General features: G+C 41.4%; 397 protein-coding genes, 21 tRNA genes, 1 rRNA gene, 1 other RNA gene, 5 pseudogenes and 1 riboswitch (1 of these 426 running past the window's edge). Of the genes and pseudogenes, 256 read left to right on the top strand and 169 right to left on the bottom strand.

The features are described from left to right. Positions 1-49: 49 nt before the first annotated feature. The 9 genes from rrf to hisC (E0H94_RS02335) all read left to right on the top strand — a co-directional run bounded on the left by rrf (position 50) and on the right by hisC (E0H94_RS02335) (position 8,407). Positions 50-164 (top strand): 5S ribosomal RNA (gene rrf, locus E0H94_RS02375). A 457-nt stretch (positions 165-621) separates the two neighbouring features. Further along, a complete protein-coding gene (locus tag E0H94_RS02370) occupies positions 622-2,073 on the top strand; it encodes an RNA polymerase factor sigma-54 (RefSeq protein WP_131324943.1) in 1,452 nt (483 codons plus the stop codon). A gap of 168 nt (positions 2,074-2,241) precedes the next feature. After that, positions 2,242-2,574: a ribosome hibernation-promoting factor, HPF/YfiA family gene (gene hpf / locus E0H94_RS02365; RefSeq protein ID WP_016167325.1), complete on the top strand. Its 333-nt coding sequence runs from the start codon at positions 2,242-2,244 to the stop codon at positions 2,572-2,574. 139 nt (positions 2,575-2,713) lie between these two features. Then, a complete protein-coding gene (gene ibaG, locus E0H94_RS02360) occupies positions 2,714-2,965 on the top strand; it encodes a BolA family iron metabolism protein IbaG (protein WP_016167324.1) in 252 nt (83 codons plus the stop codon). Positions 2,966-2,971: 6 nt separating this feature from the next. After that, positions 2,972-4,231: a UDP-N-acetylglucosamine 1-carboxyvinyltransferase gene (murA, locus tag E0H94_RS02355; protein ID WP_131324942.1), complete on the top strand. Its 1,260-nt coding sequence runs from the start codon at positions 2,972-2,974 to the stop codon at positions 4,229-4,231. Further along, entirely contained in the window at positions 4,228-4,929 is a 702-nt protein-coding gene (hisG, locus tag E0H94_RS02350; RefSeq protein ID WP_116762818.1) for an ATP phosphoribosyltransferase, read from the top strand. Before murA ends, hisG begins: the two co-directional genes overlap by 4 nt. A gap of 145 nt (positions 4,930-5,074) precedes the next feature. Further along, on the top strand, positions 5,075-5,737 hold the full coding sequence (locus tag E0H94_RS02345; RefSeq protein ID WP_131324941.1) for a DUF4272 domain-containing protein: 663 nt from the start codon (positions 5,075-5,077) through the stop codon (positions 5,735-5,737). Between the two features lie 118 nt (positions 5,738-5,855). Further along, positions 5,856-7,157: a histidinol dehydrogenase gene (gene hisD / locus E0H94_RS02340; RefSeq protein WP_165495574.1), complete on the top strand. Its 1,302-nt coding sequence runs from the start codon at positions 5,856-5,858 to the stop codon at positions 7,155-7,157. Between the two features lie 158 nt (positions 7,158-7,315). Next, positions 7,316-8,407: a histidinol-phosphate transaminase gene (hisC, locus tag E0H94_RS02335; RefSeq protein WP_131324940.1), complete on the top strand. Its 1,092-nt coding sequence runs from the start codon at positions 7,316-7,318 to the stop codon at positions 8,405-8,407. A 2-nt stretch (positions 8,408-8,409) separates the two neighbouring features. Here the strand turns inward: hisC (E0H94_RS02335) and pabB are convergent, their stop codons facing one another. Next, positions 8,410-9,741 (bottom strand): aminodeoxychorismate synthase component I, encoded by a 1,332-nt coding sequence (pabB, locus tag E0H94_RS02330; protein WP_131324939.1) that lies wholly within the window; start codon positions 9,739-9,741, stop codon positions 8,410-8,412. A 257-nt stretch (positions 9,742-9,998) separates the two neighbouring features. Between pabB and E0H94_RS02325 the strand changes: the two genes are divergently transcribed. The 6 genes from E0H94_RS02325 (at position 9,999) to E0H94_RS02300 (ending at position 18,172) form a co-directional block, all read left to right on the top strand. Further along, positions 9,999-10,982: a DUF6160 family protein gene (locus tag E0H94_RS02325; RefSeq protein ID WP_131324938.1), complete on the top strand. Its 984-nt coding sequence runs from the start codon at positions 9,999-10,001 to the stop codon at positions 10,980-10,982. A gap of 201 nt (positions 10,983-11,183) precedes the next feature. Next, positions 11,184-12,017, top strand: a complete 834-nt coding sequence (locus tag E0H94_RS02320) for a C39 family peptidase (RefSeq protein ID WP_131324965.1) — start codon at positions 11,184-11,186, stop codon at positions 12,015-12,017. A 41-nt stretch (positions 12,018-12,058) separates the two neighbouring features. Further along, positions 12,059-13,153 (top strand): hypothetical protein, encoded by a 1,095-nt coding sequence (locus E0H94_RS02315; RefSeq protein WP_131324937.1) that lies wholly within the window; start codon positions 12,059-12,061, stop codon positions 13,151-13,153. 12 nt (positions 13,154-13,165) lie between these two features. After that, complete coding sequence (locus tag E0H94_RS02310) at positions 13,166-14,830, top strand: OmpP1/FadL family transporter (RefSeq protein WP_131324936.1); 1,665 nt, start codon at positions 13,166-13,168, stop codon at positions 14,828-14,830. 32 nt (positions 14,831-14,862) lie between these two features. Beyond that, complete coding sequence (gene filE, locus E0H94_RS02305) at positions 14,863-16,221, top strand: putative pilus assembly protein FilE (protein ID WP_165495569.1); 1,359 nt, start codon at positions 14,863-14,865, stop codon at positions 16,219-16,221. A 22-nt stretch (positions 16,222-16,243) separates the two neighbouring features. Then, positions 16,244-18,172: a hypothetical protein gene (locus E0H94_RS02300; RefSeq protein ID WP_131324934.1), complete on the top strand. Its 1,929-nt coding sequence runs from the start codon at positions 16,244-16,246 to the stop codon at positions 18,170-18,172. A gap of 71 nt (positions 18,173-18,243) precedes the next feature. Here E0H94_RS02300 and E0H94_RS02295 read toward each other — a convergent pair whose 3' ends face one another. Then, positions 18,244-18,792: an NUDIX hydrolase gene (locus tag E0H94_RS02295; protein WP_165495573.1), complete on the bottom strand. Its 549-nt coding sequence runs from the start codon at positions 18,790-18,792 to the stop codon at positions 18,244-18,246. A gap of 122 nt (positions 18,793-18,914) precedes the next feature. Between E0H94_RS02295 and E0H94_RS02290 the strand changes: the two genes are divergently transcribed. From E0H94_RS02290 to fghA, 7 genes are all read left to right on the top strand, one after another. After that, positions 18,915-19,544, top strand: a complete 630-nt coding sequence (locus E0H94_RS02290) for an NUDIX hydrolase (protein ID WP_131324933.1) — start codon at positions 18,915-18,917, stop codon at positions 19,542-19,544. A gap of 2 nt (positions 19,545-19,546) precedes the next feature. Beyond that, complete coding sequence (locus tag E0H94_RS02285) at positions 19,547-20,077, top strand: gamma carbonic anhydrase family protein (RefSeq protein WP_131324932.1); 531 nt, start codon at positions 19,547-19,549, stop codon at positions 20,075-20,077. Between the two features lie 132 nt (positions 20,078-20,209). Continuing rightward, on the top strand, positions 20,210-20,878 hold the full coding sequence (tsaB, locus tag E0H94_RS02280) for a tRNA (adenosine(37)-N6)-threonylcarbamoyltransferase complex dimerization subunit type 1 TsaB (RefSeq protein WP_131324931.1): 669 nt from the start codon (positions 20,210-20,212) through the stop codon (positions 20,876-20,878). 8 nt (positions 20,879-20,886) lie between these two features. After that, a complete protein-coding gene (locus E0H94_RS02275; RefSeq protein WP_131324930.1) occupies positions 20,887-21,708 on the top strand; it encodes an undecaprenyl-diphosphate phosphatase in 822 nt (273 codons plus the stop codon). Beyond that, a complete protein-coding gene (locus tag E0H94_RS02270; protein ID WP_413772999.1) occupies positions 21,708-22,520 on the top strand; it encodes a class I SAM-dependent methyltransferase in 813 nt (270 codons plus the stop codon). Before E0H94_RS02275 ends, E0H94_RS02270 begins: the two co-directional genes overlap by 1 nt. Positions 22,521-22,637: 117 nt before the next feature. Next, positions 22,638-24,047, top strand: a complete 1,410-nt coding sequence (locus E0H94_RS02265; protein ID WP_131324928.1) for a C13 family peptidase — start codon at positions 22,638-22,640, stop codon at positions 24,045-24,047. 14 nt (positions 24,048-24,061) lie between these two features. Next, positions 24,062-24,898, top strand: a complete 837-nt coding sequence (fghA, locus tag E0H94_RS02260; protein WP_131324927.1) for an S-formylglutathione hydrolase — start codon at positions 24,062-24,064, stop codon at positions 24,896-24,898. Between the two features lie 24 nt (positions 24,899-24,922). Here fghA and E0H94_RS02255 read toward each other — a convergent pair whose 3' ends face one another. Continuing rightward, entirely contained in the window at positions 24,923-25,198 is a 276-nt protein-coding gene (locus E0H94_RS02255; protein WP_131324926.1) for a DUF2218 domain-containing protein, read from the bottom strand. A gap of 158 nt (positions 25,199-25,356) precedes the next feature. Here E0H94_RS02255 and rpe point away from each other — a divergent pair, with 158 nt between their 5' ends. The 8 genes from rpe to E0H94_RS02215 all read left to right on the top strand — a co-directional run bounded on the left by rpe (position 25,357) and on the right by E0H94_RS02215 (position 31,910). Beyond that, the gene (gene rpe / locus E0H94_RS02250) at positions 25,357-26,043 is read left to right on the top strand and encodes a ribulose-phosphate 3-epimerase (protein WP_131324925.1); all 687 of its coding nucleotides are present in this window, start codon (positions 25,357-25,359) and stop codon (positions 26,041-26,043) included. 455 nt (positions 26,044-26,498) lie between these two features. After that, positions 26,499-26,891 (top strand): hypothetical protein, encoded by a 393-nt coding sequence (locus E0H94_RS02245; RefSeq protein WP_131324924.1) that lies wholly within the window; start codon positions 26,499-26,501, stop codon positions 26,889-26,891. A gap of 49 nt (positions 26,892-26,940) precedes the next feature. Further along, positions 26,941-28,884 (top strand): multicopper oxidase domain-containing protein, encoded by a 1,944-nt coding sequence (locus tag E0H94_RS02240; protein ID WP_131324923.1) that lies wholly within the window; start codon positions 26,941-26,943, stop codon positions 28,882-28,884. Beyond that, positions 28,871-29,170 (top strand): hypothetical protein, encoded by a 300-nt coding sequence (locus E0H94_RS02235; RefSeq protein ID WP_131324922.1) that lies wholly within the window; start codon positions 28,871-28,873, stop codon positions 29,168-29,170. Before E0H94_RS02240 ends, E0H94_RS02235 begins: the two co-directional genes overlap by 14 nt. Then, a complete protein-coding gene (locus E0H94_RS02230) occupies positions 29,157-30,128 on the top strand; it encodes a copper resistance protein B (RefSeq protein ID WP_131324921.1) in 972 nt (323 codons plus the stop codon). Before E0H94_RS02235 ends, E0H94_RS02230 begins: the two co-directional genes overlap by 14 nt. Positions 30,129-30,380: 252 nt before the next feature. Continuing rightward, positions 30,381-30,698 (top strand): DMT family transporter, encoded by a 318-nt coding sequence (locus E0H94_RS02225; RefSeq protein ID WP_131324920.1) that lies wholly within the window; start codon positions 30,381-30,383, stop codon positions 30,696-30,698. A 40-nt stretch (positions 30,699-30,738) separates the two neighbouring features. Then, positions 30,739-31,221 (top strand): methylated-DNA--[protein]-cysteine S-methyltransferase, encoded by a 483-nt coding sequence (locus tag E0H94_RS02220; protein ID WP_131324919.1) that lies wholly within the window; start codon positions 30,739-30,741, stop codon positions 31,219-31,221. A gap of 35 nt (positions 31,222-31,256) precedes the next feature. After that, the gene (locus tag E0H94_RS02215) at positions 31,257-31,910 is read left to right on the top strand and encodes a nuclease-related domain-containing protein (protein WP_131324918.1); all 654 of its coding nucleotides are present in this window, start codon (positions 31,257-31,259) and stop codon (positions 31,908-31,910) included. A 54-nt stretch (positions 31,911-31,964) separates the two neighbouring features. On the opposite strand, the gene E0H94_RS02210 is transcribed toward E0H94_RS02215, so the two are convergent. Continuing rightward, entirely contained in the window at positions 31,965-32,732 is a 768-nt protein-coding gene (locus E0H94_RS02210) for a hydroxymethylpyrimidine/phosphomethylpyrimidine kinase (RefSeq protein ID WP_131324917.1), read from the bottom strand. Positions 32,733-32,814: 82 nt separating this feature from the next. Between E0H94_RS02210 and E0H94_RS02205 the strand changes: the two genes are divergently transcribed. Further along, a complete protein-coding gene (locus E0H94_RS02205) occupies positions 32,815-33,459 on the top strand; it encodes an HAD-IA family hydrolase (protein WP_131324916.1) in 645 nt (214 codons plus the stop codon). A gap of 60 nt (positions 33,460-33,519) precedes the next feature. Here the strand turns inward: E0H94_RS02205 and E0H94_RS02200 are convergent, their stop codons facing one another. Together E0H94_RS02200 and E0H94_RS02195 are read right to left on the bottom strand one after the other, a co-directional pair. Further along, complete coding sequence (locus E0H94_RS02200; RefSeq protein ID WP_131324915.1) at positions 33,520-34,263, bottom strand: sporulation protein; 744 nt, start codon at positions 34,261-34,263, stop codon at positions 33,520-33,522. A 75-nt stretch (positions 34,264-34,338) separates the two neighbouring features. After that, positions 34,339-34,803 (bottom strand): Lrp/AsnC ligand binding domain-containing protein, encoded by a 465-nt coding sequence (locus tag E0H94_RS02195; RefSeq protein WP_116762760.1) that lies wholly within the window; start codon positions 34,801-34,803, stop codon positions 34,339-34,341. A 140-nt stretch (positions 34,804-34,943) separates the two neighbouring features. Here E0H94_RS02195 and E0H94_RS02190 point away from each other — a divergent pair, with 140 nt between their 5' ends. The 5 genes from E0H94_RS02190 to E0H94_RS02170 all read left to right on the top strand — a co-directional run bounded on the left by E0H94_RS02190 (position 34,944) and on the right by E0H94_RS02170 (position 40,632). Then, positions 34,944-36,203: a D-amino acid dehydrogenase gene (locus E0H94_RS02190; RefSeq protein WP_131324914.1), complete on the top strand. Its 1,260-nt coding sequence runs from the start codon at positions 34,944-34,946 to the stop codon at positions 36,201-36,203. 44 nt (positions 36,204-36,247) lie between these two features. Next, positions 36,248-37,351, top strand: a complete 1,104-nt coding sequence (alr, locus tag E0H94_RS02185) for an alanine racemase (RefSeq protein WP_131324913.1) — start codon at positions 36,248-36,250, stop codon at positions 37,349-37,351. Positions 37,352-37,363: 12 nt separating this feature from the next. Beyond that, positions 37,364-37,723, top strand: a complete 360-nt coding sequence (locus tag E0H94_RS02180) for a RidA family protein (RefSeq protein ID WP_131324912.1) — start codon at positions 37,364-37,366, stop codon at positions 37,721-37,723. Between the two features lie 177 nt (positions 37,724-37,900). Continuing rightward, positions 37,901-39,340: an amino acid permease gene (locus E0H94_RS02175; protein WP_131324911.1), complete on the top strand. Its 1,440-nt coding sequence runs from the start codon at positions 37,901-37,903 to the stop codon at positions 39,338-39,340. Positions 39,341-39,525: 185 nt separating this feature from the next. Continuing rightward, a complete protein-coding gene (locus E0H94_RS02170; RefSeq protein WP_131324910.1) occupies positions 39,526-40,632 on the top strand; it encodes an acyltransferase family protein in 1,107 nt (368 codons plus the stop codon). An 82-nt stretch (positions 40,633-40,714) separates the two neighbouring features. Here E0H94_RS02170 and hemJ read toward each other — a convergent pair whose 3' ends face one another. Next, positions 40,715-41,167: a protoporphyrinogen oxidase HemJ gene (gene hemJ, locus E0H94_RS02165; RefSeq protein WP_004694935.1), complete on the bottom strand. Its 453-nt coding sequence runs from the start codon at positions 41,165-41,167 to the stop codon at positions 40,715-40,717. 23 nt (positions 41,168-41,190) lie between these two features. Further along, the gene (locus E0H94_RS02160; protein WP_131324909.1) at positions 41,191-42,420 is read right to left on the bottom strand and encodes a beta-ketoacyl synthase N-terminal-like domain-containing protein; all 1,230 of its coding nucleotides are present in this window, start codon (positions 42,418-42,420) and stop codon (positions 41,191-41,193) included. A gap of 271 nt (positions 42,421-42,691) precedes the next feature. Between E0H94_RS02160 and E0H94_RS02155 the strand changes: the two genes are divergently transcribed. The 7 genes from E0H94_RS02155 (at position 42,692) to rimI (ending at position 50,642) form a co-directional block, all read left to right on the top strand. Continuing rightward, positions 42,692-44,140, top strand: a complete 1,449-nt coding sequence (locus E0H94_RS02155) for an EcsC family protein (RefSeq protein WP_131324908.1) — start codon at positions 42,692-42,694, stop codon at positions 44,138-44,140. 154 nt (positions 44,141-44,294) lie between these two features. Further along, entirely contained in the window at positions 44,295-44,669 is a 375-nt protein-coding gene (rpsL, locus tag E0H94_RS02150; protein ID WP_002050319.1) for a 30S ribosomal protein S12, read from the top strand. A 177-nt stretch (positions 44,670-44,846) separates the two neighbouring features. Then, the gene (gene rpsG / locus E0H94_RS02145) at positions 44,847-45,317 is read left to right on the top strand and encodes a 30S ribosomal protein S7 (protein ID WP_016167282.1); all 471 of its coding nucleotides are present in this window, start codon (positions 44,847-44,849) and stop codon (positions 45,315-45,317) included. Positions 45,318-45,447: 130 nt separating this feature from the next. Next, positions 45,448-47,586: an elongation factor G gene (gene fusA / locus E0H94_RS02140; RefSeq protein ID WP_131324907.1), complete on the top strand. Its 2,139-nt coding sequence runs from the start codon at positions 45,448-45,450 to the stop codon at positions 47,584-47,586. A 94-nt stretch (positions 47,587-47,680) separates the two neighbouring features. Then, positions 47,681-48,871, top strand: coding sequence for an elongation factor Tu (gene tuf, locus E0H94_RS02135; protein WP_116763782.1), 1,191 nt, complete (start codon positions 47,681-47,683; stop codon positions 48,869-48,871). A gap of 310 nt (positions 48,872-49,181) precedes the next feature. Next, the gene (locus E0H94_RS02130; protein WP_131324906.1) at positions 49,182-50,063 is read left to right on the top strand and encodes a metal-dependent hydrolase; all 882 of its coding nucleotides are present in this window, start codon (positions 49,182-49,184) and stop codon (positions 50,061-50,063) included. Between the two features lie 117 nt (positions 50,064-50,180). Continuing rightward, the gene (rimI, locus tag E0H94_RS02125) at positions 50,181-50,642 is read left to right on the top strand and encodes a ribosomal protein S18-alanine N-acetyltransferase (RefSeq protein ID WP_131324905.1); all 462 of its coding nucleotides are present in this window, start codon (positions 50,181-50,183) and stop codon (positions 50,640-50,642) included. Between the two features lie 50 nt (positions 50,643-50,692). Here rimI and E0H94_RS02120 read toward each other — a convergent pair whose 3' ends face one another. From E0H94_RS02120 to trxB, 3 genes are all read right to left on the bottom strand, one after another. Continuing rightward, positions 50,693-51,508 carry an arginyltransferase gene (locus tag E0H94_RS02120; protein ID WP_131324904.1) on the bottom strand — a complete coding sequence of 272 codons (816 nt, stop codon included), beginning with the start codon at positions 51,506-51,508 and terminating at the stop codon, positions 50,693-50,695. Between the two features lie 19 nt (positions 51,509-51,527). Beyond that, positions 51,528-52,262, bottom strand: coding sequence for a leucyl/phenylalanyl-tRNA--protein transferase (aat, locus tag E0H94_RS02115; RefSeq protein ID WP_131324963.1), 735 nt, complete (start codon positions 52,260-52,262; stop codon positions 51,528-51,530). An 82-nt stretch (positions 52,263-52,344) separates the two neighbouring features. Beyond that, positions 52,345-53,298 (bottom strand): thioredoxin-disulfide reductase, encoded by a 954-nt coding sequence (gene trxB / locus E0H94_RS02110; protein ID WP_131324903.1) that lies wholly within the window; start codon positions 53,296-53,298, stop codon positions 52,345-52,347. A gap of 252 nt (positions 53,299-53,550) precedes the next feature. On the opposite strand from trxB, the gene E0H94_RS02105 reads away from it, so the two are divergent. Further along, the gene (locus tag E0H94_RS02105) at positions 53,551-56,628 is read left to right on the top strand and encodes a DNA translocase FtsK (RefSeq protein WP_131324962.1); all 3,078 of its coding nucleotides are present in this window, start codon (positions 53,551-53,553) and stop codon (positions 56,626-56,628) included. 52 nt (positions 56,629-56,680) lie between these two features. Here E0H94_RS02105 and E0H94_RS02100 read toward each other — a convergent pair whose 3' ends face one another. Further along, the gene (locus E0H94_RS02100; RefSeq protein ID WP_131324961.1) at positions 56,681-57,562 is read right to left on the bottom strand and encodes a LysR family transcriptional regulator; all 882 of its coding nucleotides are present in this window, start codon (positions 57,560-57,562) and stop codon (positions 56,681-56,683) included. Positions 57,563-57,669: 107 nt separating this feature from the next. Here E0H94_RS02100 and E0H94_RS02095 point away from each other — a divergent pair, with 107 nt between their 5' ends. Then, positions 57,670-58,572 (top strand): AEC family transporter, encoded by a 903-nt coding sequence (locus E0H94_RS02095; RefSeq protein WP_131324902.1) that lies wholly within the window; start codon positions 57,670-57,672, stop codon positions 58,570-58,572. 51 nt (positions 58,573-58,623) lie between these two features. Here the strand turns inward: E0H94_RS02095 and E0H94_RS02090 are convergent, their stop codons facing one another. The 6 genes from E0H94_RS02090 to E0H94_RS02065 all read right to left on the bottom strand — a co-directional run bounded on the left by E0H94_RS02090 (position 58,624) and on the right by E0H94_RS02065 (position 63,004). Continuing rightward, complete coding sequence (locus tag E0H94_RS02090) at positions 58,624-58,911, bottom strand: PA4642 family protein (protein ID WP_131324901.1); 288 nt, start codon at positions 58,909-58,911, stop codon at positions 58,624-58,626. 96 nt (positions 58,912-59,007) lie between these two features. Beyond that, positions 59,008-59,280, bottom strand: coding sequence for a cell division topological specificity factor MinE (gene minE, locus E0H94_RS02085; protein ID WP_016167270.1), 273 nt, complete (start codon positions 59,278-59,280; stop codon positions 59,008-59,010). A gap of 2 nt (positions 59,281-59,282) precedes the next feature. Beyond that, positions 59,283-60,095, bottom strand: coding sequence for a septum site-determining protein MinD (gene minD / locus E0H94_RS02080; protein WP_131324900.1), 813 nt, complete (start codon positions 60,093-60,095; stop codon positions 59,283-59,285). A 65-nt stretch (positions 60,096-60,160) separates the two neighbouring features. After that, positions 60,161-60,889, bottom strand: coding sequence for a septum site-determining protein MinC (gene minC / locus E0H94_RS02075; protein ID WP_131324899.1), 729 nt, complete (start codon positions 60,887-60,889; stop codon positions 60,161-60,163). A 122-nt stretch (positions 60,890-61,011) separates the two neighbouring features. Continuing rightward, positions 61,012-62,061: a preprotein translocase subunit SecA gene (locus tag E0H94_RS02070; protein ID WP_131324898.1), complete on the bottom strand. Its 1,050-nt coding sequence runs from the start codon at positions 62,059-62,061 to the stop codon at positions 61,012-61,014. A 4-nt stretch (positions 62,062-62,065) separates the two neighbouring features. Beyond that, positions 62,066-63,004, bottom strand: coding sequence for an acyltransferase (locus E0H94_RS02065; protein ID WP_131324897.1), 939 nt, complete (start codon positions 63,002-63,004; stop codon positions 62,066-62,068). Positions 63,005-63,272: 268 nt separating this feature from the next. Here E0H94_RS02065 and E0H94_RS02060 point away from each other — a divergent pair, with 268 nt between their 5' ends. From E0H94_RS02060 to E0H94_RS02015, 10 genes are all read left to right on the top strand, one after another. Then, positions 63,273-63,920: an OmpA family protein gene (locus tag E0H94_RS02060; RefSeq protein WP_131322459.1), complete on the top strand. Its 648-nt coding sequence runs from the start codon at positions 63,273-63,275 to the stop codon at positions 63,918-63,920. A gap of 147 nt (positions 63,921-64,067) precedes the next feature. Then, positions 64,068-66,107 (top strand): UvrD-helicase domain-containing protein, encoded by a 2,040-nt coding sequence (locus E0H94_RS02055; protein ID WP_131324896.1) that lies wholly within the window; start codon positions 64,068-64,070, stop codon positions 66,105-66,107. Positions 66,108-66,141: 34 nt separating this feature from the next. Continuing rightward, entirely contained in the window at positions 66,142-66,594 is a 453-nt protein-coding gene (gene dut, locus E0H94_RS02050; RefSeq protein WP_131324895.1) for a dUTP diphosphatase, read from the top strand. A gap of 206 nt (positions 66,595-66,800) precedes the next feature. Continuing rightward, positions 66,801-68,225: a phosphomannomutase/phosphoglucomutase gene (locus tag E0H94_RS02045; RefSeq protein WP_131324894.1), complete on the top strand. Its 1,425-nt coding sequence runs from the start codon at positions 66,801-66,803 to the stop codon at positions 68,223-68,225. A 12-nt stretch (positions 68,226-68,237) separates the two neighbouring features. After that, on the top strand, positions 68,238-69,137 hold the full coding sequence (argB, locus tag E0H94_RS02040) for an acetylglutamate kinase (protein ID WP_116762036.1): 900 nt from the start codon (positions 68,238-68,240) through the stop codon (positions 69,135-69,137). A gap of 144 nt (positions 69,138-69,281) precedes the next feature. Further along, positions 69,282-70,058 carry a GNAT family N-acetyltransferase gene (locus E0H94_RS02035; RefSeq protein WP_131324893.1) on the top strand — a complete coding sequence of 259 codons (777 nt, stop codon included), beginning with the start codon at positions 69,282-69,284 and terminating at the stop codon, positions 70,056-70,058. 105 nt (positions 70,059-70,163) lie between these two features. Continuing rightward, positions 70,164-71,012, top strand: a complete 849-nt coding sequence (locus tag E0H94_RS02030) for a class II glutamine amidotransferase (RefSeq protein WP_131324892.1) — start codon at positions 70,164-70,166, stop codon at positions 71,010-71,012. A 264-nt stretch (positions 71,013-71,276) separates the two neighbouring features. Beyond that, a complete protein-coding gene (locus E0H94_RS02025) occupies positions 71,277-71,732 on the top strand; it encodes a bacteriohemerythrin (RefSeq protein ID WP_131324891.1) in 456 nt (151 codons plus the stop codon). Between the two features lie 174 nt (positions 71,733-71,906). Then, positions 71,907-72,989 carry a hypothetical protein gene (locus E0H94_RS02020; protein ID WP_131324890.1) on the top strand — a complete coding sequence of 361 codons (1,083 nt, stop codon included), beginning with the start codon at positions 71,907-71,909 and terminating at the stop codon, positions 72,987-72,989. Then, positions 72,989-73,312, top strand: a complete 324-nt coding sequence (locus E0H94_RS02015; RefSeq protein ID WP_131324889.1) for an RnfH family protein — start codon at positions 72,989-72,991, stop codon at positions 73,310-73,312. Before E0H94_RS02020 ends, E0H94_RS02015 begins: the two co-directional genes overlap by 1 nt. Before the next feature lie 45 nt (positions 73,313-73,357). Here E0H94_RS02015 and E0H94_RS02010 read toward each other — a convergent pair whose 3' ends face one another. Then, positions 73,358-73,756: an outer membrane protein assembly factor BamE gene (locus E0H94_RS02010; RefSeq protein ID WP_116762046.1), complete on the bottom strand. Its 399-nt coding sequence runs from the start codon at positions 73,754-73,756 to the stop codon at positions 73,358-73,360. A gap of 114 nt (positions 73,757-73,870) precedes the next feature. Here E0H94_RS02010 and fur point away from each other — a divergent pair, with 114 nt between their 5' ends. Next, positions 73,871-74,308: a ferric iron uptake transcriptional regulator gene (fur, locus tag E0H94_RS02005; RefSeq protein ID WP_131262904.1), complete on the top strand. Its 438-nt coding sequence runs from the start codon at positions 73,871-73,873 to the stop codon at positions 74,306-74,308. A gap of 105 nt (positions 74,309-74,413) precedes the next feature. Here fur and E0H94_RS02000 read toward each other — a convergent pair whose 3' ends face one another. The 3 genes from E0H94_RS02000 to E0H94_RS01990 all read right to left on the bottom strand — a co-directional run bounded on the left by E0H94_RS02000 (position 74,414) and on the right by E0H94_RS01990 (position 79,757). Continuing rightward, a complete protein-coding gene (locus E0H94_RS02000) occupies positions 74,414-78,010 on the bottom strand; it encodes an SbcC/MukB-like Walker B domain-containing protein (protein WP_131324888.1) in 3,597 nt (1,198 codons plus the stop codon). 9 nt (positions 78,011-78,019) lie between these two features. Next, positions 78,020-79,273 (bottom strand): exonuclease SbcCD subunit D C-terminal domain-containing protein, encoded by a 1,254-nt coding sequence (locus tag E0H94_RS01995; RefSeq protein WP_131324887.1) that lies wholly within the window; start codon positions 79,271-79,273, stop codon positions 78,020-78,022. A 106-nt stretch (positions 79,274-79,379) separates the two neighbouring features. After that, on the bottom strand, positions 79,380-79,757 hold the full coding sequence (locus E0H94_RS01990; RefSeq protein ID WP_131324886.1) for a VOC family protein: 378 nt from the start codon (positions 79,755-79,757) through the stop codon (positions 79,380-79,382). A 307-nt stretch (positions 79,758-80,064) separates the two neighbouring features. Here E0H94_RS01990 and E0H94_RS01985 point away from each other — a divergent pair, with 307 nt between their 5' ends. Further along, positions 80,065-80,511, top strand: a complete 447-nt coding sequence (locus tag E0H94_RS01985; RefSeq protein WP_131324885.1) for an ABZJ_00895 family protein — start codon at positions 80,065-80,067, stop codon at positions 80,509-80,511. Positions 80,512-80,586: 75 nt separating this feature from the next. After that, positions 80,587-81,483 carry a TIGR01777 family oxidoreductase gene (locus E0H94_RS01980; RefSeq protein ID WP_131324884.1) on the top strand — a complete coding sequence of 299 codons (897 nt, stop codon included), beginning with the start codon at positions 80,587-80,589 and terminating at the stop codon, positions 81,481-81,483. A gap of 15 nt (positions 81,484-81,498) precedes the next feature. Here the strand turns inward: E0H94_RS01980 and E0H94_RS01975 are convergent, their stop codons facing one another. Beyond that, positions 81,499-82,617: an NAD(P)/FAD-dependent oxidoreductase gene (locus E0H94_RS01975; RefSeq protein ID WP_131324883.1), complete on the bottom strand. Its 1,119-nt coding sequence runs from the start codon at positions 82,615-82,617 to the stop codon at positions 81,499-81,501. Positions 82,618-82,633: 16 nt separating this feature from the next. Next, a complete protein-coding gene (gene hemB, locus E0H94_RS01970; protein WP_131324882.1) occupies positions 82,634-83,647 on the bottom strand; it encodes a porphobilinogen synthase in 1,014 nt (337 codons plus the stop codon). Positions 83,648-83,755: 108 nt separating this feature from the next. On the opposite strand from hemB, the gene E0H94_RS01965 reads away from it, so the two are divergent. The 3 genes from E0H94_RS01965 to E0H94_RS01955 all read left to right on the top strand — a co-directional run bounded on the left by E0H94_RS01965 (position 83,756) and on the right by E0H94_RS01955 (position 87,191). Then, on the top strand, positions 83,756-84,253 hold the full coding sequence (locus tag E0H94_RS01965; protein ID WP_131324881.1) for a thioesterase family protein: 498 nt from the start codon (positions 83,756-83,758) through the stop codon (positions 84,251-84,253). Positions 84,254-84,527: 274 nt separating this feature from the next. Next, on the top strand, positions 84,528-85,661 hold the full coding sequence (locus E0H94_RS01960; protein ID WP_131324960.1) for an HlyD family efflux transporter periplasmic adaptor subunit: 1,134 nt from the start codon (positions 84,528-84,530) through the stop codon (positions 85,659-85,661). A 6-nt stretch (positions 85,662-85,667) separates the two neighbouring features. Beyond that, a complete protein-coding gene (locus tag E0H94_RS01955; RefSeq protein WP_131324880.1) occupies positions 85,668-87,191 on the top strand; it encodes a DHA2 family efflux MFS transporter permease subunit in 1,524 nt (507 codons plus the stop codon). 46 nt (positions 87,192-87,237) lie between these two features. Here the strand turns inward: E0H94_RS01955 and glpK are convergent, their stop codons facing one another. Next, the gene (glpK, locus tag E0H94_RS01950) at positions 87,238-88,722 is read right to left on the bottom strand and encodes a glycerol kinase GlpK (protein ID WP_131324879.1); all 1,485 of its coding nucleotides are present in this window, start codon (positions 88,720-88,722) and stop codon (positions 87,238-87,240) included. A gap of 129 nt (positions 88,723-88,851) precedes the next feature. Between glpK and ssrA the strand changes: the two genes are divergently transcribed. From ssrA to E0H94_RS01935, 3 genes and pseudogenes are all read left to right on the top strand, one after another. Then, positions 88,852-89,210, top strand: a transfer-messenger RNA (tmRNA) gene (ssrA, locus tag E0H94_RS01945). A gap of 191 nt (positions 89,211-89,401) precedes the next feature. Beyond that, positions 89,402-90,211: pseudogene (locus E0H94_RS01940) on the top strand (tyrosine-type recombinase/integrase); the annotation flags it as partial. Next, positions 90,211-90,699 (top strand): annotated as a pseudogene (locus E0H94_RS01935) (hypothetical protein); the annotation flags it as partial. The pseudogenes E0H94_RS01940 and E0H94_RS01935, both read left to right, overlap by 1 nt. A 682-nt stretch (positions 90,700-91,381) precedes the next feature. Here E0H94_RS01935 and E0H94_RS18435 read toward each other — a convergent pair. After that, complete coding sequence (locus E0H94_RS18435; RefSeq protein WP_165495568.1) at positions 91,382-91,537, bottom strand: hypothetical protein; 156 nt, start codon at positions 91,535-91,537, stop codon at positions 91,382-91,384. Further along, the gene (locus tag E0H94_RS18430; RefSeq protein WP_165495567.1) at positions 91,534-91,671 is read right to left on the bottom strand and encodes a hypothetical protein; all 138 of its coding nucleotides are present in this window, start codon (positions 91,669-91,671) and stop codon (positions 91,534-91,536) included. Before E0H94_RS18430 ends, E0H94_RS18435 begins: the two co-directional genes overlap by 4 nt. A 235-nt stretch (positions 91,672-91,906) precedes the next feature. Here E0H94_RS18430 and arsC point away from each other — a divergent pair, with 235 nt between their 5' ends. The 6 genes from arsC (at position 91,907) to E0H94_RS01900 (ending at position 96,183) form a co-directional block, all read left to right on the top strand. Further along, the gene (gene arsC, locus E0H94_RS01925) at positions 91,907-92,341 is read left to right on the top strand and encodes an arsenate reductase (glutaredoxin) (protein WP_131324959.1); all 435 of its coding nucleotides are present in this window, start codon (positions 91,907-91,909) and stop codon (positions 92,339-92,341) included. Between the two features lie 57 nt (positions 92,342-92,398). Continuing rightward, positions 92,399-92,719 (top strand): metalloregulator ArsR/SmtB family transcription factor, encoded by a 321-nt coding sequence (locus E0H94_RS01920; protein WP_131324878.1) that lies wholly within the window; start codon positions 92,399-92,401, stop codon positions 92,717-92,719. A gap of 6 nt (positions 92,720-92,725) precedes the next feature. Continuing rightward, the gene (locus E0H94_RS01915; protein ID WP_131324877.1) at positions 92,726-93,199 is read left to right on the top strand and encodes an arsenate reductase ArsC; all 474 of its coding nucleotides are present in this window, start codon (positions 92,726-92,728) and stop codon (positions 93,197-93,199) included. Positions 93,200-93,206: 7 nt separating this feature from the next. Next, positions 93,207-94,259 (top strand): ACR3 family arsenite efflux transporter, encoded by a 1,053-nt coding sequence (gene arsB / locus E0H94_RS01910; RefSeq protein WP_131324876.1) that lies wholly within the window; start codon positions 93,207-93,209, stop codon positions 94,257-94,259. Beyond that, positions 94,256-94,960 (top strand): arsenical resistance protein ArsH, encoded by a 705-nt coding sequence (arsH, locus tag E0H94_RS01905; protein ID WP_130114375.1) that lies wholly within the window; start codon positions 94,256-94,258, stop codon positions 94,958-94,960. Before arsB ends, arsH begins: the two co-directional genes overlap by 4 nt. Positions 94,961-95,106: 146 nt before the next feature. Further along, positions 95,107-96,183 (top strand): ArsO family NAD(P)H-dependent flavin-containing monooxygenase, encoded by a 1,077-nt coding sequence (locus E0H94_RS01900; protein ID WP_131324875.1) that lies wholly within the window; start codon positions 95,107-95,109, stop codon positions 96,181-96,183. A gap of 142 nt (positions 96,184-96,325) precedes the next feature. On the opposite strand, the gene E0H94_RS01895 is transcribed toward E0H94_RS01900, so the two are convergent. Further along, positions 96,326-97,219: a LysR family transcriptional regulator gene (locus E0H94_RS01895; RefSeq protein WP_131324874.1), complete on the bottom strand. Its 894-nt coding sequence runs from the start codon at positions 97,217-97,219 to the stop codon at positions 96,326-96,328. 153 nt (positions 97,220-97,372) lie between these two features. On the opposite strand from E0H94_RS01895, the gene E0H94_RS01890 reads away from it, so the two are divergent. From E0H94_RS01890 to E0H94_RS01830, 12 genes and pseudogenes are all read left to right on the top strand, one after another. Then, positions 97,373-98,410 (top strand): cupin domain-containing protein, encoded by a 1,038-nt coding sequence (locus E0H94_RS01890; protein WP_131324873.1) that lies wholly within the window; start codon positions 97,373-97,375, stop codon positions 98,408-98,410. A gap of 26 nt (positions 98,411-98,436) precedes the next feature. After that, complete coding sequence (locus E0H94_RS01885; RefSeq protein ID WP_131324872.1) at positions 98,437-99,657, top strand: 3-hydroxybenzoate 6-monooxygenase; 1,221 nt, start codon at positions 98,437-98,439, stop codon at positions 99,655-99,657. After that, on the top strand, positions 99,654-100,292 hold the full coding sequence (gene maiA / locus E0H94_RS01880; RefSeq protein WP_131324871.1) for a maleylacetoacetate isomerase: 639 nt from the start codon (positions 99,654-99,656) through the stop codon (positions 100,290-100,292). Before E0H94_RS01885 ends, maiA begins: the two co-directional genes overlap by 4 nt. A 36-nt stretch (positions 100,293-100,328) precedes the next feature. Continuing rightward, a complete protein-coding gene (locus E0H94_RS01875) occupies positions 100,329-101,030 on the top strand; it encodes a fumarylacetoacetate hydrolase family protein (RefSeq protein WP_131324870.1) in 702 nt (233 codons plus the stop codon). 118 nt (positions 101,031-101,148) lie between these two features. Continuing rightward, positions 101,149-102,499 (top strand): annotated as a pseudogene (locus E0H94_RS01870) (MFS transporter). Between the two features lie 75 nt (positions 102,500-102,574). Then, positions 102,575-103,822, top strand: coding sequence for an OprD family outer membrane porin (locus tag E0H94_RS01865; protein WP_131324869.1), 1,248 nt, complete (start codon positions 102,575-102,577; stop codon positions 103,820-103,822). Between the two features lie 138 nt (positions 103,823-103,960). Further along, on the top strand, positions 103,961-105,877 hold the full coding sequence (locus E0H94_RS01860) for an FUSC family protein (RefSeq protein ID WP_131324868.1): 1,917 nt from the start codon (positions 103,961-103,963) through the stop codon (positions 105,875-105,877). A 524-nt stretch (positions 105,878-106,401) separates the two neighbouring features. Continuing rightward, the gene (locus E0H94_RS01850; protein WP_131324867.1) at positions 106,402-107,376 is read left to right on the top strand and encodes a transporter; all 975 of its coding nucleotides are present in this window, start codon (positions 106,402-106,404) and stop codon (positions 107,374-107,376) included. Between the two features lie 68 nt (positions 107,377-107,444). Continuing rightward, complete coding sequence (locus E0H94_RS01845; RefSeq protein ID WP_131324866.1) at positions 107,445-108,248, top strand: SDR family oxidoreductase; 804 nt, start codon at positions 107,445-107,447, stop codon at positions 108,246-108,248. A 76-nt stretch (positions 108,249-108,324) separates the two neighbouring features. Next, entirely contained in the window at positions 108,325-109,539 is a 1,215-nt protein-coding gene (locus tag E0H94_RS01840) for a multidrug effflux MFS transporter (protein ID WP_131324865.1), read from the top strand. A gap of 165 nt (positions 109,540-109,704) precedes the next feature. Continuing rightward, the gene (locus E0H94_RS01835; RefSeq protein ID WP_131324864.1) at positions 109,705-111,045 is read left to right on the top strand and encodes an MFS transporter; all 1,341 of its coding nucleotides are present in this window, start codon (positions 109,705-109,707) and stop codon (positions 111,043-111,045) included. Between the two features lie 107 nt (positions 111,046-111,152). Further along, positions 111,153-112,277, top strand: a complete 1,125-nt coding sequence (locus tag E0H94_RS01830; protein WP_131324863.1) for an FAD-dependent monooxygenase — start codon at positions 111,153-111,155, stop codon at positions 112,275-112,277. Positions 112,278-112,439: 162 nt separating this feature from the next. Here the strand turns inward: E0H94_RS01830 and E0H94_RS01825 are convergent, their stop codons facing one another. The 7 genes from E0H94_RS01825 to E0H94_RS01795 all read right to left on the bottom strand — a co-directional run bounded on the left by E0H94_RS01825 (position 112,440) and on the right by E0H94_RS01795 (position 118,933). Then, positions 112,440-112,880 carry a DUF2147 domain-containing protein gene (locus E0H94_RS01825; protein WP_131324862.1) on the bottom strand — a complete coding sequence of 147 codons (441 nt, stop codon included), beginning with the start codon at positions 112,878-112,880 and terminating at the stop codon, positions 112,440-112,442. A 330-nt stretch (positions 112,881-113,210) separates the two neighbouring features. Further along, positions 113,211-114,413 carry an MFS transporter gene (locus E0H94_RS01820; RefSeq protein ID WP_131324861.1) on the bottom strand — a complete coding sequence of 401 codons (1,203 nt, stop codon included), beginning with the start codon at positions 114,411-114,413 and terminating at the stop codon, positions 113,211-113,213. 120 nt (positions 114,414-114,533) lie between these two features. Next, entirely contained in the window at positions 114,534-115,676 is a 1,143-nt protein-coding gene (locus E0H94_RS01815; protein ID WP_131324860.1) for an FAD-dependent oxidoreductase, read from the bottom strand. A gap of 19 nt (positions 115,677-115,695) precedes the next feature. Then, positions 115,696-116,523 (bottom strand): alpha/beta fold hydrolase, encoded by an 828-nt coding sequence (locus E0H94_RS01810; RefSeq protein WP_131324859.1) that lies wholly within the window; start codon positions 116,521-116,523, stop codon positions 115,696-115,698. Between the two features lie 36 nt (positions 116,524-116,559). Then, a complete protein-coding gene (locus tag E0H94_RS01805; RefSeq protein ID WP_131324858.1) occupies positions 116,560-116,988 on the bottom strand; it encodes a lipocalin-like domain-containing protein in 429 nt (142 codons plus the stop codon). Between the two features lie 37 nt (positions 116,989-117,025). Beyond that, positions 117,026-117,928 (bottom strand): alpha/beta fold hydrolase, encoded by a 903-nt coding sequence (locus tag E0H94_RS01800; protein ID WP_131324857.1) that lies wholly within the window; start codon positions 117,926-117,928, stop codon positions 117,026-117,028. Positions 117,929-117,955: 27 nt separating this feature from the next. Beyond that, the gene (locus tag E0H94_RS01795; RefSeq protein ID WP_131324856.1) at positions 117,956-118,933 is read right to left on the bottom strand and encodes a VOC family protein; all 978 of its coding nucleotides are present in this window, start codon (positions 118,931-118,933) and stop codon (positions 117,956-117,958) included. 200 nt (positions 118,934-119,133) lie between these two features. Here E0H94_RS01795 and E0H94_RS01790 point away from each other — a divergent pair, with 200 nt between their 5' ends. The 3 genes from E0H94_RS01790 (at position 119,134) to E0H94_RS01780 (ending at position 122,177) form a co-directional block, all read left to right on the top strand. Then, complete coding sequence (locus tag E0H94_RS01790) at positions 119,134-119,913, top strand: alpha/beta fold hydrolase (RefSeq protein ID WP_227548528.1); 780 nt, start codon at positions 119,134-119,136, stop codon at positions 119,911-119,913. Positions 119,914-119,938: 25 nt separating this feature from the next. After that, on the top strand, positions 119,939-121,183 hold the full coding sequence (locus E0H94_RS01785; protein ID WP_131324855.1) for an NAD(P)/FAD-dependent oxidoreductase: 1,245 nt from the start codon (positions 119,939-119,941) through the stop codon (positions 121,181-121,183). 76 nt (positions 121,184-121,259) lie between these two features. Beyond that, complete coding sequence (locus E0H94_RS01780; RefSeq protein WP_131324854.1) at positions 121,260-122,177, top strand: LysR family transcriptional regulator; 918 nt, start codon at positions 121,260-121,262, stop codon at positions 122,175-122,177. 43 nt (positions 122,178-122,220) lie between these two features. Here E0H94_RS01780 and E0H94_RS01775 read toward each other — a convergent pair whose 3' ends face one another. Then, a complete protein-coding gene (locus E0H94_RS01775; protein WP_131324853.1) occupies positions 122,221-123,984 on the bottom strand; it encodes an AIPR family protein in 1,764 nt (587 codons plus the stop codon). Between the two features lie 234 nt (positions 123,985-124,218). Between E0H94_RS01775 and E0H94_RS01770 the strand changes: the two genes are divergently transcribed. The 13 genes from E0H94_RS01770 (at position 124,219) to E0H94_RS01710 (ending at position 136,655) form a co-directional block, all read left to right on the top strand. Further along, positions 124,219-125,220 (top strand): ornithine cyclodeaminase family protein, encoded by a 1,002-nt coding sequence (locus E0H94_RS01770; protein ID WP_131324852.1) that lies wholly within the window; start codon positions 124,219-124,221, stop codon positions 125,218-125,220. A 61-nt stretch (positions 125,221-125,281) separates the two neighbouring features. Next, positions 125,282-126,301: a dihydrodipicolinate synthase family protein gene (locus E0H94_RS01765; RefSeq protein WP_131324851.1), complete on the top strand. Its 1,020-nt coding sequence runs from the start codon at positions 125,282-125,284 to the stop codon at positions 126,299-126,301. A 34-nt stretch (positions 126,302-126,335) separates the two neighbouring features. Then, on the top strand, positions 126,336-127,829 hold the full coding sequence (locus tag E0H94_RS01760; RefSeq protein WP_131324850.1) for an NAD-dependent succinate-semialdehyde dehydrogenase: 1,494 nt from the start codon (positions 126,336-126,338) through the stop codon (positions 127,827-127,829). 167 nt (positions 127,830-127,996) lie between these two features. After that, positions 127,997-128,941 (top strand): VOC family protein, encoded by a 945-nt coding sequence (locus E0H94_RS01755; RefSeq protein ID WP_131324849.1) that lies wholly within the window; start codon positions 127,997-127,999, stop codon positions 128,939-128,941. 126 nt (positions 128,942-129,067) lie between these two features. Continuing rightward, positions 129,068-130,474, top strand: coding sequence for an aromatic ring-hydroxylating oxygenase subunit alpha (locus tag E0H94_RS01750; RefSeq protein ID WP_131324848.1), 1,407 nt, complete (start codon positions 129,068-129,070; stop codon positions 130,472-130,474). Continuing rightward, a complete protein-coding gene (locus E0H94_RS01745) occupies positions 130,474-130,971 on the top strand; it encodes an aromatic-ring-hydroxylating dioxygenase subunit beta (protein ID WP_131324847.1) in 498 nt (165 codons plus the stop codon). Before E0H94_RS01750 ends, E0H94_RS01745 begins: the two co-directional genes overlap by 1 nt. A 42-nt stretch (positions 130,972-131,013) precedes the next feature. Continuing rightward, positions 131,014-131,232, top strand: a complete 219-nt coding sequence (locus tag E0H94_RS01740; protein ID WP_131324846.1) for a ferredoxin — start codon at positions 131,014-131,016, stop codon at positions 131,230-131,232. Positions 131,233-131,242: 10 nt separating this feature from the next. Continuing rightward, complete coding sequence (locus tag E0H94_RS01735; RefSeq protein WP_131324845.1) at positions 131,243-131,782, top strand: VOC family protein; 540 nt, start codon at positions 131,243-131,245, stop codon at positions 131,780-131,782. Between the two features lie 130 nt (positions 131,783-131,912). Further along, the gene (locus tag E0H94_RS01730; protein WP_131324844.1) at positions 131,913-132,698 is read left to right on the top strand and encodes a 2-keto-4-pentenoate hydratase; all 786 of its coding nucleotides are present in this window, start codon (positions 131,913-131,915) and stop codon (positions 132,696-132,698) included. 35 nt (positions 132,699-132,733) lie between these two features. Beyond that, a complete protein-coding gene (locus tag E0H94_RS01725; RefSeq protein ID WP_131324843.1) occupies positions 132,734-133,690 on the top strand; it encodes an acetaldehyde dehydrogenase (acetylating) in 957 nt (318 codons plus the stop codon). Between the two features lie 3 nt (positions 133,691-133,693). Continuing rightward, positions 133,694-134,719, top strand: coding sequence for a 4-hydroxy-2-oxovalerate aldolase (dmpG, locus tag E0H94_RS01720; RefSeq protein WP_131324842.1), 1,026 nt, complete (start codon positions 133,694-133,696; stop codon positions 134,717-134,719). A gap of 53 nt (positions 134,720-134,772) precedes the next feature. Continuing rightward, on the top strand, positions 134,773-135,597 hold the full coding sequence (locus tag E0H94_RS01715) for a DUF4116 domain-containing protein (RefSeq protein ID WP_227548527.1): 825 nt from the start codon (positions 134,773-134,775) through the stop codon (positions 135,595-135,597). Between the two features lie 803 nt (positions 135,598-136,400). Further along, positions 136,401-136,655 carry a TIGR03643 family protein gene (locus E0H94_RS01710; RefSeq protein ID WP_131324840.1) on the top strand — a complete coding sequence of 85 codons (255 nt, stop codon included), beginning with the start codon at positions 136,401-136,403 and terminating at the stop codon, positions 136,653-136,655. Positions 136,656-136,660: 5 nt separating this feature from the next. Here the strand turns inward: E0H94_RS01710 and E0H94_RS01705 are convergent, their stop codons facing one another. Beyond that, positions 136,661-136,804 (bottom strand): DUF2256 domain-containing protein, encoded by a 144-nt coding sequence (locus E0H94_RS01705; RefSeq protein ID WP_131324839.1) that lies wholly within the window; start codon positions 136,802-136,804, stop codon positions 136,661-136,663. A 3-nt stretch (positions 136,805-136,807) separates the two neighbouring features. After that, positions 136,808-138,331, bottom strand: a complete 1,524-nt coding sequence (locus tag E0H94_RS01700; RefSeq protein WP_131324838.1) for a cryptochrome/photolyase family protein — start codon at positions 138,329-138,331, stop codon at positions 136,808-136,810. 372 nt (positions 138,332-138,703) lie between these two features. Between E0H94_RS01700 and nudC the strand changes: the two genes are divergently transcribed. Then, positions 138,704-139,477, top strand: a complete 774-nt coding sequence (nudC, locus tag E0H94_RS01695) for an NAD(+) diphosphatase (RefSeq protein ID WP_165495566.1) — start codon at positions 138,704-138,706, stop codon at positions 139,475-139,477. Positions 139,478-139,739: 262 nt separating this feature from the next. Here the strand turns inward: nudC and E0H94_RS01690 are convergent, their stop codons facing one another. The 3 genes from E0H94_RS01690 to E0H94_RS01680 form a co-directional block, all read right to left on the bottom strand. Further along, complete coding sequence (locus E0H94_RS01690; RefSeq protein ID WP_131324837.1) at positions 139,740-139,937, bottom strand: hypothetical protein; 198 nt, start codon at positions 139,935-139,937, stop codon at positions 139,740-139,742. Positions 139,938-140,006: 69 nt separating this feature from the next. After that, positions 140,007-140,234, bottom strand: coding sequence for a hypothetical protein (locus E0H94_RS01685; RefSeq protein WP_131324836.1), 228 nt, complete (start codon positions 140,232-140,234; stop codon positions 140,007-140,009). Between the two features lie 96 nt (positions 140,235-140,330). Continuing rightward, positions 140,331-140,546, bottom strand: coding sequence for a cold-shock protein (locus tag E0H94_RS01680; protein ID WP_131324835.1), 216 nt, complete (start codon positions 140,544-140,546; stop codon positions 140,331-140,333). A gap of 480 nt (positions 140,547-141,026) precedes the next feature. Between E0H94_RS01680 and E0H94_RS01675 the strand changes: the two genes are divergently transcribed. The 8 genes from E0H94_RS01675 to E0H94_RS01640 all read left to right on the top strand — a co-directional run bounded on the left by E0H94_RS01675 (position 141,027) and on the right by E0H94_RS01640 (position 149,197). After that, a complete protein-coding gene (locus E0H94_RS01675) occupies positions 141,027-141,575 on the top strand; it encodes a lipocalin family protein (protein ID WP_131324834.1) in 549 nt (182 codons plus the stop codon). A gap of 135 nt (positions 141,576-141,710) precedes the next feature. Beyond that, positions 141,711-142,697, top strand: coding sequence for an acyl-CoA desaturase (locus tag E0H94_RS01670; protein ID WP_131324833.1), 987 nt, complete (start codon positions 141,711-141,713; stop codon positions 142,695-142,697). Continuing rightward, entirely contained in the window at positions 142,694-143,977 is a 1,284-nt protein-coding gene (locus E0H94_RS01665; RefSeq protein WP_131324832.1) for an NAD(P)/FAD-dependent oxidoreductase, read from the top strand. Before E0H94_RS01670 ends, E0H94_RS01665 begins: the two co-directional genes overlap by 4 nt. Before the next feature lie 9 nt (positions 143,978-143,986). After that, entirely contained in the window at positions 143,987-144,775 is a 789-nt protein-coding gene (locus E0H94_RS01660) for a DUF1365 domain-containing protein (protein WP_131324831.1), read from the top strand. A gap of 2 nt (positions 144,776-144,777) precedes the next feature. Then, on the top strand, positions 144,778-145,977 hold the full coding sequence (locus E0H94_RS01655) for a class I SAM-dependent methyltransferase (RefSeq protein ID WP_413773000.1): 1,200 nt from the start codon (positions 144,778-144,780) through the stop codon (positions 145,975-145,977). 24 nt (positions 145,978-146,001) lie between these two features. After that, positions 146,002-146,781: a DUF1295 domain-containing protein gene (locus E0H94_RS01650; RefSeq protein ID WP_131324829.1), complete on the top strand. Its 780-nt coding sequence runs from the start codon at positions 146,002-146,004 to the stop codon at positions 146,779-146,781. 8 nt (positions 146,782-146,789) lie between these two features. After that, entirely contained in the window at positions 146,790-147,839 is a 1,050-nt protein-coding gene (locus E0H94_RS01645; RefSeq protein WP_131324828.1) for an SAM-dependent methyltransferase, read from the top strand. Between the two features lie 35 nt (positions 147,840-147,874). Next, positions 147,875-149,197 (top strand): sensor histidine kinase, encoded by a 1,323-nt coding sequence (locus E0H94_RS01640; RefSeq protein ID WP_131324957.1) that lies wholly within the window; start codon positions 147,875-147,877, stop codon positions 149,195-149,197. 17 nt (positions 149,198-149,214) lie between these two features. Here E0H94_RS01640 and E0H94_RS01635 read toward each other — a convergent pair whose 3' ends face one another. The 4 genes from E0H94_RS01635 to E0H94_RS01620 form a co-directional block, all read right to left on the bottom strand. Next, entirely contained in the window at positions 149,215-149,901 is a 687-nt protein-coding gene (locus tag E0H94_RS01635) for a response regulator transcription factor (RefSeq protein WP_131324827.1), read from the bottom strand. An 11-nt stretch (positions 149,902-149,912) separates the two neighbouring features. Beyond that, positions 149,913-150,407 carry a chalcone isomerase family protein gene (locus tag E0H94_RS01630; protein WP_131324826.1) on the bottom strand — a complete coding sequence of 165 codons (495 nt, stop codon included), beginning with the start codon at positions 150,405-150,407 and terminating at the stop codon, positions 149,913-149,915. Further along, positions 150,383-150,955 (bottom strand): nuclear transport factor 2 family protein, encoded by a 573-nt coding sequence (locus tag E0H94_RS01625; protein ID WP_131324825.1) that lies wholly within the window; start codon positions 150,953-150,955, stop codon positions 150,383-150,385. Before E0H94_RS01625 ends, E0H94_RS01630 begins: the two co-directional genes overlap by 25 nt. Positions 150,956-151,068: 113 nt before the next feature. After that, positions 151,069-151,962 carry a LysR substrate-binding domain-containing protein gene (locus E0H94_RS01620; RefSeq protein WP_131324824.1) on the bottom strand — a complete coding sequence of 298 codons (894 nt, stop codon included), beginning with the start codon at positions 151,960-151,962 and terminating at the stop codon, positions 151,069-151,071. Between the two features lie 100 nt (positions 151,963-152,062). Between E0H94_RS01620 and trpB the strand changes: the two genes are divergently transcribed. Both trpB and trpA read left to right on the top strand, forming a co-directional pair. Further along, complete coding sequence (gene trpB / locus E0H94_RS01615; RefSeq protein ID WP_131324823.1) at positions 152,063-153,274, top strand: tryptophan synthase subunit beta; 1,212 nt, start codon at positions 152,063-152,065, stop codon at positions 153,272-153,274. Further along, positions 153,271-154,056 (top strand): tryptophan synthase subunit alpha, encoded by a 786-nt coding sequence (gene trpA / locus E0H94_RS01610; protein ID WP_131324822.1) that lies wholly within the window; start codon positions 153,271-153,273, stop codon positions 154,054-154,056. The genes trpB and trpA overlap by 4 nt, the downstream gene beginning before the upstream one ends. A 122-nt stretch (positions 154,057-154,178) precedes the next feature. Here trpA and ribA read toward each other — a convergent pair whose 3' ends face one another. Next, positions 154,179-154,781 carry a GTP cyclohydrolase II gene (ribA, locus tag E0H94_RS01605; protein WP_131324821.1) on the bottom strand — a complete coding sequence of 201 codons (603 nt, stop codon included), beginning with the start codon at positions 154,779-154,781 and terminating at the stop codon, positions 154,179-154,181. Between the two features lie 688 nt (positions 154,782-155,469). Here ribA and E0H94_RS01600 point away from each other — a divergent pair. Further along, the gene (locus tag E0H94_RS01600; protein WP_131324820.1) at positions 155,470-155,979 is read left to right on the top strand and encodes a cytochrome b; all 510 of its coding nucleotides are present in this window, start codon (positions 155,470-155,472) and stop codon (positions 155,977-155,979) included. A gap of 19 nt (positions 155,980-155,998) precedes the next feature. Next, positions 155,999-156,883 (top strand): cation diffusion facilitator family transporter, encoded by an 885-nt coding sequence (locus E0H94_RS01595; RefSeq protein ID WP_131324819.1) that lies wholly within the window; start codon positions 155,999-156,001, stop codon positions 156,881-156,883. Between the two features lie 469 nt (positions 156,884-157,352). Here E0H94_RS01595 and E0H94_RS01590 read toward each other — a convergent pair whose 3' ends face one another. After that, a complete protein-coding gene (locus E0H94_RS01590; protein ID WP_131324818.1) occupies positions 157,353-158,690 on the bottom strand; it encodes a D-serine ammonia-lyase in 1,338 nt (445 codons plus the stop codon). Between the two features lie 246 nt (positions 158,691-158,936). Between E0H94_RS01590 and dsdC the strand changes: the two genes are divergently transcribed. From dsdC to E0H94_RS01565, 5 genes are all read left to right on the top strand, one after another. After that, positions 158,937-159,848 carry a DNA-binding transcriptional regulator DsdC gene (gene dsdC / locus E0H94_RS01585; RefSeq protein WP_131324817.1) on the top strand — a complete coding sequence of 304 codons (912 nt, stop codon included), beginning with the start codon at positions 158,937-158,939 and terminating at the stop codon, positions 159,846-159,848. Positions 159,849-160,226: 378 nt separating this feature from the next. Next, on the top strand, positions 160,227-163,001 hold the full coding sequence (locus tag E0H94_RS01580) for a type VI secretion system Vgr family protein (RefSeq protein WP_131324816.1): 2,775 nt from the start codon (positions 160,227-160,229) through the stop codon (positions 162,999-163,001). A gap of 4 nt (positions 163,002-163,005) precedes the next feature. Then, positions 163,006-163,695, top strand: a complete 690-nt coding sequence (locus E0H94_RS01575; RefSeq protein WP_131324815.1) for a hypothetical protein — start codon at positions 163,006-163,008, stop codon at positions 163,693-163,695. Next, complete coding sequence (locus tag E0H94_RS01570) at positions 163,689-164,324, top strand: hypothetical protein (protein ID WP_165495565.1); 636 nt, start codon at positions 163,689-163,691, stop codon at positions 164,322-164,324. The genes E0H94_RS01575 and E0H94_RS01570 overlap by 7 nt, the downstream gene beginning before the upstream one ends. A gap of 847 nt (positions 164,325-165,171) precedes the next feature. Continuing rightward, positions 165,172-165,771 (top strand): hypothetical protein, encoded by a 600-nt coding sequence (locus E0H94_RS01565; protein WP_131324813.1) that lies wholly within the window; start codon positions 165,172-165,174, stop codon positions 165,769-165,771. Between the two features lie 163 nt (positions 165,772-165,934). Here E0H94_RS01565 and E0H94_RS01560 read toward each other — a convergent pair whose 3' ends face one another. Next, entirely contained in the window at positions 165,935-166,750 is an 816-nt protein-coding gene (locus E0H94_RS01560) for an IclR family transcriptional regulator (RefSeq protein WP_131324812.1), read from the bottom strand. A 141-nt stretch (positions 166,751-166,891) separates the two neighbouring features. Here E0H94_RS01560 and pobA point away from each other — a divergent pair, with 141 nt between their 5' ends. Then, positions 166,892-168,106, top strand: coding sequence for a 4-hydroxybenzoate 3-monooxygenase (gene pobA / locus E0H94_RS01555; RefSeq protein WP_131324811.1), 1,215 nt, complete (start codon positions 166,892-166,894; stop codon positions 168,104-168,106). Positions 168,107-168,175: 69 nt separating this feature from the next. Here pobA and E0H94_RS01550 read toward each other — a convergent pair whose 3' ends face one another. The 4 genes from E0H94_RS01550 to paaZ form a co-directional block, all read right to left on the bottom strand. After that, complete coding sequence (locus tag E0H94_RS01550) at positions 168,176-168,727, bottom strand: GNAT family N-acetyltransferase (protein WP_131324810.1); 552 nt, start codon at positions 168,725-168,727, stop codon at positions 168,176-168,178. Between the two features lie 26 nt (positions 168,728-168,753). Beyond that, on the bottom strand, positions 168,754-169,335 hold the full coding sequence (locus E0H94_RS01545) for a helix-turn-helix domain-containing protein (protein ID WP_131324809.1): 582 nt from the start codon (positions 169,333-169,335) through the stop codon (positions 168,754-168,756). A 340-nt stretch (positions 169,336-169,675) separates the two neighbouring features. Continuing rightward, on the bottom strand, positions 169,676-171,121 hold the full coding sequence (locus E0H94_RS01540; RefSeq protein ID WP_171462029.1) for a spinster family MFS transporter: 1,446 nt from the start codon (positions 171,119-171,121) through the stop codon (positions 169,676-169,678). 192 nt (positions 171,122-171,313) lie between these two features. Further along, positions 171,314-173,359 carry a phenylacetic acid degradation bifunctional protein PaaZ gene (gene paaZ, locus E0H94_RS01535; RefSeq protein ID WP_227548533.1) on the bottom strand — a complete coding sequence of 682 codons (2,046 nt, stop codon included), beginning with the start codon at positions 173,357-173,359 and terminating at the stop codon, positions 171,314-171,316. Positions 173,360-173,683: 324 nt separating this feature from the next. Here paaZ and paaA point away from each other — a divergent pair, with 324 nt between their 5' ends. The 14 genes from paaA to E0H94_RS01465 all read left to right on the top strand — a co-directional run bounded on the left by paaA (position 173,684) and on the right by E0H94_RS01465 (position 187,815). Continuing rightward, positions 173,684-174,628, top strand: a complete 945-nt coding sequence (paaA, locus tag E0H94_RS01530) for a 1,2-phenylacetyl-CoA epoxidase subunit PaaA (RefSeq protein WP_131324806.1) — start codon at positions 173,684-173,686, stop codon at positions 174,626-174,628. A gap of 30 nt (positions 174,629-174,658) precedes the next feature. Further along, the gene (gene paaB / locus E0H94_RS01525; RefSeq protein ID WP_131324805.1) at positions 174,659-174,949 is read left to right on the top strand and encodes a 1,2-phenylacetyl-CoA epoxidase subunit PaaB; all 291 of its coding nucleotides are present in this window, start codon (positions 174,659-174,661) and stop codon (positions 174,947-174,949) included. 17 nt (positions 174,950-174,966) lie between these two features. Beyond that, complete coding sequence (gene paaC, locus E0H94_RS01520; protein WP_131324804.1) at positions 174,967-175,722, top strand: 1,2-phenylacetyl-CoA epoxidase subunit PaaC; 756 nt, start codon at positions 174,967-174,969, stop codon at positions 175,720-175,722. Between the two features lie 25 nt (positions 175,723-175,747). Then, positions 175,748-176,248, top strand: a complete 501-nt coding sequence (paaD, locus tag E0H94_RS01515) for a 1,2-phenylacetyl-CoA epoxidase subunit PaaD (protein ID WP_131324803.1) — start codon at positions 175,748-175,750, stop codon at positions 176,246-176,248. A 69-nt stretch (positions 176,249-176,317) separates the two neighbouring features. Continuing rightward, entirely contained in the window at positions 176,318-177,376 is a 1,059-nt protein-coding gene (gene paaE, locus E0H94_RS01510) for a 1,2-phenylacetyl-CoA epoxidase subunit PaaE (RefSeq protein WP_131324802.1), read from the top strand. Between the two features lie 18 nt (positions 177,377-177,394). Continuing rightward, positions 177,395-178,168, top strand: a complete 774-nt coding sequence (locus tag E0H94_RS01505; protein WP_227548526.1) for an enoyl-CoA hydratase-related protein — start codon at positions 177,395-177,397, stop codon at positions 178,166-178,168. After that, positions 178,168-178,959, top strand: coding sequence for a 2-(1,2-epoxy-1,2-dihydrophenyl)acetyl-CoA isomerase PaaG (gene paaG / locus E0H94_RS01500; protein ID WP_131324801.1), 792 nt, complete (start codon positions 178,168-178,170; stop codon positions 178,957-178,959). The genes E0H94_RS01505 and paaG overlap by 1 nt, the downstream gene beginning before the upstream one ends. Before the next feature lie 3 nt (positions 178,960-178,962). Beyond that, positions 178,963-180,519: a 3-hydroxyacyl-CoA dehydrogenase gene (locus tag E0H94_RS01495; RefSeq protein ID WP_131324800.1), complete on the top strand. Its 1,557-nt coding sequence runs from the start codon at positions 178,963-178,965 to the stop codon at positions 180,517-180,519. A gap of 13 nt (positions 180,520-180,532) precedes the next feature. Continuing rightward, a complete protein-coding gene (pcaF, locus tag E0H94_RS01490; protein ID WP_131324799.1) occupies positions 180,533-181,744 on the top strand; it encodes a 3-oxoadipyl-CoA thiolase in 1,212 nt (403 codons plus the stop codon). Positions 181,745-181,804: 60 nt separating this feature from the next. Then, the gene (gene paaK, locus E0H94_RS01485) at positions 181,805-183,097 is read left to right on the top strand and encodes a phenylacetate--CoA ligase PaaK (RefSeq protein ID WP_131324798.1); all 1,293 of its coding nucleotides are present in this window, start codon (positions 181,805-181,807) and stop codon (positions 183,095-183,097) included. Between the two features lie 65 nt (positions 183,098-183,162). After that, positions 183,163-184,104, top strand: a complete 942-nt coding sequence (locus E0H94_RS01480; protein WP_131324797.1) for a PaaX family transcriptional regulator C-terminal domain-containing protein — start codon at positions 183,163-183,165, stop codon at positions 184,102-184,104. A 35-nt stretch (positions 184,105-184,139) separates the two neighbouring features. Beyond that, the gene (locus tag E0H94_RS01475) at positions 184,140-184,742 is read left to right on the top strand and encodes a gamma carbonic anhydrase family protein (protein WP_131324796.1); all 603 of its coding nucleotides are present in this window, start codon (positions 184,140-184,142) and stop codon (positions 184,740-184,742) included. Between the two features lie 311 nt (positions 184,743-185,053). Beyond that, the gene (locus E0H94_RS01470; RefSeq protein WP_131324795.1) at positions 185,054-185,662 is read left to right on the top strand and encodes a DUF805 domain-containing protein; all 609 of its coding nucleotides are present in this window, start codon (positions 185,054-185,056) and stop codon (positions 185,660-185,662) included. A gap of 158 nt (positions 185,663-185,820) precedes the next feature. Beyond that, complete coding sequence (locus tag E0H94_RS01465; protein ID WP_131324794.1) at positions 185,821-187,815, top strand: ATP-binding protein; 1,995 nt, start codon at positions 185,821-185,823, stop codon at positions 187,813-187,815. Between the two features lie 47 nt (positions 187,816-187,862). Here the strand turns inward: E0H94_RS01465 and metG are convergent, their stop codons facing one another. Then, positions 187,863-189,920: a methionine--tRNA ligase gene (gene metG, locus E0H94_RS01460; RefSeq protein WP_131324793.1), complete on the bottom strand. Its 2,058-nt coding sequence runs from the start codon at positions 189,918-189,920 to the stop codon at positions 187,863-187,865. Positions 189,921-190,048: 128 nt separating this feature from the next. Here metG and E0H94_RS18600 point away from each other — a divergent pair, with 128 nt between their 5' ends. The 4 genes from E0H94_RS18600 to E0H94_RS01445 all read left to right on the top strand — a co-directional run bounded on the left by E0H94_RS18600 (position 190,049) and on the right by E0H94_RS01445 (position 192,296). After that, positions 190,049-190,279, top strand: coding sequence for a hypothetical protein (locus tag E0H94_RS18600; protein ID WP_227548525.1), 231 nt, complete (start codon positions 190,049-190,051; stop codon positions 190,277-190,279). Between the two features lie 42 nt (positions 190,280-190,321). Next, positions 190,322-190,741, top strand: coding sequence for a hypothetical protein (locus E0H94_RS01455; protein WP_227548524.1), 420 nt, complete (start codon positions 190,322-190,324; stop codon positions 190,739-190,741). Positions 190,742-190,879: 138 nt separating this feature from the next. Then, a complete protein-coding gene (locus tag E0H94_RS01450; RefSeq protein ID WP_131324792.1) occupies positions 190,880-191,680 on the top strand; it encodes a hypothetical protein in 801 nt (266 codons plus the stop codon). A gap of 142 nt (positions 191,681-191,822) precedes the next feature. Further along, complete coding sequence (locus E0H94_RS01445) at positions 191,823-192,296, top strand: hypothetical protein (protein ID WP_131324791.1); 474 nt, start codon at positions 191,823-191,825, stop codon at positions 192,294-192,296. A gap of 67 nt (positions 192,297-192,363) precedes the next feature. On the opposite strand, the gene E0H94_RS01440 is transcribed toward E0H94_RS01445, so the two are convergent. After that, on the bottom strand, positions 192,364-192,675 hold the full coding sequence (locus tag E0H94_RS01440) for a hypothetical protein (RefSeq protein WP_131324790.1): 312 nt from the start codon (positions 192,673-192,675) through the stop codon (positions 192,364-192,366). Positions 192,676-193,001: 326 nt separating this feature from the next. Between E0H94_RS01440 and apbC the strand changes: the two genes are divergently transcribed. Next, entirely contained in the window at positions 193,002-194,255 is a 1,254-nt protein-coding gene (gene apbC / locus E0H94_RS01435; protein WP_131324789.1) for an iron-sulfur cluster carrier protein ApbC, read from the top strand. A 69-nt stretch (positions 194,256-194,324) separates the two neighbouring features. Here apbC and E0H94_RS01430 read toward each other — a convergent pair whose 3' ends face one another. After that, positions 194,325-194,864, bottom strand: a complete 540-nt coding sequence (locus tag E0H94_RS01430) for a DUF2062 domain-containing protein (RefSeq protein WP_131262792.1) — start codon at positions 194,862-194,864, stop codon at positions 194,325-194,327. A gap of 370 nt (positions 194,865-195,234) precedes the next feature. Between E0H94_RS01430 and E0H94_RS01425 the strand changes: the two genes are divergently transcribed. The 6 genes from E0H94_RS01425 (at position 195,235) to E0H94_RS01400 (ending at position 202,454) form a co-directional block, all read left to right on the top strand. Further along, positions 195,235-195,828 carry a LysE family translocator gene (locus tag E0H94_RS01425; RefSeq protein ID WP_131324788.1) on the top strand — a complete coding sequence of 198 codons (594 nt, stop codon included), beginning with the start codon at positions 195,235-195,237 and terminating at the stop codon, positions 195,826-195,828. 127 nt (positions 195,829-195,955) lie between these two features. Further along, on the top strand, positions 195,956-196,525 hold the full coding sequence (dcd, locus tag E0H94_RS01420) for a dCTP deaminase (protein ID WP_099338403.1): 570 nt from the start codon (positions 195,956-195,958) through the stop codon (positions 196,523-196,525). Between the two features lie 278 nt (positions 196,526-196,803). Then, the gene (locus E0H94_RS01415; RefSeq protein ID WP_131324787.1) at positions 196,804-198,201 is read left to right on the top strand and encodes a hypothetical protein; all 1,398 of its coding nucleotides are present in this window, start codon (positions 196,804-196,806) and stop codon (positions 198,199-198,201) included. Positions 198,202-198,211: 10 nt separating this feature from the next. After that, a complete protein-coding gene (locus E0H94_RS01410; protein WP_131324786.1) occupies positions 198,212-198,829 on the top strand; it encodes a hypothetical protein in 618 nt (205 codons plus the stop codon). 23 nt (positions 198,830-198,852) lie between these two features. After that, complete coding sequence (locus tag E0H94_RS01405; RefSeq protein ID WP_131324785.1) at positions 198,853-201,090, top strand: DUF6160 family protein; 2,238 nt, start codon at positions 198,853-198,855, stop codon at positions 201,088-201,090. A gap of 26 nt (positions 201,091-201,116) precedes the next feature. After that, positions 201,117-202,454, top strand: coding sequence for a hypothetical protein (locus E0H94_RS01400; RefSeq protein WP_131324784.1), 1,338 nt, complete (start codon positions 201,117-201,119; stop codon positions 202,452-202,454). Positions 202,455-202,511: 57 nt separating this feature from the next. Here the strand turns inward: E0H94_RS01400 and E0H94_RS01395 are convergent, their stop codons facing one another. From E0H94_RS01395 to E0H94_RS01380, 4 genes are all read right to left on the bottom strand, one after another. Further along, the gene (locus E0H94_RS01395; RefSeq protein ID WP_131324783.1) at positions 202,512-204,227 is read right to left on the bottom strand and encodes a proline--tRNA ligase; all 1,716 of its coding nucleotides are present in this window, start codon (positions 204,225-204,227) and stop codon (positions 202,512-202,514) included. Between the two features lie 89 nt (positions 204,228-204,316). After that, the gene (locus tag E0H94_RS01390; RefSeq protein WP_131324782.1) at positions 204,317-207,421 is read right to left on the bottom strand and encodes an efflux RND transporter permease subunit; all 3,105 of its coding nucleotides are present in this window, start codon (positions 207,419-207,421) and stop codon (positions 204,317-204,319) included. 15 nt (positions 207,422-207,436) lie between these two features. Beyond that, complete coding sequence (locus tag E0H94_RS01385; RefSeq protein WP_131324781.1) at positions 207,437-208,540, bottom strand: efflux RND transporter periplasmic adaptor subunit; 1,104 nt, start codon at positions 208,538-208,540, stop codon at positions 207,437-207,439. 26 nt (positions 208,541-208,566) lie between these two features. Further along, positions 208,567-209,208, bottom strand: a complete 642-nt coding sequence (locus tag E0H94_RS01380) for a hypothetical protein (RefSeq protein ID WP_131324780.1) — start codon at positions 209,206-209,208, stop codon at positions 208,567-208,569. Positions 209,209-209,490: 282 nt separating this feature from the next. Here E0H94_RS01380 and pilG point away from each other — a divergent pair, with 282 nt between their 5' ends. From pilG to E0H94_RS01350, 6 genes are all read left to right on the top strand, one after another. Continuing rightward, complete coding sequence (pilG, locus tag E0H94_RS01375; RefSeq protein ID WP_116760298.1) at positions 209,491-209,874, top strand: twitching motility response regulator PilG; 384 nt, start codon at positions 209,491-209,493, stop codon at positions 209,872-209,874. Between the two features lie 20 nt (positions 209,875-209,894). Continuing rightward, complete coding sequence (locus tag E0H94_RS01370; protein WP_131322356.1) at positions 209,895-210,263, top strand: response regulator; 369 nt, start codon at positions 209,895-209,897, stop codon at positions 210,261-210,263. 3 nt (positions 210,264-210,266) lie between these two features. Next, entirely contained in the window at positions 210,267-210,803 is a 537-nt protein-coding gene (locus E0H94_RS01365) for a chemotaxis protein CheW (RefSeq protein ID WP_016167068.1), read from the top strand. Between the two features lie 48 nt (positions 210,804-210,851). Next, on the top strand, positions 210,852-212,924 hold the full coding sequence (locus tag E0H94_RS01360; RefSeq protein ID WP_131324779.1) for a methyl-accepting chemotaxis protein: 2,073 nt from the start codon (positions 210,852-210,854) through the stop codon (positions 212,922-212,924). 157 nt (positions 212,925-213,081) lie between these two features. Next, positions 213,082-217,557 (top strand): Hpt domain-containing protein, encoded by a 4,476-nt coding sequence (locus E0H94_RS01355; protein ID WP_131324778.1) that lies wholly within the window; start codon positions 213,082-213,084, stop codon positions 217,555-217,557. A 4-nt stretch (positions 217,558-217,561) separates the two neighbouring features. Next, positions 217,562-218,023 carry a hypothetical protein gene (locus E0H94_RS01350; protein ID WP_131324777.1) on the top strand — a complete coding sequence of 154 codons (462 nt, stop codon included), beginning with the start codon at positions 217,562-217,564 and terminating at the stop codon, positions 218,021-218,023. A 65-nt stretch (positions 218,024-218,088) separates the two neighbouring features. Here the strand turns inward: E0H94_RS01350 and dapE are convergent, their stop codons facing one another. The 3 genes from dapE to E0H94_RS01335 form a co-directional block, all read right to left on the bottom strand. After that, positions 218,089-219,222 (bottom strand): succinyl-diaminopimelate desuccinylase, encoded by a 1,134-nt coding sequence (dapE, locus tag E0H94_RS01345; RefSeq protein WP_131324776.1) that lies wholly within the window; start codon positions 219,220-219,222, stop codon positions 218,089-218,091. A gap of 122 nt (positions 219,223-219,344) precedes the next feature. Beyond that, the gene (locus tag E0H94_RS01340; RefSeq protein ID WP_131324775.1) at positions 219,345-219,479 is read right to left on the bottom strand and encodes an entericidin A/B family lipoprotein; all 135 of its coding nucleotides are present in this window, start codon (positions 219,477-219,479) and stop codon (positions 219,345-219,347) included. Positions 219,480-219,594: 115 nt separating this feature from the next. After that, complete coding sequence (locus E0H94_RS01335) at positions 219,595-220,473, bottom strand: DUF1853 family protein (protein ID WP_131324774.1); 879 nt, start codon at positions 220,471-220,473, stop codon at positions 219,595-219,597. Between the two features lie 96 nt (positions 220,474-220,569). On the opposite strand from E0H94_RS01335, the gene E0H94_RS01330 reads away from it, so the two are divergent. The 11 genes and pseudogenes from E0H94_RS01330 to E0H94_RS01280 all read left to right on the top strand — a co-directional run bounded on the left by E0H94_RS01330 (position 220,570) and on the right by E0H94_RS01280 (position 223,219). Further along, on the top strand, positions 220,570-220,944 hold the full coding sequence (locus E0H94_RS01330; protein WP_131324773.1) for a YbaN family protein: 375 nt from the start codon (positions 220,570-220,572) through the stop codon (positions 220,942-220,944). A 42-nt stretch (positions 220,945-220,986) separates the two neighbouring features. Continuing rightward, on the top strand, positions 220,987-221,493 hold the full coding sequence (gene elsL, locus E0H94_RS01325; protein ID WP_131324772.1) for a cell wall-recycling L,D-carboxypeptidase ElsL: 507 nt from the start codon (positions 220,987-220,989) through the stop codon (positions 221,491-221,493). A gap of 227 nt (positions 221,494-221,720) precedes the next feature. Further along, a tRNA-Val gene (locus tag E0H94_RS01320) sits at positions 221,721-221,796 on the top strand. A 23-nt stretch (positions 221,797-221,819) separates the two neighbouring features. Further along, positions 221,820-221,896, top strand: a tRNA-Asp gene (locus E0H94_RS01315). A 50-nt stretch (positions 221,897-221,946) separates the two neighbouring features. Continuing rightward, positions 221,947-222,023, top strand: a tRNA-Asp gene (locus E0H94_RS01310). A gap of 21 nt (positions 222,024-222,044) precedes the next feature. Next, a tRNA-Val gene (locus E0H94_RS01305) sits at positions 222,045-222,120 on the top strand. A gap of 13 nt (positions 222,121-222,133) precedes the next feature. Further along, positions 222,134-222,210, top strand: a tRNA-Asp gene (locus E0H94_RS01300). A 100-nt stretch (positions 222,211-222,310) separates the two neighbouring features. Then, a tRNA-Val gene (locus tag E0H94_RS01295) sits at positions 222,311-222,386 on the top strand. A gap of 44 nt (positions 222,387-222,430) precedes the next feature. Then, positions 222,431-222,507: transfer RNA gene (locus E0H94_RS01290), tRNA-Asp, on the top strand. 95 nt (positions 222,508-222,602) lie between these two features. After that, a tRNA-Val gene (locus E0H94_RS01285) sits at positions 222,603-222,678 on the top strand. 80 nt (positions 222,679-222,758) lie between these two features. Continuing rightward, positions 222,759-223,219 (top strand): annotated as a pseudogene (locus E0H94_RS01280) (DUF2750 domain-containing protein). 3 nt (positions 223,220-223,222) lie between these two features. Here E0H94_RS01280 and E0H94_RS01275 read toward each other — a convergent pair. The 4 genes from E0H94_RS01275 to yccS all read right to left on the bottom strand — a co-directional run bounded on the left by E0H94_RS01275 (position 223,223) and on the right by yccS (position 229,950). Next, positions 223,223-224,008 (bottom strand): YdcF family protein, encoded by a 786-nt coding sequence (locus E0H94_RS01275; RefSeq protein WP_131324771.1) that lies wholly within the window; start codon positions 224,006-224,008, stop codon positions 223,223-223,225. 131 nt (positions 224,009-224,139) lie between these two features. After that, entirely contained in the window at positions 224,140-226,893 is a 2,754-nt protein-coding gene (locus E0H94_RS01270; protein ID WP_131324770.1) for a PepSY domain-containing protein, read from the bottom strand. A 161-nt stretch (positions 226,894-227,054) separates the two neighbouring features. Then, positions 227,055-227,615 carry an SdpI family protein gene (locus tag E0H94_RS01265; RefSeq protein WP_131262772.1) on the bottom strand — a complete coding sequence of 187 codons (561 nt, stop codon included), beginning with the start codon at positions 227,613-227,615 and terminating at the stop codon, positions 227,055-227,057. 160 nt (positions 227,616-227,775) lie between these two features. Next, positions 227,776-229,950, bottom strand: a complete 2,175-nt coding sequence (gene yccS / locus E0H94_RS01260) for a YccS family putative transporter (RefSeq protein WP_131324769.1) — start codon at positions 229,948-229,950, stop codon at positions 227,776-227,778. 141 nt (positions 229,951-230,091) lie between these two features. On the opposite strand from yccS, the gene E0H94_RS01255 reads away from it, so the two are divergent. Next, positions 230,092-231,309: a multidrug effflux MFS transporter gene (locus E0H94_RS01255; protein WP_131324768.1), complete on the top strand. Its 1,218-nt coding sequence runs from the start codon at positions 230,092-230,094 to the stop codon at positions 231,307-231,309. Between the two features lie 72 nt (positions 231,310-231,381). On the opposite strand, the gene E0H94_RS01250 is transcribed toward E0H94_RS01255, so the two are convergent. After that, positions 231,382-231,939 (bottom strand): hypothetical protein, encoded by a 558-nt coding sequence (locus tag E0H94_RS01250; RefSeq protein ID WP_131324767.1) that lies wholly within the window; start codon positions 231,937-231,939, stop codon positions 231,382-231,384. Positions 231,940-232,184: 245 nt separating this feature from the next. On the opposite strand from E0H94_RS01250, the gene E0H94_RS01245 reads away from it, so the two are divergent. Next, positions 232,185-233,684, top strand: coding sequence for a cation:proton antiporter (locus E0H94_RS01245; protein WP_131324766.1), 1,500 nt, complete (start codon positions 232,185-232,187; stop codon positions 233,682-233,684). A 30-nt stretch (positions 233,685-233,714) separates the two neighbouring features. Continuing rightward, positions 233,715-234,059, top strand: coding sequence for an MGMT family protein (locus E0H94_RS01240; RefSeq protein WP_131324764.1), 345 nt, complete (start codon positions 233,715-233,717; stop codon positions 234,057-234,059). A gap of 54 nt (positions 234,060-234,113) precedes the next feature. Here the strand turns inward: E0H94_RS01240 and E0H94_RS01235 are convergent, their stop codons facing one another. Beyond that, the gene (locus tag E0H94_RS01235) at positions 234,114-234,554 is read right to left on the bottom strand and encodes a universal stress protein (RefSeq protein ID WP_131324762.1); all 441 of its coding nucleotides are present in this window, start codon (positions 234,552-234,554) and stop codon (positions 234,114-234,116) included. Positions 234,555-234,904: 350 nt separating this feature from the next. Between E0H94_RS01235 and E0H94_RS18595 the strand changes: the two genes are divergently transcribed. Continuing rightward, entirely contained in the window at positions 234,905-236,323 is a 1,419-nt protein-coding gene (locus tag E0H94_RS18595; RefSeq protein WP_227548523.1) for a P-loop NTPase fold protein, read from the top strand. Here E0H94_RS18595 and E0H94_RS01225 read toward each other — a convergent pair. The 4 genes from E0H94_RS01225 to carA all read right to left on the bottom strand — a co-directional run bounded on the left by E0H94_RS01225 (position 236,312) and on the right by carA (position 242,322). Next, positions 236,312-236,938, bottom strand: a complete 627-nt coding sequence (locus E0H94_RS01225) for a CatB-related O-acetyltransferase (protein WP_131324760.1) — start codon at positions 236,936-236,938, stop codon at positions 236,312-236,314. The genes E0H94_RS18595 and E0H94_RS01225 overlap by 12 nt on opposite strands. Positions 236,939-237,361: 423 nt before the next feature. Continuing rightward, positions 237,362-237,838 (bottom strand): transcription elongation factor GreA, encoded by a 477-nt coding sequence (greA, locus tag E0H94_RS01215; RefSeq protein ID WP_116760346.1) that lies wholly within the window; start codon positions 237,836-237,838, stop codon positions 237,362-237,364. Positions 237,839-237,931: 93 nt separating this feature from the next. Then, the gene (gene carB, locus E0H94_RS01210) at positions 237,932-241,165 is read right to left on the bottom strand and encodes a carbamoyl-phosphate synthase large subunit (protein ID WP_131324758.1); all 3,234 of its coding nucleotides are present in this window, start codon (positions 241,163-241,165) and stop codon (positions 237,932-237,934) included. Between the two features lie 14 nt (positions 241,166-241,179). Next, the gene (gene carA / locus E0H94_RS01205) at positions 241,180-242,322 is read right to left on the bottom strand and encodes a glutamine-hydrolyzing carbamoyl-phosphate synthase small subunit (RefSeq protein ID WP_131324757.1); all 1,143 of its coding nucleotides are present in this window, start codon (positions 242,320-242,322) and stop codon (positions 241,180-241,182) included. Between the two features lie 307 nt (positions 242,323-242,629). On the opposite strand from carA, the gene E0H94_RS01200 reads away from it, so the two are divergent. Next, complete coding sequence (locus tag E0H94_RS01200; RefSeq protein WP_131324756.1) at positions 242,630-243,085, top strand: hypothetical protein; 456 nt, start codon at positions 242,630-242,632, stop codon at positions 243,083-243,085. Positions 243,086-243,152: 67 nt separating this feature from the next. Here E0H94_RS01200 and E0H94_RS01195 read toward each other — a convergent pair whose 3' ends face one another. Both E0H94_RS01195 and E0H94_RS01190 read right to left on the bottom strand, forming a co-directional pair. After that, the gene (locus E0H94_RS01195; protein WP_131324755.1) at positions 243,153-243,692 is read right to left on the bottom strand and encodes a DOMON-like domain-containing protein; all 540 of its coding nucleotides are present in this window, start codon (positions 243,690-243,692) and stop codon (positions 243,153-243,155) included. A 9-nt stretch (positions 243,693-243,701) separates the two neighbouring features. Further along, positions 243,702-244,025, bottom strand: coding sequence for a YhbY family RNA-binding protein (locus E0H94_RS01190; protein WP_116760356.1), 324 nt, complete (start codon positions 244,023-244,025; stop codon positions 243,702-243,704). A gap of 185 nt (positions 244,026-244,210) precedes the next feature. Between E0H94_RS01190 and rlmE the strand changes: the two genes are divergently transcribed. From rlmE to E0H94_RS01165, 5 genes are all read left to right on the top strand, one after another. Further along, entirely contained in the window at positions 244,211-244,861 is a 651-nt protein-coding gene (gene rlmE, locus E0H94_RS01185) for a 23S rRNA (uridine(2552)-2'-O)-methyltransferase RlmE (protein ID WP_116760358.1), read from the top strand. A gap of 136 nt (positions 244,862-244,997) precedes the next feature. After that, complete coding sequence (ftsH, locus tag E0H94_RS01180) at positions 244,998-246,887, top strand: ATP-dependent zinc metalloprotease FtsH (protein WP_131324754.1); 1,890 nt, start codon at positions 244,998-245,000, stop codon at positions 246,885-246,887. Between the two features lie 143 nt (positions 246,888-247,030). After that, the gene (folP, locus tag E0H94_RS01175; RefSeq protein WP_131324752.1) at positions 247,031-247,882 is read left to right on the top strand and encodes a dihydropteroate synthase; all 852 of its coding nucleotides are present in this window, start codon (positions 247,031-247,033) and stop codon (positions 247,880-247,882) included. Between the two features lie 132 nt (positions 247,883-248,014). Further along, the gene (locus E0H94_RS01170; protein ID WP_131324751.1) at positions 248,015-249,610 is read left to right on the top strand and encodes a vWA domain-containing protein; all 1,596 of its coding nucleotides are present in this window, start codon (positions 248,015-248,017) and stop codon (positions 249,608-249,610) included. A 122-nt stretch (positions 249,611-249,732) separates the two neighbouring features. Further along, entirely contained in the window at positions 249,733-250,047 is a 315-nt protein-coding gene (locus E0H94_RS01165; protein ID WP_131322326.1) for a DUF5713 family protein, read from the top strand. An 84-nt stretch (positions 250,048-250,131) separates the two neighbouring features. Here E0H94_RS01165 and E0H94_RS01160 read toward each other — a convergent pair. Beyond that, a tRNA-Leu gene (locus E0H94_RS01160) sits at positions 250,132-250,217 on the bottom strand. A gap of 209 nt (positions 250,218-250,426) precedes the next feature. Between E0H94_RS01160 and E0H94_RS01155 the strand changes: the two genes are divergently transcribed. Continuing rightward, positions 250,427-252,211, top strand: a complete 1,785-nt coding sequence (locus E0H94_RS01155) for an alkaline phosphatase D family protein (protein WP_131324749.1) — start codon at positions 250,427-250,429, stop codon at positions 252,209-252,211. A gap of 40 nt (positions 252,212-252,251) precedes the next feature. Here the strand turns inward: E0H94_RS01155 and E0H94_RS01150 are convergent, their stop codons facing one another. The 3 genes from E0H94_RS01150 to E0H94_RS01140 all read right to left on the bottom strand — a co-directional run bounded on the left by E0H94_RS01150 (position 252,252) and on the right by E0H94_RS01140 (position 253,703). Then, positions 252,252-252,983 (bottom strand): hypothetical protein, encoded by a 732-nt coding sequence (locus tag E0H94_RS01150; RefSeq protein WP_131324747.1) that lies wholly within the window; start codon positions 252,981-252,983, stop codon positions 252,252-252,254. Positions 252,984-253,530: 547 nt separating this feature from the next. After that, positions 253,531-253,616: transfer RNA gene (locus E0H94_RS01145), tRNA-Leu, on the bottom strand. A 13-nt stretch (positions 253,617-253,629) separates the two neighbouring features. Next, positions 253,630-253,703, bottom strand: a tRNA-Cys gene (locus E0H94_RS01140). Positions 253,704-253,855: 152 nt separating this feature from the next. Between E0H94_RS01140 and folD the strand changes: the two genes are divergently transcribed. Both folD and E0H94_RS01130 read left to right on the top strand, forming a co-directional pair. Continuing rightward, the gene (gene folD, locus E0H94_RS01135) at positions 253,856-254,704 is read left to right on the top strand and encodes a bifunctional methylenetetrahydrofolate dehydrogenase/methenyltetrahydrofolate cyclohydrolase FolD (protein WP_131324746.1); all 849 of its coding nucleotides are present in this window, start codon (positions 253,856-253,858) and stop codon (positions 254,702-254,704) included. Between the two features lie 283 nt (positions 254,705-254,987). Then, entirely contained in the window at positions 254,988-255,656 is a 669-nt protein-coding gene (locus tag E0H94_RS01130; protein WP_131324744.1) for a class I SAM-dependent methyltransferase, read from the top strand. A 27-nt stretch (positions 255,657-255,683) separates the two neighbouring features. Here E0H94_RS01130 and E0H94_RS01125 read toward each other — a convergent pair whose 3' ends face one another. Then, entirely contained in the window at positions 255,684-256,115 is a 432-nt protein-coding gene (locus tag E0H94_RS01125; RefSeq protein WP_131324742.1) for a hypothetical protein, read from the bottom strand. Between the two features lie 131 nt (positions 256,116-256,246). Further along, complete coding sequence (locus E0H94_RS01120; protein WP_131324740.1) at positions 256,247-257,566, bottom strand: MFS transporter; 1,320 nt, start codon at positions 257,564-257,566, stop codon at positions 256,247-256,249. A gap of 364 nt (positions 257,567-257,930) precedes the next feature. Between E0H94_RS01120 and glpD the strand changes: the two genes are divergently transcribed. Further along, on the top strand, positions 257,931-259,442 hold the full coding sequence (gene glpD, locus E0H94_RS01115; RefSeq protein ID WP_131324738.1) for a glycerol-3-phosphate dehydrogenase: 1,512 nt from the start codon (positions 257,931-257,933) through the stop codon (positions 259,440-259,442). Between the two features lie 92 nt (positions 259,443-259,534). Here the strand turns inward: glpD and E0H94_RS01110 are convergent, their stop codons facing one another. Together E0H94_RS01110 and E0H94_RS01105 are read right to left on the bottom strand one after the other, a co-directional pair. Further along, on the bottom strand, positions 259,535-259,900 hold the full coding sequence (locus E0H94_RS01110) for a hypothetical protein (protein ID WP_131324737.1): 366 nt from the start codon (positions 259,898-259,900) through the stop codon (positions 259,535-259,537). 101 nt (positions 259,901-260,001) lie between these two features. Then, positions 260,002-261,834 (bottom strand): phosphoenolpyruvate carboxykinase (GTP), encoded by a 1,833-nt coding sequence (locus E0H94_RS01105; RefSeq protein ID WP_131324735.1) that lies wholly within the window; start codon positions 261,832-261,834, stop codon positions 260,002-260,004. A 413-nt stretch (positions 261,835-262,247) separates the two neighbouring features. Here E0H94_RS01105 and E0H94_RS01100 point away from each other — a divergent pair, with 413 nt between their 5' ends. The 4 genes from E0H94_RS01100 to groL all read left to right on the top strand — a co-directional run bounded on the left by E0H94_RS01100 (position 262,248) and on the right by groL (position 266,099). Next, entirely contained in the window at positions 262,248-263,180 is a 933-nt protein-coding gene (locus E0H94_RS01100; protein WP_131324733.1) for a diacylglycerol/lipid kinase family protein, read from the top strand. Further along, positions 263,161-263,919 (top strand): metallophosphoesterase family protein, encoded by a 759-nt coding sequence (locus E0H94_RS01095; RefSeq protein WP_131324731.1) that lies wholly within the window; start codon positions 263,161-263,163, stop codon positions 263,917-263,919. The genes E0H94_RS01100 and E0H94_RS01095 overlap by 20 nt, the downstream gene beginning before the upstream one ends. 194 nt (positions 263,920-264,113) lie before the next feature. After that, the gene (gene groES / locus E0H94_RS01090; RefSeq protein WP_116763434.1) at positions 264,114-264,404 is read left to right on the top strand and encodes a co-chaperone GroES; all 291 of its coding nucleotides are present in this window, start codon (positions 264,114-264,116) and stop codon (positions 264,402-264,404) included. Between the two features lie 60 nt (positions 264,405-264,464). Further along, positions 264,465-266,099 carry a chaperonin GroEL gene (gene groL / locus E0H94_RS01085; protein ID WP_131324730.1) on the top strand — a complete coding sequence of 545 codons (1,635 nt, stop codon included), beginning with the start codon at positions 264,465-264,467 and terminating at the stop codon, positions 266,097-266,099. Positions 266,100-266,555: 456 nt separating this feature from the next. Here groL and E0H94_RS01080 read toward each other — a convergent pair whose 3' ends face one another. Next, positions 266,556-266,930 (bottom strand): diacylglycerol kinase, encoded by a 375-nt coding sequence (locus tag E0H94_RS01080; RefSeq protein WP_131324728.1) that lies wholly within the window; start codon positions 266,928-266,930, stop codon positions 266,556-266,558. Between the two features lie 422 nt (positions 266,931-267,352). Here E0H94_RS01080 and E0H94_RS01075 point away from each other — a divergent pair, with 422 nt between their 5' ends. Together E0H94_RS01075 and E0H94_RS01070 are read left to right on the top strand one after the other, a co-directional pair. Next, the gene (locus tag E0H94_RS01075; RefSeq protein WP_131324726.1) at positions 267,353-270,451 is read left to right on the top strand and encodes a multidrug efflux RND transporter permease subunit; all 3,099 of its coding nucleotides are present in this window, start codon (positions 267,353-267,355) and stop codon (positions 270,449-270,451) included. Between the two features lie 264 nt (positions 270,452-270,715). Further along, positions 270,716-271,312 (top strand): DUF4112 domain-containing protein, encoded by a 597-nt coding sequence (locus E0H94_RS01070; protein WP_131324725.1) that lies wholly within the window; start codon positions 270,716-270,718, stop codon positions 271,310-271,312. A gap of 47 nt (positions 271,313-271,359) precedes the next feature. On the opposite strand, the gene htpX is transcribed toward E0H94_RS01070, so the two are convergent. Both htpX and E0H94_RS01060 read right to left on the bottom strand, forming a co-directional pair. After that, positions 271,360-272,265 (bottom strand): protease HtpX, encoded by a 906-nt coding sequence (htpX, locus tag E0H94_RS01065; protein ID WP_131324723.1) that lies wholly within the window; start codon positions 272,263-272,265, stop codon positions 271,360-271,362. Between the two features lie 130 nt (positions 272,266-272,395). Further along, a complete protein-coding gene (locus E0H94_RS01060) occupies positions 272,396-273,268 on the bottom strand; it encodes a lytic transglycosylase domain-containing protein (RefSeq protein WP_131324721.1) in 873 nt (290 codons plus the stop codon). 494 nt (positions 273,269-273,762) lie between these two features. On the opposite strand from E0H94_RS01060, the gene ttcA reads away from it, so the two are divergent. Beyond that, positions 273,763-274,686, top strand: a complete 924-nt coding sequence (gene ttcA, locus E0H94_RS01055) for a tRNA 2-thiocytidine(32) synthetase TtcA (RefSeq protein ID WP_131324954.1) — start codon at positions 273,763-273,765, stop codon at positions 274,684-274,686. 229 nt (positions 274,687-274,915) lie between these two features. Then, complete coding sequence (locus tag E0H94_RS01050; RefSeq protein WP_131324719.1) at positions 274,916-275,299, top strand: SCP2 sterol-binding domain-containing protein; 384 nt, start codon at positions 274,916-274,918, stop codon at positions 275,297-275,299. A 64-nt stretch (positions 275,300-275,363) separates the two neighbouring features. Here the strand turns inward: E0H94_RS01050 and E0H94_RS01045 are convergent, their stop codons facing one another. Further along, a complete protein-coding gene (locus E0H94_RS01045; RefSeq protein WP_131324718.1) occupies positions 275,364-276,476 on the bottom strand; it encodes a transglycosylase SLT domain-containing protein in 1,113 nt (370 codons plus the stop codon). Positions 276,477-276,843: 367 nt separating this feature from the next. Between E0H94_RS01045 and greB the strand changes: the two genes are divergently transcribed. From greB to E0H94_RS01025, 4 genes are all read left to right on the top strand, one after another. Next, complete coding sequence (gene greB / locus E0H94_RS01040) at positions 276,844-277,335, top strand: transcription elongation factor GreB (RefSeq protein WP_131324716.1); 492 nt, start codon at positions 276,844-276,846, stop codon at positions 277,333-277,335. 92 nt (positions 277,336-277,427) lie between these two features. Further along, positions 277,428-277,517 (top strand) — tRNA-Ser (locus tag E0H94_RS01035). Positions 277,518-278,237: 720 nt separating this feature from the next. Next, the gene (locus tag E0H94_RS01030) at positions 278,238-279,644 is read left to right on the top strand and encodes an aldehyde dehydrogenase family protein (protein ID WP_131324953.1); all 1,407 of its coding nucleotides are present in this window, start codon (positions 278,238-278,240) and stop codon (positions 279,642-279,644) included. A 187-nt stretch (positions 279,645-279,831) separates the two neighbouring features. Continuing rightward, a complete protein-coding gene (locus E0H94_RS01025; RefSeq protein WP_131324714.1) occupies positions 279,832-280,494 on the top strand; it encodes a helix-turn-helix transcriptional regulator in 663 nt (220 codons plus the stop codon). A gap of 211 nt (positions 280,495-280,705) precedes the next feature. Here E0H94_RS01025 and E0H94_RS18590 read toward each other — a convergent pair. The 4 genes and pseudogenes from E0H94_RS18590 to E0H94_RS01010 form a co-directional block, all read right to left on the bottom strand. Further along, positions 280,706-280,953 (bottom strand): annotated as a pseudogene (locus tag E0H94_RS18590) (IS5/IS1182 family transposase); the annotation flags it as partial. Between the two features lie 449 nt (positions 280,954-281,402). After that, positions 281,403-281,585, bottom strand: coding sequence for a type II toxin-antitoxin system Phd/YefM family antitoxin (locus E0H94_RS01020; protein ID WP_131324712.1), 183 nt, complete (start codon positions 281,583-281,585; stop codon positions 281,403-281,405). A 61-nt stretch (positions 281,586-281,646) separates the two neighbouring features. Further along, the gene (locus E0H94_RS01015; protein WP_131324710.1) at positions 281,647-282,579 is read right to left on the bottom strand and encodes an FAD-binding protein; all 933 of its coding nucleotides are present in this window, start codon (positions 282,577-282,579) and stop codon (positions 281,647-281,649) included. 17 nt (positions 282,580-282,596) lie between these two features. Beyond that, on the bottom strand, positions 282,597-283,349 hold the full coding sequence (locus E0H94_RS01010) for an electron transfer flavoprotein subunit beta/FixA family protein (RefSeq protein ID WP_131324708.1): 753 nt from the start codon (positions 283,347-283,349) through the stop codon (positions 282,597-282,599). Positions 283,350-284,023: 674 nt separating this feature from the next. Between E0H94_RS01010 and E0H94_RS01005 the strand changes: the two genes are divergently transcribed. The 4 genes from E0H94_RS01005 (at position 284,024) to E0H94_RS00990 (ending at position 287,923) form a co-directional block, all read left to right on the top strand. Continuing rightward, positions 284,024-285,427 (top strand): amino acid permease, encoded by a 1,404-nt coding sequence (locus E0H94_RS01005; RefSeq protein ID WP_131324706.1) that lies wholly within the window; start codon positions 284,024-284,026, stop codon positions 285,425-285,427. A 73-nt stretch (positions 285,428-285,500) separates the two neighbouring features. Further along, positions 285,501-286,250, top strand: a complete 750-nt coding sequence (locus E0H94_RS01000; protein WP_131324704.1) for an SDR family NAD(P)-dependent oxidoreductase — start codon at positions 285,501-285,503, stop codon at positions 286,248-286,250. Beyond that, the gene (locus E0H94_RS00995; protein ID WP_131324702.1) at positions 286,243-286,986 is read left to right on the top strand and encodes an SDR family oxidoreductase; all 744 of its coding nucleotides are present in this window, start codon (positions 286,243-286,245) and stop codon (positions 286,984-286,986) included. The genes E0H94_RS01000 and E0H94_RS00995 overlap by 8 nt, the downstream gene beginning before the upstream one ends. Before the next feature lie 76 nt (positions 286,987-287,062). Beyond that, positions 287,063-287,923: an EamA family transporter gene (locus tag E0H94_RS00990; protein WP_131324700.1), complete on the top strand. Its 861-nt coding sequence runs from the start codon at positions 287,063-287,065 to the stop codon at positions 287,921-287,923. 52 nt (positions 287,924-287,975) lie between these two features. Here E0H94_RS00990 and E0H94_RS00985 read toward each other — a convergent pair whose 3' ends face one another. Further along, the gene (locus E0H94_RS00985) at positions 287,976-289,151 is read right to left on the bottom strand and encodes a hypothetical protein (RefSeq protein WP_165495564.1); all 1,176 of its coding nucleotides are present in this window, start codon (positions 289,149-289,151) and stop codon (positions 287,976-287,978) included. Positions 289,152-289,270: 119 nt separating this feature from the next. Next, a complete protein-coding gene (locus E0H94_RS00980) occupies positions 289,271-290,545 on the bottom strand; it encodes a Glu/Leu/Phe/Val family dehydrogenase (protein ID WP_131324698.1) in 1,275 nt (424 codons plus the stop codon). 283 nt (positions 290,546-290,828) lie between these two features. On the opposite strand from E0H94_RS00980, the gene E0H94_RS00975 reads away from it, so the two are divergent. The 4 genes from E0H94_RS00975 to E0H94_RS18860 all read left to right on the top strand — a co-directional run bounded on the left by E0H94_RS00975 (position 290,829) and on the right by E0H94_RS18860 (position 297,225). After that, positions 290,829-291,737 carry a DMT family transporter gene (locus E0H94_RS00975; RefSeq protein WP_131324696.1) on the top strand — a complete coding sequence of 303 codons (909 nt, stop codon included), beginning with the start codon at positions 290,829-290,831 and terminating at the stop codon, positions 291,735-291,737. Positions 291,738-291,944: 207 nt separating this feature from the next. Beyond that, positions 291,945-293,285: a 2-oxoadipate dioxygenase/decarboxylase family protein gene (locus E0H94_RS00970; protein ID WP_131324695.1), complete on the top strand. Its 1,341-nt coding sequence runs from the start codon at positions 291,945-291,947 to the stop codon at positions 293,283-293,285. A gap of 44 nt (positions 293,286-293,329) precedes the next feature. Then, positions 293,330-296,275 carry an FAD-binding and (Fe-S)-binding domain-containing protein gene (locus E0H94_RS00965; RefSeq protein ID WP_131324693.1) on the top strand — a complete coding sequence of 982 codons (2,946 nt, stop codon included), beginning with the start codon at positions 293,330-293,332 and terminating at the stop codon, positions 296,273-296,275. A gap of 839 nt (positions 296,276-297,114) precedes the next feature. Beyond that, positions 297,115-297,225 carry an MFS transporter gene (locus E0H94_RS18860; protein WP_165495563.1) on the top strand — a complete coding sequence of 37 codons (111 nt, stop codon included), beginning with the start codon at positions 297,115-297,117 and terminating at the stop codon, positions 297,223-297,225. Between the two features lie 169 nt (positions 297,226-297,394). Here E0H94_RS18860 and hisC (E0H94_RS00960) read toward each other — a convergent pair whose 3' ends face one another. Next, on the bottom strand, positions 297,395-298,501 hold the full coding sequence (hisC, locus tag E0H94_RS00960) for a histidinol-phosphate transaminase (protein ID WP_131324691.1): 1,107 nt from the start codon (positions 298,499-298,501) through the stop codon (positions 297,395-297,397). Positions 298,502-298,681: 180 nt separating this feature from the next. Beyond that, a complete protein-coding gene (locus E0H94_RS00955) occupies positions 298,682-299,545 on the bottom strand; it encodes a LysR substrate-binding domain-containing protein (protein WP_227548531.1) in 864 nt (287 codons plus the stop codon). 651 nt (positions 299,546-300,196) lie between these two features. Between E0H94_RS00955 and E0H94_RS00950 the strand changes: the two genes are divergently transcribed. The 10 genes from E0H94_RS00950 to E0H94_RS00905 all read left to right on the top strand — a co-directional run bounded on the left by E0H94_RS00950 (position 300,197) and on the right by E0H94_RS00905 (position 315,872). Next, positions 300,197-302,272 (top strand): hydantoinase/oxoprolinase family protein, encoded by a 2,076-nt coding sequence (locus tag E0H94_RS00950; RefSeq protein ID WP_131324688.1) that lies wholly within the window; start codon positions 300,197-300,199, stop codon positions 302,270-302,272. Positions 302,273-302,295: 23 nt separating this feature from the next. Continuing rightward, a complete protein-coding gene (locus tag E0H94_RS00945) occupies positions 302,296-303,963 on the top strand; it encodes a hydantoinase B/oxoprolinase family protein (protein ID WP_131324687.1) in 1,668 nt (555 codons plus the stop codon). Beyond that, positions 303,963-305,165 carry a pyridoxal phosphate-dependent aminotransferase gene (locus E0H94_RS00940; protein WP_131324685.1) on the top strand — a complete coding sequence of 401 codons (1,203 nt, stop codon included), beginning with the start codon at positions 303,963-303,965 and terminating at the stop codon, positions 305,163-305,165. The genes E0H94_RS00945 and E0H94_RS00940 overlap by 1 nt, the downstream gene beginning before the upstream one ends. A 19-nt stretch (positions 305,166-305,184) precedes the next feature. After that, a complete protein-coding gene (locus tag E0H94_RS00935) occupies positions 305,185-305,997 on the top strand; it encodes an NAD-dependent epimerase/dehydratase family protein (protein ID WP_131324683.1) in 813 nt (270 codons plus the stop codon). 29 nt (positions 305,998-306,026) lie between these two features. Continuing rightward, positions 306,027-307,223, top strand: coding sequence for an NAD(P)/FAD-dependent oxidoreductase (locus tag E0H94_RS00930; protein WP_131324681.1), 1,197 nt, complete (start codon positions 306,027-306,029; stop codon positions 307,221-307,223). A gap of 23 nt (positions 307,224-307,246) precedes the next feature. Further along, positions 307,247-308,932, top strand: coding sequence for a thiamine pyrophosphate-binding protein (locus tag E0H94_RS00925; protein WP_131324680.1), 1,686 nt, complete (start codon positions 307,247-307,249; stop codon positions 308,930-308,932). A gap of 66 nt (positions 308,933-308,998) precedes the next feature. Then, positions 308,999-310,450, top strand: a complete 1,452-nt coding sequence (locus tag E0H94_RS00920; RefSeq protein ID WP_264757537.1) for an NAD-dependent succinate-semialdehyde dehydrogenase — start codon at positions 308,999-309,001, stop codon at positions 310,448-310,450. 211 nt (positions 310,451-310,661) lie between these two features. Next, positions 310,662-311,987, top strand: coding sequence for an NAD(P)/FAD-dependent oxidoreductase (locus E0H94_RS00915; protein ID WP_131324676.1), 1,326 nt, complete (start codon positions 310,662-310,664; stop codon positions 311,985-311,987). A gap of 257 nt (positions 311,988-312,244) precedes the next feature. After that, positions 312,245-313,957, top strand: coding sequence for an electron transfer flavoprotein-ubiquinone oxidoreductase (locus E0H94_RS00910; RefSeq protein WP_131324674.1), 1,713 nt, complete (start codon positions 312,245-312,247; stop codon positions 313,955-313,957). A gap of 70 nt (positions 313,958-314,027) precedes the next feature. Continuing rightward, positions 314,028-315,872 (top strand): AAA family ATPase, encoded by a 1,845-nt coding sequence (locus E0H94_RS00905; RefSeq protein ID WP_131324672.1) that lies wholly within the window; start codon positions 314,028-314,030, stop codon positions 315,870-315,872. Positions 315,873-315,922: 50 nt separating this feature from the next. Here the strand turns inward: E0H94_RS00905 and tusA are convergent, their stop codons facing one another. Further along, positions 315,923-316,180, bottom strand: a complete 258-nt coding sequence (gene tusA / locus E0H94_RS00900; RefSeq protein ID WP_016168359.1) for a sulfurtransferase TusA — start codon at positions 316,178-316,180, stop codon at positions 315,923-315,925. Between the two features lie 237 nt (positions 316,181-316,417). Here tusA and E0H94_RS00895 point away from each other — a divergent pair, with 237 nt between their 5' ends. Beyond that, the gene (locus E0H94_RS00895; RefSeq protein ID WP_131264064.1) at positions 316,418-317,257 is read left to right on the top strand and encodes an HlyC/CorC family transporter; all 840 of its coding nucleotides are present in this window, start codon (positions 316,418-316,420) and stop codon (positions 317,255-317,257) included. Beyond that, positions 317,254-318,813: an apolipoprotein N-acyltransferase gene (gene lnt / locus E0H94_RS00890; RefSeq protein ID WP_131324670.1), complete on the top strand. Its 1,560-nt coding sequence runs from the start codon at positions 317,254-317,256 to the stop codon at positions 318,811-318,813. The genes E0H94_RS00895 and lnt overlap by 4 nt, the downstream gene beginning before the upstream one ends. Positions 318,814-318,885: 72 nt before the next feature. Here lnt and E0H94_RS00885 read toward each other — a convergent pair whose 3' ends face one another. From E0H94_RS00885 to gspF, 3 genes are all read right to left on the bottom strand, one after another. Then, positions 318,886-319,230: a hypothetical protein gene (locus E0H94_RS00885; protein ID WP_131324668.1), complete on the bottom strand. Its 345-nt coding sequence runs from the start codon at positions 319,228-319,230 to the stop codon at positions 318,886-318,888. A gap of 275 nt (positions 319,231-319,505) precedes the next feature. Beyond that, on the bottom strand, positions 319,506-319,943 hold the full coding sequence (gene gspG / locus E0H94_RS00880; protein WP_131324666.1) for a type II secretion system major pseudopilin GspG: 438 nt from the start codon (positions 319,941-319,943) through the stop codon (positions 319,506-319,508). A 31-nt stretch (positions 319,944-319,974) separates the two neighbouring features. Next, complete coding sequence (gspF, locus tag E0H94_RS00875; RefSeq protein ID WP_131324665.1) at positions 319,975-321,180, bottom strand: type II secretion system inner membrane protein GspF; 1,206 nt, start codon at positions 321,178-321,180, stop codon at positions 319,975-319,977. A gap of 152 nt (positions 321,181-321,332) precedes the next feature. Here gspF and E0H94_RS00870 point away from each other — a divergent pair, with 152 nt between their 5' ends. The 7 genes from E0H94_RS00870 to E0H94_RS00840 all read left to right on the top strand — a co-directional run bounded on the left by E0H94_RS00870 (position 321,333) and on the right by E0H94_RS00840 (position 328,955). Continuing rightward, on the top strand, positions 321,333-323,555 hold the full coding sequence (locus E0H94_RS00870) for a primosomal protein N' (RefSeq protein ID WP_131324663.1): 2,223 nt from the start codon (positions 321,333-321,335) through the stop codon (positions 323,553-323,555). A 56-nt stretch (positions 323,556-323,611) separates the two neighbouring features. Further along, on the top strand, positions 323,612-325,453 hold the full coding sequence (locus tag E0H94_RS00865; RefSeq protein ID WP_131324661.1) for a monovalent cation:proton antiporter-2 (CPA2) family protein: 1,842 nt from the start codon (positions 323,612-323,614) through the stop codon (positions 325,451-325,453). Between the two features lie 50 nt (positions 325,454-325,503). Further along, the gene (gene hslO / locus E0H94_RS00860) at positions 325,504-326,379 is read left to right on the top strand and encodes an Hsp33 family molecular chaperone HslO (protein ID WP_131324659.1); all 876 of its coding nucleotides are present in this window, start codon (positions 325,504-325,506) and stop codon (positions 326,377-326,379) included. A gap of 301 nt (positions 326,380-326,680) precedes the next feature. Beyond that, positions 326,681-327,145: a DUF2147 domain-containing protein gene (locus E0H94_RS00855; RefSeq protein ID WP_131324658.1), complete on the top strand. Its 465-nt coding sequence runs from the start codon at positions 326,681-326,683 to the stop codon at positions 327,143-327,145. 154 nt (positions 327,146-327,299) lie between these two features. Beyond that, the gene (locus tag E0H94_RS00850; protein WP_131324656.1) at positions 327,300-328,256 is read left to right on the top strand and encodes a DnaJ C-terminal domain-containing protein; all 957 of its coding nucleotides are present in this window, start codon (positions 327,300-327,302) and stop codon (positions 328,254-328,256) included. 10 nt (positions 328,257-328,266) lie between these two features. Next, positions 328,267-328,605: a chaperone modulator CbpM gene (locus E0H94_RS00845; RefSeq protein WP_131324655.1), complete on the top strand. Its 339-nt coding sequence runs from the start codon at positions 328,267-328,269 to the stop codon at positions 328,603-328,605. Positions 328,606-328,694: 89 nt separating this feature from the next. Beyond that, positions 328,695-328,955, top strand: a complete 261-nt coding sequence (locus E0H94_RS00840) for a YdcH family protein (protein ID WP_131324653.1) — start codon at positions 328,695-328,697, stop codon at positions 328,953-328,955. A 108-nt stretch (positions 328,956-329,063) separates the two neighbouring features. On the opposite strand, the gene E0H94_RS00835 is transcribed toward E0H94_RS00840, so the two are convergent. From E0H94_RS00835 to E0H94_RS00810, 6 genes are all read right to left on the bottom strand, one after another. Continuing rightward, positions 329,064-330,299, bottom strand: a complete 1,236-nt coding sequence (locus E0H94_RS00835; protein ID WP_131324651.1) for a magnesium transporter CorA family protein — start codon at positions 330,297-330,299, stop codon at positions 329,064-329,066. A 196-nt stretch (positions 330,300-330,495) separates the two neighbouring features. Continuing rightward, complete coding sequence (gene pnp / locus E0H94_RS00830) at positions 330,496-332,583, bottom strand: polyribonucleotide nucleotidyltransferase (RefSeq protein WP_171462033.1); 2,088 nt, start codon at positions 332,581-332,583, stop codon at positions 330,496-330,498. Between the two features lie 256 nt (positions 332,584-332,839). Next, positions 332,840-333,109, bottom strand: a complete 270-nt coding sequence (gene rpsO, locus E0H94_RS00825; RefSeq protein ID WP_004656162.1) for a 30S ribosomal protein S15 — start codon at positions 333,107-333,109, stop codon at positions 332,840-332,842. 1,085 nt (positions 333,110-334,194) lie between these two features. Then, positions 334,195-335,943: an exodeoxyribonuclease V subunit alpha gene (gene recD, locus E0H94_RS00820; RefSeq protein ID WP_205679281.1), complete on the bottom strand. Its 1,749-nt coding sequence runs from the start codon at positions 335,941-335,943 to the stop codon at positions 334,195-334,197. Between the two features lie 41 nt (positions 335,944-335,984). Continuing rightward, positions 335,985-339,722, bottom strand: a complete 3,738-nt coding sequence (locus E0H94_RS00815; RefSeq protein WP_413772998.1) for a UvrD-helicase domain-containing protein — start codon at positions 339,720-339,722, stop codon at positions 335,985-335,987. Next, on the bottom strand, positions 339,722-343,411 hold the full coding sequence (locus E0H94_RS00810; RefSeq protein ID WP_131324643.1) for an exodeoxyribonuclease V subunit gamma: 3,690 nt from the start codon (positions 343,409-343,411) through the stop codon (positions 339,722-339,724). The genes E0H94_RS00815 and E0H94_RS00810 overlap by 1 nt, the downstream gene beginning before the upstream one ends. A gap of 178 nt (positions 343,412-343,589) precedes the next feature. Here E0H94_RS00810 and E0H94_RS00805 point away from each other — a divergent pair, with 178 nt between their 5' ends. After that, positions 343,590-344,096, top strand: a complete 507-nt coding sequence (locus E0H94_RS00805) for a hypothetical protein (RefSeq protein WP_131324641.1) — start codon at positions 343,590-343,592, stop codon at positions 344,094-344,096. Between the two features lie 39 nt (positions 344,097-344,135). Here E0H94_RS00805 and E0H94_RS00800 read toward each other — a convergent pair whose 3' ends face one another. Next, positions 344,136-345,554 (bottom strand): phosphate--AMP phosphotransferase, encoded by a 1,419-nt coding sequence (locus E0H94_RS00800; RefSeq protein WP_131324640.1) that lies wholly within the window; start codon positions 345,552-345,554, stop codon positions 344,136-344,138. 209 nt (positions 345,555-345,763) lie between these two features. Here E0H94_RS00800 and E0H94_RS00795 point away from each other — a divergent pair, with 209 nt between their 5' ends. The 16 genes from E0H94_RS00795 (at position 345,764) to E0H94_RS00720 (ending at position 364,426) form a co-directional block, all read left to right on the top strand. Beyond that, positions 345,764-346,468, top strand: coding sequence for an FFLEELY motif protein (locus E0H94_RS00795; protein ID WP_131324639.1), 705 nt, complete (start codon positions 345,764-345,766; stop codon positions 346,466-346,468). 166 nt (positions 346,469-346,634) lie between these two features. After that, positions 346,635-347,579 (top strand): bifunctional demethylmenaquinone methyltransferase/2-methoxy-6-polyprenyl-1,4-benzoquinol methylase UbiE, encoded by a 945-nt coding sequence (gene ubiE / locus E0H94_RS00790; protein ID WP_131324638.1) that lies wholly within the window; start codon positions 346,635-346,637, stop codon positions 347,577-347,579. 23 nt (positions 347,580-347,602) lie between these two features. After that, a complete protein-coding gene (locus tag E0H94_RS00785; RefSeq protein WP_131324636.1) occupies positions 347,603-348,271 on the top strand; it encodes an SCP2 domain-containing protein in 669 nt (222 codons plus the stop codon). Positions 348,272-348,289: 18 nt separating this feature from the next. Further along, complete coding sequence (locus E0H94_RS00780) at positions 348,290-349,909, top strand: ABC1 kinase family protein (RefSeq protein WP_131324635.1); 1,620 nt, start codon at positions 348,290-348,292, stop codon at positions 349,907-349,909. A gap of 314 nt (positions 349,910-350,223) precedes the next feature. Beyond that, a complete protein-coding gene (locus E0H94_RS00775) occupies positions 350,224-351,669 on the top strand; it encodes a hypothetical protein (protein ID WP_131324634.1) in 1,446 nt (481 codons plus the stop codon). A gap of 68 nt (positions 351,670-351,737) precedes the next feature. Further along, entirely contained in the window at positions 351,738-352,838 is a 1,101-nt protein-coding gene (locus E0H94_RS00770; RefSeq protein WP_131324633.1) for a hypothetical protein, read from the top strand. A gap of 137 nt (positions 352,839-352,975) precedes the next feature. Continuing rightward, positions 352,976-354,058: a patatin-like phospholipase family protein gene (locus E0H94_RS00765; RefSeq protein WP_131324631.1), complete on the top strand. Its 1,083-nt coding sequence runs from the start codon at positions 352,976-352,978 to the stop codon at positions 354,056-354,058. Positions 354,059-354,233: 175 nt separating this feature from the next. Continuing rightward, positions 354,234-355,016, top strand: a complete 783-nt coding sequence (gene hisIE, locus E0H94_RS00760) for a bifunctional phosphoribosyl-AMP cyclohydrolase/phosphoribosyl-ATP diphosphatase HisIE (RefSeq protein WP_131324629.1) — start codon at positions 354,234-354,236, stop codon at positions 355,014-355,016. A 14-nt stretch (positions 355,017-355,030) separates the two neighbouring features. Further along, complete coding sequence (locus tag E0H94_RS00755) at positions 355,031-356,536, top strand: UvrD-helicase domain-containing protein (protein ID WP_131324628.1); 1,506 nt, start codon at positions 355,031-355,033, stop codon at positions 356,534-356,536. A gap of 24 nt (positions 356,537-356,560) precedes the next feature. Continuing rightward, on the top strand, positions 356,561-357,940 hold the full coding sequence (locus tag E0H94_RS00750) for an AAA family ATPase (RefSeq protein ID WP_131324627.1): 1,380 nt from the start codon (positions 356,561-356,563) through the stop codon (positions 357,938-357,940). A 296-nt stretch (positions 357,941-358,236) separates the two neighbouring features. Then, positions 358,237-361,077, top strand: a complete 2,841-nt coding sequence (locus E0H94_RS00745) for a monovalent cation/H+ antiporter subunit A (RefSeq protein ID WP_131324626.1) — start codon at positions 358,237-358,239, stop codon at positions 361,075-361,077. A 1-nt stretch (position 361,078) separates the two neighbouring features. Continuing rightward, positions 361,079-361,444 (top strand): Na+/H+ antiporter subunit C, encoded by a 366-nt coding sequence (locus tag E0H94_RS00740; RefSeq protein WP_131324625.1) that lies wholly within the window; start codon positions 361,079-361,081, stop codon positions 361,442-361,444. Beyond that, on the top strand, positions 361,444-363,255 hold the full coding sequence (locus E0H94_RS00735; RefSeq protein ID WP_131324623.1) for a monovalent cation/H+ antiporter subunit D: 1,812 nt from the start codon (positions 361,444-361,446) through the stop codon (positions 363,253-363,255). The genes E0H94_RS00740 and E0H94_RS00735 overlap by 1 nt, the downstream gene beginning before the upstream one ends. 2 nt (positions 363,256-363,257) lie before the next feature. Beyond that, on the top strand, positions 363,258-363,779 hold the full coding sequence (locus tag E0H94_RS00730) for a Na+/H+ antiporter subunit E (RefSeq protein ID WP_131324951.1): 522 nt from the start codon (positions 363,258-363,260) through the stop codon (positions 363,777-363,779). Further along, positions 363,776-364,051: a monovalent cation/H+ antiporter subunit F gene (locus tag E0H94_RS00725; RefSeq protein ID WP_044740593.1), complete on the top strand. Its 276-nt coding sequence runs from the start codon at positions 363,776-363,778 to the stop codon at positions 364,049-364,051. The genes E0H94_RS00730 and E0H94_RS00725 overlap by 4 nt, the downstream gene beginning before the upstream one ends. Positions 364,052-364,063: 12 nt before the next feature. Continuing rightward, the gene (locus E0H94_RS00720; RefSeq protein WP_131324622.1) at positions 364,064-364,426 is read left to right on the top strand and encodes a Na+/H+ antiporter subunit G; all 363 of its coding nucleotides are present in this window, start codon (positions 364,064-364,066) and stop codon (positions 364,424-364,426) included. Positions 364,427-364,488: 62 nt separating this feature from the next. On the opposite strand, the gene E0H94_RS00715 is transcribed toward E0H94_RS00720, so the two are convergent. The 10 genes from E0H94_RS00715 to tpiA form a co-directional block, all read right to left on the bottom strand. Continuing rightward, positions 364,489-364,893, bottom strand: coding sequence for a ribosome-binding factor A (locus tag E0H94_RS00715; RefSeq protein ID WP_116758767.1), 405 nt, complete (start codon positions 364,891-364,893; stop codon positions 364,489-364,491). Next, positions 364,893-367,586, bottom strand: coding sequence for a translation initiation factor IF-2 (gene infB / locus E0H94_RS00710; RefSeq protein WP_131324621.1), 2,694 nt, complete (start codon positions 367,584-367,586; stop codon positions 364,893-364,895). Before infB ends, E0H94_RS00715 begins: the two co-directional genes overlap by 1 nt. 10 nt (positions 367,587-367,596) lie before the next feature. Continuing rightward, the gene (gene nusA, locus E0H94_RS00705) at positions 367,597-369,081 is read right to left on the bottom strand and encodes a transcription termination factor NusA (protein ID WP_131324620.1); all 1,485 of its coding nucleotides are present in this window, start codon (positions 369,079-369,081) and stop codon (positions 367,597-367,599) included. Between the two features lie 35 nt (positions 369,082-369,116). Next, complete coding sequence (rimP, locus tag E0H94_RS00700) at positions 369,117-369,641, bottom strand: ribosome maturation factor RimP (RefSeq protein ID WP_131264096.1); 525 nt, start codon at positions 369,639-369,641, stop codon at positions 369,117-369,119. Between the two features lie 204 nt (positions 369,642-369,845). Then, positions 369,846-369,922: transfer RNA gene (locus E0H94_RS00695), tRNA-Met, on the bottom strand. Positions 369,923-370,017: 95 nt separating this feature from the next. Next, positions 370,018-370,094, bottom strand: a tRNA-Met gene (locus E0H94_RS00690). 71 nt (positions 370,095-370,165) lie between these two features. Continuing rightward, positions 370,166-370,242 (bottom strand) — tRNA-Met (locus E0H94_RS00685). A 48-nt stretch (positions 370,243-370,290) separates the two neighbouring features. Next, a tRNA-Leu gene (locus E0H94_RS00680) sits at positions 370,291-370,375 on the bottom strand. A gap of 53 nt (positions 370,376-370,428) precedes the next feature. Beyond that, entirely contained in the window at positions 370,429-370,758 is a 330-nt protein-coding gene (secG, locus tag E0H94_RS00675) for a preprotein translocase subunit SecG (RefSeq protein WP_016168397.1), read from the bottom strand. A 13-nt stretch (positions 370,759-370,771) separates the two neighbouring features. After that, entirely contained in the window at positions 370,772-371,563 is a 792-nt protein-coding gene (gene tpiA / locus E0H94_RS00670) for a triose-phosphate isomerase (protein ID WP_131324618.1), read from the bottom strand. A gap of 280 nt (positions 371,564-371,843) precedes the next feature. Here tpiA and pilB point away from each other — a divergent pair, with 280 nt between their 5' ends. The 4 genes from pilB to coaE are packed head-to-tail and all read left to right on the top strand — an operon-like array spanning position 371,844 to position 376,285. Next, a complete protein-coding gene (pilB, locus tag E0H94_RS00665) occupies positions 371,844-373,550 on the top strand; it encodes a type IV-A pilus assembly ATPase PilB (protein WP_131324616.1) in 1,707 nt (568 codons plus the stop codon). 28 nt (positions 373,551-373,578) lie between these two features. Next, positions 373,579-374,805 carry a type II secretion system F family protein gene (locus tag E0H94_RS00660; protein WP_131324614.1) on the top strand — a complete coding sequence of 409 codons (1,227 nt, stop codon included), beginning with the start codon at positions 373,579-373,581 and terminating at the stop codon, positions 374,803-374,805. Then, positions 374,805-375,665: a prepilin peptidase gene (locus E0H94_RS18855; protein WP_131324613.1), complete on the top strand. Its 861-nt coding sequence runs from the start codon at positions 374,805-374,807 to the stop codon at positions 375,663-375,665. The genes E0H94_RS00660 and E0H94_RS18855 overlap by 1 nt, the downstream gene beginning before the upstream one ends. A gap of 2 nt (positions 375,666-375,667) precedes the next feature. Next, positions 375,668-376,285 (top strand): dephospho-CoA kinase, encoded by a 618-nt coding sequence (coaE, locus tag E0H94_RS00650; protein ID WP_131324612.1) that lies wholly within the window; start codon positions 375,668-375,670, stop codon positions 376,283-376,285. Here coaE and E0H94_RS00645 read toward each other — a convergent pair. The 3 genes from E0H94_RS00645 to E0H94_RS00635 all read right to left on the bottom strand — a co-directional run bounded on the left by E0H94_RS00645 (position 376,282) and on the right by E0H94_RS00635 (position 378,445). After that, positions 376,282-377,199, bottom strand: a complete 918-nt coding sequence (locus E0H94_RS00645) for a DMT family transporter (protein ID WP_131324610.1) — start codon at positions 377,197-377,199, stop codon at positions 376,282-376,284. The genes coaE and E0H94_RS00645 overlap by 4 nt on opposite strands. 33 nt (positions 377,200-377,232) lie before the next feature. Then, positions 377,233-377,985, bottom strand: a complete 753-nt coding sequence (gene rlmB / locus E0H94_RS00640; RefSeq protein WP_116758778.1) for a 23S rRNA (guanosine(2251)-2'-O)-methyltransferase RlmB — start codon at positions 377,983-377,985, stop codon at positions 377,233-377,235. A 136-nt stretch (positions 377,986-378,121) separates the two neighbouring features. Beyond that, complete coding sequence (locus E0H94_RS00635; protein ID WP_016168405.1) at positions 378,122-378,445, bottom strand: pyrimidine/purine nucleoside phosphorylase; 324 nt, start codon at positions 378,443-378,445, stop codon at positions 378,122-378,124. Positions 378,446-378,773: 328 nt separating this feature from the next. On the opposite strand from E0H94_RS00635, the gene recN reads away from it, so the two are divergent. The 3 genes from recN (at position 378,774) to ruvX (ending at position 381,538) form a co-directional block, all read left to right on the top strand. Next, entirely contained in the window at positions 378,774-380,435 is a 1,662-nt protein-coding gene (gene recN, locus E0H94_RS00630) for a DNA repair protein RecN (protein ID WP_131324609.1), read from the top strand. A 112-nt stretch (positions 380,436-380,547) separates the two neighbouring features. Continuing rightward, entirely contained in the window at positions 380,548-381,102 is a 555-nt protein-coding gene (locus E0H94_RS00625) for a YqgE/AlgH family protein (protein ID WP_104441194.1), read from the top strand. Next, positions 381,095-381,538 (top strand): Holliday junction resolvase RuvX, encoded by a 444-nt coding sequence (ruvX, locus tag E0H94_RS00620; RefSeq protein WP_131324608.1) that lies wholly within the window; start codon positions 381,095-381,097, stop codon positions 381,536-381,538. Before E0H94_RS00625 ends, ruvX begins: the two co-directional genes overlap by 8 nt. 45 nt (positions 381,539-381,583) lie before the next feature. Here ruvX and E0H94_RS00615 read toward each other — a convergent pair whose 3' ends face one another. Genes E0H94_RS00615 through E0H94_RS00605 form a run of 3 tightly spaced genes read right to left on the bottom strand, consistent with a single transcriptional unit; the run spans position 381,584 to position 384,925 of the window. Further along, positions 381,584-382,588 carry an HlyD family secretion protein gene (locus tag E0H94_RS00615; RefSeq protein WP_131324607.1) on the bottom strand — a complete coding sequence of 335 codons (1,005 nt, stop codon included), beginning with the start codon at positions 382,586-382,588 and terminating at the stop codon, positions 381,584-381,586. A gap of 38 nt (positions 382,589-382,626) precedes the next feature. Then, positions 382,627-382,836 carry a DUF1656 domain-containing protein gene (locus E0H94_RS00610; RefSeq protein ID WP_131324605.1) on the bottom strand — a complete coding sequence of 70 codons (210 nt, stop codon included), beginning with the start codon at positions 382,834-382,836 and terminating at the stop codon, positions 382,627-382,629. 1 nt (position 382,837) lies between these two features. After that, positions 382,838-384,925, bottom strand: coding sequence for an FUSC family protein (locus tag E0H94_RS00605; protein ID WP_165495562.1), 2,088 nt, complete (start codon positions 384,923-384,925; stop codon positions 382,838-382,840). A 436-nt stretch (positions 384,926-385,361) separates the two neighbouring features. Here E0H94_RS00605 and E0H94_RS00600 point away from each other — a divergent pair, with 436 nt between their 5' ends. After that, complete coding sequence (locus tag E0H94_RS00600) at positions 385,362-386,141, top strand: IclR family transcriptional regulator (protein ID WP_131324604.1); 780 nt, start codon at positions 385,362-385,364, stop codon at positions 386,139-386,141. Between the two features lie 257 nt (positions 386,142-386,398). On the opposite strand, the gene pgsA is transcribed toward E0H94_RS00600, so the two are convergent. The 4 genes from pgsA to E0H94_RS00580 form a co-directional block, all read right to left on the bottom strand. Further along, positions 386,399-386,986 carry a CDP-diacylglycerol--glycerol-3-phosphate 3-phosphatidyltransferase gene (gene pgsA, locus E0H94_RS00595; RefSeq protein WP_131264143.1) on the bottom strand — a complete coding sequence of 196 codons (588 nt, stop codon included), beginning with the start codon at positions 386,984-386,986 and terminating at the stop codon, positions 386,399-386,401. A gap of 108 nt (positions 386,987-387,094) precedes the next feature. Beyond that, the gene (locus E0H94_RS00590) at positions 387,095-387,889 is read right to left on the bottom strand and encodes a thioesterase family protein (protein WP_131324603.1); all 795 of its coding nucleotides are present in this window, start codon (positions 387,887-387,889) and stop codon (positions 387,095-387,097) included. 101 nt (positions 387,890-387,990) lie between these two features. Further along, positions 387,991-389,796 carry an excinuclease ABC subunit UvrC gene (uvrC, locus tag E0H94_RS00585; RefSeq protein WP_131324602.1) on the bottom strand — a complete coding sequence of 602 codons (1,806 nt, stop codon included), beginning with the start codon at positions 389,794-389,796 and terminating at the stop codon, positions 387,991-387,993. Positions 389,797-389,935: 139 nt separating this feature from the next. Continuing rightward, positions 389,936-390,316: a winged helix-turn-helix transcriptional regulator gene (locus E0H94_RS00580; protein ID WP_131324601.1), complete on the bottom strand. Its 381-nt coding sequence runs from the start codon at positions 390,314-390,316 to the stop codon at positions 389,936-389,938. 104 nt (positions 390,317-390,420) lie between these two features. On the opposite strand from E0H94_RS00580, the gene E0H94_RS00575 reads away from it, so the two are divergent. Beyond that, on the top strand, positions 390,421-391,422 hold the full coding sequence (locus tag E0H94_RS00575) for a zinc-binding alcohol dehydrogenase family protein (RefSeq protein ID WP_131324600.1): 1,002 nt from the start codon (positions 390,421-390,423) through the stop codon (positions 391,420-391,422). Positions 391,423-391,488: 66 nt separating this feature from the next. Here the strand turns inward: E0H94_RS00575 and E0H94_RS00570 are convergent, their stop codons facing one another. After that, positions 391,489-391,911: a PH domain-containing protein gene (locus tag E0H94_RS00570; RefSeq protein ID WP_131324599.1), complete on the bottom strand. Its 423-nt coding sequence runs from the start codon at positions 391,909-391,911 to the stop codon at positions 391,489-391,491. 113 nt (positions 391,912-392,024) lie between these two features. Next, the gene (lpxO, locus tag E0H94_RS00565) at positions 392,025-392,939 is read right to left on the bottom strand and encodes a lipid A hydroxylase LpxO (RefSeq protein WP_131324598.1); all 915 of its coding nucleotides are present in this window, start codon (positions 392,937-392,939) and stop codon (positions 392,025-392,027) included. Positions 392,940-393,507: 568 nt separating this feature from the next. Between lpxO and fadB the strand changes: the two genes are divergently transcribed. The 3 genes from fadB to E0H94_RS00550 all read left to right on the top strand — a co-directional run bounded on the left by fadB (position 393,508) and on the right by E0H94_RS00550 (position 397,662). Beyond that, positions 393,508-395,661: a fatty acid oxidation complex subunit alpha FadB gene (gene fadB / locus E0H94_RS00560; protein ID WP_131324597.1), complete on the top strand. Its 2,154-nt coding sequence runs from the start codon at positions 393,508-393,510 to the stop codon at positions 395,659-395,661. A gap of 12 nt (positions 395,662-395,673) precedes the next feature. Beyond that, entirely contained in the window at positions 395,674-396,846 is a 1,173-nt protein-coding gene (gene fadA, locus E0H94_RS00555) for an acetyl-CoA C-acyltransferase FadA (RefSeq protein ID WP_016168423.1), read from the top strand. Positions 396,847-396,963: 117 nt separating this feature from the next. Next, the gene (locus E0H94_RS00550; protein ID WP_131324596.1) at positions 396,964-397,662 is read left to right on the top strand and encodes a hypothetical protein; all 699 of its coding nucleotides are present in this window, start codon (positions 396,964-396,966) and stop codon (positions 397,660-397,662) included. Positions 397,663-397,722: 60 nt separating this feature from the next. Here the strand turns inward: E0H94_RS00550 and E0H94_RS00545 are convergent, their stop codons facing one another. The 3 genes from E0H94_RS00545 to E0H94_RS00535 form a co-directional block, all read right to left on the bottom strand. Then, positions 397,723-397,995: a hypothetical protein gene (locus tag E0H94_RS00545; RefSeq protein ID WP_131324595.1), complete on the bottom strand. Its 273-nt coding sequence runs from the start codon at positions 397,993-397,995 to the stop codon at positions 397,723-397,725. Between the two features lie 92 nt (positions 397,996-398,087). Then, positions 398,088-398,840, bottom strand: a complete 753-nt coding sequence (locus E0H94_RS00540; RefSeq protein ID WP_131324594.1) for a hypothetical protein — start codon at positions 398,838-398,840, stop codon at positions 398,088-398,090. A 145-nt stretch (positions 398,841-398,985) separates the two neighbouring features. After that, entirely contained in the window at positions 398,986-399,501 is a 516-nt protein-coding gene (locus tag E0H94_RS00535) for a hypothetical protein (RefSeq protein ID WP_131324593.1), read from the bottom strand. Positions 399,502-399,738: 237 nt separating this feature from the next. On the opposite strand from E0H94_RS00535, the gene E0H94_RS00530 reads away from it, so the two are divergent. From E0H94_RS00530 to E0H94_RS00505, 6 genes are all read left to right on the top strand, one after another. Then, the gene (locus tag E0H94_RS00530) at positions 399,739-400,449 is read left to right on the top strand and encodes a DsbA family oxidoreductase (RefSeq protein ID WP_131324592.1); all 711 of its coding nucleotides are present in this window, start codon (positions 399,739-399,741) and stop codon (positions 400,447-400,449) included. A 260-nt stretch (positions 400,450-400,709) separates the two neighbouring features. Beyond that, the gene (locus E0H94_RS00525; protein ID WP_131324591.1) at positions 400,710-400,943 is read left to right on the top strand and encodes a hypothetical protein; all 234 of its coding nucleotides are present in this window, start codon (positions 400,710-400,712) and stop codon (positions 400,941-400,943) included. Positions 400,944-401,111: 168 nt separating this feature from the next. Then, positions 401,112-401,339 (top strand): hypothetical protein, encoded by a 228-nt coding sequence (locus tag E0H94_RS00520; RefSeq protein WP_131324590.1) that lies wholly within the window; start codon positions 401,112-401,114, stop codon positions 401,337-401,339. Between the two features lie 266 nt (positions 401,340-401,605). Next, a complete protein-coding gene (locus E0H94_RS00515) occupies positions 401,606-401,785 on the top strand; it encodes a hypothetical protein (protein ID WP_131324949.1) in 180 nt (59 codons plus the stop codon). 9 nt (positions 401,786-401,794) lie between these two features. Beyond that, positions 401,795-403,276 carry a hypothetical protein gene (locus E0H94_RS00510; RefSeq protein WP_131324589.1) on the top strand — a complete coding sequence of 494 codons (1,482 nt, stop codon included), beginning with the start codon at positions 401,795-401,797 and terminating at the stop codon, positions 403,274-403,276. 79 nt (positions 403,277-403,355) lie between these two features. Next, positions 403,356-404,495 carry a hypothetical protein gene (locus tag E0H94_RS00505; RefSeq protein WP_413772997.1) on the top strand — a complete coding sequence of 380 codons (1,140 nt, stop codon included), beginning with the start codon at positions 403,356-403,358 and terminating at the stop codon, positions 404,493-404,495. Positions 404,496-404,587: 92 nt separating this feature from the next. Here the strand turns inward: E0H94_RS00505 and htpG are convergent, their stop codons facing one another. The 5 genes from htpG to E0H94_RS00480 all read right to left on the bottom strand — a co-directional run bounded on the left by htpG (position 404,588) and on the right by E0H94_RS00480 (position 410,482). Beyond that, on the bottom strand, positions 404,588-406,507 hold the full coding sequence (htpG, locus tag E0H94_RS00500) for a molecular chaperone HtpG (protein WP_131324587.1): 1,920 nt from the start codon (positions 406,505-406,507) through the stop codon (positions 404,588-404,590). Positions 406,508-406,617: 110 nt separating this feature from the next. Then, the gene (locus E0H94_RS00495) at positions 406,618-406,962 is read right to left on the bottom strand and encodes a lysozyme inhibitor LprI family protein (RefSeq protein ID WP_131324586.1); all 345 of its coding nucleotides are present in this window, start codon (positions 406,960-406,962) and stop codon (positions 406,618-406,620) included. Between the two features lie 170 nt (positions 406,963-407,132). Next, positions 407,133-407,738, bottom strand: coding sequence for an OmpW/AlkL family protein (locus tag E0H94_RS00490; protein ID WP_131324585.1), 606 nt, complete (start codon positions 407,736-407,738; stop codon positions 407,133-407,135). Positions 407,739-408,042: 304 nt separating this feature from the next. Next, entirely contained in the window at positions 408,043-409,455 is a 1,413-nt protein-coding gene (locus E0H94_RS00485) for a Na+/H+ antiporter family protein (RefSeq protein ID WP_131324584.1), read from the bottom strand. A 163-nt stretch (positions 409,456-409,618) separates the two neighbouring features. Next, entirely contained in the window at positions 409,619-410,482 is an 864-nt protein-coding gene (locus E0H94_RS00480; protein WP_131324583.1) for an alpha/beta fold hydrolase, read from the bottom strand. Between the two features lie 124 nt (positions 410,483-410,606). Here E0H94_RS00480 and E0H94_RS00475 point away from each other — a divergent pair, with 124 nt between their 5' ends. Next, on the top strand, positions 410,607-411,092 hold the full coding sequence (locus tag E0H94_RS00475; protein WP_131324582.1) for a DUF4442 domain-containing protein: 486 nt from the start codon (positions 410,607-410,609) through the stop codon (positions 411,090-411,092). A 61-nt stretch (positions 411,093-411,153) separates the two neighbouring features. On the opposite strand, the gene E0H94_RS00470 is transcribed toward E0H94_RS00475, so the two are convergent. The 30 genes from E0H94_RS00470 to E0H94_RS00325 form a co-directional block, all read right to left on the bottom strand. Next, complete coding sequence (locus E0H94_RS00470) at positions 411,154-411,513, bottom strand: DNA transfer protein p32 (protein WP_131324581.1); 360 nt, start codon at positions 411,511-411,513, stop codon at positions 411,154-411,156. Positions 411,514-411,750: 237 nt separating this feature from the next. After that, positions 411,751-412,101, bottom strand: a complete 351-nt coding sequence (locus tag E0H94_RS00465) for a hypothetical protein (RefSeq protein WP_227548522.1) — start codon at positions 412,099-412,101, stop codon at positions 411,751-411,753. 232 nt (positions 412,102-412,333) lie between these two features. Further along, positions 412,334-416,533 carry a DNA-directed RNA polymerase subunit beta' gene (gene rpoC / locus E0H94_RS00460; RefSeq protein WP_116758811.1) on the bottom strand — a complete coding sequence of 1,400 codons (4,200 nt, stop codon included), beginning with the start codon at positions 416,531-416,533 and terminating at the stop codon, positions 412,334-412,336. 156 nt (positions 416,534-416,689) lie between these two features. Further along, positions 416,690-420,778, bottom strand: coding sequence for a DNA-directed RNA polymerase subunit beta (gene rpoB / locus E0H94_RS00455; protein ID WP_131324580.1), 4,089 nt, complete (start codon positions 420,776-420,778; stop codon positions 416,690-416,692). Between the two features lie 306 nt (positions 420,779-421,084). Beyond that, on the bottom strand, positions 421,085-421,450 hold the full coding sequence (gene rplL / locus E0H94_RS00450) for a 50S ribosomal protein L7/L12 (protein ID WP_116758813.1): 366 nt from the start codon (positions 421,448-421,450) through the stop codon (positions 421,085-421,087). A gap of 48 nt (positions 421,451-421,498) precedes the next feature. Further along, entirely contained in the window at positions 421,499-422,005 is a 507-nt protein-coding gene (rplJ, locus tag E0H94_RS00445) for a 50S ribosomal protein L10 (protein ID WP_116758814.1), read from the bottom strand. 299 nt (positions 422,006-422,304) lie between these two features. After that, entirely contained in the window at positions 422,305-423,000 is a 696-nt protein-coding gene (gene rplA / locus E0H94_RS00440; protein ID WP_100242784.1) for a 50S ribosomal protein L1, read from the bottom strand. 3 nt (positions 423,001-423,003) lie between these two features. Next, entirely contained in the window at positions 423,004-423,432 is a 429-nt protein-coding gene (gene rplK, locus E0H94_RS00435; RefSeq protein WP_004637639.1) for a 50S ribosomal protein L11, read from the bottom strand. A 116-nt stretch (positions 423,433-423,548) separates the two neighbouring features. Continuing rightward, the gene (nusG, locus tag E0H94_RS00430; protein ID WP_016168447.1) at positions 423,549-424,082 is read right to left on the bottom strand and encodes a transcription termination/antitermination protein NusG; all 534 of its coding nucleotides are present in this window, start codon (positions 424,080-424,082) and stop codon (positions 423,549-423,551) included. 7 nt (positions 424,083-424,089) lie between these two features. Further along, entirely contained in the window at positions 424,090-424,530 is a 441-nt protein-coding gene (secE, locus tag E0H94_RS00425; protein ID WP_131324579.1) for a preprotein translocase subunit SecE, read from the bottom strand. A 75-nt stretch (positions 424,531-424,605) separates the two neighbouring features. Then, a tRNA-Trp gene (locus E0H94_RS00420) sits at positions 424,606-424,681 on the bottom strand. 49 nt (positions 424,682-424,730) lie between these two features. Next, complete coding sequence (tuf, locus tag E0H94_RS00415) at positions 424,731-425,921, bottom strand: elongation factor Tu (RefSeq protein ID WP_116763782.1); 1,191 nt, start codon at positions 425,919-425,921, stop codon at positions 424,731-424,733. A 147-nt stretch (positions 425,922-426,068) separates the two neighbouring features. Next, positions 426,069-426,143 (bottom strand) — tRNA-Thr (locus tag E0H94_RS00410). Positions 426,144-426,155: 12 nt separating this feature from the next. Then, a tRNA-Gly gene (locus E0H94_RS00405) sits at positions 426,156-426,231 on the bottom strand. 36 nt (positions 426,232-426,267) lie between these two features. After that, positions 426,268-426,351, bottom strand: a tRNA-Tyr gene (locus E0H94_RS00400). A gap of 54 nt (positions 426,352-426,405) precedes the next feature. Then, positions 426,406-426,481 (bottom strand) — tRNA-Thr (locus tag E0H94_RS00395). Positions 426,482-426,580: 99 nt separating this feature from the next. Continuing rightward, positions 426,581-428,074: an anthranilate synthase component I gene (trpE, locus tag E0H94_RS00390; RefSeq protein ID WP_131324578.1), complete on the bottom strand. Its 1,494-nt coding sequence runs from the start codon at positions 428,072-428,074 to the stop codon at positions 426,581-426,583. A gap of 114 nt (positions 428,075-428,188) precedes the next feature. Then, positions 428,189-428,860: a phosphoglycolate phosphatase gene (locus E0H94_RS00385; RefSeq protein ID WP_131324577.1), complete on the bottom strand. Its 672-nt coding sequence runs from the start codon at positions 428,858-428,860 to the stop codon at positions 428,189-428,191. Positions 428,861-428,930: 70 nt separating this feature from the next. Next, entirely contained in the window at positions 428,931-429,602 is a 672-nt protein-coding gene (locus E0H94_RS00380; protein WP_131324576.1) for an FHA domain-containing protein, read from the bottom strand. Positions 429,603-429,676: 74 nt separating this feature from the next. After that, entirely contained in the window at positions 429,677-431,935 is a 2,259-nt protein-coding gene (gspD, locus tag E0H94_RS00375) for a type II secretion system secretin GspD (RefSeq protein WP_131324575.1), read from the bottom strand. Between the two features lie 42 nt (positions 431,936-431,977). Next, positions 431,978-432,799, bottom strand: a complete 822-nt coding sequence (locus tag E0H94_RS00370; RefSeq protein ID WP_131324574.1) for a type II secretion system protein N — start codon at positions 432,797-432,799, stop codon at positions 431,978-431,980. After that, a complete protein-coding gene (gene gspN / locus E0H94_RS00365; protein WP_131324573.1) occupies positions 432,799-433,542 on the bottom strand; it encodes a type II secretion system protein N in 744 nt (247 codons plus the stop codon). The genes E0H94_RS00370 and gspN overlap by 1 nt, the downstream gene beginning before the upstream one ends. Positions 433,543-433,707: 165 nt before the next feature. After that, complete coding sequence (locus E0H94_RS00360) at positions 433,708-434,034, bottom strand: H-NS family nucleoid-associated regulatory protein (protein ID WP_116763490.1); 327 nt, start codon at positions 434,032-434,034, stop codon at positions 433,708-433,710. A gap of 152 nt (positions 434,035-434,186) precedes the next feature. Continuing rightward, on the bottom strand, positions 434,187-434,615 hold the full coding sequence (locus tag E0H94_RS00355) for an acyl-CoA thioesterase (RefSeq protein WP_131324572.1): 429 nt from the start codon (positions 434,613-434,615) through the stop codon (positions 434,187-434,189). An 8-nt stretch (positions 434,616-434,623) separates the two neighbouring features. Continuing rightward, the gene (locus tag E0H94_RS00350; RefSeq protein WP_131324571.1) at positions 434,624-435,817 is read right to left on the bottom strand and encodes a heme biosynthesis protein HemY; all 1,194 of its coding nucleotides are present in this window, start codon (positions 435,815-435,817) and stop codon (positions 434,624-434,626) included. Between the two features lies 1 nt (position 435,818). Continuing rightward, positions 435,819-436,670, bottom strand: a complete 852-nt coding sequence (locus E0H94_RS00345) for a hypothetical protein (protein ID WP_131324570.1) — start codon at positions 436,668-436,670, stop codon at positions 435,819-435,821. Continuing rightward, positions 436,667-437,446 carry a uroporphyrinogen-III synthase gene (locus E0H94_RS00340; protein WP_131324569.1) on the bottom strand — a complete coding sequence of 260 codons (780 nt, stop codon included), beginning with the start codon at positions 437,444-437,446 and terminating at the stop codon, positions 436,667-436,669. The genes E0H94_RS00345 and E0H94_RS00340 overlap by 4 nt, the downstream gene beginning before the upstream one ends. A gap of 3 nt (positions 437,447-437,449) precedes the next feature. Further along, on the bottom strand, positions 437,450-438,367 hold the full coding sequence (gene hemC, locus E0H94_RS00335) for a hydroxymethylbilane synthase (protein WP_131324568.1): 918 nt from the start codon (positions 438,365-438,367) through the stop codon (positions 437,450-437,452). A 105-nt stretch (positions 438,368-438,472) separates the two neighbouring features. After that, complete coding sequence (locus E0H94_RS00330) at positions 438,473-439,210, bottom strand: LytR/AlgR family response regulator transcription factor (RefSeq protein WP_131324567.1); 738 nt, start codon at positions 439,208-439,210, stop codon at positions 438,473-438,475. 56 nt (positions 439,211-439,266) lie between these two features. Next, positions 439,267-440,388, bottom strand: coding sequence for a sensor histidine kinase (locus E0H94_RS00325; RefSeq protein WP_131324566.1), 1,122 nt, complete (start codon positions 440,386-440,388; stop codon positions 439,267-439,269). Between E0H94_RS00325 and argH the strand changes: the two genes are divergently transcribed. Together argH and E0H94_RS00315 are read left to right on the top strand one after the other, a co-directional pair. After that, positions 440,379-441,809 carry an argininosuccinate lyase gene (gene argH, locus E0H94_RS00320; protein WP_171462028.1) on the top strand — a complete coding sequence of 477 codons (1,431 nt, stop codon included), beginning with the start codon at positions 440,379-440,381 and terminating at the stop codon, positions 441,807-441,809. The two genes, E0H94_RS00325 and argH, sit on opposite strands and share 10 nt — an antisense overlap. Positions 441,810-441,820: 11 nt before the next feature. Beyond that, positions 441,821-442,093 carry an oxidative damage protection protein gene (locus E0H94_RS00315; RefSeq protein WP_131265331.1) on the top strand — a complete coding sequence of 91 codons (273 nt, stop codon included), beginning with the start codon at positions 441,821-441,823 and terminating at the stop codon, positions 442,091-442,093. A 428-nt stretch (positions 442,094-442,521) separates the two neighbouring features. On the opposite strand, the gene phoU is transcribed toward E0H94_RS00315, so the two are convergent. After that, positions 442,522-443,244: a phosphate signaling complex protein PhoU gene (phoU, locus tag E0H94_RS00310; RefSeq protein ID WP_016168465.1), complete on the bottom strand. Its 723-nt coding sequence runs from the start codon at positions 443,242-443,244 to the stop codon at positions 442,522-442,524. Between the two features lie 108 nt (positions 443,245-443,352). Then, positions 443,353-444,675, bottom strand: coding sequence for a TolC family outer membrane protein (locus E0H94_RS00305; protein WP_131324565.1), 1,323 nt, complete (start codon positions 444,673-444,675; stop codon positions 443,353-443,355). Positions 444,676-444,924: 249 nt separating this feature from the next. Between E0H94_RS00305 and E0H94_RS00300 the strand changes: the two genes are divergently transcribed. The 6 genes from E0H94_RS00300 to gluQRS all read left to right on the top strand — a co-directional run bounded on the left by E0H94_RS00300 (position 444,925) and on the right by gluQRS (position 451,398). Beyond that, positions 444,925-445,980: a hypothetical protein gene (locus E0H94_RS00300; RefSeq protein ID WP_171462027.1), complete on the top strand. Its 1,056-nt coding sequence runs from the start codon at positions 444,925-444,927 to the stop codon at positions 445,978-445,980. Positions 445,981-446,097: 117 nt separating this feature from the next. After that, positions 446,098-446,216, top strand: a riboswitch (TPP riboswitch). 108 nt (positions 446,217-446,324) lie between these two features. Continuing rightward, complete coding sequence (gene thiC / locus E0H94_RS00295; RefSeq protein ID WP_131324564.1) at positions 446,325-448,220, top strand: phosphomethylpyrimidine synthase ThiC; 1,896 nt, start codon at positions 446,325-446,327, stop codon at positions 448,218-448,220. Between the two features lie 75 nt (positions 448,221-448,295). Then, complete coding sequence (locus E0H94_RS00290) at positions 448,296-448,916, top strand: NUDIX domain-containing protein (RefSeq protein WP_131324563.1); 621 nt, start codon at positions 448,296-448,298, stop codon at positions 448,914-448,916. A 10-nt stretch (positions 448,917-448,926) separates the two neighbouring features. Continuing rightward, positions 448,927-449,736 carry a 3',5'-cyclic-AMP phosphodiesterase gene (cpdA, locus tag E0H94_RS00285; protein WP_131324562.1) on the top strand — a complete coding sequence of 270 codons (810 nt, stop codon included), beginning with the start codon at positions 448,927-448,929 and terminating at the stop codon, positions 449,734-449,736. A 211-nt stretch (positions 449,737-449,947) separates the two neighbouring features. Further along, the gene (gene dksA, locus E0H94_RS00280) at positions 449,948-450,475 is read left to right on the top strand and encodes an RNA polymerase-binding protein DksA (protein WP_131265337.1); all 528 of its coding nucleotides are present in this window, start codon (positions 449,948-449,950) and stop codon (positions 450,473-450,475) included. A gap of 2 nt (positions 450,476-450,477) precedes the next feature. Beyond that, positions 450,478-451,398, top strand: a complete 921-nt coding sequence (gene gluQRS / locus E0H94_RS00275; RefSeq protein ID WP_171462026.1) for a tRNA glutamyl-Q(34) synthetase GluQRS — start codon at positions 450,478-450,480, stop codon at positions 451,396-451,398. A 91-nt stretch (positions 451,399-451,489) separates the two neighbouring features. On the opposite strand, the gene ftsW is transcribed toward gluQRS, so the two are convergent. Beyond that, positions 451,490-452,686: a putative lipid II flippase FtsW gene (gene ftsW, locus E0H94_RS00270; protein ID WP_131324560.1), complete on the bottom strand. Its 1,197-nt coding sequence runs from the start codon at positions 452,684-452,686 to the stop codon at positions 451,490-451,492. Positions 452,687-452,709: 23 nt separating this feature from the next. Beyond that, positions 452,710-453,808, bottom strand: the 3' portion of a protein-coding gene (gene murD / locus E0H94_RS00265; RefSeq protein WP_131324559.1) for a UDP-N-acetylmuramoyl-L-alanine--D-glutamate ligase. 248 nt of this gene lie beyond the right edge of the window; only the last 1,099 of its 1,347 coding nucleotides appear in the window; the start codon falls outside the window, past its right edge; it ends in the stop codon at positions 452,710-452,712.

Here is a 453,808-nt window from a genome sequence, read left to right as displayed (position 1 = left end):
CATACACCCTGTGTAAATAAGACCATAACGAATAGTCATAAACAGTTGTGCTGGCGACAATAGCAAGAGTGAACCACCTGATCCCTTCCCGAACTCAGAAGTGAAACCTCTTAGCGCTGATGGTAGTGTGGGGTTACCCATGTGAGAGTAAGTCATCGCCAGCTCATTAATTCAAACACCCCCTAACCAACGTTAGGGGGTGTTTTTTATTGGAAATTAAAAAAAATAATTGCAACTGTGGTGAGATTGGCTTATTTCTTTTAGGAAAATAATTGCCTTGGATTAGATAGCTCTAAATAAAACTTAATATTAAGCATCGTGTGCTTAAGCTGACTAAAAATTTAACTTCAAAAGATTTTAATGCCAGTTCAATTCTAGGGATTGTAGTAAGGTGAGGTTAGATTTTTAATCAATACCTTTGTTGTTGGTGCAGTAATCTAAAGGCCGAGAGTGGAAATAGGTCTTGTTATAGAAATAATGATTAGGTTTGAGATGATCTAAAATTATCAGTGAACTTAAGCACAGCAAAATTTTGTATGACTTTTACTAAAACTATGCTATAAAAATATTAATCGGCATAAAAATTGCTTATATTTAATGATTAATAATGAGTAGGATTATATGAAGTTATCGGTTGGACTTAAAGTTGCGAACTCATTGTCGTTGACTCCTCAGTTGCAACAAGCCATTCGTTTGCTTCAATTGTCTAGTTTAGAGTTAGAACAAGAGATTCAGATTCAACTCGACAGTAACCCATTATTAGAAAAAGTAGAAGAACAAAATAGTGTCGAAAGTTTATCAAGCTTAGAAAAAGAGCATGAAAATAGTGATTTAACCAATGAATTAAATGCAGATCATTTGCCCGATGACTTGCCTGTGGATACGGATTGGGATGATGTATATACTCACCAATCAACCAGTTTGGGTAGTCCTGAATTTGAGGAACGAGAGGATAACCGCCAAGGTCACATCGGCTTAAAAGAGCATATGCTCGAACAAATTAATTTGCTTCATTTTTCTCAAGTTGATCGTTTAATTGCCTACTGTATTATTGACTCATTGGATGATAAGGGGTTTTTGGATGTCGAAATTTCAGAAATCACCACATCAGTTCAACATCTTTTAGCATCTATGGATTATGATGAAGTCATTGAAGATGACGAAGTCATTGTGGTTTTAAAACATATTCAACGTCTTGATCCAATTGGAATTGGTTCTAGAAATCTGGCTGAATGCTTAATGGTTCAACTGGAAAGTTTACCTGTCCAAACGACTTATCGTCATGAAGCGATGATTTTGCTTAAACATTATGAGTTGTTGATTTCGAACGAGCTTGCAAAGTTGCTCAAACAGACAGGGTTAAATACCGATCAACTCAAATCTGCGGTGAATTTATTAAAAACATTGAAAGCACATCCAGGACTTGAGTTTGAAGATAAAGATTCTGATTACCAAATTCCTGATGTTGTGGTCATGAAGCGCAATGATCATTGGCAAGTTCAATTGAATCCTGATGTGATGCCTAAATTAAGAGTAAATTCATTTTATGCCAGCATGATCCGTCGAGCAGATCAAAGTGATGAAAATCAATATTTGCGTAATCAAATGTTGGAAGCCAAGAATTTTATTAAAAGTGTAGATGAACGTCATAAAACCTTATTGAAAGTGGCCTCTTGTATTGTTGAGCATCAAAGAACATTTCTTGAAATCGGTGCTGAAGGGATGAAACCTTTGGTGCTGCGTGATATTGCAGAAGAAGTTGAGTTACATGAGTCAACTGTTTCGCGGGTGACAACCAATAAGTATATGTTGACGCCACGTGGGCTATTTGAATTGAAATATTTTTTCTCAAGTCACGTAGGTACAACGTCGGGTGGGGAAGCATCTTCCACAGCGATTCGTGCGAAAATTAAGAAAATGATTGCAGAAGAAAATGCACGTAAGCCTTTGTCTGATAATGCGATTGCCAATATGTTGAAGGATGAGGGAATTGATGTGGCACGACGTACGGTCGCAAAGTATCGTGAATCGTTACATATTCCGTCTTCTTCCGAGCGAAAAGTCTTGATCTAAAATTTAAAGTATGACTATTCTAGAGATTCATTATGACGAAATAATGAATCTCTTTTTATTTTAAAGGATGGTTGAAATGATTTGATCAGATTGCGCAGATTCTTTTCTGGCTGTGAAACATTTCGGCTGTACCTTTGCTAATCCTAAAAGAAGGTGAGGGATAGAATTATGCAAATAACAATTCGTGGTCATCATTTAACTATCACCCCTGCAATTGAAGAAAATATTCGTGAAAAATTTGCCCAAATGACGAAGCATTTAGATCAAGTCAATAGTATGCAGGTGAAGCTGTCCAAAGATCATCAAATCGACAAACATTCTAAAAAAGGTAGTTCGAATCATATTGCGGAAGCCATCATTCGCCTACCAGGTATAGAGTTGTTTGCACAGGCCACGGCAGATGATATGTACACTTCAATTAAAAAATTGACGGAAAAATTAAAACGACAATTACATAAACATCGTGAATTACAAATGGATCATGCACCAGTTTTAGCTTAATCTGGATTTTAATCGAGGGAGGTTTGTGATAAACCTCCTTTTTTTATATATAAAAATTGTGCGATGAATGCATTATTTTTCCTGATTTATAGTAAAATGGCGGGTTTTACACCATTGGTCCTGTATAGAGGTCTTTGTCATGAATAGTGAACAGCTCACTGAAATTTTAAAAACTGCTTTTCCTGAAGCTGAAGTTGCAGTTAGTGGGCAAGCGGGCAAGTTTGACCTCCGAATTGTTGATGATCAGTTTGAAGGAAAACGTCCTGTTGCACGTCAACAGACTGTTTATGCTCCGCTGAACTCTTACATCGCAAGTGGTGAAGTCCATGCTGTGACCATTCGCGCAATGACAAAAGAAGAATGGCGCAAAGCTAGCCTTTTTGGAGCTTAAAAATTAATGGATAAATTTTTGATTCAAGGTGGCGTTAAGCTCGAAGGTGAAGTTCGAATCTCGGGTGCAAAAAATGCGGCCTTGCCATTGCTTGCAGCGATGATTTTGGCAGATTCGCCGATCAAATTGACCAATGTACCGCATTTAAAAGATGTAAATACCTTAGTAAAATTGATTGCTGGTTTAGGCATTCAAATGACCTATGAAGGTGATACGGTTACTGCTGATACCTCAACTTTAGATAACCAATTTGCCCCTTATGAATTGGTTAAGACCATGCGCGCTTCAATTTTAGTGCTTGGTCCTTTGGTTGCACGTTATGGTAGTGCTAAAGTTTCTTTACCGGGTGGTTGTGCAATTGGTTCACGTCCAGTAGACCAACACTTAAAAGCGCTTGAAGCATTAGGTGCTGAGATTGAAGTTGAAAATGGTTATGTGCATGCCAAAGTCGATGGTCGCCTAAAAGGTGGTGAAGTCGTTTTTGACATGGTGACTGTGGGTGGAACAGAAAATATTTTAATGGCAGCTGCGCTCGCGGAAGGTGTAACGACCATTCGTAATGCTGCACGTGAACCTGAAATTACCGATCTTGCGAAAATGTTGATCAAGATGGGGGCAAAAATTGAAGGTTTGGATACGGATACGCTTGTTGTAACGGGTGTTGAAAGTTTACATGGTTGTGAATATGCCGTTGTAGCCGATCGTATTGAAACAGGTTCATATTTAGCTGCGGCTGCGATTACAGGTGGTCGTGTCAAGACCACGCATACTGATCCAAGTTTAATGGAGTCAGTACTGGAAAAATTTGAAGAAATGGGCGCGGAAGTGACTCGTGGTGACGATTGGATTGAATTGGATATGTTGGGTAAACGTCCAAAAGCAGTGAGTTTCCGTACGCTTCCTCATCCTGAATTTCCAACTGATATGCAAGCACAACTCATGGCTGTAAACGTGATTGGTCGTGGTTTTGCAACCATTTCAGAAACGATTTTTGAAAACCGTTTTATGCATGTGCCTGAGTTGTCTCGTATGGGGGCAAATATTGAAGTTGAAGGAAATGATGCAATTGTAACAGGTGTTGAGAAGCTTTCTGCTGCACCCGTGATGGCCACAGATTTACGTGCATCATTCTCTTTGGTCTTGGCTGCATTGGCTGCTGAAGGTGAAACGTTGATTGACCGTATTTATCATATTGATCGCGGTTATGAAGATGTAGAAGCAAAATTACAAGGTTTAGGTGCTCAAATTAAGCGAGTAAGTGCATGAGTGACATGAGAAACGATGATCCTAATTTCAATGTAATGGGCAATTTTGATCATGGTTTAACATTGGCATTAAGTAAGGGGCGTATTCTCAAGGAAACTTTACCCTTACTTGAAACAGCGGGTATCAATTTACTCGAAGATCCTGATAAATCACGTAAATTGATTTTTCCAACGACACATAAGCAAGTCCGTATTTTAATTTTACGCGCTTCTGATGTTCCGACCTATGTGGAAAATGGTGCGGCAGATTTAGGTGTGGCAGGTAAGGATGTTTTAATGGAACATGGGGCACAAAATGTCTATGAACCATTGGATCTTAAAATTGCGAACTGTAAATTAATGACCGCAGGCAAGGTTGGCATGGAGCGTCCAAAAGGGCGTTTGAAGATTGCGACCAAGTATGTCAATTTAACGCGTCAATATTATGCTAGCTTAGGTGAGCAAGTCGATGTGATTAAGCTGTATGGATCTATGGAGCTAGCACCTTTAGTTGGTTTAGGTGATTACATTGTCGATGTTGTTGATACAGGTAATACGTTACGTGCCAATGGTTTAGAACCTTTAGATGAAATCTGTAAAGTGTCTTCTCGTTTGATTGTAAACAAAGCCAGTTTTAAGCGTAAACAAGCCTTGTTAAATCCGATTCTTGCGCAGTTAGAAATAGCTGTTGAAGAACGTCAAAAAGCAAAACAAGCTTAATTTAATCGATATTCTAAAACCGCCCTTTGGGGCGGTTTTTTGATTTTTCAACAAACAGAATGAAATCATGATGTTAATAAATAACTGACTTAACGATATATGAATGGTTTAATGTGCTAGCACTTTTTCAATAATGAAGAGTCATATGAAAACTCCAGAACAAAGAAAGCAAGCATCCATTTTAAAATTACAATCACAATCTGTGCCTTATATTGACTGGCTACCTTATATTGAAGCTGCGGATGAAATTGAACCAAGGTCAGCAGAACAAATTGCAAAACGAGCGATTGCATGTCTATTGGTAATTCAGGCTGCTTGTGATCTTAACCATGATCAGTTTGATGATGAAACTCAAGCTTTTATCATAGATTTAATACAGAAATTTGATGTTTGGTCTGAATTGACGTCAAAAGAACTGGCGATTATTCATCGTGAGGGTACGACACAAGATATAATTAATATGATCTGGAAATATGAAGCCTATTGGACGTTACTTTGGGCACTAGGTGTGGTCGAGGAGCTAAATTATCCTGCAAACATTGCAGATTGTGATTTTGCGATTCAGGCAGTTTCTTCATGTGACTCTTTTGATGCATTTATGGCACAAGTAAAACTAAGAGATATTGAAGAATTATTAGATGAAGCGGATTTGATCTACCGTTATGACTGGGCATGTGTCGATGCTAGACTTAAACATCAGCAAGCACCAGCGGGTTTAAATGCATCGGTTGTATTAGAGCGGCACGGTGCTTTAAATTGGTTAATACAGCGCGATGGTGATTGGGATCATCCCGATGTGAACACTTAATCCAGCCTTTTTATATTGATGAAAGTCATTTCCGATGAGACTAAGTTGAAATGCTGATGTTATCTTGCCCACAACTTCATGGAAACAAGGTAAACTAACGCTTTCCAATTCAAACCTTGTGGGTAAATTGATGCGACGTTTATCGACTCAAGATCAAAACTTCAAGCAAGCTTTTGCAGACTTGTTAGCTTTTGAAACTGTAAGTGATCCTGAACTTTTAAAAACCGTAGACCAAATCATCGCTGATGTTCGTCAGCATGGTGATGCTCATGTTCTTAAACTTACCCAACAATTCGATCGACATCCAGCGCATCAATTTTCAGATCTAGAACTGACCCAAGCTGAATTAAAAGCTGCATTTGAGGGTTTAAACTCAGAAGTGCGTGAAGCACTTGAGTTTGCCGCAGAACGTATTCGTGAATTTCACCAAGCGCAAAAACAAGAGGGTTGGACCTATGTGGATGCTTTGGGCAATACTCTAGGTCAAAAAGTCACGCCTTTAGATCGGGTGGGTATTTATGTACCTGGGGGCTTGGCGTCATATCCATCTTCTGTATTGATGAATGCAGTGCCTGCACATGTGGCGGGTGTACCTGAAATTATTATGGTGGTTCCAGCACCGAATGGTGAGTTGAATCCATTGGTACTTGCTGCTGCACATTTGGCTGGTGTAACGCGTGTATTTACTATTGGGGGGGCGCAAGCCGTTGCTGCCTTGGCTTATGGTACAGAAACGGTTCCATGTGTAGATAAAATTACTGGACCAGGTAACCGTTTTGTCGCTGCTGCGAAACGTGCGGTGTTTGGTCAAGTTGGCATTGACATGATTGCAGGTCCTTCAGAAATTTTGGTGTATGCTGAGGGTGAAAATGATGCGAAATGGCTCGCTATGGATGTATTGTCTCAAGCCGAGCATGATACCGTCGCCCAAGCCATTTTCATTACACCTGATGAGCAACTACTGAATGAGGTTGCCCAAGCGGTAGAAGAGCATTTAGCCGTATTACCGAAAGCTGAAATTGCGCGCACTTCAATTGCAAATCGTGGGGCTTTGGTCTTGGTCAAAGACCGTCAAGAAGCGATTGATTTAATTAATCAGGTTGCACCAGAGCATTTAGAGCTTTGCTTGGATGAAGCACAGGAAATGGCTGAAGAGATTCGCCATGCTGGTGCGATTTTTATGGGGCGATATACACCTGAAGCGATTGGTGATTATTGTGCAGGCCCGAACCACGTATTACCGACTTCGGGTACGGCGCGTTTTTCATCGCCACTCGGTGTGTATGATTTTCAAAAGCGTTCAAGTTTAATTATGTGCTCTCAAGCAGGGGTAAAACCTCTGGCAAAAACTGCAGATATCTTGGCGCAGCAAGAAAATTTGGATGCTCATGCCCGTTCAGCACGTTATCGTTATCAATAAATTATTTTAAAACCTCTTCCTAAACCTCTCCTAAAAGGAGAGGGAACGCATCGATGAAATCAATAATCAGGCGTAAATTCCTCTCGCTGAGTAAGCTTTAAGGATTCCTTTAAGGTGAAGTGCAAGAGAGGTTAGGAAAGGAAATATAGAGAAATAAAATGTCAAATATTAGTCCAGCACAAATGCGTTTTTGGAGCCCTGAAGTACGTGAATTAGAACCTTATGTACCAGGTGAGCAACCCAAAATTCAAAATTTATTAAAATTAAATACCAATGAAAATCCATATCCACCATCTCCGAAGGTGGTAGAAGCGGTGCAAGCTGTTTTGGTAAACTCAGCGGATGCTTTACGTTTATATCCAGATCCTGATGCTTCTGCATTAAAGCAAGCAATTGCTAAACAGCAGCAGATTGATGTCGCGAATGTTTTTGTCGGGAATGGTTCAGACGAAGTTTTGGCACATATCTTTAAGGCTTTTTTTGTCCAAGATAAACCCATTCTTTATCCTGATATTACCTACAGTTTTTATCCTGTTTATAGTCAATTTTTTGATGTCAAAACCAAAATTTTACCCTTGAATGATGCTTTTGAAATTGTGGTAGATGATTATAAGCAAGCCAATGGTGGCATTATTATCACTAATCCGAATGCGCCAACCAGTGTTGCTTTAGGGTTGGACGCGATTGAGGACGTCTTGCAAGCCAACCCTGATTCAGTGGTGGTGATTGATGAAGCTTATGTCGATTTTGGTGCTGAATCTGCGGTTAAATTAGTGGAAAAGTATGAGAATTTGGTGGTTTGCCAAACCACATCCAAGTCTCGTTCATTGGCTGGCTTACGTGTTGGTTTTGCCATTGCACAGCCGCATTTAATTGCAGCACTGGAAGCGGTGAAAAATAGTTTCAACTCTTATCCAATCGATCGTTTTGCCATTGCTGCAGCCGTGGCTTCTTTTGAAGATCAGACCTATTTTGAACAGCAATGTGAAAAGGTCATTCGTAGTCGTGAAAAATTGGTCAACGAACTGCAAGCGATTGGTTTCGTGGTATTGCCCTCTAAAGCCAACTTCATTTTTGCATCTTTACCGAATAAAGATGCAGGTGAATTGGCGGCTGAATTACGTGCATGTGGCATTATTGTGCGTTATTTCAATAAGCCACGCATTAATCAATTCTTGCGTATTACGATTGGTACCGATGAACAAAATCAACGTTTGGTTGAAACTTTAAAGCAAGATATTCTGGCTTAAGATTACGGCTTCTGCCATGTGTTGAGTAAATCCAGCATGGCAGAAACTTTATCAAAACATTCTTGGTATTCTGCATTGCAGTCAGACGCAATGGTGATTCCGCCACCCGCCCAAAGGGAAATGTGTTGTTGATATTTCTGAATGGAGCGAATCAAAATATTCCATGCACCTGTGCCATCAAAATTAAAATAACCTAATGATCCACAATAGGCACCGCGTGGCGCACCTTCTAATTCCTCAATAATTTGCATGGCACGGATTTTGGGTGCACCTGTAATGGAGCCGCCGGGTAGTGCTGCCAACAATACATCTAAAGCTTTGACATCGGGTTTCAGGGTTGCTGTGACTTCACTGACCATGTGATGCACTTGATTAAAGGATTCAATCTCAAATAATTTTGGTGTTTTAACCGTCCCTGTTTCAGCATAAACACTTAAATCATTACGTAACAAATCTACGATCATGACATTTTCAGCCTGATCTTTAGACGAATGTTGTAATTGGTGTTTAGATTGTGCATCGCGCTCTGCATCTGCATAACGTGGCATAGTGCCCTTAATGGGTTTAGTGACCAGTTTTTTTTCTGCTAGAAATTCGATAAAAAGTTCAGGAGAGCAGCTCAGTAATTCAAACTCTTCAGTTTTTAAATACCCAGAATATGGTGCATCCGTCAGTTGCCAGAACTCTTGTGCCACAGACAATAAACGTCCTTCGGCTTGTCCTCTAAATTCTTGGGTCAGGTTAATTTGATAACAATCACCTGCTTTAATATATTCTTGAACTTGTGCAAAAGCACGTTGATATTGTTGCTTATTCCAACGTGCTTGACAGGTTTGAGTAAGCTGTAATGGCAGGACTTGGGATGTCAATTCTAATTTATTCTGAATGAATGCAAAAATTTGTTCAGCTTCTGGCTCATCGCTATAAAAATACCAAGCATCATCCTGAAATTTTAAATAAGTTTGAAATAAACCAAGCCAAAAACTAGGTTGATCTTTTGAGTGAACCTTCACATGTTGTGCACTGGCAAAATCATAACTGATGAAGCCCATGAGTCCACCCTGAAATCCATCAGAATTTGCCTGAATATCTTTGGATTGATTGAAGCTTAAATTTGATTCAATCCGTTCATATTGATCAATCTGTTTTCTTTGGTAAGTTTGACGGATGCCATTTTTTACACATTCAAATTGATTTGGAAGAAAAGCAATGACCGGGCTTTGATTGTTTTTTAAATAAATTAAATGTGGAAGATCATCTAGACGTAGAAGAATTTCTTGAACATTAACAGGTTGATCACAAATCACATTTTGGAAAAGAGAAGGGCTGGTCATATGCTTAATAAAGCTGGGATTAAAACAATATTTTATATTTTACTCGAATGTGAAAGAAACAACATAGTAAATACCGTTTGTCGGCAAGATTCAGATTGCGACCAACAGCAGTTGAACAAAAAATAACAGACCTATAACGTTATGGGTGCCAACGGATCACTCAAGGAACTATGTACTGTTGTCGAAAAACAAATAAAACAACAGATGCATCGAGTGGTTGACATTAAAGAAAAAGAATACTCTTGGGAGAGTGGAACATGAAAAAATTGACTAAACTTGTTTTAGTTTCTTCAATGGCTATGAGCGCGAATGCGATGGCTATGCAAGCAATGGATGATGCTTCATTAAGCGCGGCAACGGGTCAAGATGGTTTAAATATCGGTATTGGCATTTCTAAAGTCGAGATTGAGAAATTATTCATTCATGACAATGACGGTCTTTCAACAGCTGGATTGGGCGGTACTTCAACTGCTGGCGCCATTGTGATTAAGGGCAATGGTACAGGCGCGACTGCAACCAAAGGTATTGTGATTGGGGCAAACTACGATAATGCTGGTGCATACTTACTTGCTTCACGTAACCTTGCAGATTTAACGATTGATACTGATGCTGGCACAACAGGAACAGGTGGTGCGTTCCTGAACATTGGTGCACAAGTTTCTGGCTTAGATATTAAAATTGGGGAAATTGGGGTAACAGGTTCAGGTGCGCTTCCAACAGCAGCTTCAACCAGTATTCGTCGTGGTGGAGATGATGCCAACTACAATGCAATTTTATCGGGTTTATCTTTAAAAACAGGTCCTATGTCTGCCAACATTCAATTGGGTGCAGCACCACAAGGGGCGATGGTTAAGTTGAATGCACAGATGATTGGTGGTTTAGAAATTACCAATCTTGGTATTTTGGATAACTCAACCAAACAAGGCACTGGTGATGGTACGACTGGTAACCGTGCAGCAGGTCAAATCTTCGTAGACAGCATTAAAGTTGCAGATGCAAATGCGAAAGATTTAACCTTGAATCAATCGATCAGTGTGATTGGTACAGAAGGCGCAAACAAAGGCTATTTACGTATCATCAGCTCTAGTGGTGCAGTCGATAACTATGTGAAAGGTGTACATTTAGGTAGCCAAGCAGCTGCATCAATTGGTGATGTGGAAGTACAAGGTCTACAAACTTATTACAGCCCAACATTAGGGGTTTATACACCTGGCGCAGTGATTACGATTTCTGGTCACTAATCATTGGGTGGGAAAAGCGCGTGAATTCACGCGCTTTTTTTTTACAAAAAACCATTCAGTTCATCAAAAAATGTAAGAAAAAGCTGTTTCTTTTTTGAAAAAACAAGTATGTTGTCAAAATACAAGGAAGTATAGAGTTTTTACTCTAGAAAAATAATAAATTTCAGGCACGTCATGCCGAACACCAGAAAGTTAGGGAATATGTTAGAGATCGCATTGGGCTCGGCATTGATGTATTATTTTGCCACGCAAGCCTTTGAAATAAAAGAAAAACCTCCTGAGGCAGTTTATTACACAGAAACATTGGATTCACGGCAAGATTCCTTTACCCGCATGCACCGTGAAACCGTTCAAATTCAACCTGCATTAATCGATCAATTCCGTGGCATTGTACGCCAAGCCTATGATTACAGCTGTGGATCTGCTGCCTTAACGACGTTGCTCAATGGTTATGTCGGCACACAGTTGACGGAACAACAGACCATGACTGGCTTACTCAAGTTCGGTGAGTCAGAACGGATTATTGAGCGTCGCAGTTTTTCACTACTGGATATGAAACGTTTTGTCGCTGCTCTAGGTTTAGAGAGTGGAGGCTATAAAGGTGAGTTTTCTGATTTAGTCGCACAGGGACAACCTGCCATTGTTCCAATTTCTTATGCGGGGTTTAAGCATTTTGTGGTGTTTAAAGCCTATAAAGATGGCCGCGTTTATGTGGCAGATCCTGCTTTGGGAAACATTAGTTTTGATGAGGAACGCTTTAAACAAGTTTGGGAAAATAACACTTTATTTCTCATTAGTGTCCCACCAGAACAACGTAAAAATTTATTGGCATTACAGGATAGTGATATGCGCCATGTTGAGGATGCAACAGTAAACCGTTATGCACTGGTTGATATTCAATATCCTCAGTTTTATATGGAAAAACTGGCGGATCGGGGGGCAACGACCTCAAGAATTGTCAATAATAACCCAGAATCAGAGATGAACGGCCAATATGTCGATCAACATTTACGCCTATATTACAAGAGCAAATAGAGCGGTTTAAAGCAAATAAAAAAAGAATAGAGTGGACGGAAATGAAAGATCAATGGATGAATAAAACTTTATTGGTGCTGAGTATTCAAATTTTGATGGGGACTGCTTATGCAGCCGATACGACAGCTGAAACACAGGGAACAACCGTTGGAGCTCAAGAAACAGCAGTTGCATCAAGTGTAGAAACCAATGCCACAACACCACAACAAGCTTCGAGTGCCTTGCAGCAACAAGAGGGTGATGCGACTAAACAGACCAATCTTGAAGAAGTATTTACCTCAAATGAGCGACAATATTCTTTAATTAAAAAAGGGGATATTTCTGCCTTTTACGATGTGGATTATACCTATTATCGCGATACCCAATTAGATTTAGAAATGGCACAAGGGAGTCTGTACCAATTACGTGTACAGGAAAATGCCAGCCATACCTTAACCAATACGTTTACCGTGCAGTACGGGATACTCGATAACTTAACTTTTACGGCTTCATTACCTCTCGTTGCAAAGACGGACAATTTAAAAGATACCTCTACCGCAGGTTTAGGGGATATCTCTTTAGGTACACGTTGGGAACCGTTCCCGCTTAAAACCGGACGTTTACCTTTGATTTTATTTGGAAACATCTCGACCAAAACAGGCGATAGTCCTTATGAAATTAATCCAACTTCCGACTTAGCGACAGGTAAAGGTTATTATTCAGCTGGTGTGGGTGCGAGTACACGTAAGTATATTGATCCTGTGGTACTTTTTGCTTCTGTATCTGCGAACTATGGTTTCAAAGAGTCGGGTTTAGATCAGCGTCGTGGTCCACGAGTCATTGAAGAGTTTGACCCAGGCATTAGTGGTGGTTTTTCATTCGGTTTCGCCTACTCATTTAACTATGATGTGTCTATGACGATGTCATACCAGCAAAGTTTCAATACGGGTGCAGAATTTACATATACCTCGGGTGAAAGTTACTCACCAGCCGATCAAACCAGTTCAACCTTTGCGATTTCATTGGGTGTACGTGTTTCACCAGACACCATTGTGAATGGCACGTTAGGAATTGGCTTAACAGAAGATGCACCTGATGTCTCTTTAGGTTTGTCTTTCCCATTAGATATTGCAGGTTTTGGTAAAAAAATCAGCTAAGAGGGCGGTCGCATGTACAAGGTACGACTTAGCCCGTTAGTTTCAGCGATAGTTTTATCGGGCTGTTCAAGTATGGCTTTTGCTCAACTCGGGCAAAATTTGTCAGTAGATATTCGATCACTTGCGATGGGGAATGCGGTTACAGCCGATCCGCCAGGGGTAAGTGCGGTACATTATAACCCTGCGGCATTGACGAAAATTGAAGGTTTGCAAACCGATGTTCAGGGGATTCTGGCCGACTTTAATATCAAACGTCAGTATTCAGCACCTGAAGGCTATAACGTTTTTGGTTATTCAGATGACCCTTTGGTGTGTAACGATGGTCCTGAAGTGGCTTCAGACATTTGTACGGATTACAAAGGTGCTGTGAATGGCGATGTAGAATATATCAGTCTGTATGTGCCTTTTTTAAAGAAAGTCGTCGATTTAGGTGAGGGGATGCCTATGCTTGCACCAACGGCGGGTGCAGCATATAAACCGCCCGGTTCGAAAACCACTTTTGCCACAGCATTTTATGCACCCCTAGTGGCTGGATTCGGTGCCGAAAACGGTAATCCAAGTAACTTTATGGGACAACAGGTGGCCTTGGAGCGCTTTACTTATTTGTCGCCCTCTATCGCCTATGAGGTCAATGATGAACTTTCCATTGGTGCCTCCGTGGGCATGTCTTATCAAGCTTTTGCCTTAAAAACAGATTTGCGCTTCCCGAATGAAATGATTGGGATGTTACGCATGATTGATGAGGTGGTCTGTACCCCATTTAAAGACAACTCGGATGTGATTACCGATATTTTATTACTCGGGATTTGTAATGCTCAAGAAGGCATGAATCCATTTGGCCTTTTTGGTCGGATGGAAGTCGCGATGGAGCAATCATTGAGTCCGAGTTTTAACCTTGGGGTCATGTGGGAACCAACCGATGAATTTAGCTTTGGTATGGTGTATCAAAGTGCTTCAAAAATGCGTTTGAAGGGGAAATACACGATTGATAACTCAAAAGCGCCACGTGAGTTGATCAATGGTTTGATGTCTTCACCGACAGGGCAGATTCTTGCGGCAATTTTAGGTTTTCCACAAAGTATTCCTGCGACCGAATCAGGTCTAGTGTCGATGGATTTTGAATATCCACAGCATATTCAGGCTGGGATCAAATATATGCTTCTGCCCGATTTACAAGTCAATGTGGATGTGGGCTGGACAGATTATCGTGCATGGGACAAGTTTAAATTTGAGTTCGACCGCTCTATCTCGGCATTAAAAATTGCCAAACTCCTTTCGCCAGATATTACTGACAGCAGTTTGGCATTGCCTTTGAAGTTTGATTCCCCTTGGAACTACGGGATTGGGATTGAATATTCGGCAACTGATCGTTTGAAGTTAAGAGCTGGATATGAGCCAAGAACCAGCGCTATTCCGGATGACAAACGAAATACCATGGTGCCTATTAATAATGCGCAATTATTTGGTTTGGGGGTGGGGTATCGTTTTGATGCCGATACAGACCTAGATTTATCTATTGGTTATTTACGCAGTAAAGACAGTATTCCTGCCAATACCAGTACTTTATCGAACCAGACTGGGGTGAATAATATTTTACTCAACCCATATGCGGGCTTAAACGTAAAAACCGAAACCAATATCACTATTTTAGGCTTGAGTTATCGTACAAAATGGTAAGACAAAACAATACAGCTAAGCGGTTTACGTGGGTGTCATCATCGACTTGGGTTTTATGGGGAATGATGGCACTGTCTGCAAATGCGGGTGAGTTTTATACCATCATTGGGCCAGATGGTCATCCAATGGTGATTCCTCGTGTGCCTGCGGAAACTCCAAAAGTGGACGCTCAATCTCAGGTTGAGCGTCCATCAAAGCAAAAGACAGAACAAGAAAAAACGAACGTAAAGGATGCACCGTCTGTTCAGGTGGTTCAAGCGATGTCAAAAGTACAAGTTGGTGTACCACCAACTGTTGTCGCTGAAAAAGTTGCATCTCAAGTAAAAACTAAACCTCAACTTATTGAAGTGCGAAAAAATCCTGTCGTGGTACAGCCTGAAATCGTTGATAAACGTAAATCTACTCCATCCGCAACTAATGAAAAAAAACTCACGTCTGTTGAGTCGCAAGTTACTGTAATAGCAAAATCTGCCGAAAGTCCAAAACAAGTGAAGCAGCAGCTCAGTCAGCAAATTACTACGCTGCAAACACCCCCCGTGGATTTGGCTCAATCATCTCTTACCCATAAAGTAACTTCTGCACAGGTAGAACGGGCAATCCACAAAATTGCAACCAATACGGCCATTGAAAAAGCCACACAATTAAAAAGCAAACAAGAAACCAGTTCGATGTCTTCGAAATCTACACAAGAAGGATTTCTGGACATCAATGGGGATCGTTATGTAAAAAATGAATATTTAGAAGGGCAAGAATTTAATTTAGACAATAAAAAGCGCTTTTATATCATGCCCGAGGGTGTGGTGGATAAAGAGTTAGGCCCACCTCGTTTACAAGTGGTTGAACGCGAAAAAGGGGTGAATCAAGGTGTACTCGACCGATTATTTAAGAAGAAGCATCCAGTTGAAAACTCAGTGATTACTTTATCGACCCAGTATTATCCAATTGCAAAAGATCAAGTGGTACAAAGCTTGGGTCAAAGTTGTTATCGCGATAAAAAAATACAAAAAGCAAAATTACTCAAAGCACATCAAGACGTCAATTTATGGCCGCGACAACCGTTAAAGCATCATTTTGATTATGAAGTAGTGGAAGTACAGACGGGCATTAAAAATGTGCAACTCAGTTCTTATGCCTCGAGTCAAAATCAACCGAGTTATTACTGGCCTTTTGTGGCTTTTCTGGATGAATCTGGCTGTGTGATTGAAGGCGTGACTGGTTTTAAAAATCAGGACCGTGCCGAAAATCAATATCGCCATGCTGTGATAGATGGCATGTTACAGCTGCCTGCACAAACCCGATATATTTTTATGACCCCTTTACTTTCAGCAGTGGATGTTGAAGAGCAAGCGTTAAGCAATCAAGGACAAATCAAACTGACCGCGGTTCGTTAGTTAGAAAAATAGAGTAATAGGAATGAAAAATAAATATTTATTAACCATCGCACTTTCAACGTTAATGTCAGGACTGACTGCTTGTGGCGGGGAAAGTGCCAATGTGATTCCAGAGAAAAATAATAACAGCACGGTGAATGGGAGTTGTACTGCGGGTGCGAGCAATTGTATTCAGTTCGCACTGGACTATCCTTTTGATGGTTTAAATTTTTCCTGTAGTAGTGATACACAAAATACCTTTGTGACTTTAATGGATTTGAAGAATGGTGTTGCTACAGGCACCTGTAATTATAGTGATAAAGTCAATGTATTCTTATTGGGTAAAGCGGATAAACGGATTGCTTTAGGGTCTTTCCCAATCAGTAATATTGCCTTGGTCAGTACCAATCAAATTCCACGTTTGACGATATTAGATATTGCCAGAGGGATGACCAATCGTGATGCGACCGTGCTCGATCCTAGTGATGCCACAGTCAAAACCGCCATGAATTTGGTCAAAATTATTCAGGCATTGGCTTTACAGCAAAAAAGCATTAACACGAAAACGGATATTCAAGCACTGTATATGAGTGATTCGATCCGTGAAAGTCTAGATAAAATTACCAGCTCGGTGACCGCGCAACAGATGGTGAATGGCGAGTATGCAGCTATCATTAAACCGTGGTTAGATGTCTCTGTCATTTCAGATGCAGACGCTTTTGCGGTGGTGAGTCAATTATTGAATATCAGCAATGCCGCGGTGTATCAGCCAGAATTTTCTCTCTTCTCGACGTCTGGCAGTGTGATGAGTAGTTTAACAGGGTCGGATGGTTTAACTGGTTGTAATAAAGATGTTTGTGCTGCAAATGACACAACCACCAAACATTTGTTTGGACATTTTATGTTGTTGACGGATCGTCAAGGCTATACGTTTGGTAGCGGTTTGCAATGGAGAGGCTTAGCCAAATCAGGATTAACCTCAATTGCTGGGGTAAATGCCGAATTACTACGAAGCTATAAACCCACCCGTATGACGGCATTGCCACAAAACCATTGGATTAACCCGCTGAATAAACGCATCGATCAAAATTATTATATTGGTGTAGACGACCCGAATTCAGAAGACCTGATAATCAATCAAGGCAAGTTATATAACGATTATATGATTGCGGGTAAGGAAAAATTCTATAAATTATTGACACAAAAAACCACGGTGACCGCTGAGGACTTGAAAGACCTCGGGCAATGGCAACAGCGTTATGGCGTCACAGATACCTTTAAAGGTTCCTTAGATATTTTTAAAGTTTATCCCATTACTTATTTAGATAAACAAATATTTAAATCGAGTAACAATGTCTCGGTAGGTGAAAATTACATTTTCCCATTGTATGCAGATTTGACCTTCAAATTTACCGATAGTAGTGTGCCCAGTTTAAAATTGGGTATTGTGATTGATGAAAAGGGCGATATCCGGACCAATATAAAATCTGCTGCGACCGACACCGATATGAGTACAGGAAGTTGTAGCACAACAGTGGGAAGTAATTTGCAAGACAGTAATGGTGTGCAGCAATATCGCTTAGGCACAACATCACGTGCATTTATTGATGATCGCGCGATCTCTATTCGTATGATTTTAGGGGATGACGCATTAAAGTCGGTGAATGGGGCTTTGGTCGGGGTGAACTCATCCATTCAAATATCTTCTGCGGGCGAAAGTATTGTGGTGGGTGGGGCTTTAGTTCACTTACAGAATTTATTAAATGCATCGACAGGTGGCACAGGACGCATCACCTTTACCGATTCTGCTGGGAATGCCGTCAAATGGGCGAACAGTTATGCCAGTTTCCAAAAGGTATATAATGCCAATAATACCGATGAAACCACGGATGACACCGCTTTAGCCAAATTGAGTGGTGGAACTTTAGAAATGAGTTTAGCCCCTTGCTATAGCGTTAAAGCCAAAAGCTAAATCTCGAGATTCTGAATAAAAAAGCCGGTTCAAACGAATCGGCTTTTATTGTATGACAGGGTTCAACTGATTTAGCCAGTATGATCTAAACGCGTACCTAAGGTTTCTAAATGGGTAATAAACTGATTGGTTTTTCGATCGGCAAAATAGTGCTTCAGCGTTTGTTCTACACTTGGGAATGCCAATTCTGTCCACGGAATTTCATGTTCTTCAAACAGGCGGCACTCAATACTTTCTTCACCTGCACCAAAAGTTCCATCGACCAGTTGGGCTTTAAACAGTACATAAATTTGCCCAATACGCGGAATATTGTACATGCAGTATAGTTGCTCAATTTCGACTTCTGCTTGTGCTTCTTCACGTGTTTCACGTGCAGCGCCTTGCTCCATGGTTTCAAACAGTTCCATGTAACCTGCGGGTAATGTCCACAATCCATAACGCGGTTCAATCGCACGGCGGCAAAGCAAAACTTTATTGTCCCACAGTGCCAAAGCACCACAAATAACTTTGGGATTTACATAATGAATATGACCACATTCTGTACAAACGCGACGTAATTGATGATCGCCAAGTGGAATTTTTTCAGTCGTTTTATGTCCACAATTTCCGCAGAAGTCCATATTCATCATCAATGATAAAGTTGCCACTCAGCATAACTGAAAAAAACAAGTTTGACATCTATTCTCTCCAATCCGATCAAAATTCAGCTATGATGAAATGAAGAAGAATAGAGGTGAGTGATATGGATAATCGTTCATTAACACATATGTTACAACAGCATTTAAGATTTTCGACCCGAAAGCGAGAAGCTGAAGCTGCTGTGTTAATTGCGATTACTGATGAAGCTGACCCCAAAGTGCTGTTAACCCGCCGTTCAGTCTACTTGTCCAATCATGCAGGCGAAGTGTCTTTTCCCGGTGGCAAACGAGATCCGCAAGACACCAGTAATATTGTGGTTGCGTTGAGAGAAGCCCAAGAAGAAACAGCTTTAAACCCGTTTGACGTACAGTTATTGGGTGATTTACCCATGCAAAAAGCCCGTAATGGTATGTTGGTCAAACCGATTGTTGGGCTTATTCCGCCGCAGGTTGAATTGATTGCCCAACCTTCAGAAATTGATCGAATATTTTTTGCTTCTCTACAGAATTTAATGGAAGCACCGCCCACACCGCATGAAGTCCGTTATGCACAACAGTCTTTGTATTTTCCCAGTATGCGGGTTGAAGATGAAATTGTCTGGGGATTGACAGCCCGCATGTTGATTTCCTTGTTCCAATATGGATTGAATTATCAAAAAGAATGGCCATTTTTATTAAATTCGCCATTATTCTATGCTCAGCAAGCATTACTCAAAACCAAAGGACGTAATTGAACATGATGTACAAGTTTGCCGGACATGCACCCAAAGCTACGCATGTTCCTTTTGATGGATGGGTGGCCGACAATGCAACCGTGATTGGTCAGGTTGAATTGGGACAACAGGTCAGTGTCTGGTTTGGGGCGGTGATTCGCGCAGATAACAGTCGTATTCAATTGGGGGATTTTACCAACGTACAGGAAAATGCAGTTTTGCATACCGATGCCGGTATTCCGATGCAGATCGGACATTATGTGACCATTGGACATCAAGCTATGCTACATGGCTGTACGGTGGGCGATAATTCTTTAATTGGGATTAACGCCGTGATTTTGAATCATGCGGTGATTGGAAAAAATTGTATTATTGGCGCGAACGCCTTAATTCCAGAAGGCAAGGTGATTCCCGATAACTCTTTGGTGATGGGTTCCCCTGGAAAAGTCGTAAAAACACTAGATGCCGATGTCGAAGCGAAATTAAAGTTGAGCGCATTGCATTATGCTGAACATTATAAGAAATTTACCCAATTGGAAGTTTTTGAGTTCTAACAAAAGTGTTGATTTTTAAACCAAGCGAATGCTTGGTTTTTTTGTATCTAGATGGGGAACTTCTCGCGTCCAAGAATTGAGTAGAGTATGATAGCCCTCGTTTTTTAAGATAAAGTTGAAGCAGGGTTGAGCATGAAATTGCTGGCATTAGAAACAGCCAATGAACAGTGTTCTGTTTCTATCGTAGATGAAAATCAAGAGCTGTTTTTCCAATTAGATACGCGTGCAAAGGCTCAAACGCAAACCATTTTACCAATGATTGAACAGGGCTATGCTCAATTAGGTGTAACGACAGAAGATTTAACTGCGATAGCTTTTAGTCGTGGTCCGGGTTCATTCAGTGGCGTGCGTATTAACGCCGCCGTGACGCAAGCACTCGCATGGGCACATGACCTCCCTGTGATTCCTGTATCAACTTTACAAGCTTTGGCGCAAGCCGCTTATCGTCTGCACGGTTTGACCGCTGTGACGACAGTACTTGATGCACGTATGAATGAAGTGTATATCGCGAGTTTTCAACTGAACGATCAAGGCATTATGCAGGCGGTTGATGAAGAACAATTATTAGATTATCAACAGGCCGCCAGCATCACCCAATTTACTTTGGTGGGTTCAGGTTCAGCTTTAATTAAGCCTGATGCTTTAGAATTTAAAGAGGTGGTCGCGACGGCACAAGATATTGCTCAAATTGCACGTGCAGCGGCGCTCAAAGCACAATGGGTCAAGGCAGAACAAGCCCTTCCCGTGTATTTACGTGATAATGCATGGAAAAAAATTCCAGAACAAATTAAAGCAACTTAAGGTTAGATATGGATCTTTTATTATTGTTTAAAGCGGCCATAATGGGCTTGGTAGAGGGGATTACTGAATTTCTACCAATTTCAAGTACTGGGCACTTAATCTTAGCAGGTCAACTTCTAGATTTCTGGACCATTGAAAAAAGAGATATGTTTGCAGTTGCCGTGCAGATTGGTGCGATTGCAGCCGTAATTTATGAGTATTGGGGTAAACTTTGGGGCGCTTTAATTGGTGGTCTAAAAGGACAAGAACAAGGTCGCCGTTTAAGCATTAACTTAATTATTGCCTCTATACCGATTGTGATTGTGGGCTTAAGCTTTGGCGATGTGATTAAAGCTTATTTATTTAATGCGATTACCGTTGCGATTGCTTTAATTGTGGGTGGTTTCATTATTTTATGGGCTGAACGCCGTCCACACAGCATTCAAACTCAGGAAGTTGATGACTTAACTTATAAACAAGCGACTTTGATTGGCTTAATTCAATGTTTAGCCTTGTTCCCTGGGACTTCACGTTCAGGCTCAACCATTATTGGTTCTTTATTTTTGGGTGTATCGCGTAAAGCAGCAGCGGAATTCTCCTTCTTCCTTGGTATTCCTGTCCTAATGGGTGCAGGTTTACTGGATATGTATAAAATGCGTGCTGATTTGCACAGTAATGATATGGCTGTTCTGGCTGTCGGAATTATTGTGGCATTTATCTCTGCACTTATCGTCATCCGCGCCTTGATTCGTTATGTATCTAAACACGACTTTACTGCGTTTGCATATTACCGTATTGGCTTTGGTTTATTTATTTTGGCAACTTGGTGGACAGGTTGGGTCACTTGGTAATGCATTTATTTACAGAACCTCAGTTTCAAGTTCAGGCACAGCACTATGCTGCTGTGCTTGCATCCCGTAGTGTTGAGATTCAGGTCGAATCAATTGAAAAATTGAATGCGCGTTTTTTACGTTTAAATCCTGAATTGGCCTTGTGTGTCGATGGGCAAGGACTTTGGTTATGTGCCAATGGCATGAAAATGCAGCCCGATTGGCAGGCAGAAATTCCACGTTTAAAACGTGCATCGCTCAAATCAGAAATGATCGCCCGTGCTTGCCAGTTGGCAGAAAAACCACGTTTAATTGATGCGACTGCGGGTTTGGGGCACGACAGTTTGTTGTTGGCTGCACTGGGTGCAAGCGTCACTTTGGTGGAGCGCCATCCAATTTTATTTACGCTGCTGGAAGATACGCGACAGCAAGCATTGGCTGATTCTTATCTTGCCCCGATTGCAGCACGGATTCATTTGGTTTTTTCAGACTCAGCAGATTATTTAAAGCAATGTGCAGAGCAACAGCAGCACAGTGATGTGGTGTATTTAGACCCAATGTTCCCGCAGCGTGATCAAAATCAACAAGCCATTAAAAAGCAAGCTCAGGTCAAAAAGCAGATGCAACTGTTACATTTACTGCTGCCAGAGCACGGTGAAATGGATTTGGGGGATCAACTGCTGCCTCTGGCTCAACAGATTGCAAAACGTGTAGTGGTCAAGCGTCCTCGTTTGGCGGTATTTTTAAATGATCAACAACCCGATACGCAATGGCAGGGGGATGCTTGCCGTTTTGATGCCTACTTTCAGCTCGATCATCAGACCTTAGGATAATTGCTTCAATATTGGGCAAAGATTTGTTATATATTTAAAAATAATATTGATAAAAAACCGATCAAGCATAAACTAGCTATGCAATGAAGCGAGTAGCACTAGCCACCTGAAAACCTTATGAAGATTGATTTTAAGCCCTCCATTAATTTTTGGCACGATTTTAAAAGCAACCAAATGGCGGGATTGTGGCTGTTTTTGGGTTCACGACGTGCATTACAAATTGTCCATCCTTCAATTTTACAGCTGATTTTCTGGGGGATTTTAGGCGGTTGTGCCAACACCTTATTTAGCTGGCTCAGTGCAGGTGAAGTCGGTGAATTTAATTCACAGGGTTTGGTCAGTTATGCACTATGGCCTTTCATTGCACTGATTGTCGGTATTTTCCTATCCCAACGGGTAAATAATCCACGTTTAATGTTGGTTCCCGCTCTATTGTGGTTGGTTTTAGATACCCATATCGCGCTGCTACAAAGTTTCATCCAATATTTGGGCATGCTTGATATCTTACCGTACGCTTTTTATGATTATTTGCCGACCATTTTTATGGTGCTGTTTGTCTGGCAAAGTCTGGCTGTGGTTTGGGTATTTGCCCGCGAATTAAAATGGCCATGGTGGGAACGTGCGCTGATTATGTTGGCAACACTATTTACTTTGGTGGTGTGGCAGATGTCCGTCAAAAGCCAACCGATCTGGAAAGTTGAAGATGTCCCGCCAACTTTTGCTGAAGACGCTTTTTACGCACAAAGTCGACTGCTGAATAAAAATTTACAAGCCATTGAATATGGCGAGTTTGCTCAGTCACATTGGTACTTTTTAGGGGTAGCGGGTGCCAGTTATCAAGATGTGTTTATGTCTGAAGTGAAACGCATTCGTGAACAATTTGATACCCGTTTTGGGACCTTTGGTCGTTCCATGATTTTAGTGAACAATCCTGCGACACGCACTGAAATTCCAATTGCTTCACGAACCAGTATGGAACTGTCATTAAAGCGTATGGGTCAGCAGATGAACCGTGAAAGTGATGTACTTTTCCTTTATATGACGTCGCATGGTTTGCAAAATCAGTTTGAAATGGAAAATGCACCACTGGATTTGGCACAAGTTGATCCGAAATGGTTAAGAGATGCCCTAGATCGTTCAGGCATTCGTTGGCGGGTCATTGTGATTTCAGCCTGTTATTCTGGTAGTTTTGTCTCGGCATTACAAAATGATAATACCTTGATTATTACGGCTTCGGCAGCGGATCGGGCTTCATTTGGTTGCTCGAATGAAGCGGATTATACCTATTTTGGTCGCGCCTTCTTTGATCAGGCTATGCGTGAACAGCATTCGATGAAAGATGCTTTTGCACAAGCCAAAGACACCGTGGCGCAATGGGAAACTGCTCAGGGCTTTGACCCCTCTGAACCACAATGGTCGATTGGTAAAAATATGGAATTGATGCTGCCACAATTGGAGCAGCGTTTGTTTCCACCGACAACAACCACACCACCAGTTCAAGCGCAAGCGGTTGCGCATACACCTTAAAAAAGGAACCCAAGATGGAATTATTACAACAAAATCGCTGTTTTGATGGTGAGCAACGCATTTATCGTTTTAATTCCCAAACACTCAAAGGCGATAGTCGTTTTGCGGTGTATTTACCTCCACAAGCATTAGAGGGCGAGGCTTGTCCTGCCTTATTTTATCTTGCGGGTTTAACTTGTACTGAAGAAACTTTTGCGATTAAAGCGCACGCACAACGCATGGCGGCACAATTGGGGCTGATTTTAATTATGCCCGATACTTCACCGCGCGGTGATCATGTCGCGCAAGGCGATCATTGGGATATCGGTCAGGGTGCAGGTTTCTATATCAATGCGACACAAGCGCCGTGGGCGGAACATTATCAAATGGAAAGCTTCATTGTTCATGAGCTTTATGATTTAGTGCAGCAACAATTCCCAGTTCAACAAAACCGTATTGGTATTTTTGGTCATTCGATGGGCGGACATGGGGCTTTAACGCTAGCGTTAAAATATCCTGAAAAATTTAAATCGGTTTCTGCCTTTGCACCTATCTGTGCACCAAGCCAATGCCCTTGGGGAGAAAAAGCATTTTCAAACTATTTAGGTAAGGATCAAGTGGTGTGGAAGCAGCACGATGCGACAGGATTGGTGGGTGAAAAAGGTGCTTTATTTAATGAAATATTGATTGATCAAGGTTTGGATGATCAATTTTATGGCCAGTTGAATCCTGCATTATTTCAACAAGCCTGTGCGCAAGTCGGGCAAGCCCTGACCTTACGTGAGCATGCAGGCTATGATCATGGCTATTATTTTATTCAAAGTTTTATGGATGATCATCTGCAATTTCATGCTGTACAGCTTGAATCTTAACTGACCTTTTAACACGGGCGGAGTTTAACTCCGCTGCCATTCTGTTTCGAATTCTTGCTGCGCCATACGGCTTAAATGATCGAGCACCACTTTTTCTAAGTGATCCATTTTTTCTGCGGATGCAGTAATTTCAACCGCTAAGTATTCTGCTTGTGGCACAAGCTTAACCTGTGCTTCAGGCATAATAATCTCAAATTGCTGTTCAGTTTCTTTCACTTCAAATTTATGTTTCCAGTGATTATATAAACGCTTGGCAATACGGGCAGATTCTAGTGTGGTAATTTGGCTCGAGCTTTTCATTTTTTTTCATCATGAGGTTGGGAACTCTACCATAACAAATATAGCAGGCTTGCATAGTGCATCACTGCAACGCAATGTTGCAAAAATGAAATGTCACAGACGTTGGTCGCAGTTTGCTATAATGATGCCATTAAATTAATGAACAGCCAGGTTAATCCATGTCCAAGCCTTATTTAATTGCACCTTCTATTTTATCTGCTGATTTTGCACGTCTAGGTGAAGATGTTGAAAAAGTATTAGAAGCAGGCGCTGACGTGGTGCATTTTGATGTGATGGATAATCACTATGTACCGAACTTAACCTTCGGTGCAGGGATATGTAAGGCATTAAAAAACTATGGCATTAAAGCGCCGATTGATGTGCATTTAATGGTCTCTCCTGTAGACCGTATGATTGGTGATTTCTTAGAGGCGGGGGCAGATATTATTACCTTCCATCCAGAAGCCACTGACCATATTGATCGTTCTTTACAGTTGATTAAAGCAGGCGGCGCTAAAGCTGGTTTAGTCTTTAACCCAGCAACCCCTCTGCATTATCTTGACTATGTTTTGGACAAAGTTGATCAAATCTTATTGATGAGCGTAAACCCTGGTTTTGGCGGACAAAAATTTATTCCAATGACTTTGGAAAAATTACGTCAAGCGCGCAGGATTATTGATGCCTCAGGTCGTGATATCCGTTTAGAAGTCGATGGTGGTGTTGGTCCAGCAAACATTCGTGCAATTGCAGAAGCCGGTGCGGATATGTTTGTCGCGGGTTCAGCCATTTTTGGTAAACCCGATTATAAAGCTGTGATTGATGATATGCGTGATGAACTTTCCAAAGTCGGTTCAGTTACAGTTTAAGCCTGATCAATAGAAGTTGTCTGAATTGTGGATAACTTTGTGGGTAAGCTTGTAGATATCTATGTAGATAACCATATGGATATCTCGTTTAAACAATAAACAATTTTGCATCAAGTGTTTAAAGATTAGACCGTATATGTATAAAAAGAGCACATTTGTGCTCTTTTTTTATTGTTATTAAGCTTTGAAACAATAGCTGATTTATTCAGCTGAGCTTAAAAAGCATACAGATTAAAAAATAATAAATATGAGCGATTTTTTTTTAATGAGTAGAACTGTCATCGTGAGTGAAGAATGAGAAAAAATTGTGTCGCACTCATTTCTTGAGTATGCTGTATAGATCCATTTTGCTGTAATGATCTTCCTCATTTAGGAATTTAAAAGTGTCAACGACTCTCCGCAGACAGTCTTGCTTTGTTTGCTTCATGGCTTTTGTCATGGGGTGGAGTAGTCTTGTGTTTGCATCCACAATGCCGATGCATGCCCAAATGCTGCAACAGCAAATGGCGGATGCGCAACAAGTCACAGCAGTTGTTGTTTCTGAACATGAGCATAAGACACAGTTTAATTGTCACTCAGCAACAGCAGCCATACAGCATCAGCAGCATAATGCACATATGGATGCTCAAAAGAATCATTGCGAAAGCGGTTTACATAGTAGTGCAGTCAAACAATGTGCGGACTGTGCTCAATTACATTGTCAAACCTTAATCGTTTGGCTTGATACCGCTGTTGCAGAAACACTACCCCAGCTTCCGCCAGATGCCTTAACCAATTTACATGGCCGCTATACGGCTCAGCATTTAGTTGGTTATTGGCAAGAAATTTTACGTCCTCCCAAAGCTTAACTTTATTCCAGAAACAAAATTTTTATTAATTTCGAATAAAGGTTAAGTCATGTCTATTTTATTTCGTCAAAGCCTTTTGATTGGGCTATGTATATTTTCATCTTCTTGGACTTTGGCTGCGGTGAAAGAATATCACCTGAGCATTGATGAAGGTTTGGTCAATGTTACAGGTAAACCGCTGAAACGTATTACAGTGAACGGCAAGTTTATAGCGCCATTACTTGAATTTGAAGAAGGTGATAATGCAGTCATTCACGTACATAATAATTTAAAAAATCAGGATTCATCCCTACATTGGCATGGTTTATTGTTGCCTGGTTTGATGGATGGTGTGCCTGGTTTTAATGGGTTTAAAGGCATTAAATCCAATCAAGATTTTGTCTACCGTTTTAAAGTTCGCCAGAATGGAACTTATTGGTATCACGCCCATTCCAAAGGACAGGAACAAGATGGTTTGTATGGTGCGCTGGTCATTTATCCGAAAAATAAACAGCCTTTAGCAAAGCATGAAAAAACTGAGCGTGATTATGTGGTGATGCTGTCGGATTTTCATGAACAAAAAAGTGATCAAATCCAGAAAAATTTAAAAATTTCTGCCGAATATTATCAAAACCAACGTGAAACTTTGGGCAATGTATGGCAGCAAATTCAACGTGATGGACTGAAAGCCACATGGTCTGATCGTAAAATGTGGAATCAGATGCGGATGCTGAAAACGGATCTGTCCGATGTGACGGGCTATACCTTTTTGGTCAATGGTAAAACGCCTGAACAAAACTGGACTGGACTGTTTAAGCCGAATGAGAAAGTCCGTTTACGCTTCATTAATGCTTCCGCCATGTCTTTTTTTGACGTGCGGATTCCGAACTTAAAAATGACAGTGGTCAGTGCGGATGGTCAACCTGTTCAGCCTGTGAGTGTCGATGAATTTCGTATTGGAACGGCTGAAACTTACGATGTAATTGTTGAGCCAAAACAAGCAGATTATCAAATTGAAGCAGAATCCATTGATCGTTCAGGTTTTGCCATTGGGACCTTGCAGAATGAACTAGCTCCTGTGAAGCCAGCTATACAGATGCCACAAGCTCGACCGCGTGCCTTGTTGAATATGGCAGACATGGGACATGGCAGTGGTCATTCAGTTTCAAGTATGGATCATTCAACGATGAATCATGCAGAGATGCAGAGCATGGATCATTCAATGATGAATCATGCAGAAATGCAGGTCATGGAACACTCAATGATGAATCATGCAGAAATGCAGGGCATGGAACACTCAATGATGAACCACGCAGAAATGCAAGGTATGGATCATTCGAAGATGAACCACGCAGAAATGCAAGGTATGGATCATTCAATGATGAATCATATGGAAATGTCAGAAACGAATCATTCACAGCATCAACAGATGACATCGACTCAGAAGAATACTGTGGTTGAGGGATGGGCAAATGCTTCTACGCCAGCAGGTGATAAGGCTTTGCAATATAGTGACTTAAAATCATTAACTCCACAGCCAGATACCCGTGAAGCAAGCAGTGAACTGGTGATTCGTTTAGGCGGCACCATGGAACGTTATATGTGGACCATCAATGGGAAAAAATTTAGTGATGCTGAGCCACTGAAAGTGAAGTATGGCGAACGTATTCGCATCAAATTTATCAATGACAGCATGATGGCGCACCCGATGCATGTGCATGGCATGTTTATGCAGTTGGAAAATGGGCAAGCAGCGGTTGATATGCCGAATAAACACACCATTGTAGTTCCACCTGCAAAAACTGTGACGGCGTTATTAACTGCGGATGAACTCGGTGAGTGGGCGATTCATTGTCATTTGCTGTATCACATGAGCGCTGGCATGATGAATAAACTAATTGTTGCCAATGTGACAGATGGCAAAGTATCGACTACACCTTTATCAGAAGCGAGCCAGTCTAAAGTTCAAAATTCAAGTACAGAACAACAAGGAGAGCAACATGCACACCACTAATTTATTGCCGAAAATGGTTCTCCTCAGTTCATTATTATTGAGCCAAGTGGCTTTCGCACAAGAACAACAGGTACATGCTGCACATCAGTCTATGACTGAATCAGAAGATCAGCAGATGGATCATTCTCAAATGCAGCATCAGATGCACACTATGGATCATTCCAATATGCCGCAGATGACAATGCCCGTTAGTTCGAAAGCACCATCTTCACAAAAAGAATCTCGCAATACTAAAAAGAAACAAGCCAACACTGAGCAGCAGGGAGATCAACATGCGCAGCATTAATGTATTTCCGCAGACTGTTCTGGTGGGTTCTTTGTTGTTGCTGAGTCAGCTGAGCTTAGCACAAGCACAGCAAGACCCTACCGTGTATCAACAGCAAAGCGAATCACAGGGTCAGCAGGCTGAAATGGATCATTCCAGTATGCAACCGATGGCATCTCCTAGCATGACTTCAGCTCCTGATTCGGTCAAACCAGTACAAGCGTCACAATCAACTGATCATTCGCATCATCAACAAATTCAGGGGAAAGAAGAACCATCTGAAAACATACATTCAGGACATGATCACCGTACAGAACATGGTGCTCAGATTTATGCGATCACGACTTTGGATAATAAGTGGTTGTTGAATGAAGAGGGGAAAGGCACTTTAAAATCTGAGTTTGAAACTCGTATTGGTACGGATGAAAATAAACTCTTTATTAAAGCGCATTTGGATAAGCATGAGTCGCATGCGGCTGAATATGAGGTAAAGACACTTTATAGCCGAATGATTTCAGACTTTTGGGATGCACAAATCGGTACACGTTACCGTGTCGAAAAAGTCGAGTTAGATCAGCATCGTAAAGATACGGAAGAAAAATGGGATGCCGTAATTGGTTTACATGGTCTGGCGCCGTATTTCTTTGAAACAGATGCCTATCTATATGCAGGTGCAGATCAGTACTCAGGCTTTAGTCTGGAAACCGAGCGAGACTTATTGCTTTCGCAAAAACTGATTTTGAAACCTTATTTGGATTTAGATCTTGTGTTTAATGATGATTCTAAATATGCCAAAAAAACAGGTTTGAGTAATATGGTGGCGGGTTTGGAAACCCGTTATGAAATCAGTAAAAAGATCATGCCTTATATCGACCTTGCTTATGAATATTCAAAAGGCAACGATGCAACACCTTGGCAGACTGCGAGTGACTCTGAAAAAGGCTGGCTTTATGGTGCAGGCATTCGTTTTAAGTTCTAAGATCTGAGTTGATACACATTTTATTTTGTTCAACAAACCGATAAGGCTTTAAAATGAATGTTTTAAAGCCTTATTTTTTATCGGTGTATTTAATGTTATTGCATCATGGTTTTGCACCATAAAAGCGCCATATCCAGTATAATTTTGGACAGATATAAGGAGGAACGACCTCCCTTGGTGCTTAAATTTTAAAAGATGCACCAAGAAAATTCGTCAGGACGACCTGATCTTTATTCAAATTTGGAGGTTGTCATGGCTTGGATTGTACTTATTTTTGCGGGTATTTTTGAAATTGTCTGGGCATATTCAATGAAGCTGTCAGAAGGCTTTAGCCGAATTGGTCCCAGTATTATCACCCTCATTTTTATGATTTTAAGCTTTGCATTATTGGCGTATGCAATGCGCACTTTACCCTTAGGAACGGCATATACCATTTGGACAGGAATTGGTGCAATCGGTTCTTTTCTGGTGGGGATTTTTATTTTAGGTGAGCCTACGACGGCTATGCGCATGCTTGCCGCCATCTTAATTATTGCAGGGCTTGTATTGATGAAGCTTTCATCTTCATAATCAGTCATATTTTTATTTCTCAATACCACAGGAGCAGGCGATGAAACTTGCATTTATGTATATGGCTTCTCCTGTTGGGCAGTTGAAATTAGTTGCGCATGATACCGCGTTGGTTGCGGTACTCTGGGAAAATGAAAATCCCAAACGTGTGCGGTTGGCGGAATTGGTCGAACAGCACGATCACTCCATCTTGCTGCAAACGCAACAGCAGCTCATGCAATATTTTGCCGGTACACGTCAGCAGTTTGATCTGCCTCTAGATTTTGAAGGAACAGAATTTCAAAAGCAGGTTTGGCAAGCTTTGCTGAATATTCCGTTTGGTGAAACCCGCAGTTATAAACAGATTGCGGAACAATTAGGCAATCCCAAAGCGGTACGTGCAGTTGGGGCGGCCAATGGCAAAAATCCAATTTCGATTATTGCACCGTGTCATCGGGTGATTGGTTCAAGCGGTAAATTGGTGGGCTTTGCAGGTGGTTTAAGCAATAAAGAGATTCTTTTAAAAATAGAACAACTGGAATAAACTGAAAAACTAAATTCTTTATAATTTTAAGTAAAATGATTGCACAGATTTTCGCGCCGCTACTGTCCACCTTTGGATGGATATTATTGCTATTTATCGTTATAGGCATCCTCAAAGCATTTAAACCTTATTTAAAAGGAAAAATGGGGGAGTTTGCGGTTGCAGCTCATGCCAAACTTTATTTAGATCAAGATAGTTATACCTTACTTAATGATTGTACTCTGCCAGATCAGCAAAATCAGACCACCCAAATTGATCATATTTTGCTGAGTCCTTTTGGTATTTTTGTGATTGAAACCAAAAACTATAAAGGCTGGATTTTTGGCAGTCAGCATCAAAAAATGTGGACACAGAAAATTTATAAAAAGAGTTTTAAGTTTCAAAATCCATTGCATCAAAACTATAAACACCAAAAGGTGTTAGAAGCGGTGTTATCAGATATTGTTGAGCCTCAGTTCATTCATTCTCTGGTGGTATTTATGCCTGATTGTGAATTTAAAACCCAGATGCCACAGCATGTATTTCGTGGGGCGGGTTGGACGGATTATGTGAAAAACTTTCAAGAAGTGATGATTCCACCGATGAAGTTGAAGCGGATTCAATTACGGATTGAAAAAGAAGTACTCGAAAAGTCATGGAAAACCAATCGTCAGCATATTGAAAATTTAAAGATCAAACACAGTGAGTAAAAATAACCCCACAGCGCTTGCTTGAGCTGTGGGTTTATAAATGAAAGCGAAAACTTAGAAACGCTTCGGAATTTTCTGTCCATTCGGTACAGGTGTTTCCGCTTGTTTTAATACACCAAATAACCACGTTTCTGCATGTTGCACCGCAATTTTTAATTCATCGCCCATCGCGAGACGACCTGCAATAAAGCTTGCGAGAGAACAGCCCGAACCATGATATTCACCTGCCAGACGTGGGCAATGGCTTTCAGCTACAAACTCCCCATCGATATATAAGGCATTGCGAATATAGTCGGCAGTATTTTCATGCCCGCCTTTCACCAAAACTGCTTTTGCTCCCATCGCAAACAGTTTCTGCGTGGCAGCTTCCAAGTCCTGTTCGCCCGTTAAAGCACGCAGTTCAACCGTATTTGGGGTAAGAATAGTGGCCAATGGAATCAACTCAACAAACGCTTTGACCAGTGTCGCTTGATCACCCAAAGAACCACCACTATTTGCGACCAAAACAGGGTCAAGTACATAACGATATTCTGGATGTTCACGTAAAAACTCAGCCAAAGCGGCAATATTGTCGGTGGTACCGAGCATGCCAGACTTCACGCATTGGATAGGGAGGTCACCCACTACGGCATGTGCTTGGGCCAAAAGCAATGCTTTGGAGGTTGCTTCAAAGCCAAAGACTTGTTGGGAGTTTTGAATGGTCAGTGCGGTACATGCAATTGCGGCATGCGCACCACTTTGACCAATCGCTTCAATATCCGCTTGTAAGCCAGCACCGCCAGAAGGGTCTAAACCCGAAAAGCACAGTACAGTCGGGCGCATGTACATTTCCTTCATTCATGAGATTTGCGATAGTATAGGCAACTTTGAGCGAAGTCTCGAGCGTAATTTATTGGGTTGGACAATGATTAAGAATATCTTGATTGATTTAGATGGAACACTGACAGATCCCAAAGTCGGGATTACCACTTCTGCACGTTATGGTTTGGCAAAAGTGGGGCACCCGATTCCTGAGTCAGAGAATATTGACTGGATTATTGGTCCGCCGTTGAAAGCGTCTTTGGCTAAAATTTTAAATGTTGACCCTCATAATGTGTTGGCGGATCAAGCCTTATTGGGTTATCGCGAACGTTTTTCAGTCACAGGTTTATTTGAAAATCATGTGTTTGAAGATGTTGCACACACTTTAGCGGCGTTAAAAAATAAAGGTTATCGCTTGTTCTTGGCAACCGCAAAACCCGAAGTTTATGCACGCCAGATTTTAGATCATTTTGATTTATTACAGTATTTTGAATATCCCTATGGCAGTGAACTGAATGGTGAACGAACCAATAAAGGGGAGTTAATTGCTTATATTCTAGAACAAGAGCAGCTTCAGCCTGAGGAATGTTTGATGGTGGGTGACCGAGAACATGATATTTTCGGCGCACGTAGCAATGGTATTGAAACTATTGCTGTGGAATATGGTTATGGCTCTATGACTGAACTTGATGCAGCTCAACCCAAAGCTCGAATTCAACGCTTTGCCGATTTGTTGAACCTGATTTAATCAATCATTGATCCATTTAAGCACCTCACTTTCCCTTGTTGAAAAGTGAGGTGCTTGGTTTTATATGCCTAATGTTCTGCGAATTTCATTGGCTAAAACTGTGGGATTGGCATGTTGATGTGGAATGCTAAAACTTTTAAAGCCATCTCCTCTAAATTTACGATCCACCTCTAACAACACATGTGTTTGATGTTGCTCTGCCACAAAGGACACTTCAATTTCATTGATGCCGCTAAAGAACTGCGCAGGTTTAAACTCTAATTCTTGATAACAGCCGAGGGTCGAGTAAAACCCATTGCCACGAAGTTGCCCTTTTTCAACATCGGCTGTCACCAAGTGAAAACCACATTGTTGCATGGCTTGAATAAAGCTGTGCATGGTTGGCGTCGGGGTGATCTGTAGATAGTCTTTATCGGTGGCATCTAGCCCCCAATCGACATCTAAATGAGTATGTAACCAAACACGGGTTTTATTGCTGCGACACGCCAGATCGGTCAAGGGTGTTTCAAAGGGCAATTGAATTGAAAACGGCAAGGTGTGAGTCTGGTTGGCTTGTAATTCAAATGCACCACTAATATGCCATTCCGCAATCGTTAAATTGGCGTTGTATTCTGAGTCATTCGATTCGACTTCAGCGGTGGTCATTAATTTTAAGTAGATGCCATTAATGCTTTTATTGGAGGAAGCACCAGTAAAAATCACCTCCCCATTCAGGACTTGCCCTGCTTCGAGTTGGCTGTTATGTATGCGGGTATCAACCTGAATGCCTTGTAGACCTAAGCTCGACATGAGTTTATTCAACATGATGCAAAAATTCCAAAAATTAAATAAGGATGATGGAGGTTCAGTAATTCAAAATGCACCCGAGCGTAACATCGTTTAGCGCATATCTAAATATAAAGTTTCTTTAATTTCTTCCATCACAATATAGCTATGCGATGAAGCAGAGGAGGGGAGTTTTTTGAGTAAATCTCCCAGTAAGCGGCGGTAAGCACTCATTTCTTTTAAGCGTGCTTTGACCAGATAATCGAATTCGCCTGAAATTAAGTGACATTCCAAAACTTCGGGAATTTCGACCAAATCACGTGCGACTTGGTCAAACACATCACCCGATTTGGCAGAAAGTTTAATCTCTAAAAACACCAGTAAATTTCGGTCGACCAGTGCAGGATTAAGCCGTGCATGATAGCCCGTAATAATGCCATCGCGTTCCAGTCGTTTGACTCGTTCTGAACAGGGCGTGGTGGATAAATTGACCCGAGAAGCCAATTCACTAATCGCAATTCGTCCTTCTATTTGCAGAATATCCAAAATCAGGCGATCTACACGGTCTAATTTACGCATAAGTTTTTCCCTGTTTTTAGCCTTTATTTAGTGAAATGGGCATGAATATATCTCAACTATACCTATTAAATCAGTCAAATTCACTATTGATGTAGAAATATACTAGTTAAATAAACTGGTGAAGCAGTGAGAGAAAGGAAATGCGCGTAATTGTTCTAGGTAGTGGTGTAATTGGTGTAGCAAGTGCATATTATCTTGCGCAGCAGGGAGCAGAAGTCACTGTATTGGACCGTCAAACAGGTCCAGCAGAAGAAACAAGTTTTGGTAATGCAGGGCAAATTTCGCCAGGGTATTCGACTCCTTGGGCAGCACCGGGCATTCCGTTTAAAGCGGTCAAATGGATGTTCCAGCATCATGCGCCATTGGCGATTAATATGGATGGCAGCATGTGGCAGTTACAGTGGATGGCACAAATGCTGAAAAACTGTAATGCGCAAAGCTATTCAATCAATAAAGAACGTATGACCCGTGTGGCGGAGTACAGCCGTGATTGTTTACGTGAATTGCGTAAAGACACAGGTATCAGTTATGAAAACCGTTCAAAAGGCACATTACAGGTATTCCGTAATGAAGCGCAATTAGAAGCGGTACAACGAGATATTCAAGTATTAAAAGAGTGTGGCGTGCCACATGAATTGTTATTGAAAGATGACTTGGCTCGCGTAGAGCCTGCACTAGGCTTTGCCAAAGATAAATTGGTCGGTGGTTTACACTTACCAAATGACGAAACGGGCGATTGCTATAAGTTCACCAATTCGCTTGCAGATATTGCCAAAGCCAATGGTGTGAAGTTCCTGTTTAACCAAAACGTCGAGCGTTTAGTGGTTGAAGGCGATGAAATTAAAGGTGTAGTGGTGAATGGTCAAGTGCTGACTGCTGACCGTTATGTGTTGGCATTCGGTAGTTATTCACGTGATTTCTTAAAACCACTTGAGTTAAATCTACCTGTCTATCCAGTCAAAGGTTATTCATTGACGGTGCCAATTATTGATCCTGCATTCGCACCACAATCCACGGTACTGGATGAAACTTACAAAATCGCGATTACTCGTTTTGATCAACGTATCCGTGTGGGCGGGATGGCCGAGTTAAGCGGTTTTAACTTGAAATTGAATGATGACCGCCGTGGCACACTAGAAATGGTCACTAAAGATTTATTCCCTGGCGGTGATTTACCTAATGCAACGTTCTGGACTGGCTTACGCCCAATGACCCCAGACAGTACGCCAATTATTGGGGCGACTCGCTTTAAAAATCTGTTCTTGAACACAGGACATGGCACCTTAGGTTGGACCATGGCATGTGGTTCAGGCAAGTTGATCAGTGACTTGGTGATGAACCATAAACCAGACATTAGCATTGATGGGCTATCGATTGAACGTTATTTAAGTGCAGCATAATTCCTGAATTCAGGGAGTTGTTTGAACTTTAAGGAAGAAGAGTTATGCCACGTCCAATTACTGCGGTGATTCATCAATCCGCACTCAAACATAATCTGGCAATTGCGCGTGCCGCAATGCCAGACAGCCAAGTTTTTGCCGTAGTCAAAGCCAATGCTTATGGGCATGGCATTGAACGCGTGTATCAGGCCTTTAAATCTGCCGATGGTTTTGCATTGCTTGATATCGAAGAAGCCAAACGTATTCGTGCTTTGGGCTGGACAGGGGAAATCCTGTTACTAGAAGGGATTTTTTCAGCGCAAGATTTATATGATTGTGCACAGTATCAATTGAATTTTACTGTGCACAATGAATTGCAAATTCAATGGTTACAGCAGTTTCCCGTTGCAGCACAATTCAAAGTGTTCTTAAAAATGAACAATGGCATGAATCGTTTAGGGTTCACACCAGAACACTATGTCGGCGTGTGGAAAAAACTGAAGGATTTAGCTTCAGTCAAAGAATTGGTACACATGATGCATTTCTCGGATGCCGATGGTGAACGTCAAGGACAATCAGGAATTGAATATCAGCATCAAGTGTTCCAGCAGATTTTGCAACAGTATCCAGGGCCATGTTCGGTCAGTAATAGTGCCGCAATTTTAAGATACTCCAGCCAGTTACGTTCGGATTATGCACGTAGCGGCATCATGCTGTACGGCAGTTCTCCAGATTTTCCAACGCATACTATTCAGGACTGGAATTTACAACCGAGTATGAGTTTGCGCAGTGAAATCATTGCCATTCAACAGTTAAATCCAAACGACAGTATTGGCTATGGCTCAAGTTTTGTCGCAGATCGACCAATGCGGGTCGGTATTGTGGCTTGTGGCTATGCCGATGGTTATCAACGTATCTCACCGACGGGCACCCCTGTGTTGGTGAACTCCATTCGTACCCGTACTTTAGGCCGTGTCAGCATGGACATGCTTGCCGTTGACCTTGATCCAATTCCAGATGCTCAAATTGGCAGTGAAGTGGTGTTGTGGGGGCAATCGAGCACTGGGGCGGTATTGCCGATTGATGAGGTTGCAGCAACCTCTGGCACCGTTGGCTATGAACTGATGTGTGCAGTCACTGCGCGTGTCAATTTTTCAATTCAGGAATAAGGAATTTTAACCATGTCACAACAAGATATTCAGCGCTTTAATACCACTCCTGTAATGAGTGCCGTGACGGTTTTTAACAACGTGGTGTATTTATCAGGTCAGGTGCCAAAAAATCCTGATTTGGATATTACGGGACAAACGCAAGATGTATTAAACACCATTGATCAACTTTTGGCACAAGCCAATAGTGATAAAAGCCGAATTCTTTCAGCACAGCTTTTTCTGAAAGATTTGTCGGATTTTTCAGTGGTGAATGAAATTTGGATTGATTGGTTGAAAGACCATGCAACGCCTGCACGTGCCACGATTCAAGCCGATTTGGTCAATCCGAAATGGCTCATTGAAATTGCGGTAATTGCGGCACAAAAGTAAGCACTCTTCCATGGAATGGAGGATGTAAGCAACGAGCAATGTGATCAGCTAATTAACCACGAAGGTTAAGGATTGCATTGTTAAGGACACAGGCTTAACCCTAGGTGAATTGTATTGCTCGAGAGGAGCTAGATCTGGGTTAAGTCCGATAAAGGAATTTAAAAAGGATGTTGAGTTATGACCACAATGCGTGAGCCAAAAGCTGAACAGGCAACCCACGAGTTGCAACGCAAGCTCTCTAATCGTCATTTACAATTGATTGCAATTGGCGGAGCTATTGGTACAGGTTTATTTATGGGTTCAGGGAAAACCATCTCCCTCGCTGGACCTTCAATTTTACTGATCTATATGATCATTGGCGGTATGTTCTTTTTCCTCATGCGTGCATTAGGTGAAATTCTACTCTCCAATCTGCATTACAGATCTTTCATCGATATGGCACACGATTTAATTGGTCCTGCAGCGGGCTATTATATCGGCTGGTCGTATTGGCTGGGTTGGGTCTTAGTCGGCATTGCTGACCTTGCGGCCATTATTAATTATCTGAATTTCTGGTTACCACCCGATATGGCGTTTACGCCTATAGGGCAAGCGTTAATCAGTGCGGGTTGTGTATTGTTTGTCCTTGGACTGAATCTTTTAACCGTCAAGCTATTTGGCGAAATTGAATTCTGGTTTGCACTGATCAAAATTCTCGCCATTTTAGGCTTGATTGTGATTGGTGGCTTTATGGTGTTCAGTCATTTTCAAGCACCGCAAGGCTCAGTGGCTAGCTTTAGCAATGTCTGGGCGCATGGTGGCATGTTCCCGAAAGGCGTCAGTGGTTTCTTGGCAGGTTTCCAGATTGCACTCTTTGCGTTTGTAGGCGTGGAATTGATTGGAACCATGGCGGCTGAAGCGAAAGATCCTGAAAAGAACTTACCGAAAGCAGTGAATGCCATTCCCACCCGAATCATTCTGTTTTATGTGTTAGCGTTATTTATTGTCATGTCAGTAACACCGTGGAATGAAATTCCAGCGGACCAAAGTCCATTCGTCAGCCTGTTTTTACATGCAGGGATTGGTGGGGCAGCAGTGATTATGAATTTGGTGGTACTGTCTTCCGTCATGTCCTCTATGAATAGTGGCGTGTTCTCGACCAGTCGTATGTTATTTGGCTTATCTCGCGGTGGTCAAGCACCTAAAGGTTTGGGTGAATTATCTAGTCGTGCAGTTCCAGCCAAAGGCTTGTTATTTTCTTGCATCTTTATTATGGCCGGTGCGGCGCTACAGTACTTTGTACCGAACACCGTGGAAGCCTTTACCTTGGCAAGTTCATTGTGTGTAATTCTATTTATCAGTATTTGGGGACTCATTATGGTGAGCTATTTACGCTACCGTAAACTGCGTCCTGAATTGCATGCACAATCGAAGTTTAAAATGCCAGGTGGGGTATGGATGTCTTATGTGGTATTGATCTTCCTTTTCTTTACCTTGGTCATTTTAAGTTTAGAACCTGATACGTTACGTGCTTTAATCATTAGCCCAGTGTGGTTAATTATTTTGGCCACTACTTATCGTGTGTTGTATTTACCACGTGTGAAAAAACGTCTGTTAGGACAGCAACTTGATAACTAAGTAAAACGGATCCTTTACGTGATCTTTGAGAGAAAGCCCCGCGTAAGCAGGGCTTTCTTTTTGTTTGAGCTAAATAAATGGACTCTAATCAAGTGTTACATAATTGTATGATTTTAGGTATCAAAGCTGTTTAAATCAGAAGGTTTCACTTTTAATAAAGCACTTTAAAATTCTAACAACGGTCTATGCGTAATTATAAAATCGACATTCTGCGCGGAGTGTCCATTCTTTTGGTACTGATTCACCATTTCAATATTCCGTATAAATTACACGATACGTTTCTCGGTATCCCAATTGGAGGCGAAAGCTTAAGTACCTTAATTGCAAGGAATGGCAACTATGGTGTGACCATGTTTTTTGTCATTTCTGGCTTTTTGATTACCCAGCATACCTTACAACGTAGTGGATCTTTGGCGCAGATTAAGCTGAAAGATTTTTATATTCGTCGTATTGCCCGAATCATGCCGTGCTTAGTATTGCTGGTGCTCATGGTAACGATACTAGGTGCTTTGGAACTCAAACCATTCATGAATCAGTCGCCGAATGGTGTAGACGTATCTTATGCCATGACTATCCTTTCTGCCTTGAGCTTCTGGCTGAATCTATTGATTATCAAATACGGTTGGGTCAACTATGCTTTGGGCGTATTGTGGTCTTTATCGGTTGAAGAAGTCTTCTATTTAGCATTTCCTGTCCTGTGTTTAGCACTTGGTCGAGGTAAAGGCTTTATTGTTTTTCTACTCGCCGTTATCGTTTATGCACCGTATTTTCGTGCTTTATATTTTGGCGAGCAAAGCGGTGCCTATCTGTATCACTATTTCTCTAGTTTTGATGGCATTGCGATTGGCTGCCTCACCGCAATGTATGCGCAGCATTTTAAAGCTGCCATTTACACTCCCAAAGTGATCGTTGCTGTGACCGTACTTCTGATGAGTGCTTTATATTTTTATGCACCGATCAAAGAGGTGAGTACATGGAGTATCAGTGTATTTGCGCTACTTACGGCGTTACTGATATTTTGTTTTGCACAAGATCCCAAAGTTAAACCTGTCGCATACGCGGCACGGAGTTTGGTCTGGATTGGACAGCGTAGCTATGAAATGTATCTGTTTCACTTAATTGTTCTCGGCTTAATGAAAGTGGTGTATTTCCCCAAAGAAACTGTAGCGGCTGAAAAGTTGATGTTGTTGCCTGTTTATTTTATCGCGGTGTTTATTTTGAGTTGGGCGATTGAAAAGTATTATTCGACCCCGCTCAATTTGAAAATTCGTCAAGCTTGGATACGGTTGTAGCACTGGTCTTTAGTTGTACTGTTGATTTCTTACAGACATTAAAAAAGCCCCGAATCAATCGGGGCTTTTCATTTCGGGGATTCTAAAACGTTGGTTTAACCACGACTAAAATCACCACAGCAAATAAAATTAGGGTCGGCATTTCATTAAAGAAGCGCCAAAACTTGTGTGACTTGTAATGGGCGTTACCAATCAATTTCTTACGGTAATAACCGCAGACAAAATGGTAAATCACCAACAGTCCAACTAAGCCAACTTTCAGGTAAAACCACAAGGCTTCGTGGTAGTGGCGCGTTGCATCACCCCAATCCACCAAGAAATGTGCCGTGATCAGTGTTGCAATCATCGACGGCCACATAATGCCACGGTACAACTTGCGTTCCATGACTTCGAAACGTTGATGACTGACGGCATCATCACTCATGGCATGGTAAACATAGAGCCGTGGTAAGTAAAACAATGCTGCGAACCAACACACCACGGCAATAATATGTAATGCTTTTACCCACAAAAAAGCATCAGAAGGAGCATCCATCAAGTCACCCTAAAATGGGCAGCTTAGCCTTCCCACTTTTTGAAAATGAGACATGCATTTACGCCGCCAAAACCGAAACTGTTACTCATCACAGTATTCAATTTTGCGTCACGTTTTTCAAGCACGATATCAAATGGTTTTGCGCCTTCATCCAGTTCAGTCACGTTGATGTTTGGTGCAATAAAGTCATTTTGCATCATTAGGACTGAGTAGATCGCTTCTTGTACACCAGCAGCACCCAAGCTATGACCTGTCATTGACTTGGTCGAGCTAAGTGGAGGAACTTGACCTTCACCAAATGCACGTTCCATTGCCAATAATTCAGTTACGTCACCTGCAGGTGTAGACGTACCATGCGTATTCACATAGTCAATCTTATTTACGCCGTGTTGTTTTGCTTCTTCTAAGGCCATAAGTACACAACGTGTTGCGCCTTCACCAGATGGGGCAACCATGTCTGCACCATCACTGTTTGCAGCATAGCCAACAACTTCAGCTAAAATGTTGGCACCACGTGCTTGAGCGTGTTCAAGCGATTCAAGTACCACGAAACCGCCACCGCCAGCAATCACGAAACCGTCACGGTCAGCAGAGTATGGACGAGACGCTGTTTCTGGTGTGTCATTGTACTTCGAGCACAGTGCGCCCATCGCATCAAACAACAAACTTTGAGACCAGTGATCTTCTTCACCACCACCGGCAAGCATTAAGTCTTGTTTACCGAGTTGAATCAGGTTGTAGGCATAACCAATAGCATCAGCAGATGTCGCACAAGCGCTAGTAATGGTATGAGCAACACCTTGCATTTTAAATGCTACGCCTACGTTCGCAGTAATGGTGTTCGACATGTTACGTGGCACGAAGAAAGGACCAACTTTACGCGCACCTTTAGTGTCGAGTAATTCTTTCATTTCAATGACAGATGCTGTTGAACCGCCACCTGAACCGCCTGCAATACCATAGCGAGGATTGCCACCAATTTGCTCTGCGGTCAGACCAGCATTTTCTACCGCAGCAACTGCAGCATTATACGCATACATTGCACATACGCCCATAAAGCGTTTTAATTTGCGGTCAATGTGGTCGAAATTTTGTTCTGCTGCTGCGCTGATGTGACTTTTGAAATTAAGTTCAGCATAAGTCGGGTTAAAACGTGTTCCAGAAATCCCGTTTTGCAATGAATGAGTGACATCTTCTAAAGTGTTACCGATGCATGAGTTGATGCCCATACCAGTAATTACAACACGTTTCATCTACAGATCCCTTATATGGTGATATTTCGCATGACTGTATGCAATCAGGGGAGAACCTTTATGCTACAAGTCTTCATATGTTTGATTTGCAATCATGATAGCAGAAAGAATTTTGAATTCTTATGGCAAATATGATGTGTATTTGGAAGAAAGGAAAAAAGTGAATTTAGGCAAAGTTCTTAACTAAAAGAAACAGTTTGATGTTGAGATAAACTTAGACTATACCTAGTATTTAGCGAGAAATGAAAGAATTGAACAAGAAGGGTCAAGAATGACAGAAGCTAATAATAAACAATCAACAGGATTCCTCTCAAATGCCTTTGGAGTGGCTAAAAAGCTCAGCCAAACAGGAATCGATGTTTTGCAACATGTTGCACCAGGCTCTATTTCGGCTTATCCGCAAGGCGCGGGAAATTCAGCATTTATTGAGGGGAAAGCATATTCTAAATCTGCTTTTGAGACCCAAAAATATCAAGATGCACAGCAGATTTTACGAGAACATTTTCCGCAAGTTTCCCGACAGCTTTTAGGGCGTCATTATTCAAAAGTGAATAATGTGGCGAATTTTGTTGCACCACAATATACCGACAAAATTAGCGACTATTTTTTTGAAAAACTGAATGCTTTTAGTTCAGATATCAGTTCTGTCGATGACGTTTTAGATCAGGCTGGGGTGCGTGATCTGGAAAGCTTAACACAAGATATTGATCGTTCTAAACGGATTAGTCAGGCTTTAGCAGAACAAAATAAATGGATTGCATCTTTACAAGGCCTGCTTACAGGGGCAACGGGTACCATTGGTTCAAGTGTCGATATTCCATTGTCTTTAATTTTGTCACTGAGAACCATTTATCAGGTCGGGCGATCTTATGGCTTTGAACTGAATAAAGATACTGAACAAGAGATTATTCAATTTATTTTCAAACAAATTGATTTAGGAATCATTGCAGAGAAGCAAGCCTTATTAATGGCAGTTAAAACCGTGTCTAAAATGTTGCAAAAGCATGATATTGGGCAGTTGCAGCATTTATTGGGCTCAAGCAATGACATTGAAATGCTTAGAAAGTGGCTACACAATGAGCAGGGTGATTATAAATGGGCTTGGATGAATAAAGTCCCGAACTATAGCTTCCTAGGCAAATTGACGCCTGTTGCGAGTGCGACGTTAAGTGCAGTATATAGTTGGAAGCTAATAGAGGATGTCAATCAAAAAGCACAAGTGGTTTTTGCTCAAGCACGTCAATATATCCAGCAACATAAAGACCTCGAACTCTCAGTGGTCACTGCGTATGAACGTTCATTGGCGTTATTATCACAAGCGACACCAAAACTATTGATCGAAACGGTTCAACCAAGTTTGCTTGAGGCAGAGTCCATCAATGCTGTAGTTGAGACCAGATTGGAAAATAATAAAAATATTACCAAAGTTCACGTACAGAAAAAAACTACGCCAAAACCAAACCATGACACGGAACAACAACAGCAAATTGAGCAGGGCTTAGAAAAATTGGCGGATCATTTGATTGAACCACAGGCAGAAGTAAAGCAGCAACAGCCTGCATTAACCTCAACAAGTAGTGATGCTATAGAGGTTATTGTGGATGGCGTTTCGAAAAAAATTGAAAACCCTTTGGCAGAGCCAACAGTGGCTGTAAAGCGTCCACGTAAAGTACCTACAAAAAGGGTTACAAAAAAGCCAATCCCACCGAATGAAAAATAAACCTCGAAAATTGTTTAAAAAACGTCAAGAAAAGCGAGATGGTTTACGGATAAAGGGTTCTCGAATGTTGACCATTTTTGCATCTTGACTTACAATTGCATGCCCTCAAAAAGTAGTATTTTTTGGGGCTTTTTATTAACGGGAGAATTGCCATATGGCAACAACAAATCAGTTGATCCGCAAGGGTCGTACGACTTTAGTTGAAAAATCTAAAGTTCCTGCGTTGAAGGCTTGTCCACAACGTCGTGGTGTTTGTACACGTGTTTACACAACTACACCTAAAAAACCTAACTCAGCAATGCGTAAAGTTTGCCGTGTTCGCTTAACTTCTGGTTTTGAAGTTTCTAGCTACATCGGTGGTGAAGGCCATAACCTACAAGAGCACAGTGTTGTTCTTATCCGTGGTGGTCGTGTTAAAGACTTACCAGGTGTACGTTACCATACCGTTCGTGGTTCTTTAGACTGTGCTGGCGTGAAAGATCGTAACCAGTCACGTTCTAAATACGGTACTAAACGTCCTAAGAAATAATCTTTCGAGATTAAAATCTTAGTTCGTTAGAACTGCAATCCTTTATCGTCTCGCTTGTCTGATTTCTGCATTTATTTTGTGAAATTCAAGCGACGTGTAGTAAGGCCAGCGAAGGTACACGACACTTTGTACCACTGCTGGATTAACCTGAAGTGTCATATATATAGGTAGTTTAAAATGCCAAGACGTCGCGTAGTTGCTGCTCGTGAAATCCTTCCGGATCCTAAGTTCAGTAGCCAAACAATCGCTAAATTCATGAACCACGTAATGCAAGATGGTAAAAAATCTATTGCTGAAAGTATCGTTTACGGTGCTTTAGACCGCGTTCAAGAAAAAAACAAAGTAGACCCAGTTGAATTTTTCGAGACTACTCTTGAAAAAGTTCGTCCTATGGTCGAAGTAAAAGCTCGCCGTGTTGGTGGTGCTACTTATCAAGTACCTATGGAAGTGCGCCCATCCCGTCGTACTGCCTTGGCTATGCGTTGGTTAGTAGATGCTGCTGCTAAGCGTTCTGAAAAAACTATGGCTTTACGTCTTGCTGGTGAGTTGCTTGATGCAGCTGAAGGTAAAGGCGCAGCTGTTAAAAAACGTGAAGATGTGCACCGTATGGCTGAAGCCAACAAAGCCTTCTCTCACTACCGTTTCTAAGCGGATAAAACAGGCCTTAATCAGGACAATGACAATTATGTTTTCACATAATTGTCATCAAATCGCTTTAAGTTGCTAAGCAGCTTAAAGCGTCCTGTTTTAACAACAAAATTTAGGAATGCTAGAAATCATGGCTCGTCAAACTCCAATTTCTCGTTACCGTAACATTGGTATCTCTGCGCACATTGACGCAGGTAAAACAACTACGACTGAACGTATTTTGTTCTACACAGGTGTATCTCACAAAATTGGTGAAGTACATGATGGTGCAGCAACAATGGACTGGATGGAACAAGAGCAAGAACGTGGTATTACCATTACTTCTGCTGCGACAACTTGTTTCTGGTCAGGTATGAGTAGCCAATTCCCACAACACCGTATCAACGTAATCGATACACCGGGACACGTAGACTTCACAATCGAAGTTGAACGTTCTATGCGTGTTCTTGACGGTGCGTGCATGGTTTACTGTGCGGTAGGTGGTGTACAACCTCAGTCTGAAACTGTATGGCGTCAGGCTAACAAATATAAAGTGCCTCGTTTAGCATTCGTGAACAAGATGGACCGTACTGGTGCAAACTTCTTCCGTGCTGTTGAACAAGTTAAAACTCGTTTAGGTGGTAATCCTGTTCCTATCGTTGTGCCAATCGGTGCTGAAGATACGTTTGCAGGTGTTGTTGACCTTATCGAAATGAAAGCGATTATCTGGGATGAAGCATCTCAAGGTATGAAGTTTGAATACGGCGATATTCCAGCTGACCTCGTTGATACTGCTAATGAATGGCGTACCAAGATGGTTGAAGCTGCTGCTGAAGCTTCAGAAGAATTAATGGACAAGTACCTAGAAGAAGGCGATCTTTCTAAAGAAGACGTCATCGCTGGCTTACGTGCTCGTACATTAGCATCTGAAATTCAAGTAATGCTTTGTGGTTCTGCGTTCAAGAATAAAGGTGTTCAACGTATGTTGGATGCTGTAATTCAATTCTTACCTTCTCCTACAGAAGTTAAAGCAATTGAAGGTGTTCTTGACGATAAAGCTGAAACTAAAGCATCTCGTGAAGCATCTGACGAAGCTCCGTTCTCTGCGTTAGCGTTCAAAATCATGAACGATAAATTCGTAGGTAACTTGACCTTCGTACGTGTTTACTCTGGTGTTCTTAAACAAGGTGATCCAGTTTATAACCCAGTTAAATCTAAGCGTGAACGTATCGGTCGTATCGTGCAAATGCATGCGAACGAACGTCAAGATCTTGATGAAATCCGTGCAGGTGATATCGCAGCGTGTGTAGGTCTTAAAGACGTTACAACGGGTGATACATTATGTGATGAGAAAAACGTCATTACTCTTGAACGTATGGAATTCCCAGAGCCAGTAATTTCATTGGCTGTTGAACCAAAAACTAAAGCTGACCAAGAAAAAATGTCAATTGCTTTAGGTCGTTTGGCTAAGGAAGATCCATCATTCCGCGTTCGTACAGATGAAGAATCTGGTCAAACCATTATTGCTGGTATGGGTGAGCTTCACCTTGACATCATCGTTGACCGTATGAAGCGTGAATTCGGTGTTGAAGCGAACATTGGTAAACCAATGGTTGCTTACCGCGAAACAATCAAAAAGACTGTTGAGCAAGAAGGTAAGTTCGTTCGTCAAACAGGTGGTAAAGGTAAATTCGGTCATGTATATGTTCGTTTAGAGCCTATGGATGTTGAAGAAGCTGGTAAAGAATACCAATTCGCTGAAGAAGTTGTAGGTGGTACTGTACCTAAAGAATTCTTCGGTGCGGTTGATAAAGGTATTCAAGAACGTATGAAGAATGGTGTCTTGGCTGGTTACCCTGTTGTGGGTATCAAAGCGACATTATTTGATGGTTCTTACCACGATGTCGACTCTGACGAATTGTCGTTCAAAATGGCGGGTTCTTACGCATTCCGTGATGGTTTCATGAAAGCAGATCCTATCTTGCTTGAACCAATCATGAAAGTTGAAGTAGAAACTCCAGAAGACTACATGGGCGATATCATGGGTGACTTAAACCGTCGTCGTGGTATGGTTCAAGGTATGGACGATTTACCTGGTGGAACTAAAGCAATTAAAGCAGAAGTTCCTCTTGCTGAGATGTTTGGTTACGCGACTCAAATGCGTTCTATGTCTCAAGGTCGTGCGACTTATTCTATGGAATTTGCTAAATACGCTGAAACTCCACGTAACGTGGCGGAAGGTATTATTGCTAAGTTCCAATCTGGCGGTAAAAAAGGTGACGACGAGTAATCTTTCGATTACTATAAGCCCAAACTAATTTTTTAGTTAATAACCAGTTGCTCATGCAGTAATCCTGCATGAGTAGTTTAAAAAGGAAAATCAAATGGCTAAGGCTAAGTTTGAACGTAATAAGCCACACGTAAACGTGGGCACAATCGGTCACGTTGACCATGGTAAAACTACTTTAACTGCTGCGATTGCAACTATTTGTGCAAAAACTTACGGCGGTGAAGCGAAAGATTACTCACAAATCGACTCTGCTCCTGAAGAAAAAGCACGTGGTATTACAATTAATACTTCACACGTAGAATACGATTCTCCAATCCGTCACTACGCTCACGTAGACTGCCCGGGCCACGCCGATTATGTTAAAAACATGATTACTGGTGCTGCTCAGATGGACGGCGCGATCCTTGTGTGTGCTGCGACTGACGGTCCAATGCCACAAACTCGTGAACACATCCTTCTTTCACGTCAGGTTGGTGTACCTTACATCATCGTATTCTTAAACAAATGCGACCTTGTTGATGACGAAGAATTACTTGAATTAGTAGAAATGGAAGTTCGTGAACTTCTTTCTACTTACGACTTCCCAGGTGATGACACTCCAGTTATCCGTGGTTCTGCTCTTGCTGCGCTTAATGGCGATGCTGGTCAGTACGGTGAGTCTTCAGTTCTTGCTCTTGTTGAAGCGCTTGACTCTTACATTCCAGAACCAGAACGTGCTATCGATAAAGCATTCTTAATGCCAATCGAAGACGTATTCTCTATTTCTGGCCGTGGTACAGTAGTAACTGGTCGTGTAGAAGCTGGTATTGTGAAAGTAGGCGAATCAGTTGAAATCGTTGGTATCCGTGATACTCAAACAACTACAGTGACTGGCGTTGAAATGTTCCGTAAACTTCTTGACGAAGGTCGTGCGGGCGAGAACTGTGGTGTTCTTCTTCGTGGTACTAAGCGTGAAGACGTACAACGTGGTCAAGTACTTGCTAAACCAGGTACAATCAAGCCACACACTAAATTCGACGCAGAAGTATACGTACTTTCTAAAGAAGAAGGTGGTCGTCATACTCCATTCCTTAACGGTTACCGTCCACAATTCTATTTCCGTACGACTGACGTAACTGGCGCAATCCAATTACAAGAAGGCGTTGAAATGGTAATGCCTGGTGACAACGTTGAAATGTCAGTAGAATTAATCCACCCAATCGCAATGGACCCAGGTCTACGTTTTGCGATCCGTGAAGGTGGTCGTACAGTAGGTGCTGGTGTTGTTGCGAAAGTAACTGCATAATCACTTATTGTGTGAAAAAAGCGCTCCTTTGGGGCGCTTTTTTATGCCTATAAAATGTATAAATTCCAGACTTTTTTATTCTGCATGAGAGATTTTTTGCATGTACCTATATAACCGATAGATCAATAGTTTCTATTAAGATAAAAATATGATCATAAAATTGTTAGACAATTTACCTGTAAAACTGTCCTTAACTGATACTTCCTTGACCTTATCTGCCCTTATCGCTGGTGGTGAAACCCGTAATATTAGAATTAAGAAAAACAAGCATAAAGATAGTTAGACCTTATGGGTCTGTAGGAGTCTCAGAATGAATGCTAAGGTAAAAATTACCAATCGTGCAGGTGCAAGTTTTCCTGTACGTCGTATGAGTTTTAACTTTGAAAATGTACCTGAATATTGGATGAATGGCTCGGCAGGGCTTACGCATTTCATGACGGCGTTGTCTGCGCTTTTTCCAGCAGGTGAGCAATTTTTCATTGATAGTGTGCGTGCAGTACGTTATCACTCTGCCATTAAAGAGAATGAGGTGCTGCAAAAGGAAATCAGCGCTTTTATTGGGCAGGAAGCGATGCACACACAAGAACATGTTTGCTTCAATGCTTCAGCACAAAAGTATGGACATGATATAGCAAGCTTGGAAAAACAAACCGATAAAGTCATTCAAGGTTTTCGTAAGACAGCAGTCATTCTGTTTAAGCCAGTCGGTATCACGCAAGAAATGATCGACTTAATGGGAACCACTGCTTTAGAGCATTTCACGGCAACGATTGCCTCGCAATTGCTAATTAATCGACATATTCAAGCATTGATGACAGATGAGACCATGTCGACGATGTGGTACTGGCATGCAATTGAAGAAAATGAACATAAAGCAGTGGCTTATGATGTATTTGAAGGGGTATTTGGCACAGGAGTAAAAGCCTACCTTGCCCGTTGCGGATCGTTGATTGCTGCTATGGCCACTTTATTTGTTGTGCAAAGCTATTTTGTCTTTCGCTTATTAAAACAAGACAATCAACTCAATTTTAAGGCATTAAAAGATATCTACATTTATGGTTATAGCCCATCGAAAGGAATTATTACGGGGATGGGACGTGAAATGTTGGCGTACTTTAAACCTAGATTTCATCCCAATCATTTAGATACAGTAAGTTTATTGGCCAATTGGAAAGTAAAATTAGGATTGTAAAGTCTTATTGTGAGCTTTAAAGACCACAGGGATATTAAAAATATCCCTGTTTTTGTTCGTTTCTTTGTGAAATATTTTTATAATGCAGGTTTATTTAGATCGATAAGATGAACGGGCATGATTCGTTTAATGCAACAAGCCGATGTTAATGCAGTTGTTCAAATTGAAAAGCTGGTACAAAGTCATCCTTGGACGCTGAACCAATTTCAGGATGCAGTGAATGGTTACCAAAGTACAGTGATTGAGCAATCAGGACAGGTGGTGGGTTTTTGTATTCTGCAACCCGTTTTGGATGAGGCAAATTTATTACTGATGGCAATTCATCCCAATCAGCAAGGTAAGGGTTTGGGTTATCGGCTCTTAGATGAATCAATTGCTTTACTGAAGAATCAACCTGTGCAAATTTTCTTGGAAGTGCGGGAAGGTAATCAAGCTGCGATAGCCCTGTATGAGAAGTCAGGCTTTCATCAGATTGATTTGCGTAAAAATTATTATCCAAGCCCAAATGGTGGGCGTGAGCATGCCATTATTATGGTTAAAGCGTGTACTGACGATTTTTCTCAGTTATTCAAATCATGATTTAAATACTCCTGCGATGGAGTGAATCGACCTCCATTAAAATATCAAGCTTATTTAATGATTGAATTATTCCAACCAGAGGGAAGTGTGGTCATTAATGAGTTTCCCAAAAGTTGAATCTCTTCTGCACTGAGTGAACGATTAATACGACGCCATTGCCCATCGAGCAATAATTCTAGGGGGGTGTATTGAGACTTATAATTCATTTTATTGGAATGTGGCACCCAGTAACCTAAATAGACATAGTCCAATTGCTGTTGTTGTGCATATTCAATTTGCTTCATGATGGCAAAAGCCCCTAATGAGCGGCGATTTTCATCGGGATCAAAAAAGGTATATACCGCAGACAGACCATCATCAAGTTGGTCACAGGTCGAAACGCAGAGCAACTGCTCATCTTTCCACAGTTCCAGAAAAAAACTTTCGGTACAGGTATGAATCAGAAATTTTTCAAACTGGTCATAGCTGGGTGGAAACATATCACCATCGGCATGGCGTTCACGAATGTAACGTTCATATAAAGCATAATGCACATCCCCCGCATCTTTAGGTTGAGTAATTTTCACCGTCAGATCTTGATTGCGTTTCCATGCTTTTTTTTGCTTGCTGTTCATTTGAAACTCTTGGACAGGAACACGGCAAGACAGGCATTGACGACATAAATGACATTCGGGACGATAAACAAAGTCCCCACTACGACGAAAACCGACGCGTGAAAGTTCAGACAAGGTCACGACATCAATCCGATGTGCAGGATCTAGAAAAACCATGCGGGCAGATTTCTTTTCAAGATAACTGCATTCATGCGGTGGGGTGATGTAGTACTGTAAATCATTTAACAGGGACTTCGGGTGATATGAATTCATAAAGATCCCTCTATTGTTTTCATTCGATTAATTGCGAAGATAACGCTATTCTTTTACTTGAAAATACACCCTCTTGATACTTTTTCCAATCGATAGAGGGTTGTTTTATAATATCTTGTAACGAATTTAAATACTCTTGTCGAGAAATTGTACAAGCACCAAGGCTAAGCAAATGATCATTCACCAATTGACAGTCAATCCAAGCCAGTTGGTTTTCTTGTCCAAGCAACATTAAGGTATAGAATGCCATTTTAGACACGTCGGTACGGATGCTGAACATAGATTCGCCAAAGCAGCCTTTGCCGATGCTCACTCCATACAGCCCACCGACAAGTTGATCCTGTTCCCAGACTTCAATACTATAAGCATAACCCGCTGCAAACATGTCCAAATAACCTTGAATAATTTCTTCTGAAATCCACGTGTCATTTGCATAGCTGCGAGGTAGCGAACAAGAACGAATGACTGATTCAAAGGCATGATTAATGGTAATTTTATAATCATGCTTTTTCATATTGCGCAGTAAGGATTTACTCGGATGATATTGCTCAGGGCGAATAATGCAGCGCGGCTCGGGACACCACCAGCAAATAGGCTCACCTTCAGAAAACCATGGAAAAAGACCGTGGGTGTAGGCTTCAAAGAGGGTAGAAGGGGAGAGATCTGCGCCAATGCAAATCAGCCCATGTCCTTCTGGATCTGAATCAATCGGATCGGGAAATAAGTATTCGGAAGGTGCTAAAGTATGCTGCATGATTAAGTTCAGGGAGTTATTCTTTACGCTATCATACATAAAAAAACCGCCCTATTTGGACGGTTTTAATAGATGCAAAAGATTATGAACCTAGCGCATCTAAATATTTTTCAGCATCGAGTGCAGCCATACAGCCCGAACCCGCTGAAGTAATTGCTTGGCGGTAAATGCTGTCAGCTACGTCGCCTGCTGCAAATACGCCTGCAACCGATGTTGCAGTTGCATTGCCAGAGGTACCACTTTGCACTTGAATGTAGCCATCACGTAGGTTGAGTTGACCTTCAAACATGCCTGTATTTGGTTTGTGACCAATCGCAACGAATAAACCTTGAACATCAATATCTTGTGTAGACTCATCTTGAGTTGATTTCAAACGAACGGCAGTTACACCAGTGTTGTCACCCAACACTTCATCGACTTGATTGTTCCAAAGAATGCTGATTTTGCCTTCTTTTTCTTTTTCAAATAAATGATCTTGTAGAATTTTTTCAGAACGTAAGCTGTCACGACGATGCACAAGCGTCACATGCGAAGCAATGTTAGACAGGTAGAGTGCTTCTTCGACCGCAGTGTTACCACCACCGACCACCATGACTTTTTGGTTTTTATAGAAGAAACCGTCACAGGTTGCACAAGCACTGACACCTTGACCCATGAATTTTGCTTCAGACTCTAAGCCTAAATACTGTGCAGTTGCACCCGTTGAGATAATCAATGCATCACAAGTGAACTCTTCCATATCGCCTTTAAGAACAAATGGGCGAACACTGAGGTCAACTTCATTGATGTGGTCATACACGATTTCTGTGCCAAAACGTTCAGCGTGAGCTTGCATACGTTCCATTAGCGCAGGGCCAGTTAAACCTTCTGGGTCACCCGGCCAGTTATCCACTTCCGTTGTCGTGGTTAATTGACCACCCAATTGCAAGCCAGCAATCAGCATTGGTTTTAAATTGGCACGTGCAGCATAAACTGCAGCGCTGTAACCTGCAGGACCAGAACCTAAAATAATTAATCGTGAGTGACGAGCGCTCATTCGCGACATCCTTTTTTTCTTTCAAAATTTATGAAATTATACGTGAAAGTGTATAACAGTTGTGTGTGTTCAATGTGGGTAATATTGATCATGCAAATCGGTTTGAGCTATATAGAATAAAGTTAACAACAAGCCCTCATAATGTTGCATCTTTTTTACGTGAACAGGTGCATAATATCAGGTTTTATGAAGAAACAAATTCAGGTTGTTTTCCAAAAAAACATGAATGAAAAAATGCTTACAGGACAGAGTATGGCTGCGGTGTCAGGTGCTTATGCACAGCGCTTAATGATGACATTATTTTTAGTCTCATTTGGGATTTATCTGTTCCTTGCAACAGTCACTTATACACCGTTTGATCCGGGTTGGATGCATATTTCCAGTGATACCCAACAGGTTTCTAATGCAAGTGGTGTCGCTGGAGCATGGATTTCTGATTTATTGTTTGGATTTTTAGGTTGGGCAAGCCTGCTCATCCCACTTTTCTTATTTATTGAAGCGATTCAGGTGTGGTGGCCGCGCAGTTTTCTGAACCGACCATTTCGTTATGCTGCCCAATTTTTTATTTTGTTGGCAACGGCAACACTCTTATTTTTATTTTGGGAAGTACCTGCGGATACTTTAGCCAATGCTTCTGGTGGCATTATTGGCTATGAATTGGGGCAAAGTCTGAGTCAACTGCTGACCATTTATGGTGCCGCACTGTTTTTGGTGGTGTTTTGGGTGGTGTTATTTACTTTGGCCTTCGGGGTAAAGTGGAACAAAACATGGGATACCTTGCGAGCTACACCAGCATATTTACAAGACTTATTTTATAAAAATGTACCCGAGAGCGAATCTGATTTTGATCGCACCACACCTCAAGTCAAAAAACAGGTGATTGCAGTTGCTCCAAGTAAGGCTGCTGATCAAACTGAATTGAATCATGCCAATTCATCTCAGACCTCTGTAGAACAACCCTTTATTGCGGGTGTGGCAGCAGAGCGTTTGTTTGATGATATGGTACAAAAAGAGTCTCAATTAAATCAACCAAATGAGTTCGATTTAGACGATGATGAAGAGTTTGAAAAAACCATCGCCAAAGCGCATCAACTTGAACAAGACAGCCAGCGTACCATTGCGACGGGTGAGGTTTGGCGTGCTTTAAATACAAATAATGATCAACTACATAAACAAGATATTGAAGCATTATTAAAAGCTGCGGAAGATGAAACAGTCGTTCCTAAACATGATTTTAATTCTGTAGTAGAGCGTCAATATCCTGTTGATGTGCAGTTGGAAGCTTCTCCAAAACCAGTCAAAAATAATCTTGATTGGGACGATGATGAGATTTTTGATGAGCTACTTGCTGCCGTGCCCAATGGTAAGGTGGCTTCGGATGTACATAGTCCATTCCAACGCAGCGAAGTTCAGGCTATTCAGCCTACAGCAATCCCTGATATTGCTGTAGTAGAGGCTTCAATTTTGAGTATGCCAGCTGTCGCTGGGGTTGCTGCTGGGGCAACAAAGGCACATTTATTGAACGATGAATTAGATCGTTTTCTAGATGATTTTGATGCTGAAGAACAACATGCAGAGTCCGTTATGGTCGAGCAGCGTACGGCATCTTCTTATGCACAATCATCAGCCTTTGTACAAACGCCAATACAGCACACTACCGTACAGGTGTCAGAGCGTTTTACTGAACAGCCCAAAGCTGAGTTGTCTAAAGAGGCATTCATTGAAGCTTGGCAAGAAACTGCAGGTAAACATCAAGAAGAAGATGAGTTTGATTTTGATGCGCCATTGACGGATGCTTCAGGACGACCAATGTCCCGTGCTATGCAGGTCGCACAAAAACGTCGTGATTTATCTACGCTACCCGGATTGGATTTGCTCGATCGTGTCGACCCGAATAAAAAAGTAAACTTCACGGCTGAACAATTGGAACGTCTTTCAGAATTACTCGAAATTAAACTGCAAGAATTCAATGTTAAAGCCAAAGTAATGGAAGCCCAACCTGGGCCAGTCGTGACGCGCTTTGAATTGGATTTAGCACCTGGGGTTAAAGCCTCTAAAGTCACCAATATTTCGAAGGACTTGGCACGTTCCATGTCAATGGCTTCGGTGCGTGTAGTAGAAGTAATTCCGGGTAAACCGTACATTGGAATTGAAGTTCCAAATAGTGCACGTGAAATGGTGCGTCTTATCGAGTTATTGGAAACACCGACTTATCGCGATCCAGCGGGTTTACTTTCAATGGCGATGGGGAAAGATATTTCGGGTAATCCTGTGATTACCGATTTAGGCAAGGCCCCACATATGTTGGTTGCGGGCACCACGGGTTCAGGTAAGTCTGTTGCTGTGAACTCGATGATCTTATCGATGCTGTTGAAATATACCCCCGATCAATTGCGCCTCATCATGATTGACCCCAAACAATTAGAATTGGCCAACTACAATGATATTCCACATTTACTCACCCCTGTTGTGACAGACATGAAAGATGCTGTCAGTGCATTGAATTGGTGTGTGAATGAAATGGAGCGTCGTTACAAGCTCATGTCATTCCTTAAAATTCGTAAACTGGCGGACTATAACCGTAAGGTTGAAGAAGCATTGGCGAATGGGGAAGACCTGATTGATCCGACATGGAAAGCCAGTGACTCCGTTGTGGGTGAGCGCGCACCACGCTTAGCACCGTTACCTTCGATTGTCATTGTGGCAGATGAATTTGCCGATATGATTATGCAGGTGGGTAAAAAAGCCGAGGAAATGATTACCCGTTTGGCACAAAAATCACGTGCTGCGGGCATTCACTTGCTCTTAGCAACACAACGTCCTTCGGTGGATGTGATCACAGGTTTGATTAAAGCCAACATTCCAACTCGCGTTGCATTGCGTGTAAATAGCAAAATTGACTCTCGAACCATTTTGGATGCAGGTGGCGCGGAAGACATGTTGGGTCATGGCGATATGCTGTTTTTAGGCCCAGGTAAAATTGAACCTGAACGTGTGCATGGTGCCTTTATTTCCGATGATGAAGTCAACCGAATTTGTGATGCATGGCGAGAGCGTGGTGATCCAGATTATATTGATGAAATTTTGACTCCATATGATGAAGAGCCAACTTCACGTGGTTTTGAAGATGGTGATGGAGGCTCAGACCGTGATGCTTTGTATGATCAATGTGTGGCCTTTGTTTTAGAAACGCGTAAAGCTTCGACGTCATCTTTACAACGCAAGTTCAGTTTGGGCTATAACCGTGCAGCTCGTATTATCGACCAGATGGAAGAAAATGGCATTGTGAGCGCGATGGGCGCGAACGGTAAGCGGGATATTCTCGTCTAGTTTTCATCTACTAAAAGCCTGCCTGCGAGCAGGCTTTTTTATGCGGTTCAATTTAATAATAGAACATGGTTTGTGCCAACTCGATAAAGGCTCGAGTTGCAGGACTGATCAACTTTTGATTGCGGACGGCGAGTCCAATCTCACGTTGTGTATTCGGCAGTAAGGGTCTTTTGACAACATTGGGGTGTAGTGCCAGCAGTTCTGGCGTCATGGCCATATCGGCCACAATCGAAATGCCTTCATGCTGATTGACCATATTCAGAATGGTCAATAATTGCGACAGCTGATATTGAATTTTGGGCTGTATGTCATATTGTTTAAGCAGTTTTTCAATATGCGTTTGGCTGCCTGCTTTGGTCAAAATAAAAGGGTAGTGCTTCAGTTGGGTAATATCCACCTGACTCATTTGCGCAATCGGATAAGAATTGGGAATAAGCGCAATAAAAATATCTTTAATCAATGGAAAAGTATCCAATTGATGGTTGGGTAAAACGGCAAATCCGACATCAACCTGTTGGTTTAAAATCCATTGCGTGACTTCATCATCTGTACCTTCTTCAACAAAAACTTCAATTCGAGGGTATTTGCTCCTAAAGGCTTGCAATAGTTCAGGCAAAAGATGAATCGATGCGGATGCCCCAAATGAACCAATTCTTAAGGTCCCTTGTTGCAGGCCATGTGTCGCAGCAACTTGCTGTTGCATGACTTGTGCAGTATTCAAAATTTCCTGTGCATGGATGCGAAGTTGCTGCCCAATTTCGGTCAGTACTACACGGTTTTGTTCTCGGCTAAACAATTGTACACGCCAAAAATGCTCCAGACTTTTTATGGCATGTGAAACTGCAGATTGAGAAATCCCGAGTTGCTTGGCTGCGTTGCTAAAACTCTGATGTTTAGCAACCAGTAAAAAGATTTCAAGTTGGCTAAAGGTCATTTGAGGGTATGAGTAAATACTCATTTTATTATGAGGGCGAATAAGGATTATATTCTGTTTCCAAAATGAGTCAAAGCTGACTGATGTGCAGTAATGGGAATAAATGAATGAACATGATCATGGCACTCTTTCCATTGGTTTTTCTGATAGGGATGGGATATGTGTTTAAACATACAGGTTTTTTGCAGGAGGGGTTTTGGGCAAACTCTGAAAAACTGAATTATTACATTCTCTTTCCTGCATTATTGTTTAGCAATCTTTCTGCTGTAAAGCTCAACTTGGGTTCTATGCTCATGCTTTACATGGCACTGATCGTGGTCATTATGTTGATCAGCGCGGTGTTATTGGCGTTTAAGTTTTATTTTCAGATTCCCGTGCATCGTTTTGGGGTTTATATTCAAAGCCAGATTCGATTCAATACCTATATTGGGCTTTCTTTGATGGGCTTAATGTTTGGTGCGACAGGCATGCAATTGTTCGCCATGATCATTGCCGTCGTGATTCCATTGGTTAATATTGTTTCGGTCTGGGCATTTACCCAAAGTACGCAAGGACAGCTGCGTTTTACGCTGATGTCGATTGTAAAGAATCCGCTTATTGCCGCTTGTTTATTGGGTATCGCATTTAATTGCTCTGGCTTGTTGATGCCAGAAGGCATATCGCAATTATTGAAGCTATTGGCAAGTAGCAGTTTACCATTAGGTTTAATTTCAGTCGGAGCGGCATTACAGTTTAGTCAGCTCAAGCCCGATTTCGGGCGTGTCATGATGAATAGTGTATCGAGGTTACTTGTGGTGCCTGTACTGACTTATTTTGTGGCACAAGGATTTGGCTTAGCGCCATTACATATAGCGGTCTTAGTGGTCTTTTTTGCTTTACCCACAGCGTCGGCATCTTATATTTTAACGCGCTATTTTCAAGGGGACAGTCAACTCATGGCGGCAATTATTAGCTTACAAACCCTTTTATTCGCATTGAGCTTTCCATTGCTGATGCAACTAATGTTCTAATTTTTTAGATTGAAGAGAATAAAAAAGCCTACACAAGGTAGGCTTTAAGGCTTAAGCAAATTTTGCTAAGACTTCTAAGAATCCATCACATTGGCGAGGGTATTCAGCAATCACATCATGAATCCGTTGACCTTGGGGATTGGTTGCATTGACATTGCGACCATCTGCGACAAATTGAGTTAACAAACGTTCGTAGTCCATTGGGCGCATATGTTTGAATGCGTGGTAAAGAACATGAAAGTCGGCATTAACTCCCGCAGGAGGAAGCTGATTTAAATAGGCAAAAACGCGCTCATCCGACCATTCTTCATTAAACGTTGCTGGCTGAGATAATGCCATCGCAAACTCCTTGGTATATTCTTTTCAAACTAAAAAGGCAAAATAGCTGATGCTATTTTGCCTTGAATCTATTTGCTTGACTAATCAGATTTCAGATTATCGCTCTTCAGGCAAATTGATATTCATTTCCAACATTTCAATATTCGCTTCTGAGCGAACAGACATTTGGATATGTTCTTCATCGACCCCACGAACATAGCGGTTAACCACTTGCATGATCTCTTTTTTCATTTGGTCAATTTTATCTTGACTCAAGCGTTTACCTAAGCCTTGTTCAGAAGCAACAATGACTTTCAAACGGTCTTTTGCCATTTGTGCGCTAGATGGTTTGTCATCACTACTGAATAATTTACTCCAGAATCCTGCCATATTTACGCTCCAAATAATCGTGCTAACCAGCCTTTTGGTTTGACTGTAATGTGACGGTAAGGACGTTCTTCACCAAGGAAACGTGCAACTAGGTCTTCATAGGCCTGCCCAGCTTCTGCTTCGTGGAACAAAATGACAGGTTTACCTTCGTTAGACGCTTGTAAAACGCTTTTACATTCAGGCACAACACCCAGTGTAGGTACACGTAAAATGTCTTTCGAAATGTCATCAATGGTGAGCATTTCTTGTTTGTCTGCACGTTCAGGGTTAAAGCGAGTAATACACAAATGCTTGCGTATACGTCCTTCATTCTGTTCTACTTTTTTAGTTTTACTGTCTAACATACCGATAATGCGGTCAGAGTCACGTACTGAAGAAATTTCAGGGTTGGTCACAATAATCGCTTCATCTGCATGGTACATGGCTAGAATTGCACCACGCTCAATCCCCGCAGGAGAATCACAAATAATGTAATCGAATTCTTGAGATAATTCTTCCATTACACGTGCAACACCTTCATCTGTTAACGCATCTTTATCGCGCGTTTGTGATGCCGGTAAAATATATAAGTTCTCAATATCTTTATCACGAATAAGTGCTTGTTGTAATCGTGCTTCGTTATTTAAAACATTCACAAAATCATACACAACACGACGTTCACAGCCCATAATGAGGTCTAGGTTACGTAAACCTACGTCAAAATCGATAACAACAGTTTTGTGACCACGAAGGGCTAAACCTGTTGCAAAAGATGCACTGGTCGTAGTTTTTCCTACGCCACCTTTGCCTGATGTTACGACAACAATTTTCGCCACCGAATCCACTCCTGTTATGGTAAATCCCCCCTTTAATTAGCGGGGTTTTGGTGTTTATTTATACATTAAAATTCCAGAGCTTTAAATTCCAGCTCTTGGTTTTCATTTAAATAAATATGTACAGACTTCTTTAAGACATGGGGTGGAATATCATCGGCGACACAATATGTCCCTGCAATTGAAACCAATTCGGCTTCAAGTGAGTGACAGAAAATGCGAGCAGCACTGTTTCCACCAGCACCTGCGATAACTCTACCACGAGCACTGCCATAAATATGTATATTTCCTGAAGCAATTACTTCTGAACCACTATTTATCCCTGCATTGACGATAATATCGCCATGATCTTGGATTAAACATTGGCCTGTTCGTAAGATTTCATCGTGATACGAGGTAATATGTCCAATATTCCGTGGAAATGGAGATGTCTTTTGTGTATTTTCGATTACTGCTTCGGGTGCTTGCACAGCAGTTTCAACCACTTGTTCTTGGGTGGCTTTAATACGTTGTAACGATCTACTGTCAGCGGGAAGTACGGGAAATTGAATCGCACGTGCTTCATCACCCAGTAAACCTTCAATCACCGCCATGGGCTGTAAATCTAAATCGAGCAGCAGTTGAATTAGGGCAATCAGCTCTTGTTCAACGGTACTGTCTAAAATCACCAGCGCACCATGAGTTGTGCTGTCTTGAAGTAATTGGGTCAGTTGTTGACGAATGGCATTATGGTCATTTGTGTCGAAGGTTAATCTACTAAAGTTAACCATTCTACCGGTGATCCGAATATCAGCCATATTTTATCCTTAAGACTTCGAAGCTATTGGTTTTATGCCGAAGCGATGTTGTAAATAGAGCAAATCCTAGAACAAATTCTTTGAATTCTCTAGCCAAGTTTGTAACTTTTTTATCTTAATGCTTATTCTTTAGCTTGATCGAGCTCTTCAAGGTCTTCTAACCACTGTTTCACCTTCACTTGCTTGCGAATGGCATCCAAACTTTCATATACCGCAGACTCAACCAATTGTTCGAGCGCATGGTTATCAATATTCAATTCGCTGACTTTTTCGGCAATAAGCTTATAGGTATGATTAGGCTGTTCAGGGCTTCCAGAGACTAACGGTTCTAAAATACCATAGGTAATATTTTCTCCTAAACGCTGCCCAATGCTCTGGATTTGATGTTCAATTCGTCCACCGACAATCGGGATTAAACGTAACAGTTGGGTGAGTTCAGGTGTATCTTCGATGGCTTGATTTACAATCGCGCCAATATTTTGAGCAATTAACGTTTGGCGTTGCTGTAATTCTGTTGCCAGTGATTCCTGCAAAAGCTCAGCCAAAGCTTGCGCAAATAACACCCGATGATGATCGACTAAGTCATGAATGATTTTTTTATGGGTTGAACTGGTATTCAGTTCATGTTTTATCCCATCCAATACCGTAATAACCACGCGATCAGAGAGTTCTTCCATGATCACACGATAATAAAACTTGGCTCTTTTCTGAATGGATTCTGGAATGACGTTATAACCCAATTCATGCAGACGAAAAACAATAATCCCTGCACGGAATAAACGTAGAAAACGTAGCTGTGGAATAATGGCTAGAATTTCATACCAATGAATAAAAGGGAAAAAGAACCAACGGCGGTGATGACGATAAATGACTGCAATCGTCCAACGTACCAGAAGCTCAGTAATTAAGAACAAAATAAACCAAGCTTCGGTGGTAATCACCCAAGGATGTAGATGTGTACGATAAAAATTGAGAATTTCATCTAAATGAAGTGAGGTTAAGAACCAACCGCCAATATTACTCATTAAGAAAAAATTGGCAGCTAAGCAGAACAAGTTAAAAATGATCAGAAATACCATAAAGATGTCATAGATCAGATAGATTTTGAATGACCAACTCTGCGGATCGACACGATGATATTTTGATTTTTTGGCGGAACTGTTCTGCTTCATCGGCTTATACCTTATTCACTTCAGCAGTCGTTGAATATTGTGCTTTCATTTGACTTATCAGCCGATCTTTTTCGGTCCAGAGTTGATCGACCCATGCTTGGAAGCGTGCACGATACTCTTCGTCATCTTCATAGTTTCCACCTAAAACCCAGTCCGGAATCTCAATTTTACGTAAATTCACGGCAATTCGCCCCACTTCACCGAACCAGAATTCGCCATAACCAGGTGCACCATCTGGGTAGACAATCGTCATATCGACTAACGCATCAATTTGATTGCCTAAAATATCGAGGGCGAGGGCTAAGCCACCGGCTTTCGGTTTAAGTAGATGTTGATAGGGTGAATTTTGTTGCTGATGCTTTTCTGGCGTGAATCGTGTTCCTTCCAAATAGTTCAGTAAGGTAAAAGGCTGGCTCAATAATTGTTCGCAGGCTTTACGCGCTTCTTCTATATCGCGGAATTTGAGCTCAGGATTTCTCTCAATTTCTTGTTTGGTATGCCGCTTCATCATCGGGAAGCCTAAAATTTTAAACGCCTGTCCAACAAAGGGAATAAAAATCAGCTCCCATTTGGTGAAAAACCGCGTTAGTGGCATACGTGTGAGGCCAAAATATTGATTCACTGTCGTGTCGACCCAGCTTTGGTGATTGCAGGTCATTAAATAACGACCTTGCATGCTTAAGTCGAGATCATCATCGACTGTAATGTCCCATTTTAGATGGGGTAAAACATGATCAATCAACCAGTTATTGACCCCAAGCCAGCTATTGGTAATTTGAATATTGGTTTTATCGACTTTTTTTGATTGTTTAAATAGTTTGGTTAAACCAAGCGTAAGTACAGGTGGCCCATGAAAAAAAGTGCTGCCCGTCATGACAGCGCCAACAGTGAGTCCACGTGTGATTTTTTTTAATATGGGTTGTTTGTTTGCTTGAGATGACATATAAAAAAGAATCCTAAGTAAGATCATCCATTATCGTTATTGAATTATAGTTGCAAATTCTGAAAATAAAACAAGCGTTGTGTTTGGTAAATTATCCTTCATGATTTATTAAACATGTAGGGAATGTGATGAATGCATATTCAACGTTGGAATTAATTATTACAAAATGTAACCATACAAGCTATTATTTACAAAAGATCAATGGTCTAAGCCTTATTTTTAGGCGACTATTTCAAGCATAAACAAAACACACAAATGGAGGCATGTCATGCGTGCACTATTAATTTCATCAGCAGTAGCAGGGGCGTTGGTTCTTTCAGGTTGTCAATCTACTGGCACTGGTATGGAATATGACAAAGCGGCAATCGGTGCAGGTCTAGGTGCATTATTGGGTGCAGGTCTTGCATATTCAAATGCAGACAAAGATAAAATGGGTCAAGCAGCGGCAATTGGTGCTGTAGTGGGCGGTGGTGCAGGTCTATTATTAGACAAAAAAGAGAAACGTCTTCGTGAAGAACTTGCGGGTACTGGCGTTGATGTAGACCGTAACAAAGATGGTTCGATTAACCTTGTAATGCCAAGTGTTACCTTCGCAACCAACTCTTCGACCATTCAACCGCGTTTCCAAACAGCATTGAATGATGTTGCACGTGTATTACGTGAAGATGGTACAGCCAACAAACTTGCACTTGTAATTCATGGTCACACTGATAACACAGGTACAGATGCGATTAACAATCCATTATCTCAAAACCGTGCAAACTCTGTAATGGGCTATTTATCATCTCAAGGGATTGCAAGCTCACGTATGACTGCACGTGGTTACGGTTCTTCTTCACCAATCGCGAGCAACGATACTGCTGCGGGCCGTGAACAAAACCGTCGTGTAGAAATTACAGTGTATGAAACAAAATAATTAATATTTTGTTTGCATAGAAATCATTGAGTTTCGGAAAAGCCACCTAAAGGTGGCTTTTTTTATGAACAGATAATCGTCATTTTAGGTTAGGCATCTGGGGGTTTGATGTCTATAATCTAGTTCGGATCAAAAAGAGGAAACACTATGTCGCTGGCAAGTCAGTTAAACGACAAGCAACTTGAAGCCATGAAATATACTCAAGGGCCCTTGTTAGTACTTGCAGGGGCTGGTTCGGGTAAAACTTCAGTCATTACCCGTAAAATTGCTTATTTGGTTAAACATTGCGGGATTCCTGCTTATCGCATTACTGCGATGACCTTTACCAACAAAGCTGCACGTGAAATGAAAGAGCGTGTGACCAAGTTGTTGTCACGTGAAGAAGCGAAAGGGTTATCGGTTTCGACCTTTCATACTTTCGGTTTAAACATGTTACGTTTAGAGTTGAAACACACGCCATTAAAAAATAATTTTTCTATTTTAGATGCAGATGACTGTAAGCGTATTTTGATGGACTTAATGCACCGCGATAATATGTCGGGTGCAGAGAGTAAAGAACTGATCGCCAAAGCCATGAAAATGATTTCAGACTGGAAAAATGATTTGATTCCACCTGAACAGGCGCATACCACCTGTGAAACGCCTGAAGACATTCAAATGGTGCATTTGTACCAACTCTATGAGCGCAATTTACGTGCCTACAATGCGGTAGATTTCGATGATCTGATTGTGATGCCAACGCGCTTGTTGCAAGAAAATCAAGAAGTACGAGACCGTTGGCAAAATCGCATTCGCTATTTGTTGGTCGACGAATATCAAGATACCAATACAGCACAGTATATTTTGGTGAAACTCTTGGTTGGTGTGATGGGGCAGTTTACGGCTGTGGGCGATGATGACCAATCGATCTACGCATGGCGTGGCGCCAAGCCAGAAAATATGGCTTTGCTGAATGAAGATTTTCGCAATTTAAAAGTGATTAAACTGGAACAGAACTATCGTTCGACCAGTCGTATTTTAAAAGCGGCGAATACAGTAATTGGTAACAATCCGCATATTTTTGATAAAAAACTTTGGTCAGATAAAGGCCATGGCGAAGTGATTCGTGTCATCACTTGTCGTAATGATGATGATGAAGCAGAACGCGTGGTGAAAGACCTGATCACGCATAAGTTGATGAATGGGAAAAATTGGAAAGATTATGCCATTTTATATCGGGGTAACTTCCAAGCACGTATTTTAGAGACACAACTGCGTCAAATGCAGATTCCGTATAAGTTATCTGGTGGTCAGTCCTTCTTCGCCCGTGCAGAAATCAAAGATATTATGAGTTATCTGCGCCTCATCATTAATCCTGAAGATGACAGTGCTTTTTTACGTATTATTAATACGCCAAAACGCGCCATTGGCCCTGTTACTTTAGAAAAACTCGGTTTATTTGCGCAAGAAAATCATTTGTCTTTATTGGCAGCGGCAGGCGATCAACGGTTGACCATGGCAATTCCAAAAAAGGCCACTACGCAATTGGCTGAATTTGCCGAGTTCATTGCTAATTTTACCCGTGAATTGCTAGAAGATGATGAACCAGTACCGATTATTCGCCAAATGATGTTTGAAGCAGGCTATATCGACTATATCAAAGAGTCTGCGGCTACACCTGCACAGGAAAAAACCAAGCTCGACAATATTGAAGTGCTGTATAGCAGTATTCAGAGTTTGATTAACCGTGCAGAAGATGTGGATGAGCGCAATATTGAAAGTGTGATTCGCAAAATGGTGTTGCTGGATATGTTGGAGCAGCAACAGGAAGAAGAAGACACCGATAAGGTCAATTTGTTGACACTGCATGCGTCGAAAGGCTTGGAATTTCCATTTGTGTATTTGATTGGTTTGGAAGAAGAGCTACTGCCACATAAAAACTCGATTGCGGCTGAAACGGTCGAAGAAGAACGCCGTTTGATGTACGTAGGAATTACTCGAGCACGTCAAGGTTTAACCATTACCTTGGCAGAGCAACGTAAAGCAGGTGGGCAAATGCGTCAAATGACCCCAAGCCGCTTTTTAGATGAATTGCCACAAGATGAATTGGAGTGGTTGGGACGCAAGAAAAAGCTCGCGGGCAATGTTGATCCCAAGCAACAAGCACAACACTACCTCGAAAATTTACGCGCTTTGATTAAGCGTTGATTGCGATATTAATTTTGAAACAGTAGGAAACAATATGAAGGTTCAAGTTAAAGTTCTAGATGCACGTTTAGGACAAGAATGGCCATTGCCAACTTATGCAACGCAGGGTTCAGCAGGTCTAGATTTACGTGCATGTGTGACTGAACCCACTGTCATTGAGCCGGGTCAAACAGTACTGGTTAAAACAGGTTTAGCTATTTATATCGAAGATACAGCTTTTGCAGGTCTTATCCTGCCACGTTCAGGCTTAGGACATAAACACGGTATCGTTTTGGGTAACCTTGTGGGTTTAATTGATTCAGACTACCAAGGTGAGTTGATGGTTTCGGTATGGAACCGTGGTCAAAACGCGTTTACCTTGGAACCTGGTGAACGTTTGGCCCAGTATGTACTTGTCCCTGTGGTGCAAGCAGAATTTGAACAAGTAGACGAATTTGTGGCGACTGAGCGCGGTGCAGGTGGCTTCGGACATACAGGTAAAAACTGATATTGATGTGAAAGAGCCTATGGGCTCTTTCATTCTGAAATATAAAAGATTTTATTCAATACAACTTTATAAGCTGTCAACAACACTTAAATAGTATTAACAGTTCAATTCTATTCAGATATAAACTAGAAATATTTTAAAACATTTACGTTGTATGAATAAGACGATTTTTTAATGTATTCGTTGGATTCAGAAGTTACAAATATATGAATATTCAACAACCTATATTTCCATGGCAGGTCTTTCGTGCCTATGATATCCGTGGAAAATTAACCTTATTAACACCCGAATTGGTTGAAGCGATAGCCCATGGTCTGGCCTGCCAGTACCAACAAGCCGCTCAAACCACAGTGGTGATTGGTTATGATGCTCGTTTGAGTAGCCCAGCTTACGCCCAAATAATACAAAAAATATTTGAAAAGAAAGGGTTTCATGTTGTGAATGTGGGTTGTTGCTCTAGCCCAATGTTGTATTACTCTGCGTGCCAATTTGCAGGCAATGGCATTATGGTGACCGCCAGTCATAATCCGAAAAGTGACAATGGCATTAAGTGGATTATGCAAGGTGAACCGCCGTGCCCTGAAATGATCCAACAAGTTGGTTATGTCGCGAGTTTACAGTTTTCTCCTCAACGTAAAGTCCCTTTAACCCATGTTCAGCATCAATTTGATGTGAACTACTGTTTGCAGTATCAGCAAGCCATCTTAGACGATATTCAACTGAAACGTCCTTTCCATGTGGTGATTGATGGTTTACATGGTTCGGCAGGGCGCTGTGCCGTTTTGGTTTTACAAAAGTTAGGCTGTCAGGTGACTGCACTGCGTTGTGAATCTAATGGAGAATTCCCCGATCATGCACCAGACCCGTCGCAAGCGAGACATTTAACGACGTTGACTGAAACAGTTCAACAGCAACACGCAGATATTGGCATTGCACTCGATGGGGATGGCGATCGACTGGTATTTGTCGATGAGCATGGCCGTATTATTGGTGCAGATCGGTTATTGTCTTTATTTGCTGAAATGTGCCTTGCTACGCATCCTCAGCATGAAGTGGTGTTTGATGTGAAATGCTCGACCATGGTACGCAATACAGTGCGTGAATTGGGTGGGCAAGCCAAAATGATTCGTACAGGCAGCAGCTTCTTAAAGAAACATCTCATGCAATCACATGGAAAAGCTGTGTTTGGTGGGGAATATGCTGGACACTACGTGTTTAATGATGGGCGTGGTTTTGGTTATGATGATGGCTTATATGCCGCCTTACGCGTACTTGAATTTTTAAGTCAAGCTCCAGATTTCACGCTTTCACAAGCACTCACTAAATACCCTGAGCGTTGCAGTACCGAAGATACCTATATCAGTACTTATAGTACTGACCCTAAATCATTATTGGCCGATATCGAAGTCCAGAGCCATCACATTGCTGCTCAATTGAGTAAAATTGATGGTGTACGGCTTGATTTTGAAGATGGTTTTGGCATTATTCGAGCATCCAATACTGGCGAATATTTTACTGTTCGTTTTGATGCCGATAATCCTGCTCGTTTAAATGATATTCGGCAATCATTTGTTTCCATGTTAAGTGATCGATATCCTAAAATCGCGCACGACATTTTAAATGCTCATTGAGGAGAGAGGCGAATGCCACATCAGCAGACTGGCATCGACAAAGCACAAATTTTGACTGAAGCTTTGCCGTATATTCAACGTTTTTCGGGTAAAACGCTGGTCGTAAAATATGGCGGCAATGCAATGACCGATCCAGAGCTAGAAAGCTCTTTTGCACGTGATATTGTGTTGTTAAAAACCGTAGGTTTAAACCCAATTGTGGTGCATGGTGGTGGTCCTCAAGTTGACTCTTTCCTAAAACAATTGGGGCGTGAGTCTGACCGTATTGATGGTATGCGTGTAACTGACCCTGCTACTATGGAAGTGGTAGAAATGGTCTTGGGTGGTAGTGTGAATAAATCCATTGTGAACCTAATTAACCAACATGGCGGTCGTGCCATTGGTTTAACAGGTAAAGATGGCAATTTAATTCGCGCACGTAAATTGTTGATGCAGAAAAACCAAGAAGATGGTTCGGTAAAAGAAATCGATTTAGGTTTGGTGGGTGAAGTCGTTGGTGTGAAAACGGATGTACTGGAAATGTTTACCCAAAGCGACTTTATTCCAGTCATTGCCCCGTTGGGTGTCGATGATCAAGGCAATACCTACAATATTAATGCTGACCTTGTAGCAGGTAAAGTGGCTGAAGCACTGGGTGCAGAAAAGTTGATTTTACTCACCAATATCACAGGGGTATTGGATGAAAATAAAAACTTACTTACGGGCTTAACCACGCAGGAAGTCGATCGTTTGATTGAAACAGGCGTGATTTATGGCGGCATGATTCCAAAAGTGGGTTGCGCCTTAGATGCAGTTAAAGGTGGTGTAGTGAGTGCACATATTGTGGATGGTCGTGTGCCACATGCAACTTTGTTGGAAATCTTTACCGATCATGGTGTGGGTACATTAATTACCAATCGTGCCAAACACTAACCCATTCGGTTTATCTTGTTTTAAAGCCAGTCCTTAAGGGCTGGTTTTTTATTGTGGAGATTATTTAACAGCCGTCATTTTTTGGTCATTGTATTGTCATCTGCATTGCCTAGTGTATGAAAAAAGCCAGAAGAGCGCATAACAATGTTTGAAAAGTTGAATCTATATCGTCAAAACCTTACGTTCCCATTACAAAAAAAAACTGAAAAACAGACGCATCAATACCGCTTTGAATGGGTGGAAGATTTAAAACAATTACATGAAGTTCAGAAATTTCGCGCTGTACAATTTTCCCAACAATTCGGAATTACATTCGATCAAGATATCGATCAGGACTTGTATGATTTTGGCTGTGAACATGCAGTACTACGTGATAAATACAGCAATGAAATTGTTGCCTATACACGTTTAAAACTCTTACAAGGACACGATTTGGCACAGAGCTATAGCGCGCAAGAATTTAAAATTATTGATGAACTGGGACATCTATCCAATATTGTAGAAATTGGACGAACTTGTGTGCATCATCGCTATCGTTCTAGTCGTGCCTTATCCATTTTATGGCTCAATCTCGTTCCTAAAGTCCTTTGGGAGATGCGGGCAAAATATTTGATTGGTTGTGTCAGTATCCGCTTACAAGGCAATCAGGCACGTGCGTATTATACGCATCAATATTTAAAACAACTCAGTCCTACACAGACCTGTGCGATTCAACCTCAAGTGGCGTATGAGCCGACACATCCTGAATACAGTTTTGCGCAAGATGAAAAAATTCCCAAATTGTTTGATGTGTATTTAAAAATGCACGCCAAACTATCACAGCAAGCATTTTATGATCGTGAATTTAATTGTCTGGATTATTTTGTCTTACTGGAAGTGAATAAAATGGCGAAGAGTTTTGTCATGAAAAAGCAGCTTTAGCGTTAAGCATTAAAATTACTGAACCTAGCACAGATTAAGATTTACAAGCCTTGCTGTCGTCATGCACAATAAACCCATAATCTATTAAAGTGTTTATAGTTGCTTATGTGCCAGTTGCTCGGAATGAATTGTGCGACCCCAACGGATATTACGTTCTCTTTCCGTGGTTTTTCACAGCGTGCGGGCATTACTTCAGATCATTGTGATGGCTTCGGTATTGCTTTTTTTGAAGACAAAGCGTGTCGTTTATTTGTGGATAATCAGTCTGCGGTTGAATCTCCAATTGCGGAATTGGTACGGAATTATCCGATTAAATCACGCAATGTGATTGCACATATTCGTAAAGCGACCCAAGGCAAAATTAACTTAGAGAATTCACATCCGTTTATGCGTGAGCTATGGGGGCGTCAATGGATTTTTGCGCATAATGGTGACTTACTGGATTTTGATCCACCATTAACTGGACGTTTTACCCCGATAGGCAATACGGACAGTGAACGCGCATTCTGTTTCTTATTGGATCAATTGGTGGCTAAATTTGGTTATGTCGAGCCATCTTTAACCCAAGTGTTTGAGTTGCTCTTAGAAATTGCTCCAAAAATTGCAGAACACGGTACGTTTAACTTTTGCTTATCCAATGGTCAGGCATTATTTAGTTATGCCATTACCAAATTGCATTGGTTGGTACGGGAATATCCATTTAAGCCGGCACAGTTAATTGACCTTGATGTTGAAGTCGATTTTAGTCAAGTGACCACGCCTGAAGATCGCGTCGCCGTCATTACCACTGAACCGTTGACGCAGAATGAAGTTTGGCAGGCATTTCAACCTGGCGAAATGATTTTATTCCAATATGGTCAACCCATTCAGCGTGCATTTACTCAGGTAGAGCGCTTAGTGCGTGAACAAGCCAATCCGACGTTAAAACGAATTACCCGTGCTGATCAATATTAATCAGCGCGTGAGAATTGCATAGGTGCTGATGTTTTATTGTTAAAATTAACATTTTTATAATTAAAGAAAAAATAATGTTTGCGGTTAAAAAATATCTTATTCTTTTGATCGGGTATAAATCAATTAATGTATATTTATCATTATCTTAGTCTGTTGATTCCGCTAAAAACTTGAATCCAGAGTAATTTACTTGTTTTTTATTTAAATTTAATACCGTTACTATCTTTTTCGAGTAACGAATAATGAATGTTAAATGGGGGGCGTATGAAGATGAAATGGGTTCCAGAATATAATACCGGTATCGATGTGATTGACGATCAGCATAAGCGAATCCTTGATTATATTAATGAAATTGATGATATTGCTCTTCACACAGACCGTGATCGCATTAAACAGATTCTCGATAATATTATTGATTACACCCAATCGCATTTTACTTTTGAAGAATCCTTACAAGAGGAAGCGGGCTACAAATACCGTGTACCTCATAAGCGTGTACATGATTTATTTATTAAAAAAATAGAGTCTTATCGTGACCGTTTTGAAATGGGGCATTCTATTGAGGCTGAATTACATGAAGTCTTAGCGAAATGGCTGATTAATCATATCCAACACGATGATGCCGATTATGTTGGTGCTGTTAAAGAAAACATGATGGGAATTATTAAAGAAAAAGAACAGAAAAAGGGCAAGAATTGGTTTGCTCGTTTCTTCTCTTAAGTACAGTAAGGTCTAAAATTCAGCAAGGACATGCTGTGCAAAAGAATTAAAAAGTTAAAAAAAGAAATAAAAGCATTGGCGCAGCAAGCCATCGAATGCGGTGGTTTGCTTTTCTTTTTGATTTTCACGCATGAGAAAGGCAAAATAGCGATAGATTTTTATTAGGAATGCATCATGCAGGACAATGCTATGTCACGATGGTTATCGCCGCTGATGGCTTTTTGTTTGTCATTCATCATTATTGCCACTGTGGCGCCTATAGTGGGAATACAAACAGAGCGTCAACTCGATTTCTGGTTGCTTTGGTTAGGCACTATGTTGGTTTTGGCTTTGCCAATTTGCTATTTAGAAATAGCTTTAGCAAAACGTTCGAAAACTACAGCATTAAATGCACTGTCTAATTTAACGCGTGATGCGGATGCATCTCCAAGATGGCGTCTAGTTGGTTGGATGGCGGTGGTGTTTATTCCATTTCTAGCTGGTGCGATGTTATTTAGTGTCAGTCAATACAGCGTACAATGGCTGGCTCAAGGCGTTGCCCCACAATATCTTTTTGTGGGATCAGCTATTGCAGCAGTTATTTTATCTTTAGCACCACGCATGATTTTGGCATTAATCACCGCTGTCGGTGTCATTGCCGCGTTGGTTTTTGCACAAGTGAGTGGAACAGCTTTACCTGCTTGGCAAATGACTGCACTTGAGTTTAGTGAGTGGGGCAGTGCAACCGTATTGGCATTGGTTGCGAGTGGTTTAGGTTTAGGGCTGTATTGGCAGACCAGCTTAGTTCAAGTGAATCAAGATGATGTAGCCAGCAAAACTGTATTGCCGATTTGGATTGCCCAGTTGGTTGCCGTGTTGGCATTTGCCTATTTTGCTGTAGCGGCACAATTACCTGTGATTGCTTTATTGGTCGCAACTGTTGCAGGAGCGGCATTACAACTACAACTAGCACGTGAACAACTGGCACAACGTCAGATGATTGTGGTTGTACAATGGGCGATCATTATAGCGGCGGTTTTGGTGTGGGCAATTCCAGAAATTACTCCAGTTTTTCATATTGTCTTGGTGCTTTGGGGTTTAGTGATTTGCTTAATTTATGCCATTTTTGCGGGCTGGATTATGAAAATCAGCCATTTGCGTAAAGCCATGAATTTCAGTAACGAGCTGTTTTACAATGTTTGGCGTATTGCGGTGCGTATTGTACTCCCATTGTCTATCATTCTTGCAATTGTGTCGGTATTAGGGCAATTGATCTGATGACGGAGCAAGCCAAAGTTTGGGTGGCCTATGCGACCTCGGAACAACAGTTCCATCTGGAAGTTCCCTTTCAATTGGGCATGACTGCATTAGATGCAATTGAGCAAAGTGGAATTCGAAAGCAGGTTGAATTACCTGAAATTTTGCAGTTGGGGATTTTTGGTGTACGTTTGCAAGAACCTACACAATTGCTGCAAGCAGGTGATCGGGTTGAAATTTATCGGGCGTTGACCATCAATCCAAAGGATATTCGACGTAACCGTGCAGCCAATAACCCTGTGGGACGCTATGCCAAAGGCAATCGCTTTAAACAATTGAAATGATATGAAAAACCCCTCAATGAGGGGTTTCTTTTTATTTTAAAGCGTCTATAGTGGGGGCGCAGTTAAAATCGCTTCTTTCGATCCAGGTAAACCAGGTTGTGATTCTGGAATCGTTTCTAGACCCTCAATTTTGTTCACAATACCGTTTTGATCGAAGTAAATTTTCAAATGCTGACCATGCGCTGCTGGAATCTTGGCTTTTTTAGCATAAGTTCCTGGGATATAATTGTAGACGTAGTCCCATCGTAATGGATTCAATGGATCTGTAATCGTTGGACTACCGAGTAAGAAACGCACTTGTTGGTGACTCATGCCGACTTGGATTTTTGAGGCTTGGGCTTGTGTTAATGGTGTTCCTTGAGGAATATCTACTTTATAAACGCCCAAGGTCGAACAGCCCGCGAGCAGTGAAGTGACGAATAACGTCAACATGATTTTTTGCATTTTGCTACACTATCCCAAATTAATTTTGATGCATTTGATCCACGGATAGATCATACTGCATCTTAACTTTGTTGCATATTCCAACTTTAAATTTGTTGAGAGAGACCTTTTTACATGCCTATTTCAAACCAAGACTTACGCAAAGCTGGACTTAAAGTTACACTTCCACGAATTAAAATATTAGAATTATTAGAAAATTCAAAACAACATCATTTAAGCGCGGAAGATATCTATAAGACTTTACTCGAACAGGGTGAAGATGTCGGTTTAGCAACTGTTTATCGCGTGTTAACGCAATTCGAAGCTGCTGGTATTATTCAGCGTCACCATTTTGAAAATAATCATTCTGTTTTTGAAATTATGCAAGATGATCACCACGATCACCTTGTATGCCAAAACTGTAATAAAGTTATTGAATTTACTAACGAAGTTATTGAACATGAACAACATACAGTGGCAGAAAAACATAAGTTTACCTTAACAGGTCATTCATTAAATCTGTATGGCTACTGTGATGAGCAAGAATGTCAGGATGCATTACGTAAAAAGTAATGTAACTTAATGACTGGGTGAACATAAAAAAGGCTTCTTAATGAAGCCTTTTTTATTGTTTGATGGAAGCAAAGTTTAAATGGGCAGAAGCTTACGCACAGGCAATTAAGACACAATTTGAATACGGCTAGAACCAGAACCTATGGGTTGTACCTGAATTTGAACAGGAATGCGCTCATGCATTTCTTGAATATGTGAAATGAGAACCACTTTGCGTCCTTGATTTTGTAGTTGGTCAAATGCATTCATCACCATGTGTAAAGATGAAGCATCTAAAGTGCCAAAACCCTCATCAATAAATAGCGATTCAATTTTCATGGAACCTGCTGCCATATTGGCAATTGCCAAGGATAAAGCCAATGCGGTGAGAAAGGATTCTCCGCCTGAAAGCGAAGCGACAGAACGGGTTTCTCCATCCATATCATGGTCAATAATGGCAAGACTGAGCGAGTTATCCAAGCGCTTTAAGGTGTAACGTTGTGATAGAAGGGCTAATTGTTGGTTGGCATATTCAATTAAAATATCGAGGTGATATTGCTGTGCCAAATCGCGGAATTTTTTTCCTGTCGCATCACCCATCAAGCCCGAAATTTTGGCCCAACGATGTTCCTGTTGCTGAATTTGTTGTATTTGGGTTGCGAATTGCTGCTGCTTGGCTAAATTTTGCTGATGTAATTCCAGTGTTAATCTGAGTTGATCACGGTGTTCTGTCAGTTGTTGTAATTGTGCTGTATTTTGCTCAAGTAACTGCAACAATTGATCGTGATTTGTCTTGGATTGATATTGCTGATGTTCATGTAATTGGTTTTGTAGTGTTTTCAATGCATAGCCAGCTTCGCTCAATTGACGATCTGCCTGTTGCAAGGATAAACGCAGTTGTTGTTCCTGCGTTGAGGAAATCGCAAGTAGCGTTTTTAAACGTGGCTCGGAAAATTCACTGTGCTGCGTTAACCACGTTGAAATTTCTGTTTGAGCTTGCTCCAGTGCATGGATCTGTTGCTGCTGTTGTGCTTTCAATTGTTCCAAGGCATTTTTGTGTTGTTCGAAGTTTTGACGTGCCTGTTCAAAACTCAGTTTGAGCTGTTGGTATTGTTGTTGTAGCTGTTGACGTTGTTGATCATGCTGCTGAAGCCATTCATTGGCTTTAAGCTCGCTGGAGCCAGTCATGTTGATAATAAGTTGCTGAGCTGCTTCAGCATTGTGCTTTCCTTTGGCTTCAACCTCTTTCAGTTGTTGCGCGAACTCGATGTGCTGAACAGTTAAACTGCTGAGATTTACTTTAAGAATGTTTAGTTGTTGTTCAGCCTGTTCTTTCTGCTTATTTAAGCGATCACGCTGTTCAATATGCTGCGCACGTTGTTGTAAATACTGCATTGTGTGTTGTGCTGTAGACAGCGGATGCTCGACCCATGCAGTTTTTTCATTTGCAGATAGACATGCCATAATCTGTTGAATTTGCTGTTGCCATTGCTGTACAGATGCCAGTTGATGGGTGTTATTTTGAATGTTTTGTGTCAGTTGCAACTGATCTTTATGTGCTTGATTGAGCTGTTGCAAATCAAGTTCTGCCTGTTGTTTAAGCTGAGTACTTTCTGCAACACAATGCTGTAGTGTGGCTAAAATTTCCTGTTGAGGACGGGTTAAATCTAAAGGTAGCTCGGATAGCGTGAAGTGATGTTGTAACTCATTTTTTTGTCGATCAGATTTTTCATTGAGTTGTTGTATCGAATGTTGCAGTTGGACATGCTCAGTGCCAATTTGAGTAATTTGTTGTTGGGCGGTTTGCCACAGGTGCAGACATTGTTGTTCCTGTTGAATCGCCTGTTGTTCTTGCTGTTGTTGCAGTTCATACAATGCCTTCGAGACTAGATTTTCATCATCACGATAGGGGTGTTCTGTACTGCCACAGACGAGGCAGGCTTCTCCTTGTTGTAATGCTGCACGTAAATGTTCAATATTTTCGGTATGTAACAAGCGCTGTTGTTGTAAGAAACTTTGTAGTTTTTCTCGTTCAGCTTTTGCAGATTGAAATTCGATTTCTGCCTGTTTAGTGCTTTGCTGAAGTTGTTGCTGCTGTTGTTGAATGCTGTGTAATTTTTCCGTCAGACTCAGGATTTCATTGCTTAAGGCAAAGAAATACTCTAGTTTTTGCTGAACTGAATCTAGTTGATTCAGTCGAATAAGTTGTTGCTCCCTGTTTTTCTGTTGTTGTTCTCGTTGAGTTTCAATTTGAGCCGTCGCTCCAAATTCTGTGACTAATTTTTGTAGCAGAATTTTGTCTTGATCAAGCTGTTGCTGTGCTTGCGGGATATTGCCTAAAGTATTTTCAACTTTTTGATAGTGTTGAATAAATTGCTTGAGTTGCTGAAGATGGGCATTTAAACCTTGATCTAAAGTTGCAAACTGATCGCTGTTTTGCAGTTGGGTGGCACAGAATTGCTGTTGTGTGATCAAGTGTTGTAATTGTTGTTCAAATTGCTGTTGCTGTTCGCGTAAAGGTTGCTGCTGCATATCCAGTTGTTGCAAACGACTTTTGGTCTTTTTATATTCATCGGCAATATAGTCACGTTCTTGTACATATTTACGGACATCATCCAGTTCTTGCTGATGTTGTCGTTCGAAATCTTGTAACTGATGCAATGCAGTTTCAGCTTGATTAAACTGATTTTTCTCTTGTTCAAATTGAGTGACTAGGGCAGTAAAGTGCTGCTGTTGTTGCTGAATTTGTGGTTCAAGCTGTTGCAGGCTGTTTAGAATTTGTTGTTGCTGAAATACGACGGGACGTATCGCAGAAAAAGTTTCGAGTTGGCTCAGTTGTTGGCGATCTGGTGCTAAGGCTGTATGTGCTTGTCGTTGGGTTTCATACTGTTGCTGTTTCAGAATAATATCTTGTTCCAATTTATATAATTGCGTAAACCATTGCTGTTGTTGAAGATATTGTGATTTTTCCTGCTCGAGTGTTTGATAATGCTGTTGAGCAGTTTCATATTGAGTGCGTAGTGCTGTAATTTCTTCTTCGGAGCGAATTTCAATATGACCTAAGACATTTTCCAGTTCTTTACGCTGCGTCGCGATCGATTTGGTTTTTTCATAAGCCAACTGTCCAATTTTACCGAAAATACTGGAATTGGTCAGATATTCTAATAATTCGCCCCGTTCATTGTCGCGGGCTTTTAAAAAAGCAGTCACTTCAGACTGTGCCAATAACACCGCGCGGGTAAATTGTTCAAAACTGAGTTGGGTAATCTGTTGAATATGGGTTTCTACCGCTTTACTTTTATCGGCAACCACCACATCGTCAGTTAAGCATTTTAAATAGCGTTGTACATTTTGTAGTTTGCCCGAAGCACTTTCACGTGCACGTTTGACTTCCCATCGTGCCAAATAACATTTTTGGTCTTGTGCGATAAAACATAATTCGGCAAAACCATGCCCTGTACCCCGACGCAAAACCGTGAGTGGCGAATTGGTCAGTAATTCTGAGCCATCACTATCGAGTAACTTCCCATCACTGTCTTTTAGGCGTGGAATTTTATTGAATAGTGCTAAACACATGGCATCTAAAATGGTCGATTTACCCGCACCCGTTTTACCTACAATTGCGATTAAACCTGCACTGGCTAGTGGTTCAGCATCAAAATCAATCAGATGCTCACCCGCGAGGGATGCCAGATTTTTAATTCGAATAGATAAAATTTTCATGGCAACCCTTTAACCGTTTTGTTCATCTTCTAAAGTTTTTTGTGCTTCGTGTACCAAACTCATAAAGTCATTGAGGACATCATTATCGGCGGCATAACCTTGTTTCTGCCATACATTTTGGAACAGTTGTGCTGGGGTCGGCGGCTCAAGCTGTATGCTTTGCGCATTCGAGGCATTTTGTTCTGAAGATAAATATTGGCGTGAAATTCGGACCAAACGATAGCGACTTTCAGGTAACGCCTGTTCAAATTGCTGACGTAAATTGGGAGGTGGGGGCGTCAAGCTATGATATTCAATGTCGACATATTCACGTTGATCAATATTCTCAATTTCACCTGTCGCTAAATTGCGAAGTTGTTGCAGCACCTCATGCATTTCGCCGCGAATGCGATGTAGAGCAATACTGCGCGGAATAGGCAATACTTCAAGCTGTAAGCATTCTGAGGGAGCGAGTTGTGGATCGATGGTAATTTCTAATACTTGGTGTTTGTAATTGACTTCACTAAAAGACAGAGGGATAGGCGAGCCACTATAACGAATATGTTCTTGTCCAACTTTTTGTGGCTTGTGTAAATGACCTAACGCCACATAATCAATCACTTCATCAAACAGTGCCGTTGAAAGCGCTTCTTCATTGCCAATAATAATCGGGCGTTCTGAGTCCGAGGTTTCCGCACCTTGCATATGGGCATGCGACATCAGGATCAAGGCTTGATCTTTCGTTTTACGTTGTTTGGCTTCAGCAATCAGCTGTTGGTGTAAATGAGCGATAGCAGTTTTGCTGTCACTGGTCTGTTCATTGATTCCCGTAATTTCGGCGGGACGTAAAAATGGCAGGCTTAAGCACCAAGCCACAATGTGCTGCTGTTCATCATAAATTGGAATGAGTAAACGATTTAAATCGAGCTGTCCTTCGGTATTTTTATGAATGACCCCGACGGCTTTGGCATTGTATTTAGACAGCAGTGGCTCTACTTGTTCAATACGATAACCTGAGTCATGGTTCCCCGCAATCATGAGGGTTTGCATGTGCGGAGCCACCGCATGTGCATCTGCCAAAAATTGATAAAGTTGTTTTTGCGCACTGGATGCGGGGTTAATCACATCGAAAATATCCCCCGCAATGAGTAGGGCATGTGGCTGTTTTAATTTAATTTGATCGACTAACCACGTTAAAAACTGTTCGTGTTCATACTGACGGGAATGGTTATAAAAAAATTGTCCCAAGTGCCAGTCAGAAGTATGAAAAAAGCGAACAGTCATGTGATCTCAAAGCGTGAAAATACCGTGTATAACTTAGCATATTTTACATGCCCAGATATGCTGTAGATGATGAAGGCGATAGTTTTAGTCGCAAGAACATTATCCTTTAAGCTGCGTTTGGGTCGAGTTGTACCAAGCCAAAAGTGTTGTGGTCTGGGTCGATGAAATAGCCTTGCCAGCATTTATTCGGAATAGCGAATTTGGGCATGGCTTCTTGTCCCCCCAGCGCTAAAATTTTTGCCGCGGTTGCATCAAAATCTTCGACTTGAATGGAACAGGTAAAGGCATTGGTGCCACAATGTGTCGGAGGAATTTCCGCAGGGCGCTTTAATAAACCGCCATGTATATTCGCTGTATCAATTTGATAATATTCGATGGGAAGACCTTCAACCTTGGTAAATTGCCAGCCAAAGATCGCTTGGTAAAATTGAAGATCACGTTCAGGATTTGAAGATTGAATTTCAAAGTAGACCAAAGGTTGCATGACCTTCATTCCTATTTTTATTGTTCTGAAAAATAAAGACCGACGATTCGAGTGATGATGAAATCGTCGGTCAAAAAACGGTGGATACACCAAACTTTTAAGCTGCTGTTTTAAAAGTTTAACGTTCACGCCAAGCTTATTGCTTTTGGTAGAAGGTCGCCGAAAATATTGTGGATGCCGGTACAAATTGACGGTTTCGAACCTTGTACTCTTAATAACGTGGACAAGTTAGAATTGGTTGACAAGAAAATTAAAAAAGTTTGAATTTTTTTTTATAATAGCGTTTTGCCCTTGTTGAGCTGTATTCATGATACCACTGCGCCGCTATTTTATTTGGTTTTTTATACTGTGCTTTTTGTTCACATGTATTTGCGGTGTGTTGGCAGCATTAATGCCAAGAGGGATGGGGAGTATACTCACCGTAGTGCCTTATTTGGTGGCAATGATCTGGGTATTATTCAAATTCCTGAAACAGCAAAAGCGTGCTCCAACGCAAGCAGAACGCAAACAATTGACGCTGGGTTTTAGCCTGATTTTCTGGGGTTATAACTTATTGGGTTTACTGGGGGGAATTTATTTCTTCTCACGTAGCAATCCAACAATTTGGCAAGACTTATTGTTGTATTTGCAACAACCGCAATTTATGGCAGTGGTATTGATTATGTTCTTGATGATTGCCATTCCATTGTATCTTTTAACCTATTGGTTTTATGGCGCTCAAGCTCAACGTATGGCAAACAAAATGTTGGGTTAATGCACATAAGCTTGTATTTGTTGTCTTTCTCATTTATAGATAAATAGATAAATCATCTAACCAAGAGATTGTTTTATGTACAAGCCTGTGGTGTTGATTACGGGAGCGTCGGGGTTTATTGGTTCTTATTTAGTGCCCTATTTATTAGAACGAGATTTTCAGGTCATTGGTATTTCAAGGAAACCACAAGCTCAAACGCATCCTGATTTAAGTTGGGTTCAGCACTTTAATGAGCTGCAACATCGAACCATTGATTATGTCATTAATTTGGCAGGCGAAAGTATTGCCCAAGGTCGATGGACCGAACAGCGTAAGCAGAAGCTGATCCAAAGTCGCGTTAAAATTACAGAAGACTTATACCGCTATTTACAGCAGCGGCAGATTTTCCCGAAATGTATTTTGTCAGGTTCTGCGGTAGGCTATTACGGCATTGATCCTTTGGAGCAATGGCAGCAAGTTTGTACAGAAGAGTCCCAAGCTCAAGCCATTTTTATGTCGCAACTTTGTCAACAATGGGAACGGGCAGCGCTGGCAGATCCCCAGCAAAATACCAAGATTATGCGTTTAGGGATTGTGTTTGGACGTGGCGGTGGCATTTTGCCCAAAATGCTGTTTCCAATTCAGTGGAATCTGGTCGGACGTATTGGGCATGGGCGGCAGCCTGTGGTCTGGGTACACATTCAGGATGTACTACGTGCAGTAGAATTTATTCTGACCCATGAGACCGAACAGAAAGTCTTTAATGTGGTAGCACCAGAAAAGGTGACACAGAGTCAATTTGCGAATATTGCAGCAGTCAGTTTAAACCGACATCCTGTTTTAAATATGCCCGCGTGGGTCTTTAAAAGTCTATTGGGGGAGCAATCACAATTGATTTTAAATGGACAATTTGTGCAACCGAAAAATTTGCAGCAAGTAGGATTTGAGTTTGATTATCCTACTTTGAAGGAAGCTTTAAATAATTTACGTTAATTTGAGTCAGAGCTTTTAACTGGCAACCATTTTAGGTTTGAGCAATTGTTTAGGGCTATAAGTCGCCGCATTCACAGATGTTGGCTGCTTCAGCATAAGCTGACGTAGGAGTTGTGCCGATGCAGGACCCATACATAAACCATTTCTAAAATGTCCCAGATTGACCCAAACATTACTGAGATGGGGCAATTGGCCAATATACGGAATACCTTCGGGTGAACTTGGACGTAAACCAGCCCAATTTTGCACTATTGGGAACTGGGCTAACTCAGGCACCATTTCATAAGCAGCCGCTAAAATATTCTGTTGAATTTGATCTGAGGTTTCGGCATTAAACCCACACTCTTGCATGCTGGAACCACAGACAATATGCCCATCCATGCGAGGAATGAGATACATGACCCGATTCATACACATGGTTGGTAACCAGTGGGCAGGGGCTTTAATCAGCGCCATTTGACCTTGTACAGGACGAACTGGAAATTCTAAGCCAAGTTGCTCTGACCACAAACCAGACCAAGCACCCGTTGTTAGCACAAATTGATCGGCATAGACTTTTTGTCCTGTTTCAGTTTCTACACATTGAACTTTGTCTTGTTGAATCTGAAACTTGTGAATCGGTGTTTGATCGAAAAATTGAACTTTCGGATGCTGTTCTAAATAATTTCGCAGGGATTGTAATAGTCGCGGATTACGGACATTGGCAATTTCTGGAAAGTAAATCGCATGTTGAAACTGCTCGGAAAGCTGCGGATTGACTAGCTCTAATTGTTCACGCTGCAAGTATTCACAGTGCTGCATGGGGTCTTGGAATTGAGTTTTATAATTTAAACCGACTTCAAAATCGGTTTCATCTAAAATTAACATCCCTGTTTCATGAATTTCGAAATCTATGCCTGTTACGGGCTGCAATTTTTCATTCCATGTTTGGTACATGGCTTTACCATGTTGCGCCAAGAGATTGACTGCACGTGGATAGCGCCAAGGATACATTGGAGAAAGAATACCACCACCCGCCCATGAGGCTTGCCCTGCATAGGTTTGGTTATAAATATTGACCTGACAACCTTGTTCGGCCAATTCTAAAGCTGATAATAGACCACTAATGCCAGCACCAATAATGACGATATTCATAAAAATTTGAGATCAATTAGTTCATGGCTTTGAGTTTAAGCGCTGCTTCTTCCGCAAAGTAGGTCCAAATCCCATCTGCACCCGCACGACGACAGCTCATCAAGGATTCAATAATGACTTGATCGGATAACCAGCCATTTTGAATGGCACCCGCTAACATCGCGTATTCACCACTGACTTGATAAACAAAAGTTGGAACACCAAAGGTATCTTTGACTTCACGTACGATGTCTAGGTACGGCATTCCTGGTTTAACAATCACCATGTCTGCACCTTCCTGAATATCCAGTGCAATTTCATGTAAGGCTTCGGCACGGTTGCCGACATCCATTTGGTAATTGTATTTATTGCCACCTTTCAGATTACTGGCAGACCCAACTGCATCACGGAATGGGCCATAGAAGCTCGATGCATATTTGGCCGAATAGGCCATGATATTGGTATAGATATGCCCATTGGCTTCTAAAGCATGGCGAATTGCACCAATACGACCATCCATCATGTCACTCGGTGCAACGACATCTGCACCTGCTTCTGCATGGCTCAAAGCTTGTTTAATGAGGCATTCAACGGTTTCATCATTCAGAACATAACCTGTATCATCAATAATGCCATCTTGACCGTGTGTGGTGTAGGGATCGAGGGCACCATCGGTAATGAGCACCATTTCAGGCAGTTCTTTTTTGAGTAAGCGAACGGTATTTTGCACCAAGCCATCGTCGCGCCATGCTGCTTCAGCCGTTAAACTTTTATCTTCTTGTGGCGTAACAGGGAACAGTGCCAATTTAGACACGCCCAGTTCTAATAAGGTTTCCGCTTTTTTAAGTAAAAGATCAGCAGAAAGGCGCTGAATCTTGGGCATGCTTGGAATATCTTGAGTTTGGTTTTGACCAGGGAGTACGAATACAGGATAAATTAAGTGATCAGTCGTGAGTTGTGTTTCCCTGACCATGGCACGTAATTGGTCATTTTTTCGAATACGACGCATACGGGTGGCAGGAAATGCTGGGCGATTGAACGTATAAGTCATAACAATCTCACTGATCAGTATTAAACTAGGCCGTATTGTAGACCCATCCAACCGCTTTAGGGGCAAAATGCGGTCGTTTTTTCAAAATTTAAGGTGTTTGAGTAATTTATGAGCGATATGGAAAAGAAATGGACGGGAGGTATCCACTTGGGTTCGAAAGTTGATATTGATGTGGTCTTACAGCAATTGTGCCATGCCTTTAATAGTTCGCCATTTTTCTCCCATAATGGTATGACGATGCGTGTGGTCGATCAGCAGATTGAAGGCTATATTGAAATGCAACCGTATATGATTGGAAATGTCGCTTTTCAAATTCTACATGGTGGTGTTGCCGCGACGATTCTAGACAGCGTTGGGGGAATCGTGGCTATGGGGGAGCTGTATAAACGCGCTGAACCAGAACACTTGCCTGAAACGATTAAGAAGGTCACGCGTTTGGCAACTGTGGATATGCGAGTCGATTATTTAGCCCCTGGACGTGGCAAATTCTTTGTTGCCCGTGCAGAAACCTTACGCTTAGGTCGTAAAGGCTGCACTATGCGTATGACTTTGGTAAATGATGAAGATAAAGCAATTGCGACGGCGATTGCATCTTATGCATTCTAAAGTAGTTGAAAAGTAAATTATTTTATTTGAAATTTTCTCTCAAGATCAGTTTTAAGCTGCCAAAATAATGGCAGCTTAAATCAATTAATAAACCGATCAGTCTAAAAAATCATTTCTCAAATGATGAGTTTTTTATTTAAAATTCCTAGCTAAATTTATATTAAAGAAATGACTTTCTCATCGACACGAATCTTCAGTTTTTAAAAATAAGTAAAAAACTGTTTGAGTTGTGGATTTTGTGGTGACCAAGTCTGTCTGGCTGAAGGAAGAAATGATGACAGAAGCTTCAATTACTCCACCACAATCGAATGCCGCAAATATGCAAGCTAAACGTAAAAAGTCCTTTGCTATATTTGGAGTAATATTGGCGATTATTGCCGTGGTTTATGCAGTTTGGGCATTATTTTTAAACCATTTTGTCAGTACGGACAATGCTTATGTCGGTGCAGAAACAGCTTCAATTACCTCAATGGTCAATGGGCAAGTACAACACGTCTTGGTTAAAGATACGCAAGCCGTTAAACAAGGTGATGTACTGGTTCAAATTGATGATCGTGATGCCAAAATTGCCGTTGCCGCAGCACAAGCTGAGCTGACCAAAGCCAAACGTCAATACAAGCAAACGCGTGCCAATAGCAGTGCATTGAATTCACAAGTCTTTGTGAGTGATGATGGTATTCACAGTGCTGAGGCACAGGTGCAGAAGGCACAGGTGGATTTAGGCAAGGCGGAAAAAGAATTGCTGCGCCGTCAACAACTGAGTACTTCAGGTGCTATTTCTAAAGAAGAATTAAGTACGGCGCAAATTGCGGTGGAAAATGCTCAGGCGAGTTTGGCGGTTTCACAAGCAACGTTGGCCCAAGCAAAATCGAATCAAAAAGCGGCACAAAGTACTTTGGCAGCTAACGATGCCTTGATTCAGGACAGCAATGAGAACTCAACCCCTGATGTGTTGATTGCTGAAACCAAATTAAAACAAGCGCTACTGGATTTAGAGCGCACCCAGATTAAAGCACCGCTTGATGGGGTGGTGACACGCCGCAATATTCAAATAGGTCAACGTGTTGCTCCTGGCACAGTGATGATGATGGTGGTGCCTGTGTCACAACTCTATGTTGATGCCAATTTCAAAGAAAGCCAGTTAGAAAAAGTTCGTGCAGGGCAACAAGTCAGCTTGGTTTCCGACCTGTATGGGGATGCTGTTGAGTTTCACGGTACGGTTCAGGGATTCTCTGGCGGAACCGGTGCAGCTTTTGCCCTGATTCCTGCGCAAAATGCAACAGGTAACTGGATTAAAGTGGTACAGCGTTTACCTGTCCGAATTGCTCTTGATCCACAAGAGTTGGCGAAACATCCGTTACGTGTTGGACTTTCAATGGAAGCCAAAATCGATTTGCGTTCGAAGTAATTTCTCATGAACCAGTATCGTCCTTTTGGTGATTTACAAGGCGGTCGCTTAATGCTGGCTGCTTTTGTACTGGCATTGGCGAATTTTATGGTGGTGCTTGACATGACCATTGCCAATGTCTCGGTGCCACATATTACTGGGAGTTTGGCCGTTTCAAGCTCGCAGGGTACTTGGGTAATTACCTCTTATGCGGTTGCAGAAGCGATTTGTGTGCCTTTAACAGGTTGGTTGGCTGGGCGTTTTGGTACAGTTCGGTTATTTGTGATTAGCCTGATTGGCTTCACCACCTTTTCGGTATTGTGTGGATTATCCACCAGTTTAGAAATGCTGGTGTTTTGCCGTATAGGACAGGGTTTGTTTGGTGGTCCAATTATGCCACTCAGTCAGACCTTGCTGATGCGTATTTTCCCACCTGAAAAACAATCTCAGGCGATGGGCATGTGGGCCATGACCACGGTTGTTGGTCCAATTTTAGGTCCAATTCTGGGCGGTTCGATTAGTGATAATTGGTCGTGGCATTGGATTTTCTTTATCAATATTCCTGTCGGTATTATTTGTGCCTTAGCAGCAATACGTTTATTAAAGCCTGCGGAAACAGATAAATTCCGCTTGCCGATTGATGCGATAGGTTTAGGTTTACTGGTGCTCTGGATTGGAGCTTTACAGCTCATGCTGGATTTGGGGCATGAAAATGACTGGTTCAACAGTACCTTTATTTGCTTCCTTGCAGTCATCACGGTCATAGGTTTAATCGCATTTATCATTTGGGAACTGACCGAACAGCATCCGATTGTGAATATTGCGATTTTCCGTTATCGCGGCTTTAGCATCTCAGTGTTGTCCTTGGCCTTTGCATTTGGTGGTTTTTTTGCCAGTATTGTCTTAATTCCACAGTGGGTTCAGGTTAACTTGGGCTACACCGCGACGTGGGCGGGTTATCTGACTGCTACGATGGGTTTTGGCAGTCTAGCTATGTCGCCGATTGTGGCAAAACTGTCAAATAAACATGATCCTCGTGCTTTGGCCAGTTTTGGCTTGATGCTGATGGGTGTTGTAACCTTGATGCGTGCCTTTTGGGTGACGGATGCTGACTTTATGACTTTGGCAATGCCACAGATCTTACAAGGCTTTGCTGTACCATTCTTTTTCATCCCCTTGTCGAATATTGCACTTGGTTCTGTGATGACCTCTGAAATGGCCTCGGCGGCAGGCTTAATGAATTTCTTAAGAACTATGGCAGGGGCAATAGGGGCTTCCATTGCCGTGACCATTTGGGATGACCATGCCAAAGTGGCGCGGACTGAAATGGTATCGAGTTTGCATACCAGTGAAGTCCAAAATACGCTCATACAAAATGGTATGACTAATGAAACGGCTTTGGGGGTAATTTCTAACTTGGTCGACAAAGAAGCCATGACCATATCGGTTGATCATGTTTTCTTTATCTTAACCGTGGTGTTTATTGTGGCAAGTTTATTGATTTGGCTTGCACCCAAACCGAAAACCAAAGTGACAGGACCGAGCCATTAAGGTTTAGCCTGAGCACCGCAATGGAATATTCGCGGTGCTCAAAAATCTAAATTTCAGATTTAGCGCGTTTTAAAGCCGTACGCCATTGGTGTAGATGTTGTTGACGTTGATCTTCCGACATTTTAGGCTCGAACATCCGATCCAATTGCCAAGATCCAGCAACTTCAGACACATTCGAAAATACGCCCATCTTCAATCCTGCCATTGCAGCCGCACCCCATGCCGTAGATTCCAGCATTTTGGGGCGCAGTACAGGAACATTGAGCATATCGGCTTGGAATTGCATGAGCATATCATTTTGACTGGCGCCACCATCAACCCTTAACTCTTTGAGTGGTTGGGTAATATCAGCTTGCATCGCACTCAGAACATCAGAAACCTGGAAAGCAATCGACTCTAATGCAGCTCGGGCAATATGTGCCTTTGAGGTTCCTCGTGACATGCCACAGAGTAATGCACGCGCATTACTGTCCCAATGCGGTGCACCTAAGCCTGTGAATGCAGGAACCAAAACCACGCCGTCAGAATCTTGTACTTGGCAGGCCAGCTTTTCAACTTCTGAACTGTGCTGAATAATCCCGAGTCCATCTCTGAGCCATTGCACAATCGCGCCTGCCATAAATACACTGCCTTCCAGTGCAAAGGTATTTTGTTGGTGACATTGCCAAGCCAGTGTGGTGAGCAGTTGATTTTGGCTGTATTGAATTTGATCCCCCGTATTAAACAGCATAAAACAGCCCGTACCATAGGTATTCTTCGCGGTGCCTGCCTCAAAACAAGATTGTCCGAATAGTGCAGATTGCTGATCCCCTAAAATTCCTGCAATCGGAATTTCTGCACCCAATAATCCTGAGGCGGTATTAGCAATGTACCGATCTGACGAAATGATGGTTGGAAGCACAGAAGCAGGGATGTTGAATAATTCTAATAATTCTTCATCCCATTGTTGGCTTGCTAAATTCATGAGCATGGTACGAGAGGCATTACTGGCTTCAATGACATGTTCTGCACCACGTGTCAGATTCCAAACCAGCCAACTATCAATCGTGCCAAAAGCAACATGTCCTTGATCTGCCAGAGTTCTTAAACCTTGGACATTTTCAAGCAACCAAACCAGTTTGCCCGCACTAAAATATGGATCAATCCTTAAACCTGTTTTTTTGTGAATTGTAGCTAACAAGTTGCGTTTAGTAAGTTGATCACACCATTCTGTTGCACGGCGGTCTTGCCAAACAATGGCAGGCGCAAGTGGAATGCCAGTACGTTTGTCCCAAACCACAGTCGTTTCACGTTGGTTGGTTACCCCAATGGCTTTAATATCCTTTGCAAACAGATGTGCCGAGGCGATGGCTTGTTGCACCACAGCAATTTGGGTACTCCAGATTTCTTGGGCATCTTGTTCGACCCAACCTGAATGAGGGGTACGAATTTGAGTTTCACGTTGAGCTGTTGCGTAGATTTTTCCTTGTTCATCAAAAATAATGGCTCTACTCGAGGTTGTTCCTTGATCAAGTGCAAGTAAATAGCTCATGTTTTTATTTTTTAACTCTTGAAATATGAAAGATTACCGCAATAATGTAATAGAACGCAGTTGCTTCTGTAAATACTGTGAAATTACCTCGTAATTTTCGATATTTATGTTATGATTGCGACATACTTTGGGGGTGTTTCTGGCTTCGACGCTGGTGATGAAACTCATAGATGCATGTCGAGAGCGCATTTTCTCTCGTAAATCAAATTTGCATTTTTTAGTCGCAAACGACGAATCATACGCTCTAGCTGCCTAAGGGCAGCTTGTCCGCCTCTCCGAATACTTGTGGTTAGAGAGTCCGACTGAAGCGCACGCACACAAGTCCGTATGAAATCAAGCCTTGGGGTTTTGTACTAAATTAAGAGGATCGCGATTTGTACCCTGTTCGTCGGGTCACAAAGAGTTAAAACAGTAGACGATATCTAAGCATGTAGTATTCTCGAGCGTAGTGCTGGCGGACGCGGGTTCAACTCCCGCCACCTCCACCAAAATTCCCGATTAAAGATGATCACCAATGATCAGATTCAATCAAAAAAGTGAATAAAAGCCTTGGTTTAGCAATAAATCAGGGCTTTTTTTCTGCCTGTTGTTTATCAGCGTCCGTTATTGTAAGTCATTGATAATTGCTTTCTATCAAATATACTTGTGACACAATAGTGACACGCGTGTAACAACAAAAATGCTTACAGACATCCAAGTTAAAAGTCTTAAACCAAAAGAAAAGCGATATTCAATGGCTGATGGGGAAGGGCTTTCTATTGAGGTTTTTCCTACTGGGAAAAAGAAATGGGTGCTTTCATATCGTATTGAAGGAAAGCAGACCAGAAAACAACTGGGTGAATATCCCGAAGTAGGCTGTAAAGAAATAAGAAAAATTACACGGGACTATAAAGCCGAGGTTTCGGGTAAATCAAAGCTCTCTCATCATTTAAAACAAGTGTGTGATGAATGGTTTGAATTAATGAGTCCGCAGTGGTCTAGTGAAAAATATATAAGCACTGTTAAATACCGTTTGGACTACATCACAGAAGATTTTTTAGAGCTACCTTTAGATGAAATCACTCGTTTTCAGGTTTCATCAAAAGTAAAAGAAATTGTGGCCAAAGGAACACTAGAAACGGCTACACGTTGTCTGCGTCTACTCAATGCAGTTTTTAATTTTGCGATCGCATCAGGATATACAGAAAAGAACCCTTGTATATTAGTCGGGGAGCTTATTCCTGAGCATGAGGTTCAAAGTTATCCATGCTTACCTGCAAGTGAAATGCCTCAGTTTTTTAGACGTTTAGAACAATGTAATGCGTTCCCAATTACTAAAGTTGTTTTAAAACTGGCCTGCTTTACTGGCACTCGAATCAGTGAGCTTTTAAAAGCGAGATGGGATTCAGGTGAAATTGATTTTGAAAATAAAGTGTGGCTAATTCCAGCATATCGTATGAAACGTCGTAAGGAATTAATGGTTCCTTTATCATCTCAAGTCTATGATCTAAGGACGGACAATATTACGCTGTTGGTGTGCATGCCAATACCAATATCAACCGCTGGAATATTCAAGGTTCTGTTATTGATTATAAATATGATGCTAAGAATCCAGAGGGCGTCAGCAATGATGTGACTTTAATGGGTACCAATGGTTTAACACCATCCTATTTCATTGCCTCTGAGGTGGTTATTTCCAGTTTGAATGTGGCTTATACATTGCCTGTGAAAGACATGGGTAAATTAAAGGCGATTAAGTTTTATAACGACTTCAGTTACTTAGATAAAGCGCGTAGTGATTGGTCTGCTTCACAAATGAATACCACAGGGATGATGTTTATTGCTTCGCCATTCTTGGTCTGGGCGGATTACACTTGGGGGAAAAACTCGAACATTATTGGTGGTTCAACCAATAGCACGGGCTACACTTCAACCACCTCTCAAAATAGTGATAAATGGTTATATCGGGTGAATCTTAATTTTGGATTTAAGTTCTAAGTGATTTGACTAAATTTTTTAACCGTAAAGCTTAAAATATCTTTACGGTTCCTTTGCTTTTAGACAGTTATTCATTACTAGATGAGCAACTAATAGAATAATAGGTGCAGTTTTTTTACAAGCCAGACACTATTTGGGTGCTTAACGTTAATCCTACATGGTGGATAGCCTACGTTCTTTAGTTCTAAATTCAGTGGAATGCTTGAAGTATGAGCATGAACGAATGGCTTGAAATTATCCGGCCACGTTGGGGCAGTCAAAAGTAGATTGATACGGCGGTTTATCGGCTTGGCTATATAGTGCAGACTTTGAAAATATCAGTGTTGATGAATTAGAACGAAAGCAAGCCGTTAATAGCGTTAAAAATATTGTGGGCAAAGGGACGATTGAAACTGCAAAGCGTTCTCTAAGGCTTTTGAGCGATGTCTTTAATTTCGCATCGTATCTGATTACACAGAAAACAATCCATGCTGACTGGTTGCCGATGTTATACCGAAACAGGAAGTAGAAAATTTGGCAGCATTCAAGCCTGTGGAAATGCCTGAATTTTGGAAAAGGTACAGCGTTCACCAGTTTCAGATGATTTAATGATTGCCATTAAATTGGCTTGTTATAACGCTGTCCGTATTTCAGAACTTCTATTATCGCGTTGGGATACGAAAGAAATTCATTTTTGCCCGTCCTATAAACTTTTTAAATATTCAAATGCTTGGTGTACTGTACTCACGCACATCAAGCTATATTCGATGCCGTTGTGCTCGAAAATTTGTGCATCGGTGTACATCCAGCGCAACTGAGCATATTCTTTTGTGGTTTTGAACCATTCAATGCAATTCATGGATTGTCACCCTTGTTCAGCTCATTGTATTCACTGGTCAGAATTTCAATTGCTTCGGGTACCAAGGGATATTGGGTTTCAAATATAAAGCAATCACGATTGGTCCAGTTCAGGCTTGTACCGTAAACAGTCATGCCAAAGATCATTATTTAAGAGTGACAAGGTATCGTAGAAAGCCTTGTGATTGTCAGCCGATAGGTCTAAGTTTGGCTTAAAAATAACAACGCATTTTATTGTGCAATCTAAAATTATGTTGAAAGAATTCACATCGGATTCTTTAAACAATTCGAAAATTTCATAAATATGGAATTGCATATATATGCTTATTCGTATACAAGTATGTTAGCGAATTTAATTGAGTTTGAGCAAATGACTGCGATTCCAAAAGTTAAGATTTATCACAACCCTGAATGTGGTACATCACGCAATACGTTGGCATTAATCCATAATGCCAACATTGAACCTGAAGTGATTGAGTACCTTGAAACACCTCCATCTAAAAGTGAGCTCATTCAGCTGATTGCGGATGCGGGTTTAACCGTGAGAGACGCGATTCGTAAGAATGTTGATCCTTATCGTGATCTAGAGTTGGACCTTGAGGTTTGGACGGATGAGAAACTGCTTAACTTTATGCTTCAGTATCCAATTTTAATTAATCGTCCATTTGTGGTCACCGAGTTCGGCACACGATTATGTCGTCCGTCAGAGCTGGTCTTAGAAATTCTGCCACTGCCACAAAAGGGTGCTTTCACTAAAGAAGATGGTGAACAGGTACTGGATGCAAATGGGCAGCGATTGAAATAAATATGTGATGGATATATGTAAATATTGCTATATCCAGAGGTTTGAGTGAGTAAAAGTATGGATCAAATCAATTTTTTTAAATGTTTGGCTGATGAAACGCGATTCAACATCGTCATGTTGGTTGTGCTTAATCATGAGCAGTGTGTCTGTGATTTGACTGAAAAACTACAACTTAGTCAGCCTAAGATTTCGCGGCATTTAGCCTTACTGCGATCTTCGGGTCTGTTACAAGATCGACGTCAAGGGCAATGGGTCTATTACAGTCTCAATCCTAATTTACCCACTTGGTGCGTAGACATCTTAAATACCCTCAACAATGCTGACTTACAGCCCCAAATTGAAAACTCTTTTTCGCAAATAAAGAGTTATTGCGAGTAGCACAATATGAAATTTCTTTTTTTATGTACTGGAAACAGCTGTCGCAGCATTTTATCCGAAGTACTGTTTAATAGTCGTGCGCCTGAAGGTTGGAAAGCTTATAGTGCGGGCAGTAAGCCATCAGGGCAGGTACATCCATTGACCATTGAAACTCTGGAAAACTTAGGTCTTTCAACTGAAGGTTTGTGGAGTAAAACCATTGATGACTGCGAACAATACCAACCAGATGTAGTGATTACGGTTTGTGATTCAGCCGCTCAGGAAGCTTGCCCACTTTATTTAGGTGGTGCAATCAAAGCACATTGGGGCTTGGCTGATCCATCACACTTGGATTTACCGAAAGATGAAAAACTCAAAGCATTCCAAGTTACCGTTGATCATATCAACCGTCGCTTAGATGCATTGTTGGCACTCGATACAGCACATATGTCTCGTCCCGAGTTGATAGCCGCGATCAATCAAATTTCGCATATTGAATGAGATCATCATGGCTCAACAAAGATTATCCTTTTTAGATCGTAACCTCACACTATGGATTTTTATTGCTATGGCGTTAGGCATTGCAATCGGTGTGTTCTTTCCGCAAGCCTCAGTGGCTTTGGATAAAATGAGTGTGGATTCAGTCAATATCCCGATTGCGATCGGTTTGATTTTGATGATGTATCCACCTTTGGCAAAAGTGGACTATGCTACTTTGCCACAGGTATTCAAAGATAAGAAAACGCTGACTTTATCCTTAGTGCAAAACTGGCTCATCGCGCCTGTTTTGATGTTTGCCTTAGCAATCATCTTTCTACATAACTATCCTGAATACATGACAGGCTTGATCTTGATTGGTTTAGCACGCTGTATTGCCATGGTCTTGGTTTGGAATGGTTTGGCCTGTGGGGATAACCAATATGTTGCGGCATTGGTGGCCTTTAACAGTATCTTCCAGATTTTATTCTTCAGTACCTATGCTTGGTTATTCCTGACCTTCCTACCACCCTATTTCGGTATTGCAGGACAAGTGATCAATGTTGATTTCTGGACCATTACCCATGCGGTACTGGTGTATTTAGGAATTCCATTTTTCCTTGGTTTTATGACCCGATTCATTCTGGTTCGAGTTAAAGGTTTGGCTTGGTATCAAAATACCTTTTTACCCAAGATTAGCCCACTGAGTTTGCTGGCTTTATTGTTCACCATTGTGGCGATGTTTAGTCTTAAAGGGAATGATGTGGTGAGCTTACCGTTGGATGTTTTACGTATTGCGATTCCATTGACCATTTACTTTATTGTGATGTTCTTCATTAGCTTCTTTATGAGCAAATGGATGGGGAATGACTATCCCAAAACCACAGCGATTTCCTTTACTGCCGCGGGAAATAACTTTGAATTGGCTCTTGCTGTCGCGATTGCGACTTTTGGTTTAGCTTCACCAGTTGCTTTTACCACGGTGATTGGTCCATTGGTTGAAGTGCCAGTGTTGATTGCTTTGGTTAGTGTGTCATTGTGGCTCAGAAAAAGGTTTTTTAAAGCAGAGGTATCATTTCTATGACGCTGCCAAATGTAGATATGAATCTTCTCGATCAACCGACTTTAGAAAAAGTACAAGCCAAAGCGCTAGATCATCCACCACGTATTTTACTGCTCTATGGTTCAAACCGTGAGCGTTCATACAGCCGACTGGCGGTGATGGAAGCAGGGCGTATCTTGGAGCAATTTGGTGCTGAAGTAAAAATCTTTCATCCTAAAGGTTTACCTTTACCTGAAGATGCGGATATGGAACACCCAAAAGCCAAAGAACTACATGAACTTTTGGCATGGTCGGAGGGTATGGTGTGGTGTTCGCCTGAACGTCATGGTTCAATGAGTTCAATTTTTAAATCGCAAATTGACTGGATACCTCTAGCGGGTGGTGCAATTCGTGCAACACAAGGCAAGACTTTGGCCTTGATGCAGGTGAGTGGCGGTTCGCAGTCTTTTAATAGCGTCAATCAAATGCGTATTTTAGGCCGTTGGATGCGCATGATCACCATTCCAAACCAATCCTCTATTCCTAAAGCTTTTTTAGAGTTTGAAGAAGATGGACGCATGAAACCTTCAGCTTTCTATGATCGAATTGTTGATGTCATGGAAGAGTTGTATAAATTCACTTTGCTGACGCGTGGGCAGAGTCAGTACCTCACAAATCGTTATTCGGAGCGGAAAGAATCTGCTGAAGAATTGTCTAAGCGTGTCAATCAACGGAGTTTATAAATTCTAGATGATCAAAGATGTTAAAAGTATCTTGATCATTTCAAAGGCTCATTTAAACGCTTGAAAGTTTTATGAAATACGCCCAGTCTGTTGAGCAAGCTGGGCGTTAAATTTTGATTATGACAATAAACAATGGGAGCGATGCTTTGACTCAATTACAAGCAGAAGTCGATGTAGTCATTATTGGTGGTGGTCAGGCAGCCCTTGCTACAGCTTATTTCCTCAAACGTAAGAAAATTCCATTTGTTATTTTGGATGACCAAGCCCAGGCGGGCGGTGCATGGTTACATACTTGGCAGTCTCTACGTCTTTTTTCTCCTAATACTTGGAGTTCGTTGTCGGGTTGGATGATGCCAACAACTGCACAAACCTACCCAACGCGAAATGAAGTGATTGACTACTTATCTGCATACGAGCAACGCTATCAATTTCCGATCATTCGTCCTGTACATGTGAATCATATTGAACAAAAAGATGGCTACTTAGATGTGTATGCTGGTGATCAATATTGGCGAGCAAAAGCGGTGGTCAGTGCTACAGGGACATGGAGTCAGCCTTATATTCCGCATTATGAAGGACATGAGCGATTTGAAGGCTTACAAACGCATTCAGCACATTATGTAAATCCAGCGCCTTTTATCAATAAAAAAGTAATCGTGGTTGGGGGTGGCAACTCTGGCGCACAAATTCTTGCTGAAGTCTCAAAAGTTGCAGATACCACTTGGGTCACCGCAACACCACCTCAATTTTTATCCGATGACGTTGATGGGCGTGTTTTATTTCTTCGGGCAACAGAACGTTTAAAAGCGCAGCAGGAAGGTCGGATGATTGATCAACCCGTTGGGGGGCTAGGTGATATTGTCATGATAGACAGTGTCAAAGAGGCCCGCGAACGTGGCGTGTTACATAGTCGAGAACCCTTTACCGCATTTGAAGAGCATTCGGTTGTTTGGGCTAATGGTGCAACACAAGCCGTAGATGCTGTGATTTGGTGTACAGGATTCAAAGCTTCACTGAATCACTTAAGAAGTCTGGATGTAGTAGAACCTGATCAAACGGTTGCTGTGCATGATGGACGTTCTATAAAAGTAAAGAACCTTTGGTTGGTTGGCTATGGGGAATGGACAGGCATGGCATCCGCGACACTCATTGGAGTTTCTAGAACAGCAAGAGCAACAGTAGATGAAATAACGGCTTACTTGGCTGAATTAAAGTTAAATTAACTCAATATGTTGTTATCTGATTTTACGATTTATTTCAGCAGCATGAAATGAATCGATTTTTGAAATCTAAGGGAATTAAGTGGTTTCTGATATCTGCGCGAATGGTCTGATGTAATGACTTGAATGGTTTGAATATTAAAAACTATTCAGACAAAAGCTTAAAGCAGACTTGCCGCAGCCATTGGTTATTTGGCGTTTGATGAACGCGGGCATGCCAATGCTGTTTAACACTATAAGTTGGAAATGTATAAGGCGGTTCTAAGACTTTTAGGCCACCTCTGACCAAAAGCACCTGACTTAAATAGTGAGGAATGGTCGCAATCGCATCGGTATCTTGCACCACTAAACCCACCCCTAAATAGCTCGGTAAACGTACCAAAATGTTCCGGCTAACGCCTAGTTTTTGCAGTTCATGCTCCAGTACGTAGTGCCCCCCAGTTGCTAAAATATCAACATGCAATTCTTGTCGAAACTCCTGATCTGAAAGCGTTGTACCTGTAATCCTTGGGTGTTCTTTACTGGCAATACAAATATAGCGTTGCTGGAACAGGGTTTGTTGGTAAAAACCTGCTTCAAGTTGGGGTAAAAAGCCAATGGCTAAATCAATATCGCCATTTGACATCAGCAGCGGGGTATTGACATCAATCGGCACAATTTCTAAGCGCACATTCGGCGCATGCTCACGTAAATAATTGATCAGTTTGGGTAATAGAACCAGATGACTAATATCGGTCATGCTGATTTTGAATTGATAATTTGAAGTCTGTGGATCAAATTCAATATTGTAATTTTGGACCAGTTTTAATCGGTTAAGAATTTCTACAACTAATGGGAAGATTTGCTTTGATAATTCAGTAGGTTGCATTTTATTTTCAATGCGTACAAACAACGGGTCATGAAAATGCTCGCGTAATTTATTTAAAGCAATACTTAAGGTCGGTTGCCCAATTTCCAATTGCTCAGCAGCTTTAGAGACACTGTTATGTTTATAAATTTCAAAGAAAATTTGTAAAAGTCGAGTATCAAGATCAAACACCCTGCTGTCCTTGTATTGATATTTTCAATACAGATTATTGTTTTTTGTGCATAGATTCAACAATTTTCGGTTGTTACATTGATGATCAAGGAATGATAGGCCCTAAAAGTACAGATGATTGATGTACGAATGCGCCATAAAAGAGGATCTGCAATGGAACAGTTAGCAACGTTGGATGATTTACCAAAACGTTATCTTGGACAACTTGAAGAATCAAATTTAGTCCCTTTATGGCCAAGCTTACGTAATGTGTTGCCACCCCATAAACCAATGCCACAAACGCTTGCCACCGCATGGTATTTTCAAACGATTAAGCCTTTATTGCTCGAAGCCGGTGAGTTAACCCCGATTGAAAAAGCTGAACGCCGCGTACTGGTTTTAGCCAATCCGGGTCATGGGCTAGAAAACATGAAAGCCAGTTCGGTCATGTATTTAGGCATGCAGCTTTTATTGCCCAAAGAGTGGGCACCATCACATCGACATACACCAAATGCAGTGCGTTTAATTGTTGAAGGCGAAGGGGCGTATACCACAGTCGAAGGGCAAAAATGCATGATGGAACATGGGGACTTAATCCTTACACCATCAGGGCTTTGGCATGAACATGGGCATGATGGCGAGGAGCCTGTCATCTGGTTAGATGTGTTGGATTTACCATTGGTGTATTACATGGAAGCTTCTTATGTACAACCGGGTGAAATCCAGAAAGTGACCAGTGCTGGAAATGCCCATCATTATGGCACTGGCATTGTACCAACAGCACATTTTACCCGTGAAAATCCGTCCTATCCGATCATGCGTTACTCTTGGAAAGAGACTAAAAAAGTTTTGCATGCACTTGCTGAAGATGCGCAGCATCAAGCGCCAGTGCAGGTGACTTATATCAACCCTGAAACTGGACGGGACTGTCAAAATATTATCGGTTACTCAGCATTAATGCTGCGTCCAAATGAAACTTTACAACTGCAACCACGTTCGACAGCACAGATTTTCCATGTCATTGACGGTCAGTTGCAAGTCAAGATTGATCGAAAAGATTTTAATTTGGCAAAAGCAGATACTGCATGTGCACCATGCTTTGCACAAATTGATTTAATCAATACATCTGACCAACCATGTTATTTATTTATTGCGGATGAAGCACCGTTACAACAGAAATTGGGTTTGTACTCTGTGCGTGAACGTCATTGATTGTCAAATTTATAAGGATATAAATCATGTCAAATATTCAACAGCCTATTTTAATTGCCGGTGGTGGCATCGGTGGTTTTGCAGCAGCACTGGCATTGGCGAAACAAGGATTTAAGGTACAGGTGTTTGAACAGGCTCCTGAAATTGGTGAAATTGGTGCTGGTATTCAGTTAGGTCCAAATGCCTTTCATGCCTTTGATGCTTTAGGGATTGGTGAAATTGCCCGTGGTAAAGCGGTCTATACCGACTATATGGTGATGCATGATGCGCTTGATGAATATCAAGTCGGAAAAATTCCGACTGATGAAAAATTCCGTGAACGTTTTGGTAACCCGTATGCCGTGATTCACCGTGCCGATATTCATGGTTCGCTGGTTGAAGGTGCAAAACAATATGGCAATTTAGAAATCATTACCAACTGTCAAATTCACAAAGTAGAGCAAGATGATTTAGGTGTAACCATTACCGATCAAAATGGTACGCAATATCGTGGGCAAGCGCTCATCGGTGCGGATGGTGTGAAATCGGTGGTGCGTGAAACTTATGTGGCTGATCCAGCACTGGTTACTGGGCATGTGGTGTACCGTGCGGTTGTACCTGAAAGTGAATTTCCAGATGACTTGAAATGGAATGCAGCCAGTATTTGGGTAGGACCAAACTGCCATCTTGTGCATTATCCGCTGCGTGGTGGTCAGGAATATAACGTTGTGGTGACATTCCATAGCCGTGAACAAGAGCAGTGGGGTGTAACCGATGGTTCTAAAGAAGAAGTGTTGTCTTATTTCCAAGGGATTTGTCCGAAAGCTCGTCAACTGATTGAGTTACCTAAGAGTTGGCGCCGCTGGGCGACGGCAGACCGTGAGCCGATTGAGACCTGGACTTTTGGTCGTGTGACATTACTCGGTGATGCGGCACATCCAACCACCCAATACATGGCACAAGGTGCATGTATGGCCATGGAGGATGCCGTAACTTTAGGTGAAGCGTTACGTATCACCAATAACGATATTTTAAAAGCTTTTGATATGTACCAAAAAGCACGTGTGTCACGTACAGCACGGATTGTTTTGTCTTCACGTGAAATGGGCAAAATTTATCATGCCAAAGGTGTGCAACGCTTGGTCCGTAATGATTTATGGCGTGGACGTCCGACCGAACGTTTTTATGATGCCATGGAGTGGTTATATGGCTGGAATGTCAATAACTGTCTTGATGCAGTGAAAAACTATCAAGGGAATGTCGCATGAAACTGTATAGCTTTTTCCGTAGCGGCACATCGCACCGAACCCGCATTGTGTTGAACCTAAAAGGGTTGAATTATGAAGCGGATTATATCTCGCTCGCTAAAAACGAACACCAGCAAGCCTCTTTTAAAGCACTCAACCCACAAGGATTTGTGCCAGTACTTGAAACCGAATCGGGAGCCTTATTGCAAAGCCCAGCCATTATTGAATGGTTAGAAGAGCAATATCCAGAGCCAGCATTGCTGCCTAAAGATGCGTTGGGTCGTGAGAAGGTGCGTGCCTTGGCGGCTTTAATTGGCTGCGATATTCATCCTTTAAACAATAAGCGAGTGTTGGAACATTTACGCCAGAACTTGGGCCTTGATGAGACACAAATTAATGCATGGTGTGCCAAGTGGATTCAGGATGGTTTTACCGCATTAGAGCAACTTTTGCAGCAAGATCCGACACGTGAAAAGTTCTGCTATGGCAAACAACCGACTATTGCTGATGCTTATTTGATTCCACAAATGGTCTCGGCTGAGCGCTTTAAAGTCGACTTATCGGCTTATCCAAACATTAATGAAATTTATCAACATTGCATGACGCTTGAGGCGTTCCAAAAGGCGGCACCCGAACAGCAAGCTGATGCAACTTGATGAACAGATCAAAGTAATATGAAAAGGAAATCGACCATGTCTTTTATTTTTGAACCAATGACCACTGCGGGCCTGTTTATTCATGGCTCTGAGCACAAATTTCCGGTACGCCGTGTGTACTGTGTTGGCCGTAACTATGCAGCACATGCACGTGAAATGGGTTTTGATCCAGACCGTGAACCACCTTTTTTCTTTTGTAAACCAAACGATTTAGAGTCGATTGTGCCTGTAAATCAAGAAGCCGTTGATATTCCGTATCCGACTGAAACTTCAAATTTTCATTATGAAATCGAGTTAGTCGTTGCCATGGGTAAAGATGCCAAAAATGTCTCGGTTGAAGATGCAGTGGATTATATCTATGGCTATGCCGTCGGTTTAGATATGACACGCCGTGACTTACAAATGGGAATGCGTGAAAAAGGGCGTCCGTGGGAAATTGGTAAAGCATTTGATTTTTCAGCGCCAGTTGGTCCCATTCATCCCATCAGTGAAACTGGAGAAATCAATAGTGCCGATATCCATTTAACGGTGAATGATGTGACTAAACAACACAGCGATGTCAGTCATTTAATTTGGTCTGTGGCTGAAACGATTGCCAATTTATCGACTTTGTTTGAATTGAAAGCTGGTGACTTGATTTTCACAGGGACACCAGAGGGCGTGGGTGCTGTGGTGAAAGGTGATGTCATGCGTGCAGACGTTGCAGGCTTAACTGGCATCACTGTCAATGTGAAATAAGTCAACAGACTGATTTAACCAAATAGGCGCTTAACGCTCAATCATAAAAATAAGCCAGCGTGGGCGCCTTGTGCTAAGGATTGCATGAACACCATTTAGATGGTGTAAGGATACTCGTATGTCTCAAAATAGCAAAAACATAGATGTTCAAAGTTTTATTGATAGCAATAAACTCTCCGCAACACAAAAGCTGATTATGTGGCTGTGCTTTTTTAATTGTTGCCATTGATGGTTTCGATACCGCTGCAGTAGGTTTTATCGCACCTGCACTAAAGACGGAATGGGCCTTACAATCAACTGATTTAGCCCCGTTATTTGGCGCAGGTCTATTTGGTTTGATGGCTGGCGCCCTGATTTTTGGGCCTTTATCAGATCGATTAGGGCGTAAACCAATTTTGATTGGCTCCGTGATTGTTTTTGGTCTAGCCAGTGTTTTTGCATCTTTCTCATCGGATTTACATGCACTGATTATTTGGCGCTTTATTACTGGATTGGGATTAGGTGGGGCTTTACCGAATGCAATTACCTTAACTTCAGAATATGCACCCAGTTCACGTCGCTCAAACCTAGTCACCATGATGTTTTGCGGTTTTACCATCGGTTCAGCGTTAGGGGGAATCTTATCGGCTCAATTGCTGCCGCATATCGGGTGGCACGGTATTTTATTAATAGGCGGTGTTCTACCTTTAATTACAGTACCTATTTTATATTTTTTATTGCCAGAATCACTACGTTTCTTGGTTTTGAAAAAGAAAAGCCGAGAAAAAATAGAAAAGATCGTCCAACGTATTGCACCGCAGATTACAGTCCAGCCGAATTTGATTCCAACGGTGAATGAGGTTGAAAAATCAAGTTTTAAAGATTTATTTGTCAAAGGTTATGCCTTAGGTACGATTTTAATTTGGTTTACATTTTTCATGAGCCTGTTGATTATCTACATGATTTCAAGCTGGATGCCGACCTTATTAACCAATGAAGGATTTAATTTATCCAATGCGTCTTGGTTAACCTCAATTTTTCAGATTGGTGGAACGATTGGTGCCATTACCTTAGGCATTCTTATGGATAAATCGGATGCCACGAGAACCCTCAGCATTGCCTATGTCTTAGGCGCTATTTTTTTGGTTTGCCTTGGTTTCGGGATTGAACACGCCAATACGCTGATACTGATGCTTGGCATGTTTGGGGTGGGTGTTGGGATTAGCGGCTCACAAGTCGGTGTAAATGCTTTTGCTTCTGGCTTTTACCCAACGCATTGTAGAGCGACAGGTGTGAGTTGGGCAAATGCAGTGGGTCGATCAGGTTCTGTCGTGGGGTCGCTTGTTGGTGGCTGGTTAATGTCATTAAACCTTTCGAGTTTTGAAATCATGAGTTTGTTGGCAATACCTGCTTTCTGTGCTGCTGTTTCCTTGATTTTAATCAAGAATTTGAGAAGGGAAAATACTCAAGTCGCCATCAATTTAAACTAAAGCAACGCTCATTATTTTTATAAGCATCTTTCTGTGCCAATGGATGGCACAGAAAACTCATCATGGATAATTTTTATGTTGAACTTTAAACAGCACAATCTCACGATTTCAATTTTATTTCTGATTTGTTGTAGCACCTCTACTTTACAGGCAGCAGAATCAAATCAAGATGAATGGAAGCTAACTTTTAAAAATGCTTATATTAACCGCAATTATGATAATGACGCGCTCAAGGATACGGGAAGCTGGTCTCAGGCAGCCTCATTATTTTATCATTCGAAAATGAATGAAACGCCTTTGCAGATTGCTGAAAAACCTATCACGATGGGCGTGGATGCATCTGTTCAATACGCGGTACGCTTAAGTTCAGATAAGCATGTTGCTGATACTGTTTTGCCTTTTGACCCGCAGACCCAATCTCAAGCTTCTGATTTTTTGAAATATGGTGCAACTTTAAAACTGGGCTATGATAAAACATTATTGAGCGTGGGTGAGCTTTGGCTGGATCTGCCTGTGACCGCAGTTGATGCCAGCCGGCAGCTACTGACCTCTTACTGGGGAAGTAACCTAAAGTCTCAACTTTCTGAGCAGTTGTATGTCGAGCTGGGTCGGGTTGAAAAAGTTTCTCCGCGAAATGAGGAAGACTTTAAAAAGTTCTCTTTTACCTCAAATGGCGTGACCCAAGAATCTGATGGTTTAAATTATATAGACCTGCGCTATCAGTTTGCCCCGACACTAAAAGGCGAATATTATTTCGGTAATTTGGAAGATATTTATAATAAGCATTATGTGGGTTTAGAGCATAATTGGAAACAGCCTCATTTTACCCTGACATCAAAATTTAAATATTTCAATGCTCAGGATAATGGCGATAACTTTGATATTGATGCTCAAAATATTGGAGTGCTTGAAACGGTTAAAGTCAAAAATCATACGCTGGGCGTTGGCTATCAGCAGATTATAGGCGAGTCTGCCTATCCGCTGCCAGATGGCTTCTTGCCAGAAACGTATTTCATCAACTGGAATGCGACAGGCTTTTTCAAAGAAGATGAAAAGTCTTATCACTTTATTTATGGCTATGATTTTAAAGACTATATACCCGGCTTCAGTGCAACGGTGAAATATGTCTATGGTCATGACTTTAAAACGGCGACTGGTGAAAAAAATAAAGAAAGTGAATCTAATCTGATTTTTAACTATGCATTTCAAGCAACATATCTAAAAGGTTTAGCTTTGCAATACATTCGAATTGACTACAATATAGATCATGGTAATGATTTTGGTGAAGATCGGCTCTTTGTCAATTATACGAAAAAGTTTTAAGCAAATTTAAGTAAAGCCGTCATTTTACGAACAAACTGTTCGCTCCAATCTTATCGTTTTTCTAGGATTGGCATGATTCAATATTCTGTTTGTCAGTAAGCATACGATAAAAGGGTTGAATATAGTGAAGGAATAGTAATGGGTGAGATAATAAAAAACTTTTTACACATCTGCTATCAGGCGATACAACTCAATAATCGTCCTATTCCATATTTAAAAGCTTTTATTGCGGGGCTGGCTGCGGCATTACCTGTTCTGGTTGGATTAATGTTGGGCAATTTCCATAATGGACTTATAGCAAGTTTAGGTGGTTTTGCCTTCCTTTATGTTTTTAGAATGCCTTATCTACATCGGGCTAAAAAAATTATTTTGGTGGTAATCGGGCTAAGCATCTGTGCTTTTTTAGGTAGTTTATTTGCCATTTATCCTATAGTCGTTGCAATCCTCATGGCTCTCATAGCTGTGCTTATGGTCTTTACTTTTGGTGCTTTAAATATTGTTGGGCCCTCGGCTATTTTTATGATTCTAGTATTGGCAATGACCTCTGCAATGCCAGAGACAGATATATCTGGTGCCCTAGAGAGAAGTGCTTTGATCATGGCTGGGGGATTGTTGTCATTATTTTTTGCATTAATGGGATGGTTTGTAAATCCGAATAAACCTGAGCGTGAGACCTTGTTAGAGTTATATCTACAATTAAATCAATTACTTAGTCTGGTAGGAACGCATGAATTTAAACAATCACATAGTATGTTTATTCAGTATCTGAACGAATCGAATAACGTGCTTCAAGCAAGTTATACGAAATGGAGTCAGACCAGACAATTTAAGAAAATGTTTTATTTAAATAAACGAGCTAATCGTATTTGGTTAATTCTGGGTGAAGATTTTTTAGATTGTACAGCACCTTTGCCTATAGAGATAATTGAAGCATTTGACGAAGTCCATAAAGCAATTAGATGTTCATGTAAAGTAACGTTAAATATTCAGGCACAGGGTTTGCTTGGACAACGATTGATTGAGCAATTATTCCGTATAGAATCAATTTTGAATCAAGACCAGCTTCCAGACATTAAATTAATGCCATTGCAAGTGCCTGTTTTGAAGGTGCTAATACAGTCTTTTAACCATCATTCTATTGCATTTATCGCTGCTTCAAGATTTGGCTTGATCACCTTAATTTCGGCATTAATGGCTTATTCATTTGAATTCCCCAGAAGTTTTTGGGTGCCACTTTCTACAGTATCTGTACTTTCAGGAGTAACGGTAGTTGCAACATTGCATCGCTCTATACAGCGTGCATTTGGCACTGTTTTAGGGGTTTTAATTGCAACCGCTTTATTGTATTTCTCTCCAAATGAATATTTGATAATTTTATATATTTTCTTTTTTTGTATGATGTGTGAAATATTTATTGTTAAGAATTATTGTTTGACCGCATTATTTTTTACTCCAAGCGCATTGATCGTCGCCGTTGCAAGTAATGGTATGATGGATTCTGCTATATATTTTGCTGAAATTAGAATCATTGATGTTTTAATCGGTACGTTTATTGGGTTAGTCGGTATATTTCTAATAAATCGTGATGCTGCCTCTAAACGTTTAGAATACTCTATGGCAGAACTGCTTAGATCACAGAGCAAACTTACTTATGCTTTGTTTAATAGTTCTAATTTATCAGAAAAAAAATTAACAAAGACCTATTTTCACCCTATGAAAATACGATGGAACAATTTAACTATACTTCATCAAACAGCACTTGGTGAAATACCAAAACCCAATCATGTTTTACAGAAAAACTGGGAGCTTTTGTATGAATTAAAGCAACTGAGTTATTTGTTGGAACGCGTAACATTTTCTAGAAAAAAACAAATTTTATCTGATAGAGAGTTATCAGATCTATTATTAATATATGAACAATTAAGTAATGCTATTGAGTTGAACCTGAGTTTGAAAGAAATAAAATCTCCTCATTTAAGCCAATTCCCTTTATTGGAAATTCAACTTAATCGAGTTCAACAAGCTTATAAGCAGGATACTGGTTATTCCAATTAGACACTGATGAGAAAAAATTTCACACCGAGATGAATGCCTAAAAATTATAGATATACGACCAACCAATGTTGGTGGTGATAGTCACCTCATGAACCTTTTCAGCAGTACAACCTAGATAAACCTGTGCCACTGAGGAAGCTGTATTGTGGATTGCCCATACAGGTAGTCCATGGAGAGATTTGCCACATAATTTCTGCAAATTGAAAGAATTCAAATGTATTGCCATGCGTAGTGATCAAACAGACTCAAGTTTTGCCGCCATGATTTATATGTGTGCGAACGTAATTAACTCTCGTTAATCCTTAACACACCCGAGTAACCTCATTTAAAATTCGATTTATTGAACTTCATCGCTCTAGATTAGAATTTGCATTTCTTTTTGTTAAGACATGCAATTTGAAATTTTAAAGTAACGTTAAGCTATCTATAAATTTGATAACTGCTTTCATACTTTTTTGGTGACTTCATTGCGCTCATTTCAATAGTTTAGGTATTGGAAATAAACAGCGCTAATGGAGTAGGCAATGTTAAAACAACAGCTTAAGCACGTCAGTGTTTTCAGTCTTTTATCTTTATGTATTTCACAAACGGTTATGGCTTTAGAGCCGGGGGCAGCACCACAGGCGCCAGCTGGCAATACTATGGGCATTCCATTGAATGCGCCTTTACCACCGGGTCTATATTTCACCAGTTCAACTAAGTTATTGAACGGTCAGTTGAAAGATGATAATGGCGATAACATGGGATTGAAGCTGGATGCGCCTGCATCTACTTCAATCTTTATTTATACCCCAGGCTTCAAAGTATTGGGTGGTGATTACCGGGCATGGCTTGCGGTTCCTTTCATTATGGCTGAGGAAGACATTAGCAATCCAATGCTGGGAGAGGTTGGCAAGCATTCAAATACCAACGTTGCCAATATTGATGTGCATTTTGCCGATGTCGCTTGGACACTTAATCCGGGGCAATTCGTCAGTGCAGGTTTAGGTGTGATTACGACCACGGGTTCATGGAAACTGGGCGACACCAATACCAGCGGTGAATACTGGTCGATTAATCCGCGTGTGGGTTATAGCCTGATGAATCAGGATTGGAATATTTCCTTAGAGTCACATTATTTTTATAACTTTGAAAATGATAAAACCAAATATGATTCAGGCGATGAGCTGTTCTTTGATGCGACTGTTTTGAAAAAAGTGGATTTTATTCATCAAGGCTTGCAGATTGGTCCAATTGGTTACGTGCGTGAACAGGTGACCAGTGATGAAAACAACGGAACTGCATATTTCGGTACCACCAATGGTAAAGCACGGCAGATGGGGCTTGGTGTTCAGTTACTACAAGATTTTGGCCGTGGCTTATTCGTCGGTTTGAGCTGGAGCAAGGATTTGGAAACAAAGAATGCAGTCAGCAACGATGGCCGTTTTACATTAAATATTTCAGTGCCCATGTACATGAAAGACCGCCCGAAACCTGCTAATTTACCTGCAAAATTTTAATCTATTCATCACTTGAAAATGCTGATGAGGGCTGCTTGTCCAGCCTTTTACAATAAGGAAGTTTAAGCATGTCATTATTGGAAAATCATGTTGTTTTGATTACGGGTGCAGGCTCAGGTTTGGGCCTAGGTATTGCTCGTTATTGTAAGGCGCAAGGTGCTGTTGTGATTGTGACCGACATCTCCAGTGAAAAAATCCAGCAGCTGGCATCAGAGTTTAGTGACCATGATCTTGCGTTGATTTGTGATGTGACCAAGATTGCTGATTTAGAATATTGTCAGCAGCAAATTTTGCAGAAATACGGCCGCTTAGATGCAGTGATTGGCGCACAAGGCATTTTTGATGGCAATGTAGCCATCAAGAATATGAGCGCTGCACATCTGGATCAGTTGTTTGATGAATTATTCCAAGTCAATGTCAAAGGCTATTTGCTCACTGCGTATATTTTTGCAGAGGTATTGAAAGCCAATAAAGGAGCGATGGTCTTTACCACCTCAACGGCTGCTTATGCTGCGGATGGTGGCGGCGCAGTCTATACCGCAACCAAAGGGGCAATTCGCAGCCTGATTCAGCAATTGGCATTTGAGTTTGCACCTGAAATCCGAGTCAATGGCGTAGCGCCGGCTGCAATTGGTAACAGCCAGCTGAAAGGTCCGAAAGCATTGAATCTCGATCATCAAAAACAGTCTGATATTCCCAAAGATGCATTCTTAAACTTGTTCCAGTCCATCAGCTTGCTGCAGGAATTGCCAGATGCAGAAGACTACGGGGCGCTGTATGCATTTTTAGCTTCGAAGCAAAATAAGGTGATGACAGGACAAACCATTGTTGCAGATCAAGGTCTGCTAAACCGGGCTGTACTTACTCACTAATACGCAAAACTACAATATTCCAGAGCCTTGAAAAGAGGCTCATGGATCGGTGCAGCCAAAATAAAGGATATACCACATGACACAAGCTGTGACTGCACAAAAATATAGCCTGAGCTGGATTTTACTTTTAGCACTCTTAACAGCCATTGCGCCACTATCCACAGACATGTATTTGCCCGCTTTACCGGATATGGCCAAAGAGTTTTCAGTTTCAACCCTTTTGGTATCCAGTTCATTGCCAGCGTACTTTTTCGGGCTGGCCATTGGGCAGTTGATATATGGCCCGATCAGTGATCGTATCGGGCGGAAAATCCCGCTGATTTTTGGCCTGAGCCTGCATATTGTTGCCAGTATATTGTGCATCTATGCTGATGATTTACAGACACTATTAATCGTCCGCGTACTGCAAGCTTTAGGCAGTTGTGTCGGCTTGGTATTAGCGCGAGCTGCGATTCGTGATGTACTGGATACCAACTCTGCTGCCAAAGCCTTTGCCAGCATGATGATTGTGATGGGCGTTGCACCTGTGATCGCGCCGACTTTAGGCGCGTGGCTGCTACTGTTTTTCCATTGGGATTCAATTTTTATTGCTCTAACACTATTGGGCGTAATTAGCCTGATCTGGGTCATTTTCGGTTTCAAAGAAACCTTAGCAGCAGATCGACGCTTAAAGCTCTCCTTCAAGCATGTTTTTCAGCTGTATATAAAAATTTATCAGGACCCAAGCTACCGTTTTGCCATGCTCGCAGGCTGTTTCAGTTTTGGCATACTGTTCTGTTATATCAATGCTGCGTCTACCGTTTTAATGGATGGCTATCATTTAAATGAACAGCAGTTTGCTTATGCATTTGGCTTGAATGCAGTCGGGACTATGTTTTTGTCTGCCATGAATCATAAACTGGAGCATAAATATTCGGTGCTGCAACGGTTGAGTATGGGTGGGATGGTACAAATTACTGGCGTATTTTTCCTGTTGATCGCAGCTATTTTGCCGCAAGCGGGACTGCCACTGATATTAGCCGGTTTGTTTTTAGCGGTCGCAGGTATTGGTCTGACTGCGCCGAACTCCACAGCGCTGGCCATGTCACAGCAAGGCAGACAGGCAGGTTCAGCGAGCGCATTGATGGGCGGACTGCAATTTTTCTTTGGCTTGCTCAGCGGCATATTGCTGAATCTGCTGCCTTGGTCAGCGTTGCTCAACTTAAGTCTAGCCATGTTGCTGTTTGTATTTTGCGCCAATGTTTCTATTCTGGCCGCTAAACGTTTTTTTAATATGCAGCCTGCTGCATAAACGACAGTTCCCTTGGTTTGCCGTCTTTTAAAGGCGGTTTTTTTACTTCTGCTATCTATTTTAAATATATCTAATATCCAGCTTGCCCCATCATTATAGATACAGGGTTAGGCTATGCTGAACTGAGAAATGGATGTTTGCACTGCATACCACAAGGATTAAAAAATGCACATACAAACTTTTTTGGATCAGCAAAAGTGGTCGGGCTTTCAAAGCCTGATTTTTACCATGATGTTTTTGGTGGCTTTTTTTGACGGCATGGATACCGCGGTCATGGGCTATATTGCACCGGATTTAATCCGTGAGTGGCAGATCAGCAAGGCCGACATCATTCCAGTGCTGAGCGCGGCACTCATTGGCGCTGCCATCGGTGCAATCATTTTAGGCCCTTTAGCAGACAAGTTTGGTCGTAAAGTCTTATTGTTAGTATCCGTGTTCCTCTTTTCAGTCGGCTGCATTTTTTCCAGTTTTGCAGAAAATCTGACGCAGCTGGAAATATTGCGTTTTATCACTGGATTGGGTTTAGGTGCGGCCTTGCCGAATGCGGTCACTTTACTGTCTGAATTTTGTCCTGCACATAAACGGGCCTTTATCGTGAATACCATGTACTGTGGTTTCCCTATTGGTGCAGCGGGCGGTGGTTTTGCGGCGGCTTATATTATTCCGCACTTTGGCTGGGAAAGCATGCTGCTGATCAGCGGAGTCATGCCATTTCTATTGTGTCTTTGCATGCTGTTTTTATTGCCTGAATCTGTACGCTATTTATTGTTGATAAATACGAATGATCAGTGTATTCCGCAGATTTTAGGAAGAATCAATCCATCAGCAACTCAGCATCATTTTCAGCTGGAAGACCGCAGTTCAAACATTTCCATGCGGCAAGCCATGAGAACTGTACTTTCAGCTAAATATGTCGTGGGGACGCTGAGCTTATGGATCTGTTTCTTTTCAGGATTGATGATTTTCTACGGCATCGTCAATTGGATGCCGCTGCTCTTTAAAGAAGCAGGCATGCCTCCTCATTTAGGCCCAATGGTATCTGGCTTATTCGCACTCGGCGGTGTTGGCGCGATGTTGAATGGCTGGTTGATGGACCGCTTTAATGGCAACTATGTCATTGCGATATGCACGTTTTTTACCGCAATCTGTGTCGCCTTAATTGGTCCAGCAATAGATTGGTCATTGCTGATATTTATTGTATTGATGATCAGTGCTGGAACTTTGCAAAACACAGCGCAGTCTTCCTTGCCGGTTTTAGCTACCAAGTTTTATCCGACCGAGGCTAGAACCACAGGCGTGTCTTGGATGTGTGGCATCGGTCGCTTTGGTGCGGTAGCTGGAACCCTATGCATGGGTTATATGGCAAATAATAATCTGGCTTGGACGCAAATCTTTACAGTATTGGCAATACCCGCCGTGGTCATGAGCGTTTCTATGCTGATTAAAAATATCGCTGAAAAGGCAGCAGAAGACAGAAATACGGTTACAGATTTCGCAAAGGAATAATGCTTTTAAGCTAATTAGCTTTGACTGGCCGAATGCAAGATTCATTCAGCTATTGATGAAAAACAGCGTAGGTGGCGCTCAGCAGCAAAATACTCAAGGAATTGAATATGAAAATTTTGGTTTTAGGCGGCGGTATTGGTGGTATGGCAGCGGCCATTAAACTCAAGCAGTCCAAGAATGATGTGGAATTGGTAGAAAAATCTGAAGACTGGAAAGCTTTGGGTACTGGTTTAACCTTGTCGGTGCTGACCTTACGTGCGCTCTGTGATTTAGGGGTGCAAGACGAAATCGCAGCGCAGGGCTTTGTGCATGACGGTGTGGATATTTATGATCAAAATGGCAATTTCATCCGCACAGTGCTGTCTAAGCGCGTGATCGCGGAGGATTTCCCGTCAGAGGGGGCAATTTTGCGTCCGGTATTACATGATATTTTATCCAGCAAAGTCCGAGCGCTGGATATTCCTGTATTTTTAGGCGATACCGTTGCCAGCATTCAAAGCAGCTTGGAGCAGGGCAGTTTTGTCCAGTTTGAAAGTGGTCGTAGTCAGCACTATGACCTAGTGATTGGCGCAGATGGCGTGTTTTCTAAATTGCGTCAATTGCTGATGCCAGAGCAGGCAGCGCCAGAATATACCGGACAGGCCTGCTGGCGTTTGCAGTTCGAGCGTCCGGCAGATATTACCCGTGGCCGTATGTTCCAGTCTGAAAAAATGAAAGTAGGCTTTAATCCGTGCAGCCCAACGCAAATGTATATGTACATGATGGAATGTGTGCCTCAAGCTCAGGTTTGGCGTGAACCGGAAGTACTGCCGAAAATGGCAAAAGAATTGCTGCGCGAGTTCGAAGCTGTACTGAAGCCATATATTGATTCGATTGATGAACATACCCCGATTATTTACCGTCCTTTAGAGCGGGTGATGGTGAATACGGATTGGCATCGCGGTTCCACACTTTTGATTGGTGATGCGGTGCATGCCACCACACCGCACTTAGGTTCGGGTGCGGGCCTTGCGGTGGAAGATGCCATTGTTTTAGCAAAATTGCTGGATGAGCATGGTAATGATTTGGAAACGGTATTTGAACAGTTTATGCAAAAACGCTTAGCACGTGCGCAATTTGTAGTTGAGACTTCAGGTGAAATTGGCCGGATGGAAATAGAAGGCGAATCGATGATGGCAAGAAGCATGCTGCTGGCCAAAGGCTTTGAACAAGTTACTTCAGCGTATTTATAGATTTGTATTTTCCATGCTATAAATTTTTTTCTAGTAAGCTATTAAGTAGATTTGCAGCGAATCCGGATATATAAATCTTCAAGGAATACAACACCTTATTTTGTTAAAAATTCATATAAAAAGCCTGCTTGAAGCGGGCTTTTTATTCATCCATGTTTATGGTTAAGATTGACCACGCATACGCACCCAAGATAATTTTCGGCTGGCTTTTTCAGCATCGGAAGGGCTGCGCAGAATCATGGTATTGCCATTGCGACTGACTTTGCCATTCACGTTATAGCGCTGCTGTATCGCCGGGTCGAATACTTGCCCAGACAGCAGTTTATAAGGATCTTTGGGATCTTGCTTCAGATCAAACAGTAAATGAAAGCCTTTCAATGCACTTAAATCCTGTGCAGGCATATTAGGCGGGTTAAATGCTGTAATAATATGGCCATTATATTGATGCTCTGCATTTGAGCTGATCTTCACCTTGACTAGAGTGAAGCCGCTTTTATCATCAATGACTTTCCAGTTGCCAGTTAAATCCAAGGTGGGCTTTGCATGCAGTGCTGTTGAAATGAGCGCAATGCATCCTGCGCTGAATATCCCTTTCAGTTCCATGGTTGTTCCTTTAGGTTAAAAATGAAATTAACAGTCCATTGCTTAAGGCTGAAATTTAAAAATATTTTAAAAAATAGGATCTTATCCTGATGAATCAAAATGAATATAAAATGTACAGTTATGTAGGGCAAGGGCTAAAATACTTTAAATGTTTTTATTAAAAAGATATCAGTTATCAATGGTTTAGATAATGATATATATAGTGGCTTATTTCAATCAAAAATGAGTTTTATCATTGTTCTATGAAATGAAAAAAGTCAGGCTTCATGAAAGGCCTGACTAAACTGAAATAAGAATGTTAAGACTTTAAATGAACATGAGTATTCAGGTCTAAGCCGCTGGCTGAGTATTATTATTTTTCAGTGTGGTTTGTACAGGAATACTGGTTTTGCCTGTAAGTACCGCTTTACGGGTTTGACTGAATAACAATACCTGTACAGCCACCACAACACAGCAGGCATAGCCAATCGCTTCAAAGCTGATAAATTTCACAATGGTGCCGCTGATAAATGGTGCTACGGCTGCCCCAACCATCAGCATGGCAGGTGTACCAGCTACCGCACGACCTGTTGGATCTAAACGTGCCAATAAACCAAAGGCAAAGGTATGCACAAATAAAATCGTAAAGGCCATCATTGGACCTGTCAAAGCAAATACAGCATATTCATGCGTATGGGTGGTGAGTAATGCAAAAATGCCTTGGAAGATAGGGCCAAAAGCAATAATGGCAGTAATGCTGACCCGTTTTTCCAGCAGTGCAGCCAATGGCGCTGGGAAGATGGTGACAATGCCGTAAATCACCAGAGCCATGGTCACCATGTCACGGCTAAAACCACGTTCCAAACCAATACGTTCATAAAAACTCAGGGTCATGGCTTGGGTCATCGCCAGCAGTGCCACGCCAATCATACAGAACCAAACCGGTTTACCGAGCGGTGGTAAGTTTTTGATTTGCTCAAAATTGTCAAACTCTACCGCGCGTGTTGGTTTGGGGAAAAAGAACAAGCAAGCTAAAGTCGCCAGTAACATGACACCCGCCATTACATAGAACATGCTATGACCGCCGAACTGCTGAATAATGCCTGGTGTTCCACCTAGGAATAGAACCCCAAAAATACCAATCGCAAGGCCTGCAATACCGAAAATACGGTGTGGATTCAGACCATGCCCCATAGTGCCATGGGTCACGCTTAAAGCAGTCCCTGCAGAAAGCCCCCCAAGAAAGTGTAGACCTGCTAATACAGGAAAACTGATAGTGCTTGCAGAAAGTACGAAAGCAACGGTAGCCAATGCAAAGCCCAATACGGCAGCGAGTTTCACCTGAATACGATTAAAACGTGGCGCAAAGAATAAACTGGCACCTGCTGCACCAATTAAAAATAAAGTGGCAAGTCCACCAGCCTGTTGTGGGTCAAAATGATAATGTGCAATCAACGTTCCGACCCAAATCGGCAAGGCCACCAAATCTACCATACCGGCACAATGTGCCATCATCAGCGCAAACATCCCGCGCTTGCTTTCGATACGAACCATAATGCTGCTCCTTTAGCATGCAAATCATGTGAGCTCTTCACTGAGCGTGTTGCTTAGACGGTTGTCTATCATTGTTGTTTTAAAAAATAAGCCCCGATCAAATGTGATCGGGGCTTTGGACTAAATCGCTTCTTTTAAGATTTCCAGTGCTTTGGTGACGACCGCTGTTTGCTGTTCGACAGGTGCACGCTGTTGTTCTAGACGGCCAATTTCCATCGAGCTTTGGGTGACTAAACGGCAACGCTGTTCACGGCGCTGCATAAATTCAGCAAACGCGCTTTCTACATCAGCTTGTTTCTCAAAAATTTCTGCAAGCACCAGTGCATCTTCAATGCCCATACCGGCGCCAGATGCGAGTTGCGGTGTAGTGGGGTGTGCGGAATCTCCAATCAATAGCACTTTACCGACATACCATGGCCCAGGCAGGTCAAAACATTCCAAGGGACGGAAATTGATATTGGGATTATCCGCTTCGGTTAAAGATTCACGAATTTCCGCCAAAATGCCATCGTAGCCTTTAAGCAATTGCTTTAAGTTTTTGTAGTTGTCTTCAGGTTCTTGCCAGCGCTGCGGGCAACGTTCTAACAAGAACATATACATATGCTCTTGAGATACTGGGGTAAAACCGACTTTCACAGGACCACCCAAGAAATACGTGCGGCGCTCGACCGAGGCTGGACGTTTTAAGAATAAACGCCAGCAGCTTTGACCGGTATATTCCGCTTTCGGTGCATTTGGGAACAGCAATTGGCGAGTTTTAGACAGCACGCCATCAGAACCCAATACAAAATCATAACGACCCGTTGTGCCATCGCTAAATGTGACCGTCACGCCCTTATCATCCTGCTCAAAAGCATCCGCAGTCAGACCTAAACGCATTTGAATACCGGCTTCATCAACATATTTATGCATAATCGAATGCATAGTCGGGCGCATGATGCCACCGCTTCCAGCAGTATCTGAACCTTCCAACATCGGCGTGGGTAAAATGCGCAGCGGATTGCCTTGCGGATCACAGACCTGAATCCCGTCACCGACATAGGCCTGTTCAGTGACTTCCTCATAAACGCCGAGTTGTTTCAGGGCACGTAGGGTGGGTCCGGTAATGGTCAGTCCAGCACCGAGTGCGCCCCAATTGGGGTTGATATCAATCAGGTCAATCTCAATACCAATGCGAGACAGGGTAATGGCAGAAGCCATACCGGCTGTGCCTGCACCAATAATCAGGGCTTTTTTGCCAGCAGCGGCAGATTTTTGTGTCATCTGAGTCATCCTTGATTCATTAATTTTTCAAAAAGTTAGCGACTAATTGGGTAAAGCTTTTGGCATGTTCAATTTGGGTCCAGTGGCCACATTGGCTGAAAATATGCACTTGGCTATTTTCAATCCAATTCAGCATGGTGAGTGAAGTCGAAAGTGGAATCACTTTGTCATCACGACCATGTACCATCAGGGTGGGCTGTTTAATTTGGCGAATGGCATCTTCGGAATGCGACATTGCTTCGACCCATTGCTGACGTGGAGCAGGGAACATACGCTCATAAGCAGCGCGGGTATCTTCCTTGGTGCTGGCGATATAACGCATTTGCACCAAATCATCCCCGACCAAGTTTTGGTTGTAGGCGAAAATTTTCATGATCGCTTGCATATTTGCAAACGATGGCGTGTAACCCCAAACGGCATCCAAGCCTGCGGTGAGTTCAAACGGCACACCGACACTGCCCATTAAAATCAATTTGTTGACCCGTTCTGGATGATAGATCGCTAGTGCCAATGCCATAGAACCACCAAAGGAGTTGCCAATCACATTAACTTTTTCTAGCCCCAAGGCATCGAGGAAATCGACCATTTGCTTGAGCCAAGTATCACGATTAAAGCTGATATCTTCGGGGAAAGTGCTGTAACCAAAACCGGCAAAATCAGGTGCCAATAGGCGGTAGTCATTTTGCAGGGCTTGAATGGTGAGACGCCAGTTGGCCCATGCACTGACCCCCGGGCCAGAACCATGCAGTAGTAGAACAGGTTCGCCTTGACCCACGTCGTGGTAATTGGTTTGAATGGCACCACACTGAATGCTTTTGCCCATTTCTGGATTTGTCATCGTATTCATATTCATTCCTTGAAAATTTTCAAAATGCTTAAAGGCTTAGCCACGTTTCCATAGCAATAAAGCGGTACGTGCTTCAGAAGTGTTTTCTTCTAAGCGAGCCGTAAGGCTAAGCTGACCTTGTTCATCAAACTGAAACGTGCGTTTTTGCAGGCCGCCAATCCAATTAGGGAATAAGCTCAGATCCACAAAATGGGTGACTGTGTCATTTTTAATGCTGTAACGTCCTGCGTAGGACATCATGCTGTTATAGGCCCCCGCTTTTTCTGCATCCGAGGCATTCCATTGACCGCCAGTGGTAAAATTGGCACGGTTTGGACGGCAGATCATGCAGCTCATAAAGCCATCTGCGGTATATTGAATAATGCCTTGCGGTGCTTCGCCCATCGGCAGCACTTGGCGTCCGTCATCATAGTTTTGCGCAAAAGTCACCAGTTCCCAGCGACCGGTTAAATCTACATTCGACATTTTTTCATCCTTAAATTTTTAAATTTACAATCTGTTGTTATGTGTGCTTTGCCAATAAAAATTCAGTCACGACTTGGTTGTGAATGTCAGCACTTTCAAATTGCGCCCAGTGTCCCGTGTCTACGGCACAGTAAAATTGACCATGCTGAACTTGGTTAGCGATGTGCTGACCTAAGGCCGGCGGAGTGCGGTTGGCATCGCCCCAATACACCAAGGTTGGTGCTTGAATCTGTTGGGCTAAGGCATCGGTTACCGTGTGTTTTTGAATGGTTTGACCAGACAAATATTCGGTAATAAACAGCTTTTGCACTTCAGCTAAAGCAGGCTGACGGTAGAGTGCTTGACGAACTTGAATGGCTTCATCGGTCAGGCGTTCAGGCTGGGCCAAAATACGTGCCATACGGGTACGGACATTGTCAAAGCTGGGGTTTTCTAAGACCTGAATGGAACTGGGTAAATTGGCCGCCCAGTGCGGTTCAACATAATTTGAAATCGCTCCTTCATCTGGGCGATAGCCCATGGTGGTGGTCAACACCAAACGATCGACTTTTTCATGGTGTTGAATCGCCAGTTGCATTGCGACCCAACCGCCCATCGATTGCCCTTCAAAATGCGCACGCTCAATATTTAGTTGCTGCATGACATCCAAGATTTGATCAATCAGTACTGGAATCACTTCATGATCAAAACCGGTGGTTTGTGAACGGCCATGCCAGATAAAATCCAGTGCGATGACATGAAAATGTTCCGCCAGTGCAGGAATGTTGCGGGCATAATTTTCTAAATGACCGCCAGTGCCATGCAGTAAAAACAGGGCTGGATGGTTTGGATTGCCTGCTTCTAAAATACGGCTTTTATATTTGCTTTGAATGACGCGCACATCTGAGTGAATTAGTTGCACCCAATAGTGTTCCGCTTCGGTATGAACAGTGGCATTCATGCTTTATTCCTTATCTCAACGTCAGCGTTAATCTTCTAATGCTTGTGCTTTACTTTGTGAGATTGGCCCGCGCAGGGTGCCATCCGATTTTTCCAGACCAAAGGTCCATTCGGTAAAGATGTGTGCTTCAGCTGCAAAGTCGGTGGATTCCCAATCTTGAGTGACAATGTCTTCATCGGCAGCATATTCCCAAGCCCCACCAAATGGGCTGAGGAAATACCAGAAACATGCAGAAGACACGCGGTGACGACCCGGCCCTGCAAATGTGGTCCAGCCTTGGCTATCAATGTGTTGCCCGCCAAAAATCACTTCATGGATGTCACGGACTTTAAAGGCCAGATGGTTAAAGCGTGTGCCTGGTGCTTTGCCATTCATAAAGAACAGGTGATGATGGTTGCCTTCTGCCGAACAGCGAATAAACACCCCACGGTCGGCATAACGATCCGAGACTAAAAAGCCGAGGCGTTCTAAATAGAACTTGACTGCTTCACCTGCATGATCGACCCCAATCGCGAGGTGGCTAATTTCATAAGGCTGGGCTTTGTTATAACGTGGCGCACGGCTGTTGACACGTTTTGGTTGGCTTGGAGAGTTAAATTGAGTATCGGTAAATGGTACATAACTGCGCTGTGCGATACGAAAAGAGATGCGAATACCGAGATCATCCTGACTATGTACAGTGCCATTGGCATCCACAGTCACTTCACGGTCAGTACGCAGTTCAGCAGCAATGGCATCCAGGCTGGCCTGATCTTCAACGCCCCAAACCATTTCACACATCCCGCTTGGACTACCAATCGGGGTACGGGCAGGATTATTTGAATCTGCTTGGAAAATTTCCACTTGGGAATGATCTGTCGTGACAAACAGGTAGCTGTTATCTTGATCGCTTGTCACTTGGGTTAAGCCCCAGTCATCTGCAAAGCGCAGAGCATCATCCAAGTGTTCAACGCCAAAACGTATACGGTCCAAGCCTTTTATTTTAAAATCTTTTGCTACAGTCATCTCATACTCCATTGGTCATGACCAAAGTTTTACTTTTCCTTGATCCTTACTCTACGAAGCATTGGCATGTGAAAATAGCATCTAAGCTATAAAGCAGTTATGCATTTTCTGGATATCTGATTTAGGATTTCAACGCTTGGATGGATTGCTCATTTTTGTTTAATTAAGTCAAAACAAGATATGAGTGGAGTTCAACTGACATGAAGTCATTCCCGTTATTTCATCATCAGGTTCAAGGCAAGTCGGATGCCCCTTGGGTGACCTTTATTCCCGGCATTGGCAATGATGCGAGCTTTTGGGCTGCACATGCGGCGATCCTTGCAGCAGATTATCAAATCCTGACCTTTGATCCTTGGGGGCACAACTTAAGTCCCTTGCCACCAGAAAATTGTACTTATCAAGACATCGTCGATGGGGTGATTGCATTATGGGATCATTTGGGCATTCAAAAAAGCAGTGTCGTTGGTCTAGGCTTTGGTGGTTCGGTGTCTTTATCTTTGGGACTGTCGTATCCTCAGCGGATTGAAAAAATTGTCGCGTGTTGCTGTCGTCCACGTCAGCCGGATGATCGTCATGACTTTTGGCGTGACCGCTGTGCCAAAGCACAAGCCAATGGTTTGGATAAACTCGGTGATATCACAGTAGATCGTTGGCTTTCAGAAGCGTTCCGCCAGTCGCATCCGGAAGTGGATCAGCAATTACGCGCCATGATTAAACGCACCACGGTTGAAGGTTACTGTGCTTATGTGAATGCCTTTATTGAAATGGATTTTTCTCAGCAATTGGGACAAATCACCGCACCAGTATTATTGCTCGCGGCAGAACATGATCATGGCGGTGGCCCTGTTGAGGATATGCAGGCCATGGTGGCCCAGTTACCGAATGCACAGCTGAATATTATTCAAGGCAGTGGGCATATCTGCAATTTTGAAGCGCCTGATCAAGTCACTATGCAGCTTAAGAATTTTTTTAAATCCTAAATGATTTTCATGGAGTGAAATCACAATGAATAACAATAAAAAAGTCGTCATTATTGGCGGTGGACATGCAGGCTGTGCCTGTGCCAAAGCCCTGCGTCATGAACAGTTTCATGGTGATATTGTCTTGATTAGCAATGAAGCGGAATTGCCCTATCACCGTCCGCCATTGTCAAAAAGTTTTGTCAAAGATGCACATGAAATGGACTTGTCCAAACTGTGTCTACAGCCTGAAAACTTTTATGAAAAGTATCAAATTGATTTACGACTCAATACGGCGGTGAGTGAGATTGACCCAGATGAAAATGTGGTCAAGCTCTATCATGGCGACATGATTGAATATGATTATTTGGTCTTGGCGATGGGTACACGTCCACGTCAATTGCCTTTACCAGGGACAGAGTTGCAAGGGGTAATGAGCCTGCGTACTTTGCAGGATGCACGCCAATTGCGTACCTCTATGAACACTGCTGAAAATGTGGTGATTATTGGCGGTGGTTTTATAGGTTTAGAATTGGCATCCACTGCACACTGTTTGGGTAAACATGTCACGGTACTTGAGCATATGCCACGGGTGTTGGGCCGTTCCGTGTCGCCATTGGTATCGGACTATATTGCCGAGATTCACCGTAACAATGGCATTCAGATTGAAACTGGTGCATTCATTAATGAATTTGTCGGTGAAAATGGCAAAGTCACCGGTGTGCGCTGTGCCGATGGTGTGATTCCAGCCGAGCTGGTCTTGGTCGGTGTGGGTGCGATTCCAAATACCGAGCTGGCAGAGCAGGCCGGTATTCAATGTGATAATGGCATCAGCGTGAACCGTACCATGCAAACCAATATTGCCAACATTTTTGCCATTGGTGACTGTGCTAATCACGAAAACCATTTTGCCGGCGACCGCCGCATCCGTTTGGAATCAGTACAAAATGCCAATGACCAAGCCATTACGGTCGCGAAGTTTGTCACTGAACAACCTGAGGAATATAAAAATGTACCGTGGTTCTGGACTGATCAGGGGGATATCCGCCTGCAAATGACCGGTTTATCCTTTGATACCAGTGATTATGTGATTCGCGGTGATATGAAAAGCGGCCGTTTTTCCGTGTTCCATTATGCCAAAGATAAACTTGTGGCCATTGATTCGGTCAATCAACCTGTAGATCATATGATGGCGCGTAAACTGCTGGAAGCAGGTATCACACCAAGCAAGCATCAAGTTGCGGATATTCATACCAATTTAAAGAGTCTTTTGAGCTTAAACTCGGTATAAAGGATGCTATAGCCGTCTGAACCGGTCTGGGTTTCAGGCCGGTTTTTTCATAGGGAACATGAATAGGGAAATAGGCATGCAATCAATCTTGGATTCTAAATGGCTGGTGTTTATTAAAGTGGCAGAGCTGGGCAGTCTGTCCAAAGCTGCGCATGCTTTTAATGTGCCGCAGTCCATGATCAGCCGGCATATTGCCCAACTGGAAGAACAATGCGGCACACGTTTATTTAAACGTACAGGGCGTGGGGTGGTACTGACTGAACTCGGTTATGAATTATTGCCACGCATTATTAACCTAGCGATTGAATGCGGTGCGATTGAAGATGATATTCGTACCTATGGCGGTGAGCCAATTGGTGAGGTGCGTGTCGGTTTATTGCCGGCCTTAGTGCGTCAGCTTTCCGGTGCGTTATACCGTTATGTCAAAGAAAATTACCCACGAATTGATTTGCACCTGAGTGAAGGTTCCAATGTACATTTGGAAGAGATGATTGAGGAAGGGCGCATTGATATGGCGCTGCTACTTCGTGAAGGGGAAGTGATTAAATCCGAAGAAGCGGTGATTGCAGAATTTGGTTTAATGTTGGTGGGTGAAGCCAATGATCCTTTGGTGGAACAGCCGACCATTAAACTCAGAGATTTGCAGGATTTGCCTTTAATTGTCCCAAGCCGTCCGCATCCTTTACGTGCGCGGTTAGATCAGTTGGCTCGGCAGATGGACTATAAGTTTGACTGTGTGATGGAAGCAGACTCGAATCGTTTACAGCATGAGCTGGTAGCGGCTGGGGGCGGATATGCGATATCTTCGGGACTATTTGGTGTAGAAAATCAGCAGCGTTTAGCCGCAAGTTTGATTGTAGAGCCTGAACTGCAGCGCAGTGTGGTGCTAGCGCATACCATTCGACGTCCGAATACACGGGCGTCACGGGTGATTCAGCAGTGGTTTGAGAAGCAAGCACCGCTGATTTTAAAAGGCATGATTGTGAATCGGTAAAAGGAATTAAAAAATCACCATTGAATGGCGATTTTTTTAATTATTAATCAGCTTGAAGTCTGTATTCAAAATTTGTTTGGTTCATTGTTAAAGTATCTATAAGTTTTTTATATTGATCTTCTCCACCATCCATATAACTAAGCATATCTATGTAGTTTTGTATCGCAAAATTAATATCATTTAAGCTTTGTTTTGATTTAATCCAATTCTGGGGGCTGAAAATTCCATTATTAGGAATGGTTCTAGTGGAAGCTGATCTCAATGCAGAATTAAGACAATTTGCTGACATCTTTATCATTTGATCTACCATATTTTTTTCGGTTGCATTTATCCAAGTTATAGATGGCTCAGGCACTCTATCTTGTTGATTATTTGAGATTGAGAACATAATGGATATTGCATATAAATGATGGAAAGGCGCATAGGCTTTCATTGATAAAAGAGTTTCATTTAGTCTGAGAGGGTTACTTTCAACCCAATTTTTTTTGATTGTTGCCATCCATAAGTTTAAAGCCTGAATATTTTCTGGTTTGTAATCTCTTTTAAAAAGAATCTCAAAATATTTATCAAATATTTTGGTTTCACCATATGAAATATTGGGGCGTTGAGAGTGCCAAGCAATTAAATATTTGCCTAAATCAGATAGATCAATAACATAGTTTTTATCCCTGTCTGATGGAGCTACTTCACCACGTTTAGTAATAAAATATCCTTGAGCATATTTTTGTTCAAATTGACGCTTTAAATTTAGAACTCTTTTATCATTACTTCTTAAATCTCTGGGCTTTACTGCACTTTGAGAGTTTGTGTTGATACTGATTAAATCTGCTCTATCTCTTTGTGGAATCTCATAAAACCTAAATAAGACATAGGTTTCTTCAAGTTTTTTAACTGTTTCACTACAGCTTTGAATTGTATTTAAAGACTGGCATCCATTAACAACGCTTAATCCATACATTTTTAATTTATTATTCTCTAAATCCATTCTGTCACAAATAGCTGTGATGCCATTATGGAAAAAGAAAAAATCTTTATGCTTATCACCAAGTAGAGTTTGTCTAATTTTTTTATTAACAGTATTGCTGTTACCTAAACTTTGTCTTACGTTTTTTTGGAATAGAGAACCATCTTTAATCCCTTGTATTTTTACAACTTCTTTTAATGGAATTGCTCCCACAATGACTTTAGTTCCTGCTAATTCAATGTCCATGAACTGACTATCAGATAAATCTAAAGTGTAATTAATTTGAGGGTTATCAGTTTCGAGTGCTAATTCATATCGTCGAGTTAATTCAGGCTCGTCAACTAAAGAAATAGTTGCATCAAAATCTTCATTTTCTGAAATTTCTGCTAGGCTTTTTTGAAACGTTTCTAAATCTTTTTTTGCAGAATCAGTTAAATTACTTGTTGTGATTAATTCGAAATTAACCTCGTACTCATCCTCAAAAGCTTTTGCCACTTCAGCAAGTTTGACTTGTAATTTTGCGTTTGACACCTGCTGTAATTTTACTAAATCTCTTAACTGAATCCATGAAGATAAAACCTCCCTTAAAGGCTCTGCATCTATCTGATTTCCAGAGGTAAATTTTCCTTGAATTATGTGAATTAATTGTTTTTCATCATCTACTACAATTGCATCTATTTGTTTATCATCTGCGCCATCAGTAATAGCATCCTTAGTTTGATTTCTATCTTGTTTTAAGATATTAAACAAATACCAAGCGACGAATCTTTGTCCATCATTTGAGTAATTTTGGATAAAGTAATCGGCTTTTATTTCATTAAGGATTTTTTCGTAAATAGACATATTTGAGTAAATATTATTGGAAAGTCGTAAGGCTATGATAATGAGTAAAATGAATATAGCTAGACCTACATAAAAAATTTTATTACTTGGCTAAACAGAAATTGTTTTGTCATGCTGATATCCAATGATTTTTTAAACATCTAATTTATGGATATCTGCTTTACACCTTACATGCTAGCTCCGTATATCAGACATCAGTACATTAGAAAAAAATGACTGAAACGGAGTTCAGCAGTGAACCACGCACACCATCCAACCTTATTTATTAATGATGATCATGTGGCAGAACTCGCAACATGGTCAAGCGCCATCGAAGCGCTAAGTCATGCCTACAGCCAACCTATTAACAATGCAATGGTACCGCCACGCACAATGGCACGCGGTGATGGCTTCTGGTTACGTAGCCTATGTGCCGTATCACCATCGAAAGAATATATGGGCTGCAAACTGATTGCCGCCAGCCCGAAAAACAAAAAAGCCAGCTACCTTATTTCATTGTTCGATCAAGACACCATGCGTCTTGCAGCCTTGATTGATGGTAACCGCATTACCGACATCCGCACCGCAGCAAGCTCAGCCGTCGCCGTCAATGCTTTGGCAGGCACAGAAAAATTCGACGTTGCAATTTTAGGTTCAAGCGCATTGGCACGTAGCCATTTACATGCGCTGAATGCGACAGGTCGTATTGCCAAAGTCCGCGTATTTAGCCCAACTGAAGCCAACCGCGAAAAATTCGCCCAAGAATTCCACGCGCAATATGGCTTGGACATTCAAGCGGTCGCAACAGCAGAAGAAGCGGTGAAAGGCAGCAATGTGGTGATCTGTGCATCACGCAGCCGTGATGGCGGGCCAGTGTTTGACGCAGCGTGGCTAGAGCCGGGTATGACGGTGGTATCTGTCAGCTCAACTTTGCCGGAACAGCGCGAACTCGATGTTGACACCATGAAAGCTGCAAGCCTGATTGTGGCAGATATGCCGGAAGAAGTGATTCACGAAACAGGTGATTCACTGGTTGCCATTGAACAAGGCTGCGATGTAGCAGCAAAAACTGTATCGCTATCTGATGTAATGTCAGGCCAAGTCAAAGTGCGCAAAACTCCGGAAGACATCGTGATTTACAAATCCGTAGGTTCAGCACTGCAAGACATCGTCACCGCAGAAATGCTGCTGCGCAATGCCAAAACCGCAGACAAATACCAAGAGATGAGCGACAGCATTGTCACCATCGACCGTTAATTCAGAATTTAAAAACATCAATATTTAAGAACGTAACCCAACAGGGAAAGGAGAATTTTTAATGGCGAGTTATCAACGCAGTGAAGCACGTGCATGGGCAAAAGAACATTTAAAAGGATGTTCATCTGTAACCATTCCAAGTTATAGCCAGGATTTAAGCCATTTAAATGAAAAAGGGATTCGCCACGACATTCAGAAAGTCATTGATCTGGGTTACACCTATACCTTGCTGTGTACAGAAGTGGCGATTACGCCAGAAGAAAATGCACAGTTTACCGCGTGGGCAAAAGATCAGGCTGGCGACAAACTGGGCTTATTCTTCCATGCAGGCTTTGGCACACTGGAAGAAAATATTCGTGCAGTAAAACTGGCGGAAAAAGCCGGTGCAGATATCGTCCTGCTGTCTTACCCGTCAAATTTCTGGCCAACCTCTGAGCAAGATATTTATGACTACACCAAAGCTTTCTGTGATGCGACGGATCTAGGGGTGATGCTGTTTGCTATTCCACTTTGGGGCTTTGAACGTGTACATCCACAAGGCATGTCACCAGAACTGATTCAACGCTTAATTGATGATTGTCCGAACGTGGTGTCTTTAAAAGCAGAACAGGGCTTCCCGCACATTGCCGGTTTAGTCGATAGCTTTGAACGTTTCAATGATCAAATCGTGGTGACCTGTCCTATTGAAAGTGACGTGATTCCATTGCTTCGTTACATGGATATGCAATTCTCAGGAACCAGCTATACGCAGTGGATGGGTGATCATTTTGTGAAAACCTTTAATCTAGCCAAAGAAGGCAATTTTGACGAAGCCATGAAACTGTACTGGCAAGCACAGCCTGCGCGTGGTGCGGTGGGTGCAGCAACAGGCGCTTATATGCCGGGCTCTAATTACATTAACCGTGCACATTGGAAATATATGGACTGGTTGGCAGGCTTTAATGGTGGCCCATTACGTGCACCGATTGCCCGTATTCCAGACCGTCAAATGAAAGTACTGCGCCAAGGTTTGATGGCATCAGGTTTGCCATGCACCAATGATTCTGACAGCGAATTCCTGATTGGCCGTTTCCATGACTAATGCTTAAACGCCTTCAAGATTAAAGGATACATATATGAATAGTATTGCACAGATTAATCCTGCGGATTTGCTGAAAGATCCAAGCCTTTGGAAAACTGGCGCATTTATTAATGGTCAGTGGCTGCAAGAAACTGCTCACGGCACATACAGCTTAAATAATCCTGCAACAGGTTTAGAGCTGGTCAAATTGCCGCGCTGTAAGGAAGAAGAAACCAATCATGCCATTGAAACTGCACAAACTGCATTTGAAAAATGGCGTAAAACCACAGCCAAACAGCGTTCTGAAATTATCAATCGCTGGTATCAGCTGGTGGTGGAAAATAAAGAAGATTTAGCCACCATCATCACTTTAGAAGAAGGTAAGCCTTTATCTGAAGCGCGTGGCGAAATGGATTATGCCTCTTCCTTCCTGCAATGGTTTGCCGAAGAAGCCAAACGTATTCGTGGTGATGTCTTGCCTGCACCGAAAGACACGCAGCGTATTGTGGTGTTAAAACAGCCGATTGGTGTTTGTGCAGCCATTACCCCGTGGAATTTCCCAGCAGCCATGATTACCCGTAAAGCAGGGCCAGCATTGGCAGCGGGCTGTACCATGGTGGTGAAACCTGCCAGCCAAACCCCAATGACCGCTTTGGCACTCGCAGAACTCGCGCGCCGTGCCGGTGTGCCGGATGGTGTATTTAGTGTGCTGACAGGGAATGATACTCGCATTATTGGTGGCATTCTGACTGCACATCCATTGGTGCGTAAGATAACCTTTACCGGTTCAACCGAAGTGGGTCGTACTTTGCTAGAACAGTCAGCGGCGACCATTAAAAAATGTTCGATGGAACTGGGCGGCAACGCGCCATCAATAGTCTTTGATGATGCTGATCTGAACTTAGCGGTAGATGGCGTGATCGCCTCTAAATTCCGTAACACCGGTCAAGCGTGTATTTCTGCCAACCGTATTTATGTACACGATGCTATTTACGATGAATTTGCAGAAAAACTCGCAGCCAAAGTCAAAACTTTAAAAGTTGGCAATGGCTTGGAAGAAGGCGTAGTACAAGGCCCACTGATTGATGCAAGTGCGGTGAAAAAAGTTGAATCACACATCAGCAATGCCTTAGGACACGGTGCATCTGTGGTGTGTGGCGGACGTCGCAGTGAACTGGGCGGATTCTTCTTTGAGCCAACGGTTTTGAAAAATGTCACTCAAGAGATGGTGATTGCCCATGATGAAACTTTTGGCCCAGTCGCACCGCTGATCCGTTTCAGTTCAGATGCAGAGGTGATTGCGCAAGCCAATGATACCGAATTTGGTTTGGCTGCATACCTTTATAGTCAAAACTCAGCGCGTGTTTGGCGTACATCGGAAGCGTTGGAAGCAGGCATGATTGGCATCAATACCGGTTTAATTTCCAATGAGGTGGCACCATTCGGAGGCGTGAAACAAAGCGGTTTAGGCCGTGAAGGCTCACATTATGGCATCGATGAATTTCTGGAAATGAAATACATGTGTTGGGATGGATTGTACACAGACTAAGTCAATCGTCAATTAGGCGTATATCTACTATAGAGCTGTTTCAACTTTGTTCACAATGCCGAACAGCTCTATAGCCGATGCATGAAGCAAATCAACGGCACTGAAAATACAACACTTAGAACAACATCACAGGGGTATTCCGAGGACTGGAATACAGGAGTAAAGGAATGAATATTATTGGTATCGATCATTTGATCTATGGTGCAAATGACCTGAATGCTGCGGTGAAATTTATGCAGGATTTTGGTTTAACTGAAGTCCCAAATCAAGCCTATGGTCGTTATTTTGAAACCTTGGATGGTACAGGTATTTTAGTCGCTGCAGCAGAGCATGCATCATTGCCAGCTAAACTACCCTCCATGAGTCAGCTGCGCAAAATGGTCTATGGCGTTGCCGATCAAACGACTTTAGCTGCCATTCAGGCTGAACTGAGCACTGACCGTGAAGTGAAAGTCCTTGAAAATGGGGCTTTAGAAACGGTTGATGATTCAGGGATTACCATTGGCTTTCAAATTACGAAACGTCGTGAATTGAATTTACCTGTAGAAAAAATCAATGCACCGGGCGCACCGCATCAGCGTGGCTATAACCAGTTGGGTGTCGATCATTCCATTCAAATTCAGCCGCGTACTATTGCGCATACCGCAGTTTTTGTTCCAGACGCTGCCAAAGCGGAAAGCTTTTATGTCAAGCGTCTAGGTTTCCGTGTCAGTGACCGTTTAGGGGGTGGACCATTCCTACGTGCAGGCGGTACAACAGATCATCACACTTTATTTTTAATTCAAGCACCTGAACATATTAAGGGTGTAGAACACATTTCTTTCCATCTTTCAGGTCCAAGCGAACTCATGCTTGCAGGCCAGCGTTTTGAAAAAGCTGGTCATGAAAGCTTCTGGGGACCAGGTCGTCATGGACTCGGTTCAAACTGGTTCTGGTATTTCGACGGTCCTTTGGGCTGCCGTTTTGAATACGATGCCGATATGGATCAGTTGGATGAAAGCTGGACGCCGCGTGAACTGCCATTGCATGAAGACAATGCACAAGCGTACTTACTCGAATTCCGCAAGCAAAACTGGGCACCATTTAATGGTCCAGCCAAAAAAGCAGGTTAATGAAGTTAAAAAATAGCCACATAAGTGTGTTGGCGTAAATACATCTCAGAAGGAGGCTGACATGTATTACAGCTAGGTCACACCTATAGCGCCAAATACAGATGCTCTTATGGAGGAGATTTTAAAATGTTTAAATATATTCAAGTGTCATCAGGAACCGATGAAGAATATGTAGATCACTTATGTGATCGCGTAGAAAAAAGTATCAATCAAGGCTTTCTCCCAATTGATATTTTTAACGATGAAGCGGTGTTCCGTGCAGAAATGGAACGTATTTATACCCGTAACTGGATTTTCATTGCGCATGAAACTGAAATTCCAAATTCAGGTGACTATGTCCTACGTCGTTTAGGGTTGGATAAAGTCATCGTGACGCGTGACAGTGAAAATAAAATTAATGTCTTGCTGAATCATTGCCGTCACCGTGGGACAGAGGTCTGTCATAACGATCGTGGTAATGCGACCAGTTTTAAATGCCCGTACCATGGTTGGGTGTATAAAAACAACGGCGACTGGATGGGCGCACCGCACATGAAAGATGCCTATGGCGGCAAGCTGGATGCGAAAGAATGGGGCTTGCTTCGCGCTGCTAAAGTGGAAAGCCTATACGGTTTCATCTTTGCATCACTGAATGAAGATGTGCCAGATCTGCGTGAATATTTAGGCGATACCGTTTGGGCATTAGATGCGATTTTCGGTATTCACCCAGATGGCGTGCGTTTACTCAAAGAACCAGAACGTTTCCAAGTCAAAGCCGACTGGAAAAGCGGTGCAGAAAACTTCTGCGGCGATGCCTATCACGTAAGTACTGCACATTTATCCGCAGCCAGTTCGGGCTTTATTCCAAGTGTGAATCAAGTCAGCACGCATGCTTCTGGCTATGACTTTGGTGATGGCAACAGTTTTATTGGGCATAACCTATCCAACATGATTGGTGTGCCATTGCCAAATTGGGGCTATCCGCCAGAGCTGCAAGCACAGTTTGATTTGTCTAAATTAGATGAAACGCAAATTAAGATGATTAAGGAAATTCCGCCAACCATTGGCACGATTTTCCCGAACTTCAGTTATATGCGTTTGCCGCATCCACCAGCGCCGGGTGAAATGCCGATTCCATTTACCAATATCCGGATGTGGCAACCAGTTGCACCGGGGGTGATGGAACTGTGGAATTATGAGTTTGAGTTCAGCTTTGTCTCTGAACAGTATGCAGAAAAAGCATATGCCGCTGGTCAGTATGCCTTTGGTTCGGGCGGTATTTTTGAAGCAGATGACACTGCGGTATGGGAAGGCATTGCCAAAGGTGCGCAAAGTCCTTGGCTGCGTAAAGAGCAAGTCAATTTACACTATAACCAAAAGCAAACCGGTAAAGATCCAAACTGGACAGGTCCGGGTGAATTCCATCCATCGATTTACGGGGAATATTGCCAAATTGGTTTCTGGCGCCGTTGGCTGAAAGAAATGCGTGAAGGCAAAAAAGCCAAAGTGACCTGTTTAGCCGATGAAAATGCACAGCAAAAAGGAGTGGCGTAATGGATTATTCAACTCACAACACCGTACACAATTTTTTGGCGCAGGAAGCATTGCTGTTGGATGAACGCCGTTTTGATGAATGGTATGCACTTTTGGATGATGAAATTGTCTATGAAGTGCCGTTGCGCATCAGTGCATACCATTTTAAAGATGAATTTCCGGGCGAAGCCTACCGCATACTGGATAAAAAAGCCCATATCAAAGTGCGTATTGACCGTATGGCATCGGGTCAGGCATGGGCAGAAGTGCCGCCATCCCGCACATTGCGGGTGATTGGCAGTGTCATGATTGAGCCAACGGAACAGGCAGATGTGGTGAATGTACACAGCGCGACCATTATGTACCGTCAGCGCGGCCACGATGAACAGGGCGATATCATTCCTTACCGTCGTGTAGATACACTAAAAATTACTGAGCAGGGTGCTCGCTTACTCAAACGTAAAGCCATTCTCACCGAAGCTGTTTTACGTACGCCTAACTTGGGCGTGTTTCTGTAATCAGAAACCGTCCGCTGGATTTGAAATTAAAGGATGAATCTCATGAGCAATCAAAAAATTGAAATTTTGTTAGACACTCACCAATGCCAAGGTTATGGCATGTGCCTCATGTCGGAAGACATTTTTGAAATTCCGCAAGGCAGTCAGGTGGCCAATCTAAAAATGCATTTTGTCGATATTGACCGTGAAGATGAAGTGAAAGAGCTGGCAGGCTCATGCCCAGCGCAAGCGATCAGTTTCCGTATTTTAGAATCTGCATAAGGAATCAGCCATGACTCAAGCAGTACACAATATGCTGAGCAAACGTTTTGACCAGATCTGTTTTGTGGTTGAAGACTTGCAGCAGGCGATGGATTTTTTCAGCAAGACCAATGGTGTTGAAGTTTGGAATGTCGCGGAAGGCTTATCTCAAACCCAAAAAGAGAAAGAATATTACGGTCAGCCGGGCGATTTCCAGTTTAGCTGTGCCTATGGCTTTGCCGGTGAAACTTTAATTGAACTGGCACGCCATGATAGCGGCAGCAGTGTCTATAAAGACTGGCTGGATGATAAAGGCAAAGGGCCACATCATATTGGTTTCCGTCAAAAAGATGCCGCTGAATATGCACAGGCAGAACAACATTATCTAGATTTGGGTATTCCTAAAGCTATGGCTGGTTTCTTTGAAGGGCCATTTGGCAACTGTCGTTGGGCCTATTTCGATACTCGTGAACAGATTGGCTGCTTTACCGAACTGTATTATGTCGATGGTGAACTGAATGACCGCATGGCAGAACTGAAAAGCGGTAAAAACGTCAGTATTACCGACTAAACCATTACGGCATCAGCCCTGATTGCATCGTCTTTCGATTAGGGCTGAGATTTATCAAGATCATTTAAAAAATATTAGGGCAGACATGCTCGGGCGAAGCTTTGCCTAAAACAAACAAAAGGAGCAGTCGATGTCGGCAAATACACATGCAATTGCAGATGCCTTATATCAAGCAGAACAAAATCGGACAGCGATTGCACCCATTCGTGAGCGTTTAGGGAATGAAGCGACTGCTGACCATGCCTATGCGGTACAGGATATCAATACCCAGCGCGCACTGTCCAATGGGCGCCGTTTGGTCGGTAAAAAGATCGGTTTGACTTCGTTTGCGGTACAGAAACAGCTCGGTGTCGATTCACCCGATTTCGGCATGCTGTTTGACGATATGGCTTATGTCGATGGACAGAGCATTGCATTTTCCAAACTGATCCAGCCCAAAGTGGAAGCAGAAATTGCACTGGTTTTAAAAGCAGATTTAACCCAAGACCAGCACAGTCTGGAAGACATTATCGCCGCGACGGATTATGCCGTGGCAGCCATTGAAGTCGTGGATAGCCGGATTGAACACTGGAAAATTTCCCTGCTGGATACCGTGGCCGATAATGCCTCTTCCGCGGCTTTTGTCCTTGGACAGAAGCAAGTGCAACTGGCTGATGTGGATTGGGTGAACTGCCGTATGCAAATGACCCGCGCAGGTGAGCTGGTGTCAGAAGGGATTGGCAAAGCCTGTCTGGACAATCCACTGAATGCTGCGATTTGGCTGGCAAATGAAATGGTCAAACGCGGTCGTCCACTGCAAGCGGGTGACATTGTACTGACCGGTGCACTCGGTCCCATGGTGGCGGTGCAGGCAGGTGAATCCTATCAGGTAAACATCGACGGTTTGGGTTCAGTTACCGCGGCTTTCAGCGCTTAATGGCTCGGACAAATAAGAACATAAGGATAGAGAGCATGGCAAAAATTAAATGCGCCATCATTGGTTCAGGCAATATCGGCACTGACCTGATGATTAAAATCATGCGCAATGCACACTACGTAGAAATGGGTGCAATGGTTGGGGTAGACCCAAACTCGGATGGTTTGGCACGCGCCGCACGTTTTGGTTTTGAAACCACCGCAGAAAGTGTCGAAGGTCTATTAAAACTGCCAAGTTTTAAAGACATTAAAATTGTCTTTGACGCGACTTCAGCAGGGGCACATGCGCATCATAATGCCGTGCTGCAACAGTATGGCATTCAAGTGATTGACCTGACACCCGCAGCCATAGGCCCTTATGTGGTACCCGTGGTGAATCTGAATCAGCATCTCGATGCTTCGAATATCAACATGGTAACCTGCGGTGGTCAGGCGACCATTCCCATGGTGCATGCTGTCTCTCGTGTAGCCAAAGTTCACTATGCAGAAATTATTGCCTCGATTGCCAGCAAGTCTGCTGGGCCGGGAACGCGTGCCAATATTGATGAATTTACTGAAACCACGTCTAAAGCGATTGAAGAAGTCGGTGGTGCGCAAAAAGGTAAAGCCATCATCATTATGAATCCGGCTGAACCGCCTTTAATCATGCGTGACACGGTGTATTGCTTTGCTGAACTCGGTGCCGATCAGGAGGCGATTCGTCAATCAGTCAAAGACATGGCAGAAGCGGTACATGCTTACGTACCGGGCTACCGCTTAAAGCAGGAAGTTCAGTTTGAAGAATTTAATGTCGCCCGTCCTTTAAATATTTCAGGATTAGGCAAACTGCCGGGCTTAAAAGTCTCCATCTTTCTGGAAGTGGAAGGGGCTGCACATTACTTGCCGGCCTATGCAGGCAACCTCGACATTATGACCAGTGCAGCCCTCGCAGCCGCAGAACGCTTTGCGGAAACCCATTTAAATCAAACACAAACCGCGGCAGAAGGAGCATAAAAGATGATTGATCCACAACGTAAAATCTATGTTTCGGATGTCACGCTGCGTGACGGCATGCATGCCATTCGTCATCAGTATTCACTCAACCATGTTCGTCAAATTGCCCGTGCTTTGGATGAAGCAGGGGTTGACAGCATTGAAGTGGCGCATGGTGATGGTCTGCAGGGTTCCAGCTTTAACTATGGTTTTGGCGCGCATACCGATCTGGAGTGGATTGAAGCCGTCGCCAGTGAAGTGAAACAGGCCAAAGTGGCTACGCTATTACTCCCGGGCATTGGCACGGTGCATGACTTAAAAGCAGCCTACAATGCTGGCGCGCGCGTGGTGCGTGTAGCAACGCATTGTACCGAAGCCGATGTCTCCCGCCAGCATATTGAATATGCGCGTGAACTGGGCATGGATACGGTTGGTTTCCTCATGATGAGCCACATGAATACCCCTGAGGGCTTGGCCCAGCAAGGCAAACTGATGGAGAGTTATGGGGCACAGTGTATCTATGTGGTGGATTCTGGCGGTGCGATGAATATGTATGACATTGCCGACCGATTTAAAGCCATGAAAGAGGTGCTGAAGCCTGAAACTGAAACCGGTATGCATGCACATCATAACCTCAGTCTAGGTGTTGCCAATAGCATTGTGGCGTTGGAACATGGCTGTAACCGTGTTGATGCCAGCCTGACGGGTATGGGTGCAGGGGCAGGCAATGCGCCATTAGAAGTGTTTATTGCAGCAGTACAGCGCATGGGCTTAAATCACGGCTGTGACGTGAAAAAGCTGATTGATGCGGCGGAAGATATTGTCCGTCCATTACAGGAACGTCCAGTGCGAGTCGATCGTGAAACGCTGGCACTCGGTTATGCAGGGGTATATTCCAGCTTTTTACGTCATACCGAAACGGCTGCGGAAAAATACGGTCTGTCTGCTTTCGATATTTTAGTTGAGCTGGGTAAACGTCGCATGGTGGGTGGTCAGGAAGACATGATTGTCGATGTCGCGCTGAATATGCTGAAACAGCAACAGGCATAAACCTAAAAGGTGTAGCAAGTTGCTACACCTTTTCTCAAATGAGTAATTTTGAGATGATTCAATATAAAAAATTGTATTACCCGAGTTATGAAGCGGATTTAAATGCAGTGAAAGAGCATGGTTTATATCTACAATACCTAGAAAAACAGGATAACCGTTTGTGTTATGAGGCGATTAAACAAAATCCACGTGCGATTAAATATGTAAAAAAACAAACTGAAGATTTATGTTTAATGGCGGTTCGGAAAAACGGTGACTTATTGCAATATATCCTTGAACCTAGCCATGAAATGATTTTGGCCGCTGTACAAAATGAAGGATTGGCACTGCAGTATATCTTATTTCAAAATGCAGAAATATGTTTAGCTGCAGTAAAGCAAAATGGATTTGCACTGAAATATGTCAGACAACAAACACAGCAGATTTGTCAGGCAGCCGTGCAATCGAATCCACAAGCGATTAAATATGTGAAGGAACAGACCGAAGCTCTTTGCTACATGGCATTACGTAAAGATGGCATGACTATTCGGGACATTCGTCACCCAACGCCAGCCATGTGCCTGATGGCGATTGAAAATAATCCAATGTCTATTCAGTTTATGGATCATCCAAGTAAAGAGTTGTGTGAGTATGCAGTGAAACTTCGGCCTTATGCGATTCAGCATATTGAGGTGTACTATGAAGATGTATGGCTGAAAGCAATAGCGCAGCGGGCTTTTGTGATCCAGTTTTTAAAAGAATATTCAGAGAAAATTTTGAAATATGCGTTAAGTTGCAATCCAGTCAGTCTGAAATATATAAAAAAAGAGTTTCAGTCAGATGTAATTATTAATTTTGCACTTTCAGCAAATGCAGGAATGAAAAAATATATTCGATAATTGCAAAAATTAAAAAAGTGTTTGTATTTTTAGAAATAGGAGGAGCGGTGGTAGCCCAATCAGCACAGAACAAATTAAGTCTATGGTTTACTGGGTGAGGTGTTGCAGTGATTAGTGCTAGGCCCAGAGTATCCACTAATTCAAAGTTTAGTATTTCATAATAAGTTCGAATTTATATATCAATTTGTTGATTGCAATAGGCGTATGGGGTATTTAGGGGGCTAAGTTTTGATAAGTCTTCGAAGGCATTCATTTAACATGTTGTTGAAATCCGATTTCTAAAAATATTCTATCGTAACTGGTACAAGATTGGTCAGTTGTTCATGTGAAAAATGGATACATATGGATAATTAAACCATGAGATATATTTTGTTTTGATTAGTTTAGGGCCTGAGTTATTCAGACACCATCCCCAGCATAATTTAATTCAGAGATGTTCATCTGAATATATAAAAGTCTTTTAATTCAATGTTTTAAGGTTTTTTATTGGCTGTGCTATCTGATTCTGTCCAAAGCCATTTGACCCTATTTTTGCTTTGTGTGGGTCAATGTTGAGACAACTTACAGATGTGGAATGTAGAAATTCAATGGTTGCACGTAACCAATCGCTATGGCGCAGTTTCATTTGTAGTAAAAACTAGCTTAAAGATGAAAAAAATCACAAAAAATTCATGCCCATATTTTTATGCTCTTCACCGAATCAAAAGAGATCCAAGTTGTACAAGGGAGTCGATAGCGTTTGTTGATGCTTTAAGTGTTAAAAAAATAGCTTTTACTATTATTTGATTAAAAATGAGGATGGCGTGAATAAATTTGCTGAACAGGATTTATCAAGAGTTATCGAAATGGCTTGGGAAGATCGAACCCCATTTGAAGCCATCCAACTTGAGTATGGTTTGAATGAAACTGCAGTGATTCGCTTAATGCGTGAAAATATGAAACCTTCGAGTTTTAAAATGTGGCGTAAAAGGGTAACAGGCCGAAAAACAAAGCATGTGCAGTTGCGTTCACCTGATGTAATTCGGGCTTATTGTTCAAGGCAGTACAAGCGTTTCTAAGCGCTTTACTTTGGGCGCTGTTTGGACTCACGTCGGCATCGTTCAGAACAGTATTTGACCTCTTCCCAGCAGCGTTGCCATTTCTTACGCCAGTTAAAAGGGCGTAAGCAGTGAATACAGATTTTTTCAGGAAGATGTTGCTTTTTCATGGTTTATAACTCATCAATCCGACTGAGGAGCTGCTGCGCATGGGTGATAATCTGCTGCCGATCTTTCAGTTTATCCAGTTGCCGATAGATCATGCCCATACGTGGATGCGTACGAAATATCGCGTCATGTCGGATCATAAAAGACCAGTATAGACTGTTAAACGGACAGCTGTCCGGTTCGATACGGGTTTTGACATTGTAGCTACAGTGCTTGCAGTAATCTGACATTTTATGAATGTAATTGCCCGAAGCGGCATAAGGTTTGCTGGCCATTAAGCCACCATCTGCGTGCATCACCATGCCCAGCGTGTTCGGTAGTTCTACCCATTCATAGGCATCGGCATAGACCGCCAGATACCATTCACTGATCTGCTGCGGGTCTACTCCACTTAACAGGGCAAAGTTGCCAGTAATCATCAAACGTTGGATATGATGTGCATAGGCATGTTGGAAAGTATTGCGAAAACATTCCGCCATACAGTTCATCTGGGTACGGCCAGTCCAGTAAAATTGCGGCAGCGGTGACGAATGCTGTAGTGCATTGCGGTTGGCATATTCCGGCATGTACAGCCAGTAAATCCCTCGTACATATTCGCGCCAACCCAGAATCTGCCGGATAAAACCTTCAACTGCATTCAGTGGTGCATGACCGGTATGGTAAGCAGCTTCTGCCGCATCACAGACTTCTTTGGGCAACAGCAGGCCACAGTTTAAATAAGGTGAGAGCAGGCTGTGAAACAGCGTGTCTGTACCCTGCGCCATGGCATCCTGATAATCACCAAAATAAGGCAAACTATGGGCAATAAAATGTTCCAGCACACGCAGCGCATTACTGCGTGTGGTGGCCCAACGAAAATTGGCAAGACTTCCAGAATGCTGACAAAACTCCCGTTCAACTAGTTCAAGCACATCTAAATCAATCTGATCCCGTTGAAAATGCAGTGGCGGGGGTAAAGGCGGACTGCCCGACCAAGCCTTGCGATTGGCGCTGTCATAGTTCCACTGTTGCCCTATGGGCTGCTGTCCCTGCATCAAGTAACCAGTCTGCTTGCGCATTTCTCGGTAAAAATATTCCATACGTAGTGTTTGGTGGCGACTGGCAAAGTGGCGGAACTGCTCCAGACTACAGAAAAAACGGTCGTCATTCAGGCACTGTACGGGCAGTTGTAGCTGCTGGCTCCAGTGCTGTTCAATCTGCTGCTGTAGGCGGTATTCTCCACAGTGAGTAATTACCAGTTCTGTTACGGGGAACAGTTGTTGTTGTGACTGCACAAAATCCAGCAGGCTACGAATAGGACTATCAGATTCAAAAGCATGATAACGTACACGCCAACCATCAGCCTTTAGCGCCTTGGCAAAGTGACGCATCGCACTAAAAATTAGGGCAATTTTCTGCGGATGATGGGCGACATAAGTGGCTTCCTCAACCACTTCGGCCATCAGGATTACATCCTGAGAGCGATCCAGTACTTTGAGCGTAGCGAGCTGATGATGAAGCTGGTCTCCCAGAATTAAACCGAAACGCATACCAATCTCAAAGTTTATAAACACTAGAATAGTGTAAATATAGGCAGCTCAATTTTTTGTGAAAATACAGATCACCCCAAAGTGACTGTGTCAGATGCGGATCAACCATTGCACAGAAATCATCATCACTTGAGCAAAGCTGTATTTATCTATAAAAATTTCAAGCCATTCTGCAATACTCGAATTCAATCATTGTTTAATGCATAGTCGGTGTGAAAATTATGTGATTTTAATCAAATAGATATAAATTATTGTTGTTGCGATTCAGGCAGCTTACGCCTAGTATTTGAATTGAAGTTACTCCTTGTATGCTTCCTTGGTTTTGTCCCATACACACCTCTGTATGGGATTTTTTTTAATTAGAGGATTGTCATGAGCATGCATTCAACAGCGTATATTTTTAAACAGCAACAATTACTTGTAGATGATCATTTCCAGTTGCCGCAGGTAGCAAGACTTCAACATGATCTGAACCTATCGGAAAATGGTGAGATCATTGCACGGGATTTGAAAGAGGATGAGCCTGTGCCAGAAGGTTATCAGTTGGTTCCGATCAGACAACTGGTACAAGTTTGGAGCAGGCCGCAGTTTGAACAAGCCAGCCGTGCGGTACAGTTACTGGAATGGCGCCGTAATCATCGCTTTTGCAGTAAATGTGGTCATGCCACCCAGCAGCACGTCAGTCAGTATGCTATGGTCTGTCCATCTTGTGGTTATAACCAATATCCGCGGGTGAATCCTTGTGTGATTACCATCATTACCCGAGGTACAGATGAAATTCTGCTGGCGAAAAATGCCCGTAACCAAACCCAGATGTACAGTTTGATTGCTGGATTTGTCGAAGTCGGGGAAACCTTGGAAGACGCTGTACGCCGTGAGACGCTAGAAGAGGTCGGGCTTCAGATTAAAAATATTCAATATCTGGCCAGTCAGCCGTGGCCGTTTCCCAGCAATCTGATGATGGCCTTCAAGGCGGAATATCACGCAGGGGATATTCAGATTCAGGAAAATGAACTCAGTGATGCACAATTTTTCAAGTTTGATCAATTGCCCGAAATTCCGTTCAAGGGCAGTATCGCCTATGCCATGATTCAGCATGTGATGCATGGAACACCTGTGGCAGATGATACCCAAGCGTGGCTTTGAAATTTTAAAAGAGCAGGGTTTGAATGTTTAGATGATAATTTCTGGCTGAAATAAGAACGGAAATCGAGGTCATCTAGAAAAGGAACGCTCTCAGCACTTGCCACGGACTTTGCCCGTTTTCACCCTATATACTGAAATAAAGAGCTTGGCAATGATGGTACTGCATGGTTTTTAGTGCGGTGTCATCGGCTCGATCATGCGAATGCGCTGTATTTTACAGACCGCTATAAACAGATGTCGTTCTGAATAGATTGGGAATATTTTAGATAATCTTGAAAATTTTTCCACTTGAAGTACTTTGGAAAAACATATCAAAGCTAGGTCGAATATCTTCACCATCCACGGTTATATATTTGACATGGGAGCAAGACTGGCTAGCGTCAAAATGGTGATCAACCGTAGCCTGAATAGAATATTTGATACCGAATTGATCTTTTATATTTAGATTTTTTTTAAGCATTTAGATATACCTTGAATCACAGCACGAAAGAGAAACGATTACATGGCTTCATCATTCAGAAGTTTTTATTTAAATCACTTTATGATTTAACTTAAATAATTGATTCATGGAGATATAAAATGTACGACCATCTAAATTTAAATCGACTTCAACGCCAGATTCTAGACGCACTTTTTTACCAACTTCAATCGCTTTAAACCCTTCACGTGTATTTTGCATTTTATTTAAGGGGATTAACGAGACAATAATTTCAGTACCATTTGTAGATTTTGCCACTAATTCATTAATTTTTAACAATGTGTATCCTGTTTTTATGATTTTTTCGAAGAATATGATTAACAACTTTTGAATTAAAAAAGTACAGCGTCGTACTTTTTTAATTCATCTAATTACTTAGATCGCAGTAATATTAATTGCATTTGGGCCTTTTTGACCTTGAGCGATGCTGAATTCAACTTGTTGACCTTCAAATAAGGTTTTAAAACCTGAACTGGCAATTTCACTGAAGTGAGCAAAAACGTCTGGGCCAGATTCTTGTTGAATAAAACCAAAACCTTTAGTTTCATTGAACCACTTAACCGTACCTTTAACAACATTTGAGTTTGACATAATAAATCCTACTGATTTTTTAATAATTTTAGCCATTTTATTGACTGCTTATAACTTGGAAAATAATAATGAATGAGACTTAAAATCTAAAAAAACGAAGGATTATGAATAAAACGACGATACTTAACAGAGATTGAATGAAACAAGATTTTTTCTAGTTACGCTCACTATACCTTAAAAATAAATTTAATCAAGTTTTTTTATATGTATATTTAATTATCTTATAAGAGGCATCTAAATCGGGAAGGAATCTGTTGATCTGGTTGACTTTTTTTTAACAAGGCCATCGACAGCACTGATACATTGAAACAGAAAAAACCAATTTACCGCTTTAAAAGGGGATTCAAGAAAACATGATTTTACCCATTTTCTCAGGCTGTAAGATTAAAGTTTCGTCTACATTCATCCTGTATTTAATCTTCACACTTTGTTCACATCGACTTGGGTTATCTTAATCTTGCAATCAAACAAGGCTTAAAAATGAAAATGCTATTCAAGTCACTTTTTGCCGCTACAGCGCTGGTCGCCATTAGCTTAAGTATGACCACCCGAGCAGAAACGGTGAGGCCTCAGCCGGTAAATCAGGTGGATATTCAGCAGTATGAAGGTAAATGGTATGAAATTGCCCATTTACCGATGTATTTTCAGCGTAAATGCGTATCGAATATCACGGCACAATATAGCGTCAATGCCGATCAAACGATCGGGGTATTGAATAGCTGCCGAATTGCCAATGGCGAGATGATTAGCTCTGAAGGGGTGGCCTATTCGCAAAATCAGGGCAACAGCAAACTCAAGGTCAGCTTTTTGCCTACAGGTTTAAGATGGATACCGTTGACCAAAGGTGATTACTGGGTATTACGAGTAGACCCAGAATATAAAGTGGCACTGGTTGGAGGACCGAGTAACAAATATCTGTGGATTTTATCGCGTGAACCACAATTGGATGAAGCGACTTATCAGTCCTATTTAGATACAGCGAAACACTATGGTTACGACGTTACAAAACTAATCAAATTGCCGCATTAACCAGATAGCCCTTTGCCGAACTGATAAATCTCTCTACAGTTCGGCTTTTTTTCTTTACTTCACATAAAATTCAGATCTAACTGATTAGACTCATCAAATAGAATAAAGACAGTCGCTTAAAATTAGGATAAGTCCATGTTGAAAAGTCTGATACGATGGATAGATAGCTGGTCTACAACTGCACAGCCTGAAATATTGAATGCTGAAAATAGCAAGATTCAGTGGTTGAGGATTTTGCCGTTTATTCTATTGCATCTGGCTTGTCTGGCCGTGTTCTGGGTAGGTGTATCATGGTTTGCGCTTGGCTTTATGCTGATGTTCTACCTGATTCGGATGTTTTCCATCACCGCTTTTTTTCATCGCTATCTGTCGCATAAAACTTTTCAGACCTCGCGCCCAGTGCAGTTCCTATTTGTATTACTGGGTACTATGAGTGCACAGCGTGGCCCCTTGTGGTGGGCAGCCCATCATCGTTATCACCACCGCTATACAGATTCTTCACAAGACCCACATTCATCTACCCACGGTTTTTGGTATAGCCATGTGGGTTGGTTTCTGAATGAATATAACTTTGCCACACGTAGAGAAGTCATCAAGGACTGGCTGAAATATCCAGAATTAATCTGGCTCGACCGGTTTAGTCTAATTGTGGTGCTGCTGACCGCGGGTGGGATTTACGTGCTAGGAGAATGGCTGGCAATAGCTTGGCCACAACTGGGAACTTCCGGCTTGCAATTACTGGTCTGGGGATTTGTGGTCTCTACCGTGCTACTGATCCATGCGACCTTGTGTATCAATTCACTGGCGCATCATTACGGCAGCCGTGATTTTGACACTGATGATCAAAGCCGTAACAATTTATTCTTGTCCATCATTACCTTGGGTGAAGGCTGGCACAACAATCACCATTATTATGCAGGCAGTACCCGACAGGGCTTTTACTGGTGGCAGATTGATGTGACCTATTACCTCCTAAAAATCATGTCTTGGCTTGGGATCGTCTGGGGCCTCAAGCCCATTCCAGCACGAGTCTATGACGTCAGTAAAATTGCTCAACTGAGAAAACAGAAAAAACTCACCACGACGGGCGCTCACACGATTCAATCGAAGGAATCACCATGAAAATCGCAATTATTGGTTCAGGTATTTCCGGTCTGTATGCGGCTTGGAAATTAAGTAAAGTGCATGAAGTGACCGTCTTTGAAAAGAATAATTACTTTGGCGGTCATACCGATACCCATCAGTTGAATATAGAGGGCGAACAGGTCGCGGTGGACAGTGGCTTTATTGTATTTAATCAACATAACTATCCACTGTTCTGCGGAATGCTGAAAGAACTCGGGATTCAAGCGCAAAGCAGTGACATGGGCTTTTCGGTGAATAATCAGGTCACTGGCTTGCAGTACAATCCTTCAAAAAAATTCTCGCTGTTGTTCCGACCGCAAAACTTTTTTAACGCTGATTTTCGCGCGATGTTATCGGATCTATTCCGTTTTTATGCTGCGAATAAAGATTTGGATGTCGAACAGGTTGATGCACAGCTCAGTATTGATGAGTATCTGAATCAGCATGGCTACTCGGAAGCTTTCCGTCAGGAACATCTCTATCCGATGTGCGGGGCACTGTGGTCCTGTCCAGTCGAGCAAGCTGGACAGATTCCGTATAAATTTGTGGTGAGCTTTTTTCAGCACCATCGTATGTTGCAGCTGAAAGAACGACCGTCGTGGCTTACAGTCAAGGGGGGATCAGCTCGTTACGTACGTGCCATTCAGGCCCAATCGAATATGACTTTCCGCAAAACGGGTGTTCTCCATGTATCCCGTAGTGCCAATGATGTAGTGATTGAAACGGCACAGGGCAGTGAACGTTTTGACTGGGTAATCTTTGCCAGCCATGCTGATGACAGCTTGAATTTACTCAAAGACCCGTCCGCACAAGAGCTTGAAGTACTTGGCAAGTTTCGTTATCAAGATAACCGTATGGTGGTGCATTCCGATACTCATATCATGCCCAAATCCAGACGCCAGTGGGCCAGCTGGCATGTGCATGTGACCCCCAGTCGAGCATCCGAATTAACGCCATTCCAGCACAGCGGTATGCACTATGGTTTCAGTTACTGGATGAACCAGTTGCAAAATCTGAACTGTAAAACCCAAATCTTTGCCACACTCAATCCTAACTTTAACCTCGATCCGAAAAAAATATGGGTAGAACGATATTACCGTCATCCAGTATTTGATGCTGCCGCGATTGAGGCGCAACAACGTTGGGCTGAAGTCAATGGTCAGAACCGGACGTCATATTGTGGTGCCTACTGGGGCTGGGGCTTTCATGAAGATGGGGCGCGTAGTGCTTCATGGGTTGTAAATCAGTTGCTGCAACAGACTGAGCAGGCGGCTTAGGAGCACATAATGCAAATGTATCCACTGGCGATTGCCTCTGCCGAAATTCGCCATCGTCGCTATGTGCCGCAATCGCATGCTTTTGAGACGGAGCTGAGCTATTTATGGTTTGATCCGGATCAACTGGCAACTTTTACCCAAAATTCTTGGTTTTGGTCCTCTAGCCGCTGGAATTTCCTGACCTTGGATGAGCGTGATTTTCTGAACATGGAATGTGGCTCGATTCGGCAGAAGGTTACCCATTTGCTGATCAAGCATGAAAACTATCCGTTACCGCATGCCGCATCCATCCGTGTACTGGCTTTGCCGCGCACACTGGGTTTTCGTTTTAATTCTGTGGTGTTTTACCTGATCTTTGATGCGAGCGATCATCTGATTTTTGTGCTGAGTGAAATCACCAATACGCCGTGGAATGAACGTCAGGTGTACATTCACGATTGTCGGCACACTGCCACTGAACATGCGCCTTACCAGAGCCACCAGTTTGACTTTAAAAAGGCCTTTCATGTGTCGCCATTCATGCCGATGTCACTGGATTACCGTTGGCGTTTTAGCTTTTCAGAACAGCAAAATGTGATTCATATGCAACTGTTTGAACAAGAAATATTGCAATTTGATGCCACCATGAAATTTAAGCTGCAAGCCATCACACTTCCTTCACAGCAACATCGATATGCTGTATTAAAAGTTCTTGAGCCCTTTAGGATGGTGAGCGGAATTTATCTACAGGCGTTGCGCTTATGGAAAAAGAAAATTCCGTTTTATCGGCATCCTAAAAAAGAAAAAGGAAAGACATGACGATGAAAACACTGTTCATGGGAGAACATACCGAACTGCCGATAGTGCTGCGCCATATGCTGAAATTGCGTCATGGTCAGTTGATATTTAAAGGTATCTGGAACGGTCTGGTCGGGGAAAACTACAGTGACTTGCACGCGGTAATTCAAGTTCACGACGAACGCCTGATAGATTTGCTGTTCCGTAATGGTGTACTGGGAGCAGCAGAAGGCTTTATTCGTGGTTACTGGAGCAGTGAGGATCTGGTCAATGTAATTCGTATTCTAGCGCGTAATCGTGATGTGCTCGATCGGATGAATCAAAATGTCGTGGCCAAAGCGAGTCAGTTCCTACTTAAGGCTTGGTATAAATCCCGCAAGAATTCGATTGATGGGAGTCGTCAGAATATTGCTGAGCATTATGACTTGAGCAATGATTTTTTTAAATTGTTCTTAGATTCCAGCATGATGTATTCCAGTGCGGTGTTTAAAGAACCCTGTATGAGCTTGGAACAAGCTTCAGATTATAAAAAAGAACTGATCTGCCAGAAACTTCAATTGCAACCGATGGACCATTTGGTCGAAATAGGCAGCGGCTGGGGAGGCTTTGCCATTTATGCGGCTCAGCATTATGGCTGTAAGGTCACCACCATTACCATTTCCAAAGCTCAGTATGATGAAGCACTCGCCCGAGTTGCTGAAGCAGGACTGTCTCATCGGGTGTCTGTACAGCTTCAGGACTACCGTTTACTCGAAGGTAAATACGACAAATTGGTGTCCATTGAAATGATTGAAGCAGTGGGTGAGCAGTATTTACCAACGTATTTCCGAAAATGCCGCGAGCTACTCAAGCCGAATGGTCTAGCCTTGATACAGGCGATTACGATTGAAGATGCACGCTATGCCAAAGCTTTAAATACGGTGGATTATATTAAGCGCTATATTTTCCCCGGTAGTTTTATTCCTTGTATCAGTGTAATGACGCAAACGGCTTCTGAGCAAAAACTTCGTCTCAAGCATCTGGAAGATATTGGTCAAAGCTATGCACAAACCCTGAAGTGCTGGCGCCAGCATTTTCTGGAGCAGCGTGATCAGGTACTACAACTTGGTTTTGATGAGCGCTTTATCCGCATGTGGGATTTTTATCTGTGTTATTGCGAAGGTGGTTTTAGGGAAGGCGTGATCAGTGATGTGCATTTGCTGTTTGAAGCCAGTGCTTACTAAGCACAGATAAAACCGGAGGGCGACATGCTGCTAGATTTATTTTTGCTCAATGTCTTCATCATGCTCTGTAGCTGGGTGTTGGTGACCTATAACCGCAGAGCAGGGCTGGTCGATGTCGCTTGGAGTTTCAGTATTGCCCTCAATGTGATTGTTGCAGCTTGGGCGATTGACAGTGCGCCGCTGTTGGTTCGGTTATTTCTAGGACTGGCGAGTGGGATCTGGTTTTCCCGGCTGACTTGGCATCTGTTACGGCGCTATGCCAACGAAACCCAAGAAGACACGCGTTATGCCAACATGCGCCGAGCGATGGGAGGTTATCAGCATCTCGGTTTTCTGGTGTTTTTTATATTTCAGGCAGGTTTGGCTCTACTGTTTTCTTATCCAATGCTGACATTGTTAAGTATCTCGACCGAGCAATGGAATGACTGGACTTCGGTCACTGTGATTGTGGCGGGCATGATCATGCTATCGGCTTTGATAGGCGAAAGCACTGCCGATCAGCAACTTTACCGTTTTAAGCGAGATCCACAGAATCAAGGTAAAACCATGGATCAGGGTTTGTGGAAATACTCGCGCCATCCGAATTATTTTTTTGAATGGTTGCATTGGTTTGCCTATCCAGTGCTCGGTCTGGCAGCAGGAAGCTATGAATTATGGATTTATCCGCTGCTGATGTGGCTATTCCTGTACTACCTTACGGGGATTCCTTTTAGTGAAAAACAGGCACTGACCCATCGTGGTGACAACTATAAAGACTATCAACGACGAACTTCAATGTTTATTCCGTGGCCACCCAAAGAGTAGGTAAATACATGGACTTTATGATTCAAAAAACCTTAGAACTGATCGAAAGTGGCAAAGTACCCGACCCAGTGATTCGGGCTGGTATTCGTACTTTAAGCAAAAAACGTCTGGCACAAGAAGGTCGCTTTGACCCAGCACTGGCAGCGCAGCGCTATATGGATGTGCTGAGCATGCTGAAAAACAGCGAAATTGCCATTGAGACAGACAAAGCCAATGAACAGCACTATGAACTACCGACCGCATTTTTTCAGGCAGTACTCGGTAAGCGCCTAAAATATAGCGCGAGTCTATTTGAACATGCCGATACGACGCTAGATCAAGCCGAAGAAGCTGCTCTTGCTTGCTACTGCCAACGAGCGCAACTGAAAGATGGGCAGGATATTCTGGAAATTGGCTGCGGTTGGGGTTCTTTAAGTCTGTATATGGCCGAGCATTATCCAACGGCCCGTATTACAGTCGTGTCAAATTCTTCAACGCAGCGTCAGTATATTCAGGAACAAGCCCGTTTAAAAAAACTGGATAACCTGAATGTGATCACTTGTGATGTCAATGTGTTACAACTTGAACCTGCATCATTTGATCGTGTGGTTTCGGTGGAGATGTTTGAGCATGTGCGCAACTATCAAAAACTGTTTGAAAATATCAGTCTCTGGCTCAAACCAGATGGCTTATTGTGGTGTCATATTTTCTGTCATCGTTTCTTGCATTATCCGTTTGAAGTCAAAAATGAGTTTGACTGGATGTCGCAATATTTCTTCAGTGGCGGTTTGATGCCGGCAGCCTCAACTTTTCTACATTTTCAGCAGCATTTGCAGTTAGAACAGCATTGGCAATGGGCGGGTACGCAGTATGAACGTACCGCAAACGCTTGGCTAGAAAATATGGATGGTAAACAGGCCGAGCTAAAGCCCTTGTTTGAACAAACCTATGGTGCGGATGCCGCAATCTGGTGGCAGCGTTGGCGGATTTTCTTTATGGCTTGTGCCGAGCTGTTTGGTTATGAACATGGACGCGAGTGGGTCATTGGTCACTTTCTGTTGAAGAAGAAAGCCGTATAATTGAACAGTGGGATGGGCCAGCGGGGAATGCATCAATGTTAAAGCTGTTTAGGGACAAACGTGATCATCCTCTGGGTGAGGTGTTTAACCGCTACTACTGGCTGCAAATCGGATTCATTGCCCTGTCTGTGGTGATTGGGATTGGCTTCAGTGCTTGGGTGATTAAAGGGTCTTTGCTCAGAACCGCGCTAGAACAAGAAATGTCACACTACTGGCAGCGACTGGAACGCAATCCTACCGCAGAATTGCCCGACACCAAAAACCTGTATGGTTACCGCTGGAACACTATGCCACCCTCCCAATTTCAGCATATGCAACTTGAGCAAGGGGTGAATCGGCATTTTGTCGATGGCAAGGAACGCATGACCGTGTATGGTGAAAAAGACGGGCAGCATGTGCTGTTGGTCTTTGGTGAAAGTAATGTCAATAAACTGGTCTGGCTGTTTGGTCTGGCACCACTGATGGTCAGCTTGTTTGTGCTTTATAGTGTGCTGTGGTGGTGGAATCGCCGTGCTCGGCGCTATTTTTCTCCCATTACCAGACTTGCCAACGCACTGGAACATATTGATTGGGAAGATTATAAAAATCAGGCTTCACCGTTTCATGACATCCGGACTGATTCAAATCTGGAAGCGGAATATCTCAAGCAGGCGCTAGAAAAATATCATCAGGTATTAAGCGAGTTTATTCAGCGTGAACGTGAATTTACTGGTGATGTCAGTCATGAACTACGTACCCCGCTGACCATTCTAAAAGGCAATGTACAGCTATGTCAGGCACGCTATGGGGACAATAAATCATTTACTCGTTTGCACAACACCATTGAAGACATGCAACTATTAGTTGACACACTACTGGCTATCGCCCGCAATGCCACCAATACTTTAACCGCTGAACCGACTCTGCTTTCAGAATGTCTGGAAAATCTAGTTCAGGATCTGGATAGTGTTAGCCATAACAAAGGCATGCGGATAAATTTTCAAAAAGATCTAAACGAACAGCCACGTAAACTTTACCCGTCGATGACCAAAATGGTATTTGGCAATATTTTGCGCAATGCACTGAATTATTCACAAGGCACAGAAATTGATGTGATTCTGCAAAAAAATACCGTATTGATTGCAGATAATGGTATTGGCATTCCTTTACCGAATAACTCCAAGGTGCAAGAACTGTCGGGGCAGCAATTGCAATTAGAGATTAAAGGTCATGGCATTGGACTGCAATTGGTACAGAAGTTGTGCAAGCAGCTGGGCTGGCGGGTGGAGCTGTTTGATCGGCAGTATTATCTCAGTACCCATCAAGATGTTGATCTGGCGATGACGACTGGATTGATTGTCGTCGTATATTTAAATTAAAGCTCGGCTTCGAAAACTTAAGCTTCTAAAGTGATCTTTAACCCTACACCAGATATGGTATGAATTAGCTTTTTTTCAAAAGGCTTGTCGACCATTTTACGCAAATTATAAATATGACTACGCAAGGCATCGCTTTCAGGCTCTTCATCTCCCCAAAGTTCTATCATAATTTCCTGTTTAGTCAGAACTTTAGGTGAATGACGCATCAGTAGTTTGAGCAGTTTGAATTGAATAGGGGGCAGTTCAATGGTTTGTCCAGCACGAGTCAATTGCTGTGTTGCAGGGTCCAGAATCAGATCATGAATTTGCAGACGGCCAGAGGATACTTCACCCAGTGAACGCTTGATCAAAGCTTTGACTCGAACCACCAGCTCATTAAAGTCAAACGGCTTGACTAGATAATCATCCGTTCCTGAATTGAACCCTTTGAGTTTGTCATTCAGCGTATCGCGTGCGGTGAGCATCAGCACAGGGAGGTCCATACCTTCTTTATTTCGTAGCCATTCACATAGTTCATAACCCGAACCATCAGGCAAGTTAATATCTAAAAGTAAAATATGATAGCGTTGCTGTTTGAGCAATTGGCGCGCAGCATTTAGGTTTCGAGCATGATCGACCACAAAACCATGCTCTTCTAGAAACTCGCATAAGGTAGATGCCAGTTCGTAATGATCTTCGACCATCAAAATAAAATGTTTAGACATAACTGTAGGGACTACTTTATTAATTGCTGTTTTAATTTAGCACTAAATGGCTGAGGACCTAGCCATATATTAAAATATTGCTGCGCCAGCGGGTTCTGGAGTTGTCCCTGCATTTTCTGATTTAAGTATAGGCTTAATGTGTGTGTGGCATGGCTATATTTTAGTTGGTATAGATCTCCTGACTTCACTGGACGATACAAATCGGAGATTGGATTGAAAACAGCCTGAATTTTTTGATCTTTGATATTACGTTGAAGTAGATGTGTGGCCGCACGTTTGAATGCCCATTCTGGAATATTCTGTGTATAGGTAAAATCCATCTGTATGTTTTGGCCTTGCCAAGGCTGATTACAGTTTTGTGCAAAGTAACTGGCCACACCGACCTGTTTTTGTCCCACCATTAGTGGGCCATTACCACATTTATTTAAGCTCTGCGCATGCGCGAAACCAAAACTCCCGAGCATCACTACAGTGGTTATGGCTACTTTTTGAAAGGCAGTACCCATGAATAGGTTCCTCCTACATAGGGCAAAGAACGATACAGACCATTGGCCGGATCCCAGAAATCTTGTTGGAAAATAATCTTATGGTTTTGGTTGACCTTTATTTCACTGATGCCAAACGAATCCATCGTTCGCGTTTTGCCGAACATTTTAAAATCATAAACCATATGCCAATGCACATAGGCAGAGTCTTGATGATATGAAGTATTTAATAGGCTGACAGTGACATTACTCACTCGCTGGTTCATACCTTGAAAATGTTCAAGCAGTTTTTTACGCGATGAAAATTGCGACAGAGTATCGTTAATAAAAAGCTGATCTGCATACAGTGCTCCAGCGTTTTCAACGAATTGAGGGGTACCCAAGGTATTAAATGCCGAAGTGAAGCGAGTGCCGATTTCTAGTGCTTTTGCATCATCTAAGGGTATTCCCTGAATACTCGCTCTGGCATTTGCATAATCAGAGGAATAACGAGGAACACTTTTACATCCTGACAGGAAAAGCACTGGTAAGGATAAGGCAATTGCCATTAACGTTTTGAGTTGATTCATGTTCACTGTCCATCTTCACCGTTTATTCTCACACTTTAGATAGGCTAGAGTGAACAGAATGTGAAGATAGACGCTAAAGACAGTGCATTGAATAGAATTTTGGTGATCAAGGATTAAATTTCACTTTCTCTTTTTTCCTCAGCCATTAACCAATCAATGATATTCATGACATCAGGATTCTCATTATTTTTTCTGACTATGGCATAAAAATTATAGTCACAATAGATAAAACCAAAAGGGGCAATGACTCTTCCATTTAGTATTTCTTTTTCTACTAAAATTTGAGGTGCTATCGCAATTCCTAAGCCTGACACAGCCGCCTCTATCATTAAATTGAGACTATCAAAATAACGATCATTCGCTTTTGGGGAAAAGTGAATCTTGGACTGATCAAACCATGTATGCCATGCACTTTTATTTGAGTGGGTATGAAGTAATGGATAATTTAAAAGATCATTTTTTGTATGAAGGGGATTTATTTCACGATTACAAACAGGCCCCATGTTATCGGGAAATAAAAGATATTTATTCAAAAAGTTGGGAAGTATATGATTCTCACTGATGCTATTGATAAATATGTCAACTTTCTCTTTTTCTAACAATTTTAAGTCATTACATGTCATTAATTTGATATGGATATTGGGATAGATGACTTCGAGCTTTTCTAATCGGGGAATCAGCCAATTTGCCATAAAACTATGAGAAGCGCCTATGACAACTTCTACTTCTGATGTTTTATTAGTTAACTCAAAGACGCATTGTTCTAAACGATTAAAAAGATGCGTACAAACTCGAGATAATTCTTCTGCATCCGTTGTCAGAGAAATGGTAGAGGAATGCCGAATAAACAATTTTTTATCTAACCATTCTTCTAACTGCTTTATTTGGTGGCTAATCGCACTATGGGTGACACACAATTCTTCCGCAGCTAAGCTGAAACTTTTATTTCTAGCGACTGCTTCAAATGCTTTTAAAGCATTAAGGGGAGGGAGTGTTCTGCGTTTCATGTTGTAAAATTTTCTAACACCATAAGCTCAAAATATATCAATTATCAGAAAAATGAAAATATTTTAAGATGAAAAAAATAGATACAGCAAGAGATATGAGATGACAACCCCTTATACAGGTAATGGTCCTGATGACTTGGGATTTTTTGGTAAATTTGGCGGATGCTATATGCCAGAGAGCTTGATGCCAGCACTTCAAGAATTAGAACAAGCCTTCAATATTGTTCGGCAAAAACCTGAATTTTGGGCTGAATATCAACAGATTTTAACAGATTTTGTTGGTCGTCCTAGTCCTCTTTTTTATGCAAAAAACCTAACAGCTTATGCGGGAGGTGCTCGAATATATCTCAAGCGGGAAGATTTGAACCATACGGGTGCGCATAAGATCAATAATTGTGTTGGGCAAATCTTATTAGCCAAATTTATGGGGAAAACCAGAATCATTGCAGAAACTGGTGCTGGACAACATGGTGTTGCAACAGCAACGGTTTGCGCACTGTTTAAGATGAAATGTACCATTTTTATGGGAGAAACAGATATTCAGCGCCAACAAATGAATGTTGAACGCATGAAATTACTCGGAGCTGAAGTCCAAAGTGTTCAAAAAGGTCGTGGGACTTTAAAAGATGCCATGAATGAAGCGTTACGTGACTGGATTAGTCATGTTGATACAACCTATTATCTGTTGGGTACGGGTGCAGGCCCTCATCCATATCCGATTATGGTCAGAGAATTTCAGAAAATTATTGGTTTAGAAGCCAGAAACCAAATACTCCTCAAAGAAAATAAACTGCCTGATGCTTTAGTTGCTTGCGTTGGTGGCGGATCAAATGCATTAGGGTTGATGCATCCTTTTCTACAAGATCCGAATGTCAAAATGTTTGGCGTTGAGGCGGGTGGAAAAGGAACACATACTGGTGAACATGCCGCCTCTATTTGCAAAGGTCAAGTCGGTGTGCTGCATGGCAATTTAACCTATTTATTACAAGATTTAGATGGGCAGATTTTAGAGGGGCATTCTATATCAGCTGGCTTAGATTACCCTGGCGTTGGCCCTGAGCATGGTCTTCTGTTTGAAACAGGACGTGTGACATATACGGCTATAACTGATCAAGAAGCTGTAAATGCGTTTCAGCTTTTAAGCCAACAGGAGGGTATTATTCCTGCTCTTGAGAGTTCTCATGCGATTGCGTATGCGATTCAACTTGCTCAAGAAATGCAGCCAGAACAGAGCATTATCGTCAATTTAAGCGGCAGAGGTGACAAAGACTTAAACACGGTCAAAAAATATCTTGCAGGAGCTACAGCATGAACCGTCTAGATCAAAAATTAGAGCAATTGAAACTGGAAAATCGAAGCGGTCTGGTCTGTTATTTTACTGCTGGGGATCCTAACTTTACAGAAAGTTGTCGTCTGTTAAGTCAATTAGGTCAAGCTGGAGCTGACATTATTGAAGTCGGCATTCCATTTTCTGATCCAGTGGCAGACGGAGAGATTATTCAGGCAGCACATCTTAGAGCATTAAGTGCAGGTCAAACGGTAAAACAGACCATTGAGTTGGTAAAAGCAATCAGGCTGCATGATGACCAGACACCGATAATTTTCATGACTTATTTAAATCCGATTATGCAATATGGTTTCGAGACACTTGTCGCCGAAACAGAAAATCTTATAGACGGAATATTGATTTTAGATGCTCCATATGGGTATCGAGAAAACTTTGAAGTGCAATTAAATGAAAAAAATATGCATTTCATTGCAATGACAGCACCGACTACCCCAGTTGAAAGGTTAGAGCAAATTTCAGCGCGTGCGACAGGTTTTTTATATCATGTTGCAGAAAATGGCTTAACAGGAGGAGACTTCAATCTGTCTAATCTTGAGAAAAAGATTGCTGAAATTAAACCTATTTTTAAGATTCCTGTTGCAATTGGTTTTGGGATCAAAAATGAAAGTCATGTTAAAGCTTTAGCCAATAAAGTAGATCTGATTGTTATCGGTTCAGCGCTCGTCGATACTTTTTTTAATAAGGGGATGAATGCGACTTTAGAAAAGGTCACAGTTTTTTCGCAAATACTTAAAGAAAATAAATAATATCCTGTTTCTTTAATCACAATTTTTTAAGTTAATTTTACAAGAACCATATGTGATACAACCGTCTCCCGTAAGGGAGATGGAACTTTGTATGTTGATTTTTTTCTGAAAGTGATCGCTTTTTAAAAATCACTATTATCATATAGATGTGACATGCGTTTTTGCTTTGTTTCGAGATAATTCTTATTAAAGCTATTTAAACCAACTTTTAAAGGAATACGTTCAACAACATTAATTCCTAAATCAGTTAAAGATTTAATTTTAAATGGATTATTGGTAATTAACTTGACGTCTTTTATTTGTAAATAATCAAGCATAATGGTACACATATCATACTTGCGAGCATCTGCTGGCAGGTTTAATAATAAATTGGCATCAAGGGTATCATGTCCTTGGTCTTGAAGTGCGTAGGCACGAATTTTATTGGTTAGTCCTATGCCACGGCCTTCTTGGCGCAGGTATAAAATGACACCTTGACCTGCATCATGAATCATTTTCATGGTTGAGTGTAATTGTGGACCACAATCACATTTGAGTGATCCAAAAGCATCACCTGTTAAGCACTCTGAATGTATTCTGACCAGTACAGGTTGATTGGGAGCAGCATTCATCCCTTTAGTAAGAGCGATATGTTCTTCACCAGTCCTTTGATCTTGAAATGCTATAATTTCAAAATCGCCAAATGCAGTAGGTAACTTTGATTTGGAAACAAATTCTATAGCCATTGGATCATCCACCTATATCTTGATAATAGATAAAAATACGCTGAATTAAACTTAAACAGGTTTAGACACGTGTTCAATTTATGAAGTGTTTGCTTAGTTCGTGAGGTGATTAAACTTTCAATTTAATAATATTCATTAGACAGTGAATTTTATGTGAAACAGCTTTGTTGAATAAACCTATTCTTTTCGTACTGCGCTAATCATCATTCTCATATGCATAAGCCTAAACAGCGAACATAGGTACACCGATGCGTCTACTTAAATTCAAGTATCTATCCTTTTTTGCTATATCACGCATTGCTTTGATATCAATGCTTCATAACTTTCAGCGTTTAGAACATTGGCTGAATCACACTCAAAAAGAGGATGTGCTAGATTTCATCTCTAACTGTACTTAAAAGGAGAACGATGCTCACGTTTGGTTTTTGACTTTTACGCCATAAAATCTATGCATAAAATATTTTTAAATTAAACCTAATCAAATAAAAATATTTAAAATTTAGTCGGGTCTTTTGTTTATCTCTGAATCTAAAATAAATGAAATTGAGAATGATTTTTTTTATTTTGATACGAAATATTCTTGATTTTAGTATTTGATTTTAAAAATGTTTTCATAAATTAATTTAGATTTAAGGTCCTTTTTATAATGTATTAAAATCTATTTATATTTTTGAATTTAGGGGTTGTTATGAAAAATAAATATCCTTTGCCCATAATGATCATCCATTGGCTGACGCTCTTTCTTGTCGTGTTGGCTTATACCACTGGAGGAGACCCAACCGTACATTTAAAAACTGGAGAACTCCATGTTTTTGCTGGGATATCCGTATTTCTGTTATTTTTGATCAGAATTATAATAATTTCTATTTATCGAAAAGATATTCCACTGAATAAACCAAGGAGTAAATATCAACGAACTTTATTTTTGATGGTGAAGTACACGCTTTATTCACTGTTATTTTTAATTCCTGTGTTGGGTTGGGTGACTTTATCTGGTTTAACGGAGAGTTATCAGTTGTTTGCAATCAGTTTACCCTTAATCAGTAATTCATGGGATGTTGAAATAATTGGTGAAGTCCATGAATTTCTAGGAAATTCTTTCATGGTATTGATCGGCTTTCATGCATTGGCTGCATTAATTCATCATTATGTATTTAAAGATAATGTTTTGAAAAGTATGCTTTATTTTAAAAAATGAACCAAGAGCTTAAAAGATTATGCTGGAATCAAATATTGATCTTGAGTTGAGGGCAAAAGCTGCTTCAAAGTCAACATGGGTAAGTGTTGCTGTTAATATTTTCTTGTCGATTGGTCAGATATGGATTGGTCTTTTTTCTAAATCACAAGGTTTAGTTGCGGATGGTATTCATACGTTAAGTGACTTAGTCGCCGACTTTATTGTCTTGGCTGCAAATCGTCATAGTCAAAAAGCGCCAGATGATGTTCATCCCTATGGTTATCTTCGTTTTGAAAATGCCGCATCTTTTGTACTTGGTTTAATTTTACTGTTCGTTGGGATAGGCATGTTATGGACGGCAACACATAAAATTCTTCATCCCGAGCAAATTCCCCAAGTGCATAGCATGGCGCTTTGGATTGCGATTATGGCATTGATCTGTAAGGAACTTTTGTTCCGCTATATGATGTTTGTTGCCAAAAAAGTAAAATCGAGTTTATTGATTGCGAATGCATGGCATGCACGTTCAGATGCAGCCTCTTCTTTTGTTGTGGCATTAGGGATTATTGGCAATCTTGCGGGATATCCGATTCTTGATCCAATTGCGGCTTTAATTGTCGGTTTGATGATTGCCAAAATGGGTTTCGAATTTAGCTGGACGGGCTTACATGATTTGATGGACAAGTCGGCAAATGAAGATGAAATAGCGGCTATAAAAGAGACCTTATTGAATAAAGAGGGCATATTGGGTTTACATCAACTCAGAACCCGTAAAATGGGTGACATGATTATTGTGGATGTTCATTTGGAAGTCAGTGGCGAGCAAAGTGTAAGAGAAGGGCACAAAATTGCAGTCGATGCCAGAAATGAAGTTCTCAAAAAACATAATGTGATTGATGTGGTCACTCACATTGACCCGATATAATTTGAAAGTGGACCTAAATAGGCATCAAGAATAAATAAGATTCAAGATGCCTAAATTTTAAAAGATTTATTGATGATGCGTCAGGCATTTATCGGCTTCAATTTTCCCCTTGAACGAGCCATCTTTTCCTTAAATGAATGAGCTACTAAGCAACTTAGCTGGATTGTGCTTAGATGAATAAAATGATCTTATGCAGTGGGAGATTGAATCATGGGTCACCACTTATTTTTTATTGTTGATTTGGCAGCGGACGAGACTGAACTATAAATTTTAAAGGACGGTGGTGATTTCCCGCATCAAGAAAAAGCAATCGAAGTGTTAAATTTGATTCAGCATTTTGTCAAAGATATTTAAATCGCGCAGTGATTGATTGTGCTTAATTTAGCTTGAACCGAATGTGGAAACACGCCTTCGGCATATGTGCAGGAGGCGTATTTCTAGATTCTTGGCATGAATTTTTAGAAAAAACTTAATTCGCTATGGCTGCTTTGGTTAAATAATTGGTCATCTCTTCCTTGGGTACCATGCCACCCCCCGTGCCCCAAACAATATGATTGGCATTCTGCAATTGTTGTGGCGTGAAATGATGCATTGCCGCATATTCAGGATGTTTGCAAATGAGCACAGGTCCCAACATGCCTGCCAAAGCTGAAGGTTCGAGTTGCAGTGCTTCGGCTTGATTGAGCATTCCGAGCAATTGATACAGGGTTTGATCGTCCAAGGTATAAAGACCATCCAATAAACGTTGCATCGCATGACCGACAAAACCAGAAGCACGACCGACAGCGAGTCCATCTGCATCGGTGATGTTGTCGATCCCGATCTCTTGTACTGAAATTTGATCATGCAAGCCTGTGGCAATGCCCAATAACATGCAGGGAGAATGCGTTGGTTCGGCAAAAAAGCAATGAACATGATCACCAAATGCCATTTTTAAACCAAAGGCAACTCCACCAGGACCACCACCGACACCACAAGGTAAGTAGACAAATAAAGGATGTTCTTGATCGACTTGAATATCACGTTGTTGTAATTGCTGCTTTAAGCGTTCCCCTGCGACGGCATAGCCTAAAAACAGGTTTTTGGAGTTCTCGTCATCAATAAAATAGCAGTTTGGATTTGTCAGTGCTGCTTTGCGTCCGGCTTCGACCGCAACACCATAATCTTCTGTGTATTCAATTACAGTGACGCCATGTGCACGCAATTTGTCTTTTTTCCATTGCCGAGCATCTGCCGACATATGCACAGTCACATTAAAACCCAATTGTGCACTGATGATGCCAATCGATAGCCCTAAATTTCCTGTTGATCCGACCGCAATACTGTATTGATTGAAAAACTTTTTAAATTCAGAGGCGTTTAATTTGGCATAGTCATCTTGCAGGGTCAGTAAACCTGCATCCAGTGCTAATTTCTCAGCAAAATAGAGCACTTCATAAATACCTCCACGGGCTTTAATAGAGCCAGAAATAGGTAAATGGCTGTCTTTTTTAAGCCACAGCGTTCCTTCAATTTTTTGTCCGTATTGTGCTTCTAATTGTTGTTGCATCTCTGGAATTGATACCAGTTCAGATTCAATAATGCCATGACTTAGCGCAGTTTCTGGAAATGCCGTCATTAGATAGGGCGCAAAGCGAGCTAAACGGTCACGTGCATCATCAATGTTTACTTGATTCAGTCCAACATAAGGCAATCCTTCTTCTAGTGTTGTGAAATGAGGATTAAACCAAATGGTTTCTTTCAGTTCGATCAATGTTTTAACGATGGGGTACTGTTTAGTGAGTTGCTGGATCTGTTGAGGATTCATGTGATGGCTCATATAGGTTTTGCAGGCTAAAAACAGAAATATTCAGTGGTAATGCAACAACTGTGAGCTTATTTCAATGCATTTACTACACTGGGTCAAATGATGATATTTGATGTATTCGTGAAAATAATTCATCTGTAATGCGCTTTAGTATTAAAGAAAACATATTGAGATGAATTGATTTTAAGTCAAAGCCTATGCTTAATTTCAATATCAAGATGAGTGCCATGAATAGAGATAAAACAAATGAGCATGTTCTATAACAATCTAACAGGCTTTCAGTTATCCAAACTTTATACTTTTGAAGTTGCTGCAAGATACGAATCATTTGCCACGGCAGCCGCTGAGTTATGTTTGACACCGAGTGCTGTCAGCCATCAAATCAATTTGCTTGAAAAAGAACTCAACATTCAATTATTTGAACGGTTGCATCGTAAGGTGGTCTTGAGCCATGCAGGGCACAGACTACTGGCGGCTTTGCAACTATCTTTTGATCATTTAAGTACTGAAATAAAAGCGATTCAAAATCAGGCTTTGGCGGGTTCTCTCACCATCTATGCACGACCCTCGATTACTCAATGTTGGCTGATTCCTAAATTAGAGGATTTTATTCAACAATATCCATTAATTGAACTGTCAATTTTAACAGGCAATGAGATGGTGAATTTTCAACGCACAGGCATTGATCTGGCGATTTATTTTGACCATCGGCCATCAGCGAATCTGAATTATCAGTATTTGATGGATGAACACATCGTACCTGTTTGCAGTTCAGAATATGCGAAAAAAATGAATTTAATGGGTCACGAACAGCATTTAAAAGATTGTACTTTGTTGCATGACAGCCAAGCATGGCAGAACGGTACGGGAACTGAAGAGTGGCAGAGTTGGGCGACTCATTTTGCAGTAGAACTGAATACGTCAAAGGGGATGCAGTTTGACCGTTCAGATTTGGCGCTTTTGGCTGCAAAACAGCATTTGGGCATTTGCATGGGGCGAAAAAGGTTAGTGCAACAAGACCTTGAAAGTGGGGTATTGATCATGCCATTTTCTGAAATGTCTTTGACATGTGAGCAGCATTATTACCTTGCTTTGCCGAAAGGTCGGATGTTGCCTAAAGTTGATGCTTTTGTGACGTGGTTAAAAGCACAGGCCTGATTTTTGAATAATGCTATGTGTTTGAAGTGAAATAATTTTGTAAACATAGAAAGCCCGAATTAGATGGAATATTCTGTTGATTAGTAGTTTGTGAAATATCTCAGAATTTGGAGAGAGGTTTAAGAAACAAATTAAACTTATCATATTGATTTTTATTTATATTAAATATTTTTTGGAGTTGAATACTCAAAGCATTTTCAATCACAGAGCCATCCATCTGTAACGTGAGTAATGCTGCATAATTTTCTTTCCATATTGTCAATTTATGTCATAAAGTGCCATAAAATTCAGCTTGGTACTGGTCAAAAACGCTAAATTTTTATACTATACGGCAAACTTTATAATTACGACATTCACTTTATATTTATTAAAAACATTATGTTGAATCATATTTATGCTGCTTTTGAACAGCTGGAATTCACTACACAAAAGCGTGTATTGCATATCCAGTTTGCCAATGCGTTGCTGAATCAGCAGGTCTATTTACAGCGAATAGACGGGACGCATGGCTTAAATCAAGGCTTAACCGCCAGTTTAATTTGCTTGTCGACACATGCATTTATTCCGCTAAAACAGTTTATTGGTTGTCAGGTCGCTATAGACCAAGTGACTGACACAGGACAATTGAGCCGTATCACAGGGATCATCACCCAAGCTCAAGCTGGGGCAAACGATGGTGCACTGACCTTGTATCGCCTCACGCTTGAAGACCCGACCTCATTATGGAAACAACGCCGTAACAGTCGTGTGTTTATGAATAAAAATGTGGTGGATGTGGTCAACATTCTGTTCCAAGAGTGGCAACAAAAAAGTCCGCTGTTTGCAGCAAGTCTGAGTCTTGATTTAGCAGGGCTGAGCCGAGAGTACGACATTCGACCTTTCATTATGCAAAGCAATGAAAGTGATTATGATTTTTTAACTCGTCTCCTCAGAAGTGAAGGGATTAGCTGGCTGATTGATGAAGCCCAAACGCTGCTTGCTCAAATTCACCAACCGATTCAAGCACAAAAGCTACGCTTAATTGATGATAACCAGCACTACCAAGCTCTGCCACGACGTCTTATCCGCTTTCATCAGAGCAGTGCCGTTCAAGCTGTAGATAGCATTATCGATTGGCAGGCACAACGCCAGTTACAGCCCACAGCAGTGCATGTTCAGCGCTGGCAAGCTGATGCACTGACCCAAGATGATGGTGCAGGCAGTGTGCAAAGCAAACATCAGCAGAGTGAGCAGTATGATGTTGCGAGTTTAGGGCTAGAGCAAGCATGGCATTTTTCACCTGCATGGATGCAAGACCTGAATGGGGAGGATGGTGCAACAGCATCGGGCAATCCACAACTGGAACAATTTAACCAGCAACTGTCGGACTATTACAATACACAAGCCAAGCATTTCTGTGCCCAGTCTACGGTGCGAGATGCTCATGTGGGTTACTGGTTTGAACTGCAAGATCATCCTGAAGTTAATCAACACAGTGGTGCAGACAAAGAATTTCTCATTACCGAAAAAACCTTTTATAGCCAAAATAACCTACCTAAAGATTTAAACCAACAATTGGAGCAACTTCTCCAACAAAGTCATTGGCAATTCACGTCTACACTGAGCAGCATTGCAAGTGAACAGCGCCAAGGCAATCTGCTTCGCTTACAACGTCGACATGTTAAAACTGTGCCAGCTTATCATCCCGAGCAGCATCGCCCAGCTGCCAACCCGCAACGCGCTCAAGTGGTAGGCCCGAATGGTGAGGAAATTCATGTCGATGAATGGGGGCGCATCAAAGTCCGCTTTTTATTCACAAGAAATGAAGATCATACACATGATGGTGGTGCAGGCAGCAATGATAACGATACGGACTCTGCTTGGGTGGATGTACTGACCCCATGGGCAGGGGAAGGCTACGGGGCACGTTTCTTGCCGCGTATCGGGGAAATAGTAGTCATTGACTTCTTTCAAGGAGACATAGATCGTCCTTTTGTGGTGGGGCGTATTCATGAAGCACAGCGTTCTCCTACAAAATTCGATAATGCAGGACAACTGCCTGATACCAAGAAACTAGCAGGCATTAAATCGAAAGAATATCAGGGAGAGGGCTTTAACCAGTTGCGATTTGATGACACCACGGGTCAAATTAGTGCCCAGTTGCAAAGCAGCCATGCGGCAAGTCAACTCAACTTAGGTAAACTGAGTCATCCCAAATCCACCGAAGAAAGTGAAGACCGTGGCGAAGGTTTTGAACTCCGTACTGACCAATGGGGAGCGCTCAGAGCAGGAGAAGGATTACTTCTTTCCACATATAAACAAGATCAGGCTCAGGGCGAACATCTGGATGCACATGAAGGGAGATCTCAGCTAGAAGGTAATTTTAATAATGCTAAAACTTTAAGCTCAATTGCAAAAAATCAAAAAACAGATGAAATTGAGTCATTTGAGCAATTAAAGGTGTTTTTTGAGCAGATTGAAAAAGATATAGGTAGATTTAAAAAAGCCATTATGTTAATGAGTTCCCCCAACAGCATAGGATTATCTACATCTGAAGATATTCATATCTCAGCTGATGGGCAAATTAATCAATATGCAAATAAGAGTATCAACCAAAGTACAAATCATAATTTTATTTTGCATGCACAAGATAAAATCAGCTTGTTTGCAGCAGAAGCAGGAGCACGGTTATTTGCAGGAAAAGGAAAAATTGAGTTACAAGCACAAAATGATCAACTTGATATTGTTGCGAGGAAAGGTGTCCAAATTATTTCCACCGAAAGTGAAGTCATTATAAGAGCCAATAAAAAAATTGTATTGGAATCAGGTGGATCACGGATTGAAATCAGTGGTGCAGGGATTCGTAATGCGACAGGTTCATTATTTGAAGTGAAAGCCGGTCAGCACCAGTTTAAGCGTGGCGAGCAAAAAGCCTATCCAGAATTTAAATTACCTATTCTACAAGAATTTAGCCAAAAGTTCTTAATTAAAGATTCAGACAATAAAATATTAAAAAATATGAATTATTTAGCTGTCACTAAAAGCGGTGTTTATTATGAGGGTAAAACAGATGAAGAAGGTTATACCAAAAGGATATATCGACCTGAATCAGAAGGGATGCAAGTCTATTTAGGACAAGAAGCTGAAGAAAAATTAAAAGAAATAAAGAGGTAATTGAATGGCTGGTATAAAACCCGATGGTAAGGGAGTAACTAAACCCAATAAGCCAATAACGGAAGTTAAAGTAGATAATTATTATGTTGTTATTATGATTGATGCTTCACATCCTGAAAAAGCTTTAATAAAAACTCAAGATGGTTCGACAGCTCATAATCCTATTGCTGAACCAGGGCATGCATTACATTATATTGTAAAAAATGGAATTATTCAGTCTGTACTCAGTTTTGGACCTAGTTCTGCTGCTGCCGCTGCAATAGGGCCTGCTACCGCGGATTGTACGATGAAAAACATGGTCTATGCTTTTAAGTATAATTTAACTAAAGTCAAAGCAGAGAAACTTATTGAGGAAACTAATTCATGGCGAAACTTAATTACAAACGGTAGTATTTTTTCTAAGGAAGGCAGAATCGTATATAGCGGAATAACAAATGATACATGTGCAGAAACAATGCTACAGGTATTAAGACCTTATATACCTGAATTGCCAAAAGGTAAAGGAAAAACAGGAACTTATTCTGTATATATTAGAGCAGTGACTCCTTATTGGCTTTTTGATGACTTAAAAAAAGCAGGAACACCATATAAGATTTATCGAATTGGTGAAAAATATTATACCAAAGAAGACCTAAAAAAATTAATAGATCCATATTTACCTAAAAAAAATCAAAGGGATGCCGTAATATGGTAAATAAAATTACTTTTAGTTTAGCGATAAGCTTGTTTTTATTGGCCTGTAGCCAACCTTCTCATATGAAAGAGAATATGAATAGTACCAAAGAGGAACATAACGTGTCTGAAGTTCAAATGACAAAGGAAGAAAAAAATATTGCTGATGAACAGTTTTTAAGAAGTTTAGAAAATTTTCAAATTTCTGAAGAAGACTTTTTATTAATTGCAAAATACGTAATTGAAACAGCGAATAAAGCTGATTTTAAAGAAATTGATCCCGTTTTAGGAAAGAAGGAAATAATGTATAGTAAGGACTTTAACGATCCTGAAGTTTCGTATAATTATGCAAATATTCCTAATTATCCTGAAATTGAAGTTAATTTAAAATATGAAAAAGAAAATAATAAACTAATTTATATTAGCATAGACTATCCAAGCGCTGGAGCTTTAATTTTAAAAGAATATAAATTAAATACTTTAGATCAACTAGGTTTAAAAGTTATCAAAAAAGAACTTCCAGATGATTCAAATCAAATATTTGAATACCAGTTAACAGATGGAAAATTTAAATATGAAGTTTATGGAAAAGATAATATTGATAATGCTCCACCAAAAGAATTTTATATTTTTAGAATATTTTTAGACTAAACGGCTTTGTTACATAAACATTCCAAAGGCAGAATCGTATATAGCGGAATAACAAATAATACATGTGCAGAAACAATGCTACAGATATTAAGACCTTATATACCTGAGTTGCCAAAAGATAAAGGGAAAACGGGAACTTATTATGTATATATTAAAGCAGTTACTCCTTATCGGCTTTTTGATGATTTAAAAAAATAGAGGTACCATATAAAGTATTCCCACCTAATCCTATAAAATATACAAAAGAAGACCCAAAGAAGTTAATAGATAGTTTTCTTCCAACAGCTAATGATCAGGATCCTGTCACATGGTAAAAAATATCTGTATGTTTTTGGGACTAGTATTTTATTGATTGGTTGTGATAAGTCGACTAATCATGGACAGAAATATCAATCTAATGGAGAAATCGCAATGTCTGATAACAATATAACTGACCAAAAAAAAAGATGCGTATGATCAAGAATTTTTTAGTAGTTTAAGGGAGCTAGATTTATCCGAAAAAGATTTTCTAATTAGCTCGAATCCTGCTTAAGCCGATGCTTTCCAAGATTAATAATTGGCTTGTTTGTGTAGTAGTATTATTAGTCATACAAAATTCCGAAAATTATATAAAGCAAAAAGAAACACGGAATGAATTGAGTGAAGTACCATAGTACTGATTTTTATCTAAACTTTTGTTTTGTAATATAAGGTATCCATGATATTGACTTTGTCTTGTTGTGGTTAAAAAATAGACATGACAAGAATGATAATCTTGAGTTTCATTCCATTTTTAAAAGCTATGGCAAGTGTAGTGCAGAACGTATGTTGGCATTACCCATCTAACCTCAAAATCGGAGGATATGCCATGAATTTCCTCAAATTTTTAATAACTGCTGGATGTATTTCTTTATTGTCCTCCATGACTTTCGCTATGGATGATCACAACGGTTCTGGTATGGACATGATGGCAATGCATAGCTCGCATTCCGCGAATGATAAAAAAGCGATGATGAGTGCTATGAGTGCGGCACCAATGAATGTCAGTGCAGAAGCGACTATCGTGGTAATGGATGCCAATGGAAAAATGCGTGTTTTGCGTAAAGGAAAAAATAACTTTACCTGCATGCCCGATAATCCTGCAACACCTGGCCCAGACCCCATGTGTATGGACCCCGCTGCATTAGCATGGGCAGAAGCTTGGATTGGTCATAAAAAACCAGTAGAAGGTAAAATTGGTTTTATGTACATGCTTATGGGAGGGACTGACGCGAGCAATGTCGACCCCTATGCCACTAAACCAACCGCAAACAATCATTGGGTGGAAACAGGTCCGCATGTCATGATTGTAGGTGCATCACAAAGTTTTTATGATATGTATCCGAAAAGTGCTCAACCTGATACCACAGTTCCTTATATCATGTGGTCAGGAACCCCTTATCAACATCTTATGATTCCTGTGAAATAAGCGGGTATAGCACTTATTTTTATCTCATAAAATTGAAAAAAAGCCATGCAATTGCCGTGGCTTTTTTTATGCTGCATACATAGGTGCTATTTGTTCAGTTACATTTGCTAAATTAAAGGTCCAATATTGAGTTGTCTGAGTAGGGCTTAAGTCTGAGGGTGTTTTAAATTAAGCCCCGCAATTCATTTGCCGCATGTCTCAACAACGGTAAAACTTGCTGAATTAAATACTCTTCACTGGTGCGGTTACTTTGCGACATACAATTAATGGCGGCAATGGTCTGACCTTGTGCATTTAATACGGGTACAGCAAGTGCAATAATGCCTAATTCATGTTCTTCTTTCGACAGGCAATAATCCGATAAAGCCACTTTATCGAGTTCGGCATAGAATTGATTTTTATCGGTAATGGTGAGCGGGGTTAAGCGTTTTAGCCCGTATTTTTCTACCCAAGCGTGTTGTGCTTCTGTAGATAAAGCGGCTAGTAAAACTTTACCTGTTGAAGTGGCATGGGCAGGCAGGCGATTGCCCAAATGCATACCATACGGATTAACCCGAAACTGATCTTGTTGTGGTAGATAGCTTCGGGCAATCGGCACCACTTCATGTTCATCTAAAACCACCATGGAAAAGGTTAGAGATGTCTGTGCACACAGTAAATTCAGTAAAGATTGGGCCACTTTAGGCAGATGTGCTGAACTTAAATACGCACTGGAAAAACGTAAGACTCGCGGGGTTAACCAAAAATAATGTTCATCGGTTTCCAAATAACCTAAAAATTTCAAGGTTTTTAAATGCCGTCTAGCCGCAGTACGGCTGATACCTGTGCGTTCAGCCACTTGGGTCACATTCAGGCGTTGTCGATCGACTCCGAAGGCCTCCAAAATATGTAAGCCTTTGGCTAAACCTGCAATGTAGTCGGCTTGAAGTATGACGTCTTGTGAATGTGGATGTATGACTTTGTTCTGCTGAGCTTCCATACGGCTTATCCTGAAAAATGAATGACTTTTGTCCGATATACGGACAACTCTAATGATATACGGTCAATTTCAATATGGCGATATAGCTCAAAAAAACATCCCGGCGTAATCTAAAACAAGGAACGAACAAGGATGAACAGCATGGAAATTGTAAAAACCAAAGTGGCAATTATTGGTTCAGGTCCCGCAGGGTTATTACTGGGGCAGTTGCTCTATAAAGCAGGAATTGAGCATGTCATTATTGAACAGCGCAGTGCTGACTATGTGTCATCGCGTATCCGCGCAGGAATTTTGGAACAGGTTTCGGTGGATTTGTTGACCGAAGCAGGTGTCGATCAAAATCTCAAGGCGCATGGTTTACCGCATTCAGGGATTGAAATTCTGACCCAAGGACAGAAGCACCGACTGGATTTAGCTGCACTGACAGGCGGTAAGCAAGTGACCGTGTATGGTCAAACTGAAGTCACCAAAGATTTAATGCATGCTCGTGAGCAAGCGGGTTTGAGCTCATATTATGAAGCACACAATGTGCAGATTGATGATTTTTATATGCAGCCGAAAGTGAATTTTGAATATCAAAACCAGTCGTATCAAATTGAGTGTGATTTTATTGCAGGCTGCGATGGTTTTCATGGCGTGTGTCGTGCCAGTGTGCCTGAAGATAAGATTAAAACCTTTGAAAAAGTCTATCCTTTTGGCTGGTTGGGTGTGCTGGCCGATGTACCGCCTGTGTCCGATGAATTGATTTATGTACAGTCGGAGCGTGGCTTTGCTTTGTGCAGTATGCGTTCAGAAACGCGCAGCCGTTACTATTTACAAGTGCCATTGACCGATCATGTTGATAATTGGTCTGATGAACAGTTTTGGGATGAATTGAAAAACCGCCTAGACCCTGAAAGTCGGGAAAAACTCGTCACAGGGCCATCGATTGAAAAAAGCATTGCACCACTACGTAGCTTTGTAACTGAACCGATGCGCTTTGGCAAACTGTTCTTGGCAGGCGATGCCGCGCATATTGTCCCACCGACAGGCGCGAAAGGTTTAAATCTAGCAGCATCAGATATTGCCTATTTATCCAGTGCCTTAATTCAGTATTACTTAGAAGGTTCCGAGCAGGGCATTGATGAATATTCGGAAAAATGTTTGCAACGGGTGTGGAAAGCAGAACGCTTTTCTTGGTGGATGACCCATTTATTGCATCGCTTTGAAACCGAAAGCGAGTTTGATCATAAGATTAAACAGGCTGAATTGAGCTATATCCTCGGTTCATTGGCAGGACAAACCACATTGGCAGAAAATTATGTGGGTTTGCCCTATGAAATTAAGCATTTAAGTGAATTTCAGCAAGCCAGTTAAACCGTTTTTTCTATTCTAAAAAGAGAGCACAATGCTCTCTTTTTTATTTTTAAAGAGATGGAATTGAGTTTAACCATCCTGAGGATGTAGCGGGGTCGTAAGCGTCAGTTGGTAAAATGCGGCATCTAACCAACGCCCAAATTTAAACCCTGCCTGTTGAATCGTGCCTGAATGGGTAAAACCGAGCTTTTGATGTAATTGAATGCTGGCAGCATTGTCGGCATCGATACAGCCCACGATCACATGCAATTGTTGCTGTTGTGCTTTTTCAATTAGGGCTTGCATCAAGATTTTACTCAGTCCACAACCACGATGTGCATGATGAATATATACACTGTGCTCAACCGTATATTTATAGGCGGGAAAGGCTCTAAAGGTTCCCCATGTCGCAAAACCGAGTAATTCCCCAGTCGGGTTGATGATGCCAAGCACAGGGAAACCATGCTGCCGTTTGGTGGCAAACCATGTTTGCATACTTTGTAGTGTGCGTGGCTGATAGTCATATAGAGCGGTGGAATTCAGTATCGCTTCATTTAGAATGTCTAGAATGGCAACTGCATGCGCAGCTTCATTACAGTCAATGAGTTCGAATTCGGTTGCTGAGGCTTCACTTTGCGACATATGCAACTCCAAGCAGGGTGAAAAGTTTATGTGTTTATTGAGCTTTTAGTAGCTTCAATCGCCAAAATATAATGACAAGGTTCCGCTTTAGGATTGCTAAAAATAATTGGACGGTCTAAACAGATGGCAAGACAATCACCCTGATTCAATTGATAAGTTTGTTCACCCAACTGAATATCCAATTGTCCTGCAATGATCCAAATTTGCTGTTGAATGCTGTGATTACGTTGTGGCACATCATAGGTGACCCGTCCCTGTGCTGGAAAAAGTACTTCGACCAATTGTGTGGATGAAGCCTCTCCCTGAGGCGTGAGACTACGACGGATATATGCGGATTCAGGATCTTGCCAAACAGGTTGCTCCGCATGGCGTAAAAGTGGATTAAAAGGCGTAGGTGCTTTCGTGCCTGTAAATAAACTGGCAAGCGAAACATCCAATCCATTCGCAAGTTTATCCAACACCACCGCAGTCGGGTTGGCTGTAGCACGTTCAATCATGGAAATCATGGCGCGGCTAACTTCACTACGTGCAGCAAGTTCTTCTAAGGTATAACCACGTGCCATTCGTAGTTCACGAATACGCTGAGAAATCTGTTGATGAATGTCCATGCCTGAGCCTGATGAAAGTCTTAATCTAGTATATTGGAATTATTTTAATATACTAGATTTATTGCCATCATTCTGATGCACAATCAATCTTCTCAAGCAGTAGAGTTGGGATAGGGTATTGATGTCTCGACATAATCAATTTCTTTTATCAATTAAAAAATGATTATGAATAGTCAATAAAATAGAGATTTAAAGCTCCTTTTTCCTTTGAATGAAGATGCAGGGGATGCCGAGCTGAATGAAGGTTTAAAAGACGACGGATAAAATAAATTTCATTTGGAGAGAAAAAATAAAAAAGCGAAAGGCAAACCTTTCGCTGTATAGATTGAATGTCACATCGTTATTGTGCGTGTTCAGCCTGTTTTTCCACTTGAATACTGTCACGATAATATTGGCAGCCTTTGTATAGTAACAATGTACCGAGTACACCTGCTACAGCATTCACAATTGAAATGGAATTGCCCACCATCACGGTGTTTTGGAAATATTTATCGGTAATTAAAGCAACTGCCGTGGTTCCAATGCCTAAAGCAATCAAGTTTGACACCAAAAGGAACTTGGCGGAAACTTGGGCACGTAACTGGTTGGGCGTGAGCATTTGTGTTGCTGCTGCTGAGGCTGGAATTGGAAAAGTCGAGAAGAACATTGCCACAAAAATTAGCGCAAATGAGAGATACATATTATCAACTTGGGTGAATAAAACGCTTGGTATAATCAAGGCTGCACAGCCAATCATGCCACTACGAATGGCTGCATCGCTATAACCACGTTTAGAGAACCAGTCGATGAGCCAACCGCAGAATAATGCGCCTGAGGTATTGGCAACCAAAATAATCGTGCCAAGAATATAACCGGTTTGGCTGGCATCTAAGCCATGATTACGCATATAGAAGGCTGGTGCCCAACCGAGTAATGCGTACAGCATCATGGTGTAAAAAGAGAAGCCGATAAAATGACAGAAGAAGGTTTTTTTATGGGTTTTAATGAAGGCAATCGAATTTTTGAAAGAGGCTTTTAGCACTTGACCATCTTGATCAATTTTCAAACCTTTACGTTCAGGTTCACGCACGGTCAGAATCATCAGTAAGGCCAATAATACACCCGGTAAGCCAACAAGCATAAAAGTGAGTTGCCATGTTTTAACCTCACCAATCAAGGGTAGACTTACCAAGTTTACATTTTTGAGTAAACCAATCACATACCCCCCAATTAAAAAGGCAAGTCCTGAACCAATAAAAGCACCAATCGCATACAGACCTAAGGCGCGCCCCAGTTTTTCCTTTGGAAATAAGTCTGCAACAATCGAATAGAAGGCTGGAGAAAGTGCTGCTTCACCTGCACCAACACCTAAACGAGACAGGAACATTTGCAGAAAATTCTTGCTTAGACCACAGGCCGCCGTAGCAAAACTCCAGAAGGCAATCCCAATTGCAATAATTTTAATCCGAGATTTTTTGTCGGCAAGGGCTGCAATCGGTACACCCATAACAGCATAGAACAATGAAAATGCTAAACCTTGCAACAAGCTGAATTGGGTGTCACTCAGCATTAGGTCATGCTTAATCGGTTCAATCATCAAGGATAAAATTTGACGATCTACAAAAGAAAGAATGTAGGCCACCATACAAATGACCACCACATACCAATGGTAGGCACTGCTACGAGTTTGTGCCGTTTCATCATGCGTAGGCGAATGGTTTGAAACTGGGTGGTGTTCAAAATTTTGTGTTTCTGGTTGAATCGTCCTTTCAACCAATTCTATATCGATGGATTTATCGTTCATCACGCAACTTCCTGTGCTGACTGTTTGAGGTTATTTGATACTTTTATATTTATTTTTGTTTTTATTGTGTATCGTCTTATTTTTAATCTACGGGTTAAATCAGGCGGGGTCAATCACTTTGTGATAAAAAGATACATTTATTTTTTATTATAAAAAAAAGAGAATCATATGATTCTCTTTTGTTATACATCAGACTTAGGCAGCCCGTTCAACCAAGGTCAAAATGTCATAAGTGGCCACCAATTCATTACGTTGGTTTTTGACTTTAATGTCCCAAACCACCACACCATGCGGTTTTTGCTCTGGATCACGTAGTGGTTTTGGTGTTTTTTGCTTACAGGTCAATTCGACTTGAATGGTATCGCCAATTTTCACGGGTTCGACAAAACGCAGGTTATCCATACCATAATTGGCAATGACTGGACCTGCTGCTGCATCGACAAATAAGCCTGCGGCAGCCGAAACAATGAAGTAACCATGTGCCACGCGATCACCAAACAAGGAGTCAGCCGCAGCAATCTTATCCATGTGTGCATAGAAATGGTCGCCACTTAGGCAGGCAAAATTCACAATGTCGGCTTCGGTTACGGTACGACGTGCCGTGAGTAAACGTTCACCCACGCGCAGTTCATCAAAGTCTTTTTTGAACGGATGTACGCGGTCTTCAAATACTTGCGCACCTGCTGTCCAGCTATGACCGACTTGGGTCATGGCATTTGGTGAGCCTTGTAAAGCGGTACGTTGCATATAATGTTTTACGGCACGTAAACCCCCAAGTTCTTCACCGCCACCTGCACGTCCTGGACCACCATGCACCAAGTATGGAAGTGGCGAACCATGTCCGGTACTTTCTTTCGCACTTTCCGCATCCAGAATGTGTACACGACCATGCCATGGGGCAATTTTGGTAATTAGAGCTTCAATATTTTCATCGACATTACGCACCACAGAAGCCACCAAGCTGCCTTCACCACGCGCCACCAAATCTGCCAATTCAGTCAGATTTTGATACGGCATGAGGGTAGAAACTGGACCAAATGCTTCCACTTCGTGAATATGTTTGGCTTGAGTCGGTTGTTCACACAGCAATAAAGTGGGTGGATAAAAAGCACCTTTTTCAGGATTTTTTGCTTGAATTTCGAAGTCTTGGCGTAAGTGTCCACCCAATACCACGTTGGCATCTTGGCTGAGTTGTTCCACTTTTTCAGCGACGCTGAACTTTTGTTTCACACTCGCCAAAGCACCCATGGTCACGCCCTCAATTTCAGGGTCGCCCACCACGACTTTTTGTAGTTTAGCCACTAAACGTGTTTGTACGGTGTCGAGCAAAGCTACGGGAACAAAGGCGCGACGGATCGCGGTACATTTTTGTCCTGCTTTGGTGGTCATTTCACGGAACACTTCACGTACAAACAAATCAATGGTTTCGTCGTTGGCTTGTTCGGTCAAAATCGCACTGTTGACAGAATCGGCCTCCATACAGAATGGAATTGAGTATTGGTTTAGGTGTGGATTCGCGCGTAGGCTTTGTCCTGTAGCTGCTGAACCTGTGAACGTAACAGTATCTTGTGGGTTTAGATGTTCAATTAAATCATAAATTTGACCACAGATTAACTGCAATGAACCTGCTGGTAGGAAGCCACTTGCCAAGATATCTTTCACCACCGCATGGGTAAGTTCAGCACCTTCGGTTGCAGGTTTCACAATACATGGCACACCTGCTAAAAGTGTTGGGGCAATTTTTTCTAACATGCCCCAGATTGGAAAGTTGAAGGCATCAATATGTAATGCCACACCCGCTTTAGCGGTTAGAATATGTTTAGCACCAAAATTACCGTGTTTAGACAATGGAATCCATGCATCTTCAACCAGTGCCGTTTCATCACTAAGTTCACGACGCACAAGGCTCGAGTAGGCAAACAAAGTTCCAATGCCGCCTTCGACATCAATCCACGCATCTTTACGGGTACAGCCCGTTGCTTTAGCCAGTTCGTAATAGTGTTCTTTACGCTCTAATAAATATTGTGCCACTTGTTTTAAGGCATTGGCACGTTGGTGGAACGTCCATGTGGCAATTTCTGCCCCTTGCTTTTTCGCATAATCTACAACGGCTTTGGTGTTAATGCCATGGCTACTGACTTGGTAAATCGCTTCACCTGTAATGGCATGATAAACCGTACGTAATTCCGCCTGAGAAGAATATTCTTGTCCATACACCAAAGAACTTAGGGTTTTAAGCATCTGAGTTTGGTGCTCTTCAGTTGTATCGTGTTGCTCCACAGAGTTGTTGTCTAACTCTAGCATGGTAAAACTCCTTTTATGATACGTTTTAAGATGTTTTTTAATTTTGATGTTTCATAATTTGGTATTAAAAAGTGTAAAAGTCAATCGTAATTCGTAGGTAAAAAAATCAAACTAAAATTTAATTCCAACTAAATTTATTAAAAACAATATCTTAAGCATAAGTGTAAAATTTAATTAAATGATACCTTAAAATTAATATTGATTTTATTTGTGTATCGTTTTAATTTAATTGTATCGACACTTAGGATAAGTGAGGGAAAAATGAATAACCAACAACAAGCTTTTGATCAGCGCATTGAAAAGGACATTTCAATTGAGCCAAAGGATTGGATGCCAGATGCCTACCGCAAAACTTTAATTCGCCAAATTGGTCAGCACGGACACTCTGAAGTTGTGGGCATGTTGCCAGAAGGTAACTGGATTACACGTGCACCATCGTTAAAACGTAAAGCGGTGTTATTGGCAAAAGTTCAAGATGAAGCAGGGCATGCGTTGTACCTCTACAGTGCCGCTGAAACTTTAGGGGCTGACCGTGATGACATGATGGATAAGCTGATTGCAGGGCGGATGAAATATTCATCGATTTTTAACTATCCAACACTCACGTGGGCAGATGTGGCTGCGATTGGCTGGTTGGTGGATGGCGCTGCAATTGTGAATCAGGTTGCGCTATGCCGTACGTCATATGGTCCTTATGCGCGTGCTATGGTGCGTATTTGTAAAGAAGAAAGTTTCCATCAACGCCAAGGCTTTGAAGCCATGATGCAGTTGGCAAACGGCACCGAAGAACAGAAACAAATGGCACAAGATGCCGTGAACCGTTTCTGGTGGCCAGCGCTGATGATGTTTGGTCCAAGTGATGATAATTCTCCAAACAGTGCGCAAAGCATGCAGTGGAAAATCAAACTCTTTAGTAATGATGCTTTACGTCAAAAGTTTGTCGATAACACCGTGCCACAAGTCTTGCAACTTGGCCTAACCGTTCCAGATCCAGACTTAAAATTCAACGAAGACACAGGTCATTACGAATTTGGTGAAGTGAATTGGAATGAATTCTTTGATGTGATTGCGGGCAAAGGTCCGTGTAACCATGAACGTATTGAAGCGCGTCGTAAAGCATGGGAAGGCGGTGCATGGGTACGTGAATCTGCCGCCGTGTATGCCAAGAAACAGCAAGAACAGCAGCAAGCACAGAAAGTTGCTTAAAACAGATCGGAAATGAAGGGAAATAAGGTCATGGATAACAAAAATAACTGGTCACTTTACGAAGTGTTTATCCGTAGTAAACAAGGTTTAAGCCATCGTCACGTGGGCAGTATTCGTGCACCAGATGATGAAGTGGCACTGCAAAATGCACGTGATGTGTATACGCGTCGTAATGAAGGCATCAGTATTTGGGTGATTAAATCTGAACTGATTAGATCTTCTCAGCCCGATGAAAAACCAGAATTTTTCGATCCGTCTTTAGACAAGGTTTATCGCCATCCAACGTTTTACAACATTCCAGATGGCATTGAGCACATGTAAGGGAAGGGAGAAAAACCATGAGTAAGCAAGTTTTAGCAGAATTTCTGTTACATGTGGGCGATAGCCAGTTGATCCTGTCACACCGTTTGGCTGAATGGTGTGGACATGCGCCAGAGTTAGAACTCGATATTGCTTTAGCCAATATTGGTCTGGATTTACTGGGTCAGGCACGCACAGCCTTAAGCCTTGCAGGTCAGATTGAAGGTTTAGGTCGTGATGAAGACCAACTGGCGTATTTCAGAACCGAGCGTGAATACCGTAATTTATTGTTGGCTGAACAGCCAAATGGTGATTTTGCACAAACCATGGTACGTCAATGGTTGATGGATCATTACCACGCATTGTTGTTGGCAGCATTAACCAACAGTAGCCATGCCGATGTTTCTGCATTTGCACTCAAATCTTTAAAAGAAGTGAAATATCACTTACGTTTCTCGACCACATGGATGGAGCGTTTGAGCTTGGGCACTGCCGAAGCACATGAAAAAACTCAAAATGGTTTAAACCAGTTATGGCGTTTTACTCAAGAACTGTTCCAACTCAGCGCTGATGAAATGCAGTTGGTGGATGCAGGTTTAATTCCGAATCTTCAGATTTTAAAAGATCAATGGCTTGAGACTGTGCAATCCGAACTTGCCCGTATGCAACTCCGTCTGCCAGAAACAGGTGCCTACCGCAGTGGCGCAAAACAAGGACTGCACACGGAACACTTAGGTTACATTCTTGCAGAACTGCAATATATGCAACGTTCATATCCAAATATGGCTTGGTAAAACGAAATCACAGGGAGTGAGTCGTATGAATTTAATTCGACATGTCGCAGATGAATGCTGGAGTGTGTTAGCGCAGGTCTCTGATCCTGAAATTCCAGTCTTGTCGGTACTCGACTTAGGCATGATTCGTGGTGTTGAACTCAACGCCCAGAATGAAATTGTCGTGCGACTCACGCCCACCTATAGCGGTTGCCCGGCGACAGATGTCTTAACGGCAGATATTACCCAAGCTTTTACAGCCAAAGGTTTGACGCCAGTAAAAGTGGTGGTGGATCTTTCCGAAGTGTGGACCACGGATTGGATGAGTGAAGCGGGCAAAGAAAAATTGCAGCAATATGGAATTGCACCGCCGCAGGGCAATGCTCACAGTTGTGGTACGCATGTCGCTTTGACCGATGGCATTCAATGTCCGCGTTGCCACAGTCAGCACACCAAATTATTAAGTGAATTTAGTTCGACAGCATGTAAAGCCTTATATCGTTGCCAAGACTGCTTAGAACCTTTCGATTATTTCAAATGCATTTAATTCAAGACATTTCCAACGCACACCTGTCTGACACATATTGAAAAATCGAAAAGAAAGAGGGAATTTTAGATGAGCCAATTTGTACCATTAACAATTAAATCCATTCAGCCCCAAACTGAACAGGCAATTTGCATTGCATTTGATTTGGCACCTGAGCAGTTTGCTGCATTTGAATATCAACCAGGACAACACTTAACCATTCGTCATATGACTGATGAAGGCGAATTACGTCGTTGCTACTCGATTTGTAGCGATGTCGCAGAAGACATGAGTATTGCGATCAAGAAAATTGATCAAGGGCAATTTTCAACGTGGGCCAATGATCACTTAAAAGCAGGCGATGTACTTGAAGTGATGCCACCGCAAGGCGTGTTCTTCCAAAAAGCCGCCAAAGTGGGCGGTCAAAATTACCTTGGTTTTGCTGCGGGCAGTGGGATTACCCCAATCTTATCGATTGTGAAATCGGTTCTGAACCGCCAAGCAGATGCACAGTTTACTTTGGTCTATGGCAACCGTTCTTGGAAACAAACCATGTTTGCAGAACAAATCATGGATTTAAAAGACCGTTTTAAAGAGCGTTTACAACTGATCAATATCTTTTCTCGCGAAATGAACGACAGTGAAATTTTTAATGGTCGCATTGATGCAGAAAAATTACAGCAACTGTTCAAAGCTCAATTGATTCAGGCAGACACAGATCATTGCTTTGCCTGCGGTCCAGAAGAAATGATGACCGCTGTGGAAACCGTATTGCCAGAATTCGGTATTGAGCGCAGCAAAATTCACACCGAACGCTTTAACACGGGCACGGCACCACGCGCAACAGCACAGCAAATCGAAAGCCGTAGCGAAGAAAAGGTCAACATTATTCTGGATGGCCGTGAACTGATTATTGAAGTGTCTAAACAGGATGACAGCATTTTAGATGCAGCACTGCGTGCAGGTGCAGACTTACCGTATGCCTGTAAAGGCGGTGTCTGTGCAACCTGTAAATGTAAGGTGCTCGAAGGTCAGGTCGAAATGGCGATTAACTATAGTCTTGAACAAGATGAAGTCGAAAAAGGTTATGTGTTGAGCTGTCAGGCATTGCCAACTTCAGCCAATGTTCGTTTGAGCTTTGACGAATAAGCCTGAACAAGGAGCTGCATGATGGAATACATTAAAACCAGTTCTCCAAAATCAGGCGTAATCCTGATTGAACTGAACCGACCTGAAAAACGCAATGCCTTAAACAATGCCACCTTGCAAGAAATTGCCGACTGCCTGCAACAGTTCGAAGCAGATTCATCGGTCAAAGTGGTGGTGATTACAGGCAATTCACAATGTTTTGCCGCAGGTGCAGACCTGAATGAATTGTCTAAGCTGGATGTGGTCAGTATTCAGCAAGATCTACGTCCACAGTTGTGGAAACGCATCGATGAATTTTCTAAACCGCTGATTATGGCCATTAACGGCTATGCCTTTGGTGCAGGTTTTGAACTGGCACTGCATGGCGATATCGTGCTTGCGGGTGAAAATGCACAATTTGCTTTGCCTGAAATTGGACTCGGCATGTTGCCAGGCGCAGGCGGTACGCAGCGTTTAGCACGTTTGGTCGGACAGCAACTCACCATGCGTTGGGCGATGACAGGTGAAATGATTTCTGCGCAAACTGCGCTGCAACATGGCATTACCAGCCAAGTGTGTCCTGTGGGCTTAACCGTGCAATATGCCGTGGAATTGGCAGAGAAAATTGCCAAACAAGCACCATTGGCGATTCGTGTGATTAAGCAATCTTTAAAATCGATTCATGAAGTGACCTTAAGCCAAGGCTTAAAGCTGGAACGTCAGCATTTTGTTTGGTTGGCGGCAACACAAGATCGTCAAGAAGGCATCAATGCCTTTTTAGAGAAAAGAAAACCAGAATTTAGAGGTGTGTAATGGAATACCAAACCGTAATTGTTGAAGAAAAAAATGCAGTGGGTTATCTCACTTTTAACCGTCCACAACAACTCAATAGCTTTAATGAAGCTATGCACAAAGAAGTCTCGAGCGTACTCAAAGCATGGTCTAAAGACAGCAATATTCGTGCAGTGGTAATTTCGGCGGAAGGTCGTGGTTTCTGCGCAGGTCAGGACTTAAATGACCGTGTGGTGGACCCCAATGCAGATGCACCCGATTTAGGGTTATCAATTGAAAAATATTACAACCCGTTGATCAAACTGATTACTGAAATGCCTAAACCTGTGATCTGTGCCGTGAATGGTGTTGCAGCCGGTGCGGGTGCCAACATTGCTTTGGCTTGTGACTTGGTGATTGCTGCAAAATCAGCGTCATTTATCCAAGCGTTTTGTCGCTTAGGTTTAGTGCCAGATTCTGGTGGCACATGGTTCCTACCGCGTTTGGTCGGTCGTGCTCAGGCCATGGGCTTAGCCATGTTGGGCGATAAAATTCCAGCAGAGCAAGCCGTGCAATTGGGCATGATTTGGCAAGTGGTTGAAGATGATGCCTTGAAAGCTGAATCGCAAAAACTGGCGGAACATTTGGCGAAACAACCGACCTATGGTTTATCTCTGATTAAGAAAGCCATTCATGCGGCTGCACACAATAATTTAGATGATCAGTTGATTCTAGAACGTGATTTACAGCGTTTGGCGGGTCGTTCAAGTGATTACCGTGAAGGCGTACAAGCCTTTATGCAAAAGCGTACTCCAGAATATAAAGGTTGCTAAAACATGGAAAAGATCAATTTACAGCAGGCGCCTGTCGCTGTAATTGGTGCGGGTACCATGGGAATTGGTATCGCCCAATTGGCTGCGATGCATGGACATCCAACCTTTGTGTATGATGTAGACGCGACAAAAACTGAAGCTGCATTACAGCAACTTGCTGGGCAGCTGACGAAACGTGTGCAAGCAGGAAAAATGACGCAGGAACTGTATGACAGCACCTTTGCCAATTTAAGCATTGCACAGGAATTGTCACAGTTAGCATCCGCGCAACTGATTATTGAAGCGATTGTGGAAAAGAAAGAAGTAAAGCAAAGCTTATTTCAACAGTTGGCCGAAGTGTGCTCGAAAGAAACCATTTTTGCATCGAATACCTCTTCAATTTCGATTACCGCCATTGCGGCTGCAATTCCACATCCAGAGCGTGTCGTGGGCTTACATTTTTTTAACCCTGCACCTGTAATGAAACTGGTGGAAATTATCCGCGGCTTAAAAAGTTCAGCAGCAATTGCAGATGCCTTGTTGGACTTGATGAAGTCATGGCAAAAAGTGCCAGTCTTGGCAAAATCAACCCCAGGTTTTATTGTGAATCGTGTGGCGCGTCCATATTATGCGGAAGCCTTCCGTGCGTTACAGGAAAATGTCATACGCCCTGAACAATTAGATTTTATTCTGCGTGAATGTGGTCGCTTTGCCATGGGACCGTGTGAATTGACTGATTTAATTGGTCAGGATGTCAATTTCTCGGTCACACAAAGTGTCTATCAAGAATTCTTTTATGAGCCACGTTATCGTCCATCGTTGATTCAAAAAGAATTGGTCGATGCAGGTTGTTTGGGTCGTAAAACCCAACAAGGTTTTTACGATTATGCACAAGCAACGCCAAGCCCACAGTTTGAATTGCCTGTACGTTATGCCAAATCGGTTGAGAAACTGGCGGTAACGGTCAAAGGTGATTGGAAACATTCTTCAGGCTTGATTCAGCGTTTGGCACATGCCTCGCACCTTGAAGTGAAGTTTCAAGAAGGTGTGCAGGATGAAATCCTAGTCGGTGAAGTTTCAATCCGTCTTTCATTGGGCGAGTCAGTTGATCTGGATTATGCAGATCAGAAAGTCGTGTTGATGGATTGGCATGCAGATTGGACGCAAGCCAAAGCGATTCCTGTTGTAGCTTCAGTGGTATGTTCGGAAGTTGATCGGTCTGTTGTTGATATTTTGTTCATTGGTATGAATGTGATACCACTCTGGACACAGGATCATGCAGGACTTTATGTGTTACGAACCATTTCAATGTTGGTGAATGAAGCGTGTGAAGCGGTTTTACATGGTATTGCATCTGAGCAAGATATTGATTCTGCAATGAAATATGGTGTGAATTATCCGCAAGGTCCATTCCAGTGGGCGGAAAAAATAGGATACAACACTATTTTACAAATTCTAAAAAATCTGTATCGTGTTTATGGTGAAGAACGCTACAGACCCAGTATATATTTAGCGAAGAAAGCTGCACGAGGACAGGTGCAACATAGCCCGCAATCACAACAATTTCTTATTGCAGGCTAAAGGAAGAAGACAAATGGAACAAGTTTATATTTTAGATGGTATTCGTACGCCGATTGGTCGCTATGCTGGTGGTTTAAGTGGCATTCGTGCTGATGACTTAGCCGCATTACCGATTCAGTATTTGAAAAATCAACATCCGCATTTGCCTTGGAATGAACTGGATGAGGTGATTTTAGGTTGTGCCAACCAAGCAGGTGAAGACAACCGTAATGTCGCGCGTATGGCATCCTTATTGGCGGGTTTACCCGATTCGGTTCCTGCAATTACCGTGAATCGTTTATGTGCTTCTGGTTTAGATGCAGTAGGACTGGCGGCACGTGCCATTAAATCGGGAGAAGTCCAGTTTGTATTGGCAGGTGGTGTGGAGTCGATGAGTCGCGCACCGTTTGTACAATCTAAAGCGACGACGGCATTTAGCCGTACGCCTGAAATATTTGATAGCACGATTGGCTGGCGTTTTATCAATCCAAAATTCAAAGCGAACTTTGGTGTTGATAGCATGCCTGAAACGGCTGAACACGTGGCTGAAAAGTATCAAATTAGCCGTGATGACCAAGACCTATTTGCCTACCGCAGTCAGCAAAAAACTGCACTGGCGCAGCAAAATGGTATTTTGGCAGAAGAAATTTTGCCTGTGACTATTCAAGACCGTAAGAAAAACAGTATGACCATTGATACTGATGAGCATCCACGTGCGGAGACCACAGTCGATACCTTGGCGGCCTTAAAAGCTCCATTCCGTAAAGAAGGTGGTTCGGTCACTGCGGGCAATGCCTCAGGTGTAAACGATGGCGCGGCTTGTATATTATTGGGCAGCCAAGACTTTGCATCTAAACACGGTTTAAAACCACTGGCGAAAGTGGTGGCAATTGCCCAAGCTGGGGTTGAAGCCAAATACATGGGTATTGGTCCTGTGCCTGCAGTACAAAAAGTGCTGAAACAGACAGGTTTAACCCTCGATCAAATGGATGTGATTGAACTGAATGAAGCCTTTGCAGCTCAGTCACTCGCCGTGATGCGTGAACTGGGTTTACAAGATGATGATCAGCGTGTCAACCCAAATGGTGGTGCCATTGCACTGGGCCATCCACTGGGAATGAGTGGGACACGTTTGGTGATTACTGCGATGAAAGAACTCAAGCGCCGTAATGGAAAATATGCACTGTGTACGATGTGTGTTGGCGTAGGACAGGGTGTCGCACTGATTATAGAAAATGTGGATTAAGGACATTATCCCAAAATGAATTAACCCGCAGTCAGGAAGACTGCTTAAGGAATTAAAAATATGAATAACAATGCAATGGAAAAAATCGAAACGGCATCAGTGGATGAATTACGTAGTGTGCAATTGGAGCGCATGAAAAAGACACTGCAACACGCCTATCAAAATAGCCCAGTCTATAAAAAGAAATTTGATGAAGCAGGGGTACATCCTGATGATTTCAAATGCTTAGAAGACTTGGCAAAATTTCCGTTCACCACCAAAAAAGATTTACGTGATAACTATCCGTTTGGCATGTTTGCTGTGCCACAAGAACAGATTATCCGTATTCATGCGTCATCGGGTACAACAGGTCAGCCAACTGTGGTGGGTTATACCCAAAATGATATTCATGTTTGGTCAGATGTCGTTGCGCGCTCATTACGTGCAGCAGGATTGTCAAATAAAGACATTATTCAAGTGTCTTATGGCTACGGTCTGTTTACGGGTGGTCTGGGCGCGCATTATGGCGTAGAACGTTTGGGCGCAACCGTGATTCCTATGTCGGGTGGTCAAACAGAACGCCAAGCGCAATTGATTCAGGATTTTAAACCGACGGCATTGATGGTGACGCCATCCTATTGCTTAAACATTATTGAAGCATTAGAAAAGAAATTTGGGACCGCAAAAGACTGTTCAATCAAAACGGGAATCTTTGGTGCTGAACCTTGGACCAATGAAATGCGCCGCGAGATTGAAGATCGTCTCGGTATTAATGCCTTGGACATCTATGGTTTATCCGAAGTGATGGGACCTGGCGTTGCAATGGAATGTTTAGAGACCAAAGACGGTCCAACCATTTGGGAAGATCATTTCTATCCAGAAATCATTCACCCTGAAACAGGTGAAGTGCTCCCTGATGGTGAGTTGGGCGAGTTAGTATTCACGACCATTACCAAAGAAGGGATGCCCGTGATTCGTTACCGTACCCGTGACTTGACCCGTTTATTGCCAGGGACTGCACGTCCTATGCGCCGTATGGATAAAATCGTTGGTCGTAGCGATGACATGATGATTATTCGTGGGGTAAATGTGTTCCCTTCACAAATTGAAGAGCAAATTTTACATATTCCACAATTGGTGCCGAACTACCAAATTCAAATTTGCAAAAAAGGACACTTGGATACTTTGCATATTCGTGCTGAAATGCGTAAAGATGTGAGTGAAACCTTAACCCCACAAATTGCAGCTTTATTGAAAGCCCAAATCAAGACCATGGTGGGTATTTCAGTGATGGTTGAAATTTTACCAGAAGGTAGCCTGCCACGTTCTGAGGGGAAAGCGCAACGCGTCTTTGATATTCGAAAATCGGCATAAGTTTTAGTTGAATGATAGATCGCATGATTTATCATTCTGATCTGACAAGGTAATAGTTGAACGAAATGAATCTAAAATTAAAACAAGTTATTGATGATTTCATTAGCAACGAAGCACTGAGCGGTACCTCGCTGATTATGACCATCTTTGGTGATTGTATTTTTCACCGTGGTGGCATTATTAGTCTGGCCAGCTTAATTCAGTTAATGGATGTGTTTGGTTTTAACGAGCGTTCAGTTCGTACAGCCGTATTTCGCCTTGTCCAAAATGGTTGGCTGATTTCCGAGAAAATCGGACGCACCAGTTACTACCGTGTCACGGAAAGCAGTCGCCAACGCTTTATTATGGCAGACCAGAAAATTTATAGTTTCACCCAACAAGAATGGGACCAAAAATGGGATCTGGTGTTACTCAGTTCTGTTGAGCTGGAAAATAAAGTCACTTTGAAAAAAGAGTTGGAATGGCTCGGTTTTGCCAATATCGCCACCAATGTCATGGCGTATCCGGGCTGTGATCATCTCAAATTACAAAATTTGTTGCTTAGCCTAAAAATGACCGACCAAGTGGTGATCTTTAAAGCGGAAGCTTTACAGTTGTGGCAAGAGTCTTATCCAACCGTCAAACGTATGGTCGAGATCAATTGGCCAGTACAAGAGTTACATCAGCGTTATGAAAAGTTCATCAGTGATTTCAGAGAATTCTTTAATTTGGTTGAAAGTGAAGAAGAACTGAATCCGATGCAAGCGTTTCAGATTCGTATTCTATTGATTCATCAATTCCGTCGAATTTTATTGAAAGATCCGAATTTACCCTTTGAATTATTGCCGTCGAACTGGCTGTCGCTGAATTCACGTAATTTAAGCAGTAATCTGTATCAAACCGTGGTACTGGCAGGGGATGAATTCTTCCTCGACATCGCACGGACGTCAGAAGGTTCAATGCCACCTGCACATCCACAATTTTATAAGCGTTTTGGCGGCTTAAAGCAGGAAGAGCCGAGTTACTAAGCTCAAATATAGCCCTACAGTTTAAGGAATAAACTATGCCTTGTTATGCCATCGATGGCGTCATTCCAGTGGTTAGCCCAAAAGCTTATGTGCATCCCACAGCAGTTTTAATTGGGGATGTGATTGTTGAAGAGGGGGCTTATATTGGTCCTTTTGCTGCCTTGCGCGCAGACTTCGGCGGCATTCATATTCATAAAAATGCCAATGTGCAGGATTCCTGCATTATTCATGGTTTTCCAAACAATGTGACCGTGGTGGAAGAGTTTGGTCATATTGGACATGGCGCAATTTTGCACGGTTGCCGTATTGCTAAAAATGTCTTAATTGGCATGAACAGCGTGATTTTAGATGAAGCTATTATTGGCGAAAATACGATTGTCGGTGCCAATAGCACGGTAAAAGCCAAAGCTGAAATTCCAGCAAATTCCTTGGTGGTTGGTAGTCCTGCCCGCGTGATTCGTAGTTTGGATGAAAAAGAAATTGCGTGGAAATTTAAGGGTACTCAGCAATATATGGATTTAACCCTCCGCTGTTTAAACAGTCTACAAGAGGTTGAACCTTTAACTGAAAACTCAGCAACGCGTTTAACGCATACGCATTTTAATACTGACCATGTGATTAAGAGCCAAGCGGTTTAAAGAGAAGAGATTCGAATAGATGGCTTCATGTGGAGCCATAAAATTTTCGTGTATCTATTTTTCAACTTACTGTCTTCAATATTCTTTAACACCTTAAATTTTAGATCGCGAAAATCGTCCTATTTTGTGTTGGGTATAAGATGATTTTTCGCATCGATTTTATGTGTAAAAAAATTGAATGGATACAACCTTTAAACATTGCCAGTAATGCATTTTAGAGCTGGTTACAGGAATTTGTTTTATAAAATAAAATGTTCCAGTATGATGATATTTCCAACAATAAAATATTGAATATCAATTGGAACTTTATAATGAAAGGTACATTAGTAGATTTTAACTTCCAGATTAATGAAGGTGTAATCCAAGGGGATGATGGAAAGCGTTACAGCTTTTTTGATTTGGAATGGAAAGACCAAATTTCACCCGCACGTGGTCAAAATGTCGATTTTGCAGTAAATAATTTAAATCAGGCTATTAATATTTATGTGCTAGCCGCACGCCAGCCCGTTTTCGAAAAAAGAAATAATCAACATACAGAACAATTGCAAGCCGAAGAGAATTTTGGTTTCTTCGATTGGGCCATGAAATGTTTAAAAAATTACGTTAATTTTTCGGGGCGTGCTCGCCGTAAAGAATATTGGTATTTTTATCTTTTCCAGATTTTAATTGGACTCATCCTTGGTTTAAGTCTAGGTATTATGGGGGTAAGCGAAGGTGGAATAGATGCCATTTCGAGCTTACTTTCATTGTTCTTCTTTTTACCTACACTGGCAGTCGGGGCACGTCGCTTACATGATGTGAACCGTTCGGGTTGGTGGATGCTCTTGGCGCTTACGATTATTGGGCTTATTCCTTTGTTGATTTGGGCTGTTTCAGAAACTAAACCTGAATCGAACCAATGGGGAGAGCCAGCAAAGTAAATATATGCGTTAAGGCTTGATCTGATAGTGACTCTTTTCTGTGTTTCTGTCAGGTTGAGTTTAAGAAAATGATATTACATTTAATTTTTTCATTAGAATTAAATTATTTGGTTGTGGGTTATTATTAACTAGATTAGAAAAGACATTGGCTTATAAAAATGAAAAACTTTAGTGGTATAGCTCAGATTACAGATACAGGTATAAAAAAGCATTTCAAAAGTACCGAGCCTTATAAAGCTATCTTTGAGTTTGTTTGGAATGGCTTTGATGCTAAAGCAAATAATGTTCACATAGATCTACAAAAAAATGGATTAGATACATTGGAGTCAATTACTATTTTTGATGATGGTGATGGTATCGATTTATCAAATCTGAATAATAGTTTCGAAAAGTTCAATGAATCAAATAAAAAAGATGATGATGATAAACATGGTTCGCATGGTAGAGGTCGATTAGCTTTTTATAAGTTAGCTAATAAAGCTACTTGGTTTACTAAATGGGATAATAAAAATGTAAAAATTGAGATTTCTGCCGATACTATTTCACAATACAGTGGAGAATATATTGAAGAGAAAAAGCAGAATAAATTATTAAATAATATAAAATCAGGAACTTATGTTGTTTTGAGTTCATTATATCCTAAAATTCCGTTCCCAGCAGAGGAAACATTGCTAGATAGCTTGAAGAGGGAATTCAGTTGGTTATTGATCATAAATCCACATAAAAAACTATTTTTGAATGGAATTGAAGTTCCAATTTTAGAAAATACGTGTTTTGAAAAATCGGTTCAGATCGATAATATAGAGTTTAAAATAAAAGCTATAAGATGGCATGAAAAGTTGAGTCATGATAAATCATGCAATTATTTGCTTGATTCACATCATAAAATTATCTATAAGGAATTAAGTAAGGCAAATAACAAGATTGAATTTTATACGAGTTGTTATGCTTTATCAGCATGGAATGATAGTTATAATAAAGATGAACTAGAAATGGATTCTAATGCTGAATCGCAACAAAAAATATTGAAAAAAATTAATAAAGAGATGAGTGATTTCTTAAAAGAAATTTATGAAGAATATCTTAGAGAATATGTTGATGCGAAAATAGAAAGTTATGATGAGAAAGGTTATTTCCCATCTTATCTTGGTTATGATAGCAGCTATGCATTATGGCGAAAGAAAAATACAAAGGATGCTGTTAAAAGTATATATTTAGCTGACCCAAAAATTTTTGCTAATCTTGCGACTAAACCGTTAAAAATTATTATTCGAATGTTGGATAAACTTTTAGTATCTAAAGAAAATGATGCAATATTTGATGTTTTGGATGATGTTTTGGATTTAAGCGATACTCAAGTTGGTTTATTAGCTAAACAATTAAAAACGACCACTTTAGAAAATATTATTAGCACTATTGAGACCTTACAAAAAAGGGAGCTAGCGGTAAATCAACTAAAGGAGTTAATGGATAACCATTATAATTCGGTACTAGAAACACCTGATTTACAAAAAATTATTGAGGCTAATACTTGGCTTTTTGGCGCTCAATACGAAATTTTAGGTGCTGAGGAAGATTCATTTACAAAAATAACTCAAAGATTGAGAGATCAGATTAGAGGTATTAATCATGTTAGTTCCGATGATTTAGATAAAAATGATGCAGTTAATCAAGTTGTAGTAGATGGTCTAAATAGACAAGTAGATTTATTTTTAGCTAGAAAAAATAAAACCTTTGATACTTTAAACAATCCTATATACAAATGTGTAATTATTGAAATAAAAAGACCAAGTGTTTCATTAAATAAGAAACATATGAATCAATTGCTAGATTATGCAGAAATTTTGTCTAAATTTCCTGAATTTAGTAATGATGAAATTTATTTTGAACTCATTTTAATTGGAAGAAAAATTTCTAAAGATGATTTTTCAATAACATCTCATCTAAACAGTCAAAAAGATAAAGGTGAAAAAGGATTAGTATTACATGATGGAAATATTAAATGTTATGTAAAAAGCTGGTATTCAATTTTCCAAGATTTTAAGTTATCTAACTCTTATTTACTAGATAATCTTAAATCTAAATATGAAGATTTATCTGATGAAAGTAAAATTTCTCTTGTAGATGATTTGCAAGGACAAAAAGCTAGCTAAAAAATAAAAGCCCCTACATCAGTAGAGGCTTTTCTTAATCTTAAATCTTAAGACACTTTATCACCCGGTTTAGCGCCAGATTCAGGTGAAATCACCCAAACGCCGTCACCATTACCTGCTGCAAGTACCATACCGTTAGAAATACCAAAACGCATTTTACGTGGTGCAAGGTTAGCGACCATCACCACCAATTTGCCTTTAAGGTCTTCTGGTTGATAGAACTCACGAATACCGCTAAACACATTGCGAGGTTCAGCTTCACCTACATTTAAAGTCAATTGAAGCAGTTTGTCTGAACCTTCAACCGTAGCAGCTTCTAAAACTTCAGCAACACGTAGGTCAACTTTCATAAAGTCTTCAATACCGATAATTTCAGCTTCACCGACTTTAGGCTCTGGCTTTTTCTCGGCCTTCTTCTCTTTTTTCTTTTCCACTTTTACAGGTTCAGCCGCAGCCGCTAAAGAGTCTTTAGACGCATCGACCATTGCCGCAACCGCTTTCGGGTCTACACGTTGCATTAAAGGTTGGAACAATGCAATTTCATGATCAACCAATGCCGTTTGAGCAGAAGCAAAATCAAAGCGGTCTAGTTTTAAAAACTCTTGAACTTGAGCCGCTAAAGTCGGAAGAACTGGGGCTAAATACACTGCCAATTGACGGAACAGGTTAATCCCCACCGAACAAACATCGTGTACTTGTTGCTCTTCGCCTTCAACTTTGGCTAAAGCCCACGGTTTTTTCTCATCGATATATTGGTTGGCTTTATCTGCAAGTGCCATGATTTCACGAATCGCGGCAGAGAACTCACGTGCTTCATATTGAGACGCAATCGAAGAACTCGCATCGATAAAGCTTTGTAACAATTCAGGTTCTGCACAAGTTGTTGATAATTTATTATCGAACTTGGTGTTGATGAATTTTGCACAGCGGCTGGCAATGTTGACCACTTTACCAACTAGATCTGAGTTTACTTTCTGAACGAAATCATCCAAGTTTAAATCAGAATCTTCAACTTTATCAGACAGTTTGGACGCGAAGTAGTAACGTAAATATTCAGGATTTAAGTGTTCTAAATAAGTTTCAGCTTTAATGAATGTGCCGCGAGATTTCGACATCTTCTGACCATTTACAGTCAAGAAACCATTCACAAATAAACCTGACGGCGTACGGTAGTTTGCACCTTCAAGCATTGCAGGCCAGAACAGGGCATGGAAGTAAACGATGTCTTTGCCAATGAAGTGATAGACTTCATTTTTAGAATCTTTTTTCCAGAAGTCATCGAAGTTGAGTTCAGGACGTTTGGTTTTAATGTAGTTTTCAAAACTCGACATATAACCAATCGGCGCATCGACCCACACATAGAAATATTTGTTTGGCGCATCTGGAATTTCAAAACCGAAATACGGTGCATCACGAGAAATATCCCAATCTGCCAAACCTGCTTCAAACCATTCATCTAACTTGTTGGCAATTGAAACAGGTAAACGACCTTCATCACGCGTCCATTTCTGTAAATATTCACCAAAGTTTGGCAATTTAAAGAAGTAATGATCTGAAGATTTCTCAACAGGCGTTGCACCACTTAAAGTCGATTTTGGGTTTAAAAGTTCAGTCGCGTTGTAAGTTGTCCCGCAGACTTCACACGCATCGCCATATTGATCTTCCGATTTACATTTCGGGCACGTGCCTTTAATGAAACGATCCGATAAGAACATGCCTTTTTCTGGGTCAAACAGTTGCGATACAGGGCGAACTGCAATATTACCCGCTTCACGGTTTTTTACATAAATTTCAGAGGCACGAGAGCGGTTTTCATCACTATGGGTTGAATCATAATGATCGAAATGCACGCCAAAACCATCAAAATCACGGATGTGTTCTTTTTGCACATTGGCAATTTGTTGTTCTGGAGAAATGCCATTGGCTTCTGCACGTAGCATAATGGCTGTACCATGAGCATCATCCGCACAGACATAAGTCACATCATGTCCCATTGCACGCATGGCACGAACCCAGATATCTGCTTGGATATAACCGAGTAAGTGACCCATATGGATAGGGCCATTGGCGTATGGTAGGGCGTTAGTGACTAAAATATTACGCACGGATATGACTCTCTCATTCGTATTTTATATAAGGTCAACGATTTTACCTTAGATAGCCGCGACTTGCACAAGTGAATCAATTAAAAGTTTTCAAAAGAGACTAAGCCCGTATGAATTGGTGGCTCTGATTGAGTATTTATTGCCAATTTGAGCATGATGTTGAAAAAGAAAAATCAATAGGGAATAGTTTGTCTAAAAAAAGCGTAAAAAATTTTGCTGATCTTTCCACTAAAATTTTAGACGGGGTGTTAAAACTGGTTGGTTATACCTTTATATTGTTGTTGGCTGTGATCATTATCTTCTATCTTGCATTTTCGATTTGGTTTGCAAATATAAGAGATGAGCAAAATGCAGAATGATAGCTACAAAGTCAGCACTATGATCATCAGACTTTTCCATATTTGGCTGAACACCTGTTCTTTTATCAGCGGATGCATGTGGGCGATCGTGGTGCTTGGGTGGTGGTTTATCTTTTGGATGAACAGACCAAAAAGAAATTTTTACTTCAGTTACAACAGCAAGAAATTCAACCAAGAAGTACGCAGATTGAATGTATCCAACCGACCATTAAAAAGCGTTGGAAAAGTTGGCATCCCAATATTCATTATCTACAGCCAGTTGAATGGTTAAAAGATCATAATGATGACAAAGTACATGATTCTTTTATTGTTTATGGTTCAGAAAAGCATATTCAGATTGTAGAACGAGCATGTTCACAACAGAACTTTTTCAGGTTGAACACTACTAAAGAAAAGGCACATGATTATTGGGCAATTTCTGAAAAGGAAAAATTGCTATTCAGTGTATATGTCATCGACTAAATTAATTTAAATCTCTTTTGAGTGGATTGCGAAAGCTCAAATCTTTGAGTCTAAAACTACTGCATATTTTCTCTATATTCATAAGGCAATAACAGCGATAATACGTGCATTCAGCCCGTTTTTAAGAGTATGCCGTTCATGATCGATGATGATTTTGATTTCGACCAACCCGTGACCCGAATTCCGCAAAATCCACAAGCGACTAAACTATTGGGCAATCAACTTTTACAACAAGCTGAACAATACCTTGCTTCAATGGGGAGTCGAGCGCATGTACAATTGGTCGAGTCACTCCGTCAGCTCGAGTTGGAAGATCCGTACTTTGCAATAATGGCCGATCAGCTTGAGTACGAAAGTGATGAACCGATGTCTAATGACGTGCTCAATCTGTTGTATTTCTGGCAAATGGCCAATGAAAAAGAAGCGGATGTGGCTGAGTTTGAATTGCCCTATTTAATTCAAACGGACTATTTCCAAGCAGCTTTGCTTGATGCATACGATGCAATGGATTTGGGTGCATTCCAAGCCCAGCGCCGCAAGGTGATTGAAGAAACCTTAAAACTGTATCAACAGCAGTGTTATGCAGGTTGTATTACGGTTATTTATGGTCAAATTGAAGGGATTTTGACGGATGCGCTGATTGAACATGGGTATTTACAGCAAAATCAAACCAAGTTTGTCGATGTCTATAAAATTGTACCGGGTTTAAAAGCTCATGAGGTCAAAAGCTTATGGCATAAAGTCAAAATTGCCTGTGAAATCAATCCGTATTTTCTGAGCCTTGAAGCCTTGAAAATGGATGCGAGCTCAAGTGTTACCGCTAGCCGTCATAACATGGTACACGGAGCAGACGTTACCCATTTCACTCAAGCACGCAGTTTTATTTTGTTTATTTGGTTGTTTGCAGTCATGAGCTTTATCAGCACTTTAAAACGATAATCTATCCCTTATCGTGGTACAGGATGGCGTTTAAATTGCTGCATCCTGTACAGCTATTGTTTCAATATGCTGTTTTGCATTTTAATCTGCCTTGATCGCTGTATAACTATAACCAAATGCCATCACAGAAAAAGGTGTAACAATGACTGTTGAAAATAAAATTGATGAATTAAAAGACAAAGCTGCGGAACTTGGTGATGATTTAAAACAAGTTGCAAAAGATGCTCAAACTGAAGGTGAAAAGGCGATTGGTGAATTAAAAAGTTCTGCGGTTGAAGTCAAACAAGCTGCCGAACAAAAGCTTGACGAAGTGAAGGACAAGCTAGATGAACAACAAGCTGCGGATGAAGATGCAGGTCTTGATAGCACCATTGAAGATGCCAAAGCCAAATGGGCTGAGGTGCAGCATCAGGCTCAAGAAAAGTACGAACATTTAAAAGCAGAAGCCAATCATTTATTTGACGAAGCCAAGGTGAAGTCAGCAGAGCTGAAACAGGAAGCATCGGTCAAATTTGATGAACTCAAAATTCAGGCAACTGAAAAATTTGATGAACTGAAAAAAGCCGCGACCGACACGCTCAACAAATTTAAAAAAGATGATCACGATCAAACTTAATTTTAAATTATCTAGATCAAGTTAAATGAGTCCGCATTTGACATGGATGTTGAGTGGCTTGAAGTCATTAAGGATTCACGCTGACCCATTCGATTTGACGAATTCGGTCATTCATCACCGTAATGGTATAGCGTTTATCTTCTATTTCGTAAACATAGTGCATTGCAGTATAGTTTCTTTGATTTTCGGTGACTGTTGAACTACGCATGCCCTCGGGGGACTGTCCCATATGCGTTGCTAATTTTTGATAACTGTCGCCAACGTGTAGCACCACGCCTGATGATGTCGGTAGACTGTTGAGTTGTTGTATGGCCGCCCAAATGCTCGGGGATATGCTGAAACATACGAAACTTAACACTAAAACATGCCGTATTTTCATGGCAATCTCCTGTTTTTATCTCAGATATATTAGTTGCCTTGGTATTTTGAGTAATGCGCTGTGAACCTAAAATTAGTTAAAGCTTGTATTTTTAAAGTTAATGCGTATTAAATTACAAAACAGCATGAAAATTGTTAATTATTTATCATTTTTAAAGTGTGAAAATCCTCATTTTCTAGTTATGAAAATAAAGTCGGATGATATCTGACTGAAATACTCGGTTTTTTCTGGTTTATTGCCAAAGTGGCTAGGTGAAATGCTTAACCTAACGGAAAATAAGCGTTAAACTATGTTATTCAGCTGTAATCCAGATTTGGAGTAAATGTATGTCTTGGCTTTCTTCACTTAAATCCGTTTTTTCACCCGCTCAGGAGGTGAAAGAAGAAGAAATCCAGCAGGTTTTACAGCAATATATTTTGCCGAATTCAAATCACGCCTTAAAAGACCGTATTTCTCAAATTAATGTGCAAGGTCGAGTATTACAAATCACCATTAATACCTATCCTGAAGAAGCAGAACAGCTACAAAAAATTCATGATGATTTGGCTGAGTCCCTAGAAAAATGTGGGATTCAGGAACTCAATATGCATGTGATTCAACAAAAAACAGCACATAAGGCGGGTGGTTGTGGACATGACCATGCACAAGGTGAGAGTTGTTCTACGCCTGCCAAAAATGAAAAAAGTAATTTACCTCCAGTGATGGATGCTGCTGCATCGACTCCAGCTGAAACAGAAGCCGATCCGAATAATCCACCTATTGCCAAAGCAGCCCCGCAACAACGTGATGTGCCGAAGCACCCACGCATTCAAAATGTGATTTTAGTGTCTTCTGGCAAAGGTGGCGTTGGAAAATCAACGACAACGGTCAATCTGGCTTTGGCATTGCAGCAATTGGGACTAAAAGTGGGTGTATTAGATGCCGACATTTATGGCCCAAGCATTCCGACCATGTTGGGTAATGCAGGTAAAACTCCAATGATTGAAGCGGAAAACTTTGTTCCTCTTGATGCGTATGGGCTTGCGGTGTTGTCTATTGGGCATTTAACAGGTGACAATAATACCCCAGTGGCATGGCGTGGTCCTAAAGCGACAGGGGCATTAATGCAATTGTTTAATCAGACTTTATGGCCAGATTTGGATGTGCTGGTGATTGATATGCCACCAGGAACGGGCGATATTCAATTGACCTTAGCACAGCGTATTCCTGTAACGGGCGCAGTGATTGTCACTACGCCACAAAATGTCGCACTCTTGGATGCAACCAAAGGCATTGAACTGTTTAACCGCGTGCACATTCCAGTCATGGGCGTGATTGAAAATATGTCGACCCATATTTGCTCAAATTGTGGTTTCGAAGAGCAAATTTTTGGTACAGGTGGAGGTGATAAATTGTCAGAGCAATATCACATTCCATTATTGGGACGTTTACCGCTCGATGCATCCATCCGTGAAAATGCAGATGCGGGTCAGCCTTCTGTCATTGTTGGTGATGCTGCGGCAGAAAGCTACTTGGCGATTGCAGAAAAAATCATGGCTCAATTAACCAAGTCGGATAAAGATAAAAATCGAATTTTCTAAAGTCGATAAAAAAGGGATGTTGATCGCAATATCCCTTTTTACATGATGGTTTTGGCTGTGGGCTTCTTTTTAGGAATGAAATCTTTTATTCCATTTACGCAAAACCGACCAGCGCCAAATAATACGTGTGCAAATATAAAGAATAAATGCAGTTAACAATGCTTCTAACACTAATCCCGTCACCAAAATTTTGGCCAGATGCAGATCAATATGACCATGCCCAAAGTTTTTAACCCAGTTTAAAATTTGATGTAATACCCCTAAAATCATATCTTTATCAATCATATTGACTTGGAAAATTTTACTGCCTAACCAGAAGCCTAAATACAAAATGGGTACGACAGTGAGCGGGTTAGATAACCATGCAAGGGTTAGGCTCAGAGGGAGGTTCACTTCAATCAGTAATACTGTGAACACAATAAACACACTGTGAAATGGCACAGGTAGAATGCCCCAAAAAGTGCCAATAAAAACGGCATGGGAAATAGATTTTCGATTAACGTACCAAAGTACGGGATTTAAAGTGCGCTGACCAAAAATCCGCATAAACTTCAGTTGATTGACTTTTTCAGGAGAGGGAAGCCACGATTGGAAAAATTTCTTTGCCATACGAAATCAGCTTTTCAGGACAGGGTATTGTGCATGATTTAAGTGAAAAACGATAGTTGATTCACCTTTTTGCTGTAAGGATTTAGGTTGTAGCGTTACATACCAAACTGAAAATAAACTTAAAAAAACTGCTGAATCATGGTTTTAAATCGTATAGCACTGAATGAAAATTAAATGAATTGTGACAAAAAAATAATATATTTTTACCGAATGACTCATAGGTTTTATGGGGCTTATTCTTGTTAAGATGATGATTTTTATTGGGTATGTTAAAATTATAAAAACTTTTACCATTTTCCTTTACAATATTTTTTTTGCTATATTGAAACAATTCAACTACGCTTCATTCGCTCAAATGTGAGGTAAGGGTATGGTTTCTTTGTTTTTTATAGGGTTGGTGGTTTCTTTATTATTAACCCCAGGTCCTACCAATACTCTACTTGCTTCATCTGGTATTCAGGTTGGCATTCGAAAATCATTTCGTCTTATTCCTGCAGAAGCATTTGGTTATCTGATTTCTATTAGCGTGTGGGGTATCATTATTGGTACCGTATCGCGTCATTATCCTGTTATCCCGACTGTACTTAAACTTTTCAGTGCCGCTTATATTCTATTTTTAGCGATTAAATTATGGAAAACGGCAGATGTAGAAGAAAGTTATAATCAACCAACGATTCGTGCTCGTGAGCTATTTCTAGCTACTTTATTGAATCCGAAAGCATTACTTTTTGCATCGGCTATTTTTCCAGCAGTGGTTTGGAGTAATGTAGATGCTTATGTTGCACATATGCTGGTATTTTTAGTGTTAATCATCCCAATAGCTTTTTTCTGGACCTTCATTGGCTCAATTCTAGCTACCAATCGAGTGAGTTGGTTAACCAAATCTAATTTGCAAAAAACAGCATCAATTGTGTTGGTCAGTTTTTCTATTCCACTGAGTTATTCGGCATTATTAAGCCTCTAATTTTCTAAGTACACTATTGAATTCGAATTTTCAAAGCGTGCAGCATCGCATGTGCCCGTATTTTCATTGCGGCTGAATTAAGTTAAAGTACAGCGCAAGAATTGCTTGAAGTTTTGGAAATAGAATAATGGCTATTAAGTCTGATCGTTGGATTCGCGAAATGAGCGAAAAACACGGCATGATTGAACCGTATGCGGAAAATCAGGTACGTTTGGATGAGAATGGTGAAAAGCTCATTTCTTATGGCGTGTCGAGTTATGGCTATGATGTTCGTTGTGCGCGTGAATTTAAAGTGTTCACCAATGTTCACTCTGCAATTGTCGATCCAAAACATTTCGATGAAAAAAGTTTTATCGATATCGAGTCTGATGTTTGCATCATTCCACCCAATTCATTTGCTTTAGCGCGTACTGTGGAGTATTTCCGTATTCCCCGCAATGTGTTAACCGTATGTCTGGGCAAGTCGACCTATGCACGCTGCGGTATTATTGTAAACGTGACGCCATTGGAACCTGAGTGGGAAGGACATGTCACGCTTGAGTTTTCCAACACCACCAATTTACCTGCGCGTATTTATGCGGGTGAAGGTGTTGCGCAAATGCTCTTTTTCGAAAGTGATGAAGTGTGTGAGACTTCTTACAAAGATCGTGGTGGTAAGTACCAAGGTCAAACGGGTGTAACTTTACCAAAAGCTTAATTTACATTTGGTATGACGTCCAAAAAACCTGTTTGTTCAATCAAACAGGTTTTTTTTATGGCTAAAAAACGCATCAAGCTCGGAATCTTCATTCATCGGAAAATGCCGACATTTTCCGAGTTTTTTTTGCAATCGTGTAATTATTCAGCATAATGAGCTTTAAAAATGTCTTGGTGAAATGTACCTAATACGGAACATTTGACAGTAAAACAACGCATAACCAAGTCTAGGATGAACAAAATAATGATGCGGAGCATCAAATAACAAGGAAGGTCGCGATGACGGATCGGCATACGACAATTTTGCGTAAAACATTGCTGGCGAGCATGATTGGGCTTTGTTGTTCTTATAGTTTTGCTTTAGAAGCACTTTCAGATCAGGTATTAAGTAATTCTACAGGCGAAGGCATTGCTATTTTGCCTGAAAATTTCAAAATGGTATTTCAAACTGCCGAAGATGGTTTAACTGCAGCTCAGAATCAAACTCGTTTAGCCAACCGAAACTATGACACAGGTTTTGTGCGTTTTATTCCAGTGGGACCACTTTCAGACACAGCCAAAACTGCGGGGGCTAAAAAAGCAGATGTATTCCTGTACGGTTTAGCGCTGTCGGCATCGGACAGTAATCTAAACTCTCGTTTCAGTAATTTGGGTTTCAATTGGGGGCAAGAAACTAATCCCTGGGTATTTAGTGTGAAGTCTATTAGTACCACTGCCAACCGCGTGGTATATGACTTTGCAGGGGTTGCACAAGATTTTAGTTATTTATCTTTAGAAGCCCCTTATGCTCTTGATGGTGCTGCCAATACTGCAAGCGATAATAATATTAAATTAGGGCTGTGGGGAGATTTCTTCGCACGTAATCCTTTGATTGCTGCACCTGTCGATGCTAAAAACGGTGCACCTGCGAATTTAAATGGTTTAGACAGTCGTTTAAGACTACAAATGGTGGCCAATGGTTTGTCTTTGAATGGATCTAATTTAAAGTTATTCCAGACCTTGGGGGGAGCAGCCAGCTCATCACTACCAACATCTTATAACAATACTTTAGGTTTGGCGGGACTCATTCGATTAAATACCAATGATAATCCAAGCACTGCAACTGAAGATAAATCCAAAGCATTGCGTATTAGTACAGCAGAAACCTTAGGCACAGATATAACCAATGATTTAACCACGCCTGCGATTTCTAAAACTTCGGCACCCAATTTTAATCCGAATGATGGCGTGTTTTTATATAGTCCGAATATTAACTTGGTGCTAGGAAGTGTTTATCAGCCGTTGATTGTTGATACAGCAGCAGATGGTCAAAACTTTGTTATTGAATTGACCCGTATTCCGAATAAAGCCAATGTTTATCAACAAATTTATACCGACTATACGGCGTTGGCGAGTGGTGCGGCTTCAGCTTATAAGGGGTCAACCTGTAATGTTCAATACTGTGGTGATCCCATCAGCATGGGGCAAACTTATCAAGGCAATACAGCCACACACAGCAGTATCTCTATTGGTACGGTAGGCTTTACCAATAACAATAAATTTTTAAAAGCAGATACCAGTAGCAATGCAGTAGGGGTGAGTTTTGTTACCCCAACAGGAACCAAGACCAATTTAGGATCTGCAGCCATCGATGGAATGTTAATTCAACATCTGAAAATTACGACGACAGGGCTATAGGGGGGAATAAATGAAACATTATATTCTTGCGGTCCTAATGTTGAGTTCTCAGTGTGCTTCGGCTGCCTTAGACGCATTAGATACGAACCAATTATCGAATATACGTGGACAAGGAGGGGCAGATTTAAGCTGGTCATTTTCTTTAAATCATAACCTGCCGACCAATACTACAGAAGTCCCTTATGAGTATTCCTGTAATGGCGCAGGTAATGAGTTTTGCCGTTTGGCCTTTAACGTGAGTAATCGTAAAGATGCCAGTGGAAACTTGTATTGGCTGGTTTTCAAAAAAATACAAGGCACAATTGCAATCGATAAATTTCAATTAGATGGCAGCACTGTAACGACCGGTGCAGGCTATAAAACAGCAATGAAATTGACCTTTCTCGACGGTTATCCAATCCAGATTCGTAATTTTGGTTTTGAAGCACTGGCCATTGAAAAAGACTCTGGGACGAGTGATGCGCAAAAAGGTTATTTAAAACAAACCACTTATAGTTCATCGCATGAGTCTGTGTTTGATCGGGGTTTAGAGACAGGCTTTACGGGCTTAAATATGCATGGAAATTTAGCCCTATCGGGAACAATGAAGTTTTTTAGTTGTAATTCTACTGCGACTTCACGTTGTTAATTCAATCACATAAGGAACTGTGAATGAGTACAAACAAAATTATAAAACTCAGTGTGTTGGCTTCAAGTGTGTTATTGGCGCAGCAGATTTATGCTTTAGAAGCACTTTCAGATCAAAGCTTGCGTACTGTTTCAGGACAGGATGGAATCAGTCTAAGTTATGAAACTGACCGAGTCACCATTGACCAATTAAATTGGAAAGACAATGCCAATTTCTCAAATGGTACTGCTGGGAATCTGAATCTTTCCTTGAATAATATTGAAGTGAGTCAAATTGATAATAATAAAATTGGCGGAAAAGTTAAGCTCGATGTGGGAACCAATGCCAATAAGACCGGAATGCGCATAGAGGCGGTGGTTAATCCTGCCAATATACATATTGCCAAAGTGGCTGTTTGTGGCGATGGCACACGTGGTGCAGATTGTGCGAACCAAAACACCTTGGGTGCTTTAACTTTGCAAAATCGGGCACCGATGAATTTTGTCTTAGAAACCCGAAGTGGTTTATTTAACTCAAAAGATAAAGCCTATTTGGAATTTGGTCTGCAAAATGCCAATATTTTCCACACGCTAAAAAATGGCAATGAATATAACCAATTCATCTTAAAAGATTTTAACTTTAATTTTAAAGGTACAGGTTATTTATATCTCGATGCCAATAAAGGCATGGTGTTATCAACCAGCTCGCCAAATGCTGCGGACAGTACGGTGAATGAAGTTGTCCTTGAGCGTGTTCAAGACTTGGATAATCCAGGTAAGACTCGGCCAGGTTTTAATATTGATGTGCGATATAAAACCAATGTCGGCAATGATGGAAAATCGTATACCGCCAATGAGAATACTGATCAACTCAATTCCATTATCCGTTTAGGTGCATCAGGACGACTCCGAGATGCAGAAATCTCTGTCAATGCTGACCGTACAAATTTGGGTGGAGCAGAAGGGGCTTCAACATCAAGTAATCAAATGACTGGTTCAACGGGATTGCACTTGAATGTGAAAACCAGTTTTACTCGTGATGAGAAGAATGCATCTGGTGTTGTAACTGCGGAAGGGACAAAATTTGAGCTGGGGCATACAGGTAAGAATTCTTATGCCATAGAGTTTGGTAATTTAACGCCATTACAAATTCGTATTCAAAGCGATTCTAATTTAGTTGCCAATAATAATCTGGCTTATATTAATTTTGGTGACATTTATATTAATGCCGTGCAAACCAAATCATTGGAGTTTGAAATTGGGCAAAATATTGCCAAATTATTAGGCAAGCAAGCAGGCATTGGTCGTTATAACTTAAGTAATAATGCACAAAACGCTGTCGCAATTGCAGTACGAGGTATGGATTTTCAAGCGATTGCCCGAAATGCCAAATTTATTGCCAATAACAGTAATGACGCGAGCCATCAAATTACCTCCCAAAGTGCAACATGGGGGCTGGGTATTCCCATTTATAATTTGAATGCCAATTTAGGTTTATATGGCACGACTTATGGGGCAAATAATGCTGAAGCGATTGGTTTCGGCTTAACCATGTCGACTCAGGGGCGTGATGCAGCAGGCTCGAAAACTACCTCAATTATTTTGATTGATGGTGCACCCAATAGTTTTAATACTGCGGAAGAGGTGAACTATTATACGGGGCTACGCAATATTGATTTCTTCATGGATACGCAAGGTGTGCTTGCTATGGAGCAATCCGGTATTAAGCTAGACTTGCCTCGTTTAGTGATTGCAATGGGGGCAGAAATTGCATTGGGGCAGTTACCCGGCAGTCGCTACGAGGCAGCTGCTTGTGCGAATGTCGCAACAACCAGTTTAAATTGTTTTGTTCCTGCCAATAGTTTTACCAATACGGATGATGTGTTATTTGGCTTGGCATTACGTTTGGATTCTTCAGCACAATTGAACATTTTACCGGGTACAGCAGTAGATAATCATTTGGCGATTCAGGGCAATATTAAACTGAATGCTTCTGATGCCACCACCAATAAAAACTACCTGCATTTTAGCAATGTGCAAGACAATGCCACCATTGGTTTTGACCGAATTCAAGGTGAGTTTGATTTGAATGCCAAAATTTTGGTAGAGAAGGATCAAGTCAAATTTAATAATAACATTCGCTTGAACCCGACGAATCAGGCAGCAGGTGTCTTAAAAGCCGATGTTAATTTATACCCGACAGCAGATCGTGCTCAGAATTTAGGCACAATGGTGTTCACTGGTGGGAATATTCGTAGCAGTTTTGGCATTACACCAAGATAAAAAGAATGAAAGGAATTTTAGTGGTCATGAAGACGAAATTATTATTAAGCATTTTACTGGCTATCGCTGTTACACCTGTCATGGCAAAGAGTTTGCACAGCCTATCTGATCAGGAGCTATCGGATGTATCGGGTCAAGCTTTATTAACCTTGCAGTATTTACAGGGCACGACACAAACCGATCAAAAAGGGGACACTTATAATCAATCTAATATTGGCTTTTATAAGTTAGGTTTGGAAGCGGTTATGGAGTTGAATGCCAATATCAATAAATTGGCATTGGGCTGTGGTGGGGTCAACAACAGCGTGCGAGCCAGTAGTTGTGATATTGATATTGATAATATTTCTTTAAGTGGTTTACCTGCGAACGCAAATTATACTTCTGATGAACGTGCAGCAACTTCGGCTAAAATTACCAATCCATTTTTACAATTTGCGATAAAAAATCCGAACTCAGCAGCCACGCGTGAAGTGGTGGGGTTTCGTGTTAGTGCTGAAAAGATTTCAGGACTCATGACTTTGGGTACAGAAAACTCTGCAACACCAAATGGAATTAACACTTTTAGTGGCTACATGAAAACTAAAACCGCCTCTGGTACAGCCGTAACTCAGGCACGTAATATGACTTATGCAGATACAGGGTTAACCATCAATGGTATTGTGCAAGGCCGATTATTGGGAAGTAGTTCTGGAACAACGTGTGTCGATGGTTTTTTAGACCCTTGTTATGATATTTCTTATACCTCGAATAATTATAATTTAAGCCTTTCTTCAACTTCGGCCCCTTTTACGATTAACTCGACCATTGTGTCAGGAACGAGACTAAAAGATGTGGTTTTAAAAGGCAGTGGTACTGTAGGGCAGATTGATTTTAGTGGACAATTACAGGCGACAGTCGCTGGTTTTTTGAATTTGGATAAACAGGTCACAGGCAACATTACAGGCTTGAAAACCGATATTACGGTCAATCAGAATTTGGGTTTAATTCATGCGTTATACTTAAATAACCCTGCATCCTTATCATTACAATCACAAAAGATCTTATGGCCGGGTGCTGCTGTTGCAGCCAATCAAGGCTGGTGGTTGTCGATGGAAGATGAAGTGGAATTGGGAAGCTTAAGTCCAACCACGCAAGTGGCAATTACCAATCAAGTTTTACAGCAAACCATTGCTGGGATTAATAAAGACTTAACTGAAAATCCACGAAATTGTGGAAACCTATTAACAGGATGTGTAGGAGGTTCTGCATTAGTCGTGGGTAATGTGCCTATGAATAGCACGACTTTGGATTTCCCGCTGACCAACTTAACCTTGCAAGGGCAAAATTTCCGTTCTAACTGCTTTGGTGGCATGAAATTTTGTTAATTTAGTTTTAATAAAAAATCCCGCAACTTGCGGGATTTTTTATTCTAAGTATAGAAATTACTTGGCAATTTTTGCTAATAATTCATCTTTAGAAATGTTTACAGATTCGGCATCGGTACGGCCTTTATATTCAAACGTGCCTGCATCTAGACCTTTCTCACCAATCACGATACGGTGTGGAATACCTGTTAATTCAAGATCTGAGAATTTCACGCCAGGACGTTCGTTACGATCATCCAGTAATACGTCATAACCCGCAGCAGTTAACTCCGCATATAAAGCTTCAGCAGCTTCTAAAGTACGTGGAGATTTGTGTGCATTCATTGGCACAATTGCGACTGCAAATGGTGCAATTGCTGCTGGCCAAATGATTCCTTTCTCATCAAAATTCTGTTCGATTGCAGAAGCGACGACACGCGTAACCCCAATGCCATAACAACCCATAGTGACAGTAAATGGTTTGCCATCTTCGCCCAATACTTTGCAGCCTAAAGCTTCTGAGTATTTTTGACCCAATTGGAAAATATGACCAACTTCAATTCCGCGTTTAATTTGCAGCGTACCTTTACCGTCTGGAGATGGATCACCTTCAACCACATTACGTAAGTCATACACTTCGGTGAATTGAGCATCACGTTCCCAGTTTACGCCTGTTGCATGTTTGTCTGCTTGATTGGCACCTGCCACAAAGTCAGACAGTACCGATGCAGCACGGTCAACAATGACCGTTAAACCTTTTTCAACTAAACCTTGTGGCCCACAGAAACCAGCGGTTAAACCAAGCGCTGCAAGCTGTTCTTCTGTTGCAAACGTTAATGGTGATGCAATGCGTGGGTGCTTCTCAGCTTTAATTTCATTCAGCTCGTGATCGCCACGTAAGAATAGGGCAACGACAGGAACATTACCTTTTTCGTCTGCTACACCTTGTACCAACAATGCTTTAACAGAGTGTGCAGGATCAGAATTCAAGAATGCAGAGACATCAGCAATGGTCTTTTGATTTGGTGTATCGACAATTTCCAACGCTTGGGTTGCAGCAGCGCGTTCACCGACCAATACTGCTTCAGCCATTTCAATGTTGGCTGCATAGTCAGATTCAGTCGAGAAGGCGATATCATCTTCACCGCTTGAAGCCAAAACGTGGAATTCATGTGAACCAGAACCACCAATCGAACCTGTATCCGCTTGTACTGGACGGAAATCCAAACCTAAACGAGTGAAAATGTTGCAATAGGTTTGATACATCAGATCATAAGTTTCTTGCAAAGATGCTTGATCTGCATGGAAAGAATAAGCATCTTTCATAATGAATTCGCGTGAACGCATTACACCAAAGCGTGGACGAATTTCGTCACGGAATTTGGTCTGAATTTGGTAGAAATTAATTGGTAATTGCTTATAACTTTTTAATTCATTACGCGCTAAATCAGTAATCACTTCTTCATGGGTCGGACCCAAAACGAATGGATTATCGTGACGATCTTTGAAACGTAATAATTCAGGACCGTATTGTACATAACGACCAGACTCTTCCCATAGACTGGCAGGTTGTGCTACAGGCATGAATACTTCAAGCGAGCCTGAACGGTTCATTTCTTCACGGACAATCGCTTCAACTTTATTTAGCACACGTACGCCCATCGGCAGCCAAGTGTATAAACCTGAAGCCAATTTACGAATCATGCCCGCACGGAGCATAAGTTGATGTGAAATAACTTCAGCATCGTTTGGGGTTTCTCTTAACGTTGCAAATAAAAAGCGACTCGCGCGCATGAATACTGTCCTAATATTAATCGTGAAGGATAATCCAATCTAAAATGAAACAGTCATTCGACGTTGACTGCCCATTGAACTGTCATGGATTATGCCATGATTTTCTGTTTGAGACGAAGCAGAAAATTCTTAAAGTCATCTAAGTAGGTAAAGATCACAGGAACCACTACCAAGGTGAGCAGGGTAGAGGTAATGACCCCACCAATTACGGCATGTGCCATCGGGGCGCTTTGTTCACCACCTTCACCGAGTCCAAGTGCCAGCGGAATCATACCCATGACCATGGCACTGGTGGTCATCAAAATTGGACGTAAACGGGTTTTACCCGCTTGTAAGATCGCATCATAACGGCTGCTGCCAGACTCCATGGCCTTTTTAATAAAATCGATCAGTAAGATGGCATTTTTGGTGACCAGTCCCATCAGCATAATGATGCCAATAATGGAGAATAGATTCATGGTCGAATTGAACAAGAACAGGGCTAAAAATACCCCAATCAGCGACAGCGGTAGTGAAGCCATGATGGCAGCAGGATGAATAAAACTATTAAACTGAGAACCTAAAACAATATAAATAAACACAATCGACAAGGTAATTGCCGTGAGTGCATAGCCTGCCGATTCAGCCATATCGGCATTTGCTCCTTGAGTATCAAAGCTATAGCCCGAAGGAAGTTTAAAATTATCCTGAATTTTTTGTATATCGGCACCAATATCACCCGCAGGGCGCCCAGCCGTATTGGCTTCAACTAAGACTTCTCGTGCCAAATCACGACGATTAATCTGAGAAGCTCCTAAGCTTTGTTCTAGGCTGGCGATACTGCCAAGAGGCACTAAAATATTTTGTCCTGACTGATCTTGTTTTGCTGAGTTAATGTATAAATTGCCTAAATCACTCGGTAGGCTACGTTGGCTTTCAGCTAATCGAACATTGACCTCATAAGTTTCACCTTTGTCATCTTGCCAAGACGTGACATCATCCCCAGCAATTAAAGGGCGCACAACATTGGCAATTTGGCTGACAGATAAACCTAAATCATTCGCTAAAACCCGATTAATATGAACCGCCAAGCTCGCTTTAGGTTCTTTGAGTGAACTTTCTAAGTCGACAACGCCGCGAACTTGAGCAACCTCTTGCATGAATTGGTCTGAGATTTTTTGCAGTTGATCTAAGTCAGCTCCTTTAATCGAGATCATGATCGGTTTTTGTCCGCCAGAAACATTTTCATCGGCAGAGGCAACCGAAGTCACCTGAATTCCTGCAATGCTTTTCAGTCGATTGCGGAATTCATTATTCAGTTGAATCAGCGTTTTATCACGTTGTTGGCGTGGGGTCACCGTCACACGCAGACTGACATGGTTTTTCCCACGATCTGTAACGCCATTAATCACCCCATAAGTACCGAGTACTTCAGGGTTCTGTCTTAGAATTTGCTCGACTTGTAACAGTTTGGCCTGCGAATATTCCAAAGATGCGTTAACTGGCGTTTCAAATTTGATCCGAATCTGAGCTTTATCTGGCGTAGGTACAAATTCAGTACCGATCATTTTAGATAAAGCCAATGCACCAAAAAGAGAGGCTATCGCAATCATGAGGGTAATTAAGCGAAAGCGTAATGCCAACTTTAATAAGTATTCGTAAACGTGGGTAATACGCTCTAGCAGACGTGCAATAGCGTCAAAGAAACGTCTTAATAGGTTTGCTTTTTTAGTTTTTTTGTCTGAATCTGTCCAATGTGCAGAGAGCATGGGATCAAGGGTGAAACTGACAAACATGGAAATCAGCACCGCTATACTGACCGTCACCCCAAATTGGTAAAAGAAACGACCGATAATACCGCCCATAAAGGCAACCGGTAAAAATACCGCCACAATGGTTAAGGTCGTGGCCAAGACCGCCAAGCCAATTTCTTTGGTTCCATCTAAAGCTGCACTCACATGATCTTTACCCATATCAGTATGGCGGACAATGTTTTCCCTAACCACAATTGCATCATCAATCAGTAAGCCAATGCTTAGCGACAAGGCTAACAGCGTCATCATATTAATGCTAAAACCAAAAGCCCAAATCATGGCTAAAGTCCCCAGCAAAGAGATGGGCAGGGTCATACCCGTAATGATGGTGGAACGGAAGGAACCCAGAAAAAGTAAGACGATGAAAACCGCAAGTATTGCACCCTCAAGAATGGTTCGGGTGACATCTTGAATACTGCCACGAATGCCTTGGGAGCTGTCGACCACGACTTTAACGCTGACGCCTTTTGGGAGTTGCTGTTCAATCTTGGTTAAAGCTTTACGGGTGCCATCTACCACTTGAATAATATTGGAATCGGAGTTGCGCAATACATCTACCGCGATAGCAGGGTTGCCATTTAAAAAAGCGCTAGAGTCTAGTTCTGCTTGACTGTCTTCAACAGTCGCAACTTGTTTCAGAAAAATCGGACTGCCATTTTTGGTGGCAACGATCAAATCTCCAAAAGCATAGGGATGAATCACTTTGGATTTAATTTCGACCACAAGTTCGGAATTGGCTTGTTTGAGGGTGCCACCTGGAACTTCAATATTTTCACTTTTTAAGGTGTTAATGACTTGGTCGATGCCAATGCTGTAGCTTTGTAATTTATATGGATCAATAACAATTCGAATTTGACGCTGGCTATCGCCTAATAAGTTGACTGCACCCACGCCAGATACCGTTTGTAATTCGGGCACAATCCGCTGGTCGATATAAGTACTGAGCTCACGTAAGGACTGGCTATTGGACTCAAATACAATTGACAAAATTGCACTGGCAGTTGGGTCATAACGCTCGACCACAGGGTCTTGGATTTCATCACGAAACTCGGCAGTCACAGGCGCTATTTTGTCGCGAATATCTTGAGCAGCGACAGCAGAGGGAACATCTAGATTGAACTCAACAATGATGGTAGAAAGTCCTTCACTCGATTGTGAGATAACTTGTTTAAGTCCAGAAATGGTATTGATCTGATCTTCCATTTTTTTGGTAATTTCAGATTCAATCGTTTCAGGTGAGGCACCCGGATAAGTGGTATGCACGACCACAAATGGAAAATCGACATCAGGAAATTCCTCTACGCTCATGCGTTGCCATGAAGCTAAGCCGAGCACCATCAACGACAACATCATCATGATGGTAAAGACAGGATATTTTACGCTGATACGGGTTAACCACATTTTAAGACCCTAAACTTATTGGTTTTGCTGAATCGTAACGGTTTTATGAAGATCCTCATCATTGAACTTTACACGGCTAATTTGATCGCCATTTGCAAGTCCAGAGACGACAGCCATATTTTCGCTATAGCGCTGCTCAAGTATTTGTATCGGAATGCGTTCAATTTTTTGCTGACGGATCACCCAGACATAAGGCTTTTGCGTCATGTTTTGAATCGTGTCTAAGGGAATCAATTGTCCAGATGTAGAGGGCATTGCCAGAATACTCCCTTCGACAAAGGCACCTATACTCAACGGGTTAAGGGTTGAATTTGGTGTGGCATAAAATTCAATTTGGCGACTGTTTAAATCAGCAAGGGGGGAAATGCGACTCAGGGTTGCGGTCAGTGTTTCAGGACTACCTTGTATGCGATATTCAATTTTTTGCCCAGCTTTTAACGCATTGCGTTGATCACTCGGTAAGCGTGCTTGTAGTTCTAACCGTGTTGGATCAACGATTTCGAATAAGGTTTGACCCGCTGTAACGGTTTGACCAGGTTCAACCTGACGTTTGGTCACAATTCCTGTAATTGGGCTACGTAAAGTCCCATCTTGTTCCGCCTTCAGTGCAATATCGACCGTCGCTTGTTGTGCGTTGACATTTTCTAATTGCGCTTGATAGTCCACCTGACTTTGTTCAAATTCAACTCTGGAAATAAAGCCTTGATCAAGTAACCGTTGCTTACGTTTCATCATGTTTAGAGCGAGGTTGGCTTGCGCTTTGGTCGCGGCTAAATTCGCTTTCGCTTGAGCTAGACGAGCTTCATTATCTTGATTATTGAGCTGGATTAAGATTTGTCCTTGCTGTACAGCATCTCCAATATCAGCACGCACAGAAGTCGCTGTCGCAGTCACTTGAGATTGCAAGCTACTTTGAGTCACAGCACGAATGCTGCCTGTAAAGGAGGTTTTTTCTACAGATTGACCATAATTAAACGCAACTAAATCTTGCTGAATCAGCTCAATTTTCTTATTTTCATGGGATGGTGAGGTTTCAGGTTGTTTTTGACATGCTGTGAGTAAAAGACAAATGCAGATTGTGAGGGCGGGTGATTGAAATAATCGGGATACATGCTGCATCTAAATGTCCTTACTGCATTGTAGGATTAGTTTTCCATGGCTTTTAAGCGCGCAATCATATTCGCGTATTCAGCCTGTGTATTGCGATAGTTGGTTTGTAACGTCTGAATTTGCTGTTTTTTATTGCTAATATTGGTCGCATTATTCGCGAGGGTACTTTTCAAAATCGCAGGGACTGGATCACCTTTACGTAAATATTCCATTTCTTGTCGTTTAAAGAAAATACGATCACTTTGCAATTGTTTGAGCTGGTCTTGTTGAAAGCTGATCTGCTTTTTGAGATAAGCTAAGGCATCATCACGCTTTTGAGTGGCAACTTGACTATTGGTATAGGCACGTTTTAAACGTAAATCAGCTTCACGCTGTTTGGCCTGGGCAGCACGTTGCGGTGCTCTTTTTTCTTCAGTTACTGCATTATAGGGGCGATTGCGTTTAATCACCTGCATATTGCGGTCGAGTGCTTCATAGCCATAGCGAAGATGATTGGGGGTGACACTGGTGCTAATATTCGCCACACCTTTGCTATCATAGTAACGATACCAAACAGCCTTTACCTCTTCAGCAAAAGTAAATGCCGATTGGAGGAGCAACAGGCTAATCAGCAATACTTTAAATGCGATTTCCTTTTCTGCAATGAAAGCAAGTTTTCGACTAAACTGACTTTTCATTGAATTCCCCACAGAAGTTAAAGTTGACTAAATTACTTATTTTTAAGTAATAATAAAGTTATATTAGAACTAATCTAGACAAGAAAAAACCTCTATTCATCAAAAAAAATATTGGGACGAATTAAAGTGTGAAATTGTTTGTGGAATTAGACGAAAGTGTCGACTTAGTTCAAAACTGTTCATTGAAAATACAAGTAAATATATGTTAAAAATGTTAGTAACTTGTAATAAAATTTTATATACCAAATGTATGTACATTCTAAAAATGGGACGGGTCATTAAATGGACGATAAATTTCAAAATCTAAAAGTCATGGTAATTGATGATTCAAAAACCATTCGTCGTACAGCTGAAACATTATTACAACGTGAAGGTTGTGATGTGGTCACCGCAGTAGATGGCTTTGAAGCTTTATCAAAAATTGCCGAAGCAAATCCAGATATTGTTTTTGTCGATATTATGATGCCACGTCTAGATGGCTATCAAACTTGTGCACTGATTAAAAACTCACAAAATTATCAAAATATTCCTGTCATTATGTTATCGAGCAAAGATGGCTTATTTGATCAGGCTAAAGGACGTGTTGTCGGTTCTGATGAATATTTAACAAAACCATTCAGTAAAGATGAACTTTTAAACGCAATTCGTAATCACGTAACAGCATAAGTTTTGTATTGGGGAAGAGCATGGCTCGTATTTTGATTGTAGATGATTCGCCTACAGAAACATTCCGTTTCCGAGAGATATTAGGCAAGCACGGATTTGAAGTCATTGAAGCTTCAAATGGTGCAGACGGGGTAACAATGGCACAAGCAGAGCTTCCTGATCTGGTGCTTATGGATGTGGTGATGCCTGGGGTGAATGGTTTTCAGGCAACACGTCAAATTGCGCGTGGCGATACGACCAAGCACATTCCAGTTGTTATTGTGAGTACCAAAGATCAAGCAACTGACCGTGTTTGGGGTAAACGTCAGGGTGCATGTGATTACTTAACCAAGCCAATTGATGAACAGCAATTGATCGATACCATTAAGCAGCACCTCAACGCAGGATAAACTATGGCAGCGAACGGATTTATCGAATTACTTCGTCTGGCGAAACGTGGGAATAAAAACTACGTTTCGACTGAGAATGAAGTAAACCGATGGTCAGGGATTGCATTTGAAATGATGGGGCAATATTTTGTTGCCCCTCTAGGTGAGGTTTCGGAAGTTATTTATCCACCAAAATATACGCCTGTTCCAAATACTCAGTCTTGGGTGATGGGGCTAGCAAATATTCGTGGACGATTGCTCTCGGTTGCAGATTTGTCACATTATATTTCTGGACATCGAAGCCAATATTCACCGACACAAAAAGTCTTATGTATCAGTCATCATGATCATTATGTCGGATTAGTCGTCGATCAGGTTTTGGGCATTCAACACTTTAATAAGAAAAGTTTCTTTTCTAAACATAAAGATTTAGATAGTAATTTACAAGAATATTGCCAAGGGTATTTTCATCAACATAACCAACAATGGCATGTTTTCTTATTTAGTCGTTTATTGCAAAATCCAAAATATATGAACGCATCTATAAAACTTATAAATTAATATAGTCCCACTCATTAAGAATGAAGGCAAAATTCGGGGAGAAGCTGCATGGGCTTTAAGCTAAAAAAGAAAAATGCAGGTGAAAGTACCAACCGTGCGGGTGGTAATGCTTTAGTAGCAAAATTTCAATCACAGACGGAACAGTTTTCGCGTGTATTCGGTGACAGTGAAAAGTCCAAACCATTAATTTTGGGTGCAGCATTTTGTATCATCTTGGCCCTATTTCTTCTGTTATATCTTTTCTATAGCGTACCGCGTAATAACGAATTTACGCGTAGTTTGGGTGACTTACGTTTATTATCTCAAACGATTTCACGTCAAGCGACAGAAGCAACTGCTTCAGGTACACCAGAATCCATCAAAAAGTTGACAGATTCACAAAAGGCTTTCGCTGAAAACCTTGAAACGGTGAATGATATTCATGCGAGTACTCCAGCCTTACGTGAAGTAGATGCTCAATGGAAAAAAGTTTCTGAAAATATTGATTTAATTGCGTCACAACAAAAAATCATTAATCAGTTATATGACACTAACATTGCGATCAGTGAAAGTATTCCAGGTATTCAGGCTGAATATAACTTGATGGTTGACCAAATGGCACGTCAAAATATGCCAAGTAGTCAGGTGGTTATTGCGAAAAACCAGGTGTTTATTGCGGAACGTATTTTACGTTCGATTAACTCGGTATTAACAGGTACAACCAATTCGAGCGCATCAGCAGATGACTTTAGTGCGGATACTGAAACGTTTGGTTCATATTTGAATGCACAAATTAACGGTAGTGCAGAACTGGGTGTGCAACAGATTGCAGAACCTGCTTTACGTGAATCTTTAGACGGTATTAAAGCGGAATATGATGAAGTATTAAAATCTGCGGCAGCAACAGTTTTAAAGAACTCCACGCAAATTGTAAAAGTACGTCAAGCTTCTTCTTCAATTTTTGAACAATCAGATGCATTGTTAACAAACCTAAACAAGCTATCTGGCGGTACAGGTTGGTCAATTGCAATTCCTGCCTTGGGTCTAATTATTGCACTGATTGGTTTCTTATTCTGCGTATTTAAATTACTGGTACTTCGTGGTGAAGCCGATAAGGTTCGTGTGTCACGTTTACAAGAAGAATATGACCGTAACCAGAATGCGATTTTACGTTTACTTGATGAAATTGCAGACTTGGCAGATGGTGACTTACGTTCATACGCAACAGTATCTGAAGACTTTACGGGTGCAATTGCCGACTCGATTAACTTTGCGATTGATCAATTACGTGAGTTGGTTTCGCGTATTACGGAAACTTCGGCAGAGGTTGCACACTATACGCAAAATACACAGGTTATTACCAACCAGCTAGCAGAAGCTTCTGAGCATCAGGCACAAGAAATTGCAGGTGCATCTGCCGCAATTAATGAAATGGCAATGTCAATTGACCAAGTATCTGCCAACGCTTCTGAATCGGCTACGGTAGCAGAACGTTCAGTACAGATTGCAACCAATGGTGCAGAAGTTGTAAACCGTTCAATCGAAGGTATGGATATCATTCGTGAGCAGATTCAAGAAACATCAAAACGTATTAAGCGTTTGGGTGAGTCGTCTCAAGAGATTGGTAACATTGTTGCCCTGATTAACGATATTGCAGACCAAACAAACATCTTGGCATTAAACGCAGCCATTCAGGCATCTATGGCGGGTGAAGCTGGTCGTGGTTTCGCGGTTGTAGCCGATGAAGTACAACGTCTTGCGGAACGTTCTGCCTCTGCAACCAAGCAGATTGAAACACTGGTTAAAACCATTCAAACAGATACCAACGAAGCCGTTATTTCAATGGAACAAACCACTTCGGAAGTTGTTCGTGGTGCGAACTTGTCTAAAGATGCGGGTGTAGCACTGGATGAGATTCAAAACGTATCGGGTAACTTGGCAAAACTGATTGCGAGCATTTCGGATGCAGCAAAACTGCAATCGGCATCTGCAGGTCATATTGCGACAACGATGAATGTTGTACAAGAGATTACGTCACAGACGACAACAGCGACCTTCGATACAGCACGTTCGGTTTCTGAACTTGCCAATATGGCAGAATCTCTGCGTGAATCTGTAACGGACTTCAAACTACCTGAATAAGTTAGCTATTCAAGGGTATTCCGATCTGACACAGGTCGGAATACTTATCTAGTTTTAAGCATCGAACCGCTGCACTTCTAGAATAAAGTTCGGCGTGATGATTACACTCAGGTTTTAGCGCCTTTTATGGTGGCGAGAAATGTAAGAAGCCAAAGCTATGAAAGAAATATTAGAAAATTTAGTCGATACGACAACGCTTCCAGAAGATAGTTATCTTGACCAAGATGCTGAAATTCTAGAGATCTTTGTAGAAGAAATTGAAGAAATTTTTGAAGAATTAGATACTGTTTTTGAGCAGTGGTTAGCAAATCCTTCTGATCAGGATACTTTAACGACCATTCGACGCCATTTTCACACTTTGAAAGGCTCGGGTCGTATGGTGGGGGCAAAGTCTGCTGGTGAAGTGGCTTGGGCTGTCGAAGATACTTTAAATCGTGTCATTTTCGGTTCTGTTCCTTTAGGGCTTAAGATCCAGAAATTTGCAGAAACGGTTTATCGTGTTTTTCAGTTTAAGCTTTATCCGCAGTTTAAATCGGTCAAACCGATAGAAATTGATTTAAGACCTTTGGTTCTATTGGGACAAGAGCTACAACAGGGTCGATCAATTGAGCCTGCACTTGAAGAGTTATTATCTTTAGCGGATCAGCTCCGATCTTCGGATGATTTGACTGGACTGGAATTAGGTACTTCTCAAGCAGATATTGCCTTGGTGGAAGAAGAGCTATCTAGCGATTTACAAGAAGTGACGACTTCAATTTTCATTGAAGAAGCGGAAGAACATCTTGCAACGATTGATCACTTCTTAAAACAAGAAGCTGGTGAAGTGCCTGATTATAATGGGTTGATTCGTGCCTTGCATACTTTGCGGGGTAGTTCATCTATGGCACACATCCAGCAAATTTTTGATGCCAGTTCAAAAGTTGAAAATTTATTTAAGACGCTTTTACAAGAAGAGATTGTTTCAACTTCAAATGAAACAGCATTACTCATTCAGTATGCAGAATTTGTGCGAGACTTCTTGCATATTCTACGTCAGGGTAAACTCGAAAATTTAAGTCAAATTGATCAAACTTTTAATCAAGCATGGGAAAATTACGGCTTTAATCAAGAAGAGTTTGAATCTAGTGCAAATCCACAAGGTTTAGTATCGCAATTAATTGAATTGGATATTGATCTGTTATTGGATACAGAACTCGAATTTGAAAAACGGATTAAAAATGAATTTCCTACTTATGTCGAGCAATTAAGTCAAAAAGCGAGTTTATTAGCCGAGCATACCAATAATCGTGCTTCACAAGGGATTCATGATTTTATTCAGGTTTTAGATAAATGTTATCAAACGCTTTTAGCTAAACCAACATTACTCAATATCGACTATGCTTATGAGTTATTTGCTCAGGCACATCAAGAATTTATCTATCTGTTTGATACTTTAGCTGCGGGGCAGCGCATAAGTTTATCTGCGCCAGCAGAGCAAGTGCTTCAAAACTTAACGGCATTTGTACAGCAAGATCTGGAAATTTTTGATCCAGTTGAAGAAAACCTATCTGAAGAAAATACGACTGAGCTTGAAGCAGATTTAACGGCTGAATCTGGTCATCAGGTCATTGGCGTTAACTTTGCGACTTTGTCAAAACGCTTGCATAGTGATGTGAAATTAGTTGATGTAGATGAAGCTAATCGACAATTTGATGAAGATCTACTGGATATCTTCCTCGAAGAAGCTGATGAATTGCTGATGGGAATGGATCAGGATGTTCATACATGGAGCAGTGATCAATCCAATACAGCAGCATTGAATAATTTAATGCGCTATTTGCATACCCTGAAGGGTGGTGCAAATATGATTCAAGCGACGCATATTGGTTTAATTGCGCATGAATTAGAAACCATTTATGAGCGTATTATCAATCAGCAAATTCAAGCATCTCCTGCTTTAATTCAGATTGTTCGTCTGGTTCAAGACAACATTGCCGATCGTATTCAAACGATTCGAGAAGAAAAAGTTGATTATCCAGCTCCAGAAGCGATTGATATTTTAAATAATATTCAAGCTTTGGTTGCGGGATCTGTGGTATCTACAGATACAGAGGTGGTTACAGAACAAAAACTATCTGCTGTTGAACACGTGGTTGCATATGAAGCTACGACCATTGAACCGCCAGCTGTACAGCCTGTACACGCAGAAGTCAGTTCGTTTGAAGAAGAGCCTGAAACTTCTGATTGGGTTGAGCCAGTATCACAATCAAACATTGTTGAGTCATCACTTCAAGTTGAATCTTTAGCACTTGATGAGAGTGTACGCTCAATTGTTGAAGAAACTTTCTACGAAGAAGCCGCAGAAATTTTCGATACCATGGAAAAGCTGCTGCGGAATTGGTCTGAGCAACGTAGTGACCGTAGTTTATTGCTTCAATTGCAACGTGCAGCACATAGCCTTAAAGGTGGTGCGCGCATGGTTGAAATTGAGCCAGTAGGGGCGATTGCATATCGTTTAGAAAGTGCTTTTGAACAGTTTGCAGTTCATCACTTTAATTCAAATGTTTATGATCCATTACTACAAACCACGATTACATGGTTAAGACATGCAATTTTTGACCATGATTATACTAATTTCGATAGTTTAAAAGCGGGCTTGGAAGCAATTGAATATGCAGATGTCACTGTTCAATTGCCAAGCCGTAATAACTCTAAACACACGCAGATTACTGCGCCAAGCTTTGAATTTATTCAAGGGGATGGAACAGAACCACCTGCAATGATGGGCGAGTGGGAAAGCTTTGGAGCCAATCATCAATCGAATGAAATGATTCGAATTTCAGCTGATTTGATTGAGAAGATGATTGATTTGTCGGGTGAGAATTCGATTAACCGTTCACGTATTGAAATGGACCTTGGTCAATTAGGCAATACATTGAATGAGATGGAATTGGCGATTAAGCGTCTTGCAGACCAGTTGCGTCGAATGGAAGGTGAATTAGAGTCACAAATTATTGCCAAACACGGCAGTGAAGTTGGTCGATATGCTGATTTTGACCCATTGGAAATGGACCAATATTCATCGTTAAATCAGTTGTCTAAATCCTTGGCGGAATCTGCTTCGGACTTGGTCGATTTCAAGAGTACTTTGGCTGAAAAAATTCGTGATACGGAAGGTTTGTTATTACAGCAATCTCGTATTCAGGCCGAAATTCAAGAAGGTTTAATGCGAACACGCTTGGTGCCATTCTCACGTTTATTACCTCGTTTGCAACGTATTGTGCGCCAGACAGCTTCAACTCTAAACCGACCTGCGGAGTTAATTGTCAATAATACTGAAGGGGAACTAGATCGCACTATTCTTGAGCGTTTAGTGACCCCGCTTGAGCATATGTTACGAAATGCTGTCGACCATGGTATTGAAGATCCTGTACAGCGTCAGTCGGCAAACAAACCTGAAATTGGAAAAATTGAACTGAATATTAGCCGTCAAGGCACAGATGTTGTAGTCGAGTTCCATGATGATGGTAAAGGGATTGATGTGAATCAAATCAAAGAAAAAGCTATTTCTTTAGGTTTGATGAAAGCTGATCAATCACTTGAAAAAGAAGAGATTCTACAGTTTATTTTCCATCCAGGTTTCAGTACAGCGCAGCAGATTACCCAAATTTCTGGACGTGGTGTCGGTCTGGATGTCGTGCAAAGTTCGATTAAAGCATTGGGTGGTCATGTCACTGTAGACTCAACACTTGGAAAAGGAACAAGCTTTAGTATCCGCGTTCCAACGACTGTGGCTGTAAGTGACGCCTTAATGGTGAAATCTGGCGATCAGCAATTCGCACTGCCTTTGGCACACATTGAGCGTATTGTTCGAATTTCACCAGCAACGTTAGAAACTTACTTTAATAGTAAAGAAGATTATTTCAAGATTGATAATCAAAGCTATAAGTTACGTTATATTTCGGAATTTGTTTCCAATCAGCCTTTACCGCGTTTAAGCAATATTGCTCATTCGTTGCCTGTACTGTTAATTAAGGGCAATAGTGGTCAAACCATTGCCTTATTGGTTGATCAGTTGATCGGCTCACGTGCGCAAATTGTAGTGAAACCAATTGGTCAGCAATTTGCTGCAATTGGCGCAATTGCTGGTGCAACGATTCTGGGTGATGGTCAGGTGTGTTTGATTCTGGATGGTCAAAATATTGCCCGTCAAGTACAAACCACACAACGTGTGAAACATGGTCATGGCCAACGTGATTCATACCGTTACAGTGATACACGTCGTTTAATTATGATTGTGGATGACTCGGTTACAGTACGTAAAGTGACTTCACGCTTGTTAGAGCGACAAGGTTATGATGTGGTCACTGCGAAAGATGGTGTTGATGCTATAGAGCAGTTAGAAAACGTCAAACCAGATTTAATGCTACTGGATATTGAAATGCCACGTATGGATGGATTTGAAGTGACGAACTTGATTCGCCACCATGAAGTTCATAAGCAATTGCCAATTATCATGATTACATCACGTACTGGTGAAAAGCATCGTGAACGTGCATTTAGTTTGGGAGTCACTCACTACATGGGCAAACCATTCCAAGAGGCTGAATTGTTGAATAACATTGAAAGTCTTTTGACTGTGAAACAGGGGTAATTTGATGAGTGAGAAAATCGCGAATAAATCGGTTTTAGACCAAATTAGTCAGCAAGAGTTACATCATCTTATTACAGTTTCTACTGGATTTATTGATGCTTACATCATTCAGTGCTATGGCAAAGTTGCAATGTTATTGCCACAAAATATCGTGCTTTCTGCGTTAGATAGCCAGACACACGTTTCTTCAGTGGAGTGGCATGATGTGAAACTACCTGTTTATGCAGTGAATGATCCTGCAAAAAAAATAGGTGTTGCATTAGTGATTGAAGGTGATGAAGTCAATCAGCGCTTTGCCTTGATGTGTAATGAAATGCCGAAATCTGTACGTGTTCGTATTTCTGAGGTGGTGGACGAAGAAATGACAGTTACTGATCCTATGGTGTTTCAGTATGTGAGAATGGGTGAACAAACGTTCCAAGTGCCTAATGTTGTGCAGATTCAAACCAGTTTAGGCATCAATTAGTCAGGCTTCAATAAAAAAACCCATGTTGAACATGGGTTTTTTTATGGTTTGATTGATCCGAAATTTTAAGTCAATAACCCTTCTAGAATCTGTTCATAAATCTCAGCTAAAGGCTCTAAATCGGCCACATTTACGTGCTCATCAATTTGATGGATACTGGCATTGAGTACCCCAAGTTCAAGTACTTGAGCGCCTGTAGGAGCAATGAAACGACCGTCCGATGTTCCACCACTGGTCGATAATTCAGTTTCACGACCTGTAACATTACGAATTGCATTTTGAGCTGCACTCACCAACTCGCCGACTGGAGTTAAGAATGGTAAACCTGAATGTGTCCATTGAATTTCGTATGTCAAACCATGACGATCTAAAATTTCTAACACACGTGCTTTTAATTCTTCTGCTGTGAGTTCTGTCGAATAGCGGAAGTTAAATGTCACCGTCATTGTCCCAGGCACCACATTGGTTGCACCTGTACCTGCTTGGATATTAGAAACTTGGAAAGAAGTTGCAGGAAAGTACTCATTCCCTTGATCCCAAATGGTATCGCACAGTTCTGCAACGGCTTTAGACGCCAAGTGAATTGGGTTAATCGCAAGATGAGGATAAGCCACGTGGCCTTGCTTACCTTTTACTGTGAGTACTGCATTTAATGAACCACGACGGCCATTTTTAACGATATCACCTAAATGATGCGTACTTGAGGGCTCCCCCACAAGACACCATGTCATTTTTTCTTGACGCGCTTCTAGGGTTTCAATGACTTTGACCGTACCATTAACCGCAGGACCTTCTTCATCAGAGGTAATTAGAAATGCGATTGAACCTTTGTGATTTGGGTGCTTAGCCACAAATCGCTCTGATGCGACAACCATTGCTGCCAATGCAGTTTTCATGTCTGCACTACCACGACCATAGAGCTTACCATCCCGAATTTCTGGAATAAAAGGCTCTGAGTGCCAAGCATTCAAGTTGCCTGTTGGTACCACATCTGTATGTCCTGCGAAACAAAAAACAGGAGCTTCAGTCCCTTTACGCGCCCAAAGATTATCAACATCATCAAAACGCATAGGTTCAATGTTAAAACCAATTTTTGCTAAACGTTCAGCCATAATGTTCTGACAGTCATGGTCGACAGGCGTAACAGAAGGTTGGCGGAGTAATTGCAGACTAAGTTCGAGTGTTTCGGAGTGATTCATACAGAAAAGCAAATGAAAAATTTGCTGCTATGATAGGCGAATCGAATCAATAAAGGGAGTTTTGATATAAAAAAACCTTATCGTTTTGATAAGGTCTTGATGTTCTTTCGAGGGGATTATAATTAATCTGCACTTTTTTCAGCACTATCTGTAACGACATCCCCAACTTTGGAAACGTCTTTACCTACACCTGCGACCGTATTACAGCCTGCCAGAAAAAAAGTGAGTAGTAATGAGATCGCGATTGCTTTTTTCATAGTGTTCTCCAAAACATGAATTATTATCTTGAGTACATATAGATTAAAAAACATTCAGCATAAACAGTACTATGATTTCATTATAAAAAAGTTAAAGAATGTATATGGCGTCATTTTAATGCTGAACGTAATGCTGGAGCAGAGGGCGGTTGCGATACATATAAAAATTTTGTTCCCCATCTTTATCCAAATAACAATACAAACCATCAGTCCAGAGCAGAGGTGTTACACTGGTTGCGGCAGCATGAGGGCAGAGCCATTCATGCCGTTGTAAGCGATGGGGGGATGCTGTCTGAGGAATAAAATCATAGCCCCACAAGCCTATTCTTCTATGTGGATTCAGCCAATGTGGGATTTGCTGTGTCGTTGCATGTAAAGGCAAATACAGTTGACCTTTTAGAATGACAAAGCGTTGTTGTATTGGATAATTCAGTGCTTGATCAAATTGAAACTGCTTTTGGGTAAAATGGTTTAATTTACGTTTTAATGTATCTGTTCGATTGAGCCCATACCAATGTGGAAAAGAAAAATCACATTCTGCTAAATAGTATTTTAAAGCCACTTCCCAATGTTCAATTTGATTGGTCTGCGTATTTTTAAGTAAAAAATCCAATTCGCCTAAAGTTTTAGGGCCTGAAATTTGCTGGATGCTATGCCCTAAGAGCTCATAAGGGTGATAATTATGATCACGTAACCAAAACCAAATAAACATTTCAAAGCGTAATCCGAGTCGAGTACTTTTTAATTGATTTAAAAAATCTTCTAATTCAGTTGGATGCTGATCTAAATAATCTAAACGGGTTTGGTAGAGGTGAAAATATTGTGTCCAAATAAGCTCAGTATGCAATTGAAAGGCTTGTTGGATATCAAATTGATCGGGATAGGCACTTAAAATATTGGGACTGGCAAGGCTAAAAGCCAATTGCCTCACCAGTGGATTTTTAAAATTGAGCCACGGTTCAAAAAGATGGTCTTGTTGTAAGGTTGGAAACATAGTGAAAACCGAAACGGCAGAACAATGTACAGAATTTAAAAAGGATAAAGTGTAAAAACATTTTATACTAGCGCAATTCTAGATTAGGGCTTGAAGATGAAGATATTGTTTTGGCGAAGTTTAGTGGTGCTTTTTGTCATCCTTGGCTTTATTGGTGCAGTACTACCAGGTATGCCAACAACAGTATTTTTAATTTTAGCTGCTTGGGCAGCCTCAAAAGGTTGGTCGCAAGTGGATGATTGGTTATTGAATCATCCCAAACATGGCGCAACATTACGTGCTTGGCGTGAAAATGGCACTGTGCCACGCAAAGCCAAATGGATTGCATCGATCATGATGCTGTTTAGTGGTGTGTTGATGCTATTCACAACCGCTCCATTTGCAGTCAAAGTCTTTACGGACTTGACCATGTTGATTGTAGCGATTTGGTTATGGTTACGCCCAGAACCTGCTTCGAGTGAAGCACGATAGATTATGCTCATAACTAATTGCACGTTTTTTTAGGACAGTTCAATGCAAGATTCATTACAACAAGCAGATATTTTAATAGATTTGGCAGAGCAAACTTTGCAACTGCCTAAGCATAATAAATTCTATGTGATTTCATCGGGTAAAAACGGCATGGGTGAACAAGAAAATAGTGGCAAGACACCAAGAGGATGGCATCAAGTGGCATTAAAGTTTGGTGAGGGTGCACCAATCAATGCAGTCTTTATCGCGCGTAAAGAAACAGGCGAAGTTTACGATCAGGCGCTTGCCACTGAATTTCCAGAACGTGACTGGATTTTGTCACGTATTTTATGGCTTGCTGGTTTAGAACCACAGTTTAATCAGGGTGAGGGCTGTGACACCTTTAATCGCTATATTTATATTCACGGCACACCAGATAGCGAACCAATGGGTATACCGTTGTCACATGGTTGTATCCGCATGCGCAATCAAGATGTGATTGAGTTATTTGAACTGATTCCTGAAAATGCATTGGTCTATATTTCGGAACAAACATTAAATTTAAGTTAAACCGTCGTCATTTTTATCTATGGCGTTAAAAATGTTTAAAAATAAAGATAAGGCTATGTGTAAAAAATACGCATATTTTTGAAATAACTTGCAGAATTTGCTTGTTTTTATAGCAAAACACTTATTTTTTAATCACTCAAACATAAAATTATGAAAACAGTGAGAAAAGCGTTTGACACTCAGTCAGGATTCTCTATAATGCACCACACAAACGATGAAGACGTTAAGGGCGCTTAGCTCAGTTGGTAGAGCGTCTGCCTTACAAGCAGAATGTCGGCGGTTCGATCCCGTCAGCGCCCACCAAGCCTTTACGTTAAACTCTCAGTGCAGCGGTAGTTCAGTTGGTTAGAATACCGGCCTGTCACGCCGGGGGTCGCGGGTTCGAGCCCCGTCCGCTGCGCCACTTGATGAGTTTAATAATTGTTTGTACCACAAATGCGATATTGTGTAAGTGCAGCGGTAGTTCAGTTGGTTAGAATATCGGCCTGTCACGCCGAGGGTCGCGGGTTCGAGCCCCGTCCGCTGCGCCATTTACACAAAATAGCTTTTGAGGGCGCTTAGCTCAGTTGGTAGAGCGTCTGCCTTACAAGCAGAATGTCGGCGGTTCGATCCCGTCAGCGCCCACCATATTCTTTGTGATGCAGCGGTAGTTCAGTTGGTTAGAATATCGGCCTGTCACGCCGAGGGTCGCGGGTTCGAGCCCCGTCCGCTGCGCCATTTCAAAGAAGTTTTACAGTCTGACAAGCTGTGTTTTAAAAGATAAGCCTTGTTGTTTATCTTGCATCCTAAAAATAGTGATGCTATTTTTAATGCCTTAGGGCGCTTAGCTCAGTTGGTAGAGCGTCTGCCTTACAAGCAGAATGTCGGCGGTTCGATCCCGTCAGCGCCCACCATAATTTTGACAGATTATGGATTTTGGTTTTAAGAATTCCGTGTTGCAGCGGTAGTTCAGTTGGTTAGAATATCGGCCTGTCACGCCGAGGGTCGCGGGTTCGAGCCCCGTCCGCTGCGCCATTTTTAATATCTTATTTCCCTGAATAAGATGTTTAATCCAGATAAAGTTCCTTTATCTAGATTTGATAAAAATAGGTCTCTATTTTTATTCTTCAGGGCGCTTAGCTCAGTTGGTAGAGCGTCTGCCTTACAAGCAGAATGTCGGCGGTTCGATCCCGTCAGCGCCCACCATATATTTCCTTCATGTTGTTTAAACTCAGTCTTTTATATAGAATTTATTATTCAATAATAATTCAATATATATCATTGATATGAGAAATCCTTATCAGCATAAAGCTGCATCTAAAAATCATAATTCTAGCCCGAGTGCGTAGAATATCTATCGGCAATTTATTGAAAATATGGTTGTTCAAGGCTCTGTGACTGCTTTATATCAGGATGGTTGGGCATTATGCGCGACCCAACAGGGCAACGTGCATTTGTAATCTGGCAAAATAAAAATTTAGCTAAATTATTGATTAGGGACAATTGGGCAGATTATCAATTGAAAAAAATCAGTCTCAAAGATTTGGTGGAAAAACTAATTCCTTATTTAAGAAAGGAACAGACCACCATTTTAATGGATTTAACTCCTGAAGGACAAAATATCTTGGTTGCACCAGAAAAACTATTATTAGATTTAAAAAACTATTTAGAACAAGTGTATATGCAAAAACCTGAGTTATTTCAGGACATGAGGTTTCCTCTACCTCGTCATATTCATCTGAATTAATCCTTAGAATTCATTGAAGAGCCAACCACTACCATACGCAAAATATTCTCGAAGCCACGAATTATAACGGTTAATTAAAGGAGTGGGGGCAGCTACAGTAATGATATGACGATAGCCTTGTTTACGGGCAATCGCGGCAGCTCTTAAGGTATGAAAATCACTGGTAACGATAGCAATCGGTTCATTCAATTGAATATTGAGCTGAGCAAGAATCGGTTGGCTATTTTTTAGATTTAAATCGGTACTGGTACTTTTGTCTTCTAACCAAATACGGGTAGGTGAGATCGAGAATTTTTGTTGCATATACTTGGACATAATTTCGGCTTCAGTGTATTTCTCCCTAAAATCTAAACCGCCCGTCATAATGAGGGGAACGTTGGGTTGTTGTTTTGCCAGTTCAGCAGCCTGATCTAAACGTTGTGCTAAGGTGGCGGAAGGTTGCCCGTTTTCTATACCACTCCCCAAAACAATAATGGCTTTCACAGGGGCTTGCTGAGTATTGTTTTGAGTTGCTAGATGTAAATAGACAAAAAAGCAAACTACACTTGTGCTCCAAATTAGAAAACCTAAGTAGCCCACACGCCAGATGATATTTCTTAATTGTGTTTTATGAATAGAAATTTGAATTTTAGGGTAGAAAATTGCAAAGACCAGTAGTCCAAATCCGATCAACAACGGCAGTATCGTACCTAAATGAATTTTATTGAGACTGATTAAGTAGGCCCCATCCAGAAAGAGCGCAGTTCCAATGAGTGCCGCGAATAGTCTTTTTAATGGTGTTGATTGCATAGGTATAAATTGGATTTATATATTTACGATGAATGGTAACCGAGTTTAAGGCATTGCTGCTTATGATATTGAATTGATCAATAAAAAACCGAGCCTATTTAAGCTCGGTTTTTTATTTTATGCTACTGTTTTTAGTACACATCGCGACGATAGCGACCTTCTTGACGAAGTTGTTCTACCGTGTTTTCACCCAGAATATCAATGAGTGCATGCTCGACATCACTGGCCATGCCTTGGATGCTACCGCAGACATAAATGACTGCACCACGATTAAACCATGAGATCAGCTCTGCTGCTTGATTACGTAGAACATGGTGTACATAGACCTTTTCCGCTTGATCACGTGAGAAAGCCAAGTCCAGACGTTCTAACATGCCTGTGGTTTGCCATGCTTCAATAGTGCTTTGGTAGAAAAAGTCATGTTCACGTTGACGTTCACCAAAGATGAGCCAGTTTTGGGTGTAATCTGCACGCACTCGAGCATGGATCAGACTCATCAGTCCAGCAATGCCTGTTCCGTTACCAATGCAGATGATAGGGCGATTGTCATCAATGAGATGGAATGATTCATTATTGCGAATACGTAGTGCAATTTCTTGTCCAATTTCAGTATGTGCAGTTAACCAGCCGGAACCCAGACCAAGTTCACCTGTGAGATCAGTTTGCTGGCGTACCACCAAACGTAGTGTTTGCTGTGATGGAATGCTGGCAATCGAATATTCACGCGAAGCCAAAGTTTGCAGTTGCTCAAGCAAATGTTCCATGTTGGCAAAAGGTTCAACATCGGTATTCAGTTGTTTATCCCATAAAGCCTGTTCAATTGAAACAGCTAAAGATTCCACCTGAGTCTGGGGTACAATTTGATGTTTCATCATAAATGCAGCGATACGTGCAGGACTATTGCCGGGTTGAATTTCTGCAATATCACCCGCTTGCCAATGTGCTTCATGTTTGGCTTGCAGTTCGATATTAAATGCAGGTGCGCCAAGACTATTCGGATTTAATAAATCACGTTGGGTTAATGTCCAGCGATCAAATGTTTTATCGATGTGCATGGCTTGTAAATCAAGCTTGCTGCTTTTGGCTAGCGCATGATTCCAACGCTGTATATCTTCATGGTTGGCATTATCGACTTCTATGGTATCGAACAGTGCATGAGCTTGATTTTGTTTGAGCCAAGCAGCAATAGCATGTCCAAAACTACAATAGCTGTCTGGATATTCTTTAGACCCTAAGGCCAATACTGCAAAGTGTGCATGGCTTAAATCTATTTTACTGTTCAGTATTTTCTTGGCAAAACCAGAAGCAAGATCAGGTGCATCGCCAGTGCCATAAGTACTGGCGACAAACAAGATTTGTTGAGCAGATTGCAAATCTTCTAGGGTGAGTTGTTGCACGGTTTTAACAGTAACGGGTTGGCGAGCCTCTTGTAAACTGGTGGCTGTACGCCAAGCCAACTGTTCGGCCACACCCGTTTGTGACGCATAAGCAATGAGCCAAGGTTTCGCATTTGGATCTACAGTAATGTCATGATGGCTTAAACGGGCTGCTTGGGTTAATTTCTTCTGCTTGCGACGTTTAAGATACAACATCCATCCTGTGACAAAAAATAAGGGCATTGCAAGTGCAGCAAGCATGGCAAAGAAGTGATACACAGGACCAAAGAAGCTACCACGGTGTACAGGCAGCATACTGCTCATGATTTTCTCATTGAGCTTTTTGTCTGCATATAATTCAACATCTTGCACAGTTGCAGTTTGATAGTTATAGATGGCTTTATTGCGTGCCCGTTCATGTTGTGGGGTTGGATCGACAAAACCGAGTTCAACTTTGCCATCTGCTTTTTTCGGAAGATTTAAGGTCAGTGTTGAATAGTCATGCCCCAGTTTAGCTTGCACGCCTGTCCATGTTTGTGAAAGTACCGTTTGCATTTGTGTTGGACTGAATTCAGCATGTTGTTCGGAGCCTTTGGATTCACTATTTGAACGTTCTCGAGCTTCAGGATTGCCTTTTATACCATCAACGGTTTGACGTTCTGGATTACGATCATTCATTTCAGCTTGACCGCGTGTCGCACCATTTCGACCTTCAGTGTGATCTTGTGCATTGGCGTTGTGAGAACGATCTTGAGGAGCATGTTGGCCGTGTTGTTCACCTGATGCCCCACGTGGACCTTGCCCTTCGGGTTTACCACCTTGCATTTCTGGTTTTGGTTGTTCAACCCCCATAACCTTGAACATGCCACTACGCCACCAATCATAAGACCAGTAGAGTCCTGTACATGCCATCAGTAAATAAAACACCACCACCCACGTGCCCACCACGGCATGTAAATCCCATAGGAAGTTGCGACCTTTGAGTTTAGGTTTAACAAATAACCATTGTTTAACCGAGTGTTTTTTGGGCCAGCGTAAATAGAGACCACTCAAGACAAAGAAAATTAGCATGAGCGTACAAGCAGCGGTAATTTGTTTCCCTACAGGGCCAACAGTTAAATTACGATGCAACTGCTGCACAAACTGGAAAAAGCCTTGTCCTTTTATTTCTGGCAGAACTTCAGCAGAGTAGGGGTTGACCATCATGTTATAGCCGCGTCGAGCACCTTCTTTGACAATATTGACGGTGCTTGAAGCAGTCGGGTCTTTTGCAATTGTGATGCTGTTAATTTGGATATTGGAATCGACCTGCTGAAAATGTAAATAGAGTTCAGCTGGTGTAAGCTTGTCTCGATTTTCAGCCTGAACAACATAGCTATCTGTATTGATCCATTGAAGGATTTGTTGATCATAAGAATAAATCGCGCCAGTTACGCCCATGATGGACAGTATTAATCCAGCGGTAATCCCCATAAACCAATGAATTTGGAAAAATATTTTTTTCAACATGATGGTCAAGTGTTGGAAGTGTGAAAAAATTGGCGAAATTATAACTTAAGATTTAGAAGATAATGTGGATTTTGAGGATAATATTTATTCTCATTATCATTTTTAATTTGTTTTGTAAAAAAGCCTTCATATTTCAGAAGGCTTTTCTTATATTCGGCTGCTTAGATTTTCTTCGCTTCGCCTACAGATTCATTTAGATGTTTGCGAATAGTCTCGAAAGAGAAATTACGCGAGTCCATGCGCTTAGGTAAAATATAGGCACCTTGTTGACCTTTCACTTTAAAGTTCAACAACATAAATTCTGGTGTGTTATACCATTCGTAAATGTCTTTCCAGCCAATTGCACCAACACCTTCTTGCATGCCCATTTGTTGGCGCATCACGAGACCGTGAGGTTGTACACCCAATTTTACGCCTTTGATTTCCTGCACAGGAAATTCATTCATTTTGCGTTTAACATACCATTCTAAGCCATAAGTACGAATTGCAAGGTATAAAGCCACCCCAACAATTGCCACCCAGCAGAAAATGGTTGAGTAGTTTTTTAATAAGATGATGCCCAAAATCGCAAGAGCTACGATGGCACCCATAATCATCCATGCTTTGGTGCTAATTTTATTGGTACTACGCCAAATCACTAGCTGAGCATGACGCTGCTCAGCTTCAGAGATTTCGTAGTTCACAGGTTGTAGCGTGTAAGCGTATAAATTTTTTGCGGTCATAGTGAAAAGAGCAAATTTAAAACTGGAGAAAGTTTAGCATTAAATACACAGGGTTGATACGTTATAAATGCATTGTATTGCGGGTAAGATGCTGCTTTTTTAACAGCAAAATTTTTAATGCCCCGCAAGCCAATTTGTAATGCGTCGGATTTAATATCTTTTATAAAGATGCAAACTCGGTCGCCTGATCATCACGTTCATTGCTCAAGTTTTGCTTGAGGTGACTCAATTGCTGCAAGATGCTGAACATTAACGATAATTGCTGCAAAATAATCAAAGATAATTGATCTTCTTTTTTATCTTGCGTAAGGCGTTGTCGAATGGTTTGCAACATATTTTGTGCTGTTAAATCAGGCATTTCGTCTTTCAGTAATGCACCTTGAATATCCTCCTGTGCTTGATTCAGCAGATTTAGAATTTCAGGATCCGTGATTTGGGCACGATGTGCACCGAGAGCCGCGATATAACTCAAGAAGGTATGATTCAAACAAAGAAACTCAAAGGCCTGACTTTTTTGCGTAGGGTCAAAGTCAGGTTCGGTTGCAAGGGTTGAAATAAGCGATGCGACATCGGCATCCGTATTGTGTGCAGCACGTCTAACCACGCGATAATTCAAACTATTATTTCGACCTTGTTTGTATTGTTGAATCACTTCATTTAAATAGGTGCATTGAGCCTGTAAGCTACGTTGAATACTATGTGGCAGACGACGGAATTTCCAATCTGGAAAAATAAAGGTCACGCCTAGCCATGCAAGGGCACAACCAATCAAAGTATCAATCATTCGCGGTACGGCTGCTGAAAATCCTAAACCATCTAAATTAAAATTAATTAAGGCCAAGATGGTAATAAAGGCAGTTGCTTGTGCATATTGTTTACTGCGTAATTCAAAAAAGAGCACACCACTTAAAATCAACAGCAGTAACTGACCTTCAATTGAAGGAATAAAGTACAGCACGGCCTCGCCAATGATAATCCCGATTAGGGTTCCTACTACGCGCAGGCGGAGTCGGCGTTTGGTGGCGTTAAAGTTGGGCTGGCAAACAAACAGGGCCGTTAAGATAATCCAGTATCCATATTGAATTTGGGTGACTTGTACAAAAATATAGCTGACCAGCAACACAATTGAGAGTCGAATGGCATGGCGAAACAACACAGATTCAGGTGTAAGATGCTGTTTGATTCGAATAACAATATCATCCCAACCTTTAAGGTCATCATCCTTCAGCTGGTTTTCAATATGTTTGCTTTTATCAAAAACAATGTTTTGTTCAGTTTCCAAGTTACGCAGCTGAGCATCAATTGATTTAAGGTTTTGGTATAAGGAGAACAGGGCATTGATCCAAATCGGATCGTAATGATTGTCATCCCGCAATTTTTCTAAAGACACCTTTAGATTTTGAAAAGTATGTTTAAAGCGCTTGTTATGTTTATAGTTTTTTCGCAATAAAATGCTTTCACTTAGATCTTTACAGGCTTTACCCTGAATAGACAAAATACGTTGAAAGCGAAACAGGATATCGCTATGTTCAAAAACTTTGCTCAGAATTTGATAGTCAATGTGAGCGGAATCTGCTCGTTCATGGATATCTTGTGCGACAAAATAATATTGCAAACTACGTCGAGTATCACGCTGACCTCGGTCACCTTTTAGGCGGGTAAGTAGCGCAGTTTTCATTTCATTAAAGATACCGACTAACTTGCCATTTTCCAGTGACAAATCAATCATGCTTTGCTGGTAGCTTTGCGGAGTCATATCGACATCAAAAAGATTGGATTTTGCAAACAGGAAGTTACCTAGCGAGGAATAGCATTCGGATAATTTATCTTGGACTTGGCGAACTGGAAACAATAAGAAACTGATGGTTGAAATTAAGCCATACCATGCGGCGCCTGCAACCAATAGCGAGGGTTGCATATACCATTGATCAAATAAATGTACGCCCAACATGGAATATACGGAAATGACCAAACAACCATAGGAAATGGTGGCATAGCGACGCCCCAAAGAACCCAATAAAATAAAACCAATGCAGGAAATAATAAGTCCGATGGCGAACAAAACAGGATGTGGAAAAAGAAAATAAATAGAGGTTGCTGTAACAAAAAAACCGATATAGGTATAAACCAAATTTAAAAGACGCACCGAGAAGCGGTCATCAATATCACTGAGACCTGCAGCCACAACACCTAAGGTGAGGGGGATGGTTGCCAGTTGGTACCCTAAAAAGTAGGGAACAAAAGCGGTACCTGAGAACGCAATAATCATGCGCACGTTATACATAAAAGAGGTGTTATAAGTGGTTTGCTTCAGACGAGTAAGCCAAGTGTTCAAGTGGTTTCCTTCAAGAGATGTACATCAAACCTTTATGCAAAAAGTAGATTTGAGTCAGGATTTAATTTCACTTTTTTGATCAAGAAATAATACTATGGAGAGTGTAAGCTTGTCTTGTTTCTTCGTAGTTAAAATTTAAATATGAATGCTCCTCAATCTCCCGTAAAAAAAACCTATTCAACTTCTTGGATAATGTTATTGGCGTTATTAACCGCCTTAGGTCCACTTTCCATTGATATGTATTTACCTGCTTTGCCACAAATGGCAAAAGACTTTGGGGTTAGTACCCAAATGGTGGCAAATACTTTGCCTGCTTATTTTTTGGGACTCGCGATTGGGCAGCTCATTTATGGACCATTGAGTGATCGGATTGGGCGTAAGAAACCGCTGTACTTTGGCTTAAGTTTATATGTCGTTGCCAGTTTGCTCTGTGTGCTTGCGAGTAATGAATGGGCGCTCATCGCCGCCAGAATATTACAAGCACTTGGGGGATGTGTAGGGGTGGTAATTGCACGAGCCGCGATTCGGGATCGTTTAGATATGAACGCTTCTGCGCAGGCTTTTGCCAGTATGATGATTGTGATGGGGGTGGCACCAATTTTGGCACCAACACTGGGAGCATTGGTACTCAGTTATTTTAATTGGCATGCCATTTTTGTTTTTTTGATGATAATAGGTGTGGCTTGCTGGTTATGTATTCATTTCTTCTTTCATGAAACCTTAGCGCCTGAACGTCGTTTACGTTTGAATTTAACCCAAGTTTTTCAGTTGTATGCGGCTATTTTTCAAGATCGTAGCTTCCGCATCCCCATGCTGGCAGGCTGTTTCTCGGGTGGTGTGCTGTTTTGTTATATCAGCTCATCCGCAGCCATCCTCATGAATGGCTATGGTCTGAATCAACAACACTTTGCGATTGCTTTTGGTTCGAATGCTTTTGGGATTATGTTGTTATCGACCCTAAATAAAAAATTGGGTAAACACCTGGCCGTTTTTACCCGTCTTAAAATTGGTGGATTTATTCAACTTACAGGTGCCTTGGTGTTAGTGCTTGCAGGTCTGTTGCAACATGCGCCGATTGAACTGGTGTATCTAGGCATGTTTTTCGCAGTTTCAGGCATTGGTTTTACAGGGCCGAATGCCATGGCATTGGCGATGTCGGAACAAGGCGCACGTGCAGGAACGGCTAGTGCGGTGATGGGCAGCATGCAATTTGCTTGTGGCTTGTTGGCTGGCGTGATTCTGAATTTCTTGGTCTGGACAGATTTAATGAATATGGCGACCTTGATGCTGTGTTTCATTGCCATCGCAATGTTAGCAATCTTTAGTTTATCTCCACAAAAAGTAATGGTTCAGTCATAGGACTGAAGCGAAGCAGGACAGCCATCATCACGATTGAAAAAAGATGGCTGTCTTTGAATAAGGGGTTATGGACTATTTACGTAGAAATTGCTTAAAGTTACGCAGAATACGGAAGCTGACATACAAGGCAATCAGCGCAAATATCGCAATCCCGAAGACCGCATATTTTAATTGCTGAATGTCGCGTTGGAAGAAAGTTTGGACTTGCACATCACTATAATTAAAACGGCTGACTTTCTGAGTTTGGCTGTCATGAAATTGAATATGTTGAATATAATGTTGCTGTCCAATTTGTTTTAAACCCAAAGTGTCAATTTGACGTCGATGGGTTTGATTTTCAGCATCAATACAAAGATCTTGGGCATAATGCTCACAGCTTATTTTGGCAATAAATCCTTGATTGGCGACGAGAATAAAAACGGATTCGTCTGGTTTTTGATTGTTGGTAACCAAGACTAACGGTTTAGCTGTGCTAGATTTCAGCTCAAACTGCTGCGCTTGAGCCAAAGCTTGAGAGGCATTTTTAATTTCTAACGTTTTGACAATACATGTCCAGACCAATGCCAAGGTAATTAAAAAAATACTGGCTGCGAAACACAGGCGAAAAACGGTTTTAATGGTCTGGTGCATAAATGAGTCAATATCCTAAAAGTTTAAAGGGCAAAATAGCGTGAGTCATTTGAATCGGGATTCAATCTAAACGCTTTGTTTAATCCTGTACAAGTTTTATGTTAAAAAAATTAACGAAACTAGGAGGCTAGCTTTAAAAGGCGGTACACTAAAATGTAAAAAATAGTGTTTAAGTCAATATTTAGTTCATCAAATATTAAGTTCATTCGCTTGATTTCACCCCCTTGGTTAGCATCGGAACTCGCATGGGTAATTTTTTATTTCTTCAAATTTTCACGGTTATTTTTGCCTTATCAATTGCGACTACGATTTTTAACAAGCGAATTTTAGGTTTCCCACAAGCCATAGGCGTTCCCATTGTTTCGGCTATTTTTGTCTTTATTTTGCAGTGGGGAGCTAGTTTACTCAACGGTAATCGGTTTATTACCATCAATATTCATAATATCGAAAATGCTGTACGTCACATCGACTTTTATGACTTTCTGATTAATGGGGTGATTTGCTTTATTCTGACCTCCTCAGCCTTGAAATTCAAAGTGTCCGATTTACGTAGTTATTGGAAGCCAATCAGTATTTTAGCCAGTATCGCATTGGTACTCTGTGCTGTGTTCTTTGGGGTGGCACTCTATGGTTATCAATTTTTGGTCGGGCAGCATGTTGACCTATTGGTGTTGTTGCTTTTGGGCGCGGCTTTAGGTGCGACGGATCCAATTGGGATTAAAGGGGTGTTAAGTTCGGTTCGAGCGCCGCATCATTTAATGGTTAAGTTGGAAGGCGAATCCTTATTTAATGATGCGATGTGTATTGCCTTATTCATGACCTTACTCAATGTTTTACAAGGTGAGCATTTTAGTTTAATCGGTACACTACAAACCTTACTGTATGAGATTGTCGTTGCGATTATTATTGGTTGGGGCTTTGGTCTAGCCATTCTGAGATTGCTACGTGGCAAACATGAAATGGAATCTCTCATTTTAACTACCGCTTTGCTTGCGTGTGGTTCTTACTTGGTTGCGCTATTTGCTCATGCTTCTGCACCAATTGCCTGCGTATTTGGTGGATTAATTGTCGGGAATCGTTGGAAAGAGATCCTGCAAGAGCGTGAAATCCGTGAGGTCAATCATTTTTGGCATACCGTTGAAGGGATTATCAATTCATTCTTATTTACCTTGATTGGTTTAGAACTTTTTATTTTAGATTTAAGTGTGAGTCTGATTTTAGGCGGTATTATTGCCTTTATTATTCTGCATGCATCACGTTTTGCAGCCAATTATCTCGCCTTTGCTTTTTTCCCAAGTTTTCGACACAAAAGTTATAACGGAAGTTTAGCAATTCTGTCTTGGGGTGGGGTACGTGGTGGAATTTCGTTGGCTTTGATTCTTGCCGTTGCCAATATTCCACAATTGAGCGAATACAGCAGTATTTTAATTGGATATACCTTTATTAGCGTACTTTTGTCGGGTTTGGTCTGTGGATTAGGGCTTCCTGCAGTGATGAATGCTTTTTATTACAATCCAAATGAAGAGACAGAAGGCTTTAAAGGTTGGTACCAGCGTTTATGTCATAAGATGAATCGCAAAGGTTTTCAATATATAGTCGGGGAAGATGCGACTGGCAATGAAACCATCACCCTTTATAATCCAGATGCATATGTGGATGTAAAAGCAGATGATGGGGTTGCAGCGGTGCATAATCCAGAAAAAGTCCAAGAAGTGAAACGACTGGAGAGTCCAGGTAACTTCTAATTGATCTTCAGCCTAGGAATAAACTCCGAAATGCCAATTGCTAAGACATCTTCCCAAGAATTAGCACTGTTAATTCTGCAAGTGGTTGCTTTAATTCCTTATGGGAAAGTTGCGACCTATGGGCAAATTGCCCAGATGGCAGGTTTACCTAAACATGCCCGTTTAGTTGGGCGTGTGCTGCAACAAGTTGAAGATCAGCATTTGCCTTGGCATCGAGTGATTAATTCACAAGGGAAAATTAGCCTAAGTAAATTGGACACTCAGGGTAATAATCTTCAGGTTGTAAAATTACAAGCAGAAAATATTGCGGTTATTGCAGGGAAGGTAAATTTGAAGCTCTATCAATGGAATGGAGAAATTTGTAGACTGGGTTGAAGGGTCTTACACCCAACGCTGAGTATGAATGTAAGACCAAGTTGATGGATGAGATTATTGACGAACCACCAATACAGGTACACTTGTATCGCCCAGAATTTTTTGTGCCACACTACCTAAGAAGAATTTTTTTAGCCCTGTACGACCATGTGAACCAATCACAATTAAATCGGCATTGGTTTCTTTGGCAGCATTAAGAATTTCCTGATGGATCATTTGCCCTTCAAGTAAACGAGTTTCAACAGTTAAACCCTCAGCACCAAATTTAGCTTTGGCATCTTCAAGTGTACCTTCAATTGATGCACGAGCACGTTCAATCAGATCGTTAGTCTGTGCCGCAGTAATATATTCGGCTGCAATGTAAGGGTCTAAAGCAAGTACTTGCACAACTGTAATTTTACTGCCAAAGACTTTGGCGAGTTCTGCTGCTTGTTTTACTGCTGCAAAAGAAGTGTCTGAACCGTCAACTGGAACTAAAATATTTTGATAAGCCATATGTATTACTCCTTGTTTTCATTACGATCTTTTTTTAAAACTGTTTTATTTGCGAGTTGCGACTCAAAATTATTGTTTACACTTTTATACTAACGCTAATTTTGATTTTATAAAACCTAGTGTTTTCATAGGGATAAGGCTTTATAAACCGTCGATTCCATAACTTAACTTAGCATGTTTTTTGTCTAAAAAGTATGCGTTGTTGTACTAAAGTCGGGTAAAAATTGTGATAAAAATGAAACAGCTAAGTTAAAGCATCTTTTTATTAGAAATAGGCTTAAATGAGTGAAATTTGGTCACGTTTGTAAGGCATAGTATGATGTTGCTAACTTATTAATAACAAATAATAGATGACTGATCAAATCCAATTAAACTGGAACAGAACAAATTTAGATAATATTGAAACTGCTTGGGAGGGTGATCTTTGGGGTCGTGAGCGTTTGGGGATTCAACTGACGAATTATGTTGATCGTTTGCAGTGTGGAGCTGTACTCGCTTTAGATGCTCGCTGGGGAGAAGGGAAAACGTGGTTTGTAAGACATTGGCAAAAACATTTAGAAGATGAAAATCATAATGTGATTTATCTCGATGCATTTGCAAATGATTATTTAGATGATCCTTTTTTAGTTGTGACTTCAGAAATTACAAATACTTTAAGTAAAGATAAAAAGACCAAAAGTAAGGTTAAAAAACTCATAGATCTATCCGCATCTGTAGGAACGGCATTGTTACCATCTTTACCTAAAATTGCATTAACGCTTGGGCTTCATTTAGTTGGGGCAGGTTTTTTAGGTGGAATCTTGCAGCAAGGTTATGAAAATGCGCAGGATGAAGTAGATAAATTATCAGATGAGACGAGTGATCGAATTAAAGAAAGTATTCAAGAGAAAATTGCAGGTCATGAAGCTGAAAAGAAAACTTTAGAAGCATTCAAGAAACATCTAGCTCAAACAGTTGAAAAGTTAGACAAACCACTAGTTTTTATTATAGATGAGTTGGATCGTTGTCGCCCTGATTTTGCAATTCGTTTGATTGAGCGGATTAAGCATTTCTTTGATATTCCTAGAATTGTTTTTGTTTTAGTCATGGATAAAAAACAGTTTTTAAAGGTTGTTTGTCATAACTATGGTTATGATGAAAAGTTAGGTGAGGAATATTTAGATAAGTTTGTTGATTTTAGTATTAATTTACCTAAAGTTAAAAACTATGAAATGGATGAAGCACATAAATATGTAGGAAACATTTTTTTTAGTTTAGGGTTGGATAACTCTGATTTATATAATGGTGCTATAGGATTGACGACTTTACTCTATCTGAAATCAAAAATCACCAAAAGAAAGCTATCGAAAATTGTTAATGAATTTTCTTTATTCACTAAATTCAATACATCTTATCTAAATGAGTTTTTGATTTATATTTTATTTAATAAAAAATTAATAAGTAACTATAAAGAGGATTTGGAGGGTTTTTTCGATCATATAATAAAAGACTTATTAGAAATTGTTGAAAAATATTTATGGCATTATAAGTATGATGTTTATGAACATATGGTAGGAGAAGGTGGTCAGGAATTAAATGAAAATGAGTTAAATGAATGGTGCTTTTTACAGTATAACTCACAACTTTTAAAAGAAATAAATTATATAAATACAGTGGATAAAAAAAATATTTTTGATCATGTAATAATGAGAAGTGTTAAATATAATTTGGATGCTGGAGATTCAAAAATAGGGTTGCTTGAAAGTTGGGAGAATTACTTAAATCTGTGAAGACAGAAATGTACGTATTTTATTAACATCCTCCGTCTGTAACTGCTCACGCATCTTTAAAAACTGCTTTTCATCTAAATCATAAAGTTTAAGGGCAAGCAGTTTTTCTATATCTGCTTCGGGAAAGCGATACTTAATAATCTTGGCAGGCACACCACCCACAACTGCATAGGGTGGCACATCTTTGGTCACGACAGCACCTGTTGCCACCACAGCGCCTTCACCCAGTGTTACCCCTTGCATAATCATGGCACGAGAGCCAACCCAGCAGCCATCTCCAATTATGGTATTACCTGCGGGAACAAAACTACGCGTATCAAAGGGAAAAGCTGAAATCCAGTCGGTACGATGTAGCTGATTCCCACCCATCATAATCACGCATTCAGCCCCAAAACAAACAAAGTTGCCAATATGCAGTTGGTCAATCGGTTTTTCTGGAGTCGATGGCTTGTCATGTAAATAGCGTACGACACAGCGCTCAAAGCCTTGATCCCAATAGGCTGAATAATATGAATAATTACCTTTAATGTGAATATTCGGATTCTTCACAGTCTTTGAGATGAATTCAAATTCACACCAGTGTTTGACAGGGGAGTTAATCAAAGGTTCAGACATAAAAGACATCACAAAGCATGAGGACGTGCATTATAGCGGATCAGATGACGTTTCCCTATTGGGGAATTTTGATGTGGTTGTTTATGTATATACGGATGACCATGCTGTGTTAACGAAAGAGATTCCACAATAACTTAAACCCGTGTTGGATAGAATTGGGGAAAAGAAAACCTCCAATAGCGGAAATTATGGTCGTAATCAGGATGATCACCACTGAGCTAGTACTGCTGTTAATATGCATTGACCACATGAATGCAAGCATTATTCCAAGGAAAACGCCACCAATTGCGTAGTAGAAAGCTTGGATGATTCTGTTATCCATTATTTGAATAGCCATTTTGAATATATATTTATAATTATCTTAAAAGGTTTTGTACAAAAAAGCCCCTCAGTAGAGGGGCTTGAATCTTTAATTACGCAAAATTAAAGGTATTCAACACTGACAATTTCGTATTCAACTTCGCCATTTGGCGTTTGAATTTTTGCTTCGTCGCCTTCGCTTTTGCCCAAAAGACCACGTGCGATAGGAGAGTTCACTGAAATTTTATTGATTTTAAAATCAGCTTCGTCGTCACCCACGATCATATAGGTCTTTTGTTCTTCGGTGTCTAAGTTTTCGATCGTGACGGTCACCCCAAAAACTACACGACCGTTTTGTTCAAGTTCTTTTACATCGATAACTTGAGCTGCACCCAATTTACCTTCGATGTCTTGAACACGGCCTTCACAGAAACCTTGTTGTTCACGCGCAGCATGGTATTCCGCATTTTCTTTCAAATCCCCGTGCTCACGTGCTTCAGCAATTGCTGCAATAATACGTGGACGTTCAATACTTTTTAATTGGTGTAATTCTTTCTCTAAGGCTAATTTGCCTTGGGGAGTCATAGGATAACGTTGCATTGTTGTCCCTCAAGTTTGTGGGTGTAAAAAATATAGGTTTATAAATGAAAAAAGCCCGCCACCGAGAGGTGACGGGACTTCTCGGTAAACGAATTAACCTACAGTTTGTAAATCTTGCAAACGGTATACATCCATTGGCAATTGAATTGCAAAAGCTTGGCATACAGCATCAGCACCGTTCAAGGTCGTCGTGTTATACACTTTCGCTTGAAGCGCTGAACGACGAATCGAGAACGAATCTTGTTGAGCTTGTTTGCCTTCAGTTGTGTTGATAATGAGGTGAACTTCGCCATTTTTCAAGCGGTCCACGATATTAGGACGGCCTTCAGTGACTTTATTTACACGTTCACACTCAATACCCGCAGCTTTAATGAACTCATAAGTACCGCCAGTTGCAAGTACTTTGAAACCAAAGCCTACCAGTTGCTTCGCAATACCAACAGCACGAGGCTTGTCTGAATCACGCACAGAGATAAATGCATGCTTCACTTCGCCTTCTGTAGGAAGACCTGGTACGCGTTCATTCGAGCCTAACACAGCTTTGTAGAATGCTTCACCAAATGTTTTACCTACACCCATGACTTCGCCTGTAGATTTCATCTCAGGGCCAAGAATAGGGTCAACACCCGGGAATTTGTTGAACGGGAACACCGCTTCTTTTACAGAGAAGTGAGCCGGGATGATTTCTTTAGTGAATCCTTGAGATTCTAAAGACTGACCCGCCATACAACGTGCAGCAACTTTCGCTAAAGACTCACCAATACATTTAGAAACGAATGGCACAGTACGCGATGCACGTGGGTTCACTTCTAGGATGTAAACGTCTTCGCCTTTCACAGCAAACTGTACGTTCATCAAACCAACAACGCCAAGCTCTTTCGCCATCGCAACAGTTTGACGACGCATTTCGTCTTGGATTTCAACTGAGAGCGAGTATGGAGGAATCGAACATGCTGAGTCACCTGAGTGAATCCCTGCTTGTTCAATGTGCTGCATAATACCGCCAATCACAACGTCTTTACCGTCAGATACACAGTCTACGTCAACTTCGATCGCATCATCTAAGAAACGGTCAAGAAGAACAGGTGCTTCATTTGATGCTTGAACAGCATCACGTAAGTAGCGTTTAAGTTCTTCGTCGTTGTATACGATTTCCATCGCACGACCACCGAGTACATAAGAAGGACGTACCACAAGTGGGTAGCCTACTTTAGATGCTTCAGCCATACCTTCTTCAGCAGATTTTACGATGCTGTTGTTGGGTTGGCGAAGTTGAAGACGTTGAATCATTTGTTGGAAACGTTCACGGTCTTCTGCGCGGTCAATTGCATCTGGTGATGTACCGATAATTGGTGCACCCGCTTCTTCTAAAGCACGTGCCAATTTAAGCGGTGTTTGACCACCGTACTGAACGATAATGCCTTTTGGCTTTTCAGTACGTACGATTTCAAGTACGTCTTCCAATGTGATTGGTTCGAAGTACAAACGATCAGACGTGTCGTAATCTGTTGAAACTGTTTCAGGGTTACAGTTCACCATGATGGTTTCGTAGCCATCTTCACGCATTGCAAGCGCCGCGTGTACACAGCAGTAATCGAATTCGATACCTTGACCAATACGGTTAGGACCACCACCGATCACCATGATCTTATCTTTATCAGATGGGTTTGATTCACATTCTTCATCGTAAGTTGAATACATGTATGCAGTGTCAGATTCGAATTCTGCTGCACAAGTATCCACACGTTTGTAAACTGGAGTCACGCCCAAGTTCCAACGGTGCTTACGGAATTGTTTTTGTGAAATACCCATCAAGTTCGCGATGCGAAGGTCAGACAAACCTTTACGTTTGAACGAACGGATGTTGTCTGCGTTTAGATCGCCAAAACCTAAAGTTTTGATTTCATTTTCAGTTTTGATGATGTCTTCGATTTGGATCAAGAACCATTTATCGATTTTCGTCGCTTGGAACACGTCTTCTAACGTGAAACCATGACGGAATGCATCAGCTACATACCAAATACGCTCTGGACCCGGAACTTTAAGTTCAACCAAGATCTTTTCTTTCGCACCTTCAGTACCTACTGCGATTTTTTCATCAAAACCACACGCACCCACTTCAAGACCACGTAGCGCTTTGTTTACAGACTCTTGGAAGTTACGACCAATCGCCATGACTTCACCCACAGATTTCATCTGTGTAGTCAAAGTCGCGTCAGCTTGTGGGAATTTTTCGAAGTTGAAACGTGGAATTTTTGTTACCACGTAGTCAATTGCAGGTTCGAACGAAGCAGGAGTCGTTCCGCCTGTGATGTCATTTTTCAATTCATCAAGGGTATAACCGACAGCCAGTTTCGCTGCGATTTTTGCAATTGGGAAACCAGTTGCTTTTGATGCAAGAGCAGATGAACGCGATACACGCGGGTTCATCTCGATGATCACCATACGGCCAGTATTTGGGCAAATACCGAACTGAACGTTAGAACCACCTGTTTCAACACCAATTTCGCGAAGAACTGCTAAAGATGCATTACGCATCAATTGGTATTCTTTGTCGGTTAATGTTTGCGCAGGGGCAACAGTGATAGAGTCACCTGTGTGCACGCCCATTGGGTCAAAGTTTTCAATCGCACAAACGATAATACAGTTGTCGTTTTTGTCACGAACAACTTCCATCTCGTATTCTTTCCAACCAATTAAAGATTCATCAATCAATAATTGTTTAGTTGGAGAAAGATCGAAACCGCGTTCACAGATTTCAAGGAATTCTTCTTTGTTATAAGCGATACCACCACCTGAACCACCCATCGTGAATGACGGACGGATAATCACAGGGAAGCCGAAGCGCGCTTGAATCTCTAAAGCTTCTTCCATGTTTTCAGCAATCGCAGCTTTTGGACATTCAAGACCAATTTTACGCATTGCTTCATCAAACAGTTTGCGGTCTTCAGCTTTTTCAATCGCTTCTTTACTCGCACCGATCAATTCAACATTGTATTTTTCTAAAATACCGTTGGCATCAAGTGCAAGCGCACAGTTCAATGCTGTTTGACCACCCATTGTTGGAAGGACAGCATCTGGACGCTCTTTTTCAATGATCTGTGCAACAGTCTGCCAAGTGATTGGCTCGATATAAGTTGCGTCTGCCATCGCAGGGTCGGTCATGATGGTTGCTGGGTTAGAGTTCACCAAAATAACACGGTAGCCTTCTTCACGAAGAGCTTTACACGCTTGCGCACCTGAGTAGTCAAACTCACATGCCTGTCCGATGACAATCGGACCTGCACCAATAATTAAGATGCTTTTAATGTCTGTACGTTTAGCCATGATCGCTTCCTTAATTACTTCTTAGATGCTTCGATAAGTTCGATGAAATGATCGAACAATGGTGCGCAGTCATGCGGACCAGGGCTTGCTTCAGGGTGACCTTGGAAGCTGAACGCTGGTTTGTCTGTACGATGAATCCCTTGAAGAGTTTGATCGAACAAAGACTTGTGCGTAGCTTTCAAGTTTGCAGGAAGAGTCTCTGCATCCACTGCGAAGCCGTGGTTTTGAGAAGTAATCATCACTGTGCCTGTTTCCATGTTTTGAACAGGGTGGTTAGCACCGTGGTGGCCATGTGGCATTTTCACCGTTTTTGCACCTGAGGCAAGTGCAAGAATTTGGTGACCCAAGCAAATACCAAAGACTGGTAGGTTGCGAGCGTCTTCTACAATTGTTTTTATCGCTTCAATTGCGTAGTCACATGCAGCTGGATCGCCAGGGCCGTTCGATAAGAACACGCCATCTGGATTCAATGCAAGCACGTCAGCAGCAGGAGTTTGTGCAGGCACAACAGTGAGTTTACAACCGCGGTCTGCAAGCATACGTAAGATGTTGGTTTTGACACCGTAGTCGTATGCAACAACATGGAATTTAAGTTCAGGTTGTGTGAAGCCTTTGCCTAATACCCAAGAACCTTCTGTCCATTCGAAACCAGTTGGGTCACAGCATTCTTTAGCTAGGTCTAAACCATTTAAACCACCGAAGGCACGTGCTTTTTCTAAAGCCTGCTCTTCAGTAATATTTTCACCAGCAAGGATGCAACCATTTTGCGCACCTTTGTCACGCAAAATACGGGTTAATTTACGCGTATCAATATCTGCAATTGCGACAACATTATGTTCTTTTAAGTATTCGCCTAAAGATTGCGTTGATCGGAAGTTGCTATGCAATAAAGGTAGGTCACGAATGATCAATCCGTTGGCCCATACTTTATGAATTCGACCTGACTCAGCGTCTTCATCATTACAACCTGTGTTACCGATATGAGGGTAAGTTAAAGTCACAAGTTGTTGTGCATAACTCGGGTCAGTCAAAATTTCTTGATAGCCAGTCATGGCAGTGTTGAAAACGACTTCACCAGTCGTACTACCCGATGCACCAATAGACGTTCCTTTAAAGATCGTACCATCGGCAAGGGCTAAAATTGCTGGGGTGCTCAAACCAAAGCTCCTGAAATTTAGGCTGTAAAAAAGCGAGTAGACGAAAAAAAAGGAAGGCTATCTAAAAACCTACCCTCCCTATGTCTGCTCGCTTGAACTTAACATGGCACTATACGCAACTTTACCTATAAAGTCCATGCCAATAAGATGTAATTAACAACATAAAGGGCTTTTATTTTGTAGGGAAAGCAGTTTTAAGTTTTTAAAAGAAAAATGTAACAACAAATAATTGTCTGACAAATCAGAATCTAAATTTTATCAAATCACGTTAAGCTGTCGCTTTGTATATAACAACAGGAATAACATCATGACTGAACAAGAAAAAGTGACTAAATCAAAGCCAGCGTTGAAAGAAGTCGTTGCAGAAAGCACTGAAAAGCTTGAGCAAGTGGCGAAAGAAGCAACAGAGCAGGTCACTGAAGCCGTAGTTGAAAGTAAAGAAAAGATTGAGGCAGAAGCAAAACAGCTGAATGCCAGTGTACAAGATCAAATTCGTCAATTGAAAGAAGATGTATTGCAGCGTATCGACAGTTTGAAATCACAATTAAATCTGTCTCAGAAAGATTTAACTGAGCTTAAAGATTTTGTAAAAACCGAAGTCAATGCTGTGATTGATGATTTGAGTAAATTTGGTAAAGAGTTAAAAGATGATGTGAGTCAGATTTCTGTCAAGCATAAAGATCAACTGACTGAAACTTTTAAACGTTCTAAAGAGCATACGCTTGAAGCTTGGAATAAAGTATCAAGTAAAGACGTATCTTGAGCTTGTTAGTAAATAAAAAACCTTTAAGCTTCACCTCTCCTTGTAAAAGGAGAGGAGTCGAATTGCTTTAGAGCTGATGTAGCCAATCACGCTTGTTATGGAAGTCTGCATTTGGACTGCTATGCTGCATGGCGTAGAACTGTTCACCTTGAGCAGTTTTTAGCACAGCGGTTAAACCAATAAATAAGTCAGACCATTTCAACTTATGTTTCAGTATAAATTCGGTTAAATCTAAACTGACATTTAGTCCATAGTGTGTGCGCTTAAGTTGATTTAACTCAATATCATACGCAGCATGTGGCGGCATATCTTCGGGATAGCGATATTCTTCAAATTGATAAACTTGCCACGCTTGAGAAGGCGACAAATTGATTTCACGATAAAAATCTTCGTCTTTCACGCCAATAAAAATCTCAAAGCAGGTGCTTTCCCAAAGAAAATCCTGACGTGGGTGAGCGGAAACCAATGCAGGCCACTCAATCCATTGATTCGGGTCACGAATCCAAAAGCCGACATTTAGAGTAAAAGGGCTGACTTGTTCAATCGCGCCGACCACTGAAATCGCTTGAAAGCGGCGATCAAATGCACTGAGCTCGTAGCTTGCCATAAATTGAAATTACTTAGATAAATGTGCGTGGCGAACAAGGTTCGAAAGTTTTGGATTTTGTTGCTTTGCTTTTTTATAAAGCAGGGCAATTTTACCAATCGTCTGTACGACTTCAGCACCTGTCACTTCCGAGATTTCAGCAATAGCAGCTACACGTGCTTCACGATCTTCACCCGCAATCTTCACTTTGATAAGTTCGTGATCATTTAATGCGCGGGTAGTTTCCTCAACGACATTTTCAGTCAAACCTTGACCACCAATCATTACTACAGGATTAAGTGCATGACCAATTTGACGTAAACGCTTGCGTTCCTGAATAGATAAAGCCGCCATGAAAGATAACCTAATTTTAAAAACGACCTAGTATAGCAAAATTGAGTTGAAGCGGTTGAAATAATCGATCTTGTTGATTGAAAAAAACAGCAGGATAAAGTCGATTTAGATACAGATGTATACTGCAAGCACTTGGTTTTTCACGTACAATAAAAAATTAGAAGTTTTTATACGCATAGAGAGTTATGGCAACACGCATTACCAACCAAAAATTATCCCAAAGTAGTCGTGCGTGGATGAGAGAACATCTTGATGATCCTTTCGTGAAAAAAGCGCAAAAGGAAGGTTATCGAGCACGTGCTGCTTATAAGCTGTTGGAAATTCAAGAAAAATATAAAATTATTAAGCCCGGTATGACCGTGGTGGATTTGGGGGCTGCTCCAGGGAGTTGGTCTCAAATCGCAGGAAAACTGGTAGGTGACAAAGGTTTAGTAATTGCATCAGATATTTTAGAAATGGATGCTTTACCAGATGTGACTTTTTTACAAGGCGACTTTCGTGAGGAAGAAGTCTTCGAAAAATTGTTAAATATTTTAAATGGGCGCGTTGTTGACGTTGTAATTTCAGATATGGCCCCCAATACATCAGGTAATAAGGCTGTAGATCAACCTCGTCAAATTTACCTTTGTGAACTTGCACTTGATTTTGCCAATAAAGTTTTAGGACCGAAAGGGCAGTTTGTGGTGAAAGTTTTCCAAGGCACTGGATTTGACGAATTCCGTAAACAAGTGGTCGATAGTTTTGACGTGCTGAAGACGGCTAAGCCGGCTGCATCACGTGCTCGTTCGAAAGAAGTTTTTTTAATCGGCCAAGGGCGCAAGAAGGCGTTGAAGTAAAGTTTACTTGCCAACGCGTTAAAAATTGTGCATTTTGTACTTTTTTACATTATGGAATAGCTGGGTTTACAGCTTACATTATTAAGGTCACCCATCCTTGGGCATGATCAAATTAGATTGATATGGGAATAAAGCTTTGAGCGATCTCTTCAAGAATGCCGTGTTGTGGCTCATTATACTGGGTGTGCTGATTTTGATTTTCAGCAACATCAGTGACCGTGATAAGCCAACTGCAATGAACTATTCAGAGTTCGTTACAGCGGTGAATGCTGGTCAAATTAAGCAAGTCACAATTGATGGTGAAAGAATTAGTGGCACTAAATCAAATGGATCTGAATTTGAAAGTATCCGTCCAGCGGTGCAAGATCCTGAATTGATGCCTAGCCTGATTAAAAACAATGTTGTCGTTGAAGGAACTGCACCACAACGTCAAGGTTTGTTGATGCAACTTCTGATTGCAAGCTTCCCTGTACTTTTAATCATTTTGTTATTCATGTTCTTTATGCGCAACATGGGTGGCGGAGCAGGTGGTAAAAATGGCCCAATGAGTTTTGGTAAGTCAAAAGCAAAAATGCTTTCTGAAGACCAAATTAAAATTACATTTACGGATGTAGCGGGCTGTGATGAAGCAAAGCAAGAAGTAGTCGAAATTGTAGACTTCTTGAAAGATCCTGCGAAGTTTAAACGTCTAGGTGCAACCATTCCAAAAGGCGTTTTGATGGTGGGTCCACCAGGTACAGGTAAAACTTTGCTTGCAAAAGCCATTGCGGGTGAAGCGAAAGTTCCTTTCTTTAGTATTTCTGGTTCTGACTTCGTTGAGATGTTTGTGGGTGTTGGTGCGTCACGTGTTCGTGATATGTTTGAACAAGCGAAACGCCATGCGCCATGTATCATTTTCATTGATGAGATTGATGCGGTAGGTCGTCATCGTGGTTCGGGTACAGGTGGTGGTCACGATGAACGTGAACAAACCTTAAACCAGATGTTGGTAGAAATGGATGGTTTTGAAGGTAATGAAGGTATTATCGTCATTGCTGCAACCAACCGTGCGGATGTATTGGATAAAGCATTGCTACGACCAGGTCGTTTTGACCGCCAAGTTATGGTGGGTCTTCCAGACATTAAAGGTCGTGAGCAAATTTTAAATGTTCACTTGAAGAAATTGCCGTCGGTGACTGGTGTCGATCTGAAAGTTCTTGCACGTGGTACGCCGGGTTTCTCGGGTGCGCAATTGGCCAACTTGGTCAATGAGGCTGCATTGTTTGCTGCTCGCCGTAATAAAAACACGGTTGATATGCATGACTTTGAAGACGCGAAAGATAAAATTTACATGGGACCAGAGCGTAAATCGATGGTTCTACGTGAAGAAGAACGTCGTGCAACGGCTTACCATGAAGCTGGTCATGCCATTGTTGCAGAAATTTTGCCAGGTACAGACCCTGTTCATAAAGTCACAATCATGCCACGAGGTTGGGCATTGGGTGTCACTTGGCAGTTGCCTGAACAAGACCAAATTAGCCACTATAAAGACAAGATGTTGAATGAACTTTCAATTTTGTTTGGTGGTCGTATTGCAGAAGAAATTTTTATTCACCAACAATCTACTGGTGCTTCGAACGACTTCGAGCGTGCAACCAAAATGGCACGTGCGATGGTGACCAAATATGGTATGTCGGACAAGCTTGGTGTGATGGTTTATGAAGATGAAAACCAAAATGGTTTCTTCGGTAATGTTGGTAGCCGTACCATTTCTGAAGCTACACAGCAAAAAGTAGATGAAGAAGTACGTCGTATTTTGGATGAGCAGTACCGTGTGGCACGTGAAGTCTTAGAAAATCACAAAGATATTGCACATGCCATGGTAAAAGCTTTGATGGAATGGGAAACGATTGATCGTGATCAGATCCGTGACATCATGGAAGGTCGCGAGCCACAACCGCCTAAAGTGTATGTGGCTGAGAATCCTGTGATTGATGTGACACCAGCCAATGGTCCATCTACTCCACCACCATTACCAGCAAGTTAAGTTTAAACGTCAATGAAAAGAGTCTCTACATGAGGCTCTTTTTTTTGTGCTGATACTTTTGAGGTGATGTTTAGGTTAAAACTTTTCAGCCAGAGAGAGCATTGAATTGCTACACTAATAGCACTTGTTTCAGGAGTGCTTTCATGCAAATTATGCCCTTACCCAATCGAGTTTTAGCATGTGGTCGTTTAAGTTTAGATTTGTCACAACCACATGTAATGGGAATTTTGAATGTTACGCCTGATTCTTTCAGTGATGGTGGATTACATAACACCAAGGATGCGGCAGTTGCGCGTGCATTACAGATGGTCACTGAGGGTGCAACTGTGATTGATATTGGTGGAGAATCTACGCGACCGGGAGCATCTGCGGTTGAGATCGGAGAAGAAATTCGGCGTGTGATTCCAGTGGTGGAAGCACTTGCACAGCATGATGTGATTATTTCAATTGATACTTCTGAACCAGAGGTGATACGTGCAGCTGTGGCGGCGGGAGCGCATATTTGGAATGATGTACGTGCATTAACTCGCCCTCAAGCTCTTCAAACCGCAGCTGAACTCAATATACCAATTATTATTATGCATATGCGTGGTGAGCCAACCACCATGAATAATCTGGATCAATATCAAGATGTCACGCAAGATGTGATGGTTGAATTGCAGCAAAGAGTTGATGATGCATTGGCTGCTGGGGTTAAGCCTGAACATATTTTGATTGATCCCGGTTTTGGTTTTGCTAAAAATGCCCAGCAAAATCTCAAATTGCTCAAAGAGTTTTGGAAATTGAATGTAATGGGTTATCCAATTCTATCGGCTCTATCTCGTAAGCGTTTTATTGGTGAAGTATTGGGTGGGGCTGATGCACAGCAGCGAGCAGTAGGTTCAGTCGCCGCGCATTTATTGAGTATTCAACAAGGGGCATGTATGGTGCGTGCACATGATGTCAAAGCGATGTCGGATGCGATTAAAATGTGGCAAGCCATGCAATTGGCTTAGGTGTTTATTTGATTTTTAAGGAATATAAATGCTATCGCTTTAATTTTCTAGGCATGGCACAAAGTGTGTGAGCTGTAAAATATTAAAGTTTTAAAGCTAAATAATTGAAATGAAAATATTATGGGAATGATGATGATTACAAAACCAAAATTATTGGTAATTACCCTCAGTGGTTTGTTTTTGGGCGCGTGTGGACAGGTTCCATCACAATCGATGTCTATGCGTGGAACTGCTGTGGCTAGTCTAGCAATGCCTGTACCCGGAACAATGGTGAGTGCCTATGAAAGTAGATCACAACTTATTGAGAATACTGAAAACTATCAAAAAAATGAGACGAATCCAGTACATGTCGTTGCACAACAGCCCATCTCGACTTTTAGTGTTGATGTGGACACAGGCAGTTATAGTAACGTGAGGCGTTTTTTGACACGTGAAGGTCAGTTGCCGCCTGTGGATGCAGTTCGAATTGAAGAAATGCTGAACTACTTTAACTATCACTATCCTAATCCAACGGGTCAGCACCCATTTTCTGTGAATACTGAGGTGGTGAATTCACCGTGGCAGCCAAATGCTAAAATTATCAAAATTGGCATTAAAGCTAAAGATTTGGAAATAAAGCAATTGCCACCAGCCAATCTGGTATTTTTGGTGGATGTTTCGGGAAGTATGGATGCGGACAATAAACTGCCTTTGGTCAAAAAGACCTTAACATTACTCACTGAGCAATTGCGCCCACAAGATAAAGTTACCATTGTGACTTATGCCAGTGGTGAAGATTTAGCATTGGCACCGACTTCTGGTGCAGACAAGGATAAAATTTTAAAAGTCATTCACCGATTAAAAGCAGGTGGGGCAACCTCAGGAGAGCGGGCAATTCAATTGGCCTATGAACAAGCACAAAAGTCTTATGTTCAGGGGGGTATTAACCGTATTTTGATTGCAACAGATGGCGATTTTAATGTCGGAATTACCAATTTTGAAACCTTAAAAGGGATGATTGCTGAGAAACGAAAATCTGGGATTTCTTTCTCTACATTCGGTTTTGGAACGGGTAATTATGATGAGCAGCTGATGGAACAATTGGCTGATGCGGGCGATGGTAACTATAGTTATATCGATAATGAGCGTGAAGCAAAAAAAGTATTGCAGCGACAATTGAGTTCAACATTGGCAACGGTTGCTCAAGATGTAAAAATACAAGTTGAGTTTAACCCTGCTACGGTTAAAGAATACCGCTTAATTGGCTATGAGAATCGTGTATTAAGCAATGAAGATTTTAATAATGATCGTGTAGATGCGGGAGAGATCGGTGCGGGGCATACAGTCACAGCCTTATATGAAATTATTCCTGTAGGGCAGAAAGGTTGGTTGAATGAATCGCGTTATCAAGTGCCAGTAAATTCAACCAAAGCCAACAAACAAGAATATGCGTATGTGAATGTACGTTATAAACAGCCGCAACAAAGTAAGAGTATTTTACTGAGTCAACCTGTCCCAGCACGTAGTCTAGGATTGGCACAATCGTCTTCAGATACTCGCTTTGCTATTGCGGTTGCATCCTATGCACAGCAGTTACGTGGCGGGCAATATAATGCCAATATGAAGTGGGATGATATTTTTAAATTAGCCCAAAGCGCAGCTCAACCCGATGAATTTGGCTTGCGTGCAGAATTTTTAGATTTGGTGAAAACAGCGAAAAGCTTAAGTGCGGAGCCTGTAAAACCCTAAGGATTCACGTTATTTTTGTATTTAGACAACTGGGCAGTATTTATACTGTCCATTTTTTATTTGGTAAATGTTCATCTTTGTGCTATATAGGCTCGCGTTTATAAGTAGTTTTGAGTTGTTGTATGTTTGCAGATTTACTACTCCCAATGTTTGACGATGATTATTACCCAGATGTATTGGTGGCTGAAGTACAACAGTGCATTGTGCAATTTGCGAAGAAAGTCGCTAAGGTCAAAGAAAGCACAGCAGAAATTTATCGTTTTGCTAATGAAACAGTTGTGGCAATTAATGAAATGAAACCACAGTTTGAAGATTTAGATTCATCCTTGGATGATACCGCTGCGGATTATATTGCGGAAGCGATGATGATGGTGGTGCAAGAGCATGGCCATTTCGATGTGGAAATGGAAGAGTTGATTGTAAATCGAGAGTGGTAACACTCTCTTTTTATATTTATTTTAGACATAAAAAAACCAGCTTTCGCTGGATTCTTTATTACACCATTTTAAGAAGTATTAAAATGGTGCCCGGGGCCGGACTCGAACCGGCACGCTTTGAGGGCGGGGGATTTTAAATCCCCTGTGTCTACCTATTTCACCACCCGGGCATGAGCGCAATAATAGAGTACGAATTTATTCTTTGCAAGACTATTTCTTTGTATTTGCTTTATTTTCAGACAATTCAGGTGTTTGTGATTAAAAAATCACAATTTTAATGTGAATCTGGTTTTTGTTGTCATCATTTGTTCATGTAATTGAGATCATGATTAAATATTTATTGTCTATTTTTAACTCACGTTTGTAGTGGATTAAAAAAATGATAAATACTGTAACGCGCCGTGAACTCATTCAAAAAACTCTAGCGGGTTTGGGTGCGGTATCTTTACCTATTACGCTCATTGCTTGTGATGATGATTCGGATAATTCTTCAGGTTCAAGTGTGCACGTTAAATTTGAGCATGGGGTTGCCAGTGGTGACCCTTTACAAGACCGTGTGATCATTTGGACACGAGCGACCCCCAGTGATGTGCAAGCACGGTTAGAGATTACTTGGGAAGTTGCTCTAGATGCGCAATTTACTCAAATTAAAGCCTCAGGAAAAGTACAAACTAGCCCAGCACAAGATTTTACGGTGAAAGTGGATGTTACTGGGTTACAGGCACAGCAGCGTTATTTTTATCGCTTCCGCTTTGGGCAAACGCTGTCACCGATTGGGCAAACCAAAACTCTGCCATCACAAACCAATCAGGTTAAATTAGCCGTTTGTTCCTGTTCGAATTATCCTGCGGGATATTTCTATGTCTACCGTGAAATGGCAAAACAAGATGTCGATGTCGTGCTGCATTTAGGGGATTACATTTATGAATACGGACAAAATGGCTATGCAACTGAAGATTCAGAAAAGTTGGGGCGTTTGCTTGCAGAAGACAATCAACAAGAAATTTTGAGCTTAGCGGATTATCGCAAACGTTATGCTTTGTATCGTCAAGATCCAGATTTGCAAGCGTTGCATCAGCGACATCCTTTTATTGTGATTTGGGATGATCATGAGCTTGCCAATGATACATGGCAAAATGGCGCAGAAAACCATACTGAGATGACAGCTCAGGCACCAAATGAAGGCAAATTTTCAGATCGTAAATTAGCAGCCTTGCAAGCCTATTTCGAGTGGATGCCTATTCGTCCTGTTTCAGATGATGATCATTTACATATCTATCGTCAGTTTGATTTTGGTTCACTGGTACAGCTCACCATGTTGGATACGCGAATTATTGCGCGTAATCAGCAATTGGACTACATCAATTATATGACGGCGCAGGGCTTAAATACGGTGCAGTTTCAGCAAGATTTGTTGGCACAAGATCGAACTTTGCTAGGCTATGAACAACGTGATTGGTTGTTACAGAAAATGATGCAGAGCAATGCACAGTGGAATGTATTGGGACAGCAAATTTTAATGTCAAAAATGTTTATTCCTGCCGAGTTGTTATTATCTTTAGCAGAAATTAGCAGTGGTACCGTCAGTGCTGAAACACTCACAAAAATGAATGCGCAAATTACAGAGTTGGTGACAATTAAGTTGCGCTTAGAAGCGGCTGATTCTACGCTGACAGATTTGGAAAAGGCACGGGTTAATACGCTCGCACCTTATAATCTGGATGCATGGGATGGCTATTTTTATGAGCGGGAAGTGTTGTATGCAACGCTCAAGGCCTTGAATAAGAAAGTGGTGGTCTTGGCTGGGGATACGCATAATGCATGGTATTCTGAGTTGCTGAGCAAGGACCAAGACGTGGTTGGTGTCGAATTGGCGACGAGTTCTGTGTCTTCGCCTGGTTTGGAAAAATATTTGAATATTCCTTTGGCACAATTGCAGCAATTTGAATATGCCTTCCAAACACTGATTAATGATTTAGCTTATTGTAATTTGAATCAACGAGGTTATCTGTTGGTGAGTTTTACTGAGCAGAACATGCAATCTGATTGGATTTTTGTTAATAGTGTCAAAGAAAAAAGCTATATGGTTGATGAAACGAGGGGATATCAGTTGATATTCAACTCACAGCTACAAGTGTTGGAATCATTACCACAATCGGCATAACTGCAATCAAATAAAAAACTGGGAAAGCCCCAGTTTTTTATTACATCAAGCTATCCAGATAATTTTCTAAATCTTGATGTTTATGTGTTTGGCACAGTTGCTGTTCCATATGCATGGATTTTAAATGTAGGGTATGAAAGTGTTGTAATTGTTTAATTTTTTGCTGATATTGTGCAGTATTTTTTCCAGTGAATTTTAGTTTAAATTTGAGTTTAATCGTCTGTTTATAACTCCAGAAGTTAAAACGTCTTAATTCTTGTAGGTAATACAATCCAACATGGGTTGCACTATTACGAAAAAGATTTTCTTTATAAAACTTTACAAAGCCAAAACCCATAGCAAAGAAAAACAGCACAATTTGCAAAAAAGTACTTTCTACAAAGGCAATATTGATTGCTTGTAGCATAATTAATGCTGCAATTTTAATCGGTGCATGTTGTTGCTGTTCATAACAGGAGCTTGAGCTGTGTTTCATTTGTTTGAGAACAATAGGAACATACAGCATAAATAACAACATGAAGCACAATACAGCAAAGCCGTGTGCTTGAAAGGTCGTAAAGCGAGGAAAATGTATTTCGAAATAATGTCCTAAGCTTAAGGACAAGGAAACAAAAATCATAATGGCTAAAATCCAAGGAATAAATTCTTTGATTTCATCCATTAAACCTTTGGTTTTGAGCATGCCGTAAAATACAAAGTTGCGTTTAAATGCTGCGGGATACTGCATTTGTAACGGCTTTAAAAAAAGTGCTGCCTGCTTATCATTAACCATAAAAATGAGTACTTGAAAGTTACGGCATTATAAATCAGAAATGCACTTTTTGGTCAAATGATCTTAACGCCAACTAACTTGGTCTAAAAATTTGCCTGTTTAGTGAAATCGCGACGCAACTGAATTAGCGTACTTAAAAAACTATTCTTGATTAGAGTATTTTATGAGAGTTACTGCTGTTGCATTACATAATTTGCATAAACCTTGGGAGTTGCTTTTTTATTTGTTATTACTTAGCTATCAGATATGCCAAAAGGTTGTAATTTTGAAGATCTAATACAATTTCTCAAACAGATTATTATTAAAGAAATGGCAATACGGATTTACACTTGTCTATTTCTATCGCTGGTCTAAAGCATTGCGTACATTACTGGATTTCTTTCGGGAGTTAAAAGCCTACGTGTAATAATCGCTAACCTTCTATAAAGGACTACAGTACTTTGTCAAATTTAACTTTGCTGGATTGAATATATGGAGGAATATTTTAGACATAAAAAAACCAGCTTTCGCTGGATTCTTTATTGCACCATTTTAAGAAGTATTAAAATGGTGCCCGGGGCCGGACTCGAACCGGCACGCTTTGAGGGCGGGGGATTTTAAATCCCCTGTGTCTACCTATTTCACCACCCGGGCGTTTTAACAAGATTGGAGGCGGAGGTCGGAATCGAACCGGCGTACACGGAGTTGCAGTCCGCTGCATGACCACTCTGCCACCCCGCCATGTCTTGTTGATGCACATATTAGCAACCTTTAAAAAAATTACAATACTTTAAATAGCGCATATGCACATAAAATCAGCATGTAGAATAAAATTGCCTAAATAATCATGTATTATTTGCAAAATTGATTCATATCTACCTTGGAGATGTGCTGTGGCATTAGTTTTAGATGGTCGTGCGTTGGCGAAACAAATTGAAACTGACTTGTTAACCCGTGTTGAAGCGTTGAAAGCAAAATCAGGTCGTACCCCAATTTTGGCAACGATTTTGGTCGGTGACGATGGTGCATCAGCGACTTATGTGCGTATGAAGGGAAATGCCTGCCGTCGTGTAGGTATGGATTCATTAAAAGTTGAGCTGTCGAAAGAAACAACAACAGAACAATTATTGGCTGAAATTGAAAAATTAAATGCGAATCCTGATGTTCACGGGATTTTGTTACAGCATCCAGTGCCTGAGCAAATTGATGAACGTGCATGTTTTGATGCAATCTCTCTTGCCAAAGATGTGGATGGCGTGACTTGCCTTGGTTTTGGTCGTATGGCGATGGGCGAAGCGGCATATGGTTCTGCAACCCCAGCAGGCATTATGACGATTCTGAAAGAAAACAACATTGAAATTGCAGGTAAGCACGCTGTGGTTGTTGGTCGTTCTGCAATTTTAGGTAAACCAATGGCTGCAATGTTATTGGAAGCAAATGCAACCGTAACGATTTGCCATTCACGCACTCAGAACCTTTCTGAGTTTGTTAAACAAGCCGATATTATTGTGGGTGCGGTAGGTAAAGCTGAGCTGATTCAAAAAGACTGGATTAAGCAAGGCGCTGTTGTGGTTGATGCTGGTTTCCACCCACGTGATGGCGGCGGTGTAGGTGATATTCAATTGGTGGGTATTGAAGAGGTCGCTTCAGCTTATACGCCTGTTCCAGGTGGTGTAGGTCCAATGACCATTACCACTTTAATTCGTCAAACAGTTGAAGCGGCTGAGAAAGCTTTAGGCTAATACTTTAAGTCTGCTTCTAAAAAGCTGTATAGCATAAAACTATACAGCTTTTTTTATGGGGGTAGATTTCATTTAGGAGAATTTTAGGCTTAGTCGAAAAATCCTCTGTTTAAGCCGCTTTGAGTGATTGTATAGGTTTACGAAGCGGATTATTACTTTTCAGTCATGCGCAGCTAGATTATGATCGCCTGATCTGTTGATTCTAGTGACAGCGATGGCCGTCTTTAAATTGCTGTTTTTGAACGATGCATATTTTGCATAGCGTTAAAGGTTTATAAATTTAATGAGCTGTACTTTTCAAATGGCGAAAGCACCACAACATTTATTGGATGCATTGAATGAGGTCATTCCTCAGGCGGAGCTGTTGGCGCAACAGTTGCCAGAAACTCCTATTTCTTTGTGGCTCATTCCACCTGTATTTCCAACAGATCGTCTAGATGATGAGGTGATTCGTCGTATTTGGAATGAAACTCCATACTGGATTTTTTGCTGGGCTTCAGGGCTGGCAATGGCACAGCGGTTGTTGGCAGAGCCTCATCACGTGAAAGATAAAGTGGTTTTGGATTTTGGAGCGGGTTCAGGGGTGGTGGCGATTGCAGCCAAAATGGCGGGTGCGAAGCGCGTGATTTGCTGTGATATCGATTCGATTAGCTTGGCTGCCTGTAAAGAAAATGCAGTGCTAAATCAGGTTGAATTGGAGTATTTGGATGATTTATACCAAGCTGAACTAGTCGATGTACTATTGGCGGCAGATGTGTTGTATGACCAATGTAACCGTTTTTTCCTCGATGAATTCTTAAAGTTCGCCTCTGAAGTTTGGGTGGCCGACAGCCGAGTAAAAAATTTTAGTCATCCAAAATATATGAAAATTGATGAGCGTAGTGCCACAACTTGGCCTGATTTGGATGAGGCAAAAGAGTTTCGCAATGTGAGCTTTTATAAGACGCTATAATGCGTAGCGTCTTATAAGACTCTGATTTTATGAGCAGCTATAACGCACAATACGCAAAGTACTTGGACGCGCTTCTAAAGCCTGACGTGTTGCGTAGTCTTCGCCATTATGTAGGTCAGGTGTGTTACTTAGACCGATAGACGTGCGTGAATTACCAATCTGGCGACCATAATTATCAGATGCCATCGCAGCAGGGTTGGCAACTTCATTCACGCTGAGAATTTGTAATTTAAAGGTTTTATTTGTACCTAAAACTTTCTGGCAAGCACGTTGTAGTTTTTTGGCATCCAGATCCTGATTTTGACGACCAGCGAGGGTATAAGCGAGGGTTGCTGAGTCCGCTGTTTGGCTTTCTACACGGTAACCGACTTGACCATTATACTGTTGGGGAGTGCTTTGGCAGGCTGCAAGAGCTAAAGCGATAAAACCGAGTCCTAAAAATTGAAACGTTTTTTTCATGGTGGAAGTTCCGTGTTTTATTCTTGGGCACAGTATGCCATAAGCCTGTAGAAATAACGATGTAATACCTATGAAAACGACCTCCCTGTAACAAAATACAGAAGGGTCGTCTCGGTGCTTAGCTTCAGCAGTTAATGGTCAGTAATGAGACTATGTTTTTTCGTGTCCTTCATAAAAACATAGGTAATTAAGGATAAGCCAATCATGATGGTAATATAGTAAAAGAAATAGCTTTCATGTCCTGCATTTTTAAAACTTAAAGCGATCAATTCTGCGGTACCACCGAAGATGGTATTGGCAATCGCATAAGGCAGTGCAACACCTAAAGCGCGAATATGGGGTGGAAATAGTTCAGCTTTTACAACCGCATTAATCGCGGTATAGCCTGTAACAATAATCATCCCACTCATGCAGAGTAAAAATGCCGTTGTTACGTCTGTGGTTGTTCCCAAACGATTGAAAATCGGCACGGTAAACAGAACCCCACAAATACCAAAAGCAATCATAATTGGTTTACGCCCAATTTTATCGGACAAGGCGCCTACCGCAGGTTGAATCAGCATAAAAATAAAGATGGCTGCGGTGGTAATTTCAGTGGCTGTACTTTTATCAAAACCAGACGTATTGACTAAATATTTTTGTAGATAAGTGGTGAAGGTATTGAATGCGAGTGTGCCGCCCGCAGTCAGCATAATGACAGTAAAAGCTGCTTTAGGATGTTTAGTAAATAACTCGATTGCACCTGATTTTGGACCACCTTGTTTGGCTTGTTCTTGCGCTTCTTTTGAAGATTGGGTCTCAACCAATCCACGACGAATCCAAAACACCACAATGGCTAACATGGCACCAATCAGGAAGGGAATGCGCCATCCCCAAGCATGTAGAGCTTCTTCTGAAAGCGTGTGTTGTAGAATAATCAGTACGCACAGGGCGATAAGTTGCCCTGAGATTAAAGTCACATACTGAAAACTAGAGAAAAATCCGCGATGGTTTTTTCCTGCCATTTCAGTGAGATAAGTCGCACTCGAACCATATTCTCCACCGACACTGAGCCCTTGTAATAGACGTGCAAACAATAAAATTGCAGGTGCTAACATTCCCACAGCATCATAGGATGGGGCACAGGCAATCATCAGTGAGCCAACACACATCAAAGATACAGAGAGGGTTAAACCTGCTTTACGCCCCTTGCGATCCGCATAAATACCCATAATCCAAGCGCCAATAGGACGCATTAAGAAGCCTAAGGCAAATACGGCTGCGGCCTGTAATAGTTTGACGGTTTCATTACCTTCTGGAAAGAAAACAGGCGCAAAATAAAGTGTGAATGCTGCATAAACGTACCAATCGTACCACTCTACAAGGTTACCGGCGGAGCCCCCTAAAATAGATTTAAAACGTGTTTTTCGATCAAATGGCGTGTGCGCAATTTGTGGAGATGATTTTGACACAAGGAATTCCAGAGCTGCGGAAAAACACATTCTTTTAAGTTCTTTACCGTGGGAGAAAAACTTAAAAACATGTATTTTTTAGGAGAAATAATATGTTACTTTTCACATTTATTTATACGCTCTTGAGATGGATTTCGCATTCGACTTTAGTCGCAATGATGTCTGTGATAGGTGTGGAGTGATTCAATATTAAACTGGCTAATCAAGATTAATGACACGTGTGTAAGGACTTTGCAAAGAACACATTTTATTGCAATGGTTCGACAATAAATGCCTTGCAATTTAGGTTTTCTGTTAGGATTGAGTAGAGGATTATATAAACAGAAAAGTTGCTTGAAGCACGCAAAATAAGAGGAGCCTAAATATGGACCAACATCATATATATGACATGGTCGTCATTGGTGGCGGAATCAACGGTGTAGGTATTGCTGCTGATGCCGCAGGGCGTGGATTATCTGTTTTGTTGTGTGAAAAGGATGATTTGGCCAGCCATACTTCATCCGCCAGCAGTAAATTGATTCATGGTGGGTTACGTTATTTAGAGCATAAAGAGTTTCGTCTGGTACGAGAAGCTTTGGCTGAGCGTGAAGTCCTCATGGCGAAAGCACCACATCTCATTCGTGCCATGCGCTTTATTATGCCGCATCGCCCACATTTACGGCCTGCATGGCTGATTCGAACGGGCTTATTTTTCTATGATCATTTGGGCAAACGTGAAAAATTGGCGGCTTCGAATCTGATTGATTTTGATCCCAAAACCAGTCTATTTAAACCTGAAATCGTCAAAGGTTTTGAGTACTCGGATTGTGCTGTGGATGATGCCCGTCTTGTCGTTGCGAATGCAATTCAAGCGCATGAAAATGGTGCGAGTATACAAACACGCACACGCTGTATTACTGCGCAGGCAGAGCAAAATGTTTGGACAGTACAATTACAAAATACACAAGGGGCTTTCGCTGTTCGCGCCAAAGTACTGGTGAATGCCGCAGGGCCATGGGTCACTGAATTTATCCAGCAAGATTTAAAAATGCAGGCGGCTTATAGCATTCGATTGATTCAAGGTAGCCATATTATTGTGCCGAAGATTTATTCAGGAGATAAGGCTTTTATTCTGCAAAATGATGATCAGCGGATTGTTTTTGCTATTCCGTATTTAGATGAATATACCTTGATTGGGACTACGGATCAGCGTTATTTGGGCAATCCAGATCAGGTGGATATTACAGAAAGTGAAATTGATTATTTGTTGCAGGTCATGAATGCACATTTCCAGCAACAATTAACGCGCCAAGACATTATTTCGACTTATTCAGGTGTCCGTCCATTGTGTGATGATGAGTCTGATAATCCCTCTGCTATGACGCGTGATTATACCTTGGTATTGACTCAACAGGAGCATGCGCCATTACTTTCAGTATATGGGGGCAAGCTTACGACTTATCGTAAACTGGCTGAATCGGCAATGCATCAGCTCAAACCATTTTTTAGCAAATTAAAACCTGACTGGACGGCCAAAGCCTTGTTACCAGGTGCGGAAAACTTTTTTGATGCTGAGCATCTGGTCAAAGAGCTAGAGCAATATTTACCAGATGTGCCGAAGTCTCTGGTCGAGCGTTGGGTACATAGCTACGGTTCTCGAGTATGGAGGATGCTTCGAGATTGTGAACATGTTTCTGCGTTAGGGCAGTGTTTTGGTCATGACTTATATCAGCAGGAGGTGGATTATTTGGTTGCGAATGAATGGGCGGTGAGTAGTGAAGATATTTTAAAGCGCCGTAGCAAACTGTATTTAAAATTTGACCAAGACCAGATTGCTAGATTGGATGAGTATTTGCTTGCTTTGCATAAACGTCGTGCACAAGAAATGGCTGCGTAGCCATAATTTTGAGTGAATACAGATTATTTTTTTAATTCTAATCGAGGTTAGATCTTTGATTAAAAAAAGCCGCGTATGCGGCTTTCTAGTCTTTAGATTTCGATACCGCCAAGTTGTTGGCAGTTTACAGGCGTATTCCATTTAACGGCTGTACCCCAAACCACTGGGCGTACAATACGCCAAGGCCAAAAACCAAATCTTTGGCTTGCATTGTAGTTAATCACCACATTGCCACCGACTTGATGTGCCCGCTCAGCAAAGCGAGGGTAGAGCTCTACTACGTTACCATAAGTCCCTTTCGCAACTTTAATCCGCTTCTTAATCTGAAATTGATTCGAGTCGGGTGTACCTTTAATGGCACAAACATGTAGAACGGGTTGTTCTGTTGTTTCGGTGTTGGCTAGAGCAAGATTGGATAAAGCAAATGCGCAAGTCAAAAGTGCGAGTGTTTTTAGCATGAATTTCCCCTTAGATATTTCTTTTTGATTATAAAGTTTATAAAAAATAGCTTGAAAAAAGACCGCTAGTGCGGTCTTTAATCTTAAGTTTTTTTAAGCATTTAAGCAGATTGCTTAACCGCTTCTAAAAGTTCGTTTTGACGAGCTTTAAGTGCAGCTGGTAAACGGTCACCTAATTGATTGAACAATTCAGTGTGACTTTCAATTTCTTTGATCCATTGCTCTTTGTCTTGAGAGGTAATCAGGTCAAATTGAGTTTGAGTAAAGTCAGAACCAGTCCAGTTTAACTGTTCGTAAGTTGGCACACGACCAATTGGAGTTTCAACTGCATCAGCACGGCCTTCACAACGATCAATGATCCATTCCAGCACACGCATGTTTTGACCAAAACCAGGCCATACGAAGTTGCCTTCAGCATCACGGCGGAACCAGTTTACATTGTAGATCCCTGGAAGTTTGTTACCTGCAGCTTTCGCTTTCGCTTCAACTTCTGCACCCATTTCTAACCAATGAGAGAAGTAGTCTGCCATGTTGTAGCCTGCGAACGGAAGCATAGCAAATGGATCGCGACGAACAACACCTTGTTGACCAACAGCGGCAGCAGTTGTTTCAGAACCCATTGTTGCAGCTTTGTATACGCCATCTACCCAGTCAAATGCTTCTGAGATTAATGGAACTGTATCCGCACGGCGACCACCGAAGATGAACGCAGAAATTGGAACACCAGCTGGATTTTCCCAGTCAGCGTCAATAGAAGGGCATTGACCCGCAGCCACTGTGAAACGCGCATTTGGATGAGCTGCTTTTTCAGTACCTGTATGAGGTTGACCTTTCCAGTTGGTCAGGTTTGCAGGCGCTTCTTTAGAAAGACCTTCCCACCAAACTTCGCCGTTGTCAGTTACAGCAACGTTGGTATAGATGACGTCTTTATGAAGTGTCGCCATACAGTTCGGGTTAGTCTTGGTATTTGTACCAGGTGCTACACCGAAGAAACCAGCTTCAGGGTTAATTGCATATAAGCGACCATCTTCACCTGGTTTAATCCAAGCAATATCGTCACCTACAGTTTCAATTTTCCAGCCTTCGTAGCCAGCTGGTGGAATCAGCATCGCAAAGTTTGTTTTACCACACGCAGAAGGGAATGCCGCTGCGATGTAGTGTTTTTCACCTTGAGGATTCGTTACGCCAAGGATGAGCATGTGTTCAGCTAACCAGCCTTGTTCACGGCCCATTGCAGATGCGATACGGAGTGCTAAGCATTTTTTACCCAATAATGCATTGCCGCCGTAACCAGAACCGTATGACCAAATTTCACGAGTTTCTGGATAATGAACGATGTATTTTTCAGGGTTGCAAGGCCATGCAACATCTTTTTGTCCTTCTGCAAGCGGTGCACCTACAGTGTGGACGCAAGGAATGTACTCGCCATCAGTACCAAGAACGTCATAAACGGCTTTACCCATACGTGCCATTTTAGACATGCTTACCGCAACGTAAGGTGAGTCTGTTAATTCAATACCAATGTGTGCAATGTGGCTGCCCAAAGGACCCATAGAGAAAGGAACAACGTACATTGTACGACCTTCCATTGCACCGTCAAATAAACCATTTAAACGAGTGCGCATTTCTGCAGGAGCTTCCCAGTTGTTTGTCGCACCAGCATCTTCTTCTTTTTCAGAACAGATATATGTACGACCTTCAACACGCGCAACGTCAGAAGGGTCAGAATTTGCAAGATAAGAACCAGGGTGTTTTTCTTGATTTAAAGCTTGCATAGTGCCGTTAGCGATCATCAAGTCGATAAGACGTTGATATTCTTCTTCGCTGCCGTCACACCATTCAATCTTTGCTGGTTTGGTTAATTTCGCAATTTCTTCAACCCATGCAATAAGCTTAGGGTGACGAACGAATTCTGGTGCGTTCACTTGGGTCATGGTGAGGCCTATCTTAAAAGTGTACAAATTTTGTACAAAGTCCAATCTAAGTAATCAGGTTACCTAGATGAAAGTAAAAAAAAGTGGCAGTATTAAAGCACAAAACGATGAAAAAAATAAGACACCCGTATCTACTTGTAGATATTGATAATTTGTATTGTATTTTTAATTTTCCATTATAAATCATTGTGTTGTGATTTGTATTTTTTGACTTTATTTATATTTATTTTATTTATGGAAATTATTTATTTAAATTATATGCTTTATATACAATAGCTTATGTATATTTTTTTTATGAGAACTATTATTGATTAAATGAATGGTGGTAATTTGAATTTTGCATAAGGGCATTGTTAATTGGTGATAAATTGGACAAAATTAGAGCAAATACTTCATAGAAGTGAATTTGCGGGATGAATTTAAAACCCCTTTCGATTATTTACAATGCACGCTCTGGTTTTCATGCCAGCAATAAAGAAGAAATCTATGAGCAATTGCTGACATATTTTACAGAGCACGGCTTTGAGATTCAGGTTTTTGAGCTGGGCGAAAAAAACGATTTTCCTATTTTGATGCAATCTATTATACAGCGCCATCATTGTTCCAGCGAAATGGGTGTGATTGTTTCAGCAGGCGGTGATGGAACGTTAAATGCGGTTGCCAAAGCCTTACTCGGGACCCATATCCCTGTCGGTATTTTACCTTTAGGCACATTTAATTATGTTGCCCGTGTTTTGAATATTCCACTTGAAATTATGCAAGCGGCTGAAGTGGTTGCTACAGGGCAGATACGCTCTATTCATGTGGCTAAAATTAATGATCAAATTTACTTAAATAATGCCAGTTTGGGTTTATATCCTTTATTTATTCAACGTCGTGAACTCTATAATGCCAAGTTTGGACGTTTTCCTTTACATGCCTACACTTCGGGTTTGGATGTGTTGATTCGAGATCGTAAAGAGTTGAAGCTAGAGGTGGAAGTGGATGGTAAAACTTATCCTGTAAAAACCCCATTAATCTTTTTTGGTAATAATCAATTACAGTTAGCAGAAATGAAATTACGTATTGCCAAATGTGCAGAGCAGGGGCAGGTTGCAGGCGTAGTGGTTGCAAAAAGCGATAAATTAACTTTATTTCGAATGTTATTGCAGTTAATTCGTGGTGAGCTAGAAAAAGCACCAGATGTGTATAGTTTTGCCGCAGATGATGTCAAAGTTTTTTCGCAACGTGAAAAATTAACGGTTGCACTGGATGGTGAAATTGTAGAAATGTGCCCTCCACTGCATATCACCGTACAAAAAAATGCAGTTAACATAATGGTGCCGTATGCTGCTGCATCTGTCTGATCTGCATTTTGGTACTGAGCGACCTGAATGTCTAACTGCGATTCAGCGGTTTTGTTGTGAACAACAGCCCGAATTGGTGGTAGTGAGCGGAGATTTAACCCAACGTGCGCGCTATAGAGAATTTTTTCACTGTAAACAGTTCCTCGACAGCTTGAATTGTCCTTACTTGGTGGTGCCAGGTAACCATGATATTCCGTTGTACCATGTTTGGGATCGTATTTTTAATCCCTTTACCCGTTACCAATTGTTTTTTGGCAATATGGAAATGACCTTGGAAACTGAGCACTTTTATGTGATTGGGGTCAACAGTATCCGCCGTCGTTACCATACGCGCGGGCATATTTCTTTAGAGCAAATTCAGCAGATTGATCAAATCTTACAGCGCGCACCAGAGCACAAAATTAAAATTATTGCGGCACATCAACCTTTTTATGCATCACCAGAAGATCCGCATGGCATTAAAGACTGTCCTGTACTTGGACGTATGGCATTAGAAGTTTGGAGTAAAAGTGGTTTAAAGGCACTGCTGCATGGTCATTTGCATCAGTCAGCAGTGTTCGATTTAAATTATTTATATCATTTAAATGTTGGGCATCCTGTGTTGGATATTCATGCAGGAACGGCAACGTCTTATCGTTTACACCATGCTTTAAGCAATAGTTTTAATGTGATTGATGCGCAGGCCGATGTGCGCCATTATCAATTTAGCCTTCAACATTTAGACTTTGAATTGGTATAAATTGCTGAATTCAGCAACGAATCAGTTGTATTGCATAAAAAACATACAAAAAAGATGTTTTTTTTAAAGTCTGCCCTTGAAGCCCTATTTTCCATCCCCACAAAAGTGTCATCTAAATTCATTTTGATGATGACCAAAGGAATAAATAAGTCGTCATCAGTCATCTTAATAGACTTAGTCTGATGGAGTTATTTATGAGCAACATTCGTCCATTACATGACCGTGTAGTTATTCGTCGTGTTGAAGAAGAAACGAAAACCGCTGGCGGTATCTTATTGCCAGGTTCTGCAGCAGAAAAGCCAGCACAAGGTGAAATTATTGCTGTAGGTAATGGTCAAATCACGGACAACGGTATTCGTGCTTTAGATGTAAAAGTTGGCGACAAAGTATTGTTCGGTACTTACGCAGGTACAACCGTAAAAGTACAAGGTGAAGAACTTCTTATCATGAAAGAGTCTGACATTTTAGCTGTATTAGAAGGCTAATTCTGTTCTTACTCGTTCAATCTCAGATTAGTAAAGATTAAAAAATTTCGGAGTCTATAAATGTCAGCTAAAGACGTAAAATTTGGTGATTCAGCACGCTCTAAAATGATTGCAGGCGTAAACGTGCTTGCAGATGCTGTAAAAGTAACTTTAGGCCCTAAAGGTCGTAATGTTGTGATTGACCGTTCTTTCGGTGCACCGCACATCACTAAAGATGGTGTAACAGTTGCGAAAGAAATTTCTCTTAAAGATAAATTTGAGAATATGGGCGCTCAATTGGTTCGTGAAGTATCTTCTAAAACCAATGACATCGCGGGTGACGGTACAACAACAGCAACTGTACTTGCTCAAGCAATTTTAAATGAAGGGATCAAGTCTGTAACTGCGGGTATGAACCCAATGGACTTGAAACGTGGTATCGACCTTGCAGTTAAAGCATTGGTTGCTGAAATTAAAGCAACAGCAAAACCTGCTTCTGATACTAAAGCAATTGAACAAGTGGGTTCAATCTCTGCAAACTCTGACGAAACTGTAGGTAAACTCATTGCACAAGCAATGGAACGCGTGGGTAAAGAAGGCGTAATTACCGTTGAAGAAGGTTCAGGCTTTGAAGATGCTTTGGACGTTGTTGAAGGTATGCAGTTTGACCGCGGTTATATCAGCCCGTACTTTGCCAACAAGCAAGATACTTTAACAGCTGAATTAGAAAACCCGTTCATTTTGCTTGTTGACAAAAAAATCAGCAACATCCGTGAATTGATTACTGTACTTGAAGCGGTTGCTAAAACAGGCAAGCCACTTTTAATTATCGCTGAAGATGTTGAAGGTGAGGCTTTAGCTACGCTTGTTGTGAACAACATGCGCGGTATTATCAAAGTATGTGCGGTGAAAGCACCTGGTTTTGGTGACCGTCGTAAAGCAATGCTTCAAGACATCGCAATCTTGACGGGTGCGACTGTGATTTCTGAAGAAGTAGGCATGTCTTTAGAGCAAGCTTCTCTTCAAGATTTAGGTACTGCACACAAAATCACGATTTCTAAAGAAAATACTGTGATTGTTGATGGTGCTGGTGATGCAGCTCAAATTTCTGAACGCGTTACTCAAATCCGTGCGCAAATTGAAGAATCTACCTCTGAATATGACAAAGAAAAACTTCAAGAACGCGTAGCTAAATTAGCTGGCGGTGTTGCAGTCATCAAAATTGGTGCTGCGACTGAAGTTGAAATGAAAGAGAAGAAAGACCGTGTTGACGATGCGCTTCATGCAACGCGTGCTGCGGTTGAAGAAGGTGTAGTTGCTGGTGGTGGTGTTGCACTTGTACGTGCTGCAACTGCACTTGATGGTGTAACTGGCGCGAATGACGATCAAAACGTAGGTATCAACATTTTACGTCGTGCAATTGAAGCACCACTTCGTCAAATCGTTGCGAATGCAGGTGATGAGCCTTCAGTTGTGATCAATGCAGTGAAAAATGGTGAAGGTAACTTTGGTTACAACGCTGCTACTTCTGAGTATGGTGACATGCTAGAAATGGGTATTCTTGACCCTGCAAAAGTAACGCGTTCTGCACTTGAACATGCTGCTTCTGTTGCTGGTCTAATGCTCACAACTGAATGCATGATCACTGATATTCCAGAAGACAAGCCTGCTATGCCTGATATGGGCGGCATGGGTGGTATGGGCGGCATGATGTAATCATTACCCCCAGATTCACAGATCTAAAAAATCCCCACTTAATGTGGGGATTTTTTATTTTTATCGGTGTAATTGATTTAGAAAAAGATTTTAAAAACAAACTATTAAAAGAGTATAAAGGTCGTTTAATTTTTCAGTGATTGGCAGAATATGCCGCATCCATAACTGAAAGAACAAAAAGTCGCGGTATTTTGAACTAAGTCAAATCAGTAACATCAACTTGTGAGTGTTTTTTAAAGCAGTCCAATCAGCTTTTATAACATGAAATCAAAATTTCTGAGCTGTTTGTGAATGTATACAACCGAGAGGTAATTGCCATAGCATGTGCACTGATACTTACAGTTCAGTATAGAGATATATCAAAATTTTGCCAAAAACGTTTGTTCAACTCAAATTGAGCTATTCCTTTTATTGGCAAGCTTCCGCTAGATTTTGAACATATTCCTTAAGCGTACTTTAACCCCATAAAATCAGTGTCCAAGTCACGGCAATGATGCTTAAAGCAACAAATTGCGCAGCACTGCCCATATCTTTGGCATTTTTAGACAAGGGATGACGTTCTAAAGAAACGCGATCGACAATGGCTTCTAAGGCAGAGTTGAAGAGTTCAACGATAATTGCCAATAGACAGACTGCAATGAGAAGGGCTTGCTCGCTACGACTCACGTTAAGAAAAAACGTGATTGGAATCAAAATAAGATTGATATAAATAATTTGTCGAAAAGCAGCTTCATGTTGAAAAGCGGCTTTAAATCCAGCGATAGAATAGTGGGCTGCGTTAAAAATTCGTTTAAAACCAGTTTTACCTTTAAGGGGAGAATATTCGCTCATGATGGATTGGATCGTTTAAGATAGAGAAGAGAATAGCCCTGATAGATTAAAGTGGGCTTAAAACATACAAAATATGTATGTTCAGTTTAGCATGAATTACGCTCAATCAAATGAGCAAAAAGTTGTAACTTGGCTTGGAATAAAGAGATCTTCATCCTTTAAGTTCAGCCTGATATTCAAGTTGGCATTGATTTTATGTATTGAAGAATATAAAGCCGACATTGGATTGACGCTGGATTTGCGTGATTGATTGAAATTATCGGGTGGAAGGAATGGATCTTCATCATTTCTACATAATTGAATAATAAATCCGTAACTATGTTAATAATGATTGTGTTTTATGCTTGGGTCATTGAATATCAACATAAATTTGCTAGTTTTTCTTTCTCCTTTGAATTCTAATTTTTAAGTGGCGCAAACCTATGTTGTCTAAGTTTTTTATACAACGTCCCATTTTTGCTGGCGTACTTGCAATTATTGTGATGGCTTTGGGGCTTTTTGCCGTTCTGAATTTGCCAGTAGAACGTTATCCCGATATTGCGCCACCACGAATTACTGTGAGTGCAACTTATACAGGTGCATCTGCGGAAACCGTAGAGGAAAGTGTTACGCAAATTTTAGAACAGCAAATCAAAGGTATTGATCATCTTTTATATTTTAGTTCCAGCAGTGATTCTTCTGGACGTAGTCGAATTAGCATCAGTTTTGAAAATGGCACTGACCCCGATACTGCGCAGGTACAAGTACAAAATGCAATTAACGGAGTCGTCAGTCGTTTACCCGAAGATGTGCAGCGCCAAGGCATAAATGTCTATAAATCACTGGGGGATACCCATATGGTGATTGGCCTATATGATGCCTCTGGTCGTAGCGACAATATAGAATTGTCTGATTATATGATGACCCATTTGGAACAGGATATTGCCCGTATTGAAGGTGTCGGTGAAGTTGATGTATTTGGCTCACAATACGCCATGCGCATCTGGCTGAATCCGAGCCAACTTAAGCAATATAGTTTAATGCCATCCGATGTTCGTAGCGCAATTGAAGCACAGAATACACAAGTTGCAGCGGGCGGCATTGGCGATTTACCCACAGTCGAAAATCAATATCTGAATGCAAAAGTGACTTCGGGATCTCGGCTTAAAACTGTACCTGAATTTGAACAGATTATTGTGAAATCAAACCGTGATGGTAGTTTTGTTTATTTAAAAGATGTGGCACGCATTGAGCTTGGTGCAGAAAACTATCAATCCTTTAATACCATCAATGGTTTTGCCTCGGCAGGGATGGGGATTTCTTTATCTTCTGGAGCGAATGCCCTTGCGACATCTGCACTGATTAAAGCCGAAGTTGAGCATTTATCCGGTAAATTGCCTGCGGGATATAAAATTGTTTATCCGCGGGATAATACGCCGTTTGTGCAAGAGTCGATTAAGGAAGTCGTCAAAACCCTGTTTGAAGCGGTCATTCTGGTGGTCATTGTCATGTTTCTGTTTTTGCAGAATTGGCGTGCAACTTTGATTCCAACTATTACTGTGCCTGTAGTGATTTTGGGAACGATGGCAATACTCTATGTTTTAGGTATGAGCATTAATACCTTAACCCTATTTGCTTTGGTTTTAGCGATTGGCTTATTGGTGGATGATGCCATCGTGGTGGTCGAAAATGTTGAACGTTTGATGCACGAACAGCATTTGTCTGCCAAAGATGCTGCCATTGAATCCATGCAGGAAATTAGTGGAGCCTTAATTGGGATTACTTTGGTACTGACGGCAGTCTTTATTCCGATGGCATTTTTTGGCGGCTCAACGGGTGTGATTTACCGTCAGTTTTCCATTACGTTAGTGGCTGCCATGGGGCTTTCCTTAATAGTGGCTTTGGTGTTAACACCAGCCCTGTGTGCTTTAATTTTGCAGCCCAGCAATAAGCAGAAAAAATGGGCAGCGTGGTTCAATCAAAAGTTAGACCAGTTAAAAATACACTATCTTAAACTCGCGCAATTGACCATAAATCATAAACGCATCAGTTTGGTGATATTTACTGCGTTAATCGCCGTATTTGCCTTGTTTTATCGTGCTTTGCCCACCAGTTTTATTCCGAGTGAAGATCAGGGCATATTAAGTGTGCAATTTGAGCTGATCAATGGCGCACCGTTGTCTAAAAGTCGCGAAGTGGGTGAGGAAATTCGCCAGTATTTTCTGAGTCAAGAAAAAGACAATGTCAACTTAGTGATGGTGCGTTATGGGCGTAATTACTCTGGGACGGGTCAGAATTTGGGACAAGGATTTGTTGCCTTGAAACATTGGGATGAGCGGAGTGGTCAACACAACTCAGCCCAAGCCATACGTGAACGGGCGATGCAGCATTTCCGTCAGAATCGTAATGCCAAAATTATGGTGAATATGCCTTCATCCGTGAGTGGGCTGGGCCAGACGGATGGTTTGGAGTTCTGGATTCGAGACATTAACGGCAATGGACGTCAATTCTTAGATTCAGAGTTTAAAAGGTTACAAACTGCCGCGGAACACTATAAGAGCTTTGAAAATCTGGATAACAAGGCAAACCCTGATAAAGCTGAATTACAAGTCAAGATTGATCAAAAACAAGCATTGGCTCTAGGTTTATCTCAGTCTGCCATTAATAGCACCTTATCGGCAGCGTGGGGCGGTTCTTATGTGAATGATTTTATTGATCGTGGGCGGGTTAAACGTGTGATGATGCAGGGAGATGCCGAATATCGCTCGACACCTGAAGATTTACAGCAATGGTATGTCCGTAATGATACCAATCAGATGGTGTCATTTGCCAGTTTTGCCAACGTGAATTGGGGTGGTGGACCTGAAGTCGTAAAACGCTTTATGGGCTATACCGCTTTAGAGATGGAAGCCGATACAGCCAAGAATGTGAGTTCGGGCGTCGCTATGGGGGATATTCAGAAACTGGTGGAGCAGCAGCCTGATATTGACTTGGCATGGAGTGGATTGTCTTTTGAGGAGCAGAAATCCAGTCATCAGGCATTATGGTTATATTTGATTTCGATTGGTTTTATCTTTTTATGTTTGGCTGCGTTGTATGAGAGCTGGACGATTCCAACAGCTGTGATGAGTGCCATTCCTTTAGGGATAGGGGGCAATATCCTATTCAGTTATTGGGTTGGCTTCCCGAATGATATTTATTTCCAGATTGCCTTACTCACTACGATTGGTCTGTCCTGTAAAAATGCCATTTTGATTGTGGAATTTGCTTCTATAGCGCAAACACGTGGTCTGACGGTCATACAAGCAGCTATGGAGGGGGCGAGTTTACGTTTACGTCCAATTTTGATGACTTCTTTGGCTTTTGGTGCTGGGGTTATTCCATTGGTGTTTGCCTTAGGTGCAGGGGCGGCAAGTCGACAGGAAATAGGCATTAGCGTCTTAGGCGGTGTAATTTTCGGAACAGTCTTGGTACTGATTTTTATTCCCTTTATGTACGTGTTGATTCGCTCCATGTTTGGGAAGAAACAACCGCAGTCATAGTGCTGTCAGCTGCTGATCGTTTTCTGTATAGGCAATTCATGCGCGGGATGAATATCCTTCCTCAACTCTATTTAGACAATAAGTCAGCTATGACATTTTACAGTAGAGTGAATGTTTTCAAACGACTAAATTTATACTGAAAAGCATTGAGATCAATCAACGGAGGTTATTCAATTTTCTAGAATTTTGAATAACCCTTTGTTACTTTTTTGAGGATCAAAATGATTTAAGCTGTAGTGAAATCAACATCCTATCGACATGCCTATGCCTTCACAGCCATCAGCTACAAAAAAAACACCACAAGAAGTGATTCGTTTAGAGCGTGATTTAGCGAAATATGCCAATTTGATGGATTCACTGATTCGAATTCCATTTACCAAACAAGGCGTAGGTGCAGATGCCGCATTGGGGACCATTCCTGTGGCAGGGGATGTCGCAGGTTTTGCCTTAACCTGTTATGCGGTGTATAAAGCCAAGCAAATTGGCGTACCACAACATAAATTAAATGTAGTGTATAAACTGGCACTAATGGATTTGGTGGTGGGATTTATTCCAATAGCAGGGACCCTATTTGATATATTTATTCGTCCAAGCCGTAAAGCACTCGATGTCGTACATGAGCATATTCGGGAAGAATATCAGATCCGCGATATGGCGCATGTCGAACATCCATATTTACATGAAAAGTTAGAACAGAAGCAGCAGCATTCAGCCTTTTGGCGCCAGCCAGTGATTGCGTGGTTATGGCTACATATTCCAGATTTGATTGGTTTGGTGGTGATTGTTTTGCTGCTTGTTGCCTCTTGGTATGGCTTTACTGCGGTATGGTCTTGGTATCAAAACTGGTCTTCAACCTATTGATCTAATAAAAAAGCCTCCATATTGGAGGCTTTTTTGAATCTTTAAACTTATGCGCAGTCTAATTGTTGTAAGGCTGCTACACGTTGTTCAATCGATGGGTGAGTTTGGAATAAGGCTGCTAAGCTAAAACCTTGTTCTTTACCTTCCGCAATAGAGAACGCTTTCATTTCTTTTGGCATTTGATCTGGAAGCTCTGATTCTGCTTGAAGACGTAATAGGGCAGAAATCATGGCTTGTTTACCTGCTAAACGTGCACCCGCTTCATCGGCACGATATTCACGGTAGCGTGAGAACCACATCACGATGGCAGAAGCTAAAATACCAAAGACGATGTCGAGAACAATTGTAATACCGAAGTAAGCTAAGCCAGGCGCTTCACCATCTTCACGACCAAAGACATTACGGTCAATGAAATCACCTACAACACGTGCAAAGAACATGACAAAGGCGTTAACGACACCTTGAATCAAAGCGAGTGTGACCATATCACCATTGGCAACGTGACCAATCTCGTGAGCCAGTACCGCACGCAATTCATCTTTATTCATACGCTCAAGTAAGCCTGTAGAAACAGCTACGAGCGCATCATTTTTATTCCAACCTGTTGCAAAGGCATTTGATTGGTAAGATGGGAAAATACCCACTTCTGGCATGTTAATACCAGCACGTTGAGACAATTCCGCAACTGTTTGTAGCAACCAAACCTCTGCTTGGCTACGTGGAGCATTAGGGTCAATAAGTTCAGTGCCAGTTGTTTTTTTCGCCATCCATTTCGACATGAACAGAGACACTACAGAGCCAACCATACCAAACACGAAACAGACGACTAAAAGGTTGCCTAGATTCAAGCCACCTGCGCCATGATAACTACCGACACCGAAGAGTGACAAAATAATGCCAGCTACAACCAGTACCGCGAGGTTGGTTAGCAAGAACAAACCAATCCGCATCATTGAGAAAATCCTCTTAATATAGAAATATAATCTGATTTATAACTGATAAATCATAAGGATCAATATGCGGTGAATATTGCAAAAATTCAAGAAAAAATCGTGATTCGTCGCGAAAAATAACATTTTTCTATTAATAGATTCGTGCAGATGCAGACGCATGTTCAGTCGAATATGAGCCTGCTCTTGGTGCATCAGTATAACTGCCATCCGCTGCGATGATGATCTCACGCTGCCCACTTCTGGACGATGGATTTGGAATAGACTCTGCCTGTGTAGATTGAGCATTGATTTGCTTCGCACTGTAATTTACAGATTGGGCAACGATTTTCTCTGAATTGCTACTACTGCTGATCAGACCACCTGAATACAGATTGCTATAACGACTGCTCACACGGCGCACATAATCTTGGGTTTCTCTAAAGGGAGGAATCCCGCCGTATTTATCGACATTACCTTCACCCGCATTGTATGCAGCCAGTGCTAAAGAGGTATTACCATTGAAACGTTTGAGTAACCAACTTAAATATTTAGCACCGCCCATAATGTTTTGCTGAGGGTCATAGGCATTTGAAACATTGAAGCGACGTGCTGTTGCAGGCATCAGTTGCATTAAGCCTAAAGCACCCACAGGCGAGCGAGCATTCACATTAAAGCCCGATTCAGTATGCATCACTGCTTTAATTAAACCTTCAGAAATCCCATGGGTTTGGGCAGCTTGACGAATCATGCTGTCAAACGCATTTCGATTGCGGCTGTAGCTGGGTAATACGGAAGCTTCTGAGTTTCCCCAGTTGCTGTAACTGTGCATGTTACTGTCGGGATAATAGGTTTTTTTTTCGACTTTTAAATGGCTATATTTACTTTTTTTATTGGTGAGCAGGGTCGTACCATTCGAATCGGTCAGTTGATAAATAGTTTCACCGGCCATACAGGCAGGACTTATGAGTAAGACTGATGCACAGCCAAGAAGGTAAGCTTGAACGTTATGCCATTTATTTTTCATTTTTTATCAATTTTTCTGTCCCCAAACAGTCAAGTTAAGTTTAGCAAAAAATACTTAGATAAAAAGCGCTACAGGATTTTATTTTTGATGACTTCGTAAAAATCAAGCGTAATTGCGGAGTTAATAATCAAAAAAAAATTTAATTTATTTTTAATCAGGATTGCTTGACTATGGTAAGCCATTGATAATTAATTAAAATAAAATTGATCAAAAAATGATCAATTTAAATAGAAGCCTTAGATTATGGGAAGCATCACCTGTCAAGTGTTTTGAAATCCACAAAGTTATCCACAGCTTTTGTGGACAACTGTGGAAAAGTCCAAAAGATAAGCATTTGGGTGAAAAAATGAACTGCAACGTTCAAATTTACCCTTTAAGTAATACGAAAAAATGACAAGTAGATTCGGTCATGAGAATTTACATTCTTTAGATGCGATTGCTTGGCGAATCATATAAAATTGCGCGGTATTTTTATTTATGGGTTAATCGTGTCTATGTACTCGCCAGTTGAGTCCGAACAAGGGTTTAATTTCAAGCCAGAACTCCCAACCAGCTCTGCCTACTATCGTTTGTTAAAAAAGCTTCGCCGCCAAGTGGGGCATGCTATTCGTGATTTTAAAATGATCGAAGAAGGCGATAAGGTCATGGTCTGTATTTCTGGCGGTAAAGACAGTTATACCTTGCTGGATATCTTATTGCAGTTTAAACGTATTGCACCGATTAACTTTGACGTGGTTGCGGTTAACCTTGACCAGAAACAACCGGGTTTCCCTGAAGATGTACTCCCACGTTATTTAGAAGAAAATAACATTCCGTACTATATTTTGGAAAAAGACACTTACAGCATCACTAAGAAGTTAACTCCAGAAGGCAAAACTTACTGTGCGGTGTGTTCGCGTTTACGTCGCGGCTCTTTATATGGTTTTGCGCAAGAGATTGGGGCTACCAAAGTGGCGCTCGGACATCACCGTGATGATATTTTAGCGACCTTCTTCCTGAACTTGTTCCATGGCGGTAGCTTAAAAGCCATGCCACCAAAATTGTTGTCTACAGATAAAAAGAACATTTTGATTCGTCCACTGGCTTATGTGGAAGAGAAAGACATTATTAAATATGCAGAAATGCGTCAGTTCCCAATTATTCCATGTAACTTATGTGGTTCGCAGGAAAACCTGCAACGTGCTATGTTAAATGACATGTTGCGTACATGGGACAAAGAGCATCCAAAGCGTTTACACAGCATTTTTGGTGCATTGCAGAACGTTTCGCCATCCCAGTTGGCCGATCGTGAACTGTTTGATTTTGAGGTGCTCGATTCACAACGTGAATTCGACTTTAAAGGCGAAAGTTGTTCGACTGAAGCTGAACCTGAGAACAAACGCATTAATATGGTTAATCTTGGCTTTGCTGTTGAATAATTTTGTCATTTAAGCCAATAAAAAAACACCAATCCATGATTGGTGTTTTTTTATGTAGATGATTTTGATCATCTTTGTATAAGAAATATAAAATATGAACGGTACGTACAAAAAACTTTAGGCGCGTGTAAGATATACATGCTATAACAATCTCGACGTGTATTTAGCTTCACAATGATGTCGACTGGATAGGCGACACAAAATGAACAAATAAATTTGAGGAAACATCATGCCTACCTTTTTAACTGATGATTGGTTTTCAACTGTAGAAACTTTGACTGCGCAAGCAGGGGACTTGAATTTACCACCCGCTTTGGCAAATTTAGCCATTAACTTGGTTGTGACAGATGCGAGTGGTAATACCGAATTGGCATTAGATGGCGGCAAAATCTTAAAAGGTTTGTCTTCAAATGCCAAAACAACGCTCAATATGGATGCTGATACACTGCGTAAAGTATTCTTAGAGTTTGATATGGCTGCTGCGATGCAAGCATTCATGACAGGTAAAATCAAAGTTCAAGGTGATATGTCACAATTGATGGCATTGCAAACCGCAAAACCAAGCCAAGAACAAAAGGATTTATTTAAGAAAGTACTTGAGCTTACGGCTTAAGTTTTTCGCAAAAAAAAGCTTACCCGTTGGTAAGCTTTTTTTTCTGTCCTCAATTCATGACTATTTATATATTCACCAATTGAGGCGTATTTTTGATGTATTCCAAGTAAGAACGAATACGCGTGACATATTGTACTGCTTGGCGATAGCGACCATTTTGTGCTTTATGACCATCTAAATAACTATATAGATTTACCCAGTTATTCGGATCTTTGCCTTGAGCACTGATACGCTTTTGAATCTGATCCACGGCACCTGGCCCCATATTATAGGCAACCAAGGCATACCAGTTACGATCTGGATATGGTACTTCTTCGAACTTGCTTAGCATCAGGTCGTAATACTTCGCACCACCCTGAATACTTTGAGCGGGATCGGTACGGTTACTTACACCCATCGCTTTGGCTGTGCTGTTGGTCAGCATCATGATACCGCGTACGCCTGTGGGCGAAATTGAATCGGGTTTTAAATACGATTCCTGATATCCAATGGCTGCCAAGAAATGCCAATCGAGATCATATTTCTCGGCTGTACGCTGGAAACTGGCTTTATAAATCGGCATACGTTTGGTGAGATCACGTTCAATAGAATCCCATGACTCGGCCTGTACAACATTGCGATTATAAAAAGAAGCCAATTGGCTAATTGAACCCGTTTGCTTACCTTGACAAACAAAGCCACTGGCAGTTTGAGTCAAGGGGTCATCAGCATGTTTAAATACCCAATTCAATTGAGTATTTAAGCCATTTTTCTGTAGGCTATATAAGTCACCACAGGTGGCTGAAAACGAGGTCAGTTTTTTACTTTCAATGTTTTGAATGTTTGAGGTGGTAATGGCAAAGTTTACTTTACCTTGATCAACCAATTTTAATGCCGTGGCATCATCAGGAACGGTGGTAAACACCAGTTCAACATTCATACTGTCAGCATAATTACGCGCAAGGTCATAACCAAAGCCATGTAAATACTGTCCATCTTTAAAAACAGTCGATGGATTTTCTACACCAACCACTGTGAGTTTGTTGTTATTAACAACAGCGTCATATTGGTAAGCCTTGCTGGCATTAATTGTATGAAACGGAATTAAGGCTGCGGTGAGTGCTAAGGCTTTTAAAGGGAGAGAGAAAGTTAATGAGTTAAGGCTAAGCCTCGACCCAGAAGGTGAACTACTGTGCATGTTGTCTCCGCTACAAGTAATTTATGCCCTAAAAAGCCAAAGCAAACGAGGCCTTAAACTTCTTTAAAGTTTGATAAATTCAATAAGGGGTGGGCAGTCATGGACGTCATTCAAAATGACATGGGAAAAAAGGAAATTATGCAGTAAAAAACCACATAGGTTAAAAAGTACACTAAACAGAAGATAAAGGCATAATAAAGTCGGAAATTTGGATTGTCAAATTTAGTATAAAAAATAGTGAAAAAATGTAATGTAACTATATAATTTAATTAATAAATTATTTTTAAACCCTTTTGTTGTAGTGAAATTGGGCATAAAATAGCTTAAAAATGTATCTGTTTCGTACTTTGAAAAGACAATTTGCAATATGAAATCTAACTTAATTACGCGTTCTGGACACGACAAATTGGTGGCCGAACTACAGCATTTATGGCGTGAAGAACGCCCAGAAATTACTAAAAAAGTGAACTGGGCTGCTAGCCTTGGTGATCGAAGTGAAAATGCGGATTACCAGTACAATAAACAAATTTTAAGAAAGATTGACCGTCGGGTACGTTACCTTGGAAAACGTTTAGAAGAGTTAAGAATTGTTGATTTTGCTCCAGAGCAAGAGGGCAAAGTTTTTTTTGGAGCATGGGTCGAAATTGAGAACGAACAAGGGGAGCAAAAACAACTGCGCATTGTTGGTGTAGATGAAATTTATGATCATCATCCACAACATATTTCTATAGATTCACCGATGGCACGCGCATTACTGTCGAAACAAGTGGATGATGAAATTGAAGTAATCACACCATCAGGGAAAAAGACTTGGTATATCAATACAATCCGCTATGAAAAGCCAGAAATAACCCTTTAATTTGGTTTTTGATTTTATTTTGTGCAATTGAATAGAAAAATATGCAAAAGTATTTGCCAACTTAGAAAAATATTTATATGATAGCCGCCATTGGAAGCGTGGCAGAGCGGTTTAATGCACCGGTCTTGAAAACCGACGAGGGTGTGAGTCCTCCGTGAGTTCGAATCTCACCGCTTCCGCCAAATATCTAAATAAGCCCTTGTTTTTGCAAGGGCTTATTTTTTTGTCTATAGTTTTTACTGAATAGTCCCCACATCAAGTTTCGGATGCTAAGAGTAAAAACAAGATGATTTAGGATAGGAAATAAGCATAAAAATGTTAATAATTCTAAACTCATTTATGGCTGGGCAAAGAGCTTTTAAATACATAAAAAAGAGGCTTACGAATGAACCTTCAGATGAAAATAAAACGATTATAGGTTAAACATTTCCGATGCATTCTTTCTACAAATCAGTAATAGCCTTGCCTGTATCGCGATAAAAACGAAGGGACTCATGTGCTCGTTCAATCAGTTGGAACCATGACTTTTGAATGAGACTTTGTCTATCGGGCTTTGTTGCATAAAGCTGTTCGTATGAGGACTTATTGGGTCATCTAATTCCTAGCTGAATCAGCTTGTCCCAACAATCTATCGCATCAGCAATATGTCTTCTTTCAATTAAATTATGATGAATCATAGAAATCTTTCGATTGAGTTGGAAAAATGAATACGGTTATTCCTTGTTCTATAAAATACATGTAAAATTACATTTATAAATACTGATACCAAATTTGTAAAAATAATAATTAAGGTGTATTGTTTTTAAACTGAGTTGCGCTAAAATCATCCTAAAGGATGAGTTTATGAATAATAATCAGCGATAAACTTCATGTAAAAGAACATCAATATGGATATGAGTCAGATGAATAGCAACATGTTGTTAAATGGTGAAACGGTTGTAGGTCAGGGTGAAGCTTTTGCAGTGTTAAATCCTGCAACAGAGCAAACTATTGTCGAGATTAACAGTGCAACCGCTGAACAAGTTGATCAAGCTGTACAGGCTGCGCGTGCTGCATTTAAAACATGGCAGCATGTGACTGATCAGAGGATTAATGAAAGTTTTCTGAAAATTGCACAAGATATTCGCGCAGAAAGTAATGAAATTGCTCAGTTGATTACGACTGAACAGGGTAAACCATTGGCTTTGGCACAATTTGAAGTTGAAGCTGGTGCAAATTGGATTGAATACATTACCAGTTTGGAAGTGCCAGTCGAAACCATTGCTGATCCGAATGGTAAGACAATAAAGGTTTATAACCGTCCGTTGGGGGTTGTGGCTTCAATTACCCCTTGGAATTGGCCATTTATGATTGCAATCTGGCATTTCTTTCCTGCGCTGAAAACCAAAAATACCGTAGTGAACAAACCATCTGAATTTACCCCACTCAGCACGATTAAACTGGTTGAAATTATTAACCGTCATTTGCCTAAAGGTGTATGTAATATTGTCCTAGGTAAAGGCGATGTGGGTCAGGCACTGAGTGAACATACAGATGTGGATAAAGTGACGTTCACAGGTTCTACCCGTACTGGTCAGAGCATTCTGAAACATTCAGTAAATAGTTTAAAGAGTGTGGTGCTTGAGTTGGGCGGTAATGATGTCGGGATTGTATTAGATGATGTCGATGTCGATGTTGCAGCCGAAAAAATCTTTGGTTCTGCATTCTTGAATATGGGACAAACCTGTGCAGCATTAAAGCGTTTATATGTACATGAAAATGTTTATGATGCGCTAACACAGAAACTCACTCAAATTGCCAATGCGCAAGTGGTCGGCAATGGATTAGATTCAACGACGACATTTGGTCCAATTCAAAACCATGTGCAATATAATAAAGTCAAAGGCATGATTGAGGATGCTGTGGCACAAGGTGGTCAGATTCTTACTGAAGCGAAAAAAGTAAGTGAGTATGGTTATTTTATTCCACCTACACTTATAACCAATGTCAAAGAAGGCATGCCTTTGGTGGATGAAGAACAGTTTGGTCCTGTCTTACCAATCATTAAGTTTAGTGATGTAGACAATGTAATTGAACGCGCCAATAACAGTGAATTTGGTTTAGGCGGTTCAGTTTGGAGTAAAGATTTAGATCGTGCGCAAGAAATAGCCAGCAAACTTGAGACGGGTACGGTTTGGATTAACAGTCATTCGGATGTTTCACCCGCAGCCGAGTTTGGTGGTTGGAAAATGTCTGGTCTCGGATATTCATTTGGTTTAAATGGTTTGTTATTGTTCACACATAAACAAGCCATCCATATTTCTCAATAATGAGAAAAATAGATCAACATGTGTGACTGATGAAAGAGATTCTAGGTTTTAATATAGTTATATATTGATTATATTAAAACCATAGAAAATATTTTTGAATATACATCGGCCACCTTATTTATTGGCAGGAAGCTAATAATCTTGTTCTATTTATTAGATTAAATTTTCAAAAGGATGATGGAAATTTATGTTTAATCATAATTTTATTCAGCAATTTAGCCAGAATTTTATTTCTCAAATTCGGTATGTTATACATATTGATAGTTTTCTGACGTATAAAATTGATAACATTCAACATGCTTATGATTTTGAACAAGGTGGAATATCAAAAAGTGCAATTGATGAATATCTAAATGGAAAAATTGAATATGATCCAGTAAGCTTTCGGCATTTTTATCATGGTGATCAGAACATTGCACTTTTGGGGCAATATCAACCCAATGAAATATTTTTAAACTTTATGCAGCGTTGGCAAGTTGAAGATACTGCTGAATTTTTCTTCAGAAAGCGCGATGGACAACCGATTTTTGGTTTGAGTATTTTTAGAGAGCAGGGCAAAGCCAAATTTAATCAGCAAGAAAAAAAGATATTTGAAGCCTTTCATCGCTTATCTATCGATCACTTTCTTCATCATGTCGACATGATTAATAAAGATAAAATCATGGATCAATATCAATTAACCAAAAAAGAAATTGTGGTTTTAGAGGAATTATTTACAAATTTGGAAGCCGTTCAAATTTCCCAAAAACTCAATTGTAGTTTATCGACCATAAAAACACATGTGCAGCATATTTATCAGAAATTAAATGTAAATAGCCGACAAGAATTGGTGTGTAAATTGATCAGATAATCCATTGTTCAATTTTAATATTCTATATTCAGGCTAATTTTATAATAAATTTTTCTTTGCCTATGATTGCATGTATATCCTGCATTATTTCAGTCCATCGCATGTATAACTGCAAAGTGTACGAATGGATGGTTTTCTTTCTAATTACACTTGGCATATGGCTTTGTTGCACAAAGATTCAAAAGATAAATTTACCTCCATCTACTCAAATTTAAGTTACAGCTCTGGTATGTGGTCTTCCTAAGTTTGTAAATGTATTCAGGACTGCCACATGTACGTGTGTCCTAGCTAATCGCTTTGCTGTTAGAAGCAGCTCGTTTCGTTCTAGTGAGTAAATTCTGGTATCTTTCCGAGGTTTCGCATTTCCCTTGGTGAAATTACAGCTTGAGCTTGTCGATCTACACTCACTTGATGAGATTGCTTTGTATCATAAGCACCATTTATATCGATTGAATCAATTCATTTTCAGGTAGAAGGATTGCATCTTCAGGTAATATCACAAAATTTGTGAATGGCACTTTCTTTATCTTTAATCGTCATACGGTCAATCTTTGTTACACGATGCATAAAATGAATTTTCCTATTTATTAGATGTATATATGAAATTTTCATCATCAAGCTGATGAGCTTTTCGAAATGATGCTGTCAACATATCAATAATTAAATTTTGAAAATTGTTTTGGTATAAAATTTGAAAAAATTTAGAGTTGATAACTGATTATCTAAATTTATTTGGTGTTGAGATTGAATTTCTTCTATGACATTTATAGATGTTGAAAATATAGGGATAGTAGTAAGACTGGGTTATTTCGCCCTGAAGGTAAAATTTTTAAATTAATTGCAATCTAATTTGTATCCCATGACTCATAAAGATTTAAATCGTACGCCTAGGTTCGGCGTACTTTTTGCTATTTAGCAAAATTGAATTTTAAGTCATATTCAAGCTTTTTAAGCTTTTCATACGTAGTTTTGCTAATTACTACCGCAGACTCTTTGCCTCTTCGATTAATTTCGACAGGGTAGTCAGCGCTGGCCTTATCCATAATGAGAGATAATCGGGCACGTGCAATCGTATAATTCACGCTATCCATACATTTTTTCCTCAGTTTGCTGTAGGTATGCCATTGCTCATAGAACAGCATACCTTGGCATTTAGATTTTTGTAGTTAATTCAGGAACAACAGTATTCAAGTCACCCACCAACCAGTAGTCAGCAACTGCATTAATTGGCGCTTCTTCGTCTTTGTTGATCGCAACGATCACTTTAGAGTCTTTCATACCCGCCAAGTGCTGAATCGCACCAGAAATACCTACAGCGATGTAAAGGTCAGGTGCAACGATTTTACCTGTTTGACCGACTTGCATGTCGTTTGGAACGAAGCCAGCATCAACCGCAGCACGTGAAGCACCTTGTGCAGCGCCCAGCTTATCTGCTAATGGGTCAAGTACTTTATGGTAGTTCTCACCAGAACCGACTCCACGACCACCCGAAACCACGATGCGCGCAGCTGTGAGTTCAGGACGTTCAGATTTTACGATCTCTTCAGATACAAACTTAGAGATCCCTGCATCTTTTGCTTCACTTACAGCTTCAACTGCAGCAGCACCGCCTTCAGCAGCTACAGGATCAAACGCTGTACCACGCACTGTACCCGCAATGATGGCTTCATCAGATTGAACTGTCGCAATTGCATTACCTGCATAGATAGGACGCTTGAACGTGTTTGCAGATTCAACCGCAATGATGTCAGAAATCATGCTCACGTCTAACAGTGCAGCCGCACGTGGAAGAACGTTTTTACCAGTCGTTGTAGATGTCGCAAGGATATGTGAATAACCTTTACCAACTTGTGCAACTAAAGCAGCCACGTTTTCAGCCAATTGGTTGGCATATGCAGCGTTGTCCGCAAGTAATACTTTGCTTACACCCGCAACTTGAGCCGCTTGATCAGCAACTGCCTGAGCGCCAGAACCAGCTACCAATACAGTGATATCACCACCGATTTTTTGTGCCGCAGCAACAACGTTTAAAGTTGCACTGTTAAGTGTCTTGTTGTCGTGCTCAGCGATTACTAAAATACTCATGATTTTATCCTTCTGTATTAGATCACTTTCGCTTCGTTTTTCAATTTTTCAACAAGTTCATCAACAGATTTCACTTGTACGCCCGCTTTACGGTCAGCAGGTGGTTCAACTTTCACTGTTTTCAGCTTCGTTGCTGTAGAAACACCAAAATCAGCTGGTGACTTCATATCAAGCGGTTTTTTACGTGCTTTCATGATGTTTGGCAGCGCCGCATAGCGTGGCTCGTTCAAACGTAAGTCAGTCGTGATAATTGCTGGAAGTGATAATTCAACAGTTTGTAAACCACCGTCAACTTCACGCGTCACTTGTACTTTGTCGCCATCTACTTTCACTTCAGATGCGAACGTACCTTGACCTGCACCCAATAGTGCACCAAGCATTTGACCAACTTGGTTAGAGTCGTCATCAATGGCTTGTTTACCAAGAAGAATTAATTGTGGTTGTTCAGCAGCAACAACACCTTTCAGGATTTTAGCAACTTCCAAAGCACCGAGTTGGCTGTCATCAGCTTCAACCAAGATACCGCGGTCAGCGCCAAGTGCCATTGCAGAACGAATTTGTTCTTGCGCTTCTTTAGGACCAATAGAAACAACGATGATTTCTGAAACAGCTCCTTTTTCTTTTAAGCGAACCGCTTCTTCCACTGCGATTTCACAGAATGGGTTAATTGACATCTTAACGTTAGTAAGGTCTACCCCACTATTGTCCGGTTTAACGCGAACTTTAACGTTGGCATCAACCACACGTTTTACAGCAACAAGAGCCTTCATGTAATCCTCTAATGTATATATTTTAGGGAATATTAAATGCAGATAGTGCATTAATAAAATTTACTATCGATGAGATAATATTGCCTTATTAAATTTAAAATAGTCAATTAATGAAATTTTGGAGTTGAAGATGTTTATATATAAATTTTTAAATAATTATTGAAATTCACTTCTTTATTAAAAATAGATATTTAAAAACAAATAAGGTTTAAATTTAACCAAATTAAATGAGATTTTATATCTAAAGATGCTATAACGCATTCCAATTTTTCTATTACCTATTCCATTTTCTCTTTAAGTTATTGATTGTTAATGGTCTATTCCATTTTCTCTTAATACTATTCCATTTTTTCAGCTATAATTATATGAAAAAGCGGATATTGCACTTGAAAAGAGCAATAATTAAGCTATGTTCTTAAGTGGTGCATTTTAGAGTGAAATAAGTATTTGATTGAGTAAACTTGGTTAATTAATTGTTTTTATGAAATATACAAAAATATTTAGAGTTTAATTTTTAATTAATCAGGTTTTAATAATGAGAAAAGTGAACATTATTAATGCATTTTTTTCATTTTATAGATTTATTGACCAAAATATTTAAAAAGGATTAAAAAGGTTTAAAGCTGTTTAAAATATGCAAACAGCAAAAAATTCTTTTTTCGCAAGGAAAGATTATGGCTAGCAATATAAATGATTCGAAATTAAAGCACGCTTTATCAGACCGTCAGGTGTCAATGATTACCATTGGAGGAATTATTGGTGCAGGGCTATTTATTGTATCTGCATCGGCAATTAATACTATTGGTCCAGCAGTATTAATTTCATACATGTTGACGGGATTACTGTGCTTTTTTGTCATGCGAATGTTAGGTGAGATGGCAATTTTAAATCCAGACTCAGGCTCATTCTCAACATATGCATCGAAAGCTTTAGGACACTGGGCAGGATTTACAGTTGGTTGGTTGTATTGGTGGTACTGGGCATTGGTGGTTGCATTCGAAGCAGTGTTAGGCGCGGGTATTTTGAATGCCTATTTTCCTGATATTCCAGCGAGTGGACTTGCAATCAGTATCGTAATTTTATTAGCGTTAACAAATTTATTTGATGTACGAAATTTCGGTGAATTTGAGTTCTGGTTTGCCTTAATCAAAGTGATTGCAATTATTATATTTATTGCAATTTGTGGATTAGCAATTTTTGGGTATTGGCCATTGGCTAAAAACGTCAGTGGAATTGCGAATTTATATAGTCATGGTGGCTTCTTACCAGAAGGCTATGGTTCTATTTTGCAAGGTGTTTTGATTACTATCTTTTCATTTTTTGGTATTGAAATGTTGTCTATCGCGGCTGCGGAGGCAAAACATCCTGAGAAGCAAATTCGCCGCTCTATCAATCTAGTAATTTACCGTATTGCGCTTTTCTATATTTTATCTATTTTCCTTGTTCTTTGTATCGTGCCTTGGAATGATCCTGGCTTACAAAAAATGGGTACATTCCAATATGTTTTATCTGTATTGAATGTTCCTGGTACAAAATTGGTAATGGATATTGTGGTTTTCATTGCAGTTTGTAGTGTATTGAACTCTGGTATTTATGTTTCTTCTCGTATGTTGTTCTCTTTAGCTGACCGTGGTGATGCTCCAAAATTCTTAGGAAAAGTAAGTTCAGGTGGCGTACCAAAATCTGCAGTATTGTTATCAACGGCTACAGCCCTAATTGCAGTAGTGGCAAACTACTTTTTCTCTGAAGGTCTATTCTCTTTCTTACTTTCAACGATTGGTTCAATTGGGTTAATTGTCTATTTAGTTGTAGCTTGCTCACAATACCGGTTACGTCGTAAGTTAGATAAACAAGGCATCGAACTTTCATTCAAAATGTGGTTGTTCCCATGGATTACTTTGGCGGTCATTCTTTTAATTGTCATGACTTTAGGTTACATGTTCTTTGCTGAAAAATATCAGTATGAGTCATTAATGACAGGTTCGTTGACAGTAATAATTTTAGTTGCAAGTTTTATTGTGAATCGTAAAAAGCGAAATCAGCAATATGTCATTAAAAGCGAACAGAGTCAGAATTAAATCAGATACAAATTCGATAAAAAATTGATTGTAGCTTGAAAACAAGCAAGTGTTAAAAAGTGTAGGTTAGTGTATGAAAAATCAATCTGTTGTAATTGTAGGTGGTGCTTCAGGCTTAGGGTTTGAAACAGCAAAGCTAATGTGTGAGCATGGCGCGTCTAAAATCGGAATCATTGATCGTAATGTGGAACTGATGGATAAAGCTGCAGCTGAACTACGTGCATTAGGTGTTCAGGTTGCCACGGCAGCAGGCGATATTTCTCGATTAGAATCGGCTCATGGCGCATTTAATCAAATTGCAGATGAGCTTGGGCGTATTCATTGTTTAGTGAATAGTGCAGCAATCTATCCACGTGAAGATATTTTTAGTATTACAGACGAGCAATGGGACTTAGAAAATGCTGTAAATATTAAAGGTACTTACCACATGATGGTCGCTGCAGTACGCCATATGCAGCAATTTGTAGGGCAAGATATGGTTACTGGCCGTATTGTGAATGTTACTTCGGTCGACGCATTTAAAGCTCATCCGCAAAATGCCCACTATGCAGCAACTAAAGCTGCGGTGGTCAGCTTAACAAAATCTTTTGCACAAGCGTGCGCACCAGATCAAATCTTAGTGAACTCAGTTGCACCTGCAGGTTTTGCAACTGAACGTGCTAAACAACTGGGCTTTTTGGGTGAACTTGCGGCAGCAAATCCATTACAACGTGCTGCTGAGCCAAAAGAAATTGCAGAATGGATTGTTATGATGGGTAGTTCACGTAATAGCTATGCAACTGGTGAAAACGTGATCGTAAGTGGTGGATATATCTATGCTTAATCATATCTATAACACTGCTTTAGTGACAGGTGCAACCAGTGGTATTGGTAAAGCAATTGTATTGGCATTAGCAGGGCAGGGTATTCAAGTATTAGCATTAGGTCGTAATTTGGATTTGTTGCAGGAGTTTGATGGCATCGAAAATGTCAAAGCAATTCAGGCAGATGTTCGTGACTACAATCAGTTAAAAGAACTCTTTCTCAGTTATGAAGTAGATGTTGTTGTGAACAATGCAGGCGTTTTAACCACGCGTTCAGAATTCCAAAATATTGAACATAGTGATATTGATGCAATGTTGGATATTAACCTCAAAGCGCCATTGCATTTAACCCGCGAAGCGCTGCCAGCCATGATTGAACGTGGCAAAGGTCACGTGTTCTTTATTGGCTCAAGTGCTGGTTTAACTCCGCATCCAAACTCAACAGTATATGGCGCTTCTAAAGCGGGTATTAGTTTGTTCTGTGATGCATTGCGTTGTGATCTGATTGGTAAAGGTATTCGTGTGACTGAAATCGTACCAGGACGAGTACAAACTAACTTATATCGTACGGCAATTGAGCAAAATAAAGTGCAATCAGAATTGTATGATGAATATGAGTCGATAATGCCAGAAGATATTGCTGAGCTGATTGTAACTGCATTGAAACTACCACAAGCAGTAGATGTATCGCGTTTCGAGGTATTCCCAACCTCACAAGTAGTCGGTGGTTCTAAAATTGTAAAAAAACAGTCTTAAACCCTCGAAACCTCTAAAAAAACTTACTTTGCTTTGTGCAAGGTAAGTTTTTTTATGCAATTAAAATAGGATCGAAATGAATAATATTAAAGTGCTTTCTATTTTGTATATGCTTCTATCAATGATTTCAACGCAGTTCAGCGCTTCGATTGCTAAACAAATGATTATGCAATTAGATGCCCTTACTGTGACGATTTTCCGTATTTTTTTTGCCGCGATTATTTCCTTTATATTATTTAAATCATGGCGAATCATTCCAAAGCTTAAGCTAATTGATAAGTCCGATCTCATTTTATATACAGTGGCACTCTGTGTCATGAACACTCTATTTTATTTTTCGCTAGGCAAACTACCCATGGGGATTGCTGTTGGATTGGAATTTACAGGACCTTTATTATTAGCATTGCTATCAATTAAACAAAGAATTGATTACTTATGGGTTGGATTCGCCATCGTGGGAATTTTACTTATGGTGCCTTGGTCAGAGGCGTTACAACTAAATTTCTCATTTCTAGGTGCAATTTGTGCTTTAGGTGCAGGGTTCTGCTGGGCACTATATATTTATTACGGACAACGTGTAGCTACTGCAAATTTAGGTATTCATGCGCTAAGCCTAGCATTGTGTTTTTCTTCAGCGATTTTGTTACCTATCGGATTTATCTGGCACCCTGAACCATTGTTGACGCCAAGTTATTGGCTTCAAGGGTTATTGATTGCGATATTCGCAGCCGCTTTTCCCTATACATTAGATATATTGGCATTAAAGAATTTGACTAAACTGAGTTATGGAACATTGTCGAGTTTATCGCCAGTTTTAGCGGCATTAGCAGGATTGATTTTTTTACATGAGTATTTGAGCTTACTACAATGGATTGCATTATTTTTTATTATGGTTGCATCCATTGGTGTGACATTGCGTAAAGAGAGTGTTGACTAAATTAAACTATTTTTATAGAAGATCATCTAAAGGATGATCTTCTTCTTTTTATTTAGAAATTATAGAAGAACAATAAGTTCAACATGCGATTTGTACTATTGTCATCTCCCACAGCAAGGGAGTCGGCTGAACCATTAATAAAGACATCATTTTTACCTATAATATATTCGGCAGCCATCGAAAATTGTTTGATATCTAATTGAGCACCAATGATATTTCGTGTGGAATCTTTATAGTTTGACTTATTCTTAACATAGCTGGAATAGGTCAAATATGGCGTCAGGGTAAAGCGCTGATTTGGATCTTTATAAACATAGTTTAAATCTGCAGTATAAAAGTCGGCATCATTAGCGACATAGTAAGTGCTGTCAAACGATCCCATAACTGAATAGTCTGGGGAGATTGGATCTTTATTGGAAATTTTATTCTTACCACCTGTTAGGGTTATATTTAGTCCTTTATAGTTGGTGCGTGCAAATGCTGCCCAAGCATTCCGATTACCTGTGTCACCACTGGTTAAGTTTTCGATATCTGAATGCCAATATGAGCCACCTACACTTAAATTAAGGTCAGGGATATTAAAATTAGGGAGTTGCTGATCAATTCGACCTACAAACATGTTTTTTTCATTGTAAGAACTATCTCCAGGAACATTTGTTTTTACATAGTTCACAGTGTAACGAGATGAATCATAGCCTTTGCCTACGTAGTTGCCGGCATCCCCTGCAAAATACGCTAAATCTACTTTTGTACTATTGGTAATATTGGATTGAAAATCTAGTCCGAGGTAATGTATATCTTCTAAGCCAGCATTTACAACAATCCCTCCATACCAGCTTGTCGACCATCCACGGCCAGGTCCAAAAGGTACATCTTGCACACCGGCAGTTATACGATTATCGTCATTAAATTTATAACCTAAATTGGCATTAACCAAAGATGAAAAATCACATAAAGTATCGAATTGATAGCATCGATATTCAAAGTTTCCAAATAACTTTTTTGCATCATAATTAACATTAATTTTGGCAGCGTTAAATTGCAATTTATGATCGTTATCAGAATAGTCTTTATCCTGAATATTGGCTCTTAGCCAACCTGATACCGTCACTTTACCTAAATCAGTATTGGCATCGCCTAATGAAAGATCGGATGCGAAAGATGAGGTCGTGGAGAATAAAGCAATGGATACCCCAGTGAATAGAGCATTAGATTTAGTGAACACCATTTTTAAAATCCTAGTTATGTATCAAAAAATGCCCAATAAGTAATTAAAGAAATTCAGGCATTCTTTTTAGACTTGTGAATAAATATAAAAATTATTTGGTAATTATGTGTTTGCTGGCATTAACCTGGATAAATACCACGTTCGATACGTGCAATCAGGATGCGTTCACATGCGACGATATATGCTGCGGTTCTTAATGAGCACTGAGATTGAATTGATTTATTCCAAATATCATTAATCGCATCACGCATGATTTTATCCATGCGAAGATTAATTTCATCTTCAGTCCAGAAAAAGCTTGATAAATCTTGAACCCATTCAAAATAACTAACCGTGACACCACCAGCATTACAAATTACATCGGGTACTACCGTAATATTACGTCTGGCGAGAATGTCATCAGCAGCTGCTAATGTAGGACCATTAGCCCCCTCTAAAATTAATTTGGTTTGAATTGTTTGAGCAATTTCAGCATCAATGACGCCTTCAAGGGCAGCGGGAATAAAAATTTCAGCTTCTAGTTTCCAAAATTTTGACTTATCTATTTCATCATCAGCAGCATAATTTTTAATGCCCCCATTGATTTTTTGATAAGACATTAATTTTTCAATGTCGATACCATTGGGCTGATATAACGTAGCACTATGATCCTGAATACAAATAACTTTTGCTCCATTTTTTTGGAACAATAAAGCAGCCTCGCTGCCAACGTTGCCGAATCCCTGAACACAAATACGCGCATTGGAAATCTCTAAATTTATTTTTTTTGCAACTTCAAGACCAGTGATGAACACACCTCGTCCGGTTGCATGAACGCGGCCTAAAGATCCACCTAAATGTACGGGTTTCCCCGTTACGACTCCAGTAACCGTATGTCCAGCATTCATGGAAAAGGTATCCATCATCCAAGCCATAATTTGAGGTGTTGTACCTACATCTGGCGCAGGAATATCTTTTTGAGGACCGATGATTAAATTAATTTCTGCAGCATAGCGACGTGTCAGGCGTTCAAGTTCACGTTTAGATAAAGAGCCAGGATCTACTCGTACGCCACCTTTTGCACCACCAAAGGGTAGGTTTAATGCAGCACATTTAATTGTCATCCAGGCAGATAAGGCCATGACTTCATTTAAATCTACGTCAGGATGAAAACGAATGCCGCCTTTACCTGGGCCTCTAGCTAAACTATGTTGAACGCGGTAACCTTCAAAATGTTCGATGGTACCATCATCCATTTCGACAGGAATATCTACGATTAATGCACGTTTGGGATGACGTAAAAAATCCAATCGCTGCCTTAATGGGTCATCCAGAAAAGGTTCTACCCGTTTTAGTTGCTGTAAATAATTGTCCCATGCCGAATTACTTTGGCATACATATGAAAGACTTGCCATTTTAATACCTATAACAGAAATGACAGTAAAAATAGGTTGGTTAGCTCAGATTTGGAGAGCTAAACCTATTTTGTTCATTTCATTTAAAATTGATCGCTGTTAGTGCTTATTTAACAAAGCAGACCCTAAGCACGTATTCATAGTTATATAAGCGAGTGAAAAATGCACGAGTGCAAAGTTGATTTGTTTAGGAAAATAAATCTTAGGGATATTCCCTTTTTTCGTTTTATTTCAAATGAGAAAATTTTTATTTTGTATGAGGGATAATGGGATAAATTTCTAGATGAAACGGAAACAAATTGATTTATTTGCAGTAGTCAGCATGATAATTCTATGTGCAATCTGGGGATTACAGCAGGTCAGTATTAAGTCGATAATTTTTGATATTTCGCCTGTGCTACAAGGAGCCATTCGTTCTCTGATCGCAACTCTAGCGGTCTATATTCTTATACGGTATCAAAAAATACCATTATCATTATCTGCTTCTGTATATAAATATGGTGCACTAGCAGGCCTACTTTTTGGTTTAGAGTTTCTATTTGTGAATGAGGGGCTGAAATATACTTCAGCGGCACACATCTCAGTATTTATTTATACCTCACCAATTTTCGCTGTGTTGGGTATGGGGCTATTTTTGCCAGAAGAGCGTTTAACCTCCAAGCAATGGGGAGGGGTGTTCCTTTGTTTTATTGGGATCTTAATTGCTTTATTTTGGGGGCATCAAAGTACAGGAGACCAGATTTCGCTTAAGGGAGATGTATTGGGTTTGCTTGCAGGCTTAAGTCTTGGTGCTACGACCGTAGTCATTCGCTGTACTAAATTAGGATATGCACCAGCAACACATCTACTCTTTTTCCAAGTTTTGGGTGCCACACTACTTTTGGGAATATATGCAGTTATAACTAATCAATTAAATTTTAAGGTTACGCTTTTCTCTATATCTAATCTTTTATTTCAAGGGCTTATTGTCTCTTTTGCCAGTTTTTTAATGTGGTTTCATTTAATTAGAACCTATTATGTATCCCAAGTTGGGAATATTGGCTTTCTAACACCTATTTTTGGGGTGATTTTTTCTGTGCTTTTATTAGGTGAAAAACTGACTATCAGTTTTATGATAGGTGGTTTTTTTGTTGTTTTTGGAGTCATTTATTTAAGTTTTTCCCCAAAGGAAAAAATAGAAAGTACAGCATGAAAAAAAGGAATGATCTTATTAAATATATTCGCTTGAGAAGCTGATTGCACAAAGATTAAATAAAATCTCATTCTAAATTTAAATTAAATTGAATATTTTTATTTGATGAAATCATCGTAATGAAATTTATCATTACATGGTTGCTTAACGTCAAAATAGATCATTTTTTTAATTTAATTCTAAAGTAAATATTTGAGGTTCATCATAATGAGATTGGTTAATTCAGATGAATTGAGATCTAGATATATAAAAAGGGTCAATGATCACTTTTATATTAAAAATCATGAGTACGCTATCATCTCAGATGTAATTAAAGATATTAATAATATTGAAATGATTAAGAGTCCAATTCTTTTGGAAAAACTGAAAAAACAAGGGGAAAGAGACTTTTATATCCAAGAGTTAGAGCTACATTACAAAATTATTAATCAAATTGATTTGAGTATTGTATGTCGTATATTTGCTGTACTAGGATTATTTCCTGTCGGATTTATTCTGCAAGGGAGTTTACAGAATCCTGTACCGTGTACTTTATTCCGTCCTATTAATAACTCAAACGCTAAAAAACACTATATTAGAATCAAGTTATCTTATGCATATGATTCAAAATCATACAATAAGACGCAAAATGATAAAGTGGATACATCTAAAACTTACCAAAATCTAAAACAATATATTGATAAATTTGAAAAAAATTCTTATTTCATTGATTCAGATATAGAGATGTTTCTAGAAGAGGTAATTGATTATTTACATCCTGAATTTAATACATCTAAGGTTGCTCAAGAAACACACAATAGATTTTTAAGAGATAGCAATAGTATCTGTGAAATCAGATTTCCAACGCTAAGTCTAACGCGTACCCTGTCGATGATTGGAAAGTATAAGTTCGATATTGATTGTACAGTGAATTTGCCAGAAGCGAGAAAATATCCTCTTTTATATAATCTTGCTAAGATTTTCCTTAAATCACCAAACATTTGTCCAGACCAAACAAATGTTCAGAATGATGCTTTATCTCAGATTCAATTGGTTCAACGCGGTATAGCACTCACCCCAAAAGGTAAGAGCCAATATAGAAAAATACTGGCAGAATTTTTTTTAGAGCAAAATCAATGTAATAAAAAAAATGATAATTCACAGTGTTCGATAAATCGAAATTTTAGAAAATTTCCAGATTCAACCTCTCAGTTGTATCAAGAAGGTTTAGCCTATTTTAGTTTTAAATTGAAACCTAATATCGATTTATCAAATGATAAGAATTGGAATAAAGAGGATCTGACAGATTTAATCTATTCAAATCATGTAGATGTAATGCCAATTATGTTTGATGGTTTGATGGATACTCAAGCATTAAAAATTAATCAATTAGATGAGTTAGTAAAGGCTCATAAGTGTGCATTCGAAGAAAAACTGGAATGTGCAATCCAAGATGAGCATGAGTATTACTTGATGCTTCAACATCAGTCCATGCAGCAATGTTTAGCTGCTTTAAATCAAGTCTCTTCTGTTCGTCAGAATGTGTATCCCACAACCGTAAAGATTTAATTTTAATCGAGTTTTCATTAATCATTTAGATTTAGTAGCGAATCATGACAGATCCAGCCCAGAATATTGTAATCAAAGACTTTATTAATCAGCTAAAACCATTATTTTATGGTGATATTGATGAGTCAGAGGCAGCCAAATTTGTAAATTCAACAGATAACTCGATTTATCAGGTTATTCCACAAGTTGTTATATATCCAAAAAACATTGACGATATTCAGTCGATGATGCAGTTGGTTAATTTGGAGCAATATACTAATTTAGTCATCACGCCACGTGGAGGAGGTACTGGGACGAATGGGCAATCACTAACTAATGGTTTAGTGGTCGATTTATCTCGATATATGAATAAAATCATTCATATAGATCCAATACAACGTACGGCAATTGTAGAAGCAGGCGTGGTGAAAGACCAATTGAATTTGGAGTTAAAAAAACATGGTTTGTTTTTTGCGCCAGAGTTATCAACATCAAATCGTGCCACTATAGGTGGCATGATTAATACTGATGCGAGTGGTCAGGGGAGTTGTCGTTATGGAAAGACACACCATCATGTACTTGGCTTAAAAACAGTATTAATTAATGGTGAATTACTTGAGTCAGAGACGATCAAGATTACTGAACTTGCTTCTGTTCTGTCACACAAATCTGCATTTCAGCAAAATTTATATAAGCAATTACTTGATATTACAGAGAATAATCAAGAATTGATTGAAAAAAGTTTTCCTAAGCTGAATCGTTCTTTAACTGGTTATGATTTACCTGCACTTTATGATAAGCAAGAACTGAACATCAATAATATTCTGTGTGGAAGTGAAGGGACTTTAGGATTCATTGTTGAAGCAAAATTAAATGTTTTACCGATACCGAAGTGTCGTGCCTTAATTAATATTGGTTATGATAATTTCCAAAATGCTTTAAAAGATGCGAAAGCATTGATGGCGCTTAATCCATTATCTATCGAAACTGTAGATTCGAAAGTTCTAAACTTAGCGAAGAATGATATTGTGTGGCAAAAAGTTGGGCAATATTTCCCTGAACCTGCCTCACCGTTGCAAATACAAGGAATCAATCTAGTTGAGATTGATGCGGAAACACAGGACGAACTTGATGTTTTAAAGACTAATTTCATACAGCATTTACAGAATGACCAAAGTGTTAAGCGGCTAAGTATGACTTTGGCGAATGGTGATGATGAAATTAAGGACGTTTACACAATGCGTAAACGTTCTGTAGGACTACTTGGAAATGTTGTTGGTGAAAAACGCCCGCAACCTTTCGTGGAAGATACGGCCGTTCCTCCAGAGTATTTGGCAGACTATATTACAGAGTTTAGAGCATTACTTGATAGCAATGGCCTAGACTATGGAATGTTTGGGCATGTGGATGCAGGAGTTTTACATGTGCGACCTTTATTGGATATGAAGGATGCCCATTCCGCAAAATTAGTTCAATTGATTAGCGATAAAATCGTTGAGCTAACGCATAAATATGGTGGCGTAATTTGGGGAGAACATGGAAAAGGGTTGCGTTCAGAATATGCACCCATTTTTTTTGGTGAAGCTTATCCATTAATTCAAAGAGTTAAGGCCATTTTTGATCCATTGAATAAGCTTAATCCCGGTAAAATCGCAACACCGGATACTCAGCCAAAGGCAAAGTTGATTAAATTATTGGAGGCTCCATTAAGAGGAGACTTCGACAAGCAAATTTCGAGAAAAGACTGGCAAAAATTTTCGACAACTATGCACTGTAACGGAAATGGCGCTTGTTTTAATTTTGATGTAAATGACCCCATGTGCCCTTCATATAAAGTGACACGTGATCGCATTCATTCTCCAAAAGGGCGTGCAACGTTGGTCAAAGAATGGTTGCGTCGAGAAAACTCAGGAGAGCAAAGCCAAGCATTTGATGTAGAAGTTTATGATGCGCTACACGGTTGTTTATCATGTAAATCTTGTGCTGGTCAGTGTCCAGTGAAGGTGGATATTCCTGATAGTAAAGCCAGATTTTTACAGAAATATCATGCGAGATATAAGCATTCAATTCGAGATTATTTAATTAGTAATCTCGAGCGTTTTATGCCGTTAATGTCTAATTTTTCAGGCTTATATAACTTTTTTCAAAAAATGAAATTAGTTCAAATTGTTCAACGAGACGTATTTAAAGTGGTTGATATACCTTTATTTCACCCTCAAGCAAAAGCTGATATATCTGAACTGGGTGCTATTTTGTTAAATGGTGATTTATCTAACTTGCCTCAGTCCTCAAATAAAGCTGTAATTTTGGTTCAAGATGCTTTTACCCGATATTTTGATACCCCCGTATTTATCGAAACAATTCAGTTTATTCGTAAATTGGGTCTACAGCCTTATATTTTGCCATATTTCCCCAATGGTAAACCGTTGCATGTGCATGGATTTATCAAAGAGTTTGAAGAACTTAGAAGTGAAACGTCGTTATTGTTAAGCAAAGCTGCCCAAAGTGGTATTGCTTTAGTTGGGATAGACCCTGCAATGACTTTGGTTTATCGACAAGAATATAAGGCTCAATATGATCATGAACCACCAGAAGAGTCATTTAACGTATTAATGTTGCAGGAGTGGCTGAAGGAGTGGTTAGAGTTAAACTCCTTACCAGCTTTACCAGCCGTTTCTAGTCAAAAATATTTTTTGGCGGGTCATTGTACAGAGCGGACTCAGGTTCCTGCATCTACGGCACAATGGCAAACTATTTTTAAAGCTTTTGAAATTGAACTCGAGTCATTGGCTCTGGGATGTTGTGGCATGGCTGGAACTTATGGTCATGAGGCTGAACATCGCCATCTTTCTGAGCAAATTTATCAGCAATCTTGGCAGGAGAAGCAAGTTGAATATGGGACGAGCTTTCTAGTTACAGGTTATTCTTGTCGTAGTCAGATTAAACGATTGCAGCAGGAACAGGCACTTCATCCAATTCAGATTCTTAATCATAGACTTCAGGCAGTGTAAGCCTGAAGTATCAAATTTTGTACCCTATAAATGTCTCTATCAAAGTGTATAGAGACATATCTTGAATAAAAATCATTAGAAGATTTTTTATAAAACTAGACGAAAGATATTGGGGGATATTATTGGGTTAGATTGGTGACACTATTGGTTGAAAAGCGGCATTAAGTCTGGCGTTATGGTTAATGGTGGGTGCTACTTTGGGTATTGGTCTATTACCCGCCTATACACACATTGGTTTTCTATCTCCAATCTTATTGATTATATTGCGATTAATACAGGATCTATCTGCTGGTGGTGAAGTATGTAGTGCTGCAATATTTGTGGTAGAGCACAGTAATGATAATAATTGAACTTTCGCAACTAGCTTGATTGAAGTGGGGTGTATTGCAGGATTTCTTTTCGGTCTTATTATAACAGCAACCTATTTTTCCTTGCTTTCGACTGAGCAAATGATGGAATGGGGGAGATTACCATTTTTTTAGCGGCATCTTTGAGTCTGATCGGGATATATATTCGTCGCCATTTCCACGAAAGCGACGATTTTGAAAAAAATAAGAAAAAGAGGAACAATCTTTTCATTAGTTGAAACCCTTGAAAAAGGAGTTATTACAATCTTTATATCTATGTTTTTACTAATTTTTCTTATTTGTATTCCAATATTTACATGTATCGCAATAAAGACTTCACGGAAAATCATGATGATGTTCGGTGCTTTTGGGGTTTTGATTATGGCGATTTCATCGTTCTACCTAATTTATAAGCCAGAACTTGGTTTCAAAATTTTAGGAATCTCATGACTCGGTCTTTGTTGGGCTAGTTTATTCAGTTGTATTCTGGCGATGTTACCTTCTTTGTTTCCTGTTCATGTCCGTTATACAGGAATGGCGATCAGCTATAATATTGGCGTTGCTTTGTTTACGGGAACTGCACCAATGCTGAATGCTTGGTAAATTGAGGTTACGGGTAATCCGTATATCCCTGCATTCTATTTAATGCTTGCTTCAATTATAGGGCTTTGCAGTATATTGAGTTTTAATGATTCTTCAGAACATTATTTAAGCAAAAAATAAATTTCAATCGGCCTTATATTGTGTAAATAAGGCCGATTTATCAATTGAATTATTCTTTCAAGATGGTACTTAGTGTATTAACTAATCGAGTATTATTATGCAAGGTTCCAATACTAATACGTAAATATCCATTGATTCTCGGCTTATCAAAGTATCTGACTAGAATATTTTGGTGTTTTAACTGTTGTGCAAGTTGTTTTGCTTCAGCCGTAGGATGATGAACAAAAATGAAATTAGCTTTAGATGGAAGAACTTGGAATCCTAACTGTTCTAGCTCATGGATTAAGTGCTCTCGATCTTCAATAACTTGCTGACAACATTTTTCAAAATAACTTTGATCTTCGAAAGAGGCTGCTGCTGCTGCAATGGCAATTTGATCAACTGGGAAAGAGTTGAAGCAATTTTTAACTCGATCTAAAGCGTTAATAAGATGGGTTTGGGCAATGGCAAATCCAACTCTTAATCCTGCTAATGAGCGAGATTTAGAGGTTGTTTGACATACGACTAAGTTATCGTAGTGAGGAATAAGTTTTACTGCAGACTGTGCTCCAAAATCTACATAGGCTTCATCAATTACCACCACGCTATTTGGATTTGCTTTTAGGATTTCTTCAATTTGTGTTAATTCGAGAGCAATTCCTGTTGGAGCATTTGGGTTGGCGATAATAATACCGCAATTTTCTTGATCATAATCTTGAGGTTGGATCTGAAAATTGACATCTACAGGTATGGCAATTGCGTTCAAACCGTAAAATTGTTTGTAAACAGGGTAAAAACTATAGCTAATATCTGGATAAAGAATAGATTTAGATGGGTGGTTAAAGAAAGCTTTATAAATGAAGGCCAATACTTCATCTGAACCATTTCCGACAAAGATCTGGTCAATATCTACCTTTTGTTGTTGCGCGATCTTAGCTCTAAGCAGCTTTGCATCAGGATCTGGATATAATCTTAGGCAATCTGCTGAATTAGAAATTAGCTGTTGTATAGCTTTGGCAACTTGAGGTGAAGGAGGGTATGGGTTTTCATTGGTATTGAGTTTTAGGATGTACTCATTCTTTGACTGTTCACCAGGTACATAAGGTTGTAATGTGCGTATATCAGGACTCAAAAAACGCATAGGATCTGAGTTGTATTGATTATCAACAATTTCCATCACGAAGACTCCTGATTCTACTAAGTTCAATTGAAAAGAATATGATTATAGAAGAATAGGATTAGTGTAGATGGATGATTTAGATTCCATTTCCTATGAAGTGGATTCCTTTTTTTCATGAATTTGTAAGATCATGAACTTCATGATCTTACTATGGGTATAGAATCTGATTAAAGAGAATTAATCAGATTCGAGTCGGTTTTTAATCCATTGCACCATCGTGGTGATTTTAGGTGTTTGCGACATAGAAGTTGGATAAATCATATAGTAAGACCTATTGGTCTGCATTTCATATGGCCAAACTTGAATGAGCTCACCACTTTCCAGTTCTTTTTTTACAAAAAATTTAGGTATTAATGCAATTCCTGAGCAAATCATTGCAGAGTTTACACATGCTGAAAATGTATCAAATCTGGGTCCAATAAACGTCTTTTCATGGCTGAAATCTTGTGCTTGAAAGAATTCATCCCAAACTCGGGGCCTTGCACGAGACTGGATGAGCACATAATTTTGGAAGTCTTCAATTTTGTTTAATGGTGCACTGATTAAATCGGGTGAGCTTACCGCAATACAGCTTTCTTCAAATAACTTGATACTGGTCATATCTCGCCAAACGCCATCTCCATATAAAAAAGCAACGTCAATCTGACTAATATCAATATCTGAGGAGCTGATCTGCTCTTGAAATTCCAAATGAATCTGAGGGTTGGTGTCACTAAAACCCTTTAAAATCGGAATAAGCCAACGGGAACATAATGTAGGATGAGCAGCAAGATTTAAGGTATCTGCCTCATTACGATGTGCAAGTACATTTAAAACAGATATTTCGATTTGATTCAGAATAATCTGTGTTTCTTTTAGAAAGAGTTTTCCCGTAGGCGTGAGTTGTAAGCGCTGTAATGATCGTTCAAAGAGTTGAATATTTAGACTATCTTCTAAATGAGCAACTTGTTTACTAATTGCACTCTGCGTCATATGGAGGACTTGAGCTGCTTTTGTAAAACTTAAATATCTGGCTGAAGCTTCAAAACATCGAAGTGACATAGTGGAAGGATATGTTCTTGAAGTCATCTTTTGCATAATCTATCCTCTGAAAATGCTCGCGGATCGAAAAAACTTTGATAGCACCCTTTGCCATCTCCTCTTAATAAAATATATGGCTTAATGCATTTATTCCAGTGTAATGGTGTCAAAGAAAAGTATTATCTTAATATTCTATAAAGAATATCAATGCTTTTTAAAGCATATTTTATGCCAAAAAATATATGATATAAATCAATTGCTTGATTTTAATTCTATTGTTTTTTTTTAAGTAATTTTATAATTAAAATACCTTTAGATAAAATGTCATGTAGAGTATTTTTTTAATATGAGTAATTGAATCAGTGGATGTAACTAAACCCTATTTTATCGTAATTATTTTTCATAAAATATCAAGAGAAAATTAGGAATGATGTATTAACTTATTTTCTTAAGTTAAATTTTGACCAATAATTAATATTATAATGAATTTTATAAAAACATAAGTAATTGATATTTAATAATAAAATCAATGTATTTTATTAAAATTTGAATGATTAAAATGCATTTTTATTATTTTAAGCTGTGTTGACGTATTTTAACTCAACTATTATTTTGATTTTAAGCTATTCAGTGTTAGCGAATAAGAAATTAACTTTTAAAAAGGTAAGAACGATGACGACTTCAATCTGTCGTGTTGGTGTTGATATTGGCGGAACATTCACCGATATCGCTTTGGATTTAAATGGAGTCATCCATTCGACAAAAGTCCTTACTGACTACGAACTCCCTGAACGTGCAATTCTAAAAGGTGTGTCTCAGGTCGCTAAGACAGCAGGTGTAACCTTAGCAGATATTGATCAATTAATTCATGGTACAACTTTAGCAACCAATGCATTGATTGAACGTAGAGGTGCAAAGACTGCATTTATCACTACTGAAGGTTTTCGCGACACTCTTGAAATGAGAACAGAGAATCGTTTTGAGCAGTATGATATTAATATTTCATTACCACCGCCATTAATCGAACGTGAACACCGTTATACATTAAAAGAACGTATTGGTGTTGATGGCAATGTGTTAATCGAACCACAACAACAAGACATAGATGATGTTGTTGAGCAAATTGCTCAAGGTAATTATGAAAGTGTGGCTATTGGCTTTATCCATAGTTATATGAATGGAGAGCATGAACGTAAGTTACGTGAAGCTCTAGCTGCTCGTTTACCGCAAGTATCAATTTCGATTTCGAGTGAAGTTTCACCACAAATGCGTGAATTTGAGCGTTTCAACACTGTGTGTGCAAATGCTTATGTAAAACCAATTATTAAGTCTTATTTAGATCGCTTAGTGGTGACATTGAAACAAGAAGGCGCTCAGTGCCCAGTGTTCATGATTCACTCTGGGGGTGGAATTATTTCTGTAGAGAGTGCTGCTGAATTTCCAGTTCGTCTCGTAGAATCTGGTCCTGCTGGTGGTGCTATTTTCGCAGCAGATATTGCCCGTAAATATTCACTTGATTCAGTTGTTTCATTTGATATGGGTGGAACAACAGCAAAAATCTGTTTAATTGAACAGCAAGTACCGAAAACTGCAAAAACATTCGAAGTTGCTAGAACATATCGCTTCAAAAAAGGAAGCGGAATGCCAATTTCAATTCCTGTTGTAGAGATGGTTGAAATTGGAGCGGGTGGTGGCTCGATTGCCAGTATCGATAGTATGCGCCAAATTCGTGTAGGGCCACATAGTGCAGCGTCTGAACCTGGTCCAGCTTGTTATAACCGTGGTGGTACTGAGCCAACAATTACAGATGCAAACCTTTTATTAGGTCGCTTAGATGCTAAGAATTTTGCCGGTGGAGCAATCCTACTTTCAGAAGACAATGCTGACGAAGCAATGGCGAAAGTGATTGGTAATCCTTTACAGCTTGCTGCAAAAACCGCTGCCTATGGTGTGTGTGAAGTTGTAGATGAAAACATGGCAAATGCTGGTCGTGTTCATGCTGTAGAAAGTGGTAAAGATATTTCGGATTTCACCATGATTACTTTTGGTGGTGGTGGTCCGCTACATGCAGCACGTCTTTGTGAAAAAATGGGTGTATCACGCTTTATTGTTCCTGCTGGTGCGGGTGTCGGTTCTGCGATTGGTTTCTTACGTGCACCTTTTGGCTATGAAGCAGTGCGTAGTTCATTTGCACGTCTTTCAACATTTGATGCTAAACAAATCAATAGTTTGATTGATGATATGACACAAGAAGCCATCGGTTTCTTACGTCAAGGTATGCCTGAAGGGGATATCGAGAAGGAATGTACGGCATTTATGCGTTATGTCGGACAAGGTTGGGAAATTCCTGTTCAATTAGGCTTTAAAACATTTAGTCAAGATGATGCAGCAGTATTTAAAAGTGCATTTGAACAAGCCTATACCACATTCTTTGGTCGACCAATTGAAGGTCCTGATGTCGAGATTGTGAGTTGGTCTGTTAAAGCAAGCTCACCTCTTGCTCCAGTCGTACCTGTAGAACAGATCGAAGCAACACATCAAGCTGAGCCAATCGCACAACGTAAAGTCTTTGATGTCGTTAAAGGCGATTTTATTGATGCAAATATCTATCAGCGTGAAAACTTGAATATTGGCGCTCAAATAGATGGTCCTGCAATCATTGCTGAGCGTGAGACTTCTACATTTGTTACATCTTCATTCACTGCAACTGTTCAACCAGACGGCTGCTTATTGGTTGTTAAGCGTTAAGGCAGGCATTAGAGGTTATTACAATGACAACAAATTTAATTGATATTCAAATGCAGGTTATGTGGAACCGTTTGGTTTCAGTGGTTGAAGAACAAGCTTTAACACTGATTCGAACTGCATTTTCTACGAGTGTGCGTGAAGCAGGTGACTTATCAGCAGGTGTATTTGATCGCGAAGGTCGAATGATTGCTCAGGCAGTGACAGGTACGCCAGGTCATGTGAATACGATGGCCGAAGCTGTTGTCCATTTTATTAATGATATTGGTGCGGATAACATTTACGAAGGTGATGTTTATGTGACCAATGATCCGTGGAAGGGTACAGGCCATTTACATGATATTACGATTGTTTCTCCTTCATTTTATAAAGGCAAGTTGATTGGCTATTTTGCTAGTACTGCACACGTAGTGGATATCGGTGGTCGAGGTTTTGGCCCAGATGCTCGTGAAGTATATGAAGAAGGTTTATTTATCCCTGTTATGAAGTTGTTTGAACGTGGCAAGGTTAATAAAGATCTGGTTAATCTTATTCGTCATAACGTGCGTGAGAATGACCGTGTAATTGGCGATTTCTATGCGCTGTCTGCTTGTAATGAAACTGGCCATTTACGTTTAATCGACATGTTACGTGAGTTCAATCTGAACGATCTAGATATGATTGGTGGTTTTATCTTGGAGCATAGCCGTAAAGCAACATTGGATTGTTTTAAGTCTCTACCTCGTGGTCAATATACCAATAGCATGACCCTTGACGGTTACGATGTGCCAGTGACACTTTCAGTGACATTAACAGTTGGACCAGATGGTATTTTAACTGACTTTGTAGGCACTTCAGGCATGAGTCAGTTCGGTATTAACGTACCTTTAGGTTATGCCAAAGCTTATGCTTGCTATGCTTTGAAATGTATTTTGGCACCTGAAATTCCAAATAATACAGCATCGCTTGAACCTTTTGAGGTGGTTGCTCCAGAAGGCTGTATTTTAAATGCTAAACATCCAGCACCCGTATCAGTACGTCATGTTTTAGGTCACTTTGTACCTGACCTTGTGCTTGGTGCATTACACAAGTGTTTACATGGAACTGTACCAGCGGAAGGTGCAAGTGCGCTTTGGAACTTACATATGAGTGTGCGACCACTGGCAACGAATCCAAATGGTCGTAATGCAGAAATGTTGATGTTCAATAGTGGTGGTATGGGAGCACGTGCCAACCTTGATGGTTTAAGTGCAACTGCATTCCCAAGTGGTGTTCATACCATGCCTGTTGAAGCAACAGAGCATGCTGGTCCAGTGATTGTTTGGCGTAAAGAATTCCGTGATGGTTCTGGCGGCGCTGGTGCTTTACGTGGTGGTTTAGGTCAAGAGATTGAGATTTCAGCTTCAGAAGGCTATGAGTTCCGTTTCAGTGCCATGTTTGACCGTATTAATTACCCAGCACGCGGACGTGAAGGTGGTTTGGATGGTACGAAAGGATTTGTAGGATTAGATGATGGCACGGTTTTACGTGGCAAAGGTCAACAACAAGTTCCAGCAAATCGTCGTCTAGTACTACGTTTACCAGGTGGTGGCGGATATGGTGATCCTCGTAAACGCCCATGGGAGTCTGTTGAGCGTGATGTACGTTTTGGATATATCAGCCCAGAGCAAGCCGAAGCAGATTATGGCTATACACCTGTAGGGGGAGCAAAATAATGCAATTCCAGAGTACTCGAGTACAACAAGTAAAGAGTTCTCCTAGTATGGCAGTCTCTGTTTTAGCAAAACAGATGGCTGCAGCGGGTGAGCCAGTCATTAATTTAAGTTTAGGAGAGCCAGATTTTTCAACACCGGCTCATGTGATAGATGCTGCTTATAAAGCGATGCTTGAAGGACATCACTTATACACAGCACCAAATGGTTATCCAGAGCTTCGTGATGCTGTTGTAAAGAAATTCAAAAGAGATAATAACTTAGATTATTCTCAGGATGAAATTTGTATAGGTAATGGTGCTAAACAAATTCTTTTCAATGCCTTCTTAGCGACCTTAGAGCCAGGTGATGAAGTCATTACACCCGCGCCATATTGGGTTTCATATACAGATATGGCTTTACTGAATGGTGGCGTACCCAAAGTTTTGCCGTGTGGTACTGAACAGAATTTTAAAGTTCAACCCGATCAGTTAGAAGCTGCAATTACGTCTAAAACACGTTGGGTTATGTTGAATTCTCCAAGTAATCCGACGGGTGTGATTTATAGCAAAGCAGAATTAGCAGCATTAGGTGAGGTGCTTGAGCGTCATCCAAATGTTCTAATTTTGTCTGATGAAATTTATGAACATATCGTGTTAAGTGATAAGCCATTTGTTTCATTTGTAGAAGCCTGTCCTGCACTTAAAAACCGCACATTAATTGTAAATGGTGTTTCTAAAGCGTATGCAATGACTGGTTTCCGTCTTGGGTATGCTGCAGGACCCAAAGAACTAATTGCTGCAATGAATAAAATGCAGTCACAAACCACAACTTGTCCTTCTTCAGTATCTCAACAGGCTGCAATTGCTGCTTTGAACGGTCCTCAAGATTTCATTGCTGAATCAACAAAAGAATACCGCGAACGTGGTCAGATGGTGATTCAGGCTCTTTCTGAAATTGAAGGATTGGAATTAAAGATGCCAGAAGGTGCATTTTATGCCTTTCCTAAATGTGAAGGATTTATTGGTAAAAAAACACCTAAGGGTGACGTCATCAAAAATGACACCGATTTAGCTAACTATCTATTACAAGAAGGAAAAGTGGCAACTATTCCTGGTGTTGCATTTGGGATAGAGCCTTATATTCGATTGTCGTTTGCAACATCCCAAAAGGAATTGCAACAAGCATTGACCCAATTGCGTTCTGCACTAGCAGCACTCGTATAAATTAGATTTGGAGTACAACATGGCTAAACAATTCAAACGAATTTTAATTACAGGTGCGGCAGGGCGTTTAGGACGTGTTTTGCGTGAGGCTTTGAAAGATTATGCCGAGATTTTGCGACTAACTGATATTGCACCTTTAGGTGACCTAGCTGCGCATGAAGAGGGTGTAAGTTGTGACTTGGCAGATTTTAACAGTGTTTTACCTTTAGCCAAAGACGTCGATGTGATTATTCATGCAGGTGGTGTACCTGTTGAAAACACGTTTGAATTAATTCTGCAAGGCAACATTCGTGGTACGTACAACATCTATGAAGCAGCACGCCAACATGGTGTTAAACGCGTCATTTATACCAGTTCAAATCATGCAATTGGTTTTTATGATCGTACCGAAACTATTGATGCGACTGCTGCCCATCGCCCTGATAGTTTGTATGGTTTGAGCAAATGCTTTGCAGAAGATTTAGGCCGTTATTACTGGGATAAATTCGGCATTGAATCCGTCAATATTCGTATCGGTTCCTCTTTTGAAGAGCCGCTTGATCGAAGAATGTTAGCAACGTGGTTGTCATTTAATGATTTTACTCAAATTGTAGTGAAATCAATGCAGGCACCACGTGTGGCACACATGATTGTATACGGTATGTCTAATAATCGTGAAACGTTATGGGATAACCGCTTTGCTTCCTCGATTGGCTATGCTGCAGAAGATAGTGCAGATGATTACCGTGAGAAAGTATTCGCAAATCATCCGCCTTTAGACCCAAATGATGCGGCTGCACGTTATCACGGTGGCGCATTTGCGGGTGCTGGTCATTTTGAAGATAAGAAATAACGTTTAGACAAGATTTAAGGTATATAGCCATGGCTACTACAGCAAATAAAACAAACTATGATGTCATTATTGTTGGTGGCGCAGTAAACGGTAGTTCTACAGCGTACTTCCTTGCCAATAACCCTGATTTTAATGGCTCAATATTAGTAATTGAGCGTGATCCTACTTATGCACAATCTGCGACTGCATTATCAAGTAGTTCGATTCGTGTACAGTTTTCGAATCCAATCAATATTCAAATTTCACAATACGGCGCCGATTTTATCCGTAATTTTGGTGAAATCATGCAAGTTGATGGTGAAAAACCCGATTTAACTTTTCATGAGAATGGATATTTATTCTTAGCTGATGATAAAGGATTTGATGTACTTAAGCGTTTGCATAATACGCAAATTGAGAATGGTGCTCAGATTGATTTATTAGATGTTGAACAACTGAAACAAAAATTCCCATGGGTTAATACGGACAGTCTTAAAGGTGCAACTTTTGGCCGTGCTGATGAGGGTTGGTTTGATAACTATGGAATGGTAAACGGTTTCCGTCGCAAAGCACGTTCTCTTGGCGTTGAATACATCGAGAATGAGGTTGTAGATATCATTCGAGAGGGCAATAAAATTACAGGTATCCGCCTCAAAACTGGTGATGTTATTGGTTGTGGAACTTTAGTCAATTGTGCTGGAACACGTGGAGCTAAAGTTGCTCGCATGGCAGGACTCGAAATTCCGGTTGAACCGCGCCGTCGTTCACTTTTCGTATTTGCATGCCGCACACCTTTAGAGGGGAATGTACCTTTAACAATTGATCCAACAGGCGTCTTTTTCCGCCCAGAAGGCCAGTTCTATTTAGGTGGTACTTATCCTAAGGTTGACCCAGAAGTAGATCCAGAAGACTTTGATGTATTGCATGAAGAATTTGATGAAGAAGTGTGGCCAATCTTAGCTGAACGAGTACCAGCGTTTGAAGCGATTAAGGTCGTAAACTCGTGGGCCGGCCATTATGACTATTGTGTACTAGATCATAACGCAATTGTTGGACCTCACAATGAAGTAGATAACTTCTTGTTCTGTAATGGCTTCAGTGGTCATGGGTTGCAACAAGCTCCAGCAATCGGACGTGGATTAAGCGAACTCATTACCTATGGTAATTACCGTGCTTTAGATTTAAGCCCGCTTTCTTTCCAACGTGTGATTGAAAATCGTCCATTCCTTGAAGATTCTGTAATTTAAAACCTGACTGAGAGATATTACTAATGACTATTGAAAATAAAGCCGGTCGTACAGGCGGTCAGGTATTGGTTGATGCCTTATTGGTGAACGGTGTTGAAAGAGCTTTCTGTGTGCCTGGTGAAAGTTATTTAGCGGTATTAGATGCCTTACATGATGTAAAAGAAGAGATTGATTTAATTGTATGTCGCCAAGAAGGTGGTGCTGCTTATATGGCAGAAGCCTACGGCAAGCTTACGGGTAAACCCGGTATTTGTTTTGTTACACGTGGTCCTGGCGCTACAAATGCATCTGTGGGTATCCATACTGGATTTCAAGATTCAACGCCAATGATTTTGTTCATTGGACAAGTTGCTCGTGATCAAATGGATCGTGAAGCTTTCCAAGAAATTGATTACCGCCGAATGTTTGGTGAAATGGCTAAATGGATTGTTCAAGTCGATGATGCAAAGCGTTTACCTGAATTGATTAATCAAGCATTCTATCGTGCTATGAATGGTCGACCTGGTCCAGTAGTCATTGCATTACCAGAAGATATGTTGACAGATATTGTCGATGTTGCAGATGCTTTGCCTGCAAAACATATCGAACCATCAGCATCTAATGAAGAATTACTTGAATTACAACAATTAATTCAAGAGGCAGAAAAACCATTAGTGGTGTTAGGTGGTGGCGGTTGGAATGAAGCAGCAGTAGAAAATGTTCGCCAATTTATTCAAACCCAGAATTTGCCTGTCGCAGCGTCATTCCGTTGTCAGGATTTGGTGGATAATAAATTGCCACAATACATTGGTAATTTGGGATTGGCTGCAGGACCAGCACTACAAAACGCGGTTAAAAATTCAGATCTTTTAATCGTACTTGGTGCTCGATTGGGTGAAATGACCACTGGTGGTTATGCGCTAGTAGATATTCCAACACCAAAGCAAAAATTGGTGCACGTACATTTAGGTATTGAGGAGTTAGGTCGAGTTTATCAACCAACTTTGGGTATTAATGCGGGGATGCAGAAAATCAGTGCTCAGTTAGCAGCATTGCCAGCAATTAAACCATCATCTTTCAATACTCTAGTACAGTCATTGAATGAAGAATATTTGGAAGGTTGTACATTCCCAACGGCCCCTGGTCCAGTACAAATGGGTAAAATCATTGAATGGCTCAATGAACAATTACCACATGACAGCATCTTAACTTGCGGTGCTGGTAATTATACCGGATGGGTACATCGTGGTTATCAACACCGTAAATTCAGAACACTGCTCGGCCCAACCAATGGTTCTATGGGATATGGTGTGCCAGCAGCAGTTGCGGCAAAACTGACTTACCCAAAACGGACAGTAATAGCATTTGCTGGTGACGGATGCTTCTTGATGAATGGTCAAGAATTAGCTACAGCAGCGCATTATGGTGCGAATCTAGTGGTTATTGTTGTAAATAATGGAATGTACGGAACGATTCGTATGCATCAAGAGCGTTCATATCCTGGACGTGTCTCAGGTACAGAATTGTTTAATCCTGACTTTGCCGCATTTGCTGCTGCATTTGGTTTCCATTCAGAGACTGTGAATGAAACTGAACAGTTTGTCCCAGCATTTGAACGCTGCCAAAATTCAGGCCGACCTTCTCTAATTGAAATTCAGATTGATCCTGAAGCATTGACACCGAAAATGAGTTTAACGCAAATTCGTGAAAATGCACTCGCATCACGTTAAACAGAGCAGAGCACAGTGATACAGATCACTGTGCTATCCATAACGAACTTTGATGAGTGACTTGCAATAATGAAAGTTTCTAATACTTCTTTATTTAAAACACAATGTTTTATCGATGGTCAGTGGCGTGATGCAATTTCTGGTCTGAATGTTGATGTTCTCAATCCTGCAACACAGGAAAAAATTGGCACGATTCCAAATATGGGAACTGAGGAAACTAAGCTAGCGATTGAAGCTGCTGAACGTGCCTTGCCTGAATGGAGAAATCTAACAGCTCAAGACAGAGCGCGAAAACTTTTAGCTTGGCATAAATTAATTCTTGAGAATCAAGAAGATCTCGCGCAAATCATGACTGCAGAACAGGGCAAGCCTCTATTCGAGTCACGGGGTGAGATTAATTTTGCTGCATCTTACTTAGAATGGTTTGCAGAAGAAGGCAAGCGGATTTATGGAGATGTAATTCCAACTAATCAAAAAGGTCGTCGCCTGATTGTCACAAAAGAGCCTATTGGTGTTTGTGCTGCGATTACACCGTGGAATTTTCCATCTGCAATGATTACACGGAAGGCTGCACCTGCTTTAGCGGCTGGATGTACAATGGTATTAAAACCTGCCAGCCAAACCCCATATTCTGCATTAGCATTAGTCGCATTGGCAGAACAAGCAGGTATCCCTGCTGGTGTAATCAACGTTGTCACTGGTAAGTCCAGTGAAATAGGCGGTGAACTGACATCGAATCCTGTTGTTCGTAAATTATCGTTTACAGGGTCGACACCGATTGGTATTCAGCTCATGCGACAATGTGCTGAAACTATGAAAAAAGTCACCATGGAATTAGGTGGTAATGCACCATTTATTGTATTTAATGATGCCGATATTGATGCTGCGGTCGAAGGTGCTTTAATTGCAAAGTATCGTAATGCAGGACAAACATGTGTTTGTGCCAACCGCTTCTATGTACAAGAAGGTGTCTACGAGCAATTTGTCACAAAATTTGCTCACCGTATTGCTCAGTTATCTGTTGGAAATGGGATTGAAACTGAAACCATTATTGGTCCAATGATTGATGAAAAGGCAGCAAAAAACACGCAAATTTTAGTGGATGAGGCTGTCAATCAAGGGGCTGAAGTTTTAGTTGGCGGCAAACGACATTCATTAGGTGGTTCTTTCTTTGAGCCAACATTACTTACAAATGTGAATGTAGATATGCGAGTTGCCCGAGAAGAGATTTTTGGACCTGTGGCGCCAGTCTTCAAATTTACATCAGAACAGGATGTGATTGAAGCAGCCAATGATACTGAGTTTGGCTTAGCATGCTATATCTATTCGCGCGATGTTGGTCGAATTTGGAATGTATACGAAGCTCTAGAATATGGCATGGTCGGCGTTAATGTAGGCGTTCTGGCAACTGAGGTTGCTCCTTTTGGTGGAGTCAAATCTTCTGGTCTGGGACGAGAAGGTTCTAAATATGGTATTGAAGATTATATAGAAATCAAATATATGTGTTTAGGTCTCTAAATTTATCCGTAGCTAAACAATCAAAGTTTAAGCTGCGGTTTTTTTTACCTAAAATTTATATATTCAAAAATAAAATGTTGGCTATTAATAATTTTTATTTGATTGTGGCGAGATCACTTTTGAAAAAATCAGGGGTAATTATTCCTCATACAATTATTTGATGAATATAAATCGTAGGTTTTATAACCATCAAACAATTGGAGTATTGACTATGTTGAATAAAAATACTGAGAAATATAATCGTAAAAAGCGTATTGTGATTGTAGGTGGAGGAGCAGGTGGACTAGAACTTGCAACACGCCTAGGGAATCGTTTGGGCAAAAAAAATAAAGCCGAGATTATCTTGGTAGATGCTGCGCTCACGCATATTTGGAAACCACTTTTACATGAAGTGGCTTCAGGGACCCTAAATTCACATGACGATCAACTGAACTACTTTGCACATGCCAAGAAGAATAATTTTGAGTTTTATTTGGGAAAAATGATCAATATTGATCGGATCCATAAAACCATTCAACTGGAGGAATTAAGTTCGCATCAGGGGGAGACAATCGCACCCAGTCGTGCGCTTGCCTATGACGTTTTGGTGGTTTCCGTCGGTTCAACCTCCAATGATTTTAATACTGAAGGGGCGAAAGAGCATTGCGTGTGTTTAGATTCACGTGCACAAGCTGACTATTTGCAAAAAGAATTTTTAAATTTATATCTGCAAGCACAAGCCAATACCTTAATCGAAAATGAAAAGCCGAGTTTACTGAATATCGCCATTATTGGGGCGGGTGCTACGGGGGGCGAGTTAGCCGCCGAGTTGGATTTTGCCGCGCATCAATTCTGTAAGTATGGGTTGGATAGTATCAAACCAGACAATGTGCAGATTACTTTAATTGAGGCGGCTGATCGTGTCTTGCCTGCATTGAACAGCAAAATTTCTAGTTTGGCTGAGGAAGAGTTGCTCAATATGGGTATTCATGTACGAACCCAGAGCCGAGTGAAGAAAATTGATGAAATGCATATTTATTTTGAGGATGGCACACAATTACCCGCGGACTTAAAGGTCTGGTCAGCAGGCATTAAAGCACCTGATTTTTTAAAGAATATTGCTGACTTGGAAACCAATCGAATCAATCAGTTGATGGTTCAATCGACGTTGCAAACAACTCGTGATGCTTGCATTTTTGCGATGGGGGATTGTGCGAGTTATACCCCAGAGGGTAAGGACCGTCCTTTGGCACCACGTGCGCAAGTGGCGAATCAACAGGCCATATTTTTAGAAAAAGCGTTATCAGCTTATGTCATGGGGCAACCTCTGCCACAGTTCGTATTTAAAGACAAAGGATCCTTGGTGTCGTTAAGTGATCGAAATAGTGTGGGGCATGTCATGGGCAATATTAATATTGAAGGCTTTATCGCGCGCATGATGTATATGTCACTCTATCGGTTTCATCAAGTTGCCTTGCATGGATTATTTAAAACAGGAATTTTGATGTTAAAAGATGTTTTAGCTAAGTCTTCTCGACCTCAATTAAAAATGCACTGATAAATTGACTCTATTCGAGCAAGTTACGCTTTCTTGAAAAGGCTTAATATATTCCAAAAAGTTGACTTGTTATGCAAAAAACTCAGGATGTTTTAATCATTTCTGCTGGAGCAATATCTATTGCTTCATTAAAAATATTGATATGCTCAGCAATATATTGAAATTTAAATGATTAATTGATCTAGTTGATCTTTTAATTAGGCAGCACTGTAAAGAGTCATACAGTTGCCACCTTTAAGTAATATGAGGAGTCCTACATGGAACACATCGAACGTGAATCGATGGAGTTTGACGTCGTTATCGTAGGCGCAGGCCCCGCAGGTCTTTCTGCTGCGATCAAAATTCGTCAACTTGCGATTGAAAACAATTTATCTGATTTATCCGTTTGTGTGGTAGAAAAGGGCTCCGAAGTCGGTGCACATATTCTTTCGGGTGCTGTACTCGAACCACGTGCCATCAATGAACTCTTCCCGAACTGGAAAGAAGAAGGTGCGCCTTTAAATGTTCCTGTCACGGAAGATAAAACCTATTTCTTGATGTCGCCTGAAAAAGCACAGGAAGCGCCACATTGGATGGTGCCTAAAACCATGCACAATGATGGCAACTACGTGATTTCGTTAGGTAACGTGGTACGTTGGTTAGGTCAAAAAGCCGAAGAGCTTGAAGTTTCAATCTTCCCAGGCTTTGCTGCAGCTGAAGTGCTTTACCATGCCGATGGTACGGTAAAAGGTATTCAAACCGGTGACATGGGGATTGGTAAAGATGGCGAACCGACGCACAACTTTACACCGGGTTATGAACTGCATGCCAAATACACCATTTTTGCTGAAGGCTGTCGTGGTCATTTAGGTAAGCGTCTGATTGCCAAGTTCGATTTGGATAAAGATGCTGATCCACAACACTATGGGATCGGGATTAAAGAGCTTTGGGAAATTGATCCAGCAAAACACAAACCCGGTTTGGTGATGCACGGTGCGGGTTGGCCTTTAAGTGAAACAGGCTCTTCTGGCGGTTGGTGGTTATATCACGCTGAAAACAACCAAGTCACTTTGGGGATGATCGTGGACTTGTCGTACGAAAATCCACACATGTATCCATTCGCAGAAATGCAACGCTGGAAAACCCATCCACTGGTGAAACAGTATTTGGAAGGTGGCAAGCGTATTTCTTATGGCGCACGTGCCGTAGTAAAAGGTGGTTTCAACTCACTGCCTAAATTCACTTTCCCAGGTGGTTCTTTAATTGGGGATGATGCAGGTTTTTTAAACTTCGCGAAAATCAAAGGCTCTCACACCGCCATGAAATCTGGCATGTTGTGTGGCGAAGCGGTATTTGAAGCGATTCAGGCTGGTGTGGAAAAAGGTGGTGATCTGGCGATTGCCCGTGTCACTGAAGGTGAAGACTTCTTCGCGAAAGAACTCACAGCCTATACTGACAAATTCAACAACAGCTGGTTAAAAGAAGAGTTATACAACGCACGTAACTTTGGCCCTGCGATGCACAAGTTTGGTCAATGGATAGGGGGTGCATTCAACTTCATCGACCAAAACGTGTTTAAAGTGCCATTTACACTACATGACTTAGCCCCTGACTTTAGCGCGCTAAAAACAGTAGATGCGGCAACCTTTAAGCCAAACTATCCAAAACCAGATGGCAAGTTAACTTTTGACCGTTTGTCTTCAGTTTTTGTTTCGAACACCGTGCATGAAGAAAACCAACCTGCACATTTGAAACTGACTGATGCATCAATTCCAGTGAACGTGAACTTACCAAAATGGGACGAGCCTGCACAGCGCTACTGCCCAGCTGGTGTTTACGAGATTATGGAAAATGATGATGGTTCGAAGCGTTTCCAGATTAATGCAGCGAACTGTGTTCACTGTAAGACTTGTGACATTAAAGATCCATCACAGAACATTACATGGGTAACTCCTGAGGGTGGCGGTGGTCCAAACTACCCAAATATGTAATGCTTAATTAGCTTGCATAAGCCTCTAAAATAATTGATTATTTTAGAGGCTTTTTTATATTTATTAGATTATGAAATACAAATTAGAAGCAGAATATAAATCATTAGATCCATTTGAAATTGAATTGCCTAATTTTGTAATTTTGACAGGGATTAACGGTGTAGGTAAAACACAAATACTTCAATCTCTTGAGAATGGACATTCCAATATTGTCATTGATGGAGTATCAACTCCTCCTAATAAAATTAAATACATTGAAAAATTAATGCCTGTAAGTGACCTCAACCCAATTCACAGAAATTATGATAATTATCGACATCATCATGAAGAAGACCCTTTGTTTATTGGTTATTTTCGTATCTTTGAGTTTCAAGACCAACATCAAAAGCTTCCTGAAAATCTTGAAGAATTGGAAAAATTTACGAACTCGACATATGGAAATCCAAATTTAAGTACTAAACAATTCCAAAAGCTTAAATCCTTTATTGAAAATTCCCCAGAGAGAATAACTGATCCTAAATTACTCAAAGAAAGTATCCCTCATGGTTATCACCCAACTACACATGATATTTTCGCTCAAAATTTTTCTACTATATTTGATAATTATCAAAAACTAGAATTCCAAAATTTATGGAGTGAATTCTTAAAAAAATGTAAAGGTAAAGATGTTTCATATTTAACAACAGATGAATTCACCCAAGCTTATGGTTATTCACCTTGGCAAATCATAAACGATATTCTCAAATCAGCCTCAATGGACTACGAATTCAAAGTTCCTGAAGACTATGATCCCAATATTACCTATGAATCTAAATTTTTAAAAAAAGATACTAAAACTGAAGTCAAAATTTCTGAGCTATCTTCAGGAGAAAAAATTCTTATCGCATTAGCATTTGCACTGTATAACAATGACCATGTAACTCAATTACCTAAAATATTACTGTTAGATGAAACCGATGCTTCACTACATCCATCAATGTCTAAACAATATCTACATATTCTAAAAAATGTTTTCGTAAAAGATTTAGGCATTAAAGTCATTATTACAACACATTCACCAAGCACTGTTGCCTTAGCAGATGAACAAGATATTTTCGTAGTTGAAAATTCGGAACAGCGAATTAGAAAATGTAGCAAAGACGAAGCATTATCTGTTTTAACTGCTGGGGTTCCATCTTTTAGTGTCAATTATGAAAATCGAAAACAAGTTTTTTTAGAAAGTCATTATGATGTAATGTATTACGAAAGAATCTATGACATTTTAAATACTAACAATGATCTAAAAAAGGAGATATCTCTTAACTTTATATCTTCAGGAGACTCCAGAACAGATAAAAATGGTGATCCAGTTGCAAATTGCTCACAGGTAATTCATATCACAAATACAATGCGTAAGTTCGGCAATAAAAGCTGTTTTGGAATTATAGATTGGGACATGACAAATTCCGATGAAGATGGATTATTTGTTCATGCTCTAAACGAACAATATAGTATAGAAAATTGTTTGCTTAACCCTTTATACCTTGGATTATTGATTCTAAGTACAAAAACAGGTTCTCATAGTGAAATTGATCATAGTTTTCGTAATTTAGATCAATTTAATCAAAATACACTGAACAATATTCATAATTGGATCTTAGAGAAAATTCACTCACAATTTGATACTTCTAATACAAATACTACCGCTATAACTCTTAACAATGGATTAGTCATTAATACCCCTCAATGGTTCACAAATCATCAAGGACATGAATTAGAAGAAAAAATTTTAAAGAAAATCCCTGAATTAAATGCTTTAAAACGTAGAAAGGAAGAAGCTTTAAAGCTAGAAATCATACATAAAGTATTTGAGGATTTACCTGAATTAATTCCGTTAAGTATAAAAACCACATTCCAGAGAATTCAAAATTCATAAATATGCATCCCTGCCAAGTGCAGGGATTTTTTATATCTGATCAAAAAGCCTTAGCCTTTTTTCACCAAATAATGAAACTCTTTATTGCCATTTTCGTCTAAGCGTTCTTCTTGCAACAACAGCTCATGCCCCAAATGCATACAAAATTTAGGAATATCCCACGAGGTCGAATTGTCTGTTGCAAAGACCTCTACCACATCCCCAGATTTAGATTTACGAATGGCTTGATGCAACATCATCACAGGTTCAGGGCAACGTAATCCACGGGTATTTAATTGCAGGGTCGGGGTAACAGAGGATTCAGACATCTAGACACGCTTCATAAATTTTCAGCGCTATTCTAACATAAACTCGAAATGACACAGCAACACCTCCCCGCTTATCTGTTTAGCAAGCAAACCATAAACTCGAAGTTTAAACCCATTTAGTTCAGTAAAAGATGACGATAACATTCATATTTTGCAGTACTTTTTGCATAGACATCTGCATTTTCTAAGGTATGATGAAAATAATTTTTTTCATATCTAGAGTCTTTAGGAAAGATCATGCACGATGAATCCAGCCCGTCGTGGGGCATGCGTGGCTTAAGAAAGTGGTTAGGAACTGCACCAGAAACTCGCGACGAATTGCTCAAACTCGTACAAGATTCACGTCGTTTTTTAGAGCCTGATACGGTTGCGATGCTTGAAGGTGTATTCGATCTTCCTGCGACTAAAATCCGCGAAGTCATGACGCCGCGCACAGCCATGATCAGCCTGCAAGAAGATGATGAATTACTCGATATTTTGCATGTCTTGATTGAATCAGCGCACTCACGCTTTCCCGTGTTTTCATCCGATCAACCCGATAATGTGGTCGGCATTTTGTTGGCGAAAGATTTACTGCCTTTCTTGACCGAAAAAGCCAGCAAAGTCGATATTCGCGTACTCATGCGTCAGCCACTATTTGTCCCTGAAAGTGCGCGCTCTGACCAGGTGTTACGTATGCTAAAAAACACTCAGACACATATTGCTGTGGTGATTGATGAATATGGCACCACATCAGGTTTGGTCACGCTGGAAGATATTCTGGAAGAGATTGTCGGTGAAATTGAAGATGAACACGACATGGTCGATGAAGAAGCGTCCTATATTGTGCCTGATGATGATCCGAAAACTGCCAATACTTGGTTGGTGCAGGCACTTACACCAATCGAACACTTTAACAATCTTTTAGATGCTGATTTTCCTGATGATGAAGTAGAAACTATGGGCGGTTTGTTGCTTCAAGAAATTGGTTTAGTGAGCGATTTACAAGGTCAAGTGATTGAAATTGGCGATTGGGAATTTACCATTGTAGAAGCAGATGCACGTACTATTCATCTGATTCGAGCTGTCCTTAAATGAGAACATACTTTCATGCGCTGTTAACGTCTTCACAACAACAAAAACAGCTCCCCATGATTTTCCCTTTGATTATTTCCCTTTGTTCGGGTGCCATGTTAAGTTTTGCATTGGCACCTTACTATTATTGGTGGATTGCCCTACTTTCCCCTGCCTTACTCTATGCCTGTTTGCGCCAACGTTCAGCCAAACATGCCTTTTTCATTGGTTGGAGTTATGGCTTTGGGCTATGGTTTGTTGGTGCTTTTTGGCTCTACACCTCCATTCATGTCTACGGCGATACCAGTGCTGTGCTCAGTGTACTCATGATTGCCATTATGGCACTGGCAATGGGACTCTTCACCGCACTACAAACGTGGATATATCGCAGATTTTTTCCAGAAACACCACTTACCTTTGCTCCGCTTTGGGTATTCTTTGAATGGGCGAAAACCTGGGTATTTACTGGTTTCCCTTGGTTGTTTGTCGGCTATGCGTTTACCGAACGCTTCCTCGACGGCTATGCTCCACTGTTTGGGGTATTCGGGGTGTCTTTCGTCGTCATCCTCTTGGCCTGCGCGATTGTGGAAATCCTCAACAAACGTCTATTCTGGTTGGTTCCTTCTCTGATTTTACTGCTCGGGGCTTGGGGGGCTGCACAACTTCAGTTCGTTCAACCCAAAAAGGAAAAACCACTTTCGGTTTCTCTGATTCAGGGCAATATTCCACAAGACCTGAAATGGCTGACCGAATACCAAACCCAAACCTTAATGATCTATGCAGGACTCAGTCGTAGTGAATGGGGACGTGATTTAATCGTTTGGCCAGAATCTTCCATTCCAATGTTCCAAACCGACATTCAGCCATTTTTAGATGCCATGAAAGTCCAAGCTCAAAAAACGGGGACGGGATGGGTCACAGGAATTCCTTATTGGGATTTAAAAGCATCTCAGCAACAAGGTAGCCCGATGTTCTATAACAGCATCATGGCTTTGGGCAGTCAATCCGAAGGACTGTATAAAAAACAACGTTTGGTGCCGTTTGGTGAATATATTCCCTTATCCGGTATGCTCAGTTGGGTATTGCCCGCCTTACAAAATGACCCTGCTATGAGTGGTTTCTCACGTGGTGCATCCGATCAGCAACCCTTACATATCAAACAGCATAATTTAGCCGCAGCAATTTGCTATGAAGTGGCTTATCCAAATCTGACGCGACGGAATGCCAGCAACAGCGACTTCCTTGTGACCGTTTCCAATGATGCGTGGTTTACAGGTACGGCAGGCCCTTGGCAACATTTACAAATGGTGCAAATGCGTGCCAAAGAGAATGGGCGTTGGTTTATTCGTGCCACCAATACAGGCATCACGGCTTTCATTGATCATCAAGGGCATATTGTGCGCCAAGCACCAATTGATCAACGCGTGGTACTGCGTGGGGACTTACCTGCAATGCAAGGTCAGACACTCTACACTCGTCTAAGTGACTGGCCAATCCTCGGATTTTCAGCACTACTGTTGATTATGGGTTGGTTCTTCCGCCCACGAAAAGTTGATGTTTCCTTTAAAAGCAGACGCTAATAAAAAAGGGAGATTTTGAAATCTCCCTTTTTGATTCTGATATTGAATCAAACTTCAGAAATCTAAAATCAATTAAAACATTGAAGCAAACTGACTCGCGAAATAAGCGACCAAGCTAGATAAAAACAGCATTGGTACATAACGATAGGCAGAAAAGATTTTTTGCTCAATGGCAGAATTCAAACTTTGCGACTGCCACACGGTTGCTTTGAGCGCACTCATAAAACATACCACTAACCACGCACTCATGACACTCAAGGCAAAAAAGCCAATCATAATCTGGCTACTGCCTTCGGTACCTTGCCATAAAGTCACTGCCCCATTCATCATCGGCAATACTGTTAAAATCAATAGAACAGATTTCAGCATCGCCCAATGAAATTGGGTGATTTCATCTGATAAAACGAATGCTTTCATTCTATTCCCCATCACATTTTTGTTCTTAAAATCATTATGCTAGGTTTTTTTTAAATAAAAAGTTTATTTATCTACATACTTGACAAATTTTGTAAACATTACGGTTAAGAATAATTCTTATTATAACTCTCAAAAACCATTTATTATATTTATATATTTAAATTCAAATACTTGAATTTAAATATATAAACAAGAAAGATTATCACTTTATTTATAATTGAGTCATTCAATAAAATAAAGTGATAATTTTCATCGATTAACTTAGGCGATATTGCTTAAGGCTGATAATAAATATCGGCATCAGTCCCTTCACCACCTTCTTTTCCATCGGCACCAAACGAATATAAATCGAAAGCACGACCTTCAGCACCAGGGCTAATGTACTGAATATCATTTTCCCAACTGTCTTTTGGATAGCCACCTTTGACATAGCCCCCTTGCATCCAGTTTTTTGCCGACGCCGGTTGATTCACTAAGGCATCCAGACCACCATCTTGCATAGACGGGTATTTGCCATTATCTAACTTATATTGATCCAGCGCACCTGCGACACCCTTTAAGGTAATCACTGTGGTATCCACTTTGGCTTTTTCACCACGCCCCATGACATTCGGTACTATCAGCGCAGCCAACACGCCTAAAATAACAATCACCACCATCACTTCAATTAAAGTAAAACCTGATTGTTTGGTTTGATATTTACTCACTTGCATTCAACCACTCTCTCTTCCATCTTTATATTCTTTAAATCATATTGTTCATATTAACGATTGGCAGCATCACTGCAATCACAATCACCAATACAATACTGGCCATGAGCACCAACATTAGTGGTTCAAGTAATGCCAATAAAGTCGAAATCAGGGTCGTGACCTCTCGATCTTGCATGGTAGCAGCACGCTCTAACATGCGATCTAATTCACCTGAGGCTTCGCCACTTTTGATCATTTGTACCATCATCGGGGGGAAATAACCACTGCGCTCCAGTTGAGTGGCCAAGTTGCCCCCTTCTGTGACTTTTTCAGCCGCCAAATCGACCGAATCCCGAATCACCCAGTTATTGCTGACCGCAGCGCCAATGCGTAATGCATCCACCAGCGGCACACCCGACTTGGTTAGAATAGACAAGGTACTGGCAAACCGTGCTGCATTAATACCACGTGATAATTTACCAAATAATGGCAATTTGAGCGTTAAACGATCAAAAGCATAATGCCCTGCGGTACTCTTTAAGAACCGTAAAAGGAACACGATCGCCAACACCGTTGCAATAATTAAAAATGGCCAAGCCACGCGAATAAAAGCACTGGCTTTCATCAGTGTAACGGTAATCCAAGGTAAAGCATCTTTATTTTGATCGAAAGTTTTGACAATATCGGGAACCACGTAGGTCATCAAGCCCATCACAATCGCAAAAGACATCAGCATTAAAATAATTGGGTAGATCATGGCGCCTTGAATTTTCTTTTGCATAGCAAAGCGATTCTCGGTGTAATCTGCCAATTGCTCCAAAATCAAATCCAGATGACCTGAACGCTCGCCTGCCGCAATCGTCGCACGGTACAGTTCAGGAAAACGCCCAGATTGCTGCAAGGCATTGGCTAAAGAGTGTCCTTCCAAAACTTTGGAACGAACGGACAGAATTAATTGTTGCACATGGGCTTTTTCACTTTGTTTAGCAACCGCTCGTAAAGCTTCTTCTAGCGGAATCGCCGCAGCAACCAACACCGCCAATTGGCGGGTAAAAAGAGCTAAATCATAGGCAGTGATCTTTTTTTGAAACCAGCGTGATCCTTGCTGTTTGGCTTTATGTTCTACAGGATCGACACTAATCGGGATGAGCGATTTCTCACGTAATTGCTGGCGGATTTGTCGTGCCGAATCACCTTCTAGCACGCCTTTTTGCTGCTTCCCTAAAGCGTCAATGGCGGTAAATTGATATGCAGGCATTGTAATGCTCTAATTTTCCGAAATTTCCTTCAGCGCTGTTGCGTCTGACCCCTAAAATCATTCATATTCTTCAATATAAATTTTATTTGCACACTCTAACATAACTCAAGACTTCACACGACGAACATTCAGCTGGAACCTTTGACCCTTTTATGCCAAATACAGTATCGCCCCCTTTCGTGCCTTATCGGATTCGCGTAGCCGTTCCAGCCCATGTTTATGACTGCTTCGACTATCAGATTTCCGCAGATGATTATACGCAGGCGAAGGTTGGAGCGCGTGTTGCCGTGCCCTTTGGATCTCGAAATTTAATTGGGGTGATTATGCAAAAACTCACACCTGATACTCCCGAGAACCCCAAGTTTAAGCTAAAGCCCATTCAAGCCTTGTTAGATGACAATGCCATTCTAGACAGTAAAGTTTTAACTTTGTTGACATGGGCCGCACAATATTATCAATTTCCGATTGGTGAAGTGGTGCAAAGCGCCTTGCCCACCTTATTACGTCAAGGCAAACCCTATGATCTATTGGCGCACATGTGGCGGCTGCTTGAGCCACATGCAGATGAAAAAGTGAAACGCTCAGAGAAGCAGCAACATGCCTATAAAATTTTAAAACTCCACCCCGCAGGTACAGCAGAAAATATTCTGAATTTAGCGGGCATCGAAACCGCCACCTTAAAAGCGCTGGAAAAGAAAGGCATCTGTGAGGCTTATTTAGAACAAAAAGATTTTAGCCCACAAGCCCTGAGTTTGGCGCAAATGCCACTGACCGCCAACCCCGATCAAAAGCATGCCATTCAGCAAGTATTGAAATCACTCTCGTCTTATCATGCCTATTTACTGGATGGTTTAACGGGTAGTGGTAAAACTGAAGTGTACTTGCAAATCATGTACGAGGTACTGAAACAAGGCAAACAAGTATTGGTGTTGGTGCCTGAAATTGGTTTAACACCCCAAACCATTAGTCGCTTTCAATCGCGTTTCCACTGCCATATTGCCCTGCTTCATTCAGGACTGACGGATGCTAAACGCTTGCAAGCATGGCAAAGTGCGCAAATGGGCAAAGCCTCGATTATTTTAGGCACACGCTCCGCCATTTATACCCCCTTGCATAATTTAGGCTTGATCATTTTAGATGAAGAGCATGATCTGTCTTTTAAACAGCAAGAAGGTTTTCGCTATCATGCCCGTGATGTAGCGCTCTATCGCGCGCATTTGGAAAACTGTCCCATTATTTTGGGTTCAGCAACACCAAGCATGGAAAGTTATGCACTGGCCGATCAAGGTAAACTGACCCGACTAGAATTAAATGAACGTGCAGGCACGGCACTGTTGCCTAAGTTGCACATCTTGGATTTAAAAGTCGGGCGCAAGCAGCATGGTTTTAGTCAGTTTCTGTTGGATGAAATGCACAAGCGTCTGGCACGCAAAGAACAGGTGCTGATTTTTCTCAATCGACGAGGCTATGCCCCTGTACTGATTTGTGAAAGTTGTGCTTGGCAAGCGAAATGTCCGCATTGTGATGCCAATTTCACCTTGCATACTCAACCCTATCAGCACCTGCATTGCCATCATTGTGGCACCATTCATCGCATGCCAGATCATTGCCCGCAATGTCATCATACTGAACTCAAACCGATTGGCATGGGCACCGCCAAAGTTGAAGAAAGTTTAAAAGAACTCTTTCCAGAGTTTGAGGTCATTCGGGTCGATCGAGATTCCACCAGCCGTGTCGGTAGCTGGCAAAAAATTTATGATCGCATTCAAAAAAGTGAGCCGATTATTTTACTTGGCACGCAAATGCTCGCCAAAGGGCATCATTTCCCCTATGTGTCTTTGGTGGCAATTTTAGATATTGATTCAGGCTTACTTAGTGTCGATTTTCGTGCACCAGAACGCACGGCCCAACTCATTGTTCAAGTGGCGGGACGTGCAGGACGTGGCGAGAAAAAAGGTGATGTCTATTTACAGACCTTACGCCCAGAACACCCTTTATTGCACACTTTAGTGGATGGTGATTATCGACAATTTGCTCGCCAGACGTTGAAAGAGCGACAACAAGCGTTGTTCCCACCGTATCGTTATGGTGCGCTAATTCGCTGTGAATCGAAAAGTCAGGAACAAAATCAGCAATATCTTACCGAACACGCACAACAACTGCGTCAGATTTCCGAACTCAACATCGATATTTGGGGACCCATTCCTGCCCCGATGGAACGTAAAGCGGGTCGTTATCAAGCGCATATGGTGCTATTGTCTCAAGATCGAGCACGTTTACATTATTATTTGAGAGCATGGTGGCAAAACATGTTGCAGCACAAACCTGCCAACATGAAACTCAGTTTGGATATAGACCCGCAGGAATTGAGTTGAGTCTAAACCAGCACTTCAGCCATTCATTATCACTTTTTTAATTTCAGGACAGAGGCATGTCGTTATTGTTGCAAATCACGCTTTTTTTAGGTGCAGCGCTGATGGTGGTGCCACTACTGAAACGATTTGGCATTGCTACAGTCTTGGGGTATTTAATCACAGGGATTCTTTTGGGACCTCATGTGCTGAACATTGCCAATGATCCCGAAGCGATCCAAAAACTCGCTGAATTTGGCGTCATTCTTTTGATGTTTTTAATTGGTCTAGAACTTAGACCTCAACGACTCTGGAACTTACGTCAATCCATCTTTGTCATGGGCAGCGCCCAAGTCGGCATCACGGCGCTCGTCATTGGATGTATACTTTTCTTGGTATTACAGCAAGGCATTGCTGCCAGTTTGGTGATTGGCAGCGCACTCGCGCTGTCTTCAACCGCCTTTGTGTTGCAACTGCTCACAGAAAAACAGCAACTGAATACCTGTTATGGGCAACAATCTTTTTCAATTTTACTGTTTCAAGACATCGCAGCTATTCCTCTGATTGCCGTGATTCCGCTGCTTGCAGGTGTGGAATCAACACATTATGGCATCGCCTATTTTGCTGCGATTGTCGCAGCATTTACGGGGCTGTTTTTATTCAGTCGCTATCTGATTCGTCCTTTTTTCCGCTTTGTAGCGAAAACAGGTGCGCATGAACTGATTACCGCAGTGGGCTTATTTATCGTTTTAGCCGTGGTGATGTTGATGGATCTGCTCAATATCAGCACCACGCTGGGAGCATTCTTGACTGGCGTATTACTCGCAGATTCTGAGTTCCGACATGAACTGGAAGCCAGTATTGCACCCTTTAAAGGCTTATTGCTAGGGCTGTTTTTTATGACTGTGGGCATGCTGACCCCCATTCATATTTTATGGCAACAACCTGTGTTTATTCTGGCGGGTGCAGTACTCCTCTTGCTGGTTAAATTTACGACACTCACGGCGATTGCCCGCTATTATCAGGTCTCTTGGCCCAACAGCTTGCTGCTTGCCAGTTGTTTGGCACAGGGTGGAGAGTTTGCCTTTGTGGTATTCAGCGTAGCACAAGATGAACAACTCATTTCTGCTGCCAGCATTGCACCCATCACCCTGATCGTGATTATCTCCATGATGTTGACCCCGATTTTGTATTGGGTGATTCGCCAAGGTGTGGTACCGCGTCTTAGGCCTGTCACAGTCCCTGAATATGATGATATTCCTGAACAACACTCCGCCATGATTATTGCGGGCTTCGGTCGGTTTGGACAAATTATTGCCCGTGTCGCGCATTTACAGCATCAAAAATTTACCGCCATTGACAGTAATTTAGAAAAAGTCGATTTTGTCCGTAATTACGGTGGACACTTATATTATGGCGATGCCACCCACCCTGATATTTTAAGAGCCGCAGGTATTGAACAGGCCAAGGTATTTATTTTGGCCATTGATGATATTGAAGACTCGATGAATGTGGCACGGCATATCCGCCTCAATTACCCAGCGTTACAGTTATTAGTCAGAGCCCGTGATCGACATCATGTACACTTATTACGTGACTTGGGTGTCCAGCACATTTGGCGAGAAACCTATTTATCGTCACTCGGCATGGCGTATAAAGCCTTGTGTGACTTAGGCATTAGCGAAACCGATGCCAAAAAAAGTATTGAGTTATTTCGCGATTATGATGAACAACTCTTGGCACAGCAACAACGCGTTTATACCGACGAACAAAAGGTATATGAATCGCACCGCAACGCCCTTGCTGAGTTGGAACATTTGTTTGAACGTGATACAGAAATTCGAACGGTCGAAACTGACGTAAATTTACACCGTGGTTTAGATTCTACCCGAATAGATGTGACACGAGATGAAGCAAATTGACTTGTGTTTTACAATATCACCACCATTAAAGCAGGGTTTTGGAGAAAATTATGTCTGATATACGTCAACGCTTTTATATTGAAGATTGCCCTGTTCGTGGTGAAGTCGTTCATTTGGAAGAAACCTTACAAACGATTCTTGCCCAACGTGACTACGCACAAGCCGTACAAATTTTACTGGGTGAAATGCTCAGTGCAACCGCCTTGCTTGCCAGCACGCTGAAAATTAAAGGGCGTATCAGCTTACAAATTCAAGCCTCTGGAACATTTAAATGGGCCATGGCGGAATGTAACCATGTCGGTGAAGTTCGTGCCTTAGCCGACTATGAAGAAGATTTGCGTTTCCACGCCGCAACTGACAGCAGTACGGTGCTGAAAGCGCTCAGTAATCCAATTCTTTTTATTAACATTGAACCTGAATTTGGTGAGCGTTATCAAGGGATTGTACCTTTAGATCAACCTACCTTAGCGGGCTGCTTGATGCAGTATTATGATCTTTCAGCGCAAATTCCTACCCGTATTGTATTGGCAAGTACGGCTCAACGCTCGGGTGGTTTACTCATTCAGTTATTACCGCGCATCAGTGAAGAAGAACAGCAACGTATCGATGAGGATTTATGGCCACGTCTAACCATGCTGACTGAAACATTAAAAATCGATGAGCTAACAGACTTAGATGCCAATGAAATTCTGTATCGTTTATACAATGAAGAAGACGTTCGCCTACCTGAAATTGAACAATTAAAGTTTGGCTGTACCTGTTCTAAAGAACGTTGTGCCAATGCTTTACAACAAATTGGCGTAGAAGCCGTACGTGAAACACTAGAGCATCAAAATCCGATTGCTATGGATTGCCAATTCTGTAATACCCAATATCAGTTCACGGCCGAAGAAGCCCTCGGTTTATTTGGTGAACATTTAAGTTAAGCACGCATCAACCGTCTATCTGCCTGTTGTTATGCATCTCATTGCTGACCAACAGGCAGTTTATACCCTGCTAAATATAAATAGCCTCTTAGAACATTCCATGTCCACTTGCGACACCACAGCACGGATTTCTGTGGGTTTGGAGCAGGGTTATATATATTCAAAGTATTGAAAAAACGATAAAATAGCGTGACGAAGATAACAATTTTTTTGTTGAACTGCGTCTCTACATGATAAAAAAATCATCATTTTAATAGGTGATTCATTGAAACTTAACGGATATACACTGAGGTAATATTTCATGGGAACTCGCTTTCTTTCCCGTACGGTTTTCATTACAACTTTGCTATGCAGTACCTACAGCTTGGCAGCCACGGATCCCCTGATTGGCAAATGGAAAACTATGGATGATCGTACAGGTCACTCACTGGCAGATGTCATCATCAGTAAAAACCAGCATAATATTTACAGTGCACAAGTGGTCGAAATACGCTCATTATCAGGCAAGGACAGACTGACCACTTGCCAAAAATGCACAGGTCATTTAAAAAATCACCCGATGATTGGCTTAACCATTTTATCGGGTTTAAAGCAAAATCCAGAAAAACACGACCAATATATTGAAGGTAAATTTCTGGATCCACTTTCAGGGCATCATTATGTTTCGGAAGCACGTTTAGTTCAGCAAGCCAAATATTTGCAAATTCGCGCTCAAGAGGCAGGCTCAGCTAATGTCCGCCAAATGACATGGGTGAAAGTCCAGTAAAATTCAAACCCAGCTATTCCAACAAAAAAAGCCCTCTGTGGGCTTTTTTTGATTGTCATGATTTGAAACAAATACGAACAGTTCTACACTACTTCCCACTTTCAGAAAGACATAATAATATTGATTAAATTATCATCAATTTTATTAAATACGTATGTCTAAAAATTATTATGAAATTCTGGGAGTACCACGCAATGCTCCTCCTGACCAGATTAAAAAGGCCTATCGAAAGCTAGCACGAAAGCACCACCCTGATATTAGTAAAGAAAGTGATGCTGAAGCTCGTATGCAAGAAGTCAACGTCGCATACGACACGCTGAGTAACGAAGAGAAGAAAAAAGAATATGACTTCATCTTAGATCATCCTGAAGGTTTTTCAGGATTTGGAGGACAGGCAGGTGCGTCTGGGTTTGATGATGCTCAATTTTATCGACAAGGATTTAGCCAAGGTAGTTCGTCAGATTTCTCAGGCTTTGAAGACTTATTCGGTCGCTTTGGAACGGGTTTTGGAGGAGGCAATTATCAATATAAACAAAAACAGCCATCTTTTCGGGGTGAAGATCAACATGCCAAGCTAGAGGTTGACTTAGACGTTGCCTTTCATGGCACTTCTCAACAGATTACGCTGCAAATTCCAAGTATTAATGCCTATGGTGAACCAGAAGTCCAACGTAAAACCCTAGAAGTCAAGATTCCGAAAGGAATGAAAGAAGGACAACAAATTCGCTTGGCAGGTCAAGGGCAAACTGGTATCCGTGGAGGTAAAAATGGTGATTTGTATATCGAAATTTACTACAAAGATACCGCTCAATACCGCGTTGAAGGTGTAGATATTTATTACACACTGCCTGTGACCCCATGGGAAGCCACGTTAGGACAACAAATTGAGTTACTCACACCAGCAGGCACGAAAGTTCAGGTGAACCTACCCAAAAATGCCAAAACAGGACAACAATTACGTTTAAAAAATCAAGGGATTCCCAATAAAACAGCAGGACATTTATTCTTAATTCTAAACATTGTGAATCCACCTGCACACAACGCAGAGCAAGAACAAGCTTACCGCGCTTTTGCTGAAGCCTTTAAGCAGTTTAAGCCTCGACAACTTTAAGGAGAACGCTATGACAACTATTCATTATCGAGAAATTATTTGCGACGGTTATAGCACCGCAGAGATCGTCGATGAACATCGTAGTTTCGATTTAAAACATTTTGCCGAAGCCTGTGGTCAAAGCCCGGAATGGGTTTTACAACTATTGGAATACGATATTTTAGCCACACGCCCAGAAGAGCGGATTCATCAATTCTTTGGTGAAGATGTGACACGTGCACGTAAAGCCTATCGTTTACAACGTGACTTTGATGCCAGTTTTTCGGCAGTCGCTATGATGTTGGATCTGATTGATGAAGTACAACAATTACGTCGCCAAGTTCGACATGCCCATATACAAGAACCATAAACCCTTCATGCAGCCCGTTCACTGATATTGAAACATCATGGAATGGGTTGTTGTTCTTTTATCATTCACTGAAGAGAAATACGGTTACCATGAACACTAAAGAATGTAATAAGAAAGTGAAACTGATGTTCCCTGAACATCGTGAAATTATTCCACAATTGCGCCAGGATAATCCGCGTTTTGCGAAAATTTTCGAAGAACACGCGGAGCTGGATCAGGAAATTTACCAACGTGAGTTGAATCCTGTGTTTCGTATCAATGATGATATTGAAGCTTTAAAGCGTAAAAAACTGCGTCTCAAGGATGAGATTTATCGCTTACTGCAATATCATGTAAATTCACAAGCCTAAGTGGTGCATGACACCATTAAAATAAAATCAGATCGTACTTTTTAGGCTATATACAGCATATAAAATGAAGATGTCAGTTTCGTGACATCTTCTTGTATTGTCTGGTGATTATTTTAATTTTGTCAGTTTTTCTACTTCTTTCAAGGTCACTTTAACCCCTTGTTTGATGGGTTCGTAATCTAGAAACCAGAGTAGGCCCACATGCTGATCTTGGTGTTGTTGTGCCAGCATATCAATGACGCTTTTTTCTCCACGACCCACTAAGTGACGACGATAGAAATACAATATGAGCCAAACGGTGGTGATTAACATCACCATCAACATTAACCAAAATCCAATTGGAGATTTTAATCCTGGTATAAATTCAAAATTCATACCATATATCCCTGTCAGTAAAGTTAATGGTGCAAAAATGGCGGTAATAATTGCCAGAATCCGCATATTTTCATTGGTTTGATTGGCAATCGCTGAAAAATGTAATTCGATTGCCGCCTGTACCGCACTGCGTAAACGCGTCGTATGCTTTTGAATCCGTTCCACATGGCTGACCAAATCATCGGTACGTACCAACACAATATCGCGTTTTTCGGAGCGCTTTTTAGATTTCAAATGTGAATAGTTTTCAACAATTTCATCGCGTAATTCTTGCAAGACCTCGATTTGCTCTTCACACAAATTTTCAATTTGCTGAAATGCCATGTTTTCTTGCAACAATTGATTCCACTTGGTAAAACGTCGATGGCCTTGCAATAACTCTTGTTGCCAATATTCTACGCGTCGTGTCAACGGAACTCTCAAATCCAAGTAACCATCAACCATGGCATTGAGTAAACGTAAAGCCAAGTCTAAAGGGCTATGCGACAGTTTACGGGGTTTATTTTGCTCATCCAAAGAGCGTGCTGCTATTGATTTTATCCGTTCGATATATTGCTCAATAATTTGATTGCCTTGCTCCCGTACAGTAATCAACACCTGTGATGTCAGGATAAAACTAATCGGTGTAGTGGACAGCCCAAAAAAATGCTCATGCTGCTCTAAAGCTTGTTCACCGGTCTGAATTTTGTCATCTGGCGTAATGAGTTTTCGGAAAATGAGCAAGTCATAATCTTCCATCGCATCGAAAGCACACGGATGCTCCAGATTCAAAATATCTTTTAAGTGAAACTCGTTCAGACTCACCCCTGTCATTTCAAACATTTGACTTTGCCAGTGTTCGGCATGATTTACGACATCTTCTCGGGTACTATCAATCCAGATAAATTCAGGCTCCACATCATCTAATGCCTGTTGTTGGACGTAAATATAAGCATCCGTGGGATGTTGATAAAAATAGTAGCTTTGCATCTATTCTGTCACTCTATTCCGTCAATCTTGTTGTTTAATTCATGCGGTTGAGTGTAATGCATTATGCTTAGGATATTCATTTTTATCGCAATTTCACCACAAACTTTATCGCGTTATACCGCGCTTAAATAAAAAAGTTAAGCATAAAAAAGCCCGCTCAGTAGAGCAGGCTTTTTATTAAAAGATGATCAAAGTATTAAACTTGTTCAACATCTTTCATGGTTAACTTGATACGACCACGGTTGTCGACATCAGCAACTTGTACTCTCACTTCTTGACCTTCAGACAACACGTCTGCAACATTGGCAATACGTTCGTTTGAAATTTGTGAAATGTGAAGTAAGCCGTCAGTGCCCGGTAAAATATTTACGAACGCACCGAATTCAACAATACGAATCACTTTACCTGTGTAAATTGTGCCTGGCTCGATTTCAGCAGTAAGCGCTTGGATTTTTGCAACAGCAGCAGCAGCGGCAGCTTTAGTTTCACCAAATACACGCACTGTACCGTTGTCTTCAATATCAATTGCAGCTTTAGTTTCTTCCGTAATGGCACGGATGGTTGCGCCACCTTTACCAATCACGTCACGAATCTTGTCTGGGTTGATGTTGATCACTTGGAACGTTGGTGCATGCATTGAAATTTCAGAACGTGCACGAGAAATCACTTGATTCATTTCGTTCAAAATGTGCATACGACCCGCATAAGCTTGGTTTAATGCAGATTCCATAATCTCTTCAGTAATCCCTTCAATCTTGATGTCCATTTGAAGTGCAGTAATACCATTGGCAGAACCTGCTACTTTAAAGTCCATATCACCTAAGTGATCTTCGTCACCCAAGATGTCAGAAAGTACTGCGAAACGCTCGCCTTCTTTCACTAGACCCATTGCGATACCCGCAACTGGTGCTTTCAATGGAACACCTGCATCCATAAGGGATAAAGAAGCACCACATACAGAAGCCATTGAAGATGAACCGTTTGATTCAGTAATATCCGATACGATACGAATCACATACGGGAAGCGGTCAGCCGCAGGAAGAACAGCTTGTACACCACGACGTGCCAAACGACCGTGACCAATTTCACGACGCTTAGGACCAGATTCACGACCTGTTTCACCTACAGAGTATGCAGGGAAGTTGTAATGCAACATGAAGTTATCTGTTTTCGTACCAGCTAGGGTATCAACCATCAACGCATCACGGGTATTACCCAAAGTCGTAGTTACCAACGCCTGAGTTTCACCGCGTGTGAACAATGCAGAACCATGCGCACGGCCTAAAACACCCACTTGAACATCAATCGCACGAACAGTTTTCGTGTCACGACCATCAATACGTGGTTTACCAGACAAAATATTGTCACGTACGGTACGGTATTTCAAATCTTCAAACAGTTCATTTACTTCGTCAGCAATACCAGTTTCATCATTTTCAGGAACAAACTGTGCAACTGCTTCTGCATAAAGTGCATCAAGTGCCGCATAACGATCTTGCTTAACCGCAATTGTATAAGCTTCAGAAATTTTCGCTTCGAAAGCAGTTTTTAATTGCTCAAGAAGGACTTCATTTTTAGTTGGAGCAACCCAAGTTGACTCAACTGCACCCGCAGCGGCTGCAAATTCTTTAATGGCTTGAATTGCGATTTGCATTTCGTCATGACCGAAAAGCACTGCACCCAACATTTGGTCTTCTGAAAGTTCTTTCGCTTCAGATTCAACCATAAGAACTGCTGATTCAGTACCTGCAACCACAAGGTCTAGATCACTTTCTTTCAACTGTTCATTGTTTGGGTTGAGGATGTATTCACCGTTGATTAAACCAACACGTGCGCCACCAATTGGACCGCGGAATGGGGTGCCTGCAATCGACATCGCTGCAGATGTACCTAACATTGCTGCAATATCAGCTTCCATCGTTTTATCAGAAGAAATAACAGTTGCTGTTACTTGAATTTCGTTGAAATAACCTTCTGGGAACAACGGACGAATTGGACGGTCAATTAAGCGTGAAATTAAAGTTTCAGCTTCAGATGCACGACCTTCACGCTTGCCATAACCACCTGGGATACGACCCGCAGCATATTGTTTTTCTTGATAGTTAACAGTCAACGGGAAGAAATCTTGACCCGCTTTTGCTTTAGGCTGTGCAACAACTGCAACTAAAACAGTCACGCCACCCATTGTAACCACAACGGTGTTTGCTTGACGTGCAACACGACCTGTTTCAAGTACTACATTGTACTGACCGTATTGGAATTCTTTACGAATAATATTAAACATAGACATGTATTTTTTTCCTAGTTCTTGTGAACAGCTCTTCTAGTGGAGACCCCTAAGGTTTGGCATTCGCAACCCAAAAGCTTGCGCAAATGACAAAGCTTAGAAGCCGACCTCACTAGACACACTATTTTCAAACACAAAGAAGGAGCGAAACATTCGCCCCTTCCCCATTATCTAGACATAGCTAGATATACTTCAGTTTTCAGTAATACAGCATTTGACATGCAATAATCCGAAAATAAAAGTTTCAATCGAATTAACGACGTAAACCTAAAGCACCGATCAAAGCAACATAACGGCCATGATCTTTACCATTTAGGTAGTCAAGTAACTTACGACGTTGGTTAACCATACGGATCAGACCGCGACGGCTATGGTGGTCGTGTTTGTGCTCTTTAAAGTGACCTTGTAAGTCATTAATTTGAGCAGTTAAAAGCGCTACTTGAACTTCTGGTGAACCAGTGTCGTTTTCAGCACGAGCAAATTTAGCGATGATTTCTGCGCGATCTGTGTTTGTTAAAGCCATTCGATTTCTCCGAGATGCTTATAAGTTACATTTGATACAAATCAAATTGATTCTTCAAAACCAATTTGACTGCCGTGCATCACTACAGCAAGTCGGATATTTTAAGGGAAAATGGTGATGATTGCAAAATATGCGCACTATTTAAATTTACTAAACAAAAAAGAAGCTGATTTTGGGTTGCAGGTATTCAATCTGATACAAAATGTCATCCCTTCCAGCATTAAAATTTAAAAAATGAATACTGGATCACATTTTTAATGAAATTTAACTGTGAAAGATACATTTTCTGACTGAGTAAAATACCAAATCTCGGCAATGTCCTTTTTAAGCGAAAATACACAGCCCTCGACCAATGTAATCATCCAAACCTATTCAAATAATAAAATACCAGCGAACGGCTGGCCATGGTGCATATAACAAACCATACATCGGGCTTTAACACTCAAATAATGTGCTTCAATTCTCACTAAAAGCGATTTAATACTGGTTATATCATATTTTAAACACTCAAACTTTTGATACTTTTTGCAAACTCTAAAACATATTCAAGCAGAAAGAAAAAAGCCCAAGCAAAACTTGGGCTTTTTTCATTGCGCTGTAGTTCTTATATTTATTTTTATATTTTTTTTAGTTATTGCGCATAATGCGCTTATTGTGACAAACAATCCTTGTTTCCACTTTCTGTCCTTATGTGTAATATTTTGCCACAATGAAATCAGAAGACTAGAGGTGTTTTTCTCAACTCAATGTACGTTTTTGCGTACATGGATTTACATCAGCAGAAATGGCGTCCATGAAAAAAAATGTATTACTGAAAACAAAATTCAAGGCAATAAAAAAGCCCTGTAGTCTCTCCCAAAACTACAAGGCTTAGCGGCTGTAAGTTTCCTCTTTCACCTACTTCACTGTAAGTTCGCTGTCATATTCCGACTTTGTTCTTATGCTTTTGCGATTATTGCTCAACGTTCCGTGTTGTGCTCTTTATGTGAACTCATCTTCTCAGAAACCGTATGAAAGCTCTATGCGCAAATATCTTGAATCGATGTAAGCTTTTTCGTACAAAGCATCCTATTATGTAGTACAGATTAATAATCCAAGATACCTTTTATTTTTTCTAAAACTCCGCTCACCCGAGTCGTCCTTTTAGACAACGCATGTGACAAAGCCTGAGGATCTGCCAATACACTCACCACCGTTTTAGCACGCGTAATTGCGGTATAAAGCAGTTCCTGACTCAGCAAATTTTGTGCTTGTGCATCCAAAACCACTGCCGTATGCGTGAACTCTGAACCTTGTGATTTATGAATGGTCAATGCAAAGGCCGTTTCTATACTTTTAGGCAAGCGTGTTGCCAGCACCCATTTTTCTAAACTTGGGAAATACACTTCAAACTGAGACTGCCCTTGACGTTGCCTTTTAAAACAGATGCCAATATCTCCATTAGATAATCCTAATTGATAGTCATTATAAGTCATCATCACTGGGCGCCCGACATACCAGTCCCCTTGTTTGGTCGTGTAGCGACTGAGTTCATTCAGTAAGCGCTGTTCGATCTGTTGATTAAGCTGTTTCAAGCCAAATGCACCATGTCGGATGGCTGTGAGAATACGGTAATCATCAAAAATCTGGATCACATGCTGAATAGAAGTGTCCGGGTCTTCCGCAGTCAAATGCGTTTTCAATACTTCAATATAATGCTGATAGCCCAACATCAGTTGATCGTAATATGGCTCTGATGTGGGATGCTCTTGAGCAAAGTACTCCAGTTGCAATACATTCGGCATCTTGGCTAAAAGTGGCACAGCTTGGATTTCAGTCGGAGCTACTACCTGTTGGTGAAATTGTTCCAGTAATGCTTGAGGGGATATAGCTGTTGGTGGCTGCTGAATAAATGCGGCCATTTGTCCAATTAAAGCTTTACCATCAAAGCGTCGACTGGTCTTTAAATGTACCCGATTCTCTTGCAACGCTTTCACCTGCTGTAAATCGGCCAATACCGCCCCAACATCTACCGAGGCCAATTGATTGGCATCTCCCAGTAAAATCAGTCGCGCCTGATTCGGTACAGCAGCAAACAACATACTGGCCAGATTTAAGTCCAACATCGAGGCTTCATCCACCACAATCACATCATAGGGTAATGGTTGTTCGGCATCATAGCGTGGACGAGCAGAATGCCCCAAACCCAACAAGCGATGCAGTGTGACAGGGTTTAATTGTTTTAAAGCGGGAGTAACTAAAGGCTGTAATATCTCATCATTCAAGGCATTTTGCAGGGCTTCTTTCATGCGTTGCGCGGCCTTGCCTGTTGGTGCTGCCATCGCAATGCGTAAATGTGGTAAAGACTGGTTCAATGCCGCAATAATACGCGCCAAAGTGTAGGTTTTCCCTGTCCCTGGCCCGCCCGTAATAATATTTAACGCTTGCTGACACACCATGCTTAATGCCTGCTGTTGATGTTCATCACTCAGCAAACTCGAGTAAACTTGATGATCAACACGAGGAACCGTTTGTTGTTTTAACCTCGCCACATGCCGTGCCAAAGTATCTTCCTGTTTCCAGTAACGATACAGGTATAAATATTGTGTGTCATAAATGAAAGGGGCAACCCGATGTGCCACCTCATTTTCACTGATGGCCAAATGGCCCAAAGTCTGTACGGCATCAGGTTCAAACAATACGCAACTGTTGCCCTGTAACATCGCTTCTAATACGGACTGTATAACTACATCTGCTTGTGGATTTGGCGTTGCACTAAAAGGAGGCTGCTGAAGATATTGACTCCACGATTTAATCCATTCAGCATTCAATTGCTGTTCCTGCTTGTTTTCCACACAGTTATCCTCAAAGTTATCCACAGCTTAATTCATTGTTTTTACATAGCAGCCAAAGGTGTTGATGCACTTTTATGAACATGCTCTTCAGCAAAGTAGCCCAATAATGCATCTAAACGCAGTATAAATTCTGCATCAGGGCACCAATAGTTTACCCCGTACTCGGCATCTCCATGCATGCCCCGCAAATACAGATAACTTGCTCCGCCTAAATGTTTTTGAATGTCATAATCTTGCAACTGCACTTGTAAATAACGATGTAACGCCACCAAATACAGTCCCGCCTGCAACCAATAACTGGCATGGGACATACTTTCTTGTAACTTTGTCGGCGTGTAATCCATAACATTTACACCCAAAAAATTACTCTTATAATCGGCAATCTGGTAACGCTGCCCATCGAAATAAACCAAGTCGATAGAGCCCGTTAAATAACGTGCCGAATTTGCAGGATTGAGTTCTGGCATATAAATGCCATATTCAGCATATAAGTCCTGTATGCGTTTAATGGCCAAAACGTGATTGGACAAGGCCAAATAAAATGGAAACTCTGCCAGATAGGAGTCTGCACCCAACTGGTTGAGGCAGAACTGCTGATGTAGGGGCGTAGACAACACTTGTGCCAACCATTCAGCCATCCAGATCAGTAATTGTTCTTCATCCAGCTGCTGAAAGTCTTGCTGATATTTTTCACACAACGCCTGCCATAAACTTGGATAATCATTTTTAAAACGACGGCGGATTTCGATTTTCCAGTCCTGTTGCTGTTGAAAATCAATATGTTCAAAGATTTCATGCAAAAAATTACCCGCCAAAGTCCCCATCGGAAATTGACGCTGAATCCAATGGATCGGTTGAGTAACCTCCTCAGACGATTCAACAACTTCGAGATTGATTTCATCCGCAGCACTTTGTAGCTGTTCACGCTGTACCGCGAGTGCATCTAATGCTTGTTGCCGACTCAAATGCTGCGCCAATGCACTAAAACTGGTTTTTGCGCGTGGATAAAAACGTTGCATTGGAAATTCGGCGGCATACAGTTCAGGAATGCGCTGATCTTGCGTACGTTTCAAGACTGTAGGACATTCGGTTAACACCGCTTCATCGACACTATAGGGATGCTGAAAAACCTGCGCGGCATGTCCACGCCAAAATGCCAAGCCCGTGGTCGATTTACCGGCCTGATCTTGCAATATGGCATAAACCCGATGACTGGCACGGGTCAGTGCCACATACCATAAACGATGCTGCTCCGCTTCTGCCCGTGCATTATGCTGCTGAATTGCCAGCTCATCTAAAAGATGCTTGTCATTCACCGCAATCACACGCTGCATTTCGGGCTGCCCTGTAACAGGATCGGGCAATTGTTGCGTGGAGAAATTCAGGGTTTTGTTCATTTCCCGAAAATCTTTATCAGCTCCTAACAGAAATACAATCTTAAATTCCAAACCTTTGGATTGGTGAACGGTCATCAACTGCACGCCTGCTTCATTCGACAGTTTTCGTTCCAGTTCCCATTCACGCTCACTCGGTGCTTGAATCTGCCTGAGATACCAGTGATAGAGCGCCTGTGGTCCCTGAAATTGCTCACTGTGCTGGCTGAGCAATTCGGTTAAATGACGTAAGTTCACCACACAGCGTTCGTTGTCACGACTTTGGCTCGCCACCAAATTTGACCAAGCTTTAAACAGGTTCAAGGCATATTGCCACGCGCTTAAAAAGCCCGTGTTAAACCACATTTCTCGAATGTAATCCAAATCTTCAATAAACTGACTCAATCCTTCGGGGCGTTGTTCCAATGCTATCAATTGACTGAGTTGGAAGTTCAGTAACCGTGTCAGCAATGCCCGCTTGACCTTCGCTTCATCGTAAGGATGCATGATTGCGGTCAACATGGCTGCCACGTCCTGTGCAATTGGACTATCAAATACACTCCGCTTGGAAGGACGATTAACTCGAATCCCCAAACGCTCGAGCTCATATTGCACCTTATCTAAGCCATCATGACTTTTGGATAAAATCGCAATATCATTTTCATCAATGCCACGATTACCTATGGCTTCTGCCAAATACAACTGCTGCTGAATGCCTTGATTCAGCAAATCACGGATTTTCCACGCCACTTGAATAAATTCATCTTTTTTGTCTTGCAGCAGCAACCAACGCAAAGGCTGATGATTGTTACCTTGTGCATCGACCAGAACAGGATGCGGTCGTGGCCCTGCCTCAACGGCACTATATTCAACCTCTTCTCCCAATTGAATTTGACGTTGGAATAAAGCATCGACCACCGTGACCAATTCAGGTACAGAACGATGATTGTATTTCAGACTGTACAATCGTCCTTGCTTACTTAGCACATCGGCACGCGCTTTGTTATAGGTCAGCATGTCTCCGCCACGGAAACCGTAAATCGCCTGTTTCGGATCACCCACCATAATCATGCAGCCTTTGGCATAATGCCCTGCATCACGCCAGATGCTTGCCAGCATATTGTCCTGATCTTGATTGGTATCCTGAAACTCATCCACCAAAATTAAGGGATAACGGGCTTGGACAAAACGGGCAAAACGCGCGCCTTGTGCATCTTGCAAGGCCTCGGCCAAAGTACGAATTTGTTGCCCAAAGGTGGTTTCGCCCTTTTGCTGTAAGATCTGCGGCAAGCGTTTTTTCACTTCCGAGGCCAGATAGAACTGCAAATAACTGTCCAGTGTTTCTAGATCAAAACTGAGCTTATCTAGACTGTGCATAAAAGCCGTCAGTTCACGAATCAGAGGGTGCTGTTGAAATCCCTGCAAGACCTCATCGGGGCATTTGTTCAAGACTTTTTGGGTGGCATCGCTCAGATGTTTCAGCGTTTCGGCATATAAAGGTGCAAATAAGGCGTAAGTGCCTTGCTGCTTTAACACCTCCAACAGTTCAGGCAACTTAACCGTCAACAGTTGCTGTAATTTGTTGTCGTCGCGCCATTTCTTGGCCAGTAACTTAAAATGAGCACCATCGGCAGCATAGTAATCTGCCAATTCAGTGATACGGCTCCAATCTAGCCCCAATACATGTTCGATTTGACGACTAAAGCCCTCTACATCGACTTCGGGGGCAGCCACCGCCTGAAAATGTGCGGAAGCAAAATTTAGACTGTTTTCTACCACCGCCACATAAGCCTGTTGCGACTTTAATTTTTTATTCAGCAGCAGATAGTCCAAAATATTTTGCGGTTGCTGCTGAATCCATTCACGCAGTAAGTCGTGAATCAATTGCTGGGTATATTGTTTGGCGTCATCGGTAATTTCTACCCGCTCAATTTTGCCGCTTTCAAAGGCAAATTCACGTAGCAACTTCTGGCTAAAACTATCCAAGGTTCCAACAAAGAGCTCATCTAGTTGATCAATCACCAATTTAAGCCGTTCACGCGCATAGTCCACCCGCGGCGCATAATCCTGTAAAACTTTTTGATATAAAGGATCGGATTCTGTTGTGATTTTCTGTTGCAGTTCCGATTGCGTCAGGCTTTGGCACGTCTCAAAATAACGTAAGGTATCTAGCAAACGACTGCGAATGCGTCCCTTCAATTCTGCCGCTGCCGCACGGGTAAACGTGGTGGCAATAACCTGATTCGGGAGATAATCACCTAAGAAAATTCGTACCATTAAACTAGATAAGGTAAAGGTTTTGCCTGTACCTGCCGAAGCCTCAATCCAGTGCAGCCCTTTAAACTGCATATCCACAATCGGATGATAAGAAATTGAAGCAGCTGGAATTACGGTGTTCATCTGCATTATTCCTTAAGCAACTGTTGATATTGAAAAATTGGGGCATACAACGCATAGGCATACTGCTGGCAGGCTTGTGCTAACAAAGCCGTACTATCTTGTTGTTGCAGAATAAACTGCCAATCGCGGTGCTGCTGGCTGGCTTCATTGTCTAACACAGAAAACCCTGCAAAACGTCCATCATCCTGCCAGTCTTTGACCAAAGCATCCCAGTCTTTGATCTGTAGTTGACCCTGTTCATCGGGTTGCCATTCCAGTTGTTTGCCTTTTTCTGCGACTTTAAATAATAAAGCTGCGGGTAAAACCACAGGCTGCATCTGCCCGTGTTGCCACATTTCAAACCACGCTGCCAAATATTGCTGCGCTTGATGGGAAGATACCCCATGACACAGCACAGTCTGATCACTGAATACGACCAAGCGTGTCAAGTCCTGCCCTGCATCACCTAAATTTTCATGTGCCAACCAAAACAGATATTCCAACCAGAGCTGAACCCGTCGTTTGGCACGTGCACTCGATGCTTCTAAACTGACCCATTGCTGCGTAGACTGAGCTGGAACAGTGATTTGGAACTGGATATTGGCACTCATATTCCAAAGCTGTTGGGTGACGGCAGTGACTGTTTCTGCATAACGCTGCAAACGTGCTTGTAATTGCTGCTGTTCAATCACACTGATTTGCCATGCAGCTTGCTGCATTTTCCCGACAGGTAACTGATCCAATAACAGTTCAGGCGGGGTCGTTTGCCTTTGCTGTTGTAAGAAATTTCGGACTGCATAACGCCCCAAACCGTCTAAAACCAAGGGTTCAACTTCATCGGGCAAATTTTCAGGTTTTAAGTTTTCCACCCCAAGGGTTTTTAAATATAAACGTGCAGGGAAACAAACATCCTGAATCCATTGTCGACTTTGAAGACTGACAAAATCATTGGATGCAGCCATATAAACCGTATCTTGCCAAGCCTGACGCTGTCCCGTGGGGGCTGCAATCTGCTGTGCCACCCGATACCAATGATCTTGAAAGCGCATTGGTTTTGGCTGAGTAAAACCTGAAACATCAAAAGGTTGTAAAGGATGAATCTGATACAAGGAATGCAATTGTGCGGGTATCTCTAAGCCCTGCAAATCTGGATGGGTCGCTTCTTCCCCATCTACTTTTTGGGTAATCAAAGCCAAATATTGAATCAATTCTTGTACAGCGGTAGAAGGTTCACGCATTTCGCCATCATTGACATCAAAACCTTTATAAAACAACCACAAACTCTGCTGTGCCAACAACAAGGCATCCAAAAAAGCCCCCTGATCATCCTCTAAACGAGAACGATCGCCCAATTGTGGTTTAAGGATGTCCATCAAATCAAACGGTAAATGCTGATTGCGACTCGGGAATTTTCCACTGTCCAAATTCAACATCACAATCAGACGATAGGGAATCGGACGAATCTGCCCCAACTGACTAAAAGTGATCTGTCCCGTCGGTTCAGCCTGATCAAGCTGTGTATCTAATGTAGATTGAATTTCATCCAGTAAATAGCTCAAGGGCAAGCTTAATTGATCTAAGCCATACTGCTCTTGCCCCTCATAGAAATTCGAGAGGGTCAGCATACGCTCTTGTTTTTTAATCATTTGTGCAACACTTGCCAATGCTTCGACACCAGCCTGCTCAAATTCTGCCACTTCCTGCATTAAAATTTTGAGCCACTGTTCTACAGGCTTTGGCTGCTGCTGTTCATGTGCCAACAACCAGTCACGACGTGCATCCAAATCCTGATAAATCTGAATCAATTTGGCAATCAGTTCAAAATCACTCGGCATTACCTCCGCAAAACTGAGTGTTTCTTCAAACAGCGTATGTTCAGGAATAGCAATACCCATCGCCAAGCGGTCTAAGGCAAATTTAAAGCTAAAGCGATAGTCCTGATCCCCTTTGGTCAGACTCAATGCCAAATGTTGAGCATCCAAGCCTCGCTTAAAACCTGCTTGCTCAAGCAATTCCAGCAGACGTTCTACATTATTCATGTCTAAGCCATAGCATTGCTGCGTAGCCGCCAAGCTCAACCAGTCGGCAAAATCATCTAAGCGAAAGCGTCCTTGCGTCAGTTGTATACGTCCCAACACCGCACGCCATGCATTAGCAGCATCCAATTGAGTCACACCTGCAATTTTCACAGGCAAATAAATACTGTCTTGGCTAATCCGTGTTGTTGCATTCGGCATAATGCGCTCGGCCTCACGCTCCCGTGCAGGCGGTGCAAAAATGCTACGAATATGCGGTTCAATGTCTTTTAAATTGGGACTGAGCACCAAAATGTCGCTGGGACGACGTGGTTGCTCCTTACTCCCTTGTGCCAACCATGCAATCAGTTGTTCTTTCAGCACTTCCAGTTGACGCAAAGTGGAATGGCAGACATGCACCTGAATTGAATCATCTTGTGCATCCAACACAAATTGATGTTGCTCTGGCTCAACCAAATACAGAATATCGGATTGGACTTTGCCCAATAAAGTGGGTGGATATTCATCAACAAATACATCTGCCCAAACCCCATCTTCCCCCGAAGAAAGTCCAGATAACAACGAAAAATGATCTCGCGCTTGCTTACCAAAACGGGTTAATAAGGGATGGCGCGATTCACGAATTTCGGCATTAAAATGCAGGGTAAAATCCTGAAAGAATTGTTGAATTTCGGCATCACTTGCCTGTGGATTTTTCGCAATAAAACGCTCTTTTACCCGCAAGTCATAACGCGCTTTCCAGTTCGGATCGACACTGTCTGCCCAGTATTCCTGAGATGGGTTATAGTGCAGCAGATACACATCAATATATTGCCCTAAGCGCTGTAAAAACTGTAACTGACTGGGTGGTAAATCCAGTAAGGTAAACACCACCAGAGGCTGTGGCAGCTTTTTCAATGCCGCTGCATTGGGTGCCTCGACACTGCCCAGCGTCTGCCAAAATGCAGCATCAATCTGCTGCATGTCCATAAAATCCTGATGAAACACCACCTGCCACAGCCAACGCTGCCATGCTTCCAATTCATACGCTTGATTTAGAGTAAATGCCGAGATTTCAGTATGGGTTTGAAAGAACATCTGCTCAATCGGCAACGCCTGATTATTGCCCCAACGTTGTAACCAGTTGGTCGGACAGGAACATTGGTTACTTGGACAGTTTTTCTGGCAATGTCCTCGGTATTCCATGTAATGACTAAATAACTTAGACACTTGCTCGGCAACCCAATACAACATGCGCTGCTTTTTTAGTTGTTTTTCAATGCCGTGTTCAAGTTGGTCGGCACTGGCATAAATACGTTGCACAATGGGAGCAAGCGGATGTGCCGCATCCAAAGGAGAATGCTCTGGCTGAATATACGCCAGCAAGGCTTGATAAACCCGCCATTTAATAATCATGCGTGGAATATTGGCTTTCCGTACCTGTTCTTTGTCTTGATCCAGCACCCACTGATAAGCTGACCATTGGAAACCACGAATGCGATGATGAAACTGCGTGTTGGCACTAATGCCTTTTTGCTCGGCCAATTGCTGGGTCAGCCAAACTTCAACCGCGGGTGATGGCACAATAAAATGCTGGGTTTTTAACACCTGCAAAGCATTACTGCTCTGTGATTTTACCGTTTTTAACATGGCCTGAAGTAAAACATCAATCCGTTGACTCTGAATCACGTGAATGGCCATGAATATTTTTTCTCCAACGATAAATGAACAGCAATCTACAAAAGCATAAAGATTATTGACTATACTTCATGTACTGTCTATGTCACGTTATAATCGAACTTCGATTTAAAAATGACTTTGAAAATCGAAGCTTAAAGATGCTTCAATATAAAAATGGATACAAGGTTTAGAGTACACAATGAAAATAGACAACATTCCCGATTCAATTGATGCCTCGTTAAATCTAGAACAAATACGGGCTGAATGCTTAGAAATGGTACAAAAACGTGCTTATGTTTCTGCGGGCGCAGCTGTTATCCCTGTGCCGTTTTTGGATGTCGTGATTGATGTCGGACTTTTGTCACAATTAATTCCTGAAATTAATGCCCGCTTTGGGCTTGCACCCGAACAAATCAGTGTGTTTGATTTAGAAACTAAACAAATTCACTGGCATGAACTGCGTAAACGCGGTTTTGAGTTTTCTGGTTTAGTCGTGGCGCGTACTGCTGTGAAAAACTCAATCCACAATGTCGCCTCCAAAATGATTACCAAACAAGTCAGTAAATATATTCCTCTGGGCGGTCAGTTGGTCGCGGCAGGTCTTGGCTATTTTGTCATGAAAAAAGTGGCTGAAGCACATGTCGAGGATTGCTACAAACTCGCCAAATCCATCCAGCAAAAACAAAACCTACAAGCACTCGTTTAAAAATAGGTTTCGCTTAAATCAGATTGCTCAAAGCCATTGTTAATCGGCTTTGAGTTGCTTCAAAATACTTCTTAGAATTTCCAGTCGCGCACTGTATTTGTCATCATTGGCAATAATGTACCACGGTGCATAGTCGGTATTGGTGCGTTCAAACATATCCGCCGCCGCATGCAAATATTCGTCCCACTTTTCCCGATTGCGCCAATCCTCTGGGGTAATTTTAAAGCGCTTATGTGGCGTTTTTTCTCGTTCTTTAAAGCGTGCATATTGCTCATCTTTACTAATCGAGAGCCATATTTTGACCACGACAATTTGGCTATCACTTAAATCCTTTTCAAAACGGTTGATTTCTTCAAAAGCGCGCTGCCACTCCACATCACTGGCAAAGCCTTCAACCCGCTCCACCAAAACCCGCCCATACCAAGTCCGATCAAAAATACTAATCCGTTCATTGGGTTGTATTTTGTTCCAGAAACGCCACAAATATGGATGACGCAATTCATATTTTTCAGGCGCAGCAATACTATAAATTTCATATTCACGCGGGTCTAAACTTTTGACAATCCGTTTAATCGCTCCGCCTTTACCTGCTGCATCCATCCCTTCTAAGGCAATAATCACATTGCGTTCTCCAAAACGTAATGCATCTGCCACTTTTCGAGTCAACTTATCAAGCTCTAGCTTATATTCATTCTTATCAATTTTTTCCACAGGCGGCTGTTGTAGCACCGTGGGGATATCGGCCTGCTTCCATTTATGCTGTGCCGATTTCACATGCTCTGGGCAATGTTCTAAGGCTCTTAAGACATGTTTGGCAAATTGTTGATCACGCGATTTTTCGTCTTCACAATCAATAATGATCCAATCTTCGGTAAAGCGTTGTCGTAATTTTTGTAAGCGGTCATATTGTTTTTTATTGCGCCAGTTTAAACCATGCAATTTATGCCAGTGCAACTCACTGGCATCCATATTATCCAAACGCTTTTGCAAAGACTTCCAAGACAAATCAAACCAAATTTTAATCACATCCACATGGTTGTTTTTTAGGTCTTGTTCATAGGCACGCATATTATCGACATATTCATCATAGAGCGTTTCATCTAAGGGCTGTGACACATGCAAAGCCGTTGTGAGTAAATCTCCGTACCAATTCCCAAACATCACGGCAATTTGCCCTTCGGCAGGAATAAAGCGTGCATAAGGCTGCCAAAATGGCTGGGTATTGTTAAACATGACAGGAGCATCCGCTTTCACCCGCAAATAACGCGGATCCATCCATTCGCGGAGTTGTTTTACCGCTTCGCCTTTACCCGCCAGTTCAATACCGCTCACCAACACCAAAACGCTTTTGGCATTTGGCTGATCTTGGGTATCTTTTAATGCATATTGTGCATCGATTAAATCAAGCGACAGTTGATCTTCATCAGCCAAGGTTGGTTCTGATTGTTCTTTTACCATAAGTTTTTACCCTAAATTTCAAATTATTTTTCAATATTTTAAACCATCATTTTGTTTCAGTATAAAACAAGCGGAATAAGTATTTTGACAGATCTTTATCTAATTTCATGACAAATTGGCTGATTTTCATGCCGTATTCGATCATTTTGTCATAGCGATAACTTGCAACAAGCTCTAAGATTTGCACATGTTTCAAATCGAGATAGCACATGTCTAAACTTGCAGTCCTAGATGACCTACTAGAGCAGTATTATCAATTGCAATATCACAATAATGCTGAGCTATTTCAACGTCTGCAAGATGTGCAAATGTGGCAAAAACATCGCATGCAACGCACCCATCAACAGCACTTCTCGGTAAAAAACAACCAATTGATGGCGCAGTACTTTTTGAACCGTTTGTACGGCGGCCCTGACTTTGATGCGTTGTCCAAACAAATTGCACGCATGATGAAATATGTGCATAAAGCGGAGAAGCTCATTCCAGACAATGCGATTAAAACAGGTACTGCAGGTGTTGAATTGGCCATTCTCGCCGTACAGTTGGATGAGCAGGTCGCACTCCAATTGTTAGCAGACTATGCTCCAAATACACCACTCACCGATGAAATGATGCGTCTCAGTTACCTTAAACTCGATCAAGGACAGCCACGTTTACACCAACTGGAGCTGCTCGATCAACTGGGTGCCAGCCTCGACAAATATATGCGCTCATTTATGGTCTATACCGCGTTTAAAATGTGTAAAGGGGTGGCTTACAAACACCATTTCGATGTGATGTATGAGTTTATGCAGGACGGTTTTTTGGCGATGAAGCCATTAAAATCGGCAGAGCAGTTTGTCAAAGATTTTACCGCCATCGAACGTCAAATTATTGGCAAAGTGCATGCGGGCGATCTGCATCCCTTTCAGTAAAAGCACATCCACAGCAGGATAAACGCTTGAGCGAACCTACAGCGCAAAGTTTTTTTCTGTATATTATTCATAACAATTGCATGATGATTGCTGCACATCGGCCAAGAATCTGTCATCATGCTTGCACTGCAACATTAACCCTATTTTTATGTTAGGAGTGACTTGAATGTCTAATGAAAATCAAACGCCTACCCCTCCTTCTGAGTCGGCTCAACAAACAGACAAAGTCAGCCCCTTCCTAAACAGCCCACTCCCTGAAGGTATCCCTCAAGGACAGCAACAATCATTACAACAACAATTAACGGATACACCTGTCAGCGGCACAGTGCCAAAATACAATCTGCCACGCGGCGCCAACACAGGTAATGTTGGTGCAACCACACACTTCGGTTATCAAACTGTCAGCAGTGAAGATAAAGCGCAAAAAGTTGCCGAAGTATTCCATTCGGTTGCCAGCAAATACGACATCATGAATGACCTGATGTCATTTGGTATTCACCGCTTATGGAAGCGTTTTGCCATTAACATGTCAGGTGTACGTCGTGGTCAACACGTGTTAGACATTGCTGGTGGTACAGGGGACTTGGCTAAAGTGTTTAGCCGCGAAGTAGGACCTACGGGTCATGTGGTCTTGTCAGATATTAACGAATCAATGTTAAACGTCGGTCGTGACCGCCTGATTGATGCAGGCTGTACCAATGTCGACTTCGTCTTGGCGAATGCTGAAACACTTGAACCTTTTGCCGATAACAGCTTTGACCTGCTTACCATCAGCTTTGGTTTACGTAACGTGACCGATAAAGACGCTGCACTGGCAGCAATGTATCGTGTGTTAAAACCAGGCGGTCGCTTATTGATTTTAGAATTCTCTAAACCTGTGTTTGAACCGTTCTCGAAACTCTACGACTTATATTCGTTCACTGCACTGCCAATCATGGGCAAAATTATTGCCAATGATGCTGAAAGTTATAAATATCTCGCTGAATCCATTCGTATGCACCCAGACCAACGTACCCTAAAAGGCATGATGGAACAGGCAGGCTTCCAGAACTGTGACTACCATAACCTAACAGGTGGTATCGTCGCGGTACACCGTGGTTTCAAACTCTAAACGGACTGGGTGAAGGTTAAGCTATGTGGTCGATTCTGGCACTCGGTGCAGTTGAACGCTTGATTCACCATGTGATTGATCTGGATGCCATCACGCGTATTCAGCTCAATCAACTGCAAGGCAAAATGTTGCGTGTGGTACTCGACTCCCCGCAACTCTCGGTGGATGTGTTCTTTGATCAAGATAAAGTTCGTCTTGAACCAACTGTCACAGGTCAAGCAGAACGTCCGTCCATTTTTGAGCAACGCCCGTTTGACCCGCAACAAACATCTATGCCAGCCACTGCAACCTTACAGGTTAAAAATGTAGTGGAATTACTAAAATTATTTTTGGCGGAAGATGTGGGTACCATTCCTGTACAGGGCGATTACCATTTACTGCAAGATATCCAAAGGATCATGCAACAGGCTGAACCTGATTTGGCGGCGCATCTCAGTCCTTGGATTGGCCCTGCCTTGGCACATGAACTGGGTAAAATTCAACTGGCACCCAAGCATCTTAAGCGCTCTTTGCACAGTCATTTATTCTTTGCTGAAGATGCACTCAAAGAAGATTCAGGCTTGTTTGCTGCACGTTGGCAAATGGATGACTTGCAACAAGATACACGGGTTCTCAATCAAAATATTGACCGTACAGAAGCCAAAATCCAACAACTGCAACGTCAAATCGATGCACTCCCAGACTCTCTTTAAATTTAGGTAATACACTTTATGATTCCGCACGTTTCACGTTTACTCGAACTTTGGCGCATTGCTGCGCACTATAGACTCGACACGTTGTTTCCTGCGGAAGAATTACCTGAGAAGGCCCGTCATGCCTTAGCTTTTATTCGTATGCACCCTGCGGCATGGTCGAGTAAAGAACGTAAAAATCCACTCAAACTAAAGCAAGCGCTCGAAGACATGGGGCCTTTGGCGATTAAGCTGGGGCAGTTGCTTTCCACTCGCCGTGACTTAATTCCACCTGAAGTTTTGGCACAGTTGGTATTATTACAAGATCGAGTGAAACCGTTCAGTACCGATGTAGCGAAAACGCGCATTCAGCAATCGCTCAAAGCCGATGTTGCCACTTTGTTCAGTCGTTTTGATGAACAGCCGCTTGCAGCTGCTTCGATTGCGCAAGTCCATACCGCTGCCCTGCATGATGGGCGTGAAGTGGTGGTCAAAGTCACCCGCCCCGATATCCGTAGCCAAATTCTGCAAGATTTTGAAATTCTGGAATGGCTCGGTGCGACTCTAGAAAAACGCCTAGAAGCTGCACGTGCACTGCATCTTTCCGAAATTATTCAGGACTATCGTCAAATTATCCTGAATGAACTGGATTTAACCCTAGAAGCAGACAATACGCGTCGTATGCGTCACTACTTTACCGGTTCAAGCATGATGTATGTGCCTGAAGTCTATATGGACAGTAAAGAAGTGATGGTGGCGGAACGCATTACCGGCGTGCCGATTTCTGACACGGCGACTTTTGACCGCATGGGCATGGATCGTAAAGATTTGTCAGAGAAAGGGTTAACCATCTTCTTTACCCAAGTGTTCCGCGACAACTTTTTCCATGCAGATATGCATCCTGGTAACGTGTTTGTCGAGACCATCAACCCAAGCAATCCACGCTTTATTGCACTGGACTGTGCGATTATGGGCGAGCTGTCTAAACACGACCAAATGACCGTTGCGCGCATGTTACTGGCGGTGATGAACAGTGACTTCATGCAACTGATTCAAATTGTGCATCAAGCAGGCTGGATTCCACCAGGCACCGATCAAGATGCCTTGGCACGCGAAATGCGCCGCACGGTCGGACCCATGGTCTCGAAACCAATGCATGAGTTGGACTTTGCCGGTATTCTGATTCAGGTCATGGATATTGCACGCCGTTTCCATTTGGAAATTCCACCGCAACTGATGTTACTCCTGAAAACATTGGTACACGTGGAAGGCTTAGGCACTGACCTGTATCCAGAATTAGACATTTGGAGCTTGGCAAAACCAATCCTGACGGATTGGATCAAAGCCCAAATGAATCCACAAAAAAATCTGAAAGAACTCGGACAGAAAATTCCTGATTTACTGTTGGGTGCACAAGATTTTCCAACCCTGTTGGTCGATAGCTTAAATGGCTTAAAAAATCAGTCGGCTTGGAACGCGAAACAGCTAAATGAACTGCAAAGCCTACGCCTACAAATGGAACACCAACAAAAGCGTAGCTGGATATTCGGCAGCTTGATGGCCATTTTCCTCTCCATTGCGATTATTACGCCGTGGTTTGTTTCGGTCATTCTCATTGTGCTGGCAAGTGTGCTCGCTGTGTGGCGTGTTTTTAAATAAATATTTAAATCTACTTAAAATTCTAAGTATTAATCTGATCAATGTGTTGAAAATAATCTTATAGAATAGAAATATCATTATATACGTGAATAATATAATGATATTTTTAGACTTATTTTCAATAACTAAAAATATAGATAAGCATTTAAAAAATATACATTAAGTTAAAATAAATGTATAAAAAACACAGAATGAAGAATACAATTTAAGTATAAGTTAGAAATTAATTTTAAAAAAAATTATTAAAAAAACAGTTAAAAAATATACTATTGAATAAATTTAAAAATCTTCACAAAAAAACTAGGGAACACTCAATGAAGAATCGCGCCTTAAAATGGTCAACCTTAGCATCTGCAATTTTACTAACTGCTTGTGGTGGGGGCGGAGGTGGAGGTAGTTCTGAAACACCTTTTACTCCAAAAACTATTTCTGGTACAGCTGTGGATTTTTATTTAGCTGGTGCAGATGTTGACTTCACTAACTCTGCTTGTAAAGAAGCCAATCCAAATCTAAAAACAGATGAAAATGGTAAATTTACTTTTAAAACAACAGCAAATTGTCAAGAAACTGGTTTTATCATTACCGGCGGTGTTGATACGGTTACCAAACTGCCATTTGCTGGAGAGTTAAAAGTTAAACCTATTAATTATCAAGCTTCATCGACTAATGAAATAGTTGCCACTCCTCTAACTACTTTACAGGCTGAACTACCAGAAGCTGAATTTCAAAATGTGCTTAGTCAGCTAGGCTTTAATCTGAATAAAGATGTCACTACATTTGATCCAATTGCTGAAGGATCTAATAATCAACAAGCAGCAGTATTTGTATTACAACAAATTTTAATTCAGCTTGAAGATTCTGGTTTAACGACTGAGCAAGCGGCTAAAGCCATTCAAACAGCAGCAGCTAGTGCGCCTCTTCTGACTGATTTAGGGGTAAATACGACGGCTGTAACACTCATATTCAATACTGCTGCACAATCTGCCTCTGATGAAGTTAAAACAGCATTAGAAGAGAATCAAGCAAAAGTAGAAGCTGTAACTACTATTATCAATACAGCTCTAACTTCAACAGGAAATGCTAAGTTAGAAGATTATTTAACTGGCAACCCTACTGTGATTGCTGACATTCAGGATAACATTGTCTCTGCTAGCTATAGTGAACTGAGCGTTGCAAATAAAAATATTCAAGAAATTATTAATTCTCGAAATGATGCGCGTCTATCAGTTGATAAGAATGCTATTGATTCTCTAGCTCAAGTGAAGTTTATTTTAAATAAAGCGATTACAGATACAGATTCTATTAAATTAGGCTTCCGGGCTACTGCTGCAATTGGTCAAAATGGCCAGCCTGAAACCTTGACCGCGTATATTAGCAATGTAAACGTTTCATTTGATAATAATATTGCCATCAGCAAAATTACTATTCCGGCTGGCGCTGTAATTGAAATTGAAACAACTCTGGCAAATTCAATTAAGGGTTCATTCGAAGTTGCACAGGATACTGAGTTTACAGGTGATTCAATTTCTCTATCAGATCTAGCAAATAAATTCACAGCTTTACGTGAACCTTATACTGACTATAAGAATTTGATTACTTCAAGCAACTTCGTTAATGCGGATGTATCTGTTTTTGTTGCTCCGACTAAGTATCCGATCTCTGCAACTTTAGGATTAAACCTCGGTACATTTAGTATTCCAAATAAACCTGCAACTGCCTTCAGCGGTATGACCACTACAGGCTACTTTACGATTCAATAATCAAAAATTAAAAAAAAGCCAGTGATTCATCACTGGCTTTTCCCTCACTTTCTATTTGGTAATTAAAGTTGAAAAATCAATCATTACTTTTTATTTCAGTAGCATTTATTATTTCTCATACTTATGCTGCGCCCGATGATTTGTTTTTACAAGCCACGCCTGCTAAAAACAAACTTACGACTAATGTAAGCCTAGATTTAGTTAACGATACTGTCGACTTTTTGGATATACGAGAAAGCGAAGGTGTTCAAGGCGATTCTGGAGATTATATTGGTACACATATAAATGCCCAATATCAATTTCATCCTGAATGGTCTATCAATGCTGACTATTGGCGTCGAGAAATTGAGTTTGGCAAAGATACGAATAAGTTAAATTCTGGAGCCTTAGGTATTACTTACTTTCCGGCAAGTCTTTCTACTGATCGATCTAACCTTGCTTTTAAACTTTCTTTCTGGGGCAATCAAGCTGATGAGTTAGCAAAAACTTCCCCAACCAATGTTAATGGCCGTACAATTAATGAGGTAGTTGTTTCTAATCCACGTGATACTCAAATTCAGCTCGATACTATTTATACCCATAAAATTGACTTTATGAATCAAGTGAATTTATTTGGTTCTTTAGGATATAGTAAAGTTAAAGTTGATGCATTGGATTTGATGGTTCATTTAACGGGGGATGGACGGGATTGTAAAGCCAATATCAATATTAACTCGAATAATCAGTTAACAGGAACACCAATTGGTCAGTGTATTATTGACGGTCTAATTGTACATGATATTGATATAGGAAATTATGCTGATCGATTTGACTTGGATATCCAAAAAGATCTCAACTATGACAGCTACTATGCTTCCCTAGGTGGCTCATGGAACTGGCGCTATAAACAGTTTGAAAGCCAGCTTGCCTATCAATACCAGCGCTTTTGGCGCGACAATATCGATGACCGTGTTTCTAATTTTGGCAATCAAGCGATTAAAGACAATCATACCATTGGTGCCAAGTTCAGTTATGACTTCACACCTAAATTGACAGCTTACCTACAAGGTCAGATTTTCCAAAATAACTTAATTGGCTATGTACCCTTTATATATAATGGGGTCACTGCTTCCCGTTTAGACAAACGTTATGGATTGGCTTCTATTGGCATTCAATACCACGGTTTCTAAGCATCAAAAAAGCCTGAACCCTTCAGGCTTTTTTATTCCCGATATGACTGCAAAGTCACCTAAAGTTTTTCCCCGCCATTGAGCCATCAGACAGAACTTTTAAACTGAGTGCACATTTGTATATTTATCATTGCACCATGATTCAAATTCTTGAAAAGCGCTCTCCCGCCCTGAATATTCGTGCTGGTCATCTGGCACGCCAACTCATCCAACAACAAGGCTTACATGCCCAACAAGTCGATATTGTTCCTGGTGCAGCAGGTGGTCCCAAAGGTATAGGTTTAACAGGACTTGATCAGGCCATCTTTGGAACTTTCCTTCCACAAGCCAAACAACGCCGCTTTTTGGTCGGCTCTTCAGTCGGTGCATGGCGTTTTGCAGGAATTTTGGCGCAAGGTGAAAAGCTTGGGCCTGAGCAATTGGCAGAGCTTTATATTCATTTGCCTTTTCATCAAAAAATGAAAATGGCCGATATCGAGAAAATTTCACGCGAGATGCTGGCTGGAATTTTAAATCAGCAAACGCAAAAATTGGTCGATCATCCCGATTATCACCTCACCATTATTGCCGCAAAAGCCGAACACCTCTTCCAAAGTGATCAACGACTGGCTCTATATGGTTCATTACTTGGCATTGTCGGCAGCAATGCGATTGCACGTCAGCATTTAAATCTTTTTATGCAACGGGTCATCTGCCAACCAAAAAACTTCCCACAATTTAAAATCAAAGACGATAGTTTTAAAACCCATTATCTGAACTTCAACCCAGACAATGTTGCAGACTGGCTCATGGCGTCAGGTTCAATCCCCGGGGTAACCCCTGCGGTCAAAAATATCAGCGATGCCCCGCAAGGTGCTTATCGCGATGGGGGCTTGATCGACTATCACATCGATTTACCCTTTGAAAGCCAAGGTATTGTGCTCTATCCGCATTTCAGCGACAGCATTACTCCGGGTTGGTTCGACAAGATGTTTAAATCGAGAAAATCCAACCCAACCCATCAAGCACGCACCCTGCTGATTTCTCCTTCACAGGAATATCTGGCACACTTACCCTTAGGACGTTTACCGGATCGTAAAGATTTCACCCTCAAAGGCATGGAGCCACAACGTCGTATCCAACTCTGGAAACAATGCGTGGCTGAAAGCCAACGCTTGGGCGATGAGTTCTTGGAACTGGTCGAAAAGCAGCGCTTTGCAGAGGTCATGCAAGCACTGTAAACAGCGCCACATGCAGCATGAACTCAGCGTCCAAGTTCATGTTGCGTCATATCGACTGGCTAAATTGATGAAAGATAATTAACACAAATCCAACCTGATCACCTACACTATAGCCTGATGTTTTTCGCATCAACTTGAATATTCTTTTCGATTAACTGATTTTGGTGAAGTCCCTATGAACAACGTGCGCTGGCTCGATGAAGTAAAATTTAACGAACAAGGTTTAGTCCCTGCCATTGCACAGCATCATCAAACAGGACGTGTGCTGATGGTCGCTTGGATGAACCGCGAAGCCTTGGCACTCACTGCTGAAAAAAATCAGGCGGTTTATTTTTCCCGTTCACGCAACAAGTTGTGGCACAAAGGCGAAGAATCAGGGCATTTCCAGACTGTATATGAAATTCGCCTCGATTGTGATGCCGATGTGATCGTTCTGCAAATTGAACAGCATGGCGGTATTGCCTGCCATACAGGTCGTGAATCGTGTTTTTACCGCAAACTCACCCCACAAGGCTGGGAAATTGTGGATGCACAATTAAAAGATCCAAGCCAGATTTATGCTGAAAAATCAACCAACCCCCATACATTGGCGATGAATGCCTCAACGGCGCAGTCTGAGCAAGTTGAAGTGCTGTCATACCTCAGCCAAATGATGGCTGAGCGTAAAGGTGCAGATCCAGACTCGTCTTATGTGGCAAAGCTCTATCACAAAGGTCTCAATAAAATTCTAGAAAAAATTGGTGAAGAAAGCATTGAAACGATTCTTGCCGCAAAAGAATTTCAATTGGTCGCCAATGAAGACAATAAAAATGATTTGATTTATGAAGTGGCAGATTTATGGTTCCATACCATTGTGATGCTTGGTCATTTTGACTTAGATCCACAATTGGTATTGAATGAATTGGCACGACGCCAAGGCTTATCGGGTTTGGTCGAAAAAGCCAACCGTAACCACTAAATCTTATTTTCCCTGTGTCGAATATCAATCAGAAACCGAGCGCAACCTATGAGCAGGCGACTGCCATTGATAACGCGCGTCTGGGGCAATCCTTTAAAGTGATTGCCTATGCCGGCACAGGTAAAACCACTACCCTGCAAATGATCAGTGATGCCATGCCGCAACGACGTGGCATGTATCTGGCGTTTAACAAAGCCATCGCAGCAGAAGCTCAAAGTAAATTTCATCGCAACGTAGACTGCCGTACCTTCCATTCACTGGCATTTCGCAGTGTTCCACGTGGAATCACCGACAAACTGCGTTTGCCCCGTTTAAGTCCAAGCTTTATTGCTAAAGAGTATCGGCTAGAACCGATTACCCTAAGACGCATGATGGGTGGGCGTTATGAAAAGTACGTGCTGATGCCGAGTCGGCTTGCCAGTTTAGTGGCAAATGCAGTGAGCTATTTCTGCTCCACCAGTTCACAGTACCCTGCTCCACGGCATTTGCAAGCCCCGAATTGGTTGCATCCCGACGATATCGACACCTTACAAAAGCATCTTTATCCTGCTATTGAACGACGTTGGCTAGAATCAATTGACCAAAATCATCAGGCAGGGATTGGACACGATGTCTATCTGAAACTGTGGGCACTGTCTGAACCGAATATTCCCGCCGATTACGTTCTATTTGACGAAGCACAAGATGCCGATCCGTTAATGTTGGGCATCTTATTACGTCAGAAAAATACCCAAGTGATTTATGTCGGCGATGCACATCAACAGATTTACGCTTGGCGTGGTGCCGTCAATGCCATGCAGCAACTCCCTTTACCCGAATCTCGCCTCACCACCTCGTTTCGCTTTGGTGAAAGCATTGCGCACAATGCCAATGCCATTTTGGGTGCGCTCAATGAAAAAGTGCCGCTGTTGGGCAATCCACGACTCAACTCTCAAGTGGTGAATAAACCACACACCAAAATGCGGGATGCAATTTTATGTCGAACCAATGCCCGTGCCATGGAACTGTTGCTTTCAGGTTTAGTGCATGGCGATAAAGTCAGTCTGCAAGCCGACCATGTCAAATTAAATCGTTTTGTCGATGCCGCTAGCATGTTGAAACAAGGCAAACGGGTCACCGACGTGCCTGAACTGGCTTGGTTTAACTCTTGGCACGATGTGCATGAATACTGTGAAACCAATGAAGGCAGCGACATTAAACCGTTGGTGAAATTGGTGGATGATCATGGAACTGACCCGCTCAAACGTGCTTTAGCCAAAATTACCCCGATTGAGCAAGCCGACTATATTATTTCCACGGCGCACAAAGCCAAAGGGCTAGAATGGGATCGTGTACACATTGAAGATGACTATCAGTTTAAGCTGACGGAACAAGACCATAAAATTAGTGACGAAGAGTTAAGATTGCTGTATGTCGCCTGTACTCGTGCTAAAGTAAGTCTAAATATTCACCATATTTACGACTTGATGCAACAACTAAAAAATAGGATGCCTGTCTCATTGCGCCAAGCAGTAGGCTAGCCGTTGCACGAATGCGGGGCTTATATGAAAATCGAATCGTTACAGCTCAAACACACCAATCTATTTGCCAATATAGAGCTTAAATTTCATTATCATGATCAACCGATTACCCTAATTTTAGGCGATCAAGCTACAGGCAAAACCAGTATCCTCAAGCATGCCTATCAGGCCTTAACGTGGTTTTCTGCCCGTTACAAAGACCTGCGTAGCGCAGGTGTAGTCATGTTGGATCAAGATATCCTGCATAGTCGCCTACAGTCCAAGGTTCACATTTGTGTCGAAATTCCTACCGATATTGGCACCCTCGCAGAGTCTGAAACAATACAACCCGCGATTTCCAACCGCTGTAGCTGGCAACTCTATAAAACTCTCAGCCAACAAGGCATTGGACTGAGCAAAGCAGATACTTTACAACTCGAACAATTGGTACAGCTTTATCATCAAGCCCTACAGCAAGACCCGATGCAAGGTTTACCGCTTATTGCTTATTATCCTGCTGAACGTTTTGTCAATGAAATCAATTTACTGAGCAAGAACAACCCGATTGTGTTTCAGGCGGGGTATGCCTATGACGTGGCTGCCATTCCCTTTACCACCTTTAGCCGTTTCTTTGAATGGTTTCGCGAAATTAGTGATCTGGAAAATGCACAGACGGCACAATTGTTTCAGCAACTGATGCGCGATAAGTTACATTTAGGTCAACACCTACAACCCGAAAATATCCCGAATACCCTATTTCAGGCGCATGCACAACTCCATGCACCTTGCTTAAAAGCACTAAAAGATAGTCTGAGCATGGTTTTGCCTGAACTGAATGATATTTTTGTGCAATATCAACCCAAACTGCAATTGATGGTTAACTATCAAGGCAAAATCATGCAATTCCAACAACTTTCCAGCACTCAAAAAAACTGGATTGCGTTGATTGGTGATATTGTGCGACGCATGTGCTTACTCAATCCCTTAAGCCTCTATCCGTGCTTGGAGGGCGACGGCATCTTACTCATTGATGCGATTGATGAACAACTAGATCAGCAACATTGCAGCCTAATTTTGCAACAGTTACATCAAGCCTTTCCACGACTCCAAATTATTGTCACAGGGAACCGCACAGCACTTCTCGAAAATGCAGCCGCCTATCAATGCCTGCAACTTTCTGCACAAGGTATCCACGACATTGCACTGCAGCCACTCCAACAACAATTCGATCAAATTTATGCCGAACTGAGTCAACTCTCGCTCTCTGGCGTAACGGAGCTTGAGCCATTGTCAGATGAACCCTCCATCTCTGCGGCACAGCAGTTGTATGCACAAATCCAACAACTCTCCCCAGAAGCACAAGCAGAGTTTCAGCAACTTTGGCAACAAGAGCATGACTCTTCTTTTCAGGATCCATCCTCCTAATTTCTAGCAATAGCACAGCTGCTTTAAGTTCAATTTAGAACTCAAAACAAATAATTCGATAGGTGTGCACGAAAAGGTTTGATGTTGTTTTATTCATGTAATAAGATCGGATTTATTCAAATTTTTTATAGTAAAATTTTGTTTTGCTATAGTTTTGCAAGTTGCGCAACACAACTTGTTTTTCGCTTTTATATTTTCTTTACGGCTTTCAAGATTGAATTTTTTTGGATATCTCTTTGCTGTCCTGTAATCCTTGAAAGATAAGATTCACCCATAGGTTTCGACCTATCACGACAATGGATACAAGTGTGCTACCAATTATTATCTTGTTACCGTTAGTACTGGGTACAACCCTTGTCTCGTGGCTGAAAAATTTTTCGCGCGGGGTAACGGCTTTCGGGGCTATCGGAGTCAGTCTAAGTAGTTTAATTCTGTTACTGACTCAAGCAAAGCAGGTCTTTCATGGTGAAGTCATTACTCAAAGTTGGTCTTGGTTACCACAACTGGGCATTGATCTCAGTTTCCGTCTGGACGCCTTAGGTCTACTTTTCTCTTTGCTGATCACCGGTATCGGCACGCTCATTTTTATTTATGCCTATTATTACCTCAGCCCAAAAAACTCATTGAGCAAACTTTATCTGTTGCTCATGTTGTTTATGGCAGCGATGTTGGGTATCTCTCTTTCCAATAATTTAATTCTGCTGTTAATTTTTTGGGAATTGACCAGTATTTCTTCTTTTCTCTTGGTCGGCTACTGGAGCAACTATGATGTTGCGCAACGTGGCTCGCGTATGGCACTTACCATTACGGGGATGGGGGGCTTGGCGATGCTGGGGGGCTTCATTTTACTGGGGCAAATTACAGGCACTTATCAAATTGACCAGATTCTGACCATGTCGGAACATATTCAAAGTCATGCCTTATTTACTCCAACCTTGTTGCTGATTCTACTCGGTGCCTTTACCAAAAGTGCGCAGTTCCCCTTCCACTTCTGGCTCCCCAATGCCATGGCTGCCCCAACACCTGTGTCTGCCTATTTACATTCAGCCACCATGGTGAAAGCGGGAATTTTCTTACTGGCGCGCTTACTACCGATTTTTGCTGGTGCTGCGCTCTATCACAATATTGTGACCTTTGTTGGCTTATTCACTTTGTGTATGGCGGCATTCTTCGCCATTTTCAAAGAAGATCTGAAAGGGCTTCTGGCCTACTCTACCATCAGTCATCTCGGTTTAATCGTCTGCCTGTTGGGGATTGGCTCTCCCCTCGCTGTCGCTGCTGCCATTTTCCATATCATCAACCATGCCACCTTTAAGGCGGCTTTGTTTATGATTGCAGGCATTGTTGACCATGAAACAGGAACACGCGACTTACGCAAATTAAGTGGCGTATGGCAATTACTACCGTTTTCAGCCACGCTCACTATGGTCACCGCAGCGGCTATGGCAGGTGTTCCGCTAACCAATGGCTTTCTGTCCAAAGAAATGTTCTTTACCGAGTTATTGGCAAACTTGAGTGGTCCAGCACTCATATTGTCAGCCATCGTTGCAACCTTGGCAGGTATTTTCGCAGTTGCTTATTCGACTCGCTTAATCCACGGCGTATTTTTTGACGGCCCACTGGGTGAGCAAGTTCCTAATAAAGATGGACATGAGCCGCCTATCGGCATGCGGGCACCCGCAATTCTCTTGGCAATTCTCTGTATTATGGTGGGCATTTTCCCTGCGCTCACTGTTGAGCAAATTGTCAATAGTACGGCACGTGCCAGTACGCAGTTACATGACTTTTCGGGAACACATTTGGCCATCTGGCATGGTTTTAATTTGCCTTTAGTGATGAGTTTAATTGCTCTAGTTGGCGGTTTAAGCTTTTACTTCGTTCTAGCAAAGAACCGTAAGATTCGCAGTATTGACCTAGACCCAGCCTTGGGACCTTTTCAAGGCAAACTCATCTTTGAGTCTCTGCTCAAACACTTACTTCTTAAATCACGAAAAATTAAACGTAAAACAGAAACAGGCTCCTTGCAAACTTACCTGCTCTGGATCGTAGCGTTTAGTATTGTCTTGGTCGCTGTTCCTCTGATGGGGCAAGGGCTGACCACAGGTACACGTGAACTGACCCATGCACCTATGCTCGCAATTGTGCTATGGCTATTATTATTCTCTGCCTGCTGGATGATGCTCTGGTTCCATCATGAACGCATTAAAGCTGTCCTGATTAGTGGTGCCATTGGTTTAGTTGTGACCATGGTGTTTGTCACTTTGTCAGCACCAGATTTAGCCTTAACGCAAATTACTGTGGATGTTGTGACCACTGTGTTGTTGCTCATGAGCTTATCACTCTTACCTCAGCTTACACCTTATGAATCCAGTCAAGCACGTCGTTGGCGCGATGCCATTCTTTCTATTGTCGGTGGACTTGGCATTGGTTGGATCACTTGGCTGATTCTGACGCGTGACCATAATTCAATTTCTTGGTTCTTCTTACAACAGTCAATTCCACTCGGCGGTGGTTCCAACGTTGTTAACGTGATTTTGGTCGATTTCCGTGGTTTCGATACCTTCGGTGAGATCACGGTATTGGGGATTGCAGGTATCGGCACACTCTGTCTAATGGATGGTATGCGTACACATGGTACGACCATCACACAAGGTTTAACCTATCGCTTTAACCCCTCCCCGTTAATGCTCCGTATTGCATCCTCTTGGATTTTACCGCTCGCTTTGGTCATCAGCTTGTATATTTTCCTACGCGGACATAATGAACCTGGCGGTGGTTTTATTGCAGGCTTAATTACCTCATTGGCATTGATTATTCAATATATTGCCTTAGGTCAAGACCAAGCCGAACAATTGCTCCGCGCCAAATCTGGACGCTTATACGAAATCTGGATCGGTGCAGGTCTAAGCATTGCAGGATTAACCGCAATTGCAGCATGGTTCTGGGGACGTCCATTCCTGACCAGCGCACACATCTACGTTTCACCTCCAATTTTAGGCGAAATGCACTTGGCTTCTGCGGCTGCATTTGATGTTGGGGTCTATGTCACAGTGGTCGGCGCAACCATGCTGATGATTTCTGTTTTGGGTGACTCACGCCACTCGAGCATGTCTGGTCCATTACCAAAGGGGAAATAATATGATTAGTCTAGAATTTCTTATTGCTTCTGCGATTGGACTGTTAGTTTCAACGGGCATCTATCTGATTCTGCGCGCACGTACTTTTCCAGTGGTACTTGGCTTAGCCATGATTGGCTATGCCGTAAACATGTTCTTGTTTGCCATGGGGCGGGTCCAAATCAACTCGCCTGCGGTATTAACCGAAGCCTCCAAATCTACCGACCCATTGCCACAAGCGCTAGTCCTTACCGCCATTGTCATTGGTTTTGCCACTACAGCCTTTATTGTACAACTGGCTTTACGCAGCCGTTATGAATCAGGGACCGACCACGTTGACTCAAAAGAAGAAATTAGTCTTGTTGACCCACGCGAGGATGAGCCTTAATGCATAACTTCATCCAATTTTGGGCCGAACATACACCAATTTTTAGCATCCTCATTCCTGCATTTACTGGCTTTATTCTGGTTTTACTGGGCAATCCCGGTTCAGGCTCACTCGCCTATGACTGGCGTCAGCCTTGGCGTCGTGGCATCAGTCTCATTTCCGCACTCTTAGGGCTTGCTACTGCAATTTGCTATTTAATGGTGGCCAGTCATGGACAAATCAGCAGTTATAACCTAAGCGAATGGACGGCACCCTTCGGGATTGTTTTGGTTTTAGACCAACTCTCTGCCTTAATGCTGGTATTAACCTATGCACTTGCAGTACCCGTTTTGTGGTTTTCTAGTCGTGAATGGGATACCCGTGGGCGCTATTTCCATACCATGTTCCATTTTTTATTGATGGGACTATGTGGTGCCTTCCTCACAGGCGACTTATTTAACCTGTTTGTATTCTTCGAAATTCTACTGATGGCTTCTTATGTCCTGCTCTTGCATGGACAAGGCAAAGCACGCTTTCAGCTTGGCATTCATTACGTCACCATCAACCTATTGGCCTCTGCACTGTTCCTGATTGGTCTGGGCATGATTTATGGCAGTGTTGGTAGTTTGAATATGGCAGATGTCGCACGCTTGCTGCCGAGCTTACAACCGGATCAACACAAATTGGCTGTGGCAGGGGGACTGTTACTGTTCGTGGTCTTTGGCATTAAAGCTGCAATGTTACCTGTCGGCTTCTGGTTACCCAAAACCTATGCCGTCGCCACCACCCCTGTTGCCGCCATTTTCACCATCATGACCAAAGTCGGCATTTATGCAATTTTACGGGTCAACGGTACAGTATTTGATGATGCTTTAAGTCAGTCCATTCTACAAAACTGGTTATTGCCCATCGGTTTAATCACCTCACTCTATGGTGTGATTGGTGCCATTGGTGCGGAACGTTTACGCCGTTTTGTCGGTTTTATGGTGTTGTCTTCCATTGGAACCTTACTCACCGCTATTGCCTTGTTGAATACCCAAGCATGGTCAGCAACGCTGTATTATCTGGTACATAGTACGCTGATTGCAGCCGCCTTTTATTTACTTTGTGGCTGGATTACCTCGCAACGTGGTGTCTACAAAGATCATTTGAAAATTGCACCACAGATGAAACAACATCATGTGCTCTCCATTTGCTATTTCCTGATAGCCTTAATGATGGCGGGATTACCCCCATTCAGTGGTTTTCTCGGTAAAGTCTTTATTCTTCAAGCCACTGCAAATGAACCTTATCAAGGCATTGTGATCGCAGTGATTCTGATTGTGAGTTTGCTCAGTATTCTCGCTTTTACCCGTGTGGGTTTTATTCTATTCTGGCGCGCCAGTAAACCCGAAGAAATCGCACATATTGAAGCGGATTATACCGCTTACCAAGCCACACCCGAAAAAGCGCCGCCACGTAACGATATTGCAATCTATGTCTTATTGGCAGGCCTTATCGGCTATATGGTCGCGGCAGGACCTATACAGCAATATACCCAGAATACTGCATTACAAATTCAAAATAATGCCTTGTATGAAGCGGCTATATTGAAAAAGGATGAGCTGAATCAAGTCATCAGTGTGCAGCCATTTGATCCTGAAAACTTACCCGAAACCAAATATGGGGGAGAAGAACTCGATCCCAATGCACATCTGATTCCATATACGATCAGTGAAGATACTTTGTCTGGTGAGCACATTTCACCGTACAAGTTACGTCAGATTCAAGAACAACAGACCCATGAAACGTTGATTCCTGATGATGCTCAACTTAAACCTGTGGAGCCGTAATGATGCAAAAAAACTCTTTTCTTCATCGCTGGCTCCCTCATCCTTTTGTCTCGGTTCTGGTTGCAATCACTTGGATAATGCTGGCACATAGTTTCGATGCAGCAACATTAGTCATGGCAAGTTTACTTGCCTTGATTATTCCACGCTTAGTACAACCCTTTATTCAGCAGACACCGAATATTCATTGGAAGGCAGCGATTAAGCTATTTTTTGTTGTACTTTGGGATATTGTGATCTCCAATATTCGGATTGCTAAGCTAGTTTTAGGTCCAATGGATCAATTACATCCTAAATGGTATCGCGTACCTTTAGACACCCAACACGATGAGGTCAATAGCTTACTGGCGATGATCATTACCACCACACCAGGCACAGTGTCAGCGGGCATCGATCAAGATCGGGGTGATATTTTGGTTCACGCATTAAGTTCGGATAATACCGAAATCGATATTCAAGACATCAAAAACCGTTATGAAAAACCATTAATGGAAATCTTCCACGTTAACTCAGGAGATGCCACATGACCGTTCTGCCCTATGCTTTAGGCATCTGTATGGTGGCGATCACACTTTCGATGATGATGTGCCTGGGTCGCCTGATTATTGGACCATCTATTGTGGATCGACTGTTGGCTTTAGACACCTTGTTCTTGAATGCAACCTGTCTCATTGTCGTACTTGGCATCTATTGGAGTACCACCTCACTATTTGAAGGTGCACTACTGGTCGCTATGCTTGGATTTGTATCTACTGTGGCCTTGGCACGCTACTTTACCTCTGGTCATGTCATCGATTAAGGAGCACATTACATGCAATTACTCATGGAAATACTGGTTTCTATTTTCTTGCTGATTGGTGCATTCTTCATGTTGGTCGGAGGAATAGGCATGATTCGCCTACCCGATTTATTCATGCGTTTGCATGCCCCCACCAAATCGAGCACTTTAGGTTTAGGTAGTTTCCTAATTGCCGCCATGATTTTCTCTGCTTTTCAGGGAAAGATTGGTTTCGCAGAAATTTTATTAACACTTTTAGCATTCATTACCGCACCTGTATCGGCCAACCTGATGGCGCAAGCAGCACTTCATCTGCGCTTACGCTCAATGAGTGGTGATGTACCCGAAACATTGAATCGACCATTACCTTGGCAACGTCAACGTCGTCGTGAATAAATCATAAGCATAAAAAAGCCACCCGAAGGTGGCTTTTTTATCACTCAATTTTAAGCTTGAGCTTATTCATCATCTTGTTTTGCTTCAGCAGCAGGTAAATCCTTTACTGCTTCTGCAATCAAACCAAACATATAGTTACCATAAGCATTGGTCTTGTCATAATGAAAACGTAAACGTGGCGTAATACGTGTCTTAATACGACGACCCAGTTCGTGGCGTAAGAAACCTGATGCTTTATTTAAGACATCCAGAGTTTCTTTATTTGCCACTGCACTTTGCTCATCGCCAAGCTCACGCCCCATTACGGTGACATAGACTTCTGCATAGCCTAAATCTGGGCTGACCTTCACCGCCGAGATGGTCACAAGACCACCCAAGCGTGGATCTTTCAGCTCTTGGCGGATTAACTCAGACAACTCACGTTGAACTGTATCTGCCATTCGCTTAAGACGCTGACTACCCGCCATTAAAGACTCCGTTTAATCAGTTGAACATCATAGACTTCGATTTTATCTTTGACTTTAATGTCTTTATAACCTTTCACCGCAAGACCACATTCCATACCTGCACGAACGTCTTCAACCACTTCTTTATAACGACGAAGAGATTCAAGCTCGCCTTGGAACACCACCACGTCATCACGTAATACGCGAATCGGTTTATTACGGTGTAACATACCCTCAAGTACCATACAGCCTGCTGCTGCACCAAACTTACTTGAATGGAACACTTCACGTACTTCAGCCACACCCAGAATCGTTTCACGATGTTCAGGTGCAAGCTTACCGCTCATCGCTGCTTTCACATCATCAATCAATTGATAGATGATTGAGTAGTAACGAATATCGATACCATCTGCATCAGCTTTTTGACGCGCAGTGTTGTCTGCACGGACGTTAAAGCCAAGTAATACGGCTTCAGAAGATTCAGCCAAAGTTACGTCAGACTCAGTGATTGCACCTACGCCTGAACCAATGATACGAACTTTCACTTCATCTGTTGCAAGTTCAGCAAGCGCAACATGTAATGCTTCCAAAGTACCACGTACGTCAGTTTTCAATACCACATTGACGATAGGCACATCTTTCTTGCCCATAGACGCCATGATATTTTCAAGACGCATTGCACTTTGACGCTCAAGACGCTTTTGACGCTCACGATCCATACGCGCATCGGCAACTTCACGTGCTTTCTTCTCATCACTGACAACAAGAACTTCATCACCCGCCATTGGCGCTTCAGGAAGACCTAAAATTTCCACTGGAATTGAAGGACCTGCAGATTGAATACGTTGACCATTTTCATCCGTCATTGCACGAACGCGACCGTAAGATGCACCCGCAAGAACAAGGTCACCTACTTTCAGTGTACCGTTTTGAACAAGGATAGACGTTACCGCACCACGGCTATTGTCAACACGTGCTTCAATCACCACACCTTGTGCAGCACCTTCTTCAGATGCTTTCAACTCAAGCAATTCAGCTTGGATTGAAATAAGATCTAGAAGCTCATCGATACCTTGACCAGAATGTGCTGAAACCATTGCCACGGGTACATCACCGCCCCATTGTTCAGGCACGATTTCTTTTACTGTCAATTCGTTCAATACGCGATCTGGATCAGCAGATTCTTTATCCATCTTGTTGATTGCAACAATGATTGGTGTACCCGCTGCACGCGCATGATCAATTGCTTCCGCAGTTTGTGGCATTACACCATCATCTGCTGCTACAACAAGAACCACGATATCAGTCGCTTTCGCACCACGTGAACGCATTGCCGTAAATGCAGCATGTCCAGGAGTATCAAGGAAAGTGATCATACCTTTTTCAGTTGTAACGTGGTAAGCACCGATATGCTGTGTGATACCGCCCGCTTCGCCTTGAGCAACTTTTGCACGACGAATACGGTCAAGAAGCGATGTTTTACCATGGTCAACGTGACCCATGATTGTCACCACTGGTGCACGAGTAGATTGAACACCTCGCGCACCTTCAGCAGCTTCAAGTAAGTTATCTTCTGCTTGCGTATCAGATACAAGAACAGGGTTATGACCCATTTCTTCTACAATCAAGGCAGCAATTTCTTGCTCAATTGCTTGGTTCTGAGTAACCAGCTCACCCATTTTCATGAGTGACTTAATTACTTCACGTACTTTAATCGCCATTTTTGCTGCAAGATCTGCAACAACAATGGTTGAACCAATTTCAACATCATAAACTTGCTTTTTAACAGGTTTTTCAAAACCATGTTTATTTGCAGTGCTGGTTTTTAAACCGCGCTTATGTGTATTGTCACGGAAAGATTGCTCTTCACCACGACGACCACCTTTCTTCGGTGCACGTGTACCTGGTGTATTGGCACCACGTTTAATGTCGCGGTCTTCTTTCGCAAATGAATCTTCATATGCTTGACCAACAAGACCCGCAGCAAGAGGAGAATCATCCACTACACGAATGGTCGCAGTTGCATCTTCGTTTGAATACTTAGATGCCATTTGACGCATTTGTTCAAGTGTACGTTGCTGCGCTTCTTCAGCTGCTTTACGACGTGCTGCTTCTTCAGTTGCTTTTAATTGAGCTGCTTGTGCTTCACGCGCTTTCTTCTGCTCAGGAGTTTCAATCACTTTAATTTGTGCTTTAACTACTGGCTTGTTTGTCGATTTGCGCTTCACCACAACAGCTGCTTTTGCTGTTTCTTGCTTGGTGGTTTCTTGCTTTGCTGCAGCACGCATTGCTTCTAAGTTTGCAGCCGCTTTATTTGCTACTGGACTTTCAGCTGTTGCTTTAGGTTCAACAGCCTTACGTGTCTGTTGTTCAGCTTGTGCTTTCGCCAAAGCTTCTGCTTTGATTTGTTCAGGATCAGGCTTGGTAAATGTATGCTTCTTGCGAACTTCTACATTAATGGTTTTTGCCTTACCTGAGGTACTTGCTACTTTAGCAGTACCTGTAGTTTTACGTTTCAACGTGATTTGTCCTGCTTGCCCTACGTCCTGACCATGAACTTTCTTCAAATGGTTAACGAGGGTATCTTGTTGTTCAGTAGAAATAATGTCGTCAGCTTTACGTTGCGGTAAACCTGCATCGCGAACCTGCTCTAGGAGCTTGTCTACAGGACGTCCTACGCTGAGTGCTAACTCTTGAATCGACTTGTCCGTCATATATTACCTCCTAGTTAAACCATGATTCACGCGCTTTCATAATTAATTGACCTGCTTGCTCAGCCCCTAAACCTTCAATATCTGAGATATCGTCAGTCGCTTGGTCTGCCAAGTCATCAACAGTCACTACTCCGCGTGCAGCCAATGCATACGCGATTTCTTGTGTCATTCCTTCCATTGCAAGAAGTTCAGCACTTGGGTCTTGGATATTTTCTTGCTGTTGTAGTGCATCTGCCAATGCCAACTCTTTGGCACGACTTTGCAACAATTCAACAGTTTCAGCATCCAACTCAATTTCATCAAATGTTTCAACTGGGACATAAGCAATTTCTTCGAGAGAAGTAAAGCCCATATCCACCAACGCCATTGCCAAATCTTCTTCAATATCTAGACGTGATACAAATAAGTCTAAGTATTGTTGTGCTTCATTTTGCTGACGTGCATGATATTCTTCTTCAAGCATCATGTTCAGTTTATAACCAGTCAGTTCAGAAGCTAAACGTACGTTTTGACCTTGTGAACCAATCGCACGCGCTAGTTGATCGCTAGTTGCGAAAATAATGTCCGCAGTACGCTCTTCTTCATCAATCACAATACCCGATACGTCTGCAGGCTCTAATGCGCTTGCAATGTATTGTGCTGGATCATCAGACCATACTACTACATCAATACGCTCACCATTCAACTCCTGTTGAACTGCTTGAATACGCGTACCACGCATACCAATACAAGCACCTACAGGGTCAATACGATGATCATTGGTTTTCACTGCAATTTTAGCACGCACACCAGGTTGACGCGCTGCGGCTTTAATCTCAATGATTTCTTCAGAAATTTCAGGAATTTCTTTTTTCATCAAAGCCATAAGCATTTCAGGACGTGCACGTGACAATAACAATTGCGCACCACGACCTTCACGATTCACGTTAAACAAAATCGCATTTACGCGTTGTTTTGGACGTAAAATTTCTTTTGCGATCATTTCTTCACGCGCAAGATATGCTTCAGCATTATCACCGAGGTCAATAATGAAACCATCTTTGGTTTGCTTTTTCACTTCGCCGTAAATTAGCTCACCCACTTTAGATTCGTAGGCATCAGCAACTAAAGCACGCTCAGCTTCACGAATCTTTTGTACAATCACTTGCTTAGCAATTTGCGCTGCAATACGACCGAAGTCAATTGAAGGCACTTCAAGCTCACGAATGTCACCAATAGACCATTTCGCAGGATCGACGTCAGAAATAGCATCTTGGCATGCAGGCATTTCATGATCTTCATCTGCAACCACTTCCCATTGACGGAAAGTACTATAGTCACCAGTTTTACGATCAATCTCTACACGGAGACGCGCTTCTTCAGAATTCGTGCCTTCATAGAATTTCTTTTTCGTCGCTGCAACGAGAGCTTGTTCAAGCGCTTCGAAAATTGCTTCGCGACCTACACCTTTTTCGTTACTAACCGTTTCAACGACGGTAAGGATTTCGCGTGCCATAAGCCACCTATTTGTTCAGATTCTTATAAATTGAATTAATCTTGATAAACCAGATTTGCTTTGTCGATATTGTTACTATCAATTTCAAGCACTTGTTGCTTTTCTACTTCAACCTGAATCACTTCATTTTCCAGATCTACTGCAACCAATTTCGCTTGAAATTTGCGACGATTTTCAACAGCACTGATCAGGCGTAAAGCAACTTGTTGACCAATATATGCCGGCATCTGCTCCAATTGGAAAAATGGACGATCCCAACCTGGAGAAGACACCTCAAGTGCATACTCACCAGAAATTGGGTCATGAACATCAAGCATAGCACCCACTTGTTGAGTGACACGCACACAGTCTTGTACGCCAATACCACGGCCAAGCTCAAGCTCACCGTCTTCACTGATCATTGGTTCTACATTTTCATCAACAGCTTTGTCAATATAGATACGCAATAATGAACGTTTGCCCTGAGGGACAAATTCAATCCCCCATAGATCTACATTACAAGCTTGCACTGCAGGAACGATTAAATCTTGGAGTGCTTGGGTTTTATTTGATAACTTCATTTACTCTCGTCATTTTGTGCGATTTAATGGCCGTGTTGACCGATGAAACAGACCCACTACAGTGAAGCATGACTATTTGACCAATTGATGTCGACACTACACGATAGCCAATAAAAAAGGGCGCAATCGCCCCAATTATTACACAGAAAACCAATGTCCACTGTGCAAAAAGGCCCACCTTGTTGTGAGCCTCTTTTAGAAACTTGGTAGCGGGAGCTGGATTTGAACCAACGACCTTCGGGTTATGAGCCCGACGAGCTACCAGACTGCTCCATCCCGCATCAACGTGCAAAAATTATATACAAATATGAAATATTTTTCAATCTAAATATAAATACTTCATACCTGCTCTGACTTAGTTGCACCTAAATCAAATTGGTAGCGGGAGCTGGATTTGAACCAACGACCTTCGGGTTATGAGCCCGACGAGCTACCAGACTGCTCCATCCCGCATCAAAACGCAAAATCTCTTAATTTAATCACTTAAATTACTTATTTTAGTTTGCTCCTAAAATAAGGTTGATTGGTAGCGGGAGCTGGATTTGAACCAACGACCTTCGGGTTATGAGCCCGACGAGCTACCAGACTGCTCCATCCCGCATCAACAGATTTGCCGCATACACCAACTTAATCTTCTGGATTCATAAGTTGGTGCGGAAGGGGGGACTTGAACCCCCACGCCCGAAAGCACTACCACCTCAAGGTAGCGTGTCTACCAATTCCACCACCACCGCAGCTGTGACGCATTCTAGTAGCATCGCCACAAAAAAGAAAGGATTAATTCTAATTATTCGCTCGTTTTAGGTGCAGCTGGCGAAGTTTCACCCGAATTGGTTGTTGCAGGTGCTGTCGTCTGTACAGATTTCAAGCTATACGCTTCTGTGGTTTGCTGTTTTGCAAATACTGCCAGCGTTAAACTGGTAATAAAGAATAAGGCTGTCAAAATCGCGGTTAGGCGTGTTAAGAAGTTACCTGAACCTGACGCACCAAAAACTGTTGCAGCGCCACCGCCACCAAAAGAGGCACCTGCATCTGCGCCCTTACCATGCTGTACAAGAATCAAGCCAATCATTAACACGGCAAGAATAATATGCACCACCAGCACAAAAGTATGCATGATGAACTCCTCGTTATTTTGTATGCGCAAAGGCCTGAGCGATTTGATAAAAAGATGCAGCATTCAAAGATGCTCCACCCACTAAGGCGCCATTAATATCTGGACAGGCCGCTAACTCTACTGCATTTTCTGGCTTAACACTACCACCATATAAAATTGGCATTGTGCTACCCAGTGTTGTGAGCTGTTTTAAACCTTCACGAATTTTAGCATGCATGTTTTGTGCATCTTCTGGTGATGCGGTCTTCCCGGTACCAATGGCCCAAATTGGCTCATAAGCAATCACAATCTGCTGCCACTGCTCTGCTGTAACGCAACTTGCAATGTCACAGATCTGCTGTAATACCACTTGATCAGCTTGACCATTCTCTCGCTGTTCAAGGCTTTCACCGACACAATAAATGACCGTTAAACCTTCTGCCAATGCATGCTTTACTTTCTCGCGAATGACTTGTGGATTATCACCAAAAAATTCACGGCGCTCAGAGTGACCAATCAATACATGTTCAATTGCACTATCTTTTAATAAAGTGGCACTGACTTCGCCTGTATACGCCCCAGTTCCCGCCATACGAGAAACATCTTGCGCAACCACATGAACAGTACAGCTCGCTTGTTTTAATTCGTCTTTTACGAGATGTAATGCGATTGAAATCGGTGCAACCGCCAAATGACATTGCGCTGGAGAAATTTCATTCTTGTTCAATAATTCTTTAAATTCATTTATAAGTTGTTTGGCATTCACCTGTATTGGATTCATTTTCCAATTCCCTACAACCCAAGGTGTGATCGTCGAATCCGACATACTTAACCCATTCACAAAACAATTGATTTAAACGGCGACATTCTACACGGAATTCTTTATTGAGAAGATAATTTTCTTGACAGTTTAGTATTAACTTCACTTTTTTATATTTTTTTCAGCCATTAAAATGGCAAAAAATATCAGTTTCATTAAACTGGTTCATGCTTTTGATTAATAGTTAGCGAAACACAACACTTTCAGATATGGTATTTTTATACAACAAAAGTATAATTTTACGATACCAATTATAAACAATTTAATTGAAGTAGGCATTAAGCGAATGACAGCACTACAAGGTTCTCCACGATTCACAGGTTTTATTCGCCGTTTGGTCGAAGATGGAATCGTTTCTACTGAAAACATGCAGGCTGCTGTTAGCAGTGCAAAGAAAGCAAACCAAGATATTGTTCCCTATTTGATTGAGAATTTAAAACTCAAACCAATTATCATTGCCGAAAAAATTTCTGAAGAGTTTGGTGAGCCTTTATTTGATCTTTCGACTTATGACTCTGCACATATTTTAAGGGATGTCGTTGAAGACAAACTAATTACCAAATTTCGCATTTTACCCATTTTTCGACGCGGGCACCAACTTTTTGTAGCCACCAGCAATCCAACGCATATAGATGCTATGGATGCCATGCGTTTCAATAGTAAGCTCAGCATTGAAGCTATTATTGTTGAACATGACAAATTAGAAAAAATTATTGAACAAAATTATGCCGAAAAAAGTACCTTCGAGTTTGATGATGACTTTGAATTGCATGTCCATGAAGAGCATACAAATCAAGAAGATAACGATGATCAACCTCAAGAAGATGAGGCTCCAATTGTTAAATATATCAATAAATTATTGATTGATGCGATACGCATGGGCGCATCGGACTTACATTTTGAACCGTATGAAAAAGTATATCGTGTACGCTACCGTGTGGATGGTGTTTTACGCCAGATTGCTACGCCTCCATTACAGCTAGCCAACCGTCTTGCTTCACGCTTAAAGGTCATGTCGCAAATGGACATCGCTGAAAAACGTGTTCCTCAAGATGGACGTATTAAACTTAAAATATCAAAAACTAAAGCCATCGATTTTCGTGTCAACTCCCTGCCGACACTTTTTGGTGAAAAAATTGTGCTGCGTATTTTAGATCCTTCGAGTGCAATGCTGGGTATTGATGCCTTAGGTTATGAACCTGAACAAAAAGCTTTATTTATGGAAGCTCTGGAAAAACCACAAGGGATGCTGCTCATCACAGGTCCCACCGGTTCAGGTAAAACGGTTTCTCTCTATACTGGTCTAAATATTCTAAATAAAGAAGATACCAATATTTCAACAGCTGAAGATCCCGTCGAAATTAACTTGGAAGGTATTAATCAGGTTAACGTGAACAATAAAGTGGGGCTAACCTTCTCAGCAGCATTAAAGTCCTTCTTACGACAAGATCCAGACATTGTCATGGTCGGTGAGATTCGAGACTTAGAAACTGCTGAAATTGCGATTAAAGCCGCACAAACAGGTCATATGGTGATGTCTACCTTACATACCAATAGCGCACCAGAAACCCTGACTCGTTTAAGAAATATGGGCGTCCCTTCCTTTAACATCGCAACCTCTGTAAACTTAGTAATTGCACAACGACTTGCTCGACGACTCTGTCCACAATGTAAAGTACCTGCTGAAGTACCAAAAAATAGTTTGTTAGAAATGGGCTTTAGCGAACAAGATATAGAACAGCCAGATTTCAAAATTTTTCAACCTGTCGGTTGTTCAGAATGTCGAGAAGGCTATAAAGGGCGTGTGGGGATCTATGAAGTAATGAAAGTTACATCTGAAATATCCAAGATTATTATGGAAGATGGTAATGCAATTCAAATTGCAGAAGCATCGGCAAAATTGGGGTTTAGTAATCTACGTATTTCGGGTTTGAAGAAGGTCATACAAGGGGTAACTTCACTACAAGAAGTCAATCGTGTGACCAGCGAATAAAGTACGTATTTAAAATAAGGATAAACGCATGGCTGTCAAAAAAGCACAGATGATGCCAACCTTCAGTTATGAAGGAGTTGACCGCAAAGGGGCAAAAATTAAAGGGGAACTCCCTGCACGGAATATGGCTTTAGCTAAAGTCACATTACGGAAGCAAGGGGTTGCCATTAAGACCATTCGAGAAAAGCGAAAAAATATTCTTGAAGGTTTGTTAAAAAAGAAAGTCAGCACACTGGATATCACCATTTTCACACGTCAATTGGCAACCATGATGAAAGCGGGTGTGCCTTTGGTACAAAGCTTTGAAATTGTGGCTGAGGGTCTAGAAAACCCCGCAATGAGGGAAGTGGTCTTAGGCATTAAAGGTGAAGTAGAAGGAGGCAACACTTTTGCTGGTGCACTAAAAAAATATCCACAGCACTTTGACAATTTATTTTGCTCTTTGGTCGAATCAGGTGAACAATCAGGTGCGCTTGAAACTATGTTGGATCGTGTCGCAATTTATAAAGAAAAAAGCGAACTCCTGAAACAAAAGATCAAGAAAGCCATGAAATATCCAGCCACCGTCATTGTGGTTGCAATTATTGTCACCATTATTTTGATGGTCAAAGTAGTTCCTGTTTTCCAAGATTTATTTAGTTCATTTGGAGCTGACCTACCAGCTTTTACCCAAATGGTCGTGAATATGTCGGAATGGATGCAAAAATACTGGTTTATTCTGATTATTGCGATTGGTGTTTTGATTGCTGCATTTCTTGAAGCGAAAAAGCGGAGTAAAAAATTCCGCGACTTTTTAGATAAGGCGGCATTAAAGGCCCCTATTTTTGGTGATCTGGTTTATAAAGCCATTATCGCGCGTTACAGCCGTACTTTAGCCACCACCTTTGCTGCCGGTGTTCCACTGATTGATGCTTTAGAATCAACTGCTGGAGCAACCAATAATGTGGTCTATGAGCAAGCAGTGCTTAAGATCCGAGATGATGTTGCGACTGGACAACAGTTACAATTTGCCATGCGGGTCACGGATAAATTTCCTTCTATGGCGGTACAAATGGTTGCCATTGGTGAGGAATCAGGTGCACTGGATGCCATGTTGGATAAAGTCGCGACACATTATGAAAATGAAGTCGATAATGCTGTCGATGGCTTAACTTCAATGATGGAACCCTTAATCATGGCGATTCTGGGGGTCCTTGTCGGTGGTCTGGTCATTGCCATGTATCTTCCAATCTTCCAAATGGGTTCTGTGGTTTAATGCAAGATTTACTCGATTATTTTATTCAAAACCCAACTGCACTTTATATCGCAGTTGGGATTTTTAGTTTATGTATTGGTAGTTTTTTAAATGTTGTGATCTACCGTACCCCCAAAATGATGGAGCAAGAGTGGCGTCAAGACTGTCAACTACTCCTTCATCCTGAACAAACTATTTTGGATGAGACAAAACTCAGTCTCAGCCAACCTGTTTCAACCTGCCCACAATGTAAAACCCCGATTCGCTGGTTTCAAAATATTCCTATTATTAGCTGGTTATTTTTACGTGGAAAATGTGGAACCTGTAGCAATCCCATCAGTATTCGCTATCCTTTGATTGAATTACTGACTGCAATCTGTGCTTTGACAGTCGTCGCAATCTATGGTCCAACCCTTCAGATGCTGTTTGGTTTAATTCTTACTTATACTCTGATTGCACTGACTTTTATCGATTTCGATACACAGCTTTTACCTGATCGTTATACCTTACCATTGGCTGCTTTAGGACTAGGGATTAACAGCTATTCAATTTATACCTCTCCAAGCGGTGCTATTTGGGGCTATATCATTGGTTTTCTTTGTCTTTGGATTGTGTATTACCTGTTTAAAATTATTACAGGTAAAGAAGGCATGGGCTATGGTGACTTTAAATTGCTGGCAGCCTTAGGAGCTTGGATGGGTCCCTTGCTGTTACCTTTGATCATACTACTGTCTTCACTGGTCGGTGCGATCATCGGAATTATTCTGCTTAAAGTCCGTAAAGAGAATCAACCTTTTGCTTTTGGCCCCTATATTGCGATCGCAGGTTGGGTTGCCTTTTTATGGGGTGAGCAAATTATGAAAGTTTATCTAGGACAATGAGTATGCAAGACCCATTCATTCTCGGTCTTACAGGTGGAATTGGCAGTGGGAAATCTGCTGCCAGTCATTGGTTTGAAACCCAAGGTATTCAAGTGGTCGATGCTGATATTGTCGCGCGTGAAGTCGTCGAACCCAATCAGCCTGCCTTATATGCGATTCAAGCAGCCTTTGGTGACTGGGTGCTCGATAAAACAGGTACACTGAATCGCAAAGCCTTGCGTGAGCATATCTTTCAACATGCCGATGCACGTAAAGTTTTAGAAGGCATCACCCACCCTGCTATTCGACAATCAATTCTTCAGCAATTGCAGAATGCCACCAGCCCTTATGTGATTCTGGTCTCACCACTACTACTAGAGACCAATCAACATGAGCTGACCGATCGTGTCTTGTTAATTGATGCATCGGAAGACTTACAAATTGAGCGTGCCAGTCAAAGAGATCGCCAAAGTATTCAGCAGATCCAACAAATTATTCAAGCACAAATGCCACGAAAGAAAAAACAACAGCTAGCGCATGATATTGTGCTCAATGATGGTCATCTCAACCATCTTTATGCACATCTTGAACCTTTACATCAAAACTATTTAAGCATGGCACAGCAAAAACAGTCCGTTTAAGATGACCTCTTTTGCTGATCAAGCTGCGCTTGTAACGAATCTTTACGCAACCAGCGCCACGGTTGCAAAGCTCCAATTCCCATCCCCAACAAACCGCACATAATTGCCAAACTTAACGGTTCATGCAATAAAGGTACAGCCAGAATCGCGGCAATAAATGGCGCTAAAGTCACAATACTGCCCGCCTTAAATGCACCGAGTCGCTTGATGGCTTCCACGTAAGTCAGCGTTGCAACAATCACCACAAAAATGCCATGGAACAGTGTTTGTAACAACAAATGCATCGGTTCTGGTTGATCCAGATGTTTCGGTAAAAATAGCAAATAAATCGGCAAATAGATAATCGCAGACCAAATCGCCACACTTGCCATGGAATGCCAAGCAGAAAGTTTCCATTGCCGCAATAGAACCGTAAAAATTCCCCACCAGATTGCACTCAAGAGAAACAATAAGTCACCAAAACCAAAAGCAACCCCTGTTTCCTGATACATCAAATAAGACATTGAGCCAATTGCGGTCAGCATAATCGCCAGACTTAGCCACGTATGGCGATCAAAAGGTTCTTTAAACAGTAAATACGCCGCAATTGCAGTACATAGTGGTAAACAACCATTCAAGAAAATCGCCGCATGTGCCGCAGGAACATAATGAAATGCACTATATGACGTTAAACAATACGCCACACCACCAATAAGTGCCAAAATGATCGGTTGTTTATGCCATAAAAAAGCAGTGTCTTTTTTATAAATGAGGATGGGCGTTAAAATGCAAAAAGCCAATGCAAAACGCAGTGCGGTGATATCCCACGCACTGATATGCCATTGTGCACTTAAGCGAGAAGTCAAAGTAAATCCGCCCCAAATACACATGGTAATGGCAACAAACAAATAGCCTTGGGAGCGGTGTGAAATCATCTTTAAACAATATGCTAAGCAATAAAAAGTAAATTAAACGCTTTGACGTTGGCGACATGCTTCATAGAGTGCCATGCCTGTTGCCACACTCACATTCAAGCTTTGTAAGTTGCCCGCCATCGGAATATAAACGGTTTGATCACATTGAGACTGGGTAATTGGACGCAGGCCTGTATCTTCTGCACCCATCACCACACATACTGCGGTTCCCGTAAAATCGAACTGCTGTAATGGCAAAGCCTTTTCATCCAACATGGTCCCCACCACACGCACATTAAACTCATCTTTAATTTGCGCTAAAGTCCGTGCCAAATTGGTCACTTGGATAAATTTAACTTTTTCAGCACCGCCCGCTGCAACTTTACGTGCTGTCGGAGTCAAACTTGCAGAACGATCACGTGGCACAATTACAGCTTCCACCCCCATGGCAGCCGCAGTACGAATACACGCACCTAGGTTATGTGGATCGGTGACTTGGTCTAAACCCAACAATAAACAATTGGGTGATTGCTTAAGTAAGGCTTCTAAATCTTTTTCATTTAAAATTGGATTAGGGCGAACAGCGGCCACTACCCCTTGGTGAAACGGCAAGCCGGCCATTTTTTCTAATCGATCCCGACCCGTTTGTTGCACACTAATACCAAAAGGTTCAGCCAACTCAAGTACACGTTTTAAACGCTGGTCATCACGGCCTTTTAAGGTGAACAAAGTTAGAACACGTTCAGGCTCCAATTCTAAGAGCGACTCTACTGAATGAACGCCATAATAATATTCAGGTTTTGCCATGAACAACCTCGAGTAAGCAAAAAGTTAGGGAGAAAATAAAAAAAGAAAATCCTGCAAAGTTGCCTTTACAGGATTTTAACTTAAGCCATAGTTTAACTGATTTTCGTTAAAATAGCTTTGCTTATCCGTCCTAGACTTAGCCTTCTAAGTGGCACACATAGTCTAAAACTTCATCTGTTTCAATTTTAAAACGGCTATTGCCAGGTACATAAAATGATTGCCCTGCACGGAACAATTCACTTTCTTCGCTATCCGCAATTTTTACACGGCACTCACCTGAAATAATTTCCATACGCTCGGGCACATGTGTTTCAAACGTTAAGGCTTGTTCAGTTGGAAGAATAACGCCTAGGGTTTTTTTGGTTCCATCTTCAAATTGAACGGTATGGCTAATGCATAATCCACCAAAGTAAACGTTCGATTTTTTGATAACTGATACATGATCAAACTGAGCTGACATGCGTATTCTCCAGATGATGCGCATAAATATCTTAATGATTGATGTAGTTTAAATAGGCAATAGCAACTAATCAATCGGTGTTTATCTGTAAACAGCATTTTTACTAGAAAATCTAGAGTCACACTTTTACAGCCCCATTTTAACTGAAAAATTGTATATGATTGACGCTTGAGACTCAAATTGCTTTAGTCTTAAATCTTTACTATGCAATTGAAAAATTTACGCTAATATAGAATCCAACACAGTTTCAGCACAGACTGAAACTTGTGAGAATTAAAAAATTTGACTATCTTACAGAAACCAAACTTTTCGCAGCTTGGACGCGTTTATGCTGACACATTTAACTCTCATCAATTTTGCCTTAGCTGATCACTTAGCCATTGATATTGATCAAGGTTTTAATGTTCTTACGGGGGAAACTGGTGCAGGAAAATCATTATTACTGGATGCGCTCTCAGCCAGCTTAGGCGAGCGTACAGACACCAATTATGTGCGCTATGGTGCAGATAAGGCCGATATTAGCGCCGTGTTTAGTTATGAACAGCATAGCCCCGAAGCTTCTTGGTTACAGCAACATGAGTTAGATGATGATTCAGGTGAAATCCATTTAAGACGCGTCATCTTCGCTACAGGTCGCAGCAAAGCTTGGATTAATGGTCGTCCCAGCAGTTTGTCCGAACTCAAAGAGTTAGGGCGACTTCTGGTTCAACTCTATAGTCAGCACAGTCAACAGCAACTTTTAGAGCCACCTTATCCTAAACATTGGCTTGATCGTTACAGTAATTTTACCCAACCTGCGCAGCAAGTTAAAGAAGCCTATTCAGATTGGCTGCAAACTATTCGTCAGCATCAAGCTGCTCTCGATGCCCAAGCCAGTCGTAAACAACGTATTGCAACCCTTGAATTACAACTCGAAGAATTAGAAGAAGTGGTTCAATTGGCGTATAAAGAAATTGAACAGGAGTTCGATCGACTCAGTCATCATGAACACATCATGCAAGATTGTAGTTATGCCTTAAATACACTGGATGAAGCCGAGCAGAATATCAATCAGGAATTGTCTGGACTCATTCGTCGCTTAGAATCCCATGCGGGACGCAGTGAACAATTGGCAGAAATACATAACTCCATTCTGAATGCGCAAAGCGAATTGGATGATGCAACGGCAAATTTACGCCAGTTCATTGACCGTCAAAGCTATGACCCTGAGCGCATGGAAGAATTAAATACCCAACTTGAAGTGTTCCATCGTTTTGCCCGTAAATACCGCACACAACCTGAAGCCTTAAATCAGGAATACCAAAGCTGGCAAATAGAATTGGCGCAGTTACATGCCCTACAAGACCCTGAAACCTTAGCGGAACAAGTCGAACTGGCACATCAGGACTTTCTAGCGAAAGCGCAGCATCTAGATGAAATTCGACGTGCTGCAGCAACACCATTGGCCAAACAATTGACTGAACAAGTGAAGCAACTGGCACTGCCTGAGGCACATTTTGAGTTTAAATTTGAACCACTGGAACAAGCTTCTGCCGATGGACTAAGCTTTATCCAATTACTCTTCACGGCCAATAAAGGCATTCCAGCGCAACCTTTGGCGCGTGTGGCTTCGGGGGGAGAACTCTCACGTATTGCCCTCGTGATGCAAGTTATGAATGCCGAAAAAACCGAAGCTGAAGTCTTGGTCTTTGACGAAATTGATGTGGGGATTAGTGGCGGAACTGCGGAAATTGTGGGTCGCCTACTGGCTGATTTAGCCCAGCATGTACAGATTCTCTGTATTACCCATCAGGCGCAAGTAGCAGCACAATCTGATCAACATTTACTAGTGAAAAAACAGCAAACTGATCCTGCCAGCAGCACCATTATTTCACTCGAAGAATCGCAGCGAATTTTGGAATTGGCACGTATGACAGGTGGTGTTGAAATTAGTGAAACCACGCTACAACACGCAAAACAACTCCGACAATTAAAATTCCAGCCCGTATAAATTTAAGGTCAAAGCTGTAAAAAAAGATTGGTGAATAGCGCAAAGTCTTGTAAGTTGAAAGTATACGGACTGTAGTCATCACATAGATGACGTTTAAAGGAGAAATGCTTAGGTGACCAAACAATATCTCACGCATCGTTGTCTGATTGCTCCGCCAGAAATGAAAGATGAGTTTTTTGCTCATACTGTCATTTATTTGGCTCGACATGATGATGAAGGTGCGCAAGGCATTATTATCAATCGACCTTCTGGCATTTCCGTAAAAGAATTACTTAATGATCTAGAAATTGATGCTGATAATGTGCATCCGCATGATGTGTTACAAGGTGGCCCTTTACGTCCAGAGGCTGGCTTTGTGTTGCATACCGGACAACCGACTTGGCATTCATCGATTGCCGTCGGGGAAAACGTCTGTATCACGACGTCTAAAGATATTTTGGATGCGATTGCGCATAACGAAGGTGTGGGACGCTATCAAATTGCTCTAGGCTATGCCAGCTGGGCCAAACACCAACTTGAAGATGAAATCACTCGGGGCGACTGGCTGATTTGTGATGCCGATATGGATTTAATCTTTAACTTGCCTTATGGCGACCGTTGGGACGCAGCATACAAAAAAATGGGCGTCGACCGTAATTGGTTATCTTCAGAGATTGGTCATGCCTGATTTATCTCAATCGCAATTAATTATGGCGTTTGACTTTGGCACCCAAAAAATGGGCATGGCTGTCGGGCAGTCTATTATTTCCAGTGCTAACCCATTGCCGTTGTTCCCTATGAAAGATGGTATTCCCCATTGGGACAATTTACTTAAAGTAGTCAAACAACATCAACCGAACTTATTTTTAGTCGGATTACCGTTGAATATGGATGATAGTGAATCGGAGCTTTCAACCCGCGCACGCAAGTTTGCTCGTCGTTTGCGCCATCAAACCAATATTGAAACCCTGATGGTCGATGAGCGCCTGACCACCCGCGAAGCACGCGATGAACTCGATCATTATCAAGCACAAGGTCGCGGGAAAAAACTTTCTGCCGACAGCCTTGCTGCCGCATTATTGATCGAAAGTTGGTATCGCCACCCCGAAGGTGTGCAGCCTTAAAGTTTGATCTGGAAAAGGATATTCATCCTTTTCCATTTTGTTCTTCTATTGTTTGGTTTGAATATGAATGGTGGCAGTTCGACCTGCAACAAAAGCCAACTGGTTTTTCGGCATTTCATCTAACACAATTTTCACGGGTACCCGCTGGGCCAAACGCACCCAAGTAAAAGTTGGATTCACATTTGCCAACAAAGTCGAGCTACTCGAACGCTCACGGTCTTCAATGCCTGATGCAATCCCCTGCACGTGACCTTTAATTTTCTGATCATCCCCCATCAACTGTACCGTAGCAGGATCTCCAATTTGAATATGGTTCAATTTGGTTTCTTCAAAATAGCCCACCACATACAGTTGCTGACGATTGACTAAGGCAGCAACAGCATCTCCCGTTTTGACATAATTACCCACCTGTAAACTAAAGTTAGATAAGCTTCCATCGGCGGGAGCAAGCACCTCGGAACGGGTCAAATTGAGCTGCGCCAAATGCAAATTACTGTTTGCCACTTCAATTAACGCTTTTTGTTGCACAATATTGGCTTTGGCTTGTTCAATGGCTGCCAACATTTGCTCATGCTCGGCATGCGATTGATCACGCGCTGCGAACATTTGATCCTGTTCTTGTTTCGAAATTGCACCATCCATTAAATTGCCGTAACGACTGGCATTTTTATCTGCCAAATTGGCATTGGCTTGCGACTTAATCATGTTGGCTTTGGCTTGAGCCAATGCTGCTTCTGCCTCTGCCAAACTTGCATGGGCTTTAGCTAAATCAGATTTTGCCTGTTCTACATCCAATGCCTGACGCGCAACATCAATTTTAAACAGCACCTGCCCTTTTTTGACAGTTTGGTTATCTTCAACCAAAACCTGAGTGACTAAACCAGAAACATCCGAAGATACTTGCATAACGTCCCCCCGAACACGACCATCACGTGTCCAAGGTGCTGAATTATAATAATTCCATAAATGCACCACCACGTAGATCGCTGCCAATAACATCACGGCTGTGACGATGGGGCGTATTACTTTACGTGTATCCAAGGTATTCATTTCTGCTTCCTCTTAACTAATTCAATCATCTGTATGGCCTAAATACCCCAAAACACCAAAAACCCTTCATGCACGCCCATTAACAAAATGATGTAGAGGCAAATATTGAAGACCCCTGGCAATGCGACCCAACCTTTATCCAGCCATGGGTTGGTCAAGATTGAAACTCCTTTAAAAATTAAAAATGCAACAATTGCTTGAATCAGGAAAACAGGAATATAAATTCCATATGCATTGAACTCTCCCATCTTAAGCTCCTGTCACTGCCGCACGTGGTATTTTCGCTGAGGGTGGCTCATGGAAAATACTGCTGCGGATATTGTTAATATTCATTTTTACCCGCATACAAAAATCTGCATTCGGTTCATGTTGCAAACATTGCTCTACATGCTGCAACTCGGCAAAAACCTGCTGCTTTAAGCTTTCAGGTAAAAGCTGTTGTTTTTCTTGCACCAAAAAGGCTTGTTCTAAACTGCGTTGCAGGGCAATAAAAGCCTGTTGTAAGTTCACACTGACGTTCGGGTTCTGGACAAACTCAGCCAGCCGACTCAGATTGATGACCGCACTGGTTTCAATCAATGCTAAATTCATGGCCTGTTTGAGCTGCTCGGACTGAACCAACTTGGTATTCAACACCCCTATACGGTCGAGCATACTGCGTAAATGAATTCGGAATTCAACACCATACGGAATAAATAAGGCTTCTCGCATAGCACGATAATGCAACGCCAAAATTCGACTAGCCGTGGTTTCTGGCGACATGGCTCGAATAAAATAAATGGCAAAAATCGAGATAATGGGACCCACAACCCCAGCCAAAGCGGTATCAATCAGTAACACAGCATCGGTGCTATAACGATTTTGCAAATTTAAACTCATGATGAAGTTAATCAACATCGGCAATGCCAAACCCATTAAAGGTGGATTCGGCAACATGCTCAGCAAGTACAATGATAACGGCGCCAGTACAAATGCCAACTGCCAGAATTCATGTACTTCAGGCATAATTACAAAGGCATAGAACATGGTAATGATTGCCGCATAGACTGAACCACGAATAAACAAGCGCAACGCGGGTACTGGGTTGTCTAAGCCCGACAAAATACATACCGTAACTGCAGTCAACTGCGCCATCATATAGCCCGCATGCCAACCACTATAAATCCAGAGCAAAAATGAAATCATCGTGGCAATCACTGCGGCGACAGCACTGCGTACTGCCACACCGTGGTCTCGATGCAAACTCGGATACGAGGTAGTTAAAGTGACAATCTGCTCTGGAATCCGCTTATCGCCTTGCTGGATCAAATCCCATAAACATTTAATGGTCACGACATTTTCTACAAAATGACGAATATCCATTTTTAAGGCATGTAAAATGATCTGTTGCTCAGCCGTCGCCAATTCCGATAACGCAGTAAAATCTTGCTCAAAACTGTTGGGTAATTGTTTTAGTTGATCAACTTGCACATGTTGCTGCGCGCGTAAAAACTGTAATACATGCTCATGCAACAGTGGTAAAACTTGCCGATAACGGGTATCCATTTGGTCTAGCTGTGCAACCCGTTCAGACATGGCCACCAAGTTGGCAACCGTCATACTGACCTGATGCAATAATTCTTGTAGTGATTTGGTCATGCCTTGTAGGGCACCGCGTTCATAACTTAAATGCACCGCTAAGGCATGAATATCTGAAGTATCACGGGTAATTGCTGCCAACAGCTGGGTATAACGATGGCTGTGTTCTGGATCGGTTAAAATACTGCGAAAAACTTGGCGGGTATCATCCAAAGTTTTTTGTACCCGCTTTTGTACCAAAGCCCCTAAATGTACAGGAAACAAAGTGCTCGACACCACCGCGCTACATAACACAGCGACTGAGATTTCCAAAATTCGCCCCAAAGCCATATCAAACACGCTATGGGTACTAATGCTATTGATTGAGCTACACACCACCATGACCGTGGTATAACCCGCCAACATAAAGACATAGCTACGCGGCGTACGGTCCAATAAAGACAGATACAGGCATAGCCCCACCCAGCCTGCTAGAACCAGTGTAAAGAAGATGGGCAGATCAATAAATTGTGGCGTCAGTACAATGGCAACAATCCCACCGATCAGCGTACCTAAAATACGGTAAACCGCCTTAGAGGACACCATTCCCGCATAGGGATGTGCCACAATAATCACCGTGCCTGCTGCCCACATCGGATAGGTCAGGTCGAGTGAAAATGCAATAAAAAGAGCCAATAACATTGCCACAAAAGTTTTAACGGCAAAAACCATATCCATGCGACTTGGACGAAAGGCTAAAATTGGCTTAATTAACAACATCGCCCCATCCTGTAGACGAAATTAAATGGATCATCTTTTTCAAAGTCACACCACGGTCGGCAATATCAATATGCAAGCTCTGTCCCATCCGCTCAATTACGGTAACAGAAGATATTCAAAAATGAGAGGGCAGGTTTTAACGTGAGGAAAACGTCACAACTGCAATTCAAGCGTAAATTTTGAACAGAAAAATTTACAGTGAGAAGTTCAATCCTGTTATTTTCATAACAATTACGGTAAAAGTCAAATAAAATATCTTATTATGATAATTTGATTTATTATTTATAAACTTATTGGCATTAAATTTAATCAAATTATCGATGGTCGCTTAATTTAAAATCTGCCCTCGTTTTATTACGAAAGCTCTGCATGACCAACAACAATTTGTTATAACATCACTTTAAATGTCTTTTTCTTTTTGACGTTGTGGCTTCTTATGACACTTTCTAGTTTTGGTAAAATTCTCACCGTTTTAGACCTGTTTTCAGTGTCTCGCCCAATCATTAATGTCGATATCATTAGTGAAGAACTTGGCCTTTCTAAACCAACCAGCTATCGCTATTTAAAAGAATTGGTTTCTGCTGAGCTGTTACAGCGCCTAAGTGGGACTTCTGGCGACTATACCCTCGGCTCAAAAATTGCCATTTTAGATTATATTTCGCATAAATCTAATCCCTTGATTCAAATCAGTATTCCGTTCATGAAAGAAATTGCTGAACGAACAGAGTTTTGCTGTCTCTTAACGCATTTAAATCATGATTCTTGCATCGACTTGCATCATGAAGTCACCAAAGGGGTGACTTTATTGTCCTATGGTCGAGGCTGCCCTCGCCCAGTCTATGTAGGATCCTCTCCAAAAACCATCATTTCACATTTACCCAAGCAAGGTATTTTAGATTATTACCAACGTTTTTCGACCCAATTGGCGGAAGTTGGATTTGCTCAGAATGATCAAGAGTTTCTGAATAAGATGAAAAAAATCAAGAAACAAGGCTATTATTTCTCAAATGGTGAAGTCGATCCCAATGTCTCTGGCCTATCTGTTCCCATCAAGTTTTCTAGTAAAGAACCTCCTTTGGCTCTGACCGTACTCGGCTCAAGAAAACGTTTTGAATTTGTCAACTTAGACAAACTGATTGAAGTCTTACATAGCAATGCCGCCTTGATTGAACAACAAGTTATCGCTTTATCGACGCAGCCCCCGGCTGAAATGTAAGTTGTGTCACGTATACAAGAATTGAACAAATTGATTTAGTTTTTCTGGTTGATAAGGCCAACATATTCTCATAATATGATTATAGTTCTTCAGCAGCTTTATGTTTCCATGACGTATTGCATGCGCTATTCTCCTCAGAGTTAAAAAGCTCAAGCCGTGTCTTGGGCTTTTTAATGTGCGGAGCATTTTAGATTGCTGGTTTTAATTTTCAGACATAAAAAAAACTCCATATTTGGAGTTTTCTTTCATGCGCTCAATTAAGGCTGCTTTAAATACGGCCATGCTGCTTTTAAATAAATGAACATTGACCATAAAGTCAGCACAACTGCCGTATACAGCAGTAAATAAGCCAGCGTTTCCAAGGGTTGCCAGTTGAGTAAAAACACTGAAATTGCAATCATTTGAAAAGCTGTTTTGTATTTACCCACGGTAGAGACGGCCACATTGGTACGTGCCCCAAGCTCTGCCATCCACTCTCTTAATGCAGAGACCGTAATCTCACGCGAAATAATCACAATTGCCGCAAAAGCCATTGAAATTGACGGCTGCCATTGCACCAAGACAATTAAGGCCGCTGCAACCATGAGCTTATCTGCCACAGGATCAAGGAAACGGCCAAAGGCAGACGTCTGATTTAAAGTTCGTGCCAAATAGCCATCAAACCAATCTGTCACTGCGGCAAGGACAAAAATCGCAGTCAAAATAAGATGCCGCGTTAAGCCACCATCATGTCCTGCAACACCAATCGCGGGTGGCCAATAGGCAATTAATAAAAATACAGGAATCAAGGCGATACGCGCCAAGGTCAAGATATTTGGAATATTCAGGATTCGACCTGCTGTCATAGACACCGCCAACTTTTCCCCTTTATGAGCGATGATTCTATGGTTCAAACGAACACATTTAACTCATCGTATTTAGCGCCACTTTATACGAATTGAGGTACAGTGTCACTAGGCAAACACGGTAACTGTCTGTCTAGAAATCGCAATTAAACGATTTTTGGCATCCCATAAATGCGCATATTCGGTGGCATAACCTTCCGCAGCGTAGTCCGTAAATACTTTATATTTAAACCAATCATGTAAATTTTGCTGTAATGGATTGACATAAGTCACATGCCACGTCAAAGAACTGGCAGGTGCGAGTGTCTTAAACAGCGGTAAAACGCCAGGCGGCCAAATATCAAAGAGCGTCATTAAATCGGCAACCTCAAAAGAACGGTTCGTATGCTTTTCGGGATGAAACCGACACCAGCCACCAAAGTCACTTTGTGCACTGCCAGTACATGGTGTTTCACCTTCAGCCCAACGCACATCAAACTGCTGGTAACACTGCGGAAACTGCGTATTCAGCTGCATACCTTGTAAATGCTGGGGTGCCACATAGTTTGGCGCTGTACGTTCTTGGCGCACCTGAATTTCAGAAGATCGGGCAGCACCAAAGCTGGCAATTAAAATACTTTGTACGGCATCGTCTTGCCATAAGCGGACTTCAATGGTGGTCACGGACTTACCTTGACGTAAAATCTCGGCAGTTAGCCGTGCTGTGCCTTGTTGTACAGGTCCAACAAAAGTGACACTGGTACTGAGCAATCGTTTAGAACGATCGGCAATGCTCACCAATGCCTTTTGCATCATCAGACCCGCAACCACGCCACCGTAAATTGTTCGACCCTGTAACCAACCTGTTGGTATTTCAATCCATTCATTTTGCTCAAGTGCTTGATACACAGCTAACAGCGTCATGCCTGTCTCTTATTTTATCCTTTAGCAAATATTGTTCACCATGTACTCACATTTGTGAATGCTCTATGACTCATACGTCACTGAGCATTTTTGCTATTTACTCATAGGGATTCATGCAAAATTTTATAAATGGTCCGTGCCATGACTTCCCCCAAACCGGGCACGAGCATAATTTCATTTTCCGAAGCTTTCAGCACCCCTTGAATACCCCCAAAATGTGTCAATAAATCACGACGACGTTTCGGTCCAAGCCCAGGAATCACCTCTAAAACAGAAGAACCCCGCTTTTTATCTCGTTTAGCACGATGTTTGGTAATGGCAAAACGATGCGCTTCATCACGCACTTGCTGAATTAAATGTAAAGCCTTGTGATCTTCGGGCAATTGGATTTTAGTGCCATCCGTAAAATGCAGGGTTTCCAATCCAGGTTTACGCCCCTCACCTTTAGACACCCCCACCATAAAGGCATCTAACTCTAAATCCTGCATCACCTGCATTGCCATATGCAATTGACCTTTGCCGCCATCAATCAGCAATAAATCGGGCAGCATGGCTTTTTTATAACGGCGAGTCAGCGCTTGGCGCATCGCTGCATAATCATCACCTTCGGTAATATCCTGAATCGAGAACTGACGATAATCGCGTTTTCGCGCGCCACCGGCATCGAACACCACACAAGAAGCAATGGTAGCTTCACCCATGGTATGGGAAATATCAAAACATTCAATCCGATCGACAGGACGCCCGACCACCTGTTCGAGTTGATGAAACCGCTCATTGAGTTCTAAATGATTCGCCAATTTGCCTTTTATGGCGTGTTGCACATTCATCTGCGCCAATTCTAGCCACTCAGCTCGGGTCTCACGCACATTATGTTTAATCTGGATTTTTTGTTCAAAATGCTGCTGTAAAGCCTGTTCCAATTCTTTTCGATTGGGAATTTCGACATTCACAATCAATTCATTCGGCACTTCATCCGCCACCTGAAAATAAAAATTGGCCATAAATTCCGACAGCATTTCACTCAGATCATCACCCAACATATCGGGGAAATAAGCTTTTCCGCCTAGCATTTTGCCATTACGGACATGCATAATTTGCACGCAGGTCACGCCCGCCTGATAGGCAATTGCCAAAATATCGGCTTCGCCCTTAATTTTATAAATGGCTTGCTGCGCCTGTACATCACGTAATAAGGCCATACGATCACGATAAAATACGGCTTTCTCAAACTCCAAAGCTTCAGCCGCAGCTTCCATTTTCTGAATCAATTCCTGATTCAACTCTTTGGTATCGCCCTTTAAAAAGCGGATAGAATTATTCACGTCTTCCTGATAATCCTCAGGGCTGATCAAGCCGACACACGGGGCAGAACAGCGCTTAATCTGATACTGCAAACATGGGCGCTTACGCTGCGAAAAATAGCTATTTTCACACTGCCGAACATTGAACAGTTTCTGAAGCACCAACAGCGTATCACGTGCATTATATGCACTCGGATAAGGTCCAAAGAACTTGCCGATTTGATGTTTGCCTTTCCCGCGTCCACTGGCAATGCGCGGATAAGGTTTGTCTGCCGAAATAAAGATATAGACATAGGATTTATCATCGCGCAGCATAATATTGTATGGCGGACGATGCAGTTTAATCAGATTTTGCTCAAGCAGTAGTGCTTCGGTTTCAGAACGGACCACCAAAGTTTCAATATCATAAATCCGTGCCACCAGCGCCTGAGTTTTGGGATGCTCAATGGTTTTAACAAAATAACTCGACACCCGATTCTTCAGATTTTTGGCTTTGCCGACATACAGTAACTCCCCCTCTTTGCCCAACATCCGATAAACACCGGGCAAGGTGGTCATATTGGCCAGAATCTTTTCGATATGTTCGCGGGCGTTTTCGTTCACAGTGCGTTAAAACCTTAGAAAGTTATTCAATGATGTGGATGTGCGAAGGGGCTTTTTCAAGCCAGTCAATCAAATCGTTTGATCGACAATCTTATTCTGGTGATTTTAGAGCAATACAGCGGGCTTAAAGTTACAAATCTCAAGTTGGCTCTACATCTTGAGGTTGTAGCATCACTTGTCCATACAGATCCATGTGCTCATCTCCCCAAGCTTTTAGCGCCAATAAAATCTCACGTAAGCTCATACCTAAAGGCGTCAAACTATATTCCACCTTTGGCGGAACTTGTGGATAAACCTCACGGTGAATAATACCGTCCTCTTCCAACTCACGCAGTTGATTGGTCAACATGCGTTGAGTGACATTGGGAATCCGTTTACGAATTTCACCAAAACGTAAGGTATGCTCGGTCAACAAATGCCATAGAATGATACTTTTCCACTTGCCATCTAAAATACCAATTGCAGCCTCAACCGCACAGCCTGGACTGCAATTAAAGCGAGAGTGCTTTGCTTTACCCATTTCAATAGTATCCTTTTCTACACTATATGCAGAATTTAACCGTATATACCAAATTTCAAATTACGTTAAGATTTTAAGCATAAACCCAATTTGAGATTAACAATATGAAAGCTGTTGGATATTTACAAGCCGGTACGGCCGAACAATTACAAGATATTGAACTCCCAACGCCCACCCCAAAAAACCGCGAAGTCTTGGTGGCAGTCAAAGCCGTTTCGGTGAATCCCGTCGATTGTAAAATCCGTACCCGCGTTTCCCCCGAACAGGGACAATATAAAGTTTTGGGCTGGGATGCCGCAGGTGAAGTGGTCGACGTTGGTCCAGAAGTAGAACACTTTAAAGTCGGCGATCAGGTCTGGTATGCAGGCGACTTAACCAAAGCAGGCACCAATGCCGAATTTCATGTGGTCGATGAACGGATTATCAGTTTAAAACCGCAGAATCTAGCTTTTGCTGAAGCGGCGGCATTGCCACTCACTGCCATTACCGCTTGGGAAATGTTGTTCGATCGCTTACAGGTGCAACAGCATGATCACCCGCATGAATCCATTTTGATTATTGGTGGTGCAGGAGGTGTCGGCTCCATGGCCATTCAACTGCTCAAAGCCAAAACCCAATTGCAAGTGATTGCCACGGCATCTCGTGCAGAAACACAGGCATGGGTGAAACAGTTGGGTGCGGACATCGTACTTGACCATCGTCAATCCTTGGTCGAGCAACTACAGGCACACCATATAACGGCACCACGTTACGTATTTTCCACCACGCACACAGGCAGTTATCTGACCCAGATTGCCGAGTTAATTGCGCCACAAGGTAGGTTTGGTCTAATTGATGACCCCGAACAGTTGGATATTAGCCTGTTTAAGCGCAAATCGATTGCAGTACATTGGGAGTTTATGTTTACCCGCTCTATGTTCCAAACGCCTGACATGACAGCACAAGCCCATCTTCTACAACAGGTCGCGCAACTGATTGAAACAGGGAAAATTAAAACCACCCTCAATCAGGTCGTGGGCAGTATCAATGCGGAGAATATCCGTCAAGCCCACCATGTGATTGAGTCAGAGCAGACTCAAGGTAAATTGGTGCTTGAAGGCTTTTAAAGCATAAAAAAGCCCGCGGTCTAACTGATGAGAGCGGGCTTTTATGCGATTCAATCAGAGACCGATTTAACTGATCGACTGCTGCGCCTGTTGTAAGGCTTGCGTAAAAGCCTGCTTATCTTTAGGTGAAATCAAAATGAATTTGGCTTTACCCTGTTTTTGATAATCAATTCGGAGACGATCTAAAGAAAGTGCAGGCGAAGACACTGAATTATTGCTGGGACTAATCTTTTGAATGGCAGACAAGGGAATTTTCCAAGTCAAAAACAGACTGGTAATGACCAATTGTTCTGCTTCAATCCGATATTGTGTGCTCCATACAGGCCACCACAACACCACTATAGTCAGTACATAAGTTAAAGTATGCACTGGATATTGCACCATGTTTCCTTTGGCATACATGGTCAATAACAATTGAAGCAATAAGCCCGTCATGGCAATGATAAAACCGAGAATCCACCAATCTTTTTTTGAACTAAATTTTTGCATATTCTCCCCCATTTGCTCTTATCTTACACAAAAAATAGCAAACTGTAAGAGCAAGTACCCACGACTTTCAGACCTAAAAAAACGTCCCGCAGGACGTTCCGGTTTAGCAATGCTTAGAACACGTAAGGACGTACAAAGATCAGGAAAAAAATACCTAACATCAGGAACCATTTTAACAAATAGTACAATTTGCGATTGGTTTTCTTTAAGGCTTTGGCTTTTAATCGCCCTTGATAAACTGTTCCAAAAACCTTATTCAAACCGCCCGTTTGATCGCCTGTTTCATTGGGTGAACTGGCCGCTGTCATAACATTTTTACCAAACCAATGATTAAACTTTTGCATCAAACGCGTCTTTAATGGACGTTCAACATCAGCAAAGAAAATAATGCGGTTTTGCTCGGTTTTATTCTCGGCATAGTGAATATACGTTTCATCGAACACCACGCTTTCACCGTCACGCCATGAATAACGTTGTCCATCGACATCAATAAAACAGCGGTCATCATTCGGGGTAATTAAGCCCAAGTGATAACGCAGTGAACCTGCATAAGGATCTCGATGGCGCACCAAACGACTGTCGGGTGCCAGCTCGGTAAACATTGCGGCTTTAATGCTAGGTAAAGTCTTTAATAATTCGGTGGTTTTGGGGCAGAGTTCGGCAGCGGATGGATGCGCAGAGTCATACCATTTTAAATAAAAACGCTTCCAACCTGTTTTGAAAAATGAGTTAAAACCAAGGTCATCATAACTACTGGAGGCTTTAATTCCACCACATGCATATAACGCTTGGGCTTCATCTCGAATCATTTCCCAGTTTTCATCCAAAACTTTCAAATCTTTAAAATATTGGGTTTCAATATACGGCTGATTCGGCACCTTGGAAAACAGGTACATTAAAAAGTTGATGGGCGCCAACAAGGTCGAATGATCAAAAAATTGACGGTAAAAAGAATGACGCACTTTACCGCGATTTTGGATATACAACGCAGAAATCACAAAAATCGCCAAGATAATCCACTTAATCATACAACACTCTTTTCATTGCTTCTGATGGTCACGTTCTACAACGTGATCATGGGGCTAGACATTAATTTTGGCGAAATTCTAGCAAATTTGAATATAAATTTCATATCGCCCCGTCACCTCTCTCTTTTATGAAGCGAAAGATTCAGATGAAGTGACCATCATATTGCCTAGGTTTATTCATGGCATCTGGTTCCCTAAAAAGCCACCAAGTGCATTCAGATTTACTGGAAAATTCCAAAATACAATTGACTTTTTTGACACAGATTGCATAGTGGTGAATGGTGGTTTTTGACTCGCCATCAAGCACAACAAAAAATGAAGCAGTACAATTTTTGTATAAAAAACAGATGCATCTTATTAAACAATTTTAAGTACGGTTTTCACTTCAATAATTTTTGCTGTAAATGAAATTAAAATTGATGACCATTGCGTCACTGCTTGATACAACTTGTTATGTTCTTTTTGGATATAGTTATCGTAAGATTAGCGAAGCATTTTCGTGCGCAGAACAAGCGAACACGCTTCAAAACATCAACTTAGAAGTCCTCCAAAATAAAGGAGATCAGGCATGATCCACGCTGGCAATGCCATTACCGTCCAAATGCTTTCGGACGGAATTGCAGAATTCCGCTTTGACTTACAAGGTGAGTCGGTCAACAAATTTAACCGTGCAACGATTGAAGATTTTAAAGCTGCTATTGCTGCTGTAAAAGCAGACAGCTCAGTAAAAGGCTTGGTCGTTACTTCAGGTAAATCTACATTCATCGTTGGTGCAGACATCACAGAATTTGGTGAAAACTTCGCGCAAGGTGAACAAGCGATTATCGACTGGGCAATGCCTGTACATGACATCTTCAACAGCTTTGAAGATCTAGACATTCCTAAAGTTGCTGCAATCAATGGCATGGCATTGGGCGGTGGTTTTGAAATGTGTTTGGTGTGTGACTACCGTGTCATGTCTGAACAAGCTCAAGTCGGCTTACCAGAAATCAAACTCGGGATCTTTCCTGGTTTCGGTGGTACAGTTCGTTTAAGCCGCGTGATTGGTATCGACAATGCGGTTGAATGGATGGCAATGGCTGCGCCGAAAAAACCTGCTGCTGCACTGAAAGATGGTGCTGTAGATGCGGTTGTAACGGCTGACAAACTCCAAGATGCTGCAATTGACTTGGTGAAACAAGCCCTTGCAGGTCGTGTAGATTGGAAAGCAAAACGTCAAGAAAAAATTGACCCAGTCAAGCTTAACCAACTTGAACAAATGATGGCGTTCAACTCGGCAAAAGGTGCGGTTCTTGCAAAAGCAAACCCTGCTCAATACCCAGCGCCAAAACTTCTTCTTGACTCACTACAAGCAGGTGCAAGCCTTCCACGTAATGATGCATTAAAAGCAGAAGCAGCGGGCTTTGCCAAAGCAGCAATCACACCACAAGCAGGTGCATTGATCGGTTTATTCATCAATGACCAAGTGGTGAAGAAAACCTCGAAGAAATATGAAAAAGGTGCGCACCCTGTCAACCAAGCGGCGGTATTGGGCGCGGGTATTATGGGTGGTGGTATTGCTTACCAAGCGGCAAGCAAAGGCACACCAATCATCATGAAAGACATTGGTAACCCGCAACTTGCTTTGGGTATGAAAGAAGCCAATGGCTTACTGACCAAACAAGTTGAACGTAAGAAGATGAAACCTGCTCAAATGGGTGAAACGCTTGCGCGCATCCGTCCAACTTTAAGCTATGAAGAGTTTAAAGAAGTGGACATCGTGATTGAAGCAGTAACTGAGAATCCAAAAGTAAAAGGCATTGTACTGGCTGAAACTGAGAAGAACGTTCGTGACAACACGATCATTGCTTCAAATACGTCTACCATTTCAATCACACGTTTGGCTGAAAACCTACAACGTCCTGAAAACTTTGTTGGGATGCACTTCTTTAACCCAGTTCACATGATGCCATTGGTCGAAGTGATCCGCGGTGAGAAGACTTCTGCAGAAGCGATTGCGACCACTGTAGTGCTTGCTCAGAAAATGGGTAAAACACCAATCGTAGTAAACGACTGCCCAGGTTTCCTTGTAAACCGCGTATTGTTCCCTTACTTCGGCGCATTTGACCTTCTATTGAAAGACGGTGCTGACTTCCAACAAGTCGATAAAGTCATGGAAAAATTCGGCTGGCCAATGGGTCCTGCTTACCTAATGGACGTTGTGGGTATCGACACAGGCGTTCACGGTGCAGAAGTGATGGCTGAAGGTTTCCCTGACCGTATGAAGCCTGACTTCAAAGGTTCGATTCAAACCATGTATGAAGCAAAACGTTTGGGTCAAAAGAACGACGTTGGTTTCTACAAATATGAATTAGACCGTAAAGGCAAAAAAGCGAAAGTGGTTGATCCAACTGCTTATGAGCTGGTTGCTTCTGTGGCAACTGCTGAAAAACGCGAATTCGATGCTCAAGAAATTATTGACCGCATGATGCTGACTTTCTGTAACGAAACTGTTCGTTGCCTGGAAGACAACATTGTAGCAACTGCTTCTGAAGCAGATATGGCGATGATTATGGGTGTAGGTTTCCCTCCATTCCGTGGTGGTCCATGCCGTTACATCGACCAAACAGGTGTTGCTGAATACGTTGCACTTTGCGACAAATATGCACACTTAGGTAAGGCTTATGAAGCGCCACAGATGTTGCGTGACATGGCTGCTAACAACAAAAAATTCTACGGTTAAGGAGCAACGTGAATGGCTACTTTAAATCCACGTGACGTTGTCATCGTTGATGGCGTACGTTCAGCAATGGGTAAAACCAAAAACGGTATGTTCCGCAATGTACGTGCCGACAGCTTATCGGCTGAATTGGTTCGTGCTTTAGTTGCTCGTAACCAATTTGACACCAATGAAGTTGAAGACCTGATCTGGGGCTGTGTAAACCAGACTTTAGAACAAGGGATGAACATTGGCCGTAACATTGGTTTATTGGCTGACCTTCCAAAAACTGTGGCAGGTCAAACGGTTAACCGTCTTTGTGGTTCTTCTATGCAAGCGCTTCACACCGCTGCTGCACAGATTGCTACTAACCAAGGTGATATTTTCATCATCGGTGGTGTAGAGCACATGGGTCACGTCGGTATGATGCACGGCATCGACCTAAACCCAGAAGCGTCTAAGCACTATGCAAAAGCGTCTAACATGATGGGCTTAACCGCTGAAATGTTAGGTCGTATGAATGGTATTTCACGTGAAGAACAAGACGCGTTCGGTGTTGAATCTCATCGCCGTGCTTGGGCTGCAACGCAAGAAGGTCGTTTCAAAAACGAAATCGTGGGTGTTGAAGGTCATGATGCCAATGGTTTTAAAATCCTGTGCGACATCGACGAAGTGATTCGTCCAGATGCCAATCTTGAAGCATTCAAAGCATTGAAACCAGTTTTCGATCCTAAAGGTGGTTCAGTAACAGCAGCAACATCTTCAGCTTTGTCTGATGGTGCATCTGCAATGTTATTGATGTCTGCTGAACGTGCCCTTGCTTTAGGTCTTAAGCCGCGTGCTGTGATTCGCTCTATGGCGGTTGCAGGTTGTGATGCTGCGATTATGGGTTATGGACCAGTACCAGCGACTCAAAAAGCGTTGAAACGTGCTGGTTTAACGATGGCTGATATTCAAACTATCGAGTTAAACGAAGCATTTGCGGCTCAAGGCTTATCCGTGATGAAAGGCTTAGGTGTGTATGACAAGCAAGACATCATTAACTTAAATGGTGGTGCGATTGCGTTGGGTCACCCATTGGGTTGCTCTGGTGCACGTATTACCACGACCTTGTTGAACGTGATGGAACAACAAGATACGCAAATTGGTCTTGCGACCATGTGTATCGGTCTTGGTCAAGGTATCGCGACCATTATTGAACGTGTTTAATACACGAATTTGATGTATAAAAATCCTCGCTTTGGCGGGGATTTTTTATTATGGTTCTCTCAAGGTTTTATAAATATTAATTTTAAAGCTTAACAATAAAGTGAGCAGGAGAACTTGATGTTTTCATCACCAGTAAAAACCATCATCAGTGCAGGCATCATAGCAACACTTTTCACAGGCTGCGCCACCAAAACCCTCATCACCAAAGACAATAAAACTTATACTCGCTCTAACAAAGTCACTTTAGTCGAAGACCAAGTGGTGGCATTTGGTAAACCCGCTCAAGTGCTCAATACCTTGCCTGCCAATAGTCTAGTGATTGCAGGGCAAAAAAATAGCTATATCTTAACCCAAGGTGGAGCACAGTTTGTCACGCTGATCACAAAACTAGACCCCAAAAATATTCAAATGACCAAAGAACTCAGTTTCTATTCAGAGAAGAATGATGGTCATTTCACAGGTACACTGCCACTGTCTTATGTCAAACTCAAAGAAGACATCAGTAAAAAAGATCTCGAATTCTTTATCGAAAATGGTGCAAAAGAGTGTTCAACTTATAGTGATGAACGCATGAAGGCTCAACGTTTCTGTTTCGACGTTGCTTTGGCTGGTGTGGTCTACCCTGCCGCCAATAATCTCAATACTTTAAAACCGCTGAGTAAACCTTATCAGGTCAGCATTTATACCTATAAAGAGGAAAGCTACAAATCAAAATCAGGACTCAATCCTTTTGAAAAACTGGTGTTACTGCCTTTTGCTGTAGCGATTGATGTGGTCAGCCTGCCGTTCCAAGCAGCCGAAAAAATCTTTGATTAATATTATGAAGAACGAGAAGTCCAAACTGAAAGGGTGGACTTCTAGAACTCGTGTCACCTGTTAAGCCAGTAACTCTGCCATCAACCATGCCATGTATTTTTCTTGATCCATAAAATCGGGGGCATTGCCCGTATCCAAACTGTAATACTGCCGATTAAACTCAATCACAATTTGTTCGGTATGGTGCCAGTCTTCAATTAAACGGAAATATTGGCTAAAGAAGAAACGGTTTTTACCCCAATTACTCAGACTTTCCAGTTTGGGATAGGCTTTATTTTCTAAAAATTCGACATATACCTGTTGAATATCATCAAAGACCTGAATGGTTTTCATTGCTGTACCTGCTTTAAATCTGATGCGTAAAGGTGTTCAACCGTTCTAACTTAACGCAGTCATTTTAAAGTTATATGACACTCATCCAGTGTTTATTCATGCTTTTGTTCAAGCGCTTTTTGATTTTGTTGCTGGATCCGTTGTATCTGTGCATTCAGTGTTAATACCTCCTGATACAGCGTATTAAATTGTTTTAATGCAGCAGCATCATAAAACATGAAGGTATTATTTTTACTCTGCCAACGATTATTCTTTAACACTAAAAAAATCTGATCGGCTTTTTCAAGCACTTGTTTTTCTATTTCAAATAAGGCCAAAGCCTCATTTTGCTTTTCACTTTCCCGCAAATTTTCTGCCAGCTGATGACGATAACGCGATTGTATCGGCAGTTGTTTCGCTTGCTCTAGAGCATTTTGTTGCGCTTGTTCAATCTTGACCTGATACTCCGCCGCCAAGGCATGTGCTTGCTGCAACATTGAATCCGTTTCTTGATAATTCTGTTTTTTATCCTTGTTTAAGCGGTCAATATTTAAAAATTCATCCCAATGAATCGCTTTTAACTCACGCAAATAAGCATTACGCGCTTCGGCACTTTGAATCATCTGGCTCAAAACAAAACTGGCCATGACTTTATAATCACCCTGTAAGCGTGCATCGGTCACATCGACGTCTATGGGCTTGTTCCAGTCTTTGGCTTGGGCATAAATTAAATCGGTTTTTTCGTACAGCACCTTTTGATATTGTTGGAGTTGTATCGCTTCTTTTTGTTGCTCATGATATTGATAAAATAATCCACCAAACACAACTGCTGTCGCTAATCCTAAAATCAGAAAAATACGTGGCATAGTCCGCTCCGATTCCCCGTTGTATCTATCATAACAAACATCAGAACATGCTGAATATTTCATCATTTTCTTCGGTGTGAAAAATCATAATCTGTCGCAAATTTAGTCAAATTAACAATGAGTTACGATCAAAATACTGAACGTTTTATTTTGTATTGGGTGCACGTGGTAATTGTGTATTTGGTTGGTTACTCTGCATAAAATTATAATCGACTTGTCCAATCGAAATCTGCTCACGCACAATCTGGACATTTTTCGCATTCCGATCAATACCCAAAGGTTGCAACATAATATACAAGCCTTCGGTCGGGTCAGATGACTGTAAACCCGCAGCAATATTTAAGATATGCTCACGTAATAATGGAGGCAATGAATCTAGATCGGGCGTTGCAGCAGGCGCCAAGATATCTAAATTATGAACAAGAGTTGGGTCTACAACAAAAGACTGGGGATCATCCTGTAATTGCATCATCCGATGCTGTAAGGCCTTACGAATATTTTCGTCCTGCTGATAAGGAATGATTCCTGATTCTGCGCGAAGTTCTGACTCTGCCATGACTTTAAATGTCGGCAAACTCACGATTTCACCGTTGGCTTGAACATCAGTTGACAGTGAAACCCCAATAAAAGAAAGTGCTAGAAGATCTTTCATCAAATTCATAAAACCATCCCCAAAGTAGAGATATCAACAGGAATATTTAATATATAGCTCAGACTTTATTGTATATTTTTTCAGCTACATCCAGTTTGTTTGTCAGATAAGCGGTCAAATATGGATGAAAGTGCACGATGCCAACAGCATCTAACAACAGGCTTTTTTTCATCGTATTTGCTTTAAATTCTATAAATCATCCCCATCATTTTCTGAATTGCTACTGTTACTTTTTAGAGAAATTACATGCGTGTTGATATCTGGTCCGATGTCGTTTGCCCATTTTGCTATATCGGAAAAAAACGTTTAGAAGCTGCAGCGGAGCAAGCGGGCGTAGAACTGGAAGTGCATTGGCACAGTTTTGAACTTGATCCAGACGCTCCAGCACGCCAAGAAATTTCAAATTCTGAACGTCTAGCACAGAAATATGGTCGCACCCTTGCTGAAGTCGAAGACATGCAACGCAATATTGCAGCAATGGCCGCAGCAGAAGGGATTGAGTTTAATTGGGAAAATGCCAATTCTGGCAATACCTTTAATGCACACCGTATTATCCACTTGGCACAAAGCAAAGGCTTGGGTTCTGATGCCAAGGAAGCGTTCTTTTATAGCTATATGACCCAAGGTTTGCCGATTGGTGAGCGTGAAACCATTGAAGATGTTGCTGCGCGTATTGGACTGAACCCTGTTGAAGTTGATGACGTACTCAATTCAGATGAATATGCAGACTTTGTCAAATTTGATCAGGAAGTCGCACGCGATCAACTCAAAGTCACGGGCGTACCTTTCTTTGTGTTTGATCAACGCGTTGCTTTAGCTGGTGCACAACCACGTGAAGTTTTCTTACAAGTCTTAGAAAAAGCCATTGAAACAGCAGATGATGCAGATACAGCACCTGAAGCAAATCAATGTGATGCCGATGGACAATGTGACTCAACGAAAGAACAAGCCAAATAAGCCTCTCATAATTTAATTACTGTCATTTTCAAACCTCCTGAGTACAAACTTTGGAGGTTTTTTCTGTCGAAACAATTTAGATATTGCTCTTAAAACCGATATAACCGAATCCATACGCAGTACACATTTTCATCAACAATCAAAACAATTCGCTTGTATAAAGTCAGCCCTGACTACACAGGAATATGACAGTTCTTACATAACATGGGAATAGGCTAGAACAGTACAGTTACTCATCCAACTTTTGACATGAGGTTTATATGAACCATCAAGCGACTCCAGATCAAACTACTGACGCGCCAACCACACAAGATCTTTCCCGTGCCAGATCAACCCAAACAAAAAAGAAATCTCGTGTTTCCCCTGCTTTTGCAGGTGCTGTGATGGGTGCAATTGCGGGGCGTTTTCTTCCTAGACTTAGCCCTTTTTCAGGTGCAGTCATCGGAATGATGAGTGCAAAAATGTATCAAAAGCATCAGTCTAAGCACCGTTAAATATCTTATTTTTCACTACCCTAAGATTGTCTTAAGAGCTAAGGCAATCTTAAATAAACAACCATATTACATTGATTTAAAAACAATTTTAATAATCATTCATCTTTTTACAGATAAAAAATACCCTATTTTGATCGCTTTTTAATACTATTCATTTGCTTATTTTTTATGCCCATCCAATTTAGATCTTCTCTTTGTTATCAAGGTGATTTTTATGTCAATCATGAAATCTATTTTGGCTATGGCCACATTTGCACGTTCTACTCAAGTTTCTGCACAATTGGTTTTGTACCCAATTTCGCTGGGAAAAAAGAGGTGAAAGCCCAAACGCCAACCGCGACATCAACTGAACAGACTGCTCAAGATGCAGCTGCACTGGCAAAAGATGCAGCTTAAGACATCATTTTTATTGTTGAGCTACGCATACATGTCTAAAATACAAAGTAAAAATGGTGTAACCATCTGCTTTTTTCAACAGCAGGTATTGCTGTGATTCATTGAAAATGAATTGTTACGAATAATTTTTAAGCAAAACTTTTAAATAAATGTCATATTCACCCAAAAATGCGTCAAAGATGACAAAAATTTTCATGTTTTTTTCTGATAAATCCATATAATCAAGTGATCTAGATGCATTAATCGAGGAATTTGATTTTATGTACATGCAAGATATTCAAGCACTGATTCAAGGAACAGTTCCCCCGCAAGCAATTAATTTGGATGAATTGATTGCCATGGCAGAACACTATCCTCAACATACATCTACAGAATATAAATTGTTAGAAATAGCAGCCAATATTGTTTTGGCAAGTTATTTGGAAAAGGCTCAACAGCATCTATAAAGACTATCTATGAATGTTTTAGAAAAAGTCCATTTAGCCAAGGAATTACAAGGTCTTATTCATGGCTTAGACCAACGATCTTTGTCATTTTATGAAATTGCAAAATCAAAATGTCGTCTAAAAGAAATCTTTTTGCGTTGTGATGAACCTATTTTTAAAAAGCAAATTCTGAATTTTAAATCTTATATGCATCCCGAGCATGCAGCAGATGAGTTTGCTCAACATTCGTTATATCGACAAACCTTTCGTGGCGTATTTAAGCAGGACTTAGCCTTAGAACAGGCACTTGAGCAGCACCCAGAAATGGGCTGGGCGATTTTACATCGTGCCAATTTAGGCTTTCAAATCTGGTATATCCCTGCTCCACATCGTACTGCGCTAATAAGTGACTGGGATGGGCTCGAACAAAATTATGCCTGGATGTTAGAACAACAAGAAATCTATGCGGCATTAAAAACGGATGCCGAGCTGAATCAATTGTCCGTCGAAACAGCTAAGAATTTTAAAACCAGCAAAAAAAGCTCTGTTTCATTTGCAAGTTCTAGAAAAGATGACAGCATCATGGCACCCAACACAGCCAATAGCCCCTTTTCTTTTGAACCACTCGCACTACAGCAAAATTCTGCTTCCTCACCCCCCCCAATGCAGCCTCTGGAGTCCGATTCAGCAAGCCTCGCAAACCACACACTTGAATTGAACCCAAAAGAGGATGATGCCGCGCACTCGTTGTTTTCAACCAAAGTGGCAACAGCCACGACGCCTCTCAACTCCAATCATCTGCTTCCACAAGTCGTTGAACTTGGGCAGTGGAAATGTCGTTTAACCGCATTAGAATTCCCTCAAGCACAAGAGTTAGCGCTTTGTAGCTTAACACTGGAAAATGTTCCAGAAATCATACCTTTACTTGAGATTGTTATCTCGGCTGCGCAACTGCAACAGTATGCCAATCAACCCGTTTATTTAGCAGAACAAATCAATGCTCAAGGACGCTTTGTCAAATATATCGTGATTTTAGGCGCAGAAGATCAATTACATGCCATACGCCTTGGCAATATTGTCAGCCAACATTATGCTTACGAACTTGTAGCACTTAAACTCCTGCCGAATGAGCAATCACTCAAACAATGTAAAAATGCGGAGCAATTTTTCGAACTGTATAGCGAACAAGCCGAATTGGTCTGGAACACTGAAACTTATCAACCCTTTATTCCTGCACAATGTATTCAAAAGCATAAATTAATTGCATTTGAAGAAACTTCTGCCAGCTACACAACCGCAATTATCTTGCTTAAAGAACGGCAGAAAATTCGTGTCATTCATGGTCAGGCTCGACTACAGTTATCGCATGAAGAAATGGCTTATCCTTATATTCTCTTAGACCGCAATCAAGGTGTGTCATGGCAATTAATCCAAAGGATTATTCAAACGCTACCACAACCGATTTCGGCTTCAAAATTGCATGATGCCATTCAAATACACATTAGCAGTTAATTTATTTTATTTTGTAGCAAAAGCTTGATTTTCATCCCTAAAAATTACCAAACTTGGAAGGTAAATTTAGAATAAAAGAATGCCTACAATGAGAAAAACTTTTACACAGCCACTTGTGTTGATGGTTGCCTTGGGGATGGGCCATACTTCAAGCTGGGCAAATACGAATGACACACAACAAGTCTCCCCAGCTTCACCCCCGTATAGCATAGAGCAAGCACCCAACACGGAAGATAGTTTGCTCTATACTATTCCACGTTGGATTGATTCGGCCCCAACGGTTCTGCCAGAACAATCCGATGAACAAATTGTGCCTTCAGCGGTGGTCACGGAAGATCAAACTTGGATAGATCGTAAACAAAAGCTCATTCGTAACTGGGCTGATGATACCTCGCAAAACATTGATGGTTGGTTTGGTGAAAAAGATACCAACACTCCTGCTTCTGCAACTTTAAGGGTGCTGATTGATAACCGTTGGAACAAATATGATGAATACGACGTTAAACCTCGTATTCGCGGTAAGATCAGTTTACCCAACTTAGAAAAAAAACTCAGTCTGGTCTTTGGTGATGACTCACTCGATAACGAATTGGCTAACAACGTGGCCATCACCAATGAGAACCCACCGAGTCCAGACAATGACAAAGCCTATGATCGGCGTCAAAACCGAGATGCCAACAGTTCATTGGCTTTACGTTGGTCAGATATTTCCAAACGCCTCCCATTTGAAACCGACTTTGATATCGGGGTTCGTTCTGGCGATGATATCTACCTGCGTTTGAAAGCCAAAAAAGATTGGACCTTAGAAAATGACTTTTTCTTCCATGCCGAACAGATTTACCGTTATGGGGTCGACAGTGAAAATTATTTAAGAACCAACTTAGAGTTGACTCATGCACGTCCTAACGAAGCTTTCTTGAGTGACCAATTCAGCTTAACCTATGCCGATGCTCAAAAAGATGATTTAAATTGGGACAACTACGCTTTCCGCCAACATCAATTCTTTCAGGGCAACCAGTTTAACTATGGGCTTTACACCGGTGGTTATTTGGACAATTCAGATTTACGTCTGAATAGTTGGGGACCATTTATTTCTTGGCGACAGCCTTTATGGCGTGAATGGTTCTATGTGCAAACCGATATCAATTATTACAATGATCATCGTGCAGACCGTAGCCACTACCTAAGTACACTATTACGCTTAGAAGCACTCTTTTAAGCCAATTGTGGATAACTTCTCTGTTATCAACAAAAGCGTTTCAGTAAAAAAGGCAACCTGTTACAGGTTGCCTTTTTGCATCAGTCCTTGTCTTATTTAAGTAGCAACTGATTAATACGCTTCACATACTCAGCTGGATTTTCTGGTAATCCTCCTTCCGCAATCACCGCCTGATCAAAAATCACATTGGCCAGATCTTCAAAATGGCTTGTACCATCCAGTTTTTTCACCAATGGATGCTCAGGGTTAATTTCCAGAATTGGCTTGCTTTCAGGCACGGCCTGACCTGCTTGTTTCAACATACGGATGAGTTGTGGTGAAAGTTCACCTTCACTGGTTACCAAGCACGCTGGAGAGTCTACTAAACGCGTAGTCACGCGAACTTCTTTGGTTTTTGCTTTTAAGGCATCAGACAATTTGTCTACCACAGGTTTAAATTGTTCTGCAGCAGCTTCTAGTGCTTTCTTCTCTTCCGCATCTTGCAAATCGCCTAAATCCACCGCACCTTTAGATACGTTTTGCATTGGCGTCCCATCAAAGTCTTGGACAAAATTCATTGCCCATTCATCCACACGGTCTGCCATTAACAACACTTCAATGCCTTTCTTTTTGAACAACTCTAATTGTGGTGAGTTCTTCGCAGCATTCAAACTATCCGCGGTCACATAGTAAATGGCTTTTTGCCCTTCTTTCATGCGCGCTTTGTAGTCTGCTAAAGACGTACTGATGTCGTCATTGGTTGAAGTCGCAAAACGTAATAATTTTAAGATGCGGTCACGATTACCAAAGTCTTCACCTAAGCCTTCTTTCAAGACCGAACCAAATTCAGCATAGAAAGTTTTGAATTTCTCTTGGTCTTTTTCATCTTCTGACTTCGCCAGACCATCCAGCACGGTCAAAATACGGCGGGCATTGCCTTCACGGATAGTACGCACATCGCGGCTTTCTTGTAACAATTCACGGCTGACATTCAGCGGTAAATCCGCACTATCCACCACACCTTGTACAAAGCGGAGATAATTTGGAATTAAATTATCTGCATCATCCATAATAAAGACGCGCTTCACATACAACTTGATGCCTGCTTTGGCTTCACGGGTGAAAATGTCATGCGGTGCCTTGCTTGGAATGTACAGTAATTGCGTATATTCGGTACTACCTTCGACACGGTTATGTGCCCATGCCAATGGCGCGTCAAAATCATGACTCAAGTTCTTATAAAACTCGATATATTGCTCTTCAGTGACTTCATTTTTACTGCGTGTCCATAAAGCACTGGCAGAGTTAATCGCTTCCCATTCATCAGTTTTGACCATCTGACCGCCTTTCGGTGCGTCACCTTCGGCTACTTCTTCTTCCTGCCAAATCTCTTTTTGCATTTCAATTGGCAGGCTAATATGGTCAGAGTATTTGTTAATGATTTGCTTAACTTTATAACTTTCTAAATAATCTAAAGCATCTTCACGCAAGTGCAAAATAATGTCTGTACCACGGGTTGCTTTTTCAATTTGCTCAACTTCAAAGTCCCCTGTACCACCACTGATCCAACGCACAGCGTCATTCTCAGCTGTACCCGCATGGCGTGATTCAACCGTAATCTTATCTGCCACAATAAAGCCCGAATAGAATCCGACACCAAACTGACCAATTAATTGCGCATCGGCTTTTTGATCGCCCGTCAACTTCGACATAAAGTCCTTGGTGCCCGACTTGGCAATCGTTCCAAGGTTATCAATCGCTTCCTGTTGTGTCAGACCAATCCCGTTATCCGAAATAGTCAGTGTTTTTTGTGCTTTATCTAAAATAACGCGCACATGTAAGTTCGGATCATTTTCATAAAATTCAGGATGGTTAATACCTTCAAAACGCAATTTATCGCAGGCATCCGAAGCATTCGAAATTAGCTCACGCAAAAAGATTTCTGGATTTGAATAAAGTGAGTGGGTCACCAAATGGAGTAATTGTGCCACTTCTGCTTGAAAGCTATGTTTTTGTGTATTGTGTTCGTTCATACAACCTTCCTCGAATTCATTCACACAGTGTTTTTATCAGATGCTTAATGAATTGGAGTGACTCAATGATTTTTCAATAGCAATTGAATTTTTTTTCAACATTTACGCATTTAGTAAGGTCCGCGTTGATAAATCTGCTGCAAATATAAATCCAAACGTTGCTGACGCATCGCATACACCTCGGTTAAACAACGCAGGTTGTCCCGACATTGATCACGTAAACGTAGCCATTTGACTTGCTCATCTTGAATCACAGAACGGGTTCCCATGGGCACCAACCGTTTTAAAATATTATAACTTGTCGCCATTTTCACATCGGCATCATTCAAGCTGAGTTGATGACAGATCTTGTGTTCTGTCATCGTTTCGGCACGTGCACAATCAAAACTGGCAGCATTGCTGCCCATTGCAATGAATGAAGTCAGTACAAATAAAGTTATTTTTAAAATTCTCATGTTTAAACCCTCTATTTTTTATTTAATTTAAATAAAATCAGTGAGATAAAATGTAATCTTTTGCGTCTACATGGTGAAAGATTGTTGCAGATATTCAAATAAAGAACATAAAAAAACCCCATCAAAAGATGAGGTCTTAGCGCTGTTATTATTATTCTTATTTTTATTAGTTAGAATTTATAGCTATAACCGATGGTATAAATCATTGGGTCAATATCTAGATCAAACTTAATTGGTGTATTTTCTACACGCACTTCTGGGCTAAGTTGTGCATAACGTGCATCTACAAATACACCCCAGTTTTTCGCATCTGCTGGTTGGAAATTAAAACCAATTTGACCCGCAAAACCATAATCTTCTTTAACTTTAACTGATGCACCAGAAAGAGCACCTTTAGTTTCCTCATCCCAAGCAATAAATGCTGTTCCACCCAACCCAATATATGGAGTGAAACGGGTTGAATTTGTAAAGTTATATTTAACAGTTAATGTTGGTGGCAAATGCTTAATTTTAACTGCATTTTCACCATTGATTGACACATCATGGTTGACTGGAGCAGCCAATAATAATTCAGCAGAAATTGGAGAATCACCAAAGAAATACTCTACAGAAGGGGTAAATGCCAATTCACTTTCTGCTTTTACAACACCAACACCAGCAACCGTTGTGTCTTGAGTTGGAGCAATTGCAGATCCACCGACTTTGACCTGCCAGCCACCTGCCATTGCAGATGCAGAAAACCCCAATAATGCAATAAGTGCAGCTTGTTTTAACATATTAAACAACCTTTTTATAATAAGAAACCTAACGCTTAATTAATATTAAACAAGACTGTTGTTAATATGCAACACTTATTAAATAATATAAATACAACTTATTTTCAAACCACTGATTAATAATGTTATTTATTTTAATTTGACCAATATGGTTGGTATTTAAAACCAACCATATTAATCAGATATTTATTATTACATTCAGAGTATATTACTCAAGTTTTTAATATAACCACACATATTAATATATTTTAAATATACCTTTTAATCCATTAAAATAAAATAGATTAAAATACTCAGAATTTAATTAAAGCACCATTGCGGCAATCCAACCAAAGACCAACAAGGGAATATTAAAATGAATAAACGTTGGCACAACCGTATCCCAAATATGATCATGTTGGCCATCTACACCCAAACCTGCGGTTGGACCCAAAGTTGAATCCGAGGCAGGAGAGCCTGCATCACCCAGTGCAGCAGCAGTACCAATTAAAGCCACTGTCGCCAATGGTGAGAAGCCAAACTGTACGCAAAGCGGAACATAAATCACAGCCAAAACAGGTACGCTTGAAAAGGATGAACCAATCCCAATCGTCACAAACAGACCAATAAACAACATCAAAAATGCCGCCAGTGCACGATTATCACCAATCAGATGAACGACCCCATTCACCAACTGATTGATATCACCCGTATGTGTCATCACCGAAGCGAAGCCTGCAGCAGAAATCATAATGAATCCCACCAAAGCCATCATACGCATGCCTTGTACAAAGACATCATCGGCTTCTTGCCATTTGAAAATACCCGCAGCTGACAACACAGCAAAACCGACCAGTCCACCTAAGATCATTGAACCTGAATATAGCTGTGCAATGAGGGTCAAAATAATCGCTAAAAGCGCCATAAGAATGGTCTTTTTCGCAATCACTGGAACATTCTCTGCTTCGCGTTTTAACTCTTCAGCATCTTGTTCGAAATTCACTTCACCTGCACGAATCGGCTTATCTAAATCAATTGTGGTCACACGTACCACTTCACGATTAATATAATGGCGCGGTTTACGATAGCTGACAAATACCGCCACTAAAGTCCCGAGCACCATTCCCACCACAGGAATCGCCATGCCTACTGGCATCATCCAGCGCTCCACATGCAAATGATAGGCAGCACCAATCTTGTTGATATTGCCCATCAAAATTTGTTCAAGGAAAATAGCACCGAATCCCACAGGCAGGAAAATATACGTCGCCACCAAACCTAAAGTTAAGACACAGGCAGCAGCACGACGGTCCAAATTCAGGTGATTCATGACTTTTAATAAAGGTGGAACCAAAACTGGAATAAATGCGATATGCACGGGAATTAAGTTTTGTGAACAAATGGCCGCGACCAGTAAAATACCGAGCAACAAATATTTCACCTTACGTGCACGTCGATGTGAGACTTCAGCCCCCAATAAACCAATCAGTTTATGGGCCAACAAATCGGGTAAACCAGACTTAGAAAGTGCTAATGCAAACGCACCTAAAACCGCATAGGCTAAGGCAACTTCGGCCCCATCCCCTAAACCGGCATTAAATGCACTCACGGTATCAGACAAACTAAGTCCTGCAACCAAGCCACCAATAATTGCTGAAATGACCAAAGTCAGAACAACAGAAACTCGTGCCAGTGACAAAATAAACATCACGGCAATCGCAATCACTACTGCATTCATGAAAAACTGAAGATCATAAAAAAAAGCGCTATCTTAGCAGATTCAATACATCGAAATTGTAATTTGATTGGGTTTCTCAACGTTCAATTGACAAGTGAGATGGACCCAACCATCGAACTTGTTGTCTGCGTCATGGCCACATTCAACAAGTTCTCTAACATATTTATACGCAGGCAAAACTCGCAATTAACTGTGCAATAGCTTTAGGCTGACTCAATATCGCCCAATGGTTTGCATCTAAATCGACCCGCTGAAAACTTGTACTCCATTTTGGCATTTCATCAATCAGTGCTGGGCTGACAAAATTATCTTTTTTCAACACAATGGCCTGTACCGCACATTGTGCAAAACGTTGTCGCGGTTTACTGAGTCGAGGCAGAAAATTTGCCCGATAAAGCCCTACGCCATACTGACCATCTTTAGCAATATGTGTATTTAATGGCAAGTCCTGAGTTTGTTCCAACTTTTGTAGCACTTGCCCCCAATGTTTAGGTTTAAAGAAGCGCCAGAGCGTAGGTGCCACAAATGGTAAATGAAATGCCATGATGTACCATGACTTAGCCAGTTGTTTCAAAAACTGTTGTGGCTGTGTCTTAAATTGCTCACGCATCCAAAAAGCGGCGTGGTCTAAGCATGGGCCAGAAATGGTGGTATAGGACAAAATCCGCTGCCCAAAGTGCTGATCTGTAACCGACTCCCATGATTGTATGGATCCCCAATCATGTGCAGCCAGATGAAAATCACGTTGCGGAAGTACACGCTCGACCACCGCTTGCAAATCTGCCGAGAGCTGTGGCAAAGCATAAGCCTGAATGGATTTGGGTACAGAAGATTGCCCTGCCCCACGCACATCATAGGTAATAATATAAAACTGGTTGACCAATAACCGAATCACTGGCTCCCACACTTCCTGATTATCAGGATAACCATGGACCAAGACCAAGGCAGGATTTTGTACCTCACCCCACGCTTTCACATATAAGCGCTGATGATCGGTGGTTGTTACCCATTGGGTTTGTACTTGCATACCGTGTTTCCTTTTTTGTTTTATCGTAATTTTTCTATAATCAGACGAGCTACCGTCACTTCATTTGCTTTTTTTGGGTGTCAGGTTAAGATGAAATCAGACTTTAAGAAAAATATTTTGCATCATGAGTATTCTCAAAAGATTACAAAGCGTTCCAGCCATCACTAAATTTCTTTTGAATCGTTACGCTCCTTATCGGGGTGCTGGTATTCAGATTGAGAAGATTGATTTCCCAAACTACCATATTCGGGTCAAAATGCCACTCACCCGCAAGAACCAAAATATTGTTGGGGTACATTTTGGTGGCAGCCTCTATTCGATGATTGATCCATTCTACATGTTGTTGCTGATGCATCACCTTGGCTCAAAATACATCGTCTGGGACAAAGCTGCCAAGATTCAGTTTTTATCCCCTGGACGTGGCACAGTCTATGCCGATATCCGAATTGATTCGGCCGAAATTAAACATATTAAAACTTTGGCAGAAGACTATTCAGCAGTGAATCGTATTTATCAGTTAAGTATTTATGATGAAACTGGAGTTCGGATTGCTGAAGTAGAAAAAACCATCTACATTCGCCGTAAAAAACCCAAATCCGATTTAAAATAAAAAAGGTGCTTTATTCAGCACCTTTTCCATTCTTAAAATCTCAAATGAAATCAAACAGAAATCATCGATTATTATTTTCTATTGCTGCACCTGCACCGCCACCAATCGCACCACCAATTGCAGCACCTGTGTTACCACCAAATACGGATTTACCAATAATTGCACCAACACCCGCACCGACACCGCTATAGGTTGCATTTTTGGTCGAACCATTTTGTGTTTTACTACCCACAGCCGCACCAGCACCGGCACCTAAGGCTGCACCTGCACTTCCACCCACGCGACTACCGACTCCGCCACCCACAGCACCACCTAAGGCGGCTGCACCCACACGCTGCTCAGATGCAGACATATTGCTACATCCTGTGAATAAAAATGCGGAAACCGTCGCAACAATGGCTAAATTCATTAACTTTTTCATGAGTGTATCTCCATTTCCCACTGTCCTAGTATTAACTTTATAAAAGTATTAAGGAGCGAAGATGAAGTTTTATGTAAAAATCCTCATAAAATTACGAAGATTTTGTAACCTCAAAACTGAAAAAGCTTATTCCATACTACTTATTTTTTAATAACTACTCCATCTTTAGTGGTTTTACCATCATTTTGAATCACGGCATGGGTTTCATTTTTAGTACGCTCATGATTCTTAATCTGATTAATTTTTCAAATTCTTCTGGAACAGCTCTTGGCCTTTTTTAAACTCAATTCCAGAAGCATCTAGCTGCTTAGCTTCAGCAACCACTTTTCCGTCTCTCATCACTTTTAAATCTACTTCAATTTTTGGAGTCGGCACAATTAAACTACCTTTTTGCACTATAGGTGCTTTCATTTTTTCATCAGAAAATTGGGATTTGTCATCCACAATCATGACATCACGTGCAACGACATCCTTACCTTTGTTGGTCACTTCAAAAATGGTGGCATTCACGGTGCAAACAGGCTTTCTACCCAGCAGAGTCCGAATCACTTGAGTTTTTACAATAGGAACTACAGCTTTATCTTCCATCACCATTGTGTTGAGCATTGGTGCTGCAAATGATGAACTCGTCCCTATCACCCCAAACACATTTAAAATATTTTTTGTTAAAATTCATACCATTAAAACTTATTCTTAATTATAGATTTATGTTTAATCATAGAACTTTATGTATTTTATTATGTGGTTTTTTAGTTGTTCTGCTTCAAAATGTAAAAAGCCACCCGAAGGTGGCTTTTTTTTAAAATGGTTTAAGGACTAATTACAGACCGTTAAACTCATCACTAAATGCTTGGCTAAGCGCTTGGTCTACATCAGAGAAGTCATTGTGAAGCTCAAGCTCTGCAGCTTCAGATTCTTGACGACGACGCTCTAAGTGATATGCCAAACCTGTACCTGCAGGAATCAAACGACCTACAACGACGTTCTCTTTCAAACCACGTAAATCATCTTCTTTACCTGTTACAGCCGCTTCAGTTAACACACGTGTTGTTTCCTGGAACGATGCAGCAGAGATGAACGAGTCAGTAGAAAGCGATGCTTTGGTAATACCCATCAATTGGCGTTCAAACTTCGCAGGGAACTTATTCTGCGCAAGCACAGCTTGGTTTTCACCCATAACACGGATGTAATCCACTTGTTCGCCTTTGATGAAGCTTGTATCACCACCATCCGTGATATCAACTTTACGCAACATTTGACGTACGATCACTTCAATGTGCTTGTCGTTGATTTTTACACCTTGCAGACGGTATACGTCTTGAACTTCGTTCACGATGTAGTTAGTCAACGCAACTTCGCCTTTCAAGCGTAAGATGTCATGTGGGTTTTGCGGACCGTCAGAAACAGTCTCACCACGGTTCACATGTTCACCTTCGAACACGTTCATGGTACGCCATTTTGGAATTAGTTCTTCGTAGATCTCAGAACCATCATCTGGTGTAATCACTAAACGGTTCTTACCTTTAGTCTCTTTACCAAAGCTTACAACACCTGAAATTTCAGCAAGAATTGCATGTTCTTTCGGTTTACGCGCTTCGAACAAGTCAGCTACACGTGGTAGACCACCGGTAATGTCACGCGTACGTGAAGTTTCTTGAGGTACACGACCAATAACGTCACCCACACCAATTGTTTCGCCATCACGGACAGAAAGAATGGTATTTTGTGGCAAGAAGTAGAACTGTTCACCACCATCAGTCGTATCAAGAACAACCGCAGGACGTAAATCTTTACCAGACGCAGGGCGTGCTGTTACAGGCAAGATTTCAACAGTCGTCATACCTGTTGCATCATCAGTCTTAGAAGTTGCTGTTACACCATCAGCAATTTGGCTGAAACGGATTTTACCTGCAACTTCTGTTACTAATGGATGTGTATGTGGATCCCAAGTCGCCACGATACCACCTGCTTCTACAGCTTCGCCATCTTTCAACAAGATTGACGCACCGTATGGCAGTTTATAACGCTCACGCTCACGACCTAAGTCATCTGCAATACCAATTTCACCTGAACGTGAAACAGAAACCAAGTGACCTTTAGCATGTTGTACAGTTTTCACGTTGTGGAAACGTACGGTACCTTTGTTACGAACTTGTACACTGTTTGCGGCAGAAGTTCGGCTCGCTGCACCACCCACGTGGAAGGTACGCATGGTTAACTGTGTACCTGGCTCACCAATCGATTGAGCAGCCATTACACCCACAGATTCACCTGGGTTCACCAAGTGACCACGCGCCAAGTCACGACCATAACATTTCGCACACACGCCAAATGTAGATTCACAGTTTACAACTGAACGTACTTTAACTTCATCGACACCCGCTTCTTCAAGGAAGTTTGCAAGTTTTTCGTCAATTAAAGTGTTACGTGGCAGGATAACGTCGTCAGAACCCGCTTTCTTCACGTCTTCTGCAACCACACGACCCAATACTCGAGTACCTAAGTTCTCGATCACGTCACCGCCCTGAATGAACGGAGTCATCACAAGACCGCCCAAAGTACCACAATCAGGCTCAGTAATAACTAAATCTTGTGCTACGTCTACCAGACGACGGGTTAAGTAACCAGAGTTCGCCGTTTTCAATGCTGTATCGGCCAAACCTTTACGCGCACCGTGCGTCGAAATAAAGTACTGAAGTACGGTTAAGCCTTCACGGAAGTTCGCCTTAATTGGCGTTTCAATGATCGAGCCATCTGGTTTTGCCATCAAACCACGCATACCTGCAAGCTGACGAATCTGCGCCGCACTACCACGGGCACCAGAGTCAGACATCATGTAGATCGAGTTGAATGATTTTTGTTTCTCATCTTCACCCTGTTTGTTTTTCACAGTGGTATAAGACAAGTTGTCCATCATCGCTTTCGCAACTTGGTCGTTAGTACGTGCCCAGATATCGACAACTTTGTTATAACGCTCACCCGCAGTTACAAAGCCTTGTTCGAACTGTTGTTCAATTTCACGAACTTCAGTTTCTGCTTTGTCAATAATCACTTGCTTAGTCGGCGGAATAACCATGTCTTCCATACCTACCGATACGCCTGAACGTGTCGCTTGACGGAAACCAAGGTACATCAATTGGTCAGCAAAGATAACGGTATCTTTTAGACCCAATTTACGGTAGCAAGAGTTAATTAACTTTGAGATGTTTTTCTTGGTCATCTCAACGTTAATTTGCTGGAAATCCATGCCTTCTGGCACAACTTCCCAAAGTAAACAACGACCTGGTGTCGTATCTACAACAATAGTTTGCTGTTCACGATTACCATTTTCATCAATGACAGTTTGATGTACACGTGCTTTAACGCGAGCGTGTAATGCAACCTGACCTGTCGCCAATGCACGGTTAACTTCATGCGTATCCGCAAACACCATGCCTTCACCTTTGGCATTGATTGCATCACGCGTGATGTAATACAAGCCCAATACAACGTCCTGAGAAGGAACGATGATTGGTTCACCGTTTGCAGGTGACAAGATGTTGTTGGTCGACATCATTAACGCACGCGCTTCTAATTGAGCTTCGAGTGTTAATGGTACGTGTACCGCCATTTGGTCACCGTCGAAGTCGGCGTTAAACGCAGCACAGACGAGCGGATGTAGACGGATTGCTTTACCTTCAATCAGAATCGGTTCAAATGCTTGAAGACCCAAACGGTGAAGTGTTGGCGCACGGTTCAACATCACTGGATGTTGACGAATTACCGATGCAAGAACGTCCCAAACTTCTGGAGTTTCACGCTCAACCATTTTCTTCGCAGCTTTAATGGTTGTTGCCTGACCTGATGCTTGTAATTTCGCAAAAATAAATGGCTTGAATAATTCAAGTGCCATTTTCTTCGGAAGACCACATTGGTGTAAACGTAAGTTAGGACCTACGGTAATTACCGAACGACCCGAGTAGTCAACACGCTTACCAAGTAAGTTTTGACGGAAACGACCTTGTTTACCTTTGATCATGTCTGCCAAAGATTTCAATGGACGTTTGTTCGAACCAGTAATCGCACGACCACGACGACCATTATCCAGCAACGCATCTACAGACTCTTGTAACATACGTTTTTCGTTACGTACGATAATGTCTGGTGCAGCAAGATCAAGAAGACGCTTCAAACGGTTGTTACGGTTAATCACACGACGGTAAAGATCGTTCAAGTCAGAAGTCGCGAAACGACCACCTTCAAGTGGAACCAACGGACGAAGATCTGGTGGAAGTACTGGAAGTACGTTCATCACCATCCATTCTGGCTTGTTGTTCGACTCTTTGAATGCTTCCATCAACTTCAAGCGCTTAGAGGCTTTTTTCAACTTCGTTTCAGAAGTTGTTTGTGGAATCTCTTCACGAAGACGAGAAATCTCAGCTTCAAGATCGATATCTTTCAGCAAGTCTTGAACCGCTTCAGCACCCATTTTCGCAGTGAATTCATCACCGTGTTCTTCTAACGCATTGAAGTATTCTTCATCGTTAAGAAGTTGGTATTTCTCAAATGGAGTCATACCTGGGTCAGTTACTACATAAGATTCGAAATATAATACGCGCTCGATATCACGTAATGTCATATCAAGAAGCAAACCGATACGGCTTGGTAATGATTTCAAGAACCAGATGTGCGCAACTGGAGAAGCCAATTCGATGTGACCCATACGCTCACGACGAACTTTCGCAGTTGTTACTTCAACGCCACATTTTTCACAAATGACGCCTTTGTATTTCATACGCTTGTATTTGCCACACAAGCATTCGTAATCTTTGACTGGACCAAAGATTTTGGCACAGAATAAACCATCACGTTCTGGCTTGAACGTACGATAGTTAATTGTCTCAGGCTTTTTCACTTCACCGTGAGACCATGACTTAATCATTTCTGGTGACGCAAGACCAATACGGATGCGATCAAACTCAACTGGAGCATGACCGTCTGAGTCCGTCTTTTTGCGCATGATATCGAGCAAGTCTTTCAATTTTTTTCTCCGTGTGTCAGCGAGATTTTCACTCTCCGACTGGGTCACAAATATTGTTTTTTAACTGAATAGGGAATCTCAAAAAATCCCCCTAAATCCCCCTTTACTAAGGGGGACTTCACCCCTCTTTAGGAAAGAGGAGTCGGGGGAGATTTCTTAGTCACCATTTTTCAGTTCAATGTTGATACCTAAAGAACGGATCTCTTTGGTCAATACGTTGAACGATTCAGGCATACCTGGGTCCATATAATGGTTACCATCTACAATGTTCTTATAGATACGAGTACGACCTTCAACGTCATCCGACTTCACAGTAAGCATTTCTTGCAGTGTATAAGCTGCGCCGTAAGCTTCAAGTGCCCAGACCTCCATCTCACCGAAACGCTGACCACCAAACTGAGCTTTACCACCCAATGGCTGTTGCGTTACTAATGAGTAAGAACCAGTAGAACGTGCATGCATCTTGTCGTCAACCAAGTGGTTCAACTTGAGCATGTACATATAACCTACAGTTACAGGACGGTCGAAACGTTCACCTGTACGTCCATCATATAATACGGTTTGACCCGAGCGTGGAATTTCAGCCAGCTCTAGCAACTCTTTGATTTGAGCTTCTTCAGCACCATCAAACACAGGGGTTGCTAAAGGCACACCAGCGCGTAAATTACCCGCCAAGATTAGAATCTCGTCATCAGTTAAGCTGTCTAAATCTTCTTGCTGACCGCCCACTTTGTTGTAGATCTTGTCTAGGAAAATACGTAGCTCAGCAATTTCACGCTGTTGTTTGAGCATCTTATCAATTTGCTCACCCAAACCTTTCGCAGCCATACCCAAGTGAGTTTCAAGAATCTGACCCACGTTCATACGTGACGGTACACCCAATGGGTTTAGTACGATATCAACTGGTACACCATTGGCATCATGCGGCATGTCTTCAACTGGCAAGATGTTAGAAACAACACCCTTGTTACCGTGACGACCCGCCATCTTATCACCAGGCTGGATACGACGTTTAACGGCAAGGTAAACCTTAACAACTTTCAATACGCCAGTTGTAAGTTCGTCGCCTGTAGAAAGTTTGCGTTTTTTCTCAGCAAATTTCTCGTCAATTTCAAAGCTCTTCTCTTTCAAGAACACTTGAATTTGCGTTAGACGCTCAGCAATGGCTTCATCGCTTGGCTGGATTTCAAGTAAATCAACCAACTCTAAACCAGACAACATATCTTCAGACAGTTTGTCGCCACGCTTCGTACCGCCACCGCCATTCGATTCTTGACCTGTCAACAAGCGAACAACACGTTCACGAGCTGCTTCTTCGAAGATTTTGTATTCTTCTTTCAAGTCTTTACGGTAAGCATCTAATTGAGCTTTTTCAATTGCTTGTGCACGTTCATCTTTTTCAAGACCATCACGAGTAAACACTTGAACGTCAATCACTGTACCTTTGGTGCCAGATGGAACACGTAAAGAAGAGTCTTTAACGTCAGCCGCTTTTTCACCAAAAATTGCGCGAAGCAGTTTTTCTTCTGGTGTTAATTGCGTTTCACCTTTAGGCGTTACTTTACCGACAAGAATGTCACCCGCAGCAACTTCAGCACCGATATATACGATACCTGATTCATCTAGCTTAGACAGTGCAGCTTCACCCACATTCGGGATATCAGCAGTAATTTCTTCAGCACCCAATTTGGTATCACGTGCAACACACGATAATTCTTGGATATGAATCGACGTTAAGCGATCTTCTTGAAGGACACGCTCAGAAAGCAAGATCGAGTCTTCATAGTTATAACCGTTCCATGTCATGAACGCGACGCGCATGTTTTGACCTAGCGCAAGTTCACCACCATCAGTCGATGGACCGTCAGCCAATACATCACCACGAGCAACTTTGTCACCCATGCGTACCACAACGTTTTGGTTGATACATGTATTTTGGTTAGAACGTGTATATTTGATCAGGTTGTAGATATCTACGCCCGCTTCACCCGCAATCATTTCTTCTTCGTTGACACGAATCACGATACGAGAAGCATCCACGTATTCAATCGCACCACCACGGTTTGCGATAACACACACACCTGAGTCACGCGCTACGTTTGCTTCCATACCAGTACCAACAAGTGGCTTGTCCGCCAATAATGTTGGAACAGCCTGACGCTGCATGTTCGAACCCATTAATGCACGGTTCGCATCATCGTGTTCAAGGAATGGAATAAGTGATGCAGCAACAGAAACAACCTGCTGAGCAGATACGTCCATATGCGTCACTTTTTCAGGTGGCATACGTACGAAATCACCTTGATGACGTACAGAAACAAATTCTTCAGTCAAGTGATTCTCTGCATCAACTGCAGAGTCGGCTTGTGCAATGACTGTGCCTACTTCTTCAATCGCAGATAAGTATTCAACTTCATCCGTTACACGGCCATCAACAACTTTACGGTATGGAGTTTCCAAGAAACCGAAGTTATTACATTTTGCATAAACAGATAGCGAGTTGATCAAACCAATGTTTGGACCTTCAGGCGTTTCAATTGGACATACACGACCATAGTGAGTTTGATGTACGTCACGTACTTCAAAGCCCGCACGTTCACGAGTTAAACCACCAGGGCCAAGCGCCGATACACGACGTTTGTGCGTAATCTCAGACAATGGGTTGTTTTGGTCCATAAACTGAGACAATTGGCTTGAACCAAAGAATTCTTTGATTGCAGCTGCAACTGGTTTCGCATTGATTAAATCTTGCGGAGACAAATTGTCTGCTTCTGCTTGGCTTAAACGCTCTTTTACAGCACGTTCAACACGAACCAAACCAACACGGAATTGGTTTTCGGTCATTTCACCAACAGAACGAACACGACGGTTACCCAAGTGGTCAATATCATCCACTTCGCCTTTACCGTTACGAATTTCAACCAATGTTTTTAATACATCAGTGATATCGCTGTTCGAAAGAATACCTTCTACTTCACGTGACTTCTGGTCAGTTCCCACTTCGTAAGGACGACCCAAACGACGGTTAAACTTCATACGACCAACTGGCGATAAATCATAACGCTCAGAAGAGAAGAACAAGTTATTGAATAGGTTTTCAGCTGCTTCTTTTGTTGGTGGCTCACCTGGACGCATGACTTTGTAGATTTCAACAAGCGCTTCTTCACGCCCTGTTGTTGTATCTGCACGTAAAGAATCTGCAATGAACGAACCACGGTCAATGTCATTCGTGAACAGCATATTGAACTGTTTCACGCCGCCTTCAGCCAATTTCACCATAATTTCATGGCTTAATAAGGTGTTCGCAGCAATGACATCGCCATCACGTAAAGTGATATCTTCAGCAGTGATACGCTCATATAAATATTCGTCTGGAACAGAAAGCTTAGTTAAGCCTGAAGCTTCCATTTGACGTACATGACGCGCATTAATACGTTTACCTTGTTCAACAATCACTTTACCATCATTATCGGTAATGTCGAATTGTGCCATTTCGCCACGCAGACGTTCTGGAACAAGGTCAATCTGATAGCTACCCATATCTAAATAGACAGGTACTTTCTCGTAGAATAAGTCTAGAATTTGTTCGTTGCTATAACCCAATGCACGAAGTACCACAGTCGCAAGCAATTTACGACGACGGTCAATACGGACATAGACTAAATCTTTCGCATCAAATTCAAAATCTAACCATGAACCACGGTAAGGGATAATACGTGCTGAATAAAGCACTTTACCGCTTGAGTGAGTTTTACCCTTATCATGATCAAAGAACACACCAGGTGAACGATGTAACTGAGATACGATTACACGCTCAGTACCATTAATAACGAATGTCCCGTTATCCGTCATGAGTGGCATTTCACCCATGTACACTTCTTGCTCACGCACGTCTTTGATTGATTTCGTTTCACGATCTTTAATGATCAAACGAATTTTTACACGCATTGGTGCCGCATAAGTTGAGCCACGAAGAATACATTCGCGAACATCAAACTCCGGCTTACCAAGGCTATACTCAACAAATTCTAGAGCAGCATTGCCAGAATAACTTTCTATAGGAAAAACTGAACGAAATGCGGCTTGGAGACCGATATCTTCGCGGTTTTTTGGTGATTTGCCATCTTGCAAGAACGTTCTGTACGAGTCGACTTGAATCGCGAGCAAGTACGGAGCATCCATAACACTAGGCAATTTACCAAAATTCTTACGGATCCGTTTCTTTTCGGTATATGAGTATGCCATCTGGAGTCCTCGGAAAGTAAACTAAACCCGCCTGCAGAACGGGTTTAGAAGGAATTACGCAGGCCGATATGGCCACCACTGTTTACAAATGCTGCAATTTTTAGTGGTATTAAAACGCTTAACAATATTTTTTGAATGGAAAAATATTGGTAAGCGTTTAAAATTTGTCTTTATTGTTTAAATTTGATGGTTTTTAAACCAATCAAATTGAAGTCGAGCCGATTATTGTAACGCAAAAAGGCTGATGACCCAAGAGCCATCAGCCAATTTGTGGGGGTGAAATTAATATTTCTCCCCCTGGTAACATTACTTAATAGTAATAGTAGCACCAGTTTCTTCAAGTTTTTTCTTAAGTTCTTCAGCTTCTTCTTTAGAAACTGCTTCTTTAAGAACTGAAGGAGCGCCTTCAACTAAATCTTTAGCTTCTTTCAAGCCAAGACCAGTGATTTCACGAACTGCTTTAATTACCGCTACTTTGTTCGCGCCGAAAGAAGTCAACTCAACGTTGAATTCTGATTGCTCTTCAACAGCAGCAGCAGCAGGACCAGCAGCTACAGCTACAGCAGCAGCAGATACGTTGAATTTTTCTTCAAAAGCAGAAATAAGTTCTACAAGTTCAAGAACAGTTTTTTCAGCAACTGCGTTTAGGATTTCTTCGTTTGTTAAAGCCATGAGATTAATTCCAAATGGGTATTGAATGATGTGTGTTTAAGTTTGAGCTTATGCAGCTTCTGACTCGTTTTTCTCTTGAAGCGCTGTAAGTAAGCGACCCAATTTCGAAATAGGAGCCTGAAGAACGCTTGCAAGCATAGTAAGCGCTTTCTCTTGGTTTGGAAGATTCGCGATAACGCTAACTTCTGCGCCTTGATAAAGTTTGCCTTCAAATGCAGCAGCTTTAAGTTCAAATGCTTTGTTAGTTTTCGCAAATTCTTCGAATAAGCGTGCCGCAGCACCCATATCATCTGCAGAAGTTGAGAAAGCTAAAATTGTTGGGCCAACAAGGTTGTCGTTCAAGATATTAAAAGGAGTATCTTGAAGAGCGCGTTTAGCCAAAGTATTACGTACAACACGTGTAGCAACACCCAACTTACGAGCTTCAACACGAAGAGCAGTTAATTGCTCAACAGTTAAACCTTGGTAGTCAGCAACAACAGCAGCAAACGCAGTAGAAGCAACTTCAGTTACTTCAGCAACGATCTGTTTTTTGCCTTCGATAAGAAGAGCCATTGTAAAACCTCCTAACGGTGATTTATGTACCCGAATACACAGATACACTCCCAATTCGCAAGTTCATCACTGAACTTACACGCGGAGGATGAACAAATCACACCACCGCGTCTACTCAGGCTGGAAAATTAAGAAAGCAATCGAAATCACTCTCGCCTGAGGTCTTTGACGCTGATAAATTAAATTTATCAATTCAAAGTTTGCCTAAGTTCCGCAAGAGACTGAGCGTTTCTTGCGTAATTTTTGAAGCAGTGCTTCAAAAATTACTCAGGGCTTTAAAATTCTGTCTAAGTAAAAACTTAGTTAGAAACGTTGTTTACATCAACAACAAGACCAGGACCCATAGTTGAGCTCAAAGTGATCTTTTTGATGTATACGCCTTTAGAAGTTGCAGGCTTTAACTTTTTCAAGTCTGCAATCAAAGTTTCAACGTTTTGACGAACAGCTTCAGCAGAGAAGTCTACTTGACCGATCGCAGCATGGATAATACCCGCTTTGTCTACACGGTAACGTGCTTGACCAGCTTTAGCATTTTTAACTGCACCAGCAACGTCTGGAGTTACAGTTCCCACTTTCGGGTTTGGCATCAAACCACGTGGACCAAGGATTGTACCTAACTTACCTACAACGCGCATTGCATCTGGAGCAGCAATAACTACATCAAAGTCAAGGTTACCTTGTTGAATGCTTTCAGCCAAGTCATCAAAGCCAACGATGTCCGCGCCTTCAGCTTTAGCAGCTTCAGCAGCAGCGCCTTGAGCAAACACAGCAACACGTACAGTTTTACCAGTACCTGCAGGAAGTGTAGTCGCGCCACGAACAACTTGGTCAGATTTACGAGGGTCAACACCTAGGTTTACCGCAACATCCAAAGATTCTTTGAATTTCGCAGCAGGAAGACCAGCAAGAACAGCGACTGCTTCTTCTAAAGTGTAAACTTTGTTTGCTTCAATAGCAGCAGCAATGGCTTTTTGACGTTTAGTTAACTTTGCCATGTCTTATAGCTCCACTTCCAAGCCCATAGAACGTGCAGAACCAGCGATGGTACGAACACGTGCGTCTAAATCAGCACCAGTTAAATCTGGTTCTTTAGTAGTCGCGATTTCTTCCAATTGAGCACGAGTCAACTTACCAACTTTAGTTTTGTTAGGTACAGATGAACCCTTTTGAATACCAGCAGCTTTCTTAAGAAGAATAGATGCAGGTGGAGTTTTCATGATGAATGTGAACGACTTATCGTTGTACACAGTGATCACGACTGGAATTGGCAAACCAACTTCAAGTTTTTGTGTTGCAGCATTGAATTCTTTACAGAATGCCATGATGTTAACACCACGTTGACCTAATGCAGGACCAATCGGTGGAGATGGATTCGCTTTACCAGCTGGAACTTGCAGCTTGATATAGCCGTCAATCTTCTTAGCCATTTCAAATTACCTCTGGGTACAAACGCCTTTTACAGCTCCCCAATATTTCATGTAGTGATAACCACCACAACAACAATGCCCGATTGAATAAATCGGGCGTTTTTAACCAATTCAGATTAAATTGTTTTTTCGACTTGACGAAATTCCAATTCAACTTGAGTTGGTCGATTAAATACATTAATCGTCAACGTCAAACGTGACTTATCGTAAAGAACTTCTTCCACCACGCCTTTAAAGTCGGTGAATGGACCATCAATTACGAGTAATTCTTCGCCTGGTTCAAACATCGTCTTCGGACGAGGTGCTTCACCAGTATTGCGTACACGAGCAAGAATCGCATCTGCTTCTTTTTGCGTAATTGGTGCAGGTTTTTCTGCCGTACCACCGATAAAACCTAAAACTTTAGGGCACTCTTTTACGATATGCCAAGTTTCATCATTCATTTCCATTTCGACCAATACATAGCCAGGAAAGAATTTACGCTCAGACTTACGTTTTTTACCATCCTTCATTTCTACCACTTCTTCGGTAGGAACAAGGACTTCACCAAAGCTATCGGCTACAGCGCTACGCTGGATTCGATCATTAAGTGAACGCATCACTTGTTTTTCATAACCTGAATAGGCATGAATAATGTACCAACGTTTCATAGCTCTCTTACCCGATAATAAACTTCATTAACCAGCCTAAAATATAGTCAAAACACCATAATAAAATGGATGCTACAACGACTACTGCAAGTACTTGCCACGACGTAGTGACCGTCTCTTGCTTGGTTGGCCATGTGACACGACGCAATTCAATACGCGCATCTTTTAGCAAACGAACAAAGCCTTTGCCTTGATGGGTGGCGTATAATAAACCCAAAGCCACAACGATACAAGACAAAATTACACCAACACGCACCCAAATATTATTTGCTGGTGCCCAATATGCTGGCAAATGCTGATTTACCATGGTTGCACCAATGATTAAAATCAATGCAATAATCCACAGCACAACATCTAATGGTGAGCCAGAATTAACAACTTCAGCAGAATTATTTCTTTGAGGGATTGGCGCGTCGCTTAATGCGTCACGCGATTTATCATTCGACATTTTTTTACTCGTCGTAGAATTCGCGATTTATTATATGACCAGTTTAGCCAGCATCAAGCTCTTTTACTAAAAAAGTGGCAGGCCAGGAGGGACTCGAACCCCCAACATTCGGTTTTGGAGACCGACGCTCTACCAATTGAACTACTAGCCTGCAGTGTAAGTCGAGAATCGAAATTCTCGACTTAAAACTTATGTACCTATTATGCAGTTACTTTCGCAACAACACCAGCACCTACTGTACGACCACCTTCACGGATCGCAAAACGTAGACCTGGGTCCATTGCGATTGGGTGGATTAATTCTACTGACATTTCAACGTTGTCACCAGGCATTACCATTTCAACGCCTTCTTGTAATTGGATTGCACCAGTTACGTCAGTCGTACGGAAATAGAATTGTGGACGGTAACCGTTAAGGAATGGAGTATGACGACCACCTTCTTCTTTAGAAAGTACGTATACTTCTGCGTCGAATTTAGTGTGTGGCTTGATTGTACCTGGTTTAGCAAGTACTTGACCACGTTGTACGTCTTCACGCTTAGTACCACGAAGAAGAACACCACAGTTCTCGCCCGCACGACCTTCGTCAAGAAGTTTACGGAACATTTCAACGCCAGTAACTGTAGTTGTTTGAGTATCACGGATACCAACGATTTCAACTGATTCGCCTACTTTCACGATACCAGCTTCTACACGACCAGTTACTACTGTACCACGGCCAGAAATAGAGAATACGTCTTCGATTGGCATTAAGAATGCTTTATCGATAGCACGTTCTGGTTCTGGAATATAAGAGTCAAGCGCTTCAACAAGAGCAAGAACTGAAGACTCACCGTACTGACCAGCATCGCCATTAAGCGCAGCAAGAGCAGAACCACGGATAACTGGAGTGTCATCACCTGGGAAGTCATAAGTAGAAAGAAGTTCACGAACTTCCATTTCTACTAATTCAAGTAATTCTTCGTCGTCAACAAGGTCGCATTTGTTTAAGAATACGATGATGTAAGGTACACCAACCTGACGTGAAAGAAGGATGTGTTCACGAGTTTGTGGCATTGGACCGTCAGTCGCAGCACACACAAGGATCGCGCCATCCATCTGAGCAGCACCAGTAATCATGTTTTTAACATAATCGGCGTGGCCCGGGCAGTCTACGTGAGCGTAGTGACGGATTGGAGAATCGTATTCTACGTGTGAAGTATTAATTGTAATACCACGTGCTTTTTCTTCAGGAGCAGAGTCGATTTGTGAGTAATCTTTCGCTTCACCGCCGTAAGTTTTTGCACAAATAGTTGCAATCGCAGCAGTTAAAGTAGTTTTACCATGGTCAACGTGACCGATTGTGCCCACGTTTACGTGTGGCTTATTACGTTCAAACTTAGCCTTAGCCATGTTTATATTCCTCGTTTACGTCGAACACAATTCTGAGAAATGCTCAGCATCGACATATCGCCTAAAAAAGCAGACACCCAATACTTGAAAAGCAGACTAATAAGCCTGCTTTTTAAAATCTTTGTAGAATATCTACTAAACTGTATCTGGAGCTCTTATCGAGATTTGAACTCGAGACCTCTCCCTTACCAAGGGAGTGCTCTACCACTGAGCTATAAGAGCAATCATCTTCGATGGAGCGGGAGACGAGGGTCGAACTCGCGACATGTAGCTTGGAAGGCTACCGCTCTACCAACTGAGCTACTCCCGCTTAATGTTGGTAATTAACCACTTCAATCGAAGTTAATGGTGGTGAGGGAAGGATTCGAACCTTCGAAACTTTCGTAGCGGAGTTACAGTCCGCCCCCTTTGACCGCTCGGGAACCTCACCATTTCACACTTATTTCAGTGTTGTTCTTCACTTCATAACTACACACCCTTAAGATGGTGCCGGCACACGGATTCGAACTGTGGACCTACTGATTACAAGTCAGTTGCTCTACCAACTGAGCTATGCCGGCTCTTTCTTAGTGTTTCGTACGTTTCGTATCGGAACGGTGTGCAGTTTAGCAAAACTTAGAATCCTTGCAAGTGTTTTTTTCAAAAAAAACGTTAAAAACTCATAAAATCAATCCATTTGATGATAATTCAACCGCTTTGATCACTGCGCGAGCTTTTATTTGGGTTTCATTCCACTCAGATTCAGGATTTGAGTCCACAACAAGACCGGCACCCGCCTGAACAAAGACCTTATTTTCACGAATAACACAGGTTCGAATCGCAATCGACATGTCCATTTCGCCATGCCAGCCTAAATAACCAACAGCACCACCAAAAACACCACGTTTTACCGGCTCTACCTCATCAATAATTTCCATAGCGCGGATTTTGGGTGCGCCAGATAAAGTCCCTGCTGGAAAAGTTGCTTTAAAAACATCCAAAGCATCCACATCATCACGAACTTCACCTTGCACATTAGAGACAATATGCATCACATGCGAATAACGTTCGATCACCATTTGATCAGTCACTTGTACTTTGCCAATTTTAGAGACACGACCGACATCATTACGTCCCAAATCAATCAGCATTAAATGCTCTGCAATTTCTTTTTCATCTGAAAGTAGATCTTTTTCTAAGGCTAAATCTTCTTCTTTGGTTTTACCGCGAGGACGTGTGCCTGCCAAAGGACGAACCGTGGCAATGCCATTTTCTAAACGAGACAAGATTTCAGGTGAAGAACCGACAATATGGAACGGCTTCTGATCTTCTAATGTCCGTCCTTGTACCAAGAACAAATAGGGCGATGGATTCAAGTGACGTAAAGCACGATAGACCTGTAAAGCCTCACCATCAAAATCAGAGACCATGCGATGTCCAGGCACCACCTGCATCACATCCCCTGCACGAATGTATTCTTTCACCGTCTCAATCGATTCAAGAAACTTGTCTTTACCCGTCAATGATTCAAAATGCGGTGCCGTATGTTTCTTCGCTTGCAAACTAACAGGGGTTGCTAGCAACCTTTCTAATATATCGAGCTGAGTTTGCGCTTTAAAGTAAGCTTCTGGATCATTCACATCGGCATGCACAATCAAAAACAGGGTGTCTTTGAGGTTATCAAACACGATTACAGTTTTAGACAGCATCATCCAGATATCTGGCAAGCCTACTGGATCGGCTTCAGGCACATTATTGAGGCGTGGTTCAATATAACGCACCGCATCATAGCCAAAATAACCCACTAAACCGCCTGTAAAGTTTGGCAAAGCAGGTAAATCTGCTTGTGTAGGCACTTTAAATTGCGATAGAAAATCACGAATGTATTGGAATGGGTCGGCACAGGCTTGCTTTTCATGTGAACCATTGACATGTTTAATGGTGAGTTGACCCGCATTACAGGAAAACACGGTCGATTCACCCAAACCAATAATCGAATAGCGCGCCCAGTTTTCACCCCCCTCAACCGACTCGAATAAGTAGGCTTGCTGATGACCCTTTAGACGGGCAAAAACAGATAATGGAGTTTCGGTATCAGCCAAACGCTGACGATAAACAGGAATTAGGTTATAGCCTTGTGCTTTTAATTGCTCGTATTGCACTTGAGTCGTCATGAGGTTCTCTCTAAATTTCGATTGGGGTCCATTCAATTTTTCGTTACATCAGACTGAGCGACGCCATCGAAAAGCTTTACAACGACTCATGTGTCATTATTCCTTATCTACAAATTACGTTTTGATTAATTCTCTTAAATCATCCACCACTTGTTGTGGCTGGCAATCCTGTATATCTTCACCATGATTATAACCATAGCTTACGACAATACAATCAATACCCGCACGCCGTGCTGCCTCGACATCATTACTTGAATCACCAACCATTAAGGTTTGAGATTTCTCAAATTGATATTCTTCAACACAGTGTAACAGTTGACGTGGATGTGGCTTACGTTCTTCAAAACGGTCGCCACCAATCACATCGACAAAGTATTTAGACATGCCCAAAACTTCGACAATCATACGTGCAGGCTGTTCAGGCTTATTGGTGACACACACCATTTTTTTATTGTGTTGCAAGCCCCATTCTAGAAATTCCAGAATGCCTTGAAATGGACGTGTTTCGACACAAGGCTCTGCATTGTAAATTTTTAAAAAAGTGTCGAGCAGTTGTCGGTGCTGTGCAGGATCAACCTCACCCGTGAGATATTGCAACGTACTGTGGCAAAAGATAGATGTGCCCTTACCCACCCAAACGCGAACTTGCTGCTCGGTCACCAAAGGGAGTTGGAGTACATTAAGACTCATATTCATCGCACGATATAAATCAGTCGCTGAATCGACCAAGGTTCCATCCAAATCAAATAAAATGAGTTCACGGCGATCTAATTGTGCAATATTCATAAGCAGCTCGAATGATTCAGATATAAAAAAGGCATGCCGCAGCATACCCTTATTGTAGGCAATTCCCAGATTATTTAAACATCACCCAAGTGAGGATTGCCAAAATCACCAAAACAATAATCGTAATTAAACCCAGTGAGGCGTTCTTCTGCTGTGTGCGTTCTTCTTCTACACGAGAAACGGGTTGCTCAACGGGAACGGGTTCAGGCTCTGGGGTCACTTGAGATAAATCTATCCCTTCAGGAATTGGTGCAGGCTTTGGCACAGAGACATTCTGAGGCATTCCATCACGAGTTAACTGCACATTGCCATCACGCTCAGTCAGGCTTGGCATCCCCTGTTCATTCATGTGTTGTGCTGCTGATTTCTCTGCTGCCGTTTCAGACGGTGCAACAGCTTCAGCAGGTTGCTGCACTTCAATCTCTTCTTGCTCAACCGTCTCTACTGCTGGTGCGGGTGCAAAGACTGCAAATTTAAAGCTTGCAAACTGGACAACATCCCCATCCTGCAACTGACTTTCATTTTCAATTTTTGCTTCATTCACAAAAGTGCCATTCGATGAGTTTAAATCCTGCACCCATAACGCCTGCTCTTTTAACAACAGTGCTGCGTGTTTACGTGACACCTCTGCCGATTGTAACAATACGTCTGCATCCTGATGGCGCCCAACCAACATATCACGGTCAATATTGATCTCTTGCCCCGTAAATTCGCCTGTAATTGCCTGTATCTTCCAAGTCATCACATTATCTCTTTATGATTTTGCCTCATCATACCATGCAACTTATAGATTTCAATTTGGATACCTTATTGGCATTACGAAGCTGGATGCACACGAATTGTGGTCACTGTGTTTTTGGTTCTTTCTACTTCCGACTTTGGCAAAGGACTACTGGTGATTGGCGGTTCAATTGCCACAGGTGTTGTTACAGTCGTGGCATTGGAGGTCTGTGCCCCTGATGGAACTGCTTGGTAAGGACTGGTGCGTGGTGCACCTGGTGTCACTGGTAAGCGCTGCATGTAAACATCATCCACCTGCTCAGGCAACTTGGCAAAGCCTCCATCTTTATCAAGCGCCAATTGCAAGCTATAAAGCTGACTATAACGTTGTTGAGCTAAACGACGAACATCATTACCTCCACCCACAATGGTTGGGTGGATAAAGACCAATAAATTGCGTTTCTGATTCGATTTTGAGTCCGATCTAAATAAACGACCTACTCCGGGAATCGCACCTAGCCCCGGAACCGATTGACGACTATAAATCGAGTTATCCGAAATTAAGCCACCCAAAACCACCGTTTGACCATGCTCTGCCAAAATTGAGGTTTTGATTGCCCGTTTGCTGGTCACCAAGTCCGAAGCCTGACCTTTACTATTTTTAACCCCAGAAACTTCTTGTTCGACTTCCAAACGTACCGTGCCATCTTCCCCAATGTGTGGAATCACTTTCAGCGTCACACCAACATCTTTACGTTCGATAGTGGTATAAGGATTGACCGTACCACCTGTACCCGTACTGACTGAACCTGTCACAAAAGGCACGTTTTCACCTACCACAATGTAGGCTTCTTCATTATCCATCGTGACAATCGAAGGTGTTGAAAGTAAATTGGATTTGGTATTTTCTTTGAGTGCCTGAATCAGCGCACCATAAAGTTGACGTGACCCATCACTACCCTCTTTATAATCACCGAGCACCAATGAACTGCCTGCACTTGTGAGCGCCTGACCCAAGCCTGAAGCTCCACCACTCAAATAACCCGCAGCGAGACTGGCTAAGCTTGAACCCACGTTATCAAAACTGACTAAACCCACACCACTGCTAATGTCACCCAAAGCCCATTGCACCCCCAATTGATCGGCATCGGAACCTTCTACTTCAATAATTGCGGCTTCAATTAAGACCTGTTGACGGCGGACATCGAGCTGTTGAATCGCAGACTCAATTTCTCGCATCAACTGCGGATCTGCTTTGACCACCAATGCATTTTGTGAACTATCGGCAATAATACTGATCTCATTGGCATTAAAACTGGTGATGTTGCTCTGATTACCTCCAGAAGAACTGCCCCCCAAATTAATTGCTGGTGTCGAAATACTTGACGATGAACCATTGTTTGTCATCGTGTTCGCACTCCCCATCATATTATTGTTGGTATTCGATGCTCCATTCGTTCGACTCTCTGACCCTGATACTGCTTGCCCAGTGACCAAACCCTGTAAAATTTCAGCTAAATTTTTTGCACTGGCATACTTTAAACGAAAAACTTTCAAGCCACCCAATCGGTCTGCCGCAGGCACATCCAACATTTCAATCAACTGGCGCAAACGTTTGCGTGTTGCCGTATCACCTTTAATTAAAATGCGATTGGTGCGATTGTCCGCAATCACACGCACTCGTGCACCTTTTAAATCTTTGGCTGCGCCTGTTGCCGTCATGGAATCTAATAAGCCAATCATTTCCTCGGCTTGACTAGATTGTAAGGTAATCGCTTCTATATCGTGTTGATCGGTGCCATCTAAATTACGAATGATGGTTTCCAACTGATAAATATTACTGGCACGATCTGACACAATCAGCGCGTTGGCACCCGGTACTGCCGACAAATTTGCAAACTGCGGCATTAATGGACGCAAGGCGGGAATTAAATCATTGGCATTGGTATTTTCCAGCCAAATCACACGCGTGACAATTTGATCCCCCCTAGCGCGATTTTTAGCATCGTAGGGAATGCCTGAACTTTTTACGTTACTGTCTGGAACAATTTTCACAGTATTGCCTGATGGGATTGCCACCACGCCATTCACATTGAGTACACCCAAAAATAAATCGTAAACTTCACTTTTATTGAGTGGTTTATTGGAAATCACCGTCACATTGCCACGTACGCGCGGATCAACTGCAAAATTTTTCCCTGTAATATCGGCCACTTCATTAATAAACGCCGTTAAGTCCGCATCACGTAAGTTGATTTTCCATGTTTGTGCATAGGCACTGCTACTCACGGCAGCAATCAGAGGTGCACTTGCGAGCAAAGCCCAAACTGGACGATTATTATGAAATAAAGCCATATACTTCTGTGTTTCCTAACCCTATGGGCGATTTCTCATCATTTAAAAATTTTGTTGTATGGTCATCACCTGATCACCACGTTTTATTTCAAGTTTGACTTGGCCTGCTTGTTTAGCCCGTTCAAGTAATTGTGCATCATTCTGTCCCTGCCCCACACTTTGACCATTTAAGGACAAAATTCGGTCTCCAGGTTGTAATCCAAGCGTATTCCGTAAAGCTGAAGGCGTTTTACTGGTGACCTCATAGCCTTCACCCTTCGCTGCACCCACCCCCATATCAGCCAAAAACTGGTCACGATTTTGCTGCATTTGTTGCACTGCCTGCCCCAAAGCATTTTGAGTCGATTGCGATGAATTTGCCGTCGGCAGCGATGCTGCAGGTGGAACAATCGGTTGATTTAAACCATTGGCAATTCGATTAAATGCAACTTGTTGGCTTTGTCCTGTGGAGTCACGTAATACCACATGATCCCAATACACCTCGGCCAATTGATAAGCTGTGCCTGCTAGTGTTTCCCCGACCCGATAACGGTCAGCCACCTCATTGACTTTAATGACTGCAGAGGAATATTGACTCGGATAGGACACCACCACCCCTTGTAGAACAAAATTGGCAAGCGTTGCACCACTCGAAACATTATTTTCCTGAAATAAAGAAAATGCCGAAATATTGGGAACTTGAGGTTGCTGTGAACCTAACTCTACACGTTCTAATTGCATAGGCATTGGCGGAGCAACCCACAACCACAATATACTGGCCAATTTCCAGCTTAAATATGTCAATAATGCTGCCAATAGCCACGGTGCAAAACGATTGAATTGTGCACCATTCAAATACTGTAACTTCTCTTTGACCGATCTCATTACATCCCCCCTTTCAACAGGGGCTGACGAGAACTCACGACATAGGTATCTAAACCTGCTTTACCTTGATATGACGGCACATTCATCAACATGCGTTGAGTCATCTGCACATCCAGCATGAAATTCTTATCCAAAAGCAGGTTTATCATTTTTTGATCACGCTGATCTCGTACATCAACCATCAACACTTGATCTCGATCACTGAAGCTTCCTTTTAATGAAGGAATATGCATTTGCTCTTGGCGTTGCGCAAAGCTATACGTCAGCTCACCGCCAAGCCACTGCACGATACCCTCTGCTTGTTGAAAGCCTTGTTCTTTTTGATATTTAAACTGTAGATCTTGAACTTGAATCGGATTACTGGGCCATTGCCAATCAGCAATCCGTTTTAATGTTTCTGGGGCAATTTCACCAGATACTGCTTTCACCGTCCAACGTTGACCCAAACCATATCCCACAGTGCCTTGCAATTGGGTACGCCCGCTGTGGACATCCACCTGAGCACCTAAACGAAGCAACAATAAATCTAAAGGGCGCACCTTCCAATTCAATGAGCCTTTTAAACCACCTTGATGCCAATCCGCCTGCCCTTGCCAAATATTACCACTAACATTTTGTAAAACTTGATTATTTTTATAAAATTTAGAAATGAGCCATGCTGCAGGAATTTGCAGCACTACAAAAAATAAAAATGTACTTAACGCAAAAATCCACCATGCGAGGTGCTTATTTTTTTTTGTCATCCCAACACAACCAACATCACTATTTTTATTCCCTAAATATGTATTTTATCTTTGTCACCCATTATGCACACTTTTTTATCATCGCCAATTCATCGATATAAAAAAACCAAGCAGTTTTGCTTGGTTTAAATAATTTAATCAGATTGCATGACAATCTCATGAAGGCTAGATGAGAAAATCCTCAAGTTTTGCGCCTTTTTCCAATTCAGCCACTAACCAGCGTGGTTGTTTACCACGACCAGTCCAAGTTTCTGATGCATCTGATTTATTGCGATAACGTGGCTCTACAGACTTACGAGTACTTTTCTTACGTTTAGTTGCGCCAAACTCTAAGATTTGCTCAATACTCAAACCCACTTTATCAGCAATATCCATAATCTGAGTATATGCATCTTCAATTGCTTGGTCTTTTTTAGAAACGATTAAGGCTTCCGCTTCTACTTGTAAACGCTTTAACTCTTCTACAGATAAATTACTAATGTCCGGCATCATATTAACTCCATTAAATACGATTTAATTTCTTACACACGAGATTATCATATTTTTATTAATTCGATTATTCAATACTTATATTTAAATTCACTACAAGATTTCAACAGTTAATACAGGTTTTCATAATCTAATATTAAAATAATGATCAAAAATTAAATTAAATGTCCAACACGCTGTTCCATTTTGAGAATCTTCTCACGAATATCATCAGGGATTGCGGTTTTTTGCATATTGTCTTGATCAACACAAACTATCACCGCTTCTGCCATTGCAACCACCGCATCTTGTGCCGTACTAAATAATAGATAACTCATGCGCATTGCACTATTCCGTAATTCATCTACACGAACAGCAACTTTGAGTTGGTCTGGATAAAATACAGGTCGTAAATATTTGCACTGATTTGATGCAACAACCGTCAATACACTTTGCTCAAATATATTTAATGCATCAAAATATTGAATACGTGCGCTTTCAATATAACGATAATACATCACATTATTTACATGCCCAAAAGCATCCATATCCCCCCATGCAACATTTTGCTCATACACGATTGGATATTCATTGAATAACGACATATATTCCCTTAAATCTTAATTTTCATAAAATTCGCATTATTTTCAAAGATCAAATTTAACTGATGAATCAAATCTTCCCGATTTTTCAACGTCGATTTAATCCTTAAATAATTCATGAGCACATTATCAGGATATAAAGTTAATAATGCATCTGCTTTATTTAACCGATCAGTCGCTTCGTAGACATGCCATTTTGCAAAGGTCAAAACAGGTAAAGATGGATATTTCAACTCCCAATCCTGAATATGTTGTTCTACGTCGCTATAATTTGGCACCTGCTTCAACAATTGTTGTTGGAACCACGAATAAAACACCTCAGCATTAAACTGTTGATCGAGTAAATGTAAAGCCAAAGTTTCATGCTGCTGACTTAAGTCAGGTAAACGCGATAATAATTTTAACCACAGCATCTTAATGTGATAGCTACGGGTTTCGATTTCAGCCGACAAATCTAAATAACGTTGTTGCAAATCTTGCAAGTTTTCGGCACTGGCTTGGTCAAACTGTTGTAAAAGTTGCTCTAACCATGCTTGTTTGGTGGCTTCATCTAAATGTCCATATTGCATAGAACGTAAATACAACCACGGAAACTGCACTGCAAACACCCCCCACAGCTCGGTCAAACGTTGCTCATACGCCGCTTGCACATCCTTTAACCAAGGGGATAATTCATGTTGTGTTAAAAATTCAAGATGTGTCAGTGCTTGCTCACCATCTTGCTGTGCCAAATAAACCTGAATCCGTTGAATTTCAGCCAATTCAAATGCCATGGCATGACTCTGACTTAAAACGGACAATGCTTGTGGATATTCCTGCTGCATTAAATACAGCCTTGAATCAATCACACCACGCAACAAACCAGACTGGGTAAATGCATTTTGAATAAATTGCTGTTGTTCCCGACCCGCATCTAACAACCAAATGACGGCCAATTGCTCATAAGGATGCAAGGTTTTGAAGTCATAGATTTCGGTTTGTTTTCTTTGCGCGCGAGAAAAATAGCGTTTTAGCAACAACCAAACCAACTGAAAAATAAAGCCCAGCACAGCCAAAAGCACAAACATGAACCAGACATTACTCTGCAATTGCCATTCGCGCCAATACACATAAACATAGCCTGCACCAAAACCGTAACTCAACACACTAATCACAGCAATCACAATCAGGCATATAAAAGCATAGGCTAAAAGAATCTGCTTCATATTAAGATCCTAGCATTGCACGTGTATTTAAAACTGGCATCGGAATAATATTAAACCCTTTAATCTTCTCCACTTGCTTACGCAGTTTTTGTGCTTGCGCATCAGGTAAAGCCGATAAAATTTGGATAATTTCCGCCAAATCCTTTTGATATTCTAAGTACTGCCCCCGACTTAATGCCTCACGCGCAACCAAGAGGCGCAACTGTACTTCTTTCAGAATGATCGCACGCTGCATCAGTTGTGTGGCTGGTTGCTTGGCTGGTTGTAACTCAAACCAACGTTGCCAGAAAGGACGATCTCCCTCACTGACCGGTTTCATCTGAGCTTGTTTAATTTCTGATGTTAATACCACATCTACTTGTTGTAATAGTTGTTGAATTTGTTGCTGCTGCTCGGTACGTGCTTGTACCGTTTGCTGTATCAATTGTTGATCTTTGCCCATCACCTGATGCAAGCTTTGTTTCAAACTCGGTGCCAAAGCATATTGCTCAATATTGATATTCAGTTGTGCCAACTTTTCCAAAGCAAAATGATATTGCTGTTGCTGCAAAGCAAAATCAACCAAGTCGAGTTGCTGGCGAATCAAAACCATAGGATCGACCTGCAATGTTGTAGTCGATGCCTGCACGCCCGTGCCCGTAGTTGTCACATTCGATGCGTTTGACTCAGGTGGTTTTGGGGTTTGACGCTGCAAAGCAACAATTTGATCATTCAGATTGGCACTATGGGTTTCGAGCTGCTGTAACGTATCCTGCATTGCAACTTGCGTTTGATTGAACTGAAAAATGTCATAGCTTAATTTGGCAATCCATGCCACACAGACCAAAATTAAAACAATTAAAAACTTTTTCATGCATTTCTCGGCATCGCTTGAAGGCATTGCAATATTGTTGCTGTATTTAAATCAGATAATTGATGGAGATGAAATGGTAAATGCTGTTGTCGCTGGGTATTTAACAGCAATTGATACAGTCGCTTACCCAACACCATAAAATGCCCCCGTGCAAGCAACTCTGTATGCGTTTGCATCAACGCCAACCAGTTTAACCAACTGGCTTCACTGCTAATCAGCACACTATAATGCTGATGTTGTTGCAACTGTACGACAACTTGATCAAAATTTTGAATCGTCTGTGCTGGGCAATACCGTTGATACAAAATAAAATTTAAAACAGAGACACCTTGCTGTTGCAAAGTCTCCATCATAAATTGACGCCCACCTTGTCCTCGCCAAAAAGCCACACAAGCAGATGGAGGCAGATCTTGCAACAATGGAATCTGCAACATCCCCTCTGATGTTTCAACCTCGGGCACATGACTAGCTAAGCCATATTGGGCCAGTGCTTGTGCCGTTTTTTCACCGACTGCAATCCACTGCACTTTACTCAAGGCTTGTAGTGACACACCACTTTGCTTTAAGCCCTGCATTCCAAATTCAACCGCCGAAGGACTCACCACCACAATACAGGTCGCCTTGGGTAACTGCTGATACAAATCCTGCAATTCTAATGACCATGCACACGGCTCCAACACCAACAATGGAAGCTCCAAGACTTGAATACCTGCCTGTTGGATGTTTAAGCTGAGCTCGGTCGCGCGAGTGTTCGGGCGGGTATTAATAAATAACATGAATTAATGCAACGCTTGGAGCAGCTCTCCTGCACCTAACTCAAGTAGTTGTTGTGCCAAAGCTTCGCCTAACTGCTCGGCTTCTACCACTGGTCCACGTAATTCAGCGACCAATAAAGTTACACCATCGACACTGCCGACACGCCCTTCAATATGCAACTGGTCTGCATGTAAAGTGGCATAACCTGCAATTGGCACCTGACAACCACCTTCCAAATAAGCATTAAAGGCACGTTCAGCACGAACACACGCCGAAGTTTCGATATGCAACAAAGGTTGGATTAAATCTAAAACCTGTTGATCATGTTCTCGACATTCCAACCCCAATGCTCCTTGTCCAACTGCTGGCAAACTAACGCTAGCTGGCAAGCTATGACGAATGCGTTCTGAAAGCCCTAAACGCTTAAGTCCTGCACTGGCTAGAATGATGGCATCATATAAACCTGCATCTAATTTCGATAGGCGGGTTCCGACGTTACCGCGTAAATCAATAATTTCAAGATCTGGGCGCTGCTTTAAAATTTGGCATTTACGGCGCAAGCTTGATGTTCCTACTTTAGCACCCTGTGGCAAATCGTTAAAATTTGCATAGTGGTTTGAAACAAAAGCATCAAATGGATCTTCACGCTCACAAATCACTGCCAAGCTTAAACCTTCTGGAAGTGCCATAGGGACATCCTTCATAGAATGTACCGCCAAATCAGCTCGACCATCCAACAGTGCAGCTTCCAACTCCTTCACAAACAAGCCTTTCCCGCCAATTTTCGCCAACGGCGTATCTAAAATTTTATCGCCTTGAGTGACAAACGTAACCAACTCCACCTTCAAATCAGCATTGCGTTCTTCCAAACAGGAACGAATAAATTCTGCCTGCCATAAAGCAAGGGGACTTTGGCGTGTTGCAATCTTCAAAGTTTTCATAAATTTTAGATACATTGAATAAGGTCAGTTATTCTAAACTTAACTGGCTGACTTTAAAATACAAGCAGAATTACCAGCTCACTGCATGAAATCATCCATTTGGCTTCAAAGTTTATGAATTCGTTCGCGTAAATTTGGTAAATGACGTCGACTCACAGATAAACGCTCGTCCAATTCACGGCAACGCACTTGGTATTGTCCAGAGTTAATCACTTCTAGTCCTTCAAGATAATGCACCGAAACCAAAGCATTGCGATGAATACGAATAAACTGTTCACCAAATTCCAGCTCTAAGTCCTTCAGAGTCTCATCAATCAGTACACTGCCATTTTTATGACGTACCGTGACATATTTTTGATCCGCTAAAAAATAAAAAATATTTTCTATGGGAACCAGTTCTACCCCACGATAGGTCTTCGCCGCAATTTGATGGCGTTGTGCTTGATTATCCATATCTTCTTTTTGTTTTAGGTTACTCATTTGCGCTTGCGTGAGTTTGGTCAGTTGGTCTAAAACCTGTTGCAATTCCTGTTGCATAATCGGTTTTAGCAAATAGCCCTCGGCATGCGATTTAAACGCATCCAAGGCGTGTTGGTCGTAAGCCGTACAAAATACGATGGCTGGTGATGGCTCCATCTGACGCAAATATTGCGCACAGGTTAAACCATCCATTTCTGGCATTTGTATATCTAAAAGCACCACATCGGGTTGATAAAATTGCACCATTTCAATTGCTTGCTGACCATAAGCCGCTGTTGCAATAACCTGATGCCCCATTTGCGTGACTAATCTGGATAAACGCTCTACTGCAAGTGGCTCATCATCACAAATCAGGATGTCCATTATTTCTCCTTCGTTCAGTTAACGTGGATTATTTTTATAAGTTAACCGCCACTGTTTTATTTATACGGGTATTGCACCACAGTGGTATACATCCCATCCCCTGCAAAAGTTCGGAAGATGACTGCGCGCCCATAATACGCCATGAGACGCTGTTTTACATTATCAATGGCAATACCATGTCCTTGTCGTAAATTTATTTTATCCTGTGTGTACGGGTTTGTAATGACGATATTGACTTGATTTTGTGTAATTTCGACCAATACACTCACTATACTGGTTGATAACGTCCTCTCAACCCCATGAAAAATACTATTTTCTAGCAAAGGTTGCAAAGTGAGCAACGGGATTTGGACCTGTGAAAATAATTCAGGATGCACAAATTTCCACTCGACCTGTAATCGATTTCCTAGGCGAATCTGCTCAATCGCTAAATAGCGTTGGCACAATTCAATTTCATCTTGCAACTTCACCAGCTTTAATTCTTGGAAACTGGCACGAAATAAACGCGATAAATCTAACAGCATTTGCTCGGCTTTATCAGGATCAACAACAATTAAACTGATGGCGCTATTTAAGCTATTGAATAAAAAATGCGGATGAATTCGGGCTTGCATCGCCTGAATACGTGCATGCAGTTCACTATGTTGCTGTCGCATCCATTGTTCTCGGATATACAGATATCGAAAGCAAAATGCTCCCAGCAATCCCCCATAACTCAAATGCAGCACCACACCGTGTAATGCTGTCGAAAGATCCAAACCTTTAAAGCTAAAGTTTTGCCCAAAAAAAACAAAAATATTGAGAATCAAGCTGGTACAAAAAATGGTGCTTTGTAAGATCACAAACCCCAACAGCAACATTGAAACCAAACCCCAATGTTCTAGGCGCGGCTGTAGACGCTCAACAATTGCCGTAAAGCACAGCAACACCCAATTGATATACAGCATAAACAACAGCACTTGGGTTCCACTCAAGGCTTGCCATGAATGAGCTTCGGCCAAAGCCAACAAAATAGCTAAAATATTGCCTGCAATACACAGCTCGACTAAATTTTGCCAGCGTCCCGCCGTACTAAAAAAATAAGAATAGGATGCTGGGGCTTCGGCAACTGCTTTTGAATTTGCTATACTCTGTTTAATTTGCCGATTTTTTATTTTACTGAGCCGACATGACCACATCTTCTAATTCCTCTAATCCGTCACAAGCCCAGACTTCTGGCATGTGGGGCGGTCGTTTTACTGAAGCGACTGACGCGTTTGTTGCAGAATTTACCGCATCTGTGCAATTTGACCAACGCTTTTATAAACAAGATATTGCAGGCTCAATTGCCCATGCAACTATGTTAGCAAAAGTTGGGGTACTAACTGAATCTGAACGCGATGCCATTACCGAAGGTCTCCGTACCATTCAGGCCGAAATTGAAGCTGGTCAATTTGAATGGCGTATCGACTTAGAAGATGTGCATATGAACATTGAGTCGCGTTTGACACAACGTATTGGTATTGCAGGTAAAAAACTACATACAGGTCGTAGCCGTAATGACCAAGTTGCCACCGATATTCGTCTTTATGTGCGTGATGAAATTGATGCCATTTTAGAACTCTTGGCTAAACTGCAAAAAGGCATTCTGTCTTTAGCCGTAAAAAATACGGGCACAATTATGCCGGGCTTTACCCATCTACAAACGGCTCAACCCGTGACTTTTGGGCATCACTTATTGGCATGGTTTGAAATGTTGGTGCGTGACTCTGAGCGTTTAATTGACTGCCGTAAACGTGTGAATCGTATGCCGTTGGGTTCGGCTGCACTTGCAGGAACAACTTACCCAATCGACCGTGCTTATACGGCTGAATTACTTGGTTTTGAAGCTGTTTCTGAAAACTCACTTGATGCCGTCTCGGATCGTGATTTCGGAATTGAATTCAACGCTGCAGCATCACTGATTATGATGCACTTATCTCGTATGTCAGAAGAATTGATTTTATGGACTTCTGCTCAGTTCAAATTCGTCAACATTCCTGACCGCTTCTGTACAGGCTCTTCCATTATGCCGCAGAAGAAAAACCCAGATGTGCCTGAATTGGTTCGTGGCAAAACAGGTCGTGTGTATGGCGACTTAATGAGCTTGCTGACCCTCATGAAAGGTCAACCTTTGGCATATAACAAAGACAATCAGGAAGATAAAGAACCTTTATTTGACGCGATTGATACCGTACGTGGTTCACTCATGGCATTTGCTGACATGATTCCTGCATTGGTTCCAAACATTGAGATTATGCGTGAAGCAGCTCTTCGCGGTTTCTCAACTGCGACTGACTTAGCAGACTACCTTGTGAAAAATGGCGTGGCATTCCGTGATGCGCACGAAATTGTCGGTAAAGCCGTTGCACTAGGGGTACAAGAAGGAAAAGATTTATCTGAATTGACACTTGAGCAACTTCAACAGTTCTCCGACCTCATTCAAGCCGATGTTTTTGAAAAAGCACTCACTTTAGAAGCATCAGTGAATGCACGTAACCACATTGGTGGTACCGCACCCGCGCAAGTCGAAGCTGCGATTGCTCGCGCCCATGTTCGTTTAGAAAAACTTTACGCTTAAGAAGGTTCACCATGTCTCGACAAATATTCTGCCGTAAGTATCAAAAAGAGATGGAAGGCTTAGACTTTGCGCCATTTCCTGGTGTCAAAGGCGAAGAGTTCTTCAACAATATTTCTAAACAAGCATGGCAAGAATGGTTAAAACACCAAACAACGCTAATCAATGAAAAGCGTTTAAATGTGTTTGAACCTGAAGCCAAGAAGTTTTTAGAAGAACAGCGTGAGAAGTTTTTTAGCAATGACAGCAGTATTGAAACTGCCGAAGGCTGGAAACCAGAAGCTTAAGCATTTTGAACCTTTAAAAATGAAAAGACCAGCCAATTGAGCTGGTCTTTTTACCTTATATCATTGAATTTTATCAGACTCTTCAATATTAAAATTAAGCTTTGGGATGGCTTATTTGATTTCAAGGTTTGAGATATAAAAAACTACATATTCATAAATAAGGCTACATTTGCACACAATATCCTACATGAGTCATGTGCAGCATCTCACTATAATGACAATTATAGAGATGGAGACATCTCTGAATATTAAAATAATATCCCCCTATTTATTTTATTCCCAGATTTCCCCCAAAATCTGGGATTTTTTTTAACTTGCTCTGCAACTTCGGTCACCCTGAATACAATAAAAAAGACTTATGTAGGTTCTACATAAGTCTTTAGCAACTCGCGACTAAACGATTGAATTACTTTAATATGAAGTAAAACTTAACGCTCTTGAACTTTTTCTTCAATTTCAGCCACACTGGTGTGCCGAACATCTAAACCTTTGACCATATAAATTACTTGCTCAGAAATATTGCGGGCATGATCACCAATACGCTCTAAAGAACGCAAAACCCACATCACGTTAATCACACGAGAAATATGACGTGGATCTTCAATCATATAAGTCATTAAGGTACGCGTTGCCGACTGGTATTCACGGTCAATATCTGCATCCGCCAACATAACTCGTAACGCCTGATCCACATCTAAACGTGCAAAGGCATCCAAGGCATCATGAATCATGACACGGACTTGATTGCCGATATGACGGGTTTCCATATAACCGCGCGGTGAACCGCCTTCTTCACAAAGGCTCTGTGCAATGCGGGCGATTTTTGCCGCTTCATCCCCAATACGTTCTAAATCGGTATTGGCTTTACTCATGGCAATCACCATACGTAAATCAATCGCTGCTGGATGACGACGCGCTAAAATTAACGTCAGGGCTTCATCAATTTCACGCTCATAACGATTGACGGTATTGTCTTGATATTGCACATCAATGGCTAAGTTCGCATCTGTATCAAGTAAAGCGTGGATTGCATTTGCCACTTGTTGTTCAACCAAGCCACCCATGGTCATAAACTTGGTATTTACAGCCTGCAAATCTTCATTAAATTGTGAAGAAATATGATGGTTTAAAACAGGGTTACTTGGACTCAAAATCAACACTCCACAACAGCGGTTAAAGACAAACGCTTTCGCTCAATATTAAAGCATACCTATTATGAACATTTCATGACAACAGAAAATCAACACCAGTGTTTCTCATTATTTTTCGACCAACCAGACATTCATTTGCTGTAACGCTTGTTCATTCAATTGTCCAACGGCTGCTTTTAATCGCAACACATTCAACACATAGTCATATTTAGCATTTACATAGTCTTGTTTGGTTGAAAATGCATTGCGCTGTGCCAGCAACACGTCGACCATGGTTTTTAAACCTTCCTGATATTGTGCCTGAGAGGCCTCTGACACCACTTGGGAAGATTGCATAGCGGCTTGCCGTGCTTCGAGTTTGGCTTGATCGGTTTCCACCTGATAATACGCTTTCTTCACCTCAGTTTGCGCTTTACGAATGGCAGCATCTAATTGTGCTTCAGATTTACGCACATTCACCGCTGCTTTTTGAATAGAACGCTGTGTTCGTCCACCCGTAAAGGCATTCCAGTTCATTTCAATGCCAATCTGGTCAAATTGACCGTCATTTGACAGCACACTTGAAGGCTGATGCTGATTATAACCATAGGTCCCGACAGCTTCGAGCTGCGGATAGCGTGCAGCTTTTTCCACTCGTTTTTGATCTTCGGCATAGCGTTGTTGTAAGCGTGCTTGCTGTATTTCTAAATTATGGTTGCGGGCCAAATCTCCCCATGCGGCAAGTTGAGCAGGCTGGGGTTTTTGATAGATAAAATCATCCCGAATAACCGCAAGCTTGTCTCGATAAGGACCGATCAATTGTTGTAACTGTTCTTGTGCCAATAACAATTGCACTTGGGTTGCAATACGGTTTGCTCGTGCATTCTGATACTGTGCTTGCGCTTCACTGACATCACTTTTAGCCACCAAACCTTCACGCAACTTGGCATTCATCATATTCAATTGCTGCAACAGAGCTTGTTCTTCTTGTAAATATGCTTGCGTTAAACTTTGCTGACGCAACACATCAAAATAACTTTCTGCCACCGTTAAAATATGCTGTTGTTGCTGTAATTTTAAGGTGACTTCACTTAAATTGACCGACGTCTCGACCTGTTTAAAACCTTCCCATGCATCCCAACGAAACAAAGGCTGTCGGGCAGTAACGGCAACCTGATGAGTGGTGGTGGCCGAAGGAATCTCTAAGGAAGATTGCGATGTATCAACATTCTGCTGTGATTTTCGGGTACTACTGGCCGAAATCGTGATCGTCGGTAATAAATTGCCTTTGGCAATGCCTAAATTGAGCTGATCTGCTTCGTATTGCAGCTTATTTGCTTGCCAATTTGGATCGGTCTGTTGCGCCCTTGTATAGGCTTGTACCAAATCCAAAGCATGTGCTTTCGCCATGCAGAAGCTTAAAGACAAACCGAGCAACCAAAGTTTCTTCATTCTTATCCCTGATTCAAACCGTTTCACATTGTATGTACAGTCATAAGACCCTACAAACTCTGCTAAATTAACGTGATCAATGCAATTTTGCACGGGTTTTAACCGTAATCATCGGCTAAAACAGCTCTGGCTTAGTAACCAAACTCCCTCACAATAGTACAAACCTAAAGCAATATTTCGGCTTAAAATAAGACTTTCTCCCTGCTTATCTTTTAGATTTACATTCTAAGAGCTGTGAAATTCAAGTTTATGCTTTTATTCAAACCCTGTTTTGCTTTGTTGTGTAGCATCTTGCTTTTGGGTTGCCAGCAACCAGAATCTCAAGTTGCTCAAGAACAACCGCCCAAGCAACAACAAGAAATTGCCGTTGATTTAACTGAAATGTGCAAAAACTTGAAAAAAAGTATGTTAGAAATTAATAATCAAAGGACTACTTTTGCCCTCGAAGAAATTAATCAAGATTTAAAAGTCTGCCTCCCCCTTTTGAAACTGCGTGAACAAAAAGAGTTGATGGAGCTTTCTGGCACCATGTACGACAACTTTTTGCAAGTGGAACGCACTCCCCAACAGCAATTGGCTTTTGAGCAATATGCGTTTGATATGGCACAACACCCAACCATTCAACAAAGTCATTTTGAACAATTCTCTTTGCGTGACCAATATCTGATAAAGCATCAAGGACAGGCCTATATTGAATTAATGGACCAAGGCGAAGGAATGCTCGCTTACCGTCGTAGCCCGCAATATTTAGCGATTGTCTTTGCACCATATATGCCCGAAGCAGAAAAAGCCTTTATGACTGAACTGGCACAACAAAATACACAAGTACCTTTTCTTGATGGCGCACTTACTATTGACCCTCAAGAAATCGTTATCCGCGCCTTATTCTGGGAAAATTATCTACAACAATATCCACGCAGTAGCTATCGACATGACGCAGAATATCTCTTACAGATGTACACGCATTTCTTATTTAAAGGCATGAATAACTCTCCCGTCTCAGAAAGTTATAACGATCAAAATGCCATTAACAGTAGCAGTCTCTTTGAGATTAAAAAACTGGCGAAACTCAAACACTCCCATCTGTCTTGGCAAGCACAACGCTTCCTGCAATTTTTAGAATTATCAGAACAACAACGCAACGCCCAAATGCCTGTGCAACTGAGCCCGCAGCAAAAACAATCTGGGCAAAGCAATTTACAGACGTTAAAACAATTGGATCAATTTTTAGATCTACCTGAGCTGAATACACGTTCGCCTCGTGACTGTTTCAGGGATGCCATTTGTCTAGCACCAGCAAAATAATCTGCACTATTTTTCATTCTTTTTCATACAAGCCACGCCAATAATAAGTCCTTTTTCTTGCTGACGAATGTCATGAAATATACATGGGCATTTCCCAGATTGCATGCTACCATTTGTCCTAGCTTGACGGAGCGCGAGTAATCCCTCGCTGAGATTGTGTAGTTCTAAACATGAGCACAAGTACCGTTGAACCTGATCAGGTTAACACCTGCGTAGGAATCAAGCGCTCCCTAAAACTGTCGCCCTCCGTCTATCTGGTGAATTTACTACTAGAATTTAAACCAGAAGACCAGCCAAGTTTTGGTCGTGCTTGATTCGTTGATGTCATTCATAAGGATCATGCTATGAACCAATTAACGAATCTTTCCCCTGCTGAAGTTTCAGCTCAACATGAGCAAGACGCAAAAGATTTAACTCGAATTTTACCTGCTTCAAACAAAGTCTATATTGAAGGCTCACGCCCTGATATTCGTGTGCCCTTCCGTGAAATCAGCCTAACCGATACCCCAACGGGTTTAGGTGGTGAACACAATCTGCCTTTACGCGTGTATGACACCTCTGGCGTCTATACCGACCCGAATGTTTCAATTGATCTGAATAAAGGTCTCCCTTGGGTACGTCAAACTTGGATTGAAGAACGTGACGATACGGAAGCTCTTACCAGTCTGACTTCAAAATTTGGTCAAGAACGCCTAAAAGATATTCGTACAGCCGATATCCGTTTTGCCCATATTCAAAACCCACGTCGTGCCAAAACAGGCAAAAATGTCACGCAAATGCATTATGCCAAGCAAGGCATCATTACGCCCGAAATGGAATATATTGCAATTCGTGAAAATCAGCGCCAACGTGAAGGCGTGGATATGCGTCAACATGCAGGACAAAACTTCGGGGCACAAAATCTACGTGAAATTACCCCAGAATTTGTCCGTCAAGAAATTGCAGCGGGTCGTGCCATTATTCCGGCCAATATTAACCATCCTGAAATTGAACCCATGATTATTGGACGTAATTTCTTGGTGAAAATTAATGCCAATATTGGGAACTCGGCACTAGGTTCTAGCATTGATGAAGAAGTGGCAAAAATGACCTGGGCAACCCGTTGGGGTGCCGATACCATCATGGACTTATCCACAGGTAAAAACATTCATGAAACCCGTGAATGGATTATCCGTAATTCACCTGTTCCTATCGGTACGGTTCCAATCTATCAAGCACTGGAAAAAGTCGACGGTGTTGCCGAAGATTTAACTTGGGAAATCTTTAAAGACACCCTGATTGAACAAGCAGAACAAGGGGTAGACTATTTCACCATTCATGCGGGTGTGTTACTGCGCTATGTGCCAATGACCGCCAATCGTTTAACGGGCATTGTGTCACGTGGCGGTTCAATTATGGCGCAGTGGTGCTTGGCCCATCATCAAGAAAATTTCTTGTACACGCATTTCGATGAAATCTGCGAAATCATGAAAGCCTATGACGTTTCATTCAGTTTAGGCGATGGCTTACGTCCAGGTTGCGTACAAGATGCCAATGACGAAGCACAGTTCAGTGAACTGAAAACCCTAGGTGAATTGACGCATCGCGCATGGGAACATGATGTACAGGTGATGATTGAAGGTCCAGGACATGTGCCAATGCACATGATTAAAGAAAATATGGATCTGCAATTAGAAGTCTGTAAAGAAGCACCGTTCTATACGCTTGGCCCACTCACGACTGATATTGCCCCGGGTTACGACCATATTACCTCTGCAATTGGTGCGGCCATGATTGGTTGGTACGGCACCGCCATGTTGTGCTATGTCACACCGAAAGAACATCTAGGCTTACCCAATAAGAAAGATGTTAAAGATGGCATTATCACCTATAAGATTGCGGCACATGCTGCGGATTTGGCCAAAGGTCACCCTGGTGCCCAAGCCCGTGACAATGCTTTGTCTAAAGCACGTTTTGAATTCCGTTGGGAAGATCAATTCAACTTGGCTTTAGACCCAGATACTGCGCGCAGCATGCACGATGAAACCATGCCAAAAGAAGCGCATAAATCTGCCCATTTCTGCTCGATGTGTGGACCAAAATTCTGCTCCATGAAAATCACCCAGAATGTGCGAGATTATGCGCAAAATCAAAAAAATGCCTCAGTAGCAGAAACAGTTGATTCAGAAGTAGAATCTGGTCTGCAAGCCATGAAAAATGCCTACCACGAACATGGTCAAAAATTGTACCACAAAGTGTAATTAGCTAAAAAAATATTGGTGTTCAGAAAAAACTCCGTTAGGATGAAATAGTCATTTTCATCCTGACCGAGCTTTATGAATATTATTAAACGAGCAACGTATAATAGCGACGAAGTAGACATTCTTTCTCGAGAATATTTATTTCGCGGCTTTATTCAGGTTGAAAAAGTCAGTCTCAAACATCGTTTATTTCAACAAAGCCAATACACCTCTGTTATTCATCGGGAATTAATTCAACGTCCTGAAGCTGCAGGGGTTTTAATTTATAATGATCATCAACAAAAATTCGCTTTAATTGAACAGTTTCGTATTGGTGCAATGGATGACCAAGATTCACCATGGCAACTTGAAATTATTGCCGGTGTACTCGATGGCGATGAATCGCCTGAAAGCTGTATACGACGTGAAAGCCTTGAAGAATCAGGCTGTGAGTTGCAACAGTTACAGCACCTATTCAGTTTTTATCCTTCTGCTGGAGCATGCGCCGAACTTTTTCATCTATATAGTGCAGAAGCAGAACTCCCTGAGCAAGGCGGAATATTCGGAGTTGCTGACGAAGGCGAGAATATTCAATTACATATTCTTAATTATGCTGATATACGTAGTCTACTGACCAATGGTCGGCTCAGAAATTCACCTGTCATTATGGCATTGCAATGGTTAGAACAACACATTAAAACTATAAGGAATGTCTAAGGGGAAGGACATGACTTTAAAACAACCACATGATCAACAGCAAAGCTGGACCATCATACAAATTTCAGATACACATTTAATGAATCAGGATGATTTAGAATTTGTGCATATGAATCCTGAGCAAAGTTTTCATCGTGTGATAGCTCAAATTCAACATGAATATCCACACGCACACGCGCTGATTCATACAGGTGATTTGGCGCAGATTCCTGTGTCTGAAACCTATCAACGCTATCTCGACTTTATGCAAACCACGGGGTTACAATACTACCAAGTGCCCGGCAACCATGATAGTGAGGAATTCTTTCCATTTCATGACCAACAAAACAAAGTCCATGCTATTCCTATAGGAAATTGGTGTTTGGTGCTGCTCAATAGTGCCGTCAAAGGAAAAATTGATGGCTGGATTGATACCGAACAACTCAAACAACTGGATCAAATTCTCAGTCTTCATGCTGAGCAATCCATTTTAATTGCCTGCCATCACCATCCTTTTGAAATGCAGTCCCGTTGGATAGATCAACATATTCTGAAAAACACCGAGCACCTGACCGACATTTTGGCTAAGCACTCGAATGTCAAATTGGTATTATGTGGTCATGTGCATCAAGCTTCGGAAAATCAATGGCATGGCATCCACTTTTTATCTACTCCTTCTACCTGTGTACAATTTAAACCCCATAGTGATGATTTTGCGCTCGACGATGAAGCCCCCGGCTATCGCGTCGTACAATTAAAAGCCAATGGCCAGTTTACAACTCAAGTGCATCGTACGCAGCCTATACAGAAAAAAATAAATATTGAAATTACAGGCTACTAACTTTTCATTTCATTTTATTTCCATTATGTTATGGCTGCTAAATAAAAGGTGATAGCTTAAATCGAAACATCAAAGACTATCCAGAATTGAAAAAAGTCTATATGATGACGGCCCCTGTGGAACAATCTCCGCAAGGGCGGTAGATAAAAACACTTGCATATCACCATATTTTTTGCGTATAGATGTACGTATATGATGAGGAATGCCCTATATGGCGAATGATAACCAAACCCAAGTCTTGGATGAACATACAGATGTTGTAGATGACAAATCTACCAAGCGCGTACGTAAAGCAAAGCCGAAGGCAACTGAAGGTGGTTCTACTGCAAGCTTATTTGGTATTGAACCTTATCAGCCAAAAAAGAATGAAGAATACATGTCTGAAGGACAGCTTGAACACTTCCGCCTGATTTTATTGGCGTGGAAAAAAGAGCTCATGTCTGAAGTGGATCGTACCCTCAACACCATGCAAGATGAAAATACAGCATTGCCTGACGTTAATGACCGTGCAACGCAAGAAGAAGAATTTGCAATTGAACTGAGAACACGTGACCGTGAGCGCAAATTGATTCGTAAAATTGAACAATCGATTGAAGCAATCAAGAATGATGATTACGGTTTCTGCGAAACATGTGGTATCGAAATTGGTTTACGCCGTTTAGAAGCACGCCCAACCGCGACGCTTTGTATCGATTGCAAAACTTTGGCTGAAATCAAAGAGAAGCAAAACAACGGGTAAGTATGTTATTCAATAATCCTCCCCTAACCCCTTCCTTACAACAGAAGGGGGACAACAGGATGGCTTATGTGGGTCGGTTTGCGCCATCGCCAACCGGCCCTTTACATTTTGGCTCACTACTCACAGCCGTTGCGAGTTATTGCGATGCCAAGGCACAACAGGGACAGTGGTACGTTCGTATCGAAGATACCGACATTCCGCGTATTTATCCTGGCAGTGAACAACATATTCTCGAATGCCTAGATGCCTTCCAGCTTTACCCCGATGCCGAAATTATTTTCCAGAAAGATCGCCTAGCCCTTTATGAAGCGGTGATTGATCAGTTACACGTTGCGGGTCAAGTCTATGCCTGTGCCTGCACCCGAAAAATGCTCGGTTCTAATCACATCTATGCAGGGACTTGTCGTAATTTAGGTCTGGCGTTTGAACAACAAGCCATTCGTGTTAAAGTCGAAGATCAACCCATCTGCTTTCAAGACCGCCTCCAAGGTCAACATTGTTCCAATCTAAAAAAAGATTTGGGTGATTTTGTGTTAAAACGTCGTGATGGCATCATCAATTACCAATTAGCGGTCGTAGTTGATGATTATTTGCAAGGTATCACTCATGTCGTTCGCGGTGCAGATTTACTGGATAATACCGAACGGCAAATTTGGCTCGCACAACTGCTGAGTTATCCAACATTGAGCTATATGCATCTGCCTCTCGCAATGAATGCTCAAGGGCAAAAATTGTCAAAACAAAACCTTGCACAAGCCTTAGACCCGAAGCAAGCACCTGAACTATTACAACAGGCGCTACACGCTCTGCATCAGCCAGCAGTAGATATAGACCACCCTGAAATCATGCTGCAACAGGCTGTGGCGCAGTGGAATACCGACCTGATTCCTCACTGTATCGAATTGGAAGGACACTATCTCTAGATCTAGAGATAATAAAAAACCTCTCATCTGATTAGACAAGAGGTTTTCCAATTAAAATATATGTGCTTAATTAGGCACACGCCCAATAGGCTTAGAAACTTGATTCTTCTTTACTTGGGTTAATGTCTTGCGTGGTTGCATCAATTTTCAGAATTAAGCTGATCATGACTGCACACATAATTAAAGACGAGCCACCATAACTAATAAAAGGTAACGTTAAACCCTTGGTCGGTAGCATGCCCATATTCATGCCCGCATTCACCAAGATTTGCAGCAAGAAGATAATACTGATGCCATAGGCCAAATAACCTGCACGTAGATATTGATTGCGTAGCGCACGATGACCAATTTTAATACAGCACACCAACATGCCAAAAGACAGCAGCAACACCACTGTAATACCTAAAAAGCCAAACTCCTCTCCCAGCACCGCCAACATAAAGTCGGTATGGGCTTCGGGTAAATACGACATTTTTTGAATACTATGACCTAAGCCAACCCCTGCCCATTCTCCACGACCAAAGGCCATCAGCGCATTAGAAAGCTGATAACCTGCACCTAAAGGATCGTTCCAAGGATTAGAGAATGACATCAAACGTTCAAAACGGTAGGGTTCAAATACAATGAGAAAGAAGAAGGCGGTTAGAATCGCACCAAGGGCGATACCAAACTGAATTACAGGTGCACCTGCTAAAAAGAACACACCCAACATCATCAGCACAATGACCACTGTTGCCCCCAAATCGGGTTCCGCAATAATCAAACCAACCGTTAAAATCATAATTGCCGCAAGTCGCACCAAACCTTTCACAGTGTTCCGGACTTCTGCCGCACGGCGCACCACATAGTCTGCCGTGAAAATGGCCATCATGACTTTGGCAACTTCCGTGGCTTGTAGCGTAAAGCCTGCAATACGAATCCAACGTGTCGAACCATTCACCTCCGTCCCGATCACCAATACAGCAGCGAGCAATACGATGGTGATGAGCCACAGAGGAAAGGTATTGTTGAACCATATATTCAAGGAAACCCGATAGGCCAAAAATGCAGCGATGCCAGCCACCACAATTGAAATGGCATGCCGTACCACATAATGGAAAGGATTCTCCAGCATTCGATCGGCATAAGGCATGGAAGCCGAAGCCACCATAATAGAACCTAAACACAGCAAAGCAATGACACAAAAAATCAGAACATTTCGTGCCGTAAATTCGGCAGGAATTTGCGGGCTGATACGTTGATAGACTTGCTGAACTTTATTGATCGTTGTCTGAGCTAAACTCGCCATACAACTCTCTCCTTATCATTCTTTTAAGTTAGAGCATTCACACAATCGACAAACTGATGACCACGATCACCATAACTTTTGAACATATCAAAACTTGCACATGCAGGAGACAATAACACTACATCGTGTGGCTGCGTATGTGCTTGGCATAATTCTACCGCTTGTTTGAGTGTTGCAGCATGCAACATTGTTGTAGTTCCTGCAATCGCCTGCTCAATCAGATTGGCATCTTCTCCAATCAGCACTGCCAGTTTCGCGTATTTTGTCAGTGAATCTTTCAAAGCGGTAAAGTCTTGTCCTTTCCCTTGTCCACCCAAAATAATTGCCACCTTACCTTGCTGAGCTTCAATCGCTGCCCCTAAACCATCAATCGCCGCCAAAGTTGCGCCAATATTGGTGCCTTTAGAGTCATTATAGTAGCGGACTTGATTCACTTCTTTCACAAACTCACAACGATGTTCCAAACCTTTAAAATGCTTCAAAGTATTCAGCATCGATTCGAGTGGTAAGCCAATCGCTTCGCCCAAGGCTAAACATGCAAGTGCATTAGCAACATTGTGCGTGCCTTGAATATACATGTCCGAACTTTTCAATAAGCGCTCACGACCACGTGCCAACCATATCGTACCGTCCGCATCTTTTAGAATGCCATATTGATTCAGGTCTGGTGCATTCAGACCAAAACTCTGCAATGGCGTTACATCGGGGACCAAAGGACGCGTCAATGAATCATCACGGTTATACACCACTTTTTTCACACCTTGGAAAATGCGGTGTTTGGCTTGATGATAGCCCCACATATCCCCATGACGGTCTAGATGGTCTTCACTCATATTCAGGACTACAGCAACCGCTGCATTTAAATTCGATGTAGTTTCGAGTTGGAAGCTCGATAATTCTAGAATATATAGTTCTGGATCATCCTTGGTTAAATCCAGTGCTGGTCGTCCTAAATTCCCTCCAACTGCGACTTTCTTGCCTGCTTCTTGCGCCATTAACCCCATTAAAGTAGTGACTGTACTTTTAGCATTCGAGCCAGTAATTGCCACAATCGGTTTATCGGTGCTACGACGTAACACCTGAATTTCACTCACTACTGGAATGTGCTGTGCAAAGGCCGCT

Origin of the sequence: Acinetobacter sp. ANC 4173 (assembly GCF_004331255.1) — a bacterium.
Taxonomy (GTDB): domain Bacteria; phylum Pseudomonadota; class Gammaproteobacteria; order Pseudomonadales; family Moraxellaceae; genus Acinetobacter.
This window is presented reverse-complemented; position numbering and strand designations above follow the sequence as displayed.

Bases quoted from the DNA above. Each gene is read 5' to 3' on its own strand.
- E0H94_RS01505 (WP_227548526.1), top strand. From the start codon at position 177,395: ATGATGGAATACATTAAAACCAGTTCTCCAAAATCAGGCGTAATCCTG.
- E0H94_RS02100 (WP_131324961.1), bottom strand. From the start codon at position 57,562: ATGACCTTTAGCCAACTTGAAATCTTTTTACTGGTTGCTAAACATCAG.
- E0H94_RS00505 (WP_413772997.1), top strand. From the start codon at position 403,356: ATGCCTACAATGAGAAAAACTTTTACACAGCCACTTGTGTTGATGGTT.
- rpsG (WP_016167282.1), top strand. From the start codon at position 44,847: ATGCCAAGACGTCGCGTAGTTGCTGCTCGTGAAATCCTTCCGGATCCT.
- E0H94_RS00870 (WP_131324663.1), top strand. From the start codon at position 321,333: ATGCCAAATACAGTATCGCCCCCTTTCGTGCCTTATCGGATTCGCGTA.
- E0H94_RS02160 (WP_131324909.1), bottom strand. From the start codon at position 42,420: ATGAAACGTGTTGTAATTACTGGTATGGGCATCAACTCATGCATCGGT.
- dcd (WP_099338403.1), top strand. From the start codon at position 195,956: ATGGCTATTAAGTCTGATCGTTGGATTCGCGAAATGAGCGAAAAACAC.
- E0H94_RS01600 (WP_131324820.1), top strand. From the start codon at position 155,470: ATGAAAAATAAATATCCTTTGCCCATAATGATCATCCATTGGCTGACG.
- pilB (WP_131324616.1), top strand. From the start codon at position 371,844: ATGACAGCACTACAAGGTTCTCCACGATTCACAGGTTTTATTCGCCGT.
- E0H94_RS01445 (WP_131324791.1), top strand. From the start codon at position 191,823: ATGACTGTTGAAAATAAAATTGATGAATTAAAAGACAAAGCTGCGGAA.
- E0H94_RS01225 (WP_131324760.1), bottom strand. From the start codon at position 236,938: ATGTCTGAACCTTTGATTAACTCCCCTGTCAAACACTGGTGTGAATTT.
- E0H94_RS00550 (WP_131324596.1), top strand. From the start codon at position 396,964: ATGTTTTCATCACCAGTAAAAACCATCATCAGTGCAGGCATCATAGCA.
- cpdA (WP_131324562.1), top strand. From the start codon at position 448,927: ATGACTTTAAAACAACCACATGATCAACAGCAAAGCTGGACCATCATA.
- rlmB (WP_116758778.1), bottom strand. From the start codon at position 377,985: ATGGCAAAACCTGAATATTATTATGGCGTTCATTCAGTAGAGTCGCTC.
- dmpG (WP_131324842.1), top strand. From the start codon at position 133,694: ATGATTGATCCACAACGTAAAATCTATGTTTCGGATGTCACGCTGCGT.
- E0H94_RS18430 (WP_165495567.1), bottom strand. From the start codon at position 91,671: ATGACTGTTTACGGTACAAGCCTGAACTGGACCAATCGTGATTGCTTT.
- ibaG (WP_016167324.1), top strand. From the start codon at position 2,714: ATGAATAGTGAACAGCTCACTGAAATTTTAAAAACTGCTTTTCCTGAA.
- E0H94_RS00930 (WP_131324681.1), top strand. From the start codon at position 306,027: ATGGCTACTACAGCAAATAAAACAAACTATGATGTCATTATTGTTGGT.
- E0H94_RS01570 (WP_165495565.1), top strand. From the start codon at position 163,689: ATGGTAAATAAAATTACTTTTAGTTTAGCGATAAGCTTGTTTTTATTG.
- E0H94_RS01560 (WP_131324812.1), bottom strand. From the start codon at position 166,750: ATGGAAGCTCAGCAGAACAAAGTCATACATCCACATTCACAAGACGTC.
- E0H94_RS02065 (WP_131324897.1), bottom strand. From the start codon at position 63,004: ATGTCATCTCAAGCAAACAAACAACCCATATTAAAAAAAATCACACGT.
- E0H94_RS00330 (WP_131324567.1), bottom strand. From the start codon at position 439,210: ATGGACATCCTGATTTGTGATGATGAGCCACTTGCAGTAGAGCGTTTA.
- E0H94_RS01785 (WP_131324855.1), top strand. From the start codon at position 119,939: ATGAATAACAATAAAAAAGTCGTCATTATTGGCGGTGGACATGCAGGC.
- E0H94_RS01830 (WP_131324863.1), top strand. From the start codon at position 111,153: ATGAAAATTTTGGTTTTAGGCGGCGGTATTGGTGGTATGGCAGCGGCC.
- E0H94_RS00325 (WP_131324566.1), bottom strand. From the start codon at position 440,388: ATGTGGTCATGTCGGCTCAGTAAAATAAAAAATCGGCAAATTAAACAG.
- E0H94_RS00805 (WP_131324641.1), top strand. From the start codon at position 343,590: ATGAAAATAGACAACATTCCCGATTCAATTGATGCCTCGTTAAATCTA.
- E0H94_RS00720 (WP_131324622.1), top strand. From the start codon at position 364,064: ATGCAATTACTCATGGAAATACTGGTTTCTATTTTCTTGCTGATTGGT.
- E0H94_RS00995 (WP_131324702.1), top strand. From the start codon at position 286,243: ATGCTTAATCATATCTATAACACTGCTTTAGTGACAGGTGCAACCAGT.
- E0H94_RS01365 (WP_016167068.1), top strand. From the start codon at position 210,267: ATGGCAGCGAACGGATTTATCGAATTACTTCGTCTGGCGAAACGTGGG.
- E0H94_RS02105 (WP_131324962.1), top strand. From the start codon at position 53,551: ATGGCTGCGGTGTCAGGTGCTTATGCACAGCGCTTAATGATGACATTA.
- dksA (WP_131265337.1), top strand. From the start codon at position 449,948: ATGGCGAATGATAACCAAACCCAAGTCTTGGATGAACATACAGATGTT.
- hpf (WP_016167325.1), top strand. From the start codon at position 2,242: ATGCAAATAACAATTCGTGGTCATCATTTAACTATCACCCCTGCAATT.
- E0H94_RS01980 (WP_131324884.1), top strand. From the start codon at position 80,587: ATGTACAAGCCTGTGGTGTTGATTACGGGAGCGTCGGGGTTTATTGGT.
- E0H94_RS01625 (WP_131324825.1), bottom strand. From the start codon at position 150,955: ATGAATCAACTCAAAACGTTAATGGCAATTGCCTTATCCTTACCAGTG.
- E0H94_RS01395 (WP_131324783.1), bottom strand. From the start codon at position 204,227: ATGCGCGCGAGTCGCTTTTTATTTGCAACGTTAAGAGAAACCCCAAAC.
- apbC (WP_131324789.1), top strand. From the start codon at position 193,002: ATGTCTTGGCTTTCTTCACTTAAATCCGTTTTTTCACCCGCTCAGGAG.
- E0H94_RS02210 (WP_131324917.1), bottom strand. From the start codon at position 32,732: ATGCGCCCGACTGTACTGTGCTTTTCGGGTTTAGACCCTTCTGGCGGT.
- rimP (WP_131264096.1), bottom strand. From the start codon at position 369,641: ATGAAGTTATCAAATAAAACCCAAGCACTCCAAGATTTAATCGTTCCT.
- E0H94_RS01790 (WP_227548528.1), top strand. From the start codon at position 119,134: ATGAAGTCATTCCCGTTATTTCATCATCAGGTTCAAGGCAAGTCGGAT.
- E0H94_RS00735 (WP_131324623.1), top strand. From the start codon at position 361,444: ATGCATAACTTCATCCAATTTTGGGCCGAACATACACCAATTTTTAGC.
- E0H94_RS00315 (WP_131265331.1), top strand. From the start codon at position 441,821: ATGTCTCGACAAATATTCTGCCGTAAGTATCAAAAAGAGATGGAAGGC.
- E0H94_RS02155 (WP_131324908.1), top strand. From the start codon at position 42,692: ATGACAGAAGCTAATAATAAACAATCAACAGGATTCCTCTCAAATGCC.
- fadB (WP_131324597.1), top strand. From the start codon at position 393,508: ATGATCCACGCTGGCAATGCCATTACCGTCCAAATGCTTTCGGACGGA.
- hisC (WP_131324940.1), top strand. From the start codon at position 7,316: ATGTCAAATATTAGTCCAGCACAAATGCGTTTTTGGAGCCCTGAAGTA.
- E0H94_RS01990 (WP_131324886.1), bottom strand. From the start codon at position 79,757: ATGCAACCTTTGGTCTACTTTGAAATTCAATCTTCAAATCCTGAACGT.
- E0H94_RS02315 (WP_131324937.1), top strand. From the start codon at position 12,059: ATGAAAGATCAATGGATGAATAAAACTTTATTGGTGCTGAGTATTCAA.
- arsH (WP_130114375.1), top strand. From the start codon at position 94,256: ATGACGCTGCCAAATGTAGATATGAATCTTCTCGATCAACCGACTTTA.
- E0H94_RS01975 (WP_131324883.1), bottom strand. From the start codon at position 82,617: ATGAATATCGTCATTATTGGTGCTGGCATTAGTGGTCTATTATCAGCT.
- E0H94_RS00855 (WP_131324658.1), top strand. From the start codon at position 326,681: ATGGGAACTCGCTTTCTTTCCCGTACGGTTTTCATTACAACTTTGCTA.
- E0H94_RS02325 (WP_131324938.1), top strand. From the start codon at position 9,999: ATGAAAAAATTGACTAAACTTGTTTTAGTTTCTTCAATGGCTATGAGC.
- E0H94_RS01340 (WP_131324775.1), bottom strand. From the start codon at position 219,479: ATGAAAAAAGCAATCGCGATCTCATTACTACTCACTTTTTTTCTGGCA.
- E0H94_RS02295 (WP_165495573.1), bottom strand. From the start codon at position 18,792: ATGGACTTCTGCGGAAATTGTGGACATAAAACGACTGAAAAAATTCCA.
- E0H94_RS00600 (WP_131324604.1), top strand. From the start codon at position 385,362: ATGACACTTTCTAGTTTTGGTAAAATTCTCACCGTTTTAGACCTGTTT.
- elsL (WP_131324772.1), top strand. From the start codon at position 220,987: ATGCAAGATTCATTACAACAAGCAGATATTTTAATAGATTTGGCAGAG.
- E0H94_RS01750 (WP_131324848.1), top strand. From the start codon at position 129,068: ATGTTTAAATATATTCAAGTGTCATCAGGAACCGATGAAGAATATGTA.
- E0H94_RS01110 (WP_131324737.1), bottom strand. From the start codon at position 259,900: ATGCTAAAAACACTCGCACTTTTGACTTGCGCATTTGCTTTATCCAAT.
- E0H94_RS01730 (WP_131324844.1), top strand. From the start codon at position 131,913: ATGTCGGCAAATACACATGCAATTGCAGATGCCTTATATCAAGCAGAA.
- groES (WP_116763434.1), top strand. From the start codon at position 264,114: ATGAGCAACATTCGTCCATTACATGACCGTGTAGTTATTCGTCGTGTT.
- E0H94_RS01125 (WP_131324742.1), bottom strand. From the start codon at position 256,115: ATGAAAAAAACGTTTCAATTTTTAGGACTCGGTTTTATCGCTTTAGCT.
- E0H94_RS18435 (WP_165495568.1), bottom strand. From the start codon at position 91,537: ATGAATTGCATTGAATGGTTCAAAACCACAAAAGAATATGCTCAGTTG.
- E0H94_RS01400 (WP_131324784.1), top strand. From the start codon at position 201,117: ATGAAGACGAAATTATTATTAAGCATTTTACTGGCTATCGCTGTTACA.
- E0H94_RS00815 (WP_413772998.1), bottom strand. From the start codon at position 339,722: ATGCAGATGAACACCGTAATTCCAGCTGCTTCAATTTCTTATCATCCG.
- E0H94_RS01705 (WP_131324839.1), bottom strand. From the start codon at position 136,804: ATGAAAAAGCAACATCTTCCTGAAAAAATCTGTATTCACTGCTTACGC.
- E0H94_RS02175 (WP_131324911.1), top strand. From the start codon at position 37,901: ATGACCACAATGCGTGAGCCAAAAGCTGAACAGGCAACCCACGAGTTG.
- E0H94_RS01450 (WP_131324792.1), top strand. From the start codon at position 190,880: ATGATCGATGATGATTTTGATTTCGACCAACCCGTGACCCGAATTCCG.
- E0H94_RS00775 (WP_131324634.1), top strand. From the start codon at position 350,224: ATGAAGAATCGCGCCTTAAAATGGTCAACCTTAGCATCTGCAATTTTA.
- E0H94_RS00590 (WP_131324603.1), bottom strand. From the start codon at position 387,889: ATGACGCTGTTAGCTGTGTATCAAGCACTTGAGCAAAATGAATGGATT.
- E0H94_RS01920 (WP_131324878.1), top strand. From the start codon at position 92,399: ATGGATCAAATCAATTTTTTTAAATGTTTGGCTGATGAAACGCGATTC.
- E0H94_RS01495 (WP_131324800.1), top strand. From the start codon at position 178,963: ATGGAAAAGATCAATTTACAGCAGGCGCCTGTCGCTGTAATTGGTGCG.
- argB (WP_116762036.1), top strand. From the start codon at position 68,238: ATGCCACATCAGCAGACTGGCATCGACAAAGCACAAATTTTGACTGAA.
- E0H94_RS02095 (WP_131324902.1), top strand. From the start codon at position 57,670: ATGAACATGATCATGGCACTCTTTCCATTGGTTTTTCTGATAGGGATG.
- tuf (WP_116763782.1), top strand. From the start codon at position 47,681: ATGGCTAAGGCTAAGTTTGAACGTAATAAGCCACACGTAAACGTGGGC.
- glpK (WP_131324879.1), bottom strand. From the start codon at position 88,722: ATGAGCTATTTACTTGCACTTGATCAAGGAACAACCTCGAGTAGAGCC.
- rplJ (WP_116758814.1), bottom strand. From the start codon at position 422,005: ATGGCTCTTCTTATCGAAGGCAAAAAACAGATCGTTGCTGAAGTAACT.
- hslO (WP_131324659.1), top strand. From the start codon at position 325,504: ATGTCTGATATACGTCAACGCTTTTATATTGAAGATTGCCCTGTTCGT.
- E0H94_RS02240 (WP_131324923.1), top strand. From the start codon at position 26,941: ATGTCTATTTTATTTCGTCAAAGCCTTTTGATTGGGCTATGTATATTT.
- E0H94_RS00940 (WP_131324685.1), top strand. From the start codon at position 303,963: ATGCAATTCCAGAGTACTCGAGTACAACAAGTAAAGAGTTCTCCTAGT.
- ribA (WP_131324821.1), bottom strand. From the start codon at position 154,781: ATGGCTATAGAATTTGTTTCCAAATCAAAGTTACCTACTGCATTTGGC.
- E0H94_RS02045 (WP_131324894.1), top strand. From the start codon at position 66,801: ATGAATATTCAACAACCTATATTTCCATGGCAGGTCTTTCGTGCCTAT.
- maiA (WP_131324871.1), top strand. From the start codon at position 99,654: ATGAAACTGTATAGCTTTTTCCGTAGCGGCACATCGCACCGAACCCGC.
- E0H94_RS00515 (WP_131324949.1), top strand. From the start codon at position 401,606: ATGCAAGATATTCAAGCACTGATTCAAGGAACAGTTCCCCCGCAAGCA.
- hisC (WP_131324691.1), bottom strand. From the start codon at position 298,501: ATGGAAATTGTTGATAATCAATACAACTCAGATCCTATGCGTTTTTTG.
- rplL (WP_116758813.1), bottom strand. From the start codon at position 421,450: ATGGCTTTAACAAACGAAGAAATCCTAAACGCAGTTGCTGAAAAAACT.
- E0H94_RS02345 (WP_131324941.1), top strand. From the start codon at position 5,075: ATGAAAACTCCAGAACAAAGAAAGCAAGCATCCATTTTAAAATTACAA.
- E0H94_RS00645 (WP_131324610.1), bottom strand. From the start codon at position 377,199: ATGATTTCACACCGCTCCCAAGGCTATTTGTTTGTTGCCATTACCATG.
- E0H94_RS01670 (WP_131324833.1), top strand. From the start codon at position 141,711: ATGTTGAAAAGTCTGATACGATGGATAGATAGCTGGTCTACAACTGCA.
- hemJ (WP_004694935.1), bottom strand. From the start codon at position 41,167: ATGGATGCTCCTTCTGATGCTTTTTTGTGGGTAAAAGCATTACATATT.
- E0H94_RS01060 (WP_131324721.1), bottom strand. From the start codon at position 273,268: ATGAAAAATAAATGGCATAACGTTCAAGCTTACCTTCTTGGCTGTGCA.
- E0H94_RS18860 (WP_165495563.1), top strand. From the start codon at position 297,115: ATGTTACCTTCTTTGTTTCCTGTTCATGTCCGTTATACAGGAATGGCG.
- tuf (WP_116763782.1), bottom strand. From the start codon at position 425,921: ATGGCTAAGGCTAAGTTTGAACGTAATAAGCCACACGTAAACGTGGGC.
- gspF (WP_131324665.1), bottom strand. From the start codon at position 321,180: ATGCCTGCATATCAATTTACCGCCATTGACGCTTTAGGGAAGCAGCAA.
- E0H94_RS01675 (WP_131324834.1), top strand. From the start codon at position 141,027: ATGAAAATGCTATTCAAGTCACTTTTTGCCGCTACAGCGCTGGTCGCC.
- E0H94_RS01275 (WP_131324771.1), bottom strand. From the start codon at position 224,008: ATGCAATCAACACCATTAAAAAGACTATTCGCGGCACTCATTGGAACT.
- E0H94_RS00800 (WP_131324640.1), bottom strand. From the start codon at position 345,554: ATGGTAAAAGAACAATCAGAACCAACCTTGGCTGATGAAGATCAACTG.
- E0H94_RS01165 (WP_131322326.1), top strand. From the start codon at position 249,733: ATGTTTGCAGATTTACTACTCCCAATGTTTGACGATGATTATTACCCA.
- E0H94_RS00480 (WP_131324583.1), bottom strand. From the start codon at position 410,482: ATGCAAGTACAAACCCAATGGGTAACAACCACCGATCATCAGCGCTTA.
- thiC (WP_131324564.1), top strand. From the start codon at position 446,325: ATGAACCAATTAACGAATCTTTCCCCTGCTGAAGTTTCAGCTCAACAT.
- E0H94_RS02060 (WP_131322459.1), top strand. From the start codon at position 63,273: ATGCGTGCACTATTAATTTCATCAGCAGTAGCAGGGGCGTTGGTTCTT.
- E0H94_RS01240 (WP_131324764.1), top strand. From the start codon at position 233,715: ATGCCAATTGCTAAGACATCTTCCCAAGAATTAGCACTGTTAATTCTG.
- fusA (WP_131324907.1), top strand. From the start codon at position 45,448: ATGGCTCGTCAAACTCCAATTTCTCGTTACCGTAACATTGGTATCTCT.
- rlmE (WP_116760358.1), top strand. From the start codon at position 244,211: ATGGCAACACGCATTACCAACCAAAAATTATCCCAAAGTAGTCGTGCG.
- E0H94_RS02275 (WP_131324930.1), top strand. From the start codon at position 20,887: ATGGATCTTTTATTATTGTTTAAAGCGGCCATAATGGGCTTGGTAGAG.
- E0H94_RS00955 (WP_227548531.1), bottom strand. From the start codon at position 299,545: ATGTCACTTCGATGTTTTGAAGCTTCAGCCAGATATTTAAGTTTTACA.
- E0H94_RS00985 (WP_165495564.1), bottom strand. From the start codon at position 289,151: ATGGTGTTCACTAAATCTAATGCTCTATTCACTGGGGTATCCATTGCT.
- E0H94_RS01005 (WP_131324706.1), top strand. From the start codon at position 284,024: ATGGCTAGCAATATAAATGATTCGAAATTAAAGCACGCTTTATCAGAC.
- gluQRS (WP_171462026.1), top strand. From the start codon at position 450,478: ATGTTATTCAATAATCCTCCCCTAACCCCTTCCTTACAACAGAAGGGG.
- E0H94_RS01330 (WP_131324773.1), top strand. From the start codon at position 220,570: ATGAAGATATTGTTTTGGCGAAGTTTAGTGGTGCTTTTTGTCATCCTT.
- greA (WP_116760346.1), bottom strand. From the start codon at position 237,838: ATGCAACGTTATCCTATGACTCCCCAAGGCAAATTAGCCTTAGAGAAA.
- E0H94_RS00580 (WP_131324601.1), bottom strand. From the start codon at position 390,316: ATGGGTAAAGCAAAGCACTCTCGCTTTAATTGCAGTCCAGGCTGTGCG.
- coaE (WP_131324612.1), top strand. From the start codon at position 375,668: ATGCAAGACCCATTCATTCTCGGTCTTACAGGTGGAATTGGCAGTGGG.
- E0H94_RS01195 (WP_131324755.1), bottom strand. From the start codon at position 243,692: ATGGCAAGCTACGAGCTCAGTGCATTTGATCGCCGCTTTCAAGCGATT.
- E0H94_RS01095 (WP_131324731.1), top strand. From the start codon at position 263,161: ATGCTGCTGCATCTGTCTGATCTGCATTTTGGTACTGAGCGACCTGAA.
- pgsA (WP_131264143.1), bottom strand. From the start codon at position 386,986: ATGACAGCAGGTCGAATCCTGAATATTCCAAATATCTTGACCTTGGCG.
- E0H94_RS00635 (WP_016168405.1), bottom strand. From the start codon at position 378,445: ATGTCAGCTCAGTTTGATCATGTATCAGTTATCAAAAAATCGAACGTT.
- E0H94_RS00850 (WP_131324656.1), top strand. From the start codon at position 327,300: ATGTCTAAAAATTATTATGAAATTCTGGGAGTACCACGCAATGCTCCT.
- E0H94_RS00885 (WP_131324668.1), bottom strand. From the start codon at position 319,230: ATGAAAGCATTCGTTTTATCAGATGAAATCACCCAATTTCATTGGGCG.
- E0H94_RS00765 (WP_131324631.1), top strand. From the start codon at position 352,976: ATGATTCAAATTCTTGAAAAGCGCTCTCCCGCCCTGAATATTCGTGCT.
- E0H94_RS02000 (WP_131324888.1), bottom strand. From the start codon at position 78,010: ATGAAAATTTTATCTATTCGAATTAAAAATCTGGCATCCCTCGCGGGT.
- E0H94_RS01760 (WP_131324850.1), top strand. From the start codon at position 126,336: ATGAATAGTATTGCACAGATTAATCCTGCGGATTTGCTGAAAGATCCA.
- E0H94_RS01380 (WP_131324780.1), bottom strand. From the start codon at position 209,208: ATGAAAAGTCAGTTTAGTCGAAAACTTGCTTTCATTGCAGAAAAGGAA.
- E0H94_RS01635 (WP_131324827.1), bottom strand. From the start codon at position 149,901: ATGTCTAAACATTTTATTTTGATGGTCGAAGATCATTACGAACTGGCA.
- E0H94_RS01755 (WP_131324849.1), top strand. From the start codon at position 127,997: ATGAATATTATTGGTATCGATCATTTGATCTATGGTGCAAATGACCTG.
- E0H94_RS01580 (WP_131324816.1), top strand. From the start codon at position 160,227: ATGTTGAATCATATTTATGCTGCTTTTGAACAGCTGGAATTCACTACA.
- E0H94_RS18595 (WP_227548523.1), top strand. From the start codon at position 234,905: ATGACTGATCAAATCCAATTAAACTGGAACAGAACAAATTTAGATAAT.
- ttcA (WP_131324954.1), top strand. From the start codon at position 273,763: ATGTACTCGCCAGTTGAGTCCGAACAAGGGTTTAATTTCAAGCCAGAA.
- E0H94_RS00785 (WP_131324636.1), top strand. From the start codon at position 347,603: ATGTGGTCGATTCTGGCACTCGGTGCAGTTGAACGCTTGATTCACCAT.
- fadA (WP_016168423.1), top strand. From the start codon at position 395,674: ATGGCTACTTTAAATCCACGTGACGTTGTCATCGTTGATGGCGTACGT.
- E0H94_RS01665 (WP_131324832.1), top strand. From the start codon at position 142,694: ATGAAAATCGCAATTATTGGTTCAGGTATTTCCGGTCTGTATGCGGCT.
- E0H94_RS01475 (WP_131324796.1), top strand. From the start codon at position 184,140: ATGCCTTGTTATGCCATCGATGGCGTCATTCCAGTGGTTAGCCCAAAA.
- lpxO (WP_131324598.1), bottom strand. From the start codon at position 392,939: ATGATTAAGTGGATTATCTTGGCGATTTTTGTGATTTCTGCGTTGTAT.
- E0H94_RS01620 (WP_131324824.1), bottom strand. From the start codon at position 151,962: ATGAAACGCAGAACACTCCCTCCCCTTAATGCTTTAAAAGCATTTGAA.
- E0H94_RS02235 (WP_131324922.1), top strand. From the start codon at position 28,871: ATGCACACCACTAATTTATTGCCGAAAATGGTTCTCCTCAGTTCATTA.
- E0H94_RS01470 (WP_131324795.1), top strand. From the start codon at position 185,054: ATGAAAGGTACATTAGTAGATTTTAACTTCCAGATTAATGAAGGTGTA.
- E0H94_RS00745 (WP_131324626.1), top strand. From the start codon at position 358,237: ATGGATACAAGTGTGCTACCAATTATTATCTTGTTACCGTTAGTACTG.
- E0H94_RS00340 (WP_131324569.1), bottom strand. From the start codon at position 437,446: ATGTTATTTATTAATACCCGCCCGAACACTCGCGCGACCGAGCTCAGC.
- E0H94_RS01700 (WP_131324838.1), bottom strand. From the start codon at position 138,331: ATGCGTTTCGGTTTAATTCTGGGAGACCAGCTTCATCATCAGCTCGCT.
- E0H94_RS01740 (WP_131324846.1), top strand. From the start codon at position 131,014: ATGAGCAATCAAAAAATTGAAATTTTGTTAGACACTCACCAATGCCAA.
- rplK (WP_004637639.1), bottom strand. From the start codon at position 423,432: ATGGCTAAGAAGATTGACGGCTATATCAAGCTGCAAGTTCCAGCTGGT.
- E0H94_RS01190 (WP_116760356.1), bottom strand. From the start codon at position 244,025: ATGGCGGCTTTATCTATTCAGGAACGCAAGCGTTTACGTCAAATTGGT.
- E0H94_RS01565 (WP_131324813.1), top strand. From the start codon at position 165,172: ATGAATTTCCTCAAATTTTTAATAACTGCTGGATGTATTTCTTTATTG.
- E0H94_RS02285 (WP_131324932.1), top strand. From the start codon at position 19,547: ATGATGTACAAGTTTGCCGGACATGCACCCAAAGCTACGCATGTTCCT.
- rpe (WP_131324925.1), top strand. From the start codon at position 25,357: ATGTCCAAGCCTTATTTAATTGCACCTTCTATTTTATCTGCTGATTTT.
- E0H94_RS00975 (WP_131324696.1), top strand. From the start codon at position 290,829: ATGAAACGGAAACAAATTGATTTATTTGCAGTAGTCAGCATGATAATT.
- E0H94_RS00740 (WP_131324625.1), top strand. From the start codon at position 361,079: ATGATTAGTCTAGAATTTCTTATTGCTTCTGCGATTGGACTGTTAGTT.
- E0H94_RS01155 (WP_131324749.1), top strand. From the start codon at position 250,427: ATGATAAATACTGTAACGCGCCGTGAACTCATTCAAAAAACTCTAGCG.
- E0H94_RS01385 (WP_131324781.1), bottom strand. From the start codon at position 208,540: ATGCAGCATGTATCCCGATTATTTCAATCACCCGCCCTCACAATCTGC.
- E0H94_RS00660 (WP_131324614.1), top strand. From the start codon at position 373,579: ATGGCTGTCAAAAAAGCACAGATGATGCCAACCTTCAGTTATGAAGGA.
- E0H94_RS00910 (WP_131324674.1), top strand. From the start codon at position 312,245: ATGGAACACATCGAACGTGAATCGATGGAGTTTGACGTCGTTATCGTA.
- E0H94_RS02310 (WP_131324936.1), top strand. From the start codon at position 13,166: ATGTACAAGGTACGACTTAGCCCGTTAGTTTCAGCGATAGTTTTATCG.
- E0H94_RS01660 (WP_131324831.1), top strand. From the start codon at position 143,987: ATGCAAATGTATCCACTGGCGATTGCCTCTGCCGAAATTCGCCATCGT.
- E0H94_RS01775 (WP_131324853.1), bottom strand. From the start codon at position 123,984: ATGTCTATTTACGAAAAAATCCTTAATGAAATAAAAGCCGATTACTTT.
- E0H94_RS01820 (WP_131324861.1), bottom strand. From the start codon at position 114,413: ATGGTTCGTATCGAAAGCAAGCGCGGGATGTTTGCGCTGATGATGGCA.
- hisG (WP_116762818.1), top strand. From the start codon at position 4,228: ATGAGTGACATGAGAAACGATGATCCTAATTTCAATGTAATGGGCAAT.
- trpE (WP_131324578.1), bottom strand. From the start codon at position 428,074: ATGACGACTCAAGTGCAATACGAGCAATTAAAAGCACAAGGCTATAAC.
- glpD (WP_131324738.1), top strand. From the start codon at position 257,931: ATGGACCAACATCATATATATGACATGGTCGTCATTGGTGGCGGAATC.
- groL (WP_131324730.1), top strand. From the start codon at position 264,465: ATGTCAGCTAAAGACGTAAAATTTGGTGATTCAGCACGCTCTAAAATG.
- E0H94_RS01130 (WP_131324744.1), top strand. From the start codon at position 254,988: ATGAGCTGTACTTTTCAAATGGCGAAAGCACCACAACATTTATTGGAT.
- E0H94_RS01850 (WP_131324867.1), top strand. From the start codon at position 106,402: ATGTTAAAACAACAGCTTAAGCACGTCAGTGTTTTCAGTCTTTTATCT.
- E0H94_RS01735 (WP_131324845.1), top strand. From the start codon at position 131,243: ATGACTCAAGCAGTACACAATATGCTGAGCAAACGTTTTGACCAGATC.
- E0H94_RS01235 (WP_131324762.1), bottom strand. From the start codon at position 234,554: ATGGCTTATCAAAATATTTTAGTTCCAGTTGACGGTTCAGACACTTCT.
- E0H94_RS00385 (WP_131324577.1), bottom strand. From the start codon at position 428,860: ATGAATATTGCACAATTAGATCGCCGTGAACTCATTTTATTTGATTTG.
- E0H94_RS00835 (WP_131324651.1), bottom strand. From the start codon at position 330,299: ATGCAAAGCTACTATTTTTATCAACATCCCACGGATGCTTATATTTAC.
- pcaF (WP_131324799.1), top strand. From the start codon at position 180,533: ATGGAACAAGTTTATATTTTAGATGGTATTCGTACGCCGATTGGTCGC.
- htpG (WP_131324587.1), bottom strand. From the start codon at position 406,507: ATGAACGAACACAATACACAAAAACATAGCTTTCAAGCAGAAGTGGCA.
- E0H94_RS01595 (WP_131324819.1), top strand. From the start codon at position 155,999: ATGCTGGAATCAAATATTGATCTTGAGTTGAGGGCAAAAGCTGCTTCA.
- pobA (WP_131324811.1), top strand. From the start codon at position 166,892: ATGGAAATTGTAAAAACCAAAGTGGCAATTATTGGTTCAGGTCCCGCA.
- dut (WP_131324895.1), top strand. From the start codon at position 66,142: ATGAAGGTTCAAGTTAAAGTTCTAGATGCACGTTTAGGACAAGAATGG.
- E0H94_RS00535 (WP_131324593.1), bottom strand. From the start codon at position 399,501: ATGAATTTGATGAAAGATCTTCTAGCACTTTCTTTTATTGGGGTTTCA.
- E0H94_RS00915 (WP_131324676.1), top strand. From the start codon at position 310,662: ATGTTGAATAAAAATACTGAGAAATATAATCGTAAAAAGCGTATTGTG.
- E0H94_RS00795 (WP_131324639.1), top strand. From the start codon at position 345,764: ATGTCTAAACTTGCAGTCCTAGATGACCTACTAGAGCAGTATTATCAA.
- E0H94_RS00945 (WP_131324687.1), top strand. From the start codon at position 302,296: ATGACAACAAATTTAATTGATATTCAAATGCAGGTTATGTGGAACCGT.
- hisIE (WP_131324629.1), top strand. From the start codon at position 354,234: ATGAACAACGTGCGCTGGCTCGATGAAGTAAAATTTAACGAACAAGGT.
- E0H94_RS00485 (WP_131324584.1), bottom strand. From the start codon at position 409,455: ATGAATGCAGTAGTGATTGCGATTGCCGTGATGTTTATTTTGTCACTG.
- E0H94_RS01875 (WP_131324870.1), top strand. From the start codon at position 100,329: ATGTCTTTTATTTTTGAACCAATGACCACTGCGGGCCTGTTTATTCAT.
- E0H94_RS00305 (WP_131324565.1), bottom strand. From the start codon at position 444,675: ATGAAGAAACTTTGGTTGCTCGGTTTGTCTTTAAGCTTCTGCATGGCG.
- E0H94_RS00290 (WP_131324563.1), top strand. From the start codon at position 448,296: ATGAATATTATTAAACGAGCAACGTATAATAGCGACGAAGTAGACATT.
- ftsW (WP_131324560.1), bottom strand. From the start codon at position 452,686: ATGGCGAGTTTAGCTCAGACAACGATCAATAAAGTTCAGCAAGTCTAT.
- E0H94_RS02035 (WP_131324893.1), top strand. From the start codon at position 69,282: ATGTTTGAAAAGTTGAATCTATATCGTCAAAACCTTACGTTCCCATTA.
- minE (WP_016167270.1), bottom strand. From the start codon at position 59,280: ATGGCAGGATTCTGGAGTAAATTATTCAGTAGTGATGACAAACCATCT.
- trpB (WP_131324823.1), top strand. From the start codon at position 152,063: ATGACAACCCCTTATACAGGTAATGGTCCTGATGACTTGGGATTTTTT.
- paaE (WP_131324802.1), top strand. From the start codon at position 176,318: ATGAGCCAATTTGTACCATTAACAATTAAATCCATTCAGCCCCAAACT.
- rpsO (WP_004656162.1), bottom strand. From the start codon at position 333,109: ATGGCTTTAACAAACACAGATCGCGCAGAAATCATCGCTAAATTTGCT.
- E0H94_RS00575 (WP_131324600.1), top strand. From the start codon at position 390,421: ATGAAAGCTGTTGGATATTTACAAGCCGGTACGGCCGAACAATTACAA.
- E0H94_RS01835 (WP_131324864.1), top strand. From the start codon at position 109,705: ATGCACATACAAACTTTTTTGGATCAGCAAAAGTGGTCGGGCTTTCAA.
- E0H94_RS01000 (WP_131324704.1), top strand. From the start codon at position 285,501: ATGAAAAATCAATCTGTTGTAATTGTAGGTGGTGCTTCAGGCTTAGGG.
- carB (WP_131324758.1), bottom strand. From the start codon at position 241,165: ATGGCTAAACGTACAGACATTAAAAGCATCTTAATTATTGGTGCAGGT.
- E0H94_RS02225 (WP_131324920.1), top strand. From the start codon at position 30,381: ATGGCTTGGATTGTACTTATTTTTGCGGGTATTTTTGAAATTGTCTGG.
- E0H94_RS00540 (WP_131324594.1), bottom strand. From the start codon at position 398,840: ATGCCACGTATTTTTCTGATTTTAGGATTAGCGACAGCAGTTGTGTTT.
- E0H94_RS01255 (WP_131324768.1), top strand. From the start codon at position 230,092: ATGAATGCTCCTCAATCTCCCGTAAAAAAAACCTATTCAACTTCTTGG.
- E0H94_RS00545 (WP_131324595.1), bottom strand. From the start codon at position 397,995: ATGAAAACCATTCAGGTCTTTGATGATATTCAACAGGTATATGTCGAA.
- E0H94_RS01815 (WP_131324860.1), bottom strand. From the start codon at position 115,676: ATGACACAAAAATCTGCCGCTGCTGGCAAAAAAGCCCTGATTATTGGT.
- E0H94_RS02195 (WP_116762760.1), bottom strand. From the start codon at position 34,803: ATGCGTAAATTAGACCGTGTAGATCGCCTGATTTTGGATATTCTGCAA.
- E0H94_RS01890 (WP_131324873.1), top strand. From the start codon at position 97,373: ATGGAACAGTTAGCAACGTTGGATGATTTACCAAAACGTTATCTTGGA.
- E0H94_RS01630 (WP_131324826.1), bottom strand. From the start codon at position 150,407: ATGGGTACTGCCTTTCAAAAAGTAGCCATAACCACTGTAGTGATGCTC.
- E0H94_RS00355 (WP_131324572.1), bottom strand. From the start codon at position 434,615: ATGTCGTTATTCAATGAATATCCAATCGTGTATGAGCAAAATGTTGCA.
- E0H94_RS01780 (WP_131324854.1), top strand. From the start codon at position 121,260: ATGCAATCAATCTTGGATTCTAAATGGCTGGTGTTTATTAAAGTGGCA.
- E0H94_RS01410 (WP_131324786.1), top strand. From the start codon at position 198,212: ATGAAACATTATATTCTTGCGGTCCTAATGTTGAGTTCTCAGTGTGCT.
- gspN (WP_131324573.1), bottom strand. From the start codon at position 433,542: ATGACAAAAAAAAATAAGCACCTCGCATGGTGGATTTTTGCGTTAAGT.
- E0H94_RS01655 (WP_413773000.1), top strand. From the start codon at position 144,778: ATGAAAACACTGTTCATGGGAGAACATACCGAACTGCCGATAGTGCTG.
- E0H94_RS02020 (WP_131324890.1), top strand. From the start codon at position 71,907: ATGCAGGACAATGCTATGTCACGATGGTTATCGCCGCTGATGGCTTTT.
- E0H94_RS00980 (WP_131324698.1), bottom strand. From the start codon at position 290,545: ATGGCAAGTCTTTCATATGTATGCCAAAGTAATTCGGCATGGGACAAT.
- E0H94_RS01640 (WP_131324957.1), top strand. From the start codon at position 147,875: ATGTTAAAGCTGTTTAGGGACAAACGTGATCATCCTCTGGGTGAGGTG.
- E0H94_RS01800 (WP_131324857.1), bottom strand. From the start codon at position 117,928: ATGAATGCCACTGTTCATACCGAAGCGGAACACTATTGGGTGCAACTA.
- E0H94_RS00475 (WP_131324582.1), top strand. From the start codon at position 410,607: ATGAGTATTCTCAAAAGATTACAAAGCGTTCCAGCCATCACTAAATTT.
- E0H94_RS02120 (WP_131324904.1), bottom strand. From the start codon at position 51,508: ATGAATTCATATCACCCGAAGTCCCTGTTAAATGATTTACAGTACTAC.
- E0H94_RS01690 (WP_131324837.1), bottom strand. From the start codon at position 139,937: ATGCTTAAAAAAAATCTAAATATAAAAGATCAATTCGGTATCAAATAT.
- E0H94_RS01650 (WP_131324829.1), top strand. From the start codon at position 146,002: ATGCTGCTAGATTTATTTTTGCTCAATGTCTTCATCATGCTCTGTAGC.
- paaK (WP_131324798.1), top strand. From the start codon at position 181,805: ATGAATAACAATGCAATGGAAAAAATCGAAACGGCATCAGTGGATGAA.
- E0H94_RS02190 (WP_131324914.1), top strand. From the start codon at position 34,944: ATGCGCGTAATTGTTCTAGGTAGTGGTGTAATTGGTGTAGCAAGTGCA.
- E0H94_RS00345 (WP_131324570.1), bottom strand. From the start codon at position 436,670: ATGAAAAAGTTTTTAATTGTTTTAATTTTGGTCTGTGTGGCATGGATT.
- E0H94_RS02130 (WP_131324906.1), top strand. From the start codon at position 49,182: ATGAATGCTAAGGTAAAAATTACCAATCGTGCAGGTGCAAGTTTTCCT.
- E0H94_RS01070 (WP_131324725.1), top strand. From the start codon at position 270,716: ATGCCTTCACAGCCATCAGCTACAAAAAAAACACCACAAGAAGTGATT.
- alr (WP_131324913.1), top strand. From the start codon at position 36,248: ATGCCACGTCCAATTACTGCGGTGATTCATCAATCCGCACTCAAACAT.
- minC (WP_131324899.1), bottom strand. From the start codon at position 60,889: ATGGCTGATATTCGGATCACCGGTAGAATGGTTAACTTTAGTAGATTA.
- gspD (WP_131324575.1), bottom strand. From the start codon at position 431,935: ATGGCTTTATTTCATAATAATCGTCCAGTTTGGGCTTTGCTCGCAAGT.
- recN (WP_131324609.1), top strand. From the start codon at position 378,774: ATGCTGACACATTTAACTCTCATCAATTTTGCCTTAGCTGATCACTTA.
- E0H94_RS01415 (WP_131324787.1), top strand. From the start codon at position 196,804: ATGACGGATCGGCATACGACAATTTTGCGTAAAACATTGCTGGCGAGC.
- E0H94_RS00810 (WP_131324643.1), bottom strand. From the start codon at position 343,411: ATGGCCATTCACGTGATTCAGAGTCAACGGATTGATGTTTTACTTCAG.
- E0H94_RS01440 (WP_131324790.1), bottom strand. From the start codon at position 192,675: ATGAAAATACGGCATGTTTTAGTGTTAAGTTTCGTATGTTTCAGCATA.
- E0H94_RS01390 (WP_131324782.1), bottom strand. From the start codon at position 207,421: ATGTGGTTAACCCGTATCAGCGTAAAATATCCTGTCTTTACCATCATG.
- E0H94_RS18855 (WP_131324613.1), top strand. From the start codon at position 374,805: ATGCAAGATTTACTCGATTATTTTATTCAAAACCCAACTGCACTTTAT.
- E0H94_RS01465 (WP_131324794.1), top strand. From the start codon at position 185,821: ATGAAAAACTTTAGTGGTATAGCTCAGATTACAGATACAGGTATAAAA.
- E0H94_RS00570 (WP_131324599.1), bottom strand. From the start codon at position 391,911: ATGCAAAAATTTAGTTCAAAAAAAGATTGGTGGATTCTCGGTTTTATC.
- paaC (WP_131324804.1), top strand. From the start codon at position 174,967: ATGAGTAAGCAAGTTTTAGCAGAATTTCTGTTACATGTGGGCGATAGC.
- E0H94_RS02320 (WP_131324965.1), top strand. From the start codon at position 11,184: ATGTTAGAGATCGCATTGGGCTCGGCATTGATGTATTATTTTGCCACG.
- argH (WP_171462028.1), top strand. From the start codon at position 440,379: ATGACCACATCTTCTAATTCCTCTAATCCGTCACAAGCCCAGACTTCT.
- E0H94_RS01270 (WP_131324770.1), bottom strand. From the start codon at position 226,893: ATGTTGAAAAAAATATTTTTCCAAATTCATTGGTTTATGGGGATTACC.
- E0H94_RS00520 (WP_131324590.1), top strand. From the start codon at position 401,112: ATGCCCATCCAATTTAGATCTTCTCTTTGTTATCAAGGTGATTTTTAT.
- dapE (WP_131324776.1), bottom strand. From the start codon at position 219,222: ATGAATCACTCCGAAACACTCGAACTTAGTCTGCAATTACTCCGCCAA.
- E0H94_RS01550 (WP_131324810.1), bottom strand. From the start codon at position 168,727: ATGTCGCAAAGTGAAGCCTCAGCAACCGAATTCGAACTCATTGACTGT.
- E0H94_RS01915 (WP_131324877.1), top strand. From the start codon at position 92,726: ATGAAATTTCTTTTTTTATGTACTGGAAACAGCTGTCGCAGCATTTTA.
- E0H94_RS02255 (WP_131324926.1), bottom strand. From the start codon at position 25,198: ATGAAAAGCTCGAGCCAAATTACCACACTAGAATCTGCCCGTATTGCC.
- E0H94_RS00360 (WP_116763490.1), bottom strand. From the start codon at position 434,034: ATGATGCCGGACATTAGTAATTTATCTGTAGAAGAGTTAAAGCGTTTA.
- E0H94_RS01080 (WP_131324728.1), bottom strand. From the start codon at position 266,930: ATGAGCGAATATTCTCCCCTTAAAGGTAAAACTGGTTTTAAACGAATT.
- E0H94_RS00725 (WP_044740593.1), top strand. From the start codon at position 363,776: ATGACCGTTCTGCCCTATGCTTTAGGCATCTGTATGGTGGCGATCACA.
- hemB (WP_131324882.1), bottom strand. From the start codon at position 83,647: ATGACTTATACGTTCAATCGCCCAGCATTTCCTGCCACCCGTATGCGT.
- E0H94_RS00935 (WP_131324683.1), top strand. From the start codon at position 305,185: ATGGCTAAACAATTCAAACGAATTTTAATTACAGGTGCGGCAGGGCGT.
- E0H94_RS01575 (WP_131324815.1), top strand. From the start codon at position 163,006: ATGGCTGGTATAAAACCCGATGGTAAGGGAGTAACTAAACCCAATAAG.
- E0H94_RS01265 (WP_131262772.1), bottom strand. From the start codon at position 227,615: ATGACCGCAAAAAATTTATACGCTTACACGCTACAACCTGTGAACTAC.
- paaB (WP_131324805.1), top strand. From the start codon at position 174,659: ATGGATAACAAAAATAACTGGTCACTTTACGAAGTGTTTATCCGTAGT.
- E0H94_RS00530 (WP_131324592.1), top strand. From the start codon at position 399,739: ATGCGTGTTGATATCTGGTCCGATGTCGTTTGCCCATTTTGCTATATC.
- E0H94_RS01765 (WP_131324851.1), top strand. From the start codon at position 125,282: ATGGCGAGTTATCAACGCAGTGAAGCACGTGCATGGGCAAAAGAACAT.
- pnp (WP_171462033.1), bottom strand. From the start codon at position 332,583: ATGTTTAATATTATTCGTAAAGAATTCCAATACGGTCAGTACAATGTA.
- E0H94_RS00615 (WP_131324607.1), bottom strand. From the start codon at position 382,588: ATGAATACCTTGGATACACGTAAAGTAATACGCCCCATCGTCACAGCC.
- E0H94_RS01025 (WP_131324714.1), top strand. From the start codon at position 279,832: ATGTTTAATCATAATTTTATTCAGCAATTTAGCCAGAATTTTATTTCT.
- E0H94_RS00495 (WP_131324586.1), bottom strand. From the start codon at position 406,962: ATGAGAATTTTAAAAATAACTTTATTTGTACTGACTTCATTCATTGCA.
- E0H94_RS01030 (WP_131324953.1), top strand. From the start codon at position 278,238: ATGAATAGCAACATGTTGTTAAATGGTGAAACGGTTGTAGGTCAGGGT.
- aat (WP_131324963.1), bottom strand. From the start codon at position 52,262: ATGCAGCATACTTTAGCACCTTCCGAATACTTATTTCCCGATCCGATT.
- nusG (WP_016168447.1), bottom strand. From the start codon at position 424,082: ATGAAACGTTGGTACATTATTCATGCCTATTCAGGTTATGAAAAACAA.
- E0H94_RS01955 (WP_131324880.1), top strand. From the start codon at position 85,668: ATGAACCAGTATCGTCCTTTTGGTGATTTACAAGGCGGTCGCTTAATG.
- E0H94_RS02270 (WP_413772999.1), top strand. From the start codon at position 21,708: ATGCATTTATTTACAGAACCTCAGTTTCAAGTTCAGGCACAGCACTAT.
- E0H94_RS01860 (WP_131324868.1), top strand. From the start codon at position 103,961: ATGGGTGAGATAATAAAAAACTTTTTACACATCTGCTATCAGGCGATA.
- E0H94_RS01335 (WP_131324774.1), bottom strand. From the start codon at position 220,473: ATGTTTCCAACCTTACAACAAGACCATCTTTTTGAACCGTGGCTCAAT.
- tusA (WP_016168359.1), bottom strand. From the start codon at position 316,180: ATGTCTGAATCCTCTGTTACCCCGACCCTGCAATTAAATACCCGTGGA.
- E0H94_RS01150 (WP_131324747.1), bottom strand. From the start codon at position 252,983: ATGGTTAATGATAAGCAGGCAGCACTTTTTTTAAAGCCGTTACAAATG.
- E0H94_RS00490 (WP_131324585.1), bottom strand. From the start codon at position 407,738: ATGTTAAAACAAGCTGCACTTATTGCATTATTGGGGTTTTCTGCATCT.
- ruvX (WP_131324608.1), top strand. From the start codon at position 381,095: ATGCCTGATTTATCTCAATCGCAATTAATTATGGCGTTTGACTTTGGC.
- E0H94_RS01645 (WP_131324828.1), top strand. From the start codon at position 146,790: ATGGACTTTATGATTCAAAAAACCTTAGAACTGATCGAAAGTGGCAAA.
- E0H94_RS01865 (WP_131324869.1), top strand. From the start codon at position 102,575: ATGTTGAACTTTAAACAGCACAATCTCACGATTTCAATTTTATTTCTG.
- rplA (WP_100242784.1), bottom strand. From the start codon at position 423,000: ATGGCAAAGTTAACTAAACGTCAAAAAGCCATTGCTGCTGCTATTGAA.
- E0H94_RS01725 (WP_131324843.1), top strand. From the start codon at position 132,734: ATGGCAAAAATTAAATGCGCCATCATTGGTTCAGGCAATATCGGCACT.
- nusA (WP_131324620.1), bottom strand. From the start codon at position 369,081: ATGGCACGCGAAATCCTTACCGTCGTTGAAACGGTTAGTAACGAAAAA.
- E0H94_RS02265 (WP_131324928.1), top strand. From the start codon at position 22,638: ATGAAGATTGATTTTAAGCCCTCCATTAATTTTTGGCACGATTTTAAA.
- E0H94_RS02200 (WP_131324915.1), bottom strand. From the start codon at position 34,263: ATGTTGAATAAACTCATGTCGAGCTTAGGTCTACAAGGCATTCAGGTT.
- E0H94_RS01590 (WP_131324818.1), bottom strand. From the start codon at position 158,690: ATGAATCCTCAACAGATCCAGCAACTCACTAAACAGTACCCCATCGTT.
- E0H94_RS01745 (WP_131324847.1), top strand. From the start codon at position 130,474: ATGGATTATTCAACTCACAACACCGTACACAATTTTTTGGCGCAGGAA.
- E0H94_RS01795 (WP_131324856.1), bottom strand. From the start codon at position 118,933: ATGACTGTAGCAAAAGATTTTAAAATAAAAGGCTTGGACCGTATACGT.
- murA (WP_131324942.1), top strand. From the start codon at position 2,972: ATGGATAAATTTTTGATTCAAGGTGGCGTTAAGCTCGAAGGTGAAGTT.
- E0H94_RS02070 (WP_131324898.1), bottom strand. From the start codon at position 62,061: ATGAAGCAGAACAGTTCCGCCAAAAAATCAAAATATCATCGTGTCGAT.
- E0H94_RS01810 (WP_131324859.1), bottom strand. From the start codon at position 116,523: ATGAATACGATGACAAATCCAGAAATGGGCAAAAGCATTCAGTGTGGT.
- E0H94_RS01050 (WP_131324719.1), top strand. From the start codon at position 274,916: ATGCCTACCTTTTTAACTGATGATTGGTTTTCAACTGTAGAAACTTTG.
- E0H94_RS01075 (WP_131324726.1), top strand. From the start codon at position 267,353: ATGTTGTCTAAGTTTTTTATACAACGTCCCATTTTTGCTGGCGTACTT.
- E0H94_RS01350 (WP_131324777.1), top strand. From the start codon at position 217,562: ATGAGTGAGAAAATCGCGAATAAATCGGTTTTAGACCAAATTAGTCAG.
- E0H94_RS00525 (WP_131324591.1), top strand. From the start codon at position 400,710: ATGAACCATCAAGCGACTCCAGATCAAACTACTGACGCGCCAACCACA.
- E0H94_RS02215 (WP_131324918.1), top strand. From the start codon at position 31,257: ATGATTGCACAGATTTTCGCGCCGCTACTGTCCACCTTTGGATGGATA.
- E0H94_RS00350 (WP_131324571.1), bottom strand. From the start codon at position 435,817: ATGAAGCAGATTCTTTTAGCCTATGCTTTTATATGCCTGATTGTGATT.
- htpX (WP_131324723.1), bottom strand. From the start codon at position 272,265: ATGATGCGGATTGGTTTGTTCTTGCTAACCAACCTCGCGGTACTGGTT.
- E0H94_RS01370 (WP_131322356.1), top strand. From the start codon at position 209,895: ATGGCTCGTATTTTGATTGTAGATGATTCGCCTACAGAAACATTCCGT.
- E0H94_RS00990 (WP_131324700.1), top strand. From the start codon at position 287,063: ATGAATAATATTAAAGTGCTTTCTATTTTGTATATGCTTCTATCAATG.
- greB (WP_131324716.1), top strand. From the start codon at position 276,844: ATGAAATCTAACTTAATTACGCGTTCTGGACACGACAAATTGGTGGCC.
- E0H94_RS02010 (WP_116762046.1), bottom strand. From the start codon at position 73,756: ATGCAAAAAATCATGTTGACGTTATTCGTCACTTCACTGCTCGCGGGC.
- gspG (WP_131324666.1), bottom strand. From the start codon at position 319,943: ATGCAAGTGAGTAAATATCAAACCAAACAATCAGGTTTTACTTTAATT.
- secG (WP_016168397.1), bottom strand. From the start codon at position 370,758: ATGCATACTTTTGTGCTGGTGGTGCATATTATTCTTGCCGTGTTAATG.
- E0H94_RS02220 (WP_131324919.1), top strand. From the start codon at position 30,739: ATGAAACTTGCATTTATGTATATGGCTTCTCCTGTTGGGCAGTTGAAA.
- E0H94_RS00605 (WP_165495562.1), bottom strand. From the start codon at position 384,925: ATGTTGTTAATTAAGCCAATTTTAGCCTTTCGTCCAAGTCGCATGGAT.
- E0H94_RS01355 (WP_131324778.1), top strand. From the start codon at position 213,082: ATGAAAGAAATATTAGAAAATTTAGTCGATACGACAACGCTTCCAGAA.
- E0H94_RS00925 (WP_131324680.1), top strand. From the start codon at position 307,247: ATGACTATTGAAAATAAAGCCGGTCGTACAGGCGGTCAGGTATTGGTT.
- E0H94_RS00965 (WP_131324693.1), top strand. From the start codon at position 293,330: ATGACAGATCCAGCCCAGAATATTGTAATCAAAGACTTTATTAATCAG.
- rpoB (WP_131324580.1), bottom strand. From the start codon at position 420,778: ATGGCATACTCATATACCGAAAAGAAACGGATCCGTAAGAATTTTGGT.
- E0H94_RS01020 (WP_131324712.1), bottom strand. From the start codon at position 281,585: ATGGATAGCGTGAATTATACGATTGCACGTGCCCGATTATCTCTCATT.
- E0H94_RS01825 (WP_131324862.1), bottom strand. From the start codon at position 112,880: ATGGAACTGAAAGGGATATTCAGCGCAGGATGCATTGCGCTCATTTCA.
- E0H94_RS01245 (WP_131324766.1), top strand. From the start codon at position 232,185: ATGGGTAATTTTTTATTTCTTCAAATTTTCACGGTTATTTTTGCCTTA.
- infB (WP_131324621.1), bottom strand. From the start codon at position 367,586: ATGACGGACAAGTCGATTCAAGAGTTAGCACTCAGCGTAGGACGTCCT.
- E0H94_RS01425 (WP_131324788.1), top strand. From the start codon at position 195,235: ATGGTTTCTTTGTTTTTTATAGGGTTGGTGGTTTCTTTATTATTAACC.
- E0H94_RS01840 (WP_131324865.1), top strand. From the start codon at position 108,325: ATGACACAAGCTGTGACTGCACAAAAATATAGCCTGAGCTGGATTTTA.
- E0H94_RS02015 (WP_131324889.1), top strand. From the start codon at position 72,989: ATGACGGAGCAAGCCAAAGTTTGGGTGGCCTATGCGACCTCGGAACAA.
- paaA (WP_131324806.1), top strand. From the start codon at position 173,684: ATGAATAACCAACAACAAGCTTTTGATCAGCGCATTGAAAAGGACATT.
- E0H94_RS01545 (WP_131324809.1), bottom strand. From the start codon at position 169,335: ATGGACATTCATCAACAGATTTCTCAGCGTATTCGTGAACTACGAATG.
- E0H94_RS00370 (WP_131324574.1), bottom strand. From the start codon at position 432,799: ATGAGATCGGTCAAAGAGAAGTTACAGTATTTGAATGGTGCACAATTC.
- E0H94_RS00510 (WP_131324589.1), top strand. From the start codon at position 401,795: ATGAATGTTTTAGAAAAAGTCCATTTAGCCAAGGAATTACAAGGTCTT.
- E0H94_RS00895 (WP_131264064.1), top strand. From the start codon at position 316,418: ATGCACGATGAATCCAGCCCGTCGTGGGGCATGCGTGGCTTAAGAAAG.
- E0H94_RS01680 (WP_131324835.1), bottom strand. From the start codon at position 140,546: ATGTCAAACTCAAATGTTGTTAAAGGTACGGTTAAGTGGTTCAATGAA.
- E0H94_RS01430 (WP_131262792.1), bottom strand. From the start codon at position 194,864: ATGGCAAAGAAATTTTTCCAATCGTGGCTTCCCTCTCCTGAAAAAGTC.
- E0H94_RS00715 (WP_116758767.1), bottom strand. From the start codon at position 364,893: ATGGCGGGTAGTCAGCGTCTTAAGCGAATGGCAGATACAGTTCAACGT.
- lnt (WP_131324670.1), top strand. From the start codon at position 317,254: ATGAGAACATACTTTCATGCGCTGTTAACGTCTTCACAACAACAAAAA.
- E0H94_RS02180 (WP_131324912.1), top strand. From the start codon at position 37,364: ATGTCACAACAAGATATTCAGCGCTTTAATACCACTCCTGTAATGAGT.
- E0H94_RS00380 (WP_131324576.1), bottom strand. From the start codon at position 429,602: ATGACTTGGAAGATACAGGCAATTACAGGCGAATTTACGGGGCAAGAG.
- E0H94_RS00610 (WP_131324605.1), bottom strand. From the start codon at position 382,836: ATGGGAGAGTTCAATGCATATGGAATTTATATTCCTGTTTTCCTGATT.
- hemC (WP_131324568.1), bottom strand. From the start codon at position 438,367: ATGAAAACTTTGAAGATTGCAACACGCCAAAGTCCCCTTGCTTTATGG.
- pilG (WP_116760298.1), top strand. From the start codon at position 209,491: ATGGACGATAAATTTCAAAATCTAAAAGTCATGGTAATTGATGATTCA.
- E0H94_RS00950 (WP_131324688.1), top strand. From the start codon at position 300,197: ATGACGACTTCAATCTGTCGTGTTGGTGTTGATATTGGCGGAACATTC.
- E0H94_RS02170 (WP_131324910.1), top strand. From the start codon at position 39,526: ATGCGTAATTATAAAATCGACATTCTGCGCGGAGTGTCCATTCTTTTG.
- fghA (WP_131324927.1), top strand. From the start codon at position 24,062: ATGGAATTATTACAACAAAATCGCTGTTTTGATGGTGAGCAACGCATT.
- arsB (WP_131324876.1), top strand. From the start codon at position 93,207: ATGGCTCAACAAAGATTATCCTTTTTAGATCGTAACCTCACACTATGG.
- dsdC (WP_131324817.1), top strand. From the start codon at position 158,937: ATGAGCATGTTCTATAACAATCTAACAGGCTTTCAGTTATCCAAACTT.
- secE (WP_131324579.1), bottom strand. From the start codon at position 424,530: ATGTCGAATGATAAATCGCGTGACGCATTAAGCGACGCGCCAATCCCT.
- E0H94_RS00840 (WP_131324653.1), top strand. From the start codon at position 328,695: ATGAACACTAAAGAATGTAATAAGAAAGTGAAACTGATGTTCCCTGAA.
- E0H94_RS00865 (WP_131324661.1), top strand. From the start codon at position 323,612: ATGTCGTTATTGTTGCAAATCACGCTTTTTTTAGGTGCAGCGCTGATG.
- E0H94_RS01015 (WP_131324710.1), bottom strand. From the start codon at position 282,579: ATGAGTATTTTAGTAATCGCTGAGCACGACAACAAGACACTTAACAGT.
- E0H94_RS02370 (WP_131324943.1), top strand. From the start codon at position 622: ATGAAGTTATCGGTTGGACTTAAAGTTGCGAACTCATTGTCGTTGACT.
- E0H94_RS01715 (WP_227548527.1), top strand. From the start codon at position 134,773: ATGATTCAATATAAAAAATTGTATTACCCGAGTTATGAAGCGGATTTA.
- E0H94_RS01360 (WP_131324779.1), top strand. From the start codon at position 210,852: ATGGGCTTTAAGCTAAAAAAGAAAAATGCAGGTGAAAGTACCAACCGT.
- E0H94_RS00465 (WP_227548522.1), bottom strand. From the start codon at position 412,101: ATGGAAGATAAAGCTGTAGTTCCTATTGTAAAAACTCAAGTGATTCGG.
- tpiA (WP_131324618.1), bottom strand. From the start codon at position 371,563: ATGTCGGATTCGACGATCACACCTTGGGTTGTAGGGAATTGGAAAATG.
- E0H94_RS01805 (WP_131324858.1), bottom strand. From the start codon at position 116,988: ATGTCGAATGTAGATTTAACCGGTCGCTGGGAACTGGTGACTTTTGCG.
- E0H94_RS01845 (WP_131324866.1), top strand. From the start codon at position 107,445: ATGTCATTATTGGAAAATCATGTTGTTTTGATTACGGGTGCAGGCTCA.
- E0H94_RS01985 (WP_131324885.1), top strand. From the start codon at position 80,065: ATGATACCACTGCGCCGCTATTTTATTTGGTTTTTTATACTGTGCTTT.
- E0H94_RS01010 (WP_131324708.1), bottom strand. From the start codon at position 283,349: ATGAAGGCTCTTGTTGCTGTAAAACGTGTGGTTGATGCCAACGTTAAA.
- folP (WP_131324752.1), top strand. From the start codon at position 247,031: ATGCAAATTATGCCCTTACCCAATCGAGTTTTAGCATGTGGTCGTTTA.
- E0H94_RS01995 (WP_131324887.1), bottom strand. From the start codon at position 79,273: ATGACTGTTCGCTTTTTTCATACTTCTGACTGGCACTTGGGACAATTT.
- E0H94_RS00750 (WP_131324627.1), top strand. From the start codon at position 356,561: ATGAAAATCGAATCGTTACAGCTCAAACACACCAATCTATTTGCCAAT.
- E0H94_RS02290 (WP_131324933.1), top strand. From the start codon at position 18,915: ATGGATAATCGTTCATTAACACATATGTTACAACAGCATTTAAGATTT.
- E0H94_RS01405 (WP_131324785.1), top strand. From the start codon at position 198,853: ATGAGTACAAACAAAATTATAAAACTCAGTGTGTTGGCTTCAAGTGTG.
- paaZ (WP_227548533.1), bottom strand. From the start codon at position 173,359: ATGCTTAAAACCCTAAGTTCTTTGGTGTATGGACAAGAATATTCTTCT.
- E0H94_RS02030 (WP_131324892.1), top strand. From the start codon at position 70,164: ATGTGCCAGTTGCTCGGAATGAATTGTGCGACCCCAACGGATATTACG.
- E0H94_RS01200 (WP_131324756.1), top strand. From the start codon at position 242,630: ATGACTGAACAAGAAAAAGTGACTAAATCAAAGCCAGCGTTGAAAGAA.
- trxB (WP_131324903.1), bottom strand. From the start codon at position 53,298: ATGAGCGCTCGTCACTCACGATTAATTATTTTAGGTTCTGGTCCTGCA.
- E0H94_RS01170 (WP_131324751.1), top strand. From the start codon at position 248,015: ATGATTACAAAACCAAAATTATTGGTAATTACCCTCAGTGGTTTGTTT.
- E0H94_RS00970 (WP_131324695.1), top strand. From the start codon at position 291,945: ATGAGATTGGTTAATTCAGATGAATTGAGATCTAGATATATAAAAAGG.
- E0H94_RS00780 (WP_131324635.1), top strand. From the start codon at position 348,290: ATGATTCCGCACGTTTCACGTTTACTCGAACTTTGGCGCATTGCTGCG.
- arsC (WP_131324959.1), top strand. From the start codon at position 91,907: ATGACTGCGATTCCAAAAGTTAAGATTTATCACAACCCTGAATGTGGT.
- rimI (WP_131324905.1), top strand. From the start codon at position 50,181: ATGATTCGTTTAATGCAACAAGCCGATGTTAATGCAGTTGTTCAAATT.
- E0H94_RS02025 (WP_131324891.1), top strand. From the start codon at position 71,277: ATGAAGATGAAATGGGTTCCAGAATATAATACCGGTATCGATGTGATT.
- ubiE (WP_131324638.1), top strand. From the start codon at position 346,635: ATGTCTAATGAAAATCAAACGCCTACCCCTCCTTCTGAGTCGGCTCAA.
- E0H94_RS02300 (WP_131324934.1), top strand. From the start codon at position 16,244: ATGAAAAATAAATATTTATTAACCATCGCACTTTCAACGTTAATGTCA.
- E0H94_RS00845 (WP_131324655.1), top strand. From the start codon at position 328,267: ATGACAACTATTCATTATCGAGAAATTATTTGCGACGGTTATAGCACC.
- E0H94_RS01250 (WP_131324767.1), bottom strand. From the start codon at position 231,939: ATGCACCAGACCATTAAAACCGTTTTTCGCCTGTGTTTCGCAGCCAGT.
- E0H94_RS02090 (WP_131324901.1), bottom strand. From the start codon at position 58,911: ATGGCATTATCTCAGCCAGCAACGTTTAATGAAGAATGGTCGGATGAG.
- E0H94_RS01480 (WP_131324797.1), top strand. From the start codon at position 183,163: ATGAATCTAAAATTAAAACAAGTTATTGATGATTTCATTAGCAACGAA.
- E0H94_RS02230 (WP_131324921.1), top strand. From the start codon at position 29,157: ATGCGCAGCATTAATGTATTTCCGCAGACTGTTCTGGTGGGTTCTTTG.
- E0H94_RS02205 (WP_131324916.1), top strand. From the start codon at position 32,815: ATGATTAAGAATATCTTGATTGATTTAGATGGAACACTGACAGATCCC.
- E0H94_RS00905 (WP_131324672.1), top strand. From the start codon at position 314,028: ATGAAATACAAATTAGAAGCAGAATATAAATCATTAGATCCATTTGAA.
- paaD (WP_131324803.1), top strand. From the start codon at position 175,748: ATGAATTTAATTCGACATGTCGCAGATGAATGCTGGAGTGTGTTAGCG.
- tsaB (WP_131324931.1), top strand. From the start codon at position 20,210: ATGAAATTGCTGGCATTAGAAACAGCCAATGAACAGTGTTCTGTTTCT.
- E0H94_RS01960 (WP_131324960.1), top strand. From the start codon at position 84,528: ATGACAGAAGCTTCAATTACTCCACCACAATCGAATGCCGCAAATATG.
- E0H94_RS01045 (WP_131324718.1), bottom strand. From the start codon at position 276,476: ATGCACAGTAGTTCACCTTCTGGGTCGAGGCTTAGCCTTAACTCATTA.
- rpsL (WP_002050319.1), top strand. From the start codon at position 44,295: ATGGCAACAACAAATCAGTTGATCCGCAAGGGTCGTACGACTTTAGTT.
- E0H94_RS01965 (WP_131324881.1), top strand. From the start codon at position 83,756: ATGAGCGATATGGAAAAGAAATGGACGGGAGGTATCCACTTGGGTTCG.
- E0H94_RS01885 (WP_131324872.1), top strand. From the start codon at position 98,437: ATGTCAAATATTCAACAGCCTATTTTAATTGCCGGTGGTGGCATCGGT.
- pabB (WP_131324939.1), bottom strand. From the start codon at position 9,741: ATGACCAGCCCTTCTCTTTTCCAAAATGTGATTTGTGATCAACCTGTT.
- E0H94_RS00730 (WP_131324951.1), top strand. From the start codon at position 363,258: ATGCAAAAAAACTCTTTTCTTCATCGCTGGCTCCCTCATCCTTTTGTC.
- trpA (WP_131324822.1), top strand. From the start codon at position 153,271: ATGAACCGTCTAGATCAAAAATTAGAGCAATTGAAACTGGAAAATCGA.
- nudC (WP_165495566.1), top strand. From the start codon at position 138,704: ATGAGCATGCATTCAACAGCGTATATTTTTAAACAGCAACAATTACTT.
- E0H94_RS01100 (WP_131324733.1), top strand. From the start codon at position 262,248: ATGAATTTAAAACCCCTTTCGATTATTTACAATGCACGCTCTGGTTTT.
- E0H94_RS00300 (WP_171462027.1), top strand. From the start codon at position 444,925: ATGCTTTTATTCAAACCCTGTTTTGCTTTGTTGTGTAGCATCTTGCTT.
- E0H94_RS00470 (WP_131324581.1), bottom strand. From the start codon at position 411,513: ATGAAAAAGTTAATGAATTTAGCCATTGTTGCGACGGTTTCCGCATTT.
- E0H94_RS01105 (WP_131324735.1), bottom strand. From the start codon at position 261,834: ATGACCCAAGTGAACGCACCAGAATTCGTTCGTCACCCTAAGCTTATT.
- paaG (WP_131324801.1), top strand. From the start codon at position 178,168: ATGGAATACCAAACCGTAATTGTTGAAGAAAAAAATGCAGTGGGTTAT.
- fur (WP_131262904.1), top strand. From the start codon at position 73,871: ATGCCTATTTCAAACCAAGACTTACGCAAAGCTGGACTTAAAGTTACA.
- E0H94_RS02055 (WP_131324896.1), top strand. From the start codon at position 64,068: ATGTCGCTGGCAAGTCAGTTAAACGACAAGCAACTTGAAGCCATGAAA.